Genomic DNA, 339,853 nt, shown 5'->3' with positions numbered 1-339,853 from the left:
GGATATCCCCTGAGTTGAAAGCCGGTGAGGCAAAAACAAGCGCCCATTGTACCCAGCGCCAGCGCAGTTATCCACATGCAGGTGCGTCGAGGATGGCGATAAATCAGCACTTTAGTGACCAAAATGCCGTTTCGGACATGTGAATAAGCCCTGTGGATAACCGCACCTGAGGTCTTTGCACAACTGGGGGTCGAAATCGGTGGATAACCTGACTGTGGATAACTGCCCATTTGATCCACAGCTTTTCCGAGGCTACAACACAGTCAGAACACCTCTTCTCGACAAGGTTTCTTTCCTCTGTACATAAGGTATTTAAAGGCCTGTAGCTTGTTATCCACAGAAATCTTCCACATAAGCTTTATAAGATTCACTAAAAAGCTTTAAATAAGTCCTCTCTTTTTTTCTATGTTTAAGTGATCCGTTGCTCGGGGTCTGTCAGGGCAAACCAGGTGAGCCACCGAATGAGGCCGATTTTCCGTCTATAAGGAAAAGCTGGTTGGAAATTGACCTACGGCCCTGCTTTCTCTAGAATCGCCGGTCTCTTAAAACGGGGGCCATTCCGGCCCGTTGTCGACGAACCAGGTAACACGCCATGAAACGTACTTTCCAACCAAGCACCATCAAGCGCGCTCGCACTCACGGTTTCCGTGCCCGTATGGCCACCAAGAACGGTCGTGCCGTTCTGTCGCGTCGCCGTGCCAAAGGCCGTAAGCGCCTGGCAGTTTGATTTTTCGGCACTGGTGGTGAGTCAGGACTTCAGTCGGGAAAAGCGTCTGCTTATTCCCCGACACTTCAAAGCGGTCTTCGACTCCCCAACCGGCAAGGTTCCAGGGAAATGCCTGCTGATCCTTGCTCGCGAGAACGGTCTTGATCATCCCCGCCTGGGGCTAGTGATCGGGAAAAAGAGCGTCAAGCTCTCCGTTCAACGCAATCGCCTGAAACGCCTGATGCGCGATTCGTTTCGCCTGAACCAGCATTCACTTGCCGGTTGGGATATCGTGATCGTCGCGCGCAAAGGGTTGGGCGAGATTGAAAACCCAGAATTGCACCAACATTTTGGCAAGCTCTGGAAGCGCCTTGCACGCAGTCGGCCCGCTCCAGTGGTTAACACCGACTCTGTGGGGGTAGACAGTCAAGATGCGTAAACTGGCGCTCGTTCCGATCCAGTTTTACCGTTATGCCATTAGTCCTCTGATGGCCAGTCACTGTCGTTTCTACCCCAGTTGCTCCTGCTACGCGATCGAAGCCATCGAAACACATGGCCTATTGCGCGGTGGGTGGCTTACCGTTCGTCGCCTGGGGCGTTGTCATCCGTGGAATGCCGGTGGTTTTGACCCGGTTCCACCTGCCTCCTCTTCCCGTACTTCTTCGATAGCCGAGTAATCATGGATATTAAACGCACGATCCTGATCGTCGCCCTGGCAATCGTGTCCTACGTCATGGTCCTTAACTGGAACCAGGACTATGGCCAGGCTGCCCTGCCGACTCAGAATACTGCTGCCAGCAACGTTGCCCCGGCCCTGCCGGACACCGCGCAGGCCGGTAACACTGGCGCCAGCGCCGATGTACCGAGCGCCAACGCTGAATCCAGCCCCGCAGAACTTGCCCCGGTAGTGGTTAGCAAGGATCTGATTCGGGTCAAGACTGATGTCCTCGATCTGGCTATCGATCCAAACGGTGGTGACGTCGCCCAGCTGATGCTGCCGAAGTACCCACGCCGTCAGGACCATCCGGACATTCCGTTCCAGTTGTTCGACAACGGTGGTGAGCGTACTTACCTGGCACAGAGCGGTCTGACTGGCGTCAACGGTCCGGATGCCCGTTCGTCTGGTCGTCCGCTGTATGCCGCTGATCAGAAAAGTTATCAACTGGCCGATGGTCAGGACCAACTGGTCGTCGACCTGAAGTTCAGCGATGCCGGCGTCAACTACATCAAGCGCTTCAGCTTCAAGCGCGGTGAGTACGACCTGACCGTCACTTACCTGATCGACAACCAGAGCGCACAGCCCTGGACCGGTAACCTGTTCGCGCAGCTCAAGCGCGATGCCAGCTCGGATCCTTCCTCGAGCACCGCAACCGGTACCGCGACCTACCTCGGTGCAGCCCTGTGGACAAGTTCGGAACCCTACAAAAAGGTGTCGATGAAAGACATCGACAAGGGAAATCTGAAAGAAAATGTTTCCGGCGGCTGGGTAGCCTGGCTGCAGCACTACTTTGTAACTGCCTGGATTCCAAACAAGTCTGAAAACAACATCGTTCAGACCCGTAAGGACAGCCAAGGCAACTACATCATCGGTTTCACCGGTCCGGCGCTGAACGTTGCCGCTGGCGGTAAAGGCGAAACCAGCACCACGCTGTACGCAGGTCCGAAGATCCAGGAGAAGCTCAAAGAGTTGTCCCCAGGTCTGGAACTGACCGTCGACTACGGCATCCTGTGGTTCATTGCCCAGCCAATCTTCTGGCTGCTGCAACATATCCACAGCCTGCTCGGCAACTGGGGCTGGTCGATCATCGTCCTGACCATGCTGATCAAGGCGCTGTTCTTCCCGCTGTCGGCTGCCAGCTACCGTTCCATGGCGCGCATGCGTGCCGTCGCACCGAAACTGGCTGCACTGAAAGAACAACATGGCGACGACCGGCAGAAAATGTCGCAAGCCATGATGGAGCTGTACAAGAAAGAGAAGATCAACCCGCTGGGCGGCTGCCTGCCGATCCTGGTGCAGATGCCGGTCTTCCTCTCGCTGTACTGGGTTCTGCTGGAAAGCGTCGAGATGCGTCAGGCGCCATGGATGTTCTGGATCACTGACTTGTCGATCAAGGATCCGTTCTTCATCCTGCCGATCATCATGGGCGCGACCATGTTCATCCAGCAGCAGCTGAACCCGACTCCGCCGGATCCGATGCAGGCCAAGGTGATGAAGCTGATGCCAATCATCTTCACCTTCTTCTTCCTGTGGTTCCCGGCAGGTCTGGTGCTGTACTGGGTTGTGAACAACTGCCTGTCGATCGCACAGCAGTGGTACATCACTCGCAGCATCGAAAAGGCTACCAAGAAAGCCGCTGCTTGACGGGTTAGCCAGCTAACCTGTGGATAAACGCCCCCTCGTGGGGCGTTTTGCTATCTGTCGTTTTTGTCGTGAGGCCCTCGAGCATGAACACTGTGCGTGAAACCATTGCCGCCATCGCTACCGCCCAGGGACGTGGGGGCGTGGGGATCGTGCGGCTATCCGGCCCCCTGGCCCAACAAGCCGGGCTGGCCATCTGTGGAAAAGCACTGACACCGCGGCACGCCCATTACGGAGCGTTCCGCGCTGAAGATGGCCTGGTGCTGGATGAAGGCATTGCGCTGTTTTTCCCTGGGCCCAACTCCTTTACCGGCGAAGACGTGCTTGAGCTGCAGGGCCACGGCGGCCCGGTAGTCCTCGATATGTTGCTGCAGCGCTGTGTACAACTGGGTTGCCGCCTGGCGCGCCCGGGTGAATTCAGTGAGCGGGCATTCCTCAACGACAAGCTCGACCTGGCCCAGGCCGAGGCGATCGCCGACCTGATCGAAGCCAGTTCTGCACAAGCTGCGCGCAATGCCTTGCGCTCGCTGCAGGGCGAATTTTCCCGCCGTGTGGATAACCTCACCGAGAAGTTGATCAGCCTGCGCATCTACGTGGAAGCTGCAATCGATTTCCCCGAAGAAGAAATCGACTTTCTTGCTGACGGTCACGTGCTGAGCATGCTCGATGAGGTGCGCAACAATTTATCCACAGTGCAGCGCGAAGCCGGGCAGGGCGCCTTGCTGCGCGACGGCATGACGGTGGTGATCGCTGGTCGGCCGAATGCCGGCAAGTCGAGCCTGCTTAACGTTCTGGCCGGCCGCGAGGCGGCGATTGTCACCGATATCGCCGGCACCACCCGGGACATCCTGCGCGAACATATCCACATCGACGGCATGCCGCTGCACGTTGTCGACACGGCTGGATTGCGCGATACCGATGACCATGTGGAAAAGATCGGCGTGGAACGCGCACTCAAGGCCATCAACGAAGCCGATCGGGTGCTGTTGGTGGTCGACTCGACTGCACCGGAAGCCAGTGATCCGTTTGCCCTGTGGCCGGAATTTCTCGACCTGCGTCCGGATCCGGCCAAGGTTACGCTGATTCGCAACAAGGCAGATTTGAGTGGCGAAGCCATCGCCATGGAACAGAGTGAAGATGGCCACGTCACCATTACCCTCAGTGCCAAGGACACCGACATGGGGCTTGAGCTGCTGCGCGAGCACCTGAAGGCCTGCATGGGTTATGAACAGACTGCTGAAAGCAGCTTCAGCGCCCGCAGGCGCCACCTGGAGGCATTGCGTCAGGCCGGTGCGCACCTGGAGCATGGACATGCGCAACTGACCCTCGCCGGTGCCGGTGAGCTGCTGGCAGAAGATTTGCGCCAGGCGCAACACGCCCTGGGCGAGATTACCGGTGCATTCAGTTCCGACGATCTGCTCGGACGCATCTTCTCCAGCTTCTGCATCGGCAAGTAAGCGTCCTTATCCACAGTCGGGTCTGCAACGGACCCGACTGCAGCAGCCTTTTTCTCCAATCCCTTCTCCCGGTCAGGACAGCCACAGTGCTCGTGCTGCGCTGACTCCTGCGCGTCTATCCACATTCTGGTGAAATAAGCCCTGTGGAAAACCCACCTTCAGCTCCGTTGATAACTGGCCCTCAAGGCTGAAGATAACTCCCCTTGTGGGTAACTGGCCATTTCATCCACAGGCTTAAAGCGCTTATCCAGAACGCTCATCCCCGGTAGGCCACAGGGTTTTGAATCTCTGTACATAAGGTAAATAAAGGCCTGTAGAACCTTATCCACAGAAAGGTTCCTGACTAAGAATAAACATAAAAACAAAGCTTTAATAAATTTCTCTCTTTTAATTTCTATTACCTGCCATTCATCCACAGCCTGGTTAAATTTTGTGCAAAAGGTTCCTTTAGAGGGGGGTAAGTCCCTATACTTGTGCGTTATCCCTATCTATTCCCGAAACAGGCACGAGGTGCGTGGTGGATTTCCCTTCCCGTTTTGAAGTGATCGTCATCGGCGGCGGCCATGCCGGTACCGAGGCTGCGCTTGCGTCTGCACGCATGGGGGTGAAAACCCTGCTGCTGACCCACAACGTGGAAACCCTCGGTCATATGAGTTGCAACCCGGCCATCGGTGGCATCGGCAAGAGCCACCTGGTCAAGGAAATCGATGCGCTCGGCGGTGCAATGGCACTGGCCACTGACAAGAGCGGTATCCAATTCCGTGTATTGAACAACCGCAAAGGCCCGGCGGTGCGCGCTACTCGCGCCCAGGCCGACCGCGCCATCTACAAATCGGTGGTGCGCGAGATTCTCGAGAACCAGCCCAACCTGTGGATATTCCAGCAGTCGTGCGACGACCTGATCGTCGAGCAGGACCAGGTACGCGGCGTGGTAACGCAAATGGGTCTGCGTTTTCTCGCCGACTCCGTGGTACTGACCACCGGGACCTTCCTCGGCGGACTTATCCACATCGGTTTGCAGAATTACTCCGGTGGCCGTGCCGGCGATCCGCCGTCGATTGCCCTGGCGCGCCGCCTGCGTGAACTGCCGCTGCGCGTTGGCCGCCTGAAAACCGGTACACCGCCACGTATCGACGGGCGCTCGGTGGATTTCTCAGTGATGACCGAGCAACCGGGCGACACGCCGATCCCGGTGATGTCGTTCATGGGGTCCAAGGAACAACACCCGCGTCAGGTCAGTTGCTGGATTACCCACACCAACGCCCGTACCCACGAGATCATTGCCTCGAACCTCGATCGTTCGCCGATGTACTCCGGGGTGATCGAAGGCATCGGCCCGCGCTACTGCCCGTCGATCGAAGACAAGATCCACCGCTTTGCCGACAAGGAAAGCCACCAGGTATTCATCGAGCCAGAAGGCCTGAACACCCACGAGCTGTACCCGAACGGCATTTCCACGTCGTTACCGTTCGATGTGCAGTTGCAGATCGTGCGATCGATCCGCGGCATGGAAAACGCCCACATCGTGCGCCCGGGCTACGCCATCGAGTACGACTACTTCGATCCGCGCGACCTCAAGTACAGCCTGGAAACCAAGGTGATTGGCGGCCTGTTCTTTGCCGGCCAGATCAACGGCACCACGGGCTACGAAGAAGCCGGTGCTCAGGGCCTGCTCGCCGGTACCAACGCCGCACTGCGCGCGCAGGGCCGTGAAAGCTGGTGCCCGCGTCGCGACGAAGCGTACATCGGCGTGCTGGTCGACGACCTGATTACCCTGGGGACCCAGGAGCCGTACCGCATGTTCACCTCGCGGGCCGAGTACCGCCTGATCCTGCGCGAAGACAACGCCGACCTGCGCCTGACCGAAAAAGGTCGCGAACTGGGCCTGGTCGATGACCAGCGTTGGGCCGCGTTCAGCGCCAAGCGCGAAGGCATCGCCCTGGAAGAACAGCGTCTGAAATCCACCTGGGTACGCCCGGATACCGCGCAAGGTCAGGCCATTGCTGAAAAATTCGGTACGCCGTTGAGCCATGAATACAACCTGCTCAACCTGCTGACACGCCCGGAAATCGATTACGCCGGGCTGATGGCAGTGACCGGCGGCGCCGAGATCGACCCGCAAGTGGCCGAGCAGGTCGAGATCAAAACCAAATACGCCGGTTACATCGACCGGCAACAGGAAGAAATCGCCCGGCTGCGCGCCAGCGAAGACACCCGCCTGCCCGACGATATCGATTACAGCGGTATTTCCGGGCTGTCCAAGGAAATCCAGAGCAAACTCGGCCAGACCCGGCCCGAGACCCTGGGCCAGGCTTCGCGTATCCCCGGTGTGACCCCGGCGGCGATTTCCCTGTTGCTGATTCATCTGAAAAAACGCGGCGCAGGCCGCGAGTTGGAGCAAAGCGCTTGAGTTCTCAGGTCACCCCTCAACATGCCGAAGAGTTGTCCACAGGCGCCCGCCAGCTCGGTGTCGAGCTGAGCGAGGTCCAGCATGCACAACTGCTGGCCTACCTGGCCTTGCTGATCAAGTGGAACAAGGCCTACAACCTGACCGCCGTGCGCAATCCGGACGAGATGGTGTCCCGCCACTTGCTCGACAGCCTCAGCGTCATGCCGTTTATCCACAGCGAGCGCTGGCTGGATGTCGGCAGCGGCGGTGGCATGCCGGGTATTCCTTTGGCTATCCTGCATCCGGACAAGCACGTCACGGTGCTCGACAGCAACGGCAAGAAAACTCGCTTCCTAACCCAGGTAAAGCTTGAGCTCAAACTGGATAACCTCACAGTTATCCACAAGCGGGTCGAGGAGTTCCAGCCGGAGCTGCCTTTCACCGGAATTGTTTCCCGTGCTTTCAGCAGCATGGAGAACTTCACCAACTGGACGCGCCACCTCGGTGACGCCCAGACGCAGTGGCTGGCAATGAAAGGGCTGCATCCTGCCGATGAGCTGGTAGCATTGCCGGCAGATTTCAGAGTGGATAGCGAGCAGGCCTTGACCGTTCCGGGTTGCCAAGGCCAACGCCATCTGCTGATACTGCGCCGCACGGCATGACTGGGAACACAAGCAAGAATGGCTAAGGTATTCGCAATCGCGAACCAGAAAGGTGGTGTGGGCAAAACCACCACCTGTATCAATCTCGCAGCATCGCTGGTGGCAACCAAGCGCCGCGTGCTGCTGATCGATCTCGATCCACAGGGCAACGCCACCATGGGTAGCGGTGTGGATAAACACGTCCTGGAACATTCGGTCTATGACCTGTTGATCGGCGAATGCGACCTGGCCCAGGCCATGCACTTCTCCGAGCATGGCGGCTATCAGCTGCTGCCGGCCAACCGCGACCTGACCGCCGCCGAAGTGGTCCTGCTGGAAATGCAGATGAAGGAGAGCCGCCTGCGCACCGCGCTGGCGCCGATCCGCGAGAATTACGACTACATCCTGATCGACTGCCCGCCGTCGCTGTCGATGCTGACGCTCAACGCCCTGGTCGCCGCCGATGGCGTGATCATTCCGATGCAATGTGAATACTTTGCCCTGGAAGGGTTGAGCGACCTTGTGGATAACATCAAGCGGATCGGCGAGCGGTTGAACCCGCAGCTCAAGGTCGAAGGCTTGCTGCGGACCATGTACGACCCGCGCCTGAGCCTGATCAACGATGTTTCCGCACAGCTCAAGGAACACTTCGGCGACCAGCTGTACGACACCGTGATTCCACGCAACATCCGCCTGGCCGAGGCCCCGAGCTTCGGCATGCCGGCCCTGGCCTACGACAAGCAATCGCGTGGCGCCCTGGCGTACCTGGCCCTGGCCGGGGAACTGGTTCGTCGCCAACGTCGTCAAACCCGCACTGCACAGACAACTTAAGGAATCCGCATGGCCGTTAAGAAACGGGGTCTCGGACGTGGGTTGGATGCACTGCTCAGTGGTCCGACCGTCAGCGCACTCGAAGAGCAGGCTGTCCAGGTCGACCAAAAGGAACTGCAACACCTGCCGCTCGACCTGATCCAGCGCGGCAAGTACCAGCCGCGCCGGGACATGGACCCGCAGGCACTGGAAGAACTCGCCCACTCGATCAAGAGCCAGGGCGTGATGCAGCCGATCGTGGTGCGCCCGATCGCGGACAACAAATTCGAGATCATCGCCGGTGAGCGCCGCTGGCGCGCCAGCCAGCAGGCCGGCATGGACACCATCCCGGCCATGGTCCGCGATGTGCCCGATGAAGCGGCCATCGCCATGGCCCTGATCGAGAACATCCAGCGCGAAGACCTCAACCCGGTGGAAGAGGCCATTGCCCTGCAGCGTCTGCAGCAGGAGTTCCAGCTGACCCAGCAACAGGTCGCCGACGCTGTGGGCAAGTCGCGGGTTACCGTGGCCAACCTGCTGCGCCTGATCTCGTTGCCGGAAGTGATCAAGACCATGTTGTCCCACGGCGACCTGGAAATGGGTCACGCCCGGGCATTGCTCGGATTGCCGGATGAACAGCAGGTCGACGGGGCGCGTCACGTTGTCGCACGTGGCCTGACCGTGCGCCAGACCGAGGCACTGGTACGCCAGTGGCTCAACGGCAAACCCGAGCCTGCGGAACCTGCCAAGCCGGACCCGGACATCACCCGCCTTGAACAGCGTTTGGCAGAGCGTCTGGGCTCTGCCGTACAGATCCGCCACGGCAACAAGGGCAAAGGCCAGTTAGTTATCCGTTACAACTCACTAGATGAGTTGCAAGGTGTCCTTGCTCACATCCGCTGAAACAATTCCTTTTGTAGCGCGTAGTCGGAAATCACTACCCGGCAGTTGAATAGGGGTTAAACCGCCCCTATACTCTGCGCGCATTTTGTCGGCACAAATTATGCCAAGTCATAGCTGACTGGTTGGTCGACTTTCGAGGAGCAGTTGTGATGGAAACCCGCACGCCAAACCGCTTGCCTTTCCATCGCTGGGCGGTTTTTCCGGTACTGTTGGCTCAATGTGTCGTGTTTCTGCTGGCAACTTTGGCGTTGTGGCAGTGGCATGGGGCGGTCAGTGGATATTCGGCACTCTGCGGGGGGCTGATTGCCTGGCTGCCGAATGTGTATTTCGCCTGGAAGGCTTTTCGTTACACGGGAGCCAGGGCAGCGCAGGCCATCGTCAAGTCGTTTTACGCGGGCGAGGCAGGCAAATTGATTTTGACGGCAGTGCTTTTTGCACTGACGTTCGCAGGAGTGAAGCCATTGGCGCCGTTAGCAGTCTTCGGTGTCTTTCTGCTGACCCAGTTGGTCAGCTGGTTCGCGCCCCTGCTGATGAATATAAGACTTTCGAGACCTTAGGGCGTTTGAGGCAACCATGGCAGCAGAAACCGCTTCGGGCTATATCCAGCACCACTTGCAGAACCTGACCTTCGGTCAACTACCAGACGGCGGTTGGGGTTTTGCCCATTCCGCAGCAGAAGCCAAGGCAATGGGCTTCTGGGCTTTCCACCTGGACACCCTGGGTTGGTCGGTCGCACTGGGTCTGCTTTTCGTATTCCTGTTCCGCATGGCAGCCAAGAAGGCGACTTCCGGTCAGCCTGGCGGCCTGCAGAACTTCGTAGAAGTGCTGGTTGAGTTCGTCGACGGCAGCGTCAAGGACAGCTTCCACGGCCGCAGCCCGGTGATCGCCCCACTGGCGCTGACCATTTTCGTCTGGGTCTTCCTGATGAACGCCATCGACCTGATCCCGGTCGACTGGATTCCTCAGCTGGCCATCCTGATCTCCGGTGATCCGCACATTCCGTTCCGTGCCGTTTCGACCACCGACCCGAACGCGACCCTGGCCATGGCCTTCAGCGTGTTCGCCCTGATCATTTTCTACAGCATCAAGGTCAAGGGTATCGGCGGTTTCCTCGGCGAACTGACCCTGCACCCGTTCGGCAGCAAGAACATCTTCGTTCAGATCCTGCTGATTCCGGTCAACTTCCTGCTCGAATTCGTCACCCTGATTGCCAAGCCAATCTCGCTGGCCCTGCGTCTGTTCGGCAACATGTACGCCGGCGAGCTGGTGTTCATCCTGATTGCCGTGATGTTCGGCAGCGGCCTGCTCTGGCTCAGCGGCCTGGGCGTGGTGCTGCAATGGGCGTGGGCTGTGTTCCACATCCTGATCATCACCCTGCAAGCGTTCATCTTCATGATGCTTACCATCGTCTACCTGTCGATGGCTCACGAAGATAACCATTAAGACCGCCTGGCGTGTCTGATGACCCTTTTGCCGGTACGGGGAAGGGTCGAAAAAGTCCGCAAGGGCAGCTGTACCAAACGATTTTGTTTTACCGCTTCAAACTAAAAAACCTAACCAATACGACGTAAAAGTCGGGAGGAAAGATGGAAACTGTAGTTGGTCTTACCGCTATCGCTGTTGCTCTGCTGATCGGCCTGGGTGCTCTGGGTACCGCCATTGGTTTCGGCCTGCTGGGCGGCAAGTTCCTGGAAGGCGCTGCTCGTCAGCCAGAGATGGTTCCAATGCTGCAAGTTAAAATGTTCATCGTTGCCGGTCTGCTCGACGCCGTAACCATGATCGGTGTTGGTATCGCTCTGTTCTTCACCTTCGCTAATCCCTTCGTTGGTCAAATCGCCGGCTAATCACTCGAATACTCGAGTGGTTTGGTGTGATGGACAAAGAACGAGCGAGGTGTTGGCGTGAACATTAATGCAACCCTGATTGGTCAGTCCGTTGCGTTCTTCATTTTTGTGCTGTTCTGCATGAAGTTCGTGTGGCCTCCGGTCATCGCGGCATTGCAAGAACGTCAGAAGAAGATCGCGGATGGACTGGACGCTGCCAACCGAGCAGCTCGCGACCTGGAGTTGGCCCAAGACAAAGCGGGTCAGCAACTGCGCGAAGCAAAAGCTCAGGCAGCCGAAATCATTGAGCAAGCCAAGAAGCGCGGTGCTCAGATCGTCGAGGAAGCCCGTGATCAGGCCCGCGTCGAAGCTGACCGTGTGAAGGCTCAGGCTCAGGCCGAGATCGAACAGGAAATTAACGGTGTCAAAGACGCCCTGCGTGCCCAAGTGGGTCTGCTGGCTGTCGGCGGTGCTGAAAAGATCCTTGGCGCCACAATCGATCAAAACGCGCATGCGGAGCTGGTTAATAAACTGGCCGCTGAAATTTAAGCGAGGGCGATCATGGCAGAACTGACCACGTTGGCCCGACCTTACGCTAAGGCGGCCTTTGAGCACGCCCAGGCCCATCAGCAACTGGCCAATTGGTCAGCCATGCTCGGCCTGGCTGCTGCAGTGTCGGAAGACGACACGATGCAGCGCCTGCTCAAGGCCCCGCGACTGACGAGCGCAGAAAAGGCCGCCGCGTTTATTGACGTGTGCGGTGACAAGTTCGATGCACAGGCACAGAATTTCATTCATGTTGCCGCGGAAAACGACCGTCTCCAGCTGTTGCCGGAGATTTCGGTTTTGTTCGACCAGTACAAGGCTGAACAAGAGAAATCCGTGGACGTGGAAGTCACCAGTGCTTTTGCGTTGAACCAAGAACAGCAAGACAAACTCGCCAAGGTTCTCAGTGCACGGCTCAGCCGGGAAGTGCGCCTGCATGCGACGGAGGACGCCTCCCTTATCGGTGGTGTCGTGATCCGCGCCGGCGACCTGGTAATCGATGGCTCGGTTCGCGGCAAAATCGCGAAACTGGCCGAAGCATTGAAATCTTGAGTTTGAAGGGGCAGCAGAGCAATGCAGCAACTCAATCCTTCCGAAATTAGTGAAATCATCAAGGGTCGCATCGAGAAACTCGACGTGACCTCCCAAGCCCGCAACGAGGGTACCGTCGTCAGCGTTTCTGACGGTATCGTGCGGATTCACGGTCTGGCCGACGTCATGTACGGCGAAATGATCGAGTTTCCAGGTGGCGTGTTCGGTATGGCCCTCAACCTGGAGCAAGACTCCGTTGGTGCGGTAATCCTGGGCGCCTACGACACCCTCGCTGAAGGCATGAGCGCCAAGTGCACCGGCCGCATCCTCGAAGTTCCAGTTGGTAAGGAACTGCTGGGTCGCGTAGTCGACGCACTGGGTAACCCAATCGACGGCAAAGGCCCACTGGGCAACACCGAGACCGACGCGGTCGAGAAAGTTGCTCCGGGCGTGATCTGGCGTAAGTCGGTAGACCAGCCTGTACAGACTGGCTACAAATCTGTCGACGCCATGATCCCGGTCGGCCGTGGCCAGCGTGAGCTGATCATCGGTGACCGTCAGATCGGTAAGACCGCCATGGCGATCGACGCCATCATCAACCAGAAAGACTCCGGTATTTTCTGTGTTTATGTTGCTGTCGGCCAGAAGCGTTCCACCGTTGCCAACATCGTTCGCAAGCTGGAAGAAAACGGCGCCCTGGCCAACACCATCGTGGTCGTTGCCAGCGCTTCGGAATCCGCCGCACTGCAATTCCTGGCGCCATACGCCGGTTGCACCATGGGCGAGTTCTTCCGTGACCGCGGTGAAGACGCGCTGATCGTATACGATGACCTGTCCAAGCAGGCCGTTGCCTACCGTCAGATCTCCCTGCTGCTGCGCCGTCCACCAGGACGTGAAGCGTACCCAGGTGACGTGTTCTATCTCCACTCCCGTCTGCTGGAGCGTGCATCGCGCGTTTCCGAAGAGTACGTCGAGAAGTTCACCAACGGTGCTGTAACTGGCAAGACCGGTTCCCTGACCGCACTGCCGATCATCGAAACCCAGGCTGGCGACGTTTCCGCGTTCGTTCCGACCAACGTGATTTCCATCACCGACGGTCAGATCTTCCTGGAATCGGCCATGTTCAACTCGGGCATCCGCCCTGCAGTGAACGCCGGTGTTTCGGTATCCCGTGTGGGTGGTGCCGCTCAGACCAAGATCATCAAGAAGCTCTCCGGTGGTATCCGTACCGCTCTGGCTCAGTACCGTGAACTGGCGGCATTCGCCCAGTTCGCTTCTGACCTGGACGAAGCCACCCGTAAGCAACTCGAGCACGGTCAACGTGTTACCGAGCTGATGAAGCAGAAGCAATACGCTCCAATGTCCATCGCGGACATGGCGCTGTCGCTGTATGCCGCTGAGCGTGGGTTCCTGACCGACGTTGAAATCGCCAAGATCGGTAGCTTCGAACAAGCGCTGATCGCTTACTTCAACCGTGATCACGCCGAACTGATGGCGAAGATCAACGTGAAGGGTGACTTCAACGACGAAATCGACGCTGGCATCAAAGCCGGTATCGAGAAGTTCAAGGCCACCCAAACCTGGTAAGCCGCAGCGGGGGCTTTGCGGCCCCCGCTTGCTAACCTGATAGGTGTTACATGGCAGGCGCAAAAGAGATTCGCAGTAAGATTGCGAGCATCAAAAGCACGCAAAAAATTACCAGCGCCATGGAAAAAGTGGCGGTCAGTAAAATGCGCAAGGCACAAATGCGCATGGCTGCTAGCCGTCCTTACGCGGAGCGTATCCGCCAGGTTATCGGTCATCTGGCCAACGCCAACCCGGAATACCGCCACCCCTTCATGATCGAACGCGAAGTAAAGCGCGTCGGTTATGTCGTCGTGAGCAGTGACCGTGGTCTGTGCGGTGGCTTGAACACCAACCTGTTCAAGGCCCTGGTCAAGGACATGGCGGTCAACCGCGAGCAAGGTATCGAGATCGATCTTTGCGTGGTTGGTAGCAAGGGTGCGGCGTTTTTCCGCAGCTTCGGCGGTAACGTCGTCGCCGCGATCAGCCACCTGGGCGAAGAGCCGTCGATCAACGATCTGATCGGCAGCGTCAAGGTCATGCTGGACGCTTACCTGGATGGTCGTATCGATCGTCTGTCCGTGGTATCGAACAAGTTCATCAATACCATGACGCAAACGCCAACGGTCGAGCAGTTGATTCCGTTGGTTGCAACCCCGGATCAAGAACTCAAGCACCACTGGGACTACCTCTACGAACCTGACGCCAAAGAGCTGCTGGACGGCCTGATGGTGCGTTACGTGGAGTCGCAGGTCTACCAGGCGGTGGTCGAGAACAACGCAGCTGAACAAGCTGCCCGGATGATCGCGATGAAGAACGCCACCGACAACGCCGGTGACCTGATCAGCGAATTGCAGCTGATCTACAACAAGGCGCGTCAGGCTGCGATCACCCAAGAGATCTCGGAAATCGTCGGCGGCGCTGCCGCGGTTTAACGGTTCAAATATTCAGAGGATCCAGCTATGAGTAGCGGACGTATCGTTCAAATCATCGGCGCCGTCATCGACGTGGAATTCCCACGTGACGCCGTGCCGAGTGTTTACAACGCGCTGAAAGTACAAGGCGCGGAAACCACCCTGGAAGTTCAGCAGCAGCTGGGCGACGGCGTGGTTCGTACCATTGCGATGGGCTCGACCGAAGGCTTGAAGCGCGGTCTGGACGTTGCAGACACCGGCGCAGCCATCTCCGTACCAGTCGGTAAAGCGACCCTGGGCCGGATCATGGACGTACTGGGTAACCCGATCGACGAAGCTGGCCCGATCGGTGAAGAAGAGCGCTGGGGTATCCACCGTGACGCTCCTTCGTTCGCTGACCAGGCAGGCGGCAACGACCTGCTGGAAACCGGCATCAAGGTTATCGACCTGGTTTGCCCGTTTGCCAAGGGTGGTAAAGTTGGTCTGTTCGGTGGTGCCGGTGTAGGCAAAACCGTAAACATGATGGAACTGATCCGTAACATCGCCATCGAGCACAGCGGTTATTCCGTGTTCGCCGGTGTGGGTGAGCGTACTCGTGAGGGTAACGACTTCTACCACGAGATGAAGGATTCCAACGTACTGGACAAGGTTGCTCTGGTATACGGCCAAATGAACGAGCCACCAGGAAACCGTCTGCGCGTAGCGCTGACCGGCCTGACCATGGCTGAGAAGTTCCGTGACGAAGGTAACGACGTTCTGCTGTTCGTCGACAACATCTATCGTTACACCCTGGCCGGTACCGAAGTATCCGCACTGCTGGGCCGTATGCCTTCGGCAGTAGGTTACCAGCCGACCCTGGCTGAAGAGATGGGCGTTCTGCAAGAGCGTATCACTTCGACCAAGGAAGGTTCGATCACCTCGATCCAGGCCGTATACGTACCTGCGGACGACCTGACCGACCCGTCGCCAGCAACCACCTTCGCCCACTTGGACGCCACCGTCGTACTGTCCCGTGACATCGCCTCCCTGGGTATCTACCCAGCGGTCGATCCACTGGACTCGACTTCGCGCCAGCTGGACCCGAACGTGATCGGCACCGAGCACTACGAGACCGCTCGTGGCGTTCAGTACGTACTGCAGCGTTACAAAGAGCTGAAGGACATCATTGCGATCCTGGGTATGGACGAACTGTCCGAAACCGACAAGCAACTGGTTGCCCGTGCTCGTAAGATCCAGCGCTTCCTGTCCCAGCCGTTCTTCGTGGCAGAAGTCTTCACTGGTTCTCCAGGCAAATACGTTTCCCTGAAAGACACCATTGCTGGCTTCAGCGGTATCCTCAAAGGTGACTACGACCACCTGCCAGAACAAGCGTTCTACATGGTCGGCAGCATCGACGAAGCGATCGAGAAAGCCAAGAAACTGTAATCCCGGCGCCCCGCAAGGGGCGCTAATCAGGTTGAGGCAAGCAGATGGCTATGACAGTCCATTGCGATATCGTCAGCGCGGAAGGGGAAATTTTCTCCGGTCTGGTCGAGATGGTGGTTGCGCACGGTAACCTGGGTGATCTTGGTATCGCTCCAGGCCACGCGCCGCTGATCACTAATCTGAAGCCAGGTCCGATCACGCTGACCAAGCAGGGTGGCGCCCAAGAGGTGTTCTACATCTCTGGTGGTTTCCTCGAGGTCCAGCCGAACATGGTCAAGGTGCTTGCCGATACCGTGCAACGTGCCAGCGACCTGGACGAAGCTCAGGCTCAGGAAGCCCTCAAGGCTGCCGAAAACGCCCTGAACGAAAAAGGCGCGGAGTTCGATTACGGCGCCGCTGCCGCACGTCTGGCCGAGGCCGCAGCCCAGCTGCGTACCGTCCAGCAAATCCGCAGAATGAAGTAATACGGCACTCGCCGGTCACTTCTGTTGCGATTGAGTTAAAGGGTAGCCTCGGCTACCCTTTTTCTTTTTCCGAATGTCTTCTACTGGTCACAGCGCTGACCTTCCAGGATTGGTAGCCAGTCAATGTCTCTCGATATCGTTATTCTTGCCGCCGGCCAAGGCACCCGCATGCGCTCGGCGCTGCCCAAGGTGCTGCATCCGGTCGCCGGCGACTCCATGCTCGGCCATGTTATCCACAGCGCCCGCCAGCTTCAGCCGCAGGGCATTCATGTGGTGATCGGGCACGGTGCGGAGCTGGTACGTGAACGACTGGCCGCCGACGACCTGAACTTCGTCCTGCAGGACAAGCAGCTGGGTACCGGTCATGCCGTGGCCCAGGCTCTGCCGGCACTGAGTGCCGATACCGTATTGATCCTCTACGGCGATGTCCCGCTGATCGAAGTCGACACCCTCAAGCGTCTGCTGGCCAAGGTCACCCCGCAACAGCTCGGCCTGCTGACCGTGACCCTCGACGATCCAACCGGTTACGGCCGCATCGTTCGCGATGCCCAGGGCCAGGTGGCAGCGATCGTCGAGCACAAGGATGCCAGCGACGCGCAGAAAGCCATCCAGGAAGGCAACACTGGCATCCTCGCGGTCCCGGGTGCGCGCCTGGCTGACTGGCTGGGCCGTTTGTCCAACAACAATGCCCAGGGCGAGTACTACCTCACTGACGTGATCGCCATGGCCGTGGCCGATGGCCTGGTGGTCGCCACCGAGCAGCCACAGGACCCGATGGAAGTGCAGGGCGCCAATGACCGTCGCCAGCTGGCCGAGCTTGAGCGTCACTACCAGCTGCGCGAAGGCCGCCGCCTGATGGCCCAGGGTGTGACCCTGCGTGATCCGGCGCGCTTCGATGTGCGTGGCGAGGTGACCGTTGGTCGCGACGTACTCATTGATATCAACGTGATCCTCGAAGGCCGCGTGGTCATTGAAGACGAGGTGGTCATCGGCCCGAACTGCGTGATCAAGAACAGTACCTTGCGCAAAGGCGTGGTGGTCAAGGCTAACAGCCATCTGGAAGGCGCCATCATGGGCGAAGGCAGCGATGCCGGCCCGTTTGCCCGCCTGCGCCCTGGCAGTGTGCTCGAGGCTCGCGCCCATGTGGGTAACTTTGTCGAGCTGAAGAACGCCCACCTCGGTGAAGGTGCCAAAGCTGGCCACCTGACCTACCTGGGCGATGCCGAAGTCGGTGCGCGTACCAACATCGGTGCCGGCACCATCACCTGCAACTACGATGGCGCCAATAAGTTCAAGACGGTACTCGGCGAGGACGTGTTCATCGGCTCGAACAACTCCCTGGTCGCGCCTGTGGATATCCTCGACGGCGCCACCACCGCAGCCGGTTCGACCATCACCCAGAACGTCGAAGCGGCGCAGTTGGCCGTTGGTCGGGCGCGCCAACGCAACATCGATGGTTGGAAGCGGCCGGAGAAGATCAACAAGAGCTGAGTTACCCACAGCTGAGCAAAAGGCCGACTGGATTGTGCATAAGTCGGCCTTTTTGCATTCTGTGGATAAATACCCTATGTGGTTCGAGTTATTCACAGCACGTTTTTTACGCCACTGTCCTTGACGTACAAGCCACTATAGGTTTTGATTGGCACCACTAACTTTCGAAACGAAACTTAAAGACGCCATGTCGAAACGTAACACCCCCCAACGACGCCATAACATCCTGGCTTTGCTTAATGAGCAGGGCGAGGTGAGCGTCGACGCCCTGGCCAAGCGTTTCGAAACCTCGGAAGTGACCATTCGCAAGGACCTGGCGGCGCTCGAAGCCAACGGCCTGTTGTTGCGCCGCTATGGTGGTGCCGTCACCCTGCCGCAGGAACTGTTCACCGATCAGGGCCAGCCAGTCTCCCTCTATAAGCAGGCCATCGCCAAGGCTGCTGTGGGACGTATCCGCGAACACGCACGAATCATCATCGACAGCGGCAGCACCACCGCCGCGATGATCCCGGAGCTGGGTCATCAACCCGGCCTGGTGGTCATGACCAACTCGTTGAATGTGGCACGTGCCCTCAGCGAGCTGGAACACGAGCCGGTACTGTTGATGACCGGAGGCACCTGGGACCCGCATTCGGAATCGTTCCAGGGCCAGGTAGCCGAGCAGGTACTACGCTCGTACGACTTCGACCAACTGTTCATTGGCGCCGACGGCATCGACCTGGCGCGCGGCACCACCACGTTCAACGAACTGCTGGGCCTGAGCCGGGTGATGGCTGACGTCGCCCGGGAAGTGATCGTCATGGTCGAGTCCGACAAGGTCGGGCGCAAGATCCCCAACCTTGAGCTGCCTTGGGGCAGCGTCAACACCCTTATTACTGATGATCGCCTGCCCACCGAGGCACGCGAACAGATTGAAGCCCGCGGCATCAACGTGATTTGCGCCGCTATCACCCAGGAGCATGACTAATGTGTGGAATCGTTGGTGCCGTCGCCGAACGTAACATCACAACCATTCTGATCGAAGGCCTCAAGCGCCTCGAGTACCGCGGCTATGACAGCGCCGGTCTGGCGGTCTTCACCCAGCAGGGCAACCTCGAGCGCCGCCGCCGTATCGGCAAGGTCAGCGAGCTGGAAGCTGCCGTCGCCGCTGAACCACTGGCCGGCAACCTGGGCATCGCCCACACCCGTTGGGCCACCCACGGTGCGCCAACCGAGCACAATGCCCACCCGCATTTTTCCGGTCATGAACTGGCAGTGGTGCACAACGGCATCATCGAGAACCACGAAGAACTGCGAGAGAAGCTCAAGGGCCTGGGTTATAGCTTCAGCTCCGAGACCGACACCGAAGTGATCGTCCACTTGCTGGATCACACCCTGAAAACCTTGCCGGACCTGGCCGATGCTCTCAAGGCAGCGGTCAAGCAACTGCACGGCGCCTATGGCCTGGCCGTGATCAGCGCCAAACAGCCTGATCGTCTGCTGGCCGCTCGCAGCGGTAGCCCGCTGGTTATCGGCCTGGGCCATGGCGAGAACTTCCTGGCCTCGGACCAATTGGCCCTGCGTCAGGTCACTGACCGCTTCATGTACCTGGAAGAGGGCGACATCGCCGAAATCCGCCGCGACCAGGTCACTATCTGGGACGTAGCCGGTACTCAGGTCCAGCGCGAAACCGTGCAGTACCATGAAGGTGCCGAAGCCGCTGACAAGGGCGCCTATCGCCACTTCATGCTCAAGGAAATCCACGAGCAGCCTACCGTGGTGCAACGCACCCTGGAAGGCCGCCTGGGCAAGGACCACGTCATGGTTCAGGCCTTCGGCCCGCAAGCTGCCGAGTTGTTCGCCAAGGTGCGCAATGTGCAGATCGTTGCCTGCGGCACCAGCTATCACGCCGGTATGGTTGCCCGTTACTGGCTGGAGAGCCTGGCCGGTATTCCTTGCCAGGTCGAAGTCGCCAGCGAGTTCCGCTACCGCAAGGTGGTGGTGCAGCCCGATACCCTGTTCGTCTCGATCTCCCAGTCGGGTGAAACCGCCGACACCCTGGCAGCCCTGCGTAATGCCAAGGAACTGGGCTTCCTCGGCAGCCTGGCGATCTGCAACGTCGGCATCAGCTCGCTGGTACGCGAGTCGGACCTGACCCTGCTGACCCAGGCCGGCCCGGAAATCGGCGTGGCCTCGACCAAGGCCTTCACCACCCAGCTGGTATCGCTGATGCTGCTGACCCTGTCCCTGGGCCAGGTGCGCGGCACCCTGGCTGCAGGCGTCGAAGCGGAGCTGGTGGAAGAGCTGCGTCGCCTGCCAACTCGCCTGGGCGAAGCCCTGGCCATGGATGCGATCGTCGAGAAGACCGCTGAGCTGTTCGCCGACAAGCACCACACCCTGTTCCTCGGTCGTGGCGCGCAGTTCCCGGTAGCGATGGAAGGGGCGCTGAAACTCAAGGAGATCTCCTACATCCACGCCGAAGCCTACCCGGCGGGCGAGCTCAAGCATGGCCCGCTGGCGTTGGTTGACAGCGACATGCCAGTGGTCACTGTGGCGCCGAACAACGAGCTGCTGGAAAAGCTCAAGTCCAACCTGCAGGAAGTCCGCGCCCGTGGCGGTGAACTGATTGTCTTCGCCGACGAAGCTGCCGGCATGAGCAACGGCGAAGGCACTCACGTGATCGCCGTGCCGCACATCATCGATGCCCTGGCGCCAATCCTCTACACCATCCCGCTGCAACTGCTGTCGTACTACGTCGCGGTGCTCAAGGGCACCGACGTCGACCAGCCGCGCAACCTGGCGAAATCGGTGACTGTTGAGTAACGATCGCGGTTGTTAAGCCCAGAACCCCCGATTTTCGGGGGTTTTGTGTTTTTGTCGGTTTGTCCGGCAAGCAGGCCCATTAGCTGGCCTGGATCAATAGTCCAGGCGCGTGCTTGGCATAGTGTGATCAGTCCATGTTTCTTTTTCACGGACGAAAAGCTATGCAGACTCTGGAGCGAAAGCTAGATATCCAGCCCCTGTCGCGGGCGGACATGACCATCGAACTCAACGGCCAGGCAGTCGCTGTCGCCGCCGGTGAAACCGTGCTCAGCGTGCTCAACGCCGTAGGCCTGCGCCAGGTGGCGCGCAACGACCATGACCAGCTGACCGGGGCCTTCTGCGGCATGGGCGTCTGCCATTGCTGCCTGGTGTCGATCAACGGCCGGCCCAAGCGCCGCGCCTGCCAGACTGTGGTGCAGCCGGGTATGCAGGTCGAAACCGGGACCAACCGCTTTGCCGGGCAGGAGGCACCATGAGCCTGCGTCCAGTGATTGTCGGGGGTGGTTCGGCGGGTATGGCGGCGGCGATCGAGCTGGCCAACCACGGTGTTTCCAGCCTGTTGTTCGATGAAGCCTCGCGTCCGGGTGGCGTGGTGTTTCGCGGGCCGCTGCGCAGCGGCGTCGACCTGGGTTACCTGGGCGCCCGCTACAGCAAGGCGCTGAAGAAACTGCACAAGGATTTTGCCGCGTGCGCCGATCGCATCGACCTGCGCCTGAACAGCCGTGTGGTCGGTGGTGACGAGCAGCGTCTGATGGTGCTCGACGCCGAAGAAACCCTGCACGAAATCGATTATTCCCACCTGTTGCTGTCGGCCGGTTGCCACGAGCGCAACGTACCCTTTGCTGGCTGGACCTTGCCTGGCGTCATGCTGCTCGGCGGGCTGCAGCTGCAGATCAAGAGCGGCGTGGTCAAACCCCTGGGCAGTACGCTGATCGCCGGTACCGGGCCGTTGTTGCCGCTGGTGGCCTGCCAGCTGCACGCGGCCGGGGCGAAAGTCGCCGGCGTCTATGAAGCTTGCCCGTTCAGCAAGATCGCCCGCGAAAGCCTGGCACTGATGAACAAGCCGCAGCTGTTCCTCGATGGCCTGAGCATGCTCGGCTACATGAAGCTCAATGGCATCCCCATGTACTACGGCTGGGGCGTGGTTGAAGCCAAGGGCGAGGGCGAGCTGGCTGAAGTGACCGTGGCACCCTACGGCGACGACTGGCAACCGGACCTCTCCCGCGCCCAGCGCGAACCGGCGCAAACCCTGGCGGTGGGCTACGGGTTTATCCCGCGCACGCAGCTTAGCCAGCAACTGGGCCTGGACCACGGCTTCAACGAAGACGGCTACCTGCGCCCGGAAAGCAACGTCTGGCAGCAAAGCAGCCAGCCGCACATCCACCTGGCCGGCGACATGGGCGGTATCCGTGGCGGCGAAGCGGCGATGCTCACCGGGCGCATTGCCGCCGTTTCGATCCTGCTCCAGCAGGAAGTACTCAATGCTGAAGAGGCCATCGAGCTGCGCGAGAAATACCTTGGCCAGTTGGCGGCGATCAAGCGCTTTCGTGCTGGCGTAGAGCGCTACACCCACCGCGGTACCAAGCAGATCGACCTGCCGCAGCCGGACACGGTGATCTGCCGCTGCGAACACGTGACCCGCAGCGACATCGACCGGGCCCTGGAGCAGGGCGTCGAAGACATGGCCGGGCTGAAGATGCGCACCCGGGTGAGCATGGGCGACTGCCAGGGGCGCATGTGCGTCGGCTACTGCAGCGATCGCCTGCGCGAAGCCACCGGGCGCGCCGACGTCGGCTGGCTGCGGCCGCGTTTCCCGATCGATCCGATTCCCTTCTCTGCATTCCAGCAACTCGGCACGGAAGCCTGAAGCATGAACAGAACCTATGATGTGGTCATCGCCGGTGGCGGTGTGATCGGTGCGTCCTGCGCCTACCAGCTGTCCAAACGCAAGAACCTGAAAATCGCCCTGATCGATGCCAAGCGCCCGGGCAACGCCACCCGTGCCTCGGCGGGCGGCCTGTGGGCCATCGGTGAGTCGGTGGGCCTGGGCTGCGGGGTGATCTTCTTTCGCATGATGTCGGCCAAGCACAAGCGCGAGGCCCATGGTGCGGCGGTGGCAGTGGATTCGAGCACGCCGCATATCCTGCCGCAGTCGTTCTTCGACTTTGCCTTGCAGTCCAACGCACTTTATCCACAGCTGCACCGCGAGCTGATCGACCGTCACGGCATGGACTTCAAGTTCGAGCGCACCGGCCTCAAGTATGTGATCTACGACGATGAAGACCGCCTGTACGCTGAGCACATCGTCGCGCAGATTCCGCACCTGGCCGACCAGGTGCGCTGGCTCGACCGCGAGGCCCTGCGCCAGGCGGAACCTGCGGTCAGCCATCAGGCCCATGGCGCCCTGGAGTTTCTCTGCGATCATCAGGTCAGCCCGTTCCGCCTGGCCGATGCCTATATGGAAGCGGCGCGCCAGAACGGTGTCGACCTGTTCCACAACACCAACATCACCGGTGTGCTGCATCAGGGCTCGCGGGTCAGCGGTGTGCAAACCGTAGAAGAGGGCACTTTTCACTGCGACACCCTGATCAACGCCGCTGGTGCCTGGGCCGCAGACTTGAGCGAATGGGCCACCGGCCTGCGGATTCCGGTCAAGCCGGTCAAAGGTCAGATCATCCTCACCGAGCGCATGCCCAAGCTGCTGCAAGGCTGCCTGACCACCAGCGACTGCTACATGGCGCAGAAGGACAACGGCGAGATTCTGATCGGCAGCACCACCGAGGACAAAGGCTTCGACGTCAGCAACACTTTCCCGGAGATCAACGGCCTGGTTCAGGGCGCGGTTCGCTGTGTGCCGGAGCTGGCGCAGATCAACCTCAAGCGCACCTGGGCCGGCTTACGCCCAGGCTCGCCGGACGAGTTGCCGATTCTGGGGCCGGTCACGGAAGTCAGCGGTTACCTGAATGCCTGTGGACACTTTCGCACCGGCATCCTCACCTCGGCCATCACCGGGGTGCTGATCGACAAGGTCCTGCATCAGGAAACCCTGCCACTGGACATCACCCCGTTCCTGGCCGAGCGTTTTGACTTGCTGGCTGTGGAAAACCAGCAGGCTGCCCTTGCCTGATTGTGGATAAACCGGCCTTCAGCCCTGGGGGCCGGTTTTCATCAGTTCCAGCAAACTCAGGCACTGCCTGACCTGCGGCGAGTTATCCCCAGCCCGGTAGCTGAGAATGATCGGCGACACTGCGGTTTTTTCAGGCAGCGGTGCATAAACAATGTCGGCGCGATGCTGGCTTTGCACGGACGCCGGCACCAATGTTATCCCCAGGCCAGCAGCAACCAGGCCCAGCGCAGTCTGCAGTTCGTTGGTCCATTGGATAACCTTGATATTCACTCCCTGGGCAGTGAACAGCGCCATGATGTGGTCGGCGTAGCTTGGCCGCGGGGTGGCCGGGTAAAGCACGAAGGGCTCATCCGCCAGGCGTTTGAGGTCCAGGGCCTGATCGAGCAAAGGGTGCCCGCAGGGCAGGGCAACCACCAACGCTTCCTCGCGTAGCAGCACCTGTTCGATGGTCGGATCCTTGATGTGGATGCGCCCGAAGCCGACATCGATGCGCCCGGCCTTGAGCGCCTCGACTTGCTGCAGGGTGATCATTTCCTGCAGGCCCAACTCCAGTTTCTCATTGCGCCGCAGTTGGCGGATCAACTCGGGCAGCAAGTCATAGAGCGTCGACGGCGCAAAGCCGATGCGCAGCCACTGGCGTTCACTGTTGGCGATGCGCCGGGTGCCTTCGGCAATCTGTTCGAGCTGGTCGAGCAGGGCGGCGCTTTGTTCGTGGAAAAACCGCCCGGCCTCGGTCAGGCGCAGCGGCCTGCCGCGCTCCAGCAGCTCTACTCCGAGGGTGTCTTCCAGCTGGCGGATCTGCCGGCTCAGGGGCGGCTGGGCGATGTGCAGCTGCTCGGCGGCACGGGTGAAGTTGAGGGTTTGCGCGAGTACCCGGAAGTAGCGCAGATGACGCAGTTCCATGATACCTCCAGGGTATGGTTGCCTACCCAACGGATATTGGACTGCCTGCTGGCGCTGGCGCAAGCTGCTGCCTTGTGGATAACCAGACCCTGTGGATATCGTCGAACCAGAATAACAATGAGGCCAGCCCATGAGCAGCCAACTGTTGAGCGAGCGCAGCCGTGTGTTCCAGCATGCCGACCCTTATGCGGTGTCCGACTACGTCAACCAGCACGTTGGCGGTCACAGCCTGCGCTTGCCGCGCACGGGTGACCTGCAGGCGAGCATCAACCATCGCAAGTTTGCCAGCATCGACCTGTGCCGCCTGAGCTATGGGGGCAGGGCGCGGATTACTTCACCGGCGCTGGGCAGCCTGTATCACCTGCAGATCTTGCTCAAAGGGCACTGCCGTTCAAGTTGTCGCGGCGACGAGCATCACTACGTGCCGGGCGAGTTGCTGTTGATCAATCCGGATGATCCGGTTGACCTCACCTACTCGGCCGACTGCGAGAAGTTCATCCTCAAGCTGCCGGCCAGCCTGCTCGAACAGGCTTGCCTGGAACAGCGCTGGCAATTGCCCGAAGGCGGTATCCGCTTCACCAGCGCGCGGCATGCCACGGGCGCGCTGGAGGGGTTTATCGGCCTGCTCGGGCTGGTGTGTGACGAAGCCGAGTCCACCCAGTCGCTGCCGCAAGTGCAGGAGCATTACGGGCGCATTGTCGCCAGCAAGCTGCTGAGCCTGTTGGGCAACAACATCGATCGTTGCGAACCCGGGTTGCAGACTCACTCGTTCGAACAGTTGGCGGCCTATATCGATGCCAACCTGCACCAGGACATCGGTGTCAGTCAGCTGATGACGGTGGCGCGGGTCAGTGAACGCTCGTTGTACACGCTGTTTGAGCGTCATGCCGGTCTGTCACCCAAGGGTTATGTGCGCCAGCGCAAGCTCGAGCGTATTCACGCGGCCCTGCAGGACCCTTCCAGCCCGGTGCGCAATGTCACCGAAATCGCCTTGGACTATGGCTTCCTGCACCTGGGGCGCTTCGCCGAAAGCTATCGCCAGCGCTTCGGCGAGCTGCCTTCGGTCACCTTCAAACGCCACCGCTGAACGCTCGTCAGCCCCTGCGCAATCTGGATAGCGATTCGCAGGAAACGGCTATTGGCGCCTCGCTGCTGCTCCTAACCTGACCCTGCGAACACTGCCCGGCCCTGTGCCTTGCAGCTATCGCCATTCGGGTTTCGATAACAACAACAAAAGAGACACGCCTCATGCGAGCGATCGATATCAATAGCCTGATCGATCAGGCGAAGTTCAATTCCTTTCACTGGCGTGTGCTGTTCTGGTGTGCGCTGATCATCATCTTCGACGGTTACGACCTGGTCATCTACGGCGTGGTGCTGCCGGCCTTGATGCAGGAGTGGGGCATGACCCCGTTGCAGGCCGGTGCCCTGGGCAGCTATGCGCTGTTCGGCATGATGTTCGGCGCCCTGGTGTTCGGCCCGCTGTCGGACCGAATCGGGCGCAAGAAAGCCATTACCCTCTGTGTGATCCTGTTCAGCGGCTTTACCGTGCTCAACGGCTTTGCCCGCAACCCCGCCGAGTTCGGTCTCTGTCGCTTTCTGGCTGGCCTTGGGATCGGCGGGGTGATGCCCAACGTGGTGGCGCTGATGAATGAATACGCGCCCAAGCGCATGCGCAGCACCCTGGTGGCGATCATGTTCAGTGGCTACTCGGTGGGCGGCATGCTCTCGGCCGGGTTGGGCATCGTCCTGTTGCCGGCCTTCGGTTGGCAGTCGGTGTTCTATGTGGCGATCATCCCCTTGCTGGTGCTGCCGCTGATCCTGCGCTACCTGCCCGAGTCCCTGGGTTTCCTGGTGCGCCAGGGCCGCACCGAGCAGGCCAGCCAGTTGCTGCAGCGGGTTGAGCCGAGCTATCAGGCGCAAGCGGGCGATCGCCTGGAAGTGTTGACCGGCACTAACGCCGGTGGCTCGGTACCGCAGCTGTTTCGCGAAGGTCGGGCGCTGAGTACGTTGATGCTCTGGGTCGCGTTTTTCTGCTGCCTGTTGATGGTCTACGCACTCAATTCCTGGTTGCCCAAGCTGATGAACAACGCCGGCTACGGCCTGGGCTCGAGCCTGGCGTTTTTGCTGGTGCTGAACTTCGGCGCGATCTTTGGTGCGGTGGGCGGCGGCTGGATTGGTGACCGCTTCAAGCTCGACCGGGTGCTGGTGGTGTTCTTCGCCGTGGCGGCGTTGTCGATCAGCCTGCTCGGCTTCAAGAGCCCTGCACCCGTCTTGTACCTGCTGATTGCCATAGCGGGTGCGACCACCATCGGCACGCAGATTCTCGCCTATGCCTGTGTGGCTCAGTACTACCCCATGGGGATTCGTTCGACGGGTCTGGGTTGGGCCTCGGGTATTGGTCGCAGCGGGGCGATTGTCGGGCCGATCCTGGGTGGGATGCTGCTGGGGATCCAACTGCCGCTGGCGTTGAATTTCATGGCCTTTGCCCTGCCGGGTGCGGTCGCGGCGGTGGCGATGATGGTGTTTGCCGGGCGTGGTGCTGGCAGGGGCAGGGCGCCGTTGCCGTCAGCGGCATAGCCAAATAACCGCGTTGGCCCTATCGCTGGCAAAGCCAGCTCCCACAGTGGTCGGAGTGCATAGCGTTCTTGTGGGTGCTGGCCTTGCCAGCGATGCAGGCGCCGCAAATTTACAAGCCAAAACAACAATAACAAGAGCACCGCTACCATGAACAACTTCCCACACTGCGGGTTGCTGTCCTGCTGCGCCCTGAGTTTCTGTGCCAATGCCGCCGAGCCGGGTTTTATCAAGGACGCCAGCGCTACCCTGCAAGCGCGCAACTACTACTTCAGCCGCGACTTTTCCGGCATTGTCGGTGCCAACCAGCAATCAAAGGCTGAGGAATGGGGCCAGGGGTTCATCTTCACCTTCAAGTCCGGTTATACCCCGGGCCCCCTGGGCTTGGGCGTCGATGCCATTGGCCTGCTCGGCCTCAAGCTCGACAGCAGCCCGGATCGCACCGGCACCGGTTTGCTGCCGGTGCAGGACGATGGCCGCGCTGCCGATGAGTACAGCCGGGTCGGCGCCACGCTGAAAATGCGCTATTCGAAGACCGAGCTGAAAGTCGGCGAGCTGCAGACCAACCTGCCGATCCTGCAATACAACGACTCGCGCCTGCTGCCGCCAACCTACCAGGGCGTCAGCCTGAGCTCTGCCGAGATAGCCGGCTTGACCCTGCAGGCCGGTCACCTGAGTTCAACCAGCCTGCGCAACGAAGCCGGTGATGAAAAGATGATCGCCATGCTCGGCCACCTGCCCCAGCGCCAGGCCGACAGCGATGCCTTCAACTATGCCGGTGGCGACTACAGCTTCAACGCCAATCGCACCACTGCCAGCCTCTGGTATGGGCGCCTGGAAGATATCTACCAGCAAGGTTTTATCGGTTTGAAGCACAGCCAACCGATGGGCGAGTGGACCCTCGGCGCCAACCTCGGTTACTTCGCTGCCAGGGAGCAGGGGGATGCGCGCATTGGTGAGGTCGACAACCAGGCGTTTTATTCGCTGCTGTCGGCCAAGCGTGGCGGGCACACGTTCAGCGTCGGCTATCAGGCAATCTATGGTGACGATGCTTTCCCGCGGGTGTTCCCGAATATCTCGCCGCTGGGCAACGAAGTGCCAACCTATGAGTTCGCCTACACCGACGAGCGTTCCTGGCAGGTGCGTTATGACTATGACTTCGTCGCCATGGGCGTACCGGGTTTGACTGCCACCGTGCGTTACCTGAAGGGCAATAACGTCGATACTGGGCTGGGCTTCGAGGGCAAGGAACATGAGCGCGATCTTGACCTTGGCTATGCGGTGCAGAGCGGGTTGCTCAAAGGGCTGGGGATACGACTGCGCAATGCCATGGCGCGGTCCAATTACCGTTCGGACATTGATGAGAACCGGGTGATCCTGAGTTACACCTGGACGTTGTTGTAAGCCATCAGGGCCTCATCGCTGGCAAGCCAGCTCCCACAGGGGCTGCGGTGATCTCTGTGGGAGCTGGCTTGCCAGCGATGCTTTTGGAAACACACCGTCCATCCCCAGGTTGCTCGCCGGCCAGTGCTATCGCTTAGACTGGCCGCATAACTACAACGAGTGACCTGGTATGGCTGGTATGGCCGATATGGGTATGGAGAGTCCCCTGCTCAGCGAACGCAGCCGGGTGTTCGAGCGTGCAGACCCTCATGCGGTGTCGACCTACGTCAACCAGCATGTCGGCCCCCATTGCATTCGCCTGCCGCGCTACGGGCATCCCGAGGCGTACCTCAACCATCGCAAGTTCGCCAGCCTCGACCTGTGCCGAATCAGCTATGGCGGCGATGTGCGGGTGATGTCGCCAGCGCTGGAGAACGTTTTCCACCTGCAAATCCTGCTGCGCGGCCACTGCCTCTGGCGCCGTGGCCGTGAAGAGCGCCTGCTGACCCCCGGCGGGTTGCTGCTGATCAACCCTGACGAGCCGGTCGACCTGGCCTATTCCGCCGACTGCGAGAAATTCATCCTCAAACTGCCCACCCGCCTGCTCGAGTCGGTGTGTGACGAACAGCGCTGGCAGCGCCCCAGCGAAGGCGTGCGCTTTCTCGATCATCACTACCAGTTGCTGGCGCTGGAAGGCTTTGCCGGGCTGCTGGCGATGGTCTGCCAGGAGGCCGAAAGCAGCGAGCCGATGCTGCGGGTGCAGGAGCACTACAGCCAGATCGTCGCCAGCAAGCTGCTGACCCTGATGCACACCAACGTCAGCCGTGAAGCGCTGAGCAGCCAGGCGGCATCTTTCGAGCGGATCGCCGAGTACATCAACGCCAACCTCAAGCAGGACATCTGCAGCGAACAGCTGGCGCAGCAGGCGAGCATGAGCCTGCGCTCGCTGTATGCCTTGTTCGAGCGCAACGCTCGCACCACGCCCAAACTGTACATCCGCCAGCAGAAACTCGAGCGCATCCGCGCCAGCCTCGGCGACCCCGACTGCAAGGTGCGCAATATCACCGAACTGGCCATGGACTATGGCTTCGTCCACCTCGGGCGTTTCTCTGAGCACTACAAGTCGCTGTTCGGCGAACTGCCCTCAGACACCCTCAAGCGTCGCCTCTGACACTTTGCAGAAAACGGATAAAGGTCTGCACAAAGCGGATATTTGCCGTGCCCCTCGCTCCCTAACCTGACATGGCCTGAACACAATAACAACGGAGGCCCCGGCCATGTCCCTGGGATTCGATTACCTTAATTCCCTGCTTGAAGAAGATCAGGAGAAGGGCGTCTTTCGCTGCAAGCGCGAGATGTTCACCGACCCCCGTCTGTTCGATCTGGAAATGAAACACATCTTCGAGGGCAACTGGCTGTACCTTGCCCACGAAAGCCAGATTCCCGAAAAGAACGACTTCCTCACCACCACCATGGGGCGCCAGCCGATCTTCATCGCGCGCAACAAGGATGGGGTACTCAATGCCTTCCTCAATGCCTGCAGCCACCGCGGTGCGATGCTGTGTCGGCACAAGAGCGGTAACCGCTCGTCCTACACCTGCCCCTTCCACGGCTGGACCTTCAACAATTCCGGCAAGCTGCTCAAGGTCAAGGATCCGGTCGACGCCGGCTACCCGGCCAGCTTCAACTGCGAAGGCTCCCACGACTTGACCAAGGTCGCCTGTTTCGAGTCCTACCGTGGCTTCCTGTTCGGCAGCCTCAACCCGGACGTGGTGCCGTTGGTGGAGCACCTGGGTGAGTCGGCGAAGATCATCGACATGATCGTCGATCAGTCGCCCGACGGCCTGGAAGTGCTGCGCGGCTCCTCGTCCTACATCTATGAAGGTAACTGGAAGCTGACCGCCGAGAACGGCGCCGATGGTTATCACGTCAGCGCCGTGCACTGGAACTACGCCGCCACCCAGAACCAGCGCAAGCAGCGCGAGGCCGGTGCTGAGGTGAAAACCATGAGCGCTGGCGGCTGGGCCAAGAGCGGCGGCGGCTTCTACTCCTTCGACAAGGGCCATCTGCTGCTCTGGACCCGCTGGACCAACCCCGAGGACCGGCCGCTGTTCGAGCGCCGTGACGAACTGGCTGCCGACTTCGGCCAGGCCCGCGCCAACTGGATGATCGAGAACTCGCGCAACCTGTGCCTGTACCCGAACGTGTACCTGATGGACCAGTTCAGCTCGCAGATCCGCATCGCCCGGCCGATCGCCGTCGACAAGACCGAGATCACCATCTATTGCATCGCCCCCAAGGGAGAGAGCGACGAGGCGCGAGCCCAGCGTATTCGCCAGTACGAAGACTTCTTCAACGTCAGTGGCATGGCCACCCCGGATGACCTGGAAGAATTCCGCTCCTGCCAGATGGGCTATCAGGGCGGGCGCGGCTGGAACGACATGTCCCGTGGTGCCACCCATTGGGTCGAAGGCGCCGATGCCGCCGCCCAGGAAATCGACCTGCATCCGCAACTGAGCGGCGTGCGCACCGAAGACGAAGGCCTGTTCGTGCTGCAACACAAGTACTGGCAGGAAACCATGCTCAAGGCCCTCGCCGCCGACCAGCAGTTGATCCCCGTGGAGGCCGTGCAATGAGCATTTCCTTCGAGCAAGTGCGCGACTTTCTCTTTGAAGAAGCACGCTACCTGGACGACAGCCAGTGGGACCAGTGGCTGGAGTGCTACGCCACCGACGCCACCTTCTGGATGCCGGCCTGGGACGATAACGACCAGCTCACCGAAGACCCGCAACGGGAAATCTCGCTGATCTGGTACGGCAACCGTGGCGGCCTGGAAGACCGGGTATTCCGGATCAAGACCGAACGCTCCAGCGCGACCATGCCCGACACCCGGACCTCGCACAACATCAGCAACATCGAGCTGCTGGAGCAGGGCGAAGGCCTGTGCAAGGTGCGCTTCAACTGGCACACCCTGAGTTTTCGCTACAAGACCGTCGACAGCCACTTCGGCACCAGCTTCTACACCCTCGATGTCCGCGGTGAACGGCCGCTGATCAAGGCCAAGAAGGTAGTGCTCAAGAACGACTACGTGCGTCAGGTCATCGACGTTTATCACATCTGAATCCTGCTTTGCTGCGAGGTGCGCCATGCACAAGATCGCCTTGAATTTCGAGGACGGGGTCACCCGTTTCATCGACGCTACCGCTGAAGAAACCGTGGCCGATGCCGCCTACCGCCAGGGCATCAACATTCCGCTGGACTGCCGCGACGGCGCCTGCGGTACCTGTAAGTGTTTCGCCGAAGCTGGCCGTTACGACCTTGGCCAGGAATACATCGAAGACGCCTTGAGCGAGGAAGAAGCCGCCCAGGGTTATGTGCTGACCTGCCAGATGCGCGCCGAGAGCGACTGCGTGGTGCGTGTGCCGGCTTCGTCGCAACTGTGCAAGACCGAGCAGGCCAGCTATCAGGCCAGCATCAGCGCCGTGCGCCAGCTGTCGGACAGCACCATTGCCCTGTCGATCAAGGGCGAGGCCCTGAGCCGCCTGGCCTTTTTGCCGGGGCAGTACGTCAACCTCGGCGTGCCCGGCAGCGAGCAGACCCGCGCCTATTCCTTCAGTTCGTTGCAGAAGGACGGCGAGGTCAGTTTCCTGATCCGCAACGTGCCGGGCGGCTTGATGAGCAGCTTCCTGACCGGCCTGGCCAAGGCCGGCGACAGTATGACCCTGGCTGGCCCCCTGGGCAGCTTCTACCTGCGCGAGATCCGTCGACCATTGCTGCTGCTGGCCGGTGGCACCGGGCTGGCGCCGTTCACCGCGATGCTCGAGAAGATCGCCGAAGAGGGCAGCGAGCATCCGCTGCACCTGATCTACGGCGTCACCAACGACTTCGACCTGGTCGAGCTGGACCGCCTGCAGGCCTTTGCCGCGCGCATTGCTAACTTCAGCTTCAGCGCCTGCGTGGCCAACCCCGAGAGCCAGCATCCGCTCAAGGGCTACGTCACCCAGCACATCGAGCCGCGCCACCTCAACGAAGGCGATGTCGACGTGTACCTGTGCGGCCCGCCGCCGATGGTCGAGGCGGTCAGCCAGTACATCCGCGAACAGGGCATTACTCCGGCGAACTTCTACTACGAGAAATTCGCTGCCGCCGCTGCCTGAAGCCGTTTTATGGGGCCGGGCGCATCGTGCGGGTACGGTCGGTCCCTTTTTTATTCGAGGTTGTCATGAACAGATTCACCAACAAGGTTGCGCTGGTTACCGGCGCGGCGCAGGGGATCGGCCGCCGTCTGTGCGAGCGTCTGCTCGAAGAAGGCGCGACGCTGGTGGCCGTGGATCGCTCGGAACTGGTGCATGAACTGCAAGGCGAGGGCGTGCTGAGCCTGACCGCCGATCTTGAACAGCACAGCGAATGCAGCCGGGTAATGGCTGCGGCGGTGGAGCATTTCGGCCGCCTTGATGTGCTGGTCAACAACGTGGGCGGCACCCTCTGGGCCAAGCCGTTCGAGCACTACGAAGCGGCGCAGATCGAAGCGGAAGTGCGCCGCTCGCTGTTCCCCACCCTGTGGTGTTGCCATGCCGCGCTGCCATACATGCTCGAACAGGGCAGCGGGTCGATCGTCAACGTCTCCTCGATCGCGACTCGCAGCATCAATCGCGTGCCCTATGGCGCGGCCAAGGGGGGCGTCAATGCCCTGACCGCCTGCCTGGCCTTCGAAACCGCCGGGCGCGGTGTGCGGGTCAATGCCACGGCGCCGGGTGGCACCGAAGCGCCGCCACGGCGGGTGCCGCGCAACAGCGCGGAGCAGAGTGGCGAAGAGAAAATCTGGTACCAGCAGATCGTCGACCAGACCCTCGACAGCAGCCTGATGAAACGCTACGGCAACCTCGATGAACAGGTTGGCGCGATCCTCTTTCTCGCTAGCGACGAAGCCTCTTACATCACCGGCACGGTGCTGCCGGTCGGCGGCGGCGACCTCGGTTGAGCGCCCCTGGAGAACCTTGATGAGTCATCCCCTGATTGAACGCATCTCGACCCTGATCGTCGACCTGCCAACCATTCGCCCGCACAAGCTGGCGATGCACACCATGCAGCAGCAAACCCTGGTGATCATCCGCCTGCAGTGCAGCGACGGCATCGAAGGCCTCGGCGAAGCCACCACCATCGGCGGCCTGGCCTATGGCAACGAAAGCCCGGAAAGCATCAAGCAGAACATCGACAGCTACTTTGCGCCGCTGTTGGTCGGGCTGGATGCCAGCAACATCAACGCCGCCATGCAGCGCCTGGACAAGGTGATCAAGGGCAACACCTTCGCCCGCTCGGGGATCGAAAGCGCCTTGCTCGATGCCCAGGGCAAACGCCAAGGCCTGGCGGTCAGCGAGTTGCTCGGCGGGCGCGTGCGCGACAGCCTGGAAGTGGCCTGGACCCTGGCCAGCGGCGACACCGGGCGCGACATTGCCGAGGCCCAGCAGATGCTCGACCTGCGCCGCCACCGGATCTTCAAGCTGAAGATCGGTGCCAGTGAAGTGGCCCATGACCTGCGCCATGTCATCGCGATCAAGCGGGCCCTGGGTGAGCGCGCCAGTGTGCGCGTCGACGTCAACCAGTATTGGGACGAGTCCCAGGCGATCCGCGCCTGCCAGGTGCTGGGCGACAACGGCGTCGACCTGATCGAGCAACCGATCTCGCGCATCAACCGTGCCGGCCAGGTGCGCCTGAACCAACGCAGCCCGGCGCCGATCATGGCCGATGAGTCGATTGAAAGCGTCGAGGATGCCTTCAGTCTCGCGGCCGACGGCGCGGCCAGCATCTTCGCCCTGAAGATCGCCAAGAACGGTGGCCCGCGGGCCGTGCTGCGAACCGCGCAAATCGCCGAAGCCGCCGGTATCGCCCTGTACGGCGGGACCATGCTCGAAGGCTCGATCGGCACCCTGGCTGCCGCGCACGCCTTCGTCACCCTCAACCAGCTGACCTGGCACACCGAGCTGTTCGGCCCGCTGCTGCTGACGGAAGAGATCGTGGTCGAAGCGCCGCTGTACCGCGACTTCGCCCTGCACGTGCCACGCACCCCCGGCCTTGGCCTGACCCTGGACGAAGAGCGCCTGGCGTTCTTCAGCCGCAAGTAAGCAAGGAGAGACGCCATGTTGTTCCACGTGAAAATGACCGTGAAATTGCCCCTGGACATGGACCCGGCCAACGCCGCGCAGCTCAAGGCCGACGAGAAGGAACTGGCCCAGCGCCTGCAGCGCGAAGGCAGCTGGCGCCACCTGTGGCGCATCGCCGGGCACTACGCCAACTACAGCGTGTTCGACCTGCCCAGCGTCGAAGCGCTGCACGACACCCTGATGCAACTGCCGTTGTTCCCCTACATGGACATTGAGGTCGACGGCCTGTGCCGCCACCCGTCATCGATCCACAGCGACGACCGCTGAACACCGAGCGCCGATAACAACAATTCGAGGTAACCCGTCATGACCGTGAAGATTGCTCACACTGCCGATATCCAGACATTCTTCGAAGAAGTCAGTGGCCTGCACAACGACCAGGGCAACCCACGCCTGAAGCTGCTGACCCAGCGCATCGTCAACGATGTAGCGCGCCTCATCGAAGACCTGCAAGTGACCCCTGACGAGTTCTGGAAGGCGGTCGACTACCTCAACCGCCTCGGTTCGCGCCAGGAAGCCGGCCTGCTGGTGGCCGGGCTGGGCGTCGAGCACTATCTGGACCTGCAACTGGATGCTCAGGATGCCGAAGCCGGCATCAGTGGCGGCACCCCGCGGACCATCGAAGGCCCGTTGTATGTGGCGGGCGCACCACTGGCCGAAGGCGAAGTGCGTATGGACGATGGCCGTGACCCGGGCACGGTGATGTTCCTCCAAGGCCGCGTGCTGGATGAACAAGGTCAGCCGGTGGCGGGCGCCGTGGTCGACCTGTGGCATGCCAACACTCAGGGCACCTACTCGTATTTCGACAGCACGCAGTCCGAGTTCAACCTGCGCCGGCGCATCGTTACCGACGCCGAAGGCCGCTACCGCGCCCGCAGTATCGTGCCGTCGGGCTACGGTTGCCCTGCGGACGGGCCGACCCAGGAGTTGCTCACTCAGCTCGGTCGTCACGGCAATCGCCCAGCGCATATCCACTTCTTCATCTCGGCGCCTGGCTACCGGCACCTGACCACCCAGATCAACCTGGCGGGCGATGAGTACCTGTGGGATGACTTCGCTTATGCCACCCGTGACGGGTTGATTGGCGAGTTGCGCTTTGTCGAGGATGCGGCGGCGGCCGATGCCCGTGGGGTAGAAGGGCGCTTTGCCGAGATGGACTTTGACTTCCAGCTGTTGAGTGCGCCCAAGCCTGCCAGTGAACAGCGCAGCAAGCGGCCGCGGGCGTTGCAGGACGTTTGAGGCCGGGTTGAATCCATCGCTGGCAAGCCAGCTCCCACAAGGTTCAGTGCAAACCCTGTGGGAGCTGGCCCCCTGGTGATCATCTTCCAGGCCGCCCGCAGCGCCCAGCTGTCGGCGGCCGAACTGTCTTCGTGGGTCTGGGCGATTTCCATCGGCAGTGGTCTGCTTGGGGTGATCCTCAGCCTGTGGCGACGGGCGCCACAGGTTGGCAGGGCAGGGGCGGCCGACTGATCAGATCTGCATGGCTTTGCCATCGACGTTCATCGCCGCCTGGCGCAGGGCCTCGGAGCGGGTCGGGTGCGGGTGGCAGGTGAGGGCGATGTCTTCGGCCGAGGCGCTGAACTCCATGGCCACGCAGTATTCGCCGATCATCTCGCTGACGCTCGGGCCGACCAGGTGCACACCCAGCACTTCATCGGTACGGGCGTCGGCCAGGACCTTGGCAAAGCCTTCGGTCTCGTGGTTGATCTTGGCCCGGCTGTTGGCGCTGAAAGGGAACTTGCCGACCTTGTATTCACGGCCCTCGGCCTTGAGCTGCTCTTCGGTCTTGCCGACGCTGGCCAGCTCCGGGCGGGTGTAGATGACCGCCGGGATCAGGTTGTAATTGACCTCGTGAGCCTTGCCGGCAATTTGCTCAATGCAGGAGATCGCTTCGTCCTCGGCCTTGTGCGCGAGCATCGCCCCGGAAGTGACATCGCCGATCACCCAGACCCCTGGCACGCCGGTGCGATGGTGCTGGTTGGCGAGCATGCCGCGCTTGTCGGTCTCAAGGCCGACGCTTTCCAGGCCCAAGCCCTGGGTGTAGGGGCGACGGCCAATGGCGACCAGCACGTAATCGGCTTCGAGGGTTTCGGCGCTGCCGCCAGCGGCAGGCTCCAGGCTCAGGTTCACCCCTTGCGCCGAAACCGTGGCCTGGGTGACTTTGCTGCCGAGCTTGAACTTCATGCCTTGCTTGGCCAGGGAGCGTTGCAGGGTTTTTGCCGCTTCTTCATCGGTGCCGGGGCAGATGCGATCAAGGTACTCGACCACGGTTACCTGGCTGCCCAACCGGCGCCACACCGAACCCAGCTCCAGGCCGATGACCCCGGCGCCGATGACCACCAGGTGCTTGGGCACTTCACCCAGGGCCAGGGCGCCAGTGGAGTCGATAATGCGCTGGTTGTCGATGGTCACGCCTGGCAGCGGCGTCGGCTCCGAGCCGGTAGCGATGACAATGTCCTTGGCCTGCAGCTCAGTGATGACACCCTGCTCATCGCTGACCGTGACCCGGCCGACGCCATCGAGCTTGCCCCAGCCCTTGATCCAGTCGACCTTGTTCTTGCGAAACAGGAACTCGATGCCTTTGGTCAGGCCGCTGACGCTTTCGTCCTTCTGTTTCATCATCTGCGCGAGGTTGAGGGTTGGTTTGACCTCGATGCCAAGGCTGGCGAACTCGCCGCCTACTGCCGCTTCATACAACTCAGAGGCATGCAGTAGCGCTTTGGACGGCATGCAGCCGACGTTCAGGCACGTGCCCCCCAGGGTTGAACGACCTTCGACGCACGCCACGCTCAAGCCAAGCTGGCCAGCACGAATAGCCGCGTTGTAGCCGCCAGGCCCGCCGCCAATGATCACTACATCATAGGTTTTCATTGTTGTACTCCAGGATGAAGAATCGACAATGGCGCCAAGACTAATCTGCACAACGGCTGATTGTATACAATTGATCGTGGGTACCCGCCGCGCCCGCAAGGTCTGGAACGGGCCCGGCAGGCTCAGACTATGGTCTGTATTAGCTGAAACTTGCTGTGAATGAACTACCCTTTTGGACAGACGTCCGATGAAAAAAGGAGGCTAATTTCATGCTTGCGCAACTTCCACCTGTTCTGCAAAGCCTGCGACTACCACTGCGACTGAAGCTCTGGGATGGTCATGCGTTCGATCTGGGGCCCAAGCCGCAAGTCACCATCCTGGTCAAGGATCCGCAGCTGATTACCCAACTGGCCCATCCGAGCCTGGATGAACTGGGCGCTGCATTTGTCGAAGGCAAGCTGGACCTGGAGGGCTCCATCGGTGAGGTGATTCGTGTCTGCGATGAACTGAGCGTAGCCTTGCTCAAGGATGAAGAAGACCCACAGCCGGTGCGCGCCGAGCATGACAAGGCTACCGATGCGGCGGCGATTTCCTACCACTATGACCTGTCCAACGCCTTCTACCAGTTGTGGCTGGATAGCGACATGGCGTACTCCTGCGCCTATTTCAAATCACCCACCAACACCCTGGAGCAAGCCCAGCAGAACAAGTTCGAGCACCTGTGCCGCAAGCTGCGCCTGCACAAGGGCGATTACCTGCTCGATGTCGGCTGTGGTTGGGGCGGGTTGGCACGTTATGCGGCCAGGGAGTTCGGTGCCAAGGTGTTCGGCATCACCCTGAGCAAGGAACAGCTCAAGCTGGGCCGTGAACGGGTCAAGGCCGATGGCCTGGAGGGGCAGGTGGAGCTGCAGATTCTCGATTACCGCGACCTGCCCCAGGACGGGCGCTTTGACAAGGTGGTCAGCGTTGGCATGTTCGAACACGTCGGCCATGCCAACCTGGCGTTGTACTGCCAGCGCCTGTTTGGCGCGGTGCGCGAAGGGGGCCTGGTGATGAACCACGGCATTACCGCCAAGCACACTGACGGGCGACCGGTCGGGCGGGGCGCGGGCAACTTCATCGAGCGCTACGTGTTCCCCCATGGCGAGCTACCGCACTTGTCGATGATCAGCGCACGGATCAGCGAGGCAGGCCTGGAAATCGTCGACGTCGAAAGCCTGCGCCTGCATTACGCGCGGACTTTGGAGCACTGGAGCAACCGCCTCGAAGCACAACTGGACAAGGCTAGCGCGCTGGTACCGGAGCGGGCCTTGCGCATCTGGCGCCTGTACCTGGCCGGCTGCTCCTATGCCTTTGCCAAGGGCTGGATCAACCTGCACCAGATACTGGCAGTGAAGCCTTTCGCCGATGGCAGCCACGATTTGCCGCTGACCCGCGAAGATTTCTACCGCTAAGACAGCTTACAGAATCGGCGAAATCAGCCGTGCGATACGCATCCCCAGTTGTTGCAGGCGGTGCGTGTCGCGAGTGTCTTCGGCGGTGATCTCCCGGGCGCGATCAAAGTCATCGGTGAGCATGGTTTCGACCTGATCGGCAAATTCGCGGTCGACGGTCAGCAGCATGATCTCAAAGTTGAGCCGAAACGAACGGTTGTCGAGGTTGGCGCTGCCGATGGCACTGATCTCGTTATCGATCAGCACCACCTTCTGATGCAGGAACCCTGGTTCAAAACGAAACATCCGCACCCCGGCGCGCACCGCCTCGAAGGCGAACAGGCTGGAGGCGGCGTAGACGATGCGGTGGTCCGGGCGTGAAGGAATCAGGATGCGCACGTCGACGCCGCGCAGCACCGCCAGGCGCAGGGCGGCGAACACCGCTTCGTCGGGGATGAAGTAGGGGCTGGTGATCCACAGCCGCTCACGCGCCGAATGGATCGCCTCGACGAAGAACAGCGAACAGGTTTCCTGTGGGTCGGCCGGGCCGCTGGCGAGCACTTGGCAGAGCACGCCGTCTTCCGGGTAGGTCTCCGGCAGGATCAGCGGCGGTAATGTCCGTGACGCCCAGAACCAGTCTTCAGCGAACGACTCCTGCAGGCAGGCCAACACCGGCCCACTGACCTGCACGTGGGTATCGCGCCAGGGCGACAGCTTGGGGTTAGCGCCCAGGTACTCATCGCCAACGTTATGTCCGCCAACAAACCCCAGCAGGCCATCGACCACGACGATCTTGCGGTGGTTACGGAAGTTGACCTGGAAGCGGTTGAACCAGCCGCGACGGGTCGCGAAGGCGCGGATGTTCACGCCACCCTCGCGCAGTGTGTGGTTGTAGGCCGAGGGTAGGGCATGGCTGCCGACGCTGTCGTAGAGCACGTAGACCTTCACGCCTTCGGCGGCTTTTTTCAATAGCAGGGCCTGCAACTGCCGCCCCAGATCGTCGTCGTGAATGATGAAAAACTGCACCAGCACTGTGTCGCGAGCACCGGCGATGGCGCGAAAGATCGCATCGAAAGTGGCCTTGCCGTCGACCAGCAAGCGCACCTGATTATTGGCCAGGCAGGGCATGCGCCCGAGCCTGGGCATCGCCCGCAGCGCGCCATAGGACTCCGAGTTGCGTGCGGCCAGCGCTTCCTCGACCCACGGTCGCCAGTTCAGGTCCGCCATGGCCACGTGCATTTCCCGGTTGGCCTGGCGCCGGGCCTCGATGTAGGCATCGAAGGTACGGCTGCCGAACACCAGGTAGGGGATGAGGGTGAAGTAGGGAATGAACAGCAGCGACATTGCCCAGGCAATCGCCCCCTGAGCGGTGCGCACTGTGAACACCGCATGCAACGCGGCGATACCGCCGAGCAGGTGAATCACACCAATGAGATAACCGAAGAAGTAGGGGCTGTGGTAATCCATACGCATCCTGCTGTCCGAAGGCTCTGCCCCTAACAGAGCATGTTCCAGGCCGCCGTTGCAACCGAAAGCACAAAATGACGTCTAAGCTGTGTTCCAGCTTGGGGCTGGAGTTTTGAGGAGTCATTACATGAAGAGTCGTCTGCCAATGCTGGCACTGGTGCTGGGCCTGGCGAGCCCGTTGGTGCATGCGCAGATGTTGCAACCTGGCCTGTGGGAGCTGACCACCAGCAACATGCAGGTCGATGGCAAGCCACTGCCGGACATGGGCTTCATGCTCGGCCAGCTGAAGAATCTGCCGCCAGAGCAACGGGCGATGATCGAGGGCGGCCTGGCCAAGCAAGGGATCAGTGTGGCGGGTCAGGGGGTGCGCTCCTGCCTGACCCCCGAGCAAGTGAAAAGCAACGACATCCCGCTGCAAGATCCCAAGTCTGGTTGCACTCAAAAAATCACCGAGCGCAACGGCAATGTCTGGAAATTCACCTTCAGTTGCCCGAAAGCTCAGGGCAATGGCGAAGCCACGTTTCTCAACAATCGCGAGTTCCTGACCAAGGTCAACGGTACCTTCAACGCTTCCGGTGTGCAGCAGCAAGGCAGCATGAATACCCGTGCGGTGTGGCTGGGCAATGATTGCGGTACGGTCAAGCCGCGAACCTGAAGCGCCTCACCAGTGCCATTGGCTGTGGGCGACTGCGTCGTGGGCATGCAGGCTTTCGGCATGTTCCACGCGCAGGTTGAAGCCGCCGAGCCAGGGTAGCGTTTTCAACGCCACATGAAGCCGTCGGGCGGCATCTTCGCAGAACATCAGATTCTGACCGTTGGCCAACGCAAAAGCCTGTTCATCAGCACGCTTTACCGCAGTTTGTACCGCGGTACCCAAGGCTTTTTCAGCGTGGTCGATCAGCGCTTCTATCGGCAGCTCATTAATGCCTTGGCGCAATCGAGCCTGCAGCTTCGCTACGCTGCGTTGGCTGTGAGGTGTGGCGACGATGCCCTGGGCACTTCCGAGCCAACTCAAGACAGCCTCATGGCTCAAGGTGCGATTGCCAAAGTCGGTGAGAAATTGCTGCTGAATCAACTGCCGGGCCAAGGCAGCGGAACAGGGGCAGGTGGAGGAATACTCCACATCGACAAATAGTTCCACGTGGAACACTCCGTCTTTTAGCTGCGCATTCAGGGTAACCGGATAGGCTTTCCAGCCCGCCAACGGGCTGATCAAGGCAGGGCGTTTGAGCATCAGTTCGAAACGAAGGGTCAAGAAGGCGCTGGCGGAAAGGCCGATGTGGCTGTCGAGAAAGCACTCCAGCACCGCGTTCAGCAACACAGGACTCAAGGCTTGGTGTTCCAGTGCCTCCAGCGCCAGGTACAAGCGCGACATGTGAATGCCCCGGGACGCGCCATCATCAAGGCTGACACCTGCGTCGGCACTTGCTCGCAGAATCTGCCCGTTGATCTGCAGCGGCAGGGCAATGCCACACATGCCTACCCAATCCAAGGGCAACTGGCTGTTGGTGGCTTGGGCAGCGATGTCAGGAAGGGTGAAAGCGCTCATCAGTGGTTCACTTTTCAAGGAAGACTATTGGCAGCCGTTCAGGCGATTGCAGCGCAGATTGAAACGCTGCCCGGTAGAACTCGACACGCTGTTCAAGGTGGTCCAGCCCACACGCCGGCTGTAACCGACCCAGGTTTCACCGTTGCTCGCCACGCCTGTGTAAAAGGTCAATTGGCCATAGCGGCTGTTGGTTTGCGCCCATAGCCTGCGACCTTGCATTTCAAAGCCCCGCAGGTAGGTCGTGTTGCCTTGGGTTTGCACGCTGTAGTAATTGCCTTGGGCATCGCTGCAGGCAAGCAGGGTTGCGCTGCGGGTACAGAGCGCCAGGCCGTTGCTCAAGGGCGTGGTGTTGGCGCTGGCGAACTCGCACTGCAGCAACACGGCGAAGGCAAACAAGCAACGCGATTTCATCTTTCAGGTCGGCCTTTGGTCATGTTCTGGGCGAAGTAGGTTGGCGAGATTGTATTGTTATAATATAACATTGCGCAATGCATCGTTCGAATGCTCTCTCCTGATGAGGATCGCCCCCATGCCCGACCGTCTTCCCGTAACCGTGCTCTCCGGCTTTTTGGGTGCCGGCAAAAGCACGCTGCTCAATCACGTGTTGAAAAACCGCGACAACCTACGGGTCGCGGTGATCGTCAACGACATGAGTGAAATCAACATCGATGCCAGTGAGGTCCAGCGCAACGTCAGCCTTAACCGTGCCGAAGAGAAGCTGGTGGAGATGAGCAACGGTTGCATCTGCTGCACCCTGCGTGAAGACCTGCTCGAAGAGGTCGCCCGCCTGGCCCGGGAGGAGCGTTTCGATTACCTGTTGATCGAGTCCACCGGCATCTCCGAGCCGCTGCCAGTCGCCGAGACCTTTACCTTTCGCGACGAGCAAGGCCGCAGCCTGGCCGACCAGGCGCGCCTTGATACCATGGTCACCGTGGTCGATGGCTTGAACTTCCTGCGTGACTATCAGGCCGCCGAAAGCCTGGCCAGCCGCGGCGAAACCCTCGGTGATGAAGACGAGCGCTCGATCAGTGACCTGCTGATCGAGCAGGTGGAGTTCGCCGATGTAATCCTGCTGAGCAAGATCGACCTGATCAGCAGTGCCGAGCGCGAAGAGCTCAGCGCCATCCTGCGCAGCCTCAACGCCCAGGCGCAGATTGTGCCGATGGTCATGGGCCAGGTGGCGTTGCCACAGATCCTCAATACTGGCCTGTTCGACTTCGAGCGCGCAGCCCAGGCGCCCGGCTGGCTGCAGGAACTGCGCGGGGAGCATGTGCCGGAAACCGAGGAATACGGAATTGCCGCCACCACCTGGCAAGCCCGCCGGCCGCTGCATCCGCAGCGCTTTTTCGACTTTATCCACACGCCGTGGAACAACGGTCGGCTGCTGCGCTCCAAAGGCTTTTTTTGGCTGGCCAGCAAGCACCAGGACGCCGGTAGCTGGTCGCAGGCCGGCGGCATGATGCGCCATGGCTTTGCCGGACGCTGGTGGCGCTTCGTTCCACGCGAGCACTGGCCGCAAGATGAGCAGAGCACTGCGGCGATCCTCAAGAACTGGAGCGCCGAATGCGGTGATTGCCGTCAGGAGCTGGTGTTTATTGGCCAGAACATCGACTTCGCGCGGCTGGATGCCGAGCTCTCGGCCTGCCTGCTCGACGATGCAGAAATGGCGGCGGGTGTGCACAGCTGGCAGCAATTGCCCGACCCGTTTGGCCCCTGGTTCGACGAGGAAGCGGCGTAATGCGCCAGGCGTTCGGCGAAACGCCCCAGGTGCTCACCGAGGCGTTGCAGGACGGGGTAAACCTTGCGGTTTGGCAGCGGCGCCTGCCGGTGCAGATCGAGGACTTTGCCCGGTTGCTGTTGTCGTTGAACCAGCCACTGGGTGAAAGCCGGGTAATCGAGCTGGATGACCAGCATCAGTTGCCGGACCTCAACGGCTTGCTGGGTGGCTATGCCGACCTGGAGGGCCAGAGGGCGTTTCTCACTGACGTTGCCTGGCTGGTGAGTGCCTACGCTTGCCTGCTCGACGCCCGGCGTGTCGGTCTGCGGTTACAGGCGCTGAGCAGCGCCATGTGCCCGCGGTTTCATGTCGACCATGTACCCCTGCGTTTGCTGAGCACCTATGCCGGCCCAGGCAGTGAATGGCTGGAAGAAGGTGCAATCGACCGATCGCAGCTTGCCCGGGAGCAGCCCGCTGCCAGTGCGGTCCGCCAGTTGGGCAGCGGTGAGGTGGCCTTGCTCAAGGGCGAGAAGTGGCTCGGCAACCAGGGTGGCGGGCTGGTCCATCGCTCGCCGGCGCTGTTGAATGGCGAACGTCGCCTGATTCTCAGCCTTGACTGGATGGCCTGAAATAGCGGCATAGTGGCGAAAATTTCAGGCACTCTCCGTCCCATGTTGCAGAACATTCCTACCCACGTGATTGCCGGCCCGCTCGGTGCCGGCAAGACCAGCCTGATTCGTCAACTGCTGGCGCAGCGGCCCGCCGATGAGCGCTGGGCGGTACTGATCAACGAGTTTGGCCAGATCGGCCTGGATATGGCGCTGCTGGCCAGCGACGATGACGGTATTGCCTTGGGTGAAGTGGCCGGTGGTTGCCTGTGCTGCGTCAACGGCATGCCGTTTCAGGTTGGCCTGGGTCGCTTGCTGCGCAAGGCCAGGCCACAGCGGGTATTCATCGAACCGTCCGGGTTGGGTCATCCGCTGCAGTTGCTTGAGCAACTGCGTTTGCCGCCTTGGCAAGGCGTGTTGGCGGTACAACCGGCGGTGCTGGTGCTGGATGCCGAGCAATTGGCTGCAGGTATTGCCCTGCCTGAAGCCCAGCAATCGACCCTGGCCAGCGCTGGATTGCTGGTGCTGAACAAGTCCGCCGGGTTGGATGCACAACAGCGCTTGTGGATAACTTCTCAGCTACCTGCTGCTCGCCTGTACTGGACCGATCATGGGCAATTGCCCTGGTCCGAAGTGCCTGTGGAAAGCTCTGCAGCGCCACTTCCCGCCGCTGTGGATAAGCTCGCGGCAGTCAATATTCCCGGGGTCGTCAGCAGCCTGTGGACAAATCCACAGGAGCCTATTTGCAGTATTCGGCAGGCCGCAGAAGGTTGGAGCATAGGTTGGCGCTGGCACCCGGGTCAGGTGTTCGATCGCCCCCGTCTGGAGCGCTTTCTGCAGGGGCTGGACTGGCGTCGGGCCAAGGCAGTTATCCACAGTCTGGATGGCTGGCAGTCGATCAACGCCTTGGCAGGGCAGCCTACATTGCAGTGGAGCAACAGTGAATGGCGCCGCGACTCGCGGCTGGAGCTGATCTTCGCCGAGCCGCAGGCCCCTGAACCATTGCAGCAAGCCATGCTGGCCTGCCGCGTCTAGTTGCGCCAGCGGTTGTGGTCCTGGCGCCACTGGTTCATCTCGACGACGTTGTCGTGATGTTGTGGTGTCTTGATCTCGAACGGGTAGGGGGCCAGTTCGATTTGCATGGTGTGCGCGCCAAACTGGGTGACGGTACCGGGATGGCGCTGTTCGCCGGTCACGGTGAATTCGAAGTTGTACACCCGGGCCAGGCGCTTGCGGCCGTTGGCGTCGCGCACAAAACCGATGCGCTTGAGCGCGACATTGCCATCGAGCAGCTCCAGATCGAGTTTGGCGCAGTGCTGCTTGACTCGCTCCAGAGCCTTTTCACGCAAGCCGTGGTTATGCCACAACCAGGCGCCCGCCGTGGCCAGCAGCATCAGCACGAAGAGATTTCCCAGGGTCAACATTTACATATGCTCCAACGAGGTATGCCCAGCTTAACTGCCTCCCCGGTCTGTCGTACAGGTGGCATTTAGCGCCATACTGCGTGCCTTGTTTTTCATTCCTACGCTTTCGGAAGACCTGCATGAAACGTACACCGCATCTGCTCGCCATCCAGTCCCACGTGGTTTTCGGCCATGCCGGCAACAGCGCTGCGGTGTTTCCCATGCAGCGGGTCGGGGTGAAGGTCTGGCCGCTCAATACCGTGCAGTTCTCCAACCATACTCAGTATGGTCAGTGGACCGGAGAAGTGCTTGCTCCAGCGCAAATTCCTGCGCTGGTTGAGGGGATTGCGACGATCGGTGAGTTGGGCAACTGCGACGCGGTGCTGTCCGGCTACCTGGGCAGTGCCGAGCAGGGGCGGGCGATCCTCAGCGGTGTGGCCCGGATCAAGGCCGCCAACCCGCGCGCCTTGTACCTGTGCGACCCGGTGATGGGCCATCCGGAGAAGGGCTGTATCGTCCCGGCCGAGGTCAGCGAGTTCCTGGTGGAAGAAGCACTGACCACCGCCGACGTGCTGTGCCCGAATCAGCTGGAGCTGGATAGCTTCTGCGGGCGCCGGGCCGAGTCGCTGCAAGACTGTGTCAGCATGGCCCGCAGCCTGTTGGTGCGAGGCCCGAAAGCTATCCTGGTAAAGCACCTGGCCTATCCCGGGCGCAGTGTCGAAGACTTTGAAATGCTGCTGGTTACCGCCGACGGTAGCTGGCTTATCCGCCGCCCGTTGCTGGCATTTGCGCGCCAGCCAGTGGGCGTGGGTGACCTGACGTCGGGCTTGTTCCTGGCGCGTTTGCTGCTGGGCGATGACTGGGTCACGGCGTTTGAATTCACCGCCGCCGCAGTGCACGAAGTGCTGCTGGAAACCCAGGCCTGCGCCAGCTACGAGCTGGAACTGGTGCGTGCCCAGGACCGCATCGTGCACCCACGGCTGCGCTTTGCAGCGCAGCCCCTGGCCATTTAAAGGGCGTCGCCCTTGAGTTCCTGGTAGCGCTTTTCCAGCTCCTGACGGATCAGCCGGCGCTGTTTGCCCTGCAGGAAACGGCGCTTTTCTTCGCTGGTTTCAGGCTGGCGGGGCGGCACCGCCACCGGCTTGCGGTCATCGTCGACGGCGACCATGGTGAAGAAACAGCTGTTGCTGTGGCGCACCGAGCGTTCGCGAATGTTTTCGGTGACGACTTTGATGCCGACTTCCATCGAGGTGTTGCCGGTGTAGTTGACCGAGGCGAGGAAAGTCACCAGCTCGCCGACATGCACCGGTTCGCGAAAGACCACCTGGTCGACCGACAGGGTCACCACATAACGGCCGGCGTAACGGCTGGCGCAGGCATAGGCTACTTCATCGAGGTATTTGAGCAGGGTGCCGCCGTGGACGTTGCCAGAAAAGTTGGCCATGTCCGGGGTCATCAGGACGGTCATCGACAGCTGGGCGTTTCCAGGTTCCATAGTGTGCTCACGGTAAGGTTGCGCTGAGGCGGGGTGGCGATTGCTATTCACGCTTCTTTCCCCCAATACGATTCCCATCTAGTAAGACGGGACGCTGACAGCGGCCTTGCCGTCACGCTGTTTGTGCCATTTACGGCGATGCTTTGGTCGATCTGTTTCTTCATATTGCACCGGCTTCTAGCGACAAGCGGCGGTGTTAACCTGAGGAAGCCCATGCAAGGTGGGCTTCCTACATTTAAAACGCTATGTATCCGTAACTCAATCAGACAATGCTTCGGGTGGGTTGCGGCTTGTCTCTGGATACCAGGTAAGGAGTCCCACGCCGTGCATGCCATCAGCTTTATTCAGGATTTGGCAGTGATCATGCTGGTTGCCGGGGTGGTCACTATCCTGTTTCACCGTTTCAAGCAGCCCGTGGTGCTTGGCTACATCGTTGCCGGCTTTATCATCGGCCCGCACACCCCGCCGTTCGGCCTGATTCATGACGAAGACACGATCAAGACCCTGGCAGAGCTCGGGGTGATCTTCCTGATGTTTTGCCTGGGGCTGGAGTTCAGCCTGCGCAAACTGTTCAAGGTCGGGGCCACAGCGTTCATCGCAGCGTTCCTGGAAATCGTGCTGATGATCTGGATCGGCTTCGAGATCGGCCGCTGGTTCGGCTGGAGCACCATGGACTCCCTGTTCCTCGGTGCGATCCTGGCGATCTCCTCGACCACCATCATCGTCAAGGCGCTCAACGACCTGAAGATGAAGAACGAGCGCTTTGCCCAGCTGATCTTCGGTGTGCTGATCGTCGAAGACATCCTTGGCATCGGCATCATCGCGTTGCTCTCGGGCATCGCCGTCAGTGGCACTGTGAGCTCCGGCGAGGTGTTTTCCACCGTTGGCAAGCTGTCGCTGTTCATGATCGTTGCGCTGGTCATCGGCATCCTCCTGGTGCCGCGCCTGTTGGCGTACGTGGCCCGTTTCGAAAGCAATGAGATGTTGCTGATCACCGTCCTGGGCCTGTGTTTCGGGTTCTGCCTGCTGGTGGTCAAGCTTGAGTACAGCATGGTCCTGGGTGCCTTCCTGATCGGTGCGATCATGGCGGAATCACGGCAATTGCTGAAGATCGAGCGCCTGATCGAGCCGGTTCGCGACCTGTTCAGTGCCATCTTCTTCGTTGCCATCGGCATGATGATCGACCCGTCGATCCTGCTCGAGTACGCCTGGCCAATCGTGGTCATCACCATTGCCGTGGTGCTGGGCAAGATGCTTTCCTGCGGCATGGGCGCCTTTATCGCCGGTAACGACGGACGCACCTCGCTGCGGGTAGGGATGGGGCTGTCACAGATTGGCGAGTTCTCTTTCATCATCGCCGCGCTGGGCATCACCCTGCAGGTCACCAGCGACTTCCTCTATCCGGTGGCGGTAGCGGTATCGGCCATCACCACGCTGCTCACGCCCTACCTGATTCGCGCTGCCGACCCGTTGTCTCTGAAGCTGGCCAAGGTCGTGCCGGGGCGTCTGGCGCGGGTGTTGTCGCTGTATGGCGAGTGGCTGCGCAGCATTCAACCCCATGGCGAAGGGGCGATGCTGGCCTCGATGATCCGGCGGATTCTGCTGCAAGTGGGGGTGAACCTGGCGCTGGTGGTGGCGATCTTCTTCAGCGGTGGTTATTTCGCCGCCCGCATTGGTGACTACCTGAGCGAGTGGGTCAGCGATATTGGCCAGCAGAAGGCCTTGATCTGGGGCGCGGCGCTGATGCTGTCGCTGCCGTTCCTGATCGCGGCGTACCGCAAGCTCAAGGCACTGTCGATGTTGCTGGCGGAGATGGGGGTCAAGCCGGAGATGGCCGGGCGGCATACCCAGCGGGTGCGACGGGTGATCGCCGAGGTGATTCCGCTGCTGTCGCTGCTGGTGATTTTCCTGCTGCTAGCGGCGTTGTCGGCCAGTATCCTGCCGACCAGCGAGCTGCTGTTGCTGATCGTGGTGGTCGCGGCGGTGGTGGTGGCAGTGCTGTGGCGCTGGTTCATCCGTGTGCACACACGCATGCAGATCGCCTTGCTGGAAACCCTGGAAAACAACCAGGAGAACCACCACTAAGAGGCGCTTCCTGCGCGGGGCGGTTCGAATGTCCGAGGGGATGGAGCGGTAGCGAAGCGCCACGCGCAGGAAGGCGTGGCGATTCTACGAACATTAATAGCCAAGAGCCATTACTTTGTGTGGTTATTTCTCATTCAGCTTTCCAGCCAGACGTCTCGGGCCCAGTGCCAGACCGACTCCCAGCTGTCTTCGGTAACGATCTCTTCTTCACCGGACCACAGCACCACGGTGCCATCTTCTTCGACGCAGTAGTAGTCGTCGCCGTCCTGGCAGATCGGGATCAGGTCGCGCGGCACGCCGGCATCCCAGGCATTGGCCGCCACGTCCGGCAAGTAGGTATGCGACTGCGGGTCGGTGACAGTGACCGGCTCGAGGCTACCGTAGACCACGTCGCTGACTGTCAGCAGGAACTCCTTGAACACGAACGGAATGTTGATAAACAACTCTTCTTCGATTTCGACCAGCTGGTCTTCGTCCGGCAACTCCAGCGGCACCGGTACCGGTTCATTGGCTTCTCGGAGCTGTTCGATGACTTCTTCCACGGTTCTATCCTCTAACCTTTACGACACGCTGCGCGTTATACCCTAGTAGCCCGCTGCGCTAAAAGCAAAACCCCGGGACAAGCCCGGGGTTTTTTGTGCAATGCCTCAATATCAGCCGTTCTGGCGGATCCCGGCAACCAGCCAAGGCTGGTTTTCGCCTTGGGCGCGTTCCATGTTCCAGCTTTCGCTGAACGGTTCGCCCTGGTCAAAGCGCGAGGTTTTCGACACGCCGCTGAAGGTCAGGGTGGCGATGGTCTTGTCTGCGCGGTCGTCGACACCTTCGAGCTGCACGTTCAGGTCGTCAATGTAGGTGGACTGGAAGCCATCACCCAGATCAGCGCGCTCCTGCTTGAGGAACTGCAGCATCTGAGGGGTGACGAATTCGGCGATCTTGTCCATTTCATTGGCATCCCAGTGCTGCTGCAGCGACTGGAAGTGGTTGCGGGCAGCGGCCAGGAAGCTCTGTTCGTTGAACCAGGCCGGTGCATTGATCACCGGGCGGGCAGCGGCGGCAGGCGCAGCGGAACCACCGAAGATCGACGGCTGGGCTGGCTGCTGGTGAACTTCGCGCTGGAATGGCGCGTGGCCGGCGGCGGCCATTTGCGGCTGCTGCTTGCGGCGACGGGCGGCGATGAAGCGGAACACCAGGAAGGCGATCAGCGCCATGATCAGGATGTCGAAGATCTGCATGCCCTGGAAGCCGTCGCCCATGAACATGGAGGCCAGCAGGCCACCGGCGGCGAGGCCGGCCAGAGGGCCAAGCCAGCGCGAAGCACCACTGGCGGCGGCAGGTGCGCGACCTGGCGCGGTTGGCGAGGCAGCCGGAGTCGTCGGGGCCGCCTGACGGGTCTGGTGGGTCGGCGCGGCGCCCGAGCTCTTGCCGCCGCCGAATCGTTTGGCGTTGGCGTCGAGACTCATCGTCAGGCCGATGCACAGCGCCAAAGCGATGCTAAGAAAACGTTGCATAGAAGGGTATTCCCGTTTTGTGGATTGCACGCGCGTCATGGTGCACAGGTTGTAGGACACATGACCAGCGCCATAATGTTTCCAGCTTTTGCCTGAATTGTCTGTATACGCTGTAGGAGCGGGCTTGCCCCGCGATTTGCGGCTTGCAAGTCACATTGCATCGCGGGGCAAGCCCGCTCCTGCAGGATTTTCTGCGTTACAGGGCCTCGAGCTTGGCGTAGCCAAGCATCAGCCACTTGCTGCCTTCGGCGAAGTTGACCTGGACCCGGGCCTGGGCGCCGGAACCCTCGAAGTTGAGGATCACCCCTTCGCCGAACACCGCATGTTGCACACGCTGACCCAGGTTGAAGGCGGTCTGCGGAATGTTGGCGTTGGCAAACAGGCTGCTCGAGTTCTGCTGCTGGCCGGAGCTGAACGGGCGGCTGACGCTGTTGGACAGGCGCACTTCCTGAACCAGGCCTGCCGGAATTTCGCGTACGAAGCGCGAGACCTTGTTGTAGGTCTCGCTGCCATACAGCCGGCGAGTCTCGGCATAGGTCATCACCAGTTGCTGCATGGCGCGGGTGATGCCGACGTAGGCCAGGCGGCGCTCCTCTTCAAGGCGGCCGGGTTCTTCCAGGCTCATCTTGTGCGGGAACAGGCCTTCTTCCATGCCGACCAGGAATACGTGAGGGAATTCCAGGCCCTTGGCACTGTGCAGGGTCATCAGCTGGATGCTGTCTTCGTGCTCGTCGGCCTGGGCGTCGCCGGCTTCCAGCGAGGCGTGGCCGAGGAAGGCCGCCAATGGCGACAGTTCGGCGTCTTCTTCGCTGTTTTCGAAGTTGCGCGCGGCGCTGACCAGTTCCTCAAGGTTCTCTACCCGGGCCTGGCCTTTTTCGCCTTTTTCTTCCTGGTGATAGACGATCAGCCCGGACTGCTCGATGACCGTCTGGGTCATCAGGTGCAGGGGCATTTCCATGACCTTGGCGGCGAGGTTCTCGATCATTTCCATGAACGCGCCCAGGGCGCTGGCAGCGCGGCCCTTGAGCGCCTTGTTGGCGATCAGCAGGCTCATCGACTCCCACATCGAGACCTGGGCGTGGCGGGCGTGTTCGCGAATCGCTTCGACGGTCTTCTCACCGATGCCGCGCGGCGGCACGTTGATCACCCGCTCAAGGGCGGCGTCGTTGCCGCGGCCTTCAAGCAGGCGCAGGTAGGCCATGGCGTTCTTGATCTCGGCACGCTCGAAGAAGCGCTGGCCGCCATAGATGCGGTAAGGAATGCGTTCGCGCAGCAGTGCTTCTTCAAGCACCCGCGACTGGGCGTTGGAGCGATACAGGATGGCAATATCGCTGCGGGCCAGGCCGGTCTTGAGCGCGCTTTCGATGCTCTCGACCACGTAGCGGGCTTCGTCGTGCTCGTTGAAGGCGGCGTACAGGCTCAGCGGTTCGCCATCGCCACCGTCGGTCCACAGCTCTTTGCCCAGGCGCCCGCTGTTGTTGGCGATCAGGGCGTTGGCCGCCTTGAGGATACCGGCGGTGGAGCGGTAGTTCTGCTCCAGGCGGATCAGCTCGGCGTCAGGGAAGTCGGCAGTGTACTGATGGATGTTCTCGATCTTGGCGCCACGCCAGCCATAAATCGACTGGTCGTCGTCGCCGACCACCATCAGGCTGTCACCGCCCTTGGCCAGCAGCCGCAGCCAGGCGTACTGCACGGCGTTGGTATCCTGGAATTCGTCGACCAGCACATGACGGAAGCGCCGCTGGTAGTGCTCGAGCAGGCCAGGGTGGTCACGCCACAGGTCCAGGGCGCGCAGCAGCAGCTCGGAGAAGTCGATGACGCCGGCGCGCTGGCAGGCGGTCTCGTAGGCTTCATAGATGCTGCGCATGGTGCCCAGGAACAGGTCGCCACTGGCCTGGATGTGTTGCGGGCGCAGGCCTTCGTCTTTCTGCCCGTTGATGAACCATTGTGCCTGGCGCGCTGGCCAGCGTTGTTCATCCAGGCCCAGCTCGCGGATCACCCGCTTGACCAGGCGCTGCTGGTCGTCGCTGTCGAGGATCTGGAAGTTCTGGTTCAGCCCTGCCTCTTGCCAGTGCGCGCGCAACAGGCGGTGCGCCAGGCCGTGGAAGGTGCCTACCCACATGCCGGCCGGGTTGATGCCCATCAGCTGTTCGATACGCTGGCGCATCTCGGCAGCGGCCTTGTTGGTGAAGGTCACCGACAGGATCGAGTGCGGCGAGGCCTGCACGACCTGGATCAACCAGGCGATGCGGTGCACCAGCACACGGGTCTTGCCGGAGCCGGCACCGGCCAGGACCAACTGACGACCGACCGGCGCAGCTACAGCCTGGCGTTGGGCGTCGTTGAGAGAGTTCAACAGGAGAGAGAGATCATCGCGCATCCGGCCATTTTAGGGGCGCAGACGACCCTTGGGCAAATATACAGTAGAAAAACTTGCCGCTGACGACTGGCTGGTCATCGGCTGCAGCCCAAGGCCTGCGTGCTTGAGCGCCTGCCGTCGGGAAACGCAATGAAATAATTATGATCCAGAGCAGTTTGGCCCGAGAGCTTGCTTGTGTATGCTCCGTGCACGTTTAAGGCTAACCATTACAAGAACACTGCCTATGACTCTTGGTTCCGACTCCATGAGCGCCCCTTCCGAAGCGCGCCGGAGTATTCGCAAGCACTTCGCAACCCAACTGGCCGTCGAGCGCACCCGCCTGCTGTATCAGGGCTCATTGCTGCCGACCCTGTTCATGCTGCTCAATGGTCTGGTCTGTGCCTGGTTGCTGTGGAGCCCGGCGCGCTACCTATTGGTCAGTATATGGATTGTCTGGCTGACGGCGTTGGTGGCCTTGCGGGTGATCCAGGTCGCCGCCTTCGATGCCGCCATGCCCGCTCGACAGGCCCAGCCAAGCTGGTGGCGAATGTTCCTGTTCGGTTCGGCCTTCAGTGGCCTGACCCTGGCCAGCGCGGCGATCGCCCTGGTGCCGGTGGATAACTTCGTCCAGCAGGCCTGGGTATTCGGCCTGCTGGGGGCGGCAACGCTATCGGCCAGCGTCGCCTATGCCGTCAGCCTGCCGGCCTTCCTTAGTTTTACCTTGCCGTGCTTGCTGCCGCCGATTGCCTTCCTGTTCTGCAATGGCGATGAGCAGCAGCGTGGCTGGGGCTGGCTTGGCCTGATTTTATTGCTCGCCTTGTCAGTGGTGGCCTGGCAGGTCAACCGGCTGATCGAGCGTGGGCTGTTGCGGCGCTTTCAGAATCAGGAGCTGATCGAGCACCTGCAAACGGCACAAAGCCGCAGCGAACGACTTAACCAGGCATTGGCCGAGGAGGTCGAGCAGCGTCGGCTGATCGAGGAGCAACTGCGCGAGGCGCAAGTAGGCCTGGAGTCGCGCGTCGCCCAGCGCAGCCAGGAGCTGGATGCTGCCAACCAGGCCCTGAGCAAGAGCGAACAGCGTCTGGCCCTGGCCCTGGAGGCCAGCGAACTGGGGCTGTGGGACTGGAACCTGGAAACCGACGAGATCCACCATACCCAGTTGCGCGAGTTGTTTGGCCTGGAGCCTGACCAGGTTCAGGAAATGCTCGCGCACCTCAAGCCACGCCTGCATCCCGATGACGTGCCGCTGCTCAAGCGCACCCTGGTCGAACACCTCAAGGGCCGCAGCGAGGATTACCGCATCGACTACCGGGTGCGTCACCGCCAGGGCCACTGGTGCTGGATCGAGGACCGAGGCCGGGCAGTGGAGCGCAGTGCCAGCGGGCGGGTGCTGCGCATGCTTGGCACCCGCCGGGATATCAGTGCGCAAAAAGCCCAGGAAGAACAGCAGCGCATGGCCGCCACCGTATTTGAGGCGGCCAGCGAAGGCATCGTGATTCTCGACCCTGATTATGTGTTGCTGGCGGTCAATCAGGCCTTCTGCCGGGTTACCGGCTACAACCGCGAAGAATTGCTTCAGGGCCGGTTACTGGAACTGCCCTGCAGTCGCGACGCCCGTCGCCACTCTCAGGCCATTGAGCTGGCACTGGAGCAGCAGGGCAACTGGCAGGGGGAACTGGTCGAGGCGCGCAAGAACGGCGAGCTTTATCCACAGTGGCTGCAGCTCAATGGCGTGCGCGATGCACGGGGCAATCTGACCAGCATCGTCGGCTTCTTTACCGACCTGTCGGCGCGCCGCGAGTCCGAGGAGCGCCTGCGGTACCTGGCTCACTACGACGAGCTGACGGGCCTGGCCAACCGCGCCCTGTTCCGCCTGCGCCTGCATGAGGCCGGCGAGCGCCTGCGCCAGAGCGGGCGCGGCCTGGCCTTGCTGCACATCGACCTGGACCGCTTCAAGCTGCTCAATGACAGCCTTGGCCACGAAGTTGCCGACCAGTTGCTCAAGCAAATGGCCCAGCGCATCAGCAATGCCATGCCCGAGGCCGATACGGTGGCGCGCCTGTCCGGCGACGAGTTTGCCGTGCTGTTCGATGCCTACAGCAACCTGTCGAGCCTGGTGCGTGTGGCCAGCCGCTTGCTGGACAAGCTGCGCGTACCGCTGCGGGTCGATGGCCACGAGCTGGTGATCAGCGCCTCGGTAGGCATCAGCCTGCTGGCCGATACCTCGCGGGATGTCACGGTACTGGTCAGCCAGGCCAACACCGCCATGCAGCACGCCAAGCACCTGGGCGGCGACAATTTCCAGTTCTACACCGAGAGCCTGCAGGCCAGTACCCTGCAGCGCCTGCAGCTGGAAAACCACCTGCGCAAGGCCATCGAGGAGCGTCAGCTACAGGTCTACTACCAGCCCAAGCTGTGCCTGGCCACTGGCCGTCTGCATGCTGCCGAGGCGCTGGTGCGCTGGCAGCATCCGCAGTGGGGCATGGTACCGCCGTCGGACTTTATCGGCCTGGCCGAAGAAACCGGCCTGATTGCGCCGATGGGCGAATTCGTTCTGCGCCAGGCCTGTTGGCAGGCCTGCGAGTGGCAGCGCATGGGGCTTGCGCCGATCCGTGTATCGGTGAACCTGTCGGTCTATCAGTTGCGCCACGGCAAGCTGGTCAGCCTGGTGCGCCAGGTGCTCGATGAAAGTGGCCTGGCGCCGCATCTGCTGGAGCTGGAACTGACCGAGAGCCAGTTGCTCGATAGCGTTGAGCACATCATCGCCACCTTCCGCCAGTTGCACGAACTGGGAGTGAAGCTGGCCATCGATGACTTTGGCACGGGCTACTCATCGCTCAGCTACCTCAAGCGCTTCCCGGTGGATTACGTGAAGATCGATCAGGCCTTTATCCGCGGCCTGAGCGAAGGCAGTGAAGATGCCGCGATCACCCGGGCAATCATCGCCATGGCCCAGAGCCTCGACCTTCAGGTGGTCGCGGAGGGCGTCGAGACCCATGAACAGCTGGAGTTTTTGCGCAAGCAAGGCTGCAATGAAGTGCAGGGTTACCTGATCAGCCGGCCGGTACCGGCGCAGGAGCTGGCCGAGCTACTGGCCAGTCACTACAGCTTCTAGAGGTGCCAGGCGCGGCCCTGGTGCGCCAGCAGGCTGTGGGCCTGATCCGGGCCGTTGGAGCCGGCGTGGTAGGGGCGCGGCGCCTGGAAGTGCTCCTGCCAGCCGGTGAGGATCGGGTCGACCCAGGCCCAGGCAGCCTCGACTTCGTCACGGCGCATGAACAGCGTCGAATCGCCTTCGAGCACATCCAGCAACAGGCGCTCATAGGCGTCCCAGCGACGGGTCAGGCCGAAGACCTGGGCCAGGTTGAGGTTCAGTTCCACCGGCTCCAGGCGCATGCCCTTGCCGGGGGTCTTGGTCATCATCTGCAGGCTGATACGCTCATCGGGTTGTAGCTGGATCAGCAACTGGTTGGCCTGGTCGCCCTCAAACAGGCGGTGCGGCACGGGTTTGAACTGGATGACGATCTGCGACGAGCGCTTGGCCAGGCGCTTGCCGGTGCGCAAATAGAACGGTACGCCGGCCCAGCGCCAGTTATTGATATGCGCTTCTACGGCGACGAACGTCTCGGTATCGCTGTCGTTGTCGACGTCTTTCTCGAAATAGTAGGCCGGTACTTCCTGGCCGCCGATCTTGCCGGCGCTGTATTGGCCGCGCACGGTCTTGTCTTGTACATCCTGGCCGGTGATCGGTTGCAGGGCCTTGAGAATCTTTACTTTTTCGTCACGCACCGCCTCGGCCTCGAACTGCGCTGGCGGTTCCATGGCCACCAGGCAGAGCAGTTGCAACAGGTGGTTTTGCAGCATGTCGCGGGTGGCGCCGGCACGGTCGTAGTAGGCGCCGCGATTTTCTACGCCGAGGGTTTCGCAGACGCTGATCTGCACATGATCGACCTGGTTGTTGCGCCATACCGGTTCGAGCAGGGCATTGGCAAAGCGCAGGGCCATGAGGTTCTGCACCGTCTCCTTGCCCAGGTAGTGGTCGATGCGAAACACCTGCGATTCAGCGAAAACGGCGCCAAAGGCCTGGTTGATTGCCGTGGCCGATTCCAGCGAGTGGCCAATGGGCTTTTCCAGCACGATACGCGCGTCGTGATCGGCCAGGCCTGCGACTTTCAGGTGGTTGGCTATCGGCACGAACAGATTGGGTGCGGTGGCCAGGTAGTAGATCCGGGTCAGGCCGCCCGCTTCACCGAGAAAGCGCGCCAGGCGGACGAAATCGGCGCTTTGCGAGGCGTCCATGGGGAAGTAGTCCAGCCGTGCAGAGAAGCGCGCCCAGACATCTTCATCGAAGTCGGCGCGGGCAATCTGCGCCCGGCAGCGGCGTTCGGCGAGCTTGAGGAATTCATTGCGCGGCAGATTGCTGCGGGCCAGGGCAATGATGCGTACGGCCGGGTGCAGGCGAGCCTCGCGATACAGGTGGTAGAGCGCCGGAAGCAGTTTGTGCAGGGCCAGGTCACCGGTGCCGCCGAACACCATGATGTCGCAAGGGATAGTCAATACCACCACTCTCCTAGTTCGTTTAGCTGGGCGGGTCGCCGGTCATGTAGTATAACTACAAGAAAGCTACAACCCGGTCAGTCGATCATAACCGAGTCCTGCCCTTGAATCTGTTGCAACACATCGCCCAGTCGCGCCATCTGCTACGCAAATCGGAACTAAAGGTTGCCGATCACGTGCTGCTTGATCCAGCGGCCGTCATGCATAGCTCCATGGCCGACCTTGCCCACAGCGTTGGTATCAGCGAGCCGACTATCGTGCGCTTTTGCCGTGCGATCGGTTGTTCCGGCTTTCAGGACCTCAAGCTCAAGCTGGCCCAGAGCTTGGCGGCGGGGGCGAGTTTCGGCCAGTTCGCGATTCATGAGGACGACTCGGTTGCCGACTACAGCCTGAAGATCTTCGACACCACCTTGCATACGCTGATGGAGGTGCGCGAGCACCTCGACCCGCAGGCCTTGCAACGCGCGGTCACGGCCATGGCCCAGGCCCAGCGCGTCGAGTTCTATGGTTTTGGTGCCTCGGGTGCGGTGGCGGCCGATGCCCAGCACAAGTTCTTCCGCCTGTTGCTGACGGCGGCGGCTTACTCCGACCCGCACATGCAGGCGATGTCGGCGGTTACCCTCAAGCCTGGCGATGTGGCGATCTGCATCTCCCAGTCGGGGCGCTCCAAGGACCTGCTGATCACCGCCAACCTGGTGCGCGAAAGCGGCGCCACGCTGATCACCCTGTGCCCGAGCCAGACGCCGCTTGCCGAGCTGTCGACCGTCAACCTGGCCATCGACGTGCACGAAGACACCGAGATCTACACCCCCCTGACCTCGCGTATCGCCCACCTGGTGGTGATCGACGTGCTGGCCATGGGTGTTGCCATGGCCCGCGGGCCGAGCCTGGTCAACCACCTCAAGAGTGTCAAGCGCAGCTTGCGCAGCCTGCGTTTGTCGCCCAAGTCGATCAAGGCGATGGACGACTGAGGCCTGTAGGAGCGGGCAAGCCCGCTCCTACAGGTTCATTGATTTGTCATTGGCTCGCCGCCAAATCGTAATGCCGCGTCGTCAGGCTGAAGCTCCCGCACTCGAAAAGGGAGATATGCAATGGCTCGTGAATTCGATGGCTCGTACCAACCCAACGCCAAATCCCGCAAGCAGCAGGAAAAAGATCAGCGTCGCATGGAGTTTCGCCGCGCGATCGAAAGCTACTCCGAGCAGCGCCGCCTGCTGCAGGAAATCACCGACTACGCCGACCTGCAGACCCTCAGCGTGTGGCAGGTATCGGCGGCAGAATCCCCGAGAAACGCTCAACAAGCCCGCTGATCTGCGCACGTTCGCTACGAATGAACGCTAAAAAGGCCAGGGCCACCGGCGACTGCCGCTTGGCCTTGGACTGCACCACACACCAACTGCGGTACAGTGGCAGCTCTTCGACCGGCAGCTCGCGCAGCACGCCAGTGGCCAGTTCCAGGTTCAGCGCGTGGCGGGTCAGCAGGGCAATGCCCAGGCCTGCGATCACGCATTCGCGCTGGGCATCGGCCGAGGCCACCTCCAGCGTCTGGGTGAAGTGCACACGCTTTTCCTTGAAGTACTCTTCGCAAGCCTTGCGCGTCCCCGAGCCCTGTTCGCGCACCAGCAGGGTGTGCGGCTCAAGGTCCTGCAGGCGCAGGCTGTCGAGCTTGCACAGTGGGTGATCGGGCGGCGCCACGGCTACAATTGGATTGTTCAGGAATGGCAGGAACTCCAGGCCCATGTCCTGAGGCACCATGGACATGATGATCAGGTCATCGCGGTTGTCCGAGAGGCGACGGATGGCCTGGGCCCGGTTCACTACCGTGAGGGTAAGATTGACCTCAGGGTGCAAGCGCTTGAAGGCGGCGAACAGGTGCGGGACGAAGTATTTGGCACTGGACTCGACCGCCAGCTTCAGTTGCCCTTGCAGCGAGCCCTGCATGTCCGAGAGCTGCATGTCGAGGCTCTCCAGGCGCCCGAAGATGTCGCGGCTGGCGCGCTGCAATGCCTCGGCGGCGTCGGTCAGGTAGAGCTTTTTGCCGACGTACTCGAACAGCGGCTGGCCGACCAGTTCTTCGAGTTGGCGGATCTGTAGACTAACGGCGGGTTGCGTCAGGTTCATCTCCTCGGCGGCCCGGCTATAGGAACGCAAATCACAGACCTCATTGAAGATCTGAAGTTGACGCAATGTCATACGCATCAATGACTTACGCATTTCTCTCAAGCCCCGGCAAAACCTTGTAACAGCACTATAAGCTTTTGCTTATGCACACCCTAATAAATATTGATTTTTGTTTATCAAGAGACAGCGCTAGGGTAAAGATGCGACTGGCCAGCGACGATTGGTCACGCGCCGACCGGCGACGCCGGCTCGATTGTTCTAGCGGCCTTGGGAATACTCCAGTGATAAAAAAGATCCTGATCGCCAACCGCGGTGAAATTGCTGTTCGAATCGTGCGTGCCTGCGCCGAGATGGGCATCCGTTCCGTGGCGATCTACTCAGACGCCGACCGCCATGCCTTGCACGTCAAACGTGCCGATGAGGCCCACAGCATTGGTGCCGAGCCCCTGGCCGGCTACCTGAACCCGCGCAAGCTGGTGAACCTGGCCGTGGAAACCGGTTGTGATGCGCTGCATCCCGGTTATGGTTTTCTGTCTGAGAACGCTGAACTTGCGGACATCTGCGCCGAACGTGGGATCAAATTCATCGGCCCTTCGGCTGAAGTCATTCGCCGCATGGGTGACAAGACCGAAGCCCGCCGCAGCATGATCAAGGCCGGTGTACCGGTCACCCCGGGCACCGAGGGCAACGTCGCCGACATCCATGAAGCGCTGCTCGAAGGCGACCGCATCGGTTATCCGGTGATGCTCAAGGCCACTTCCGGTGGTGGCGGCCGCGGTATTCGTCGCTGCAACAGCCGTGAAGAGCTGGAGCAAGCGTTCCCGCGGGTGATCTCCGAGGCAACCAAGGCTTTCGGTTCGGCGGAAGTGTTCCTGGAAAAATGCATCGTCAATCCCAAGCACATCGAGGCGCAGATCCTTGGTGACAGCTTCGGCAACGTCGTGCACCTGTTCGAGCGCGACTGCTCGATCCAGCGGCGCAACCAGAAGCTCATCGAAATCGCCCCAAGCCCGCAACTGACCCCCGAGCAGCGCGCCTACATCGGTGACCTGTCGGTGCGCGCGGCCAAGGCCGTGGGTTACGAGAACGCCGGTACCGTGGAGTTCCTGCTCGCCGATGGCGAGGTGTACTTCATGGAGATGAATACCCGGGTGCAGGTGGAGCACACTATCACCGAAGAAATCACCGGCATCGACATCGTCCGCGAGCAGATCCGCATCGCTTCCGGCCTGCCGCTGTCGGTCAAGCAGGAAGACATCCAGCACCGCGGCTTTGCTTTGCAGTTCCGGATCAATGCCGAAGACCCGAAAAACAACTTCCTGCCCAGCTTCGGCAAGATCACCCGTTACTACGCACCCGGCGGCCCGGGCGTGCGTACCGACACGGCGATCTACACCGGCTACACCATTCCACCGTTCTATGACTCCATGTGTCTGAAACTGGTGGTCTGGGCGCTGACCTGGGAAGAAGCCATGGACCGCGGCCTGCGGGCCCTGGACGACATGCGCGTGCAAGGGGTGAAGACCACCGCCGCCTATTACCAGGAAATCCTGCGCAACCCGGAATTTCGCAGCGGTCAGTTCAATACCAGCTTCGTTGAAAGCCATCCGGAACTGACCAACTACTCGATCAAGCGCAAACCCGAAGAGCTGGCCCTGGCCATCGCTGCCGCCATCGCCGCCCACGCAGGCCTATGAATGCAGCCGCAAGCTGCAAGCGGCAAGCTGCAAGTAGAAGCGGATCGGCTTTTTCTTGCGGCTTGTAGCTTAAAGCTTGCCGCTATGAGGAGATAAGAATGTCCAAGAAGATCTTTGTTACCGACACAATCCTGCGCGACGCCCACCAGTCCCTGCTGGCCACCCGCATGCGTACCGAAGACATGCTGCCGATCTGCGACAAGCTCGACAAAGTCGGCTACTGGTCGCTGGAAGTCTGGGGTGGGGCGACTTTCGATGCCTGCGTGCGCTTCCTCAAGGAAGACCCGTGGGAGCGCCTGCGCAAACTGCGCGCAGCATTGCCCAACACCCGCCTGCAGATGCTTCTGCGTGGGCAGAACCTGCTGGGCTACCGCCACTACAGCGACGACGTGGTCAAAGCCTTCGTCGCCAAGGCGGCGGTTAACGGCATCGACGTGTTCCGCATCTTCGACGCCATGAACGACGTGCGTAACCTGCGTGTCGCCATCGAAGCGGTCAAGGCCGCCGGCAAACATGCCCAGGGCACCATCGCCTACACCACCAGCCCCGTGCACACCATCGAAGCCTTCGTCGCCCAGGCCAAGCAGATGGAAGCCATGGGTTGCGACTCGGTGGCAATCAAGGACATGGCCGGCCTGCTGACCCCGTACGCCACCGGCGAGCTGGTCAAGGCACTGAAGGCCGAGCAGTCGCTGCCGGTGTTCGTCCACTCCCACGACACCGCCGGCCTGGCTGCCATGTGCCAGCTCAAAGCTATCGAGAACGGCGCCGATCATATCGACACCGCCATCTCCAGCTTTGCCTGGGGCACCAGCCACCCGGGCACCGAGTCGATGGTCGCGGCCCTCAAGGGCAGCGAGTTCGACACTGGCCTGAGCCTGGAACTGCTGCAGGAAATCGGCCTGTACTTCTATGCCGTGCGCAAGAAATACCACCAGTTCGAAAGCGAGTTCACCGCTGTCGATACCCGCGTGCAAGTCAATCAGGTACCGGGCGGGATGATTTCCAACCTGGCCAACCAGCTCAAGGAGCAGGGCGCGCTCAACCGCATGAATGAAGTGCTGGCGGAGATCCCGCGGGTGCGTGAAGACCTCGGCTTCCCGCCGCTGGTGACCCCGACCTCGCAGATCGTCGGCACCCAGGCGTTCTTCAACGTACTTGCTGGCGAGCGCTACAAGACCATCACCAACGAGGTGAAGCTGTACCTGCAAGGCGGCTACGGCAAGGCCCCGGGTGTGGTCGACGAACAACTGCGGCGCCAGGCCATCGGTAGCGAAGAAGTCATCGATGTGCGTCCGGCTGACCTGCTCAAGCCAGAAATGACCAAGCTGCGCAATGACATTGGCGCCCTGGCCAAGTCGGAAGAAGACGTACTGACCTACGCCATGTTCCCGGACATCGGGCGCAAGTTCCTCGAAGAGCGTGAGGCCGGCACCCTGACCCCTGAAGTGTTGCTGCCGATTCCGGAAGCCGGTGCCGTGGCTTCGGCCGGCGGCGAAGGCGTACCGACCGAGTTCGTCATTGACGTGCACGGTGAAACCTACCGGGTGGATATCACCGGTGTTGGCGTCAAGGCCGAAGGCAAGCGCCACTTCTACCTGTCCATCGACGGCATGCCGGAAGAAGTGGTGTTCGAGCCGCTCAACGAGTTCGTCGGCGGTGGCAGCAGCAAGCGCAAACAGGCCAGTGCGCCGGGCCATGTCAGTACCACCATGCCGGGCAACATCGTTGATGTGCTGGTCAAGGAAGGCGACATGGTCAAGGCCGGCCAGCCAGTGCTGATTACCGAGGCAATGAAGATGGAGACCGAAGTGCAGGCGGCAATTGCCGGCAAGGTCACCGCCATTCACGTGGCCAAGGGCGACCGGGTCAACCCGGGCGAGATCCTGATCGAGATCGAGGGCTGATGTTCAGGCCCTCATCTACAAGCGGTTAACCTCTGGGGGGCGTATGCTCCCCTTTTTTTTGCACGCACCTACCGACACGCTTGCAGTGTTCGCACCTGCCCTTCAGGGCGTTGGTTATCTTCCGCCAACCAGCGCTCAAACCCCGCCGCAATCGCCGGCCATTCATCATCGGTAATCGAGAACCACGCTGTGTCGCGGTTACGGTCCTTGATCACCATATGCTTGCGAAACACCCCTTCGAAGGTGAAGCCAAAGCGCAGTGCAGCGCGCTTGGAGCGGGCGTTGTCGTTGTTGCACTTCCATTCCAGGCGGCGGTTGCCCAGCGCGAACGCCAGCTTGCCGAGCAGGTAGATGGCTTCGGTACCCTTGGGCGTGCGTTGCATGGCAGCGCCGAAGGCGATGTGGCCAATTTCGATGCGGCCCTGTTCGGGCACGATCGACATCAAGCTGAGGATGCCCTGGGTCTGGCCGCTGGCCAGGTCAATGACGCTGTAGAACAGCGGGTCGCTGCTGGCGGCGTTGATGTCGAGCCAGTGATCGAAATCCTCGCGTTCGCTGAACGGACCGTAAGCCAGGTAATCCCACAGTTTGTTATCGGCCTGGGGGCCCTGGAACACTTCCCAGAGGTCTTCGGTGTCGCGCTTGGGGTCGAGTTTTTCCAGGCGTACGAAGCGCCCGGTCAATGTCGAAGGTTGCGGGCGCTTGGCCGGATGCCAGTGCAATGGGCTGTTCATGGGTGGCTCCTCTGGCTTACAGCGGTTTGCGGAACTGAATGAAGCCGGGCCGCTCGGCGACTTGCTCGTACAGGCTGATAGCCGTGGCATTGGTTTCGTGGGTCAGCCAGTGCACCTTGGCGCAACCTGCCGACTTTGCCGTAGCGTAGACATATTCGATCAATTGGCGGCCGATACCCAGGCCACGCTGCTCACTTTGCACGTACAGGTCTTGCAGGTAGCAGGAATTCTCGATGCTCCAGTTGGAGCGGTGATAGATCCAGTGGACCATGCCCAGCGCCTTGCCGTCGACCCAGGCCAGCGCGGCATTGGTTGGCTCGCTGGGGTTGAGCATGCGCTCCCAGGCCACGGCGCTGACTTCGTCGGCGATGCGTGTTTGGTAAAAGCGCTGATAAGCCTGCCACAGTGGCAGCCAGGCACTGTGATCGGCGGCAGTGACGGGGCGGATGGTTACGCTAGCCATAGGCATGCTCCTTCAAGGTTGGCCCATCAGGGCGGCCAGTTGGTTGTCCAGGGGATCGGTACTGTTGGCCAGGCCTTTGCGCACGCCTTCGATATCGATGGCCGAACGGTTCTGGCTAAGTTTGCGTGTGCCTTGCAGGCGCTCGATGGGCAGGGCGAAGCCGACGATCGCCTTGAGCATGCCGGCCATGTAGTCGGCCGGTGCTTCTTCCACCGACCAGGGCTTGGCCTGGCTTTGTTCATGCTGATCACTCAGGCGCCTGACGATAGCCAGCAGGCGCTCGGCGTCGTGATACACCTCGGCCTTGCCCCAGGCGTGCACCGTCACGTAGTTCCAGGTCGGTACCGTGCGCGGGTCGTCGATCTTGCTGGGGTAGTAACCCGCGCTGACATACGCATCCGGCCCGGCAAACACCACCAGCACCTCGGCGCCGTTGGCCAGCTCCTGCCATTGCTTGTTGGCCCGGGCGAAGTGGCCGTACAGGGTGCCGTTGCTGCCCTGGCTGCGATCCAGTAACAGGGGGAGGTGGCTGGCCTGCAGACCCTGCTCGCCGTGGGTGACCAGCACGGCGAGGCGCGTTTGTTCGATCTGCTGATGCAGGCGGTCGAGATCGGTTTCCTTGTGGCTCGAAGGTGTGAACATATGAATTGTCCTTGGCGAATGGCTCAATCCTAGGCAGGCTATTGGACTAAGGTAAGAGCCATTTCAAGCTAATTTCATAGGTCCAATGTCATGAGCGAGCGTCCTTTCACTTTGCCGTTCGACCCGACGGGCATCGTCCTGGATCGCCGTCAGGGCCTTAGCCGCCAGCTCTACCATGCCCTGCGCCTGCGGGTGCTGGACGGTCGCTTGAGCAGCGGCACGCGCTTGCCGGCGACCCGCGACATGGCGCAGGTGCTAGCGCTGTCGCGCAACAGCGTAGTGCGCGCCTATGACCAGCTGTATGCCGAGGGCTATATCGAAAGCCGGGTGGGCGATGGCACCTATGTCAGCCACCTGCCAAAACTATCCACAAAAGTATCCACAGGGTTATCCCTGGGTTTTTCCACAGGGTTATCCACAAAAACAGCGGAAAATACTGAGGATTCATCCAGTAAAGTTATCCACAGTGGTCCAATGCACCGTCTGGAAAACAACCATCTACCGGCGCCTAAAAGCGGTCCGCCGCGGGCTTTTCGTGTCGGTTTGCCGGCGTTCGACCTGTTCCCGTTCGACGTCTGGGCCAAGCTTCAGGCGGGTTTCTGGCGTAATCCCGATCCTGCTGCGCTGGGTTATGGCGACCCGGCTGGCGAGCCGCAACTTCGCGAGCTGATCGCGACCTATTTACGTCGATCTCGTGGGCTTTCGTGTGCGGCTGAACAAATTGTGATCACCAGTGGCGCGCAGCAGGCCATTAGTCTTTGTGCACAGCTGTTGCTGGAGCCTGGCGAAGTAGTGGCTGTGGAAAACCCCGGCTACCGCGCCGCTGGCAACGCCTTCGCATTGACCGGGGCAACGGTACAAGGAGTGGCGGTGGACCACGAAGGGCTCGACTGCGCGGCGCTCAATGCCGTGGAGCATTGCCGCCTCAGCTACGTGACGCCGTCTCACCAGTACCCGACCGGCGTCACCATGAGCTTGGCCCGGCGCCTGGAATTGCTGGCCTGGGCCGAGCGCAAGGACGGCTGGATCATTGAAGACGACTACGATGGCGAGTACCGCTACAGCGGCGACCCGCTGGCGCCTTTGGCGGCACTGGATCGTAGCGGGCGGGTGTTGTATGTCGGCACCTTCGGCAAAATCGCCTTTCCGGCGCTACGCCTGGGCTACCTGGTGCTGCCAAAGCAGCTGGTACAAGCCTTTTCCCGCTGTCGGGCGCTGGCCGTGCGGCACTCGGAGGTGGGTACTCAGGCGGTGATGGCGCAGTTCATGGCCCAGGGGCATTTTCAGCGGCATATTCGGCGCATGCGCAGGGCCGCACTGAGTCGACGCAATGCGTTAAAGGCTGGGTGGCCCATGGACGTTCCCGGCGTTGGCGCCATGCCGGACGTCGCAGCAGGATTGCACGTGAAAGTCGATATCGACAGCTATGCCCGCGAGCAGGAGTTGATCGCCCGTGCTGAAGCGGTAGGCGTTGAGCTCAATGCCCTGAGCGATTACTGGCTGCCAGATTCGACGGTCCCTATGGATGAGCGCGCGGGGCTGGTACTGGGCTTCGCCGCCGTGGGCGAAGCCGCTATTGCCGATGCCCTGGCCCGCTTGCGGCGGGCCTGGCGTCAGTGACGATCAGGTCCCGGCCTTGATCTTGGTCCAGGCGCGGGTGCGCGCCCGCTCGGCATCGCGTGGCAGTGGCTGCAGGGTGTAGAGCTTGGCCATGGCTTGCTCGGTGGGGTAAAGGTTGGGGTTGTTGCGGATGGCCGGTGCAACCAGTTCGGTGGCGTCCTTGTTGGGGTTGGGGTAACCGACAAAGTCGCTGATGGGCGCGATCACCTTGGGCTGCAGCAGGTAGTTGATGAAGGTGTAGGCATCTTCCGGGTTGGCCGCGCCTTTGGGGATTGCCAGCATGTCGAACCAGATCGGAGCACCTTCCTTGGGCAGGCGCATGTCGACGACCACGCCGTTCTTCGCCTCGGTGGCGCGGTTGGCCGCCTGGGAGAAGCTGCCCGAGTAGCCGACCGCCACACAGATGTCGCCATTGGCGATATCCGCCATGTACTTGGAGGAGTGGAAGTAGGTGACGTGCGGGCGGATCTTCAGTAGCAGCTCTTCGGCCTTTTTGTAGTCCGCCGGTTTCGTGCTGTTCGGTGGCAGGCCCAGGTACTGCAGGGCCAGCGGCAGGATTTCCGACGGCGAGTCAAGCAAGGCCACGCCGCATTGCTTGAGCTTGGCGATGTTCTCTTCCTTGAAGATCAGGTCCCAGCTGTCGACCGGGGCATTGTCGCCCAGCGCCGCCTTGACCTTGGCCGGGTTGAAGCCGATCAGTACGGTGCCGTACATGTACGGCACGGCGAACTGGTTGCCGGGGTCGTTGGCCTCGATCAGCTTCATCAGTTTCGGGTCCAGGTGCTGCCAGTTCGGCAGCTTGCTGCGGTCCAGCGGCTGGAACACCCCGGCCTCGATCTGCTTGGCCAGGAACACGTTGGACGGCACCACCACGTCGTAGCCGGAGTTGCCGGTCAGCAGCTTGGCCTCCAGGGCTTCGTTGGTGTCGAAGATGTCGTAGATGAGTTTGACCTGGCTGTCTTTCTGGAAGTCCACCAGGGTTTGCGGGGTGATGTAGTCGAACCAGTTGTAGACCCGCAGGGTGCGTTGCTCGGCAGCTTCCAGGCTACCGGCGAGCAGGGTGCTGCAGAGCAGAGGGGCGAGCAGGCGCTTGAGTCGGGTCATGCTTGAGCTTCCTGTTGGGCGCGTTCGAAACCTTCGAGTACGTTCACTGCGTTGATGCCGATTTCCTCGACCGCATAACCACCTTCCATGACGAACAGCGTCGGCGTGCCGAGGCGGGCGATGCGTTCGCCCATCTTCAGGTAGTCGGGGCTGTCGAGCTTGAACTGGGAGATCGGGTCGTCCTTGAACGTGTCCACGCCCAGCGAAATCACCAGCACGTCCGGGCCATAGGCGGCGATGCGCTCACAGGCGTCATCCAGGGCCTTGCTCCAGGTCAGCCAGTCGCTACCGGCGGGCAGCGGGTAATTGACGTTGTAGCCCAGGCCTTCACCTTCGCCTTGCTCATCGGCATAGCCAAGGAAGAACGGAAACTCGGCCTGCGGATCTCCATGGATCGAGGCGAAGAACACATCACTGCGCTGGTAGAAGATTTCCTGGGTGCCGTTGCCGTGATGGTAGTCGACATCGAGGATTGCCACCTTGCCCCGGCCTTGGTCGAGGAACGCCTGGGCGGCGATGGCGGCGTTGTTGAGGTAGCAGTAGCCGCCCATGACATCGCTGGCGGCGTGGTGTCCCGGTGGCCGGCAGAGGGCGAAGGCGCTGTGGGCGCCGGTCTGGATCGCAGCCTGGGCGGTGAGGGCAACCTGCGCGGCGCTGTAGGCCGCTTGCCAGGTGCCAGCGGTGATTGGCGCGCCGGCGTCGAAGCTGTAGTAACCGAGTTCGCCGTGCAGGCCGCTAGGTTTGACGCTGCGCAGGGTGCGCGCCGGCCAGGTGAAGGGCAGCAGGTCGCCTTCGTGGCCCAGCTGGGTCCAGCGCTGCCAGGCGCCTTCGAAGAAGTTCAGGTAATCGGCACTGTGCACCCGCAGCAAGGGCGCGCGGCCAAAGTCGGCAGGCCCCTTGATTGCACCCAGCTCGCGGGTTTTTACCCGCTCCAGAACATGGTCGGCGCGCGAAGGCATCTCGAAGCAGGGCATCAGTCGCCCGTCGATCAGCTCGCAGCGGCCATGGTGCAGGCGGTGGTCATCGGAATAGATCGTCAGCATCTTGTTGTTCTCCGGGTCACTGGCGTCGCTCCATTGTTGGTGGCCCGGGCCCGGTGCAGAACGACGGAAACGGCCAAAAGGGGACCGATATGGCCAGCCTGACTGTCCGGATTTCGCCCCCTGGCAGTGCAACCGTCGTATTCAGGCGCGGAAGTGGCTTGGCGCAACGCCGCTCCAGCGCATGAAGGCGTGGCGAAAGCTGGCGGTTTCGCTGAAGCCCAGCAGTTCGGCGATGCGGTAGATGGGCAGCTGATCTTCGGCCAATAGCTGCTTGGCACGCTCGAAGCGCAGTTCATCGAGCAGTTGTTGATAACTGCTGCCCAGCTCTTGCAGGTGCCGACGCAAGGTGCGCGACGAGCAGTTCATCTGCCGCGCCAGGCCTTCCAGCCCGGGAGCCGCATCGAGTTGTTCAAGTAGCAGTTGGCGAATCCGCCCGAGCCAGGCCTGGCGACCGGTGAACTCCAGGTTTAGCCGTCGGCAGCGCTCGCTCATGGCCCGGTGGGTGATCTGGTCGGCCAGCGGCAGGGGTTGCTCCAGCCATGCGCGCGCGAAGGCGAAGGCATTGTCGGCTGCCTCGAAGCGCAACGGGCAGGCGAAGCTGTCGCCATACAGCGCATGGTAATCGGGCGTGGGGTGGGCGAAGCGTGCCGCCAGCAGCGGTAGCGGTTGGCCAAGCAGGTCGTCGCAGATGACTTTCAGCGAGGTCAGGCAGAACTCGGCATTGAACGCCGCCAGCTGCGGTTCTTCGCGATAATCGCTGGCGCTGAACCAGACCCGCTCGCCGTCGTCGATCAGGCGCAGCTGAAAAAGTGTTCCCAGTAGCGCCGGGTACTGCATCGCCAGGCGCAAAGCGTCACCTAAGGTGGCACTGGAGAGCAGGGCGTAACCGAGCATGCCGTAGCAGGAAACATGCATGCGCCGGCCCAGTTCCAGGCCCACTTCGCGGCGCTGGGCCACGGCATTGGCACACACCAGCATCTCCTGGCGGGTGGTGATGCGCGAGTCGGCGCGGCCCAGGTCTGCCGGGCTGATGCCGCTGCCGGCAAGCAGCGCTTCATCGCCGGGGCCCTGGCCTTGAAAGGCCTGCAGAACCAGGGACACGGCGTTGAGGGTGGTGAGGTGTGAATGGAGCATGCTCGGCTTCTTTCGGCAGGTTGGCCAAACAAGTCGAGCAATTTGTATGCCTTCAGTCGCTTATAGCAATTCCCCGCAAAGATCCTGCTCCACCAGGCGCCGAACCTCGGCAACCGGCAAACCGCTGCCCAGCAACAGCTGCAACTTGCCGAACAGTGCTTCACGGGTCATGCCGCCTCCCGACAGCACACCGACCTGGCGCAAGCGGCTGCCGGCCTGGTAGACATCCAGTTCAACCCCGCCTTCATGGCACTGGGTGATGGCGACCACGACGATGCCACGTGCCTGAGCCTCGGCCAGGGCGGCGAGAAAGTCGGGGTTGTCGGACGGGCCGGTGCCACTGCCAAAGCACTCCAGGATCAAGCCTTGTGCGCCGCTGGCCAGCGCGGCCTGCAACAGGGGGGCGCCAAACCCTGGCACCAGGGGCAGCACCGCGACATTGGCGACCTGTTTCGGTTGGCGATAGTCGAGCGCGGCGGGCAGGGGTTGCGGCGCGCCAGCGCCGGCAAAACGCTTGAGGGTAACGAACGGATGACGGCCAAAGCTGCGCACCTTGGCGGTATGGTGCGGGGCCAGCAGTTCACCGTGAAAGTACAGTTGCACACCGGGCGGGACGCCTGCAGCCAGGGCCTGTAGCGCCCCGGTGAGATTTTCCCAGGCATCGCTGTCGGCGACACCGGCTGGCAGCATGGAGCCGGTGAACAGCACCGGGACCTGCAGGCCCAGCAACTGGAAGCCCATGGCCGCAGCGCTGTAAGCCAGGGTATCGGTACCGTGCAGCACCAGCACGGCATCGCAGCTTTGCCCGTCGACCGCATCGATGATCGCCGCACGCAGGCGCTGCCAGTAGTGCGGGGTCATGTTGGCGCTGTCGATCAGCGGTAGCAGCTCACGGAACTGCCAGACGGGAATAGCGGCCTGCCCAGCCAGTTGCTCGCGCATCCGTTGCTCGAAGCCCGAGGCGGGGGCCAGGCCGTTGGCGCTGGCTTGCATGCCGATGGTGCCGCCGGTGTACAGCACCAAGATGTTGCGGGCTGGTTGCGCAGTTGCCATTCGCCTGTCTCCATGGTCGGCTTGAGATAAGCCGACCACAGTACGCCATCACTGTGCAGGCTGTCAGCGCTTGGCGTCTTCGACCTTGGCTGGCCAGGCTTTGGTGTCGAGGTCCAGGTCGGCGAACTTGGCCGAATCGAACACCGGCGTTTTTACCCCGGCAGCGCGCTGGTCGTCGTAGTCGCGCAGCACGCGCATGGCCACCTTGAACAGCAGGGCCAGGGCGATCAGGTTGACGAAGGCCAGGCAGGTCATGGTGATGTCGGCGAACGCGAACACCGTGCCCAGGTTCTGCACCGCGCCCCAGAAGATCAGCAGCAACACCAGTGCGCGGTAGCCGATCAGGGCCTTGCGGTTGTCACCGACCAGAAAGCGCAGGTTGCTCTCGCCCAGGTAGTAGTTGTAGAGGATCGAGGTGAACACGAACAGCGCCAGGGCGACGCTGATGAACATCCGTCCCCAGTCACCGACCACGGCAGCCAGCGAGTTCTGGGTCAACGCGATGCCGTCCCCTTCGAAGCCCGGGGTGTAGAAGCCCGAGAGTAGGATCAGCAAGGCCGTGCAGGTGCAGATGATGAAGGTGTCGAGGAACACTGAGAAGGCCTGGACCACGCCCTGGGCAATCGGGTGTTCGACCTGGGCCACGGCGGCGACGTTGGGTGCGCTGCCAAGGCCGGCTTCGTTGGCGAAAACGCCGCGCTTGACGCCCATGATGACGGCGCTGCCGACCAGGCCACCGAAGGCCTGATCCAGGCCGAAGGCGCTTTTGACGATGGTCATCAGCATGCCCGGCACCTGATCGAACTGCAGCACGATCACGTAAATGGTTACGGCGATGTAAACCAGGGTCTTGACCGGTACCAGCAGGTCGGCGACGGCGGCGATACGCTTGATGCCGCCGATGAACACCAGGCCCAGCAGCAGCGCCAGGGCGATACCGGTGTAGGTGGTATCGAACTGGAAGGCGTTGTTCAGCGAGTGGGTCACGGCGTGGGCCTGCAGGCCGTTGAAGGCGAAGCCGAAGGTGACCAGCAGCAGGAAGGCCATGACCATGCCCAGCCAGCGCTTGCCCAGGCCATGTTCGATGTAATACGACGGGCCGCCGCGGTACTGGCCTTCACTGTCGCAGCGTTTGTACAGCTGGCCGAGGGTGCATTCGATGAAGCTGCTGGACATGCCGACCAGCGCGGTTACCCACATCCAGAACACCGCACCGGGGCCGCCGAGGGTCACGGCGATGCCGACACCTGCGATATTGCCCGCACCGACGCGGCCGGCGAGGCTGAGCATCAGCGCCTGGAACGAGCTCAGTTGTTCGCTGCTGCTGCGCAGGCTGTCGCGAAATACCGAGAACATATGGGTGAAATAACGCAGCTGAACGAAACGCGAGCGGATCGTGAAGTAACTGCCCAGACCGACAATGAGCACGATCAGTACCTTGCCCGATAGGAAGTCGTTGATGACTTCAAGCATGGAGTGTTCCTCGCTTTTAATGACTTTTACTGCATGTCGCGCCAAGGAGCTGGCACGCAAGAGGGCGGGCACTATACCGATGCGAGCGCCGCGCGTCTGCCTTGGCGTGGCGGATATGCCCTGTGGTCGCCACCGTGGGAGCTGGCGTTGCCAGCGATGCGGCCGACGCGTAGCAGCTGAAACCGTGCTGATTTCATCGCCGGCAAGGCCGGCTCCCACAGGGATTGAAGGTGCGGCAGGAGGGCATAAAAAAAGGGCCCGGGGAATGATCCCTGGGCCCTCAAAAGGTGAGAGGTGTCTAGTCCCTCGACCTGGTGAGCGTGTTACAGCATCGGTTACGCCTTGAGCGGCACCAGACGCGGAGCAATCATGTTTTCCGGACGCAGGATGTCGTTGAGCATCTCTTCGTCCAGCAGGCCTTCTTCACGTACCAGTTCCAGCACGCCACGGCCGCTTTCCAGGGCGATGGCAGCGATACGGGTAGCGTTTTCATAGCCGATGTACGGGTTCAGGGCGGTGACCAGGCCGATCGAGTGCTCGACCAGTTCACGGCAGCGTTGTTCGTTGGCGGTGATGCCGACGATGCAGTGCTCGCGCAGCATGTCCATGGCGCGTTGCAGCAGGCGGATCGAGTCGAAGATCTTGTAGGCGATCAGCGGCTCCATGACGTTCAGCTGCAGTTGGCCACCTTCGGCCGCGACGGTCAGGGCCAGGTCGTTGCCCATGATGGCGAAGGCCACCTGGTTGACCGCTTCCGGGATAACCGGGTTGACCTTGCCTGGCATGATCGAGCTGCCTGGCTGACGCGCTGGCAGGTTGATTTCGTTGATGCCGGTGCGTGGGCCGCTGGACAGCAGGCGCAGGTCGTTGCAGATCTTCGACAGCTTGACCGCAGTACGCTTGAGCATGCCCGAGAACAGGACGAAGGCGCCCATGTCCGAGGTGGCTTCGATCAGGTCGGCAGCCGGTACCAGCGGCTGGCCGCTGATGGTGGCCAGGCGCTGAACGGCCAGGGCCTGGTAGCCAGGGTCGGCGTTGATGCCGGTACCGATGGCGGTACCCCCCAGGTTGATTTCGGTCAGCAGCTCTGGCGCCAGGGAACGCAGACGGTTGAGGTCTTCGGTCATGGTGGTGGCGAAGGCGCGGAATTCCTGGCCCAGGGTCATCGGCACAGCGTCCTGCAGCTGGGTACGGCCCATCTTCAGTACGTGATCGAATTCCTGACCTTTGGCAGCGAAGGCCTGGATCAGGCTGTCGAGGCTGGCCAGCAGGGCGTCGTGACCCAGCAGCAGACCCAGACGGATCGCGGTCGGGTAGGCGTCGTTGGTCGACTGCGCCATGTTCACGTCGTTGTTCGGGTGCAGGTACTTGTACTCGCCCTTCTGGTGGCCCATGGCCTCCAGCGCGATGTTGGCGATCACTTCGTTGGCGTTCATGTTGGTAGACGTACCAGCACCGCCTTGAATCATGTCGACCACGAACTGTTCGTGGTAGTCGCCGCGGATCAGACGGGCGCAAGCCTCGCTGATGGCAGCGTGCTTGGCATCGCTCAGGTGACCCAGCTCGCGGTTGGCGTCGGCAGCAGCCTGTTTGACCATGGCCAGGGCCACAACCAGTTTAGGGTAGTGCGACAGCGGAACGCCGGAGAGGTGGAAGTTGTTGGCAGCACGCAGAGTCTGGATACCGTAGTAGGCATCAGCAGGGACTTCGAGGGTGCCAAGCAGATCTTTTTCGACACGGAACGATGCAGCAGCGGACATGATAGATATCATCTCGAGTTTGACCCGGCACATGCCGGAATGGCGCCAATCCTAGGCTTGCGCCGATTTTGCGGCCAATGCTGTTACACGCTAACCTATGCATAAACGGCATACGGGTTGATGTGACGTCAACTGCCGATCGAGCGTGTTCAATTTTGGTGCATGCCTGGAGAGCTCATGAACCTTGAGAGCAAATGGCTGGAAGATTTCAGTGCCCTGGCCGCGACCCGCAGCTTTTCCCAGGCCGCCGAGCGCCGCTTCGTCACCCAGCCGGCCTTCAGCCGGCGTATTCGCAGCCTTGAGGCGGCGCTGGGGCTGACCCTGGTCAACCGCTCGCGTACGCCTATTGAGTTGACGGCGGCGGGGCAATTGTTCCTGGTGACGGCGCGTACGGTGGTGGATCAGTTGGGCGAAGTGTTGCGCCACCTGCATCACCTGGAAGGCGGGCAGGGCGAGGTGATCCAGGTGTCGGCGGCGCACTCGCTGGCGCTGGGGTTCTTTCCGCGCTGGATCGCGCAACTGCGCAACGACGGCCTGAACATCGCCACGCGCCTGGTGGCAACCAACGTCGGCGATGCGGTGCATGCCCTGCGTGAAGGCGGCTGCGACCTGATGCTGGCCTTCTACGACCCCGATGCAGCCTTGCAAATGGATGCGGAGATCTTCCCGTCGCTGCATCTGGGCCATACCGAGATGCTGCCGGTGTGCGCCGCCGATGCCGAGGGTAAGCCGCTGTTCGATCTGGAAGGCGAGGGCAGTGTGCCGTTGCTGGCCTACAGCGCCGGGGCGTTTCTCGGTCGTTCGGTCAATCTGTTGTTGCGTCAGCGCAACCTGCGTTTTACCACCGTCTATGAAACGGCGATGGCCGACAGCCTCAAGAGCATGGCCCTTGAAGGCCTGGGTATCGCCTGGGTGCCACGGCTGTCGGCGCGGGCCGAGCTTGAGCGCGGTGAGCTGGTGATTTGCGGCGGCAGCCAGTGGCATGTGCCGCTGGAAATCCGCCTGTATCGCTGCGCCCTGGTGCGCAAGGCCAACGTGCGCCTGCTGTGGCGCAAGCTTGAGGGCGGTTCGCCAGCAGCCGGAGCTTGACCCAAAAGTCAGCCAAAGCCCCGAAAAATAAGGCCGACAGTTGGTCGTCAGGGTGCATCCAAGGCGTTGCTTTGCGGTATACTGCGCGGCCTTCGGTCGGCATGCCCGGCCCTAATTCGTATAACAAGCCACGCCGGTCGTCCCGCGTGGCTTGTTGTTTTTTGACGCGCCTGCGGGCGCCCAAGAGAAGAGGCTCGACGATGAGTGCACTGGTTGGCGTGATCATGGGCTCCAAGTCCGATTGGTCCACCCTTAGCCACACCGCCGATATGCTGGAAAAACTCGGCATTCCCTACGAGGTCAAGGTGGTGTCTGCCCACCGGACCCCGGACCTGCTGTTCCAGTATGCCGAAGAGGCCGAAGGCCGTGGCATCGAGGTGATCATCGCCGGCGCCGGTGGCGCTGCCCACCTGCCAGGCATGTGTGCGGCCAAGACCCACCTGCCGGTGCTGGGCGTGCCGGTACAGTCGTCGATGCTCTCCGGGGTCGACTCGCTGCTGTCGATCGTGCAGATGCCAGCCGGTATTCCGGTTGCCACCCTGGCCATTGGCAAGGCCGGCGCGATCAACGCCGCGCTGCTCTCGGCAAGCATCCTTGGCGCCAAGCACCCGCAGTTCCACACGGTGCTCAAACAGTTCCGCGCTGAGCAGACAGACAACGTTCTGGACCATCCAGATCCGCGCCAGGCTTGAGGTCAAAAGCATGAAAATCGGTGTAATCGGTGGCGGCCAGCTGGGCCGCATGTTGGCTCTGGCGGGTACTCCGCTGGGCATGAACTTCGCTTTCCTCGACCCGGCTCCAGATGCCTGCGCGGCGCCTCTGGGCGAGCACCTGCGTGCCGATTACGGTGACCAGGACCACCTGCGACAGTTGGCCGACGAAGTTGACCTGGTGACCTTCGAATTCGAAAGCGTCCCGGCTGAAACCGTGGCCTTCCTGTCGCAGTTCGTGCCGGTCTACCCGAGTGCCGAATCCCTGCGTATCGCCCGCGATCGCTGGTTCGAAAAGAGCATGTTCAAGGACCTGGGCATTCCCACCCCGGCCTTCGCCGATATCCAGTCGCAAGCCGACCTGGATGCCGCCGTTGCCAGCATCGGCCTGCCTGCCGTACTCAAGACCCGCACCCTGGGTTATGACGGCAAGGGGCAGAAAGTGCTGCGAACTGCCGAGGATGTTGTGGGTACCTTCGCCGAACTGGGCAGCGTCCCGTGCCTGCTCGAAGGCTTCGTACCGTTCACCGGCGAAGTGTCGCTGATCGCCGTGCGCGCCCGTGATGGCGAAACCCGTTTCTACCCGTTGGTGCACAACACCCACGAGAGCGGCATCCTGCGCCTGTCGGTGGCCAGCGAAGACCACTTGCTCCAGAACCTGGCCGAAGACTACGCCGGTCGCGTGCTCAAGCAGCTCGACTATGTCGGCGTGCTGGCTTTCGAGTTCTTTGAAGTCGATGGTGGCCTCAAGGCCAACGAGATTGCTCCACGGGTGCATAACTCCGGGCACTGGACCATCGAAGGCGCCGAGTGCAGCCAGTTCGAAAACCATCTGCGTGCCGTTGCCGGTTTGCCGCTGGGTTCGACCGCCAAGGTCGGCGAAAGCGCGATGCTCAACTTCATCGGTGAAGTGCCGGCGGTCGACAAGGTGATTGCCATCGACGAATGCCACCTGCACCACTACGGCAAGGCCTTCAAGGTCGGGCGCAAGGTTGGCCACGCCACCCTGCGTTGCGACGACCTGGCGACCCTGGAACAAAAAATCCAGCAAGTCGAAGCCCTGATCAAGGGCTGAAGGGAACCTTCCCGCTCCGCTATCCCTCTGATGGCAGGATGCCAAAGCGCTGGCTAGGCTTTGGCATGCGCCATTTAACTCAGAGGGATTGCCATGGGTATCATCGGAACCATCTTCATCGGCCTGATCGTCGGTCTGCTGGCACGCTTTCTAAAGCCTGGCGACGACAGCATGGGCTGGATCATGACCATTCTGCTGGGTATTGCCGGTTCGCTTGCCGCGACCTACGGCGGCCAGGCGCTGGGCATCTATCAGGCCGGAGAGGGTGCGGGTTTCCTCGGCGCGCTGGTGGGCGCGATTGTCCTGTTGGTGATCTACGGCCTGGTCGTCAAAAAGAGCTGACGGCAGGCTAGAATGCTCGGCACCGAACTCCTTCGTTGCCGAGCTTTTTCATGCGCCGTGTATTACTCCTCTCCCTATTGCTGCTGAGCGGCCTGGCCCGGGCTGAAATGCCGGAAACCGACTGGCTGGAACTGATGCCCAAGTCGGACCAGAAAGCCCTCGAGCAGATGCCCGAAATCGACCATAACTCTCCGGAAGCCATGGGCACCTTCACCGAAAAGGGTGGCCTGAAGCAGAGCCAGGGCCTGCCGGCGGTCATGTATTCGACCAAGACCGTGGCAGCCATGAACGGCAAGCAAATTCGCTTGGGCGGCTATCCGGTACCGCTGGAAACCGACGCCAAGGGCAACAGCACGCTGTTCTTCCTGGTGCCTTACCCGGGCGCCTGTATCCATGTGCCGCCACCGCCACCGAACCAACTGGTGCTGGTGCGCTATCCCAAGGGCTTGAAGCTCGACGATATCTACACGCCGCTGTGGGTCAACGGTACCTTGAAGGTGGAGAAGGTCAGCAATGACCTGGCCGATGCGGCCTATGCAATGGATGCGGCCAAGGTGCGGGTGGTGGAGGACGCTGATCTGTGAATGATCGCGGGGCAAGCCCGCTCCTGCAGGAGCGGGCTTGCCCCGCGATAGCGATCTAGAGCGCTTCGCTAGCGATTGTCAGGCTCAGCGAATGGGTCGCGCCCGGCGCCAGTGTGACCAGGTCATCCACCACGTTGGCGGTTTCGATGCAGAGCATGCGCTGCCAGCCATCGTCGGCCATGTCTGGCAGTTCGGCGGCGCGCGCGGTCCAGGGGTTCCAGACCACGGCCGTACGCGAACCCTGCGCGGTTAGCACAATGCGCCGCTGCCAGGCCGGGTCGACAATACTCAGTTGGTCCGGCGCCTGCAGGTAGATGCGGTCGGTCTCGCCGGCAAAACCAAGATGGCCTTGCTGCTTGCGTTGCTCCCAGTTGGCCAGGGTCTCGATGTAGTCAAGGCCATCGACACCTTCAACCTGCACCTGACGCACATCGCTGACGGCGAAGTAGCTGTGCAACGCCTGGCTGAGGGTGACCGCAACGTTGTCGAGGTTGTAGCTGGAGAGGGTAATGCTCAGTTGCTCGCCCATGACAATGCTCAGCGTGAGCTCGACATTATGGGGCCAGCCGGGGAGGTCGCCCTGGGTCTCGGGCAGGGTGAATTCGACGCGGATATCGTCGTCGCCGCTGGTGATCCCCAGCAATTGCCAGTCACGACCGCGGACCAGGCCATGGGCAGGGCCGTCTTCCGCGTGATACATGGCCTGCACCGCTTCGGGGTTGCGCTTGAAAATGCCAAACCAGGGCCAGCACACCGGAACACCGGCGCGCACGGATTTGCCTTGCTTGAAGATGGCCTGGTCACTGAGCCACAACAAAGGCGGCTCGCCGAGGCGCTGATAGCTCAGCACCTGCGCGCCCTGCTGGGCTACCAGCAGTTCGGCAGTGTCGCTGGTGATGCGCCAGCAATTGAGCTCGCCGTGCTGTTCGGATTCGACCTTGGGTGTGGACATGCGCTTTATCTCGTTGGTTTGCCGTACGGCTTTGGACCGCTTGCATGCCTTCGAGTTTACCGCGCAGCGGTCTCAGCGACGAGGAGGAACCGAGCGGGTGCGACCGCTGCCGTCGATGGCGACGAACACGAATACCGCTTCGGTAACCTTGCGCCATTCACTGGACAGCGGATCGTCGCTCCATACTTCGACCATCATCTGGATCGAGCTACGGCCGATTTCCAGGGTCTGGGTATAGAAGGACAATTGCGCGCCGACCGCCACTGGCACCAGGAATGCCATGCGATCGATGGCCACGGTGGCGACACGGCCGCCAGCGACACGGCTGGCCATTGCGGTGCCGGCCAGGTCCATCTGGGCGACCAGCCAACCGCCGAAAATATCGCCGAAACCGTTGGTTTCACGGGGCAATGCAGTGATCTGCAAGGCCAGGTCGCCTTGCGGGATAGGATCTTCTTGTTCGAGTTCAATCATGCCGGGGGTGCCTCTGACCCATGACGCTTCGTTGGTTGGCGCTATGAAAGACGCCTCGAAAAACGATTCAGCACAACTATTCTACGCTGCTTTCGCTTTGCCAGGCGGCGAAGGGAAACTCTGCGAAACCGACTAAGCATACCTAGCGGCGTTTTCGCACAACATCCTTCAGAAGACGCAACCCTTTCCTACAAGCGGCCAGTATATAGAGCCGAAAGCGCAGCGACGACCATGCAGTCATGAATACTTGTATTGAATTTGTACTGCTATGTGCTTTTTCCAGCAATTTGCTATCGTTCCAGGCTTCCCAGGCCCAAACCCGCGCGCCAGGCGGCCTGCACCCCAATAAGAAATGCCAACAAGAGAGACCTATGACCTCCGTGCCCGGCAGTATCGCGCAGCCTTCGAGGCCGCTGACCCGCAGTGACTACAAGACCCTGTCGCTTTCCGCCCTGGGCGGTGCGCTGGAATTCTACGATTTCATCATCTTCGTGTTCTTCGCCACGGTCGTCGGCAAGCTGTTCTTTCCCGCCGAAATGCCCGAATGGCTGCGTTTGATGCAAACGTTTGGCATCTTCGCCGCCGGCTACCTGGCGCGGCCACTGGGTGGCATCGTCATGGCCCATTTCGGCGACCTGTTGGGGCGCAAGAAGATGTTCACCCTGAGCATCTTCATGATGGCCGTACCGACGCTGATCATGGGCCTGCTGCCGACCTACGCGCAGATCGGCCTGTGGGCGCCGATCCTGCTGCTGGTGATGCGGGTGATCCAGGGCGCGGCGATTGGTGGTGAAGTGCCGGGCGCCTGGGTGTTCGTCTCCGAGCACGTGCCGGCACGCAACACCGGTTATGCCTGCGGCACGCTGACGGCAGGCCTGACCGCCGGGATCCTGCTCGGCTCGCTGGTGGCGACCCTGATCAACACGGTTTATAGCCAGCAGGAGGTCGCCGACTACGCCTGGCGTATCCCGTTCCTGCTCGGTGGGGTATTTGGCCTGTTCGCCGTGTACCTGCGCCGCTGGCTGCATGAAACACCGGTATTCGCCGAGATGCAGGCGCGCAAGGCGCTGGCTGAGGAGGTACCGCTGCGCGCCGTGCTGCGTGATCACCGTGGCGCCATTGTCCTGTCGATGTTGCTGACCTGGCTGCTGTCGGCCGGCATCGTCGTGGTGATCCTGATGACTCCGGCGCTGTTGCAGAGCCTCTATCAGGTCAGCCCCACCGATTCGCTGAAGGCCAATAGCCTGGCCATCGTCCTGCTCAGCCTGGGGTGCATCGGCACCGGGACACTGGCCGACCGTTTTGGCGCTGGCCGGGTGTTTATCGTCGGTAGCCTGGCGTTGCTGGTGACCTCCTGGACCTTCTATCACACCTTGCCCACCCATCCCGAATGGCTGTTCCCCCTGTATGCCCTGACCGGCCTGTGTGTCGGCATTGTCGGCGCCGTGCCTTACGTGATGGTCAAAGCCTTTCCGCCTGTAGTCCGTTTCAGCGGCCTGTCGTTTTCCTACAACCTGGCCTACGCGATCTTTGGCGGTCTGACGCCGATGGTGGTCACCGCGCTGCTCAAGCTCAGCCCGATGGCGCCTGCCTATTATGTCGCTGGCATCTGCGCCATTGGTCTGTTGGTGGGAATTTATCTGACGGCGAAAAAGCGCTGAAAGCGCTCTAAAACAAGCCTCGCAACATTTTGCAAAGGCCATCACCGCTCGCCGGTGATGGCCTTTCATCTAATTGTCACATTCGATTCATAGAGTAGTCATACGGCCTGCAGATACTTGGGCCCGATCCATCTCACCCCAATTCCTGCTAGGAGCAAGGCATGAAACTGAAGCGTTTGATGGCGGCCCTGACTTTCGTCGCCGCTGGCGTTGCCACCGCCAATGCGGTTGCCGCTGTTGACCCTGCTATTCCGACCTACACCAAGACCACCGGTGTGTCGGGCAACCTCTCCAGCGTCGGTTCCGATACCCTGGCCAACCTGATGACCCTGTGGGCTGAGGCCTACAAAAAGGAATATCCGAACGTAAACATCCAGATTCAGGCTGCCGGCTCCTCTACTGCGCCACCCGCGCTGACTGAAGGTACCGCCAACCTCGGCCCGATGAGCCGTAAGATGAAGGACGTCGAGCTGCAGGCCTTCGAACAGAAGTATGGCTACAAGCCAACCGCCATCCCGGTTGCCGTCGACGCCCTGGCCGTGTTCGTGCACAAGGACAACCCGATCAAAGGCCTGACCATGGCCCAGGTCGATGCCATCTTCTCCTCGACCCGCCTGTGCGGTGCCAAGGCCGACGTGAAAACCTGGGGCGACCTGGGCGTGACCGGCGACCTGGCCAACAAGCCAGTGCAGCTGTTCGGCCGTAACTCGGTGTCCGGCACCTATGGCTACTTCAAGGAAGAAGCCCTGTGCAAAGGCGACTTCAAGCCGAACGTCAACGAACAACCGGGCTCGGCTTCGGTCGTACAGTCGATCAGCAGCTCGCTGAACGGCATCGGTTACTCGGGCATCGGTTACAAGACCGCCAGCGTCAAGACCGTGCCTCTGGCCAAGAAAGAAGGCGGTGCCTTCGTTGAAGACAACGAAGCCAACGCCCTGAACGGTACTTACCCGCTGTCGCGTTTCCTCTACGTCTACGTCAACAAGGCGCCGAACAAGCCTCTGGCCCCGCTGGAAGCCGAGTTCGTCAAGCTGGTCCTGTCGCAAGCCGGCCAGCAAGTCGTGGTTAAGGACGGTTACATCCCGCTGCCTGCCAAAGTGGTTGATAAAGCCCTGGCGGACCTGGGTCTGAACCACAACGGCAACGTTGCGAAGAAGTAAGTGAAAGACCGGCGGGGTCGGGTTTTGTCCCGGTCTCGCCACTCATTGCGAGTCCGCTGCCAGGGGTATCTGCGCGGCGGGCTTTTTTGCGTCACTGCATTGTCATGTTTTTGTCATACGGGACCGCTAGGGTGTGCGCATGAATGATCTGGCCAACTCCACAATGACCCAAAATTCTCCCCCCGTGCGGATTGACTTCAATACGCCCGAACTGCAACGCAAGCGGCGCATGCGTGCGCTCAAGGACCGCCTGACCCGCTGGTATGTACTGGTGGGCGGGCTTGCCGTGCTGGCGGCAATCACCCTGATCTTCTTCTACCTGGCCTACGTGGTCGTGCCGCTGTTCCAGGGCGCGACCCTGACCAGCAAGAAGGCCCTGGAGCCGACCTGGCTGCAGCAGGACGCCGGCAAGCCACTGATGATTGCCCTTGAAGAGCAGAACCTGGTCGGCATGCGGGTTTCCGACAAGGGCCAGGCGCTGTTCTTCGACACCAAGACCGGTGCCGAGCTCAAGCGTGTGGATCTGCCGGTGCCTGCCGGTACCCAGGTGACTTCGATCGGTGCCGATCAGCCGGGCAACCCGTTGGTGGTGCTGGGCCTGTCCAACGGCCAGGCGCTGGCGTTCAGCCACAGCTACAAGATCACCTACCCGGACAACAAGAAAACCATCAGTCCGGCCATCGACTTCCCGTATGGCCAGGAGCCGTTCACCCTGGACGACCAGGGCCGCGCGCTGGAACATGTCAGCCTCAACGTCAATGGCGAGACCCTGGTAGTGGCCGGCTCTACCGGTGCGCACCTGCAGGTGGTGTCGCTGAGCCGTGAAGAAAACATGATGACCGGCGAAGTCACCAGCGAGCAGAGCCGCATCGACCTGCCGCAGATGACCGAACCGGTGAAAGCCATCTTCATCGACCCACGTCAGCAATGGCTGTATGTAATCAACGGTCGCGCCCAGGCCGACGTTTTCAGCCTGCGCGACAAGAGCCTCAACGGTCGCTACAAGCTGCTCGACGACGGCAATGCCGAAGTCACTGCCAGCACCCAGCTGGTGGGCGGTATCTCGCTGATCATCGGTGATTCCAAAGGCGGCCTGGCCCAGTGGTTCATGGCCCGCGACCCGGATGGCGAGCAGCGCTTCAAGCGCATTCGCGAATTCCAGATGGGCAAGGCGCCGATCGTGCAGATCGATGCCGAAGAACGCCGCAAGGGTTTCGTCGCCCTCGATGCCGACGGCAAGCTCGGGGTGTTCCACAGCACCGCGCACCGTACCCTGCTGGTCGAACCGGCCGCGGAAGGCGCGGGCATCCTGGCGCTGTCGCCGCGGGCCAACCGCATCATCATCGAAGAAGGCGGCAAGCTGCTGCCGCTGAGCCTGAAGAACCCGCACCCGGAAGTGTCCTGGAGCGCGCTGTGGAGCAAGGTTTGGTACGAGAACTACGACGAGCCCAAGTACGTTTGGCAGTCGACCGCCTCGAACACGGACTTCGAACCCAAGCTGAGCCTGTCGCCGCTGACCTTCGGTACTCTCAAGGCTGCGTTCTACGCGATGATCCTGGCCGCGCCGCTGGCCATTGCTGCCGCCATCTACACCGCCTATTTCATGGCTCCGGGCATGCGCCGCAAGGTCAAGCCGGTGATCGAGCTGATGGAAGCGATGCCGACGGTGATTCTCGGCTTTTTCGCCGGCCTGTTCCTGGCGCCATTCCTTGAAGGTCACCTGCCAGGTGTGTTCAGCCTGTTCCTGTTGATGCCGCTGGGCATCCTGGTCGCCGGCTTCACCTGGAGCCGTCTGCCCGAGTCGCTGCGCCTGCGGGTGCCGGATGGCTGGGAAGCGGCGATCCTGATCCCGGTGATCCTGTTCACCGGCTGGTTTGCCCTGTACATGAGCCCGTTCATCGAGAACTGGTTCTTCGACGGTGACATGCGCCTGTGGATCACCAACGATCTGAAGATCACCTATGACCAGCGCAACGCCCTGGTCGTGGGCATTGCCATGGGCTTCGCGGTGATCCCGAACATCTACTCGATCGCCGAAGACGCCGTGTTCAGCGTGCCGCGCAGCCTGACCCTGGGGTCGCTGGCGCTCGGTGCCACGCCGTGGCAGACACTGACCCGCGTGGTCATCCTGACCGCAAGCCCGGGGATCTTCTCCGCGCTGATGATCGGCATGGGCCGCGCCGTGGGTGAAACCATGATCGTGCTGATGGCCACCGGCAACACCCCGGTCATGGAAATGAACCTGTTCGAAGGTATGCGCACCCTGGCGGCCAACGTTGCGGTGGAGATGCCCGAATCGGAAGTCGGTGGCAGTCATTACCGCGTGCTGTTCCTCGCCGCGCTGGTGCTGCTGATGTTCACCTTCGTGATGAACACCTTGGCCGAGCTGATTCGCCAGCGTCTGCGCAAGAAATACTCGTCGCTTTGATAGAAAGGTAGCGATCCGTGAAAAAGGATTCCCTCAAAAGCTGGTTCAAGAGCGGCGCCCCTGGCGTCTGGATGAGCGGTGGCGCGGTCGCCATCGCGGTGATCATGACCATTGGTCTGCTCGCCGTGATCGCCGTGCGCGGCCTTGGCCACTTCTGGCCGGCCGACCTGCTGCAAGCCAGCTACAACGTGCCTGGCCAGGCCAACCACATCGTCGTCGGCGAAGTGGTGCAGAAGGAAGAAGTACCTCGCGCGCGTCTGAAGGGTGCCGGCTTGCCGGTGCCTGACGAAGGCCCTGAGTTCATGACCCGCGAGCTGATCAAGATCGGTAACCGCGACCTCAACGGCAGCGACTTCACCTGGGTGGTTGGCGAATGGCTGACCGACCAGCAGAAGCCGGTCGACCTGATCGCCCTGGAGCGCCGCGAGTGGGGCAACTTCTACGGCTACCTGGTCAGCGTCAAGGAGAACGGCAAGGTGGTCGCCGAAGGCCAGGCCGCCTGGAGCGAACTGCAGAACCGCCTCAAGCGTGCCGACAAGCTGGCCGGCGAGCTGCAGAGGCTTGAGAAGAAAGACATCGGTGCGATCAACTACGGCCTTGAGCGCCTGCGCCTGCAGACCCGCAAGCTGGAACTGGATGGCAAGCTGGATGCCGCTGCCCAGGCTGATATCGAAGCCGAGCGCGCCGAGCTGAACAACCGCTACAAGGCCATCGAAGAGCGCCTGGGCGGCCTGCACCAGGACTTCGGCCGCGACAGCCTGGTAGCCAAGGACGGTAATGGTCGTGAGGTGGAAATCAACCTGAGCAAGGTGGTGCACGCCTACCAGCCAAACGGCATGGGCGTATTCACCAAGCTGGGTGTGTACTTTGCCAAGGTCTGGGAATTCCTCAGCGACGACCCGCGTGAAGCCAACACCGAAGGCGGGATCTTCCCGGCGATCTTCGGTACCGTGATGATGACCCTGATCATGGCCGTGATCGTCACCCCGTTCGGCGTGCTGGCGGCGGTGTACCTGCGTGAGTATGCGCGTCAGGGCCCGGTGACCCGCTTGATCCGTATCGCGGTGAACAACCTGGCGGGTGTTCCGGCAATCGTTTACGGCGTGTTCGGCCTGGGCTTCTTCGTCTATGTGCTGGGTGGCTCGCTCGACCGGTTGTTCTTCCCCGAAGCCTTGCCCGCGCCGACCCTGGGTACCCCGGGCCTGCTCTGGGCTTCGCTGACCCTGGCGCTGCTGGCGGTGCCGGTGGTGATCGTGGCCACCGAAGAAGGCCTGGCGCGAATTCCGCGCACGGTCCGTGAAGGCTCGTTGGCGCTCGGTGCGACCAAGGCCGAGACCTTGTGGAAGATCGTCCTGCCGATGGCCAGCCCGGCGATGATGACCGGCATGATCCTCGCCGTGGCCCGCGCCGCCGGTGAAGTGGCGCCGCTGATGCTGGTGGGGGTGGTGAAGCTTGCGCCTTCGCTGCCGGTGGACGGCAACTACCCGTACCTGCACCTGGACCAGAAGATCATGCACCTGGGCTTCCACATCTATGACGTCGGCTTCCAGAGCCCCAACGTCGAGGCCGCGCGGCCGCTGGTGTACGCCACCGCGTTGCTGCTGGTGCTGGTAATCGCCACGTTGAACCTCTCGGCGGTCTGGATTCGTAACCACCTGCGCGAGAAGTACAAGGCGCTGGATAGTTGACTGAAAGCTATTAGCCATAAGCGGCAAGCTACACGCCGCTTTTGCTCAAACTTGCAGCGTGCAGCTAGAAGCTTGCAGCTACAAACGGAGTGAAATCATGCAACATGAAACCCATTCTCACGGTATCGACATGTCGGCCCTGGGTCGCGACAAACAGAGCCTGCGCCTGGCTGAAGAAACCGTAGCCATCGAAGTGCCTGGCCTGAGCCTGTACTACGGCGACAAGCAAGCCCTGTTCGATGTCAGCATGAACATCCCCAAGCAGCGCGTGACCGCCTTCATCGGCCCGTCCGGCTGCGGTAAATCGACCTTGCTGCGTACGTTCAACCGTATGAACGACCTGGTTGACGGCTGCCGCGTCGAAGGTGCGATCAACCTCTACGGCAACGACATCTACCGCAAGGGAGAAGACGTGGCCGAGCTGCGCCGCCGGGTCGGCATGGTGTTCCAGAAGCCCAACCCGTTCCCCAAGACCATCTACGAGAACGTGGTCTACGGCCTGCGCATCCAGGGCATCAACAAGAAGCGCGTGCTCGACGAAGCGGTTGAGTGGGCGTTGAAGGGCGCGGCACTGTGGGATGAGGTCAAGGACCGCCTGCATGAGTCGGCGCTGGGTCTGTCCGGTGGCCAGCAGCAACGTCTGGTGATTGCCCGCACCATCGCCGTGGAGCCAGAAGTGCTGCTGCTCGACGAGCCCTGCTCGGCACTCGACCCGATCTCGACGCTGAAGGTTGAAGAGCTGATCTACGAGCTCAAGTCCAAGTACACCATCGTCATCGTTACCCATAACATGCAACAGGCGGCGCGGGTCTCCGACTACACCGCGTTCATGTACATGGGCAAGCTCGTCGAGTTCGGTGATACCGACACATTGTTCACCAATCCGGCGAAGAAGCAGACCGAAGACTACATCACTGGCCGTTACGGTTAACGGCAGTTGCAAGCTTCAAGCCGCAAGCTGCAAGAAAGTGGCGAGCGTGAAGCCCGGGAACGACACGAACAAACTTGAAGCTTGAAGCTTGCTACTTGAAGCTTTTTCGCGGAGCGAAAGCATGATCGATAAAGACAGCCTTACCCACCATATCTCCCAGCAGTTCAACGCCGAACTCGAAGAGGTTCGCAGCCACCTCCTGGCGATGGGCGGCCTGGTCGAGAAGCAGGTCAACGACGCGGTTACCGCGCTGATCGAGGCCGATTCTGGCCTGGCCCAGCAGGTGCGCGAAGTCGACGAGCAGATCAACCAGATGGAGCGCAATATCGACGAAGAGTGCGTGCGCATTCTTGCCCGGCGCCAGCCGGCGGCGTCCGACTTGCGTCTGATCATCAGCATTTCCAAGTCGGTGATCGACCTGGAGCGCATCGGCGACGAGTCGACCAAGATTGCCCGCCGCGCCATCCAGCTGTGCGAGGAAGGCGAGTCGCCGCGTGGTTATGTCGAAGTGCGTCACATCGGTGACCAGGTGCGCAACATGGTCCGTGATGCCCTCGATGCCTTTGCCCGTTTCGATGCCGACCTGGCACTCTCGGTCGCTCAGTACGACAAGACCATCGACCGCGAGTACAAGACCGCGCTGCGCGAGCTGGTCACTTACATGATGGAAGATCCACGCTCGATCTCGCGTGTTCTCAGCGTGATCTGGGCCTTGCGTTCGCTGGAGCGTATCGGCGACCACGCCCGTAATATCTCCGAACTGGTGATCTACCTGGTACGCGGCACCGATGTGCGTCACCTGGGCCTCAAGCGTATGCAAGAAGAGGTTCAGCGCAGTGGTGAAAGCGCTAATGTTCCGGGCAAATCTGACGATAACTAAGACTGCCCGAGAATGAACGCCCGGCCTTGGCCGGGCGTTTTCGTTTGCGGGTGAGGCAGCCGCGAACGAAACAACGAGTCCCGGCGTGACCCAATGTTTGGCAAATGGCCATCAGTCAGCGTTATGCTAGTCGGGATTCAATAGGAGTGGCGATGAGTAAAGTCAGTGTGTTGGTTGTGGATGATGCGCCGTTCATTCGCGACCTGGTCAAGAAGTGCCTGCGTAACTACTTCCCCGGTATCGTCATCGAAGACGCGGTCAACGGTCGCAAGGCCCAGACCTTGCTGAGCCGTGAGACTTTTGACCTGGTCCTGTGCGACTGGGAAATGCCGGAAATGTCCGGTCTTGAACTGCTGACCTGGTGCCGCCAGCAGGAGTCGATGAAGACCTTGCCGTTCATCATGGTCACCAGCCGCGGCGACAAGGAGAACGTCGTCCAGGCGATTCAGGCCGGGGTTTCGGACTTTGTCGGCAAGCCATTCACCAACGAGCAACTGCTGACCAAGGTGAAGAAAGCCCTGACCAAGGTTGGCAAGCTCGACACCTTGCTGGCCAGTGCGCCGACCCGCGCCAGTTCGGCCTTTGCCAACGACTCGCTGAGCGCCCTGACCGGCGGCCGTGCCGAAACGGTCAAGCCGACAGCGCCAGCGGCCCCCGTGGCAGCGGCCAAACCGTTGGTGAGCGCTCCCAAGCCTGGCGCTGCGGCACCGGCAGGTCGTGGCCAGGGCCAACTGCGTTTGCCAAGCGGCGTTCAGCCGTGCGTGATCAAGGCGCTGAGCCTCAAGGAGGCGCTGCTGGTGGTGCGTCGTGGCGAAACCCTGCCACAGGTACTGGAAGGTGCGGTACTCGACCTGGAGCAGGGCGAGAACGCCGAGATCGCGCGTCTTAACGGCTACCTGCATGCGATTGCCGCGCTGGAGCCCAAGCCGGACAGCGACTGGCTGCAACTGACCTTCAAGTTTGTTGACCAGGATGCGCAGAAGCTCGACTACCTGTCGCGCTTGATCGCCCGCGGATCGGCGCAGAAGCACTTCGTACCGGGGGCCTGACGGCCCTGTGGGAGCGGGCCTTGCCCCGCGATCGAGCGCGCAGCGGTCGCAATCCAGACAACACCTGATGTATTGACTGGGCTGGCCTCCTCGCGGGGCAAGCCCGCTCCTACAGGAGCCGGCCTTGCCGGCGATCAATGCACCGCTCGTCTCCTGGCACACCCCTGAAACACTCTCGCCGCATCCCCGCCAAAATCTGCTGCTAGGCTTCGACAGACCATCAACTGTCAAAAAGCCACTACTCATGCCTGCACGCACGCTGCTGTTCTGCGCCTTGCTCACGGCTTGCAGCCCTGTGCTGGGCATCACCCTGTACAAAAGTACCGACGCTTATGGCGTGGTGTCTTATTCCGATCGCCCGATTCCCGGCAGCCGGGCATTTGTCTTTGGCGACAGGATGGTCGAACAGCTGGACACCCAGGTGCAGTTGCAGGTCAGCCGGTTTGCCGGTGGTGTGCGCTTCAGTGCGCGCAACGACACTTACGCGCCAGTCGAGGTGGAGCTGCGTTTGCAGCGCATGGGCAATGTGCAGGGTGGGGCGTCACGGCTGGTACGGGGGGTAATACCGGCGCGCACGACGATGCCGTTGACCCTGCTAAGTGCGCGGCAGCCCGGCAGGCCGGTGAGCTACAAGGAGAAATTCTCTTACGCCCTGGGCAACCCGGGCCAGCGCCAACTGGCCTTCCGCTACCCCTTGCCCTGGCGTGGCGGGCCCTTTCGCCTGTCCCAGGGGCCCAATGGCCGCTACAGCCACTTCGGGCCCAAGGGTCGCTATGCCATGGACATCGCCATGCCCGAGGGCACGCCGATCATCGCCGCCAGGGCAGGGGTGGTAATCAAGACTGAAAACAGCCAGAGCGGCCGTGGCAGCCATCCTTCGGGCAATTTCGTACGGATCCTCCACGAAGACGGCACCATGGGCGTGTATCTGCACCTGATGCGCGGCTCGGTGGTGGTCAGGGAAGGGCAGCGGGTGGTGTATGGCACGCCGCTGGCCAAGTCCGGCAATACCGGCAACAGCAGCGGGCCGCATCTGCATTTTGTGGTGCAGCGCAACGTCGGGCTGGCGCTGGAGTCGATTCCCTACCAGTTCAACCAGCCCGTCGGTGGGTTGCCGAATTTTACCGCCGGCAACCCCTGAGGCGGCTCAATCGAGCTTGAGCACCTTGGCCAGGACGATCTTCGGGCCTTTCATCTTCTTGATGATGATGCGCAGGCCTTCGACTTCCAGCAGCTCTTCCTCTTCCGGCACCCGCTTGAGGGTCTCGTAGACCAGGCCGGCGAGGGTTTCCGCTTCGATATGGTCAAGGTCCACGCCGAGCAGGCGCTCGACCTTGAACAACGGGGTGTCGCCGCGCACCAGCAGCTTGCCCGGCTGGTAGGCAAGGATGCCGCGTTCGGCCTTGCGGTGTTCGTCCTGGATATCGCCGACCAGCACTTCCAACACGTCTTCCATGGTCAGGTAGCCGATGACTTTGCCGTCGGCTTCCTCGACCAGGGCGAAATGCGCGCCGCCCTTGCGGAACTGTTCGAGCAGATGGGCCAGCGGCATGTGCCGCGACACGCGCTCCAGCGGGCGGGTCAGCTCGGCCAGGTTGAACGACTCGGGGATATGGTCGAGGTCGGCCAGCTCCAGCAGCAGGTCCTTGATGTGCAGCAGGCCGATGAACTCCCCGCGCTCGGCATCGAGCACCGGATAGCGGCTGAACTTGTGCCGGCGGAACATCGCGAGGATTTCCTTGAGCGGCGCATTGGCATCGAGGCAGACCATGTCTTCACGGGAGTTGGCCCAGTCGACGACTTCCAGCTCGCCCATTTCCACCGCGGACGCCAGCACCCGCATACCCTGGTCGCTGGGGTCCTGGCCACGGCTGGAGTGCAGGATCAACTTGAGCTCTTCACGGCTGTAATGGTGTTCGTGGTGCGGCCCGGGCTCACCTTGGCCTGCGATACGCAGGATGGCGTTGGCGCTGGCGTTGAGCAGGTAGATCGCCGGGTACATCAGCCAGTAGAACAGGTACAGCGGCACCGCCGTCCACAACGACAGCAGTTCGGGCTTGCGGATCGCCCAGGACTTGGGCGCCAGCTCGCCGACGACGATGTGCAGGTAGGAGATGACGAAGAAGGCACTGAAGAACGAGATGGCCTTGATGACTTCCGGCGATTCGACGCCGACCGCACCCAGCAGCGGCTCGAGCAGGTGGGCGAAGGCTGGTTCACCCACCCAGCCCAGGCCCAGCGAGGCGAGGGTGATACCCAGTTGGCAAGCGGACAGGTAGGCGTCCAGCTGGCTGTGCACGGTGCGCAGGATTTGCCCGCGCCAGCCATGCTGCTCGGCAATCGACTCGACCCGGGTCGAGCGCAATTTGACCATGGCGAACTCGGCGGCAACGAAAAAGCCGTTGAGCAGAACCAGCAGCAGAGCAAAAAGAATCATGCCGAAATCGGCGAAAAGTGCAGCGAGGTTGAAACCAGGGGAAGGGTCCATGATGGAGTTTTACGGGGTCCGTCTTCTAAGAAAGGGAGTACAGCAATGCCAGCACGTGCTGGCGCGAGTCAGCCAATGTAGCGGCTGACTGCGCAAATTTAAAGGGCGGCGGCTCAGGAGGCCTGGCGCACCGCCATCTGGGCAGGGGCGAAATGGCAGGTAAAGGTGCTGCCATGGCCCGGCACGCTGCTGATTTCCAGGCGCGCCCGATGGCGCAACAGCACATGCTTGACGATTGCCAGGCCCAGGCCGGTGCCGCCGGTATTGGAGGCGCGGCTGGAGTCGACCCGGTAGAAGCGTTCGGTCAGGCGTGGCAAATGCTTGGGGTCGATGCCGATGCCCGAGTCCTGCACGCTCAGGTGCGCGCCTTGCTCGTCGGCCCACCAGCGGATGCGGATCTGGCCTTCATCCTGGGTGTACTTGACCGCATTGAACACCAGGTTGGAGAAGGCGCTGCGCAGCTCCGCCTCGCTGCCCTTGAGGCGGATACCCGGCTCGGCTTCCAGGCTGATGCGCTGGTTGCGTTGCCCGGACAGCGCCTGGGCGTCGCCCTTGATCGATTGCAACAGGGTATCGACGGCCACCGGCTGGTTGTCCGAGGGGTAATCGGTGGCTTCCAGCTTGGCCAGCAACAGCAGGTCATTGAGCAGGGTCTGCATGCGTCCGCCTTGCTGCTGCATCTGCTGCAGCGCGCGAACCCAGCGTGGGTTCACCTCTTCGACGTTGTCGAGCAGGGTTTCCAGGTAGCCGGCAATCACCGTCAGCGGCGTGCGCAGTTCGTGGGAGACGTTGGCGACGAAGTCTTTGCGCATTTGTTCCAGCTGATGGATGCGGGTGACATCGCGCACCAGCATCAGGTGCTCGTTGTTGCCATAGCGGGTGATATGCAGCTGCACACGCATGCGGTCATTGATCGGCGAGGGGATTTCCAGTGGTTCGAGGTAGTTCTCCTGTTCGAAGTACTCCTTGAAACGCGGGTGGCGCACCAGGTTGGTCACTGGCTGGCCGCTGTCCTGTGGGGTCTTGAGGCCCAGCAGGGTTTCCGCCGCGCGGTTCCACCACTCCAGGTTGCCATCGCTGTCGAGCATGATCACCGCATCCTTGAGTGCGGCGGTGGACTCCTGCACCCGGTCGATCACCGCCTGCAGGCGCCCGCGCACGCGCTGGTCGCGGCGTTGCAGGTGATAGATGCTGTCGAACACCTCGCCCCACAGGCCATAGCCGTCGGGCGGTGCTTCATCGGGTTTGTGCAGACGCAGCCATTCGTGCAGGCGCAGCAGTTGCTTGAGGGTCCAGCCCAGGTAGATCGCCAGGCCCAGGGCCAGGCTCCAGCCATAGTAGCCGCTGATCAGGCCGGCCAGCAGGCAGACAGTGATCAGCAACAGCATGTGGCGAATCAGGGTGCCATGCCAGTTCTGGTTCAATTGGGATCCTTAGCGGATCAGCCGCACGTTGCAAGCTACAAGCTGCAAGGTTGAAGCGGATCTGCGTTTGCTTTTGCTCTTTCTTGCAGCTTGCAGCGTTCTCAACTCTTGGTAGAGAAGCGGTATCCAGTGCCGCGGACGGTTTGTACCAGATTTTCGTAGGCATCACCCAGCGCCTTGCGCAGGCGGCGGATATGCACATCGACGGTGCGCTCTTCGACATAGACGTTACCGCCCCAGACCTGATCCAGCAGCTGCCCACGAGTGTAGGCGCGTTCCTGGTGGGTCATGAAGAACTGCAGCAGGCGGTATTCGGTCGGGCCCATTTCGGCCGGCTTGCCGTCGATGGTCACCCGGTGGCTGATCGGGTCGAGCAGCAGGCCGCCGACTTCGATCGGCGCCTCGCCATCGCTTGGGCCTGCGCGGCGCAGCACGGCCTTGAGCCGGGCCACCAGCTCGCGCGGCGAGAATGGCTTGGTGATGTAGTCGTCGGCACCGACTTCCAGGCCCTGGATCTTGTTGTCTTCCTCACCCTTGGCGGTGAGCATGATGATCGGGATGTCGCCAGTCAGCTCATCGCGCTTGAGACGCCGGGCCAGTTCTATGCCGGAAGTGCCCGGGAGCATCCAGTCGAGCAGGATCAGATCGGGTTTGCGGTCGACGATGATGGCATGGGCCTGCTGGGAATTCTCGGCTTCCAGGCAGTCATAGCCGGCCATTTCCAATGCAACGGCGATCATCTCGCGAATTGGCGCTTCGTCGTCAACGATCAGAATGTTTCTGCCAACCATGCTTAAACCTCTTCCATTAAAGGTGTCTTGGCCCGCATTAGATAACGGAATTATTGCAGTCGTGTGACAGCTCGGGGGCCGTTGCAGCAACATTCTGTTACTGGGCTAGGCTTAAATTCCCTTTCCCGAGCTTTACGGTGAATCCAATGACACGACATACGCTGAACTGGATGGCTCTATTCACTGCAGTTGTCTTGGCGCTACCGGGAGTGGCTCTGGCTGATCATGCCATGGAGAAGAACGGCATGTTGGTCGATCATTCCGACATGACGCTTTACACCTTTGACAAGGATACCGGAGGCACATCCATGTGCAGTGGCGAGTGTGCCAAAAACTGGCCGCCATTGATGGTCAAGGCAGGAGAAAAAGCCGAGGGCAAGTGGACGCAGATCAAGCGTGATGACGGCTCGATGCAATGGGCCTACGACGGCAAGCCGTTGTATACCTTCGTTAAAGACAAGAAGGCGGGGGACACCATGGGCGATGGCATGAAAGATGTCTGGCACGTTGCCAAACCCTAGTGGCTTCATCGCGGGGTAAACCGGCTCCTGTAGGAGCAGGCTTGCCCCGCGAAACAATCAGAAGCTGTAATCCAGCACGATGCCAATAAAGATCAGCAGCCCCGCCCAGTGGTTGTGCAGGAAGGCCTTGAAGCACGACTCGCGGTCCAGCTTGCGCGTTGACCAGAACTCCCAGGCAAAGCACAGCAACGCCGCCACCAGCCCCAGGTGGAACCAGCCGCCCAGTTCGAAGCGGTTGCCGGCCAGCAGCAGGCAGCCCAGCGACAGCACCTGCAAGGTCAGAATGATCACCCGATCGGCTTCGCCGAACAGGATGGCAGTGGATTTGACCCCGATCTTGAGGTCGTCATCGCGGTCGACCATGGCGTAGTAGGTGTCGTAACCCACGGTCCACAGCAGGTTGGCGATGTACAGCAGCCAGGCAATGGCCGGCAGCTCGCCGGTGGCGGCGGTGAAGGCCATGGGGATGCCCCAGGAATAGGCCGCCCCCAGTACTACCTGCGGGTAGTAGGTGTAGCGCTTCATGAACGGGTAACAGGCCGCCAGCGCCACGGCACCGAACGACAGCCACACCGTGGTGGCGTTGGTGCACAGCACCAGCAAGAAGCTCACCCCGACCAGCGTGGCAAACAGAATCAGCGCCTCGCGGGCATTGACCCGCCCAGCAGCCAGCGGACGGTCGGCGGTGCGTTTGACGTGGCCATCGACCTTGCGGTCGGCAAAGTCGTTGATTGCGCAACCTGCGGCACGCATCAGTACCACGCCGAGGGTGAAAATCAGCACGTTGGCGACGGTCGGCGTGCCCTTGGCGGCAATCCAGACTGCCGAGAGGGTCGGCCACAGCAGCAGGTAGATGCCGATCGGGCGGTCCATCCGGCTCAGCTGGATGAAGTCCCAGGCCCGGGGATGCAGACGATTGAACGACTTGAGCAGCTGCAGGTACATCAGCGGTTCTCCGAGGGTTTATCGGCAGCAATCCACAGCGTAGGCAAGAACACTTCAGCCACCAGCACGCTCAAGGTGCCACGGTCGAAGCGTGAGCGACGTCCCCACAAGCCTTCATGGCGTTGCTCCGCCGGCAGCCAGGCGTGTGGGTAGTGACAGACCTCGATGGGCCGCCGGGCAAATCCCTTTTCGCAGAACAGCAGTTCACCCAGTGAGCGGCTGCCCAGTGCTGCCAGGTCCAGGCCGCCGCTTTCCAGCGAGCTGCGCGCGGCCACGCTGCGGGCAAACACCCAGGGGTGGCCATGGCCGCGCAGGTACACCTCGCGCACCCAGCCTTCGCTGCCCAGGGGCAGATCAAGGGCCAGGCATTCATCGTCGCGCAAGCGCTGCCAACCCTCGCAAAGAGGTGTAACAGAAAAGTGATCGGCGGATAATTGAATTAGGCGGCGGGTCAGGGAGCCCTGGTCGAACAACCAGTCGAGGGTCGCGGGCGGGGTGTTGTCTGCCACGTCAGGGTGCTGCAGCCAGAATGCAGCGGGTGCTTGCAATGTTTCGTACGGCACGGCGGTATCGAATAACAGGCCAGAGAGACGCCGAGCTTAGCATGATTGCCCGATCCGGCTTGCATGCTGGCACCTCGCTCCAGTACAAAGCCCCTCTTTGATGGTCGCCATTGTAATGTTCACCAGAGCGGCCACTCCAAAGCCTGAGTTCTTTGAGGAAGTGCGTAATGAAAAAGTGGCAATGTATCGTCTGTGGCCTGATCTACGATGAGGCCGAGGGCTGGCCGGATGACGGTATCGCTCCAGGGACCAAGTGGGAAGACGTACCCGCAGACTGGCTGTGCCCGGACTGCGGCGTCGGCAAAATGGACTTCGAAATGATCGCCATCGGCTGATCCCCTCCAAACAGATTCAAGGAAAGCAGCGCATGACGGCTCCAGTGGTGATTGTCGGTACAGGTCTGGCGGGTTACAACCTGGCCCGCGAATTTCGCAAGCTCGACGGCGAAACGCCGCTGCTGCTGATCACTGCCGACGACGGCCGCTCCTATTCCAAGCCGATGCTCTCCACCGGTTTTGCCAAGAACAAGGATGCCGACGGCCTGAGCATGGCCGAGCCCGGCGCCATGGCCGAGCAACTCAAGGCCGAAGTGCGCACCCACACCCGCATCAGCGGCATCGACCCCGGCCACAAGCGCCTGTGGATCGGCGAGGAGCAGGTGCCCTATCGGGACCTGATCCTGGCCTGGGGCGCCGAAACCGTGCGGGTGCCGGTCGAAGGCGACGCTGCCGACCTGATTTTCCCGATCAACGACCTCGAAGACTACGCCCGTTTCCGTGTCGCGGCAGCCGGCAAGCAACGGGTGCTGATCCTCGGTGCCGGCTTGATTGGTTGTGAATTTGCCAATGACATGAGCCTGGGCGGCTATCAGGTCGCGCTGGTGGCGCCGTGCGAGCAGGTCATGCCGACCTTGCTGCACCCGGCGGCCGCTGCCGCCGTACAGCTTGGCCTGGAGGGGCTGGGCGTGCGTTTCCACCTGGGGCCGGTGCTGACCCGCCTGCAGCGGCTGGAGCAGGGCCTGGAGGCGCACTTGTCAGACGGCAGCGTGATCGCTTGCGACCTGGTGGTTTCGGCGGTCGGCCTGCGACCACGCATCGACCTGGCCTCGGCAGCGGGGCTGCAGGTCAACCGCGGCGTGGTGGTCGACCGTCAGCTGCGCACTTCTCACGACAATATCTTCGCCCTGGGCGACTGCGCCGAAGTCGATGGCCTCAACCTGCTGTACGTAATGCCCTTGATGAGCTGCGCCCGGGCATTGGCGCAAACCCTGGCCGGTAACCCGACAGCGGTTGCCTATGGGCCGATGCCGGTCACGGTGAAAACCCCGGCCTGCCCGCTGGTGGTTTCGCCCCCGCCCCATGGCCGCGAAGGCCAGTGGAGCGTTGAAGGGCTGGGTGCGGACCTCAAGGTGCTCTGTCACGATGCGGACGGCCAGTTGCTGGGCTATGCCCTGACCGGCACTGCGGTCATGGAGAAGCTGGCTCTAAATCGGCAACTTCCGGCGCTGATGGCGTAAATAACCGGCGTTCTGTCGGATTTCCCCTGCCTTTGCCCCAACAATGGCCGCCCAGAGACTGGCGCGGCCCCTGAGGGCATGCCATTCTCACTCCCGTCTGCCGCAGTTTAGAGCCTGCGGTGCCTTGGGCGCTGTTCTTGAAGAGCAGCACGGCATAACAACAAAAAAACCGTCAAAGAGGCTTCACTATGCGTAAACCAGAACTCGCCGCCGCCATTGCGGAAAAGGCCGATCTCACCAAAGAGCAAGCTAACCGCGTGCTCAACGCCGTGCTCGAAGAAATCACTGGCGCCCTGCATCGCAAGGACAGCGTGACGCTGGTCGGCTTCGGTACCTTCCTGCAGCGCCACCGCGGTGCCCGCACTGGTAAAAACCCGCAAACCGGCGAACCGGTCAAGATCAAGGCCAGCAACACCGTTGCTTTCAAACCAGGCAAATCCCTGAAGGACAGCGTCAATCCGTGATGCCTCGCACAGATCGATTGCAGTAAAAAACGGGCACCGCACAAGGTGCCCGTTTTTTATTGCCGCCGCCCTGGCATCTGGCTAGCATACGCGGCCCCCGTCGCAACGATGGGAGTGTCCAGGGAGGGCCGTGATGAAGATCGAAGGATTCGCAGTAACCGCTAGCGCAGGGCAACGCCATGTATGACGGTCTGACCTTGCCCAACTACCTGGCGAGTGTCGCCGACAGCAACCTGTTCGGCAGCCTGGCCTTTGTCTGCCTGATATTGATACTCACCGGCCTGCACCGGCGCTGGCGTGACCAGCTCTGGCATCGCCTGCTGACGTTCATTTGCCTGACCACCGTGGTGGTCATGGAACTGGTGGGCTCCTACTACGCGAACCTGCCACCGGCATGAGCAAAGGCAGATGGTTCGCTCTGGCGTTGCTGGTACTCCTGCTGCTGCCAGGCGTTACCACGCAGTTGTACTGGAACGCGCTGCTGCTATGGATGGAACCTGACAACTTCATCCCCGCCGAGTCCTCAATGCTGACCTTCGAGCCCTACCAGATTTCCCAGGGCTCCTCGTCGTACTGGCTGTACGGTCAGGATAAGCACAACTACTACCACTTCACCTACGAAACCGCGCACCCCTATCGCTATATCGCCCGCGACAACAACTGCCCCGGCTTCGACAGGAACGATGTGCGCAGTTGGTGCCAGGCCTTACAAGGAAATGCCCGATGACCCGCCGCTGGCTGATTGCCCTGGTCGCGCACGCGCTGGCCTGTTTGCTGTTCCTGCTGCTCAACGACATCGGGGTCGATTACTACAAGCAGGTCTACGGCGGCTTCACCGCCCGCGGCGTGGCGTCTGGCGCCATTGTCTGGTTGGTGTTCGACGTGATGGTGATCTTCAGCCTGGTGATTGCCCATGTGCCGCAGCTCAAGCACAAACTCATGCTCAATGCCGCGCTGGTGGCGCTGATCATCTACTGGCTGATGCCGGACCACCCGGTGCGCACGATGTTCTTCAGCCCCCTGGCCGGTGGCCTGACCTTGCTGGCGATACTGATCACCCATTGGCTGGGCCCGCTGCCAGCGGCCAAAGAGGTGCAGTCTTGAATCGTCGGCGCTATTTCGTCCTGGCGGCGGTCGGGGCATTGGTCCTGTGGGTGGGGTACAACATTCAGGTGCTGATCGACCGGCCCAGTGCATACGGAGTGGTCAGTGAGTCTGGCCGCTATCGCATGGAGAACATACCGGTGGGTGGCTGGCTGGTGCCTTTCGATGACCTGGCCTACCTGCGCATCACTGACCGCAGCAACGGCCATCAGGTCTATCGCACCCCCCTGTACTCACAGACCCCCCTGGACATGCGCGACTATGAAGACAGCGGCACCGTCGGCATTGTCTGGATCAGATTCTTCAAGGCCGATCAGCACTTCGAGATCGAAATGCCCAACTGGGAGCCCCATTGGCTCAACTATTTCATCAGCAATACGCCCTACGAGGTGGCCGACGAACAGGCCGATTGCCGCAAGCCGGAACATGCCTTGCGCTTTATCTGGGATGTGCTGAGTTACTGGCTGGGGTTCAGTGATTACTGGTGCACTCAAACCCAACAGCTGATCGACAGAGGAAAATCATGAAAGGCTTGGCGATGGCCTGGTGTCAGCGGCTCTGTTCGCTTCTGCTGCTGGCCGGTGCAACAACCTGCGTGGCCGCGCCGGCGGACATGCCGGATTGTTCCGACAATGACTTCGGCGCCTTCTTCGCCGCATTTGCCAAGAGCGAAGCGCTGCAGCAGTCGCTGGTAGCCGACCCGCTGATCGAGCAACGGATCTACCCCGGGCGCAAGCAACCGCGTGTGTCGATTCGCAAGCTGACCCCGGAGCAGCGCCCGTCCCTGGCGTTGCTGCAGCCGGCCAAGCGTGCCGAGATGGGGCTGGTGGTCGAGCAGGAGGGCATACGCCAAGTGGTGTTGCGCGACACCAAGGGTGAACTTCTCAAGGTCTACACCTTTACCCGTGGCCAGTGCTGGGTGTTGAACCGGATTGAAGACTGGTCGCTGGCAGACTTCTTCACGGGTCGCAAGGAGAAGGTCGCGGGCGAGCTGGATATCGAGCGTGCCGGGATCTATGAGGACCTGGGCAGGTCAGGGCTCTACGACATGCCCGGGCAACTGATGAATGCTGCCCTCAACAGCCTGCTCAGTGCCGCTGGCAAGGGCAACAATGAAGCGGCGGTGCAGGCGGTCATCCTGGTTTTTTCGGGTGAAGCCGAACGGCTGCCGGATGCGACCATCGTGCAGTTGCTGGAATCGGCCATGAGCACTGAACGCGACGCCGGCGCCATGCTGGCGCACTTTGTTTGCTACGGCGAAGAGTATGCCGAGAACTTGACCTGCCAAAACCCGGGCAAAGCGCTACAAGCCTTGCAGCAATCGGCGAAACTGGAGTCGCCGAGGGGGCTGGTGGACCTTGGTTACGCCTATGAGAATGGCAAGCTTGGCCAGCAGGACAATGCCCGCGCCATGGCTTGCTACCAGCAAGCTGCGCTTGAGGCGAGCGGTTACCGCGATAGCGCCGTGGACGGCATCAAGCGCCTGAGCGACAAAGGCGTGGTCGAGGATGTGGTGCAGAAATGCCTGTAACTCGCCCCTATCGCCTGGCAATCGCCCTGACTGTGCACGTGTTGGCCATTGTCACTTACCTGTTGCTGCACAATACCGGCATGACGATGTACAGGCAGATGGCCGGTGGGTTGATGTCACGCGGGGTCGCGATTGGCATGGGCATGTACCTGATCTTCTACTTCGTGGTGCTGATGAACCTGGTGATCGCGCTGGTGCCGCGGCTCAAGTGGCGGTTGCTGCTGGCGGCCGCCATTCCTGCTGCGATCCTCTTGTACCTGCTGCCGCAGCATCCGCTGCGCGCTCTGTTTTGCAGCGTGCTGGGGTTTTCCACGGCATTGGCGGCAATCGGCGCGAACCAGCTGGTGTTGCACCTGCTGAGCAAGGTCAGGCGCCAGTGAACAACCCGGTTGCAAGGCAATCAGCGGCTATCATCGGGTAAAGCGCAGAGAACTATGGCGTTTTTGTAGCGAGACTATAAACTGCTTCGCCAGTCACTTTTTAGCCGAGGCGTGCACATGAAGTTTCGCTTTCTCCTTTGGGCCATGGGCTTGCTGATGGCCAAGGCCAGCCGCAACAACCCTGCCTTCCAGCAGCAACTGGCCGACAAGGACCTGGTGTTCCAGCTGCAGACCCTCGATGGCAAGGCGGCGCGCCATTTCATCGTCAAGGACCTGCGCATCAGCAGCAAGTCCGGCAGCCACCCTGCGCCGGCCTTTGCCATCGCCTTCAAGGATGCTGCGTTCGGCTTTGCCACCCTGCAGGCCAAGAACAAGCAGTTGGCTTTCATGCAGGGGATTCAGGACAAGAGCATCCAGATCAAGGGCAACCCGGCGCTGGTGATCTGGTTTCAGGGCCTGATGAAGTACCTGAAACCGAAAAAGAAGGCCTGACCGCCAGGGTCAGGCTCATGCCTCAGTGCTGGCTGAACTGCGAGGCCAGCTCACGCAGCATGGCTTCGGCTTCCAGTACCTTGTTGACGACATCCTCGGCCTTCTCACGGGTCAGGTTCAGGCGCTCGAGCAGTTCATCGGGGATGCTTTCCTGCGGCCCCGAGCCGATCCCGCGCGAACGCAGCAGGCGCACCGCCAGGCATACCAGGTTGGGGAAGGCGGCGTAGTCGCCGGCGTAGGTCGGGTCGTGCTGGAAGCGCAGGGCGGTGGACAGCTCCTCCGGCATGTCCCAGTAGCGCATCAGCCAGGCGCCGATCTGCTCGCGGCTGATGCCCAGCAGGTGCTGCTCGACGTAGCTGTGGCACAGGTGCGGATTGACCTCCAGGTGCCGGCAGATCAGCGAGAAATGCGGCGGGAACACATGTGCCAGCAACAGGTAACCGAAGTTGTGCAGCAGCCCGGCCAGGTAGGTCAGGCCTGATTCCGGGCGCTCGGCCCGGGGCATGGCGCGGGTCAGGCCTTCGATCACCGCAGCGGTGTAGATCGATTGCTGCCAGTAAGGCGTGGTCTGTTGCGGGTGGTCCTTGGGCAGGCTCAGGGTCTTGCCCAGCGCCAGGCCCAGGGCCAGGTTGATCACCAGGTCAAAGCCCAGCACGCGAACGATAGCGTCTTCCACCGAGCGGATCTTGCCCGGTGACGCGTAATAGGGCGATGCCGCCCAGCTGACCACTTGCGCGGCCAGTGCCGGGTCGGTTTCGACCACGCCAGTGATGTCGTCGATGGTGGCGTTGGGGTCGACCCGCAGTTTGATGATTTTCTGTGCGGTTTCCGCCAGCGGCGGGATCTCGATGGTGCTTTCCAGGCGCTGCTGGATACGCCTGGCGGTGAACGCCTGGACGGCCTGGGAGATCTCCTCGCGGTCGTCATGGGGGCGGTCAAGGTTGGGGCGGATGCTGCTCAGCAATTCGCCGAAGTTGCCGGCGCTGGCTTTGCTGAGCATCTTCTTGAAGTCGTCGCGCTCGATTTCCAGTAACAGGCCGGCTTCGCCAGAATGAATCAGCAGGCGCTCGGGCCGTAGCAGGTTCTCTTCGTACAGGCACGGTGAGCTGGTCAGCGCCGGAATCCCCGGGAGCAGCTTCAGGCCGTGCTTTTCCAGCATGTGCCGCAGGCGTTCCAGCGGCACGGCGGCCAGCTTGCGCCCGGTCAGCTCGGTCAGGCGGCTGAGGTCCAGCAACTGGTTCTGCGGGAACAGCACCATCAGCGCGCCGATTTCGTCATCCAGCAGTACGGCCTGCACTTTGGCGGCGGCCGGCAGCTGCGGGTGTTCGCTCACTTCGCGGTAGGCGATGCCGAGCTTGTCGAGCAGCAACCGGATAACAGACGGAGCGTGGGGGGTTGCGGTGTCCAGAGCAACTTCAGTCATGGTCTGTATCCAAAATTTTTTCAATCGCATGAGTATAACCAGCTTGAACCTTGGGCTGGCTGCAATCTGGGACGGCCGTCACACTTGGCCATATTGCTGGCCGTGACGCAGCCAGCGCTCCAGCAACGGGCTCACGTGCGACGGCCAACGCGCCAGCAGGGCCTGGGCGGCATCGCGCACGGCGGGCAGCAGATCGGCATCGCGCATCAGGTCGGCGACCTTGAATTGCAGCAGGCCGGTCTGGCGGGTGCCGAGCATTTCGCCGGGGCCGCGCAGCTCCAGGTCCTTTTCGGCGATGATGAAGCCGTCGTTGGTTTCGCGCATGATCCCCAGGCGTTCGCGGCCGATCTGCGACAGCGGCGGGTGATACAGCAGCACGCAGTGGCTCACCGCGCTGCCGCGGCCAACCCGGCCGCGCAGCTGGTGCAACTGTGCCAGGCCCAGGCGCTCGGGGTTCTCGATGATCATCAGGCTGGCGTTGGGCACGTCGACCCCCACCTCGATCACCGTGGTCGCCACCAGCAGTTGCAGGTTGCCCTGCTTGAACTCGGCCATCACCGCGGCTTTTTCCGCAGGCTTCATGCGCCCGTGAATCAGGCCGACGCGCAATTCGCCCAAGGCGCTGCTGAGCTCCTCGAAGGTGGTCTCGGCGGCCTGGCAGGTGAGCTCTTCGGACTCTTCGATCAGGGTGCATACCCAGTAGGTCTGACGCCCTTCGGCACAGGCCGCACGGACCCGCTCGACCACCTCGAAACGCCGGCTGTCAGCCACCAGCACGGTATTGACCGGGGTGCGGCCTGGCGGCAGCTCGTCGAGGATTGACGTATCCAGGTCGGCATAGGCGCTCATTGCCAGGGTGCGCGGGATCGGCGTGGCGGTCATGATCAACTGGTGTGGGCAAAGTTGGCCGCCCACGCCTTTCTGGCGCAGGGCCAGGCGCTGTTGCACGCCGAAGCGGTGCTGTTCGTCGATGATCGCCAGGGCCAGGTTGTTGAACTTCACCTCTTCCTGGAACAAGGCATGGGTGCCGACCACCATCGGTGCGCCGGCGGCGATCTGCTCCAGGGCGCTGGCGCGCGCCTTGCCCTTGAGCTTGCCGGCCAGCCAGGCGACTTCGATGCCCAGCGGCTCCAGCCAGCGCTTGAAGGTGATGAAGTGTTGTTCGGCGAGGATCTCGGTGGGCGCCATCAGCGCCACCTGGTAACCGGCCTCCAGCGCCTGCAGCGCGGCCAGGGCGGCGACCACGGTCTTGCCCGCGCCAACGTCTCCCTGGACCAGGCGCAGCATTGGCTCCGGCTGGCTGAGGTCGTAGGCAATCTCGTTGCCGACCCGCTGCTGTGCGCCTGTCGGCGCAAAACCGAGGTTGGCCAGGTACTGCTGTGGCAAGCGGCTGGCCTTGGGCAGTACCGGCGCACGCTGGGCACGCAGGCTTTCGCGCAGGCGCTGCTGGGACAGCTGGTGGGTCAGCAGTTCTTCGAATGCCAGGCGGTGCTGGGCCCAGTGCTGGCCTTCGGCAAGCTCGTCGACATCGGCATCGGCGGGTGGGTGATGCAGGTAGCGGATCGCGTCGTCCAGCGGTGCCAGTCGATAGTCCCGGGCCAGTTCTTCCGGCAGCCAGTCCGGCAGGCTGCGCGGGCCCAGCAGCGCCAGGCTCTGTTGGCACAGCTGGCGCAGGCGCTGCTGGGTCAGGCCTTCGGTGGTCGGGTAGATCGGTGTCAGGGTCTGTTCCACCGGGGCCGGCTCGTCGCCGGTCAGCGCGCGGTACTCCGGGTGGTAGATTTCCAGGCCCGAGGCACCTGGGCGGGCTTCACCGTAGCAGCGCAAGTGGGTGCCACGCTTGAGGCCTTCCTTCTGGGCGTTGCTGAAATGGTAAAAGCGCAGGCTGAGCACGCCGCTGCCGTCGCCCAGGCGCACCAGCAGGCTGCGGCGCTTGCCCATGACCACGTCGGTGCCACTGACCACGCCTTCGATCACTGCATCCTGGCCCGGACGCAGGGCGCCGATGGGCACCACGCGAGTACGGTCCTGATAGCGCAGCGGCAGGTGGAACAGCACGTCCTGAAGGTTTTCCAGGCCGACCTTGGCGAGCTTCTCGGCCATGGCCTCGCCGACACCCTTGAGCGCGGTCACCGAGACCTGGGACAACTCCGGCATGGCGCTTTCCTACTGGCTCGCGGCGGGTTTGGCGACCGAGCACAAGCGGATCGAGTCAGCGAGGATCTCGATCGCCTTGGGTCGCGGGAAGCTGGCGCGCCAGGCGATGGCGACGGTACGAAACGGTGCCGGTGGGCTCAGGGGGCGCACTTCGATCACGCCCGGGGCGTAATGATGGCTGTGCACTGCCGACAGCGGCAGGATCGACACACCGAGGCCTGAAGCGACCATGTGACGAATGGTCTCCAGCGAGCTGGATTCGACCGTGGTGTGCTTGGCGCCGTCGCTGCCCTTGGCCAGGGTCGGGCAGGCCTCGAGCACCTGGTCACGGAAGCAGTGGCCTTCACCGAGCAGCAGCAGGCTCTTGTCGTTGAGCAGGCCGGCGTCGATGGTTTCTTTCTGGGTCCACGGATGCTCGCTGGGCATCAGCACGTAGAAAGGTTCGTCGTACAGCGGCAGGGTCAGCACATCGGCTTCGTTGAACGGCAGGGCGATGATCACTGCATCCAGCTCGCCATTGCGCAGCTTGTCGCGCAGTACGTGGGTGAAGTTCTCTTCGATGTACAACGGCATCTGCGGGGCGACCCGGTGCAGTTGCGGGATCAGGTGCGGGAACAGGTAGGGGCCGACGGTGTAGATCGCGCCGACTTTCAGCGGGGCGGTCAGCTGGTTCTTGCCGGCCTGGGCCAGCTCGCGAATGCCCTGGGCCTGCTCAAGCACCTTTTGCGCCTGGGCAACGATGCCTTCGCCGACCGGGGTCAGGCGCACCGCGCTTTTGCTGCGCTCGAAGATCAGTACACCCAGCTCGTCCTCAAGCTTCTTCACGCCGACCGACAGCGTCGGCTGACTGACGTGGCAGCGCTCGGCGGCATGGCCGAAGTGCTGCTCCTGGGCGAGGGTGACGATGTAGCGCAATTCTGTGAGGGTCATAACGTGCGTCCATGAAGTTGCGGCCCCAGCATAGCGGCTGCAATCGATAGACGCACGTTATCAGACTTGCTCGTTTGTGACAGAAACAAAGCGTTAGCGTTTGTCCAGCGAGTAGACGAAAGGCGCGATCACTTCAATGCTGCCGTTGTTGAGCAATTCCTTTGGTGGCGGTGGTACCGGTTGCGCGCGGCGGATCATCTCCAGGGTCGCCCGATCCAGTGCCGCGCTGCCCGAACCACCGGCCAGGGCGTAGGAAAGGATCTTGCCCTCGCCATCGACCACAAAGCGCAGACGGTTGATGCCTTCCATACGCAGGCGCCGGGCGTTTTCCGGGTAGCGCTTGTACTTCGCCAGGTGACGCAGCAGGTCGCTTTGCCAGGTCGGCAAGGCATTGCTGTTGGTGGCGATGCTCGGTGCCGGGGCCGCCGATTTCTGTGCCGGTGCGGTAGTTGGCGGTGTATCGACCACTTCCTCGTCGGCGGGCTTCTCCTGCGGCGGCTCAGGCTTTTTCTCAGGCTTGGGCGGCTGCGGTTTGGCCTTCGGTTTGACCGGCTTGGCGATGGCGATTTTCGGTTTTGGCGCCTCGGCCAGTTTCGGCAGCGGCGGTTCTTCGACCGGCGCTGGCGGCTGTGGCGGTGTGACCACCTTCGGTGGAGGTGGCGGTGCCGGTTCGGGCATCGGTGCCATTTCGATCATCATTGCCGCAGGCGGCAACTCGATCGCTTGGGGTACCGACCAATTGAGCGTCAGCAACACGGCAACGGCATGGATACCCAGCACAATCGCCAGACTACTGCTGTAACGCGCCAGCTTATGCCGCGTCTTGATCATTTCTTGGCTGCCGTCTCAAGGCCGACCAGACCGACTTTCAGGTAACCGGCCGCGCGCAGCGTGTTCATGACTTCCATCAGATCGCCGTAATCCACGCCTTTGTCAGCCTGGAAGAAGATCGTGGTGTCCTTGTCGCCCTTGGTCTTGGCGTCGAGAATCGCCCCGAGCTGGTCAGGCTGGACCTGATCGTCGCCGACGTAGAGTTTCTGGTCAGCCTTGACGCTGAGGAACACCGGTTTCTCGGGCCTCGGCGCAGGTTTGGCGGTCGAGGCTGGCAGGTCGACCTTGATGTCGACGGTTGCCAGTGGCGCTGCCACCATGAAGATGATCAGCAGGACCAACATCACGTCGATGAACGGCGTAACGTTGATTTCGTGGTTTTCGGCGAGGTCGTCGCCACCTTCGTTCAAATGCAGGCCCATGGCTTAGCCCACTTTGACCATGTGAGGTGCAACTGCGCGTTCGCCTGGCTGGTGATCCAGGTCGCGGCTGACCAGCAGCAGGACCTCGGCCGAGGCATCGGACACCTGGGCCTTGTAGCCGGCGATGGAGCGGGCGAAGACGTTGTAGATGACCACGGCAGGAATTGCTGCAACCAGGCCCAGGGCGGTCGCCAGCAATGCTTCGGCGATACCTGGGGCAACCACGGCAAGGTTGGTGGTCTGGGTTTTGGCGATGCCGATGAAGCTGTTCATGATGCCCCAGACGGTACCGAACAGACCGACGAACGGTGCGGTGGAACCGATGGTGGCCAGCACGCCGGTGCCGCTGCTCATGTTGCGGCCGCTGGCGGCGACCAGGCGCTCGAGGCGGAAACTGACGCGCTCCTTGATGCCTTCTTTCTCGCGGGAATTGGCCGAGAGGCGCATTTCATCCAGGGCATCGTGGACCAGGACATGGGCCAGGGTGCCTTCTTTGCTGGCACTGTCGCTGGCTTCCTTGAGGGTGGTCGCGCGTTTGAGTGCAGCGATCTCGCCCCGCAGGCGGCGCTTGGCGCCCAGCAGCTCGAAGCCTTTGGCGATCCAGATGGTCCAGGTGATGATCGAGGCGATAGCCAGGCCGATCATGACGATCTTGACCACGATGTCGGCGTTTTTGTACATGCCCCACGGCGACAGGTCGTGGGCCATGCCCAGGCTGGTGTCTTCAACCAGTGCTTCAACGCTTTCGTCGGCAGGGTTGGCTACCTGGCCATCGATCGGTGCAGCGGCAGGCGCGGCAGCCGGGTCGGTCGCTGCAGCTTGTTCGGCGCCTGGCGCGGCCGGTGCTACAGCAGCGGCTGGAGTGGCGGGAGCGGTAGTTGGCTCATCGGCCAGAGCGACGGGTGCCATCACCAGGCTGAACATCAGCGCGGCAATGGCGCGCCATGCGCGCGACATGGTTGGCGAAGCGGAAGGTTGGATACGTGTCATGCTGGCCTGACCTGATGAAGAAGAAAGAGGTGGTTGTCCTTCCAGGCCTCGAGACAGGCCGAGAACAAAATTGGGTAGCCATTATTGCAAGTAATTCTTGTTAGCAGAAGTAATAAAGTTACTTTTTTTCCACCATAGCTAGCCGCCTATCGATTTATTTGGATAGGCTGGGCCTTTGATTTACGGAGTTTCGGGATGTCTGCGCCCTCAGTTCTGATCGTCGGTTGTGGCGATGTCGGTGGCCGTCTGGCCAAGCAATTGCTGGCTTCTGGCTGGCCGGTGAGCGGCCTGCGCCGCAGTGTTGGCCAATTGCCAGAAGGGGTGGCGGCCATCGCGGCCGACTTGAACGATCCGCGCTGTCCGGCCGCCTGGCCGGTTGACGCGCCGGATTACCTGGTCTACAGCGTCGCGGCGAGCCAGCATGACGAAGCCGGCTATCAAGCTGCTTATGTTGACGGCCTGCGCAACGTGCTGGGCTGGCTTGCCGAGCGCAAGCAAGCGCCGCGGCGTCTGCTGTTTGTCTCGAGCAGCAGCGTGTATGCGCAGAAGGACGGTGAGTGGATTGATGAAAGCGCTGCCGTGGAGCCTGAAGGCTATTCGGGCAAGGTCATGCTCGAAGCCGAGCGCCTGGCCTTGGCCAGCGGTATTCCCGCTACCATCGTGCGCCTCACCGGCATCTACGGGCCGGGCCGCGAATGGTTGCTGAGCCAGGTCCGCCAGGGCTATCGGGTGACGGAAGAGCCACCGCTGTACGGCAACCGCATTCATGCTGAAGATGCGGCCGGGCTGCTGGCCTTTCTGCTCAAGGCCGATCACCGGGGCGAGGCCCTGGACGATTGTTACATCGGCGTCGACGACGCGCCGGCGCCATTGTTTGACGTGGTCGCCTGGCTGCGTGAGTACATGGGCGTTACCCAGTGGTCGGAACAGGAGCGGGTGCGGCGCACCGGCAGCAAGCGTTGCAGCAACGCCCGGGCCCGGGCACTGGGCTGGGCGCCACAGTACCCAAGCTACAAGGAAGGCTATGCCGCCATCCTTGCCGGCAGCCTTTAGCCCTTACTGACGCTCAAGCAGCCAGCGACGGGTGCCAGGATGCAGATCCGGCATCTCGTCGGCCTTGGCCTGGTTGATGGCCTGGAAGATTTCCAGTTGTTTGCCGTCACGCTTGAAGATCCACGGATTGCCCTGCTGGTTGCGTTCCAGCCACAGGCTGTCGTACTCGCCGCTCATGGCCGCGCAATCGCCGGCCAGGCACAGGGCGTAGCGATCCAGGCCGGGCAGGCCATCGAGGCTGCCGTTGGCGCGAAAATGTGCCACCGCTCCCTGTCCCGGGCCCTCGACAATCTTCCAGTCGCCACCCAGGTAGGCGCTATAAAGCGCAGTTTCAAAGGTGGTGCCGACGGGGGCGTCGATGGGGGCCGGTGTTTCAGCGCGCTGGAAACTCTGCTGGCCATTGGCGTCGCTGGCGGCTTGCACCAGTTCATCGCCATCCAGGTTCAGGGTTTCGGCGTAGTTGCCGTAGAAATCAACTTCCCACTGGCCGTCCTTGAGCGCCTTGAGCTTGCCATCGCCGGCTTCGAAGCCATTGCTGTAGGCGGCCTGGCCAGCAGCGATATTGACCTTCCACTCAAGGTTCGGGCCATTGGCGAGCAGGGCCTGGCGCAGGTTGGAGCCTTTGGCGGCGGCGTCGATGGCGTTTTGATTGATCCAGGTACCGTTGAGGTCTTCCGGGCTGTGGCTGGCGCAGCCGCTCAACAGGGTGGCGAGCAGCGACAGGGCGAGCGCGTAGCGCATGGCGGGGGTCCTTGCAGGGGCGGGGGATGAAGGCGCGCCGGGCGACGCGCCTTCGCAGGTGTTACTCGATGACCAGGATGGCATCCATTTCAACCTGCGAACCCTTCGGCAGGGCAGCAACGCCGATGGCGGCGCGGGCCGGGTACGGCTGGTCGAAGTACTTGCCCATGATCTCGTTGACCTTGGCGAAGTGGCTCAGGTCGGTGAGGAAGATATTCAGCTTGACGATGTCCTTGAACGAACCGCCAGCAGCTTCAGCAACGGCCTTGAGGTTTTCGAAGACCTGAACGGTCTGGGCTTCGAAGCCTTCGACCAGCTCCATGGTTTTCGGGTCCAGCGGGATCTGCCCGGACATGTACACCGTGTTGCCGGCCTTGATCGCCTGGGAGTAGGTGCCGATGGCGGCCGGGGCCTTGTCACTGGTGATGACGGTCTTGGTCATGATGACTCCTTGCTGTTATTGGGCTACGCACGCATGCGGGTGATTCGGATCACACCGGCCAGGGCGCGCAGTTTCTTGATCACGCGTGCCAGGTGCACGCGGTCGTGCACGCTGACCACCAGTTGGACCACGCTGATGCGACCATCGCGTTCATCCATGCTGATTTTCTCGATATTGCCGTCGGCGGCGTTGACGCTGCTGGCCAGCAGGGCGATCAGGCCGCGCTGGTGCTCAAGCTCCACGCGCAGCTCGACGTTGAATTCGCCAGTGACATCCTTGGCCCAGGACAGCTGGATGCACTTTTCCGGGTTGTGGCGGATTTCGCTGATGTTGCGGCAGTTTTCCAGGTGCACCACCATGCCTTTGCCGGCCGACAGGTGGCCGACAATCGGGTCGCCCGGGATCGGGGTACAGCATTTGGCGTAGCTCAGCACCAGGCCTTCGGTGCCGCGGATCGCCAGCGGGCCTTCCGGGCTTGGCAATTGCTCGCCCTCGGTGGACAGCAGGCGGCGGGCCACCACGTAGGCCATGCGGTTGCCCAGGCCGATGTCTTCGAGCAGGTCTTCGATCAGCTCCAGGCGGTATTCGCCGAGCATGGCCTGGATGCGTTCCTGGGGGATCTTGTCCAGGGCGCTGTCGAAACCGTTGAGGACCTTGTTCAGCAGGCGTTCGCCCAGGCTGATGGATTCCGAGCGGCGCTGCAGCTTGAGCGCATGGCGGATGTGCGTGCGGGCCTTGCCGGTCACCACGAAATTGAGCCAGGCCGGGTTCGGTCGCGCGCCCGGGGCGCTGACGATCTCGACCGTCGAGCCGCTTTGCAGTGGCTCGGACAGCGGTGCCAGGCGGCGGTTGATGCGGCAGGCGATGCAGCTGTTGCCGACGTCGGTGTGCACCGCGTAGGCGAAGTCGACCGCCGTGGAGCCTTTGGGCAGCTCCATGATCCGGCCCTTGGGCGTGAACACGTAGACCTCATCCGGGAACAGGTCGATCTTCACGCTCTCGATGAATTCCAGGGAGTTGCCTGCGCGTTGCTGCATTTCCAGCACGCCTTTGACCCACTGGCGCGCCCGGGCGTGGGTGCCCTTGGGCTGTTCGTCGTCACTGGACTTGTACAGCCAGTGAGCGGCGATGCCGTTGTTGGCCATCTCTTCCATTTCGCGGGTGCGGATCTGGATCTCGATGGGCACGCCGTGCATGCCGAACAGCGTGGTATGCAGCGACTGGTAACCGTTGGCCTTGGGGATCGCGATGTAATCCTTGAAGCGCCCCGGTAGCGGCTTGTACAGGTTGTGCACGGCGCCGAGCACGCGGTAGCAGGTGTCGACCTTGTCGACGATGATGCGAAACGCGTAGACGTCCATGATCTCGTTGAAGGCCCGGCGTTTGCCGCGCATCTTCTTGTAGATGCCATAGAGGTGCTTCTGCCGGCCGCTGACTTCGCCCTCGATGCCGTCGACCGCCAGGCAGTGAGCCAGCGATTCTTCGATCTTGTTGACGATTTCCTTGCGGTTGCCGCGGGCGCGCTTGACCGCCTGGTAGATGCGCGCCGAGCGCATCGGGTGCATGGCCTTGAAACCGAGGTCTTCGAACTCTACGCGCACACTGTGCATGCCCAGGCGGTTGGCGATGGGCGCGTAGATTTCCAGGGTCTCTTTGGCGATGCGCCGGCGTTTTTCGCCGGACAGTACCTCGAGGGTACGCATGTTGTGCAGGCGGTCGGCCAGCTTGACCAGGATCACGCGGATATCCCGGGCCATGGCCATGGCCATTTTCTGGAAGTTCTCCGCCTGGGCTTCGGCCTTGGTTTCGAAGTTCATCTGGGTCAGCTTGCTGACGCCGTCGACCAGTTCGGCCACGGTTTCGCCAAATTGCGAGCTGAGCGCTTCCTTGGCGATGCCGGTGTCTTCGATCACGTCATGCAGCATGGCCGCCATCAGGCTCTGATGGTCCATGTGCATGTCGGCAAGGATGCTTGCCACCGCCAGCGGATGCGTGACGTAGGCTTCGCCGCTGCGACGGCGCTGGCCGTCGTGGGCTTGTTCGGCGTAGAAATACGCCCGGCGCACCAGGTTGACCTGGTCGGCGCCGAGGTAGGTCGACAAGCGATCGGCGAGGGCGTCTATGCTCGGCATGGGGTTACCTCCTGCCGAGGGACGGGGACCGGCGCCGTACTACGTCGACCAGGCATGGGCTTAGACCGCCTCGTTGGCCTCTTCCTCACCGAATGCGGCGAAGACCGGCTCTTCGTGACGGATCTCTTCTGCGGCCATGAACTCTGGAGTGCAGATGCCTTCAGCGATTTCGCGCAGGGCGACGACGGTAGGCTTGTCGTTTTCCCATGCCACTTTCGGCTCTTTGCCGCCGGTGGCCAGTTGACGAGCACGACGAGTCGAGAGCATGACCAGCTCAAAACGGTTATCCACGTGTTCTAGGCAGTCTTCAACGGTTACGCGGGCCATGGTCTTCCTCAAGTAGCAAATGCGGTGTTCAGCCCGAATGGGCGAGCGGACTCGATAGTTTAAAAAATCACCAGCCTTTAGGGAAGCGTTGATTTCATTTCCAGTCCTTGATACCTCGACGATACCTAGTTAAAGGCCTCTAACACAACTGTCTTGAATTTTACTGTCGGCCCAGGGCATCCCGCAGGCGTGGGGTCAATTCGTCGAACAGCGTCTGCACCGAACGCAAAGCCCGACAATCCGGACGGGTCAGCAGCCACAGTTCGGTGTCGCAGCCAGGCAGCGGATCGCTCAGTCGCTCCACCCCCGGCAGGGTATGGGCCATGTAGTCGGGCAGGGCGGCAACGCCCAGGCCGGCGCTGACCAGTTGGGCTATCGCCGAGATGCCACTGCAGCGGTACTTGGGCATCACGCCGGGCATGTGCTCGCTGCGCCAGACCACCGTTGGGTGATCCTGCATGGCATCGTCCGGGGCGATCCACGCAACGCTGGTGGGGTTTTCGGCCAGGCGTTGACGAAACTCCTCGCGACCGCAGATCACATAAGACGCCGCGCCCAGGCAACGTCCTACCAGGTGTTCCGGCGGCGTATTGGTCAGGCGCAGGGCCAGGTCGGCATCACGCCGGCTGAGGTTGGCAAAGGTGTTGGAGGTCGCCAGCTCCAGCGATAGCGCCGGGTAGGCCGGCATGAACTCGGCCAGCGCCGGCAGCAGCAGGCTGTGCAGCACGGCGTCGGTGCAGGTCAGGCGCACCGTGCCGCTGACCACTTGCTCACCGTGCTCCAGCGCCACCCGCGCGGCATCCAGCGCCTGCTCGGCGCGCTCGGCCTGTTCGGCCAGGGCCTGGGCGGTGCCGGTGGGGATGTAACCCTTGCGGCTTTTGACGAACAACGCGGTACCCAGGGCGGCTTCCATGCGCCGAATCGAACGAAAAACAGTCGATACATCGACCTTCAGCAGCTCGGCTGCCTTGGCCAGGGAGCGGCCGCGAACCAGTGCGAGCACCAGAGAAAGGTCGGCGTGGCTGATCTGATATTGCATGGATGCACTCTTTACTTGCCTAAATGCCAATGTCTGTTGCGTGGGGGCCATTCTATAGTGAGGCGGCAGTCGCGAATCAAGTCACGATGTTTACAGAAGAATCTGGAACGTCCGTGCGAAGCCGCGGCGCCCAGCTGTTCCCCACGATGGGACCACTTAAAAGAACAAATGAAACCATCGCCGCTCCCGATAGCGCAGTAGTACCTCCTCCATGTCGTTCGATAAAAAATCAAAGGATGCCTAGCCATGACGTCGGTCTCCCCGTGCGCCATCCCTCTCGATGAGATGGGTGAATTTCTCCAGGCCCACCCTGAGGTGCAATTTGTCGATCTGCTGATTGCAGACATGAACGGCGTGGTGCGTGGCAAGCGCATCGAGCGTGCAAGCCTGGTCAAGGTCTACGAAAAAGGCATCAATCTGCCGGCTTCACTGTTTGCCCTGGACATCAACGGCTCGACTGTCGAAAGCACCGGCCTGGGCCTGGACATCGGCGATGCCGACCGCATCTGCTATCCGATCCCCGGCACCCTTGCTTATGAGCCTTGGCAGAAACGCCCGACCGCGCAATTGCTGATGACCATGCACGAGCTGGACGGCACGCCATTCTTTGCCGACCCACGGGAAGTGCTGCGTAGCGTGGTGGAGAAGTTCGACGCGCTGGGCCTGGACATCTGCGCGGCGTTCGAGCTTGAGTTCTATCTGATCGACCAGGACAACCTCAATGGCCGTCCGCAACCACCGCGCTCGCCGATCTCCGGCAAGCGCCCGCAGTCGACCCAGGTGTACCTGATCGACGATCTTGATGAATACGTCGATTGCCTGCAGGACATGCTCGAAGCCGCCAAGGAGCAGGGCATTCCGGCGGATGCGATCGTCAAGGAAAGCGCCCCGGCACAGTTCGAGGTCAACCTGCACCACGTCGCCGACCCGATGAAGGCCTGCGACTACGCGGTGTTGCTCAAGCGCCTGATCAAGAACATCGCCTACGACCATGAAATGGACTCCACCTTCATGGCCAAGCCCTACCCGGGCCAAGCCGGCAACGGCCTGCATGTGCACATTTCGTTGCTGGACAAGAAAACCGGCAAGAACATTTTCACCAGCGAAGACCCCGAGCAAAGCGAAACCCTGCGCCACGCCATCGGTGGCGTGCTGGAGACCATGCCGGCGTCGATGGCCTTTCTGTGCCCGAATATCAACTCCTACCGGCGTTTCGGTGCCCAGTTCTACGTGCCCAATGCGCCAAGCTGGGGCCTGGACAACCGTACCGTAGCGGTCCGCGTGCCGACCGGCAGCAGCGATGCCGTGCGCATCGAGCACCGTGTCGCCGGCGCTGACGCCAACCCCTACCTGATGATGGCGGCGATTCTCGCCGGTATCCATCACGGCCTGACCAACCAGATCGAGCCGGGAGCGCCTATCGAAGGCAACTCCTACGAGCAGTTGGAGCAGAGCCTGCCGAACAACCTGCGCGATGCGCTGCGTGAGCTCGATGACAGTGAAGTGCTGAACAAATACATCAGCCCGGACTACATCGATATTTTTGTCGCCTGCAAGGAAAGCGAGATGGCTGAGTTCGAAGTGTCGATTTCCGACCTCGAATACAACTGGTACCTGCACACGGTGTGACGCCGGAGAGAACAACAATGACAACAGCACCACGCCAACACTGGGAACAGCTTTTCCAGAGCCTGACCATCGAAGGCCGCGCCTTTATCGACGGCCAGTACTGCGCCAGTGTGTCCGGCGAGACCTTCGAGTGCGCAAGCCCGGTCGACGGCCGCCAACTGGCACAGATCGCCAGCTGTGACAGCGCCGACGCCGAACGTGCGGTGGCCGCTGCCCGGCGCAGTTTCGACAGCGGCATCTGGGCTGAGCAGGCCCCGGCCCAGCGCAAGCGGGTGCTGATCGCCTTTGCTGATTTACTTCTGGCAAATGCCGAAGAACTGGCATTGCTGGAAACCCTGGACATGGGCAAGCCGATTGCCGATTCCCTGAGCATCGACATTCCGGCCGCGGCCAACGCCATCCGCTGGAATGCCGAAGCCATCGACAAGATTTACGACGAAGTTGCTGCGACCCCGTCCGACCAGCTGGGTTTGGTCACCCGCTCGCCGGTCGGCGTGGTCGCGGCCATTGTTCCGTGGAACTTTCCACTGATGATGGCCTGCTGGAAACTCGGCCCGGCCCTGGCCACCGGTAACTCGGTGATCCTCAAGCCGTCCGAAAAGTCGCCGCTGACCGCCATTCGCATCGCCCAATTGGCGATCGAAGCGGGTCTGCCGGCCGGTGTACTCAACGTGCTGCCAGGCTACGGCCATACCGTCGGCAAGGCCCTGGCCCTGCATATGGATGTCGACACCCTGGTGTTCACCGGCTCCACCCGTATCGCCAAGCAACTGATGGTCTACGCCGGTGAGTCGAACATGAAGCGGGTCTGGCTCGAAGCCGGTGGCAAGAGCCCGAACATCGTCTTCGCCGACGCGCCGGACCTGCAGGCGGCCGCCGAAGCCGCGGCCAGCGCTATCGCCTTCAACCAGGGCGAGGTGTGCATTGCCGGTTCGCGCCTGCTGGTCGAGCGCAGCATCAAGGCGCGCTTCCTGCCAATGGTGGTCGAGGCTCTCAAGGCCTGGAAGCCTGGCCATGCGCTGGACCCGGACATCCGTGTCGGTGCCCTGGTGGACACCACTCAGCTGGATACCGTGCTCGGTTACATCGAAGCCGGCAAGGCTGACGGTGCCACCCTGGTCACCGGCGGTGAGCGAGTACTGGAAGACACCTGCGGCGTGTATGTGCAGCCGGCGATCTTCGACGGCGTCACCAATGCCATGCGTATCGCCCGCGAAGAAATCTTCGGCCCGGTGCTGTCGGTGATCACCTTCGACAGCCCTGAAGAAGCCATCGCCATCGCCAACGACTCGCCTTTCGGCCTGGCTGCGGCGGTATGGACCAGCAACATTTCCCGTGCCCACAACACGGCTCGCGCCCTGCGTGCTGGCAGCGTCTGGGTCAACCAGTACGATGGCGGCGACATGACCGCCCCGTTCGGCGGCTTCAAGCAGTCGGGCAATGGCCGGGACAAATCGCTGCACGCTCTCGACAAATACACCGAACTCAAGGCGACCTGGATCAAGCTGTAAGGGAGGGTGAACCCATGCAAACTACCGCCGCAATGTCGCCTTTGATTGGCGTTTCCGCTTGCCGCCAGCAACTGGGCAAGAACTCGTCGCACACCGTTGGCGACAAATATGTCGAGGCCGCAGGCTTTGCCGGGATCCCCCTGATCCTCCCGGCAAGGGCAGAGCCCAGCGACCCGCGCCGTGTGCTAGAGCGGCTCGATGGCATTCTTTTTACCGGTTCGCCTTCAAATGTCGAGCCGCATCATTACAATGGCGCCCCCAGCGTGGAAGGGACCAAGCACGACGTGTTTCGCGATCGGCTGACCCTGCCGCTGCTGCAGGCCGCGATTGCCGACGGCGTGCCGGTGTTCTGCATCTGCCGTGGTTTCCAGGAACTCAACGTGGCCCTCGGCGGTACCTTGCACCAGCGCGTGCAGGAGCTGCCGGGCTACCTGGATCATCGCGAGCCGCAGGATGCCCCGCTGGAAGAACAGTACAGCCCCCGTCACCTGGTCATTGTCCAGCCCGGCGGGCTGTTCGAGCGCCTGGGGATGGAGCACAGCTTCATGGTCAATTCGCTGCACGGCCAGGGTATCGATCGCCTGGCCGACGGCTTGCGAGCCGAAGCATTGGCCCCCGATGGACTGGTCGAAGCGGTGTCCATGGATGACGCCCCAGGCTTTGTGGTCGGTGTGCAATGGCACCCCGAGTACCGCTTTGCCGACAACCCGGTCTCGCTGCGCCTGTTCCAGGCGTTCCGTGAGGCATGCCTGGCCCGTGCCACGGGTGAGCAGATCCGGGAGAAGACCCTATGAGGTCAGCCGGTTGATCCGGGCTTGAAGTACCACGCAACAAGTTTCAGTGAGTGAAAGCGGACATCCCGCGGGGTGTCCTGAAAAACAATACCAATATTGGCGGCAACTACTCATGAGTGAACACAAAGCAGGCCTGTCTCCAGGTGAGGGCGGGCGATCCAAGGGGCTGGCCAAGGGCCGGCTCGGACTGCTGGCCAGCATCGTGCTGGGCATTTCCACCATTGCCCCGGTTTATACCCTGACTGGCGCGCTGGGCCCGACCGTGCGTGAAGTCGGGGCTCATCTGCCGGCGGTATTCATCGTTGGCTTCCTGCCGATGCTGCTGGTGGCCCTGGGTTATCGTGAGCTGAATGCGGCCGAGCCGGACAGCGGTACTTCCTTTACCTGGTCGGCGCGGGCATTCGGCCCGATGATCGGTTGGATCGGCGGCTGGGGGCTGGTCACCGCGACCACCATCGTGCTGTCAAACCTGGCCGGGGTGGCCGTCGACTTCTTCTATTTATTCCTTGGGCAGATCTCCGGCAGCCACGAGGTGGCTGCGCTGAGCGACAACCTGCTGGTCAATGTGGTCACCTGCTGCGTGTTCATCGCCATGGCGGTGTGGATCTGCTGTCGCGGCATCGCCACGACCATGACCGTGCAGTACGGTCTGGTGGCGTTGCAACTGGTGGTGTTGGTGGGCTTTGCCATGGCCGCGTTTGGCGAGTCTTCGGCGACGCCGCCGCTGGCGTTCGATCTGGACTGGTTCAACCCCTTCGGTGTTGAGTCGTTCTCGGCTTTTACCGCCGGCCTGTCGCTGTCGATTTTCATCTTCTGGGGCTGGGACGTGTGCCTGAGCATCAGTGAAGAATCGGTGGGCAGCGGTGATACCCCCGGCCGCGCGGCGACCCTGACGGTGCTGCTGATCCTGGGGTTGTACCTGGTCACGGCGATTGCCACGCTGCAGTTTGCCGGTATCGGTGATATCGGCCTGGGCCTGAACAACCCGCGCATCCAGGAAAACGTCTTCGCCCACCTGGCCGGTCCGGTGATGGGGCCGTTGGCGATCCTGATGTCGATCGCCGTGCTGGCCAGTACTGCCGCTTCACTGCAGTCCACCTTCGTGTCGCCGGCGCGTACATTGCTGGCCATGGGGTATTACGGCGCTGTGCCGGAGCGCTTCGCCAGCGTCTGCCCGCGCTCGAAAACCCCGCGGTACGCCACCATCTGCGCTGGCATGGCAGCAGGGGTGTTCTATGTGACCATGCGGACCCTGAGCGAAAACGTTCTGGCCGACACCATCACCGCCCTGGGCATGATGATCTGCTTCTACTATTCGCTGACCGCCTACGCCTGCGTCTGGTACTTCCGCCACAGCCTGTTCGACAGCCTGCGGCACTTCCTGATGCGTGGCCTGTGCCCATTGCTCGGTGGCGGCATTCTCTCGGTGATCTTTCTGCAGACAGCCATCGACAGCGCCTCGCCGTCGTTCGGCAGCGGTTCACATGTGGGTGGGTTGGGCCTGGTGTTCGTGATCGCGATGATCATCACCGTGCTCGGCCTGGTGCTGATGCTGCTGTCACGCCTGCGTGCGCCGGCGTTTTTCCTGGGCATGACCCTGCATCGTCACGCCACGGTCTCCAGCCGCCGCTAAGCGGCTGGAGTGGCCGGTTGCTCAGGCAAGCAGTTGCTTGAGCAGCTGGCCATGACGCTGCTGCTGGTTGGCCTGCAGCAAGCGATTGGCGCGGAACACCGCCTTGAGGTCTTCCAGTGCCGTGGCGAAGTCATCATTGATGATGACGAAGTCATACTCGTCGTAGTGACTCATCTCGCTCACCGCTTCACGCATCCGTCCTTCGATGATCTCGTCGCTGTCCTGGCCGCGGTTGGTCAGGCGTTGGCGCAGGGCCTCCTGGGTCGGTGGCAGGATGAAGATCGAGCGCGCCCCGGGCATCAGCTTGCGCACCTGCTGGGCGCCTTGCCAGTCGATCTCGAGGATCAGGTCCTGGCCCTGGTCGAGCGCCTGTTGCAGCGCGCTGCGCGAGGTGCCGTAGAAGTTACCGAAGACCTCGGCCTGTTCGAGGAAGTCGCCTTGCTCGATCATCAGCTTGAACGCGGTGTGCTCGACGAAGTGATAGTTCACGCCGTGCACTTCGCCTGGGCGCATGGCCCGGGTGGTGTGCGAGACCGAGACCTGGATGCTGCTGTCAGCGTCGATCAGGGCTTTGACCAGGCTGGTCTTGCCGGCGCCGGAGGGGGCCGAAACGATGTAGAGGGTGCCGCTGCTGTGATTCATGGTCGGGGTGGCCTTACTCAATGTTCTGTACTTGTTCACGCATCTGCTCGATCAGTACCTTGAGGTTGACCGCGGACTGGGTGCTGCGTGGGTCGAAGGCTTTGGAGCCCAGGGTGTTGGCTTCTCGGTTGAGCTCCTGCATCAGGAAGTCCAGGCGCCGGCCGGCGGCGCCGCCGGACTTGAGCACCCGGCGCACTTCGGTGACGTGGGTGCTCAAACGGTCGAGCTCTTCGGCAACGTCGCTCTTTTGCGCGAGCAGGACCATTTCCTGTTCCAGTCGCTGCGGGTCGAGCTCGGCCTGCATGTCGGTGAAGCGGTCGAGGATCTTCTGCCGTTGCGCGGCGAGCATCTGCGGTACCAGCGCGCGCAAGGTGGTGACCTCGCTGGCCATGCTGTCCAGGCGCTCGTTGATCAACCGGGCGAGCTCGCTGCCTTCGCGGTTGCGGCCGTTCTTCAGCTCGTTCAGGGCTTCTTCGAACAGGGTCATGGCCTCGTTGTTGAGCGCCTGCGGGTCGCTGGCATCGGCCACCAGTACACCAGGCCAGGCCAGTACTTCGAGTGGGTTGAGCGGCGCCGGCTGCTTGATCAGGCTGGCCACCGTCTCGGCGGCGGCAACCAGTTGCGCGGCCCGCTCGCGGTCGACCTGCAAGGCCTTGCCGTTGTTCTCTTCGTTGAAGCGCAGGGTACACTCGACCTTGCCGCGCGACAGGCCCTGGCGCAGGCTTTCGCGTACGGCGCCTTCGAGGTCGCGGAAGGCTTCCGGGAGGCGCAGGTGCGGCTCCAGGTAGCGATGATTGACCGAGCGCAGTTCCCAGATCAGGGTGCCCTGGCTACCGGCGCGCTCGACACGAGCAAAAGCGGTCATGCTGTGCACCATGGGAAGTACCTCGCGCAATAGATGAAAGAAAGCCAACGGCTGAAGGCGCAGGATTGTAGCGCAGTGCGGCGCTGGCTCCCAATCCACTGATGTTACAAACAGTCAGGGCGCCTCTGGAAAAACCTGACCTGCGGCCTTGGGCCCCCTGTTTCGGGCCCTGCGACAATAGGCGTGTCCTCAGCGCCCGGCGCGCTCTATAATGCTGGGCAGATTCAAGTCCAGTACAGGTATCCCAAATGAAACGTCCAAGTGGTCGCGCTGCCGATCAGCTCCGCTCGATCCGCATCACCCGCAACTACACCAAACACGCCGAGGGGTCAGTACTGGTCGAGTTCGGTGACACCAAAGTCATCTGCACCGTCAGTGTCGAGAACGGTGTCCCGCGCTTCCTCAAGGGCCAGGGCCAGGGCTGGCTGACTGCCGAGTACGGCATGCTGCCGCGCTCTACCGGTGAGCGTAACCAGCGCGAAGCCAGCCGCGGCAAGCAAGGCGGCCGCACCCTCGAAATCCAGCGCCTGATCGGCCGCTCCCTGCGCGCTGCGCTGGACATGAGCAAGCTGGGCGACATCACCCTGTACGTCGACTGCGACGTGATTCAGGCCGATGGCGGCACCCGTACCGCTTCGATCACCGGCGCCATGGTCGCCCTGGTCGACGCCCTGCGCGTGGTCAAAAAGCGTGGTGGCCTGAAGGGCGGTGACCCGCTAAAGCACATGATCGCTGCCGTTTCGGTGGGCATGTACCAGGGTGAGCCGGTGCTCGACCTGGACTACCTCGAAGACTCGGCCGCCGAGACCGACCTGAACGTGGTGATGACCAGCCAGGGTGGCTTCATCGAAGTACAGGGCACCGCCGAAGGCGCGCCATTCCAGCCTGAAGAGCTCAATGCCATGCTGGCGCTGGCGCAAAAGGGCATGATCGACCTGTTCGAACTGCAGAAGGCCTCGCTGGCCGACTGATCCGCACATGGCAAGGAGCAGAGCATGACCGAGCAACCGTTGCAGTTGCCCACCCCCAACACCGAGATCCGGCAATGGGCAATGTTCTGCCACCTCGCTGCCTTGCTCGGCCTGGTCTTTCCGCTGGGCAACCTGCTGGGACCGTTGGTGATGTGGATCTGGAAGAAAGACCTGGATCCGTTCATCGATGCCCAGGGCAAGGAAGCGCTGAACTTTCAGATCACCGTGTTCCTGGCCTCGATCATCTGCTTTGCGCTGATGTTCGTGCTGGTGGGTATCGTACTGTTCGGCATGCTGATGGTTGCCGTGCTGATCCTCACTATTGTTGCCGGGGTCAAGGCCAACGAAGGTCAGCCGTATCGCTACCCGCTGACCTGGCGGCCGATCAAATAATGATCAGCTAAAAGCTCCAGCCACAAAAAAGCCGACGCGAAGTCGGCTTTTTTGTGGCTGGAACTATCAGATGGTCAGCGTCCAGTCGTAGTCCACGATCAGCGGCGCATGCTGGGAGAAGCGCGGCTGGCGTGGCAGGCGTGCGCTGCGCACGAAGCGGCGCAGGCCTGGCGTCAGCAACTGGTAGTCGAAACGCCAGCCCAGGTTGAGCATCTCGGCCTGTTCGTTGTCTGGCCACCAGCTGTACTGGTCGCCTTCACGGCTGACTTCGCGCAGGGCATCGACATAACCCATGTTGCCGACAATCTCGTCCATCCAGGCGCGTTCCGGCGCCAGGAAGCCTGGAGACTGCTGGCCATCGCGCCAGTTCTTGACGTCGAGCTTCTGCTGCGCCACGTACAACGAGCCGCAATAGATGTATTCACGACGTTTGCGCCGTTGCTTGTCCAGGTACTTGGCGAAGTCGTCCATCAACTTGAACTTCTGGTTCAAGTCTTCATCGCCGTTCATTCCCGAAGGTAGCAACAGGGTTGCGATACTTACCTTGTCGAAATCGGCCTGCAGGTAACGTCCGTAGCGGTCGGCTGTCTCGAAGCCCAGGCCGCTGATGACTGCCTTGGGCTGCAACCGCGAATAAAGTGCCACGCCGCCTTGGGCGGGAACTTCTGCGTCGCAGGCATAAAGGAAGTAGCCATCGAGCTGGAAAGCTGGGTCGTCGAGTTCAAAGGCCGAGGCGCGGGTATCCTGAAGGCAGATGACGTCAGCATTCTGGGCTTGTAGCCAGCTGAGCAAACCACGCTCAACGGCAGCCTGAATGCCATTAACGTTCACACTGATGATCCGCATAAATGGCCCCAAAAATCTCGTGCGTGTATGATACCCGAGCTGTACTCAATTAGCTAAATCCGTGGTATCCGGGACTCTTCATGCAGCCGTATCAGCGCGACTTCATTCGTTTTGCCATCGACCGCGGGGTTCTGCGCTTCGGTGAGTTCACCCTCAAGTCCGGGCGCACCAGCCCGTACTTCTTCAATGCCGGCCTGTTCAACAGTGGTTCGGCCCTGGCTCAGCTCGGGCGTTTCTATGCTGCGGCGATCGTCGACAGCAAGATTCCCTTCGACGTGCTGTTCGGCCCGGCCTACAAGGGTATCCCCCTGGCGGCGGCTACTGCCGTGGCCCTGGCCGAGCACCATGACCTCGACCTGCCATGGTGCTTCAATCGCAAAGAGGCCAAGGCCCATGGTGAAGGCGGCAGCCTGGTGGGCGCACCGCTGACCGGTGATGTGCTGATCATCGACGATGTGATCACTGCCGGCACTGCCATCCGCGAAGTCATGCAGATCATCCAGGGCCAGCAAGCCAAGGCTGCTGGCGTACTGATCGCATTGAACCGCCAGGAGCGCGGCAATGGCGAGCTGTCAGCCATCCAGGAAGTGGAGCGTGACTTCGGCATTCCGGTGGTGAGCATCGTCTCGCTGACCCAGGTGCTGGAGTTCCTCGCCGACGACCCGGCGCTCAAGCAGCACTTGCCGGCCGTCGAGGCCTACCGGGCGCAGTACGGTATCTGAAGCCAATAAAAAAAGGCGACCATAGAGTCGCCTTTTTTTGTGCCTCATCGCGGGTCAAGCCCGCTCCCACAGGCTCTGTAGGAGCGGGTTTGAGCCGCGAAAGGGTTTAACGCGGCTTGTGATTGGTAATCAAAGTACCCACACCGCTGTCGGTGAAGATCTCCAGCAGTACCGCGTTCGGCACCCGGCCATCGATGATGTGCGAGCTGTTGACGCCGCCTTGCACCGCTTCCAGGGCACAGCGGATCTTCGGCAGCATGCCGCCGTAGATAGTGCCATCAGCGATCAGTTCGTTGACCTGTTCGGTGGTCAGGCCGGTGAGCACGGTGCCTTGCTTGTCCATCAGGCCGGCGATGTTGGTCAGCAGCATCAGCTTTTCAGCCTTCAGTGCTTCAGCCACCTTGCCTGCCACCAGGTCAGCGTTGATGTTGTACGACTCGCCGTTGGCGCCCACGCCGATTGGCGCGATTACCGGGATGAAGTCACCTTTGACCAGCATGTTGAGCAGGTCGGTGTTAACCCCGACCACTTCGCCGACATGGCCGATGTCGATGATTTCCGGGGTGGTCATTTCTGGTGTCTGGCGGGTGACGGTGAGCTTTTTCGCGCGAATCAGCTCGGCGTCCTTGCCGGTCAGGCCGATGGCGCTGCCGCCGTGACGGTTGATCAGGTTGACGATGTCTTTGTTGACCTGGCCGCCGAGGACCATTTCTACCACGTCCATGGTTTGCGCGTCGGTAACGCGCATACCATCGACGAAGCGGCTTTCGATCGACAGACGCTTGAGCAGGTCACCGATCTGCGGGCCGCCACCGTGCACCACCACCGGGTTGATACCCACGGCTTTCATCAGCACCACATCGCGGGCAAAACCGGTTTTGAGCTCTTCGCTCTCCATCGCGTTGCCGCCGTATTTGATCACCAGGGTCTTGCCGACAAAGCGGCGAATGTAAGGCAGCGCTTCGGACAAAACCTGGGCGACATGGGTGGCGGCATCGCGATCGAGGGTCATGCAGGGCTCCAATTGGAACAGATAGTCGGTCAGAACTTGGGTTGCAGGTCAGGGGCAACGCGCTTCAGCTGGGCGCGGAATACCTCTTGGATACGCTGCAGTTCGGCGTCATTGTCGGCCTCGAAGCGCAATACCAGCACCGGCGTGGTGTTGGAGGCGCGAACCAGGCCCCAGCCGTGGGGGTAGTCGACCCGTACACCATCGATGGTGGTCAGGTTGGCGTTGTCGCCCCAGTCGGCGTCGCGTTGCAGTGCATCAATGATGCTGAATTTACCCTCGTCGGTCACATCAATATTGATTTCCGGCGTGGAAATATCGTTTGGGAACGCAGCAAACAGCTGTTCAGCATCGTTTTTGGCCTTGCTGAGGATCTCCAGCAGGCGCGCAGCGCTGTAGATGCCGTCGTCAAAACCATACCAGCGTTCCTTGATGAAGATGTGGCCGCTCATCTCTCCGGCGAGCAGGGCGCCGGTCTGCTTCATCTTCTTCTTGATCAACGAGTGACCGGTCTTCCACATTAGCGCGCGGCCGCCGTATTGCTCGATCAGCGGGGTCAGGCGGCGGGTGCATTTGACGTCGAAGATGATCTCGGCACCCGGATTGCGCTCCAGCACGTCCTGGGCGAACAGCATCAGCAGGCGGTCGGGGTAAACGATGTTGCCGGTGTTGGTGACCACGCCGACGCGGTCACCATCGCCATCGAAGGCCAGGCCCAGGTCGGCGCCGGTTGCCTTGACCTTGGCGATCAGGTCGACCAGGTTCTCAGGCTTGCCCGGGTCCGGGTGGTGGTTGGGGAAGTTGCCATCGACCTCGCAGAACAGCGGGATCATTTCGCAGCCCAGGGCTTCGATCAGCTGCGGGGCAATCACACCAGCCGCGCCGTTGCCGCAGTCCACCACCACCTTGAGCTTCTTCGCCAGCTTGATATCGCCGGTGATCTGCTTGAAATAGCGCTCGAGGATTTCGACTTTCTCGACGCTGCCTTCGCCGCGGCTCAGGTCGTTGGTTTGCAGGCGGGTCAACAGTGCCTGGATCTGCTCGTTGGCCAGGGTGTCGCCGGCGATGACGATCTTGAAGCCGTTGTAGTTCGGCGGGTTGTGGCTGCCGGTGAGCATCACCCCGGACTTGCCGGCCAGTACGTTGGCGGCGTAGTACAGGGCGGGGGTCGGTACCAGGCCAACGTCACTGACCTTGCAGCCGGCTTCGACCAGGCCCTTGATCAGTTGCTCGACCAGCATTGGCCCTGACAGGCGCCCGTCGCGGCCGACCGAGATGTTCGGCTCACCCTGGGCCAGAGTCTGGGCGCCGATGGCGCGGCCGATCCAGTAGGCGGTCTCGGCGGTCAGGGTGTCACCGACCACGCCACGGATATCGTAGGCGCGAAAGATGCTGGCGGGAAGGTTCGGGGTCACTCGTTCCATGCTGGTCACCTGGGAAACTCCAATCTGAAAGGGTTGCTGAATGCGTCAGCGGCAGCCACTGCGCGAGTCAATATGTCCGCCTTTGACGGCATTTTCGCGACAGAGTTCGCGGATACAGTTTGTTCTGTCTGCATTCAGCTGTTGTTTACCGCTCCATTCTTGGACCGTCTGGCGGTTAACCATAAGCCGCCGACCAGGCCGGTTAACGCCAGAAAGGCGGCGAGCAGCAACCAGGGGTTGAGCCTGAATGCCGAGGCGTTCTCGATCAAGGGGCCGGGCTGAAACCCCAAGGCCCAGGTGGCGTTGGCAGTACCCAGCTGGTGCAGTGCCGGCGCCTGGCTGTGGCCGTGGCTGAAAAGCTCGACGGGTGGGTCGTTGAACACCAATTGTGTCAGTCGCATCTGACCAAGCGTACCCGCATCGCGCTGCAGTGGGTCAGTGAAGCGTGAGAGCGCGAATGTGAGCACTAGAATGGCTTGTACGGGGGCGTCAGCGGACTCACGCAGTGCGGTGACGCTGTAAACCCGTTGCTGTCCAGCCTCAGGATAGGCTTCAAGGGCAGGCGCTACGCCGCGCTCGGCGCGCCGGACCATGTCGAGCACGGGCTCGCTCATGGGTGGGCTCGAGGCGGCCTGTCCAGGTTTGAGCAACTGTGCCGCCACCAGGCCGTCGAGGTGGGCGAATGCGCCGAGCAGCTTTTGTGGGTCAGGTGACTGTACCAATGCCAGTACCATCGGGCTTCTGATCAGGGCGTCCACCTCGCGGGTGACGCCAATGATCGAGGCGTCCAGGTGCGATACGAGTGCACCGGCCTGGGCGTAAGCCAGGTTGTTACGGTGGTCACGCTGGCCAGGCAGCACTGCGGTGAACCAAGTCAGTAGTACGCCCGCAAGCAGGCCAGCCAGGGCAATCAGTAGCCCCGGCAGCACCTGCTGGAAGTGCCTCAATGGCTACCGGAATGACCGAAGCCGCCAGCGCCACGCTGGCTTTCGTCGAAGGTTTCGACGATATCGAAGTGCGCCTGTACCACTGGTACCAGCACCAGCTGCGCGATGCGCTCGCCGATGGCGATGGTGAATGGGGTCTGGCCGCGGTTCCAGCACGAGACCATCAGCTCGCCTTGGTAGTCGGAGTCGATCAGGCCGACCAGGTTGCCGAGGACGATGCCATGTTTATGGCCAAGGCCCGAGCGCGGCAGGATCAGTGCCGCCAGGCCCGGATCGCCGATGTACACCGACAGGCCGGTAGGGATCAGCAGGGTCTGGCCTGGCTCGAGGACGGTGTCTTGCTTGAGCATGGCGCGCAGGTCGAGACCGGCCGAGCCTGGGGTGGCGTACTGCGGCAGCGGGAACTCGCTGCCGATGCGTGGATCGAGAATCTTGGCTTGTAGAGCGTGCATGCGAAGTTAAACCTGGTTAAGACGTTCGGCAATGAAGGCTACCAGCTGGCGGGCAATCTTGCCCTTGCTGGTCTGCGCGAAAACTGTTGCGTGAAGTTGACGGTCGATGACGCTGCAGGCGTTCTCCTCGCTGTTGAAGCCGATGCTGGGGTTGGCCACATCGTTGGCGACAATCAGGTCGAGGTTCTTGTCCTTGAGCTTGCGCGCGGCGTAATCGAGCAAGTGTTCGGTCTCGGCGGCAAAGCCGACGCTGAACGGGCGGTCAGGACGGGTGGAGATGCTGGCGAGAATGTCCGGGTTGCGGACCATCTGCAGCAGCAGGCCGTCACCTGTCGTAGGGTCTTTCTTGAGTTTTTGCGGGGCCACCACTTCTGGGCGGTAGTCTGCGACTGCTGCCGAGGCGATGAACACATCGCAGGGGATGGCGGCTTCACAGGCGGCGAGCATGTCGCGGGCGCTGACCACGTCGATGCGGGTGACGCGATCGGGTGTCGGCAGGTTCACCGGGCCGGTCACCAGCGTCACCTTGGCGCCAGCTTCCACGGCGGCTTCAGCCAGGGCAAAGCCCATTTTCCCCGAGCTGTGGTTGGTGATGTAGCGCACCGGGTCGATGTTTTCCTGGGTCGGGCCGGCAGTGATCAGCACGTGTTTGCCGGTCAGCGACTCGCGCTTGAAGGTCTCGGCGGCGCACCAGGCCAGGTCAGTGGCTTCGAGCATGCGGCCCAGGCCCACATCGCCACAGGCCTGGCTGCCGGAGGCCGGGCCGAACACCTGGATATCACGACTTTGCAGCAGCTCAAGGTTGGCCTGGGTGGCCGGGTCGCGCCACATCGCCTGGTTCATCGCCGGGGCCACGGCCACGGTGGCATCGGTAGCCAGCACCAGGGTGGTCAGCAGATCGTCGGCGACACCCTGGGCCAGGCGCGCGAGCAGGTCGGCGGTGGCTGGGGCAATCAGCACCAGGTCGGCCCACTTGGCCAGCTCGATATGGCCCATCGCCGCTTCGGCAGCAGGGTCCAATAGGTCCATGTGCACCGGGTGGCCGGACAGGGCCTGCATGGTCAGCGGGGTGATGAATTCGGCCCCGCCACGGGTCATGACGACGCGCACTTGGGCGCCGTGTTCCAGGAGTCGGCGAACCAGCTCGGCACTCTTGTAGGCGGCGATGCCGCCGCCGACGCCGAGAACGATGCGCTTCCGATACAGCCGCTGCATAGGCTTGCCTTTTGCTCAGTGATTACACGCGGCGACGACGCCTCCCCAGGCCGGTTCGTCGCGTAAAAATGAGCGGCTAATGTAGCACAGGGCTCAAACCGGGAGCAGTAACCGAAAGACAGAGGGAATTGTCATGAGTATCAGGGATTGGCCTGCGGCGGAGCGGCCGCGGGAAAAACTGCTGGAGTCGGGGGCGGGCAACCTGTCGGATGCCGAGCTGCTGGCGATTTTTTTGCGCACCGGAGTGCGTGGGCGTAGCGCGGTCGACCTTGCCAGGCATCTGCTCGGGCGCTTCGGCAGCCTGCGCGGGCTGCTGGAGGCAGACAGCCGCAGCTTCAATGGCGAGCTCGGCCTGGGCCCGGCAAAGTTCGCCCAATTGCAGGCCGTGCTGGAAATGTCCCGGCGCCACCTGGCCGAGGGCCTGCGGCGCGATTCAGCCCTGCAGAGCCCCCAGGCGGTCAAGGACTACCTCAAGGCGCGCCTGCGCCACGAGCCGCATGAGGTTTTCGGTTGCCTGTTTCTCGACAGCAAGCACCGGGTGCTGGCCTTCGAGGCGTTGTTTCAGGGCTCGATCAACAGCGCCAGCGTCTATCCCCGGCAGGTGATCAAGCGCGCCCTGGCACATAACGCCGCGGCGTTGATCCTCTGCCACAACCATCCTTCAGGCGTGAGCGAGCCTAGCGATGCCGACCTGGTCCTGACCCGGCGCCTAACCAAGGCGCTGGACATGATCGAAGTGCGCGTGCTCGACCACTTCGTCATCGGCGACGGCGAGCCGCTGTCGATGGCCGAGCACGGCTGGCTCTAGCGCGAGGTGCTGACCCCGGCGAAGTCCTGGCGACCGAACGGGCTGACCTGGTAACCCTGGACATCCTTGCGCGCCAGCACGGCGGCGGTCGGGTGGGCCAGGGGCAGCCACAAGGCCTGTTGCTGAATCAGCGTCTGCGCCTGTTGGTACAGGCGGCTGCGCACGCTCTGGTCGTTGGTGGTCTTGCCGGCGCTGATCAACTGATCGAGGCGCTGGTCGCAAAAGCGTGCGAAGTTGGTGCCGGACTTGACCGCCGCGCAGGAAAACTGCGGGCTGAGGAAGTTGTCCGGGTCGCCGTTATCCCCGGCCCAGCCCATGAACAGCAAGTCATGCTCACCCGCCTTGGCCCGGCGAATAAGCTCACCCCATTCAATCACGCGGATCTCGGCCTTGATGCCGATCTTGCCCAGGTCCGCCTGCAGCAATTGTGCGCCCAGGCTCGGGTTGGGATTGAGCAGGCTGCCTTGCGGGCGGGTCCAGATGGTGGTGCTGAAGCCGTCCTTGAGGCCGGCCTTGGCCAACAGTGCCCGGGCTTTGTCGAGGTTGGCCGGATAGCCGGGCAGGTCCTTGGCGTAGCTCCAGGTATTGGGCGGGTAGGGGCCATTGGCAGCCACCGCGGTGTCTTCGAACACCGCCTTGAGGTAGCTGGTCTTGTCGAACGCGAGGTTGATGGCCTGGCGTACCTCCGGCTTGTCCAGTGGTGCATGCTGGCTATTGATGGCGACGAACGCGGTCATGAAGGCTTCGGTCTTTTCTACCTTCAGGGTCGGATCCTCGCTGGCCGCGGCGATATCCAGCGGTTTTGGCGACAGGGCGATCTGGCACTCGTTGCGCTTGAGTTTTTGCAGGCGCACGTTGGCGTCGGGGGTGATGGCGAAGATCAACGGGTCGACACCCGGTTTGCCGGCAAAGTAATCAGCGTTTGCCCGGTAGCGGATCACGGCATCCTTCTGAAAGCGATTGAAGACGAACGGCCCGGTGCCGATTGGCTGGCTGTTGAGCTTCTCCGGAGTGCCGGCCTTGAGCAGTTGGTCGGCGTACTCGGCGGAGTAGATCGAAGCAAAGCCCATGCTCAGCGTGGCCAGGAAAGTGGCGTCGGGGTGGTCGAGGGTAAAGCGCACGGTCAGCGGGTCTGGGGCCTCGATCTGCTTGATCAGGCTTGGCAGTTGCAACGATTGGGCGTGCGGGTAACCGCTCTGGGCGATCTTGTGCCAGGAATGGGCGGGGTAGAGCATGCGCTGGAAGCTGAACAGCACGTCGTCGGCGTCCAGCGTGCGATTGGGCTTGAAGTAGCCGGTGCTGTGGAATTTCACCCCCGGACGCAGCTTGAACTCGTAGATAAGGCCGTCCGGCGATACCGTCCAGCTTTCGGCCAGGCTCGGCACTACCTGGCCCTGGCGCGCGTCGAACTCGACCAGGCGGTTCATCAGCACGTCGGCCGAGGCATTGGTGGTACTCAGCGAGTTGTACTGGACCACGTCAAAGCCTTCGGGGCTGGCTTCGGTGCACACGCTCAGCGCAGCCGCCTGGGCGAAAGCCGGGCCGAGCAGGGTGGCGAACAACAGGGGTAGAACGGCAGCGCGCATGGGGATTCCTTGGCTGATCGGTGGCCCATCTGCCAGTGCAGTCTGGAAAAGTCCTACCCTAGTGCGCTGGGGCGCAAATGACCATATCCTTTTTTGCCGATCGAGCGACGAGCGGTCGACAGCTTGCCGGGCCAGTGGTTATGCTGCTCCGGCGTGTCGAACAGCAAGTCAAAGCACATCTTCTGTTGTTGTGCTCTGGTCTTTCTGGTATAAAGCAGCGCTCTTTTCTAGGGGCTCGGCTTGTCGCATCTGCTGACCGAGTCGATAAGACCCTGAAGAAACACGGCGCCTGGCGCCAAAGACTGAGAGATTAAGCGGCCAACCCATGCCGGGTTGGGCATGTGGTTTTAGAGGGCTGAGGCATGTCGAGAGTCTGTCAAGTTACCGGTAAGGGTCCGGTAACCGGGAATAACATTTCCCACGCAAACAACAAAACCCGTCGTCGTTTCCTGCCGAACCTGCAGCATCATCGCTTCTGGGTCGAGTCCGAGAAGCGTTTCGTGCGTCTGCGCGTATCTGCCAAAGGCATGCGCATCATCGACAAGCGCGGCATTGATGCCGTTCTGGTCGACATTCGCCGTAACGGCGCTAAGGTCTAAGGGAGAGAATCATGCGTGAATTGATCCGTCTGGTGTCGACCGCTAATACCGGCCACTTCTACACCACCGACAAGAACAAGCGCACCACTCCGGACAAAATCGAAATCAAAAAATTCGATCCGGTTGTTCGCAAGCACGTGATCTACAAGGAAGCCAAGATCAAGTAATTGATCCGGCTGACGAAAAAAGGGCCCGTATCTCTGGATACGGGCCCTTTTTTTATGCTGCTTTTTCTGCACCCGGGCCTAAACCCGGCCGTCGATCAGTTGAAGGCGAACGCTTTAATCCTGCCGTCCGCATCCCCCTCGATCTGAATCCGCTCTGGATCATACTCGCGAGTCGAGCGTTCATCGATGCCGACGACGCGGTCACGACCGGTCAGCTCGCTGACGTAGGCCTTGACGCTGGTCACATAGCGGCTACCGATAAGGTGATCGATCTGTTGCAGGGCTTCTTCATTGGTCATGACGTTGCTTCCTTCGTGATTGAATGCCCGGTTGGGCAACGCCATGCTCTGTTGGGCAAGCCCTGCTCGAGCGGTAGTTATCTATTTTTGCTCGAACATCACATAGATCTTGCGGCACGGCTCCAGCACTTCCCAGGTGCCCTTGAAGCCCGCCGGAATCACGAAGCGGTCGCCAGCGCGCAGGGTTTTCGCCTCGCCCGCCTCATCACGCAGCACCGATACCCCTTGTACGATTTCGCAATACTCGTGTTCGGTGTAATTGACGGTCCACTGCCCGACCGCCCCTTCCCAGACGCCTGCATGAAACTGTGCGCAGGGGCTGGAGTAATGGTTGAAGACCGCCTGCTCGGGGTCGCCCTTGAGTACCTTTTCCGCCGCGGGGCGGTAACGTTCCGCCTCGGTCAGCACCTGGGCAAAGTCGATGATTTGGTTAATGCTCATGGTCGGGCCCCTTTTGTTGTTTAATAAAATGAACATCAGTAGGTGTTTGATGTGATTATGTCAAATATATTGAAAATTAGGGTGCCGGTGGTTTAGGGTGACAGGTGCCTGTGCGCCTGTGTCGCCCAGCCAGAATTTTCGCCAGTGCCCCCAAGCCCTCGTGCGGCACTGCACCTTAACAAGAGGAGGAGTTTCGTATGACCACCCTGACTCGTGCGGACTGGGAACAGCGTGCCCAGCAATTGAAGATCGAAGGCCGTGCCTTCATCAATGGTGAATACACCGCGGCCGTTTCCGGCGCCACGTTCGAGTGCCTCAGCCCGGTCGACGGACGCCTCCTGGCGCAGATCGCCAGCTGCGACGAGGCCGATGCCAAGCGCGCGGTAGAAAATGCCCGCGCCACGTTTGCCTCTGGCGTCTGGTCGCGCCTGGCTCCGGCCAAACGCAAGGCCACCATGATTCGTTTCGCCGGCCTGCTCAAGAAGAACGTCGAAGAGCTGGCCCTGCTGGAAACCCTGGACATGGGTAAGCCGATCAGCGACTCGCTGAACATCGACGTACCGGGTGCCGCCCAGGCCTTGAGCTGGAACGGTGAAGCGATCGACAAGATCTACGACGAAGTCGCCGCCACCCCGCACAATCAACTGGGTCTGGTGACGCGCGAGCCGGTGGGTGTAGTTGCCGCCATCGTGCCGTGGAACTTCCCGCTGCTGATGGCCTGCTGGAAACTCGGCCCGGCCCTGGCCACCGGTAACTCGGTGGTGCTCAAGCCTTCGGAAAAATCGCCACTGACCGCCATCCGCATCGCCCAGCTGGCGATCGAGGCCGGTATCCCGGCCGGTGTGCTCAACGTGCTGCCAGGTTATGGCCACACCGTCGGCAAGGCCCTGGCCCTGCACATGGATGTCGATACTCTGGTGTTCACCGGTTCGACCAAGATCGCCAAGCAACTGATGATCTATGCCGGTGAGTCGAACATGAAGCGGGTCTGGCTTGAAGCCGGTGGCAAGAGCCCGAACATCGTCTTCGCCGACGCTCCGGACCTCAACGCCGCCGCCGAAGCTGCTGCCAGCGCCATCGCCTTCAACCAGGGCGAAGTCTGCACCGCAGGTTCGCGCCTGCTGGTCGAGCGCTCGATCAAGGACAAGTTCCTGCCGTTGGTGCTTGAAGCGCTCAAGGCCTGGAAGCCGGGCAACCCACTGGACCCAGCCACCACCGTGGGTGCCCTGGTCGATACCCAGCAGATGAACACTGTGCTGTCCTACATCGAAGCCGGCCACAGCGATGGCGCCAAGCTGCTGGTGGGCGGCAAGCGGATCCTCGAGGAAACCGGTGGCACCTACGTCGAGCCGACGATTTTCGACGGCGTCAGCAACGCCATGAAAATCGCCCAGGAAGAGATCTTCGGCCCGGTACTGTCGGTCATTACCTTCGACAGCGTCGAGGAGGCGATCAACATCGCCAACGACACCCCGTACGGCCTGGCTGCCGGTGTGTGGACCGCTGACATCTCCAAGGCGCACCTGACCGCCAAGGCCCTGCGCGCCGGCAGCGTGTGGGTCAACCAGTACGATGGCGGCGACATGACCGCACCGTTCGGCGGTTTCAAGCAGTCGGGCAACGGCCGCGACAAGTCGCTGCATGCGCTGGACAAGTACACCGAGCTGAAAGCCACCTGGATCAAACTGTAAGTCCTGGGTGCCCTTATCGCGGGACAAGCCCGCTCCCACAGTGTGGGAGCGGGCTTGTCCCGCGATTGTTTCTGGAGGAAGACAGCGTGCGCTGGGGAACCTATTTCGCCGTGCTGGCGGCCGTGCTCAGTGTCGGCCTGGCCTTGGGCGTCAGCATGCCGCTGGTGTCGTTGCGCCTGGAAGGCTGGGGCTACGGCAGTTTTGCCATTGGCGTGATGGCGGCGATGCCGGCCATCGGCGTGCTGGTCGGTGCCAGTCTGTCCAGCCGTCTGGCCGCACGCTTCGGTACGCCGGGGTTGATGCGCTTGTGCCTGTGGGCCGGGGCGTTTTCCATTGGTTTGCTGGCACTGCTGCCCAGCTATCCGTTGTGGCTGGCCCTGCGTTTGCTGATCGGGGTGATCCTCACCATCGTCTTCATCCTTGGTGAAAGCTGGATCAACCAACTGGTGGTCGAGCAGTGGCGCGGACGTCTGGTGGCGCTATACGGCAGCAGCTATGCCTTGAGTCAGCTGGCCGGGCCGTTGTTGCTCGGCGTGGTGGGCTCGGAAGATGACCTGGGTTTCTGGATCGGAGCCGGCCTGCTGATTGCCGCGCCGCTGGTGCTGCTCGGCCGCGATGGTGCACCCAGTGCCGAGTCCTGCAGCGTGACCTTTACTGATCTGTTCGGCTTCTGCCGGCGCCTGCCGGTGATTGCCTGGGCCATCGCGCTGTTTGCTGCCTTCGAGGCCATGATTCTGACCTTGCTGCCGGTCTACTGCCTGCAGCAAGGCTTCACCACGGAAATCGCCCTGTTCATGGTCAGCACCGTCGTGGTCGGTGATGCGCTGCTGCAGCTACCGATTGGCGCGCTGGCCGACCGTATGTCCAGGCGTACGCTGTTCAGCGGCTGTGCGGTGATGCTACTGGGCTCCAGCCTGGCGATACCGTTGCTGCTGCAAACGCCGTTGATCTGGCCGCTGTGGGTGCTGTTCGGCGCCAGTGCCGGTGGCCTGTTCACCTTGTCGCTGGTGCTGATCGGCGAGCGTTACCGCGATGATGCACTGGTACGCGCCAATGCCCACGTTGCGCAGCTGTGGGGCATCGGCTGCCTGATCGGGCCGCTGGCGGCAGGGGCGGGCAGCCAGTGGATCAGTGGCCATGCGCTGCCGCTGTTCATGGCGGCAGGGGCATTCGGTCTGGTGCTGCTGGCAAGGCGCCCCGACGCCTTCGAGCCGGCGCCGGTCTAGAGCATCTTCTCCAGGCCCACGGCCTTGCTGATCCAGGCGTTGAAGCGCCGCCACAGCCCGCCGGGCTCGGTGGTCAGGGTGTGCAGGCGATGATTGTCTTCGGTAACCCAGACCAATTGGCCGTCGATCAGTTGCAGCTGATAGCTGAGGGCCGGGGCCATGCCCTGGGCCGCCAGCTCGCGGGTGTACTCGGCCAGCTCCGGGCTGTCGACCAGCACCCCGACTTCGGTGTTCCACAGCAGCGAGCGGGGATCGAAGTTGAATGAACCGATGAAGGTCTTTTTGCGATCGAAGACGATAGCCTTGCTGTGCAGGCTGGAGTCGGAGCTGCTATGAAAGCGCATGGCCCGACGTGAGCTCGGCTCGCCAGGCTGGCGGCGCAATTCGTACAGATGGACACCGTGCTCGAGCAGCGCCTTGCGATACGGTGCGTAGCCACCATGCACGGCGGGCACATCGGTCGCTTCCAGGGAGTTGGTCAGCAGCTTGACCGAGACGCCGTTGTCGGCGCGGCTGGTCAGGTACAGCAGGCCTGACTCGCGGGGCACGAAGTAGGCCGAGACCAGGATCAACTCATGCTGCACATTGTTCAGGTCAGGCGCCAACTGTTGAGTCATCAGCAGCTGCGGGTCGGGCTCATCGCGGGCCAGGACCTTGCTTGGCGCGTCCCAGAGCGCCTGGTTGTGGGCCCAGATCAGCTCGTTGCGCCAGACATCCAGGCGCGGTCGAGTCTGATAGGCCATCAGCCGCTCGTACTGGGCCTTGCGTTTGATCCGCGCCTCGGCCAGTGAAGCCTCCAGGCGTTGGCGGCTGTCACGTAGGTCGCCAGCGTCGGGATGGCTGAGCAGGAAGTCGCCGATCGGCTTGCTCAGGGCACTGTTCCAGTACTGATCGAAGCTATGCCCCAGCTGTTCGGCCACTGGGCCGACGCCGAGCAGGTCGATGTCGGTGAAGTTCAGGTTGGGTTCGGCATCGAAATACTCATCGCCCAGGTTGCGCCCGCCGACGATGGCCATGCTGTTGTCCACCAGCCACAGCTTGTTGTGCATGCGCCGATGCTGCAACGACAGGTTGAACAGGCGGCCCATGGCCCGGGTCGCGCCAGTGCTGCGGCCCAGGTGCAAGGGGTTGAATACACGTATCTGGATGTTCGGATGTGCAGCCAGGGTGCCCATCAATTCGTCGAGGCCGTCACTGGTGGTGTCATCGAGCAGGATGCGCACCCGTACACCGCGGTCGGCCGCTTGTAGCAACTCATGCACCAGGGCACGCGTGCTGAGGCCGTCATGGACGATGTAGTACTGCAGGTCGATGCTCGATTGGGCGTTGCGGATCAGTTCGGCGCGGGCGCGGAAGGCTTCATTGCTGTTGGGCAGCAGGCGAAACCCGGAGCGCCCGTCGTAGGCCGAGGCCTGGCGCTGTACTGAGCGGCCGAATGCCGAGTCGCTGGCCGGTAGGGCCTGGCTGACTTCCCGTGGCTGGCTGACACTGGCGCAGCCATTCAGGCCGAGCAATAGCGACAGCAGTAGTGGCAGCACTCGCTGGCTTCTCAAGAAAATTCGTCCTGTTACAACTGGGCGTATGGATATGGACCGCGAGCGGCGGTGAAAAGTTACCCGTCACTGTGTTCCTGGGCCAGTAGACGAATGGCGGTCTCGCCAACCTTGCGCACTGCCGCTTCGATCTCGGTGCAGGGGCGTGCGGCAAAGTTCATGCGCAGGCAATTACGGTACTTGCCCGAGGCCGAGAAGATACTGCCGACGGCAATCTGCACTCCCTGCCCAAGTAAAGCCCGGTTCAGGCGCAGCGTGTCGAAACTTTCCGGCAATTCCACCCAGAGCATGAAGCCGCCCTGGGGCCGGCTGGCGCGGGTGCCTGGTGGAAAGTAACGGGCCACCCAGTCGCTCATCTGGTCGCGGCCACGCTGATACTGGCTGCGCATGCGCCGCAGGTGCGGCTGGTAGTGGCCGCCTTCGATGAAGTCGGCGATCGCCAGTTGTGGCTGGGTCGCCGTGCAGCCGGTGCTGATGTACTTCATGTGCAGCACCCGTTCCAGGTAGCGGCCGGGGGCTGCCCAGCCAATGCGCAGGCCCGGAGCGAGTGTCTTGGAGAAGGAGCTGCACAGCAGCACCCGGCCGTCCTCGTCGAAGGACTTGATGGTTCGCGGTCTGGGGTAGGTGTAGGCAAGGTCGCCATACACATCGTCTTCGAGGATCGCTACATCGAAGCGTTGCGCCAGGGTCAGCAACGCCTTCTTGCGCGCCTCGGGCATGATGTAGCCGAGCGGGTTGTTGCAGTTCGGGGTGATCTGGATGAGCTTGATCGGCCATTGTTCCAGGGCCAGTTCCAGGGCTTCGAGGCTGATCCCGGTGAGGGGGTCGGTGGGGATTTCCAGGGCTTTCATGCCCAGGCCCTTGAGGGTTTGCATGGCGCCATGAAAGCTGGGCGAATCCACCGCCACGATATCGCCGGGTTGGCACACTGCGCGGATGCTGGTGGATAGCGCCTCATGGCAGCCGGTGGTGACCACGAGGTCGGCCGGGCTGACCGTGCAGCCGGAATCGAGCATCAGCCGGGCGATCTGCTCGCGCAGGGCCAGGGTGCCGCAGATGGTGTCGTAATACAGGCCGGGCATGTCCTGACGACGGCTAAGCTGGGCCAGGCTGCGTAGCAGCGGTTTGAGGGTCGGGCTGGTAATGTCGGGCATGCCACGGCCCAGTTGAACCACGTCCTTGCTCGGTACGCTGCGGATCAGCTCGATGACCTGCTCCCACTGGGAAATGTCCACCGGGCGCTGGGCTGGGCGGCTGACAGCGGGCAGGGCAGGCAGGCTGCGGTTATTGGGGACGAAGTAGCCAGACTTGGGCCGCGGCGCAGCGAGGCCGTTGTCTTCCAGGAGGCGGTAGGCCTGCTGCACGGTGCTCAGGCTGACCCCATGCTCGATGCTCAGGGCGCGCACCGACGGCAAGCGATCGCCGGGACGGTACAGGCCTTGTTCGATGCGAGCGCCGAGCAGCTCGGCGAGGTTGATGTACAGCGTCATGGCATACTCCGGAAGACGGCTACAGCAAATGACCAATACAGATGAGGAAAAAATACAGCATTCAGTAGGAAATGTGCCAATTCTGTATGGAAGTAATAGTCAGTCTTTGGATCTGTAATGGTCTTGCACTGACGCGCATGCTTGTTCCACGGTTCACACACCCTGGAGGTAACAAGCAATGAGCGGCATGAGCGATGTGCGCCTGAAACTGTATGCCGAAGAACTGAGCCGTGAGCAGCGCGCCCAGCTGTTCAGTGCGCCCACCGGCCTCAGTCGCTGGGGCCTGATGATCCATCGCTGGCATACCCGCAGGGCGCTGCTGGAACTGGACGCAGCGCAACTGCGCGACGTCGGCCTGACCCCGGAGCAGGCGCGCGAAGAAGGTTTGAAACCTTTCTGGCGTGCCTAGACCAGCTCTTTCATGCGGTGCCAGAGCATGCCCAGGGCCAGCAGCGGCGAGCGCAGGTGCTTGCCGCCCGGGAAGGTGATGTGCGGTACCCGGGCGAACAGGTCGAAGCGCCCGCCATGCTGGCCGCTGATGGCTTCACCGAGCAGCCTGCCGGCCAGGTGAGTGGCATTCAAGCCATGGCCGGAATAGGCCTGGGCGAAGTACACGTTGGGCTGGTCGGGTAGGCGGCCGATCTGTGGCAAGCGGTTGGCGCCGATGCCGATCATTCCGCCCCATTGATAGTCGATACGCACATCAGCGAGCTGCGGGAATACCTTGAGCATTTTCGGCCGCATGTAGGCGGCGATATCTTTCGGGTCGCGCCCGGAATAATGGCAGGCGCCACCGAACAACAGCCGCCGATCGGCGGACAAGCGGTAGTAGTCCAGGGCCACGCGCTGGTCGCACACGGCCATGTTTTGCGGCAGCAACTGGCTGGCCCGGGCCTCGCTCAGGGGTTCGGTGGCGATGATGTAGCTACCGGCGGGCAGCACCTTGCCGCCAAGCTCGGCATTCAGGTCGTTCAGGTAGGCATTGCAGCCGAGCACCAGGGTGCTGGCGAGCACCGAGCCTTGTGCAGTATGTACGCGTACCTGCGGGCCATAATCGATGCGGGTCACTGCGGATTGCTCGAACAGGCGCACGCCCAGCTTGCTGGCGACGACCGCTTCGCCCAGTGCCAGGTTGAGCGGGTGCAGATGCCCGGAGCCCATATCGATCAGGCCGCCGACGTAGCGGTCCGAGCCGACCACGCTGTGCATCTGCTCAGGCTGCACCAGGCGCAACTCGTGGCGATAGCCGAGACTGCGCAGCGCTTCGGCATCCTCGGCGAACCCCTCCAGGTCGCGGGGTTTGTTGGCCAAGTCGCAGTAACCCCAGGTCAGGTCGCAGTCGATGCTGTGGCGTTCGATTCGCTCGCGGACGATGTCCACGGCTTCCAGGCCCATCAGCTTGAGCTCGCGCACGCCATCACAACCGATGATCGGGGTGAACTGCTCAAGGCCGTGGCCGACGCCACGAATCAGTTGCCCGCCATTGCGCCCGCTGGCGCCCCAGCCGATCTTGCGAGCTTCCAGCAGGATCACGTTGAGGCCGCGCTCGGCCAGTTCGATCGCCGTGTTCAGCCCGGAAAAACCACCGCCCACCACGCAGATGTCACAGCTCAGTTCGCCCTGCAGCTGTGGATAATTCGCCTGTGGGGCGCTGCTGGCAGCGTAGTAGGAAGCGGTGTGCGAGGCGGGCTGCTGAACGCCGGCGTTCATGGCGATGTCCTGGTTCTGAGTGTTTGGAAAATTTTACGCAGGATAAGCTGCACTTTCAGGGGTGGGCAACCGTAGGGCAAAATAGTGCGCCACCCTTCTTTGCCGCAGGCCGCCATGAGTTGCAACAGCCACAAGATCCGCTTCCTGCGCGAGCAGATCCCATCCTTTGAATGCGTGCCGGGCTGTCACGACTGCTGCGGGCCGGTAACCACTTCGTCGGAAGAAATGGCCCGCCTGCCGCGCAAGAGCGCCGCCGAGCAGGAAGCCGCACTGGCGGAACTGAACTGCGTGCACCTGGGTCCCAACGGCTGCACCGTGTACGAAGAGCGGCCGCTGATCTGCCGCTTGTTCGGTACCACTCCCAAGCTGCCATGCCCCAATGGCCGGGCCCCGGCCGAGATGATCGACCCACACGCCGAAAAGCTGGTGCACCAGTACATCGCCAGCACCCGGCAGGTGCTGGTCTGAGCCTCAGTCCGGAATCGGCAGGTTGAGGCTTTCCTTCACCTCTTCCATGACGATGTAGCTCTTCGACTCGCGCACGTGCGGCAGCTTGAGCAGGATGTCGCCAAGCAGCTTGCGGTAGGAAGCCATCTCGGAAATCCGCGCCTTGACCAGGTAATCGAAGTCGCCGGAGACCAGGTGGCACTCGAGCACGTGCGGCAACTTCAGCACGGCACGTCGGAATTCCTCGAAGGTGTCGCCTGACTTGTAGTCGAGGCTGATTTCGACGAACACCAGCAGGCTGCCCTTCAGGTGCTGCGGGTTGAGCCGGGCGTTGTAGCCCATGATGATCCCTTCGCGCTCCAGGCGCCGGACCCGCTCGGTGCAGGGGGTGGTCGACAGGCCGACCTTTTCGCCCAGTTCAGTAAACGAGATGCGCCCATCTGCCTGCAGGATGCGCAGGATATTGCGGTCGATCTTGTCCAGTTCACGTTTGCTTTGGTGCTGGGTTCTCATAGTGGATGCCCCTCCGTAAAAGCCAACCTTGCCGAGAATTCTCGCCAAATATAGGCTTTTATATAGTGAAAAGCACTGGTCATACCTTCCTATACTGCGCGCATCTATGCCATTAACAACAAATGTCAGCGGTACGCTGCGTCGAGGGTATTAAACATGCGAGTTCTGGTGCTTGGTAGCGGTGTGATCGGAACCGCCAGTGCCTACTATCTGGCACGGCAAGGGTTTGAAGTCGTCGTGGTCGACCGCCAACCGGCAGTCGCCATGGAAACCAGCTTTGCCAATGCCGGCCAGGTCTCGCCTGGTTACGCTTCGCCCTGGGCGGCCCCGGGTGTGCCGCTCAAAGCCATCAAGTGGCTGCTGGAGCGTCACGCGCCCCTGGCCATCAAGGCCACCGCCGACATCGACCAGTACCTGTGGATGGCGCAAATGCTGCGCAACTGCACCGCCAGCCGTTATGCGGTGAACAAGGAGCGCATGGTGCGCCTGTCCGAGTACAGCCGTGACTGCCTCGACGAGTTGCGTGCCGAAACCGGCATTGCCTACGAAGGCCGTACCCTCGGTACCACGCAACTGTTCCGCACCCAGGCGCAACTGGACAACGCCGCCAAGGACATTGCCGTCCTCGAGCAGTCCGGCGTGCCGTACGAAGTGCTCGACCGCGAAGGCATCGCCCGCGTCGAACCGGCCCTGGCCAACGTCACCGACATTCTTGCCGGTGCCCTGCGCCTGCCCAACGACCAGACCGGCGACTGCCAGCTGTTCACCACCCGCCTGGCGGAAATGGCGATCAAGCTCGGTGTCGAATTCCGCTTTGGCCAGGACATTCAGCGCCTGGACTACGCCGGAGACCGCATCAACGGCGTGTGGATCGATGGCAAGCTGGAAACCGCCGACCGCTACGTGCTGGCCCTGGGCAGCTACTCGCCGCAGCTGCTCAAACCGCTGGGCATCAAGGCCCCGGTCTACCCGCTCAAGGGCTATTCGCTGACGGTACCGATCACCGACCCGGCGATGGCGCCGACTTCGACCATTCTCGACGAAACCTACAAGGTCGCGATCACCCGTTTCGACAACCGCATCCGCGTTGGCGGCATGGCCGAAATCGCCGGTTTTGACCTGTCGCTGAACCCGCGTCGACGCGAAACCCTGGAGATGATCGTCAACGACCTTTATCCTCATGGCGGCGACCTGAGCCAAGCCAGTTTCTGGACCGGCCTGCGCCCGACCACCCCGGACGGTACGCCGATTGTCGGAGCCACGCCGTTCCGCAACCTGTTCCTCAACACCGGTCACGGTACGTTGGGCTGGACCATGGCCTGCGGTTCCGGTCGGCTGTTGGCCGACCTGATTGCGCGCAAGAAGCCGCAAATCAGTGCCGAAGGCCTCGATATCTCTCGCTACGGAAAACACCAGGAGCCTGCCAAGCATGTCAGTCCAGCGCCAGCTCACCAATGAGCGCATGAGCCAGATCGTTACCCACAACGGCACCGTGTACCTCGCGGGCCAGGTGGGTGACGACATGAACGCCGGGATCGAGCAGCAAACCCGCGAGACCCTGGCCAACATCGAGCGCCTGCTGGACCTGGCCGGCACCGACAAGAGCCGCCTGCTCTCGGTGACCATCTACCTCAAGGACATCGACGCGCACTTTCAGGGCATGAACGCGGTGTGGGACAAGTGGCTGCCAAAAGGCGTCGCCCCGGCCCGTGCCACCGTCGAAGCCAAGCTGTGCGAACCGGAAATCCTTATCGAGCTGTCGGTGGTCGCCGCCCTGCCGTAACACCCGATCCCTCGCCCGGTGCCGCAGGCGGCCGACCAGTTGCCTTTTGAGCACCGGGTTTTTTACTTCTAACCAGACTGCCCAGAAGGCTGCCGTCATGCGTCCTGCCCGTGCCCTGATCGATCTTCAAGCCCTGCGTCACAACTATCAACTTGCCCGCGAACTGACCGGAGCCAAAGCCCTGGCCGTGATCAAGGCCGATGCCTATGGTCACGGTGCCGTGCGTTGCGCCCTGGCCCTTGAGCAGCAGGCCGATGGTTTTGCCGTGGCCTGTATCGAAGAGGCGCTGGAGTTGCGTGCAGCCGGGATCAAACCGCCGATCTTGCTGCTTGAAGGCTTTTTCGAAGCCAGCGAACTGCAACTGATCGTCCAGCACGACCTGTGGTGCGTGGTGCATTCGCTGTGGCAGCTGGAAGCCATCGAGCAGGCGCACCTGAGTAAGCCGATCACTGTCTGGCTCAAGCTCGACTCGGGCATGCACCGCGTTGGCCTGCATGCCAAGGACTATCAGGCCGCGTACCAGCGCCTGCTGGCCAGCGGCAAGGTTGCGCGCATCGTGCTGATGAGCCACTTCGCCCGTGCCGACGAACTGGACAGCGATGCCAGCAACGAACAGCTGGCGGTGTTCCAGGCTGCGCGCCAGGGCCTGAGCGCCGAGATCAGCCTGCGCAACTCGCCGGCCGTGCTCGGTTGGCCGAATGTGCCCAGCGATTGGGTGCGCCCGGGCCTGATGCTGTACGGTGCCACGCCGTTCGACGTACCCCAGGCAGAAGCTGCGCGCCTGCAGCCGGTGATGACCGTGCAATCGCGAGTGATCAGCGTCCGTGAGCTACCGGCCGGTGAGCCTGTAGGTTATGGCGCCAAGTTTGTCAGCCCGCGGCCGACCCGGGTTGGTGTGGTAGCCATGGGTTACGCCGACGGCTATCCGCGCCAGGCGCCAAACGGCACACCAGTGCTGGTGGCCGGCAAGCGCACCCAACTGATCGGTCGGGTGTCGATGGACATGCTCTGCATTGACCTGACCGACGTGCCGGAAGCGGGCCTCGGCAGTCCGGTGGAGCTGTGGGGCAAAAACGTGCTGGCCAGCGAAGTGGCCATGCATGCCGGCAACATTCCCTACCAGATTTTCTGCAACCTCAAGCGCGTACCGCTGGACTACAGCGGCGATTAAAGCGCCAAAGCGGACAGGCTGCGGGTCGAAGTGTTGTAAATACTGAACGCTGTTGCGATGATAACGTTCAATTTCGACCCCACTCGTTCGTTTAGGAGGGCTCCAGCATTGGACGTCGGTGAACGACTGCAAGCCATTCGCAAGCTCAAGGGCCTGTCACAGCGTGAACTCGCCAAACGTGCGGGCGTCACCAACAGCACCATCTCGATGATCGAGAAGAACAGCGTCAGCCCCTCCATCAGCTCGCTGCGCAAGGTGCTGAGCGGTATTCCGATGTCGATGGTCGAGTTCTTTTCCGAAGAGCTGCAACCGGAAAACCCTACCCAGATCGTCTATAAAGCCCACGAGCTGATCGACATTTCGGACGGTGCGGTGACCATGAAACTGGTCGGCAAGGCGCACCCGAGTCGGGCCATTGCCTTTCTCAACGAGGTCTATCCGCCGGGTGCCGATACCGGCGAAGAAATGCTCACCCATGATGGTGAAGAGACCGGCATCCTCCTCGAAGGCCGCCTTGAACTGGTGGTGGGCCTGGAAACTTTCATCCTCGAAGCGGGCGACAGCTACTATTTTGAAAGTACCAAGCCGCACCGTTTCCGCAATCCTTACGATGAGCCGGCTCGGCTGATCAGCGCGGCGACTCCGGCCAACTTCTAGCGGGTACTGCGCGGCGGATTGTCGCGGCTAAGACCCTTTGGACACTAGGGTTGTTTCGGTGAGGCAGGGTTCCCGTTATACTTGCGCCGCCTGCGAAACCGTGGCCGCAGGCGTGACTAGCCACCATGAGGGTGTACGCGTGAATCTAATCAAGAAAATGCTGGCCGTACCAGCTGCCGTATTGGCCCTTTGGGCAGTCAGCGCACAAGCTGCGACCAACGACGACATCGCCAAGCGACTGGAACCGGTCGGCCAGGTGTGTGTACAGGGTCAGGAATGCAAGGGTATGGAAGTCGCAGCGGCTGCTGGCGGCGGCGGTGCCAAGACCCCGGATGAAATCATCGCCAAGCACTGCAACGCTTGCCACGGCAGTGGCCTGCTTGGCGCGCCGAAAATCGGCGACACCGCTGCCTGGAAAGCGCGCTCCGACCACCAGGGCGGTCTGGACGGCATCCTTGCCAAGGCCATTACCGGTATCAACGCCATGCCGCCGAAAGGCACCTGCGCCGACTGCTCGGATGACGACCTCAAGGGCGCCATCAAGAAGATGTCCGGCCTGTAAGCCCAGCGCTTGCCCAACAAAGCCCGCCACGTGCGGGCTTTGTGCTTTTTAGCGCTGGTCAGCGCAGCAATCTGGCGGCATGCTCGCTCCAACGTGGTCAAGGAATGCCGCAGGAGGCCGAGATGGCGCACCGCTGTTCGATCGACGATGCCGTAGACCAGGTGCTGGCGCGCCTGCCCGCGCACATTCACATGGGCCTGCCGCTGGGGCTGGGCAAGCCCAACCGCTTCGTCAATGCCCTGTATGCGCGCGTTCGCCAGTTGCCCGAGCGGCAACTGACTATCTACACCGCCTTGAGCCTGGGCCGCCCGGACCTGGGCGACGGCTTGCAGCGGCGCTTCCTTGAGCCCTTCATCGAGCGGGTGTTCGCCGACTACCTCGAACTGGACTACCTGCACGACCTGCGCCGCGACCAGTTGCCGGCAAACATCCGTGTCGAGCAGTTCTTCCTGCAGCCGGGCAGCCTGCTGCACAGCGCCATGGCCCAGCAGGACTACGTCAGCAGCAACTACAGCCATGCCGCCCGCGATATCAACGCCAAGGGCTTGAACCTGGTGGCGCAACTGGTTGCCGAAGACCCGGCGCATCCCGGGCAATTGAGCTTGAGCTGCAACCCGGACATCACCCTTGACCTGCTGCCGATGATCGCCCGCCGCCGGGCAGCCGGTGAAACCATCCTGTTGCTCGGCCAGGTGCATGCGCAACTGCCGTACATGCCGGGCGCTTCGGAGCTGCCCAGGGACGATTTCGACCTGCTGATCGACAGCCCGGAATGCACCCGGTTGTTTTCCACACCGAACATGCCGGTCACCACTCAAGACCATTTCATCGGCCTGCATGCCAGCACGTTGGTGCGCGATGGCGGCACCCTGCAGATCGGCATCGGTGCCATGGGCGATGCGCTGACCGCCGGGCTGCTGGCGCGTCAGGCGGACAGTGAGGCTTACCAGGCGTTGCTGGCTGAGCTTGACCTGACGCCTTGGCAAACCCTGGTCGAGCGTGAAGGTGGCATCCAGCCCTTCGCCCGCGGCCTGTATGGCTGTAGCGAAATGTTCGTCAACGGCTTGCTGGCACTGGTCGAAGCCGGGATCATCCGCCGTCCGGTCTACCCTGACGAGGCGCGCCAGCAGGCGGCCAACAACGGCGAGCTGGATGACCAGGGGGTACTGGTGCATGGCGGCTTCTTTCTTGGCCCTCAGGCGTTTTACCAGCGCTTGCGGGAAATGCCGCTAAGCCTGCGCAAACGCTTTGCCATGAGCGCCATCAGCTACATCAACGAGCTGTATGGCCAGGAGTCGCTCAAGCGTCTGCAGCGCCGGGATGCACGCTTTATCAACACGGTGTTCACCATGACCTTGATGGGCGCCGGGGTGGCTGATCAGCTGGAAGATGGCCGGGTACTCAGCGGGGTGGGCGGGCAGTACAACTTTGTCGCCCAGGGCCATGCACTCGAAGGCGCGCGCTCGATCCTGCTGCTGCGCAGCTGGCGCGAGGCGGGCGGCGAGGTTAGCTCCAACCTGGTCTGGGAGTACGGTCACTGCACCATCCCCCGGCACCTGCGCGATATCGTCGTTACCGAGTACGGTATTGCCGATCTGCGTGGGCAGACTGATGCCGAGGTGATTGCCCGGTTGCTGGCGATCACGGACTCACGCTTCCAGCCCGAGCTGATCGAGCGAGCCCAGCAGGCCGGCAAGTTGCCGAAGGATTTCCATCTTGATCAGCGCTTCACCGAGAACACCCCGCAGCGTTTGCAGGCACTGCGCGAAAGGCACCCACGGTTGTTCCCCGAGTATCCGCTGGGCAGTGACTTCACCGCTGAAGAGCGTGATTTATTGCGTGCGCTGAACTGGCTCAAGAGCAAGTTCAAGCTGAGCGAGGTGCTGGAGCTGGGCAAGGCGGCGCTGGATGCACCGGCACCCGAGGCGTTTCCTGCGCAGTTGGCACGGATGGGGTTGGCGCAGCCGCAGGGGCTGAAGGAGGACTTGTATCAGCGCTTGTTGCTGGCGGGGTTGCAGGCAACAGCGTTCCGTTGAGGACGCTATCGCTGGCAAGCCAGCTCCCACAAGGTCCGCGGTATGCAGTATCTGTGAGAGCTGGTTTGCCAGCGATGAGGCCAGCGCAAATTACTCGATGAAAGTAACCACGCCACCTTCCAGCGACTTCACCCGAGCCAGCGATTCAACGCGGTAGCCCTGGCTGTCCAGTTCGGCGCGGCCGCCCTGGAACGACTTCTCGATGACGATACCCAAGCCGGCAACGGTGGCACCGGCTTGCTTGATGATCGAGATCAGCGCCTGGGAGGCTTTGCCGTTGGCCAGGAAGTCGTCGATCACCAGCACGCGGTCGCTGCTGTTGAGGTGGCGCGGGGAGATCGCCACGGTGTTTTCAGTCTGCTTGGTGAAGGAATACACCGAAGCCACCAGCAGGTTTTCGGTCAGGGTCAGCGACTGGTGCTTGCGCGCGAAAATCACCGGAACGCCCAGCTTCAGGCCGGTCATCACCGCCGGGGCAATGCCCGAGGCTTCGATGGTGACGATCTTGGTGATACCCGAATCGGCGAACAGACGGGCGAACTCGTCGCCAATCAGTTGCATCAGCGCAGGGTCGATCTGATGGTTGAGAAACGCATCGACTTTGAGAACCTGATCGGAAAGCACGATGCCTTCTTCGCGAATCTTCTGGTGCAGTGCTTCCACTGTGGTATTTCCTCGATGTAGCAAGAGTGGCCACGGCAATACGCCGCAGCAAAGGTTGATTATCTAACGTTTGAGCATGGCACGGATATCGGCCAGTGCATTGTTGCCGCGAGCGGCCTTCACTTCGGTCGGCGCGTCGTCCAGGCCCTCCCAGGCCAGGTCGTCGTCGGGCAGCTCGTCCAGGAAGCGGCTCGGCGAACAATCGATGATCTCACCGTATTGCTTGCGCTTGGCGGCAAAGGTGAAGGCCAGGGTCTGACGGGCGCGGGTAATCCCGACGTAGGCCAGGCGCCGTTCTTCTTCAATGGTGTCGGCTTCGATACTGGAACGGTGGGGGAGGATTTCCTCCTCCATGCCCATGATGAACACGTAGGGGAATTCCAGGCCCTTGGAGGCGTGCAGGGTCATCATCTGCACACCTTCGGCGCCGTCTTCCTCTTCCTGCTGGCGCTCGAGCATGTCGCGCAGTACCAGCTTGCCGATGGCTTCTTCGATGGTCATGCCACCGTCTTCGTCTTTCTCGAGGGTGTTTTTCAACGCCTCGATCAGGAACCAGACGTTGCTCATGCGAAAATCCGCAGCCTTGTCGCTGGAGCTGTTGGTGCGAATCCAGTTCTCGTAGTCGATGTCCATGATCATGCTGCGCAGGGCAGCGATCGGGTCTTCCAGCGCGACCTGTTCGCGGACCTTGTCCATCCAGCGCTTGAAGCGCTGCAAGCGGTCGGTGTAGCGGCTGTCCAGGTGCTCACCGAGGCCCAGCTCCTCGCTGGCGGCGTACATCGAGACCTTGCGTTCGGTGGCGTAGTTACCGAGCTTTTCCAGGGTGGTCGAGCCGATTTCCCGGCGCGGTACGTTGATCACCCGCAGGTAGGCGTTGTCGTCGTCCGGGTTTACCAGCAAGCGGAAGTAGGCCATCAGGTCTTTGACTTCCTGGCGTCCGAAGAAGCTATTGCCGCCTGACAGACGATACGGCACCTGGTGGTGCTGCAGCTTCAGCTCGATCAGCTTGGCCTGGTAGTTGCCCCGGTAAAGAATGGCGAAGTCGCTGTAGGGCCGGTCGGTGCGCAGGTGCAGGCTGAGGATCTCCATGGCCACCCGTTCGGCCTCGGCTTCCTCGTTTTTGCAGCGAATCACGCGGATCTCGTCGCCATGGCCCATCTCGCTCCACAGCTGCTTTTCGAAGGCGTGCGGATTGTTCGAGATCAATACGTTGGCGCAGCGCAGGATACGGCTGGTGGAGCGGTAGTTCTGCTCGAGCATCACCACCTTCAGCGAAGGGTAGTCGTCCTTGAGCAACATCAGGTTCTCGGGCCGCGCGCCGCGCCAGGCGTAGATCGACTGGTCGTCGTCGCCGACCACGGTGAACTGGTTGCGCGTACCGATCAGCATTTTCACCAGCAGGTACTGGCTGGCGTTGGTGTCCTGGTATTCGTCGACCAGCAGGTAACGCACCTTGTTCTGCCACTTCTCCAGGACGTCGGGGTTGTCCTGGAACAGCTTGACCGGCAGCAGGATCAGGTCGTCGAAGTCCACCGCGTTGAACGCCCGCAAGGTGCGCTGGTAATGCGCATAGACCACTGCGGCGGTCTGCTCCTTGGGGTTGCGGGCCTTTTCCAGGGCCTCGGGTGGCAGGATCAGGTCGTTTTTCCAGGCGCCGATCATGTTCTTGATCTCGTCGACGCCGTCGTCGCCCGAGTATTCCTTCTGCATGATGTCGGTCATCAGGGCTTTGACGTCGGTCTCGTCGAAGATCGAGAAGCCCGGTTTGAAGCCCAGCCGTTCATGCTCCTTGCGGATGATGTTCAGGCCCAGGTTGTGGAAAGTCGACACGGTCAGGCCGCGGCCTTCGCCCTTGCGCAGCAGGGTGCCGACCCGTTCTTTCATCTCCCGCGCGGCCTTGTTGGTGAAGGTCATGGCCACGATGTACTGGGCGCGGATGCCGCAGTTCTGGATCAGGTGCGCGATCTTGCGGGTGATCACGCTGGTTTTGCCGGAGCCAGCACCGGCGAGCACCAAAAGAGGGCCGCCGACGTAGTTCACGGCTTCTTGTTGCCGAGGGTTGAGTCGGGACATGACGAAAACCGGGGACGCTAGAAAAATAGCCGGGCATTTTAGCAGGGGTAGAAAGTTTCTGCCGCGACCGTCTGACAGTGTGACGTACCACGCGATCTAAATTTGCCGCATTTGATACTTTCCCGCAGGATGCGTGGCGAAACCTGCGGGATGTCGGCAATGGAATGGCATGACTTTAAGTGAAAATCATTTTCATTAATGGTTTAGGATACGCATTCTCGCTGCCCATCGTCATTTGACTGTGTCTACGTCCTAAGGAGCCAGCTTGTCTACGCCCGTCGAACCCTTGCGTTTGCTCCTGCTGGCCGATGAGCCGGAATGGGCCACTGTCTTGCGCGAGTGTCTGCTGCCGATGGCGGGCCAGGCGGTACTGCTGACCGCTCCGAACTGGGAGGCGGTCGACAGCCTGTTTGCCAATGACCGCAATGCGCTGGTCCTGGCGACTCCGCCACTGCAACCGGCGCCCGGGCGCTGCATATTGCCAATGGTTCTGCTGCTCGAGCACGAGCCGCAGGTGCCGCCGCCGGGGGGCAGTGACTGGCTGATCCGTGACCAACTGACCAGCAATATCCTGCGCCGCAGCCTGCGCCACGTCCGCGAACGCGGCGTGCTGGAAGCGACCCTGCAGCGCCTGGCCGAACAGGACCCGCTGACCGGCATCGCCAACCGCCAGGGCTTCCAGACCCTGCTGGCGGCGCGCCTGGCCGACAATGACGGGCGCGGCGTTGCCCTCGGTCACCTGGACCTCGACAACTTTCGCCATGCCAACGATGCCCTCGGCCACCAGGCCGGCGACCGGCTGATCCTGCAAGTGGTGGGTCGGCTGAAAAGCCAGCTGGAAGCCGGTGACCAGGTCGCACGCCTGGGCAGCGACGAGTTCGCCCTGTTGATCGATACCCGCCGCGAGCCACAACGCGCCGAGTGGATGGCCGAGCGCATTACCGAAGCCCTGGCCGAACCCTACTGGATCGATGGCGAAAGCCTGCTGCTCGGCTGCAGCCTGGGTGTCGCCCACGCCCGCGCCCAGGGCGGCGCCGACCCGCTGATGTGGCATGCGCACATTGCCATGCAGCAGGCCAAGAGTACCCAGGGCTGTACCTTTCACGTCTTTAACGAACGCATCAACCGCAACGCCCGCAGCCTTGCCGACCTGGAAAGCGAACTGCGCCGGGCGCTGCGTCGCGACGAGCTGGAGCTGCACTACCAGCCGCGGCTGAACCTGGCCGACGGGCGCATCGTCGGCCTCGAAGCCCTGGTGCGCTGGCGCCATGCCGAGCGCGGGCTGCTGCCGCCCAGCGAGTTCGTGCCGCTGGCCGAGCAGAGCGGGTTGATCGTGCCCCTGGGCTACTGGGTGATTTCCCGCGCCCTGCGCGACATGCAGGCGCTGCGCGAGCGAGGCCTGGCGCCGCTGCACATGGCGGTGAACCTGTCGTTTCGCCAGTTCCAGGACAGCCAGTTGTTGGCGACCCTGAGCCGGCTGATCATCGAGCATGGTGTCGATGCCCGCTGGCTGGAGTTCGAGCTGACCGAAACCGCGGTGATGCGCCGCAATGACCTGGTCAAGCAGACCATGGATGCCCTCGGGCGCCTGGGTGTGCGCTTTTCCCTGGATGACTTCGGTACCGGCTTTTCGTCGTTCGTGCACCTCAACAGCCTGCCGATCACCTTGCTCAAGGTCGATCGCAGCTTTGTCGGCGGCATGGAGCAGCGCGAAGAGAACCGCAAGCTGGTGCACGCGATGATCAACCTGGCGCACAACCTCAATCTGGAGGTGGTCGCTGAAGGTGTGGAAACCCCTGAGCAAATGGGCCTGTTGCGCAGTTTTGATTGCGACCAGGTGCAGGGGTTTCTGATCAGCCGGCCGTTACCGATCGATGAGTTGATGGCGTATTTGCTGCACGGGCCGGCGCAGCAGTCGGTAGCTCTCTAGAGGCTGGGGCTGCTGTGCAGCCCATCGCTGGCAAGGCCAGCTCCCACAGGGGCCTCAAACCACCGAAGCAGTCGCCTTGTTCACCCCACCCGAACTGCCCAGCAAGCGCTTCACCCGCCATTCGAAGGCCAGGGTCAGGCTCACCGCTGCACACGCCAGGCCCAGCGCCAGCCCCCACCACACGCCCACCGCACCCAGGCCAAGGGTGAACGCCAGCAGCCAGGCGGCCGGCGCACCAATCACCCAGTAGCAGAACAGCCCGACCAGGAAGGTGGTCTTGGCGTCCTTGAGCCCGCGGATCGAACCCATGGCAATGGTTTGCACGCCATCGAACAGCTCGAACCAGGCGGCGACCATCAGCAGGCTTACGGCCAACTGGATGATCGCGGCAAAGGCCGGGTCATCGTGGTCGAGGAACAGCCCCACCAGCGGATCCGGCAGCAGCCAGAAGAGGATGGCGAACATCAGCATCATCGCCGCGCCAAAACCGATCCCGACGCGGCCGGCATGGCGAGCACCGAGAAGGTTATCGGCACCGTAATAGAGCCCTACACGCATGGTCACGGCGTACGACAAGCCTGCCGGGATCATGAATGCGGTAGAGACGATCTGCAGGGCGATCTGGTGTGCGGCCAGTTCGGTGCTGCCGAGCACGCCCATGCACAGCGCGGCGAAGGCGAACAGGCCCACTTCTACGGTGTAGGTGCCGCCAATCGGCAAGCCCAGGCGCCACAACTCGCGCAAGGCCGGCCACGAAGGGCGGCTCAGGCCCTGGCTAATCGGGTAGGGCGCATAGGCCGGGTGCCAGCGGATGTACAGGGCCATGGCCACGGCCATGCAGTTGGCAACGATGGCGGTCACCAGGCCGATGCCCACCAGGCCCAGTTTCGGCAGGCCGAACATGCCCTCGATCAACGCGTAGTTGAGCAGGAAGTTGGCCACTGTGCCGATCAGGCTGATCACCATTACCGGCGTCGAGCGGCCAATGGCGCTGGTAAAACCGCGCAAGGCCATGAAGCTCAGGTAGCCGGGCAGGGCGAAAGGCAGCAACAGCAGGAACTGCGCGGCAGCCTCGACATTGTTCGGGCTCTGGCCCAGCAGTAGCAGCACTGGCTCCAGGTTCCATAGCGCCAGCGCTGTCACCAGGGCCATGACCCAGGCCAGCCACAACCCGGCCTGGGTCAGGCGGGTGGCGCCGACGATATCACCGGCACCCTTGCGAATCGCCACCAGGGTACCGACCGCGGCGATCACGCCCAGGCAAAAGATCGACACGAACGAATAGCTCGCCGCACCCAGGCCGCCGCCGGCCAGTGCCTGCGGGCTGATGCGGGCCATCATCAGGGTGTCGGTGAGTACCATCAGCATGTGCGCCAACTGCGAGGCGATCAGCGGCCCGGCCAGGCGCAGCAAAGCCTTGAGTTCATGGGTAGGCGCAGCCTGCATGGAGTCGTCCTTTTCTTACGCGATAGATTCAAAGCGTGAAAGTCTGAGCCTTTGTACGGTTATCCACAAAAGGATAATAGCGATGGTTGGCATGATTAAAACTCATGGGAGTATGATCCTGACGATTGCTTGTGGATAACCCGGAGCCCGCCGTCATGTCTCGTCGTTTACCGCCTCTATACGCACTGCGGGCTTTCGAAGCGGCGGCCCGGCACAGTTCGTTTACCCGCGCCGCAGATGAGTTATCGATAACCCAGAGTGCGGTCAGCCGCCATATCCGCACGCTTGAGGAGCACTTTGCCTGTCGTTTGTTCGTGCGCAATGGCCGCAGCCTGCAGCTCAGCGAAGCGGCGCGCTTGCTGTTGCCAGGGGTGCGCGAAGGCTTTGCGGCGCTGGAGCGTGCCTGTAGCACCCTGCGCAGCGAAGACGATATTTTGCGCATGAAAGCGCCCTCGACCCTGACCATGCGCTGGCTGCTGGCGCGCCTCAGCCGCTTTCGTCACTTGCAGCCGGGCAACGAAGTGCAACTGACCAGTGCCTGGATGGATGTCGATCATGTCGATTTCAATCACGAGCCTTTCGACTGCGCGGTGTTGCTCAGTGATGGGCACTTTGCGCCGGACTGGGAGGTCAAGCGGCTGTTTTCCGAGCTGCTGATCCCGGTCGGGGCACCGGAACTGCTCAAGGAAGGGCCCTGGGACGAGCGGCGCCTGGCGGGCATCGAGTTGCTTCACCCGACCCCCGACAAACGCGACTGGCGCAGCTGGCTGGCGCGCATGGACCTCACCGACAAGGTCTCGCTCAAGGGCGGCCAGGTGTTCGACACCCTGGAACTGGGCATGATCGCTGCTGCCCGGGGCTATGGCGTGTCCATGGGCGACTTGCTGATGGTCGCCGAGGACGTCGCTCAGGGCCGGCTCAGCCTGCCATGGCCGACGGCGGTTGCCAGCGGGCTGGACTACTACCTGGTCTGGCCGAAAACCCGCCCGGGTGGCGAGCGCTTGCGGCGCTTGAGCGACTTTCTGCAAGGCGAGGCCGATGCCATGGATTTGCCAAAAGTGGAAATTCTGCCGGCAACGGCTGCGATCACCTCGGTATAAAGGGGCTTAAAGCGCAGGAAGCCCCAACGCCTGCGCACACGCCTGCAACGACCGCCGCTGGCTCTCGGCATACAACGCCAACTCATCCTGCACCGGCTTGCCCAGCGCCAGCTCGAAGGCATCGCGGTTGGCATTGCTGCCGTACTCGCTCTGCGCATCATCGCCCAGGTTGGACTGGAAGATCCCTGCCGCACTGACCGGCAGAAAATCCTCGTACACCAGGGCTTCAAAGTGGATATGCCCGGCGTCGATCAATTCTTGCAATGAACTTGGCCGCTGAGTATCCCCGCGCGCCGCCAGGCCACGCTCGGTGGGGAAGTAGCGGAAGTACGCGAGGTCCTGTTCACGCATCTGCGCCAGGTCATCCGGGAAGGCCTTGAAGCTGTCGCTGAGCAAACCCATGTAGTGCGCGGCATTGGCCTCGGCGGGCACGCCACCCAGCGCCGCGCGGGCGCTATCGAGCAGTTGGTCGTACAGCTGGCGACCCTTCGGCGTCAGCGCGGCGCCCCGTTGCTCGATCTCGCCAAAGCGCGCGGTATGGCTGCCGCTGCCTTCACCGTGCTGATCGGTGAAGGCGACCTTTTCCTGCAGCGCCTTGAAACTGGTCTGACGCAGAAGGATCGGGCAGCGACGCGGTGGCGGGCCTTCGATCACGGCTTTGGGCGGAATACCTTTGGCCGGCATGCCCAGCTGAATGGCATCGATGTCCAGGGTGCGCGGGGTCAGGTGGTTGATGTGTGGGCCTTTGAAGGCCACCACATCGGCAATCAGGCGGTGCTGGTCATGCAGTTGCTGGTACTGCTCGGCGGTCACGGTGGCGTCCCGGTGCCAACGGAAGGTGTGCAGGGCTTCGTTGACAAAAACCTGGGCATCGTCGGCATTCAAGCCGCCATCACGCTCGAACTGCTCGATCAGCTGTAGGGCGCGCGGGGTGAAGATCTGCCGCCGGGCGAGAATCTCGCCAGACAGTTCACGCAGCGCCGGGTTGTCGATCAGCTCCAGACGCAGCAGCGAGGTGAAGACTCGGAACGGGCTGATGTGCAGCGATTGCTCGTGCACCGCGCGAAAGGCAGTGGAATGCACCGGCACGCCGGCAGAGCTGAGGTCGTAGTAACCCACTGGCTGCATGCCCATCACCGCGAACAGGCGGCCGATGGTTGCCAGCTCTTCAGCCGTGCCGACGCGAATGGCGCCGTGGCGTTCCTGGTCGAGGCGTTCAATCTCGCCGGTCCAGCGCAGGGCCTGGGCAACCTCGGGCTGCTCGGCCATCACTTGTTGATTGATTTCGCTCACCAGCGACAGCAGCGTGCCGTACAGCGGCACCTCTTGCTTGTACATGAGCGACATGGCGGCCGAGAACTGCGCGCGAATGCTGTCCGGGCTGACGAAATCTTGAGCGGGCATCGAAAGCTTCCTGGTAAGTGGGCACCCTTACATGAAAGCGAGGAATGCAGTGCCTGCACAAGCGAAAAAAAGTCGATCTGTCATTCCAAAAATTATCAATCTTGCCCGGCCAGCTCTCCGCGAATCCAGTCAACCAAGGCGCGCACCTTTGGCACCTCTGCCGCATGCTCGGAAAACGCCAGGAAATGCGCACCATTGCTGCGCATGCTGTACTGCCAGGGTACTACCAGTTTGCCTTCGGCCAGTTCCTGGGCCACCAGGTAACGCGGTACCAGGGCCACGCCGCAGCCGGACTGGGCAGCGCTGAGGCTCATATAGAAGGTGTCGAAGCGCGGCCCGTGATAGCTATGGGCCGAGTGCAGGCCTTGCTCCAGGAACCACTCATGCCAGGCCTCCGGGCGCGAGGTACTTTGCAGCAGCACCAGTTCGGCCAGTTCGCTGGCGTCCTTGAGGGTGCGCCCCTGCAACAGCTCTGGCGCACACACCGGCAGCACTTCCTCACCAAACAGCTCGATGCAGGTTGCGCCTGGCCAGGTGCCCTGGCCAAAGAAGAACACTACGTCGGCGGTCGCCTGCAACAGGGCGAAGGGTTCCATTTCGTTGCGGATGTCGAGGTGGATGTTCGGGTGCTGCTTGCCGAAGCCCTTGAGGTGCGGAATCAGCCAGCGCACGCCAAAGCTCGGCTGAGTGGCTACCTTGAGTACTTCGGTCTGTTCGCCATAGGACATGATGTAGCGGCTGGACATATCGACCTGGGTGAGAATCTTGTTGACCTCGGCCAGGTACAGCGCGCCTGCTGGTGTCAGCTGCAGGCGTCGGCGGATACGCAGGAACAGGTGATGGCGCAGCATCTCTTCAAGCTGGGCCACCTGCTTGCTCACCGCGCTCTGGGTCAGGTGCAGTTCCTCGGCGGCGCGGGTGAAGCTCAGGTGCCGAGCGGCAGCCTCGAAACACTGCAGGGCGGCCATCGATGGCACCAGACGTTTGGACATAGCGGTCTCTAAGCCAGTAGATCATTACCTGGCGGAATGATATGCAGAATAAAGGTCGTTTGTTGCGCCAGAGTGATCGGATTAATACTGATCCCTATCACTTTTTCAACCACTCACCGCATGCAGGAGAAGAAAATGGTTGATGGACTGCTTGACCGCCTCGGTGTCCCGGCTGCTGCCTACACCCACGGTAACCATCCCGTTCACACCCCTATCGATGGCAGCGCGATTGCCTCGGTGCACCTGGAAAGCAAAGCCCAGGTGACCGCCAAGATCGATCAGGCCGAAAAAGCCTTCCAGGCCTGGCGCAACGTCCCGGCCCCCCGCCGCGGTGAGTTGATCCGCCTGTTTGGCGAAGTGCTGCGTGAGTACAAGGCCGAGCTCGGTGAACTGGTGTCGATCGAAGCCGGCAAGATCACCCAGGAAGGCCTGGGCGAAGTGCAGGAAATGATCGATATCTGCGACTTCGCCGTCGGCCTGTCGCGACAGCTCTACGGCCTGACCATCGCCTCCGAGCGCCCCGGTCACCACATGCGTGAAACCTGGCACCCGTTGGGTGTGGTCGGGGTCATCAGCGCCTTCAACTTCCCCGTCGCGGTCTGGGCCTGGAACACCACCCTGGCGCTGGTGTGCGGCAACGCCGTGGTGTGGAAACCGTCGGAGAAGACCCCGCTGACCGCACTGGCCTGCCAGGCCCTGTTCGAAAAAGCCCTGAAGGCCTTTGGTGAAGCGCCAGAAGGCCTGAGCCAACTGGTCATCGGCGATCGCGACGCCGGCGAAGCGCTGGTCGACGACCCGCGCGTGCCGTTGGTCAGCGCCACCGGCAGCACCCGCATGGGCCGAGAAGTCGGCCCGCGTGTCGCCGCGCGTTTCGGCCGCAGCATCCTCGAACTGGGCGGCAACAACGCGATGATCCTGGCGCCCAGTGCCGACCTCGATCTGGCCGTGCGCGGCATCCTCTTTAGCGCCGTCGGTACTGCGGGCCAGCGCTGCACCACCTTGCGCCGCTTGATCGTCCATCGTTCGATCAAGGACGAAGTGGTGGCCCGGGTCAAAGCCGCTTACGCCAAGGTGCGCATCGGCGACCCGCGTAAAGACAACCTGGTCGGCCCGCTGATCGACCAGGCCTCGTTCGCAGGCATGCAGGATGCCCTGGCCCGTGCCCGTGATGAAGGTGGCCAGGTGTTCGGCGGTGAGCGTCAGCTTGAGGAGCAGTACCCGAATGCCTATTACGTGGCGCCGGCGATCGTCGAGATGCCAGGTCAGAGCGCGGTGGTGCGTCATGAAACCTTCGCACCGATCCTCTACGTGCTGGCCTACGACGAATTCGACGAAGCCCTGCGCCTGAACAACGAAGTGCCGCAAGGTCTGTCGTCATGCATCTTCACCACCGACCTGCGCGAAGCCGAGCGCTTCCAGAGCGCGGCGGGCAGTGACTGCGGGATTGCCAACGTCAACATCGGCACCAGCGGTGCGGAGATTGGCGGGGCGTTTGGTGGCGAGAAGGAAACCGGCGGTGGCCGAGAGTCGGGTTCGGATTCGTGGAAGGCCTACATGCGTCGGCAGACCAATACCGTGAACTATTCCCGCGAGCTGCCGTTGGCGCAGGGGATTGTGTTCGACTGACGACTGCGTCGGCCCCATCGCCGGCAAGGCCGGCTCCCACAAGGACTGCTGCTCCCTGTGGGAGCTGGCTTGCCAGCGATAAGGGCACCACCGCACAAGAATAAAAGAGGAAGCCGGCCATGCCAGAACTGCGTCAACAATGCCTCTGGGAACACGTCACCCAGCCCGCCGCGCCATCCCGGGTGCTGAACGTCGAGCTCAAGGCCGATGTGTGCATCATCGGCGGCGGTATCACTGGCCTGTCGGCAGCCATCCACCTGCTCGAACAGGGCAAGACGGTGATCCTGCTCGAAGCCTGGAAAATCGGCCACGGTGGTTCCGGGCGCAACGTCGGCCTGGTCAACGCCGGCACCTGGATTCGCCCGGACGACGTTGAAGCGACCCTTGGCCAGAAGCAAGGCAGCCGCCTGAACAAGATATTGGGCGAGGCGCCGAGCGAAGTGTTCGCTACCATCGAACGTCTGGGTATCGACTGCCAGGCCCACAACACCGGCACCCTGCACATGGCCCACAACGCCACCGGCGTTGCCGACCTCGAAGCCCGTCACCAGCAATGGAGCCGGCGTGGCGCCGATGTCGAGCTGCTCACCGGGGCCAAGTGCGAAGAATATTGCGGTACCGACAAGATTTCCGCCGCGCTGCTTGATCGCCGCGCCGGCACCATCAACCCCATGGGTTATACACAGGGCCTGGCCGCTGCGGTCGAGCGTCTGGGTGGGCAGATCTTCCAGCAGTCCGCTGTGCAAGGTCTTGAGCGTGAAGGCAGCAGCTGGCGGGTGAAGACCGCCAAAGGTTCGGTCAGCGCCGACAAGGTGGTGATCTCCACCGGCGCCTACACCGAAGGCGACTGGACCAACCTGCAACGCCAGTTCTTCCGCGGCTACTACTACCAGGTCGCGTCGGTGCCGCTGCAAGGCGCCGCTGCCGACAACGTGCTCAAGCACGGCCAGGGTTCGTGGGATACGCGCACGGTGCTCAGCAGCATCCGTCGTGATGACCAAGGGCGCCTGTTGCTCGGCAGCCTCGGGCGGGTCGACAACAAGCCGGCCTGGTTCATCCGCAGCTGGGCCGACCGCATCCAGAACCACTACTTCCCGCAACTGGGCAAGGTCGAGTGGGAAATGCACTGGACCGGCTGCATCGACTTCACCCCGGACCATCTGATGCGCCTGTTCGAGCCTGCGCCGGGTATCGTCGCCGTCACCGGCTACAACGGCCGTGGCAACACCACCGGCACGGTGATCGGCAAAGCCTTTGCCCAGTACCTGCTCTGCGACAACCCGGATGCCTTGCCGATTCCGTTCTCGGCAATGAAACCGGTGTCGGCGCCGGCGCTGCGTACCGGCTTCTACGAAACCGGCTTCTCGCTGTATCACGCCGGGCAATGCTTGCGCGTGGTGCTCTGACGGCTACTTGTGCAGCCAGCTGAGAAAACCGCCTTTCTTGATGGCGGCAGGCTTTTGCTCCAGCAGTGACTGGCGGGTTTGCTGGCGGATGCGTTGCAACTTGATCAGTGCGGTCTTGACCTCGGTGCGTTGCTCCAGGCAGCTGCGCACTTCGTCCTTGTCGATGCGGTAGAGAATGCAGCTGGTCAGGGTGCGGAACTCGGCAGTGGAATCTTCCGCTTCCAGCAGGCCTTCCACTCCCAAAACCTCGCCCGGGCCCATGCGCCCGGCTTCGAGCTGCTTGTCGCCATCACGAATGCCGACAGACACCACCCCGGTGCCAATCACCAGCAGGTAATCCGAGCTGTCGCCGACGCCGAGGATCACCTGGTCGGCCAGGTATTCCACGGCGGTCATGCGCTGGCTGAGGTTGTCTTTTTCCTCGTTACTGAGCGAACGGAAGATTCGCACGTCTTCGAGCAGGGCGCGCTGGCGGTTCCACACCTGGCCTTGCTGGGTGTCGCTGTTCCACACCACGCCGGCGGCTTCCAGGTGGCGGTGGGCGAGGTCGAACATATGGTTGCGCACCTCGGTCTTCTGGCTCATGGAGCCGACAAAACCGCTGGCCTCGTACTCCACCGACTCCAGGCTTGAACTCTTGATCGTGGCTTTCGGTGCCGGGCTGGTCAGTAAAGTACGTGTGCCCTGCAGGGTTTTCTCCAGCGCATCGAGCACCCGTCGCGGGCGCACCTTGGCCGGCACCACGACGCTGATGGAGACGCCGTGTACATCGCTGGGCTGGCTGAAATTGAGCAGCTTGGCCTTGGCCGCCACCGAGTTGGGAATCACCGCCATGCTGCCGTTGCCGGTCAACAGGCGGGTGGCGCGCCAGTCGATCTCGATGACCTTGCCTTCGGTGCCGTCAATGCTAATCGAGTCGCCGATCTGGTAGGGGCGGGTGGTGTTCAGCACAATGCCGGAGAACACATCGCTCAGCGTGCTTTGTAGCGCCAGGCCGATGACGATCGCCATCACCCCCGAGGTTGCCAGCAGGCCCTTGACCGGCAGCTGCAGCACGTAGGCCGCTGCGGCGACAATGGCCACCAGGAAAATCACCGCCCCCAGCACATCCTGCAGCAACCGCCCGGTGTGACCGCTACGGGCCACCAGCACCAGGCCGATCACTACCGTGGCGGTACGCGCCGCAAACAGCCACCAGGCGATCCCCAACACCGTTGCCAACAGATTGCGCGGCACATCCTCGACCCAGGGCGCAGGTTGCAGCGGGCTGACCCCGGCGCTGATCAACACCCAGGTAAACAGCGAAAACGCCAGCAAGCGCGCACCGATGCGCCAAGGGCGGCGATTGGCGGGTATCAGTTGCCAGAGCGTGAGGTCGAACACGATCAGGGTAATGCCGAGCAACAGCGGGTAACTCTGGACGAATGCGAACATACCGGTCTCGGTGCGGTGGGCTGTTGCCAAGTTAAGAGCAGAATGCGGGCAATTACTACTGGTTGCTGGGGCGATAGTGCAGCGCTTCAGCCAGATGCTCGCGGCCAATGCTTTCCACCTGTTCCAGGTCAGCCAAAGTGCGCGCCACCTTGAGCAGACGGTGGGCGGCGCGCAGCGACAGGGTCAGGCGTTCGCAGGCGCTTTCCAGCCAGGTCTGGTCGGCTGTGGATAACCCGCAGTACTGGCGCAGGCCGGGCAGGTCGAGGAAGGCGTTGGCGCAGCCCTGGCGTTGTTGCTGGATGTCGCGGGCGGCGGCGACTTGCGCGGCAATGGTGGCGCTGCTTTCGCCGTGGCGGCTGTTGGGGGAGAGTGCCGTGGCTTCGCGGGCGACGGTCAGGTGCAGGTCGATACGGTCGAGCAAGGGGCCGGAGAGTTTGTTGCGGTAGCGCTGGATCTGTTCGCTGCTGCAGCGGCAACGGCCAGTGGGGTCGCCAAGATATCCACAGGGGCAGGGGTTCATGGCGGCGACCAGCTGGAAGCGCGCCGGAAAGCGGATCTTGTCCTTGGCCCGGGCGATGACGATTTCGCCGGATTCCAGCGGTTCGCGCAGCACTTCCAGTACCCGCCGCTCGAACTCTGGCAGCTCATCGAGAAACAGCACGCCGTGGTGGGCCAGGGTGATTTCCCCGGGCTGCGGTCGGCTGCCACCGCCGACCAGCGCAGCACCGGAGGCCGAGTGATGCGGATGACGAAACGGACGCTGCGGCCAGCTGCTCAGTGGTACATGGCTGGCCACCGACTGGATCGCTGCCACCTCCAGTGCCTCGCGTTCATCCAGCGGTGGCAACAGGCCGGGCAGGCGGCTGGCGAGCAGGGTCTTGCCGGTGCCGGGAGGGCCGCTGAACAGCAGGTTGTGTGCGCCTGCGGCGGCAACCAGTAGCGCGCGCTTGGCGGCTTGCTGGCCTTGCACTTCGTTGAGGTCGGGGTAGGGGCGAATCTGCAGCAGCAAACCGTTGGCAGCGTAAGGGTTGAGCGGGGTCTGGCCGTTGAAGTGGGCGACCAGTTCCAACAGATGGCTGACTGCGAACACCACCAGCCCCGATGCCAGGCAGGCTTCCTCGGCATTTTCCTGCGGTACCACCAGGGCTCGGCCGGCTTCCCGTGCGGCCAATGCGGCGGGTAATACGCCTTGAACCGAGCGGATCGCTCCGGACAGCGCCAGTTCACCCAGGCACTCCACTTCGCCAAGCGCTGCAATCGGGAATTGGCCGTTGGCGGCGAGAATCCCCAGGGCAATTGCAAGGTCGAAGCGTCCGCCATCCTTGGGCAAGTCGGCTGGCGCGAGGTTGAGAGTAATGCGCCGGGCGGGGAATTCCAGGCCGGAATTGAGGATCGCGCTGCGCACCCGATCCTTGCTTTCCTTCACGGTCGCTTCCGGCAGGCCAACCAGGGTCAGCGCCGGCAAACCATTGGCCAGATGCGCTTCAACACTGACTGCCGGGGCCGAAACACCGACCTGGGCACGGCTGTGGACAAGGGCGAGGGACATGAACGCTCCATGATCTAGACGAGGCCGCGTCCTGCGGCTCTGCAAGCGTAGTGGGGTGGAGCGGATCGGGGCGGGGAAGAGTGAGTCAGGTTTTTACCGGCGTGTTTTTGCGAGCGCTTTGCGCTCGATCGCTGGCAAGGCCAGCTCCCACAGGTCCGGCGTACACAGCCCCCTTGTGGGAGCGGCGGTGCGACGACTCGACTTGACCCGCGATGAGGCCTGCTCAGCCAGCCACGCTATGAGTTCAGGCGCGCACGTAAACCCAGGCCGTCAGGCCAGAGGCCAGGGTCACGGCGACCCGCTTGTAGTCGGCCACTTCATAGGCGTCCGCCGCCGCAAGTTCCGCTTCGCTGATCTGCAAGACCATGCCGGCCACGCAGTCGTTTGCATTGCTGCTGGGGGTGACGATCGGGTGGTGGGTCTTGCCGCTGGTGGCCAGGACTTGCGGGTCGGTGATTTCCACCCAGGCCTGGCTGTAACCGAGCATCTGATCAGCCTGGCCGACCAGTTCGCGGCCGAAGTTGGCCAGTTGCACAGCTTTGTCCTGCAGGGTGCCGTAGGAGAACAACAGCACCGGGTACTCGGCAGATGGTGTCATCGCAGGCTCACTCCGCAGCAGGCGGGTTCAGGCGTGCTTCCATTTCCGCGACCTTGGCTTCGAGCGCTTCAAGGCGGGCACGGGTGCGGGCCAGGACGACCATCTGGCTGTCGAATTCTTCCCGGCTGACCAGTTCCAGTTTGCTGAAGCCGCTTTGCAGCAGGGCTTTGAACTGGCTTTCGATTTCGCTGCGAGGCTGCGAGGTGTCGCCGCTGAACAGGCGCGAGGCCTGGTCGCTCAGGGCATCAAGAAAGGCTTTGGGCGCGAGCATGTTCGGCTGTCCACAGTATGCAATGGGGCGCCAGTGTAACACGCAGTATTCGCGCCCCAATGCTGCACGCTTTTCGCGCATGGCGGCGAAACGCCGCGCACCGTTGTTGTGCATCAAAACGGTGCTGGCGACTGGCCAAGTCGGGCCGGGTAACGTAAGCCCCTGTAATTCTGGGCTTTAACCAATCTGGCAAGCTTTCTGCTAAGACCTTCATGACCCATGCACTGATGCAGTCACCATGACGACGCGTTACAAAGCCAGGCACTGCGCTTAGACTTGAGTCGGGTTTGTTTTCCTGGGGCAAGTCCACCAATTCGGGAGAGAGTTTCATGAAGCTAGTCACTGCCATCATCAAGCCGTTCAAGTTGGACGACGTGCGCGAGTCGTTGTCCGAAATCGGCGTGCAGGGCATCACTGTCACTGAAGTCAAAGGTTTCGGCCGGCAGAAAGGTCACACCGAGCTGTATCGCGGCGCTGAATATGTGGTCGATTTCCTGCCCAAGGTGAAGATCGACGTTGCTATCGACGACAAGGATCTGGACCGGGTCATCGAGGCGATCACCAAGGCGGCCAACACCGGCAAGATCGGTGACGGCAAGATTTTCGTGGTCAATCTGGAGCAGGCGATTCGCATCCGTACCGGCGAAACCGATACCGACGCGATCTAACAAAAAAGCCTCACCAAACCCCAACGCCCCAGGAGATAACAATATGACTCTGCGTCAGTTCGCAGGGCTAGGAGCCCTTTTGTCCCTCGTAATGCCCGGCCTGGCCATGGCAGAGGAGGCAGCCCCCGTGCTCAACTCCGGCGACACCGCCTGGATGTTGACCGCCACAGCCCTGGTGCTGTTCATGACCATCCCTGGTCTGGCCCTGTTCTACGGCGGTATGGTGCGTTCCAAGAACGTGCTGTCGGTGATGATGCAGTGCTTTGCGATCACCGGCCTGATCAGCGTTCTGTGGGTGGTTTACGGCTATAGCCTGGCGTTCGATACCACGGGTATGGAGCAAGGCGTAGTCAACTTCAATTCCTTCGTTGGTGGTCTGTCCAAGGCGTTCCTTGCCGGCGTGACTCCGGCGAGCCTGACCTCTTCGGCGGCGCTGTTCCCTGAAGCGGTATTCATCACCTTCCAGATGACCTTCGCGATCATCACCCCGGCGCTGATCGTCGGAGCCTTTGCCGAGCGCATGAAGTTCTCGGCGATGCTGATCTTCATGGCCATCTGGTTCACCCTGGTCTATGCGCCGATCGCCCACATGGTCTGGAGCGGTAACGGCGGCCTGATGTGGGACTGGGGCGTGCTCGACTTTGCCGGCGGCACCGTGGTGCACATCAACGCCGGTATCGCCGGCCTGGTGGCCTGCCTGGTGCTGGGCAAGCGCAAGGGCTTCCCGACCACGCCGATGGCCCCGCACAACCTCGGTTACACGCTGATGGGCGCAGCCATGCTGTGGATCGGCTGGTTCGGCTTCAACGCAGGCTCCGCCGCCGCCGCCAACGGCACCGCCGGCATGGCCATGCTGGTCACCCAGATCGCTACCGCGGCAGCGGCACTGGGCTGGATGTTCGCCGAGTGGCTGACCCACGGTAAGCCCAGCGCACTGGGTATCGCCTCGGGCGTGGTAGCCGGTCTCGTGGCCATCACCCCGGCTGCCGGCACCGTCGGGCCGATGGGCGCCCTGGTGATCGGCCTGGTGGCGGGCGTGATCTGCTACTTCTGCGCCACCAGCCTCAAGCGCAAGCTCGGCTATGACGACTCGCTGGACGCCTTCGGCGTGCACGGCATCGGCGGTATCGTCGGTGCAATCCTCACCGGCGTGTTCGCAGCCCCGGCACTGGGCGGCTTCGGCACCGTCGAAGACATCGGCGCGCAAGTCTGGATTCAGGCCAAGGGCGTCGGCTTTACCGTGATCTACACCGCGATCGTCACGTACGTGATTCTCAAGGTGCTGGATCTGGTCATGGGCCTGCGGGTCAACGAAGAAGAAGAGTCGGTCGGTCTCGACCTGGCGCAACACAACGAGCGCGGCTACAACCTGTAACGTCCTCGAAAAAATCTTGCCCGGCTTGCCGGGCATTTTTTTGCCCGGATTTTGCCCGTTCGTTCAAGCGCAAACGGTTTCTTGCCGAGCTTTGATGGCTGCATGTGGCGTGGGTAGAAAACTTACAGCGTTCAGTGAAATTTAGGCACTTTGCTTTTTCTCTGAGCACGCTAGAATGCGCGCCGAAGGGTGCTGACGAGCTGTCCGCAAACTTCCATACCCTTTGCTAGGCTTGCCAATAAGCGAGTCGATCACGCCAGGGTATGCCGGCGCGTTAACGCGCCCGCTCTTTATTTGTACAGACCTCGCCCGTGACGTGGGGTTTGCCCGGTTCTCGCCATTCGTTGTGGCGCAACCACGGCCTGCGGCCAGTCCGCGGACCTTGAATTTTTTCTGGCAGCTGTCGATTTTCGACGTTGCTGGTCTATAACTAATCTGCTTTTCGCAAGTCATGAGGTAGAACATGAGCGACGACGATCTGGAAAATGACGACCTCGAAGTAGGCGACGAAGACGAAACTGATGACGGTCTGGAAGCGGCAGCCGATGATGTGGCTGACGACAGCGGCGACGACAGCCCGGCTCCCGTAGCCAAAGGCAAGAAGTCGGCGGCGGTCTCGGTCGACGAGATGCCGAGCATGGAAGCCAAGCAGAAGGAGCGTGATGCCCTGGCCAAGGCCATGGAAGAGTTCCTTTCCCGTGGTGGCAAGGTGCAGGAAGTGGAGGCCAACGTGGTCGCCGATCCGCCCAAGAAGCCGGACAACAAGTACGGTAGCCGCCCTATCTGAGTGGTTCCGTCAGCAAGAAAGCCCGCCGTCGCTGCGGGCTTTTTTGTGTCTGCTGTTCAGCGCCAGCTGTTGAGCAGTTCCGGCAACTGCGACAGCCGCTGGATTTCCGCATCAGGGCGGTTCTCGGCTGCCCAGGCCTTGCCCTGGGGGTTGAACCAGATCGCCCGCAGGCCGGCGCGCTGGGCCCCGGCAATGTCATCGCCGGGGTGATCGCCGATGTGTACCGCCGCATCAGCGTCGACTTCGCCCTGGCGCAGGGCCTCGAGGAAGGGTTGCGGGTCGGGCTTGCCTATCCCTAGGTCTTCGGCGCACAGGGCAAACTTGAAGTAATCGGCCAGGCCCAGGCGGCGCACATCGGCGTTGCCGTTGGTGACCACGCCCAGCGTGTAGCTGTGACGCAGGATCTCCAGCACCGGCTGCACCTCGGGGAAGATGTCGATCTGGTGGCGGGCGTGGAGGAACACTTCGAAGCCTTCGTTGGCCAGCTCACGGGCCTTGTTCTCGCTGTAGCCGACCTCTTCCAGGGCGCGGAACAGCACGCGCCGGCGCAAGGCGCTGATGCGGTGCTTGAGCCCAGGCTCAGCCTGCACCAGGCGCTCACGGATGGCGTACAGGTGCTCCACGGGTACTGCGCCAAGGTCCGGCGCATTGGCGGCCAGCCAGTCGCGCAGGATGGCCTCGGCGCTGACGATCACCGGCGCGGTGTCCCACAGGGTGTCGTCGAGGTCGAAGGTGATCAGCTTGATGCTCATGAGTCACTGCCCTTACTGCGTTTGGCCCGGGGGTGGGCGCTGTCATACACGGCGGCCAGGTGCTGGAAGTCCAGGTGAGTGTAGATCTGCGTGGTGGCGATGTCGGCATGGCCGAGCATCTCTTGTACGGCGCGCAGGTCCTGGGACGATTCCAGCAGATGGCTGGCGAAGGAGTGTCGCAACATGTGCGGGTGCAGGTTCTGGCCCAGCTCGCGGGCGCCAGCGGCCTGTACTCGCAGCTGAATGGCCCGTGGGCCGAGGCGCCGGCCCTGCTGGCTGACGAACACCGCGCCGTCCTGCGGGCCGCTGCCGGCGCGCAGGGGCAGCCATTGCTCCAGTGCCTCGCGGGCCTTGCGGCCGACCGGCAGCACGCGGGTTTTGCTGCCCTTGCCATGCACCTGTACCAGGCCGTCTGGCAGGTCAAGCTGATCGAGATTGAGGCTGGTCAGCTCCGACAGGCGCAGGCCGGAGGAGTAGAACAGCTCGAGCATGGCCTGGTCGCGGCGGGCGAGAAATTCATCTTCGACCGCGCCTTCCAGCAGTTGCAGGGCTCGGTCGGTGTCGAGGGTCTTGGGCAGGCGTCGCTCGCCCTTGGGCGCCGACAGGCCGTTGGCCGGATCGTGGCTGCAATGGCCTTCGCGGTTGAGGTAGCGGTAGAAACCACGCACTGCCGAAAGCAGGCGGGCAAGGCTGCGTGAAGACTGGCCCTGGTGATGCTGGCGGGCGATCAGTTGGCGCAGATGCTGGATCTGTAGCGCGTTCCAGCTGTCGATGCCGCTCTTGGCGCAGAACGCCAGGACACTCTCCAGGTCGCGTCGGTAGGCCAGCTGGGTGTGTTCGGACACTTGGCGCTCGTTGCGCAAGTGCGCGCAGAAGGCCTCCAGCTGGCGCTCCACTAGCGCACCGGACGCAGGGTCTGGGTATGGCGCGGTACTACTCGGCCGAGCACTTCGGCGATGTAGCTGAGGAACAGGGTGCCGACTGTGCTCTTGTAATGCTGCGGGTCGCGGCTACCGATCGCCAGTACGCCGTGCAGGCCCTGATGATTGAGGGTGGCGACGGCGCTGGAGCCGACTTCCTTGCGCTGCTCTTCGCCGAACAGGAAGTCCAGCTCATGATCGCGCAGGTTACCGCTGACCGTCTTGCCGGCACACAACAGGCCGCCAATGGCTTGCTGGGCGTCGGCGCTGTTGACCCAGCGACCGACCGGCGCGGCGGTTTCACCGAACAGGATCAGGCTGACGAAGGGCACCTTGAACTCCTGGCGCAGGCTGTCTTCGACGGCCATGACCACGTTTTCCAGGCTGTCGGCATCGAGCAGGTCGAGGATCAGCCGGCGGGTCTTGTCGAACAGCCGGTCGTTGTCGCGGGCCACGTCCATCAGTTGCGAAAGGCGGTGACGCATCTCGATATTGCGGTCGCGCAGCAGCTTGAGCTGGCGCTCGACCAGCGACACGCTATCGCCACGCTGATGGGGGATGTGCAGCTCGCTGAGCAGCTCGTCGTGCTCGGCAAAGAACGTCGGGTTGTCGCGCAGGTAGGCAACCACGGCCTCAGCCCCGAGGGTGGGCGTCGAGCCCTCGGCACTAAGGTCGCAGGGCTGTTCGGCGGGAGCCTGGGGCTGATCGGTCATGGCTGGTACTCACTCATAGACGAACCTGTCCTTCAAACACGCGTACGGCGGGGCCGGTCATCAGCACCGGTGTGCCCGGGCCTGCCCATTCGATGGACAGGCGCCCACCCGGTAGGTCGATCAACAGCGGTGAGTCCATCCAGCCCTGGCTGATCGCCGCCACGGCTGCGGCGCAGGCGCCGGTTCCGCAGGCCTGGGTTTCGCCAGCGCCACGTTCCCACACCCGCAGTTGCGCGCGGTGGCGGTCGATGACCTGGATGAAGCCGACATTGACCCGCTGCGGGAAGCGCGGGTGATGTTCGATCTGCGGGCCCAGTTCGTGCACCGGTGCGGCGTTGATGTCGTCGACCCGCAGTACCGCATGGGGGTTGCCCATCGATGCGGCGAAGAGTTCCACGTTGCGCCCGGCGACCTCGAGCGGGTAGCTCAGGGCCTGGGCCGGCGCCTCGAACGGGATCTCGGCCGGCACCAGCCGCGGCGGGCCCATGTCGACGCTGATCTGCCCGTCGTTGCGCACGTCCAGCTCGATGATGCCGCCCTTGGTTTCGACGCGGATGCGTTTTTTCGCGGTCAGGCGCTTGTCCAGCACGAAGCGCGCAAAGCAGCGCGCACCGTTGCCGCACTGTTCGACCTCGGAGCCGTCGGCGTTGAAGATCCGGTAGCGGAAATCCACTTCCGGATTGCTTGGCGCCTCGACGATCAGCAGTTGGTCGAAGCCGATGCCGGTGTGGCGGTCGCCCCATTGCTTGGCGTGCTTGGGCAAAATGTGCGCATGCTGGCTGACCAGGTCGAGGACCATGAAGTCGTTGCCCAGCCCATGCATCTTGGTAAAACGCAGCAGCATGGGGTTACTCCGGCAGCAGGCTTTCGCCGGCGAACAACTCGGCCACGGTTTCGCGACGACGCACTTCGAAGGCCTGGTCACCATCGACCAGCACTTCGGCACAACGACCACGGGTGTTGTAGTTCGAGCTCATGACAAAACCATAGGCGCCCGCCGAGTGCACCGCCAGCAAATCGCCTTCGGCCAGGTTCAGTTCGCGCTCTTTGGCGAGGAAGTCGCCGGTTTCGCAGATCGGCCCGACGATGTCGTAGGTACGGCCTTCACCGGCACGCGGCTGCACGGCGGTGACGTTCATCCAGGCCTGGTACAGGGCTGGGCGGATCAGGTCGTTCATCGCCGCATCGACGATGGCGAAATCCTTGTGCTCGGTGTGCTTGAGGTACTCGACCTGGGTCAGCAGCACGCCGGCGTTGGCAACGATGTAGCGGCCCGGCTCGAACACCAGGGCCAGGTCTCGATCACCGACCCGCTCGCGGATGGCCTTGATGTAGTCGCCGGCCAGTGGCGGCTCTTCGTCGCGATAGCGCACGCCGACGCCGCCACCCAGGTCCAGGTGGCGCAGGAGGATGCCGCAGTCGCCGAGGCGGTCGATCAGCGCCAGCAGGCGGTCGAGGGCATCGAGGAAGGGTTCCAGGGTGGTCAGCTGCGAGCCGATATGGCAGTCGACGCCGACCACTTCCAGGTTTGGCAGCTGCGCGGCGCGGATGTACACCTCTTCGGCATCGGCGATGGCGATACCGAACTTGTTTTCTTTCAGGCCCGTGGAGATGTACGGGTGGGTGCCGGCATCGACGTCCGGGTTGACCCGCAACGAAACCGGCGCGCGTACGCCCATTTCGGCAGCCACGACCTGCAGGCGCTCGAGCTCGTCGGTGGATTCGACGTTGAAGCAGTGCACGCCGACTTCCAGGGCGCGGCGCATGTCTTCACGGGTCTTGCCGACGCCGGAGAACACCACGCGATCGGCCCGACCGCCAGCGGCCAGGACACGCTCCAGCTCACCGCCGGAAACGATGTCGAAACCTGCACCCAGGCGGGCCAGCAGGTTCAGCACGCCGAGGTTGGAGTTGGCCTTGACGGCGAAGCACACCAGGTGCGAAACACCCTCCAGGGCATCGGCGTAGCTACGGTACTGGGCCTCGATGTGGGCGCGCGAGTAGACGTAGGTCGGCGTGCCGAAACGTTCGGCGATGGCCGACAGGGCCACGCCTTCCGCGAACAGTTCACCGTCGCGGTAGTTGAAAGCGTCCATGGGTTACCCTTACTGGTGCTTGTGCGATTGCGACTTTTGACCGTCTTTGCTGTCGTCTGGCAGGTACAGTGGGCCCTTCTGGCCGCAGGCGGAGACGAGGCAGGCAACCGCGACGAGCGCCGCGAGGGTGGAGATCAGGCGCTTCATGGCGTAATCCTTTGTAATAAGCAGTATTGCGCCCGAGTATACCGAGCGCCCGGCCCCTTGCCTATGCAGGCAGCCCGCCGTCGGGCGGGGTGGTGGCTGCGCTGCCTGGCGCAGGTCGGTATCCTTTGCATTCGGCGCGCCGCGCTCGTATCTTGCCCGGCTTGCGTGTGTGCAGACATTTTTGAGGTTCTTGCAATGAGTTTGACCGAAGCGCGTTTTCACGACCTGGTCGACGCGACCCAACAGGCGCTGGAAGACCTGTTCGACGAGACGGACCTGGATCTGGACATGGAGAACTCGGCAGGGGTCCTGACCATCAAGTTCGACAACGGCAGCCAACTGATCTTCAGCCGCCAGGAGCCGCTGCGCCAGCTGTGGCTGGCGGACAAATCCGGTGGTTTCCACTTCGACTACGATGAGTCGAGCGGCAAGTGGACCTGCGAAAAGACCGAAGAGCTGCTCGGTGAGATGCTTGAGCGCATCGTCTGGGAGCGGATCGGTGAAAAGCTCGACTTCGACGAAATCTGATGAGCAGCGCGCCCAAGCCGGCCAAGCCGCTCTACAGCAATGTCAGCCCGGCGGTGCCGTCGCCGTGCATCAGCACCTGCCGGCTGGATGAGCACAAGGTCTGCATCGGCTGCTTTCGCCATGTCGAGGACATTCGCCAGTGGCGTGCGGCCGACGATGAGCAGCGCCGGCAGATCTGCCGCGAGGCGCTGGCGCGTCGACAGCTGGCCGGGTCGGCATAGACCCTGCGGGTATTGTGTATTTACTTGGCTGTGGTAGTGTCGAACCTGTTTCGGCTGTGCCGAATTCCTGCAAACCCCGCCCTTGGGCGGGGTTTTGCTTTATATCGCCCAGAAAAAGGAGTCTGACCGGATCATGAGCACCAAGCCTTCCATTATCGTCACCCGATTGGACGTACAGCGTCTCGAGCGTCTTATCGAAAGCCTCGATGAGAAGACGCAGGAGTCGCCGGGTGTGCTCGCCTTGCAGGACGAGCTGGACCGCGCCGAACAGGTCGGTCACGAGGAAGTTCCGGCCGGTGTCGTGACCATGAACTCCCGGGTTCATTGCCGCGAAGAAGCCAGCGGCAAGGACTACCACCTGACCCTGGTCTATCCCAAGGACGCCAACGCTGACGAAGGCAAGATCTCCATCCTCGCACCGATCGGCAGTGCACTGCTGGGCCTGTCGGTGGGCGAGAAGATCGACTGGCCGGCGCCGGGTGGCAAGACCCTCAAGCTCGAGCTGCTGGCAGTCGAGTACCAGCCAGAAGCGGCGGGCGACTTCGACCTCTGAGCCTTAAGCCTGCGCCAGGGCCTCGTTGAGCGCCCGCTCCAGTTCACCCTTGTAGCGCAGGTAGAGGATGCTTGAGCCAAGGCCGTCGGCCAGCAGGCCCGACAGGTCAAGGTCGGTGATATAGCAGCGGTAGCGCTCGGCCTCGCGGCGCTGATCGATGATCTCGCGGGCGACCACCGCATACAGTTGGTCGCCATGCTCGAGCTGGGAAAACTCCCGCTGATTGCAGTACAGCGTTACTTGTACGTCGTCGCTGGCGCCAGCTTGTAAAATTGCCTGCACTTCGTAGTACGGCCGGTCGATGGCCTTGACCTCGACCTGGCGCGCTTCCACCTGGCGGACCTTGCCAGGGCCTGACGGCAACAATTGGTAATAAAGAATATCCAGTGAGCCTTGGGCCTGCAGGCTGTCCAGGGGCAGCCGTGCTTCGCGGCGAAACACGATCGATTGCAAAAAGCGCTGCAGGGGCAGCAACAGGCTGTTTTCATCGTGGAACGGCAGGCGTTGCTGCCACAGGGCATTGTGCTCATCGAGCACGTAGACATCGGCGAAGGCCTCTTGCACCCGATAGAACAGCTGGATGCATTGTGGTTGGCCCAAGGGTAGTACCTGCGCCAGGTCCAGCTCCTGCAGGGCGTTGGCGTCCAGGTGCAGGGGGCTGTAATCGCTGCGTTCTTCGCCGAGGTAGCGCAGTACTGCGTCCTGATCGTCGAGGGTCACCAGGTTCACGGCGCCAGGGTGCAGCTCCAGCACATGGGTGTGCTGCTCAACCTGCAACAGGTAGCGATGGTTGAGGTTCTGCGCCAGCAGCCCCTGGGTGGTGGCGAATACGTCTTCGACCCGCAGGGCAATGGCCTGGGCACGGTTGTGGCAGAAGCAGCGCACCCGCAGCCGAGGGATGTGCTCGCTGCCCAGACCATTGAGGTAATCACGCAGGCAGCGCAACAGCGCATGTCCGCCGTCGTAGCGGTGCACCTGCACTTCGTTCCAGCTGTTGAGCGTGACCTGGTCGAGGGTCAGCACCAGGTTTTCGCGCACCCCGGCATAGCTCAGCGAGTCGGTGCGTTCGGTGGTCATCAGGATGTTCAGGTCGCGGTGGTGTTGCAGCGGGTCGACGCCGACGTTGACCAACAGCAGGATCTCGTCGGCCACACTGGGCTGCAGCAGGCGCTGTTCGCTGACCAGCGACAACGGCAGGGCGACGCTCTGTTGCAGGCTGCCGAGCAGGTTGAACAGCTCGTACTCGCTGAGGTCGCTGCTGCCCGGGTGCAGGGCCAGGCGCGTGCTGCTGTCGATCACGCCGTTGCGGTGGGCCCAGGTCAGCAGCTCAAGCAGCTCGCGGCAACGCTTGATCGGAGCAAAATGCTCCCACTCGTGTACGCCCAGGTTGCCGTTGTACAGGCCCCAGTGGTGTTGCCCGGGCTCCTTGCGGTTGGGTGACTGGACCAGGGTCAGGGTATCTTCGGCCAAGTCCGGGGCGATTCCCGGGTTGATGAACTCGACCTTGCCGGCGCGCCGTTCGAAAGCGGCATACAGGCGCCGGCCGAGCACGCTGAGGTCGCGCTGGTCGATGCGGCTGATGGCGTTCTGGCTGCGGGCAAACTGGCAGAGGAAGCGGTAGCTGTAGTTCAGCTCGGCCACCAGCTCGCGGCGCTCGAGCGCCACCTGGCGGACTTTCCACTGGCTGCGGCTGTCGAGCAGCGTCAGTTGACGCTCGTCCCAGCCCCATTCCCGGCTCAGCCGTTGCAGTAGCTCGCGCTGCCAACTGGTGCTGCGCGAGCGGGCCAGGCCGCTGAGCTTCTTGTTGACCTTCAGGTACAGGCTGCGCCGCACCAGCTCCAGCCGCTCACGTTCGCCCCGGCCTTGCAGGTACTGCTCGATGCGCCGGTAGACCATCATGTAGGGGTCGAGCTCGTCGAGGTCGAGGTGATTGCTGAACACCGCCTGCTTGAACTGCAGGCTCAGGCACTGCACCTGTGGGTGTTCACTGGCATAGACCTCGGTCAGCAGCAGCTTGAGCACCGACTTGTAGGGCGATTCGATGCCCTTGAACAGCTGCCAGAGCCCGGCGCCGACGAACTCGCCTGGCGGGATGTGCGCCAGGTGGCCGAGGTCGAGGTTGTCTTCGGCACGCACGAAGCGTTTGCACAGCAGGGTCTCGATGTATTGCCGGTAGCGTGTTTCTTCGTAGACCGGTACCAGCCACCACAAGGGCGTGCGCCCGGCGAGCCAGATGGCGGTGCGGTAGAACTCGTCGAGCAGCAGGTAATGCTGGGTGGTGCCGCAGTCGTCGGAACTGAGCTGGCCGTCACGTTCGCCCTGGACGAAGCTCTGCGGCTCGATCAAGAACAGGTGGGCCTCGGCGCCCTGGCTGGCCGCCCAGATTTCCAGCAACAGGCACTTCTTGCGCAGCTCCGCCAGCTCGCTTTCGCTGAGGTCGGCGGCGTGGCAGACCCAGACGTCCATGTCGCTTTGCTCGGCCTGGGCCAGGGTGCCCAGGCTGCCCATCAGGTACAGCCCGTGAATCGGCTGGGGCGGGTTGCCGCGCCGGGCCTTGTACGAGAACGAGCGGGTCAGGCGCTGGGCTTCGGCCAGCAGTGGGGCATCAGGCTCGAAATTGGCGACGCCCGCCGGTGTGTTGCCGGATACATAACCGGGCAGCAGCGGGTGATTGACGTGCAAGAACAGCGGCAGCAGGGTCAGCACCTGCTGTTGCCGGCTAGACAGCCCGTCCATGGCCCGCCCCAGGCGCCCCTGGTTGAGCGTCAGAAAACGTTGGCGCAGCTGGCTGAGCACCTTGCGGTCAATGCCCTGATCGAGGTCGGGGCGAATTTCGTGGGGGTGGTTCATGGCGAGCTGAAACCGGCCGTCTAGGGAGCAATGGCGAGTTTAAGCTATTTTAATTTTGACGCCATTTTATTAGCGATGGTGTGGAGGCGACCGATAGCAAGGCCAGCCCCCACTGTGGGAGCCGGCGTTGCCGGCGATGGACTGCAAGGCAGTCCCGATCAGGCAGGTTCGCCGACATTCAGAATGTTCAGCAACACCTGCACGTTCTCGGCAGCATCGTGACCAAGGCTGGTCAGGTAACCGCCATCGGGCTGGTCAGTGAGCTTTTTCTCGTACAGACGACGCGCTGCAGCGATTACCTCCTTGGAGGCAGTGTTATGAACCTTGATACCTTCCTGGCTGCTATCCAGGTTGAACAAGGCAAGGACTTCCAGCTCGGCAATCAGTTCGGGGGTAAACGACATAGAGACTCCGACTTCCAGACAAGGAGGGCAGCACCGTCGCCGGTGCCTGGTTTTGCAGTGTAGTCAGGGAAATCCTGCTTTGCTTCAGACCTTTTCCGGCGGCAGCTCGGGCAGGGCGCGCAAGGCGGTTTCGTACCATTCGGTGTTGAACGCGCGGTCGTCTTCGAGCATCGCGTCAATCTCGTAGGCCAGCACATGGGCCATGAGGTTGAGGATATCTTCACGCTCGTAACCCACCAGGGTCAACTTGTTGAACGTGGCTTTGGCCGCCGGCGGGTTGTCGCTTTCGATCTGGTTCTCGATCGCTTCGATCAGGGTCGACTCGGCGAACTCTTCTTCGTCGTTGTCGATATCGGTTGGTTCGCTCATGGGCGCTTTCCTCTTTTGGGGTGCCCAGTTTGCCACGAGCCGGGCACCGATGCCTTGCTATCGACAAACTCCATGATGCTGGTCAGTACCCGGCACTTGGGTCTATAACAACCCGGCCAACCCCTTTACGGCCTGGAGGCTGTTTCATGCTCAAGCTTCATGGATTTTCGGTCAGCAACTACTACAACATGGCCAAACTGGCGCTGCTGGAAAAGGGCGTGCCGTTTGAAGAAGTGCTGTTTTTCGGCGGCCAGAGCCCCGAAGCGCTGAAGCTCAGCCCGCGCGGCAAGGTGCCGGTGCTGGAGACCGAAGAGGGCTTTATCAGCGAAACCAACCTGATCCTCGACTACATCGAGCGGACCCAGCCGGGCAAGGCGCTATTGCCTGAAGGGGTTTTTGCCCAGGCCAAGGTGCACGAGCTGGCCAAGGAGATCGAGCTGTACATCGAGCTGCCTGCCCGCGCCTGCTATCCCGAAGCATTTTTCGGCGCACGGGTCGATGACGCCATCAAGGCCAAGGCCAAGGCCGAATTGCTGGCCGGTATCGCCACCCTCAAGCGCAATGGCAAGTTCAGCCCATTTGTGGCCGGCGACAGCCTGACCCTCGCCGACATGCTGTTCTGCTTTAGCGTCGACCTGGCCTATGCCGTGGGCAAGAAGGTCTTCGCCATCGACGTGCTGGAAGACTTCCCGCAAGCGCGTGAGCTGTTGGAGCGTTTCAAGCACAACCCGAACGTGCAGAAAATTGCCGCCGACAAGGAAGCGCAGATGCCTGCTTTCCTGGAGATGGTGCGCTCAAGCAAGCCTTGAAGGCCAAGTGCTGCCACCCAGTCAGAACTGGCCGGGCAGCAGCACGCGACAGGGCTTAGCGCGCGGCGAGCAGCGCCTTGCCGCGGGCTACGGCAGCGCGTACTTGCGCAGGCGCAGTACCGCCGATGTGGTCACGGGCGTTGACTGACCCTTCGAGGGTCAGGACGGCGAACACGTCCTGTTCGATCTGGTCGCTGAACTGGCGCAGCTCGTCCAGGCTCATTTCCGCCAGGTCCTTGCCGGTATCGACACCGTACTTCACCGCATGGCCGACGATTTCATGGCAATCACGGAACGGCAGGCCACGGCGTACCAGGTAGTCGGCCAGGTCGGTGGCGGTGCTGAAGCCGCGCAGGGCCGCTTCGCGCATGATGGCGTGGCGTGGCTTGATCGCCGGGATCATGTCGGCAAAGGCGCGCAGCGAGTCGCGCAGGGTGTCGGCGGCGTCGAACAGCGGCTCCTTGTCTTCCTGGTTGTCCTTGTTGTAAGCCAGGGGTTGGCCTTTCATCAGGGTCAGCAGGCCGGTGAGGGCGCCGAACACACGGCCGGTCTTGCCGCGTACCAGCTCCGGCACGTCCGGGTTCTTTTTCTGCGGCATGATCGAACTGCCGGTGCAGAAGCGATCAGGCAGGTCGATGAACTGGAACTGGGCGCTGGTCCACAGCACCAACTCTTCGGAGAAGCGCGACAGGTGCATCATCGCCACGCTGGCGGCCGCGCAGAATTCAATGGCGAAGTCGCGATCAGAGACACCGTCGAGCGAGTTGCCGGCTACTGCTTCGAAGCCCAGCAGCTGGCAGGTCAGTTCGCGGTCGATCGGGTAGGTGGTGCCGGCCAGTGCGGCGCTGCCCAGGGGCATGCGGTTGGTGCGCTTGCGGCAGTCGACCAGGCGCTCGTAGTCGCGGCTGAGCATTTCGAACCAGGCCAGCAGGTGGTGGCCGAAGGTCACCGGCTGGGCGGTCTGCAGGTGGGTGAAGCCGGGCATGAGGGTTTCGGCTTCGCGCTCGGCCTGCTCCAGCAGGCCCTGCTGCAGGCGGGTGATCTCGGCCAGGATCAGGTCGATTTCGTCACGCAGCCACAGGCGGATATCGGTTGCGACCTGATCGTTGCGGCTGCGGCCGGTGTGCAGCTTTTTACCGGTGATGCCGATGCGGTCGGTCAGGCGTGCCTCGATGTTCATGTGCACGTCTTCAAGGTCGACGCGCCAGTCGAAGTTGCCGGCCTCGATGTCGCCCTGGATGGTCTTCAGGCCGTCGATGATGGTGTCGCGCTCGGCGTCGGTGAGGACGCCGACCTTCGCCAGCATGGTGGCGTGGGCGATCGAACCCATGATGTCGTGGCGGTACAGGCGCTGGTCGAAATTGACGGAGGCGGTGAAGCGGGCGACGAAGGCGTCGACGGGCTCACTGAAGCGGCCGCCCCAGGACTGATTGGTCTTGTCGGTGCTCATGGATTCACTCGTTGAAGGCGTGAACGGAAAAAGTGCTGCCGATCATAGCAGGATTGGCGGCCCTGCCGGAGTGCGGCGGTCGGCGTAAATGCGGGTTTATGTCGCAGCACAGGCCCGCGACAGCGCGCTTGCAACAGGATATTTATCGATTGAACGGCAGTGTTGCGGCAACCGTCTACAGTTGGACAGAGGCTCGGCATGTTTCCTGCCGGGCCAGTGAATCTTTAGCCATCGTGCGAGTCTGAGCGTGGATCGCCGTGACGGTCGTCACCTCACCTGTCTACGCTATCCTTGTGCGAGACTCACGCAGGAATCCAGCGCAATATGAATGTCCTGATCGTTGATGACGAACCCCAAGCCCGGGAACGCCTGAGCCGACTGCTCGGCGAACTGGAGGGCTATACTGTGCTGGAGCCCAGCGCCACCAATGGCGAAGAGGCTCTGGCCCTGATTGACAGCCTCAAGCCCGAGGTCGTCCTGCTCGACATCCGCATGCCGGGGCTCGATGGCCTGCAGGTCGCTGCGCGGCTGTGCGAGCGCGAAGCACCGCCTGCAGTGGTGTTTTGTACCGGTGACCATGAGTTCACCGTCGAATCGTTCAAGGACAGCACCTTGGGCTATGTGCTCAAGCCGGTGCAGCCCGATAGCCTGCGTGACGCCTTGAAAAGGGCCGAACGCCCCAACCGCGTGCAGTTGGCGGCGCTGACCCGGCCGGCGGCCGAGAGTGGCAGCGGGCCGCGCAGCCATATCAGTGCCCGCACGCGCAAAGGCATTGAATTGATCCCCCTCGACCAGGTGATCTATTTCATCGCCGATCATAAATACGTGACCCTGCGGCACGAATCTGGCGAAGTGCTGCTCGACGAGCCACTCAAGGCTCTGGAAGACGAGTTCGGCGAGCGTTTTGTCCGTATTCACCGTAACGCGCTGGTCGCCCGTAACCGCATCGAGCGCTTGCAACGCACGCCGCTTGGGCATTTCCAACTGTTTCTCAAGGGCCTCAATGGCGATGCCCTGATCGTCAGCCGCCGGCATGTGGCCGGTGTACGCAAGATGATGCAGCAACTGTAAGGGCGAGGACTATCGAGCAGTCGAGGGCCAGGGATGGTCGGCACCTAGCATGATTTAGATCTGCTAGCGGTCTGGACTGAGCTGTTATCATCGGGCGAATCTATCTCGTACGGATCGTTCCATGTCCACTCGCGAAATCCGCATTGCCACCCGCAAAAGTGCCCTGGCCCTGTGGCAGGCCGAATATGTCAAAGCCCGTCTGGAGCAGGCCCATCCTGGCCTGGTCGTGACCCTGGTGCCGATGGTCAGCCGTGGCGACAAGTTGCTCGACTCGCCGCTGTCGAAAATCGGCGGCAAGGGCCTGTTCGTCAAGGAACTGGAAACCGCGCTTCTGGAGAACCAGGCCGACATCGCCGTGCATTCGATGAAAGACGTGCCGATGGACTTCCCGGCAGGCCTGGGCCTGTTCTGCATCTGTGAACGCGAAGATCCGCGCGATGCCTTTGTTTCCAACACCTTTGACAGCCTCGAGGCGCTGCCGGCCGGCAGTATCGTCGGTACCTCCAGCCTGCGCCGCCAGGCCCAGTTGCTGAGCCGTCGCCCCGACCTCGAAATCCGCTTCTTGCGTGGCAACGTCAACACCCGCCTGGCCAAGCTCGATGCCGGTGAGTACGACGCCATCATCCTCGCCGCCGCCGGCCTGATCCGTCTGGGGTTTGAAGATCGCATCACCTCCAGTATCAGCGTTGACGACAGCCTGCCCGCAGGCGGCCAGGGCGCAGTGGGCATCGAGTGCCGCAGCGCCGACAGCGAAATCCACGCGCTGCTGGCTCCGTTGCATCACGTCGACACCGCTGACCGGGTTACTGCCGAGCGCGCCCTGAACAAGCACCTCAACGGTGGCTGCCAAGTACCGATTGCCTGTTATGCGGTGCTGGAAGGCGATCAGCTCTGGTTGCGCGGGCTGGTGGGCGAGCCCGCCGGTGGCAAGTTGCTCACCGCCCAGGCCCGCGCGCCGCGCAAGGATGCCGAAGCGCTTGGCATCAAGGTCGCCGAAGACCTGCTCGGGCAAGGTGCCGAAGAAATTCTCAAGGCGGTCTACGGCGAGGCCGGGCATCCGTGAGCCGCTGGCGCCTGCTGCTGACCCGGCCGGCAGAAGAATGCACGGCGCTGGCCCAGACGCTTGCCGAACAGGGGGTGTTCAGCAGCAGCCTGCCGTTGCTGGAAATCGAGCCGCTGGCGCTGACGCCAGCGCAGCTTGGCCAGGTGCAAACGCTCGATCAGTACTGCGCGGTGATTGTCGTCAGCAAGCCAGCTGCGCGCTTGGCTATAGAACAGCTGAATGTGCACTGGCCGCAGCCCCCCGCGCAGGCCTGGTTTACCGTCGGCGCAGCCACTGCGCAGATTCTTGACGACCATGGCCTCAATGTCAGTTATCCAGCCCAAGGCGACGACAGCGAAGCATTGCTGCAGCTGCCGGCGTTGAGCGAAGCGATCAGGCGCTCACAGCCACGGGTGTTGATCATCCGCGGCGAGGGGGGGCGTGAATTGCTCGCTGAGCGCTTGGCCGCATTGGGTGCCCGTGTCGATTACCTTGAGTTGTATCGCCGCTACTTGCCGCATTACCCTGAGGCCACCCTGGCCCGGCGTATTGCCGGGGAACGCCTGAATGGCCTGGTGGTCAGCAGTGGGCAGGGTTTTGAACACTTGCGCGAGCTGGCAGGTGCAGACTGGCCGCAGTTGGTGCAACTACCGTTGTTCGTGCCCAGCCCGCGGGTAGCGGAACTCGCCCGCGCCAGTGGCGCACAGAATGTAGTGGATTGCCGTGGTGCAAGCGCCGCGGCTTTGCTGGCAACATTGCAGGAAACTCCTGCACCAGCCCCCTAAGGCGCTAAGCTGATTGGCGACGTGCCGTAATGCAAAGGATGGATACGTGAGCGAAACTGTCTTGCCCAACGATGAACTGAAGGCCCCAGAGGCTCCTGCACAAACCCCCGTCGAACCGGCCAAGCGGTCCGGCAATGGTCTGGCAATCCTGGCCTTGCTGCTGGGCGCGGCAGGTGTCGCAGTTGGCGGGTGGGGCGTATGGCAGGTTCGCCAGCTCCAGAGCGCCGAGCAGGGCCAGGCACAGAACCTGCAGTCCCTGAGCGAGCAAACCCAGGCCCTGCAGCAGCGTGAACAGCAACTTTCTGCGCAGTTGGCCGTTCTGCCGCCCGCATCCGAACTGGAAGACCGTCGGCGTCTGGTCGCTCAACTGCAGGGTGACCAGCAACGCTTGAGCCAGCGCCTGGAGACCATCCTTGGCGCCAGCCGCAAGGACTGGCGCCTGGCCGAAGCCGAGCATCTGCTGCGCCTGGCCAGCCTGCGCTTGTCCGCCTTGCAGGACATCGTCAGCGCGCGTGAACTGGTCAAGGGCGCTGATGACATCCTCCGTGAACAGAGCGACCCGGGCTCCTTTGCCGCCCGTGAGCAACTGGCCAAGAGCCTGGCTACGCTCAACAGCGTCCAGCAGCCCGATCGCACCGGCTTGTTCCTGAAGCTCGCGGCCCAGCGTGAGCAAGTGCTGCAGCTCAGTGCCCAGACACCGGAATTCAACAGCGATGCCAATGCGCTGGGTGCCCTGACCGCCGATGGCGATGGCGCCAGTCGCTGGTCACAATGGTGGGCGGAGCTGTCCAAGTACTTCCAGATCGAATTTGACGCCGACGAAAACATCCGGCCATTGCTGGCGGGGCAGTCGCTCAACCAGTTGCGCCTAGCCCTGAGCCTGACCATCGAGCAAGCCCAGTGGGCCGCACTCAATGGCGAAGCCAAGGTGTACACCCAGGCCCTGGATGACGCCCGCAGTGTGCTGCTGGCCAACTTCAACGCCGACAACCCACAGAGCAAGGCCATGCTCGATAGCCTCAACGCGCTGGCTGAACAGCCGGTCGCGGTGGTGGTGCCGGACCTGGCGGACAGTATCAGTGCCGTTCAGGCCTACCTGGAGCGCCGGCACTTGCCGGTCGAGGAGGCCAAGCCATGAGGCGCGTTTACCTGCTGGCGGTGGTGGCGATTATCGTTGCTGCCGGGCTCGGGATCGCGATTGCCAAGCACAGCGGCTATGTGCAGATCGCCTACGGCAGCTTTCGCTATCAATCGGGCCTGTGGGCAGCGCTGGCGGCCCTGACCGCGATCATCCTGGCCGTGCTGCTGGTGCGCTACCTGGTCGGCCTGGTGCTGACATCCGGCGGGGTGGTCAACCCTTGGTCGCGGCGTAATCGCAGCCGTCGCACCCAACTGGCCATCGAGCAGGGCCAACTGGACCTCGCCGAGGGCCGCTGGGCCAGTGCCCAGCGTCACCTGCACCGGGCTGCCGAAGCCGAGCGTCAACCCTTGCTGTATTACCTCGGTGCCGCGCGTGCAGCCAACGAACTGGGCCGAACCGAAGACAGCGACAACTTGCTCGAGCGCGCCCTGGAGCGTCAGCCCGAGGCGGAGCTGGCCATCGCCCTGAGTCACGCCCAGTTGCAGATGGACCGTGGTGACAGCGATGCGGCCCTGATTACCCTGCAGGCCATGCAAGAGCGCCATCCGCATAACGTTCAGGTACTGCGCCTGTTGCAGCGCCTGTATCGCGAGCGTGGCGACTGGTCGGCGCTGATTCGCCTGCTGCCGGAGCTACGCAAGGACAAGGTGCTGCCGGTGAGTGAACTGGCCGAGTTGGAGCGCCGAGCCTGGGGTGAGAACCTGAGCCTGGCCGCCAGCCGTGAAGGCGATGAACAGACAGCTCGTCAATCCCTTGAGCGCGCCTGGCAGCAGCTTACCGCTGCGCAGCGCCAGGAGCCGCAGTTGGTGCTGGCCTATGCCGAGCAACTGCGCCAGCTGGGTGCAGAGAGCGAAGCCGAACAGGCCCTGCGCACGGCGCTCAAGCGCCAGTACGAAAGCCATCTGGCTCGGCTTTATGGGCTGGTGCGCGGTGGCGACCTGGCACGGCAGCTGCAAACCGCAGAAGGCTGGCTCAAGGAACATCCCGACGATCCCAGTCTGCTCCTGACCCTGGGCCGGCTAAGCCTGCAGAATCGCCTTTGGGGCAAAGCGCGGGATTATCTGGAAAGCAGCCTGCGGGTGCAGCGCAATCCCGAAGCCTGTGCCGAACTTGCCCGGTTGTTGGCCAGCTTGGGTGATGCCGAACGCAGCAATCAGCTATTCCAGGAAGGCCTGGGTATGCTTGATCAGCGGTTGCTGGCGTTGCCACTGCCTGAGGCTGTTCGAGCTTGATGTACCCATGGGCGCACCGCAAATCGCGCGCTCATGGGCTTGAGTCATCTTTCTGCGCCTTGCTGGTAAATTTTCCTGCAAATTGCTAAGCATTTTTCTTGCGGCACTCGGGATGCTTCCCTTGTCGATCAGCGACTTGTCCCGACTGTCTTGCCTTGATACAAGCCGCGCCTTTCCTCTACCGTTATCGCCTGTCTATCCCGCTTCTGGACTCGCCATGCTGTTGGCCCGCTTGCGTACATTGTTCTTTCCGGCGTTGCTGGCATCGGTGCTGGTCCAGGCGGCCGCTTTCTATCTGGAGTTCGGCTTGGGCCTGGTACCATGCCCGTTGTGCTACAGCCAGCGCTTGTTTTTGGGGGCTTTTGCCTTGGTCTGCCTGTGTGCTTTGGTGCATTCGCCGGGGCGTCTCGGCACCCGCGTCTATGCCGCCCTGGCGCTGTTCTGTGCGACAGGCGGGGCATTGCTGGCGGCCCGGCATGTCTGGCTGCAGGGCAATCCGGCGTTGTCGAGCATCGAGTGCCAGCCGGCTTTCGATTACGTGATCGAGAGCATGCCCATGGTCCAGGTGATCAAGGTGATGGTGATCGGCAGTGCTGACTGCGTGCCAATCAACTGGAGCTTCCTGGACCTTACCCTGCCCGAGTGGAGCCTGTTGTCCTTCGTGTTGCTGGCGACTTTGCCGATCGTTCGCCTGCTCGGTCGCGGCTGCCCGCTGTTCAGTCGGGCAGGTAAAAGCTGAGGCGGTTTTTTAACGGTGCAAGCGACCGACGGCAAAGAATGGTCGGATTAAACGCTTGTATGAACATTGTCGTCTGCGTACCTTGAAGGCAAGGGCGCACGGGAATAATCTCCCTGCACGCATACCGAAAACACAGCTGCTCGATGCCGCTCTGCTGACTTCACCTTTGCTCTGCACATTTGCGGCGCGGGGGCAGGGGCATTACCCAGAAGGGAAGAGATCGCCATGCTAGATAGTTGTCAGAATGCTCAGGAACGCTGGGGTGGGGTTCATAAGCTCATTGACCGCTGGTTGGACGAGCGTGCAGAGCTGGTGAAGGCTTTCCGCGAGCTGCGTGATGCCAAGCCGGCCTTTGCCGACAAGGACAAGAGCCGGGACTTCTGTGCGGTGCTGATCGACTACGTGTCAGCCTGGCATTTTGAAGTGAGCGAGCAACTGGTCAGCGAAGCCAAGGCGTTTGGCGACACTCGCGGGCTGGAGCTGGCCAAGCAGATCAGCCCTCGCATCGACGCCATCACCGAAATCGCTTCGGCGTTCAACGATCATTGCGACAAGGGCAACTGTAACGACCCTGAACGTTTCGCGGAAAAGCTAGGCAAGCTCGGCAGCTTGTTGCACGAGCGTTTCGAGCTCGAAGACTGCCTGATCGAAGTGCTGCACACCGCGCACAGCGAAGAAGGCGCGGTCCAGGCCTGACGGTGCTGCCGACCCTCAGTCGGCAACCCCGAGCAACTCGATTTCGAACACCAGTGGCGTATAGGGCGCAATCAGGTCGCCCGCGCCTTCGGCGCCGTAAGCCTGCGCCGAAGGGATCACCAGTCGCCACTTAGATCCTGTCGCCATCTGCGGCAATGCGACTTGCCATCCCTCGATCACACTGTCCAGATTGAACCATTGCGCTTGCTGGTTCTGATCGAACACTGTGCCATCCGGCAACTTGCCAACATAGCGAACCTGGACTTTGCCACCCGCTTTTGGCTTGCTTCCAGTCCCGGCCTGCAACTCGCTGACGAGTATGCCTTCGGCCAGTTCGCGCACTCCGGCTTTAGCCCGTTCAGTGGCCAAGAACCGTTTTTCCGCTGTCAGCAATTGCTCGGTCTGTGCTTGAACCGCAGCGTCGTTGGCCTGGGCATCATGTTCGCCGAGTATTGTCGTCATGCGCTCTTTGCTCAGTGCCAATGGCTTGTTCTGATAAGCCTGGCGCAACCCTTCAATCAAGGCGTCGAGTTGCAGGCCGGGCACTTCCGTACGCAGACGCTCACCCAGGCTGGCGCCCAGGCTGTACGCCAGGTCATGGTCGCTGGCAGGTTTAGTTTCAGGCGCTGCAATTAACGAGGTCGGCAATAGCAACAGGGTAAGGATTAGATAGCGCGGCACAGGCTCGCTCCTGCTTCAGAGGAAATAAAGTATGCCAGCCTTCGCTCGTCACTTCGTGTAAATATCAGCAACACTTTGTGCAGCATCTACACTTGTTTCCAGCTGCAGCGATAACAACTTTGCCCAGGCATGCAACGCGGCGCATTTAATACTGTCAACATGCCCTAGCGGCGGTAGCAGCAGAAGCATAGTATGAGCCGCAATCTCGTCAGCCAGGAGGTAAACCATGTCGGCCAATAAGAAGCCAGTAAGTACGCCGTTGCACCTGCTCCAGCAACTCTCGGGCAGCCTGCTCGATCATTTGGAAAATGCCTGCTCGCAAGCGCTGGCTGATGCTGAAAAACTGCTCGCCAAGTTGGAAAAACAACGGGGCAAGGCGCAGGAAAAACTGCACAAGTCCCGGCTGAAACTGCAGGACGCGGCCAAGGCTGGCAAAGCCAAGGCACAGAACAAGGCCAAGTCGGCTGTGGGCGAACTGGAAAAGTTGCTCGACGAGTTGAAAGACCGTCAATCGCAAACGCGCACCTACATCCTGCAACTCAAGCGTGATGCCCAGGAAAGCCTGAAGCTGGCTCAGGGCGTTGGCAAGGTCAAGGAAGCTGCCGCCAAGGCGCTGACCCTGCGTTCGGCCAAACCTGCCGCCGCCGCTGCGGCCAAGCCCGCCGCCAAACCAGCGGCCAAGGCGCCGGCCAAAGCAGCGAGCAAACCTGCTGCCAAACCAGCGGCCAAGCCCGCTGCTAAAGCTGCCGCTAAACCTGTGGCCAAGCCTGCGGTTAAAGCTGCCGCCAAACCAGCTGCCAAAGCACCCGCCCGTACCGCTGCCGCCAAACCTGCTGCCGCCAAGCCTGTGGCCAAGCCTGCTGCCAAAGCACCTGCCAAGCCTGCTGCCAAAGCGCCTGCCAAACCAGCCGCTAAAACTGCAGCGGCAAAACCTGCAGCCAAGCCTGCGGCCAAACCGGCAGCAGCAAAAGCGCCAGCCAAACCAGCGGCCAAACCTGCCGCGGCAAAACCCGCTGCCAAGCCAGCGGCCAAGCCTGCTGCTGCGAAAGCGCCGGCCAAACCTGCTGCAAAACCTGCTGCAAAACCTGCAGCCAAGCCAGCCGCTGCCAAACCAGCGCAGCCAGCCGCCGCCAAGCCTGCGACTCCAGCAGCACCGGCAGCACCAGCCGCTGCCCCGTCGCCTGCACCAGCAGCTTCGGCAGCACCGGCTACTCAGACCCCGTCTTCGGCGTCCTGAGTCGTCAGCATCACGACGCGCAGCGTGTGCAGCGCGTCGTGATGCGCACCGGCGCCTTTGGGTGCCAGCCAGCTTATCCAGTCCAATCCCGTTTCGGGCGTTGCTGCCCAGTCCTTGCAAATACCCTCGAGACGCTCCAGCAGGACGCGTTCAGCCGCTAACTCCAAGCCTTTGACCTGCTCACGCAGACCCGCCAATTGCGCGTCTTGGGAAGCCTTGTCGCGCCAGGCCTGGCGCAGCGTGCGTAACGGTTTCACCACATCGGTTTGCCAGGCATCGGCCAATTCAGCGAGCTGTCGTGCCCGCTGTTCGTTCGGGGCTATGCCGCGCGCACTGAGCCACATGCCGCACAGCAGCAGGCAGACGTCGCCACCCAGGTCCTGCCATTGCAGGCAGGCAGCCTCCACGCCTGGTCGGGCGTAAAGTTGCAGGGCAAAATTCCACAGGTCGGTGTGCATGGTCCCACTCGCGCCAGTTGCCGACGAAGCTGGTAGACTCCGCGGCCATTATGATCAGACTATCGAACCTCACTTTACAGCGTGGTCCGCAGCGCCTGCTAGAAGGCGCCGAGATGACCCTGCACGCCGGTCAGAAAGCCGGCCTCATCGGTGCCAACGGTGCCGGTAAATCCAGCCTGTTTGCCTTGCTGCGTGGCGAGTTGACGCCCGACTCCGGCGACTGTCAGCTGCCGGCGGACTGGCGCATTGCGCACATGCGCCAGGAGGTCGACACCCTCGAGCGCCTGGCGGTTGATTATGTGCTCGACGGTGATGCCCGCTTGCGCAAGGTCCAGGCCGACCTGGCCGCTGCCGAAGCCGCCCACGACGGCACCGCACTGGCACGCCTGCACATCGAACTCGACAGCGCCGACGGTTATACCGCCGACGCTCGGGCGCGCAAGTTGCTGGCGGGCCTGGGCTTTACCAACGAGCAGATGGACCGCCGGGTAGGCGACTTCTCCGGTGGCTGGCGGATGCGCCTTAACCTGGCCCAGGCACTGATGTGCCCGTCCGACCTGCTGTTGCTCGACGAGCCGACCAACCACCTGGATCTGGACGCCATTCTCTGGCTGGAAGACTGGCTCAAGGGCTACCCGGGCACGCTGCTGCTGATTTCCCACGACCGTGACTTTCTCGACGCGGTGGTCGATCATGTCGCCCACGTCGAGCAGTGCAAGCTGACCCTCTACCGCGGCGGCTACACCGCCTTCGAGCGCACTCGCGCCGAGCGCCTGGCGCAGCAGCAACAGGCCTACGAGAAGCAGCAGGCCCAGCGCGCGCACATGGAAAAATACATCGCCCGGTTCAAGGCCCAGGCCACCAAGGCCCGTCAGGCGCAGAGCCGGATCAAGGCCCTGGAGCGCATGGAAGAGCTGTCGGCGGCCCATGTCGATTCACCGTTCGACTTCGTCTTCCGCGAGTCGGAGAAAATCTCCAGCCCGCTGCTCGATCTGTCCGACGGCCGTTTGGGCTATGGCGACAAGACCATCCTCGAGAAGGTCAAGCTGCAGCTCACCCCCGGTGCGCGGATCGGCCTGCTTGGCCCCAACGGTGCCGGCAAGTCGACCCTGATCAAGAACCTCGCCGGTGAACTGGAGCCGCTGAGCGGGCGCCTGGTGCGCGGCGAGAACCTGTCGGTGGGCTACTTCGCCCAGCACCAGCTCGACTCGCTGGACAACAAGGCCAGCCCGTTGCTGCACCTGCAACGCCTGGCACCGACCGAGCGCGAGCAGACCCTGCGTGACTTCCTCGGTGGTTTCGACTTCCGTGGCGGGCGCATCGACGAGCCGGTGGTGAATTTCTCCGGTGGCGAAAAAGCCCGTCTGGCCCTGGCCCTGATTGCCTGGGAGCGGCCGAACCTGTTGCTGCTCGACGAACCGACCAACCACCTGGACCTGGAAATGCGCCTGGCGCTGACCATGGCCCTGCAGGAGTTCAGCGGTGCGGTGCTGGTGGTCTCCCACGACCGGCACCTGCTCAAGAGCACCACCGATGATTTCCTCCTGGTAGCCGACGGCAAAGTCGAAACCTTCGACGGCGATCTGGACGATTACACCCGCTGGCTGGTCGAGTACCGTCAGCGCAACGCACCGGTCAGCAGCGCCCCGGTCAATGCCGACAAGACCGACAAGAAGGCCCAGCGCCAGGCGGCGGCAGCCCTGCGCCAGCAGTTGGCACCGCACAAGCGCGAAGCCGACAAGCTTGAACGCGAGTTGGGCAGCGTGCATGAGCAACTGGCCAAGGTCGATGCCAGCCTGGGTGACAGTGCCCTTTATGAGGCGGCGCGCAAGGACGAATTGCGTGACTTGCTGGCCCAGCAGGCCAAGCTCAAGGTCCGTGAAGGGGAGCTGGAAGAAGCCTGGATGGTCGCCCTGGAGACGCTCGAGAGCATGCAGGCGGAGCTGGAGGCGATGTCCTGATGGAATCCTTGCAATGGCCATTGCCGGTGGAATGGATCGCACCGTTCTGGCTGGGTTTGCAGATCCTGCTGATCCTCTCGGCGGCCTTCATCCTGCAGCGCGTGGTTGCGCGCTGCCTCAAGCGCCTGGGCGAGCGCTACCCGTTGCCGCCCGAGTTGCTGATGCCGCTGCGTGGTGGCTTGCGCTGGCTGATCATGGGCAGCGCGCTGATCTTCGTGCTCGAGCGCCTGGGTGTTTCTGCCACGGTGCTGTGGACCGCCTTGTCCGGTTTCGTCGCCGTGGCGGCGGTGGCCTTCTTTGCCATGTGGAGCGTGCTGTCGAACCTGCTCTGCGCGGTACTGATCTTTACCGTCGGACCGTTTCGCATCGGTGATGTGGTCGAGTTGGTCGAAACTATCGACAAGCCGGGCGTGAAGGGCCGTGTGGTGGCGATCAACCTGTTGTTCACCACCCTGATCGAGCTGCCGGAAACGGGTGGCGCGCTGGTGCAGGTGCCCAACAGCCAGTTCTTCCAGAAGTCGGTACGACGCTGGCGTGGCGCCGAAGTGCTGCCGCTGGTGAGTGAGAGCAAAACCCCGGGCAATTGATCGGTCGCAGAAAAAAATCGTGGTGATTTTTTCGCCAGGGCACTAGCTTAGAGGTTTGTAACAAGTCAGTGCCGAGGTGCGCGATGTCATTGGAAACGTGGTTGGCATTTTTTGCCGCTTGCTGGGTGATCAGTCTGTCGCCGGGTGCCGGGGCCATTGCCTCGATGTCCTGTGGCCTGCAATACGGTTTCTGGCGCGGCTACTGGAACGCGCTAGGCCTGCAGCTGGGCCTGATGCTGCAGATTGCGATCATTGCCGCCGGCGTGGGTGCCATCCTCGCGGCTTCGGCCACTGCCTTCCAGGTCATCAAGTGGTTTGGTGTGGCTTACCTGGTCTACCTGGCGGTTAAGCAGTGGCGTGCGCTGCCGGCTGACATCACCGACGATTCCGCCGTACGACCGATCGGCAAGCCGTTGAGCCTGGTGTTCCGTGGCTTTCTGGTCAACGTCAGCAACCCCAAGGCGCTGATCTTCATGCTCGCGGTGCTGCCGCAGTTCATCAACCCGCATGCCGCGCTGCTGCCGCAGTACCTGATCATTACGCTGACCATGGTCACGGTCGACCTGATGGTCATGGCCGGGTATACCGGGCTCGCTGCAAAGGTGTTGCGCTTGTTGCGTACGCCCAAGCAACAGCGGCGGATGAACCGGACCTTTGCTGGGTTGTTCCTGGGCGCGGCTACGTTGCTGGCGAGTATTCGCCGGGCACCGGTGTAGGAACCTATCGCAGACAAAAAAGGCGACCCGAAGGTCGCCTTTTTTGTGTCTCAACGCAGGATCTGCGCCGGCTCATCAGGCGGCAGGTTGTTGCGCGCTGGCGCACGTTCGTGCCCCGGTACGCTACCACCCAGTTGCTCGGCCATCTGCCGGGCAACGTCCATCCCCAGTTCCTTCGACACCTCACGCACCACCCGTGGGCGGTTCAGGGTCACGCGCACATCCTGGCTGTTGACCAGCTTGGTGTCCTGGCCTTCGCCCATGGCGGTGAACGCCGAGGTGATCTCGTAGGTCTTGGTGTTGATCAGGCTGAAATCGGCCACCAGGCTCAGGCCAAGGATGGCCGAATAGCTATTGGTGTTGTCCAGCGAGGTAATGTCGCGCTGGAAGTCGATATCCGACAAAGTGCCGAACAGCACATAGTCGGCGCCCTTGAAGTTGCCGTTCTTGATGCGCCGGATCACGTCATACACGTCGCCTTTGGCATCGGCGGTGTAGGGCGTGCCCTGAACCAGCTGGAACATCCCGGACTTGAGAATCTCGCCCTTGATGTCGCCAGTGAACTTGCGCAGTTCAGTCTGCTCGATGTAGCTGTCGCGGCTCTCGTACTCGCTGTAGCTCGACGAGCCACTGGCGTGGTACATGCTCGCCTGGCCACTGCTTTGCGCCGAGACCGTGTGGATGTACTGCTCCACACGCTCCTGGTAGGCGAGGTCGGTCACCGCGACCTTGGGGGCCGCTTGCACGCTGAACGCGCAAGCCAGGCCCAGGATGCTCATCCATGCACGCATTGCTTAGCGCTCCGTGGTCTTGCGGATTTCTTTCTCGTCCATCCACTCGGCCAGGCCGCTTTCAACATCGATCAGCTGCAGGCTGAACTTGTAGAACACGTCCTTGTAGTCGCTGCTGCGCTTGACGATCGAGCTGATCGAGCCTTCCAGGCGGTACTTGGCGGCGATCATGTTGCCGGTCTTGGCCACGGTGTTCTTCTTGTACAGGCCGCTCTGGTTCTGCAGCTTGAGCTGGTCGACCTGGCTCTGCATCTGGGTGTTGTCGCTAGCGAAGCGGGCGGTGCCGGACTTCATCAGCTGGGTCTTGATCGAGGTGGTGATCTCGCGGGTATCGATGTACTCGCTGGTCTTGTTCTTCACGTCATAGACCTGCACCACCGGGCGGCCCTGAAGGATGCCGGACTGGGCCAGCGAGCGGGTCATGGATTCGGCGATCATCTGCAGGTCGGTCGAACCGAACTCGTTGGTGACCAGCTCCACGGCCTTGCTGTCGCCATAGCCGATGTTCTTGCCGCCCAGGACTGGCGACGGGGTGCTGCAGCCGCTGACCAGTGCAATGGCGAGGGCGGCGAGGGAGATGCGTGCAATCATGGAAAGGTGCTCCTGCAAAAATGATTACTGAGACTGAACTTCAAGGCGGAAATCGGTGGCCTGCGGCACGGGCGCGATCGCCGGCAACACGCTGGACTGTTTGCCGTACAGGGTCACGGTCTTCCAGCTCTCTTCATCGGCAACCGGGAAACCGTCGTTACCCAGCCAGGCGAAACGGTAGAACAGGGTCTTGTTGCTGGCGCTGGTGTTGTTCAACGACACCTTGACGGTCAGGAAACCGTTCTCGCGCGCAACGCGCATCGGGCCGGTTTCGATGTTCTTCAGGTTGCCCATCTTCACCACCTTGCTGGCGGCGCTGCCAGGCGCTGGTGGTGGCGGGGTTGCGCAACCGGCCAGCAGGGCAGTGACGAGAACGGCGAGCAGTTTGATTCGCATGACGCTTCCTTAAGGTTGTTTGAGGCTGGCGACGGCCTGGGCAGTGGCTTTGGGCTCCACATGCAGGGCAGGGCCGCCGGCGAAGACCTGGTTGCCGACCACGCGCAGGGTGACGACCTGGAACGGCCGGTCGATCTTCACGCTGACCTGACTGCCGCCCAGGCTCGATGGCAGGCTCAGCTGATGCTCGCCCTGGCGCAGGCGCACACGGGCAACCTGGGTTTCATCGGGCAGGGTGCGCCAGGTGCGGGTGTCGGCGCCTTCGGTGACAGTCGAAGCAATACCCACGGCGAGGCCCGCCAGCGGGTTGACGTCGTTCAGCTGCTTCTGCGCCACGCCACGGGAGATGGCCCGTACGCTGGTACGCAGGATGATCCCCGGCATGTCGTCACGCAGGGCGCGGCGGGACATGGCGGTGGTGCTGTTGAGGGCGGTCAGCTTCAGCTCGCGGTCGTTCAGGTAGATCTCGCTGAAGTGCGCGGTGGAGGTGTCTTCCTTGATTACCGGGAACGACAGCGGAGTGATCACCAGGTTGCCGCTGATAGGCAACGGCAGCGGGATGCGCACGGAGTCGCGGGCCGGGGCCAGGCCACTCTGGATCACGATCAGCACGTCGCTGTCGGTGGTTTTCGCCGCTGGCTTGTCCAGCTCGAGCAGGGCCTGCTCCAGCAGCGGGGTGTTCGGGCGCAGCTCGGCGGCCTTGCGGTAACCCGGTGCAGCCAGACCTTTTTCGCCCAGGGCTTCATACACATAACCGGACAGGTAGTGGCTGAACGCACTCTGGTAGCTGTTCTTCAAACCGACCACTTCCGGGGCGTCGAGGGCGGCCACGGGGTAGCCCTGAAGGTCCTTGTACTCGGTCTTGACCCCTTCTTTCTCGGCTTCTTCCTCGCGCTTGAGGTATTCCTTGTCGCGCAGCTCGGCGATGACCGCTTCGCGCTCGTGGGTCTTCTTGATCTCGGTACGGGCGCCGTCGAAGTCGTTCTGGGCCAGCAGGTTGAGGGCCATCTGCGTGGTCAGCATGACTTTTTCGTAGTCATAGCCTTCGTAGCGACGCACCTTGTCGTTGACCAGGTAGCTGCCGAACTGGCTCAGGTACTTGTCGGTGTCGAGTTTGACCGACTCTTCCCATTTGAACACCACGTCATCGGCACTGCGCCAGGCCAGCTGGCTGCCGGCCAGGTCGCCCTTGGAGCGCAGCAGTTCGCCTTTCTCGAAGTAGTAGAGAAGGTCTTTGTCCTCACCCTTGTTGTTTTTTTCCAGCAGTTGCAGGGCAGCATCGACGTTGCCGCTGCTCAGGTGCTGGTTGGTTTCCTGAAGCTCGCTGTCGTAACTGCGAAAGGCCGAGCAACCAGCCAGTTGGACGGCCGCGACCAGGGTCGCGACGGTGAGGACACGGGATGCCATCTGAATTCTTCTTCCCTGAATTGATGAGAGGCCTGGGGGCGAGACGGCGAGTATCCCTTTGGCATATATCGCCAAATCCTATTAAAACAGGAGCCTAAATTCTTAACCGCTATATAACGGCGCGGCATTATAAACGCATTTGCTGGCTAATTAATGGCGTTTTGCTTTTGGATTTTGTCGTTGTGCCAGCATTCACGTATCGGCCGACGAACGGTTTAGCTTTAATCGGCGGGATGCCCAGGATATTTGTCACAAAATTTTTCAACGATTACGCCGGCAAACCTTGAGCGAACCTCAGTGGAAGTGAACAATGCTTTACCTCGTATTTTCATTTGAGAGTCGCTCATGATTCCCCGTTCCCGCTTACTTGCCTGGCTGCTCTGGCCGGTGCTGGCGCTGAGCAGTGCCACACTGCTGGCCGGCAGCGTCGATGGCGCCGCCAAGGCCCTGCACTTGCTCGATTACATCGGTGCCGACTACCCGGCTACCGTCGAGGCGGGCAAGGTCATCGACGAGGGGGAATACCGCGAGCAGCTCGAGTTCATCGATGTGCTGCAGGGCCTGATCATCGCCTTGCCAGCCCGCCAGGAGCGCCAGGCCCTGGAGCAGGGCGTGGTCAACTTGCGCCAGGCGATCAGCCAGCGTCAGGACGGCCCTGGCGTCGCCCGTCAGGCCCGTCTGCTCGGCGCACAACTGGCGGTGGCCTATGAAGTCAGCCAGGCGCCGATCATTACCCCGGACCCGAGCCGCGGCGCGCCGCTGTACGCCCAGCATTGTTCGGTGTGCCATGGCGATAGCGGTGCCGGTGATGGCCCGGCAGGCCTGGGCCTGAGCCCGCCGCCGGCGAATCTGCGCAGCGCCGAACGGCTCGACCGCTTGAGCTTGTTCGACCTGTACAACACCCTTGGCCTGGGCATCGAAGGCACTGACATGCCGTCGTTCGCCGACCAGCTCGATGAGCGCCAGCGCTGGGACCTGGCGACCTATGTCGCCAGCTTCACCGCCGATCCGGCCAAGGCCAAGGGCGACAAGACCTACAACCTGGCCGACCTGGCCCGCCGGACGCCCGCCGAAGTCGAAGCCGGTGAAGGGCCTGAAGCGCTTGCCCAATTCCGCGCCCAGCGAGCGCAGCCGCCGCAGGTCCAGCGTGGCCCGGGGCAACTGCTGGACTACACCGCCAGCACTCTGGACAAGAGCCTGGCGGCTTACCAGGCAGGCGATCATGAGCAAGCCTATGACCTGTCGGTAGCGGCCTACCTGGAAGGCTTCGAGCTGGTCGAAAGCTCGCTGGACAACGTCGATGCCAATGTCCGCAAAGACACCGAAAAGTCGTTGATGGCGTACCGTCAGTCATTGCAGGACGGCTTGCCGCTTGAGCACGTGCAGCAGCGCCTGAGTGCGGCCAAGGCCAAGCTCAAGGATGCCGCCGAACTGCTCGGCGGCGATGGCCTGAGCTGGTCGCTGAGCTACATCTCCGGTTTGTTGATCCTGCTGCGCGAGGGCCTGGAGGCAATCCTGGTATTGGCGGCGATTCTGGCCTTCCTGCGCAATACCGGCCAGCAGTCGGCGGTGCGCAGTGTCAACGTCGGCTGGGGCCTGGCGCTGCTCGCCGGGCTCGCCACCTGGGCGATGGCGGCGTATGTCATCGACGTCAGCGGCGCCCAGCGCGAATTGCTTGAAGGTTGCACGGCGCTGTTTGCCAGCGTCATGGTGCTCTGGCTCGGCGTGTGGATGCACGATCGCCGTCATGCGGCGGCCTGGCAGGACTACATCAAGAGCAGCCTGGTCGGTGGCGGCGGGCGCTTCGGTTTTGCCGTGCTGGCGTTTTTCTCGGTATACCGCGAGCTGTTCGAAGTGATCCTGTTCTATGAAACCCTTTGGCTGCAGGCCGGCCCTGCTGGCCACAACGCGGTGCTGGCTGGTGGCGCCACGGCGCTGGTGCTGCTGGTGGGGCTGGCCTGGGTGATCCTGCGCGGCTCGGCCAAGCTGCCGCTGGCCCTGTTCTTCAGCATCAACGCGGCGCTGCTGTGCGCCTTGTCGGTGGTGTTTGCCGGGCACGGGGTCAAGGCGCTGCAGGAGGCCGGGGTGTTCGGTACGCGGCCGGTGGCGTTCTTCGACTTCGACTGGCTGGGTATTCACGCCGACGCCTATTCACTGGCCGCGCAAGTAGTGGCCTTGCTGGCCATTGCCATCCTTTACGGGCGCAGCCGCCTGGCCGAGCAGCGTCGCCAACCGGCGGGCTGATTTGAAGCAAAACGGGCGAGCAGGGATACTGTTTGCCCGTTTTTGTTGGAAATCTGTGCCATGCGTGTGTGGATCGATGCCGACGCCTGCCCCAAGGCGGCCAAGGATCAACTGGTCAAGTTTGCCCTCAGGCGTCAGCTGGAAGTGGTGCTGGTGGCTGGCCAGAGCCAGATCAAACCGGCCTTTGCCTGCGTCAGGCTGATCGTCGTGCCCAGTGGGCCGGATGCCGCCGACGACTACCTGGTCGAGCACGCGGTACCGGGCGAGCTGGTGATCTGCAGCGACGTGCCACTGGCCGATCGCCTGGTCAAGAAGGGCGTTGCCTGCCTCGACCCGCGCGGCAAGGAATTTGACGAGCGCAACATGGGTGAACGCCTGGCGGTGCGCAACCTGTTCACCGACCTGCGCGAGCAGGGGCAGGTCGGTGGTGGCCAGGCGCCTTATGGCGACCGCGAGAAGCAGGCGTTTGCCAACGCCCTGGACCGGATCCTGACCCGCCTGGCGCGCCAGGTGCCATAGTCACTGGCTTGGCCGGCTCCCACAGTGGATCTGTGCCTCACTCCAGTGCTCAATCATTCTCGTGGGTCAGTTCCAGCACCCGGTCGATCAGCTTGTAGATGCCGCCAGCGGCTTCGCTGATGCTTTTTGCCAGCATGTAGGCCGGGGTGCTGACCAGCTTGCGCTGGGTGTCTTCGACGATGTCATGAACATCGCATTCCTCGTGGGTGCCGCCCATCTTGACGATGGCTGCGCTGGTACCGGCATCGGAGCCGATGGTGCAGACCACGCCGGGCCCGTAGATCTTTGCCGCCAGGGCGGGTGAGATGCAGATCAGGCCGACCGGCTTGCCGGCTTCGGCGAAGGCTTCGGCCAGGGCCAGTACGTCCGGGTGCAGGCTGCAGCCCGCGCCTTCAACGGCAAAGTTCGAGAGATTTTTCGCCGCGCCGAAGCCGCCCGGCACGATCAGCGCGTCGAAGTCCTTGGCGTCGGCCTCGCGCAGGTCCTTGACCTCGCCGCGGGCGATCCGCGCCGATTCCACCAGCACGTTGCGAGTCTCGGGCATTACTTCGCCGGTCAAGTGATTGATCACATGCATCTGGGCAATGTTGGGCGCAAAACACTGCACTTTTGCGCCGCGCTGATCCAGGCGCAGCAGGGTGATCACGCTTTCGTGGATTTCGGCGCCGTCGTACACGCCACAGCCGGAAAGAATCACAGCAATTTTTTTCTGGGTCATGCTCACTACTCCCGATTCGAGGCGCTAAATGTCCTCTAGTTTGGCAGATGTCGCCATAGGGTTTGCGCCATTCCCGGCCTAATCTTGCTGGATAGCCTGGAGATGGATGACCCATGGACCTGATCCTGTTGGCGGTACCGTTTTTCTTCGTTCTGATTGTGGTCGAACTGCTCGCGGATTACTTGCGGGGCATGCGTACCTATCGTCTGGCCGATGCGATCAACAGTCTCAGCGCCGGCGTGTTGTCGACCACCACCGGCCTGCTGACCAAGGGGGTGGGCCTGGTTACCTATGCCCTGGCCTGGGAGCACCTGGCGTTGTTCAAGTTGCCGGGCGAGGCGCTGTGGGTATGGGTGCTGGCGTTTGTTTTCTATGACTTCTGCTATTACTGGCTGCACCGTATGGGCCACGAGCGCAACATCCTCTGGGCCGCCCACTCAGTGCATCACCAGAGCGAGGATTACAACCTGTCCACAGCCCTGCGCCAGACCAGCAGCGGCTTCCTGCTGTCGTGGATCTTCTACTTGCCGATGGCTGTGCTGGGCGTGCCACCGCTGGTGTTCATCACTGTCGCGGCGTTGAACCTTTTGTACCAGTTCTGGGTGCACACCCGGCACATTCCGAAGCTGGGCCGGTTCGAATGGCTGTTCATTACTCCGTCCAATCATCGCGTCCACCATGCGCAGAACCCGCTGTACTTGGATCGCAACTACGGCGGGGTGTTCATTGTCTGGGATCGTCTATTCGGCACCTTCCAGGAAGAGGACGATAACGAGCCGGTGATTTTTGGCGTGACCACGCCGCTGGCCAGCTGGAACCCGCTGTGGGCCAATCTGCAGTTCTATGCCCAGTTGTGGAGTGATGCGCGACGGGCCGAACGCTGGTGGGACAAGCTGCGCATCTGGTTCATGCCCACCGGCTGGCGCCCTGATGACGTGGCCCGGCGGTACCCGCAGGCCAAGCAGGACCTGAGCCGTTTCGAGAAGTTCGAGGTCCCCCTGGCCTGGCCGCAGCAGCTCTACGTCGCGTTGCAGTTCGCGGTGTATGTGGGGTTGGGCAGTTACTTGATGGAGCGCGCCGAACAGCTGCCGGTCGCGGCCTTGCTGTTGGGCTGGGGCTTGATGGCTTGGGGCTTGTTCGTGCTGGGTGCGGCGCTGGAGAACCGGCCCTGGGCCTTGAGGCTGGAGTTGCTGCGCCTGGCGGTGAATATCCCGGCCATGGTGCTGGCCGGGTTTACTGGCTTATGGCCGGTCACTGCCCTGGGTTGGATCTTGCTGCTTGGCTATGGTTTGCTCAGCCTGTTCGGCCTCTATGGCAGCCGCTTCCTTGCGCGCAACGCGCGCGGCCTTGAAGCGCCGACGCAGCCACAGGCAGCCGCCGAGCATCAGCAGGCCGCCGAGCACCCATAGCTCGTACTTCTTCACGTTGCCCAGCAGGCCTTCAAGAATGGCGCCGAAGTGATAGGCGGCGGCGCCCAGGGCCAGGGCCCAGATGGCCGCGCCAATGCCGTTGAGCAGCAGGTAACGGCGTGGCGGATAGCCGGACAGGCCAATGGCCACCGGCATGACCGTGCGCAGGCCGTAAACGAAGCGGAAACTCAGGACCCAGATGTCCGGGTGGCGACGAATGTGCTCCAGCGCACGGTCGCCCATCATCTGCCAGCGCGGTTTGCGCGCCAGCAGCTTGCGCCCGTGGCGGCGCCCCATGAAGTACCACAGTTGGTCGCCGGCGTAGCTGCCGAAGAAGGCCACCACGACCACCAGGTTGATATCCATATATCCGCGGAACGCAAGGAAGCCTGCGAGAACCAGGATGGTCTCACCTTCGAAAAACGTACCGAGAAAAAGGGCAAAGTAGCCGAAATCCTGCAGGAATTGTTGGAGCATTTTCTGGGTGCTGGCGAAATGAACGCGCAGCCTAACCCTTCGTGGCCTTTGGGGAAAGTGTCCAAATGTGTCTCGACGTGAACATTTCCTACAAGGACAATGGCTGCGTCCTCAAGTCGCAGGGTTGCCCTTGGCTGTCATACAGGCGTCATAATGGCCGCTTATAACTGTCGCGCTCGCCCGCCTGCGCGGGCTCAGGAGTCTGCCGTGAGCTTTACCCCCGCTAACCGTTTGTTTCCTGCCACCCGTCTGCGTCGCAACCGTCGTGACGACTTTACCCGTCGTCTGGTTCGCGAAAATGTTCTGACTGTCGATGACCTGATCCTCCCGGTATTTGTCCTCGATGGCGTAAACCGCCGCGAAGAGGTCGCCTCGATGCCGGGCGTCGAGCGTTTGTCCATCGACCTGTTGCTGGAAGCTGCGCAAGAGTGGGTAAACCTCGGGATTCCGGCCCTGGCCCTGTTCCCGGTGACCCCGGTGGAGAAGAAGTCTCTGGATGGCGCCGAAGCCTGGAACCCCGACGGTATCGCCCAGCGTGCCACCCGTGCCCTGCGTGAGCGGTTCCCGGAACTGGGGGTGATCACCGACGTTGCCCTGGACCCGTTCACCACCCATGGCCAGGACGGCATTCTCGACGAAGAAGGCTACGTACAGAACGACATCACCGTCGATGCCCTGGTGCGCCAAGCGCTGTCCCATGCCGACGCCGGTGCCCAGGTGGTTGCACCGTCGGACATGATGGACGGTCGCATCCAGGCCATCCGTGAAGCCCTGGAGCTGGCCGGTCACGTCAACGTGCGGATCATGGCCTACTCGGCCAAATACGCCAGTGCCTACTACGGCCCGTTCCGCGATGCCGTCGGCTCGGCGCTGAACCTGGGCAAGGCCAACAAGGCCTCGTACCAGATGGACCCGGCCAACAGTAACGAAGCCCTGCACGAAGTGGCCGCCGATCTGTCGGAAGGTGCCGATATGGTCATGGTCAAACCGGGTATGCCGTACCTGGATATCCTGCACCGGGTCAAAGACCAGTTCAAAGTGCCGACCTTTGTTTACCAGGTCAGTGGCGAGTACGCCATGCACATGGCGGCGATTCAGAACGGCTGGCTCAGTGAAGGGGTTATCCTTGAGTCCCTCACCGCTTTCAAACGGGCGGGCGCCGATGGCATCCTCACCTATTTCGCTGTTCGCGCTGCTCAATTGATGAGAGGGCAGTAACGCCCTTCAGGAACGCTAGATGAATAACGAAGCACTTACCGACGTTGCAGTGAAAGACGCCCAGCCTGTGCCCGAGCAGATGATCGAGACCCCGCCGCAGCCGGCTGCGGTTGCGGAGCCGGTGGTCGAGGCCCCGGCACCGGCGCCGGTTGTTGCGCCTGCGATCGTCATTCCCGGTCTGGACGACAGCAGCCTGTACATTCACCGCGAATTGTCCCAGCTGCAGTTCAACATCCGCGTGCTGGAACAGGCACTGGATGAGTCCTATCCGCTGCTGGAGCGGCTGAAGTTCCTGCTGATCTTCTCCAGCAACCTGGATGAGTTCTTCGAAATTCGTGTGGCGGGCCTGAAGAAGCAGATCACCTTCGCCCGTGAACAGGCCGGCGCCGACGGCTTGCAGCCGCACCAGGCGCTGGCGCGGATCAGCGAGCTGGTGCACGGCGAAGTCGATCGCCAGTACGCGATCCTCAACGACGTGCTGCTGCCGGAGCTGGAAAAACACCAGATCCGTTTCATCCGCCGGCGTCACTGGAACACCAAGCTCAAGACCTGGGTGCGGCGGTTCTTCCGTGACGAGATTGCCCCGATCATCACCCCGATCGGCCTTGACCCGACCCACCCGTTCCCGTTGCTGGTGAACAAGAGCCTGAACTTCATCGTCGAGCTTGAGGGTGTCGATGCCTTCGGCCGCGATTCGGGCCTGGCGATCATCCCGGCGCCGCGCTTGCTGCCGCGGGTGATCAAGGTGCCGGAAGAGGTCGGTGGGCCTGGCGACAACTATGTGTTCCTGTCGTCGATGATCCACGCCCATGCCGATGACCTGTTCCAGGGCATGAAGGTCAAGGGCTGCTACCAGTTCCGCCTGACCCGTAACGCCGACCTGGCGCTGGACTCCGAAGATGTCGAAGACCTGGCCCGGGCCTTGCGCGGCGAGCTGTTCTCGCGCCGGTATGGTGATGCAGTGCGCCTGGAAGTGGCCGACACCTGCCCCAAGCACCTCTCCGACTACCTGCTCAAGCAGTTCAGCCTGAGCGAGAGCGAGCTGTACCAGGTCAACGGCCCGGTCAACCTGACCCGGCTGTTCAGCATCACCAGCCTGGACAGCCATCCGGAGCTGCAATACACGCCGTTCACCCCGGCGATCCCCAAGCTGTTGCAGAACAGCGAGAACATTTTCAGCGTGGTCAGCAAGCAGGACATCCTGCTGATGCACCCCTTCGAGTCGTTCACCCCGGTGGTCGACCTGCTGCGCCAGGCCGCCAAGGACCCGCACGTCCTGGCTGTGCGCCAGACCCTGTACCGCAGCGGGGCCAACTCGGAGATCGTCGACGCGCTGGTCGACGCCGCGCGTAACGGCAAGGAGGTCACTGCGGTGATCGAGTTGCGTGCGCGTTTCGACGAAGAGTCCAACCTGCAGATGGCCAGCCGCCTGCAGGCCGCCGGTGCGGTGGTGATCTACGGCGTGGTCGGCTTCAAGACCCACGCCAAGATGATGCTGATCCTGCGCCGCGAAGCCGGCGAGATCGTCCGCTATGCGCACCTGGGGACCGGTAACTACCACGCCGGTAATGCCCGCCTGTACACCGACTACAGCCTGCTGACCTCTGACGACGCCCTGTGTGAGGACGTCGGCAAGCTGTTCAGCCAGCTGATCGGCATGGGCAAGACCTTGCGCATGAAGAAGCTGCTGCACGCGCCGTTCACCCTGAAAAAGGGCATGCTCGACATGATCGCGCGCGAAACCCAGTTCGCCCTCGACGGCAAACCTGCGCACATCATCGCCAAGTTCAACTCGCTGACCGATCCGAAGATCATCCGCGCGCTGTACAAGGCCAGCCAGTCAGGGGTGCGTATCGACCTGGTGGTGCGCGGCATGTGCTGCCTGCGCCCGGGTATTGCCGGGGTGTCGCACAACATTCAGGTGCGTTCGATCATCGGCCGCTTCCTCGAGCACACGCGGGTGTTCTACTTCCTCAATGGCGGCGAAGAGCAGATGTTCCTCTCCAGCGCCGACTGGATGGAGCGCAACCTCGACAAGCGCGTCGAGACCTGCTTCCCGGTCGAGGGCAAGAAACTGATCCTGCGGGTGAAAAAGGAACTGGAAGGGTATCTGACCGACAACACCCACGCCTGGATCCTGCAGCCGGATGGCCGCTACGTACGCAGCACGCCAACCGGCAACCAGAACCCGCGCAGTGCCCAGGCCACTCTGCTCGAGCGCCTGAGCAACCCGGTGCTTATCGTACGCTGAGGACGAAGCCGACCCGGGCCAGCCATTCTGCCTCCAGGCCGAAGTCGGCCTGGGTCAGCTGGTTTTCGTCCAGCCAGCCGGCAGGGAACTCGACGTCCAGACTGTCGCCCTTGGCGTGCAGGGTCACCGTGGGCATCTGCTGGGTGCCGCGGATGTGGTGGAACAGGATCGCAAAGCGCAGCAAGACGCACAGGCGGATCAGCTTGACGGCATCGTCGCCAAACTCGGCGAACTTGTCCTTGGGAATGTTGCGTCGATGGCCGCGCACCAGCAGCGCCAGCATCAGTTGGTCTTCACGGGAGAAGCCGGCAAGGTCGGAGTGCTCGATCAGGTAGGCGCCGTGCTTGTGGTAATGATAGTGAGCGATGTCCAGGCCCACTTCATGCACCTTGGCCGCCCAGCCCAGCAGTTCGCGCCAGATGCCATCTTCCAGGTCCCAGGCCTTGGCCACCTGGTCGAAGGCATGCAGGGCCTTGCGCTCGACCCGTGCCGCTTGCCCCTGGTCAACGTGGTAGCGCTCCATCAGCGAGGTCAGGGTGCGTTCACGCACGTCTTCGTGGTGGTGGCGGCCGAGCAGGTCGTAGAGCACGCCTTCGCGCAGGGCGCCGTCGCAGTGGTCCATGCGCTGCAGCTCAAGGGCGTCGAAAATCGCTTCGAGAATCGCCAGGCCCGCCGGGAAGATCGCCCGGCGGTCGGGTTTGACCCCGTCGAAGTCGATCTTGTCGGTTTCCCCCAGCTTGAACAGCTTACGCTTGAGCCAGGCCAGGCCTTCGGCATTGACCTCGCCGCTGCCCATGCCACCGGACTTGAGCGCCAGGCCGATGGCACGAATGGTCCCCGAGGAGCCGATGGCTTCGTCCCAGGTCAGGCGGTGCAGGGCGTTCTCGATGCTCATCAGTTCAAGGCGCGCGGCGGTGTAGGCCTGGGCGTAGCGCGCCGGGGTGATCTTGCCATCGCGGAAATAGCGCTGGGTGTAGCTGACGCAACCCATTTGCAGGCTTTCGCGCAGCAGCGGCTCGAAACGTTGGCCAATGATGAATTCGGTACTGCCGCCGCCAATGTCGGCGACCAGGCGCTTGCCCGGGGTGTCAGCCAGGGTGTGCGAGACACCGAGGTAGATCAGGCGGGCTTCTTCACGGCCAGAGATGACCTCCACCGGATGGCCGAGAATGGCCTCGGCGCGGCGGATGAATTCGCCGCGGTTGCGCGCCTCGCGCAGGGCGTTGGTGCCGACGATGCGCACGGCGCCATCGGGCAGGCCGTTGATCAGCTGGGCAAAGCGCTTGAGGCAGTCCAGGCCGCGTTGCATGGACTCTTCACTGAGCAGGCGCTCTTCGTTGATGCCGGCGGCCAGCTGAACCTTTTCGCCGAGCCGCTCTAGGATGCGGATCTCGCTATGGTGGGCCTTGGCGACCACCATGTGAAAACTGTTGGAGCCCAGGTCTATGGCAGCGATCAAGGACAGATTCTTGGCTGTGGTTTGCGGCATGGTCATGGGTTCTCGGTCGATAACCCGGCAATCCTGCCACGATCCGGCGCTGGCGCCAACGCGCAGCGTATCAAGGCTTGATATGGGGCAGGTTGTGCGGGAAATATGACTTTCCCGTGACAGCAGCGATATGCGCGGTCATGCACAACTATAGTTACACTCAATCGTTCCCGGCTTCCTGTAGTGAGCCGGTGCGGCTATGATGGGCCACGTTTTTTTGCTTACGACCTTGGAGACTTCCATGAGCAGCGATCTTATCAAACACGTCACCGACGCCACCTTCGAAGCCGAAGTCCTGAAGGCTGAAGGCCCGGTGCTGGTCGACTACTGGGCTGAATGGTGCGGCCCTTGCAAAATGATCGCGCCGGTTCTGGACGACATCGCCGCTACCTACCAGGGCAAACTGATCGTCGCCAAGCTGAACATCGACGACAACCAGGAAACCCCGGCCAAGCATGGCGTACGTGGCATCCCGACGCTGATGCTGTTCAAGAACGGCAACGTCGAGGCCACCAAGGTCGGTGCACTGTCGAAATCTCAGCTGGCAGCCTTCCTGGACGCCAATATCTGAGTCAAAAAAGCCCCGCATTCGTCGGGGCTTTTCTTTATCTGGTGACTAGACGCCAGAAAAAGCAGGTGTTACATTCGGCCTCGCACTGTTTCTTCGGTGCCCTCTGCACGCCGTCGCCGACGCATCCCTAATTCGAATCAGTACGCGATCCTGTCGCCTTCTTTGCGGCGCGGCTTCATTAAGCCAGAAGCTTAATTCCCCCTTCTTACATGATTACGTCACTCCCCTTATGAACCTGACTGAACTCAAGCAAAAGCCGATTACCGATCTGCTCGAAATGGCCGAACAGATGGGCATAGAAAATATGGCCCGTTCGCGCAAGCAAGATGTGATTTTCTCCCTGTTGAAAAAGCATGCGAAAAGCGGCGAGGAAATCTCCGGTGACGGCGTGCTGGAGATTCTCCAGGACGGCTTCGGCTTCCTGCGCTCGGCCGATGCCTCGTACCTGGCCGGCCCGGACGACATCTACGTGTCGCCAAGCCAGATCCGTCGCTTCAACTTGCGTACCGGCGACACCATCGTCGGCAAGATCCGCCCGCCAAAAGAAGGCGAGCGTTACTTCGCCCTGCTGAAAGTCGACACCATCAACTTCGACCGGCCGGAAAACGCGAAGAACAAGATCCTGTTCGAAAACCTGACGCCGCTGTTCCCCAACGAGCGCCTGAAAATGGAAGCCGGCAACGGCTCCACCGAAGACCTCACCGGCCGGGTTATCGATCTCTGCGCCCCGATCGGCAAAGGCCAGCGCGGCCTGATCGTCGCTCCGCCAAAAGCGGGCAAGACCATCATGCTGCAGAACATCGCGGCGAACATCACTCGCAACAACCCCGAGTGCCACCTGATCGTCCTGCTGATCGACGAGCGCCCGGAAGAAGTGACCGAAATGCAGCGCACCGTGCGCGGCGAAGTGGTTGCCTCGACCTTCGACGAGCCGCCAACCCGCCACGTGCAGGTTGCCGAAATGGTCATCGAGAAGGCCAAGCGCCTGGTTGAACACAAGAAAGACGTGGTCATCCTGCTCGACTCCATCACCCGTCTGGCCCGTGCCTACAACACCGTGATCCCGAGCTCCGGCAAGGTCCTCACCGGTGGTGTCGATGCCCACGCCCTGGAGAAGCCGAAGCGTTTCTTCGGTGCCGCGCGTAACATCGAAGAAGGCGGCTCGCTGACCATCATCGCCACCGCGCTGGTTGAAACCGGCTCGAAGATGGACGAAGTGATCTACGAAGAGTTCAAGGGCACCGGCAACATGGAGCTGCCCCTGGACCGCAAGATCGCCGAGAAGCGCGTCTTCCCGGCCATCAACATCAACCGTTCGGGTACCCGTCGCGAAGAGCTGCTGACCGCCGACGACGAGCTGCAGCGCATGTGGATCCTGCGCAAGCTGCTGCACCCGATGGATGAAGTGGCTGCCATCGAGTTCCTGGTCGACAAGCTCAAGCAGACCAAGACCAACGACGAGTTCTTCCTGTCGATGAAGCGCAAGTAAACTGTTGCGCTGGGCAAGAGCCGGGGCGACCCGGCTTTTTGCTATCTGTACTTTGGCTATTCTGAGCAGCCGAGTTCGGCGCTACACTCTGCAGCCCGACCGCTACGGCAGCCAATACGAGGCTTTTGCATGCAGTATCGCGATTTGCGCGACTTTATCCGTGGCCTGGAACAGCGCGGCGAACTCAAGCGCATCCAGGTGCCGATCTCTCCAGTCTTGGAAATGACCGAAGTCTGTGACCGCACCCTGCGCGCCAAAGGCCCGGCCCTGCTGTTCGAAAAGCCAACCGGCTTCGACATTCCAGTGCTTGGCAACTTGTTCGGCACCCCGGAACGGGTGGCCATGGGCATGGGCGCCGAGTCGGTCAGCGAACTGCGTGAAATCGGCAAGCTGCTGGCCTTCCTCAAGGAGCCCGAGCCGCCGAAAGGCCTCAAGGACGCCTGGTCGAAGCTGCCGATCTTCAAGAAGGTGGTGTCCATGGCGCCCAAGGTGGTCAAGGATGCGCCATGCCATGAAGTGGTCATCGAAGGCGACGATGTCGACCTCGGCCTGCTGCCGGTGCAGCACTGCTGGCCGGGCGATGTTGCGCCGCTGATCACCTGGGGCCTGACGGTTACCCGCGGGCCTAACAAGGACCGCCAGAACCTGGGCATCTATCGTCAGCAGGTGATCGGCCGTAACAAGGTCATCATGCGCTGGTTGAGCCACCGCGGCGGTGCCCTGGACTATCGCGAATGGTGTGAAAAGCACCCTGGCCAACCCTTCCCGGTGGCCGTGGCCCTGGGCGCGGACCCGGCGACCATCCTCGGCGCCGTGACGCCGGTGCCCGACACCCTCTCCGAGTACGCCTTTGCCGGCCTGCTGCGCGGTAACCGTACCGAGCTGGTCAAGTGCCGTGGCAGCGACCTGCAGGTGCCGGCCACTGCCGAAATCATCCTCGAAGGCGTAATCCATCCGGGCGAAATGGCCCCGGAAGGTCCATACGGCGACCATACGGGTTACTACAACGAAGTCGACAGCTTCCCGGTGTTCACTGTCGAGCGCATCACTCACCGCAGCAAGCCGATCTACCACAGCACCTACACCGGCCGTCCGCCGGATGAGCCAGCGATTCTCGGCGTTGCCTTGAACGAAGTGTTCGTGCCGATCCTGCAGAAGCAGTTCCCGGAGATCACCGACTTCTACCTGCCGCCTGAGGGGTGTTCGTACCGCATGGCGGTGGTGACCATGAAAAAGCAGTATCCAGGCCACGCCAAGCGCGTGATGCTGGGTGTCTGGTCGTTTTTACGACAGTTCATGTACACCAAGTTCGTTATCGTTACCGACGACGATATCAATGCACGGGACTGGAACGATGTGATCTGGGCGATCACCACGCGCATGGACCCCAAGCGCGATACGGTGATGATCGACAACACACCGATCGATTACCTGGATTTCGCCTCGCCCGTGTCCGGGCTGGGTTCGAAAATGGGCCTGGACGCCACCCACAAGTGGCCGGGTGAAACCACGCGCGAGTGGGGACGGGTCATCGTCAAGGATGAAGCCGTCACCCGGCGGATCGATGAGCTGTGGCATCAGTTGGGAATAGACTAAATGCAGGTAACCTTGCAGCCGTCCGGGGCCGTACTGGCGCTACAACCCGGGGAAAGGATTCTCGATGCGGCGCGGCGCCTGGGCTACGACTGCCCGCAGAGCTGCCGCAACGGTAACTGCCATGTCTGTGCCGCGCTGCTGGTTGAAGGCCGGGTGCGCCAGGATGGCGTCGAACGTGATCATGGCGAACTGTTCACCTGTATCGCCGAGCCCCTGGAGGACTGTGTCTTGTTGTGGGATGGCGTGCTGGCCCTGGGCGAGCTGCCGGTACGGACACTGGCCTGCCAGCTCAGCGAATGTGTTGAAGTCGGCGGCGATGTCTGGCGCGTACGGCTGCGTGCGCCAGCCGGCAAGCCTCCGCGCTACCACGCTGGCCAGTACCTGATGATCGAGCGTGACAGCGGCGACAAGGCCGCTTTCTCGCTGGCCTCGGCGCCGCACAGTGGCCGCGACCTCGAGCTGCATGTGCTGGCCCGTGAGAACAGCGCCCTGGAGCTGATTGCCCAGTTGCAGCGCACACGCATGGCGCGAATCGAAATGCCCTTTGGTGACACCCACCTGGCGCAATTGCCTGACGGCCCGCTGGTGCTGATCGCTGCCGGTACCGGCATGGCGCAGATGCACAGCCTGATCGAGCACTGCCGCGCCAGTGGTTTCAAGCACCCGGTGCACTTGTACTGGGGCGTACGTCTGCCGGATGACTTCTACCAGATCGAACACTGGGCCGAATGGCAGCACCTGCCCAACTTGTTCCTGCACAAGGTGGTCAGTGACCTGTGTGGCTGGGAGGGGCGTTGCGGTCTGCTGCACGAGGCCGTCTGTGAGGACATCAGCGACCTGGCGAGTGTGCATGTCTATGCCAGCGGCTCGCCGAACATGATCTATGCCACCCTCGATGCCCTGGTCGATGCCGGCATGGATGCGCATCAAATGCGCGCCGATGTATTTGCTTATGCGCCGCGCAATTGAATGAAGGAATAAGGCACGCTGCAACAGCGTGCCGGTTTAAATAACTGTCGGCACGGCCGTCGGTTATAAGCCACTTATTATTGCCAACACCGAAAATAACTTTCGCTACACTTGAAACAGTGCACCTGTTATCGCACCTGTCCGGCCATTATTGCCGCCGCAGGGCACCGGGGGCTTGTATTCCGGCGCTTATCTGCCGTACGGTAACTCTGTGCACAGTGCTTTGCCTTTATAGTGCGGAGCGTTGTTAATTCATGGGGAAGTGTGGCGACAGCTATGTCGGCGATCGAAACGGTATCTTTGAATGTGACCTATCCGCCGTTGCTTGATTTCGGCGAGCAATTAACCCGCGAGCAACTTGTACATTCGGTCCAGCACACCATGTCCCGGCATCAGGGTGGCCCGGTGTGGTTGTTTGCCTACGGTTCGTTGATCTGGCGTCCGGAGTGCAATGCCGTTGAGCGGCGGCGGGCACGGGTGCACGGTTATCATCGCGGGTTGTATTTGTGGTCCCATGAACATCGCGGCACGCCGGAGTGCCCGGGCCTGGTGTTCGGCCTGGATCGCGGCGGTTCGTGCAGCGGTTTCGCCTACCGCTTGCCGGACGACTGCCTGGAAGAATCGCTGCTGGCCTTGTGGCAACGGGAGATGCCTTACCCGGCCTATCGTCCGCACTGGCTCAATTGTCGTCTTGAGGATGGCAGCAAGGTCCAGGCCCTGGGCTTCGTACTCGAACGCCACTTGCCGTGCTACGCCGGCAACTTGCCGGACACCTTGCTCAGTCAGATCTTTGCCAGTGCCAAGGGCCGTTATGGCACTACCCGCGACTATGTCGAGCAGACCCTCGATGCCCTGCGCAGCCACGCCATGCCCGATCGCAATCTTGAGGCGCGCTTTCGGCGTTGTCATTCCAGGTAGGAGCGGGCTTGCCCCGCGATGAGGTCGGTAATGTGGGAGGCATCGCGGGGCAAGCCCGCTCCCACAGGTTCAGCTGTTTAGGCCATGGTTACCACCAGCTTGCCCACCGCCTTGCGCTGCCCCAGCATCTCGATAGCCGCACCGGCTTTAGCCAGCGGGAAGGTCTGCGATACCAGCGGCTTGAGTTTGCCCTCGGCGTACCAGGCAAACAGCTGCTGGAAGTTCGCCGCATTGTCAGCCGGCTGGCGCTGGGCAAAGGCGCCCCAGAACACCCCGAGCACCGCTGCGCCCTTGAGCAGCGCCAGGTTTACCGGCAGCTCTGGAATACGCCCGCTGGCAAACCCGACTACCAGCAAGCGACCATTCCAGGCGATCCCGCGCACCGCTTGATCAAACAAGTCACCACCCACCGGGTCGTAGATCACATCAACGCCGTTACCGCCCGTCAGGCGCTTGATCTCGTCCTTGAGGCTGGCTTGGCCGTAGTTGATCAGCTCGTCGGCGCCGGCGGCCTTGGCTACGGCCAGCTTCTCGGCGCTGCTGGCAGCGGCGATCACCCGCGCGCCCATGGCCTTGCCGATTTCTACCGCCGCCAGGCCCACGCCGCCGGAGGCACCCAGTACCAGCAGGGTTTCCCCGGCCTTGAGCTGGCCGCGCTGGCTCAGGGCATGCATCGACGTGCCGTAGGTCATGCCGAAGGCCGCGGCGGTGGTGAAGTCCATCTGCGCCGGGATCGGCAGCACGTTATAGGCCGGCACCGCTACCTGTTCGGCAAAACTGCCCCAACCGGTCAGGGCCATGACCCGATCGCCAACCTTCAGGTTGCCGGCCTTTTCACCCACGGCACTGACCACGCCGGCTGCTTCGCCTCCGGGCGAGAACGGCAGCGGCGGCTGGAACTGGTACTTGCCTTCGATGATCAGGGTGTCGGGAAAGTTGACCCCGGCGGCCTGCACGTCGAGCAGGATCTCATTCTTCTTCGGCACGGGGCTGGCGACTTCTTCCAGAACCAGGTTTTGCGCCGGACCAAGGGCTTTGCACAACACTGCTTTCATCGGGACTATTCCTTTGCGCGTAGTGGCCGATAAGTGTAGGTGGGCGAGGTGCCGGGTCAACGAGCATGGCCCGCCCTGATAGGCCGGCATAAGCCCGGGCTTGGGTTTGACCGGTGCGCTGGGTATGCTGGCGCCAACTGTATGAGGAGCGAATTCGTGAAAGCGTGGATCTTGATGGTACTGGCGCTGATGCTGCCGATGGCGGCCCAGGCCGAGGAAGCCAAGGAAGGGGAGCCGAAGGTCTCCTACATTTCCCTTACCCCGCCTTTTGTCGGCAACTACGCCCTGGATGGCGGGCCGAAACTGCGCGTGTACAAGGCCGACGTGGCCCTGCGGGTCAACAGCGATGCCGCCGCCGCAGCGGTGCGTCATCACGAGCCGCTGATCCGCAATCAGCTGGTGGCCCTGTTCACCCAGCAGAACCTCGAGAGCATGAGCAATGTCGAGGCCAAGGAAAAACTGCGTCAGGAAGCCCTGAAGCAAGTCCAGCAGGTGCTCGAAAACGAAGAAGGCAAGCCGACCGTCGACGACTTGCTGTTCAACAACCTGATCGTTCAGTAATCAGGACGTCAGGCTGCGGCGAAAGCGCGCCAGGGCAATCGCGAAGAAGGCCAGGCCGATCGCGGCAAGTGCCGCAAGGTCCGGCCAGACCACGGGCAACCCGGCGTCGCGGAACAGGATGGCCGCACTGAGGCTGACGAAGTGGGTCGAGGGCGAGCCCTGCATCACCCACTGCAGCCATTGCGGCATGCTATCCAGCGGCGTGCTGCCACCCGAGAGCAACAGCATCGGGATGATCACCGGGATCGCCAGCAGGCCGAACTGCGGGGTCGAGCGCGCCAGCGTGGCGAGGAAGATCCCCAGTGCCGTGCTGGCGAACAGGTAGAGTGCGGTCACCGCCAAAAACAGCCCCAGTGATCCTGCCAGCGGCACCCCCAGCGCCCCTTTGACGATCACTTCCAGCGACACCCAGGTGCACAGCACCACCACCAGGGCGTTGCTGCCGATCTTCGCCAGCATGATTTCCAGGGCGGTCAGCGGCAGCACCAAGAGGTGATCGAGGGTGCCGTGTTCGCGCTCGCGCAGCAGTGCCGTGCCGGTCAGGACGATGGCCAGGATAGTGATGTTGTTGACGATCTGGATCACCGCCAGGAACCAGCCACCCTCAAGGTTGGGGTTGAACAGCGCCCGGGCGCTGAGCAGGGCCGGGCTGCCGGCAGTCGCCGAGCCCTGGTTGGCGTAGTCGAGCAGTTCGCGCTCGACGATCCTGCCGATGTAGCCGGCACCCATGAACGCCTGGCTCATGGCCGTGGCGTCGACGTTGACCTGCAGCTCTGGTGAGCGCCCGGCCAGCAGGTCGGTCTGGAAGTTCACCGGCACGTTGATCACGAAGGTGTACTGGCCGCTGTCCATGGCTTGGTCGAGCTGGTTGTAGGCCAGTGGCACGGCGCGCTGGAACTCCGGCGGTTGCAGGGCTTCGGTGAGCTTGCGCGATACCAGGCTATGGTCTTCGTCGATCACCGCGACGCTGGCGTTGTGCACGCCGATCACCGAACCCGCTGCCGGCATGTAGATCGCCACGCTGAAGGCGTACAGCAAAAACAGCAGCAATACGCTGTCATGGCGCAAGCTGGTCAGCTCCTTCAAACCCAGGCGCAGGGTGTGTGCCAGACGATGCATCAGACCTCCTGCTTCTTCAGCATGGCCAGGCTCAGGCCGGTGAAACCAATAAAGAACCCCAGCAGCGCCAGGCACTGAGGCCAGAGTTCGCGCAGGTCCAGGGCCTTGGTGAAGGTGCCGACGGCGATATCGAGAAAATACCCGGCCGGGAACAACTGGCCCATCAAGGCCGCAGCACCCTCGAGCGAAGAGCGCGGCACGATCAGCCCGGAGAACTGGATGGTCGGCAGGCTGGTGATGATCATGGTGCCGAGGATCGCGGCGATCTGGGTGCGGGTGAACGCCGAGATCAGCAGGCCCAGGCTGGTGGTCGCCAGCAGGTACAGCAAGCCGCCGCAGGCCAGGGCCAGGGCGCTGCCTTTGAATGGCACGCCGAACAGCCAGCGGTTCATCGCCACCAGCAGCGCCAGGTTGATCAGGCTCACCGCCAGGTATGGCGCCTGCTTGCCGAGCAGGAACTCCAGGCGCGTCAGCGGCGTGGCGTAGAAGTTGGTGATCGAGCCCAGTTCCTTCTCGCGCACGATACCCAGCGCGGTGAGCATCGCCGGAATGAAGGCAAGTATCAGCGCCATTACCCCGGGGCCGATGGCATTCACGCTGACCACATCCTGGTTGTAGCGAAAGCGGGTTTCCAGGCGCACCGGGCTTTGCCCTGGCTGAGCCTTGCTGCTCAGCGCCGCCAATTGCTCAAGGTTGGCCTGGTGCACGGCCTCGACATAGTTGCGGCTGGTTTCGGCGCGAAACGGCATGCCGCCATCCAGCCAGGCCGCCACCACCGGCTGGCGCCCGGCGTGCAGGTCGCGGCCGAAGCCTGGCGGAATCTCCAGGGCCAGTTTGATTTCCGAGCGCTGCAGGCGTTTGTGCAACTGCGCGGCATCGTCGATCGGCGTCTGCTCGGCGAAGTAGCGCGAGCCGCGAAAGGCCTCCAGATAGGCACGGCTTTGCGGGCTCTGGTCCTGGTCATACACGGCGAAGGCGAGGTTCTCCACGTCCAGGGAAATGCCATAGCCGAAGATCACCATCATGAACAGGGCGCCGAGCAGGGCAAACGCCAGGCGCACTTTGTCTCGCAGCAGTTCCTTGCCCTCACGGGTGGCGACGGCGAACAGGCGCTTGAGGCTGAAACCTCGGCGCATGTGCAACGGCGTCGCCTGGGCTGGCGTGTCGAGCTGAGCGCTGGCAGTTGGCGCTTCGCCCGCGCCCTGCGCCTGTTCCAGGCAGGTGACGAAGGCGTCTTCCAGGGTCTGGCCGGCAAATTGCTGTTGCAGCGCCGCCGGGGTGTCGCAGGCCAGGACCTTGCCGGCATGCATCAGGGAGATCCGGTCGCAGCGCAGGGCTTCGTTCATGAAGTGGGTGGAGAGGAAAATCGTCACCCCCTGATCCCGCGACAGCTCGATCAGCAGGCGCCAGAAGTCGTCGCGGGCGGCTGGGTCGACGCCTGAGGTGGGTTCGTCGAGGATCAGCACTTCCGGGCGGTGCAACACCGCCACTGCCAATGACAGGCGCTGGCGCAGGCCCAGGGGCAGGGCGCCGGACTGCTGGTCGGCGATGGCGCCAAGATCGAAGCGCTCGATCAACTCGGCGATACGCGGACTGCTCTCGGCCTTGGGCAGGTCGAACAACCGTGCGTGCAGTTCCAGGTTCTGCCGCACGCTGAGTTCGCCATACAAGGAGAAACTCTGCGACATGAAGCCGACCCGCTTGCGCGTCGCCAGGTCCTTGGCGTTCACTGGGCGGCCGAGTAGCGTGGCGCTGCCTTCGCTGGCCGGCATCAGGCCGGTGAGCACCTTCATGGTGGTGGTCTTGCCGCAGCCGTTGGAGCCGAGAAAACCGAAGATTTCGCCTCGGCCGATGGCGAAGCTGACCTTGTTCACGGCGGTGAAATCACCGAAGCGCAGGGTCAGTTCGTGGGCTTCGATGGCGGTCTCGGCATCGCCGTTATCATGGGGTGGTATCACCAAGGGTTGTTGGCTGCGCTGGCGGTTGCCCTGGAAGTGGGTGAAGGCGTCATCGAGCTTGTGACTGGCGGTGGCGGCGGCCAGCTCTTCGCTCAAGCCCGCAGCGATCAGTTGGCCGCGATCGAGCATCAGGCAGTGCTCGAACTGTTCGGCCTCTTCCATGTAGGCGGTCGCCACCAGCAAGGTCAGTTGCGGGCGCTCCTGGCGCACCTGTTCGACCAGCTCCCAGAAGCGTCGACGCGACAGCGGGTCGACGCCGGTAGTGGGTTCGTCGAGGATCAGCAAGTCCGGTTCGTGGATCAGCGCGCAACACAGCCCGAGCTTCTGCTTCATGCCGCCAGACAACTTGCCCGCCGGGCGTTCGGCAAAACGCAGCAGGTCGGTGGCCAGCAGCAGGTTGTGCATGCGCTGCTCGCACTCCCTGGCGCCAAGGCCGAACAGGGTGGCGAAGAAGCGGATGTTCTCGCTGATCGACAGCTCGGGGTACAAGTTATTGCCCAGCCCTTGAGGCATGAAGGCGATGCGCGGGTACAGGCTGTTACGGTGGCGGCGCTGGCGGATCGAGCCGCCGAGCACCTGCAGCTCGCCGCTCTGCAGCTTCTTCACCCCGGCGATCAGCCCGAGCAGGCTCGACTTGCCGGCGCCATCCGGGCCGATCAGGCCGCAACGGGTGCCCGCCGGCAGGCTGAAAGCGATGTCTTGCAGGGCACTCAGCCCAGCGTAGCGGTGGCTGATGCCCTCGGCCTGCAGCGCCAGCGCGCTCATTGCAGGTTGGCCGGCCAGTCCACTTTAGCGGTGCGCACATAGCCGGCGCCCGGCATGCCGGGTTTGGCCTGGGGCACAGCGCTCGGTTCGGTCAGGCGCAGCTTGACCCGGAACACCAGCTTCTGGCGCTCGTCACGGGTTTCCACCTGTTTGGGGGTGAACTGCGCCTTGGCTGCGACGAAGGCAATCTTCGCAGGCATTGCCTGGTCGGGCAGGGCGTCGAGCACGATGCGCGCCTGGTCGCCAACGGTCAGGCGGCCGGTGGTGGAGGCGGGCAGGTAGAGGTTCATGTACTGATCGCTGGGGTCGATCAGCATCAGTACACGACCGCCGGCGCCGAGCACTTCACCCGGTTCGGCCAGGCGTAGCTGGATCACGCCGTTGATCGGCGCGCGCAGGCTGCTGTCGTCGATCTCGCTGGTCAGTTGCGCGACCTGGGCTTCGGCGGCGCCGATGGCGGCCTTGATCGCGGCCAGTTGTGCACGGGCGGCGACGACTGCGGAGTTGCTGGTGTCGTAACGGGCCTGTTGCTGGTCGAGCAGTTGCTGGCTGGCGTATTTGCGCTGGAAGATTTCGCGCACGCGCTTGAGCTCCTGGCTGGCCAGCAGTTGCTCGCTCTGGCGCAGTTGCACGGTGGCCTGGGCGGCGGAGTAGTTTTCCCGGGCGCGTAGCACTTCGGCTTCGGCCTGGCTGCGTTGGGCTTCGAGGGTGCGGGTGTCGATGCGGGCAAGCAACTGGCCCTGTTCGACCGTGTCGCCTTCGTCGACCAGCACTTCGGCCAGGCGCCCGGGGATCTTGCTGGCGATTTGCACTTCGGTGGCTTCGAGCCGGCCATTGCCCATGCTCAAGCCTTCGGGCAGGCGGTCATGCAGGGATTTCCAGTAGCCCAGGCCGCCAGCGGCCAGGAGCAGGGCGATCAAGGCGCCGGCGAAGAGTTTGGGCGTGTGTTGGCTCATCGACATGGTTGGGCATCCTGCTGCATTAACGTCAAATTGTGACGTCGCACCGGTCCTGGTGCGTTGATGTTCGTCAAATGAGCGGCAATCCTACCCTCTTTAACGCAGTGCGAGTACCGCTGCCCATTGTTCGGCGGTTACCGGCATCACCGACAAGCGGCTGCCTTTCTGTACCAGCGGCAGTTCGGCCAGGGCGGTTTGTTGCTTGAGGTAACCCAGTTGCAGGACCTTGCCGAAGGTTTCGACGTGGGCGACGTCCACGGCGCTCCAGGGATTTTTCTCGTCGTTGGCCTTGGCGTCGAAGTAATGGCTTTGCGGGTCAAGCGCGGTAGGGTCCGGGTAGGCCGCGGCGCTGATCCGGGCGATGCCGGCAATGCCCGGTTCCGGGCAGCTGGAATGGTAGAAAAAGAACTGGTCACCGACCGCCATGGTGCGCAAGAAGTTACGCGCCTGGTAATTGCGCACGCCATCCCAGCGGGCTTCGCCCAGCCGCGCGAGGTCCTTGATCGAGAGTTCGTCGGGCTCGGATTTCATCAGCCAGTAGGCCATGGGTGGTGCTCCAGACAATGTTTGAAATAACCTGTTTCAGGAAACCGACGGTCGGTTGGCGTCAACGTTTGCGTGTCGCCTCAGGTTGTCGGAGAATGCGCGCATTTTAAGCTTGACGCTGCTGCAACAACAAAATCGTTGCTGACAACGTGATCAGTTTGCCTGAGGGGGGCAATCGATGAATCGCAAACCGGATTTGCTCTGGATTCTGGTGTTTCTGTTCGGTTTGGGTGTTGTCACTACCGGCTATGCGCAAAGCCTTTGGGAACGCAAACTCGACGCCCCCTACGAAGTACCGGTCAATCCGCAACAGCGTTGATTGCTTTGCTGGCGCCCATCACGCGGGTGCCAGGTACCAGCCACGGTCCGAGACCGTCCCCTGCAGCGGCACATCCCAACTGGCTTGCGCCAGTCGCTCAACCTTCTGGCATTCATGCGCCAGGCCCAGCAGCAAGGGCTTCTTCCAGGCTTTGCGGCGAGCCTGATAGGCCAGGCTGCGGTCATAGAAGCCGCCGCCCATGCCCAGCCGGCCACCCACTTCGTCAAACCCCACCAGCGGCAGCAGGATCAGGTCCAGCGCCCAGATCGGCCGTTGCCGGGCCAGGCTGATGTGCGGCTCGGGGATGCGGAAACGGTTGGGCCGCAGCTTCTCGCCGGCGTCGATGCGCTGAAAGACCATCTTGGTTTTTGGCCAGGCGTGCAGCACCGGTAGATAGGTGTGCTTGCCGCGGCGCTGAGCTTCGCGCATCAACAGGCCTGGGTCGATCTCGCAATCGTTGGGCAGGTACAGGGCAATATGTCTGGCCCGGCGAAACAGCGGGTGCTGCGCGAGCTGGCGGTACAGGCCACGGGCTGCCTGACGTTGCTCGGCCGGCGTCAAGGCGCGGCGGGCGTCACGTAGCAGGCGGCGAAGTTGGGGGCGGGTAAGCGGCGCGGTGTCGGTCATGGCACGGGCGGTCCCAGAGAGGGCTGCCACCTGTGGGTGACAGCTCGATTGCCCGCGCAGAAGGGCGGGCAAAGAATTCAGGCTCCCCGACGAACCGCTGTCGGTGTAGCCCTTGAACCCGAAAGTTCAAGGTGGAGATTGCAGGAGGCGTTAAGGCTTTCCGTCAAGCGGACATGCACACCGGCCCCACGTGCAACCCCCGTGGTTGTGCGTATCGGCTCAGGGACATGACCGACTGGCAAGCACTCCAGGGAGTGGCGCAAGTATACCGACACTCAACCCTTTTTTGAATCTTGATCGTCGGCCAATGCCTGATCGACCCGCTCGAGCAGGTCGCGCACCTGTTCACGGGTGGCGCCGCCCGCCGGCACATCCGGACGTTCCTGGTTGTGCAGCAGGTCGTGGGTGATGTTCAGCGCGGCCATCACGGCAATCCGGTCGGCGCCGATGACTTTGCCGCTGCTGCGGATCTCGCGCATCTTGCCGTCCAGGTAGCGCGCGGCGCTGACCAGGTTGCTGCGTTCTTCCGGCGGACAGATGATCGAATACTCTTTGTCGAGGATCTGAACGGTGACGCTATTGCTTGAGCTCATGAGTCTTGCTCCAGGGCCTTGAGTCGCAAAATCATCGATTCGACCTTACGCCGGGCGATTTCATTTTTTTCGATGAGGTGGGCGCGCTCTTCGCGCCAGGATTTTTCCTGAGCTAATAAGAGTGCGTTTTGCCGTTTTAGTTGCTCGACCCGCTCAATCAGCAGTTCGAATCGGCCCATCAGCGCTTGCAGATCGTTCTCTTGCATTGGTTGCCACTCGATTCGGTCGTGCGGGTGGTTGCCCGGTTTATGCCCTGGCCGGCTCGGAGTTGGCCGCGTCGATGGTCTTGGCGCGCCTGCCGGTGCTAGGATACAAGGTCTTCATTCTAGTCATTGCGCCGTCTGGCGCCTAGTTGCCCATGCCCAATACCAATTCGCCGTACACCGCTTTCGCCACCTTGCTCAGCAGCAACGGGCATCCTGTTTCCCCTGCCGAACTGCACGGGCTGTTGCTCGGGCGCAGTTGCGCCGGTGCCGGCTTCGATGCCGAGGCATGGTTGGCCGATGCTGCGCACCTGCTGGAAAACGATCCGGCAGACAACGTTCGTAACGCTTTGATCGGCCTGCAGGAGATGGTCAAGGGCGAACTCGCCGGTGACGATATCACTGTCGTGTTGCTGCTGCCCGGTGATGAAGCGCCATTGGCCGAGCGGGCTGCTGCTCTGGGCGAGTGGTGCAAGGGCTTCCTGTATGGCTTCGGCTTGAACTCGGCTGGCCTGACCCTGAGCGGTGAAGCCAAGGAAGTCCTGCAGGACCTGGATGCGATCTCCCAGGTTCAGGACGCCCTGGAAGAATCCGAAGACGGCGAAAACGACTATATGGAAGTCATGGAATACCTGCGCGTCGCCCCGCTGCTGCTTTACACAGAACTGGCAAAACAGCCGGTCGAGCCTGCGGCCAAACCTTCGCTGCACTGATCAACCAGGACTGCCACTGCCCATGAGCCACATCCCCAAGTCGGAATACGCCCGTCGACGCAAGGCGCTGATGGCGCAGATGGAACCCAACAGCATCGCCATCCTGCCCGCCGCCGCGGTTGCCATCCGCAACCGCGACGTCGAGCATGTGTACCGCCAGGACAGCGACTTCCAGTACCTGAGCGGTTTCCCCGAGCCCGAGGCGGTGATCGCCCTGATCCCCGGGCGCGAGCACGGTGAATACGTGTTGTTCTGCCGCGAGCGCAATCCCGAGCGCGAGCTCTGGGATGGCCTGCGCGCCGGCCAGGAAGGGGCGATCCGCGACTTCGGCGCTGATGATGCCTTCCCTATCACCGATATCGACGACATCCTCCCCGGCCTGATCGAAGGCCGTGACCGGGTGTATTCGGCCATGGGCAGCAACCCCGAGTTCGACCGTCACCTGATGGAGTGGATCAACGTGATCCGTTCCAAGGCGCGCCTCGGCGCCCAGCCGCCGAACGAATTCGTTGCCCTGGATCATCTGCTGCACGACATGCGCCTGTATAAATCGGCGGCGGAAGTGAAGGTGATGCGCGAGGCTGCGGCGATTTCCGCGCGTGCCCATGTCCGGGCGATGCAGGCTTGCCGCGCCGGTTTGCGCGAGTACAGCCTGGAAGCCGAGCTGGACTACGAGTTCCGCAAGGGCGGAGCGAAGATGCCCGCCTACGGCTCGATCGTCGCCGCCGGGCGCAACAGCTGCATTCTGCATTACCAGGAGAACGACGCGCCGCTCAAGGACGGTGACCTGGTGTTGATCGACGCCGGTTGCGAGATCGACTGCTACGCCAGTGACATCACCCGTACCTTCCCGGTCAGCGGGCGTTTTTCGCCGGAGCAGAAGGCGATCTACGAGCTGGTGTTGAAAGCCCAGGAAGCGGCCTTTACGGTCATCGCCCCGGGCAAGCACTGGAACCACGCCCACGAAGCCACGGTACAAGTGATCACCGAAGGCCTGGTGGAGTTGGGCCTGCTCAAGGGGCAGGTGCAGGAACTGATTGAAAGCGAAGCCTACCGGGCCTTCTACATGCACCGTGCCGGGCACTGGCTGGGTATGGATGTGCACGATGTCGGCGAGTACAAGGTCGGCGGCCAGTGGCGGGTGCTCGAGCCGGGCATGGCCTTGACCGTGGAACCGGGCATCTATATCGGTGCCGATAACCAGAGTGTCGCGAAAAAATGGCGCGGCATCGGTGTGCGAATCGAGGATGACGTAGTGGTAACCAAGCAGGGCTGTGAAATCCTGACCTCAGGCGTACCCAAGACGGTCGCCGAAATCGAAGCCTTGATGGCTGCCGCGCGCAGTGCAGCGGCATGAGCCGGGTCAATCTGGCAATCATTGGCGGCGGCCTGGTCGGCGCCAGCCTGGCCCTGGCCCTGCAGGCCGGGGCCAAGGCGCGTGGCTGGAAGATCCTGCTGATCGAACCCTTTGCTCCCGGTGATAGTTTTCAGCCGAGCTATGACGCACGTTCTTCGGCGTTGTCCTTCGGTACCCGACAAATCTATGAACGTTTAGGGTTGTGGCAACCGATCAGCCGTCGCGCCGAGCCGATCCGCCAGATCCAGGTCTCCGACCGTGGCCGTTTTGGCGCAACGCGCCTGGATGCGTTGGAAGAAGGCGTGCCAGCGCTCGGCTATGTGGTCGAGAACGCCTGGCTCGGTCAGTGCCTGTGGCAGGGCCTGGACGCCGAAGTGGTGAGCTGGCGCTGCCCGGCGGAAGTCACCGCCATGCAGGCGCTGGAGGATGGCTATCGACTGGCGCTCAACGACGACACCACGCTCGAATGCGACCTCGCGGTACTGGCCGATGGTGGCCGTTCCGGCCTGCGCGAGCAACTGGGCATTCATGTCAGCCAGCGGCCGTACAACCAGAGCGCACTGATCGCCAACATCACCCCGAGCGAAGCCCATTGCGGCCAGGCCTTCGAGCGCTTCACCGACGAAGGGCCGATGGCCTTGCTGCCGCTGCCGGAAAACCGCTGCGCGCTGGTCTGGACCCGCGCCGGGATGGACGCCAAGCGCCTGGCCGAGCTGGACGAGCGTAGCTTTCTCAGCGAACTGCAGGACGTGTTTGGCTACCGCCTGGGCACCTTGCGCCAAGTCGGTGCCCGGCACCTCTATCCGTTGTCGCTGATCGAGGCCCAGGAGCAGGTGCGCCCGCACCTGGTGGTACTCGGTAACGCCGCTCACAGCCTGCACCCGATTGCCGGGCAGGGTTTCAACCTGTCACTGCGCGATGTGCAGTCGCTGGCCGAAGGCTTGCTGGCCAATCCCAGCTTGCCAGGTGACTTTGCCACCCTGCAGGCCTACCGCGAGCGCCAGCGCCTGGATCAGGACCTGACCGTGGGCTTCTCCGATCGCGTAACCCGCCTGTTCGGCAGTGCCCAACCGCTGGTGGCGACCGGCCGCAACCTGGGCCTGCTTGGCCTCGACTTGCTGCCCCCGGCCAAACGCTGGTTCGCCCGCCAGGCCATGGGCCTGGGCACCCGTCCGGACCCGCGGAACTGAACATGAGCGACCCGCGCAAACTGGCCCGGCGAGCGCGCAGGCTGCGCTGGCTGCTGAACCTCTACCCGCCGTACCTGGGCGCGGGCATCCGCGTGCTCAGCGTCAGCCCCGACCTGCGCCACATTCGCGTGCGCATGGGCCTGCGCTGGTTCAACCGCAACTACGTCGGCACCCAGTTCGGCGGCAGCCTGTATTCGATGGTCGACCCGTTCTACATGCTCATGCTGATGGAACTGCTCGGACGTGAGTACATCGTCTGGGACAAGGCCGCCAGCATCGATTTCGTGTCCCCGGGCAAGGGCCCGGTGTTCGCCGAACTGCGCATCGACGATGCCCTGCTTGATGACATCCGCCAGCACACCGCCGGCGGCAAAAAGTACCTGCCACGACTTCAGGTCGATATCCGCGACGCTGCCGGTGAGCTGGTGGCGCGGGTCGACAAAACCCTTTACGTGCGGCTCAAGCCGCAAGCGAGACAGGCTTAAGGCATGGAAATGCGCGCAGATCTGTTGATTGTCGGTGCCGGTATGGTCGGCAGCGCTCTGGCCCTGGCGTTGCAGCACAGCGGCCTGGAAATCCTCTTGCTCGATGGCAGCCCGTTGTCGATCAAGCCCTTTGACCAGCAGTCGGCATTCGAGCCGCGGGTCAGCGCCTTGTCGGCGGCCAGCCAGCGCATCCTCGAGCGCCTGGGCGCCTGGCAGGGGATCGGCGAACGGCGCTTGAGCCCCTACTCGGACATGCGTGTGTGGGACGGCAGCGGCACTGGCCAGATCCATTTCTCGGCCGCCAGCGTGCATGCCGAGGTGCTCGGTCATATTGTCGAGAACCGGGTGGTGCAGGATGGCCTGCTGGAGCGCCTGCACGACAGCGAAATCGGCCTGCTGGCCAATGCCCGCCTGGAGCAGATGCGCCGCTCCGGCGACGACTGGCTGCTGACCCTGGCCGACGGTCGCACCTTGCGTGCGCCGTTGGTGATCGCCGCTGACGGTGCCAACTCGGCGGTGCGCCGCCTGACCGGCTGTGAGACGCGCGAGTGGGATTACCTGCACCACGCCATCGTCACCAGCGTGCGTTGCGCCCAGCCCCATCAAGCGACTGCCTGGCAGCGCTTTACCGACGAGGGGCCGCTGGCGTTCCTGCCATTGCTGCGCGATGGTCAACAGGATTGGTGCTCGATCGTCTGGTCGACCACGCCGGAGCAGGCCGAACACCTGATGGCCTTGAGCGACGAAGCGTTCTGCGCCGAGCTTGAGCGCGCCTTCGAAGGGCGCCTGGGCGGCGTGCTGCAGGCCGACCCACGGGTTTGTGTGCCGCTGCGCCAGCGTCACGCCAAACGCTACGTGGCCGAAGGCCTGGCGTTGATCGGCGATGCTGCACACACCATTCACCCGTTGGCCGGGCAAGGCGTCAACCTTGGCTTTCTCGATGCTGCGGTACTGGCCGAGGAGCTGCAGCACGCCTACGAGCGGGGCGAGCGCCTGGCCGATGTTCGTGTGCTAAGCCGCTTCGAGCGTCGGCGCATGCCGCACAACCTGGCGCTGATGGCGGCGATGGAAGGGTTCGAGCGCCTGTTCCAGGCTGATCCGCTGCCGCTGCGCTGGCTACGCAACAGCGGCCTGAAATGGGTCGAGCAACTGCCTGAAGCCAAAGCCTTGTTCGTGCGCCAAGCCCTGGGCTTGAGCGGTGATCTGCCGGAACTGGCGCGGGCCTGAGGTTTCGCAACATCTGGTAACTCCTCCCTTGTGAGTTCAGTTGAGAAGGCAAATGGGATTAACTACCATTTGCGCCTCTCTTGAACTCCGAGGACCGCACCATGTTGCCACGCAAGCACGTACTGGCCGCTCTGGCTCTGACCCTGTTCGGCACAGCCGCCCAGGCGGCGGACGAGGTGGTGGTGTATTCCTCGCGCATCGACGAGTTGATCAAGCCGGTGTTCGACGCCTACACCAAAGAGACCGGGGTGAAGATCAAGTTCATCACCGACAAGGAAGCGCCGCTGATGCAGCGCATCAAGGCCGAGGGCAAGAACGCCACCGCCGACCTGCTGCTCACCGTCGATGCCGGCAATCTCTGGCAAGCCGAGCAGATGGGCATTCTGCAGCCGATCAAGTCAGACATCATCGACAAGAACATCCCGGCCCAATACCGCGCCTCGTCCCATGACTGGACCGGCCTGAGCCTGCGCGCGCGGACCATCGCCTACTCCACCGACCGGGTCAAGCCCGAAGAGCTGAGCACCTACGAGGCGTTGGCCGACAAGAACTGGGAAGGGCGCCTGTGCCTGCGCACGGCGAAGAAAGTCTATAACCAGTCGCTGACCGCCACCCTGATCGAAACCCACGGCGAGCAGAAGACCGAAGAGATCATCAAGGGCTGGGTCAACAACCTGTCCACTGATGTATTCTCCGATGACACCGCCTTGCTGCAGGCAATCAACGCCGGCCAGTGCGACGTCGGTATCGTCAACACCTACTACTACGGCCGCCTGCACAAGGAAAACCCCAAGCTGGCAGTCAAGCTGTTCTGGCCTAACCAGGCCGACCGTGGCGTGCACGTCAACCTTTCGGGTATCGGCCTGACCAAATACGCGCCGCATCCTGAGGCGGCGAAGAAGCTGGTCGAATGGATGACCGGTGAACACGCACAGAAGATCTTTGCCGGCGTGAACCAGGAGTTCCCGGCCAACCCGGCAGTGGCACCTTCCGAAGAAGTGGCCGCCTGGGGCACGTTCAAAGCTGACACCATCCCTGTGGAAGTGGCCGGCAAACGCCAGGCCGAAGCCATCCGCCTGATGGATCGGGCTGGCTGGAACTAAGCACAAGGCTATATCCTTTTGGGGCCCTATCGGGCCCCAATCGCTGGCAAGCCAGCTCCCACAGGGATAGCGGTGCTCTCTTTTCACTGTGGGAGCTGGCTTGCCAGCGATCGACCGCAACGCGGTCGCAATCATTCCCATAGAGATTTCACTTTTGGCCCACCCCGCCCAACGCCGTTGGTACCCACTGGTCTTCGCCATCGCCGCCCTGGTGCTGCTGCCGCTGAGCGTGCTGCTGTTGTCCTGGCAGGCGGTCGACATGCAGATCTGGTCGCATCTGCTCGACACCCAGATGAGCCGGCTGCTGGGTAACACCCTGACGTTGATCCTCGGTGTGGGCGTTGGCGTGTCGGTGCTGGGGGTGAGCCTGGCCTGGCTTACCAGCCTGTGCGAGTTCCCCGGGCGGCGCTGGCTCGACTGGGCCCTGATGCTGCCCTTCGCGATTCCGGCCTATGTGCTGGCGTTCGTGTTCGTTGGCCTGCTGGATTTCGCCGGTCCGGTGCAAACCCTGCTGCGCGAGTGGTTCGGGCCCATGCGCTTGCCACGGGTGCGCTCCACCGGCGGGGTGATCACCGTGCTGGTGCTGGTGTTTTACCCGTATGTCTATCTGCTGGCGCGTAACGCCTTCCTGGCTCAGGGCAAAGGCCTGATGGAAGCGGCAAGGGTGCTGGGGCTTTCACCCTTGCAGGCATTCTGGCGGGTCGCCATGCCCATGGCACGGCCGGCCATCGGCGCCGGGGTGGCGTTGGCGTTGATGGAGACCCTGGCGGATTTTGGCGCAGTGTCGGTGTTCAACTTCGACACCTTCACCACCGCCATCTACAAGACCTGGTACGGCTTCTTCAGCCTCTCCAGTGCTGCCCAGCTGGCCAGCCTGCTGTTGTTGGCGGTGATGCTGGTGCTGTACGGCGAGCGTCGTGCCCGTGGCGCCGTGCGCAGTAGCAACGAACGGCCGCGGGGCAAAGCGCTGTATCACTTGCATGGCATCAAGGCGCTGGCCGCCAGCAGCTGGTGCCTGCTGGTATTCGCCTGTGCCTTCGTGGTGCCGATGCTGCAGTTGTTGGTGTGGTTCTGGCAGCGCGGGCGTTTCGATCTCGACGAGCGCTATGCTGGCCTGATCCTGCATACCCTCTATCTGGGCGGCATGGCGGCGCTGATTACCGTCTGTGTTGCCCTGGTGCTGGCGTTTGCCCGGCGACAGGCGCCGACCTCGGGAATTCGTGCAGGCGTTGGCCTGGCCAACCTGGGCTATGCCTTGCCTGGCTCGGTGTTGGCGGTGTCGATCATGCTGGCTTTCAGTTACCTCGATAATCAGGTGGTGGTGCCGTTGTCCAGCTGGCTGGGTGGCGCGGGCAAGCCGCTGCTGCTCGGTAGCCTGTCGGCTTTGCTGCTGGCCTATCTGGTGCGTTTTATCGCTGTGGCCTACGGCCCACTGGAAAACAGCCTGGGGCGGATTCGTCCATCTTTGCCGGAAGCGTCCCGTAGTCTCGGCGTGAGTGGCCCAAGATTGTTTTTCAAGGTGTATCTGCCCTTGCTGGTACCCGGTGCATTGAGCGCGGCGCTGCTGGTGTTCGTCGACGTGCTCAAGGAAATGCCGGCCACTCTGCTGATGCGCCCGTTTGGCTGGGACACGCTGGCGGTACGGGTGTTCGAGATGACCAGTGAGGGCGAGTGGTCGCGGGCTTCGCTGCCGGCGCTGACCCTAGTGCTGGTCGGCCTGTTGCCGGTCATCGGCCTGATTCGACGCTCGGCGCAGCACCCGGGTCAAACGCGCTGAGGGTGTAAGCCTGCGAGCTTGCGGCTACAATGCGCGGCATTCGCTGCGGCCGGTCCTACAGACCGGGTAGCTGCAACGCTGCCAGCCGCCGTAGCCTCGCCACGCCCGGAAGGAGAAACCCATGGGACAGCGTACGCCTCTTTATGACCTGCACTTGGCCCTTGGCGCCAAGATGGTCGATTTTGGCGGTTGGGATATGCCCCTGCATTATGGTTCGCAAGTCGAGGAGCACCATCAGGTGCGCCAGGCCTGCGGCGTATTCGATGTATCCCATATGACCGTGATCGATGTTCGCGGTGCCCAGGCCGGCGTCTGGCTGCAGCATGTGTTGGCCAACGATGTCGATCGTCTGAATGCCACCGGCAAGGCCCTGTACAGCACCATGCTCAACGAGCAGGGCGGGGTTATCGATGACATGATCGTCTACCGCTGCGACGACGGTTACCGCCTGGTGGTCAACGCCTCGACCCGCGACAAGGACCTGGCCTGGCTGCAGGCACGGATGATCGGTTTCGAGGTCGAGCTGAGCGAGCGCCCGGAGCTGGCCATCCTGGCCATCCAGGGCCCGCAAGCACGGGAAAAGGTCGCTGAACTGGTGACCGCCGCTCGCGCCGCGCTGATCCGTGAACTCAAGCCCTTCGAAGGCCTGGCCGACGGTGACTGGTTCATCGCCCGCACCGGTTACACCGGTGAGGATGGCCTGGAAATCATCTTCCCGGCGCTACAGGCCCCGGCGTTCTTCAACGACCTGGTCGGCGCCGGCATCGCCCCGAGCGGTCTCGGCGCGCGCGACACCCTGCGCCTGGAAGCGGGGATGAACCTGTATGGCCAGGACATCGACGAAGCCCACACGCCGCTGACCTCGAACCTGGGCTGGAGCATCGCCTGGGAGCCGGCTGAGCGTGATTTCATTGGTCGCAAAGGTTTGCTAAAAGAAATCGAGCATGGCGTCGAGCAGAAACTGGTCGGCCTGGTGCTCGAAGAACGCGGGGTTTTACGCGCGCACCAGGTGGTCCGCGTCGCCGGGATTGGCGAAGGGGAGATCACCAGTGGTAGTTTCTCTCCTACGCTGAGCAAATCCATTGCCCTGGCGCGGGTGCCGATGGCGACTGCCGATCGTGCCGAGGTAGAAATTCGTGGCAAGTGGTACCCGGTGCGGGTGGTCAAGCCGACCTTCGTGCGCCATGGCAAGATCCTGATCTGAACCTATTCTGGCGGGCCAACCGCTGACCCAATCGAGGACAACAATGATGAGCAATATCCCCGCCGACCTGCGTTTTGCCGAAAGCCACGAGTGGGCCCGGCTGGAAGCCGATGGCACCGTGACTGTCGGGATCAGCGACCATGCCCAGGAAGCCCTGGGTGACGTGGTGTTCGTCGAGCTGGCGGAAATTGGCAAGGTCTTCGCTGCCGGCGATGCGGCGGGCGTGGTCGAGTCGGTCAAGGCCGCTTCGGACATCTACGCACCGGTCAGCGGTGAAGTGATCGCAGTCAACGAGGCGCTGGCCGACAGCCCCGAGTCGCTCAACTCCGCGCCCTATGACAGCTGGATCTTCAAGCTCAAGCCAAGCGACAAGGCCGAGCTGGACAAACTGCTCGACGCCGCCGGTTACAAAGCCGCCATCGGCGAATAGTTTCACGCAAGCGGCAATCTCTTCCTAGACTCAATATGCCTCCAGCGCCCGAGGCTTGGTCGAGGAAGAGAGAGCCGCTATGTCCCAGTCGCCGTCCCTGAGCCAACTGCAAGACCGCAATCCTTTCCTGCGTCGCCACCTGGGGCCCGATGCCTCGGAGCAGCAGGCCATGCTCGCCACCCTCGGGGTTGGCAGCCGCCGCGAGCTGATCGAACAGACCGTGCCGCCGGGCATCCGTCTGAACCGGCCGCTGGAGCTTCCTGATGCCCTCGATGAGCAGGCCGCCCTGGCCAGGCTCAAGGGGTATGCCGAGCAGAACCAGGTGTGGACCAGCCTGATCGGCATGGGCTACCACGGTACCGTCACCCCCACTGTCATTTTGCGTAACGTCCTGGAAAACCCGGGCTGGTACACCGCCTATACCCCGTATCAACCGGAAATTGCCCAGGGCCGCCTGGAAGCCTTGCTCAATTTCCAGCAGATGATCATCGACCTCACCGGCCTTGACCTGGCCAACGCCTCGTTACTCGACGAAGCCACCGCTGCGGCGGAAGCCATGGCCCTGGCCAAGCGCGTGGCCAAGTCGAGAAGCAATGTGTTCTTCGCTGATGAACACTGCCACCCGCAAACCCTCTCGGTGCTGCAGACCCGTGCCGAGGGCTTCGGTTTTGAGCTGGTCATCGACGCTGTGGATAACCTCGCCAAGTACCAGGTATTCGGGGCTCTGCTGCAGTACCCCGACACCCATGGCGAAGTGCGCGACCTGCGCCCGCTGGTGACGCAGTTGCATGCCCAGCAGGCGCTGGCTTGCGTAGCGGCCGACCTGCTCAGCCTGGTGATGCTGATGCCGCCGGGCGAGCAGGGCGCCGACGTGGTGCTCGGCTCGTCCCAGCGTTTTGGCGTGCCCATGGGCTTTGGTGGCCCGCATGCGGCGTATTTTGCCTGTCGGGACGAGTTCAAGCGGGCCATGCCCGGGCGCATCATTGGCGTGTCCAAGGATGCCCGCGGCAACACTGCGCTGCGCATGGCCTTGCAGACCCGTGAGCAACACATTCGCCGCGAGAAGGCCAACTCCAACATCTGTACCGCCCAGGTACTGCTGGCCAACATCGCCGCGTTCTATGCGGTGTACCACGGCCCGGAAGGCTTGCAACGCATTGCCCAGCGCGTGCATGCGCTGACCTTCGTCCTCGCTGCGGGCCTGGAGAGCAAGGGCATCAAGCGGCTCAACGAACACTTCTTCGACACCCTGACCCTGGACGTCGGCGGTAGCCAGACGGCAATCATCGAAAGCGCCGAGGCGGCGCAGATCAACCTGCGGATTCTCGGCCGTGGGCAACTGGGCGTGAGCCTCGACGAGACCTGCGATGAAAGCACAGTCATGCGCCTGTTCGATATCTTCCTCGGTGCCGACCATGGCCTGGATATCGCCGCACTGGATGCCCTGGCGCAGCCTGAAGGCATTCCGCCGGCGCTGGTGCGGCGCTCGGCCTTTCTCAGCCACCCGGTATTCAACCTGCACCACAGCGAAACCGAGATGCTGCGTTACCTCAAGCAGCTGGAGAACAAGGACCTGGCGCTGAACCAGTCGATGATCCCGCTGGGTTCGTGCACCATGAAACTTAATGCCAGCAGCGAGATGATTCCGATCACCTGGCCCGGTTTTGCCCTGCTGCACCCCTTTGCGCCGGCTGCACAGGTGCAGGGTTACAAGGCGATGATCGACGAACTGGAAAGCTGGTTGTGTGCGATCACCGGCTTCGATGCCATCTGCATGCAGCCCAACTCTGGCGCCCAGGGCGAGTACGCCGGGCTGATGGCAATCGCCAAGTATCACCGCAGCCGTCACCAGCCCCAGCGCGATATCTGCCTGATCCCGGCCTCGGCCCACGGCACCAACCCGGCCTCTGCACAGATGGCCGGCATGCAGGTGGTGATCGTCGAGTGCGACCAGGCCGGCAACGTCGACCTGGCCGACCTCAAGGCCAAGGCGCAAGCAGCCGGCGAGAAGCTGTCGTGCCTGATGGCCACCTATCCATCGACACACGGCGTGTACGAAGAGGGCATCAGCGAGATCTGCGAAGTTATCCACAAGCACGGCGGCCAGGTGTACATGGACGGTGCCAACCTCAATGCCCAGGTCGGCTTGGCGCGGCCAGCGGATATTGGTGCCGACGTGTCGCACATGAACCTGCACAAGACGTTCTGTATTCCCCATGGCGGCGGTGGCCCGGGCATGGGCCCGATTGGTCTGCGGGCGCACCTGGCGCCTTTTGTGGCCAGCCATCCGGTGGTCCCGCTGCCCGGCCCGGACCCGCAAAACACGGCGGTCAGCGCTGCGCCCTGGGGCAGCGCGAGCATCTTGCCGATCAGCTGGATGTACATCGCCATGATGGGCCCGCAACTGGCCGATGCCAGTGAGGTGGCGATACTGTCGGCCAACTACCTGGCCGAGCAGTTGGGCGGTGCCTTCCCGGTGCTTTATCGCGGCCGAAACGAGCGGGTGGCACATGAGTGCATTCTTGACCTGCGTCCGCTGAAAGCCCTGACCGGCATTTCCGAAGAGGATGTGGCCAAGCGTTTGATGGACTACGGCTTCCATGCACCGACCATGTCATTCCCGGTGCCGGGCACTTTGATGGTCGAACCGACCGAGAGCGAATCCAAGGCCGAACTGGATCGCTTTGTCGAGGCAATGCTGAGCATTCGTGCCGAGATCCGCGAAGTTCAGGAAGGTAACTGGCCGGCAGAAGATAATCCGCTCAAGCATGCGCCGCATACGCTTGAGGATGTGCTGGGCGTGTGGGAGCGGCCCTACAGCATTGCCCAGGGCGTGGCGCCCAGTGCCCATGCGCGGATGCACAAGTACTGGCCGGCGGTGAACCGGGTCGACAACGTGTATGGCGACCGGAATCTGTTCTGTGCCTGTGTGCCGGTGGATGATTACCGCTGAGGCTTTGGTAGGAGGTGGGAGCGGATTCATCCGCTCCCACAGTTTACTCGCTGGCTACCGCGTTCTTGGCCAGGATCGCATTGGCCAGTTCCATGTCACTGACTTTCAGGCCCGGGTTGTCGGCGCGGACTTTCTGCATCGCCGCTTCCAGGTACGGGCCGCGAATCGCGCCTTCGCTGGCGACAAAGCTGCCGGCATCATCCTGGGCAGCCACGACCAGCTTGTGGTCCTTGGAGGTCAGGTAAGAGGACGCGGTGGTGGCGCCGGAAGAGATGACGTTGCGCCAGAAGGTATCGGCCATGGCAGATCCAACCGGCAGGGAGAGCAGGGCAAGGGTTGCGACTGCAAACTTGAAACGCATTAAGGTGACTCCAACTGAGGTGAACTGGGGCCTTTGATTGGGTTTATGTGGATCTAGTTCCCTGGCCAGATAAAGGTTTGGCACCTGCTTCAAGCGATGACGCGAAGCACTTCGGCCTCGGTTGTCTGCCCTGCGGCAACCTTCTCGGCGCCGCTGTGCTTGAGGCTGAGCATGCCCTCATCAAGCGCCAGTCGGCGCAAGGCGAGCAGATCGAGGTCGGGCTCGATTCGAGCTTTGAGTGCATCACTGATGCCCAGCAGTTCGAAGATCGCACTGCGACCGTGATACCCGGTCTGCCGGCATTCACCACAGCCCACCGCTTGATGGCTGTGCATCGGCGCTGTTGGCGCGGCCTTGCAATGGTCACACAGGGTGCGTACCAGGCGTTGGGCCATGACCCCGATCAGGCTGGCTTTAAGCAGATAGGGCGCAATGCCCAGTTCCAGCAAGCGGGTGATAGCGCTGCAGGCATCGTTGGTGTGCAGGGTCGAGAGCACCAGGTGCCCGGTCAGGGCGGCCTGGATCGCCACTTCAGCGGTTTCCAGGTCGCGTATCTCGCCGATCATGATGACATCCGGGTCCTGGCGCAGCAGCGCCCGGGTACCGGCGGCAAAGTCCAGGTTGATGGCCGGTTGTACTTGTAGTTGGTTGAACGCGGGTTCAACCATTTCGATCGGGTCTTCGACGGTACACAGGTTGATCTGCGGGGTGGCCAGGTGCTTGAGGCTGGCGTAAAGGGTGCTGGTCTTGCCCGAGCCGGTGGGCCCGGTGACCAGGATGATGCCGTGGCGCTGGCCGAGCATGGCCAGCCAGCGCTTGAGGTCGGCTGCGCCGAGGCCCAGTTGGGCAAAGTCCTGGTGCAGCAGCTGCGGGTCGAAGACTCTCAACACCAGCTTTTCGCCAAACGTGGTGGGCAGGGTCGACAGCCGTAGCTCGACCTCCTCGCCATCGGGCAGGCGGGTTTTGATCCGGCCGTCCTGGGGGCGGCGTTTTTCCGCGACATTCATGCGCCCCAGGCTTTTCAGGCGGCTGACCACCGCCAGGGTCACCGGCGCCGGGAACTGGTAGACCGGGTGCAGCACGCCGTCGATGCGAAAACGCAACTGGCCCTGTTCACGTCGCGGTTCGAGGTGGATATCGCTGGCGCGCTGTTCGAAGGCGTACTGCAACAGCCAGTCAACGATGCTGACGATATGCGCATCGTTGGCTTGAACCTCGTTGGCGCGGCTGCCGACTTCAAGCAATTGTTCAAGATTGCCCGCCGCGATCGGTACCGACTGTTGCTGACTGGCGCCGCTGACCGATTGGGCGACCTGGAAGAACGTCTGGCTGAGCTGGCGGATCTGCACGGGGCTGGCCAGCACCCGCTTGATCGGCCGTTGCAGCGCCTGGGCCAGGTCCGCCTCCCAGGCGCGGACATAGGGCTGCGCGCTGGCCACGGTGACACCGCTGGCATCGGCGGCCACCGCGAGGATGCCGTGACGCCTGGCGAAGGCCGCGGACATCAGGCCGGTGAGCCGGGCAAGGTCGGTCTCCAGGGGATCGATACGCAGGTAAGGCTGGCCAGCCTGCTTTGCCTGCCACTGGCACAAGGCGTCCAGGTCCAGGCATTGGCCGGGATTGCGCAGGTCGGCAAGCTGCTGGCTGGCGATCCATTCGAGCGGGTGCTGGTCGTGCTGCAGCGGTGTGCAGTTGCTGCGATCGACCGCGCTGATGCGTTGTTCGGCGAGCAACTCGGCAAGCAAGGTGTCGAGGTCAAGCCAGCGATCTTCATTGGGGTTGGTCATGCGGGCTTCCTTGCCGCGCCGCCGACAGTGGTGGCCTGAGCAAGGTTAGCCGCTGAGCTGAGCCTTTCGCGAGAACAAGGGTTACCAGGCTTTACCGGGCTGGCTCAACTGCACCTCGGTTACGCAGATCAGGTTGCGCATTTTTTGTGCAATCAGCTCGGCGCGGTGCCAGCTCAGGCCGCTGATGCCGATCTCGACACTGAGCAGGTCATCCTGTTGCTCGACATTCAGCCGATGCGGCACCAGGAACTGCAGGGCAAACAGGTTGAGCACCCGGCACAGGCTGTCGGGCTCGGCCTCTACCTGCAGTTGGTAGCAGACATCACTGTGCGCGTTGCTGGCGGCCCAGACATCGGTGCGCAAGGGTGTGAGGGGGCTGTCCAGCCGTTCGAGAGCGCTCATGGGATTCTCCGAAGAAAGTGGAGAAATTTTTACATGCAGGTCAGGGTATTTCTTCTCTATGATCGTGCAATATTGCCACTTATTGAATAATTCAATTCGTAGCTATCCATTGTGGAGAAATAATCATGCATAGCGAGTTGGACGCCTATGACCGGCGCATCCTGGCCTTGTTGCAGGACGACGCCTCGCTCTCCAGTGCGCAGATCGCCGAGCGCGTGGGCTTGTCGCAATCGCCTTGCTGGCGGCGCATCCAGCGCTTGAAAGAGGAGGGGGTGATTCGCGCCCAAGTGACCCTGCTGGATCGCAAGAAGATCGGCTTGAACACGCAGATTTTCGCCGAGGTCAAACTCAACGCCCACGGGCGCTCCAACTTCACCGAGTTCACCGAGGCGATCCGCGGCTTTCCGGAAGTGCTGGAGTGTTATGTACTGATGGGCGCAGTGGACTTTCTGCTGCGTATTGTCACCCCGGACATCGAAGCCTACGAACGGTTCTTCTTCGAAAAGCTGTCGATGGTGCCGGGGATCCAGGAGGTCAACTCGACCGTGGCCTTGTCCGAAATCAAGTCCACGACGAGTCTGCCGGTACTGCCTTGAGCCTTACTTGCGCAGCAGGTGCTTCCAGCCACGGCTCTGGAACACGGCCATGGCCTGGTGGACGCGGGCTTCGAGCACTTCGTCGCTGATTGGCAGGTTGGCCAGTTCGTGCAGCTTGTTCAGCTCGCCGAACAGGCGGTCCAGATCCGGGCTCTCCAGCACCTGGCGGGCGTGGTGCAGCCATGCCAGCAGGCGTTCGATGCGCGGCAGCTGCTCGGCCAGGTCTTCCGGCTGGCGATGGTACAGCGGCAGGTTCAGGGCCTTGGCTTCTTCGGCCAGCAGCACGTTCAGCCAGTTGGCCAGTTGTGCGGCGCCCTGGCGGTCGCCGCGCTTGTTGCGCTCGACGGTCCAGGCGCGGGCCAGCAGCCAGCGCGAGGTCTCCAGGGAGAACTGGCCCCAGCGGGTATCCAGCAACTCTTCGGCGAATTGCTCGGGTGCGGCACGGCGTACGTCTTCATCGTCAATACCGGCCAATACCAGCGGGCGCCAGTCTTCGAGCAGGGCGTCGAGGCTGTTGCGCAGCTCGCGGGTGCTGGCGCGTGGGCCGGCCTGGCCGAGGCTGCTGGCCAGGGCGCGCAGTTCCCAGAGGTTGTCGACCCAGTCCTGCAGCAGGCGCCAGTGGCCGTTGAAACGGTACTGTTCGGCCAGGCGCTGGCTGCTGCCGAGCAACTGCCAGGCCAGTGCGGCGAAGGCGTCGTCGAGGGACATCTGGGCGTTCAGTTCGGCGGCCGGCAGGCTCAGGGCGTAGCTGCCGGCGTCGAGCAGGCGATAACCGCGCTCGGCCTTGCTGATGTCACACGGCATCAGCGGCAACTTGGCCGACAGCTCGGCGGCCAGCTCCAGCAGGGCTTCGGGGGCGCCTTCGCGCAACTCGAGCTCCAGCTCGCAGATTTCTTCCTTGTGCTTGCCGGCAACCACGGTGCCGAGGTCCAGTGCGGCCTCGATCACCACCTTGGCCTTGCCGCGGCCCCAGGCGATTTCTGCGTATTCACGGGTGAAGTCAGTGGTGAACAGCGCCTTGATGGTTTTTTTGTCGACATCGGCCAGTTGCTCCGGCCAGCACTCGGCGTCGAGTTTTTTCAGGTCGAGCTTGGCCTTGGGCAACTGCCATTCGAACTCGTTGCGCTGGGACAGGCCGGCGACGCTCTGGCCGCGGGTCTTGAGGGTCTGGATGACCACATCGCCGTCGCGGCGCAGGCGCAGGGCAACCTTGGCGGCGGCCAGGTCGCGCTCCGGGGTATCGAAGTACTGGTTGAGCAGTTCGCGGCTTTGCCACCCGGACTTGTTGCGCTTGTTCAGCAATGGGTGTTCACGCAGGGCGGCGAGGGTCTCGCGGCTGACCCGCAGTTTGATTTCGGTTTCTTTATGCATTGCTGGGTAATCCAGGCTCGAATGACAGGGAGCGTCTTGGGGGTGCAGTGTACAGGAGTCGGCTCACGGCGGTTTATTCCCGGTGCCGGATGGCCCTATGATGAGCTTCGCCCAAGGAGAAAGCGCATGCCATTGCCATCGCTCAAAGAGCAGTTCGCCGCCCTGATCGCCGCGCCGTCGGTCAGTTGTACCCAGCCTGCTCTGGATCAGTCCAACCGCGCGGTGATCGACCTGCTGGCCGGCTGGCTGGGGGACCTGGGTTTTGCCTGCGACATTCAGCAGGTGAACCCGGGCAAGTTCAACCTGCTGGCAAGCTATGGCAGCGGCCCGGGCGGCCTGGTGCTGGCCGGGCACAGCGACACGGTGCCGTACGACCCCGAGCTGTGGCAGACCGACCCGCTCAAGCTGACCGAGGTCGACGGCCGCTGGGTAGGCTTGGGCAGTTGCGACATGAAGGGCTTTTTTGCCCTGGTCATCGAAGCCGTGCAGCCATTGCTTGCCCATGACTTCAAGCAACCGCTGCTGATTCTCGCCACCTGCGACGAAGAAAGCTCGATGGCCGGCGCCCGTGCCCTGGCCGAGGCCGGGCGGCCCCTGGGCCGTGCGGCCGTGATCGGTGAGCCGACCGGGCTCAAGCCGATCCGCCTGCACAAAGGGGTGATGATGGAGCGCATCGACATTCTCGGGCGCAGCGGCCACTCGTCCGACCCGAGCCTGGGCCATAGCGCCCTGGAGGCCATGCACCAGGTCATGAGCGAGCTGATGAACCTGCGCCGGCAATGGCAGAAGGCATTCAACAACGCCCAGTTCAGCGTGCCGCAACCGACGATGAACTTCGGCTGTATTCATGGCGGCGACAACCCCAACCGCATCTGTGGCCAGTGCGCCCTGGAATTCGACCTGCGCCCGCTGCCGGGTATGGACCCGGAGGTGCTGCGCAGTGCCATTCGGCAAAAACTGGCGCCACTGGCCGAGCAGCATCAGGTGCGCATCGACTATGCGCCGCTGTTCCCCGAAGTGCCGCCGTTCGAGCAGGCCGCCGATGCGGAACTGGTACGGGTAGCCGAACGTCTTACCGGTCATCGCGCCGAAGCGGTAGCCTTTGGCACCGAAGCGCCTTATCTTCAGCGCCTGGGTTGCGAGACCCTGGTGCTCGGCCCCGGTGACATCGCCTGTGCCCACCAGCCGGGTGAATACCTTGAAATGTCACGCTTGCAGCCTACTGTGCGTCTATTGCGTGAGTTGATCGAACATTATTGCCTCAGCCCGGTAATTGCCCGCTGAGTTGAACCGTTTTGCAGAGGAGATTGCGCGTGACGCCAAGCCTGTTCCGACGATAACCCTTCGAGCGCTGTGTGCTTTCCCGTTCTTGTCCCTATTTTCTACAGGCTCTCCGGTTATGCCCGAATACGTCAATTGGCTGCGTCACGCTTCGCCTTACATCAACGCCCACCGCGACTGCACGTTCGTGGTCATGCTCCCCGGTGACGGGGTCGAGCACCCCAACTTCGGCAATATCGTCCACGACCTGGTGCTGTTGCACAGCCTTGGCGTACGCCTGGTGCTGGTCCATGGTTCGCGTCCGCAGATCGAAAGCCGCCTGGCCTCCCGTGGCCTGACCCCGCACTACCACCGCGGCATGCGCATCACCGATGCCGCCACCCTGGAATGCGTGATCGATGCCGTCGGCCACCTGCGCATCGCCATCGAGGCGCGCCTGTCGATGGACATGGCCGCCTCGCCGATGCAGGGTTCGCGCCTGCGCGTGGCCGCTGGCAACCTGGTCACCGCACGGCCGATCGGCGTGGTCGAAGGTGTTGATTACCATCACACCGGCGAAGTGCGCCGGGTCGACCGCAAGGGCATCAACCGCCTGCTCGACGAGCGCTCCATCGTCCTGCTCTCGCCGTTGGGTTACTCGCCTACCGGCGAAATCTTCAACCTGGCCTGTGAAGACGTCGCCACCCGCGCCGCCATCGAACTGGGCGCCGACAAACTGCTGCTGTTCGGCGCCGAGCGCGGCCTGCTTGATGAACAGGGCCGGCTGGTGCGTGAGCTGCGTCCACAACAGGTGCCGGCGCACCTGCAGCGGTTGGGCAGCGATTACCAGGGCGAGTTGCTCGATGCCGCCGCCGAAGCCTGCCGTGGTGGTGTGGCGCGCAGCCATATCGTCAGCTATGGCGAAGACGGTGCCTTGCTCACCGAGTTGTTCACCCGTGATGGCGGCGGCACCCTGGTGGCTCAGGAGCAGTTTGAAAAGGTGCGTGAGGCGGCGATCGAGGATGTCGGTGGCTTGCTCGAGCTGATCAGCCCGCTCGAAGAGCAAGGCATCCTCGTGCGTCGCTCGCGCGAGGTGCTTGAGCGCGAGATCGAGCAGTTCAGCGTGGTCGAGCGCGAAGGCATGATCATCGCCTGTGCGGCACTGTACCCGATTGCCGATTCTGAGGCGGGCGAACTGGCGTGCCTGGCGGTGAACCCTGAGTATCGCCATGGTGGGCGTGGTGATGAGTTGCTGGAACGGATCGAGACGCGGGCACGGGAGATGGGGCTCAACACCCTGTTCGTGCTGACGACCCGGACGGCACACTGGTTCCGCGAGCGCGGCTTTGTGCCCAGCGGGGTCGAGCGGCTGCCGGCGGCGCGGGCCTCGCTGTACAACTATCAGCGTAACTCGAAGATCTTCGAAAAAGCGCTGTAGCCTTTGGGGCTGCCTTGCGGCCCATCGCTGGCAAGCCAGCTCCCACAGGTCCGGTGTACACAGCACTTGTGGGAGCTGGCTTGCCAGCGATGAGGCCATAAAAAACGCCGTCGACTCAGGGGCCGACGGCGTTTTTCATTCCAGCATCCAACCGCTGTTACACGGTATGCAGATACCAGTTGTACTCAAGGTCGGAGATGGAGTGTTCGAACTCCTCCAGCTCGCTCTCTTTACAGGCCACGAAGATATCGATGTATTTCGGGTCGATGTACTTGGCCAGGATCTCGCTGTCGTCCAGCTCGCGCAGTGCATCACGCAGGTTGTTCGGCAGGCTTTGCTCGTTCTGCTCGTAGGAGTTGCCTTCGGTCGGCTCGCCCGGGTCGACCTTGTTGGTCAGGCCATGGTGAACACCGGCCAGCACGGCGGCCATCAGCAGGTACGGGTTGGCGTCGGCACCGGCTACGCGGTGTTCGATGCGCACGGCGTCCGGCGTGCCGGTTGGCACGCGCAGGGCCACGGTACGGTTGTCCAGGCCCCAGCTTGGCGAATTCGGCACGTAGAACTGGGCACCGAAACGGCGGTACGAGTTGACGTTCGGGCAGAGGAACGCCATCGACGCCGGTAGGGTCTCGAGCACACCGCCGATCGCGTGACGCAGTGCGGCGTTCTGCTCGGGATCCTCGCTGGTGAAGATGTTCTTGCCATCTTTGTCCAGCACCGAGATATGGACATGCAGACCATTACCCGCCTGGCCCGGATAGGGCTTGGCCATGAAGGTGGTATCCATCTCATGGTCGTAGGCGATGTTTTTGATCAGGCGCTTGAGCAGTACCGCGTAGTCGCAGGCCTTCATCGGGTCGGCAACGTGGTGCAGGTTGACTTCGAACTGCGCCGGGGCGCTTTCCTTGACGATGGCGTCGGCAGGAATGCCTTGTTCCTTGGCGCCTTCGAGGATGTCCTGCAGGCAATCGACGTACTCGTCGAGGTCGTCGATCAGGTACACCTGGGTCGAGATCGGGCGTTTGCCGGAAATCGGCGAGCGCGGCGGTTGCGGACGGCCGTTCACGTTCTCCTGGTCGATCAGGTAGAACTCAAGCTCGAACGCGGCGCAGATGGTCAGGCCCAGCTCGTCGAACTTGCTCACGACCTGGCGCAGGACTTCCCGCGGGTCAGCGAAGAACGGTTGGCCTTCGAGCTCGTGCATGGTCATCAGCAGTTGCGCGGTCGGGCGCTTCTGCCAGGGCTCGTTGGACAGGGTATCGGGGATTGGATAGCAGATGCGGTCGGCATCGCCGATGTCCAGGCCAAGGCCGGTGCTTTCGACGGTCGAACCGTTGATATCCAGGGCGAAAAGGGAGGCCGGCAGATTGATGCCTTTCTCGTAAACCTTGTGGAGGCTGGTGCGCTCGATGCGCTTGCCGCGCACCACACCATTCATATCTGCAATCAGAAGGTCAACGTAGAGAACCTCAGGATGTTCCTTAAGGAACGCGTTCGCTTCGTTAAGCTGAACGGCACGCGGGGGTACCGACATGATGCAACACCTTTGTTGTTAAAAATATCAATCAATGGGGGCTTGCAGGTTCAGTCAATCGGAAAGCCTTGCTGAAGTCAAGCCAACCCCATGATGCCCTAAAATGGCCCTCAAGCGGCATTTTTGCTGCAATTGGGGGCGCCGACAAGGGCTGCTTTCGTACGGTAACGGCGATCTTGAGCGGGCCGTGTTCTATTTTTTACGGGGGTGTTGTGTAAAAAAATGAACAAGGCTAAGCTCGGTGGCAACCCATAACACCAATAATACCGGGGGTTACATGTCACGCCTGCCGACAACCGGCATCATCGCCCGCCGTTCACAGAACGGTTTGCACGCGTTCCTCGCGGGTGGCTTGCGCCATGCGCCAGCACCTTGCGCCCCGGCTGAAATAATTGACGGCCCGGGCGTCCTGCCTGCTGTCGACGCTGCTTCGAATTACCTCTGCCATCACTATAGCGGGCTCGTCAGCCTTGCGGGAACTGCCCGTCGCGGCCACCCTGCGTCTGACTTTTGCTTTAGCCCCGTAGGGCATCCAGAATGTCTGGGACGGCCCACTCCGGGTATCGTCCTGACGTCTGTCCAGACATTTACCTCCTGAGGTATTTATGAGTAGCAACCTCGACCAGCTCACCGATTGGTTGAAAGAACACAAGATCACCGAAGTCGAGTGTCTGATCAGCGACCTCACCGGTATCACCCGTGGCAAGATCTCGCCGACCAACAAGTTCATTGCCGAAAAAGGCATGCGCCTGCCCGAGAGCGTGCTGCTGCAGACCGTGACCGGCGACTATGTCGATGACGACATCTATTACGAACTGCTCGACCCGGCTGACATCGACATGATCTGCCGCCCCGACGAGAACGCGGTGTTTCTCGTACCTTGGGCCATCGAGCCGACCGCCCAGGTGATCCACGACACCTACGACAAGCAGGGCAACCCGGTCGAGCTGTCGCCACGCAACGTGCTCAAGAAGGTATTGAAGCTCTATGCCGACAAGGGCTGGCAGCCGATCGTGGCGCCAGAGATGGAGTTCTACCTGACCAAGCGCTGCGAAGACCCGGACTTCCCCCTGCAGCCGCCAATCGGCCGCTCCGGGCGCCCGGAAACCGGCCGGCAGTCGTTCTCTATTGAAGCCGCCAACGAATTCGATCCGCTGTTCGAGGACGTCTACGACTGGTGCGAGCTGCAGAACCTTGATCTCGACACGCTGATCCACGAAGACGGCACGGCGCAGATGGAGATCAACTTCCGTCACGGCAACGCCCTGTCGCTGGCCGACCAGATCCTGGTGTTCAAGCGCACCATGCGCGAGGCTGCGCTCAAGCACAACGTCGCTGCCACCTTCATGGCCAAGCCGATGACCGGCGAACCGGGCAGCGCCATGCACCTGCACCAGAGCATCATCGACGTGCGTACCGGCAAGAACATCTTCTCGGACGAAGACGGGAGCATGAGCGAGCTGTTCCTCAACCACGTCGGCGGCCTGCAGAAGTTCATTCCGGTGGTGTTGCCGCTGTTCGCACCGAACGTCAACTCGTTCCGCCGCTTCCTGCCCGACACCTCGGCACCCGTGAACGTCGAGTGGGGCGAAGAGAACCGTACCGTGGGCCTGCGCGTACCGGATGCCGGGCCGCAGAATCGCCGGGTCGAAAACCGCCTGCCAGGCGCCGACGCCAACCCGTACCTGGCGATCGCCGCCAGCCTGCTGTGCGGCTTCATCGGCATGGTCGAAGGCATCAAGCCAAGTGCGCCGGTGCAGGGGCGTGGCTATGAGCGGCGCAACCTGCGCCTGCCGCTGACCATCGAGGACGCCCTGGAGCGCATGGAGAACTGCCAGGCGCTGGAACCTTACCTGGGCAAGAAATTCATTGCCGGCTACGTCGCCACCAAGCGCGCCGAGCATGAAAACTTCAAACGCGTAATCAGCTCCTGGGAACGTGAGTTCCTGCTGTTTGCGGTCTGATCAACCCGGAGCCGCAGGACCGCGGCCGTCAACAAACGGAGAAGCACATGAGCGTCAACAACCCGCAAACCCGTGAGTGGCAAACCCTTAGCAGTGAGCATCACCTGGCGCCTTTCAGTGACTATAAACAGCTGAAAGAGAAGGGGCCGCGGATCATCACCAAAGCCGAGGGCGTGCACCTGTGGGACAGCGAGGGCAACAAGATCCTCGATGGCATGGCGGGCCTGTGGTGTGTGGCGGTCGGTTACGGCCGTGAAGAGCTGGTTGAAGTGGCCGCCAAGCAAATGCGCGAGCTGCCGTACTACAACCTGTTCTTCCAGACTGCCCACCCACCGGCACTGGAGCTGGCCAAAGCCGTCTGCGACGTCGCGCCCAAGGGCATGACCCATGTGTTCTTCACCGGTTCCGGTTCTGAAGGCAACGACACCAACTTGCGCATGGTCCGTCACTACTGGGCGCTCAAGGGCAAGCCGCAGAAACAGGTGATCATTGGCCGCATCAACGGTTATCACGGTTCCACCGTGGCCGGTGCCGCCCTGGGTGGCATGAGCGGCATGCATGCGCAGGCCGGGACGCTGCCGGGCATCGTGCATATCCCGCAGCCGTACTGGTTCGGCGAAGGCGGTGACATGACCCCGGACGAATTCGGCGTATGGGCCGCCGAGCAGCTGGAAAAGAAAATCCTCGAAGTCGGCGAAGACAACGTCGCCGCCTTTATCGCCGAGCCGATTCAGGGTGCCGGCGGGGTGATCATTCCGCCAGACACCTACTGGCCGAAGATCAAGGAAATCCTCGCCAAGTACGAGATCCTGTTCATTGCCGACGAAGTGATCTGTGGCTTTGGTCGCACCGGCGAGTGGTTCGGTTCCGATTACTACGACCTCAAGCCCGACCTGATGACCATCGCCAAGGGTCTTACCTCCGGTTACATCCCCATGGGCGGTGTGATCGTGCGTGACGAAGTGGCCAAGGTGCTCAGCGAAGGCGGCGACTTCAATCACGGCTTCACCTACTCCGGCCACCCGGTGGCGGCGGCGGTGGGCCTGGAAAACCTGCGGATCCTGCGCGACGAGAAGATCATCGAGCGGGTTCAGGAAGAAACGGCACCGTATTTGCAAAAGCGTCTGCGTGAGCTCAGCGATCACCCGCTGGTGGGCGAAGTGCGTGGCCTGGGCATGCTCGGTGCCATCGAGCTGGTCAAGGACAAGGCCACCCGTGCGCGTTACGAAGGCCGGGGTGTGGGCATGATCTGCCGACAGTTCTGCTTCGACAACGGGCTGATCATGCGCGCTGTGGGCGACACCATGATCATCGCGCCACCGCTGGTGATCAGTCATGCAGAGATCGACGAGCTGGTGGAAAAGGCGCGCAAATGCCTGGACCTGACGCTCGAAGCGCTGAACTAGCCAAGTGCTAGGCTAGCGTAATGGCATCAATGAGTTTCAAGGCGCCTCTTTCCTTGAAAGAGCGCCTTGTAACTTGCCAGACTAACGACTGTTTCAGTCGCTCGGAGCTTGCGCCGAATAAGCCGGCCGCTGAACAGATGGCTAAATAAAAATTCTGGAGCATTACGCATGAAGAAATTGGGCAAGACGTTGCTGGCTATGTCCCTGATGGGCGCCATGGCCAGTGCTGTTCACGCGGATGACAAAGTACTGCACGTCTATAACTGGTCCGACTACATCGCACCGGACACTGTCGCCAAGTTCGAAAAACAGACCGGTATCAAGGTCGTTTACGATGTCTTCGACAGCAACGAGACCCTCGAGGCCAAGTTGCTGGCAGGCAAGTCCGGCTACGACGTGGTAGTGCCGTCGAACAACTTCCTGGCCAAGCAGATCAAGGCCGGTGTCTATCAGGAGCTGGACAAGTCCAAGCTGCCGAACTGGAAGAACCTCGACGAAGACCTGCTCAAGGCCGTTGGTGATGCCAGCGACCCGGGCAACAAACATGCGTTCCCGTACATGTGGGGCTCCATCGGCATCGGCTACAACCCGGAGAAGGTCAAGGCCGCGCTGGGTATCGACAAGATCGATTCCTGGGACGTGGTGTTCAAGCCGGAGAATATCGCCAAGCTCAAGAGCTGCGGTGTGAGCTTCCTCGACGCTCCGACCGAAATGATCCCGGCGGCGCTGCACTACCTGGGCAAGCCGACCAACAGCACCAGCAAGGAAGACCTCAAAGCCGCCGAAGACTTGTTCCTGAAGATCCGTCCGTCGGTCGGCTACTTCCACTCCTCCAAGTACATCTCCGACCTTGCCAACGGCAACATCTGCGTGGCCGTGGGTTACTCGGGTGACCTGGAGCAGTCCAAGGCCCGTGCCCACGAGGCCGGTGACAAGGTCAAGCTGGACTACATCATTCCGAAAGAAGGCGCCGGTACCTTCTACGACATGGTCGCCATCCCCAAAGATGCGGTCAACGTTGACGCTGCCTACAAGTTCATGGACTTCCTGATGCAACCGGAAGTCATGGCCGAGATCACCAACGCCGTGCGCTTCCCGAACGGCAACAAGGCGGCGACTCCCCTGGTGGACAAGGACATCACCAGCGATCCAAGCATCTACCCGCCGGCTGATGTGAAGAAGCAGCTGTACGCCATTGCTGACCCGGGTGCCAAGGCCCAGCGCGAAATCACTCGCAGCTGGACCAAGATCAAATCGGGCAAGTAAACCTGGTTGCCTCCCTGGGCGCGGTGTAAATCCCGCCCAGGGAGCATGAAAGCACAAATTTTTTTTGCGGCATGAGTGCATCGAAGGTAAGTTGCGCGCCGGTTTGGTTATCCGGCAGGTATTCCTGTCGTTTGCCACGGGCACATTTGTGAGGACCTCCCACTTGTCTATTTCTGTATTTCGCAAGGCCATGCTGGCTGGAGCGGGTCTGACGCTGGCGATCAGCGTCCAAGCGGCGCCCACGGTGCACATTTATAACTGGTCGGACTACATTGGTCAGACCACCCTCGCGGACTTCGAAAAAGCCACTGGCATCAAGCCGGTGCAGGATGTCTTCGATTCCAACGAAACCCTGGAAGGCAAGCTGCTGGCCGGTCATACCGGCTATGACGTGGTCGTGCCGTCCAACCATTTTCTCGGCAAGCAGATCAAGGCGGGCGCGTTCCAGAAGCTCGACAAGGCGCTGCTGCCCAATTACGCGAACCTTGACCCGGCGCTGATGAAGCGCCTGGAAAAAAACGATCCAGGCAACCAGTACGCCGTCCCCTACCTGTGGGGCACCAATGGCATCGGCTACAACGTCGAGAAGGTCAAGGCGGCGCTGGGTACCGACAAGATCGATTCCTGGGCCATGCTGTTCGAGCCACAAAACATCAAAAAACTCTCCACGTGCGGGGTCGCCTTCCTCGACTCGGCCGACGAGATGCTCCCGGCAGTACTCAACTACATGGGGCGTGACCCCAACAGCACCAACCCCAAGGATTATGCCGACGCCGAGAAGAAACTCTTGGCCGTGCGCCCGTACGTGACCTACTTCCATTCATCCAAATACATCTCGGACCTGGCCAACGGCGACATCTGCGTGGCTGCCGGTTTCTCCGGCGATGTGTTCCAGGCCAAGTCCCGCGCCGAAGAAGCCGGCAAGGGCGTCAAGCTGGCCTATGCGATTCCCAAGGAAGGCGGCAACCTCTGGTTCGACATGCTGGCGATCCCCAAGGATTCCAAGAATGTCAAAGAGGCCCACGCCTTCATCAACTATTTGCTGCAGCCTGAGGTTATTGCCCAGGTCAGTGATTACGTCGGTTATGCCAACCCGAACCCCAAGGCTGGCGATCTGATGGACCAGAACGTGCGAACCGACGCAGCGGTTTACCCACCGCAAGAAGTGCTGGACAAGTTGTACGTCAATTCCGAGCTACCTCCCAAGGTGCAACGGTTGATGACCCGTAGCTGGACCAAGGTCAAGTCGGGCAAGTAAAAATCCAGGGTCCGTCACGGCAGGGGCGGGCGCAAAAAATCTTGTTGGGAGTTTCACAAATGGCAGTTGCCTCCGGTGCCTATAAGAAAGCCCTCGAGGGCGACCAGCAACCTAAACAGGTGCTGGTCAAAATCGACCGGGTCACGAAAAAGTTCGACGAAACGGTCGCCGTGGACGATGTGTCCCTGGAAATCAAGAAGGGCGAAATCTTCGCCCTGCTCGGTGGCTCGGGTTCGGGTAAGTCGACCTTGCTGCGCATGCTCGCCGGCTTCGAACGACCAACCGAGGGGCGTATTTTCCTCGATGGCGTAGACATTACCGATATGCCGCCCTACGAGCGGCCGATCAACATGATGTTCCAGTCGTACGCGCTGTTTCCGCACATGACCGTGGCCCAGAACATCGCCTTCGGCCTGCAGCAGGACCGTATGCCCAAGTCCGAGATCGACGCCCGCGTGGCCGAGATGCTCAAGCTGGTGCACATGACCCAGTACGCCAAGCGCAAGCCGCACCAGCTCTCCGGTGGCCAGCGTCAGCGTGTGGCCCTGGCCCGTTCGCTGGCCAAGCGGCCCAAGTTGCTGCTGCTCGATGAGCCGATGGGGGCACTGGACAAGAAGCTGCGTTCGCAGATGCAACTGGAGCTGGTGGAGATCATCGAACGGGTCGGTGTGACCTGCGTGATGGTGACCCACGACCAGGAAGAGGCCATGACCATGGCCCAGCGCATCGCCATCATGCACCTGGGCTGGATCGCCCAGATCGGCAGCCCGATCGACATCTATGAAACCCCGACCAGCCGCCTGGTCTGCGAGTTCATCGGTAACGTCAACCTGTTCGAAGGCGAAGTGGTCGACGACGCCGAAGGCCACGCGGTGATCGCCAGCCCCGAGCTTGAGCGCCACATCTACGTTGGCCACGGGGTTACCACCTCGGTGGAAGACAAGCGCATCACCTACGCCCTGCGTCCGGAAAAACTGCTGGTGACCACCGCGCAGCCGACCTGCGAGCACAACTGGTCGCGCGGCAAGGTGCACGACATTGCCTACCTGGGCGGCCATTCGGTGTTCTACGTCGAGCTGCCTGGCGGCAAGATCGTCCAGTCGTTCGTCGCCAACGCCGAGCGCCAGGGCACCCGACCGACCTGGGACGACCAGGTCTACGTCTGGTGGGAGGATGACAGCGGCGTGGTACTGCGGTCATGAATGCGCGCAAGCTCAAGCGAGCCGTCAACCGAATAAAGCCCGAGGGACGCCATCTGGTGATCGGCGTGCCGTTCATCTGGCTGTTCCTGTTCTTCATGCTGCCGTTCTTCATCGTCCTGAAGATCAGTTTCGCTGAAGCCGACGTGGCGATCCCGCCGTATACCGAGATCTACAGCTACGTCGAAGACAAGGTGCAAGTGGTGCTCAACCTGGCCAACTATGGCCTGTTGACCGAAGACGAACTCTACATCTCGGCGTACCTGGGGTCGTTGAAGATGGCCTTCTTCAGCACGCTGTTGTGCCTGCTGATCGGCTATCCGATGGCCTATGCCATCGCCAACGCGCGCAAGGAAGCCCAGACGGTCCTGTTGCTGCTGATCATGATGCCGACCTGGACGGCGATCCTGATCCGCGTCTATGCCTGGATGGGCATCCTCAGCAACAACGGCCTGCTCAACGCCTTCTTGCTGTGGCTGGGGTGGATCGATCAGCCGTTGCAGATCCTCAACACCAACCTCGCGGTGTATATCGGCGTGGTCTATTCGTACCTGCCGTTCATGATCCTGCCGCTCTACGCCAACCTGGCGAAGCATGACCAGAGCCTGCTTGAGGCCGCGTCGGACCTGGGTTCGAGCACCTTCAACAGCTTCTGGAAGATCACCGTGCCGCTGTCGAAGAACGGCATCATCGCCGGCTGTATGCTGGTGTTCATTCCGGTGGTGGGTGAGTTCGTCATTCCTGAGCTGCTCGGCGGCCCGGAAACCTTGATGATCGGTAAAGTGCTCTGGCAAGAGTTCTTCAACAACCGTGACTGGCCGGTGGCCTCTGCCCTGGCGGTAGTGATGCTGGCGATCCTGATCGTACCGATCCTGCTCTTCAACCGTAGTCAGGCCAAAGAGATGGAGGGCAGGGCATGAAGCGTTTCAGTTTCTCCAAATTGATGTTGGTCCTGGGCCTGCTGTTCATCTACCTGCCGATGCTGATCCTGGTGATCTACTCGTTCAACGCCTCCAAGCTGGTGACGGTATGGGGCGGCTGGTCGGTGAAGTGGTACGTCGGCCTGCTCGACAACACCCAGCTGATGGGTTCGGTGATGCGCTCGCTGGAGATCGCCTGCTACACCGCGATCGCCGCCGTGGCGCTGGGCACCCTGGCGGCCTTCGTGCTGACCCGGGTGACCCGCTTCAAGGGCCGTACCCTGTTCGGTGGCCTGGTTACCGCACCGTTGGTAATGCCCGAGGTGATCACCGGTCTGTCGCTGTTGCTGCTGTTCGTGGCCATGGCGCAGATGATCGGCTGGCCGCAGGAGCGTGGCATCGTCACCATCTGGATCGCCCACACCACCTTCTGCGCAGCCTATGTGGCGGTGGTGGTGTCGGCGCGCCTGCGTGAGCTGGACCTGTCGATCGAAGAAGCGGCGATGGACCTCGGTGCGCGGCCGTGGAAGGTATTCTTCCTGATCACCATCCCGATGATTGCACCGTCGCTGGCAGCCGGCGGGATGATGTCCTTTGCCCTGTCGCTGGATGACCTGGTACTGGCCAGCTTCGTCTCGGGCCCGGGTTCGACCACTTTGCCGATGGAAGTCTTCTCTGCCGTGCGTCTGGGCGTGAAGCCGGAAATCAACGCGGTGGCCAGCCTGATCCTGCTCAGCGTGTCGTTGGTGACTTTCATGGTCTGGTACTTCAGCCGCCAGGCCGAAGAGCGTCGCCGTCGGGCGATCCAGCAGGCGATCGAAGAAAGCGCTGCCGACTCGTGGAAACAACCGGACGTGCGTCGCGCGCCGGCGCCGGTTTCAGCGTGATCTGACGGGCCTCATCGCCGGCAAGCCGGCTCCCACAGGTTCTGTGTACAGCAGCCCCTGTGGGAGCTGGCTTGCCAGCGATGGGGCCTTCGGGTTTTTACTCCGGCCAATGCCAGGCCGGCTCATCCAGCATCCCCTGACCGGCAACGCGGGTCTGCCCCAGCACCTTCTCCAGCACGATCGAATTGCAGGTCGCATCCTGTTCCAGCGCCGCCACCAGGCGCCGTGCATGTGACACCCCCCACACCTGACACTGCTCCGACGCGCGGATGATCAAGCGCGCCAGCGCAGGCAGCAAGTCCGGGTGCAAGCTGGTTTCCGGCTCGTTCAGTACCATCATGGTCGGCGGCCTTGGCGTCAGCAGCGCGGCGACCAGCAGCAGGTAGCGCAAGGTACCGTCCGATAGTTCGGCAGCGGTCAGCGGCCGCAACAAGCCCTCTTGATGGAACAACACACCGAACGCCCCTCCCGGCACGGCATCGATCTCCAGGCGTGCGCCTGGGAAGGCATCGGCGATGGTCGCCTGCAAGGCGTGCGGGTCGCCGATCTCGATAATGGTCTGCAGCGCAGCGGCCAGATCGCGGCCATCGTGCTGCAGCACCGGCGTGCGCGTACCCAGTTGCTGGCGACGGGCCGGGGCATCACGGTCGGTGCGAAAGTGATCGTAGAAGCGCCAGCCGCGGATGCGCTCGCGCAGTAGCAACACCTCCGGCGAGGAGCGCAGGTTGCCGACCTGGTCGAACAGGCTGTCGAAGCTCGGCGTGTGCTGCACCTGCACCTCCCATTGGCGACCTTCACGGGCCTTGACCATCGGCCCTTGGCGATCCACCAGCAGGCTGGCCGGACGGCACAGCGCTCCTGCCCAGATGCTTTCGCGTTTGATCTGCGGGTCGAGGGCGAAAGATGATTTGCTCGGCTCCGGCAGGCCCAGGCCGATGGCGTAACCGAACGCTTCGTCGCTAAAGCCCAGGCGCAAGCGCCGTGCGTGCTGGCGCGGGCCGCCCTGGATGGCGACTTCGCCATTGCTCATGCGCCGGCTGATCTGCTCGGGGCCGGCCCAGAACGTCGACTCCAGCCCTCCCTCCACCGCCAGGGCGTTGACCACGCCGCCTTGTGCCGTTTCGGCGAGCAGGCGCAGGGCCTTGTACAGGTTGGACTTGCCGCTGCCGTTGGGCCCGGTGATGACATTCAGGCGTGCCAGCGGCAGCACCAAGTGATTGATCGAGCGGTAGTTGGCGACAGCCAGGGTGGTCAGCATGGCAGCGTCCATTCAGGCAAAGAGGGCAGTATCGCCGATTCCGCGTGTTGAACGAATTGTGTACGCCGACAAGCGATCAAGGGATCCCTGATCTACGCTAACACTCGCATTCCTAAATAGATCTGGCACGTGCAAGGAGCCTGCATGACGATGTCGCGTCCTTTATCGATCGTCTGCCTGGGGGGGTGGTTGGTGCTGACGGGGTGCGGTGAGCAAAAAGCCGCTGAAGCCGAGCTGCCCAGAGTCGGTGTACAACGTGTTGAACCCAGTGATTTCGCGGCTTCCGTAACCCTGACCGGTGATGTCCAGGCGCGGGTGCAGACTGACCTTTCGTTTCGCGTGGGCGGCAAGATCATTTCCCGCAGCGTCGATGTCGGTGATCACATCAAGGCCAACCAGGTCCTGGCCCGCCTTGACCCCAAGGACCTGCAGACCAGCGTCGACTCGGCCAAGGCCGAAGTCTTTGCCGAACAGGCACGCGTGACCCAGACTGCCGCCGCCTTTGTCCGCCAGCAGAAGCTGTTGCCCAAAGGCTATACCAGCCAAAGCGAGTACGACTCTGCCGAAGCTGCCTTGCGCAGCAGCCAGAGCGCCCTCAAGGCCGCTCAGGCGCAACTGGCCAACGCCCGTGAACAGCTGAGCTATACCGCGCTGGTGGCTGAGGCGGACGGGGTGATCACCGAGCGCCAGGCCGAAGTCGGCCAGGTGGTCCAGGCCACGGTGCCGATTTTCAGCCTGGCCCGCGATGGCGATCGTGACGCGGTGTTCAATGTCTATGAGTCGTTGCTGGTGGCGCCGCCGAGCGAGCATGCGATTACCGTGCGCCTGGTCGACAACCCGAAGATCCAGACCCTGGGTTATGTGCGCGAAATCACCCCGACGGTGTCGGCGCAAAGCGGTACGGTGCAGGTCAAGGTGGCCTTGAAAAACGTACCTGCGGGCATGGAACTGGGCTCGCCAGTCAGCGCCACTGCCGATGCCCAGGGCAGGCCGAGTATCGAACTGCCCTGGTCGGCGCTGACCAAGGACCTGCATGACCCGGCCGTGTGGGTGATCGGCGAGGGTCACAAAGTCAGCCTGCAGAAGGTCAAGGTCATCCGTTACCTCACCGGCAAGGTGGTGGTCGGCGAGGGTCTTAAAGGCGGCGAGACCGTGGTGGTGGCCGGTGGTCAATTGCTTAACCCGGGAATGCAGGTACAAGTGGCGCCGACGACCGACAGCGGGGTGGCGCAATGAACAGGCTGACGCTGACGTTGTGCAGTGCCCTGCTGCTGGCCGGCTGCGGGAAACCCGCCGAGGCGCCTGAACCTGTGCGACCGGTGTTGTCGCTGGTGGTCGAGCCGCAGAGCCAGGCAAACCTTGGCCGCTTCGCCGGGAGCATTCAGGCCCGCTACGAAAGCACCCTGGGTTTTCGCGTGGGCGGGCGCATTGCCCGACGCTGGGTGGATGTCGGCAGTTCGGTAAAACCGGGCGACGTGCTCGCCAGCCTTGACCCCACCGACCAGCGCAACCAGTTGCGCGCCGCCGAAGGCGACCTGGCCAAAGTGCAGGCACAGTGGATCAATGCCCAGGCCAACGCCCGCCGCCAGCAGCAGCTGTTCGACCGCGGCGTGGGCGCCCAGGCCCAGCTGGATATCGCCCAGACCGACCTGAAAACCACCGGTGCGTCCCTGGAACAGGCGCGTGCGGCAGTCGAGCAGGCCCGCGACCAGCTCGGCTACAGCGAGCTGAAAGCCGATCACGCCGCGGTGGTCACCAACTGGCAGGCCGAAGCCGGGCAAACCGTGAGCGCCGGGCAAGCAGTGGTGACCCTGGCCCGCCCGGACATCAAGGAAGCGGTCATCGACCTGCCCACCAGCCTGGCCGAGCAGGTCTCCGGCGAGCTGAAGTTCCTGGCCGCCTCGCAACTGGACTCAAGCATCAGCACCACTGCCACCTTGCGAGAGCTGGAGCCCCAGGCCGATGCCGCCACCCGTACCCGGCGCGCGCGCCTGACCCTGGCCGATACGCCACTGGCATTCCACCTGGGCACGGCAATCAGCGTCACCCTGACTTCGGCGGTGTCGCCGCGCGTCGAACTACCGGCATCGGCATTACTGGAAAGCGAGGCCAAAACCCGGGTATGGATCGTCGATCCACAACAGAAAACTGTTTCTACTCGCGAGGTAAAGCTGCTTGAGCGGACCGCCAACAGCGTAGTACTGGCCTCTGGCGTGCAGGCCGGCGAGCGGGTGGTGACGGCAGGCGTGAACAGTCTCAAACCGGGCCAGAAGGTCATAGTCGACGAGGAAGACCCGCAATGAAAGGAAGCTTCAACCTGTCGGAGTGGGCGCTGAAGCACCAATCCTTTGTCTGGTACCTGATGTTCGTCGGCTTGCTGATGGGCGTGTTTTCCTACATGAACCTGGGGCGTGAGGAAGACCCTTCGTTCACCATCAAGACCATGGTCATCCAGACCCGCTGGCCCGGTGCGACCCAGGATGAAACCCTGTACCAGGTCACCGACCGTATCGAAAAGAAGCTCGAAGAGCTGGACTCCCTCGACTACGTGAAAAGCTATACCCGCCCGGGCGAGTCGACGGTGTACGTCAACCTGCGTGACACCACCAAGGCGGCGGACATCCCGCAGATCTGGTACCAGGTGCGCAAGAAGATCCAGGACATCCGCGGCGAGTTTCCCCAGGGTATCCAGGGGCCGGGCTTCAACGACGAGTTCGGTGACGTGTTCGGCTCGATCTATGCCTTTACCGCCGACGGCCTGACCATGCGCCAGTTGCGTGACTACGTCGAGCAGGTGCGCGCCGAAGTCCGCGAAGTGCCCAACCTGGGCAAGGTCGAGATGATCGGTACCCAGGACGAAGTGCTGTACCTGAATTTCTCCACGCGCAAGCTGGCCTCCTTCGGCATCGACCAGCGCCAGGTCCTGCAGGCGCTGCAGAGCCAGAACGCGGTGACCCCGGCCGGGGTGATTGAAGCCGGGCCCGAGCGCATCTCGGTGCGCACCACCGGCCAGTTCGCCTCCGAGAAAGACCTGGAGACGGTCAACCTGCGCATCAACGATCGTTTCTTCCGCCTGGCCGACATCGCCGATATCCAGCGCGGTTATGTCGACCCGCCGACCTCGATGTTTCGCTACAACGGCCAGACCGCCATCGGCCTGGCCATCGGCATGAAGGCCGGCGGCAATATCCAGGCGTTCGGTGCCGACCTGCACAAGAAGATGGACAGTGTGATCGCCGAGCTGCCGGTGGGCGTGGGCGTGCACACCGTGTCGGACCAGGCGGTGGTGGTCGAGGAAGCGGTTGGCGGCTTTACCAGCGCGCTGTTCGAGGCGGTGGTCATCGTCCTGGTGGTGAGCTTCGTCAGCCTTGGGGTGCGTGCCGGGCTGGTGGTGGCCTGCTCGATTCCGCTGGTGCTGGCCATGGTGTTCATCTTCATGGAGTACAGCGGCATCACCATGCAGCGGATCTCCCTGGGCGCCCTGATCATTGCCCTGGGCTTGCTGGTGGACGATGCGATGATCACCGTCGAGGTGATGGTCACGCGCCTGGAAAAGGGCGAGAGCAAGGAGCAGGCGGCGACTTTCGCCTACACCTCGACGGCCTTCCCGATGCTCACCGGGACCCTGGTGACGGTGGCCGGTTTCGTGCCCATCGGGCTCAACGCCAGCTCGGCGGGGGAATACACCTACACGCTGTTTGCGGTGATCGCCGCGGCGCTGCTGGTGTCGTGGGTGGTGGCGGTACTGTTTGCCCCGGTGCTCGGCGTGCATATCCTCAGCACCAAGGTCAAACCGCACGACGAAGAGCCGGGGCGCATCGGCAAGGCTTTCGGCAACAGCCTGCTCTGGTGCATGCGTCATCGCTGGCTGACCATCATCGGCACCGTGTTGCTGTTCGTGCTGGCGGTGTTCTGCATGCGTTTCGTGCAGAACCAGTTCTTCCCGTCCTCGGACCGTCCGGAAATCCTCGTCGACCTCAACCTGCCGCAGAACGCCTCGATCGAGGAAACCCGCAAGGCGGTGGACCGCCTCGAAGCGACGCTCAAGGGCGACCCGGACATCGTGCGCTGGAGCACCTACATCGGCCAGGGTGCGATCCGCTTCTACCTGCCCCTGGACCAGCAACTGCAGAACCCGTACTACGCCCAACTGGTGATCGTCAGCAAGGGCCTGGCGTCGCGCGAGGTATTGATGGCGCGTCTGCAGAAGCGCCTGCGCGAAGACTTCGTCGGCATCGGCAGCAACGTTCAGTCCCTGGAAATGGGCCCGCCGGTAGGGCGGCCGATCCAGTACCGGGTCAGCGGCAAGGACATCGACCAGGTGCGCAAACATGCCATTGCCCTGGCCTCGCTGCTCGACAGCAACGAACACATTGGCGAGATGATTTACGACTGGAATGAGCCGGGCAAGGTGCTGCGGGTCGAGATCGCCCAGGACAAGGCGCGCCAGCTCGGGTTGTCGTCCGAAGACGTGGCCAATGTGATGAACAGCATCGTCAGCGGCGCGCCGGTGACTGAGGTCAACGACAACATCTACCTGATCGACGTCATCGCCCGCGCCGAAGACAGCGAGCGTGGCACGCCGCAGACCCTGCAGAACCTGCAGATCGTCACCCCCAACGGCACCTCGATCCCGCTGCTGGCCTTCGCCACCGTGCGCTACGAGCTGGAGCAGCCGCTGGTATGGCGCCGTGACCGCAAGCCGACCATCACCATCAAGGCTTCGGTACGCGGCGACATCCAGCCCACCGACCTGGTGGCCGAGCTCAAGCCGCAGATCGACGACTTCGCCAGCAAGCTGCCAGTGGGTTACGGCGTGGCCACCGGCGGCACCGTGGAAGAAAGCGGCAAGGCCCAGGGGCCGATCGCCAAGGTGGTGCCGCTGATGCTGTTCATGATGGGCACCTTCCTGATGATCCAGTTGCACAGTGTGCAGAAGCTGTTCCTGGTCGCCAGCGTGGCGCCGCTGGGGCTGATCGGCGTGGTCCTGGCGCTGGTGCCGACCGGCACGCCGATGGGCTTTGTGGCGATTCTGGGGATCCTCGCGCTGATCGGCATCATCATCCGCAACTCGGTGATCCTGGTGACTCAGATCGATGAATACGAAGCCCAGGGCTATTCACCCTGGGACGCGGTGCTGGAGGCGACCAACCACAGGCGCCGGCCGATCCTGCTGACGGCGGCAGCGGCGAGCCTGGGCATGATCCCGATCGCCCGCGAAGTGTTCTGGGGGCCGATGGCCTACGCAATGATTGGCGGGATCATCGTCGCCACCTTGCTGACCCTGCTGTTTCTGCCGGCACTGTATGTGGCCTGGTACAAGATCCGCGAGCCGCAGCACCATTGACTACGCCATCGCTGGCAAGCCAGCTCCCACAGGGTCCGGTGCATGCAGCCCCTGTGGGAGCTGGCTTGCCAGCGATGAATTCAGCGTTTGTTCAAGCCCTTCGCCAACCGATCCCCGCCCAGCTGAATCAGCGCCACCAACACTACCAGCATGACGATCACCGTCAGCATGATCTGGCTGTCGAAGCGCTGGTAGCCATAGCGGTAGGCAATGTCGCCCAGGCCCCCGGCACCAATGGCGCCAGCCATGGCCGAGGAGTTGATCATGGTCACCAAAGTGATGGTAAAGCCGCCGACAATACCCGGCAGGGCTTCTGGCAGCAGCACATGCCAGACGATGTGCCAGCGCCGGCAACCCATGGCCTGGGCCGCTTCGATCAGGCCATGGTCGACCTCGCGCAGGCTGACTTCGGCGATGCGCGCAAAGAACGGCGTGGCGGCAATGGTCAGCGGCACTACCGCTGCCCAGACACCATAGGTGGTGCCGACGATCAAACGGGTGAAGGGGATCAGCGCCACCATCAGAATCAGGAACGGAATCGAACGGAACAGGTTGACGAAGGCGCCGAGCAACCGGTTCAGGGTGGGCGCTTCGAAGATCCCGCCCTTGCCGCTGGTGACCAGGATCACCGCCAGCGGTACACCGGCGAGCAGGGCAATCAGCGACGAGACGCCAACCATCAGCAGGGTGTCGAGCACACCCTGGAGCAAGCGATCAAACCACATAACCCAGTACCTCCACCTGTGCAGCCCATTGCCGGGCGCGCTCAATCACGTGCGCGTGGCTGTGCGGCGAGTCGGCCACCGACACCACAAGTTGCCCCAGAGCACGGCCCTGGATCGGTTCGATGCCACCTTGCAACAGGCTGACCCGGCCGCCCAACAAGTTGAACAACGCAGAAAGCTCCGGCGCCTGCCGGTCCTTGCCGCTGACCCGCACACTCAACACCAGTGCAGCCTCCGGGCCAGGCGGTTGTGCCTGCAAGCGTGCTTGCAGGGCCGCCGGCAGGGCAGGTTGCAACGGTGCCAGCAAGGTCTTGCTGACTTCATGCTGCGGGTCGCCAAACACTTGCCAGACCGCGCCCTGCTCAACGATGCGCCCGCGCTCGAGCACTACCACCCGGTGGCAGATATCGCGGATCACTGCCATCTCGTGGGTGATCAGCACGATGGTCAGGCCCAGGCGCCGGTTGATGTCGCGCAACAGGCCGAGGATCGATTCGGTGGTTTCCGGATCGAGCGCCGAGGTGGCTTCGTCGCACAGCAGAATCTGCGGGTCATGCACCAGTGCCCGGGCAATGCCGACGCGCTGCTTCTGCCCGCCCGACAACTGCGCCGGGTAAACCTGGTGTTTGTCCTGCAGCCCGACCAGCTCCAGCAACTCGGCGACCTTGCGCTGGCGCTGGGCCTTGGGCACACCAGCAACCTTGAGCGGCAACTCGACGTTTTGCCAGACGGTCTTGGCCGACATCAGGTTGAAGTGCTGGAAGATCATGCCGATGCGTCGACGCAGGCGCACCAGGCGGTCTTCGTCGTACTCGCCGATGTCCACCTGGTCGATCAGCACCCGGCCATGGCTCGGGTGCTCCAGGCGGTTGATGGTACGGATCAGCGACGACTTGCCGGCACCGCTACGGCCGATGATGCCGAAGATCTCACCGTGCTGGATATTCAGGTCGATACCGTCCAGCGCCGGGGTTTGCTGGCCGGGGTAGGTCTTGCCCAGGCCGATGAAACGCACATGGGCGTTACCCAGCTCCGGGTGCAAAGCCCGTTGCTGAGCCTGCTGCAGGGGCGCGAACGGCTGTTGCTCCTGCGCCACGCGGGCGCTGACGGCGCTCATCTCAGCTCTCCCAGCCAGCTTGGTAGAGCTTGCCGTGGGCCTGATCGAGGGCGGCACGCACCACCGGCGAGTGCTGGTAGATGTCGATGAACTTGGCCAGGCGCGGGTCGTCCTTGCTCTGCGGGCGGATGACGAACTGGATCACGTATTCCTTATGGTCAAGGCCGTCGAACAGCAGCGCCGAGGTGGCGTCGAAAGTCTTCGCCAGGCGGATGTAGGCCGGGTAGCCCTGGACCAGGTCGGCGTCATCGTAGGCGCGCACCAGTTGCACCGCTTCGACCTGGAGAATCTTCAGTTTTTTCGGGTTGGCGACGATGTCTTCCTCGGTGGCCTTGTAACCGACGCCAGGCTTGAGGGTGATCAAACCGGCCTTGGCCAGCAGCTGCAAACCGCGGCCGCTGTTGATCGGGTCGTTGGCGATGGCAACGCTGGCGCCCACGGGCAGCTCAGCGAAGCTTTTGTACTTTTTCGAGTACAGGCCGACATTGTTGATGATCCCGGGGGCGAAGGGCACCAGGTCGAAACCGGCGGCGGCCTTGGCGTTTTCCAGGAACGGGATGTGCTGGAAGTAGTTCACGTCGATGTCACCGGCCGCCAGGCTGACGTTTGGCGCGATCCAGTCGCTGAACTCGATCAGCTCGACGTCCAGGCCCTGTTTCTTCGCTTCGCTGACGGCCGCTTCGAGGGGGATGGAGAAAGCCGCGGTGGTGCCGACTTTCAAGGCATCGGCGGCCTGAGCGGCGCCGAACAGACCCAAGGTCAGGGCCAGGGCTGCGACCGGGCGGGCAATAAAGGTCTTAAGCATGCTGTAGCGCTCCCGTCGGGGTCGTAGGGGTGTGGCGGTAGCTGGCGCCAGGATGGTCTGCCGGCAGGTGAGGCTGGTCGCTGGCGAAGAGTTTCTCGCGCAGGCTGCCCTGTTCGTAGGCGGTCTTGTACGAGCCGCGGCGTTGCAGCTCGGGGATCACCAGGTCGATGAAATCGACATAGCTTTCCGGGGTAACCGTGCGGGCCAGGTTGAAGCCGTCCAGGCCGGTTTCGGCGATCCAGCTTTCCAGCGCGTCGGCGACCTGGGTCGGCGAGCCGATCAGGGTGATGTAGCGTCCGCCAAGGGCGTGTTGCTCGAGCAGCTTGCGCCGGGTCCAGTCGTTGTTCTGCAGGTGCTTGGTGGCGGACTGGATGGCGTTGCTTTTCACGTACTGGATCGGCTCGTCCAGTTCGTACTCGGAGAAATCGATGCCGGTGGAACTGGCAAAGTGCGCAACACCGGCCTCGGCGCTGGCATAGCGCAGGTACTCGGCGTGCTTGGCCTTGGCCTGCTCCTCAGTGCGGGCGACGATCACCGTCAGGCCCATGAACACCTTGATCGCCTGCGGGTCACGCCCCGCCGCCACGGCGGCAGCGCGCACCTTGTCGACCTGGGCGCGGGTGGCGGCCTTGTTCTGGCCGCTGATAAACACGCACTCGGCGTGGCTGCCGGCAAAGCTCAAGCCGCGCTCGGAGCTGCCGGCCTGGAACAGCACCGGAGTGCGCTGTGGCGAGGGTTCGCAGAGGTGGTAACCCTCGACCCGGTAGAACTCGCCCTGGTGGTTGATTTTGTGCACTTTGTCCGGCTGGGCATAGACCCGCTGCTGGCGGTCGTTGAGCACCGCACCGTCTTCCCAGCTGCCTTCCCAGAGCTTGTACAGCACCTGCAGGTACTCGTCGGCCTGGTCATAGCGACGGTCGTGCTCGGGCTGCTGGTCCAGGCCCATGGCCTTGGCTGCGCTGTCGAGGTAGCCGGTGACGATGTTCCAGCCCACCCGGCCACGGCTCAGGTGATCGAGGGTGGAAAGGCGCCGGGCGAACAGGTAAGGCGGCTCGTAGGTCAGGTTGGCGGTCAGGCCGAAGCCGAGGTTGCGGGTGACGGCGGCCATGGCTGAAACCAGCAGCAGCGGGTCGTTGACCGGCAACTGAATCGACTCTTTCAGCGCTACATCGACAGACTGCTGGTAGACGTCATAGACACCGACGATATCGGCGATGAACAAGCCGTCGAACAGCCCGCGCTCCAGTAGCCGGGCCAGCTCGGTCCAGTATTCGAGGGTCTTGTACTGGCTCGAGTTGTCCCGTGGATGGGTCCACAGGCCGTGGTTGATATGCCCGACACAGTTCATGTTGAAGGCGTTGAGCAGGATCTTCTTCTTGGCCATCAGATGGTGCCCCGCAACGGTGGATTTTCATCGTTGAGGTAGTAATTGCCGATGGCGTGGTACTTCCAGCGCACCGGGTCATGCAGGGTGTGCACCCGGGCGTTGCGCCAGTGCCGGTCCAGGCCATGCTCGGCCAGGGTCGCCTGGCTGCCAGACAGCTCGAACAGGGTGGTGCCGGCGGCCAGGGATATCTCGGTGCTGATCGCCCGCGCTTCGGCCACGGCGATCGAGGCGGCGGCGACGGTTTCGGCATTCGGCTCGGCCTGGGCGCGGTCGAGGTATTCACCGGCGCGTTCGAGCAGGGCTTCGCTGGCGTGCAAGCGAATCGCCAGGTGGCCGAAGGACTTCAGGGTCAGCGGGTCTGCGCTGGCCTGATCGACCCCGGCGTCGACCCAGGGCCGGCTGCGGGTGCGCACGAAGTGCAGGGCATCTTCATAGGCGGCGCGGGCGATGCCGGTGTCGATGGCCGCGTGGAGGATCTGCGCCAACGGGCCGACCGTGGTCGGGCGCTCGAAGGCGCTCTGGAACGGCAGCACGTCGTCAGCGGCAACCGGCACGTTGTCGAACACCACCGAACCGCTGCCGGTGGTGCGTTGGCCGAAGCCGCTCCAGTCGTCGATGACTTTCAGCCCGCTGCTGTCAGCCGGTACGAAGGCCAGGCGCTGGACGCCGTCTTCATCGACCACCGAGGTAGGAATGCGCTGGGCATAGATCGCGCCCGTGGCGTAGAACTTGCGGCCATTGATGCGGTAGGCGTCGCCCTCGCGGGTGAGGGCGGTGGTGCGGTCGTGGGCGGTCTTGGTGCCCAGTTCCGCCAGGGCATTGCCGAAGCGCTTGCCGGCCAGTACTTCGGCGTACAGGCGTTGCTGTTGCGCCGGGCTGCCGTTGACCCGCAGCACTTCCAGCGCATAGAAATGGTTTTGCGGGATCTGCCCCAGCGAAGCGTCGGCCTGGGCAATGCGGGCGATGACCTTGGCCAGGGTGACGTTGGACACGCCGGCGCCACCAAAGGCCTTGGGCACGCTGATGCCCCACAGGCCGGAGTGGGAGAACAGCTCGAGTTCAGGCTGCGGCAGGCGCCGCTCACGGTCGCGCAAGGCGCTGTCGCGACGCAGTTGGACGGCGATTTCCTCGGCGATTTGCAAGGCTTGGGCGTCAGAGTGGATGACCGCGACGTTAGCGTGCGGTTGCGGCAAAAGGCTCATAAACAGGGCTCCAGTGGTCTGGTCAAATCCAGGAGTGCCGGGCAGGCAAGGTACCGTTGAGGTGATAGGCGCCGACGGCGTGGTATTTCCAGCGCACCGGGTCGTGCAGGGTGTGCACGCGGGCATTGCGCCAATGCCGGTCGAGGTTGAACTCGGCCAGGGTGGCGCGGCTGCCGGAAAGTTCGAAGAGCTTCTCGCTGGCCTGCAGGGCGATCTCGGTGGTCAGCACCTTGGCTTCGGCCACGGCGATCGAGGCGCGGGCGGCAGCGGCGGCGTCGACCGGCGCGGCGTTGACTTCGTCGAGCACTCGCGCGGCTTTGCTCAGCAGCGCCTGGGCAGCATGCAGCTCAAGCTGCAGGCGACCGACATCGGCGATCACGTAGAGATCGTCACTGGCGCGCTCGACCTTGGCGTCGATCCACGGCCGAGCTTTTTCGCGGACAAAAACGATGGTGTCGGCAATTGCCGCTTCAGCGATACCGGCATCGATGGCCGCCTGGATCAGTTGCGAAGCGGCGCCCTGAATGTTCGCGACTTCGCCTTGCTTCCAGGTGTCGATCACCAGCTCTGCATCGACCTGCACCTTGTCCAGCAGCACGGTGCCGCTGGCGGTGGTGCGCTGGCCGAAACCGGACCAGTCATCGACGATGCGCAAGCCCGGGGTGCCACGGCGGACGAAGGCCATGACCTGGCGACCGTCGTCGTTCAGTGCCTTGACCGCCACCCAGTGGGCAAACAGGGCGCCGGTGGAATAGAACTTCTGGCCGCTGAGCACATAGTGATCGCCCTCGCGGGTGATCCGCGCCTTGAGGTCCAGTGTGTGCTTGGTACCGCGCTCCGGCCCGGCATTGCCGATGCGCCAGCCGTCGAGCACCGATTTGAACAGCAATTCTTTTTGCCGCTCAGAGGCGGTGCCTTTGAGCAGTTGCAGGATGCCGAACTGGTTCTGCGGGATCTGCCCCAGCGCCGGGTCGGCGGCGCTGATGATGCGAAATACTTCGGCGATGGTGACAAACGACACCTGCGCGCCACCAAAGGCCCGCGGGATGCTGATGCTGCCCAGGCCGCTGCGGGTGAACTGTTCGATTTCTGCCCAGGGCAGCTTGCGTTGCTGGTCGCGTTTGGCCGCCTGGGTGCGGGCTACCTCGGCCAGCGCATGGGCTGCCTGCAGGGCTTGCTCGTCGTTGCTCAGCACCTTGGCCGGCAACAGCAGCGGGGCGCTGTCCAGGTCGCTGTGGACTGTGGTTTCTGCCAGATTGGACATCAGTACCGCTCCTTGGCTGCACTCAATGCCCTGGCGTTACGCACTGGGGTGATTGTGTTCCTGACCATACCTACCTCACGAATTGAAAACGTCGGCGCGGGGTGCGGCGACAAAATTGCGCTGGTCCGGTGGTCCGGTTCATATACCCTAATAGCGTATAAAAATTAAATAAACTAACTTTTAGGAATAAATATAGAAGTACTTGGCGGTCGCTGGATGAACGCCTGCCGGGGCAGGGCAGGCGCTGTCAGCGAGGCGGGGAGGGCAGGGAAAAACTCAGTAGCCGGTGTTCTGGGTACCGAGAAATTTACTCAGGAACTGACGGGTGCGTTGCTCCTTGGGATGGGCAAACAGTGCCTTGGCTTCGCCCTGTTCGACGATCACGCCCTTGTCGAAGAAGATCACCCGGTTGGCTACATCGCGGGCAAAACTCATCTCGTGGGTGACGATGATCATGGTGCGTTTTTCTTCGGCCAGGCTGCGGATGGTCGCCAGCACTTCGCCGACCAGTTCCGGGTCGAGTGCCGAAGTCGGTTCGTCGAAGAGGATCACCTCCGGCTCCATCGCCAGAGCCCGGGCTATCGCTACCCGCTGTTGCTGACCACCGGACAGCTTGCGTGGGTAGGAGGCCTCCTTGCCGGCCAGGCCAACCTTGGCCAGCAGCGTCATGCCCAGGGCCACGGCCTGTTCGCGCGGTGTCTTCTTGACCACCAGCGGGCCTTCGATGACGTTTTCCAGCGCCGTGCGATGGGGGAACAGGTTGAAGTTCTGAAAGACGAACCCGACCTCCTGGCGCAAGCGGCGGATCAGCCCGCTCTGCTGACCGAGCGGGCGGTTGGCGTCGATCTCCACGTTGCCGACCTTGATGCGCCCGCTGCTGGGGGTTTCCAGCAGGTTCAGGCAACGCAGGAAAGTGGTCTTGCCGGAACCGCTGGGGCCGATGATGGCGATCACTTCGCCGGCCTCGACCGTCAGGCTGATGTCATCGAGCACGGTCTGGCCGTTGAACTGCTTGCTCAGGCGTTGTACCTCGATCATGCCTCAGGACTCCTGGTCGTGTCGGTTGACCCGCGCTTCCAGGCGGTTCTGCAGGTGTGCGAGAACGCTGGCCAGCACCCAGTAGATCAGTGCGGCGGCAAGGTACATGGTGAAGATTTCGAAGGTGCGCGCGGTAATCAGCTGCGCCTGGCGGAACAGCTCCGGCACCTGGATGGTGGCAGCCAGGGCGGTGTCCTTGACCAGCGAGATGAAGCTGTTGCCCAGTGGCGGCAAGGCCGTGCGTGCCGCCTGCGGCAGGATCGCCCGGCGCATGGCCTGGCCACGGGTCATGCCGATGCTGGCGGCGGCCTCCCACTGGCCGCGGTCGATGGAACTGATCGCGGCACGCAGGATTTCACAGGCATAGGCGGCCATGTTCAGCGAGAAGCCGATCAGCGCCGCCGGCAGCGGGTCCAGTTCGATGCCCAGCTGCGGCAGGCCGTAGTAGATCACGAACAGTTGCACCAGCAACGGCGTGCCGCGAAAGAACGAGACATAGACCCGCGCTGTCCAGCTCAGCGGCCTGAGCGCCGACAGGCGCATCAGCGCCAGGCAGAAACCCAGCAGCAGGCCAAAGAACATCCCGCCCAGGCTGAGGATTACCGTGTAGTACGCGCCCCTGAGCAGGAAGGGCGCGGACTCTATGGCGAGTTGGAAAGCTTCTTCCATTATTGAGTGACGTCAGCGTTGAAGTACTTTTCCGAAAGCTTTTTCAGCGTGCCGTCGGCGCGCAGCTTGTCGATCGCCTTGTTCACGGCCTCCAGCAGTTCAGGTTCGCCCTTGCGCAGGGCAATACCGGCTTCCTGACGCGAGAACGCGTCACCGGCGGCGGCAGTGTCCTTGGCTTTCTTGGCGTATTCCAGAGCGGCCAGGCGGTCGATCAGGATGGCGTCGATACGGCCGACACGCAGGTCCTGGAACTTGGTCGGATCGTCTTCGTATGTGCGCACGTCAGCGGTCGGTACATTGGCTTTGACCCACTCTTCGTAGTTGGTGCCCAGGCCTACCCCGACCTTCTTGCCGCCCAGGTCGGCAGCGGACTTGATATTGAGCTCATCCTTCTTCTTGGTCAGCACCAGCGCCTGAATCCCGGAAACGGTATAGGGCTTGGAGAAGTCGTATTTCTTCTTGCGCTCTTCAGAGATGGTCACCTGGTTGACCACCGCGTCCAGGCGCTTGGACTCCAGGGCGGCGAGGATGCCGTCCCACTTGGTCGGTTGCAGCTTGACCTTGACCCCCAGCTCCTTGGCCAGGGCCTCGGAGAGTTCCACTTCGAAGCCGGTCAGCTTGCCGTCGGCATCGACGAAGCTGAACGGTGGATAGGTGCCTTCAAGGCCGACGTTGATCACGCCCTTGTCCTTGATCTGCTGCAGTTGTTCACCAGCCACAGCTTGGCTGAGCATACTGGCCCCGAGCAGCAGGCCCAGGCCGGCGGCGACTGCCTGTTTACCGAAAGCGGAAATCTTCATGGTTAGCCCCAGTGTTGTTGTGAGTGTGGCGCTGACTATAGGGTGACGCTTTTAGTCTTAAAAATAATATAAATTCATGTTCTTATATTATTTTCAAATAAAAAGTTATCCGTTCCAGACCTCAGGGTAGGCGAATAATGCCGGTGCCCCACCGGTATGCAGAAAAATCAGCGGGCCGTCATCGAATCGCTGGCGGGCGATGCCATCGATCAGCCCGGCCATGGCCTTGCCGGTATACACCGGGTCGAGCAGCAAGCCTTCCTGGCTGGCCAGCAGGCGGATGGCGGCGAGGGTGCCGGCGTTAGGCTCGCCATAGCGCGGGGCGAAGTACTCATCCCACAGTTCGATCTTGAAGGTCGCCGGCAAGCGCACGCCCAGCAGCTCGGCGGTACGTTCGGCCAGGCCCTGGACTTTCGGCCGCTGGTCCTCGTCGCTGCGCGACACGGTCACGCCGATCACCGGCAGGTTCGGCAGTTTTTCCGCCAGGGCGATGGCCAGGCCGCTGTGGGTACCGGCGCTGCCGGAGGCCAGCACCACCCCGGCGAACTGTTCACCGCAATGTTCGATCTGCTTCGCCAGTTCAAGGCCGGCACGCACATAACCCAAGGCACCGAGTGCGTTGGAGCCGCCAATCGGCACGATGTAGGGTTTGCGGCCGCTGGCGTGCAGGCGCACGGCCAGGGCTTGCAGCTGCTCATCGGCATTGTCGAGGTTGTCGACCAACTCGACCTTGGCATCGAACAGCTCCAGCAACAGGCGGTTGCCGTTGTGCTGGTAGTTGGGTGAGTCAGTGCCGATGGGGTTTTCCAGCAGGGCCACGCAGGCAAGGCCCAGTTGCGCGGCCAGCGCCGCAGTCTGGCGCACATGGTTGGACTGGATCGCACCGGCGGTCACCAGGGTGTCGGCGCCCTTGGCCAAGGCATCGGCGGCCAGGTATTCGAGCTTGCGTACTTTGTTGCCGCCTAGCGCCAACGGCGTGCAGTCGTCACGTTTGACGTAGATATCACGGCCGGCCCAGGCCGAGAGCCGATGCAGTTTTTCCAGCGCGGTGGGGGCGCCAAGCAGGTCCAGACGATTGAAGCGGGCGAGCTGTCGGTCGATCATGGGGTCACGTCGGCTAGGGAAAATTCGACTATAGGCAGCCCGGGGCACGCGGGCAACTCCCCGGCTTATGCCGCCTTTATTGCTTTCTGGAATAAAGCGTTATTTTTTCCGCCGTGGGAATTTGCCGTAGAGTAATCAGCAATTGCGGCGGCACTACCATCCACCGACCGCCGCTGCAGCAGGAGAGGTAACCGTGAGCGACAACGCGCAAACAGGGCATTGGCAGCTGCAAACCATCGTCGGCCAGCTGCGTGCCGCCCGCGACCAGTGGCGTAGCAGTAACGGTCGCAGCAGCGGCGAACAGGGCGGCCGCGAGCTGCCGTCACGCGAAGCCATGCGGCATATTCTCGAACAGCTGTGTGGCGCGTTGTTCCCCATGCGCCTGGGCCCGGTCGACCTGCGTGAAGAAAGCGAAGACTTCTATGTTGGCCATACCCTCGATGCCGCGCTGACCGCCTTGCTCGCCCAGGCGCGCCTGGAACTGCGCTACGTGGCGCGCCAGGGCAAACAGGCCACGGCTGAAATCGATGCCAAGGCGCTGCGCCTGATCCAGGATTTTGCCGCCGCCTTGCCGGGCCTGCGCAGCATCCTCGATACCGATGTGCTGGCGGCCTTCCATGGTGACCCGGCGGCGCGCAGCGTTGATGAAGTGCTGCTGTGCTACCCGGGCATCCTTGCGGTGATTCACCACCGCCTGGCCCATCACCTGTACCGCGCCGGCCTGCCGTTGCTGGCACGGATCAGTTCGGAGCTGGCCCATTCGGCCACCGGCATTGACATTCACCCCGGCGCGCAGATCGGTCCGAGCTTCTTCATCGACCACGGTACCGGTGTGGTGATCGGCGAAACGGCGATCATCGGCGAGCGGGTACGCATCTATCAGGCCGTCACCCTGGGCGCCAAGCGCTTCCCGGCGGATGAAGACGGGCAGTTGCAGAAAGGCCATCCGCGCCACCCGATTGTCGAGGACGACGTGGTGATTTATGCCGGTGCGACTATTCTGGGACGCATCACCATCGGCAAGGGTTCGACCATCGGCGGCAACGTCTGGCTGACCCGCAGCGTGGCCCCGGGCAGCAACCTGACCCAGGCCAATCTGCAGCATGATGACGGGACCCAGAAGTAGGCGACCCGAAGCTTGGCTTGCGGCAACGGGTCGCATCGCGACCCCCATCCATGTTTAACTTGAACGCTTGTTCAAGTTAAAACGGTGGTCCGCTGCCGGTGTTCAACAGGAGGAAACCCTTTGCTGAACCCGTTCAATCCAAGCTTCTCCCCCCTCGGCGGGGTGCACAATCGATGAGTGCACCCAGCCCCGTCTCCAGCGGCAAGATCCGCATGAACCCGCCGGTTTTCTACTTCGCGGCAAGCTTTATCCTGATATTCGGCCTGGTGGTCATCAGCAATCCGCAAGCGGCCGGCGAGTGGTTGCTGGCAGCGCAGAACTGGGCGGCCAACACCGTTGGCTGGTACTACATGCTGGCGATGACGCTGTATCTGGTCTTCGTGGTGGTCACCGCCTTGTCTGGCTACGGCAAGATCAAGCTCGGTGCCGACCACGACGAGCCCGAGTTCAGCTACCTGTCCTGGGCCGGCATGCTGTTCGCAGCGGGTATCAGCATTACCCTGTTCTTCTTCTGCGTCTCCGAACCCCTGACGCACATGCTCCAGCCGCCGCAAGGCGAGGCCGGCACGGTCGAGGCCGGGCGCCAGGCGATGCAGTTGCTGTTCCTGCACTGGGGCCTGCATGGCTGGGGGGTGTTCGCGTTTGTCGGCATGGCCCTGGCCTATTTCGCCTACCGGCATAACTTGCCGCTGGCCCTGCGCTCGGCGTTGTATCCGTTGATCGGCAAGCGCATCAACGGCCCGATCGGCTATGCCGTGGACGGCTTCGGCATCATCGCCACGGTGTTCGGCCTGGGCGCCGACATGGGCTTTGGCGTGTTGCACCTCAATTCGGGCCTCGACTACCTGTTCGGCGTGCCCCATACCCAGTGGGTGCAGGTGATCCTCATCACCCTGATGATGGGCGCGGCGGTCGCCGTGGCAGTTGCCGGGGTCGAGAAAGGCGTGCGGGTGATGTCCGATATCAACATGTTCCTGGCCTGCGCGCTGCTGCTGTTCGTGTTGTTCGCCGGGCCCACCCAGCACCTGTTCAACACCTTGATCCAGAACCTCGGCGACTACCTCGGCGCCTTGCCGCGCAAGAGCTTCGATGTCTATGCCTACAACCAGGCCAATGAGTGGCTGGGTGGCTGGACCGTGTTCTACTGGGCCTGGTGGATTGCCTGGGCGCCGTTTGTCGGCCTGTTCATCGCGCGGATTTCCCGCGGCCGGACCATTCGCGAGTTCGTCTTCGGCGTGCTGCTGATCCCGCTGGGCTTCACCCTGGCGTGGATGTCGATCTTCGGCAACAGCGCCATCTCCCAGGTGCTCGACCACGGCATGACCGCGCTGGGGCAATCGGCCCTCGACAACCCGTCGATGACCCTTTACCTGCTGCTGGAAACCTACCCGTGGAGCAAGGCGGTGATTGCCGTCACGGTGTTTATCAGCTTCGTGTTCTTCGTTACCTCCGCCGACTCCGGCACCGTAGTGCTCTCGACCCTCTCGGCCAAGGGCGGCAACGCCGACGAAGATGGGCCGAACTGGCTGCGGGTGTTCTGGGGCGCGATGACCGCGCTGGTTACCAGCGCCCTGCTGTTTGCCGGCAGTATCGATTCGCTGAAGTCGGCGGTGGTGCTCACCTCGCTGCCGTTCTCGGTGATCCTGCTGTTGATGATGTGGGGGCTGCACAAGGCGTTCTACCTGGAGTCGCAACGCCAGATTGCCCAGCTGCATTCGCTGGCGCCGTTCGCCAACTCACGGCGTGGCCGCGGCGGCTGGCGTCAGCGCTTGAGCCAGGCCGTGCATTTCCCGTCACGCGATGAGGTGTACCGCTTCATGGATGACGTGGTGCGTCCGGCGATTGCCGAGGTGACTGAAGTGTTTGGCGAGAAGGGCCTGCATGTCATCACCCAGGAGGATCCGAGCCACGACAACGTCAGTTTGAAGATCGGCCATGGTGAAGAGCAGCCGTTCATTTACCAGGTGCAGATGCGCGGTTACTTCACACCGTCCTTTGCCTTGGGCGGCCTGGGTACCCAGGAGCTGAAGAATCGCCGCTACTACCGTGCCGAAGTGCACCTGAGCGAAGGCAGCCAGGATTACGACCTGGTTGGCTACAGCAAGGAGCAGATCATCAACGACATCCTCGATCAGTACGAGCGGCATATGCAGTTCTTGCATCTGGTGCGTTGATTTCTCTGGCCTCATCGCTGGCAAGCCAGCTCCCACAGGTCTTGTGGGAGCTGGCTTGCCAGCGATGGTAGCGCCGCGATGGATCTTTAAAACGGCGCATCCCCCAGAATCGTCGCCCGGTGCATCACCCGCCGCGTCGGCCGGTAGTCGTCCACTGCGTAATGCTGGGTCACGCGGTTATCCCAGAACGCCACGTCGTTTTCCTGCCAGCGCCAGCGAATGGTGAACTCCGGGCGGGTCGCGTGAGCGAACAGCAGCTTGAGAATCGCCTCGCTTTCAGCCTCGCTCAGTTCATTGATGCGGGTGGTGAAGCCGTCGTTGACGAACAGCGCCTTGCGTCCGCTCACCGGGTGGGTACGGATCACCGGGTGCGACAGCGGTGGGTTGTTGCGCCGCGCCGCTTCCCAGCGCGCCAGATCTTCCGGGGTGGTGCCGAAGCGCTCCAGCGGGAACGACTTGGTGAAGTCGTGGGTCGCGGTGAGGCCGGCGAGCAGCTGCTGCAGCGGTGCCGACAGCGCCTCATAGGCAGCTATGCCACTGGCCCACAAAGTGTCGCCGCCGTAGGCCGGCAGTTGCTTGGCGCTGAGCACCGCACCCAGTGCCGGGGTCGGCAGGAAGGTCACATCGGTGTGCCAGATGGCGTTGTCGCGCACGTCGGTGACGGCGGTGTCGAGCACCAGCACCTGTGGCGTTTCCGGCACATTCGGGTAGATCGGGTGGATATGCAGGTCGCCAAAACGGGCGGCAAATTCGGCCTGTTGCTGTGGGTTGATCGGCTGGTCGCGGAAGAACAGCACCTGGTGCTTGAGCAGCGCCTGTTCGATGGCGTCGCGTTGTTCTTGGCTGATTTCGCGGCTGAGGTCGATGCCGCTGATGTGTGCGCCGAGGGCAGGGCTCAGCGGGGTAATGGTCAGGCTCATGGTTGTTCTCTATCCGTTGTCAATGGCTCTGGCCGTGCCAGGGCACCAGCTTGCGCTGCAGGGCACGCAAGCTCATCTCCAGGGCGAAGGCAATCAAGGCGATCACCAGGATGCCCAGCACCACCACGTCGGTTACCAGGAACTGCGCGGCCGACTGGACCATGAAACCCAGGCCGCTGGTGGCGGCGATCAGCTCGGCCGCCACCAGGGTCGACCAGCCAACACCCAGGCCGATGCGCACACCGGTAAGAATGTCGGGCAGGGCGCTGGGCAGGATCACATGGCGAATCAACTGCCAGCGCGTGGCCCCCAGCGACTGCGCGGCGCGCAGTTTGGTCGGGTCGACGGTACGCACGCCGGTAGCGGTGGCAATGGCGATCGGGGCGAAGATCGCCAGGTAGATCAGCAGCACCTTCGACAGCTCGCCAATGCCGCACCAGATCACGATCAGCGGCAGGTAAGCCAAGGGCGGAATCGGCCGGTAGAACTCGATCAGCGGGTCGAGAATGCCGCGGGCAATGCGGTTGTGGCCGATGGCGATACCAATCGGAATCGCCGTGACGATCGCCGCACCGAGAGCCAGGCCGATACGTTGCAGGCTGGCACCCAGGTGCTGCCACAAGGTTGACTCCATGTAGCCCTGGGTCAGCAGCAACCAGGCCTTGCTCAGCACCGCTGCGGGTGAGGGCAGGAACAGCGGCTCGATCCATTCGGCGGCGGTGACCGCCCACCACAGCAACAGCAGCGTGGCCAGGGTCAGGCCGCTGATCCAGCGGGTGCTCAGGCTGCGCCGGAGTTTGCTCGGCGCGATTTGGCTGGCGGCGCGTTTGGCCGCGACCGGGACATCCAGGCTGCTCATGCGAACTCCTGCCGCGTAACGGCACTGCGTTGGGAGAACACCCGGGCCAGCACGTGCTCGCGGGTTTCGATAAAGCGCGGGTCGGACTTGATCGCGCGGGCTGACTCACCAGCGCTGTAGCGCTGGCCGAAATCCAATTGCAGGCGTTCGACGATCTGCCCAGGGTTCGGGGCCAGCAACACCAGTTCGGTGGCGAGGAACACCGCCTCTTCAATGTCGTGGGTAATCAGGAACACCGGCTTGGCGGTACGCTGCCAGACCTGCAACAGCAACTCCTGCATCTGTTCGCGGGTAAAGGCATCCAGCGCGCCGAACGGCTCGTCCATCAGCAGTACCCGCGGGTCGGCAGCGAGGGCCCGGGCCAGGCCCACGCGCTGCTTCTGGCCACCGGACAGCTGCCAGATCCGCCGGCTGGCAAACTCCGCCAGGTCGACCAGGGCGAGCATCTCGCGGGCCTTGCTTTCCCTCACGGCACGCGGCACCCCGGCCAGCTCCAGGCCGAAGGCGACGTTGGCCAGCACGTCTTGCCAGGGCAACAGCGCATCGTCCTGGAACACCACGCCGCGCTCGGCGCCGGGGCCTTGCACCGGTACGCCATCGAGGGTGATGCGGCCGCTGCTGGGCGCCACGAAACCGGCAATCAGGTTGAGCAACGAGGTCTTGCCGCTGCCCGAAGGGCCGAGGGCCACCAGCAATTGCTGCGGGCCCAGGCTCAGGTTGATATCGGCCAGCACCGGCTCGGCCGCGCCGGAGTACTGTGCACTGATGCGCTCCAGTTGTAACAGGGCCATGGTCTGCTCCGAGTCTCAGTTGGCGATGAATTTGGCGCTGACGTAGGGCGCGTAGTCCGGCAGCACCGCTTCGACCTTGCCTTGCTCCTTGAGGAAGGTGGCGGTGTCGGTGATCGCCTGGGTGGTCGGTGCGCCCAGCGCTGCAACCTGGTCGGCGGCCAGCGGGAACACGTTGCCTTGCAGCAGGCCGGGGATGTCAGCCGCCTTGGCGCCAGAGAGCTTCACCAGCTTGTCGACGTTGCTCTTGTTCGCTAGCCACGCTTGCGGGTCTTTGCGGTAGTCGGCGTAGGCATCCAGGGTGACCTTGGCGAAGGCCTTGACGATCTCCGGGTGCTTGGCGGCGAAGTCCTTGCGCACGATCCAGGCGTCAAAGGTCGGTGCGCCTTTCGCGGCCAGCTCACCGGAGGTGATCAGCACCTTGCCGTTTTCCTTGGCCACGCCCAGGGCCGGGTCCCAGACGTAGGTGGCGTCGATGTCGCCGCGCTTCCAGGCGGCGATGATTGCCGGTGGTGCGAGGTTGAGGATCTGCACCTTGGCCGGGTCGATGTTCCATTGCTTGAGCGCGGCCAGCAGGCTGTAGTGACCGGTGGATACGAACGGCACGGCGATCTTCTTGCCGATCAGGTCCTGCGGCGAATTGATGCCGGCACCATCGCGGGCGACCAGGGCTTCGGCGGCGCCGATCTGGGTCGCAATCAGGAAGGTTTCCACCGGCAGCTTGCGGGTCGCGGCAGCGGCCAGCGGGCTGGAACCGAGGTAGCCGATCTGCACATCGCCAGAGGCCACGGCGGTGATCACGTCGGCGCCGCTGTCGAACTTGCGCCAGTCGATGTCAGCCTTGCTGGTTTTCTCGTAGGTACCGTCGACCTGGGCGACTTTCGCCGGGTCCACGGTGGTCTGGTAGGCCACCGTCAGGTCGGCCGCCTGGGCAAACCAGCTGGCGCCGGCCAGGGTCAGGGCGGCGAACAGGCGCAGGGGAGCATGCAGGGTCATGGTGAACTCCTTGTCAGGCGGGCGGTTGTGTTGGGGTGAAATAAGACTAGATGATCTAAGAAAGTTAAAATAAATAACTTTTTTGCATTAGCTTAGGAGCCAATTGATTTAAGGCTCTGGGAAGGTGCTGGCTTCATCGGCCTGGGCGCCAAACGTGATGCTGGTCAAGGCCGGGGCACAGGGGAAAGGCAATGATGGTCGGGCCATGGGGCTGCCCTGCCGAAAGGGGACGGTTCGACAAAGCTATGCGGTCTAAAAAGCCGCTTCCCAATACCCTTTAGGAATTAGCTTAGGTGCCGATAACGGCAGCGGAGAAAAATTTGGATCATATTCCGCAATAATCTGAAAAATTACGAAATAAGTCTTTTTGGATTTATAGGATTGTCATTATCCTTCACCCCCACCGTTGGCGCATTAGACCAAAGTAGTGAAATGAATGGTTACGATTGACTAGACGGTCACCCTTTGGTGCTAATCGCCAATCGACGTCGAGCGGGACACAAAGATCCTGCCGTAAGCGACACACAAGAATTAGAACGTAGAGGAGCAAAACATGTACAAGTCCACCTTGGCACTTGCCGTGGCCGTTGGGGTTCTGGCCCAGCAAGCGGGTGCTGCCGGTTTCGTTGAAGACAGCAAGCTGTCGCTCAGTTCCCGCACCATGTATTTCGATAATGATGACCGTGAGACCGGTGGTTCCAGCAGCCGCGAGTCTGGTCAAGGTTTCAAGCTCGACTACATCTCGGGCTTCACCGAAGGTACCGTAGGCTTTGGTGTCGATGCACAAGCGCTGTGGGGTATTCATCTGGATGGTGGCCGTGGTCATCACCCGAATAACAGCACCTTCTTCCCTAGCGACACCGATGGCTCGGCTGTTGATCAGTGGGCGCGGATCGGTGCTAACGCCAAAGCGCGTTTCTCGAAAACCGAAGCTCATTTCGGTAGCGCCCTGGCACCTAACCTGCCAATCCTCGTCGCGAACGATGGCCGTCTGCTGCCGCAAACGTTTGAAGGTGGCACCATCCAGTCGAAGGAAATCGACAACCTGACCCTGAACGCCGGTCAGTTGACCCACGCCATGGGGCGTGCGTCGAGCAACCGTACTGGTCTGGCCGTTGCCGGTGGTACCCAGGATAGCAACAAGTTCCAGTTCGCCGGTGGCGACTGGAAGGTCACCAAAGAACTGACCCTGCAGTACTACTACGCGAACCTGGAAGACTACTACAAGCAGCACTTCCTGGGTCTGACTCATGTGTTCCCGATTGCTGACGACCAATCCTTCAAAACCGACCTGCGCTACTTCGACAGCCGCAGCGACGGCGCGAACGGAGACGCCACTCACTTCTTCAGCAACAACGGCGGTTATGCCAAGAACGCTGGCGAGGTCGATAACAAGACTTGGAGCGCCATCTTCACCTACACCCTGGGCGGTCACTCGTTCCTGCTCGGCCATCAACAGGTCGGCGATGACGGTGGTTTCGTCTACCTGGGCCAAGGTGATGTCGTAGATGGCCGCAATCGCAACGAAGGCAACGGCGGTTCGAGCTTCTACCTGTTCACTGACAGCATGATCAACTCCTTTGTCCGTGCTGGAGAGAACACCACTTTCGGTCAGTACGCGTATGATTTCGCACGACTGGGCGTGCCAGGCCTGAAGGCGTCGGTCAACTACCTGCGCGGTGATGACGTTCGCTATAAGTCCGGCAACGGTACTTATGACGAGTGGGAGCGCGACGCGCGTGTCGACTACGTCATTCAGGAAGGCACCTTTAAAGGCCTGGGCGCCAGTCTGCGTCATGGTGTCTACCGTGGTGAGGGTTCCGAGTCCGCTCGCGACCAGGATCAGACCCGCCTGATCTTCAACTACACTTACAACTTCATGTAAGTCGGGTTGAAACGAGAGCCTCGCCCAGTGCGAGGCTTTTTTTTTGCCTGCACCAGATTAGATTTATTGGTTATAAATAAATCGATATTTATTCTTTTTAATTTTACAGCGAAGCAGGCACAGTGAAGCCATAACGAACTCAGCCAAGGAGCCGCACCATGAGCCTCAGACTCGGCGATATCGCCCCCGACTTCGAACAGGATTCCAGCGCCGGCAAGATCCGCTTCCACGAATGGCTGGGCGACAGCTGGGGCGTGCTGTTCTCTCACCCGGCCGACTTTACTCCGGTGTGCACCACCGAACTGGGCTTCACTGCCAAGCTCAAGGAGCAGTTCGCCGAGCGTGGGGTCAAGGCCATCGCCCTGTCGGTGGACCCGGTGGATTCGCACCACCGCTGGATCGAAGACATCAACGAAACCCAGAACACTATCGTCAACTTCCCGATCCTGGCCGATGCCGATCGCAAAGTCTCCGACCTCTACGACCTGATTCATCCCAATGCCAGCGACACCCTGACGGTGCGTTCCTTGTTCGTCATCGACCCGAACAAGAAGATCCGCCTGACCATCACCTATCCGGCCAGCACCGGGCGCAACTTCCACGAGATCTTGCGGGTGATCGACTCGCTGCAGCTGACCGACAACCACAAGGTCGCCACCCCCGCCAACTGGCAGGACGGTGACGAGGTGGTGATCGTGCCGTCGCTCAAGGATGAAGAGGAAATCAAACGCCGCTTTCCAAAGGGTTACCGGGCGGTCAAGCCGTACCTGCGCCTGACCCCACAACCCAATCGTTGATCTTTAGCCATAGCAGGGATTTTGGGCCGTTTACGGCCCTTTTTTTATTGCCCCCAAGGCCTGTAGGAGCGGGCTTGCCCCGCGATATTCATATAGGTCTATAAGGAATAAACAAATGAAAAAATATGATTTATCGATATATGTATCGAACTGTTAAGGTCACTCCACTCCAGCGAGAACTTCAACTCGCGGCCCTCTAGAACACGATCAAGGATGCGTTCCAATGCTGGTTGTTTCTCTCGGTGGTAGTCCCAGCCTGCGTTCGCGCTCCGGCGTCCTGCTTGAGCGCAGCCACCAGTGGCTGCAAGGCCAGGGCGTGGAAGTGGTGACTTTCCAGGTGCGGGATTTTCCGGCCGAAGACCTGCTCCATGCGCGCTTCGACAGCCCCAAGGTGCAGCACTTTCTGCAATTGGTAGAACAGGCCGATGGCCTGGTGGTTGCTACCCCGGTGTACAAGGCCTCGTTCGCCGGTGCGCTGAAAACCCTGCTCGACCTGCTGCCCGAGCGTGCCCTGAGCCACAAGGTGGTGCTGCCGATCGCAACCGGCGGCAGCATCGCCCATATGCTCGCGGTGGATTACGCGCTCAAGCCGGTGCTGTCGGCACTCAAGGCCGAGGAAACCCTGCAAGGGATCTTCGCCGACGATAGCCAGATCGCCTACGGCGAAGGCAGCGCCGCCGCGCAACTGGCGCCGGCCCTGGAGCAGCGTCTGCTCGAATCGCTGGAACTGTTTCACCGCGCCCTGGCGCGTCGCCCCAAGCCGGTTGCGCCGGGCGTGTTGAATGAACGTCTGCTCAGTGCTCGCTGGAGCATCTGAGGCGTACCACCCGCTACCTGTAATTCCCACCTTACTCGCCCGCCAACGGGCAAGCAGGTGCAGCCTGAACCCCAACAGCAAAGGAGAGCGCTATGCGCACTGTCATTTTGCGTCGTGGTCTGGTCGCTCTGTTTGCTGCGGCTGTGTCCTTCGGCGCCATTACTCAAGCCCAGGCTGAAAGCCTGCGTATCGGTTACCAGAAGTACGGCACCCTGGTGCTGCTCAAGGCCAAGGGCACGCTGGAAAAGCGCCTTGCCGCCCAGGGCGTGCAGGTGCAATGGACTGAATTCCCAGGTGGCCCGCAGCTGCTCGAAGGCTTGAACGTCGGCTCGATCGACTTCGGGGTAACCGGTGAAACACCGCCGGTGTTCGCCCAGGCCGCTGGCGCTGACCTGCTTTATGTCGCCTACGAGCCGCCAGCGCCGCACAGCGAAGCCATCCTGGTGCCCAAAGGGTCGCCGATTCAGTCGGTGAAGGAACTCAAGGGCAAGAAGGTCGCGCTGAACAAAGGCTCCAACGTGCACTATCTGCTGGTCCGCGCCCTGGAAGACGCCGGCCTCAAGTACAGCGACATCCAGCCAGTGTTCCTGCCGCCCGCCGATGCCCGCGCCGCCTTCGAGCGTGGCAGCGTCGATGCCTGGGTGATCTGGGACCCGTACCAGGCCGCTGCCGAGCAGCAGTTGCAGGCACGCACCCTGCGTGATGGCCAGGGCATCGTCGACAACCATCAGTTCTACCTGGCGACCAAGCCCTACGCGCAGAAGCACCCTGAAGTGATCAGCGCCTTGGTCGATGAAGTGCGCGCAGTGGGCGAGTGGTCCAAGGCCAACCCACAGGAAGTCACCGACCAGGTCGCGCCGCTGCTCGGCCTGCCTGCCGACATCACCCTGACCTCGGTCAAGCGCCAGGGCTACGGCGCCGCTTTCCTTACCCCGGAAGTGATCGCCGCCCAGCAGAAGATCGCCGACACCTTCAAGACGCTCAAGCTGATTCCCAAGCCGTTGAGCATCAAGGACGTGATCTGGACTCCGCCGGCCAAAGTCGCCAGCGCCCCTTGACGATTTGCCCGCGCCGGGGCGCCGCCCCGGTCTGCGCCACCCCTAGGAGACAACTCCAATGAGCCTCAACGTATTCTGGTTTCTTCCGACCCATGGCGATGGCCATTACCTTGGCACCGCCGAAGGCGCGCGCGCCGTCGATCACGGCTACCTGCAGCAGATCGCCCAGGCGGCAGACCGCCTCGGCTTTGGCGGCGTGCTGATCCCGACCGGGCGTTCCTGCGAGGACTCCTGGCTGGTCGCCGCTTCGCTGATTCCGGTGACCCAGCGCCTGAAGTTCCTGGTGGCCCTGCGTCCGGGGATCATTTCGCCGACCGTGGCGGCGCGTCAGGCAGCAACCCTGGATCGCCTTTCCGGTGGCCGGGCCTTGTTCAACCTGGTGACCGGTGGCGATCCGGAAGAGCTCTCCGGTGATGGCTTGTTCCTCAGCCACGAAGAGCGCTACCAGGCCTCGGTGGAATTCACCCGCATCTGGCGCCGGGTGCTGGAAGGCGAAACCGTCGACTACGACGGCCAGCACATCCAGGTCAAAGGCGCCAAGCTGCTCTATCCGCCGATCCAGCAGCCGCGTCCGCCGCTGTACTTTGGCGGCTCTTCGGAGGCCGCGCAGGACCTGGCAGCCGAACAGGTCGAGTTGTACCTGACCTGGGGCGAGCCGCCGGCAGCGGTGGCGGAGAAGATCGAACAGGTGCGCGCCAAGGCCGCCAAGCAAGGCCGTACTGTGCGTTTCGGCATTCGTCTGCACGTGATCGTGCGTGAAACCAACGCCGAAGCCTGGCAGGCCGCCGAGCGGCTGATTTCGCACCTGGACGACGACACCATTGCCCGGGCCCAGGCCTCGCTGGCGCGCTTCGATTCGGTCGGCCAGCAACGCATGGCCGCGCTGCATGGCGGCAACCGCGACAATCTGGAAGTCAGCCCCAACCTGTGGGCCGGTGTCGGTCTGGTGCGTGGCGGTGCCGGTACAGCGCTGGTCGGCGACGGCCCGACCGTGGCCGAACGGGTCAAGGAATACGCGGCGCTGGGCATCGACACCTTCATTTTCTCCGGTTATCCCCACCTGGAAGAGTCGTACCGGGTCGCCGAGCTGCTGTTCCCGCACCTGGATGTGGAGCGCCCGGAGCTGCCGAAAAGCGGTGGCTACGTGAGCCCGTTCGGCGAGATGGTCGCCAACGACATCCTGCCCAAATCCTCGGCGCAGCGCTGAGGGCCGGGCCATGAGTCGTTCATCCACTCCCTGGCAGCAACGCCTGGCGCCCTGGGCGCTGCCGTTGCTGTTGTTGGCGGTCTGGCAACTGGCAGTCAGCCTCGGCTGGCTGTCGACGCGGATCCTGCCGGCGCCGAGCGCGGTATTGAGCGCCGGCGTCGAGCTGGTGCGCAGTGGCGAGATCTGGACCCACCTGGCAATCAGCGGCTGGCGGGCAGCCGTCGGCTTTCTGATCGGTGGCGCCATCGGCCTGGCGCTGGGCTTTATCACCGGCCTGTCGAAATGGGGCGAGCGCCTGCTCGACAGCTCGGTGCAGATGATTCGCAACGTGCCGCACCTGGCGCTGATCCCGCTGGTGATCCTGTGGTTCGGCATCGATGAGTCGGCGAAGATTTTCCTGGTGGCCCTGGGCACCTTGTTCCCGATTTACCTGAACACCTACCACGGCATCCGCAACGTCGATCCGGCCTTGGTGGAAATGGCCCGCAGCTATGGTTTGTCCGGCTTTGAGCTGTTTCGCCAGGTGATTCTGCCGGGCGCCTTGCCATCGATCCTGGTCGGTGTGCGCTTTGCCCTGGGCTTCATGTGGCTGACGTTGATCGTGGCCGAAACCATTTCGGCCAACGCCGGCATCGGCTACCTGGCGATGAACGCCCGCGAGTTCCTGCAGACCGATGTGGTGGTGCTGGCCATCGTCCTCTATGCCGTGCTCGGCAAGCTTGCCGACCTGGCCGCACGCGGCCTTGAGCGAGTCTGGCTGCGCTGGCATCCGGCCTATCAACCGAGCAGGGGAGAGGGCGCATGACCATCCTCAAGGAACCACCACTGCGGCTGCTGCGCGGGATTCCGCTGGCGGCGCAGAACCTGCAGAAAACCTTCGGCCAGCGTCAGGTGCTGCGCGACATCGACCTGCACATTCCGGCCGGCCAGTTCGTCGCCATTGTCGGGCGCAGCGGCTGCGGCAAGAGCACCTTGCTGCGCTTGCTGGCCGGGCTTGAGCAACCCAGTGGCGGCGAGCTACTGGCAGGTTCTGCGCCGCTGAGCGAAGCCCAGGAAGACACCCGGCTGATGTTCCAGGAAGCGCGTTTGCTGCCGTGGAAGAAGGTCATCGACAACGTCGGCCTGGGCCTGTCGGGCAACTGGCGGCCGCGAGCCCTTGAAGCGCTGGAGGCGGTCGGCCTGGCCGAGCGTGCCAATGAATGGCCGGCGGCGTTGTCGGGCGGCCAGAAGCAGCGTGTGGCCCTGGCCCGCGCCCTTATTCACCAGCCGCGCCTGTTGCTGCTCGACGAGCCATTGGGCGCGCTGGATGCGCTGACCCGTATCGAGATGCAGCAGTTGATCGAGCGGCTGTGGCGCCAGCATGGCTTTACCGTGTTGCTGGTTACCCACGACGTCAGCGAAGCGGTGGCGGTTGCCGACCGGGTGATCCTCATCGAAGACGGCGAAGTGGGCCTGGACCTCAACGTCGACCTGCCACGCCCGCGGGTACGCGGTTCACACCGCCTGGCCGCACTGGAAACCGAAGTACTCAACCGGGTTCTGTCGATCCCGGGCACACCGCCCGAGCCGGAACCTGTCGCACCTTTGCCGACGCAATTGCGTTGGGCTCTCTGACCTGTAAGGAACCAAGCAGATGACTATCAAAGCGATCAACGTACGTAACCAGTTCAAAGGCACCGTCAAGGAAATCCTCGAAGGCCCGGTGTTGTCGGAAATCGATGTGCAAACGGCCTCGGGGATCGTCACTTCGGTGATCACCACCCGCTCGGTGCGCGAGCTGGAACTGACCATTGGCAGTGAGGTGATTGCCTTTGTGAAGTCGACAGAAGTGTCGATTGCCAAGCTCTGACTACCAGGGCAAGGCTTAGCCTTGCATCGCTGGCAAGCCAGCTCCCACAAGGTTCGGTGTATACAGTCCCTGTGGGCGCTGGCTTGCCAGCGATGAGGCCGTCAGCGTTTAGGCAGGAAAGGCGGCAGATACAAGCCCAGGTATGCATCAAACACCCGCATCCCTTCCTCGGCCATGCGCGGCGTGATCTGCCCGTGCAACTGCACCGAACGGGCATACACCCGATCGCCCAGCTCCATGGCCAAAGCAAACACATCCACATCATCCGGCAACACCGGCAACTGGAAATGCTCGGCGAACAAGGTGTGCATCAGGTCGCCCAACTCGATGTCGTGCTGGCGGTCAGCCTGGGTCACTTCGCTCAAGCCATGCTGGGCCAGAATCAGCTGCCGCGCCGCAGCGTCTTCGTTGTAGATCACCAGCATGCGCTGTTCGACCAGGCGCGAGAGGTCGTGCCAGGTGTTCAACGCCGCCGCATCAATCGGCGCTTCAAGGCAGGCGCGAAAGGCGCTGTGCACGTCGGCGGTGAGTGCTTCAAGCAGGGCCGGAACACTGGCGAAGAAGTGATACACCGATGACGGCGGAATCTGCGCACGCTCGGCCACGCTGTAGATCGACAGGCTGGCCACCCCTTCGCTGGCCAGCAGCGTGCGCGCCGCCTCGAGGATCGAATCGATCCTCGCCTGGCTGCGGGCGCGGGGTTTGCGCGGGGTAGCGGTGCGGGTCATGTCAGTTGCTGATCGCCAGGATGCTCGCCTGGTAAGCGCTGACGAACAGGTCGAAGTCGGCCTTGTCTTCTTCGCGTTCAAGCCTGGCCTGGGCCTCAAGGGATTCGCGAGCCGCCGTTTCAAACCCTTGTTGCTGTTCAGCCGCCAGGGCCTGGGCGCGGAAGAACTCGGCATGGGCCTGGCTTTGCCGCAAGGCGAAGCGGCTGAAGCTTTCCTTGTGCTCGGTCATGCTCGCCAGCACCTGCGCCGATGGCGTCAGGGAAGGGTCGCTGACCTTGGCTTTCTGCGCGTGCAGGGCCTTGGCGTGTTCGTCGCTGCCGTGGCTGCGGTCGAGCAGTTCGGCCAGGGGCGCAATGCGTTCGAGCAGTTCAGCGGCCCACTGCTTGAGCTCGACCGGCTGACCATCACGCTGCAACTCCAGGCCCGGACGGCGACCTTCCTTGACCACGCTAAGGAAGTTGCTGGTGCAGTTGCCGCATTCCAGGTTGCCCAGCAGCGGGCTTTCTTCCAGGGCGCAGAACAGCAGGAAGGCGTCGAGGAAACGCGCTTCGGGCAAGTCGATACCGGTTGGCAGGAACGGGTTGATGTCCAGGCAGCGCACTTCGACGTACTGGATGCCGCGAGCCATCAGCGCCTGGATCGGCCGCTCGCCGCTGTAGGTGACGCGCTTGGGGCGGATGTTGGAGTAGTACTCGTTTTCGATCTGCAGGATGTTGGTGTTCAACTGAACCCATTCGCCATCCTTGTGCGTACCGATCTCGACATAGGGCGCGTACGGCGTGGCCACCGCCTTGCGCAGGCTGTCGGTGTAGCTGGCGAGGTTGTTGTAGCACGGCGTCAGGCCGGCCTGGGCGTTGCTCTGGTAACCCAGGTCGCTCATGCGCAGGCTGGTGGCGTAGGGCAGGTACAGGGTGTCGGCGTCGAACTGTTCGAGCTGGTGTGGGCGACCGCGCAAAAAGCCGGCGTCCAGGGCCGGCGAGGCGCCGAACAGGTACATCAGCAGCCAGCTGTAGCGGCGGAAGTTACGGATCAGGGCGATGTAGGCCGCCGACTGATAGTCGCGATCAGCTTCCGTGCTGTGTTCGGCTGCGCGCAGCAGCGGCCAGAGTTTTTCTGGCAGCGAGAAATTGTAGTGAATCCCGGCGATGCACTGCATGGTGCGGCCGTAGCGCAGGGCCAGGCCCTTGCGGTAGACGTACTTGAGCTGACCGATGTTGGAGGTGCCATACCAGGCGATCGGAATGTCTTCCTCGGCTGGCAGCGGGCAGGGCATCGACGGGCTCCAGAGGAACTCGTTGCCAAGCTTGGTGTAGGCGAAGCGGTGGATGTTTTCCAGGCTTTCGAGGGTCTGCGCCGGGTCGGCCAGGGCTGGGGTGATGAACTCCAGCAGCGACTCCGAATAGTCCGTGGTGATCTGCTCGTGGGTCAGCGCCGCGCCGAGGGCTTCGGGGTGCGGAGTCTGGGCCAGACGACCTTCCTCGGTCACACGCAGGCATTCACGCTCGATGCCGTGCAGGCACTGCTTGAGCAGGGAGAGGTTGTCGCCTTGGCCGAGCAGGCTCAGGCGGCGGTTGAGAAGTTCGCTCAAGATGGATTCCTTCACGCGTCAGTCGCCCCAATATGGGGGTGGAGATGACGGTCTACAAGGGTGGACAGAGGAACTGGCGTTGTCGCCTGGTTGTGGCCGGCTTTCGGCAGCGCCTGCGCTCTGCCGAAAGTACCGCAGTTTGGCCATTTGCGGCTAGAGGACGACGAATGTCCCCTGCGCTTTTGCCACCAGTTTGTCGCCCTGAAGTACATCGGCGTCGACCACCAGCGTGCGCCGCCCGGCATGCAGCACCCGGGCAACGCACAGCACTTCACCTTCGCTGACCGCGCGCAGGTAGTTGATCTTGCATTCCAGGGTCACGCTCTGCTGGTCGAAACCATGGGAACTGGAGCAGGCCAGGCCCATGGTGGTGTCCACCAGGCTGAAGATCGCCCCGCCATGCAGCTTGCCGCCCCGGTTGCGCAGGTGCGGCTCCAGGGCCATGGCCACCTCGGCAACCCCTGCTTCCAGGTGTTGCAGGCGGCAGCCGAGCAGTTGGCTGAAGGCGCTGAAGACGACTTCGTCGGGAACCGTCATCACTTCTTCTTCAACTGCTTGGCGTTGGCGAACAGCGCGGCCATGGCGTTGTTGGCCGGGGCCGGGGTTTCCTTGGCGCGGGCTGGAGCGCTTGGCTGGCGTGGGGCCGAGCCCGGGCGGCTGCCACGGGCGCCATCGATCTTCTCGCCCGGGGTGTCGCTCATGCGCATCGACAGGCCGACGCGTTTGCGCGGAATGTCGATTTCCATGACCTTGACCTTGACCACGTCGCCGGCCTTGACCGCTTCACGCGGGTCCTTGATGAACTTCTCCGACAGCGCCGAGATGTGCACCAGGCCGTCCTGGTGCACGCCGATATCGACGAACGCACCGAAGTTGGTGACGTTGGTCACCACGCCTTCGAGGATCATCCCCAGTTGCAGGTCCTTGAGGTCTTCGACGCCTTCCTGGAACTCGGCGGTCTTGAACTCCGGACGCGGGTCGCGACCGGGCTTGTCCAGTTCCTGGAGAATGTCGGTGACGGTCGGCAAGCCAAAGGTTTCGTCGGTGAATTTCTTCGGGTCCAGGCGCTTGAGGAAACCGCTGTCGCCGATCAGCGAGCGGATGTCGCGGTCGGTTTCAGCGGCAATGCGCTGCACCAGCGGGTAGGCTTCCGGGTGCACTGCGGAGGCGTCCAGCGGGTTGTCGCCGTTCATCACGCGCAGGAAACCGGCGGCCTGCTCGAAGGTTTTCTCGCCCAGGCGGCTGACTTTCTTCAGCGCGGCGCGGGTCTTGAAGGCGCCGTTGGCATCGCGGTGGGCAACGATGTTCTGCGCCAGGGTGCTGTTGAGACCGGAGATGCGCGCGAGCAGGGCCACCGAGGCGGTGTTGACGTCGACGCCGACGGCGTTCACGCAGTCCTCGACCACCGCATCCAGGCCACGGGCCAGTTTCAACTGGGAAACGTCATGCTGGTACTGGCCGACACCGATGGATTTCGGGTCGATCTTCACCAGTTCCGCCAGCGGGTCCTGCAGGCGCCGGGCGATGGATACGGCGCCGCGGATCGATACGTCGAGGTCCGGGAACTCCTTGGCCGCCAGCTCCGAGGCCGAGTACACCGAAGCGCCGGCTTCGGAGACCATGATCTTGGTCATCTTCAATGCCGGGTATTTTTTGATCAGCTCGGCGGCGAGCTTGTCGGTTTCGCGGCTGGCGGTGCCGTTACCGATGGCGATCAGCTCCACCGAGTGCTTGGCGCACAGCGCGGCGAGCACGGCGATGGTCTGGTCCCACTGGTTCTTCGGCACGTGCGGGTAGACGGTGGCGGTGTCCAGCAGCTTGCCGGTGGCATCGACCACGGCGACCTTGCAACCGGTACGCAGACCCGGGTCCAGGCCCAGGGTGGCACGCGGGCCGGCCGGGGCGGCCAGCAGCAGGTCGTGCAGGTTGTGGGCGAAGACGTTGATCGCCTCGCCTTCGGCGTTGTCGCGCAGCTCGCCGAACAGGTCGGTTTCCAGGTGGCTATAGAGCTTGACCTTCCAGGTCCAGCGCACCACTTCAGCCAGCCATTTGTCGGCAGGACGGTTCTGGTTCTGCAGGCCGAAACGTTCGGCGATCATCATTTCGCACGGGTGCAGGGTGCCCGGCAGCTCTTCGCCGACTTTCAGCGAAGCGGCCAGAACGCCTTCGTTGCGGCCACGGAAAATCGCCAGGGCGCGGTGCGACGGCACACTCTTGAGCAGCTCGTCGTGTTCAAAGTAATCGCGAAACTTCGCCCCTTCCTCTTCCTTGCCTGCCACCAGGCGGGCACTGAGCACCGCCTCTTGCTTGAGGAAGCTGCGCAGCTTGTCGAGCAGGCTGGCGTCTTCGGCGAAGCGCTCCATGAGGATGTACTTGGCGCCTTCGAGGGCCGCCTTCACGTCCGCCACGCCTTTTTCGGCATCAACGAAACGTGCGGCTTCGGCTTCAGGGCTCAGTTGCGGGTCGTTCAGCAAACCGTCGGCCAGCTCGCCGAGGCCGGCTTCCAGGGCAATCTGGCCCTTGGTGCGGCGTTTTTGCTTGTACGGCAGGTACAGGTCTTCGAGGCGGGTCTTGGTGTCGGCCAGTTTGATTTCACGGGCCAGTTCCGGGGTCAGCTTGCCTTGCTCTTCGATGCTGGCAAGGATGCTGACACGCCGTTCGTCCAGCTCGCGCAGGTAGCGCAGGCGCTCTTCCAGGTGGCGCAGCTGGGTGTCATCCAGGCTACCGGTGACTTCTTTCCGGTAACGGGCGATAAAAGGTACGGTCGAACCTTCATCAAGTAGAGCCACGGCCGCTTCGACCTGTTGTGGGCGGACACCGAGTTCCTCGGCGATGCGGCTGTTGATGCTGTCCATAAAACCACCTGACAAATTGTGAATACAAAGGCCGCGGGCGGGCGCTGTAGAGCGCTTGTGGTCAATGCGGCGCTGGCTGAAAGCGGCGCATTATACCCAGCGCGTCCGGCTTGCGGTGATAGCAGCGGGCCAGTTGTCGGCCGGGCAACACTGGCACCCGGGGAAAAATCTGCTAACAATGCACACGGCACGGCCACTGATGGCTAAGCCATAATGCGTGCCGAGATTAGAGGAGCTATCCATGAGCAGCACTGCACAAAACGCCGAAGGCGAAAAAATTCTCATCGTCGACGACGACCCGGGCCTGAGCAGCCTGCTGGAACGATTCTTCACCAGCAAGGGTTATCGTGCTCGTGCAGTACCCAATACCGAACAGATGGATCGCTTGCTGGCCCGCGAAGTCTTCAACCTGGTGGTGCTCGACCTGATGCTGCCTGGCGAGGACGGCCTGACCGCCTGCCGGCGCCTGCGCGCCGCGAACAACCAGATCCCGATCATCATGCTCACCGCCAAGGGCGATGAGCTGAGCCGCATCAAGGGCCTGGAGCTGGGCGCTGACGACTACCTGTCCAAGCCTTTCAACCCCGACGAACTGATGGCCCGGGTCAAGGCCGTGCTGCGCCGCCAGGCGCCGGCAGTACCGGGCGCGCCGGGCAGCGAGGACGAAACCGTCACTTTCGGCGACTACGAGCTGTCGCTGGCCACCCGTGAACTCAAGCGCGGCGAAGAAGTGCACATGCTCACCACCGGGGAGTTCGCCGTGCTCAAGGCGCTGGTCATGCATGCGCGCGAGCCGCTGACCCGCGACAAACTGATGAACCTGGCCCGTGGCCGCGAGTGGGACGCGCTTGAGCGTTCCATCGACGTGCAGATCTCGCGCTTGCGCCGGATGATCGAACCCGACCCGTCCAAGCCACGCTATATCCAGACTGTCTGGGGTGTAGGCTATGTGTTCGTTCCGGATGGCAATGCCAGCAAGTGATGTTCCGTTTGTAGAAGTAGCTCACTGCAAGCAGGGCGAACCTTCGGGTTGCCCTGTTTTTGCCTGTGCACTACTTCGCAAAGCCTGCGAGCCCCGCTCGCGCTCGCAAAGTGTGTAGCCGTTGTCGATGAAAACGCCCCTGTGGTTCCCGCAAAGCTTCTTCGCCCGCACGCTCTGGCTGGTGCTGATCGTCGTGCTGTTCTCCAAGGCTCTGACCCTGGTGTACCTGCTGATGAACGAGGACGTACTGGTCGACCGGCAATACAGTCACGGTGTTGCCCTGACCCTGCGTGCCTACTGGGCCGCCGATGAGTCCGACCGTGACAAGATCGCCGAGGCAGCAGGGCTGATTCGCGTGGTGGGCTCCGGCGTTCCCGAGGGTGAACAGCACTGGCCGTACAGCGAGATCTACCAGCGCCAGATGCAGGCCGAGCTGGGCGCCGATACCGAAGTTCGCCTGCGCGTGCATGCACCACCGGCCTTGTGGGTGCGGGCGCCGAGCCTGGGTGATGGGTGGCTGAAGGTGCCGCTGTATCCGCATCCGCTGCGCGGGCAGAAGATCTGGAGCGTGCTCGGCTGGTTCCTGGCCATCGGCCTGTTATCCACCGCTTCGGCGTGGATCTTCGTGCGCCAACTCAATCAGCCGCTCAAGCGCCTGGTGTTCGCCGCCCGGCAACTGGGCCAGGGGCGCAGTGTGCGCCTGCCGATCAGTGACACGCCCAGCGAGATGACCGAGGTCTACCGCGCCTTCAACCAGATGGCCGAGGATGTCGAGCAGGCCGGGCGCGAGCGCGAGCTGATGCTGGCCGGGGTGTCCCATGACCTGCGCACGCCACTGACGCGCTTGCGCCTGTCGCTGTCGCTGCTGGCCAACGAAAGCGACCTGACCGACGACATGGTCCGCGATATCGAAGACATGGACGCGATCCTCGACCAGTTTCTGGCGTTCATCCGCGATGGTCGCGATGAGCCCGTCGAAGAGGTCGACTTCAGTGAGCTGGTGCGCGAGGTGGTGGCGCCGTTCAACCAGCCGCAGGAGCAGGTACGCCTGTGCCTGGAGCCGATACCGCCATTCCCGCTGCGCCGGGTGTCGCTCAAGCGCCTGCTCAACAACCTGATTGGCAACGCCCTCTATCACGCCGGCAAGGGTGTCGAAGTGGCGGCCTATGTCTCGGGCGAGGGTGGTGCGCCCTATGTGGTGCTGAGCGTGCTGGATCGTGGTGCCGGGATCGACCCGGGCGAACTGGAGGGCATTTTCAACCCGTTCATTCGCGGCGACCGTGCCCGTAGCGGCAAGGGCACCGGGCTGGGCCTGGCGATCGTCAAGCGGATCGCCGCCCAGCACGGTGGCAATGTGCAGTTGCGCAACCGTTCAGGCGGCGGCCTGGAGGCGCGGGTGAGGCTGCCGCTAGGCCTGATGCTGCCGCGCGACGCGGTCTAGGCGCTAGCCTTTGCCCTTGGTGCGGGTCAGGTTCGGCCCGCCGTTCTTCTCCAGATGCTCGATGATCATCCCGGCGACGTTCTTGCCGGTGGTGACTTCGATGCCTTCCAGGCCCGGCGAGGAGTTCACCTCCATCACCAGCGGGCCGTGATTGGAGCGCAGGATATCCACCCCGGCCACGCTCAAGCCCATGACCTTGGCCGCGCGGATGGCGGTCATGCGCTCTTCCGGAGTGATCTTGATCAGGCTGGCGCTGCCGCCGCGGTGCAGGTTGGAGCGAAACTCACCGGGCTTGGCCTGGCGCTTCATCGAGGCGATGACCTTGTCGCCGACCACGAAACAGCGAATGTCCGCGCCGCCGGCTTCCTTGATGTATTCCTGGACCATGATGTTCTGCTTCAGGCCCATGAACGCTTCGATCACCGACTCGGCTGCCTTGGTGGTTTCGCACAACACCACGCCGATGCCCTGGGTGCCTTCGAGTACCTTGATCACCAGCGGCGCGCCATTGACCATCTGGATCAGGTCGGGGATATCGTCCGGCGAGTGGGCAAAGCCGGTGACCGGCAGGCCGATCCCCCGACGCGACAGCAGTTGCAACGAGCGCAGCTTGTCCCGCGAGCGGGCAATGGCCACCGATTCGTTGAGCGGGAACACCCCCATCATTTCGAACTGGCGCAGTACCGCGCAGCCGTAGAAGGTTACAGAAGCGCCGATCCGTGGGATCACCGCGTCGAAGTTTTCCAGCGGCTTGCCACGGTAGTGGATCTGCGGCTTGTGGCTGGCAATGTTCATGTAGGCGCGCAGGGTGTCGATCACAACCACCTCATGGCCTCGTTCGGTACCGGCTTCGACCAGGCGACGAGTGGAATACAGACGCGGGTTTCGCGACAGCACGGCGATCTTCATGCAACACCTGTGGAGGGAGTGATAGTGGCCGGGAATGCCGGCTTGTCCTGAACGTACTTGAGCCCTGGGTTGACCACCAACTGGCCATGGATCAGGGCTTTGGAACCGAGCAACAGGCGATAGCGCATGGCCTTGCGGCAGGCCAGGGTGAACTCCACCTCCCACACCCGGTCACCCAGCGCCAACGGCGTGCGGATGACGTAGCGGGTCTGGGCCTGGCCGTTGGAGCTCTTGATGGTCTTCATCGTCACCAGTGGCGCCTCGCAGCGCCGGTGCCGCAGTTGTACCACCGAACCCAGGTGGGCATTGAAACGCACCCACTGCTCGCCATTGCGCTCGAAGGGCTCGACTTCGGTGGCATGCAGGCTCGAGGTGCTGGCGCCGGTGTCGATCTTGGCCCGCAAGCCAGCCAGGCCGAGGTCCGGCAGGGCCACCCACTCGCGCAGGCCGATCACGGTCAAATGGTCAAATGTCTTCAAAATGCTCAACCAGCGTAGAAAGTCGTCAGGCTCCAGAATGGGCGTGAGCGACAGGTCGGTGAACTGTAAGCACGCCGCGTGTTTTTTGCATCCGCCAGATACGGTAGTACAGTTCTCTTTACGAAAATAAGTGGGGAAATGTGATGGCACAAAAGCCGGAAGAGGACGACAAGGTCCGCTTGGACAAATGGCTATGGGCGGCGCGCTTCTACAAGACCCGGGCGCTGGCCAAGGCGGCCATTGAAAGCGGCAAGGTGCATTGCCGGGGCGAGCGCTGCAAGCCGGGCAAAGACCCGCGGGTGGGCGATGAGTTCGTGCTGCGCACTGGCTTCGACGAGCGCACGGTAGTGGTCAAGGCGTTGTCGGTGGTGCGCCGCGGCGCGCCTGAGGCCCAGGCGCTGTACGAGGAAACCGCGCAGAGCATTGCCCGCCGTGAACAGGCTGCGGCTATGCGCAAGGCCGGCGCCCTGGGTGTCAGTACCGATGGCCGGCCCACCAAGAAACAGCGGCGCCAGTTGCATCAGTTACATGACAGCGCCGGTTAAGCGCGCGAGTCGATCACGTTCAGGCGCCCGAGCAGCGGCAACCGCGCCAGCAGGTCGAACAACGGTGCGGTCAGGCGCATCAAGGCTGCGCTGGCCTTGGCGGCAAACGGGGTGTAGCAGCTCCAGCCCAGGGCCAGCACCGCCATCAACACGCCACCGATGTAATCGTCCTGGCCCCAGTGCGCACCGGCCACCAGGCGTGGCAGCATGAACAACAGCGCCAGGGCCCAGATCAGCAGCTGCTGCAGCAGCTTGCGGCTGAACAGGCTCATGAACATCGCCCAGATCAGCAGCACCGAGGCATGGTCCCCGGGGAAGCTCTGGCTGGAGCGGTCCTTGAGCTCCCAGCGGGCTTCCAGGTGCGGGTAGAAATCGCTGAGGTGGATGGCATCGCTGAACACCATCGACGGGCTGTTGTGCTGCCAGCCCATGGCGTTCATCCATTTCGAGAACACGGCGCGAATCACCAGCAGCAGCACCAGGGTGGCGAAGAAGCCGAAGAAGGCCTGGCGCACCTGGCTGGCCTTGAACACCCAGTCGCCGCGGATCAGCAGGCTGAGCAGGATCAGGCCGACGACGATATCGAACGGACGCAGGCTGCCGACGGTCCAGATGTAACGCCAGGTGTTATTGTCGGCCAGTGGTCGATTGAGCAGGTGAAACAGCCATTCGTCGAAAGTCAGGCAGATGATCTGGCCAAACGGCCACAACCAGAAACACAGTAGCGCAACGGGCAAAACCGTGCAGAGAATCAAGGGACCCCAAGCCCACCTTGCTTGGAACAGTGAAGAATTGTCCATAAACTACCTCTTTGCTGCGAACCACGAGTGCACCATTCTGGTGCTCTAGACCGGGCTTTATAGGCCCTTGAAATTATTTTGTCATCATTCAGAAAGCCAGAGCCCATGTCCGATTTGCCAGATACCGACTACACACAACGCTTCATCTTCGACGACCGCGATGTACGCGGTGAGATGGTCGGGCTGGAGCGCAGCTACGCCGAAGTGCTGGCCAAGCATCCTTACCCGCAGCCTGTCGCGCAGCTGCTCGGCGAGCTGATGGCGGCAGCCGCGCTGCTGGTCGGTACGCTGAAGTTCGACGGTCTGCTGATTCTTCAGGCACAGTCGAGCGGGCCGGTGCCCCTGCTGGCCATTGAATGCACCAGCGACCACGAAATTCGCGGCCTGGCACGCTATGCGGCCGAGCAGATCAAGGATGATGCAAGCCTTGCCGACCTGATGCCTGGCGGGCATCTGGTCCTGACCATCATTCCGGTCAACGGTCAGCGCTACCAGGGCACGGTGGAGCTGGACGGCAAGGACCTGTCGGAGTGTTTCACCAACTATTTCGTCATGTCCCAGCAGATCAATACCTGCATCTCGCTGGCCGCCGACGGCATTCGAGCCCGTGGCCTGCTGGTGCAGCAGCTGCCTGCCGACCGCCAGAAGGACATCGAGGAGCGCGAGGACAGCTGGAACCATGTGAAAGCGCTGGCCAATACGGTGAAAGCCGAGGAGCTGCTGGGTCTGGACAACGAAACCGTGCTGCATCGCCTGTATCACGAGGATGCCGTGCGCCTGTTCGATATCCAGCCGCTGCATTTCCGCTGCAGCTGCTCGCGTGAGCGCTCCGGTAATGCGTTGGTCAGCCTTGGCAAACATGACGCGCTGGAGCTGATTAACGAGCATGGCGGCAAGATCGAAGTCGATTGCCAGTTCTGTAATCAGTGCTATCAATTCGATGCGGCCGATATCGAGCAATTGTTCGCCGGTGGCGGTGTAGACACACCGTCAGATACTCGGCACTAAAACGTTTCAGTACAGGTAATTCTCCTGTCTAACGCCGGAAACACGCCGTTCTGACAGGAGGGCCCTACTTTTTTTGGGCGTTTCTGGCATAATCCGGCCACTTTTTTCGCTGTAGTAGTTTGGAAAGATCTACTACAAAACGTTTGGAGCACTCGGCCGCAGGCCGGATGGGGAATCTCATGACGCAAGCCAACAACACCGTGTACACCGACCTGAGCGTCGATGAGCTGGTAAAAGAAGCGCTGAACCGCGGTGAAGGCGAGCTGGCCGATACCGGCGCGCTGGTCGTGAAAACCGGTCACCGTACCGGTCGTTCGCCGGTTGACCGTTTCATCGTCGAAGAGCCGTCCACTCAGGATGCCATCGCCTGGGGCCCGATCAACCGCAAGTTCCCGGCCGACAAGTTCGATGCCCTGTGGGACCGCGTCGAGGCGTTCAACAACGCCCAGGATCACTTCGTATCCTACGTTCACGTAGGTGCGGCCGCCGAGCACTACCTGCCGGTCAAGATGACCACCCAGACCGCCTGGCAGAACCTGTTCGGCCGTTGCCTGTTCATCAACCCGCAGCAGTACAACCCGGCTGGCCGTGATCAGTGGCAAGTGCTCAACGTTGCCAACTTCGAGTGCGTGCCTGAGCGTGACGGCACCAACTCCGATGGCTGCGTGATCCTCAACTTCGCCCAGAAGAAAGTGCTGATCGCCGGTATGCGTTACGCCGGTGAAATGAAAAAAGCCATGTTCTCGGTGCAGAACTTCCTGCTGCCGGCTGCCGACGTGCTGCCAATGCACTGCGCCGCCAACATCGGCGAAGCAGGCGATGTGACCCTGTTCTTCGGCCTGTCGGGCACCGGCAAGACCACCCTGTCGGCTGACGAAAGCCGCTACCTGATCGGCGACGACGAGCACGGTTGGGGCGAAGGCGTGGTCTTCAACATCGAAGGCGGCTGCTACGCCAAGTGCATCGACTTGTCCGAGAAGAACGAACCGGTCATCTGGAAAGCCATCAAGCACGGCGCGGTACTGGAAAACGTCGTCATCGACGATGCCAAGCACGCCGACTACACCGATGTCAGCCTGACCCAGAACAGCCGCGCCGCCTACCCACTGGAGCACGTTGCCAAGCGTTCGGAAAAGAACCTCGGCGGCGAGCCTAATGCGGTCATCTTCCTGACCTGCGACCTGACCGGCGTGCTGCCGCCAGTGTCGATCCTCAACGAAGAACAAGCGGCCTACCACTTCCTGTCCGGCTACACCGCACTGGTGGGTTCGACCGAAATGGGTTCGGGCAGCGGCATCAAGTCGACCTTCTCCACCTGCTTCGGCGCGCCGTTCTTCCCGCGTCCGGCTGGCGAGTACGCAGAACTGCTGATCAAGCGCATCCGCGGCTTCGGCTCCAAGGTCTACCTGGTCAACACCGGCTGGACCGGCGGTGGCTACGGCGTTGGCAAGCGCTTCAACATTCCGACCACCCGCGCGGTGATCGCAGCGATCCAGAGCGGCGCCCTGGTCGGCACTGCAACCGAACACCTGGACATCATCAACCTCGACGTGCCACTGGCCGTACCGGGCGTTGAAACCAACCTGCTCAACCCACGCAATACCTGGGCTGACAAGGCTGCTTACGATGAAGCTGCAAAAGCGTTGGCTGGCCTGTTCATCGAAAACTTCAAGAAGTTCGAAGTTTCCGACGCCATCAAGGCCGCTGGCCCACAGCTGTAAGCTGAAGCCTGCGTAAACAAAAAGCCGCCCTCAGGGGCGGTTTTTTGTTTTCCGGCTTGTGGGAGCGGGCTTGCCCTGCGATAGGCCGCGTTGTCTTACCCGAACGACGATCAATTGGTGCTTGATCGCGGGGCAAGCCCGCTCCTACAGTTACGGGCCATCCAATACTCAGGCCCACCATGTCCGAACTCCCTCAGCGCCAAGCCTATCCCCACCTGCACCCGATCCTCAGCCGCTGGCAGGACAGCGACCTCAATGGCCATATAGCCGGTGCCACGGTTTACGCCTACTTCGACACAGCGATCCAGGCGTACCTGCTGCAACAGGCCGGGCTGGACCTGCAGGACGGCGAGGTCGCCGGTTTCGTGGTCAGTTCGGCGGCGGACTTCTTTGCCTTGCCGGCCTTTCCCGACACCCTTGAGGTCGGCTTGCGTGTGGCGCGTCTGGCGGGCAGTTCGGTGGAGTATCAGTTGGCACTGTTTCGGGTCGAGGACGGGCAGCCCTGCGCGGTCGGCAAGGTGGTGCAGGTGTTCGTCGAGCGCAGCTCGGGCCGGCCGGCACAGTTGCCGGCCACGCTGCAGGCCGCGCTGGAGCGTTTGCAAGGCTGAGGCCGCTCAGTCATTGAGGCGGATAATTCCTTCGCGCACGGCGAACAGCACCAGACCCGGCACGTCGTGAATCTGCAGGCGGTGCATGATCTGCGAGCGATGCGCCTCGATGGTCTTCACGCTCAGGCCCAGGCCGTCGGCGATCGAGCGGGTCGATTCACCGCGGGCAATCAGCCGCAGGATCTCCAGCTGGCGCGCGGTGAGCTGCATCGTGGTGCTGCCGCTGGGGCGCTTGCGGCTGTGTTTCACCGCCTGGCCAATGACCATCGGCAACACTGCTGATGACAGGTACTGGCCACCATTTTTCAGCGCCTGCAGGGCCTGCTCCAGCTCCAGCACCGTGGCGCTCTTGAGCAGAAAGCCATGGGCACCCAATTGCAGGCAACGCATGACGAAGTCCAGCTCCGAGCGCGACGAGAGCATCAACACATGGCTGGAGGGCACGCGCAGGAACAGCTCGCGCAGAATCTGTTCGCTGTCCAGGGTATCGGCGGTCATGTCCAGCAGGATGATGTCGGGCTTGAGTTTCTCGGCCAGTGCGACAGCAGTCATGCCATCGCCTGCATCACCGACTACGGCGTATTGTTTTTTTTGTTCGAGCAGCGCTCGCAGGCCCGCTCGAAAGAGCGGCGAGTCATCGGCAAGTAGTATTCGGCAAAGCATGGGTTCGAGCCTGTTTCGCAAAAGAAGAGGGGCGGCAGGTTTGCTCGGTCCGGATGAGCGCTGCCGCGCTGTGGCGCGATCAGTGTCGGGGGCCTGCCGCAGGTCCCGGCAGCGCAGGCCATCATAGGCGTTCGAACACCGATGGCAGGATCGGCCGCAGTGGCAGGTCGAGGCCATGGATGTTCTCGCTATGTCCGATCAGCAGCAGGCCGCCCGGGCGCAGGCAAGCCAGCAAACGTTGAACCACGCGCTGTTTCTCATCCTGACTGAAATAGGTCAGCAGATTGCGCAGAAAAATCCCGTCGAACAGGCCCAGGTCAGCGGGCAGTGGCTGGATCAGGTTGATCTGGCGAAACGTCAACCGCTCCTGCAAGGTGGCCGCCATGCGCATGCGCCCGGCCATCTCGCCGACGCCGCACAGGCAGTAACGTTGCAACCAGCCTTCAGGGAAGTAACGGGCCTGGGAGACGTCGTAGATGCCTTCGGCTGCCTGCTGTAGCAGATGGGGGCTGATGTCGCTGGCCAGCACGCTCCAGTCGTCGTTGACGGCGTGTTCGCTGGCAACCATGGCCAGGCTGTAGGCTTCTTCGCCCGAGGCGCAGGCAGCGCTCCAGAGCCTCAGCGGCCGTGGCATGTCGCGCAGCCATTGGGCAAGGCATTCGAAATGGCGGTGTTCGCGAAAGAAGTAGGTGTCCCGGGCAATCAGCAAGTCGAGTACCTGCTGCTGTTCCTGATGTTGATCGGGCTGCTCGATCAGTTGCAGATACTGTTCGAAGGAGGTCAGTTGCAAATGCCGCAGGCGCTTTCCCAGGCGGGCAGCCACAGCCGCACGGCGGTCGGCGGCGAGGAACACGCCAGAGCGCTGGCTGACCAGGGTGCGAAAGCGCAGGAACTGGGCTTCACTCAGCATCGGAGGGCGGTTGTCGGCTGGCATCTCACACCCCTCGTGCACTGGGCAATCGGGCCGTCTTTGCGTGATAGATGCGCATTCCCTGCGTCCATTGGCTGATTGGGAACGGCCGATGATAGCTACTGGCTATATCCGCCTGAATCGGGGTTGCCCCTAGGTCGCGGGAAGCTGACAAGGAGAAGGGGAAGCAGGGCCTGCCTGGACTGGCCGCAGGATCGGCCTGCAAGGCTTGATCGGTAACGTGCGGGGTGTTGCAGCGATCCCTGCCCGTGAGGGCAGGGACTAGGAGTTTGGCTTAAGCCCGAAATGGCTTAGTCGTGACGCCAGTGCCTTTTGTGCTTGCGGTGCCCGTAGTGATGGCCACGGTCGTAGTAACGACGGTCGTCGTAGCCGCGACGGTAGCGACGGTCATCGCGGTCGTCTTCATCGGCTCTGTTGCCCATGTAGTTACCCAGCGCGCCACCGGCACCACCGCCTGCGGCTGCGCCAATGTAGCTGCCCGTGGTGCCGCCCATGCTGCGGCCTACAACGTTACCGCCGGCTGCGCCCAGGGCACCGCCGATTGCGGCTTCACCACGCTGGCGCTTGTCGGCACCCACGGCACTGCCGGCTGCGCCGCCCAGGCCCGCGCCGATCGCCGAGCCGGTACTGCCGCCGATCGACTGACCGACCACCGAGCCCAGTACCCCACCCAATGCGCCGCCAATACCGGCTTCGGTGGTGCCACCTGCCGAGGCAACGCCGCTGAGCAGGCCAAGAGACAACAACAGAATCGAGGAGTACTTCATCAAGAGAGCCTCATAGGGATGACGCCGCGATCCTGAGGCCGCAGAGGGGGGCTGGCAAACGAAATCCGACGAGTAACACGAGTTGTACACAATTTTCTAAGTTACTGTTTTAACTGTGAAACTTTATTGATTTTCGCTTGTCTGAGCTTACTTGGAACGAGGCCCCGACAGTGATGTCAGGGCCTTTTTTGTGCCTGTTTGCCGCCGATTCTGTCAGAGGATCCGGGCGTTGTCGCTGGCAGGTTGCAGCTTTATCGCAACGAACTTCGAGGTCGGCGTATGGCTGCCATCGCCAACGCTTTCCAGCGGCACCAGCGGGTTCACTTCCGGATAGTAGGCCGCCGCCTGACCGGCCGGGATATCAAAGGCCAGCAACGTGAAGCCCTTGACCCGACGCTCGCGGCCATCACTCCACAGCGAGACGATATCGGCCTTGTCGCCGGGGTGGAAGCCCAGGCGGATGATGTCGGCTTCGTTGACGAACAGTACGTTGCGTTGGCCCTTCACTCCACGGTAACGGTCATCCAGGCCATAGATAGTGGTGTTGTACTGATCGTGGGAACGCATCGACTGCATGATCAGGTCCGGTACCTGGCCGCTGGCGCGCACGCGCTCGTGCAGCAGGTCAGCGGGCAGGGCATTGGCCTTGAAGTTGGCCCGACCGCTGCTGGTCTTCCATTGCCGTTGGCCGGCGCTGTTGCCCAGGTAGAAACCGCCCGGATGCTCCAGGCGCTGGTTGAAGCTCTCAAAGCCTGGGATGGTCTGGTCGATCAGGTCGCGGATCCGTGCGTAATCGGCGATCAGCCAGTTCCAGTCCACCGGTCTGGCGCCGAGGGTGGCATTGGCAATCCCGGCAATCACTGCAGGCTCCGAGCGCATTTGCCGCGACAGCGGCTGCAACTGGCCGTTGGAGGCGTGGACCATGCTGAACGAGTCTTCCACGGTCACGGCCTGCGGGCCTTCGCCCTGCAGGTCGATATCGGTGCGCCCCAGGCACGGCAGAATCAGCGCCTGCTTGCCATGCAGCAGATGGCTACGGTTGAGCTTGGTGCTGATCTGCACGGTCAGCTCGCAGTTGCGCAGGGCCTGGGCGGTGCGCTCGGTGTCCGGGGTGGCCTGGGCAAAGTTGCCGCCCAGAGCGATGAACACCTTGGCCTGGCCGTCGGCCATGGCGCGGATCGCTTCGACCGTGTTGTGGCCATTATGGCGCGGCACCTTGAAGCCGAAGCGGCGTTCCAGGGCATCGAGCAGGGCCACTGGTGGCCGCTCGTTGATGCCCATGGTGCGGTCGCCCTGCACGTTGCTATGGCCGCGCACCGGGCACAGGCCGGCGCCGGGTACGCCGAGGTTGCCGCGCAGCAGCATGAGGTTGGCGATTTCCTGGATGGTCGCCACCGAATGGCGATGCTGGGTGATGCCCATGGCCCAGCACATGATGACTTTTTTGGCCTTGCAGTACATGCGCGCGGCGTACTCGATCTCGGCCAGGGTCAGGCCTGATTGTGCGCTGATCTGCTCCCAGGAGGTGGCGTCGACCGCTGCCAGGTAAGCCAGGACGTCCTGGGTGTGCTGGTTGAGAAAATCGTGGTCGAAAATCGCCGGGGCATTGCTGGCCTGGGCTTCGCGCTCCCACTGCAAGAGGAACTTGGCCATGCCGCGCAGTACCGCCATGTCGCCGCCCAGGGCCGGGCGCAAGTAGGCAGTGTTGGTCGGGCGGTCGCCGTTGGTGAGCATCTCCAGCGGGTGCTGCGGGTGCTGGAAGCGCTCCAGGCCGCGTTCCTTGAGCGGGTTGATGCACACCACCTGGGCACCGCGCTTGACCGCTTCACGCAGCGGTTCGAGCATGCGCGGGTGGTTGGTGCCGGGGTTCTGGCCCCAGACGAAGATCGCATCGGCATGCTCGAAATCGTCGAACGTCACCGTGCCCTTGCCAACCCCGACACTCTGCCCCAGGGCCACGCCACTGGCTTCGTGGCACATGTTCGAGCAGTCCGGGAAGTTGTTGGTGCCATAGGCACGGACGAACAGCTGATACAGGTAGGCCGCTTCGTTGCTGGCCCGGCCAGAGGTATAGAACTCAGCCTGGTCGGGGCTTTCAAGCTGTTGCAGGTGCTTGGCGATCAGGGCAAAGGCGCTGTCCCAGTCGATGGGTGTGTAGCGGTCGGTACTGGCGTCGTAGACCATCGGTTCGGTCAGCCGGCCCTGGTATTCGAGCCAGTAGTCGCTCTGGGCCAGTAACGAGGTGACGCTGTGGCGGGCGAAGAATGGCGCATCGACCCGGCGTTTGGTCGCTTCCCAGTTCACTGCTTTGGCGCCGTTCTCGCAGAACTTGACCATGCCGCTTTCCGGCGAGTCGCCCCAGGCGCAGCCGGGACAGTCGAAACCGCCGTTCTGGTTGGTCTTGAGCAGCGCGCGAATGTTCTTCAGGGCGTTGTCGCTGCCGATCCAGGCCTGGGCCACGCTGCGCAGTGCGCCCCAGCCGCCAGCAGCACCGTTGTAGGGTTTATAGCGAGGGGCAGGCTTCTGATCGGCTTGGTGATGCAGGCTCACGTTCTGTTCTCCCGCACGGGGCTGAACACCCGTGGCGCGCTGTGTTTGGGCAGGTGAATAAGGTTGAGGTTATGCCGCCGCGCCCACTGCAGGGCGAGGCCGGTGGGCGAGGACAGGCTGACCAGGGTCTGGATGCCGGCGCGCAGTACTTTCTGGATCAGCTCCAGGCTGCAGCGGCTGGTAACGATTGCCAGGCCGCCGTCGAGGCTCAGGTGCTGGCGGACCAAGGCGCCGATCAGCTTGTCGAGGGCGTTGTGCCGGCCGATGTCTTCGCGACCCAGGAGGATTTCCCCCTGATTGTTCATGAACAATGCCGCATGTACCGCACCGCAGTGCTGGCCCAGGGGCTGGAAGGCATCCATGCGCTGGCGCAGGCCCGCGAGCCATTGCGCAGATGGCAGCGGCGCGCCCGGCAACACGGCAAGGTCGGGCAGGGCCTGCTCCACCGCTTCCACGCCGCACAGGCCGCAGCCGCTGGTGCCGGCCAGTTGCCGGCGCTGGGTCTTGAGGTTCCAGAAGGCGCGGTTGGCGATCTCGACGTCGGCGTGTATGGCCGAACCAGTGCTGGTGAACTTGACGTCGTAGATCTCATTGGCCGAAGCAATGATGCCGCTGCCGATGCTGAAACCGACGATAAAGTCTTCGAGGTCGGTGGGGCTGACCAGCATCACTGCCTGGCTGATACCGTTGTAGGCAATCGCCAGGGCGACTTCTTCGGCCAGTGCAGTGTGCGCCTGGCTGTCGTCGGTAAGGTGGCAGTAGTCGTAGGTATTGCTGGCCGCGGGCGCAGTCACAAGCGGGGTGGACGCCGCACAGGCCGGGGGTTTTGTGCTCATCAGCAGAGGTACCGGCGGCTGTTCAGCTTTAAGCCTAGGCTTGCGCTCGGGTATCGTCTAATCGCTAATGCTGATGCCTTGATAGACGGCGTCGATCAAACCTCGCCTTGCAGCGCTTGATATTGTGCCAGGCACACCTCGGCCAGGGCCGAGCGTGGCGCCGTGCGGCGCATGATCAGGCCCAGTGGCGCCAGGGTGCAGGCCTGTTCGATCGGTTGCAGGCGCAGCCGTTCGGTGAGCACTTCCAGGCCGGCCGCCAACGGCATGATGGCACAACACAGGCCTCCGCTGACGGCCTGGGCCAACTGATGGACGGCATCGGTCTGCAGCAACAGCTGCGGTGTCAGGCCACGGCTGTGGAAGTTGTGGTCGATCGACTGGCGAAAATGCATGCCGGCGGTAAGCAACCCCAGCGGCAGTTCGGTCAGCTGTTGCCAGCTTAGGGGGTGGTCGTCGAAGCAGAAATGATCTGGATCATATAAAAGCCCCATGCGCGTCTCGCCCAGCGGCAGCGACTGGAAGCGTTCATGATCGAGGCGATCCAGGTACGACACGCCCAGGTCCAGCTGGTTGCTGGTCAGCTGTTCGAGGATCTGCTCGGAGCTCAGGGCGCTGAGTTCAAAGCGCAGTTCCGGATGCTGCTGGTGCATGCGCCGCAGCAGCGGCAGGGGATCGAAGCTCGACAGCGGTACCACGCCCAGGCGCAAGGTGCCGACCAAGTGGCCGCGACAAGCGGCAGCTTCGGCATTCAGGCCGTCGTAGGCGGCGATTACCGAGCGGGCCCAGGCCAGTACCCGTTCGCCCTGGGCGGTAAAGCCCTCGAAGCGCTGGCCGCGATTGACCAGGGCGAGGTCCAGTTCCTGTTCGAGATTGCGCAGGCGCATCGACAGGGTTGGCTGGGTCACGTGGCAGCGCGCGGCGGCTTGGCCGAAGTGGCGGGTTTCATCCAGGGCGATGAGGAATTTGAGTTGTTTGATGTCCATCGTCGCTCCACGGCGCAAAGCAGGCGAAGCATTCTAACCTGTCCTAGACTCCAGGCTCCGAGATTCATCACCAAGGAGAGCGGCATGAGCATTTTCAGTTTCGTCAAAGAAGCAGGCGAGAAACTCATCGACCTGTTGACCCCGGGTAATGCCAATGCCAGCGAGCAGTTGAAGGCGCATGTGGCGAAGGTCGGGCTGGGTAACCCGAACGTTCAGGCCACCGTCGACGGTGACAAGGTTACCCTGACTGGCGAAGTCAGCAGCCAGGAAGAGAAAGAGAAGATCCTGCTGGCGGTGGGCAACATTGCCGGTGTGGCTTCGGTGGATGATCAGATCACCGTCACCGGCCCGGTTGTGGCTGCAGCCCGTTTTGTCGTGGTGAAGAAAGGCGACACCCTCAGTGCCATCTCGTTGGCGGTGTACGGCAATGCCAACCTGTACAACAAGATTTTCGAAGCCAACAAGCCGCTGCTCAGTCACCCGGACAAAATCTACCCGGGCCAGACCCTGCGCATTCCCGAGTAATCACAACCCTTCGAGCAACGCCCGGTAGTCTTCCACCGCAGCGAACTCTTCGGTATCCCGAGGCCCTTTGCGGCTGTCCGGCTGGCGCACCGCAAGCAGGTGCGCCACGCCGAAGTCGCGGGCACTGCGCAGGATCGACAAGGTGTCGTCGATAAACAGGCTGCGTTGCGGGCTGAAGCCGATATCGGCCTCAAGGGCGCTCCAGAACTGTGGGTTCTCCTTGGGGTAGCCATAGTCATGGGAGCTGATCAGGCGCTCGAAGTAGGGTGCCAGCTCCACCCGTTCCAGTTTCAACGACAGCGAATCGCGATGGGCGTTGGTGATCAGGATTACCCGCTTGCCGGCCTGCTTGATCGCCTGCAGGAACGTATCGGCATCTGGACGCAAGGCGATCAGGTGGGCGGTCTCAAGCTTGAGCTCGCGCACCGAGAAGTTCAGCTCGCGGCTCCAGAAGTCCAGGCAGTACCAGTTCAGCGAGCCGGCGTGTTGCTCGAACAATGGCTGCAATTCAAGCTCGGCCATGGCCCGGCTGATACCGTGCAGCTCGGCGTAGCGCTGCGGCAGTTGCTCGAGCCAGAAGTGGTTGTCGAAGTGCAGGTCGAGCAGGGTACCGTCCATGTCCAGCAGGACGGTATCGATGGTGGACCAGGCTAAAACGGGCATATGAAATTCTCGAACAGTCAGGAGGCAGCGGCCGGGCAAGCCACGGTATAGTAACCCGTTCACGCCAAGGAGCCGCCCCATGCGCCAGAAACCCACCGTCCTCTCTCGCGAGATCGTCGCCAGCAGCCGCCTGTTCCGCGTCGAAGCCGTGCAGCTGCGCTTCGCCAACGGTGCTGAGCGCACTTACGAACGCCTGGTCGGGCGCGGTAACGGTTATGGCGCGGTGATGGTCGTGGCGATGCTCGATGCCGAGCATGCGCTGCTGGTGGAAGAGTACTGCGGCGGTACTGACGAGTATGAACTGTCATTGCCCAAGGGCTTGATCGAGCCGGGTGAAGACGTGCTGGCGGCGGCTGACCGGGAGCTCAAGGAAGAAGCCGGGTATGGCGCCCGTCAGCTTGAGCACCTGACCGAGCTGTCGCTTTCGCCTGGCTACATGAGCCAGAAGATTCAGGTAGTGCTGGCCACCGACCTCTACGAGGAGCGCCTGGAAGGCGACGAGCCGGAGCCGATGCGCGTCGACAAGATCAACCTGCGCGAGCTGTCGGCCCTGGCCCAGCATCCGCAGTTTTCCGAAGGCCGGGCCTTGGCGGCGTTGTACCTGGTGCGTGATTTGCTGAGCCAGCGTGGGGTATTCCCGGTATGAGCGACATTGCCCTGATGCAGCAGGTGGTGGAACTGGCCCGCCAGGCGGGCAAGGCGATCCTGCCGTACTGGCGCGCCGACGTGGCGGTGACGGCCAAGGCCGATGAGTCGCCGGTCACTGCGGCCGACCTGGCGGCCCATGAGGTCATTGCCCAAGGCCTGCGCGTGCTGGCCCCGGAAATCCCGGTGCTGTCTGAAGAAGACTGCAACATCCCCCTGAGTGAACGGCAAGGCTGGCAGCGCTGGTGGCTGGTCGATCCGCTGGATGGCACCAAGGAATTCATCGCCGGCACTGAAGAGTTCACTGTCAACATCGCCCTGATCGAACAGGGTCGGGTGGTGTTTGGCGTAGTGGCAATTCCCACCAATGGCCGCTGTTATTACGGTGGCAAAGGCCTTGGCGCCTGGCTCGAAGCAGCCGCCGGTGTACCTGAAGTCATCAACGTGCGCACGGCACCGCCTGCGGGTGAGCGCTTTACCGTGGTCGCCAGCCGGCGTCATTCGAGCCCGCAACAGGAAGCCTTGCTGGCGGGCTTGAGCCTGGCCGTGGGGGAGCTGGAGCTGGCCAATATCGGCAGCTCGCTGAAATTCTGCCTGTTGGCCGAAGGTGCGGCCGATTGCTACCCGCGTCTGGCCCCCACTTCGCAGTGGGATACCGCTGCGGCGCAAGGGGTGTTGGAAGGCGCCGGCGGTGAAGTGCTCGGCCTCGATGGCCAGGCCTTCGTCTACCCGCCGCGCGATTCCTTGCTCAACCCGTTCTTCCTGGCCTTGCCAGCTGCCGCGCCGTGGCGCGACAAGCTGTTGCAGCAAGCCCTAGCGGTGTAGCACGTACTGACCGCTGAACTGCACGGCAGCCTCGCTGCTGCCGGCATTGCTGACCTGGGTGTGCAGGTTCAGGCGCGCCCGGCCACGGCGCTGATAGGTGGCGATGAAGCGCGCCCAGACTTTCTCGTCCGGCGCTGCGCAGGTGGCGATGGCCGCGCCAGTGACCGGCAGCGGATAGCTGATCTGGCCTTCGTGGATGACGATATGGCCGTCATCGATCCCCGCTTCACGCAACCTCAGGTGCAACCAGCCCCAGCCGACCAGCACCGCGGCGCAGTACAGGCTGCCGCCGAACATGGTGCTCTTGTGATTGACGTTGGCCTCCAGCGGCAGCTGCAGGCGCAGGCAATGCTGCTGCCAGTCGAGGACCTGCAGGCCCATCTGGCGGGTCAGCGGGATGTCACTGTGCAGCACCGATTCAAGGTAATGGCTGTCCGCGCTCATGGACGGTTGTCCTCCAGGTCATCGCTGTTTTGGTGACTGTCGGCGAAGCTCAGGCCGTGTTTGCGCAGCTTGTCGTGCAGCGTCTTGCGCGGGATACCGAGGGCTTCGGCCAGGCTGCGCAGGGAGCTGTGCGAGCGTGCCAGTTCGGCGGCGATCAGCGAGCGTTCGAACTGCTCGACTTGTTCGCTGAGGTTAGCGCTGCCAGTGCTTGGCGCGGGATCGTCGGCGGCTGGCGGCACGTCACCGTCCAGCGCCAGTTCAAGGCCCAGGGCGAAGCGCTCGGCGGCGTTTTGCAGCTCGCGCACATTACCCGGCCATTCATGGCGCAGCAGCAGCGCCCGGTGCGTCGGTTGCAGCGGGGGCACCGGCAGGCCATGGCGCTCGCCGGCGGCTTCGGCAAAGTGCTGGAACAGCACCAGAATGTCTTCGCCACGCTCGCGCAGTGGCGGAATGCGCAGCGGTGCAACGTTCAGGCGGTAGTACAGGTCGGCACGAAAGCGCCCCTGGTCGGCGGCCTGGCGCAGGTCTTCCTTGGTCGCCGCGATGATGCGGATATCCAGCGGGATCAGCTGGTTGCCGCCCAGGCGTTCGACGACCCGCTCCTGCAACAGGCGCAGCAGTTTGACCTGTACATCCAGGCTCATGCTTTCGATTTCATCGAGGAACAGCGTACCGCCATTGGCGAATTCGAACTTGCCGATACGGCGCTTCTGCGCTCCGGTGAACGCCCCCGGCTCGTGGCCGAACAGCTCGCTTTCGACTACCGATTCGGCCAGGGCGCCGGCATTGATTGCCACGAACGGGCCATCACGTCGGCTCGACAAATCGTGCAGGGCGCGAGCGACAACTTCTTTGCCGGCGCCCGTCTCGCCAAGGATCAGTACGTCGGCGCGGGTGCCGGCCAAGGCACCGATTTGCTCGCGCAGGCGCAGCATCGGTGCCGAGTGGCCGACCAGGCGCGTGCTCAGCTCCTGGCGATCGCTCAGGGCCAGGCGCAGGCTGCGGTTGTCCAACACCAGGCGGCGCAGGGCCAGGGCACGACGCACACTGTCGAGCAGCGCATCGCTGGCGAAGGGTTTTTCCAGAAAATCATAGGCCCCGGCGCGCATGGCCTGCACGGCCAGCGGCACGTCGCCATGGCCGGTGATCAGCAGCACCGGCAGTTCCGGGTCCTGGGTGTGAAGCTGCTGCAGCAGCTCCAGGCCGTCGATACCGGGCATGCGGATATCGCTGACCACCACGCCCGGCCAGTCGCGCTCGATTCGCCCGGCCAGGCCCTGGGCGTCGGTCAGCGGCAGGATCTTCAGCCCGGCAAGGTCGAGGGTCTGGCTCAGGGCCTGGCGCAGGTGCGGGTCGTCGTCGACCAGAATCACCTGCGTGCGGCTGTCGATGAGCGGCTCGGTCGTCATGCCGATGGGTCCTCCGAAGTAGGTAGTGTAGCGCCGGGCTTGGCGATGCGTAGCTGCAGGGTGAGCAGGGCACCGCCTTCAGGGTGGTTGCCCAGCAGCAGCTCGCCGCCCAGTGCACGCATCAAGGTATCGCAGATCGCCAGGCCAAGGCCAAGGCCCTGGGTGCGCGTCTTGGTGGTGAAAAACGGCTCGCGGGCGCGGGCCAGGGCCTGGCTGGTAAAGCCCGGCCCGTTGTCGCGAATGTACAGGTAGACGTTGCCATCGCGCTGTTCGGCACTGAGCCACAGCTTGCGCGGGTTGGCCTTTTCGGTCAGGGCGTCGAGGGCATTGGCCAGCAGGTTGCCGAGCACCTGGCGCAGGCGGGTTTCGCCGGCCTGCACCCACAGGGTGGCCTCGGGCAGGTCGCGCACCAGCTCCACGGCCATGGCTCGGCGGCGCTTGGCCAGCAGCGCCAGGGCATCGTCCAAGGCAGGCTGCAGGGCTACGCTCTCTGGGGCATGGCGGTCGCGGCGGGCGAAGGCGCGCAGGTGGGCGATGATCGAGGCCATACGCCCGGTCAGCTCGCTGATCAGCTTGAGGTTGCTGCGGGCATCGTCGGTGCGCTGGTGGTCGAGCAGGATCTCGGCGTTTTCGGCATAGCTGCGGATCGCCGCCAGCGGCTGGTTGAGTTCGTGGCTGATGCTCGCCGACATGGTGCCCAGCACCGATAGCTTGCCGGCCTGCACCAGTTCGTCCTGAGCGCGTACCAGCTCCTGCTGGGCCTGTTCGCGTTCCAGTACTTCCTCCTTCAGGCGGCTGTTGAGGCCTTCGAGGTCGGCGGTACGTTCGATCACCCGTTTTTCCAGTTCCTGGCGGCCATGGGCCTCGAAGTCGATGCGGTCCATGTAATGCCGGCGGCGCTGCATGATCAGCCCGAGCAGCAGCATCAGCACCAGCAAGGTGGCACCGCCAATGGCAACCACGGTGCGTACCGAGCGGTCGATCAGGGTGCGCGGAGCGAGGATGCTGACCTGCCAGCCGGTTTCCTCGATGGCCTGGGTCTGGGTCAGCCAGGCCTTGGGGTCGAGGGTCAGCGGCTTGGGCGACTGGGTCGGGTAGGGCTGGATGGCGACAATGGCTGCGCGTTCGGCATCGGTCAGGGGCCGGGTGGCACGGAAACGCCAGTCGGGACGCGACGTGAGGATCACCACGCCGTTGTGGTCGGTCAGCAGCAGCTGTTCCGGGGTCTTGCCCCAGAGGGTTTCGGTATGGTCAAGGTCAACCTTGACCACCAGCGCGCCGATCACCCGGTCGCGGTCGCGCACGGCGGCGGCGAAAAAGTAGCCGCGCTTGGCCGAGGTGGTGCCCTGGCCGAAGAAGCGTCCCAGACGCCCGGCGATGGCTTCGCTGAAATATGGGCGAAAGGCGAAATTGCGACCGACGAAACTGTCGTGTTTGTCCCAGTTGGAGGCGGCCAGGGTATTGCCGTTGGCGTCCATCAGGTACATGACTTCGGCGCCGGTCTGGGTGGCGATGTCCTTGAGCAGACGGTTGGCGTTGGTCAGGGTTTCCAGGCGCAGCGGGTCGGCCAGCACTGCGCGCAATGCCGGCAGGTCACCGAGGATCTGCGGCAGGGTCTCGTAGCGGTGCAGGGTACCGAGCAGGTTGGCCACGTAGAGATCGAGGGTCTGGCGGTTCTGCCCGGCCAGTTCGTCTTGGTAATAGCGCTCGGCAAGATGCTGCAACGGCCATAGCAATGGGGCCAGGCACACTGCGAGTATGGCCAGGCTGCGCCAGCGAGGGCGGCGGGGAACGGGTGGGGTCATGGTCATCGCAACTGCGCCAGAATGATCTGGCGCATTATGCGCTACTTCAGGCAGTCGATCAGTGCCTGCTGCCAGTGCGGTTGGCTGACCTGCCACTCGCGTTGCAGGCGACTGCAATCGAGGCGCGAGTTCAGCGGGCGGCGAGCCGGGGTCGGGTAATCGCTGGAAGGAATCGGTAGCAGCGCGGCACAAGGCAGGCCCTGGGCCTTGAGTTGCTCGCCGATGGCCTGGGCGAAACCGAACCAGGATGTCTCGCCTTGGGCGGTCAGGTGATAGGTGCCCCAGGCACCGGCCTGGCCAGCCTGCCAGCGCTCGATCAGGGCACGGGTGCTGATGGCGATGGTGCCGGCCCAGGTCGGCGCGCCGATCTGGTCGGCGACGATGCGCAACTCTGGCTTTTCCTGCAGCAGGCGCTGCATGGTCAGCAGAAAGTTGCTCCCGTGCCGTGAATACACCCAGCTGGTGCGCAGGATCAGGTGCTGGCCGCCGACTGCGGCAATCGCCTGCTCGCCGGCGAGTTTGCTGCGCCCGTAGACGCCGAGCGGGTTGGGCTCGTCATCTTCGGTGTAGGGGCTGTCCTTGCTACCATCGAACACATAGTCGGTGGAGTAGTGGATCAGCGGGATACCGAGCTTCGCGGCTTCTTCGGCAAAGATACCCGGTGCCCGGGCATTGATTGCGAAGGCCAGTTCCGGTTCGCTCTCGGCCTTGTCGACTGCGGTATGGGCCGCGGCGTTGATGATCAGGTCGGGTTTGAGCGTCTGTACGCGTTCACGAATGCCTTCGGGGTTGGCCAGGTCGAGCTGGTCACGACCCAGCACATGCAACTGCGCCAGGTCGCCCAGGCGCTGTTGCAGTTCCCGGGATACCTGGCCGTGTTGGCCGCTGATGAGGATACTCAAGCGTGCGCTCATGGGAACAGGTCCGCCTCCGTCAACCATTTTCCGGCCTGGTCCTTGGCAGACAATTGCGGTGCTTCGTCCAGTTGCCAGTCGATGGCCAGATCCGGATCGTCCCAGCGAATGCAGCGTTCGGCCGCCGGGTTGTAATAGTCGGTGGTCTTGTACAGGAACTCGGCGTTATCACTAAGCACGACAAAACCATGGGCGAAGCCTTCGGGCACCCAGAGTTGGCGGTGGTTGTCGGCGGACAACCTGACCGCGACCCAATTGCCGAAATGAGGGGAACTGCGGCGGATATCCACAGCTACATCCAGTACTTCCCCCTGGGTCACACGAACCAGCTTGCCTTGGGTGTTTTCCAGTTGGTAGTGAAGCCCGCGCAAGACACCTTTTTGTGAGCGTGAGTGGTTGTCCTGGACAAATGTGCTGGTGATGCCAGTTTTTTCCTTGAATACGTCGGCGTTGAAGCTTTCATAGAAAAATCCGCGACTGTCGCCGAACACCCTGGGTTCGATGATCAGTACGCCGGGCAGATCAGTAGTGATTACGTTCATTGGTGTTCTTCAGCCAAGCCGTAGAGGTACTGTCCGTAGCCGGTTTTGCCAAATGCCTTGGCACGCTCCAGCAATTGTGTGCGGTCGATCCAGCCCTGCTGAAACGCGATTTCCTCAAGGCAGGCAACCTTCAGGCCCTGACGGTGTTCGATGGTCTGCACGTACTGCGAGGCTTCCAGGAGGCTGTCATGAGTCCCGGTATCGAGCCAGGCGAAGCCACGTCCGAAACGTTCGACACGCAGGTCACCGCGTTGCAGATAGGCATTGTTGACGTCGGTGATCTCAAGTTCGCCACGTGGCGAAGGCTTGACGTCCTTGGCGATTTTCACCACATCGCGATCGTAGAAGTACAGGCCGGTAACCGCGTAGTGAGACTTTGGCTTGGCCGGCTTCTCTTCGATGGACAACGCACGGCCATCCTGGTCGAAGTCGACAACACCGAAGCGCTCAGGATCCTTGACCCAATAACCGAATACGGTAGCGCCGGAGGGCTGTTTGATGGCACGCAGCAGTTGTTCGCTGAAACCCTGGCCATGGAAAATATTGTCGCCAAGGATCAGGCAGACCGAATCGTCGCCGATGAACTCTTCGCCAATCAGGAACGCCTGGGCCAGGCCGTCCGGAGAAGGCTGCTCGGCATAGCTGAGCTCGATACCGAACTGGCTGCCGTCACCCAGCAGCTGCTTGTACTGCGGCAGGTCCTGCGGGGTGGAGATCAGCAGGATTTCGCGTATACCGGCAAGCATCAATACCGAGATCGGGTAATAGATCATCGGTTTGTCGTAGATCGGCAATAGCTGTTTGGAAACACCCAGGGTAATAGGATGCAGACGGGTGCCGGAGCCGCCCGCCAGGACAATACCTTTGGTCATGCAATCAGATCCTTGAATTCGCTGGCGCCCAGGCGCTGGCCTTGATAACTGCCGTCCTGGACCCGCTGGCACCACTCCAGGTTGTCCAGGTACCACTGTACGGTCTTGCGCAGGCCGGTCTCGAAGGTCTCTTCAGGGACCCAGCCCAGTTCACGTTCGATTTTGCTGGCGTCGATTGCATAACGCTGATCATGGCCAGGGCGATCCTGAACGTAGGTGATCAGGTCGGCATAGTTGGCAATGCCCGCCGGACGTTGCGGTGCCAGCTCTTCGAGCAGTGCGCAAATGCCGCGGACCACGTCGATGTTCTTCTGTTCGTTATGCCCGCCAATGTTGTAGGTCTCGCCCACCTTGCCTTCGGTCACTACCTTGAGCAGGGCGCGGGCGTGGTCCTCGACGAACAGCCAGTCACGCACCTGCAGACCGTTGCCATACACAGGCAGCGGTTTGCCAGCCAGAGCATTGAGAATCACCAGCGGAATGAGTTTTTCCGGGAAGTGGAACGGCCCGTAGTTGTTCGAGCAGTTGGTCACCAGTACCGGCAGACCGTAGGTGCGTTGCCAGGCCCGGACCAGATGATCGGACGCGGCCTTGCTTGCCGAGTACGGCGAACTTGGCGCGTAAGGCGTGGTTTCGGTGAACAGGTCATCGACGCCATGCAGGTCGCCATACACTTCGTCGGTGGAAATGTGATGGAAGCGGAATGCCGCGCGCTCATCGCTCGGCAGGGTCAGCCAGTAGGCGCGGGTGGCCTCCAGCAGGCTGTAGGTGCCGACGATATTGGTGTGGATAAAGTCCGAAGGACCGTCGATCGAACGATCTACATGCGACTCTGCGGCCAGGTGCATGATCGCGTGGGGTTTGAAGCGTTCAAGCACGCCACTGACGGTTGCCTGATCTGCAATATCGGCCTGGACGAATTCGTAGCGGGTATTGGTCGCGATGCTGGTCAGCGACTCCAGGTTACCGGCATAGGTCAGCTTGTCCAGGTTGAGTACTTCGTGCTCGGTATTGTTGATCAGGTGACGCACCAGCGCCGAACCGATGAAGCCGGCCCCGCCGGTGATGAGAATTCGCATGTCGGACTGCCTTTCTTCCGTAACTGACATTGAAAATTAAAGGACATAGCTTGTGGCCAGGGGGAGACAGGCGCAAGCAAAAAGCGCCGAGCTGTGCCTTTCCCTTGAGATGCTCGAGGCAGCAGAGCAATTCTGCTGCGATTTTAGCCGTTATTCTTGCCAACTGGCACAAGCAGTGGCGATATAGGCAACAAAAAAATGAGGTCCCCAGCCCATGTCGCTCAGTACCCTGATCCATCGCTCCAGTCAGCCATGCCCTGAAGTCAGTGAACAGCAGGCCGCTTGCCTGTTGCAGGAGCATTTCGGCCTCAGCGGCGCATTACAAGCGCTGGGCAGTCAGCAGGACCTGAATTTTCGCCTGGACGCCCCCCAGGGGCGCTATGTGCTGAAAATCTGCCATGGTGATTACGCCATGGCCGAACTGCAGGCCCAGCACAGCGCCCTGGGTTACCTGCGCGATCAAGGGCTACCGGTGCCCGCCGTGCTGGCATCGCGAACGGGCGAGCAACTGCTGGCGGTAGAGGTGGGTGGTCAAGCTTTGCGCGTGCGCGTGCTCGACTATATAGACGGTAATTCGCTGACCCGAATCAAGCACATGGAGCCACGCTTGGTGGCGGAGCTTGGCCGTCTTTGCGCGCGAGTCGACCGAGCCCTGGCCGATTTCACCCACCCAGGGCTCGAACGTACCCTGCAATGGGACCCACGCCACGCCCAGGCATTGATCGAGCATCTGTTGCCGGTGCTGGCTGAAAGCCCGTATCAAGCGCGGATAAGCGCTGCCGCACAGCAGGCCAGGGTGCGTCTGCAACCGTTGGTCGACCAATTGCCGCTGCAGGCGGTGCACCTGGACATTACCGATGACAACGCCGTCTGGGCGCGGGATGAGCAGCGGCAGTGGCAGCTGCAAGGGGTGATTGATTTTGGCGACCTGATGCACACCTGGCGCATCGCTGATCTCTCGGTGACTTGCGCGGCATTGCTGCACCATGCCGAGGGTGACCCCTTGCGGATACTGCCGGCGATCGAGGCCTACCATGCGCTCAACCCGCTGACCACAGCCGAACTCCAGGCCTTGTGGCCGCTAGTGGTAGCCCGGGCCGCGGTGTTGGTGCTGAGCGGTGAACAACAGCTGAGTGTCGACCCTGGTAACAGTTACAGCCGCGACAACCTGGCCCATGAGTGGGAGATCTTCGATGTCGCCACCAGCGTGCCCTTCGAGCTGATGGAGGCGGCGATCCTGCAAGTGACCGGGCATGAATTGCCCGCGCGGGTGCTGGAAGATTTCACGCCGCTGTTGCCATCCTCGGTCGCAGCACAGGTGGTAGGGGTGGATCTTGGCGTGCTCAGTGAGCATTACCAGGCAGGGAACTGGGAGCAGCCGGGCATCGATCAGCGCTTGTTGGCCCAGCAGGCTGGCGATTCAGGCGCGGCCTGCACCTTGTACGGGCAGTACCGGTTGTCGCAGACCCACATCGATAACCCCGCGGAGCCGGCAACCTTCGCCCTGAATGTCGAGGTGCACCTGCCTGTAGCCACGGCGCTCAAGGCGCCCTGGGCCGGTACCTGGCACCAGTACGGCGAAGACAGCGGTTGCCTTGCGGGCAATGAATGCAACTTGTGGCTGCATGGGCTGAGCCAGGCGCCAGCCGCGGGGCAGGTGATAGCCCAGGGGCAGTCACTGGGCGCCAGTGCCGCACTGTTGAAGGTTCAGCTGTGCCGGGTTGCCGGGCTGTACCCGCCGGCCTTTGTCGTGCCTTCGCGGGCTCGGGCCTGGCAAGCAGTGTGCCCCTCGCCACAGGCCATCCTCGGTGTTGCCTGCAACGCCGAACCGCTGGTCGATGCCCAGGCTTTGCTGGCCCGGCGCGATGCCAGTTTCGCCCGCTCGCAGAAGCACTACTACCAGCAGCCGCCGCATATCGAGCGCGGCTGGCGCAACTACCTGTTCGACATGCAGGGGCGGGCTTACCTGGACATGCTCAACAACGTTGCAGTTCTTGGTCACGGGCATCCGCGCATGGTTGCCGAGTCGGCGCGGCAATGGTCGCTGCTCAATACCAACTCGCGCTTTCACTATGCGGCCATCGCCGAATTTTCCGAACGCTTGCTGGCCCTGGCGCCGAGCGGCATGGACCGGGTGTTTCTGGTCAACAGCGGTACCGAGGCCAACGACCTGGCGATTCGCCTGGCCTGGGCCTACAGCGGTGGGCGCGACTTGTTGAGTGTGCTTGAGGCCTATCACGGCTGGTCGGTGGCTACCGATGCGATTTCCACTTCCATCGCTGACAATCCCCAGGCCTTGAGCACCCGGCCGGAATGGGTTCATCCGGTGATTGCCCCCAACACCTATCGAGGTGCCTTCCGTGGCGCCGCAAGCACCGCCGATTATTTGCATGATGTCGATGCCAAGCTCGACGCACTGGCTGCCGAGCAACGGCAGCTGGCCGGCTTCATCTGTGAGCCGGTGTACGGCAATGCCGGCGGCATCTCGCTGCCGCCGGGTTACCTGCAACAAGTCTATGCCAAGGTACGGGCAGCGGGCGGCGTGTGCATTGCCGATGAAGTGCAGGTCGGCTATGGCCGGCTGGGTACCTGGTTCTGGGGTTTCGAAGAACAGGGGGTTGTGCCGGACATCATCACCATGGCCAAGGGTATGGGTAACGGTCAGCCATTGGGTGCGGTGATCACCCGCCGGGAGATTGCTGAAGCGCTGGAGGCCGAAGGCTATTTCTTCTCCTCCGCCGGTGGCAGCCCGGTCAGTTGCCGCATTGGCATGGCCGTGCTCGATGTCATGGAAGAAGAGGGGTTGTGGGACAACGCCCGGGAAGTCGGCGGCTACTTCAAGTCACGGCTGCAGCAGTTAGTCGATAAACATCCGCTGGCGGGTGCCGTGCACGGCTCCGGCTTTTACCTGGGGCTGGAGCTGGTGCGTGATCGCCAGACCCTGGAGCCTGCCAGTGCCGAGACCACCCTCCTGTGCAACCGCCTGCGCGACCTGGGCATCTTCATGCAGCCCACAGGCGATTACCTGAACATCCTCAAGATCAAGCCGCCGATGTGCACCACCCGGGCAAGCGTGGACTACTTCGTCGACAGCATCGACCGGGTGTTGTCAGAAGACCTGTAACGCCTAAGCTAAAGCCGGTTAGTTCGATTGTTATCGGATTAACCGGCTTTTTATTGGCTTTGTTTTTTAAGATTCCTCTTTTAAAGTCGATATTTATCGGATATAAAAGCCTCCATCATCACCGTGATGGCCTGGCCTAGTCGGTCCAGCCACCTGTCGAGGAGGAGTAAATGAGCCGCACCGTCACTGTTGCCGCCACCCAGATGGCCTGCTCCTGGGACCGCCAGGGCAACCTGGAAAGCGCCGAGCGGCTGGTCCGTGAAGCGGCCGCCAAGGGCGCGCAGATCATCCTGATCCAGGAGCTGTTCGAAACCCCGTACTTCTGCCAGAAGCCCAACCCGGACTACCTGCAGTTGGCCACGCCGGTTGAGGCCAATGCCGCCATCGGCCATTTCCAGAAGCTCGCCAAAGAGCTGCAGGTGGTGCTGCCGATCAGCTTCTACGAGCTGGCCGGGCGTGCGCGATTCAACAGCATCGCGATCATCGATGCCGATGGCAGCAACCTGGGCGTGTACCGTAAAACCCACATTCCGGACGGCCCCGGCTACCACGAAAAGTACTACTTCAACCCGGGCGACACCGGCTTCAAGGTCTGGCAGACCCGTTACGCGAAAATCGGCGTAGGCATCTGCTGGGACCAGTGGTTCCCCGAGTGCGCACGCAGCATGGCCCTGCTCGGTGCCGAGCTGCTGTTCTACCCGACGGCTATCGGTAGCGAACCGCACGACAACACCATCTCCTCGCGCGACCACTGGCAGCGTGTACAGCAAGGTCATGCCGGCGCCAACCTGATGCCGCTGATCGCCAGCAACCGCATCGGCCGCGAAGAGCAGGACGGCTACGACATCACCTTCTACGGCTCCTCTTTCATTGCCGACCAGTTCGGCGAGAAGGTCCAGGCGCTGAACGAGACCGAGGAGGGTGTGCTGGTGCATACTTTCGACCTCGACAAACTTGAGCACACCCGCAGTGCCTGGGGCACTTTCCGAGACCGTCGTCCAACGCTGTACGGCCCGGTGAAGACCCTCGACGGCGCGCTGCAATCCTGATAGTTCAGCAAGGATCATCTATGAAAACTCTCACCAGTACCCCGCGCGCCGACGGCTTCCACATGCCCGCCGAGTGGGCGCCACAAACCCAGGTCTGGATGGTCTGGCCCGAGCGCCCGGACAACTGGCGCCTGGGCGGCAAGCCGGTGCAGGCTGCCCATGTGACGCTGGCCAAGGCCATCGCCCGTTTCGAGCCGGTGACCGTCGCCGTCTCCGCCGCCCAGTACGACAACGCTCGCGCCCGGCTCGACCTGGCGAACATCCGCGTGGTGGAAATCAGCAACGACGATGCCTGGGTGCGTGATACCGGGCCGACTTTCGTCATCAATGACAGCGGCGAAGTGCGTGGCGTCGACTGGGGCTTCAATGCCTGGGGCGGCTTCGAGGGCGGCCTGTACTCGCCATGGAACCGTGACGAGCAACTGGCCAGCAAGGTGCTGGAGATGGAGCGCTGCCAGCGCTACCACACCGAAGGTTTCGTACTCGAAGGTGGCTCGATTCACGTTGACGGTGAAGGCACGCTGATCACCACCGAGGAATGCCTGCTCAACCACAACCGTAACCCGCACCTGAACCGCGAGCAGATCGAAGCGATCCTGCGTGATCACCTGGCAGTGGACACCATCATCTGGCTGCCCGATGGCTTGTACAACGACGAGACCGACGGCCACGTCGACAACTTCTGTTGTTACGTTCGCCCAGGTGAAGTGTTACTGGCCTGGACCGATGATCCGCAAGACCCCAACTACGCACGCTGCCATGGCGCGCTCGAGGTGTTGGAGAACAGCCGTGACGCCAAAGGTCGCGCCTTTACCGTGCACAAGATGCCGATTCCGGGGCCGCTGTTCGCCAGCGAAGAAGAGTGCGCCGGGGTCGATCCGGTGGCCGGCAGCCAGGAGCGCAACCCGTCGGTGCGCCTGGCCGGCTCGTACGTCAACTTCCTGATCGTCAACGGTGGCATCATCGCCCCAAGCTTCGACGACCCGGCAGATGCTGAGGCTAGAGCGATTCTGGCGCGGGTATTCCCCGATCACGAAGTGGTCATGATCCCTGGACGCGAGATGCTTCTGGGGGGCGGCAACATTCATTGCCTGACCCAGCAGCAACCGGCTCCCGCCAAAGGCTGAAGTGCAGCAAGCAAAGAGCCCGTCGATTGACGGGTTTTTTTTTTATCCGCGGACGACGATCGGCATAGCTTTTTGGCACACCTCTTGTATTTGTTTTGCATTGTATTTCAAACAGATAGGGCTCCTCAGTTCTGTCACAAAGTTTGAGTAGGTTAGCCGCTCACGGCCCCAGGGAGTACGTGTCGAAATGAATGCAGCAAGTGAGCCGGCTTCGCCCCCATCAGCGGTGAATCACGAGTCCCTCCAGCGCGTGGCGCAGTGGTTGAAACACAATGGAGCAAACCGGGTCAGGAAGGCCGATCAGCGTCGCTCGTTGCTGGCGCGTTATCCGGCAGGCCTGCTTACTGAAGCAGAGCTGGAAGCGCTGCTGGGTGATGGCAGCCGCTAGGTGGTTCGGCAGCAGCAATGAAAAGGGCGGCATTGTCTGAACAATGCCGCCCTTTTTTGTTGCTGTGCTGTTAGAAACTATAGGTACCGGTAACGATCAGGCTGCGCGGGTCACCAAACTGGATCTGCGCGGCGCTGGTGGCCGAGCTGTAATAGGTCTTGTCGGTAATGTTGTTGAGCGCCGCACGCAGGTCCCAGTCCTTGGTACGCACACCCACCAGGGCATCCCAGCGGCCATAGCCCGGTAGCACGGCGGTGTTCTGGTTGTCGGCATAACGCTCGCCGACCAGGGTCAGGCCGGTCTCGCCGTACCAGCCCATCTCCGGCTTCCAGGTCACGAACAGGCTGCCATTGCGCCTGGCGACGTTGCTCACGCGGTTGCCTTCCTGGCCGTTGTTGTCCTTGACGATGGTTGCATCCTGAATACCGATACCGCCGCGCACGTACCAGTTGCCAACGATGTTACCGGTGGCGGTCAGCTCGACGCCGCGGGAACGCTGCAGGCCCGAGAGCAGGGTGATGCCAGGGTTGTTCGGGTCGCTGGTACGGCGGTTGTAGAGTTCAAGCTCATAGACCGCCAGGGTGGTGCTCAAGCGCTCGTCGAGCCAGTCGCTCTTGACCCCGATTTCCTTCTGCCGGGTTTGTTCCGGGCTGGTTTCGTTGGTGTTGCCGGCCGCGCCCGGGGTGATCCCGATCAGGCCTCCACCCACTGGCGAGAAGGTCTTGCTCCAGGAGGCATAGAAGGAATGTTCCTGCCAGGGCGAATAGACCACGCCCAGGCGCGGGCTGGTGCTGTTGCTGTCCTGCTTCTCGGAGATGCCGCGGACCTTGTTGGTGGTTTCCACCTCGAACTGGTCGAAACGTACCCCCGCCAGCACTTGCCATTGATCGTTCAGGCGCAGTTGGTCCTGGAGGTACAAACCGCGGCTGTCGACTACGGTGTGGTTGTTGCTGGAGACCACCATGCGACCGTTGTGTTGCAGGTCACGGTTGGGGTTGTTCAGGTCCAGGCCCGGAACCAGGCGAAAGCCCGCGCCCGAGGTCGCTGCGGTGTAGAGGATCGGGTCGCGACGCTGGTTACCGAACTCAAGGCCGGTGAGCAGGGTGTGCTGCAGGCCGAAGGTGTCGAAGTTGCCTTCAAGTTCAAGGTTGTTGAACAGGTTGCGGGTGTTCAGGTCCTGCTGCCAGCGCTGGCGGGTGACCTGGTTGGTGGCGGCGTTGTAGCCGGTCAGGTAGGTGTTGTCGAAATCGCTGTTGAGCTTGAACAGGCCCAGGGTGTGGCGCACCTGCCAGTTGTCGCTGAGCTGGTAGTTCAGGCGCGAGCGCAGGGACTGGGCCTTGTCGTCGATGAAGTCACGCTGGGTATCGCCGTAGGTGGTGTCGCGGCCGACGTCGGCCGGGCGGCCGTTGACGCTGGGGATGCCGCGATCCGGGGTACGGTTGTAGCGGCTGTACTCATATTGCACCAGCCAGTTCAGCTCCGGGGTCAGCTGCCAGCTCATCGATGGCGCGAACAGTTGACGGCTGCCATCGATGCCGTCGCGGAAACTGTTGTTGTCCTGGTTGCCCATGTTCAGGCGCAGGCTGATGTTATCGGTCGGATCGGCGCTGAGGTCGGCATACAGGCTGCGCAGGTCTTCGCTACCGCCCTGGGCCTCGATGCTGGAACGCCGGCCGGCTTCCGGCATCTTGCTCACGCGGTTGACGATCCCGCCCTGGCTGCCGCGGCCATAGAGTACGGCGGCCGGGCCCTTGAGCACTTCAATCCGCTCGATGTTGTGCAGGTCGCGCACGTACTGGCTGTCGTCGCGGATCCCGTCGAGGTAAAAGTCGTTGCTGGCGTCGAAGCCGCGGATGCGCACGCTGTCAAAGCGGGTATCGGCGCCGCTGCTGACGTTGGGGATGCCACTGAGTGCCTTGCCCAGGTCATTGTTGCCGTAGTCCAACACGTTGCTGGTCTTCACCGCGTCGATGGCCTGAGGCACATAGCGGGCAGGCGTCGAGGTTCGGGTGGCAGTGCTGACTTCGCGTACCCGCGGGTCATCGCGTTCGCGGTCGGACTCGGCGGTGACCGAGACCTCGGGCAGCGTGGTGGTGGCAGCGGCGACCAGGCCTGAGCTGAAAAACAGCGATAGGCCCAGGGTCAGGGGAGAAAGGCGGCAGGGGGCAAACATGGCGGACATCCGGGCATTTACGGGAAGTGAAAAATCACGCGAATGATAATGCTTGCCATTTACTAACGTTAACTGTTTCTAAACATACCGACGAGGCGTTTGTTTCAAAATATTTCTATTGATTGGCCTTGGGGCTGGTCAGCTATTTGTGCTGTTTTTCGCAACAAATCTGTAACCAGTGCAGCGTTTTTCGCAACCTCCATCCGGCCTAACCTGACGGCATCACTTTTTCTCGGAGGCGCTCATGCCCGTGCAAACCACCCTTCACTATGTTTTCGATCCGTTGTGTGGCTGGTGCTATGGTGCCGAACCGCTGATCAATGCTGCCAGTGGCCTGATGCCGGTCGTGCTGCATGGCGGCGGGATGATGGCCGGTGCCAATCGGCAAAAGGTTTCGGCGCAGTTGCGCGCCTTCGTCATGCCCCATGACCGGCGCATCGCCGAGTACACCGGGCAGCCTTTTGGCCGGGATTACTTCGAAGGACTGCTGCGCGACAACGACGCCGTATTCGATTCGCAGCCGCCAATTGCCGCCATCCTTGCCGCGGAGCAATTGGCGGGCCGTGGCCTTGAACTGCTGGCGCGGTTGCAGCGTGCGCACTACATAGAAGGCCGACGGATTGCCGATGATGCGGTGCTCAAGGCCATCGCCGCCGAGATGGGGCTGCCTGCACACGCCTTTGCCAGCGCTTTGCTGGAAGTGGATTCAGAAAGCCACATGGGTACCAGCCGCGCGTTCATGGCCAGCTTCGGCGGGCAGGGTTTTCCAACCCTGGTGCTGGAACGGGAAGGGCGGCTGCAGGTGATCGATATCGGTCCCTTCCTCGGCAAGCCCGATGCCTTCGTGCAATGGCTGGACCGGGAGTTCTACCTGAGCGCGGACGCAAATGCCTCTAACCCAGCGTTTTGCGCTCCGAATGGCTGCGACTTGTAAGCAGAAACACTTACTTTTCACGAAATTTTGACACGCCGATCCGCACACGGATAGGATTCGGTCAACGCCTGTAGGCCCATCGGCCAAGAGTCCAGAATAAAAGGCCCGCTGCGATCACTCGCAGGCGGGCTTTTCATTTTTAGACCCGTGAGCGTCAACCCACGCAGGGGGCGTGGTTTTTGGCGTTTGGTCGCAGAGCGTCTTTGACTAAGTAATAAGGAAAATAAAATGTTGAAAACCAGGATCAGTCTGATCGCGCTGGGGCTTATGGCAGCGACTCAGGCTATGGCCAATGACCAGGCCGAAGCCAAGGGCTTCGTAGAAGACAGCAAAGCCAGCGTTCTGCTGCGCAACGCCTTCATCAACCGTGACAAGAAGCACCATACCAAAGACCAAAGCGAGTGGGGCCAGGCCTTCATCGGCAAGTTCTCCTCCGGCTACACCCAGGGCACCGTTGGTGTCGGTGTCGACGCTTTCGGTCTGTACGCTGTGCGTCTGGACGGTGGTAAAGGCCGCAACGGCGGTGGCGGTATCGACTTCTTCAAGCCGGCGGACGGCGACTCGCCAACCAACCAGCAGAACTCCCCGCACAATCTGGCCCGTGGTGGCGCAGCAGTTAAATTCCGCATCTCCAACACTGTACTGAAGTACGGTGACCAGATGCCGGAACTGCCAGTGCTGCAGTACGACGACGGTCGCCTGCTGCCAGAAAGCTACACCGGTACCCTGATCACCTCCAAGGAGATCAAGGGCCTGGAGCTGAACGCCGGTCGTTTCACCCAGGAAGCCCGCAAGAGTGCTGAAGGCCGTGACAGCGGTGGCCTGAAGTCGATCAACGTATTCGGCGGCAGCTACAAGTTCACCGAAAACCTGTCGGCCTCCCTGTACACCTCCGATGTTGAAGATGTACTGAAGAAGCACTACCTGGGCGTGAACTACGTTCACCCTATCGCCGACGACCAGTCGCTGACCCTGGACTTCAACGGCTACAAGTCGGACATCGACAAGAAGTACGTCGCTGCCGCCGACCTGACCGGTGACTCCAACACCATCTGGAGCCTGGCGGCCACCTACGCCTTCGGCCCGCACTCGATCACCATTGCGCACCAGCGCAGCACTGGCGACACCGGTTATCAGTACGGCTTCTACCAGAACGCCGGTGGCGTGGGTGACGGTGGTTCGACCATCTACCTGGCCAACTCCTACTGGTCCGACTTCAACGCTGAAGACGAGCGTTCCTGGCAGCTGGGCTACGGCCTGGACTTCGGCGCCTTCGGCGTACCGGGCCTGACCTACAAAGTGGCCTACGTGCGTGGTGACAACATCAACACCCACGGCTTCGGCGAAGGTAAAGAGCGCGAAATCTTCAACCAGTTCAAGTACGTGGTTCAGGAAGGCCCTGCCAAGGACCTGTCCGTCAAACTGCGTAGCTCGTTCCTGCGTACTTCTGACAGCGTTCGTCAGAACGGCTACAACGACGACGGTAACGAAGTCCGCGTATTCGTCGAGTACCCGATCAGCATTCTCTGATAGCTGTCTGGTGTCTCCAGCAACCCCGGCCTAGGCCGGGGTTGTTTGTTTTCGGCGCGGGATGGGCTTGATCGCCACTGCTTCGCCGCTCTCCGGCTCGAAGCTGTCGCTGCGGGCCATGCGCCACATCCGTGCATAGAACTCGCTGTCGATCGCGCCGCTGAGCAATTCGCCAGGCTTGAGGAACACGTGCAACTGGGAAAACAGACGGATCTCGCTGGCACTGATGCGCCGCACCAGGTGCTTGGGCTTGAGTTCGGACGGGTGCTCCAGGCCCGCAGCGGCGAGCATTTCGCCCAGGGCATGCAGGGTGTTGCGGTGAAAGCTGTAAACCCTGTCGGCTTTTTCCGGTACTACCAGAGCACGCTGGCGTAGCGGATCCTGGGTGGCCACGCCGGTCGGGCATTTGTTGGTGTGGCAGCTTTGCGACTGGATGCAGCCGATGGCGAACATGAAGCCACGGGCCGAGTTGACCCAGTCGGCGCCAATGGCCAGCACGCTGGCAATGTCGAAAGCGCTGATAATCTTGCCGCCAGCGCCGATGCGAATCTTGTCGCGCAGGTTCAGGCCCACCAGGGTGTTATGCACGAACATCAGGCCTTCGCGCATCGGCACACCGATGTTGTCGCTGAACTCCCGCGGCGCGGCGCCGGTACCGCCTTCCTTGCCATCGACGACGATGAAGTCCGGAACGATGCCGGTGACCAGCATGGCCTTGGCGATGCCCATGAACTCCCATGGGTGGCCCAGGCAGAACTTGAAACCCACCGGCTTGCCGCCGGACAGTTGGCGCAGTTGCGCCATGAACTCCAGCAACTGTACCGGGCTGCGAAAGGCGCTGTGCGCCGCAGGCGAAATACAGTCTTCCCCCATCAGTACGCCACGGGTGGCGGCGATTTCGGCACTGACCTTGTGCCCGGGCAGTATCCCGCCGTGCCCGGGCTTGGCGCCCTGGCTGAGCTTGACCTCGATCATCTTCACCTGCGGGTCGCGGGCCTGTTCGGCGAAGCGCTGAGGATCAAAACGACCTTCTGCTGTGCGGCAGCCAAAATAACCGCTGCCGATTTCCCAGATCAGGTCGCCACCATGCTCGCGATGGTAGGGGCTGATGCTGCCCTCACCGGTGTCATGGGCAAAGCGGCCGAGCTTGGCCCCCTTGTTCAGGGCGCCAATGGCGTTGGCGCTGAGCGCCCCGAAGCTCATCGCCGAGATGTTGAAGATCGACGCAGAGTAGGGCTGGCGGCACTGCGGGCCGCCGATGCTGATGCGAAACGAGGCGGGGTCGGGCGTTTCGACCGGCAACATGGAATGGCTGATGAACTCGAAGCCCGGCCGGTAGACATCGTTGAGGGTACCGAAGGCTTTCTCGGCGCTTTCGTTCTTGGCCCGCGCGTACACCAGCGAGCGCTGGGCCCGGGAGAACGGCAGCTTGTCATCGTCGCCTTCGAGCAGGTACTGGCGAATCTCCGGGCGGATGGTTTCGATCAGGTAGCGGATGTTACCCAGGATCGGATAGTTGCGCCGCACGGCGTGCTGGCTCTGGCGCAGGTCATTGAGACCGACCAGGCTGAGCAGTGCGCTGATCAGGGTGAACGGCCAGAGCCAGGAATGGGCAGCGAGAAAGGGCAGGTTGGCAAAGGTGAAAACCAGGCAGCCGATCAGGCAGGCGTAGCGGCTGGGAAGCGAAACTTTCATGGATCTTCCGCTGATATGAGAGATCCTTCCTAGGATAGGCAAAGCATTGGCTTAGAAAACCAGTGGTTTCGGTAAAACACTTTTATCTCCGCCGTGCTTGTCAGGCGGCCGCGCTCATGCGCTGGTTTCGGTTGCCTGAGCGAGTATTTGCAGAAAAGCGTCGGCGGCCCGTGAGCGTCGATGGCGATGGCTGACGGCGAGTAAACCGATGGTGGCCGCAGCTTCCTTCAGGGGCCGGTAGCACACGCCGCGCTGGTTCAAGGCGCGGGCGCAGGCGGGAACCAACGCAATGCCTTGGCCGGCGGCCACCAAGGCAATGATCGACGTGATCTGGCGTCCCCTCGGCCCGCGCAGCAAGGGCAGCTCGCAATGCTGGAACAAGCGCTCGATGGCATCGTTGAGGCCGGTGCCCTGTTCGTCGCTGTACAGCACCACAGGATGGGCTTGCAGCTCAACGAGGCTGATGGTTTCCAGGGCTGCCAGCGGATCGTCCTCAGCCAGCGCCACCAGCAGTGGCTCCTGATCCAGCGGCTGGACCTGCAGTTCGTTGAGCTGCGGCGGTGGTAACAGACGGCTCAGACCAATCTCCAGGGAGCCTTCGACGATGTGTTGCCATTGCGCCGTAGAGGCTTCCTCGACAAGCGTCAGGCGGACTTCGGGGTAAGCGCGGGAAAACTGCTGAATGGCCTGGGTGAAACGATCGCTCAAGGCCACCGAACTGGCGTAGCCCAGGCTCAGTTGCCCGGCAGTGCCGGCGGCCAGCTTGGCGGCAAAACGCTCGCTGCGTGTCAGTTGCTCCAGTACGCCGCGGGCATAAGGTACGAATTGCTGACCCTCGACGGTCAAACTGACGGCGCGGCTGCTGCGTTCGAACAAGCGAAACCCCAGCTGGCTTTCCAGCGCCGAGATCTGTCGGGTCAGTGCTGGCTGGGCCAGGTGCAGGCGCTGCGCGGCGCGGCCGAAATGCAGGTCGTCGGCGACGGCAATGAAATAGCGCAGTTTTCGCACATCGAGCATGTTGCACCTTGAGGTATCAATCGGTCCGAATTCGGTATTGGTCACGGCCAATGATCGCACCTTATAAACATTGCTCGTCACTGTAACGAGTTTTCCCATGCCATCGCGCCTGTCCGCCATCCGCTTCGCCATGTTCCTCTGCGGATGCGCCGCGTTTCTGCCGCTCTACGCCACCCAGGGCATTCTCGCCGAACTGGCGCAGAGCTTCGCCGTGGATGCCCGGCACGTCAGCTGGAGCATCACCGCCACCACCCTGGCCGTGGCCTTGGTCGCGCCCTTTGTCGGCGTGCTGACCCAGCGTTGGAGCCAGAAGGCCGTGCTGGTGGCAGCAGCCCTGTTGCTCAGCGTACCGGGCTTGATGCTGGCAGGGGCCAGTGACTTGAACAGCCTGCTGCTCTGGCGTTTCGTTCAGGGCATGCTGATCCCGGTGATCTTTGCCACCAGCGTGGCCTACATCGGCGAGCGCTGGCAGGGCGCGATGGTTACTGAAGTCACCAGCCTGTATGTCGCCGGGACCATCCTTGGCGGTTTTGCCGGGCGCTTCCTCACGGGGCTGGTGACCGAATACCTGGGTTGGCGCGAAGCCTTCGTGTTACTGGCAATGCTGACCTTGCTGATTGGCTTGAGTATCCACTGGCTGCTGCCCGGTGGCGGGCGCCTGATCGAAAGCAACCTCACCCACAACCGTATCAGCATGCTGCGCAACAGGCCGTTGCTGGCGGCCTACCTGGTCGGTTTTTGCGTGCTGTTTTCGCAGATTGCCACCTTCACCTATGTCGGCCTCCATCTGCTGGCCGCGCCCTTCAATCTCGGCGTCGCGGCGCTAGGTTCGGTCTATGCGGTATTTCTCCTGGCCCTGGTGGTCACGCCGATTGCCGGCAAGCTGGCCGGTGCCAGGCCGCCTGCGCATCTGGTGCTGGCAGCCGGCATGCTGGGCCTGCTTGGGTCGCTGCTGACACTGCTCGGCAGCCTGTGGTGGATCGTGTTGGGCCTGGCGTTGAGTTCCACCGGGGTGTTCCTGGCCCAGGCGGCTGCCAATGCTTTTGTCACCAGCACCGCCAATCACAACAAGGCCGGCGCCGTGGGTTGCTACCTGACCTTCTACTACCTGGGCGGCAGCGCCGGCGCGCTGTTGCCGGCGCTGTTCTGGGAACGCTGGGGCTGGCCAGGCTGTGTGCCGCTGATCATGAGCGCGCAACTGCTGGTGATGCTGATTGCCTGGTTCGGCTGGCAGCGCAGCGATGCCGATCATCGTGCACACCGCTGGTGCCGAGAGTAGAACCTTTACTGATCCGGGGCGATGGCAAACATCAGCTGGTCGGCTTCCAGGTAGACGATCGCCTCGCGGCCAATGACGTCCACCGGGCGGGCAGCAACCGCTTCATGCTCGGGGACGATCTTCTCCAGGCGCTTGGTTACCAGGTCGACCCGCCAGATACAGGCGAACCCACCGTTGTTGTCGAAGTACAGCACTGGCCGGGTCGGGCTCCAGGTCGGGTTGACCAGGCTCCAGCCGCCGGCATCCTTGTCCATCACCCGGTCGTAGGGGTTGTCACTGCCGTTAAGATGCGGGTAATAGAGCAGCAGGCCGGAGTTGTCCTGGTTCAGGTCGCCGCTGATCTGCGCCTTGGCGAAACGCTTGCTGTTGGACTCGGCCGCGTACAGTTGCGTTGAAGGTTGCGGCGCAGCCTTGGAGCCCAGTTTGTAGGCCATGCTTTGCTGCGCTTCGCCGCTCAGCTTCTGCCGGTAGTAGAACACCCCGTCAATGATCCCGGCATAGCGCCGGCCCTGATCGTTGGCGGTGATACTGTTCCAGCCATCAAAGCGCACATTGCGCGCGAACGGGTGCAGGCCAGGGCGAGCATCGGAGTATTCGTAGAGGGTGCCGATCGGGCGGCTGTCATAGATATTGCCGGGGTTGCTGCCTTCGTCATCCTGCTTTTCGGAAACGAACAACACCACGTTCAGCACGCCATCGAGGGTGGCGACGTCCACCAAGTAGGCAAAACTGTCTTCGCTCATGTCGGCGACGGTGGCCAGGGGAAAGCGCTGCCACGGCTCATCCTCGACCTGCGTGTAGCGCTGATCGCGAGGCAGGGGCTGGAGGCTCTTGGGATCGATCTGTGTGAGTGCCGGTACCGGTGTCAGTAGCTTGATCTGCTGGTCGTAGGCGACTTCCAGGCAGGCGGCGGTCTCGCAGCGGTTGCGCACCTCGCGCAGCCAGAAGTTCTCCAGCTCACGGAAGATCTTGCGGTCCTTGAGCGGTTTGTAGCGCTCGTTGAGCTGGTCGTCCTTGGCCGACAGCGACGGCGTGGTGCAGATGGCGGTTTCCAGCAGGGTACTGGCCTTGCTGCAGTCAAAGCCCGCGGCAACGGTTGCAGGGCTGTGCAGGCAGGCAGCGAAAAGGGCAGCAAGGAGCAGGCGCGCGGGGGCTTTCATCGGACGTCCATGTGAATACAAGCGGGGCGCGGATGATACGTCAGCGGCGGCCATAGCGGAATTGGCCGCCGCAGCTTTCATTCATCCTGCCAGAACCGAATCCACCTCGGACTGCTTCTCCGGGTTGTTGGCCAGAAAGTCCTGGAGGTAGCTTTTGATCGCTGCCTTGTTGGCACTTTGCGCCAGGGCGGCGCGGTAGAGTTTGGTGTATTCGGGGGAATTGAAAATCCGATAGTGGATGCTTTCCAGCCAGTCACTGGCCTTTTCTTTAAGGGAGTCGGTGACTTCAATCACTGCTTCGACATAGTTGGCGGGGTCGAAGGATTCAGCCATACCGATTATTTCCTTCATGACGTCGCCATATTCGCAGTCATCGTCCAGGTGCGACAGCATGACCGGAAGGTATTGCGTGTCGCGGGTCTGCGCCATGTCGCGCAGTATTTTGGAAAAACGCGCCACCTCAGCGTCGCTGTTGAAGGTTGCACAGTCGTTGAGGGCTTCTGTCAGGCTCATCCTATTTTCCTCCGCATTTCGATGGTTTCTTGAATATATTCGGAAAGGTACTTTTGTTCTGCCGTATCGTTTCCCGTAGACCCGCCTGGATTTCCTTGGTGTAAAGCCCCTGCTGCTTGTAGATCTTGCGGGCGTCCCAGATATCTCGAGCGAGCGCATCCCTGGGTTTCTCATTGAGGAAAGGTCGCCTTGAATAGGAGCGGGTCATCGGGTGACGGCCTTTGTTCTCAGGATAAATATGCTCCATCTGCATGGCGATGGATTTGTTGCGGCTGATACCGAATTTTTGCTTCATGTATTCGGCTGACGGCATGTGGTGACCGGTCAGGTTATCCCCTGGCGTGCCGGGCAGCTTGCCATAGGCGCCGACACCGCCCTCACCGGGCAGCAATGCGTTGAGCCCGAGCGGGTCGATCCAGCCCACAGGGTTAGCGGCATATTGGTACAGGTTCAAGCCGCCGGCCAGGCCGATCGGATCCGGCTGGGTAAAGCGTCCGACATCCGGGTCATAGAAGCGGAACAGGTTGTAGTGCAACCCGGTCTCGCGATCCAGGTACTGACCCTGGAACCTGAGGTTCTGCTCCTCGATGAAATGCGCCTCGCGCACTTCCTGCAGGGTATTGCCCCAGACCTGATACCGCGCCTGCCACAAGGCTTCGCCAGTGTCTTCGGTCAGTTGCTCGGGTAGGCCATTGAGGTCGTTGTGGTAATAGCGTATCTGTTGCTGCAGGCCAGTGCCGTCGACCCTGGCCAGCGGTTCATAGCTGTTCTGCACGTACAGATAGAGGCTGGTCTGGCTGTGCCGGTGTTCCTGCAGCAGGCGCAGGCCGTCCCAGGTAAACCTGGTCTGATCAAGCAAGTTGCCGTGCTCGTCATACTCGCTTTTTTCAGTGCGCCGACCCAACGGGTCGTAGCGCATGTTCAGCACCCGCTCGCGACCGCCGTGCTGACTGCGCACCTGCACCAGGCGGTGCTCGGCGTCATAGCTGAAGTGCTGGATGCCGCGCCGGCTGCTGCGTTTTTCAATCAGGCGGCCGAAGGCATCGTAGCGGTAACGTTTGTCCTGATAGGTCAGCAGCCGGTTGTGGCGTACCAGCCCCACGCCGGCCTGTGGCCCATCGAGCAGGTTGGCGGCGGCGTCGTAGGTAAAGGCTTCGCTCTGGCCCTGGCCGGCGTCCTGGCTGGCCATGATCCGCCCGCTGGCGTCGTAGTGCAGCAGTTGCTGGTGCTGGCTGCCGGGTTGCTGGTTGAAGCGGCTGGTCAGGTTGTCTGCCGGGTCGAAATCGAAGCGTTGCTGCACCGCAGCCGGCAGTTGCGGCGGCTGATGGCTGGGGCGGCGCAGGCGCGAGCGCAAGCGACCACTGCGGTCGTACTCGCTGCGGGTACTGACACGGCCCTGGGTGCGCAGCACTTCACGGTGCAAACGGTCGCGCTCGAAGTCGCTGATTACCTTGCCATCGAGGTTGAGCTGATGCAGGTGACCGCTGCCGTAGTACAGGCGGTTGAGCCAGCGGCCATCGGGCAGTTGGCTCTGGACCAGGTTGCCGAGCTCATCATAGTGATGCTGCAGCGCACCATTGGCACTGTGTTCTTGTACGAGCTGGCCGGCAGCATCGTAAGCAAAGGCTAGCTGCTCGGTGTTGCCGTCATTGTCGGTGAAGCAGACCGTGGTCAGTTGGTCCAGCGGGTCATAGCTGAAGTCGGTGCGGCCATCGTCGGTCTGTTTGGCAAGCAACCGGCCGGCAGCATCGCGGGTGTATTGGTGAACGATCGACTTCGGCGTTGTGTCCGGCACCAGGGCCAGACCGCTGCCGTATGGCGCAGGGACAAACTCCAGGCGGCTGACATTATCCAGGGGTCCATACTCATAGCGTCTGGCGCTGCCGTCGAGGTCTTGTTGCCGGGTCAGGCGGTCTACCAGGTCCCAGCTAAAGCGATAGCTCTCACCGTTCTCGTTGGTCAGGGCCAGCAGACGGCCGTAGTTGTCGTAGCTGTACTGCACCTGACGTCCGTGCGGGTCTATGCGTTGCAGGAGCTGGCCACGGCGGTTGTAGCGAAACTGCAGGACATGCCCGGCCGGATCGATGTAGCGGCTGAGCTGGCCGCTGCTGTTCAGTTCATAACGCTCGCTACGACCATCCGGCAACTGCGTGGCAACGACTCGCCCCTGGGCGTCATTCTGGTATTCGGTGCGCTCGCCGAGGGCATCGATGACTGCTTGCAAATAGCCGCGCCGGTCATAGCTGAAGCGGGTCGGATACCCTGAACAATCGACCTGCTCAATCAGCAGGCCCAGATCGTTCCAGTGCAACTGCTTGTGCTTGCCCGCCGCATCGATGATCTCCACCACCTGGCCACGATCGTCGTAGCGGTAGCGGGTGGTGCGGCCCAGTGGATCGGTTTCGCTGCTGCAGTTGCCGCGTTGATCGTAACGGTAGCTCCAGCGCTTGCCGGCCTTGTCGGTCTGTACCCGGGGCAGCGACCAGTGTTCCAGCCACAGGGTCGACTCGCTGCGGCCCAGTGGGTCGATGCTTTCGCAGAGGTTGCCGGACTCGTCGTACAGATACTGCCATTGTCCGCCTTGCGGGTCGGTGGCGCCCAGCAGCTGGCGCTCGTCGTTCCACTCGAAGCGCCAGGTCAGACCCACGGCGTCGGTGTATTCGGTGATCTGGTACTGCGGGTTCCAATAGCGTGTGCTGACCCGCTGCAAACCATCGGTGATGCGGGTGATGCCCGCCTCGATGTCGTAGTCGAAACGGTACTCGTCGCCGTCGTCGGTCCAGTGTCGGGCCACGCGCCAGTCGTCTGCAGCACGAGTCCATTCGTAGAAGCAGCGCAGGCCGCTGGGCAACTGGTGCTCGACCATGCGCCGGCCCTGGTCGTAGGCGAAGCGCCGTTGCAACTGGCCAGCGGCATCGCGGACTTCGGCCAGGTCGCCGTTGCTGTCGTAGGCATAGCTGACCAGCAGCTCACTTGAATCATCGCTGTACAGGCGCTCGATATGGCTGACCCGTGCCGGCCATTGCGCGCTGTAAACCAACTGCACCTGAACCGCGTCGAAAGTGTCGCGCAGCCTGAGCAAGCGGCCACTGGCGTCATAGTCGAGGTAAAGGCGGTTGTCGTTGCGGTCGCCCAGTTGCGCCAGGCGCAGGTGCTGCGGGTTGCCCGGGGTCGGCTGAAACAAACGATAGAGTCCGCTGCTGCTTTCAATCAGCAACTCGTCGTCAAGCGCGCGACGCACGCTCAGGCCTTCGCCAGCGCTGAACACCGCATCACCCCGGGGAATGTTGCCCATGTCGACGACCCGCGCCTGCTCGTCGGTGAACAGCAGGCGCTCGCTGCCTTCAGGATGCGTTTCAATGGCGACGAAGACTTCGTAATCGACGCTCCAGCCAGCACCGAACAGGCCGTCGCGGCGTTCATCCCGGCTGTTGTAATAGCGCTGCCAGTCCAGTGGGATCAGCGCCGGCAGGCTGAAATCGAGTTCTTCCTCGCCGCTGAGAATCTTCGCCCCGGTCGGTGCATGTACCGGATTGAGCGAGCCGGCAATAGCATTGGTGATCGCCCCGCTCACCTGGCTGGTGACGGCGCTGGCAATGCCACCGATCACCATGCAGCCGAACTTGCTGTAGAACTTGCCGCCGCGCCCGCGCAGCAGCATCAACGCGGTAATCGCCAGGCCGATGCCCGGGGTCTTGCCGCTGCGAATCTCGCGGACCACGATCGAGCCGCCGCCGATGCGCACGTTATCGGAGATCAGCCCGGCGTCGACGATCACCGCCTCGCAGGTGCTGCGATCGCCGCTGCGGCAGGCCGGATGGCCGTTGATGGTGACCTTGCTCGAACCTTCGGCCAGGTACTGCGGCGGCATCGGCGGGTGCTTGCTGCAGAGAATCTTGTCGTCGTCGGCAGGCTCGGTGTTCGGCGCCGGGCTGGCGACCGTGGGCCGCCACATCTGCGAGAAAAGGCCCTTGGCCATGTCGAGGAAGCTTTCCTCTTCCTCTTCGCCAGGCGGCTGAGCAGCATCACTGCCAGCGGGCGCCGCGGCGGCAACGATGACGCCGGCGGCGCGGGCGGCCGGCTTGCCATTGGTGTGGGTGTTCTTCGAACCGGTGAGGATGTTGGCCTGCACCGAGGGCGGGAACAAAAAGTTGCCGATGCCCTCGCATAAACTGCTCAAGCCTTTGTCGGCGCCGGTCTTGCTCATGGCCACGCCGACCACGATGCCCACCACCGCGCCGAGCACGAAGCAACCCAAGCCACCGGTGGCCACGGTCAGGCCCAGCGCCGCGGTCACCGCGGCGGTGGCCAGGACGCCGATGGCGACGTTGGCGGCCACCTCCAGCACGCCGCTGACGATGTCGGCCATCATCGAGGTGTGCATCAGGGCGTCGCCCTGGCGGGCGGCCCACAAGGCGTCAGACATGCAGGGTGCTCATCAGCTCAGGGCGTCGAAGTTCAGTGATTGCTTGATCGCCGTCCAGTGCGATGCCTCGGCATCACCCAGCGGCTGGGCCTTGACGTAGCTCAGGGCGAACATCTTGCGGGTGCCCGGCAACACCAGGGCCAGTTGGTACTGGAACACCTTCTCGCTGCCCTTGCTGAACTGGCTGCGCAGTTCGATGCCGTCCACCGATTGGTCGGCGCCCAGGCGTACAGCCTGGCCCGGTTGGAAACGTAGATCCTTGACCTGCTGCTGCAGGCGTTCGAGCTGGCCGTCGAAGTTGCTTTGCAGGGTTTCACCGTCGGCCAACAGGCTGCGGCTGACAATCAGCGAGGTCCCCAGGTTGGCAAAGCGCAGGATGTTGATGCTGGTGTCCTGCACCTCTTCATCGGGCAGGGCGAACTGGAATTCATTCAGGCGATAGGTCATGACGCGCAAATCTCGTTATTGGCTGGCTTTGGGCTTGGGGAAGATCGCTTCCACGGCGCCATCGATGGTGCCTTTTACACCTTGCCCATCCGGGGTGGCGCCGGGGCCGCCGCCGATGTTCAGGTCCAGGGTGCCGCCAGTGTTGAACTGGGCATTACCTTCGGCATTGAAGTTGAACTGCACGCCGGTGAGGTTGATCTGGCCGCTGGCATTGAGCTCGAGGATGCTCTTGCCGCACACCAGGCGCAGGTTCTCGCCGACCTCGATCAGGTAGCTGCGGCTGATGCTGTCGGTCTTGGTCGAGCCCACCAGCAGGATGTCGTCGCGCTTGACCGCGCGAATTCGGTCTTCGCCGATGGTCGCCACTTCACTGAAGTCCACTACCTTGTTGCGGTTGTGGCCCACCCAGTGGCTCTCATCGTTCTCGACTTCGATGTCCTGGTTGCGCTCGGCATGGATGTACAGCTGCTCGGCGCCCTTCTTGTCCTCCATGCGGATTTCGTTGAAGTTGGCTGGCGTGCCGCCTTTGCTCGAACGGCTTTTCATCCCGCTCTGGGTAGCGTTGGCCGGCAGGTCGTAGGGCACGGTCTGCTCGGCGTTGTACACCCGGCCGGTGATGATCGGCCGGTCCGGATCACCTTCAAGAAAGCTGACGATCACTTCCTGGCCGATCCGCGGGATCTGCATCGAGCCCCAGTTCTTGCCGGCCCAGGCCTGGGATACGCGGATCCAGCACGAACTGTTTTCGTTGGACTGGTCATGGCGATCCCAGTAGAAATGCACCTTGACCCGGCCATACTGGTCGGTCCAGATCTCTTCACCGGCCGGGCCGACCACGATGGCGGTCTGCGGGCCCCTGACCTGCGGGCGCAGGGTGCTGGCCAGGGGGCGGAAGCTCTGCTGCGCATCAATGCAACTGAGGTTGCTTTCGAACTGCGCGTTGCCACCACCGCCACCGGTTTCCAGGCGTTCCTGGACGACGTAGTAGCGGGCACCGACGATCAGGTACTCGCGGTTCTGGTCCTGACGGCTGAAGCCGCTCATGCTGAACAGGTTGCCCGCTGCCAGGCCCCGGGCGTTGCCACGCAGCTCGATGCGTTCATGCAGGCTTTGCAGCGCCTCGATACGGGTGCGGGCGTAATGCTCGCCGTCTTCGCTCTGTACATAGGTGCCGGGGTAGTCGTATAGCGGGTAATCGCCAGCGGTGTGCGGGCGCGGCATTTCCGAGCGCACGTCGATGCGCGCACTGGGGCGCTGGAAGTCGTAGTCGTTGAGCTCCAGCGAGCCAGACTGCACCTCCTGGGCCAGGTGCCAGTCATTGAGGTGGTCGCGCTCGCGATGCTGGCCATCGGGCGGAAAATACGGCACCGACTCGTAGCCCGGTACCACCTGATGGGCGCCATAGGCATCGGCCAGGACCAGCACGTGACGGTCTTTCTCGTGGCGGAAGTAGTAGTAGATGCCTTCCTGCTCCATCAGGCGGCTGACGAAGTCGAAGCTGGTCTCGCGGTACTGCACGCAGTATTCCCACTCGCGATAGGGCCGGCTGAGGCTGTCTTCGAAATCGGAAAAACCCAGGTCGCGAAACACCTGCTTGATAATCTGCGGGATGCTCTGGTTCTGGAAGATGCGGCAATCGGAGGTCTTGCTCAACAACCACAGCCACGGCCGCAGGGTCACCCGGTAACTGGCGAATTGGCCGCGGTCGATGCTCTGGCTGCAGCGCGCGACGATGCCGTGAAAATACCGCGAGCGGCCCAGCTCCAGCTGCAGGCTCAAGCTCATCGGCTTGCCCAGCAGTTGGTTGAGGTCGATGGCCGAATTGTCCGAGGTCAGCTGCAACTCGTAGTCGAACAGCCGCCCCAGCTCTTCGCCGCCGCCCATTTCCGCCAGGATCAGCGCATCAGGGCCCAGGGGGCTGTTGATTTGCGCCAGTCGGGTGAATTGCTTGAATAGCATCGTTTATCTCGTGAAACGCGCCATCACGGCGCGTCGCTGAAGTGGTAGTGCAGGTCGTTGTCGCGGCGGCTGATGCTCACCCCGGCCAGGGCCTTGCCTTCGAGCATGCGGGTGAGGAACTCGCGGCTCATGTCCGGCAACAGGCTGTTGGTCAGGATCGCGTCGATCATCCGTCCGCCGCTTTCGGTCTCGCTGCAGCGCGAGACGATCAGCTCGACCACCTCGTCGTCGTAGTCGAAGGCGACCTTGTGGGTGCCTTGCACACGCTTGCGGATGCGTTCGAGCTGCAGGCGGGTGATGGCCTTGAGCATCTCGTCGCTGAGCGGGTAGTAGGGGATGGTCACCAGGCGTCCGAGCAACGCTGGCGGGAAGATCTCCAGCAGCGGTTGGCGCAGGGCAGTCGCGATGGCGTCGGGTTCCGGGATGTTTTGCGGGTCCTTGCACACCTGGGAAATCAGCTCGGTCCCGGCGTTGGTGGTGAGCAGGATCAGGGTGTTCTTGAAGTCGATCAGCCGGCCTTCGCCATCCTCCATCACGCCCTTGTCGAAGACCTGGAAGAAGATCTCGTGCACATCCGGGTGGGCTTTTTCCACCTCGTCCAGCAGCACCACGCTGTAGGGCTTGCGCCGGACCGCCTCGGTCAGCACGCCGCCTTCGCCATAGCCGACATAGCCAGGCGGGGCGCCCTTGAGGGTCGAGACGGTATGGGCTTCCTGGAACTCGCTCATGTTGATGGTGATGACGTTCTGCTCGCCGCCGTACATGGCTTCGGCCAGGGCCAGGGCGGTTTCGGTCTTGCCCACCCCGGAAGTGCCGGCGAGCATGAACACGCCGATCGGCTTGTTGGGGTTGTCGAGGCCGGCGCGCGAGGTCTGGATGCGTTTGGCGATCATCTGCAGGGCATGGTCCTGGCCGATGATGCGCTTGGCCAGGTGCTGGTCGAGCTTGAGCACGGTTTCCAGCTCGTTGCGAGCCATGCGCCCGACCGGGATGCCGGTCCAGTCGGCAACCACCGAGGCCACCGCCTGGTAGTCGACGGTCGGCAGGATCAGCGGGGTTTCACCTTGCAGGTCGCTCAGGCGCTGTTGCAGGTCGATGAGCTTCTCGCGCAGCTCATGGCTCTGTTCGCTGCCCGTGTCGCGGTCGACCACGCCGACGTTTTCGCGCAGTTGCGCACGGGTGGCCAGCAGTTCGTCGACCAGGGCTTTTTCTTCGGCCCAGCGGCTTTCCAGCTCGGCCAGGCGCTCGCGCTCGGCCGCCAGCAAGGTTTCAGACTGTTGCTGGCGGTTGCCGATGGCGATACCGATGGCCAGTTCGCGGGCGATGATCTGCAGCTCGGTTTCCAGCGCTTCGATGCGTCGGCGGCTGTCATCCACTTCGGCCGGCACAGCGTGCAGGCTGATGGCGACGCGGGCGCAGGCGGTGTCGAGCAGGCTGACGGATTTGTCCGGCAGCTGGCGCGCCGGGATGTAGCGGTGGGAGAGTTTGACCGAGGCTTCCAGGGCTTCATCGAGGATCTGCACCTGGTGGTGCTGCTCCATGGTTGAGGCCACGCCGCGCATCATCAGCAGCGCCTTGTCTTCGCTCGGCTCGGCGACCTGCACCACCTGGAAGCGGCGGGTCAGGGCCGGGTCTTTCTCGATGTGCTTCTTGTATTCGGCCCAGGTGGTGGCGGCCACGGTACGCAGGCTGCCGCGGGCCAGGGCTGGCTTGAGCAGGTTGGCGGCATCGCCGGTACCGGCAGCGCCACCGGCACCGACCAGGGTGTGGGCTTCGTCAATGAACAGAATGATCGGTTTCGGCGAGGCCTGAACGTCCTCGATGACCTGGCGCAGGCGCTGCTCGAACTCGCCTTTCATGCTCGCCCCGGCTTGCAACAGGCCGACATCCAGGCTGCGCAGTTCGACGTCCTTGAGCGATGGCGGGACATCGCCGGCGACGATACGCAGGGCAAAACCCTCGACCACTGCGGTTTTGCCCACACCGGCTTCACCGGTGAGGATCGGGTTGTTTTGCCGGCGACGCATGAGAATATCCACCAACTGGCGGATCTCTTCATCACGGCCGACGATCGGGTCGAGCTTGCCGCTGCGTGCCTGCTCGGTGAGGTCGACGGTAAAGCGCTTGAGCGCTTCCTGTTTGCCCAGGGCGCTGGGCGCCATGGCACCGCTGGCTTCGCCCGGCACGGCGCCGGCATTGAAACCGTCGCTGGCGCTCAGGGCGTTTTCCGGCGAATCGCCGACATACTCGTCAAAGCGCTCGCTGAGGGCTTCGACCTTGATCTTGGCAAACTCCGACGACAGGCCGAGCAAGGCATTGCGCAGGCTCGGCGTCTTGAGGATGCCGAGCACCAGGTAGCCGGTGCGCACCTGGCTTTCGCCGAACATCAGGCTGCCATACACCCAGCCACGCTCGACGGCTTCTTCGACGTGGGAGGACAGATCGGTGATCGAAGTCGAGCCGCGGGGCAGGCGGTCCAGGGCATCGGTCAGCTCGCGGGCCAGGCGCGCAGGCTCAAGGTTGAACTGGCGGATGATGCGGTGCAGGTCCGAGTCCTGCAGTTGCAGCAGTTGGTGAAACCAGTGGGCCAGTTCCACATAGGGATTGCCCCGCAACTTGCAGAACACCGTGGCGGCCTCGATGGCCTTGTAAGCGACGCTGTTGAGTTTGCCGAACAGCGCGGCGCGGCTGATTTCACCCATGTTCCGGACTCCTTGTGGATTGCGATGCGGTCGCCTGCTCGGCGTAGTACCGAGCCAGTGTCAGGTCGCTGGCATCGTGTTGCGGGCGGCCGAGCCAGGTATCGAAACCCAGGCGTCGGCCGGTGTTGAGTTGCAGGGCGGGTATCTCGTCCTGCTGCAGGATCAGCTTCAGGTCCCAGTCAAGCTCGTGCCCCTGGTGCTCGGCGACCCAGGCCACCAGTTCAGCAAAGGCACTGCCGTCGGGCAGCAGCGCCAGGTAGTGCTCGAGGCTCAGCGGCCCCAGGCAGATGCGAAATTTATGCTGGCGATCCCAGACATGACTGCCCAGGCATACATCCATGCCCAACTGGTTGGCGCTTGCGCCCAGGCGGCTACGCTCGGGCAGTTGCAGCCATTGGCCGACATACTCCTCGATGCTCACCGGCACGCCGAAATACGCCCCGAGAATGCCGCGCAAACCATCCGGATAGCGGGTCTGGGCGGCGAGGTGTCCGCTGTAATGCAGCTTGGCGGTGTCCGGCAACGGGCCCTGGTCGCGCAGTGCCGGGGTGCCGCGGCCGCTGAGGGCGGCCAGGCGCGCGGCCCAGTAGTCGTCAGCGGGGCGGTCATGGCTGACGGTTGGCCGTGCTTCGGCCCAGGCCCGGTAGAACAGGCTCAGCAGGCGGTGATGGAACACGTCGAGAAAACGCTTGCTGGTGCTGTCGGCGTTGTTGCGCTGACGTTCGCGCATGTATTCGGTCAGGTGCAGCGGCAGCGGTCCGTTAGGGCCGCCCAGACCAAAGAAGAACTGCTCCAGGCGCGCCGGGCCCTGTTCTGTGGCAGGGGTCAGCGATGCCAGGGTTGCCGGTGCGAAAGCGCAGTCGAGCTGTTGGCCGAGGCGAATCGGCTCATCGGCCAGACGCAGGGAATGGCCGAAGCGCGGCAATTGCGGCGACTCGCACTCCAGTCGGCGCAGGGCCTGGAAGAAATCGTAGTTCCAGGGTTCGGCCTGCATCTCGCTGAGGATGTTCACAGGGTCGGACGGCGTCCGGGCTTGGCTTTCCATCGCATGATCTCGCCGCGTTCGGTGGTACGAAGCACCGTCTCGGTAAAGCTGTTGATCGACACGTAACGTGCCAGGAAGCGCTCGAACACTGCACCGAGGAGGAACACTCCAGTGCCGCGGAAAGCGTTTTCATCGAATTCCAGGGTGATCTCCAGGCCACGGCCAAACACGATCGGCCCGGGCATCGGCAGCCGCCGCGTGCAGGCTTTGCTGCTGACTTCGCGCAGGCCGTCGATCTGCAATTGCAGGGCGGCGTCATGGCTGTCGCCGTAGAGGCGCAGCAGCTCGCGCAGGGCGGCGGCGCCCTGGCCCTGTTCGGTCAGCGACAGGTAGTTCAGCGACAGCTGGCTGATCAATCGCCAGGCCTTGTTGTCATGGGCGTGGCTGGCGCGTGGTCGGCTTGGCCCGGCCAGGCAGCGAATGGCGGCTACCGGGGCGCTGTCGGCCAGGGTGAAATCACTGCGGCCATCACCGACATTCATGAACAGCGGCAGATCGCGGTTGGTGCACAGGGCGCTGACGCCCAGTTGGCGCAGGTCGTGGCGGTAAGGCGCCTGCTGGCCATCGACCAGGCTGATGAAGGTTTCGCTGCCCATATAGGTCGAACGGGTGCCGTTGCGGCGCTGCTCGCTGGAGAGCATGCGCGGCTCGCGGCGCACGATGTAATACGCCTGGTCACGGCCATAGCGGGACGGGTCGCGCACGGCATAGAAGGGCAGGAAACCCTGGTCGGGGCCGGTGCCATGACCGGTCACGCTGCTCAGCGAATGGATCTCGAAATCCGTCGGCCGGGTGCGGTCGGCGATGACATGGTGTTCGTTGACCCGGTTGCTCAGGTGGATGCGGTCGACCCGGCGCGGGAACAGGTTGATCGCCGGGGTGCAGAAGGGCACGAACTGCTCGACGCCGACGCTGCCTTCCAGGGTCTGGTCGAAGCGCTCGAACAGCACGATCAGCTCCAGCTCCTGACCGTCGCAACGTTTGACTGCGCGCTCCAGTTCGGCGAATTCGACGAACAGGAAACGCTGCGGCAGGGCGAAGTATTCCTGTAGCAGGCGGTAACCCTGGAATGCCTGCGGGACCACGGGCAGGGCTGCTTCGCGGTCATCGAAGCCGCAAGGGCGCAGGGCCGAGGGCGCAATTCGCTCGACCCAGTCGCTGCCAGGCTGGCGCGCAAACACGGCACAGGCGTTGCCCAGCAGTTGCTCGTACAGGCGAAACGGCAGTTCATCGGCTCCGTTCAGGTACAGCGGCAGGCTGCTGAGATCGAGCGCGTTGAACGGCAGCTCGGCGCCGGTACGCAAGGTAATGCGCAACCCGGCGCGGGCTTTCGGTTCACTGGCGGCAAGGCGCCCGAGGCTGGCCGCCGGATTGCCGAAGTATTCGGCCTGGGTTACCTGCAGTGGCCACAGGGTGACCGGGTGGGCACTGCGAAACTCACACGGTGTCTGCGAATCGCGGCCAAGGGTGGCACGCAACACACTGCCACGGGGCAGGGTGAAGCCAGCACTGAGCGAGCCTTCGTCGGGATCGGCCTGCATCTGCACCACGGTCATCGACGGTGTCGGTGCCAGGTAGTGCGGGTAGGCAATCTCCAGCAGGTTGTGGGTGAAGGTCGGGTACTCGGCGTCGAGCTTGAGTTGCACCCGTGCGGTCAGGTAGGCAAAGCCTTCGAGCAGGCGTTCGACATAGGGGTCGGCGCAGTCGATACCGGACAGGGTCAGGCGCCCGGCGATTTTCGGGTATTCCCTGGCGAACTCGGCGGCGCTTTCGCGGATGTGTTGCAGCTCCTGGTTGTACAGCTCGAGCAGGCGCGGGTTCATGGACGTCTCCGGCGCTCGGCAGGGGCGACCCGGACATGCCCGGACTCCAGGTCCAGATCGGTGCGCAGCAGTAACGGCAGTGCCGCTGGCTGGGCCCACAGATCGCCTTCAATCTCGAAACTCAGGGCGTTGTGGTTCATTTCCCCTGGTGCGACCTGGGCGCGAACCCGCAGGCTGCTGCGCAGGATGCGCGGTTCGAAAGTGGCAATGGCCTGGTAAATGATGCTCTCCAGTGCGCTGATATCAATGTTCGAGGCGCTGTTACCGGCCAGTGCCGGCAGGCCATAGTTGACTACCGAGTTGCCGGCCTGGGTGTTGAGCGTGGCGGCAGCATCGAGCAGTGAGGTGGTATTGAGCAGCCAGGTGAGATCGCGCAGAACCGAGGCCTTGAGCTGGTTCAGCGACAGCACGCGTTTGTCGTTGGCTTCTTGCAGGTTGCCGGGCTCGTCGTCGGTCAGACGATCGAGCAGCGAAGGCTGCAGGCGGTCACGTGCAGCGATTTCGGCTACCAAGGGGCGGCTCCGGTGGTGGGATTCAAGATTGCGTTGGCCTTATCGCGGGGCAAGCCCGCCCCTACACGGTGGGTTTGTCCAG

317 protein-coding genes, 1 other RNA gene and 4 pseudogenes are annotated in these 339,853 nt (G+C 62.3%); 178 read left to right on the top strand and 144 right to left on the bottom strand.

Annotation, left to right across the window (positions count from 1 at the left end; translation table 11 throughout):
- Positions 1-592 precede the first annotated feature (592 nt).
- The 24 genes from rpmH (at position 593) to hcnC (ending at position 23,951) form a co-directional block, all read left to right on the top strand.
- Entirely contained in the window at positions 593-727 is a 135-nt protein-coding gene (gene rpmH, locus PspR32_RS26140; protein WP_002551315.1) for a 50S ribosomal protein L34, read from the top strand.
- A 13-nt stretch (positions 728-740) separates the two neighbouring features.
- Positions 741-1,145 carry a ribonuclease P protein component gene (gene rnpA / locus PspR32_RS26135; protein WP_010222710.1) on the top strand — a complete coding sequence of 135 codons (405 nt, stop codon included), beginning with the start codon at positions 741-743 and terminating at the stop codon, positions 1,143-1,145.
- Positions 1,138-1,383: a membrane protein insertion efficiency factor YidD gene (yidD, locus tag PspR32_RS26130; protein WP_010222711.1), complete on the top strand. Its 246-nt coding sequence runs from the start codon at positions 1,138-1,140 to the stop codon at positions 1,381-1,383. The genes rnpA and yidD overlap by 8 nt, the downstream gene beginning before the upstream one ends.
- A gap of 2 nt (positions 1,384-1,385) precedes the next feature.
- Positions 1,386-3,068: a membrane protein insertase YidC gene (yidC, locus tag PspR32_RS26125; protein WP_010222712.1), complete on the top strand. Its 1,683-nt coding sequence runs from the start codon at positions 1,386-1,388 to the stop codon at positions 3,066-3,068.
- An 83-nt stretch (positions 3,069-3,151) separates the two neighbouring features.
- Entirely contained in the window at positions 3,152-4,522 is a 1,371-nt protein-coding gene (gene mnmE / locus PspR32_RS26120) for a tRNA uridine-5-carboxymethylaminomethyl(34) synthesis GTPase MnmE (protein ID WP_010222713.1), read from the top strand.
- Positions 4,523-5,039: 517 nt separating this feature from the next.
- Positions 5,040-6,932 carry a tRNA uridine-5-carboxymethylaminomethyl(34) synthesis enzyme MnmG gene (gene mnmG, locus PspR32_RS26115; protein WP_010222714.1) on the top strand — a complete coding sequence of 631 codons (1,893 nt, stop codon included), beginning with the start codon at positions 5,040-5,042 and terminating at the stop codon, positions 6,930-6,932.
- Positions 6,929-7,573: a 16S rRNA (guanine(527)-N(7))-methyltransferase RsmG gene (gene rsmG, locus PspR32_RS26110; protein WP_010222716.1), complete on the top strand. Its 645-nt coding sequence runs from the start codon at positions 6,929-6,931 to the stop codon at positions 7,571-7,573. The genes mnmG and rsmG overlap by 4 nt, the downstream gene beginning before the upstream one ends.
- Positions 7,574-7,591: 18 nt before the next feature.
- On the top strand, positions 7,592-8,383 hold the full coding sequence (locus PspR32_RS26105) for a ParA family protein (protein WP_010222720.1): 792 nt from the start codon (positions 7,592-7,594) through the stop codon (positions 8,381-8,383).
- 9 nt (positions 8,384-8,392) lie between these two features.
- A complete protein-coding gene (locus PspR32_RS26100) occupies positions 8,393-9,265 on the top strand; it encodes a ParB/RepB/Spo0J family partition protein (RefSeq protein WP_010222721.1) in 873 nt (290 codons plus the stop codon).
- Positions 9,266-9,414: 149 nt separating this feature from the next.
- A complete protein-coding gene (locus PspR32_RS26095) occupies positions 9,415-9,822 on the top strand; it encodes a F0F1 ATP synthase subunit I (protein WP_010222722.1) in 408 nt (135 codons plus the stop codon).
- 16 nt (positions 9,823-9,838) lie between these two features.
- A complete protein-coding gene (atpB, locus tag PspR32_RS26090) occupies positions 9,839-10,708 on the top strand; it encodes a F0F1 ATP synthase subunit A (RefSeq protein ID WP_010222723.1) in 870 nt (289 codons plus the stop codon).
- Positions 10,709-10,851: 143 nt separating this feature from the next.
- Positions 10,852-11,109, top strand: a complete 258-nt coding sequence (gene atpE, locus PspR32_RS26085) for a F0F1 ATP synthase subunit C (protein WP_003097235.1) — start codon at positions 10,852-10,854, stop codon at positions 11,107-11,109.
- A gap of 57 nt (positions 11,110-11,166) precedes the next feature.
- On the top strand, positions 11,167-11,637 hold the full coding sequence (locus tag PspR32_RS26080) for a F0F1 ATP synthase subunit B (RefSeq protein ID WP_010222733.1): 471 nt from the start codon (positions 11,167-11,169) through the stop codon (positions 11,635-11,637).
- A gap of 12 nt (positions 11,638-11,649) precedes the next feature.
- Entirely contained in the window at positions 11,650-12,186 is a 537-nt protein-coding gene (locus PspR32_RS26075; protein WP_010222734.1) for a F0F1 ATP synthase subunit delta, read from the top strand.
- A gap of 21 nt (positions 12,187-12,207) precedes the next feature.
- The gene (gene atpA / locus PspR32_RS26070) at positions 12,208-13,752 is read left to right on the top strand and encodes a F0F1 ATP synthase subunit alpha (protein ID WP_010222735.1); all 1,545 of its coding nucleotides are present in this window, start codon (positions 12,208-12,210) and stop codon (positions 13,750-13,752) included.
- 50 nt (positions 13,753-13,802) lie between these two features.
- Positions 13,803-14,663: a F0F1 ATP synthase subunit gamma gene (atpG, locus tag PspR32_RS26065; RefSeq protein ID WP_010222736.1), complete on the top strand. Its 861-nt coding sequence runs from the start codon at positions 13,803-13,805 to the stop codon at positions 14,661-14,663.
- Positions 14,664-14,690: 27 nt separating this feature from the next.
- Positions 14,691-16,067 carry a F0F1 ATP synthase subunit beta gene (gene atpD / locus PspR32_RS26060; RefSeq protein ID WP_010222737.1) on the top strand — a complete coding sequence of 459 codons (1,377 nt, stop codon included), beginning with the start codon at positions 14,691-14,693 and terminating at the stop codon, positions 16,065-16,067.
- A gap of 44 nt (positions 16,068-16,111) precedes the next feature.
- Positions 16,112-16,531 carry a F0F1 ATP synthase subunit epsilon gene (locus PspR32_RS26055; protein ID WP_036995281.1) on the top strand — a complete coding sequence of 140 codons (420 nt, stop codon included), beginning with the start codon at positions 16,112-16,114 and terminating at the stop codon, positions 16,529-16,531.
- 123 nt (positions 16,532-16,654) lie between these two features.
- Positions 16,655-18,022: a bifunctional UDP-N-acetylglucosamine diphosphorylase/glucosamine-1-phosphate N-acetyltransferase GlmU gene (glmU, locus tag PspR32_RS26050; RefSeq protein ID WP_159389345.1), complete on the top strand. Its 1,368-nt coding sequence runs from the start codon at positions 16,655-16,657 to the stop codon at positions 18,020-18,022.
- Positions 18,023-18,209: 187 nt separating this feature from the next.
- Positions 18,210-18,989, top strand: coding sequence for a DeoR/GlpR family DNA-binding transcription regulator (locus tag PspR32_RS26045; RefSeq protein ID WP_010222740.1), 780 nt, complete (start codon positions 18,210-18,212; stop codon positions 18,987-18,989).
- Positions 18,989-20,824, top strand: a complete 1,836-nt coding sequence (glmS, locus tag PspR32_RS26040) for a glutamine--fructose-6-phosphate transaminase (isomerizing) (protein ID WP_100781885.1) — start codon at positions 18,989-18,991, stop codon at positions 20,822-20,824. Before PspR32_RS26045 ends, glmS begins: the two co-directional genes overlap by 1 nt.
- A gap of 161 nt (positions 20,825-20,985) precedes the next feature.
- On the top strand, positions 20,986-21,300 hold the full coding sequence (hcnA, locus tag PspR32_RS26035; RefSeq protein WP_038997941.1) for a cyanide-forming glycine dehydrogenase subunit HcnA: 315 nt from the start codon (positions 20,986-20,988) through the stop codon (positions 21,298-21,300).
- Positions 21,297-22,691 carry a cyanide-forming glycine dehydrogenase subunit HcnB gene (gene hcnB, locus PspR32_RS26030; protein ID WP_100781884.1) on the top strand — a complete coding sequence of 465 codons (1,395 nt, stop codon included), beginning with the start codon at positions 21,297-21,299 and terminating at the stop codon, positions 22,689-22,691. The genes hcnA and hcnB overlap by 4 nt, the downstream gene beginning before the upstream one ends.
- 3 nt (positions 22,692-22,694) lie before the next feature.
- A complete protein-coding gene (gene hcnC / locus PspR32_RS26025) occupies positions 22,695-23,951 on the top strand; it encodes a cyanide-forming glycine dehydrogenase subunit HcnC (protein WP_159389344.1) in 1,257 nt (418 codons plus the stop codon).
- An 18-nt stretch (positions 23,952-23,969) separates the two neighbouring features.
- On the opposite strand, the gene PspR32_RS26020 is transcribed toward hcnC, so the two are convergent.
- Complete coding sequence (locus PspR32_RS26020; RefSeq protein WP_100781882.1) at positions 23,970-24,854, bottom strand: LysR family transcriptional regulator; 885 nt, start codon at positions 24,852-24,854, stop codon at positions 23,970-23,972.
- A gap of 130 nt (positions 24,855-24,984) precedes the next feature.
- Between PspR32_RS26020 and PspR32_RS26015 the strand changes: the two genes are divergently transcribed.
- The 12 genes and pseudogenes from PspR32_RS26015 to PspR32_RS26450 all read left to right on the top strand — a co-directional run.
- On the top strand, positions 24,985-25,941 hold the full coding sequence (locus PspR32_RS26015) for an AraC family transcriptional regulator (RefSeq protein WP_159389343.1): 957 nt from the start codon (positions 24,985-24,987) through the stop codon (positions 25,939-25,941).
- Positions 25,942-26,102: 161 nt separating this feature from the next.
- Positions 26,103-27,434, top strand: a complete 1,332-nt coding sequence (locus PspR32_RS26010) for an MFS transporter (RefSeq protein WP_010222761.1) — start codon at positions 26,103-26,105, stop codon at positions 27,432-27,434.
- A gap of 147 nt (positions 27,435-27,581) precedes the next feature.
- Positions 27,582-28,835: an OprD family porin gene (locus PspR32_RS26005; protein ID WP_036995275.1), complete on the top strand. Its 1,254-nt coding sequence runs from the start codon at positions 27,582-27,584 to the stop codon at positions 28,833-28,835.
- A gap of 193 nt (positions 28,836-29,028) precedes the next feature.
- Complete coding sequence (locus tag PspR32_RS26000) at positions 29,029-29,985, top strand: AraC family transcriptional regulator (RefSeq protein WP_010222763.1); 957 nt, start codon at positions 29,029-29,031, stop codon at positions 29,983-29,985.
- Positions 29,986-30,091: 106 nt separating this feature from the next.
- Entirely contained in the window at positions 30,092-31,450 is a 1,359-nt protein-coding gene (benA, locus tag PspR32_RS25995) for a benzoate 1,2-dioxygenase large subunit (protein WP_159389342.1), read from the top strand.
- Positions 31,447-31,935, top strand: a complete 489-nt coding sequence (gene benB / locus PspR32_RS25990; protein WP_100781879.1) for a benzoate 1,2-dioxygenase small subunit — start codon at positions 31,447-31,449, stop codon at positions 31,933-31,935. Before benA ends, benB begins: the two co-directional genes overlap by 4 nt.
- 25 nt (positions 31,936-31,960) lie before the next feature.
- Positions 31,961-32,971, top strand: coding sequence for a benzoate 1,2-dioxygenase electron transfer component BenC (gene benC, locus PspR32_RS25985; protein ID WP_010222766.1), 1,011 nt, complete (start codon positions 31,961-31,963; stop codon positions 32,969-32,971).
- A 65-nt stretch (positions 32,972-33,036) separates the two neighbouring features.
- Positions 33,037-33,795, top strand: coding sequence for a 1,6-dihydroxycyclohexa-2,4-diene-1-carboxylate dehydrogenase (locus PspR32_RS25980; protein WP_010222767.1), 759 nt, complete (start codon positions 33,037-33,039; stop codon positions 33,793-33,795).
- A 19-nt stretch (positions 33,796-33,814) separates the two neighbouring features.
- Complete coding sequence (locus tag PspR32_RS25975; RefSeq protein WP_036995270.1) at positions 33,815-34,936, top strand: muconate cycloisomerase family protein; 1,122 nt, start codon at positions 33,815-33,817, stop codon at positions 34,934-34,936.
- Between the two features lie 15 nt (positions 34,937-34,951).
- Entirely contained in the window at positions 34,952-35,242 is a 291-nt protein-coding gene (gene catC, locus PspR32_RS25970) for a muconolactone Delta-isomerase (protein ID WP_010222769.1), read from the top strand.
- A gap of 39 nt (positions 35,243-35,281) precedes the next feature.
- The gene (gene catA, locus PspR32_RS25965; protein WP_010222770.1) at positions 35,282-36,214 is read left to right on the top strand and encodes a catechol 1,2-dioxygenase; all 933 of its coding nucleotides are present in this window, start codon (positions 35,282-35,284) and stop codon (positions 36,212-36,214) included.
- Between the two features lie 63 nt (positions 36,215-36,277).
- A pseudogene (locus PspR32_RS26450) lies at positions 36,278-36,421 on the top strand (benzoate/H(+) symporter BenE family transporter); the annotation flags it as partial.
- Between the two features lie 24 nt (positions 36,422-36,445).
- On the opposite strand, the gene lpdA reads toward PspR32_RS26450, so the two are convergent.
- A complete protein-coding gene (gene lpdA / locus PspR32_RS25955) occupies positions 36,446-37,846 on the bottom strand; it encodes a dihydrolipoyl dehydrogenase (protein ID WP_159389341.1) in 1,401 nt (466 codons plus the stop codon).
- A gap of 209 nt (positions 37,847-38,055) precedes the next feature.
- Between lpdA and cfaB the strand changes: the two genes are divergently transcribed.
- Positions 38,056-39,240, top strand: a complete 1,185-nt coding sequence (gene cfaB / locus PspR32_RS25950; protein ID WP_010222772.1) for a C17 cyclopropane fatty acid synthase CfaB — start codon at positions 38,056-38,058, stop codon at positions 39,238-39,240.
- A 6-nt stretch (positions 39,241-39,246) separates the two neighbouring features.
- Here cfaB and cls read toward each other — a convergent pair whose 3' ends face one another.
- A complete protein-coding gene (gene cls / locus PspR32_RS25945) occupies positions 39,247-40,686 on the bottom strand; it encodes a cardiolipin synthase (protein ID WP_010222773.1) in 1,440 nt (479 codons plus the stop codon).
- A 127-nt stretch (positions 40,687-40,813) separates the two neighbouring features.
- On the opposite strand from cls, the gene PspR32_RS25940 reads away from it, so the two are divergent.
- Positions 40,814-41,341, top strand: a complete 528-nt coding sequence (locus tag PspR32_RS25940; RefSeq protein ID WP_010222774.1) for a DUF3617 domain-containing protein — start codon at positions 40,814-40,816, stop codon at positions 41,339-41,341.
- 6 nt (positions 41,342-41,347) lie between these two features.
- Here the strand turns inward: PspR32_RS25940 and folE2 are convergent, their stop codons facing one another.
- Together folE2 and PspR32_RS25930 are read right to left on the bottom strand one after the other, a co-directional pair.
- Positions 41,348-42,235 carry a GTP cyclohydrolase FolE2 gene (gene folE2, locus PspR32_RS25935; RefSeq protein ID WP_010222775.1) on the bottom strand — a complete coding sequence of 296 codons (888 nt, stop codon included), beginning with the start codon at positions 42,233-42,235 and terminating at the stop codon, positions 41,348-41,350.
- A gap of 24 nt (positions 42,236-42,259) precedes the next feature.
- Complete coding sequence (locus tag PspR32_RS25930; protein WP_103143285.1) at positions 42,260-42,646, bottom strand: glutamine synthetase; 387 nt, start codon at positions 42,644-42,646, stop codon at positions 42,260-42,262.
- Positions 42,647-42,764: 118 nt separating this feature from the next.
- Between PspR32_RS25930 and zigA the strand changes: the two genes are divergently transcribed.
- The 3 genes from zigA to PspR32_RS25915 are packed head-to-tail and all read left to right on the top strand — an operon-like array spanning position 42,765 to position 45,595.
- Complete coding sequence (gene zigA / locus PspR32_RS25925) at positions 42,765-43,973, top strand: zinc metallochaperone GTPase ZigA (RefSeq protein ID WP_159389340.1); 1,209 nt, start codon at positions 42,765-42,767, stop codon at positions 43,971-43,973.
- Positions 43,973-44,581, top strand: a complete 609-nt coding sequence (locus PspR32_RS25920; RefSeq protein WP_036995264.1) for a DUF1826 domain-containing protein — start codon at positions 43,973-43,975, stop codon at positions 44,579-44,581. Before zigA ends, PspR32_RS25920 begins: the two co-directional genes overlap by 1 nt.
- Positions 44,582-44,623: 42 nt before the next feature.
- A complete protein-coding gene (locus PspR32_RS25915; protein WP_010222779.1) occupies positions 44,624-45,595 on the top strand; it encodes a CobW family GTP-binding protein in 972 nt (323 codons plus the stop codon).
- Here the strand turns inward: PspR32_RS25915 and PspR32_RS25910 are convergent.
- Positions 45,592-45,984, bottom strand: a complete 393-nt coding sequence (locus PspR32_RS25910; RefSeq protein WP_010222780.1) for a DUF3301 domain-containing protein — start codon at positions 45,982-45,984, stop codon at positions 45,592-45,594. The genes PspR32_RS25915 and PspR32_RS25910 overlap by 4 nt on opposite strands.
- A gap of 119 nt (positions 45,985-46,103) precedes the next feature.
- Between PspR32_RS25910 and pdxY the strand changes: the two genes are divergently transcribed.
- Complete coding sequence (gene pdxY / locus PspR32_RS25905) at positions 46,104-46,976, top strand: pyridoxal kinase PdxY (protein WP_010222781.1); 873 nt, start codon at positions 46,104-46,106, stop codon at positions 46,974-46,976.
- Here the strand turns inward: pdxY and PspR32_RS25900 are convergent.
- The gene (locus PspR32_RS25900) at positions 46,973-47,458 is read right to left on the bottom strand and encodes an acyl-CoA thioesterase (protein ID WP_010222782.1); all 486 of its coding nucleotides are present in this window, start codon (positions 47,456-47,458) and stop codon (positions 46,973-46,975) included. The genes pdxY and PspR32_RS25900 overlap by 4 nt on opposite strands.
- 324 nt (positions 47,459-47,782) lie before the next feature.
- On the opposite strand from PspR32_RS25900, the gene PspR32_RS25895 reads away from it, so the two are divergent.
- Complete coding sequence (locus PspR32_RS25895; RefSeq protein WP_010222783.1) at positions 47,783-49,543, top strand: cation:proton antiporter; 1,761 nt, start codon at positions 47,783-47,785, stop codon at positions 49,541-49,543.
- A gap of 134 nt (positions 49,544-49,677) precedes the next feature.
- Here the strand turns inward: PspR32_RS25895 and PspR32_RS25890 are convergent, their stop codons facing one another.
- The 3 genes from PspR32_RS25890 to uvrD form a co-directional block, all read right to left on the bottom strand.
- Positions 49,678-50,085 carry an SMI1/KNR4 family protein gene (locus PspR32_RS25890; RefSeq protein WP_010222784.1) on the bottom strand — a complete coding sequence of 136 codons (408 nt, stop codon included), beginning with the start codon at positions 50,083-50,085 and terminating at the stop codon, positions 49,678-49,680.
- Positions 50,086-50,196: 111 nt separating this feature from the next.
- Positions 50,197-51,051 carry a TIM44-like domain-containing protein gene (locus PspR32_RS25885; RefSeq protein ID WP_010222785.1) on the bottom strand — a complete coding sequence of 285 codons (855 nt, stop codon included), beginning with the start codon at positions 51,049-51,051 and terminating at the stop codon, positions 50,197-50,199.
- Positions 51,052-51,247: 196 nt separating this feature from the next.
- Complete coding sequence (gene uvrD, locus PspR32_RS25880) at positions 51,248-53,431, bottom strand: DNA helicase II (protein ID WP_010222786.1); 2,184 nt, start codon at positions 53,429-53,431, stop codon at positions 51,248-51,250.
- 223 nt (positions 53,432-53,654) lie between these two features.
- Here uvrD and PspR32_RS25875 point away from each other — a divergent pair, with 223 nt between their 5' ends.
- Entirely contained in the window at positions 53,655-56,525 is a 2,871-nt protein-coding gene (locus tag PspR32_RS25875) for an EAL domain-containing protein (protein ID WP_010222787.1), read from the top strand.
- Here PspR32_RS25875 and zwf read toward each other — a convergent pair.
- Positions 56,522-57,964 (bottom strand): glucose-6-phosphate dehydrogenase, encoded by a 1,443-nt coding sequence (gene zwf, locus PspR32_RS25870; protein ID WP_159389339.1) that lies wholly within the window; start codon positions 57,962-57,964, stop codon positions 56,522-56,524. The genes PspR32_RS25875 and zwf overlap by 4 nt on opposite strands.
- Before the next feature lie 104 nt (positions 57,965-58,068).
- Between zwf and hexR the strand changes: the two genes are divergently transcribed.
- Positions 58,069-58,935 (top strand): transcriptional regulator HexR, encoded by an 867-nt coding sequence (gene hexR, locus PspR32_RS25865; protein ID WP_010222789.1) that lies wholly within the window; start codon positions 58,069-58,071, stop codon positions 58,933-58,935.
- Between the two features lie 120 nt (positions 58,936-59,055).
- A complete protein-coding gene (locus PspR32_RS25860) occupies positions 59,056-59,274 on the top strand; it encodes a PA3496 family putative envelope integrity protein (RefSeq protein ID WP_026001293.1) in 219 nt (72 codons plus the stop codon).
- On the opposite strand, the gene PspR32_RS25855 is transcribed toward PspR32_RS25860, so the two are convergent.
- Positions 59,216-60,163 carry a LysR family transcriptional regulator gene (locus PspR32_RS25855; protein ID WP_162471128.1) on the bottom strand — a complete coding sequence of 316 codons (948 nt, stop codon included), beginning with the start codon at positions 60,161-60,163 and terminating at the stop codon, positions 59,216-59,218. The genes PspR32_RS25860 and PspR32_RS25855 overlap by 59 nt on opposite strands.
- 203 nt (positions 60,164-60,366) lie before the next feature.
- Here PspR32_RS25855 and PspR32_RS25850 point away from each other — a divergent pair, with 203 nt between their 5' ends.
- Together PspR32_RS25850 and oadA are read left to right on the top strand one after the other, a co-directional pair.
- Complete coding sequence (locus tag PspR32_RS25850; protein ID WP_010222792.1) at positions 60,367-61,782, top strand: acetyl-CoA carboxylase biotin carboxylase subunit; 1,416 nt, start codon at positions 60,367-60,369, stop codon at positions 61,780-61,782.
- Positions 61,783-61,880: 98 nt separating this feature from the next.
- Complete coding sequence (oadA, locus tag PspR32_RS25845; protein WP_010222793.1) at positions 61,881-63,689, top strand: sodium-extruding oxaloacetate decarboxylase subunit alpha; 1,809 nt, start codon at positions 61,881-61,883, stop codon at positions 63,687-63,689.
- A 68-nt stretch (positions 63,690-63,757) separates the two neighbouring features.
- Here the strand turns inward: oadA and PspR32_RS25840 are convergent, their stop codons facing one another.
- From PspR32_RS25840 to PspR32_RS25830, 3 genes are read right to left on the bottom strand one after another with little or no spacing between them, the layout of a single operon-like run.
- Complete coding sequence (locus PspR32_RS25840; RefSeq protein ID WP_010222794.1) at positions 63,758-64,423, bottom strand: GNAT family N-acetyltransferase; 666 nt, start codon at positions 64,421-64,423, stop codon at positions 63,758-63,760.
- A gap of 16 nt (positions 64,424-64,439) precedes the next feature.
- Entirely contained in the window at positions 64,440-64,886 is a 447-nt protein-coding gene (locus PspR32_RS25835) for a GNAT family N-acetyltransferase (RefSeq protein WP_159389338.1), read from the bottom strand.
- 12 nt (positions 64,887-64,898) lie between these two features.
- On the bottom strand, positions 64,899-65,528 hold the full coding sequence (locus tag PspR32_RS25830) for an FMN-binding negative transcriptional regulator (RefSeq protein WP_010222796.1): 630 nt from the start codon (positions 65,526-65,528) through the stop codon (positions 64,899-64,901).
- 90 nt (positions 65,529-65,618) lie between these two features.
- Here PspR32_RS25830 and pdxR point away from each other — a divergent pair, with 90 nt between their 5' ends.
- A complete protein-coding gene (gene pdxR / locus PspR32_RS25825; RefSeq protein ID WP_010222797.1) occupies positions 65,619-67,148 on the top strand; it encodes a MocR-like pyridoxine biosynthesis transcription factor PdxR in 1,530 nt (509 codons plus the stop codon).
- 3 nt (positions 67,149-67,151) lie between these two features.
- On the opposite strand, the gene PspR32_RS25820 is transcribed toward pdxR, so the two are convergent.
- The 6 genes from PspR32_RS25820 to aspA all read right to left on the bottom strand — a co-directional run bounded on the left by PspR32_RS25820 (position 67,152) and on the right by aspA (position 74,715).
- Positions 67,152-68,252: a polyamine ABC transporter substrate-binding protein gene (locus tag PspR32_RS25820; RefSeq protein ID WP_010222798.1), complete on the bottom strand. Its 1,101-nt coding sequence runs from the start codon at positions 68,250-68,252 to the stop codon at positions 67,152-67,154.
- Complete coding sequence (locus tag PspR32_RS25815) at positions 68,249-69,295, bottom strand: histone deacetylase family protein (protein WP_100781873.1); 1,047 nt, start codon at positions 69,293-69,295, stop codon at positions 68,249-68,251. Before PspR32_RS25815 ends, PspR32_RS25820 begins: the two co-directional genes overlap by 4 nt.
- A 141-nt stretch (positions 69,296-69,436) precedes the next feature.
- Positions 69,437-70,429, bottom strand: coding sequence for an AraC family transcriptional regulator (locus PspR32_RS25810; RefSeq protein WP_010222800.1), 993 nt, complete (start codon positions 70,427-70,429; stop codon positions 69,437-69,439).
- Between the two features lie 60 nt (positions 70,430-70,489).
- The gene (locus tag PspR32_RS25805; RefSeq protein ID WP_036995260.1) at positions 70,490-71,482 is read right to left on the bottom strand and encodes an asparaginase; all 993 of its coding nucleotides are present in this window, start codon (positions 71,480-71,482) and stop codon (positions 70,490-70,492) included.
- A 63-nt stretch (positions 71,483-71,545) separates the two neighbouring features.
- Positions 71,546-72,955 (bottom strand): alanine/glycine:cation symporter family protein, encoded by a 1,410-nt coding sequence (locus PspR32_RS25800; protein WP_159389337.1) that lies wholly within the window; start codon positions 72,953-72,955, stop codon positions 71,546-71,548.
- A gap of 335 nt (positions 72,956-73,290) precedes the next feature.
- Positions 73,291-74,715, bottom strand: coding sequence for an aspartate ammonia-lyase (gene aspA, locus PspR32_RS25795; RefSeq protein ID WP_010222803.1), 1,425 nt, complete (start codon positions 74,713-74,715; stop codon positions 73,291-73,293).
- Positions 74,716-74,892: 177 nt separating this feature from the next.
- Here aspA and PspR32_RS25790 point away from each other — a divergent pair, with 177 nt between their 5' ends.
- From PspR32_RS25790 to PspR32_RS25770, 5 genes are all read left to right on the top strand, one after another.
- Positions 74,893-75,804: a LysR substrate-binding domain-containing protein gene (locus PspR32_RS25790; RefSeq protein WP_010222804.1), complete on the top strand. Its 912-nt coding sequence runs from the start codon at positions 74,893-74,895 to the stop codon at positions 75,802-75,804.
- 200 nt (positions 75,805-76,004) lie between these two features.
- Entirely contained in the window at positions 76,005-76,496 is a 492-nt protein-coding gene (gene purE, locus PspR32_RS25785) for a 5-(carboxyamino)imidazole ribonucleotide mutase (protein WP_010222805.1), read from the top strand.
- 10 nt (positions 76,497-76,506) lie between these two features.
- A complete protein-coding gene (locus PspR32_RS25780) occupies positions 76,507-77,589 on the top strand; it encodes a 5-(carboxyamino)imidazole ribonucleotide synthase (protein ID WP_010222806.1) in 1,083 nt (360 codons plus the stop codon).
- 93 nt (positions 77,590-77,682) lie between these two features.
- A complete protein-coding gene (locus PspR32_RS25775) occupies positions 77,683-77,931 on the top strand; it encodes a GlsB/YeaQ/YmgE family stress response membrane protein (RefSeq protein WP_010222807.1) in 249 nt (82 codons plus the stop codon).
- Between the two features lie 50 nt (positions 77,932-77,981).
- On the top strand, positions 77,982-78,515 hold the full coding sequence (locus tag PspR32_RS25770; protein WP_026001294.1) for a DUF3299 domain-containing protein: 534 nt from the start codon (positions 77,982-77,984) through the stop codon (positions 78,513-78,515).
- Between the two features lie 55 nt (positions 78,516-78,570).
- Here the strand turns inward: PspR32_RS25770 and PspR32_RS25765 are convergent, their stop codons facing one another.
- Positions 78,571-79,467: a D-hexose-6-phosphate mutarotase gene (locus PspR32_RS25765; protein ID WP_159389336.1), complete on the bottom strand. Its 897-nt coding sequence runs from the start codon at positions 79,465-79,467 to the stop codon at positions 78,571-78,573.
- Positions 79,468-79,539: 72 nt separating this feature from the next.
- Positions 79,540-79,941 (bottom strand): acyl-CoA thioesterase, encoded by a 402-nt coding sequence (locus PspR32_RS25760; RefSeq protein WP_009402429.1) that lies wholly within the window; start codon positions 79,939-79,941, stop codon positions 79,540-79,542.
- 371 nt (positions 79,942-80,312) lie between these two features.
- On the opposite strand from PspR32_RS25760, the gene PspR32_RS25755 reads away from it, so the two are divergent.
- From PspR32_RS25755 to PspR32_RS25720, 8 genes are all read left to right on the top strand, one after another.
- Positions 80,313-81,602, top strand: coding sequence for an MFS transporter (locus tag PspR32_RS25755; protein WP_010225948.1), 1,290 nt, complete (start codon positions 80,313-80,315; stop codon positions 81,600-81,602).
- A 161-nt stretch (positions 81,603-81,763) separates the two neighbouring features.
- Entirely contained in the window at positions 81,764-82,762 is a 999-nt protein-coding gene (locus PspR32_RS25750; RefSeq protein WP_010225946.1) for a phosphate ABC transporter substrate-binding protein PstS, read from the top strand.
- 139 nt (positions 82,763-82,901) lie between these two features.
- Positions 82,902-85,190: an ABC transporter permease subunit gene (locus PspR32_RS25745; protein WP_159389335.1), complete on the top strand. Its 2,289-nt coding sequence runs from the start codon at positions 82,902-82,904 to the stop codon at positions 85,188-85,190.
- 71 nt (positions 85,191-85,261) lie between these two features.
- Positions 85,262-86,878: a phosphate ABC transporter permease PstA gene (pstA, locus tag PspR32_RS25740; RefSeq protein ID WP_174242345.1), complete on the top strand. Its 1,617-nt coding sequence runs from the start codon at positions 85,262-85,264 to the stop codon at positions 86,876-86,878.
- 97 nt (positions 86,879-86,975) lie between these two features.
- Positions 86,976-87,809, top strand: coding sequence for a phosphate ABC transporter ATP-binding protein PstB (gene pstB / locus PspR32_RS25735; RefSeq protein ID WP_010225943.1), 834 nt, complete (start codon positions 86,976-86,978; stop codon positions 87,807-87,809).
- A 121-nt stretch (positions 87,810-87,930) separates the two neighbouring features.
- On the top strand, positions 87,931-88,689 hold the full coding sequence (gene phoU / locus PspR32_RS25730; protein ID WP_010225942.1) for a phosphate signaling complex protein PhoU: 759 nt from the start codon (positions 87,931-87,933) through the stop codon (positions 88,687-88,689).
- Between the two features lie 152 nt (positions 88,690-88,841).
- Positions 88,842-89,738, top strand: coding sequence for a response regulator (locus tag PspR32_RS25725; RefSeq protein WP_010225941.1), 897 nt, complete (start codon positions 88,842-88,844; stop codon positions 89,736-89,738).
- Positions 89,739-89,982: 244 nt separating this feature from the next.
- Entirely contained in the window at positions 89,983-90,879 is an 897-nt protein-coding gene (locus PspR32_RS25720; protein WP_010225940.1) for a peptidoglycan DD-metalloendopeptidase family protein, read from the top strand.
- Between the two features lie 6 nt (positions 90,880-90,885).
- Here PspR32_RS25720 and PspR32_RS25715 read toward each other — a convergent pair whose 3' ends face one another.
- The 3 genes from PspR32_RS25715 to phoB form a co-directional block, all read right to left on the bottom strand.
- Positions 90,886-92,226: a hemolysin family protein gene (locus tag PspR32_RS25715; protein ID WP_036995255.1), complete on the bottom strand. Its 1,341-nt coding sequence runs from the start codon at positions 92,224-92,226 to the stop codon at positions 90,886-90,888.
- 113 nt (positions 92,227-92,339) lie between these two features.
- The gene (gene phoR / locus PspR32_RS25710; RefSeq protein WP_232531903.1) at positions 92,340-93,614 is read right to left on the bottom strand and encodes a phosphate regulon sensor histidine kinase PhoR; all 1,275 of its coding nucleotides are present in this window, start codon (positions 93,612-93,614) and stop codon (positions 92,340-92,342) included.
- Positions 93,615-93,751: 137 nt separating this feature from the next.
- Positions 93,752-94,441 carry a phosphate regulon transcriptional regulator PhoB gene (gene phoB, locus PspR32_RS25705; RefSeq protein WP_010225936.1) on the bottom strand — a complete coding sequence of 230 codons (690 nt, stop codon included), beginning with the start codon at positions 94,439-94,441 and terminating at the stop codon, positions 93,752-93,754.
- A gap of 146 nt (positions 94,442-94,587) precedes the next feature.
- Here phoB and PspR32_RS25700 point away from each other — a divergent pair, with 146 nt between their 5' ends.
- A complete protein-coding gene (locus PspR32_RS25700) occupies positions 94,588-94,962 on the top strand; it encodes a COG4315 family predicted lipoprotein (protein WP_010225933.1) in 375 nt (124 codons plus the stop codon).
- Positions 94,963-95,019: 57 nt separating this feature from the next.
- Here the strand turns inward: PspR32_RS25700 and ubiA are convergent, their stop codons facing one another.
- Both ubiA and PspR32_RS25690 read right to left on the bottom strand, forming a co-directional pair.
- Positions 95,020-95,907, bottom strand: a complete 888-nt coding sequence (gene ubiA / locus PspR32_RS25695; RefSeq protein WP_010225931.1) for a 4-hydroxybenzoate octaprenyltransferase — start codon at positions 95,905-95,907, stop codon at positions 95,020-95,022.
- On the bottom strand, positions 95,907-96,470 hold the full coding sequence (locus PspR32_RS25690; protein WP_159389334.1) for a chorismate lyase: 564 nt from the start codon (positions 96,468-96,470) through the stop codon (positions 95,907-95,909). Before PspR32_RS25690 ends, ubiA begins: the two co-directional genes overlap by 1 nt.
- Before the next feature lie 167 nt (positions 96,471-96,637).
- On the opposite strand from PspR32_RS25690, the gene rubA reads away from it, so the two are divergent.
- From rubA to PspR32_RS25640, 10 genes are all read left to right on the top strand, one after another.
- A complete protein-coding gene (gene rubA, locus PspR32_RS25685; RefSeq protein ID WP_010225928.1) occupies positions 96,638-96,805 on the top strand; it encodes a rubredoxin RubA in 168 nt (55 codons plus the stop codon).
- 32 nt (positions 96,806-96,837) lie between these two features.
- Positions 96,838-97,986: an NAD(P)/FAD-dependent oxidoreductase gene (locus tag PspR32_RS25680; protein ID WP_036995248.1), complete on the top strand. Its 1,149-nt coding sequence runs from the start codon at positions 96,838-96,840 to the stop codon at positions 97,984-97,986.
- Positions 97,987-98,174: 188 nt separating this feature from the next.
- Positions 98,175-98,450: an HU family DNA-binding protein gene (locus tag PspR32_RS25675; RefSeq protein ID WP_003213368.1), complete on the top strand. Its 276-nt coding sequence runs from the start codon at positions 98,175-98,177 to the stop codon at positions 98,448-98,450.
- 179 nt (positions 98,451-98,629) lie between these two features.
- A complete protein-coding gene (locus PspR32_RS25670) occupies positions 98,630-98,848 on the top strand; it encodes a hypothetical protein (protein WP_010225925.1) in 219 nt (72 codons plus the stop codon).
- Positions 98,845-99,177: a hypothetical protein gene (locus PspR32_RS25665; protein WP_010225924.1), complete on the top strand. Its 333-nt coding sequence runs from the start codon at positions 98,845-98,847 to the stop codon at positions 99,175-99,177. The genes PspR32_RS25670 and PspR32_RS25665 overlap by 4 nt, the downstream gene beginning before the upstream one ends.
- Positions 99,174-99,554, top strand: coding sequence for a hypothetical protein (locus tag PspR32_RS25660; RefSeq protein ID WP_010225923.1), 381 nt, complete (start codon positions 99,174-99,176; stop codon positions 99,552-99,554). The genes PspR32_RS25665 and PspR32_RS25660 overlap by 4 nt, the downstream gene beginning before the upstream one ends.
- On the top strand, positions 99,551-100,081 hold the full coding sequence (locus tag PspR32_RS25655) for a hypothetical protein (RefSeq protein ID WP_010225922.1): 531 nt from the start codon (positions 99,551-99,553) through the stop codon (positions 100,079-100,081). Before PspR32_RS25660 ends, PspR32_RS25655 begins: the two co-directional genes overlap by 4 nt.
- On the top strand, positions 100,078-101,085 hold the full coding sequence (locus tag PspR32_RS25650; RefSeq protein WP_159389333.1) for a hypothetical protein: 1,008 nt from the start codon (positions 100,078-100,080) through the stop codon (positions 101,083-101,085). The genes PspR32_RS25655 and PspR32_RS25650 overlap by 4 nt, the downstream gene beginning before the upstream one ends.
- Positions 101,076-101,465 carry a hypothetical protein gene (locus PspR32_RS25645; protein ID WP_159389332.1) on the top strand — a complete coding sequence of 130 codons (390 nt, stop codon included), beginning with the start codon at positions 101,076-101,078 and terminating at the stop codon, positions 101,463-101,465. The genes PspR32_RS25650 and PspR32_RS25645 overlap by 10 nt, the downstream gene beginning before the upstream one ends.
- Positions 101,466-101,582: 117 nt before the next feature.
- Positions 101,583-101,957, top strand: coding sequence for a helicase (locus tag PspR32_RS25640; protein ID WP_010225918.1), 375 nt, complete (start codon positions 101,583-101,585; stop codon positions 101,955-101,957).
- Between the two features lie 22 nt (positions 101,958-101,979).
- Here the strand turns inward: PspR32_RS25640 and PspR32_RS25635 are convergent, their stop codons facing one another.
- From PspR32_RS25635 to exbB, 6 genes are all read right to left on the bottom strand, one after another.
- Complete coding sequence (locus PspR32_RS25635; protein WP_010225916.1) at positions 101,980-103,380, bottom strand: aminoacyl-tRNA deacylase and HDOD domain-containing protein; 1,401 nt, start codon at positions 103,378-103,380, stop codon at positions 101,980-101,982.
- A gap of 78 nt (positions 103,381-103,458) precedes the next feature.
- Positions 103,459-105,534 (bottom strand): ATP-dependent DNA helicase RecG, encoded by a 2,076-nt coding sequence (gene recG / locus PspR32_RS25630; protein ID WP_010225915.1) that lies wholly within the window; start codon positions 105,532-105,534, stop codon positions 103,459-103,461.
- A gap of 9 nt (positions 105,535-105,543) precedes the next feature.
- On the bottom strand, positions 105,544-106,464 hold the full coding sequence (locus PspR32_RS25625) for a hydrogen peroxide-inducible genes activator (RefSeq protein ID WP_010225913.1): 921 nt from the start codon (positions 106,462-106,464) through the stop codon (positions 105,544-105,546).
- A gap of 93 nt (positions 106,465-106,557) precedes the next feature.
- Positions 106,558-107,295: an energy transducer TonB gene (locus PspR32_RS25620; RefSeq protein ID WP_036995244.1), complete on the bottom strand. Its 738-nt coding sequence runs from the start codon at positions 107,293-107,295 to the stop codon at positions 106,558-106,560.
- The gene (exbD, locus tag PspR32_RS25615) at positions 107,292-107,717 is read right to left on the bottom strand and encodes a TonB system transport protein ExbD (RefSeq protein WP_010225911.1); all 426 of its coding nucleotides are present in this window, start codon (positions 107,715-107,717) and stop codon (positions 107,292-107,294) included. The genes PspR32_RS25620 and exbD overlap by 4 nt, the downstream gene beginning before the upstream one ends.
- Before the next feature lie 3 nt (positions 107,718-107,720).
- The gene (exbB, locus tag PspR32_RS25610) at positions 107,721-108,707 is read right to left on the bottom strand and encodes a tonB-system energizer ExbB (RefSeq protein ID WP_036995243.1); all 987 of its coding nucleotides are present in this window, start codon (positions 108,705-108,707) and stop codon (positions 107,721-107,723) included.
- A gap of 195 nt (positions 108,708-108,902) precedes the next feature.
- On the opposite strand from exbB, the gene PspR32_RS25605 reads away from it, so the two are divergent.
- Positions 108,903-109,760 carry an SDR family oxidoreductase gene (locus tag PspR32_RS25605; protein ID WP_036995240.1) on the top strand — a complete coding sequence of 286 codons (858 nt, stop codon included), beginning with the start codon at positions 108,903-108,905 and terminating at the stop codon, positions 109,758-109,760.
- A gap of 3 nt (positions 109,761-109,763) precedes the next feature.
- Here PspR32_RS25605 and PspR32_RS25600 read toward each other — a convergent pair whose 3' ends face one another.
- The 5 genes from PspR32_RS25600 to PspR32_RS25580 all read right to left on the bottom strand — a co-directional run bounded on the left by PspR32_RS25600 (position 109,764) and on the right by PspR32_RS25580 (position 114,441).
- On the bottom strand, positions 109,764-110,501 hold the full coding sequence (locus tag PspR32_RS25600; RefSeq protein ID WP_159389331.1) for a hypothetical protein: 738 nt from the start codon (positions 110,499-110,501) through the stop codon (positions 109,764-109,766).
- 61 nt (positions 110,502-110,562) lie between these two features.
- Positions 110,563-110,943 (bottom strand): RidA family protein, encoded by a 381-nt coding sequence (locus PspR32_RS25595; protein ID WP_003229509.1) that lies wholly within the window; start codon positions 110,941-110,943, stop codon positions 110,563-110,565.
- 23 nt (positions 110,944-110,966) lie between these two features.
- On the bottom strand, positions 110,967-113,075 hold the full coding sequence (gene spoT, locus PspR32_RS25590) for a bifunctional GTP diphosphokinase/guanosine-3',5'-bis pyrophosphate 3'-pyrophosphohydrolase (RefSeq protein WP_010225903.1): 2,109 nt from the start codon (positions 113,073-113,075) through the stop codon (positions 110,967-110,969).
- A 60-nt stretch (positions 113,076-113,135) separates the two neighbouring features.
- Positions 113,136-113,402, bottom strand: coding sequence for a DNA-directed RNA polymerase subunit omega (gene rpoZ / locus PspR32_RS25585; protein WP_010225901.1), 267 nt, complete (start codon positions 113,400-113,402; stop codon positions 113,136-113,138).
- 160 nt (positions 113,403-113,562) lie between these two features.
- Entirely contained in the window at positions 113,563-114,441 is an 879-nt protein-coding gene (locus PspR32_RS25580) for a LysR family transcriptional regulator (RefSeq protein WP_010225899.1), read from the bottom strand.
- A gap of 246 nt (positions 114,442-114,687) precedes the next feature.
- Here PspR32_RS25580 and PspR32_RS25575 point away from each other — a divergent pair, with 246 nt between their 5' ends.
- The 4 genes from PspR32_RS25575 (at position 114,688) to PspR32_RS25560 (ending at position 120,008) form a co-directional block, all read left to right on the top strand.
- Positions 114,688-116,070, top strand: coding sequence for a glutamine synthetase family protein (locus PspR32_RS25575; protein WP_010225896.1), 1,383 nt, complete (start codon positions 114,688-114,690; stop codon positions 116,068-116,070).
- A 17-nt stretch (positions 116,071-116,087) separates the two neighbouring features.
- Positions 116,088-117,581 (top strand): aldehyde dehydrogenase, encoded by a 1,494-nt coding sequence (locus PspR32_RS25570; RefSeq protein WP_159389330.1) that lies wholly within the window; start codon positions 116,088-116,090, stop codon positions 117,579-117,581.
- 14 nt (positions 117,582-117,595) lie between these two features.
- Positions 117,596-118,375, top strand: coding sequence for a gamma-glutamyl-gamma-aminobutyrate hydrolase family protein (locus PspR32_RS25565; protein WP_100781864.1), 780 nt, complete (start codon positions 117,596-117,598; stop codon positions 118,373-118,375).
- A 112-nt stretch (positions 118,376-118,487) separates the two neighbouring features.
- Complete coding sequence (locus PspR32_RS25560; protein WP_010225890.1) at positions 118,488-120,008, top strand: APC family permease; 1,521 nt, start codon at positions 118,488-118,490, stop codon at positions 120,006-120,008.
- 21 nt (positions 120,009-120,029) lie between these two features.
- Here the strand turns inward: PspR32_RS25560 and gmk are convergent, their stop codons facing one another.
- Both gmk and PspR32_RS25550 read right to left on the bottom strand, forming a co-directional pair.
- On the bottom strand, positions 120,030-120,650 hold the full coding sequence (gene gmk / locus PspR32_RS25555; protein WP_036995236.1) for a guanylate kinase: 621 nt from the start codon (positions 120,648-120,650) through the stop codon (positions 120,030-120,032).
- Positions 120,651-120,663: 13 nt separating this feature from the next.
- Entirely contained in the window at positions 120,664-121,527 is an 864-nt protein-coding gene (locus tag PspR32_RS25550; protein ID WP_010225886.1) for a YicC/YloC family endoribonuclease, read from the bottom strand.
- Positions 121,528-121,763: 236 nt separating this feature from the next.
- Between PspR32_RS25550 and rph the strand changes: the two genes are divergently transcribed.
- Complete coding sequence (gene rph, locus PspR32_RS25545; RefSeq protein WP_010225884.1) at positions 121,764-122,486, top strand: ribonuclease PH; 723 nt, start codon at positions 121,764-121,766, stop codon at positions 122,484-122,486.
- 24 nt (positions 122,487-122,510) lie between these two features.
- The gene (locus tag PspR32_RS25540) at positions 122,511-122,879 is read left to right on the top strand and encodes a DUF4870 domain-containing protein (protein WP_010225882.1); all 369 of its coding nucleotides are present in this window, start codon (positions 122,511-122,513) and stop codon (positions 122,877-122,879) included.
- Positions 122,880-122,945: 66 nt separating this feature from the next.
- Here the strand turns inward: PspR32_RS25540 and PspR32_RS25535 are convergent, their stop codons facing one another.
- Positions 122,946-123,725, bottom strand: coding sequence for an exodeoxyribonuclease III (locus PspR32_RS25535; protein ID WP_010225880.1), 780 nt, complete (start codon positions 123,723-123,725; stop codon positions 122,946-122,948).
- 80 nt (positions 123,726-123,805) lie between these two features.
- Between PspR32_RS25535 and pyrE the strand changes: the two genes are divergently transcribed.
- Complete coding sequence (gene pyrE, locus PspR32_RS25530) at positions 123,806-124,447, top strand: orotate phosphoribosyltransferase (protein WP_010225878.1); 642 nt, start codon at positions 123,806-123,808, stop codon at positions 124,445-124,447.
- Positions 124,448-124,553: 106 nt separating this feature from the next.
- On the opposite strand, the gene argB is transcribed toward pyrE, so the two are convergent.
- From argB to coaBC, 5 genes and pseudogenes are all read right to left on the bottom strand, one after another.
- Positions 124,554-125,459 (bottom strand): acetylglutamate kinase, encoded by a 906-nt coding sequence (gene argB / locus PspR32_RS25525; protein WP_010225876.1) that lies wholly within the window; start codon positions 125,457-125,459, stop codon positions 124,554-124,556.
- 29 nt (positions 125,460-125,488) lie between these two features.
- Positions 125,489-126,865, bottom strand: a pseudogene (locus tag PspR32_RS25520) (phosphomannomutase/phosphoglucomutase); the annotation flags it as partial.
- Between the two features lie 149 nt (positions 126,866-127,014).
- Positions 127,015-127,827 carry a hypothetical protein gene (locus PspR32_RS25515; protein WP_159389328.1) on the bottom strand — a complete coding sequence of 271 codons (813 nt, stop codon included), beginning with the start codon at positions 127,825-127,827 and terminating at the stop codon, positions 127,015-127,017.
- Complete coding sequence (gene dut, locus PspR32_RS25510) at positions 127,824-128,279, bottom strand: dUTP diphosphatase (protein WP_010225872.1); 456 nt, start codon at positions 128,277-128,279, stop codon at positions 127,824-127,826. Before dut ends, PspR32_RS25515 begins: the two co-directional genes overlap by 4 nt.
- A 6-nt stretch (positions 128,280-128,285) precedes the next feature.
- Positions 128,286-129,494 (bottom strand): bifunctional phosphopantothenoylcysteine decarboxylase/phosphopantothenate--cysteine ligase CoaBC, encoded by a 1,209-nt coding sequence (gene coaBC / locus PspR32_RS25505; protein ID WP_010225871.1) that lies wholly within the window; start codon positions 129,492-129,494, stop codon positions 128,286-128,288.
- A gap of 133 nt (positions 129,495-129,627) precedes the next feature.
- Here coaBC and radC point away from each other — a divergent pair, with 133 nt between their 5' ends.
- The gene (gene radC / locus PspR32_RS25500; protein WP_010225870.1) at positions 129,628-130,302 is read left to right on the top strand and encodes a RadC family protein; all 675 of its coding nucleotides are present in this window, start codon (positions 129,628-129,630) and stop codon (positions 130,300-130,302) included.
- On the opposite strand, the gene PspR32_RS25495 is transcribed toward radC, so the two are convergent.
- Complete coding sequence (locus PspR32_RS25495) at positions 130,299-131,888, bottom strand: ABC transporter substrate-binding protein (protein ID WP_100781862.1); 1,590 nt, start codon at positions 131,886-131,888, stop codon at positions 130,299-130,301. The two genes, radC and PspR32_RS25495, sit on opposite strands and share 4 nt — an antisense overlap.
- A 362-nt stretch (positions 131,889-132,250) precedes the next feature.
- On the opposite strand from PspR32_RS25495, the gene rpmB reads away from it, so the two are divergent.
- Together rpmB and rpmG are read left to right on the top strand one after the other, a co-directional pair.
- On the top strand, positions 132,251-132,487 hold the full coding sequence (gene rpmB / locus PspR32_RS25490; protein WP_010225868.1) for a 50S ribosomal protein L28: 237 nt from the start codon (positions 132,251-132,253) through the stop codon (positions 132,485-132,487).
- Positions 132,488-132,498: 11 nt separating this feature from the next.
- Positions 132,499-132,654: a 50S ribosomal protein L33 gene (gene rpmG / locus PspR32_RS25485; protein ID WP_010225867.1), complete on the top strand. Its 156-nt coding sequence runs from the start codon at positions 132,499-132,501 to the stop codon at positions 132,652-132,654.
- Between the two features lie 95 nt (positions 132,655-132,749).
- On the opposite strand, the gene PspR32_RS25480 is transcribed toward rpmG, so the two are convergent.
- Positions 132,750-132,953, bottom strand: a complete 204-nt coding sequence (locus tag PspR32_RS25480) for a hypothetical protein (RefSeq protein WP_036995231.1) — start codon at positions 132,951-132,953, stop codon at positions 132,750-132,752.
- Positions 132,954-133,034: 81 nt separating this feature from the next.
- Positions 133,035-133,394, bottom strand: coding sequence for a cupin domain-containing protein (locus tag PspR32_RS25475; protein WP_010225865.1), 360 nt, complete (start codon positions 133,392-133,394; stop codon positions 133,035-133,037).
- 197 nt (positions 133,395-133,591) lie between these two features.
- Here PspR32_RS25475 and PspR32_RS25470 point away from each other — a divergent pair, with 197 nt between their 5' ends.
- Positions 133,592-135,085, top strand: coding sequence for an aldehyde dehydrogenase (locus PspR32_RS25470; protein ID WP_010225864.1), 1,494 nt, complete (start codon positions 133,592-133,594; stop codon positions 135,083-135,085).
- An 86-nt stretch (positions 135,086-135,171) separates the two neighbouring features.
- Entirely contained in the window at positions 135,172-136,311 is a 1,140-nt protein-coding gene (locus PspR32_RS25465) for an MFS transporter (protein ID WP_036995228.1), read from the top strand.
- Here the strand turns inward: PspR32_RS25465 and PspR32_RS25460 are convergent.
- Complete coding sequence (locus tag PspR32_RS25460; RefSeq protein WP_026001470.1) at positions 136,308-137,864, bottom strand: phospholipase D family protein; 1,557 nt, start codon at positions 137,862-137,864, stop codon at positions 136,308-136,310. The genes PspR32_RS25465 and PspR32_RS25460 overlap by 4 nt on opposite strands.
- 59 nt (positions 137,865-137,923) lie before the next feature.
- Positions 137,924-139,354, bottom strand: coding sequence for an aminotransferase-like domain-containing protein (locus PspR32_RS25455; protein WP_036995226.1), 1,431 nt, complete (start codon positions 139,352-139,354; stop codon positions 137,924-137,926).
- A gap of 178 nt (positions 139,355-139,532) precedes the next feature.
- Here PspR32_RS25455 and PspR32_RS25450 point away from each other — a divergent pair, with 178 nt between their 5' ends.
- Positions 139,533-139,763 carry a DUF1127 domain-containing protein gene (locus tag PspR32_RS25450; protein WP_010225855.1) on the top strand — a complete coding sequence of 77 codons (231 nt, stop codon included), beginning with the start codon at positions 139,533-139,535 and terminating at the stop codon, positions 139,761-139,763.
- Here the strand turns inward: PspR32_RS25450 and PspR32_RS25445 are convergent.
- The gene (locus PspR32_RS25445) at positions 139,760-141,064 is read right to left on the bottom strand and encodes an NAD(P)/FAD-dependent oxidoreductase (protein ID WP_159389327.1); all 1,305 of its coding nucleotides are present in this window, start codon (positions 141,062-141,064) and stop codon (positions 139,760-139,762) included. The two genes, PspR32_RS25450 and PspR32_RS25445, sit on opposite strands and share 4 nt — an antisense overlap.
- A gap of 114 nt (positions 141,065-141,178) precedes the next feature.
- On the opposite strand from PspR32_RS25445, the gene PspR32_RS25440 reads away from it, so the two are divergent.
- Positions 141,179-141,532 carry a YkgJ family cysteine cluster protein gene (locus PspR32_RS25440; RefSeq protein WP_010225850.1) on the top strand — a complete coding sequence of 118 codons (354 nt, stop codon included), beginning with the start codon at positions 141,179-141,181 and terminating at the stop codon, positions 141,530-141,532.
- Between the two features lie 3 nt (positions 141,533-141,535).
- Here PspR32_RS25440 and dadR read toward each other — a convergent pair whose 3' ends face one another.
- A complete protein-coding gene (gene dadR, locus PspR32_RS25435; RefSeq protein ID WP_008366790.1) occupies positions 141,536-142,024 on the bottom strand; it encodes a transcriptional regulator DadR in 489 nt (162 codons plus the stop codon).
- A gap of 156 nt (positions 142,025-142,180) precedes the next feature.
- Between dadR and dadA the strand changes: the two genes are divergently transcribed.
- The 6 genes from dadA to PspR32_RS25405 all read left to right on the top strand — a co-directional run bounded on the left by dadA (position 142,181) and on the right by PspR32_RS25405 (position 148,233).
- On the top strand, positions 142,181-143,482 hold the full coding sequence (gene dadA / locus PspR32_RS25430) for a D-amino acid dehydrogenase (RefSeq protein WP_010225845.1): 1,302 nt from the start codon (positions 142,181-142,183) through the stop codon (positions 143,480-143,482).
- On the top strand, positions 143,454-143,807 hold the full coding sequence (locus PspR32_RS25425) for a RidA family protein (protein ID WP_010225843.1): 354 nt from the start codon (positions 143,454-143,456) through the stop codon (positions 143,805-143,807). The genes dadA and PspR32_RS25425 overlap by 29 nt, the downstream gene beginning before the upstream one ends.
- A gap of 97 nt (positions 143,808-143,904) precedes the next feature.
- Positions 143,905-144,978, top strand: coding sequence for an alanine racemase (alr, locus tag PspR32_RS25420; protein ID WP_010225841.1), 1,074 nt, complete (start codon positions 143,905-143,907; stop codon positions 144,976-144,978).
- Between the two features lie 108 nt (positions 144,979-145,086).
- Positions 145,087-145,635: a cupin domain-containing protein gene (locus tag PspR32_RS25415; RefSeq protein ID WP_010225839.1), complete on the top strand. Its 549-nt coding sequence runs from the start codon at positions 145,087-145,089 to the stop codon at positions 145,633-145,635.
- A 139-nt stretch (positions 145,636-145,774) separates the two neighbouring features.
- Complete coding sequence (locus PspR32_RS25410) at positions 145,775-146,197, top strand: c-type cytochrome (protein WP_010225838.1); 423 nt, start codon at positions 145,775-145,777, stop codon at positions 146,195-146,197.
- 122 nt (positions 146,198-146,319) lie between these two features.
- Positions 146,320-148,233, top strand: coding sequence for an acetyl-CoA hydrolase/transferase C-terminal domain-containing protein (locus PspR32_RS25405; RefSeq protein ID WP_010225836.1), 1,914 nt, complete (start codon positions 146,320-146,322; stop codon positions 148,231-148,233).
- A 90-nt stretch (positions 148,234-148,323) separates the two neighbouring features.
- Here PspR32_RS25405 and PspR32_RS25400 read toward each other — a convergent pair whose 3' ends face one another.
- Both PspR32_RS25400 and rep read right to left on the bottom strand, forming a co-directional pair.
- Positions 148,324-148,896 carry a xanthine phosphoribosyltransferase gene (locus PspR32_RS25400; RefSeq protein ID WP_010225834.1) on the bottom strand — a complete coding sequence of 191 codons (573 nt, stop codon included), beginning with the start codon at positions 148,894-148,896 and terminating at the stop codon, positions 148,324-148,326.
- Positions 148,897-148,959: 63 nt separating this feature from the next.
- A complete protein-coding gene (gene rep, locus PspR32_RS25395; protein WP_010225832.1) occupies positions 148,960-150,969 on the bottom strand; it encodes a DNA helicase Rep in 2,010 nt (669 codons plus the stop codon).
- A 265-nt stretch (positions 150,970-151,234) separates the two neighbouring features.
- On the opposite strand from rep, the gene PspR32_RS25390 reads away from it, so the two are divergent.
- Entirely contained in the window at positions 151,235-152,899 is a 1,665-nt protein-coding gene (locus tag PspR32_RS25390) for a putative bifunctional diguanylate cyclase/phosphodiesterase (protein ID WP_159389326.1), read from the top strand.
- A 54-nt stretch (positions 152,900-152,953) separates the two neighbouring features.
- Here PspR32_RS25390 and PspR32_RS25385 read toward each other — a convergent pair whose 3' ends face one another.
- Positions 152,954-154,345 (bottom strand): NorM family multidrug efflux MATE transporter, encoded by a 1,392-nt coding sequence (locus PspR32_RS25385; RefSeq protein ID WP_100781858.1) that lies wholly within the window; start codon positions 154,343-154,345, stop codon positions 152,954-152,956.
- Between the two features lie 155 nt (positions 154,346-154,500).
- Between PspR32_RS25385 and PspR32_RS25380 the strand changes: the two genes are divergently transcribed.
- Positions 154,501-155,445: a LysR substrate-binding domain-containing protein gene (locus PspR32_RS25380; protein WP_026001469.1), complete on the top strand. Its 945-nt coding sequence runs from the start codon at positions 154,501-154,503 to the stop codon at positions 155,443-155,445.
- A 6-nt stretch (positions 155,446-155,451) separates the two neighbouring features.
- Here PspR32_RS25380 and hglS read toward each other — a convergent pair whose 3' ends face one another.
- Complete coding sequence (gene hglS / locus PspR32_RS25375) at positions 155,452-156,849, bottom strand: 2-oxoadipate dioxygenase/decarboxylase HglS (protein WP_159389325.1); 1,398 nt, start codon at positions 156,847-156,849, stop codon at positions 155,452-155,454.
- Between the two features lie 95 nt (positions 156,850-156,944).
- Positions 156,945-157,841, bottom strand: coding sequence for a LysR family transcriptional regulator (locus PspR32_RS25370; RefSeq protein WP_159389324.1), 897 nt, complete (start codon positions 157,839-157,841; stop codon positions 156,945-156,947).
- Between the two features lie 135 nt (positions 157,842-157,976).
- Here PspR32_RS25370 and amaB point away from each other — a divergent pair, with 135 nt between their 5' ends.
- A complete protein-coding gene (gene amaB / locus PspR32_RS25365; protein ID WP_159389323.1) occupies positions 157,977-159,467 on the top strand; it encodes an L-piperidine-6-carboxylate dehydrogenase in 1,491 nt (496 codons plus the stop codon).
- A 119-nt stretch (positions 159,468-159,586) separates the two neighbouring features.
- On the top strand, positions 159,587-160,873 hold the full coding sequence (gene amaA / locus PspR32_RS25360) for an L-pipecolate oxidase (protein WP_036994855.1): 1,287 nt from the start codon (positions 159,587-159,589) through the stop codon (positions 160,871-160,873).
- 3 nt (positions 160,874-160,876) lie between these two features.
- Here amaA and PspR32_RS25355 read toward each other — a convergent pair whose 3' ends face one another.
- From PspR32_RS25355 to PspR32_RS25340, 4 genes are all read right to left on the bottom strand, one after another.
- Entirely contained in the window at positions 160,877-162,307 is a 1,431-nt protein-coding gene (locus PspR32_RS25355) for a mechanosensitive ion channel family protein (protein WP_036994857.1), read from the bottom strand.
- A 55-nt stretch (positions 162,308-162,362) separates the two neighbouring features.
- Positions 162,363-163,856: a YifB family Mg chelatase-like AAA ATPase gene (locus PspR32_RS25350; RefSeq protein WP_036994859.1), complete on the bottom strand. Its 1,494-nt coding sequence runs from the start codon at positions 163,854-163,856 to the stop codon at positions 162,363-162,365.
- 244 nt (positions 163,857-164,100) lie between these two features.
- On the bottom strand, positions 164,101-164,454 hold the full coding sequence (locus PspR32_RS25345; RefSeq protein WP_036994870.1) for a gamma-glutamylcyclotransferase family protein: 354 nt from the start codon (positions 164,452-164,454) through the stop codon (positions 164,101-164,103).
- A 7-nt stretch (positions 164,455-164,461) separates the two neighbouring features.
- Positions 164,462-164,725 carry an accessory factor UbiK family protein gene (locus tag PspR32_RS25340; RefSeq protein WP_010221117.1) on the bottom strand — a complete coding sequence of 88 codons (264 nt, stop codon included), beginning with the start codon at positions 164,723-164,725 and terminating at the stop codon, positions 164,462-164,464.
- A 329-nt stretch (positions 164,726-165,054) separates the two neighbouring features.
- Here PspR32_RS25340 and glnK point away from each other — a divergent pair, with 329 nt between their 5' ends.
- The 3 genes from glnK to sutA all read left to right on the top strand — a co-directional run bounded on the left by glnK (position 165,055) and on the right by sutA (position 167,555).
- Positions 165,055-165,393: a P-II family nitrogen regulator gene (glnK, locus tag PspR32_RS25335; RefSeq protein WP_002555808.1), complete on the top strand. Its 339-nt coding sequence runs from the start codon at positions 165,055-165,057 to the stop codon at positions 165,391-165,393.
- A 43-nt stretch (positions 165,394-165,436) separates the two neighbouring features.
- Positions 165,437-166,768 (top strand): ammonium transporter, encoded by a 1,332-nt coding sequence (locus PspR32_RS25330; protein WP_036994872.1) that lies wholly within the window; start codon positions 165,437-165,439, stop codon positions 166,766-166,768.
- A 463-nt stretch (positions 166,769-167,231) separates the two neighbouring features.
- On the top strand, positions 167,232-167,555 hold the full coding sequence (gene sutA, locus PspR32_RS25325) for a transcriptional regulator SutA (RefSeq protein WP_010221119.1): 324 nt from the start codon (positions 167,232-167,234) through the stop codon (positions 167,553-167,555).
- Positions 167,556-167,611: 56 nt separating this feature from the next.
- Here sutA and PspR32_RS25320 read toward each other — a convergent pair whose 3' ends face one another.
- Genes PspR32_RS25320 through lptM form a run of 6 tightly spaced genes read right to left on the bottom strand, consistent with a single transcriptional unit; the run spans position 167,612 to position 172,183 of the window.
- Entirely contained in the window at positions 167,612-168,307 is a 696-nt protein-coding gene (locus tag PspR32_RS25320) for an HAD family hydrolase (RefSeq protein ID WP_036994874.1), read from the bottom strand.
- Positions 168,304-169,203: a tyrosine recombinase XerC gene (xerC, locus tag PspR32_RS25315; protein ID WP_036994876.1), complete on the bottom strand. Its 900-nt coding sequence runs from the start codon at positions 169,201-169,203 to the stop codon at positions 168,304-168,306. The genes PspR32_RS25320 and xerC overlap by 4 nt, the downstream gene beginning before the upstream one ends.
- Entirely contained in the window at positions 169,203-169,940 is a 738-nt protein-coding gene (locus tag PspR32_RS25310; RefSeq protein WP_010221122.1) for a DUF484 family protein, read from the bottom strand. Before PspR32_RS25310 ends, xerC begins: the two co-directional genes overlap by 1 nt.
- A gap of 13 nt (positions 169,941-169,953) precedes the next feature.
- Positions 169,954-170,784: a diaminopimelate epimerase gene (dapF, locus tag PspR32_RS25305; protein ID WP_036994877.1), complete on the bottom strand. Its 831-nt coding sequence runs from the start codon at positions 170,782-170,784 to the stop codon at positions 169,954-169,956.
- Positions 170,785-170,788: 4 nt separating this feature from the next.
- A complete protein-coding gene (gene lysA / locus PspR32_RS25300) occupies positions 170,789-172,036 on the bottom strand; it encodes a diaminopimelate decarboxylase (protein WP_010221124.1) in 1,248 nt (415 codons plus the stop codon).
- A gap of 9 nt (positions 172,037-172,045) precedes the next feature.
- Entirely contained in the window at positions 172,046-172,183 is a 138-nt protein-coding gene (gene lptM / locus PspR32_RS25295; RefSeq protein ID WP_010221125.1) for an LPS translocon maturation chaperone LptM, read from the bottom strand.
- Between the two features lie 195 nt (positions 172,184-172,378).
- Between lptM and cyaY the strand changes: the two genes are divergently transcribed.
- The 3 genes from cyaY to rnk all read left to right on the top strand — a co-directional run bounded on the left by cyaY (position 172,379) and on the right by rnk (position 173,485).
- Positions 172,379-172,711, top strand: coding sequence for an iron donor protein CyaY (gene cyaY / locus PspR32_RS25290; protein WP_159389322.1), 333 nt, complete (start codon positions 172,379-172,381; stop codon positions 172,709-172,711).
- Positions 172,711-172,932: a DUF1289 domain-containing protein gene (locus PspR32_RS25285; protein WP_036994880.1), complete on the top strand. Its 222-nt coding sequence runs from the start codon at positions 172,711-172,713 to the stop codon at positions 172,930-172,932. Before cyaY ends, PspR32_RS25285 begins: the two co-directional genes overlap by 1 nt.
- Positions 172,933-173,065: 133 nt before the next feature.
- Positions 173,066-173,485 (top strand): nucleoside diphosphate kinase regulator, encoded by a 420-nt coding sequence (rnk, locus tag PspR32_RS25280; RefSeq protein ID WP_010221128.1) that lies wholly within the window; start codon positions 173,066-173,068, stop codon positions 173,483-173,485.
- Between the two features lie 3 nt (positions 173,486-173,488).
- Here the strand turns inward: rnk and PspR32_RS25275 are convergent, their stop codons facing one another.
- The 3 genes from PspR32_RS25275 to PspR32_RS25265 all read right to left on the bottom strand — a co-directional run bounded on the left by PspR32_RS25275 (position 173,489) and on the right by PspR32_RS25265 (position 177,108).
- Positions 173,489-176,335 carry a class I adenylate cyclase gene (locus PspR32_RS25275; RefSeq protein ID WP_010221129.1) on the bottom strand — a complete coding sequence of 949 codons (2,847 nt, stop codon included), beginning with the start codon at positions 176,333-176,335 and terminating at the stop codon, positions 173,489-173,491.
- A gap of 158 nt (positions 176,336-176,493) precedes the next feature.
- Positions 176,494-176,739: a TIGR02647 family protein gene (locus tag PspR32_RS25270; RefSeq protein ID WP_010221130.1), complete on the bottom strand. Its 246-nt coding sequence runs from the start codon at positions 176,737-176,739 to the stop codon at positions 176,494-176,496.
- An 84-nt stretch (positions 176,740-176,823) separates the two neighbouring features.
- A complete protein-coding gene (locus PspR32_RS25265; protein ID WP_010221131.1) occupies positions 176,824-177,108 on the bottom strand; it encodes a hypothetical protein in 285 nt (94 codons plus the stop codon).
- A gap of 146 nt (positions 177,109-177,254) precedes the next feature.
- Here PspR32_RS25265 and PspR32_RS25260 point away from each other — a divergent pair, with 146 nt between their 5' ends.
- Positions 177,255-177,917, top strand: a complete 663-nt coding sequence (locus PspR32_RS25260) for a glutathione S-transferase family protein (RefSeq protein WP_036994881.1) — start codon at positions 177,255-177,257, stop codon at positions 177,915-177,917.
- A gap of 55 nt (positions 177,918-177,972) precedes the next feature.
- Here the strand turns inward: PspR32_RS25260 and argH are convergent, their stop codons facing one another.
- Positions 177,973-179,367, bottom strand: a complete 1,395-nt coding sequence (gene argH, locus PspR32_RS25255) for an argininosuccinate lyase (protein ID WP_159389321.1) — start codon at positions 179,365-179,367, stop codon at positions 177,973-177,975.
- Between the two features lie 220 nt (positions 179,368-179,587).
- Between argH and PspR32_RS25250 the strand changes: the two are divergent.
- From PspR32_RS25250 to PspR32_RS25215, 8 genes and pseudogenes are all read left to right on the top strand, one after another.
- Positions 179,588-179,695 (top strand): annotated as a pseudogene (locus PspR32_RS25250) (sensor histidine kinase); the annotation flags it as partial.
- A complete protein-coding gene (locus PspR32_RS25245; RefSeq protein WP_010221134.1) occupies positions 179,692-180,438 on the top strand; it encodes a LytR/AlgR family response regulator transcription factor in 747 nt (248 codons plus the stop codon). The pseudogene PspR32_RS25250 and the gene PspR32_RS25245, both read left to right, overlap by 4 nt.
- A gap of 121 nt (positions 180,439-180,559) precedes the next feature.
- The gene (gene hemC, locus PspR32_RS25240) at positions 180,560-181,501 is read left to right on the top strand and encodes a hydroxymethylbilane synthase (RefSeq protein ID WP_010221135.1); all 942 of its coding nucleotides are present in this window, start codon (positions 180,560-180,562) and stop codon (positions 181,499-181,501) included.
- Complete coding sequence (locus PspR32_RS25235; protein WP_010221136.1) at positions 181,498-182,265, top strand: uroporphyrinogen-III synthase; 768 nt, start codon at positions 181,498-181,500, stop codon at positions 182,263-182,265. The genes hemC and PspR32_RS25235 overlap by 4 nt, the downstream gene beginning before the upstream one ends.
- 46 nt (positions 182,266-182,311) lie before the next feature.
- Positions 182,312-183,403, top strand: coding sequence for a uroporphyrinogen-III C-methyltransferase (locus PspR32_RS25230; protein WP_010221137.1), 1,092 nt, complete (start codon positions 182,312-182,314; stop codon positions 183,401-183,403).
- A complete protein-coding gene (locus PspR32_RS25225; RefSeq protein ID WP_010221138.1) occupies positions 183,400-184,638 on the top strand; it encodes a heme biosynthesis protein HemY in 1,239 nt (412 codons plus the stop codon). The genes PspR32_RS25230 and PspR32_RS25225 overlap by 4 nt, the downstream gene beginning before the upstream one ends.
- A 217-nt stretch (positions 184,639-184,855) precedes the next feature.
- Positions 184,856-185,377 carry a disulfide bond formation protein B gene (locus tag PspR32_RS25220; protein WP_010221139.1) on the top strand — a complete coding sequence of 174 codons (522 nt, stop codon included), beginning with the start codon at positions 184,856-184,858 and terminating at the stop codon, positions 185,375-185,377.
- A 225-nt stretch (positions 185,378-185,602) separates the two neighbouring features.
- Positions 185,603-186,073 carry an Rsd/AlgQ family anti-sigma factor gene (locus PspR32_RS25215; protein ID WP_010221140.1) on the top strand — a complete coding sequence of 157 codons (471 nt, stop codon included), beginning with the start codon at positions 185,603-185,605 and terminating at the stop codon, positions 186,071-186,073.
- Positions 186,074-186,088: 15 nt separating this feature from the next.
- On the opposite strand, the gene PspR32_RS25210 is transcribed toward PspR32_RS25215, so the two are convergent.
- On the bottom strand, positions 186,089-186,754 hold the full coding sequence (locus PspR32_RS25210; protein ID WP_100781847.1) for an FKBP-type peptidyl-prolyl cis-trans isomerase: 666 nt from the start codon (positions 186,752-186,754) through the stop codon (positions 186,089-186,091).
- Between the two features lie 226 nt (positions 186,755-186,980).
- On the opposite strand from PspR32_RS25210, the gene PspR32_RS25205 reads away from it, so the two are divergent.
- On the top strand, positions 186,981-187,991 hold the full coding sequence (locus PspR32_RS25205; protein ID WP_159389320.1) for an AlgP family protein: 1,011 nt from the start codon (positions 186,981-186,983) through the stop codon (positions 187,989-187,991).
- Here PspR32_RS25205 and PspR32_RS25200 read toward each other — a convergent pair.
- Positions 187,967-188,449: a TIGR02444 family protein gene (locus PspR32_RS25200; protein ID WP_159389319.1), complete on the bottom strand. Its 483-nt coding sequence runs from the start codon at positions 188,447-188,449 to the stop codon at positions 187,967-187,969. The two genes, PspR32_RS25205 and PspR32_RS25200, sit on opposite strands and share 25 nt — an antisense overlap.
- Positions 188,450-188,499: 50 nt before the next feature.
- Between PspR32_RS25200 and PspR32_RS25195 the strand changes: the two genes are divergently transcribed.
- From PspR32_RS25195 to PspR32_RS25185, 3 genes are all read left to right on the top strand, one after another.
- The gene (locus PspR32_RS25195) at positions 188,500-190,410 is read left to right on the top strand and encodes an ATP-binding cassette domain-containing protein (protein WP_010221143.1); all 1,911 of its coding nucleotides are present in this window, start codon (positions 188,500-188,502) and stop codon (positions 190,408-190,410) included.
- The gene (locus PspR32_RS25190; protein WP_010221144.1) at positions 190,410-190,997 is read left to right on the top strand and encodes a mechanosensitive ion channel family protein; all 588 of its coding nucleotides are present in this window, start codon (positions 190,410-190,412) and stop codon (positions 190,995-190,997) included. Before PspR32_RS25195 ends, PspR32_RS25190 begins: the two co-directional genes overlap by 1 nt.
- 83 nt (positions 190,998-191,080) lie before the next feature.
- Entirely contained in the window at positions 191,081-191,713 is a 633-nt protein-coding gene (locus PspR32_RS25185) for a LysE family transporter (protein ID WP_159389318.1), read from the top strand.
- Positions 191,714-191,763: 50 nt separating this feature from the next.
- Here the strand turns inward: PspR32_RS25185 and PspR32_RS25180 are convergent, their stop codons facing one another.
- The 4 genes from PspR32_RS25180 to PspR32_RS25165 are packed head-to-tail and all read right to left on the bottom strand — an operon-like array spanning position 191,764 to position 194,898.
- Positions 191,764-192,504, bottom strand: a complete 741-nt coding sequence (locus PspR32_RS25180; protein ID WP_010221146.1) for a hypothetical protein — start codon at positions 192,502-192,504, stop codon at positions 191,764-191,766.
- A 3-nt stretch (positions 192,505-192,507) separates the two neighbouring features.
- A complete protein-coding gene (lpoB, locus tag PspR32_RS25175; RefSeq protein ID WP_010221147.1) occupies positions 192,508-193,095 on the bottom strand; it encodes a penicillin-binding protein activator LpoB in 588 nt (195 codons plus the stop codon).
- 24 nt (positions 193,096-193,119) lie between these two features.
- Entirely contained in the window at positions 193,120-193,491 is a 372-nt protein-coding gene (locus PspR32_RS25170) for a YcfL family protein (RefSeq protein WP_010221148.1), read from the bottom strand.
- 9 nt (positions 193,492-193,500) lie between these two features.
- Positions 193,501-194,898, bottom strand: a complete 1,398-nt coding sequence (locus PspR32_RS25165) for a COG3014 family protein (RefSeq protein WP_010221149.1) — start codon at positions 194,896-194,898, stop codon at positions 193,501-193,503.
- Between the two features lie 345 nt (positions 194,899-195,243).
- On the opposite strand from PspR32_RS25165, the gene PspR32_RS25160 reads away from it, so the two are divergent.
- Positions 195,244-197,142: a cytochrome c/FTR1 family iron permease gene (locus PspR32_RS25160; protein ID WP_036994885.1), complete on the top strand. Its 1,899-nt coding sequence runs from the start codon at positions 195,244-195,246 to the stop codon at positions 197,140-197,142.
- A 60-nt stretch (positions 197,143-197,202) separates the two neighbouring features.
- Positions 197,203-197,661, top strand: coding sequence for a YaiI/YqxD family protein (locus tag PspR32_RS25155; protein ID WP_159389317.1), 459 nt, complete (start codon positions 197,203-197,205; stop codon positions 197,659-197,661).
- 49 nt (positions 197,662-197,710) lie between these two features.
- Here the strand turns inward: PspR32_RS25155 and elbB are convergent, their stop codons facing one another.
- Positions 197,711-198,379, bottom strand: a complete 669-nt coding sequence (gene elbB, locus PspR32_RS25150; RefSeq protein ID WP_010221152.1) for an isoprenoid biosynthesis glyoxalase ElbB — start codon at positions 198,377-198,379, stop codon at positions 197,711-197,713.
- Positions 198,380-198,492: 113 nt separating this feature from the next.
- On the opposite strand from elbB, the pseudogene PspR32_RS26495 reads away from it, so the two are divergent.
- Positions 198,493-199,119 (top strand): annotated as a pseudogene (locus PspR32_RS26495) (sterol desaturase family protein); the annotation flags it as partial.
- Positions 199,120-199,620: 501 nt separating this feature from the next.
- Here PspR32_RS26495 and PspR32_RS25140 read toward each other — a convergent pair.
- The gene (locus tag PspR32_RS25140; RefSeq protein ID WP_010221154.1) at positions 199,621-200,265 is read right to left on the bottom strand and encodes a DedA family protein; all 645 of its coding nucleotides are present in this window, start codon (positions 200,263-200,265) and stop codon (positions 199,621-199,623) included.
- A 207-nt stretch (positions 200,266-200,472) separates the two neighbouring features.
- Between PspR32_RS25140 and hemB the strand changes: the two genes are divergently transcribed.
- Entirely contained in the window at positions 200,473-201,483 is a 1,011-nt protein-coding gene (hemB, locus tag PspR32_RS25135) for a porphobilinogen synthase (RefSeq protein ID WP_010221155.1), read from the top strand.
- Positions 201,484-201,502: 19 nt separating this feature from the next.
- Positions 201,503-203,734 carry a polyphosphate kinase 1 gene (gene ppk1, locus PspR32_RS25130; RefSeq protein WP_010221156.1) on the top strand — a complete coding sequence of 744 codons (2,232 nt, stop codon included), beginning with the start codon at positions 201,503-201,505 and terminating at the stop codon, positions 203,732-203,734.
- On the opposite strand, the gene ppx is transcribed toward ppk1, so the two are convergent.
- Positions 203,721-205,223 (bottom strand): exopolyphosphatase, encoded by a 1,503-nt coding sequence (ppx, locus tag PspR32_RS25125; RefSeq protein ID WP_010221157.1) that lies wholly within the window; start codon positions 205,221-205,223, stop codon positions 203,721-203,723. The two genes, ppk1 and ppx, sit on opposite strands and share 14 nt — an antisense overlap.
- 241 nt (positions 205,224-205,464) lie before the next feature.
- Here ppx and trxA point away from each other — a divergent pair, with 241 nt between their 5' ends.
- From trxA to PspR32_RS25100, 5 genes are all read left to right on the top strand, one after another.
- The gene (trxA, locus tag PspR32_RS25120; RefSeq protein ID WP_010221158.1) at positions 205,465-205,794 is read left to right on the top strand and encodes a thioredoxin TrxA; all 330 of its coding nucleotides are present in this window, start codon (positions 205,465-205,467) and stop codon (positions 205,792-205,794) included.
- A 229-nt stretch (positions 205,795-206,023) separates the two neighbouring features.
- A complete protein-coding gene (gene rho / locus PspR32_RS25115) occupies positions 206,024-207,283 on the top strand; it encodes a transcription termination factor Rho (protein ID WP_010221159.1) in 1,260 nt (419 codons plus the stop codon).
- Positions 207,284-207,412: 129 nt separating this feature from the next.
- A complete protein-coding gene (gene ubiD, locus PspR32_RS25110) occupies positions 207,413-208,879 on the top strand; it encodes a 4-hydroxy-3-polyprenylbenzoate decarboxylase (protein WP_010221160.1) in 1,467 nt (488 codons plus the stop codon).
- Positions 208,880-209,848, top strand: a complete 969-nt coding sequence (locus tag PspR32_RS25105) for a CDP-6-deoxy-delta-3,4-glucoseen reductase (RefSeq protein WP_010221161.1) — start codon at positions 208,880-208,882, stop codon at positions 209,846-209,848.
- Between the two features lie 276 nt (positions 209,849-210,124).
- On the top strand, positions 210,125-210,766 hold the full coding sequence (locus PspR32_RS25100) for a gamma-glutamylcyclotransferase (protein WP_100781842.1): 642 nt from the start codon (positions 210,125-210,127) through the stop codon (positions 210,764-210,766).
- Between the two features lie 77 nt (positions 210,767-210,843).
- Here the strand turns inward: PspR32_RS25100 and PspR32_RS25095 are convergent, their stop codons facing one another.
- Entirely contained in the window at positions 210,844-211,821 is a 978-nt protein-coding gene (locus PspR32_RS25095; RefSeq protein WP_010221163.1) for an NADPH:quinone oxidoreductase family protein, read from the bottom strand.
- A gap of 156 nt (positions 211,822-211,977) precedes the next feature.
- Between PspR32_RS25095 and PspR32_RS25090 the strand changes: the two genes are divergently transcribed.
- Positions 211,978-212,382 carry a flagellar basal body-associated protein FliL gene (locus tag PspR32_RS25090; protein ID WP_010221164.1) on the top strand — a complete coding sequence of 135 codons (405 nt, stop codon included), beginning with the start codon at positions 211,978-211,980 and terminating at the stop codon, positions 212,380-212,382.
- On the opposite strand, the gene PspR32_RS25085 is transcribed toward PspR32_RS25090, so the two are convergent.
- The 4 genes from PspR32_RS25085 to PspR32_RS25070 form a co-directional block, all read right to left on the bottom strand.
- Positions 212,383-213,501 (bottom strand): ABC transporter permease, encoded by a 1,119-nt coding sequence (locus tag PspR32_RS25085; RefSeq protein WP_010221165.1) that lies wholly within the window; start codon positions 213,499-213,501, stop codon positions 212,383-212,385.
- On the bottom strand, positions 213,501-216,224 hold the full coding sequence (gene rbbA, locus PspR32_RS25080; protein WP_159389315.1) for a ribosome-associated ATPase/putative transporter RbbA: 2,724 nt from the start codon (positions 216,222-216,224) through the stop codon (positions 213,501-213,503). Before rbbA ends, PspR32_RS25085 begins: the two co-directional genes overlap by 1 nt.
- Complete coding sequence (locus PspR32_RS25075; RefSeq protein ID WP_036994894.1) at positions 216,221-217,186, bottom strand: HlyD family secretion protein; 966 nt, start codon at positions 217,184-217,186, stop codon at positions 216,221-216,223. Before PspR32_RS25075 ends, rbbA begins: the two co-directional genes overlap by 4 nt.
- A 93-nt stretch (positions 217,187-217,279) precedes the next feature.
- Positions 217,280-217,729, bottom strand: coding sequence for an EVE domain-containing protein (locus PspR32_RS25070; RefSeq protein WP_010221168.1), 450 nt, complete (start codon positions 217,727-217,729; stop codon positions 217,280-217,282).
- A gap of 178 nt (positions 217,730-217,907) precedes the next feature.
- On the opposite strand from PspR32_RS25070, the gene PspR32_RS26250 reads away from it, so the two are divergent.
- A complete protein-coding gene (locus tag PspR32_RS26250) occupies positions 217,908-218,048 on the top strand; it encodes a hypothetical protein (RefSeq protein ID WP_010221169.1) in 141 nt (46 codons plus the stop codon).
- An 18-nt stretch (positions 218,049-218,066) separates the two neighbouring features.
- Here PspR32_RS26250 and PspR32_RS25065 read toward each other — a convergent pair whose 3' ends face one another.
- The 4 genes from PspR32_RS25065 to PspR32_RS25050 form a co-directional block, all read right to left on the bottom strand.
- Complete coding sequence (locus PspR32_RS25065; protein ID WP_010221170.1) at positions 218,067-218,675, bottom strand: 5-formyltetrahydrofolate cyclo-ligase; 609 nt, start codon at positions 218,673-218,675, stop codon at positions 218,067-218,069.
- Between the two features lie 79 nt (positions 218,676-218,754).
- Positions 218,755-218,932, bottom strand: a non-coding RNA gene (gene ssrS, locus PspR32_RS25060) — 6S RNA.
- Between the two features lie 18 nt (positions 218,933-218,950).
- On the bottom strand, positions 218,951-219,268 hold the full coding sequence (locus tag PspR32_RS25055) for a cell division protein ZapA (protein WP_010221171.1): 318 nt from the start codon (positions 219,266-219,268) through the stop codon (positions 218,951-218,953).
- Positions 219,265-219,474, bottom strand: coding sequence for a TIGR02449 family protein (locus tag PspR32_RS25050; protein ID WP_010221172.1), 210 nt, complete (start codon positions 219,472-219,474; stop codon positions 219,265-219,267). The genes PspR32_RS25055 and PspR32_RS25050 overlap by 4 nt, the downstream gene beginning before the upstream one ends.
- A gap of 152 nt (positions 219,475-219,626) precedes the next feature.
- Here PspR32_RS25050 and PspR32_RS25045 point away from each other — a divergent pair, with 152 nt between their 5' ends.
- The 10 genes from PspR32_RS25045 to gcvP all read left to right on the top strand — a co-directional run bounded on the left by PspR32_RS25045 (position 219,627) and on the right by gcvP (position 231,910).
- On the top strand, positions 219,627-220,184 hold the full coding sequence (locus PspR32_RS25045; RefSeq protein WP_010221173.1) for a YecA/YgfB family protein: 558 nt from the start codon (positions 219,627-219,629) through the stop codon (positions 220,182-220,184).
- Between the two features lie 22 nt (positions 220,185-220,206).
- On the top strand, positions 220,207-221,541 hold the full coding sequence (gene pepP, locus PspR32_RS25040; protein WP_036994897.1) for a Xaa-Pro aminopeptidase: 1,335 nt from the start codon (positions 220,207-220,209) through the stop codon (positions 221,539-221,541).
- Positions 221,538-222,731 (top strand): 2-octaprenyl-6-methoxyphenyl hydroxylase, encoded by a 1,194-nt coding sequence (ubiH, locus tag PspR32_RS25035; RefSeq protein WP_159389314.1) that lies wholly within the window; start codon positions 221,538-221,540, stop codon positions 222,729-222,731. Before pepP ends, ubiH begins: the two co-directional genes overlap by 4 nt.
- 2 nt (positions 222,732-222,733) lie before the next feature.
- Entirely contained in the window at positions 222,734-223,216 is a 483-nt protein-coding gene (locus PspR32_RS25030) for a DUF4442 domain-containing protein (protein ID WP_010221176.1), read from the top strand.
- Between the two features lie 9 nt (positions 223,217-223,225).
- Positions 223,226-224,443, top strand: a complete 1,218-nt coding sequence (locus PspR32_RS25025; RefSeq protein ID WP_162471124.1) for a 2-octaprenyl-3-methyl-6-methoxy-1,4-benzoquinol hydroxylase — start codon at positions 223,226-223,228, stop codon at positions 224,441-224,443.
- Positions 224,444-224,544: 101 nt separating this feature from the next.
- A complete protein-coding gene (locus PspR32_RS25020; protein WP_010221178.1) occupies positions 224,545-225,546 on the top strand; it encodes an extracellular solute-binding protein in 1,002 nt (333 codons plus the stop codon).
- A gap of 154 nt (positions 225,547-225,700) precedes the next feature.
- Positions 225,701-227,323, top strand: coding sequence for an ABC transporter permease (locus PspR32_RS25015; protein WP_010221179.1), 1,623 nt, complete (start codon positions 225,701-225,703; stop codon positions 227,321-227,323).
- A gap of 121 nt (positions 227,324-227,444) precedes the next feature.
- Positions 227,445-228,527 (top strand): glycine cleavage system aminomethyltransferase GcvT, encoded by a 1,083-nt coding sequence (gcvT, locus tag PspR32_RS25010; protein WP_010221180.1) that lies wholly within the window; start codon positions 227,445-227,447, stop codon positions 228,525-228,527.
- Positions 228,528-228,573: 46 nt separating this feature from the next.
- Complete coding sequence (gene gcvH / locus PspR32_RS25005; protein WP_010221181.1) at positions 228,574-228,957, top strand: glycine cleavage system protein GcvH; 384 nt, start codon at positions 228,574-228,576, stop codon at positions 228,955-228,957.
- Positions 228,958-229,036: 79 nt separating this feature from the next.
- A complete protein-coding gene (gene gcvP / locus PspR32_RS25000; protein WP_010221182.1) occupies positions 229,037-231,910 on the top strand; it encodes an aminomethyl-transferring glycine dehydrogenase in 2,874 nt (957 codons plus the stop codon).
- Positions 231,911-231,953: 43 nt separating this feature from the next.
- Here the strand turns inward: gcvP and PspR32_RS24995 are convergent, their stop codons facing one another.
- From PspR32_RS24995 to PspR32_RS24985, 3 genes are all read right to left on the bottom strand, one after another.
- Positions 231,954-232,271: a DUF2388 domain-containing protein gene (locus tag PspR32_RS24995; RefSeq protein ID WP_036994901.1), complete on the bottom strand. Its 318-nt coding sequence runs from the start codon at positions 232,269-232,271 to the stop codon at positions 231,954-231,956.
- A gap of 89 nt (positions 232,272-232,360) precedes the next feature.
- Positions 232,361-234,058, bottom strand: a complete 1,698-nt coding sequence (locus PspR32_RS24990) for a GspE/PulE family protein (RefSeq protein WP_100781837.1) — start codon at positions 234,056-234,058, stop codon at positions 232,361-232,363.
- Positions 234,059-234,139: 81 nt separating this feature from the next.
- On the bottom strand, positions 234,140-234,460 hold the full coding sequence (locus PspR32_RS24985; protein ID WP_051636746.1) for a hypothetical protein: 321 nt from the start codon (positions 234,458-234,460) through the stop codon (positions 234,140-234,142).
- A 125-nt stretch (positions 234,461-234,585) separates the two neighbouring features.
- Here PspR32_RS24985 and PspR32_RS24980 point away from each other — a divergent pair, with 125 nt between their 5' ends.
- Positions 234,586-235,056, top strand: a complete 471-nt coding sequence (locus PspR32_RS24980; RefSeq protein ID WP_010221186.1) for an Lrp/AsnC family transcriptional regulator — start codon at positions 234,586-234,588, stop codon at positions 235,054-235,056.
- 3 nt (positions 235,057-235,059) lie between these two features.
- Here the strand turns inward: PspR32_RS24980 and PspR32_RS24975 are convergent, their stop codons facing one another.
- Positions 235,060-236,427, bottom strand: a complete 1,368-nt coding sequence (locus tag PspR32_RS24975; RefSeq protein ID WP_010221187.1) for a CYTH domain-containing protein — start codon at positions 236,425-236,427, stop codon at positions 235,060-235,062.
- A gap of 126 nt (positions 236,428-236,553) precedes the next feature.
- On the opposite strand from PspR32_RS24975, the gene argE reads away from it, so the two are divergent.
- Both argE and argA read left to right on the top strand, forming a co-directional pair.
- Complete coding sequence (gene argE / locus PspR32_RS24970; RefSeq protein ID WP_010221188.1) at positions 236,554-237,711, top strand: acetylornithine deacetylase; 1,158 nt, start codon at positions 236,554-236,556, stop codon at positions 237,709-237,711.
- Positions 237,712-237,826: 115 nt separating this feature from the next.
- Complete coding sequence (argA, locus tag PspR32_RS24965; RefSeq protein ID WP_036994906.1) at positions 237,827-239,125, top strand: amino-acid N-acetyltransferase; 1,299 nt, start codon at positions 237,827-237,829, stop codon at positions 239,123-239,125.
- A 157-nt stretch (positions 239,126-239,282) separates the two neighbouring features.
- On the opposite strand, the gene PspR32_RS24960 is transcribed toward argA, so the two are convergent.
- Positions 239,283-240,659, bottom strand: coding sequence for a glutamine synthetase family protein (locus PspR32_RS24960; protein ID WP_010221191.1), 1,377 nt, complete (start codon positions 240,657-240,659; stop codon positions 239,283-239,285).
- 605 nt (positions 240,660-241,264) lie between these two features.
- On the opposite strand from PspR32_RS24960, the gene PspR32_RS24955 reads away from it, so the two are divergent.
- The 7 genes from PspR32_RS24955 (at position 241,265) to PspR32_RS24925 (ending at position 249,559) form a co-directional block, all read left to right on the top strand.
- A complete protein-coding gene (locus PspR32_RS24955; RefSeq protein WP_010221192.1) occupies positions 241,265-242,623 on the top strand; it encodes a glutamine synthetase family protein in 1,359 nt (452 codons plus the stop codon).
- Between the two features lie 47 nt (positions 242,624-242,670).
- A complete protein-coding gene (locus PspR32_RS24950) occupies positions 242,671-244,029 on the top strand; it encodes an aspartate aminotransferase family protein (RefSeq protein WP_010221193.1) in 1,359 nt (452 codons plus the stop codon).
- 168 nt (positions 244,030-244,197) lie between these two features.
- Positions 244,198-245,295, top strand: coding sequence for a polyamine ABC transporter substrate-binding protein (locus PspR32_RS24945; RefSeq protein WP_036994907.1), 1,098 nt, complete (start codon positions 244,198-244,200; stop codon positions 245,293-245,295).
- Between the two features lie 163 nt (positions 245,296-245,458).
- Entirely contained in the window at positions 245,459-246,553 is a 1,095-nt protein-coding gene (locus PspR32_RS24940; RefSeq protein WP_159389313.1) for a polyamine ABC transporter substrate-binding protein, read from the top strand.
- A gap of 59 nt (positions 246,554-246,612) precedes the next feature.
- Positions 246,613-247,755, top strand: a complete 1,143-nt coding sequence (locus PspR32_RS24935) for an ABC transporter ATP-binding protein (RefSeq protein WP_010221196.1) — start codon at positions 246,613-246,615, stop codon at positions 247,753-247,755.
- Entirely contained in the window at positions 247,752-248,672 is a 921-nt protein-coding gene (locus PspR32_RS24930) for an ABC transporter permease subunit (RefSeq protein WP_159389312.1), read from the top strand. The genes PspR32_RS24935 and PspR32_RS24930 overlap by 4 nt, the downstream gene beginning before the upstream one ends.
- The gene (locus PspR32_RS24925; protein WP_010221198.1) at positions 248,669-249,559 is read left to right on the top strand and encodes an ABC transporter permease subunit; all 891 of its coding nucleotides are present in this window, start codon (positions 248,669-248,671) and stop codon (positions 249,557-249,559) included. Before PspR32_RS24930 ends, PspR32_RS24925 begins: the two co-directional genes overlap by 4 nt.
- A 97-nt stretch (positions 249,560-249,656) precedes the next feature.
- On the opposite strand, the gene PspR32_RS24920 is transcribed toward PspR32_RS24925, so the two are convergent.
- The gene (locus tag PspR32_RS24920; RefSeq protein ID WP_159389311.1) at positions 249,657-250,817 is read right to left on the bottom strand and encodes an AAA family ATPase; all 1,161 of its coding nucleotides are present in this window, start codon (positions 250,815-250,817) and stop codon (positions 249,657-249,659) included.
- Positions 250,818-250,961: 144 nt separating this feature from the next.
- Between PspR32_RS24920 and PspR32_RS24915 the strand changes: the two genes are divergently transcribed.
- From PspR32_RS24915 to PspR32_RS24905, 3 genes are read left to right on the top strand one after another with little or no spacing between them, the layout of a single operon-like run.
- On the top strand, positions 250,962-252,053 hold the full coding sequence (locus PspR32_RS24915) for an efflux RND transporter periplasmic adaptor subunit (protein ID WP_159389310.1): 1,092 nt from the start codon (positions 250,962-250,964) through the stop codon (positions 252,051-252,053).
- On the top strand, positions 252,050-253,120 hold the full coding sequence (locus tag PspR32_RS24910) for an efflux RND transporter periplasmic adaptor subunit (protein ID WP_036994909.1): 1,071 nt from the start codon (positions 252,050-252,052) through the stop codon (positions 253,118-253,120). Before PspR32_RS24915 ends, PspR32_RS24910 begins: the two co-directional genes overlap by 4 nt.
- Positions 253,117-256,164, top strand: coding sequence for an efflux RND transporter permease subunit (locus PspR32_RS24905; protein WP_010221202.1), 3,048 nt, complete (start codon positions 253,117-253,119; stop codon positions 256,162-256,164). Before PspR32_RS24910 ends, PspR32_RS24905 begins: the two co-directional genes overlap by 4 nt.
- A gap of 80 nt (positions 256,165-256,244) precedes the next feature.
- On the opposite strand, the gene PspR32_RS24900 is transcribed toward PspR32_RS24905, so the two are convergent.
- The 10 genes from PspR32_RS24900 to PspR32_RS24855 all read right to left on the bottom strand — a co-directional run bounded on the left by PspR32_RS24900 (position 256,245) and on the right by PspR32_RS24855 (position 266,275).
- Positions 256,245-256,889, bottom strand: coding sequence for a methionine ABC transporter permease (locus PspR32_RS24900; protein ID WP_159389309.1), 645 nt, complete (start codon positions 256,887-256,889; stop codon positions 256,245-256,247).
- Positions 256,879-258,006, bottom strand: coding sequence for a methionine ABC transporter ATP-binding protein (locus PspR32_RS24895; RefSeq protein WP_010221205.1), 1,128 nt, complete (start codon positions 258,004-258,006; stop codon positions 256,879-256,881). The genes PspR32_RS24900 and PspR32_RS24895 overlap by 11 nt, the downstream gene beginning before the upstream one ends.
- Before the next feature lies 1 nt (position 258,007).
- Positions 258,008-258,811, bottom strand: a complete 804-nt coding sequence (locus PspR32_RS24890) for a MetQ/NlpA family ABC transporter substrate-binding protein (protein ID WP_100781829.1) — start codon at positions 258,809-258,811, stop codon at positions 258,008-258,010.
- On the bottom strand, positions 258,804-260,195 hold the full coding sequence (locus PspR32_RS24885) for an LLM class flavin-dependent oxidoreductase (RefSeq protein ID WP_159389308.1): 1,392 nt from the start codon (positions 260,193-260,195) through the stop codon (positions 258,804-258,806). Before PspR32_RS24885 ends, PspR32_RS24890 begins: the two co-directional genes overlap by 8 nt.
- Positions 260,195-261,400 carry an SfnB family sulfur acquisition oxidoreductase gene (locus tag PspR32_RS24880; RefSeq protein ID WP_100781827.1) on the bottom strand — a complete coding sequence of 402 codons (1,206 nt, stop codon included), beginning with the start codon at positions 261,398-261,400 and terminating at the stop codon, positions 260,195-260,197. Before PspR32_RS24880 ends, PspR32_RS24885 begins: the two co-directional genes overlap by 1 nt.
- Positions 261,401-261,422: 22 nt before the next feature.
- On the bottom strand, positions 261,423-262,664 hold the full coding sequence (locus PspR32_RS24875; protein ID WP_010221209.1) for an SfnB family sulfur acquisition oxidoreductase: 1,242 nt from the start codon (positions 262,662-262,664) through the stop codon (positions 261,423-261,425).
- Between the two features lie 276 nt (positions 262,665-262,940).
- Positions 262,941-263,702 (bottom strand): L-cystine ABC transporter ATP-binding protein TcyN, encoded by a 762-nt coding sequence (gene tcyN, locus PspR32_RS24870; protein ID WP_010221210.1) that lies wholly within the window; start codon positions 263,700-263,702, stop codon positions 262,941-262,943.
- A gap of 3 nt (positions 263,703-263,705) precedes the next feature.
- On the bottom strand, positions 263,706-264,371 hold the full coding sequence (tcyL, locus tag PspR32_RS24865) for a cystine ABC transporter permease (RefSeq protein ID WP_010221211.1): 666 nt from the start codon (positions 264,369-264,371) through the stop codon (positions 263,706-263,708).
- On the bottom strand, positions 264,371-265,171 hold the full coding sequence (gene tcyJ, locus PspR32_RS24860; RefSeq protein WP_036994921.1) for a cystine ABC transporter substrate-binding protein: 801 nt from the start codon (positions 265,169-265,171) through the stop codon (positions 264,371-264,373). Before tcyJ ends, tcyL begins: the two co-directional genes overlap by 1 nt.
- Before the next feature lie 105 nt (positions 265,172-265,276).
- Positions 265,277-266,275 carry a D-cysteine desulfhydrase gene (locus PspR32_RS24855; protein WP_010221213.1) on the bottom strand — a complete coding sequence of 333 codons (999 nt, stop codon included), beginning with the start codon at positions 266,273-266,275 and terminating at the stop codon, positions 265,277-265,279.
- 193 nt (positions 266,276-266,468) lie between these two features.
- On the opposite strand from PspR32_RS24855, the gene epsC reads away from it, so the two are divergent.
- Positions 266,469-267,401, top strand: coding sequence for a serine O-acetyltransferase EpsC (epsC, locus tag PspR32_RS24850; RefSeq protein WP_010221214.1), 933 nt, complete (start codon positions 266,469-266,471; stop codon positions 267,399-267,401).
- 212 nt (positions 267,402-267,613) lie between these two features.
- On the top strand, positions 267,614-269,575 hold the full coding sequence (gene betT / locus PspR32_RS24840) for a choline transporter BetT (RefSeq protein ID WP_174242344.1): 1,962 nt from the start codon (positions 267,614-267,616) through the stop codon (positions 269,573-269,575).
- A gap of 86 nt (positions 269,576-269,661) precedes the next feature.
- On the opposite strand, the gene tauD is transcribed toward betT, so the two are convergent.
- The 4 genes from tauD to tauA are packed head-to-tail and all read right to left on the bottom strand — an operon-like array spanning position 269,662 to position 273,138.
- A complete protein-coding gene (gene tauD / locus PspR32_RS24835) occupies positions 269,662-270,495 on the bottom strand; it encodes a taurine dioxygenase (RefSeq protein ID WP_159389307.1) in 834 nt (277 codons plus the stop codon).
- A gap of 19 nt (positions 270,496-270,514) precedes the next feature.
- Positions 270,515-271,354 (bottom strand): taurine ABC transporter permease TauC, encoded by an 840-nt coding sequence (gene tauC, locus PspR32_RS24830; protein WP_159389306.1) that lies wholly within the window; start codon positions 271,352-271,354, stop codon positions 270,515-270,517.
- Positions 271,351-272,145, bottom strand: coding sequence for a taurine ABC transporter ATP-binding subunit (gene tauB / locus PspR32_RS24825; protein WP_159389305.1), 795 nt, complete (start codon positions 272,143-272,145; stop codon positions 271,351-271,353). The genes tauC and tauB overlap by 4 nt, the downstream gene beginning before the upstream one ends.
- Before the next feature lie 15 nt (positions 272,146-272,160).
- Positions 272,161-273,138 (bottom strand): taurine ABC transporter substrate-binding protein, encoded by a 978-nt coding sequence (tauA, locus tag PspR32_RS24820; protein WP_159389304.1) that lies wholly within the window; start codon positions 273,136-273,138, stop codon positions 272,161-272,163.
- 553 nt (positions 273,139-273,691) lie between these two features.
- On the opposite strand from tauA, the gene PspR32_RS24815 reads away from it, so the two are divergent.
- The 8 genes from PspR32_RS24815 to PspR32_RS24780 all read left to right on the top strand — a co-directional run bounded on the left by PspR32_RS24815 (position 273,692) and on the right by PspR32_RS24780 (position 280,751).
- On the top strand, positions 273,692-275,023 hold the full coding sequence (locus PspR32_RS24815) for an OprD family porin (RefSeq protein WP_010221220.1): 1,332 nt from the start codon (positions 273,692-273,694) through the stop codon (positions 275,021-275,023).
- Between the two features lie 158 nt (positions 275,024-275,181).
- Positions 275,182-275,820: a peroxiredoxin gene (locus tag PspR32_RS24810; protein WP_036994929.1), complete on the top strand. Its 639-nt coding sequence runs from the start codon at positions 275,182-275,184 to the stop codon at positions 275,818-275,820.
- Between the two features lie 223 nt (positions 275,821-276,043).
- On the top strand, positions 276,044-276,637 hold the full coding sequence (gene ssuE, locus PspR32_RS24805) for an NADPH-dependent FMN reductase (protein ID WP_159389303.1): 594 nt from the start codon (positions 276,044-276,046) through the stop codon (positions 276,635-276,637).
- Between the two features lie 92 nt (positions 276,638-276,729).
- Positions 276,730-277,695, top strand: coding sequence for a sulfonate ABC transporter substrate-binding protein (locus PspR32_RS24800; protein ID WP_010221223.1), 966 nt, complete (start codon positions 276,730-276,732; stop codon positions 277,693-277,695).
- A gap of 58 nt (positions 277,696-277,753) precedes the next feature.
- Positions 277,754-278,902, top strand: coding sequence for an FMNH2-dependent alkanesulfonate monooxygenase (gene ssuD / locus PspR32_RS24795; protein ID WP_010221224.1), 1,149 nt, complete (start codon positions 277,754-277,756; stop codon positions 278,900-278,902).
- Positions 278,903-278,912: 10 nt separating this feature from the next.
- On the top strand, positions 278,913-279,707 hold the full coding sequence (ssuC, locus tag PspR32_RS24790; RefSeq protein ID WP_010221225.1) for an aliphatic sulfonate ABC transporter permease SsuC: 795 nt from the start codon (positions 278,913-278,915) through the stop codon (positions 279,705-279,707).
- Positions 279,704-280,516 carry an aliphatic sulfonates ABC transporter ATP-binding protein gene (gene ssuB / locus PspR32_RS24785; protein ID WP_010221226.1) on the top strand — a complete coding sequence of 271 codons (813 nt, stop codon included), beginning with the start codon at positions 279,704-279,706 and terminating at the stop codon, positions 280,514-280,516. The genes ssuC and ssuB overlap by 4 nt, the downstream gene beginning before the upstream one ends.
- A gap of 19 nt (positions 280,517-280,535) precedes the next feature.
- Entirely contained in the window at positions 280,536-280,751 is a 216-nt protein-coding gene (locus PspR32_RS24780) for a TOBE domain-containing protein (RefSeq protein WP_010221227.1), read from the top strand.
- Between the two features lie 101 nt (positions 280,752-280,852).
- Here PspR32_RS24780 and PspR32_RS24775 read toward each other — a convergent pair whose 3' ends face one another.
- From PspR32_RS24775 to PspR32_RS24760, 4 genes are all read right to left on the bottom strand, one after another.
- Complete coding sequence (locus tag PspR32_RS24775) at positions 280,853-281,479, bottom strand: TetR/AcrR family transcriptional regulator (protein ID WP_010221228.1); 627 nt, start codon at positions 281,477-281,479, stop codon at positions 280,853-280,855.
- A 1-nt stretch (position 281,480) separates the two neighbouring features.
- Entirely contained in the window at positions 281,481-283,067 is a 1,587-nt protein-coding gene (gene gshA / locus PspR32_RS24770; RefSeq protein WP_159389302.1) for a glutamate--cysteine ligase, read from the bottom strand.
- A 153-nt stretch (positions 283,068-283,220) separates the two neighbouring features.
- The gene (locus PspR32_RS24765; RefSeq protein ID WP_010221230.1) at positions 283,221-283,604 is read right to left on the bottom strand and encodes a PaaI family thioesterase; all 384 of its coding nucleotides are present in this window, start codon (positions 283,602-283,604) and stop codon (positions 283,221-283,223) included.
- Positions 283,604-285,922, bottom strand: a complete 2,319-nt coding sequence (locus tag PspR32_RS24760; RefSeq protein ID WP_010221231.1) for a Tex family protein — start codon at positions 285,920-285,922, stop codon at positions 283,604-283,606. Before PspR32_RS24760 ends, PspR32_RS24765 begins: the two co-directional genes overlap by 1 nt.
- Before the next feature lie 241 nt (positions 285,923-286,163).
- On the opposite strand from PspR32_RS24760, the gene ompR reads away from it, so the two are divergent.
- Positions 286,164-286,904 (top strand): osmolarity response regulator transcription factor OmpR, encoded by a 741-nt coding sequence (gene ompR / locus PspR32_RS24755; protein ID WP_010221232.1) that lies wholly within the window; start codon positions 286,164-286,166, stop codon positions 286,902-286,904.
- A 127-nt stretch (positions 286,905-287,031) separates the two neighbouring features.
- Positions 287,032-288,345 (top strand): ATP-binding protein, encoded by a 1,314-nt coding sequence (locus PspR32_RS24750; protein WP_010221233.1) that lies wholly within the window; start codon positions 287,032-287,034, stop codon positions 288,343-288,345.
- A 3-nt stretch (positions 288,346-288,348) separates the two neighbouring features.
- Here the strand turns inward: PspR32_RS24750 and rimK are convergent, their stop codons facing one another.
- Both rimK and rimB read right to left on the bottom strand, forming a co-directional pair.
- Positions 288,349-289,254 (bottom strand): 30S ribosomal protein S6--L-glutamate ligase, encoded by a 906-nt coding sequence (rimK, locus tag PspR32_RS24745; RefSeq protein WP_010221234.1) that lies wholly within the window; start codon positions 289,252-289,254, stop codon positions 288,349-288,351.
- The gene (rimB, locus tag PspR32_RS24740; protein WP_010221235.1) at positions 289,251-289,733 is read right to left on the bottom strand and encodes a retropepsin-like aspartic endopeptidase RimB; all 483 of its coding nucleotides are present in this window, start codon (positions 289,731-289,733) and stop codon (positions 289,251-289,253) included. Before rimB ends, rimK begins: the two co-directional genes overlap by 4 nt.
- A gap of 143 nt (positions 289,734-289,876) precedes the next feature.
- Here rimB and PspR32_RS24735 point away from each other — a divergent pair, with 143 nt between their 5' ends.
- A complete protein-coding gene (locus PspR32_RS24735; RefSeq protein ID WP_159389301.1) occupies positions 289,877-290,278 on the top strand; it encodes an RNA-binding S4 domain-containing protein in 402 nt (133 codons plus the stop codon).
- On the opposite strand, the gene PspR32_RS24730 is transcribed toward PspR32_RS24735, so the two are convergent.
- Positions 290,275-291,078 carry a phosphatase PAP2 family protein gene (locus tag PspR32_RS24730; protein ID WP_010221237.1) on the bottom strand — a complete coding sequence of 268 codons (804 nt, stop codon included), beginning with the start codon at positions 291,076-291,078 and terminating at the stop codon, positions 290,275-290,277. The genes PspR32_RS24735 and PspR32_RS24730 overlap by 4 nt on opposite strands.
- Before the next feature lie 105 nt (positions 291,079-291,183).
- Between PspR32_RS24730 and hslO the strand changes: the two genes are divergently transcribed.
- From hslO to PspR32_RS24715, 3 genes are all read left to right on the top strand, one after another.
- Complete coding sequence (gene hslO / locus PspR32_RS24725) at positions 291,184-292,086, top strand: Hsp33 family molecular chaperone HslO (RefSeq protein ID WP_010221238.1); 903 nt, start codon at positions 291,184-291,186, stop codon at positions 292,084-292,086.
- 179 nt (positions 292,087-292,265) lie between these two features.
- Complete coding sequence (locus tag PspR32_RS24720; RefSeq protein WP_010221239.1) at positions 292,266-293,807, top strand: phosphoenolpyruvate carboxykinase; 1,542 nt, start codon at positions 292,266-292,268, stop codon at positions 293,805-293,807.
- A 179-nt stretch (positions 293,808-293,986) separates the two neighbouring features.
- The gene (locus tag PspR32_RS24715) at positions 293,987-294,415 is read left to right on the top strand and encodes an acyl-CoA thioesterase (protein ID WP_100781824.1); all 429 of its coding nucleotides are present in this window, start codon (positions 293,987-293,989) and stop codon (positions 294,413-294,415) included.
- Between the two features lie 6 nt (positions 294,416-294,421).
- Here PspR32_RS24715 and PspR32_RS24710 read toward each other — a convergent pair whose 3' ends face one another.
- From PspR32_RS24710 to PspR32_RS24685, 6 genes are all read right to left on the bottom strand, one after another.
- Positions 294,422-295,078 carry a response regulator gene (locus PspR32_RS24710; protein WP_026001197.1) on the bottom strand — a complete coding sequence of 219 codons (657 nt, stop codon included), beginning with the start codon at positions 295,076-295,078 and terminating at the stop codon, positions 294,422-294,424.
- A gap of 121 nt (positions 295,079-295,199) precedes the next feature.
- Entirely contained in the window at positions 295,200-296,012 is an 813-nt protein-coding gene (locus PspR32_RS24705; protein WP_159389300.1) for a CheR family methyltransferase, read from the bottom strand.
- A 287-nt stretch (positions 296,013-296,299) separates the two neighbouring features.
- The gene (locus tag PspR32_RS24700; RefSeq protein ID WP_026001198.1) at positions 296,300-296,779 is read right to left on the bottom strand and encodes a glycine zipper domain-containing protein; all 480 of its coding nucleotides are present in this window, start codon (positions 296,777-296,779) and stop codon (positions 296,300-296,302) included.
- A gap of 210 nt (positions 296,780-296,989) precedes the next feature.
- Complete coding sequence (locus PspR32_RS24695) at positions 296,990-299,326, bottom strand: FdhF/YdeP family oxidoreductase (protein ID WP_159389299.1); 2,337 nt, start codon at positions 299,324-299,326, stop codon at positions 296,990-296,992.
- On the bottom strand, positions 299,323-300,162 hold the full coding sequence (gene fdhD, locus PspR32_RS24690; RefSeq protein ID WP_159389298.1) for a formate dehydrogenase accessory sulfurtransferase FdhD: 840 nt from the start codon (positions 300,160-300,162) through the stop codon (positions 299,323-299,325). The genes PspR32_RS24695 and fdhD overlap by 4 nt, the downstream gene beginning before the upstream one ends.
- 95 nt (positions 300,163-300,257) lie before the next feature.
- Positions 300,258-301,145 (bottom strand): LysR family transcriptional regulator, encoded by an 888-nt coding sequence (locus PspR32_RS24685; protein WP_159389297.1) that lies wholly within the window; start codon positions 301,143-301,145, stop codon positions 300,258-300,260.
- Positions 301,146-301,229: 84 nt separating this feature from the next.
- Between PspR32_RS24685 and lysM the strand changes: the two genes are divergently transcribed.
- Positions 301,230-301,670, top strand: a complete 441-nt coding sequence (gene lysM / locus PspR32_RS24680; protein WP_036994937.1) for a peptidoglycan-binding protein LysM — start codon at positions 301,230-301,232, stop codon at positions 301,668-301,670.
- Here the strand turns inward: lysM and yrfG are convergent, their stop codons facing one another.
- Positions 301,671-302,333 (bottom strand): GMP/IMP nucleotidase, encoded by a 663-nt coding sequence (yrfG, locus tag PspR32_RS24675; RefSeq protein ID WP_010221248.1) that lies wholly within the window; start codon positions 302,331-302,333, stop codon positions 301,671-301,673.
- A gap of 79 nt (positions 302,334-302,412) precedes the next feature.
- On the opposite strand from yrfG, the gene nudE reads away from it, so the two are divergent.
- Together nudE and cysQ are read left to right on the top strand one after the other, a co-directional pair.
- Positions 302,413-302,979 carry an ADP compounds hydrolase NudE gene (nudE, locus tag PspR32_RS24670; RefSeq protein ID WP_010221249.1) on the top strand — a complete coding sequence of 189 codons (567 nt, stop codon included), beginning with the start codon at positions 302,413-302,415 and terminating at the stop codon, positions 302,977-302,979.
- On the top strand, positions 302,976-303,803 hold the full coding sequence (cysQ, locus tag PspR32_RS24665; RefSeq protein ID WP_010221250.1) for a 3'(2'),5'-bisphosphate nucleotidase CysQ: 828 nt from the start codon (positions 302,976-302,978) through the stop codon (positions 303,801-303,803). Before nudE ends, cysQ begins: the two co-directional genes overlap by 4 nt.
- On the opposite strand, the gene PspR32_RS24660 is transcribed toward cysQ, so the two are convergent.
- The 7 genes from PspR32_RS24660 to rfbB are packed head-to-tail and all read right to left on the bottom strand — an operon-like array spanning position 303,792 to position 310,868.
- Positions 303,792-304,247 carry a YiiD C-terminal domain-containing protein gene (locus PspR32_RS24660; RefSeq protein ID WP_010221251.1) on the bottom strand — a complete coding sequence of 152 codons (456 nt, stop codon included), beginning with the start codon at positions 304,245-304,247 and terminating at the stop codon, positions 303,792-303,794. The genes cysQ and PspR32_RS24660 overlap by 12 nt on opposite strands.
- On the bottom strand, positions 304,244-305,656 hold the full coding sequence (locus tag PspR32_RS24655; protein WP_036994939.1) for a sigma-54-dependent transcriptional regulator: 1,413 nt from the start codon (positions 305,654-305,656) through the stop codon (positions 304,244-304,246). The genes PspR32_RS24660 and PspR32_RS24655 overlap by 4 nt, the downstream gene beginning before the upstream one ends.
- On the bottom strand, positions 305,653-307,467 hold the full coding sequence (locus tag PspR32_RS24650; protein WP_010221253.1) for a sensor histidine kinase: 1,815 nt from the start codon (positions 307,465-307,467) through the stop codon (positions 305,653-305,655). The genes PspR32_RS24655 and PspR32_RS24650 overlap by 4 nt, the downstream gene beginning before the upstream one ends.
- A gap of 35 nt (positions 307,468-307,502) precedes the next feature.
- A complete protein-coding gene (gene rfbD, locus PspR32_RS24645) occupies positions 307,503-308,375 on the bottom strand; it encodes a dTDP-4-dehydrorhamnose reductase (RefSeq protein ID WP_159389296.1) in 873 nt (290 codons plus the stop codon).
- The gene (gene rfbC / locus PspR32_RS24640; RefSeq protein WP_036994943.1) at positions 308,372-308,917 is read right to left on the bottom strand and encodes a dTDP-4-dehydrorhamnose 3,5-epimerase; all 546 of its coding nucleotides are present in this window, start codon (positions 308,915-308,917) and stop codon (positions 308,372-308,374) included. Before rfbC ends, rfbD begins: the two co-directional genes overlap by 4 nt.
- Positions 308,914-309,789 carry a glucose-1-phosphate thymidylyltransferase RfbA gene (rfbA, locus tag PspR32_RS24635; protein ID WP_036994945.1) on the bottom strand — a complete coding sequence of 292 codons (876 nt, stop codon included), beginning with the start codon at positions 309,787-309,789 and terminating at the stop codon, positions 308,914-308,916. The genes rfbC and rfbA overlap by 4 nt, the downstream gene beginning before the upstream one ends.
- Positions 309,786-310,868 (bottom strand): dTDP-glucose 4,6-dehydratase, encoded by a 1,083-nt coding sequence (rfbB, locus tag PspR32_RS24630; protein ID WP_100781821.1) that lies wholly within the window; start codon positions 310,866-310,868, stop codon positions 309,786-309,788. Before rfbB ends, rfbA begins: the two co-directional genes overlap by 4 nt.
- 214 nt (positions 310,869-311,082) lie before the next feature.
- Between rfbB and PspR32_RS24625 the strand changes: the two genes are divergently transcribed.
- The 4 genes from PspR32_RS24625 (at position 311,083) to PspR32_RS26440 (ending at position 316,556) form a co-directional block, all read left to right on the top strand.
- Positions 311,083-313,992: an aminotransferase gene (locus PspR32_RS24625; protein WP_159389295.1), complete on the top strand. Its 2,910-nt coding sequence runs from the start codon at positions 311,083-311,085 to the stop codon at positions 313,990-313,992.
- 170 nt (positions 313,993-314,162) lie between these two features.
- On the top strand, positions 314,163-315,041 hold the full coding sequence (gene aguB, locus PspR32_RS24620; RefSeq protein WP_010221258.1) for an N-carbamoylputrescine amidase: 879 nt from the start codon (positions 314,163-314,165) through the stop codon (positions 315,039-315,041).
- A 20-nt stretch (positions 315,042-315,061) separates the two neighbouring features.
- Entirely contained in the window at positions 315,062-316,168 is a 1,107-nt protein-coding gene (gene aguA / locus PspR32_RS24615) for an agmatine deiminase (RefSeq protein WP_159389294.1), read from the top strand.
- Between the two features lie 187 nt (positions 316,169-316,355).
- Positions 316,356-316,556, top strand: a complete 201-nt coding sequence (locus PspR32_RS26440; RefSeq protein WP_036995321.1) for a hypothetical protein — start codon at positions 316,356-316,358, stop codon at positions 316,554-316,556.
- A gap of 70 nt (positions 316,557-316,626) precedes the next feature.
- Here PspR32_RS26440 and PspR32_RS24610 read toward each other — a convergent pair whose 3' ends face one another.
- On the bottom strand, positions 316,627-318,729 hold the full coding sequence (locus PspR32_RS24610; RefSeq protein ID WP_159389293.1) for a TonB-dependent receptor: 2,103 nt from the start codon (positions 318,727-318,729) through the stop codon (positions 316,627-316,629).
- A gap of 244 nt (positions 318,730-318,973) precedes the next feature.
- Between PspR32_RS24610 and PspR32_RS24605 the strand changes: the two genes are divergently transcribed.
- A complete protein-coding gene (locus PspR32_RS24605; protein ID WP_159389292.1) occupies positions 318,974-319,663 on the top strand; it encodes a DsbA family protein in 690 nt (229 codons plus the stop codon).
- A 228-nt stretch (positions 319,664-319,891) separates the two neighbouring features.
- Positions 319,892-321,193 carry an OprD family porin gene (locus tag PspR32_RS24600; protein WP_010221262.1) on the top strand — a complete coding sequence of 434 codons (1,302 nt, stop codon included), beginning with the start codon at positions 319,892-319,894 and terminating at the stop codon, positions 321,191-321,193.
- A 30-nt stretch (positions 321,194-321,223) separates the two neighbouring features.
- Here the strand turns inward: PspR32_RS24600 and PspR32_RS24595 are convergent, their stop codons facing one another.
- Complete coding sequence (locus PspR32_RS24595) at positions 321,224-322,888, bottom strand: FMN-binding glutamate synthase family protein (RefSeq protein ID WP_159389291.1); 1,665 nt, start codon at positions 322,886-322,888, stop codon at positions 321,224-321,226.
- Between the two features lie 114 nt (positions 322,889-323,002).
- On the bottom strand, positions 323,003-323,905 hold the full coding sequence (locus PspR32_RS24590; RefSeq protein ID WP_036994955.1) for a LysR family transcriptional regulator: 903 nt from the start codon (positions 323,903-323,905) through the stop codon (positions 323,003-323,005).
- 97 nt (positions 323,906-324,002) lie between these two features.
- On the opposite strand from PspR32_RS24590, the gene PspR32_RS24585 reads away from it, so the two are divergent.
- Positions 324,003-325,184, top strand: a complete 1,182-nt coding sequence (locus tag PspR32_RS24585) for an MFS transporter (protein WP_159389290.1) — start codon at positions 324,003-324,005, stop codon at positions 325,182-325,184.
- A gap of 5 nt (positions 325,185-325,189) precedes the next feature.
- Here the strand turns inward: PspR32_RS24585 and PspR32_RS24580 are convergent, their stop codons facing one another.
- The 9 genes from PspR32_RS24580 to tssE all read right to left on the bottom strand — a co-directional run bounded on the left by PspR32_RS24580 (position 325,190) and on the right by tssE (position 339,771).
- A complete protein-coding gene (locus PspR32_RS24580) occupies positions 325,190-326,344 on the bottom strand; it encodes a lysozyme inhibitor LprI family protein (RefSeq protein ID WP_159389289.1) in 1,155 nt (384 codons plus the stop codon).
- An 81-nt stretch (positions 326,345-326,425) separates the two neighbouring features.
- Positions 326,426-326,857, bottom strand: a complete 432-nt coding sequence (locus PspR32_RS24575) for an Imm30 family immunity protein (RefSeq protein ID WP_010221267.1) — start codon at positions 326,855-326,857, stop codon at positions 326,426-326,428.
- 1 nt (position 326,858) lies between these two features.
- Positions 326,859-331,283 (bottom strand): RHS repeat-associated core domain-containing protein, encoded by a 4,425-nt coding sequence (locus PspR32_RS24570; protein ID WP_159389288.1) that lies wholly within the window; start codon positions 331,281-331,283, stop codon positions 326,859-326,861.
- A gap of 12 nt (positions 331,284-331,295) precedes the next feature.
- Positions 331,296-331,730 (bottom strand): DcrB-related protein, encoded by a 435-nt coding sequence (locus PspR32_RS24565; RefSeq protein ID WP_010221269.1) that lies wholly within the window; start codon positions 331,728-331,730, stop codon positions 331,296-331,298.
- Between the two features lie 15 nt (positions 331,731-331,745).
- The gene (locus PspR32_RS24560; RefSeq protein ID WP_010221270.1) at positions 331,746-333,689 is read right to left on the bottom strand and encodes a type VI secretion system Vgr family protein; all 1,944 of its coding nucleotides are present in this window, start codon (positions 333,687-333,689) and stop codon (positions 331,746-331,748) included.
- 23 nt (positions 333,690-333,712) lie between these two features.
- Positions 333,713-336,391: a type VI secretion system ATPase TssH gene (gene tssH, locus PspR32_RS24555; RefSeq protein ID WP_036994978.1), complete on the bottom strand. Its 2,679-nt coding sequence runs from the start codon at positions 336,389-336,391 to the stop codon at positions 333,713-333,715.
- Positions 336,384-337,436: a type VI secretion system baseplate subunit TssG gene (tssG, locus tag PspR32_RS24550; RefSeq protein WP_010221272.1), complete on the bottom strand. Its 1,053-nt coding sequence runs from the start codon at positions 337,434-337,436 to the stop codon at positions 336,384-336,386. The genes tssH and tssG overlap by 8 nt, the downstream gene beginning before the upstream one ends.
- The gene (tssF, locus tag PspR32_RS24545) at positions 337,400-339,259 is read right to left on the bottom strand and encodes a type VI secretion system baseplate subunit TssF (RefSeq protein ID WP_159389287.1); all 1,860 of its coding nucleotides are present in this window, start codon (positions 339,257-339,259) and stop codon (positions 337,400-337,402) included. Before tssF ends, tssG begins: the two co-directional genes overlap by 37 nt.
- Positions 339,256-339,771 carry a type VI secretion system baseplate subunit TssE gene (tssE, locus tag PspR32_RS24540; protein WP_010221274.1) on the bottom strand — a complete coding sequence of 172 codons (516 nt, stop codon included), beginning with the start codon at positions 339,769-339,771 and terminating at the stop codon, positions 339,256-339,258. The genes tssF and tssE overlap by 4 nt, the downstream gene beginning before the upstream one ends.
- Positions 339,772-339,853: the final 82 nt, after the last annotated feature.

It is taken from the genome of Pseudomonas sp. R32 (assembly GCF_009866705.1).
GTDB lineage: Bacteria > Pseudomonadota > Gammaproteobacteria > Pseudomonadales > Pseudomonadaceae > Aquipseudomonas > Aquipseudomonas donghuensis.
This window is presented reverse-complemented; position numbering and strand designations above follow the sequence as displayed.

Excerpts from the sequence above, each read along its gene's own strand:
- rpmH (WP_002551315.1), top strand. The coding sequence starts at position 593 with ATGAAACGTACTTTCCAACCAAGCACCATCAAGCGCGCTCGCACTCAC.
- yidD (WP_010222711.1), top strand. The coding sequence starts at position 1,138 with ATGCGTAAACTGGCGCTCGTTCCGATCCAGTTTTACCGTTATGCCATT.
- yidC (WP_010222712.1), top strand. The coding sequence starts at position 1,386 with ATGGATATTAAACGCACGATCCTGATCGTCGCCCTGGCAATCGTGTCC.
- mnmE (WP_010222713.1), top strand. The coding sequence starts at position 3,152 with ATGAACACTGTGCGTGAAACCATTGCCGCCATCGCTACCGCCCAGGGA.
- PspR32_RS26105 (WP_010222720.1), top strand. The coding sequence starts at position 7,592 with ATGGCTAAGGTATTCGCAATCGCGAACCAGAAAGGTGGTGTGGGCAAA.
- PspR32_RS26100 (WP_010222721.1), top strand. The coding sequence starts at position 8,393 with ATGGCCGTTAAGAAACGGGGTCTCGGACGTGGGTTGGATGCACTGCTC.
- PspR32_RS26095 (WP_010222722.1), top strand. The coding sequence starts at position 9,415 with ATGGAAACCCGCACGCCAAACCGCTTGCCTTTCCATCGCTGGGCGGTT.
- atpB (WP_010222723.1), top strand. The coding sequence starts at position 9,839 with ATGGCAGCAGAAACCGCTTCGGGCTATATCCAGCACCACTTGCAGAAC.
- atpE (WP_003097235.1), top strand. The coding sequence starts at position 10,852 with ATGGAAACTGTAGTTGGTCTTACCGCTATCGCTGTTGCTCTGCTGATC.
- PspR32_RS26075 (WP_010222734.1), top strand. The coding sequence starts at position 11,650 with ATGGCAGAACTGACCACGTTGGCCCGACCTTACGCTAAGGCGGCCTTT.
- atpA (WP_010222735.1), top strand. The coding sequence starts at position 12,208 with ATGCAGCAACTCAATCCTTCCGAAATTAGTGAAATCATCAAGGGTCGC.
- atpG (WP_010222736.1), top strand. The coding sequence starts at position 13,803 with ATGGCAGGCGCAAAAGAGATTCGCAGTAAGATTGCGAGCATCAAAAGC.
- atpD (WP_010222737.1), top strand. The coding sequence starts at position 14,691 with ATGAGTAGCGGACGTATCGTTCAAATCATCGGCGCCGTCATCGACGTG.
- PspR32_RS26055 (WP_036995281.1), top strand. The coding sequence starts at position 16,112 with ATGGCTATGACAGTCCATTGCGATATCGTCAGCGCGGAAGGGGAAATT.
- glmU (WP_159389345.1), top strand. The coding sequence starts at position 16,655 with ATGTCTCTCGATATCGTTATTCTTGCCGCCGGCCAAGGCACCCGCATG.
- PspR32_RS26045 (WP_010222740.1), top strand. The coding sequence starts at position 18,210 with ATGTCGAAACGTAACACCCCCCAACGACGCCATAACATCCTGGCTTTG.
- glmS (WP_100781885.1), top strand. The coding sequence starts at position 18,989 with ATGTGTGGAATCGTTGGTGCCGTCGCCGAACGTAACATCACAACCATT.
- hcnA (WP_038997941.1), top strand. The coding sequence starts at position 20,986 with ATGCAGACTCTGGAGCGAAAGCTAGATATCCAGCCCCTGTCGCGGGCG.
- hcnB (WP_100781884.1), top strand. The coding sequence starts at position 21,297 with ATGAGCCTGCGTCCAGTGATTGTCGGGGGTGGTTCGGCGGGTATGGCG.
- hcnC (WP_159389344.1), top strand. The coding sequence starts at position 22,695 with ATGAACAGAACCTATGATGTGGTCATCGCCGGTGGCGGTGTGATCGGT.
- PspR32_RS26020 (WP_100781882.1), bottom strand. The coding sequence starts at position 24,854 with ATGGAACTGCGTCATCTGCGCTACTTCCGGGTACTCGCGCAAACCCTC.
- PspR32_RS26015 (WP_159389343.1), top strand. The coding sequence starts at position 24,985 with ATGAGCAGCCAACTGTTGAGCGAGCGCAGCCGTGTGTTCCAGCATGCC.
- PspR32_RS26010 (WP_010222761.1), top strand. The coding sequence starts at position 26,103 with ATGCGAGCGATCGATATCAATAGCCTGATCGATCAGGCGAAGTTCAAT.
- PspR32_RS26005 (WP_036995275.1), top strand. The coding sequence starts at position 27,582 with ATGAACAACTTCCCACACTGCGGGTTGCTGTCCTGCTGCGCCCTGAGT.
- PspR32_RS26000 (WP_010222763.1), top strand. The coding sequence starts at position 29,029 with ATGGAGAGTCCCCTGCTCAGCGAACGCAGCCGGGTGTTCGAGCGTGCA.
- benA (WP_159389342.1), top strand. The coding sequence starts at position 30,092 with ATGTCCCTGGGATTCGATTACCTTAATTCCCTGCTTGAAGAAGATCAG.
- benB (WP_100781879.1), top strand. The coding sequence starts at position 31,447 with ATGAGCATTTCCTTCGAGCAAGTGCGCGACTTTCTCTTTGAAGAAGCA.
- benC (WP_010222766.1), top strand. The coding sequence starts at position 31,961 with ATGCACAAGATCGCCTTGAATTTCGAGGACGGGGTCACCCGTTTCATC.
- PspR32_RS25980 (WP_010222767.1), top strand. The coding sequence starts at position 33,037 with ATGAACAGATTCACCAACAAGGTTGCGCTGGTTACCGGCGCGGCGCAG.
- PspR32_RS25975 (WP_036995270.1), top strand. The coding sequence starts at position 33,815 with ATGAGTCATCCCCTGATTGAACGCATCTCGACCCTGATCGTCGACCTG.
- catC (WP_010222769.1), top strand. The coding sequence starts at position 34,952 with ATGTTGTTCCACGTGAAAATGACCGTGAAATTGCCCCTGGACATGGAC.
- catA (WP_010222770.1), top strand. The coding sequence starts at position 35,282 with ATGACCGTGAAGATTGCTCACACTGCCGATATCCAGACATTCTTCGAA.
- lpdA (WP_159389341.1), bottom strand. The coding sequence starts at position 37,846 with ATGAAAACCTATGATGTAGTGATCATTGGCGGCGGGCCTGGCGGCTAC.
- cfaB (WP_010222772.1), top strand. The coding sequence starts at position 38,056 with ATGCTTGCGCAACTTCCACCTGTTCTGCAAAGCCTGCGACTACCACTG.
- cls (WP_010222773.1), bottom strand. The coding sequence starts at position 40,686 with ATGGATTACCACAGCCCCTACTTCTTCGGTTATCTCATTGGTGTGATT.
- PspR32_RS25940 (WP_010222774.1), top strand. The coding sequence starts at position 40,814 with ATGAAGAGTCGTCTGCCAATGCTGGCACTGGTGCTGGGCCTGGCGAGC.
- folE2 (WP_010222775.1), bottom strand. The coding sequence starts at position 42,235 with ATGAGCGCTTTCACCCTTCCTGACATCGCTGCCCAAGCCACCAACAGC.
- PspR32_RS25930 (WP_103143285.1), bottom strand. The coding sequence starts at position 42,646 with ATGAAATCGCGTTGCTTGTTTGCCTTCGCCGTGTTGCTGCAGTGCGAG.
- zigA (WP_159389340.1), top strand. The coding sequence starts at position 42,765 with ATGCCCGACCGTCTTCCCGTAACCGTGCTCTCCGGCTTTTTGGGTGCC.
- PspR32_RS25920 (WP_036995264.1), top strand. The coding sequence starts at position 43,973 with ATGCGCCAGGCGTTCGGCGAAACGCCCCAGGTGCTCACCGAGGCGTTG.
- PspR32_RS25915 (WP_010222779.1), top strand. The coding sequence starts at position 44,624 with ATGTTGCAGAACATTCCTACCCACGTGATTGCCGGCCCGCTCGGTGCC.
- PspR32_RS25910 (WP_010222780.1), bottom strand. The coding sequence starts at position 45,984 with ATGTTGACCCTGGGAAATCTCTTCGTGCTGATGCTGCTGGCCACGGCG.
- pdxY (WP_010222781.1), top strand. The coding sequence starts at position 46,104 with ATGAAACGTACACCGCATCTGCTCGCCATCCAGTCCCACGTGGTTTTC.
- PspR32_RS25900 (WP_010222782.1), bottom strand. The coding sequence starts at position 47,458 with ATGGAACCTGGAAACGCCCAGCTGTCGATGACCGTCCTGATGACCCCG.
- PspR32_RS25885 (WP_010222785.1), bottom strand. The coding sequence starts at position 51,051 with ATGCAACGTTTTCTTAGCATCGCTTTGGCGCTGTGCATCGGCCTGACG.
- uvrD (WP_010222786.1), bottom strand. The coding sequence starts at position 53,431 with ATGCGCGATGATCTCTCTCTCCTGTTGAACTCTCTCAACGACGCCCAA.
- PspR32_RS25875 (WP_010222787.1), top strand. The coding sequence starts at position 53,655 with ATGACTCTTGGTTCCGACTCCATGAGCGCCCCTTCCGAAGCGCGCCGG.
- PspR32_RS25860 (WP_026001293.1), top strand. The coding sequence starts at position 59,056 with ATGGCTCGTGAATTCGATGGCTCGTACCAACCCAACGCCAAATCCCGC.
- PspR32_RS25855 (WP_162471128.1), bottom strand. The coding sequence starts at position 60,163 with ATGCGTATGACATTGCGTCAACTTCAGATCTTCAATGAGGTCTGTGAT.
- oadA (WP_010222793.1), top strand. The coding sequence starts at position 61,881 with ATGTCCAAGAAGATCTTTGTTACCGACACAATCCTGCGCGACGCCCAC.
- PspR32_RS25840 (WP_010222794.1), bottom strand. The coding sequence starts at position 64,423 with ATGAACAGCCCATTGCACTGGCATCCGGCCAAGCGCCCGCAACCTTCG.
- PspR32_RS25835 (WP_159389338.1), bottom strand. The coding sequence starts at position 64,886 with ATGGCTAGCGTAACCATCCGCCCCGTCACTGCCGCCGATCACAGTGCC.
- PspR32_RS25830 (WP_010222796.1), bottom strand. The coding sequence starts at position 65,528 with ATGTTCACACCTTCGAGCCACAAGGAAACCGATCTCGACCGCCTGCAT.
- pdxR (WP_010222797.1), top strand. The coding sequence starts at position 65,619 with ATGAGCGAGCGTCCTTTCACTTTGCCGTTCGACCCGACGGGCATCGTC.
- PspR32_RS25820 (WP_010222798.1), bottom strand. The coding sequence starts at position 68,252 with ATGACCCGACTCAAGCGCCTGCTCGCCCCTCTGCTCTGCAGCACCCTG.
- PspR32_RS25815 (WP_100781873.1), bottom strand. The coding sequence starts at position 69,295 with ATGCTGACGATCTATTCCGATGACCACCGCCTGCACCATGGCCGCTGC.
- PspR32_RS25810 (WP_010222800.1), bottom strand. The coding sequence starts at position 70,429 with ATGCTCCATTCACACCTCACCACCCTCAACGCCGTGTCCCTGGTTCTG.
- PspR32_RS25805 (WP_036995260.1), bottom strand. The coding sequence starts at position 71,482 with ATGGCAACTGCGCAACCAGCCCGCAACATCTTGGTGCTGTACACCGGC.
- PspR32_RS25800 (WP_159389337.1), bottom strand. The coding sequence starts at position 72,955 with ATGCTTGAAGTCATCAACGACTTCCTATCGGGCAAGGTACTGATCGTG.
- aspA (WP_010222803.1), bottom strand. The coding sequence starts at position 74,715 with ATGTCCGCTGCTGCATCGTTCCGTGTCGAAAAAGATCTGCTTGGCACC.
- PspR32_RS25790 (WP_010222804.1), top strand. The coding sequence starts at position 74,893 with ATGAACCTTGAGAGCAAATGGCTGGAAGATTTCAGTGCCCTGGCCGCG.
- purE (WP_010222805.1), top strand. The coding sequence starts at position 76,005 with ATGAGTGCACTGGTTGGCGTGATCATGGGCTCCAAGTCCGATTGGTCC.
- PspR32_RS25780 (WP_010222806.1), top strand. The coding sequence starts at position 76,507 with ATGAAAATCGGTGTAATCGGTGGCGGCCAGCTGGGCCGCATGTTGGCT.
- PspR32_RS25775 (WP_010222807.1), top strand. The coding sequence starts at position 77,683 with ATGGGTATCATCGGAACCATCTTCATCGGCCTGATCGTCGGTCTGCTG.
- PspR32_RS25770 (WP_026001294.1), top strand. The coding sequence starts at position 77,982 with ATGCGCCGTGTATTACTCCTCTCCCTATTGCTGCTGAGCGGCCTGGCC.
- PspR32_RS25765 (WP_159389336.1), bottom strand. The coding sequence starts at position 79,467 with ATGTCCACACCCAAGGTCGAATCCGAACAGCACGGCGAGCTCAATTGC.
- PspR32_RS25760 (WP_009402429.1), bottom strand. The coding sequence starts at position 79,941 with ATGATTGAACTCGAACAAGAAGATCCTATCCCGCAAGGCGACCTGGCC.
- PspR32_RS25755 (WP_010225948.1), top strand. The coding sequence starts at position 80,313 with ATGACCTCCGTGCCCGGCAGTATCGCGCAGCCTTCGAGGCCGCTGACC.
- PspR32_RS25750 (WP_010225946.1), top strand. The coding sequence starts at position 81,764 with ATGAAACTGAAGCGTTTGATGGCGGCCCTGACTTTCGTCGCCGCTGGC.
- PspR32_RS25745 (WP_159389335.1), top strand. The coding sequence starts at position 82,902 with ATGAATGATCTGGCCAACTCCACAATGACCCAAAATTCTCCCCCCGTG.
- pstA (WP_174242345.1), top strand. The coding sequence starts at position 85,262 with ATGAGCGGTGGCGCGGTCGCCATCGCGGTGATCATGACCATTGGTCTG.
- pstB (WP_010225943.1), top strand. The coding sequence starts at position 86,976 with ATGCAACATGAAACCCATTCTCACGGTATCGACATGTCGGCCCTGGGT.
- phoU (WP_010225942.1), top strand. The coding sequence starts at position 87,931 with ATGATCGATAAAGACAGCCTTACCCACCATATCTCCCAGCAGTTCAAC.
- PspR32_RS25725 (WP_010225941.1), top strand. The coding sequence starts at position 88,842 with ATGAGTAAAGTCAGTGTGTTGGTTGTGGATGATGCGCCGTTCATTCGC.
- PspR32_RS25720 (WP_010225940.1), top strand. The coding sequence starts at position 89,983 with ATGCCTGCACGCACGCTGCTGTTCTGCGCCTTGCTCACGGCTTGCAGC.
- PspR32_RS25715 (WP_036995255.1), bottom strand. The coding sequence starts at position 92,226 with ATGGACCCTTCCCCTGGTTTCAACCTCGCTGCACTTTTCGCCGATTTC.
- phoR (WP_232531903.1), bottom strand. The coding sequence starts at position 93,614 with ATGCTGTTGCTGATCACTGTCTGCCTGCTGGCCGGCCTGATCAGCGGC.
- phoB (WP_010225936.1), bottom strand. The coding sequence starts at position 94,441 with ATGGTTGGCAGAAACATTCTGATCGTTGACGACGAAGCGCCAATTCGC.
- PspR32_RS25700 (WP_010225933.1), top strand. The coding sequence starts at position 94,588 with ATGACACGACATACGCTGAACTGGATGGCTCTATTCACTGCAGTTGTC.
- ubiA (WP_010225931.1), bottom strand. The coding sequence starts at position 95,907 with ATGTACCTGCAGCTGCTCAAGTCGTTCAATCGTCTGCATCCCCGGGCC.
- rubA (WP_010225928.1), top strand. The coding sequence starts at position 96,638 with ATGAAAAAGTGGCAATGTATCGTCTGTGGCCTGATCTACGATGAGGCC.
- PspR32_RS25680 (WP_036995248.1), top strand. The coding sequence starts at position 96,838 with ATGACGGCTCCAGTGGTGATTGTCGGTACAGGTCTGGCGGGTTACAAC.
- PspR32_RS25675 (WP_003213368.1), top strand. The coding sequence starts at position 98,175 with ATGCGTAAACCAGAACTCGCCGCCGCCATTGCGGAAAAGGCCGATCTC.
- PspR32_RS25670 (WP_010225925.1), top strand. The coding sequence starts at position 98,630 with ATGTATGACGGTCTGACCTTGCCCAACTACCTGGCGAGTGTCGCCGAC.
- PspR32_RS25665 (WP_010225924.1), top strand. The coding sequence starts at position 98,845 with ATGAGCAAAGGCAGATGGTTCGCTCTGGCGTTGCTGGTACTCCTGCTG.
- PspR32_RS25660 (WP_010225923.1), top strand. The coding sequence starts at position 99,174 with ATGACCCGCCGCTGGCTGATTGCCCTGGTCGCGCACGCGCTGGCCTGT.
- PspR32_RS25650 (WP_159389333.1), top strand. The coding sequence starts at position 100,078 with ATGAAAGGCTTGGCGATGGCCTGGTGTCAGCGGCTCTGTTCGCTTCTG.
- PspR32_RS25645 (WP_159389332.1), top strand. The coding sequence starts at position 101,076 with ATGCCTGTAACTCGCCCCTATCGCCTGGCAATCGCCCTGACTGTGCAC.
- PspR32_RS25640 (WP_010225918.1), top strand. The coding sequence starts at position 101,583 with ATGAAGTTTCGCTTTCTCCTTTGGGCCATGGGCTTGCTGATGGCCAAG.
- PspR32_RS25635 (WP_010225916.1), bottom strand. The coding sequence starts at position 103,380 with ATGACTGAAGTTGCTCTGGACACCGCAACCCCCCACGCTCCGTCTGTT.
- recG (WP_010225915.1), bottom strand. The coding sequence starts at position 105,534 with ATGCCGGAGTTGTCCCAGGTCTCGGTGACCGCGCTCAAGGGTGTCGGC.
- PspR32_RS25625 (WP_010225913.1), bottom strand. The coding sequence starts at position 106,464 with ATGACCCTCACAGAATTGCGCTACATCGTCACCCTCGCCCAGGAGCAG.
- PspR32_RS25620 (WP_036995244.1), bottom strand. The coding sequence starts at position 107,295 with ATGATCAAGACGCGGCATAAGCTGGCGCGTTACAGCAGTAGTCTGGCG.
- exbD (WP_010225911.1), bottom strand. The coding sequence starts at position 107,717 with ATGGGCCTGCATTTGAACGAAGGTGGCGACGACCTCGCCGAAAACCAC.
- exbB (WP_036995243.1), bottom strand. The coding sequence starts at position 108,707 with ATGACACGTATCCAACCTTCCGCTTCGCCAACCATGTCGCGCGCATGG.
- PspR32_RS25605 (WP_036995240.1), top strand. The coding sequence starts at position 108,903 with ATGTCTGCGCCCTCAGTTCTGATCGTCGGTTGTGGCGATGTCGGTGGC.
- PspR32_RS25600 (WP_159389331.1), bottom strand. The coding sequence starts at position 110,501 with ATGCGCTACGCGCTCGCCCTGTCGCTGCTCGCCACCCTGTTGAGCGGC.
- PspR32_RS25595 (WP_003229509.1), bottom strand. The coding sequence starts at position 110,943 with ATGACCAAGACCGTCATCACCAGTGACAAGGCCCCGGCCGCCATCGGC.
- spoT (WP_010225903.1), bottom strand. The coding sequence starts at position 113,075 with ATGCCGAGCATAGACGCCCTCGCCGATCGCTTGTCGACCTACCTCGGC.
- rpoZ (WP_010225901.1), bottom strand. The coding sequence starts at position 113,402 with ATGGCCCGCGTAACCGTTGAAGACTGCCTAGAACACGTGGATAACCGT.
- PspR32_RS25580 (WP_010225899.1), bottom strand. The coding sequence starts at position 114,441 with ATGCAATATCAGATCAGCCACGCCGACCTTTCTCTGGTGCTCGCACTG.
- PspR32_RS25575 (WP_010225896.1), top strand. The coding sequence starts at position 114,688 with ATGACGTCGGTCTCCCCGTGCGCCATCCCTCTCGATGAGATGGGTGAA.
- PspR32_RS25570 (WP_159389330.1), top strand. The coding sequence starts at position 116,088 with ATGACAACAGCACCACGCCAACACTGGGAACAGCTTTTCCAGAGCCTG.
- PspR32_RS25565 (WP_100781864.1), top strand. The coding sequence starts at position 117,596 with ATGCAAACTACCGCCGCAATGTCGCCTTTGATTGGCGTTTCCGCTTGC.
- PspR32_RS25560 (WP_010225890.1), top strand. The coding sequence starts at position 118,488 with ATGAGTGAACACAAAGCAGGCCTGTCTCCAGGTGAGGGCGGGCGATCC.
- gmk (WP_036995236.1), bottom strand. The coding sequence starts at position 120,650 with ATGAATCACAGCAGCGGCACCCTCTACATCGTTTCGGCCCCCTCCGGC.
- PspR32_RS25550 (WP_010225886.1), bottom strand. The coding sequence starts at position 121,527 with ATGGTGCACAGCATGACCGCTTTTGCTCGTGTCGAGCGCGCCGGTAGC.
- rph (WP_010225884.1), top strand. The coding sequence starts at position 121,764 with ATGAAACGTCCAAGTGGTCGCGCTGCCGATCAGCTCCGCTCGATCCGC.
- PspR32_RS25540 (WP_010225882.1), top strand. The coding sequence starts at position 122,511 with ATGACCGAGCAACCGTTGCAGTTGCCCACCCCCAACACCGAGATCCGG.
- PspR32_RS25535 (WP_010225880.1), bottom strand. The coding sequence starts at position 123,725 with ATGCGGATCATCAGTGTGAACGTTAATGGCATTCAGGCTGCCGTTGAG.
- pyrE (WP_010225878.1), top strand. The coding sequence starts at position 123,806 with ATGCAGCCGTATCAGCGCGACTTCATTCGTTTTGCCATCGACCGCGGG.
- argB (WP_010225876.1), bottom strand. The coding sequence starts at position 125,459 with ATGACCCTCGATCGCGATGCCGCCACCCATGTCGCCCAGGTTTTGTCC.
- dut (WP_010225872.1), bottom strand. The coding sequence starts at position 128,279 with ATGCACGCTCTACAAGCCAAGATTCTCGATCCACGCATCGGCAGCGAG.
- coaBC (WP_010225871.1), bottom strand. The coding sequence starts at position 129,494 with ATGCAGCGGCTGTATCGGAAGCGCATCGTTCTCGGCGTCGGCGGCGGC.
- radC (WP_010225870.1), top strand. The coding sequence starts at position 129,628 with ATGAGTATCAGGGATTGGCCTGCGGCGGAGCGGCCGCGGGAAAAACTG.
- PspR32_RS25495 (WP_100781862.1), bottom strand. The coding sequence starts at position 131,888 with ATGCGCGCTGCCGTTCTACCCCTGTTGTTCGCCACCCTGCTCGGCCCG.
- rpmB (WP_010225868.1), top strand. The coding sequence starts at position 132,251 with ATGTCGAGAGTCTGTCAAGTTACCGGTAAGGGTCCGGTAACCGGGAAT.
- rpmG (WP_010225867.1), top strand. The coding sequence starts at position 132,499 with ATGCGTGAATTGATCCGTCTGGTGTCGACCGCTAATACCGGCCACTTC.
- PspR32_RS25480 (WP_036995231.1), bottom strand. The coding sequence starts at position 132,953 with ATGACCAATGAAGAAGCCCTGCAACAGATCGATCACCTTATCGGTAGC.
- PspR32_RS25475 (WP_010225865.1), bottom strand. The coding sequence starts at position 133,394 with ATGAGCATTAACCAAATCATCGACTTTGCCCAGGTGCTGACCGAGGCG.
- PspR32_RS25470 (WP_010225864.1), top strand. The coding sequence starts at position 133,592 with ATGACCACCCTGACTCGTGCGGACTGGGAACAGCGTGCCCAGCAATTG.
- PspR32_RS25455 (WP_036995226.1), bottom strand. The coding sequence starts at position 139,354 with ATGACGCTGTACATCAACCTCGCCGAGCTGCTCGGCGCTCGCATCGAA.
- PspR32_RS25450 (WP_010225855.1), top strand. The coding sequence starts at position 139,533 with ATGAGCGGCATGAGCGATGTGCGCCTGAAACTGTATGCCGAAGAACTG.
- PspR32_RS25445 (WP_159389327.1), bottom strand. The coding sequence starts at position 141,064 with ATGAACGCCGGCGTTCAGCAGCCCGCCTCGCACACCGCTTCCTACTAC.
- PspR32_RS25440 (WP_010225850.1), top strand. The coding sequence starts at position 141,179 with ATGAGTTGCAACAGCCACAAGATCCGCTTCCTGCGCGAGCAGATCCCA.
- dadR (WP_008366790.1), bottom strand. The coding sequence starts at position 142,024 with ATGAGAACCCAGCACCAAAGCAAACGTGAACTGGACAAGATCGACCGC.
- dadA (WP_010225845.1), top strand. The coding sequence starts at position 142,181 with ATGCGAGTTCTGGTGCTTGGTAGCGGTGTGATCGGAACCGCCAGTGCC.
- PspR32_RS25425 (WP_010225843.1), top strand. The coding sequence starts at position 143,454 with ATGTCAGTCCAGCGCCAGCTCACCAATGAGCGCATGAGCCAGATCGTT.
- alr (WP_010225841.1), top strand. The coding sequence starts at position 143,905 with ATGCGTCCTGCCCGTGCCCTGATCGATCTTCAAGCCCTGCGTCACAAC.
- PspR32_RS25405 (WP_010225836.1), top strand. The coding sequence starts at position 146,320 with ATGGCGCACCGCTGTTCGATCGACGATGCCGTAGACCAGGTGCTGGCG.
- rep (WP_010225832.1), bottom strand. The coding sequence starts at position 150,969 with ATGTCCCGACTCAACCCTCGGCAACAAGAAGCCGTGAACTACGTCGGC.
- PspR32_RS25385 (WP_100781858.1), bottom strand. The coding sequence starts at position 154,345 with ATGCAGGCTGCGCCTACCCATGAACTCAAGGCTTTGCTGCGCCTGGCC.
- PspR32_RS25380 (WP_026001469.1), top strand. The coding sequence starts at position 154,501 with ATGTCTCGTCGTTTACCGCCTCTATACGCACTGCGGGCTTTCGAAGCG.
- hglS (WP_159389325.1), bottom strand. The coding sequence starts at position 156,849 with ATGCCCGCTCAAGATTTCGTCAGCCCGGACAGCATTCGCGCGCAGTTC.
- PspR32_RS25370 (WP_159389324.1), bottom strand. The coding sequence starts at position 157,841 with ATGTCCAAACGTCTGGTGCCATCGATGGCCGCCCTGCAGTGTTTCGAG.
- amaB (WP_159389323.1), top strand. The coding sequence starts at position 157,977 with ATGGTTGATGGACTGCTTGACCGCCTCGGTGTCCCGGCTGCTGCCTAC.
- amaA (WP_036994855.1), top strand. The coding sequence starts at position 159,587 with ATGCCAGAACTGCGTCAACAATGCCTCTGGGAACACGTCACCCAGCCC.
- PspR32_RS25355 (WP_036994857.1), bottom strand. The coding sequence starts at position 162,307 with ATGTTCGCATTCGTCCAGAGTTACCCGCTGTTGCTCGGCATTACCCTG.
- PspR32_RS25350 (WP_036994859.1), bottom strand. The coding sequence starts at position 163,856 with ATGTCCCTCGCCCTTGTCCACAGCCGTGCCCAGGTCGGTGTTTCGGCC.
- PspR32_RS25345 (WP_036994870.1), bottom strand. The coding sequence starts at position 164,454 with ATGACACCATCTGCCGAGTACCCGGTGCTGTTGTTCTCCTACGGCACC.
- PspR32_RS25340 (WP_010221117.1), bottom strand. The coding sequence starts at position 164,725 with ATGCTCGCGCCCAAAGCCTTTCTTGATGCCCTGAGCGACCAGGCCTCG.
- glnK (WP_002555808.1), top strand. The coding sequence starts at position 165,055 with ATGAAGCTAGTCACTGCCATCATCAAGCCGTTCAAGTTGGACGACGTG.
- PspR32_RS25330 (WP_036994872.1), top strand. The coding sequence starts at position 165,437 with ATGACTCTGCGTCAGTTCGCAGGGCTAGGAGCCCTTTTGTCCCTCGTA.
- sutA (WP_010221119.1), top strand. The coding sequence starts at position 167,232 with ATGAGCGACGACGATCTGGAAAATGACGACCTCGAAGTAGGCGACGAA.
- PspR32_RS25320 (WP_036994874.1), bottom strand. The coding sequence starts at position 168,307 with ATGAGCATCAAGCTGATCACCTTCGACCTCGACGACACCCTGTGGGAC.
- PspR32_RS25310 (WP_010221122.1), bottom strand. The coding sequence starts at position 169,940 with ATGACCGATCAGCCCCAGGCTCCCGCCGAACAGCCCTGCGACCTTAGT.
- dapF (WP_036994877.1), bottom strand. The coding sequence starts at position 170,784 with ATGCTGCTGCGTTTTACCAAGATGCATGGGCTGGGCAACGACTTCATG.
- lysA (WP_010221124.1), bottom strand. The coding sequence starts at position 172,036 with ATGGACGCTTTCAACTACCGCGACGGTGAACTGTTCGCGGAAGGCGTG.
- lptM (WP_010221125.1), bottom strand. The coding sequence starts at position 172,183 with ATGAAGCGCCTGATCTCCACCCTCGCGGCGCTCGTCGCGGTTGCCTGC.
- cyaY (WP_159389322.1), top strand. The coding sequence starts at position 172,379 with ATGAGTTTGACCGAAGCGCGTTTTCACGACCTGGTCGACGCGACCCAA.
- PspR32_RS25285 (WP_036994880.1), top strand. The coding sequence starts at position 172,711 with ATGAGCAGCGCGCCCAAGCCGGCCAAGCCGCTCTACAGCAATGTCAGC.
- rnk (WP_010221128.1), top strand. The coding sequence starts at position 173,066 with ATGAGCACCAAGCCTTCCATTATCGTCACCCGATTGGACGTACAGCGT.
- PspR32_RS25275 (WP_010221129.1), bottom strand. The coding sequence starts at position 176,335 with ATGAACCACCCCCACGAAATTCGCCCCGACCTCGATCAGGGCATTGAC.
- PspR32_RS25270 (WP_010221130.1), bottom strand. The coding sequence starts at position 176,739 with ATGTCGTTTACCCCCGAACTGATTGCCGAGCTGGAAGTCCTTGCCTTG.
- PspR32_RS25265 (WP_010221131.1), bottom strand. The coding sequence starts at position 177,108 with ATGAGCGAACCAACCGATATCGACAACGACGAAGAAGAGTTCGCCGAG.
- PspR32_RS25260 (WP_036994881.1), top strand. The coding sequence starts at position 177,255 with ATGCTCAAGCTTCATGGATTTTCGGTCAGCAACTACTACAACATGGCC.
- argH (WP_159389321.1), bottom strand. The coding sequence starts at position 179,367 with ATGAGCACCGACAAGACCAATCAGTCCTGGGGCGGCCGCTTCAGTGAG.
- PspR32_RS25245 (WP_010221134.1), top strand. The coding sequence starts at position 179,692 with ATGAATGTCCTGATCGTTGATGACGAACCCCAAGCCCGGGAACGCCTG.
- hemC (WP_010221135.1), top strand. The coding sequence starts at position 180,560 with ATGTCCACTCGCGAAATCCGCATTGCCACCCGCAAAAGTGCCCTGGCC.
- PspR32_RS25225 (WP_010221138.1), top strand. The coding sequence starts at position 183,400 with ATGAGGCGCGTTTACCTGCTGGCGGTGGTGGCGATTATCGTTGCTGCC.
- PspR32_RS25220 (WP_010221139.1), top strand. The coding sequence starts at position 184,856 with ATGCTGTTGGCCCGCTTGCGTACATTGTTCTTTCCGGCGTTGCTGGCA.
- PspR32_RS25215 (WP_010221140.1), top strand. The coding sequence starts at position 185,603 with ATGCTAGATAGTTGTCAGAATGCTCAGGAACGCTGGGGTGGGGTTCAT.
- PspR32_RS25205 (WP_159389320.1), top strand. The coding sequence starts at position 186,981 with ATGTCGGCCAATAAGAAGCCAGTAAGTACGCCGTTGCACCTGCTCCAG.
- PspR32_RS25200 (WP_159389319.1), bottom strand. The coding sequence starts at position 188,449 with ATGCACACCGACCTGTGGAATTTTGCCCTGCAACTTTACGCCCGACCA.
- PspR32_RS25195 (WP_010221143.1), top strand. The coding sequence starts at position 188,500 with ATGATCAGACTATCGAACCTCACTTTACAGCGTGGTCCGCAGCGCCTG.
- PspR32_RS25190 (WP_010221144.1), top strand. The coding sequence starts at position 190,410 with ATGGAATCCTTGCAATGGCCATTGCCGGTGGAATGGATCGCACCGTTC.
- PspR32_RS25185 (WP_159389318.1), top strand. The coding sequence starts at position 191,081 with ATGTCATTGGAAACGTGGTTGGCATTTTTTGCCGCTTGCTGGGTGATC.
- PspR32_RS25180 (WP_010221146.1), bottom strand. The coding sequence starts at position 192,504 with ATGCGTGCATGGATGAGCATCCTGGGCCTGGCTTGCGCGTTCAGCGTG.
- lpoB (WP_010221147.1), bottom strand. The coding sequence starts at position 193,095 with ATGATTGCACGCATCTCCCTCGCCGCCCTCGCCATTGCACTGGTCAGC.
- PspR32_RS25170 (WP_010221148.1), bottom strand. The coding sequence starts at position 193,491 with ATGCGAATCAAACTGCTCGCCGTTCTCGTCACTGCCCTGCTGGCCGGT.
- PspR32_RS25165 (WP_010221149.1), bottom strand. The coding sequence starts at position 194,898 with ATGGCATCCCGTGTCCTCACCGTCGCGACCCTGGTCGCGGCCGTCCAA.
- PspR32_RS25160 (WP_036994885.1), top strand. The coding sequence starts at position 195,244 with ATGATTCCCCGTTCCCGCTTACTTGCCTGGCTGCTCTGGCCGGTGCTG.
- PspR32_RS25155 (WP_159389317.1), top strand. The coding sequence starts at position 197,203 with ATGCGTGTGTGGATCGATGCCGACGCCTGCCCCAAGGCGGCCAAGGAT.
- elbB (WP_010221152.1), bottom strand. The coding sequence starts at position 198,379 with ATGACCCAGAAAAAAATTGCTGTGATTCTTTCCGGCTGTGGCGTGTAC.
- PspR32_RS25140 (WP_010221154.1), bottom strand. The coding sequence starts at position 200,265 with ATGCTCCAACAATTCCTGCAGGATTTCGGCTACTTTGCCCTTTTTCTC.
- ppk1 (WP_010221156.1), top strand. The coding sequence starts at position 201,503 with ATGAATAACGAAGCACTTACCGACGTTGCAGTGAAAGACGCCCAGCCT.
- ppx (WP_010221157.1), bottom strand. The coding sequence starts at position 205,223 with ATGCCGCAAACCACAGCCAAGAATCTGTCCTTGATCGCTGCCATAGAC.
- trxA (WP_010221158.1), top strand. The coding sequence starts at position 205,465 with ATGAGCAGCGATCTTATCAAACACGTCACCGACGCCACCTTCGAAGCC.
- rho (WP_010221159.1), top strand. The coding sequence starts at position 206,024 with ATGAACCTGACTGAACTCAAGCAAAAGCCGATTACCGATCTGCTCGAA.
- ubiD (WP_010221160.1), top strand. The coding sequence starts at position 207,413 with ATGCAGTATCGCGATTTGCGCGACTTTATCCGTGGCCTGGAACAGCGC.
- PspR32_RS25105 (WP_010221161.1), top strand. The coding sequence starts at position 208,880 with ATGCAGGTAACCTTGCAGCCGTCCGGGGCCGTACTGGCGCTACAACCC.
- PspR32_RS25100 (WP_100781842.1), top strand. The coding sequence starts at position 210,125 with ATGTCGGCGATCGAAACGGTATCTTTGAATGTGACCTATCCGCCGTTG.
- PspR32_RS25095 (WP_010221163.1), bottom strand. The coding sequence starts at position 211,821 with ATGAAAGCAGTGTTGTGCAAAGCCCTTGGTCCGGCGCAAAACCTGGTT.
- PspR32_RS25085 (WP_010221165.1), bottom strand. The coding sequence starts at position 213,501 with ATGCATCGTCTGGCACACACCCTGCGCCTGGGTTTGAAGGAGCTGACC.
- rbbA (WP_159389315.1), bottom strand. The coding sequence starts at position 216,224 with ATGAGCGCGCTGGCGCTGCAGGCCGAGGGCATCAGCCACCGCTACGCT.
- PspR32_RS25075 (WP_036994894.1), bottom strand. The coding sequence starts at position 217,186 with ATGTCGATGAGCCAACACACGCCCAAACTCTTCGCCGGCGCCTTGATC.
- PspR32_RS25070 (WP_010221168.1), bottom strand. The coding sequence starts at position 217,729 with ATGGCCTACTGGCTGATGAAATCCGAGCCCGACGAACTCTCGATCAAG.
- PspR32_RS26250 (WP_010221169.1), top strand. The coding sequence starts at position 217,908 with ATGAATCGCAAACCGGATTTGCTCTGGATTCTGGTGTTTCTGTTCGGT.
- PspR32_RS25065 (WP_010221170.1), bottom strand. The coding sequence starts at position 218,675 with ATGACCGACACCGCGCCGCTTACCCGCCCCCAACTTCGCCGCCTGCTA.
- PspR32_RS25055 (WP_010221171.1), bottom strand. The coding sequence starts at position 219,268 with ATGAGCTCAAGCAATAGCGTCACCGTTCAGATCCTCGACAAAGAGTAT.
- PspR32_RS25050 (WP_010221172.1), bottom strand. The coding sequence starts at position 219,474 with ATGCAAGAGAACGATCTGCAAGCGCTGATGGGCCGATTCGAACTGCTG.
- PspR32_RS25045 (WP_010221173.1), top strand. The coding sequence starts at position 219,627 with ATGCCCAATACCAATTCGCCGTACACCGCTTTCGCCACCTTGCTCAGC.
- pepP (WP_036994897.1), top strand. The coding sequence starts at position 220,207 with ATGAGCCACATCCCCAAGTCGGAATACGCCCGTCGACGCAAGGCGCTG.
- ubiH (WP_159389314.1), top strand. The coding sequence starts at position 221,538 with ATGAGCCGGGTCAATCTGGCAATCATTGGCGGCGGCCTGGTCGGCGCC.
- PspR32_RS25030 (WP_010221176.1), top strand. The coding sequence starts at position 222,734 with ATGAGCGACCCGCGCAAACTGGCCCGGCGAGCGCGCAGGCTGCGCTGG.
- PspR32_RS25025 (WP_162471124.1), top strand. The coding sequence starts at position 223,226 with ATGCGCGCAGATCTGTTGATTGTCGGTGCCGGTATGGTCGGCAGCGCT.
- PspR32_RS25020 (WP_010221178.1), top strand. The coding sequence starts at position 224,545 with ATGTTGCCACGCAAGCACGTACTGGCCGCTCTGGCTCTGACCCTGTTC.
- gcvT (WP_010221180.1), top strand. The coding sequence starts at position 227,445 with ATGGGACAGCGTACGCCTCTTTATGACCTGCACTTGGCCCTTGGCGCC.
- gcvH (WP_010221181.1), top strand. The coding sequence starts at position 228,574 with ATGAGCAATATCCCCGCCGACCTGCGTTTTGCCGAAAGCCACGAGTGG.
- gcvP (WP_010221182.1), top strand. The coding sequence starts at position 229,037 with ATGTCCCAGTCGCCGTCCCTGAGCCAACTGCAAGACCGCAATCCTTTC.
- PspR32_RS24995 (WP_036994901.1), bottom strand. The coding sequence starts at position 232,271 with ATGCGTTTCAAGTTTGCAGTCGCAACCCTTGCCCTGCTCTCCCTGCCG.
- PspR32_RS24990 (WP_100781837.1), bottom strand. The coding sequence starts at position 234,058 with ATGACCAACCCCAATGAAGATCGCTGGCTTGACCTCGACACCTTGCTT.
- PspR32_RS24985 (WP_051636746.1), bottom strand. The coding sequence starts at position 234,460 with ATGAGCGCTCTCGAACGGCTGGACAGCCCCCTCACACCCTTGCGCACC.
- PspR32_RS24980 (WP_010221186.1), top strand. The coding sequence starts at position 234,586 with ATGCATAGCGAGTTGGACGCCTATGACCGGCGCATCCTGGCCTTGTTG.
- PspR32_RS24975 (WP_010221187.1), bottom strand. The coding sequence starts at position 236,427 with ATGCATAAAGAAACCGAAATCAAACTGCGGGTCAGCCGCGAGACCCTC.
- argE (WP_010221188.1), top strand. The coding sequence starts at position 236,554 with ATGCCATTGCCATCGCTCAAAGAGCAGTTCGCCGCCCTGATCGCCGCG.
- argA (WP_036994906.1), top strand. The coding sequence starts at position 237,827 with ATGCCCGAATACGTCAATTGGCTGCGTCACGCTTCGCCTTACATCAAC.
- PspR32_RS24960 (WP_010221191.1), bottom strand. The coding sequence starts at position 240,659 with ATGTCGGTACCCCCGCGTGCCGTTCAGCTTAACGAAGCGAACGCGTTC.
- PspR32_RS24955 (WP_010221192.1), top strand. The coding sequence starts at position 241,265 with ATGAGTAGCAACCTCGACCAGCTCACCGATTGGTTGAAAGAACACAAG.
- PspR32_RS24950 (WP_010221193.1), top strand. The coding sequence starts at position 242,671 with ATGAGCGTCAACAACCCGCAAACCCGTGAGTGGCAAACCCTTAGCAGT.
- PspR32_RS24945 (WP_036994907.1), top strand. The coding sequence starts at position 244,198 with ATGAAGAAATTGGGCAAGACGTTGCTGGCTATGTCCCTGATGGGCGCC.
- PspR32_RS24935 (WP_010221196.1), top strand. The coding sequence starts at position 246,613 with ATGGCAGTTGCCTCCGGTGCCTATAAGAAAGCCCTCGAGGGCGACCAG.
- PspR32_RS24930 (WP_159389312.1), top strand. The coding sequence starts at position 247,752 with ATGAATGCGCGCAAGCTCAAGCGAGCCGTCAACCGAATAAAGCCCGAG.
- PspR32_RS24925 (WP_010221198.1), top strand. The coding sequence starts at position 248,669 with ATGAAGCGTTTCAGTTTCTCCAAATTGATGTTGGTCCTGGGCCTGCTG.
- PspR32_RS24920 (WP_159389311.1), bottom strand. The coding sequence starts at position 250,817 with ATGCTGACCACCCTGGCTGTCGCCAACTACCGCTCGATCAATCACTTG.
- PspR32_RS24915 (WP_159389310.1), top strand. The coding sequence starts at position 250,962 with ATGACGATGTCGCGTCCTTTATCGATCGTCTGCCTGGGGGGGTGGTTG.
- PspR32_RS24910 (WP_036994909.1), top strand. The coding sequence starts at position 252,050 with ATGAACAGGCTGACGCTGACGTTGTGCAGTGCCCTGCTGCTGGCCGGC.
- PspR32_RS24905 (WP_010221202.1), top strand. The coding sequence starts at position 253,117 with ATGAAAGGAAGCTTCAACCTGTCGGAGTGGGCGCTGAAGCACCAATCC.
- PspR32_RS24900 (WP_159389309.1), bottom strand. The coding sequence starts at position 256,889 with ATGTGGTTTGATCGCTTGCTCCAGGGTGTGCTCGACACCCTGCTGATG.
- PspR32_RS24895 (WP_010221205.1), bottom strand. The coding sequence starts at position 258,006 with ATGAGCGCCGTCAGCGCCCGCGTGGCGCAGGAGCAACAGCCGTTCGCG.
- PspR32_RS24890 (WP_100781829.1), bottom strand. The coding sequence starts at position 258,811 with ATGCTTAAGACCTTTATTGCCCGCCCGGTCGCAGCCCTGGCCCTGACC.
- PspR32_RS24885 (WP_159389308.1), bottom strand. The coding sequence starts at position 260,195 with ATGGCCAAGAAGAAGATCCTGCTCAACGCCTTCAACATGAACTGTGTC.
- PspR32_RS24880 (WP_100781827.1), bottom strand. The coding sequence starts at position 261,400 with ATGAGCCTTTTGCCGCAACCGCACGCTAACGTCGCGGTCATCCACTCT.
- PspR32_RS24875 (WP_010221209.1), bottom strand. The coding sequence starts at position 262,664 with ATGTCCAATCTGGCAGAAACCACAGTCCACAGCGACCTGGACAGCGCC.
- tcyN (WP_010221210.1), bottom strand. The coding sequence starts at position 263,702 with ATGATCGAGGTACAACGCCTGAGCAAGCAGTTCAACGGCCAGACCGTG.
- tcyL (WP_010221211.1), bottom strand. The coding sequence starts at position 264,371 with ATGGAAGAAGCTTTCCAACTCGCCATAGAGTCCGCGCCCTTCCTGCTC.
- tcyJ (WP_036994921.1), bottom strand. The coding sequence starts at position 265,171 with ATGAAGATTTCCGCTTTCGGTAAACAGGCAGTCGCCGCCGGCCTGGGC.
- PspR32_RS24855 (WP_010221213.1), bottom strand. The coding sequence starts at position 266,275 with ATGATCGACCGACAGCTCGCCCGCTTCAATCGTCTGGACCTGCTTGGC.
- betT (WP_174242344.1), top strand. The coding sequence starts at position 267,614 with ATGAACCCGCCGGTTTTCTACTTCGCGGCAAGCTTTATCCTGATATTC.
- tauD (WP_159389307.1), bottom strand. The coding sequence starts at position 270,495 with ATGAGCCTGACCATTACCCCGCTGAGCCCTGCCCTCGGCGCACACATC.
- tauC (WP_159389306.1), bottom strand. The coding sequence starts at position 271,354 with ATGAGCAGCCTGGATGTCCCGGTCGCGGCCAAACGCGCCGCCAGCCAA.
- tauB (WP_159389305.1), bottom strand. The coding sequence starts at position 272,145 with ATGGCCCTGTTACAACTGGAGCGCATCAGTGCACAGTACTCCGGCGCG.
- tauA (WP_159389304.1), bottom strand. The coding sequence starts at position 273,138 with ATGACCCTGCATGCTCCCCTGCGCCTGTTCGCCGCCCTGACCCTGGCC.
- PspR32_RS24815 (WP_010221220.1), top strand. The coding sequence starts at position 273,692 with ATGTACAAGTCCACCTTGGCACTTGCCGTGGCCGTTGGGGTTCTGGCC.
- PspR32_RS24810 (WP_036994929.1), top strand. The coding sequence starts at position 275,182 with ATGAGCCTCAGACTCGGCGATATCGCCCCCGACTTCGAACAGGATTCC.
- ssuE (WP_159389303.1), top strand. The coding sequence starts at position 276,044 with ATGCTGGTTGTTTCTCTCGGTGGTAGTCCCAGCCTGCGTTCGCGCTCC.
- PspR32_RS24800 (WP_010221223.1), top strand. The coding sequence starts at position 276,730 with ATGCGCACTGTCATTTTGCGTCGTGGTCTGGTCGCTCTGTTTGCTGCG.
- ssuD (WP_010221224.1), top strand. The coding sequence starts at position 277,754 with ATGAGCCTCAACGTATTCTGGTTTCTTCCGACCCATGGCGATGGCCAT.
- ssuC (WP_010221225.1), top strand. The coding sequence starts at position 278,913 with ATGAGTCGTTCATCCACTCCCTGGCAGCAACGCCTGGCGCCCTGGGCG.
- ssuB (WP_010221226.1), top strand. The coding sequence starts at position 279,704 with ATGACCATCCTCAAGGAACCACCACTGCGGCTGCTGCGCGGGATTCCG.
- PspR32_RS24780 (WP_010221227.1), top strand. The coding sequence starts at position 280,536 with ATGACTATCAAAGCGATCAACGTACGTAACCAGTTCAAAGGCACCGTC.
- PspR32_RS24775 (WP_010221228.1), bottom strand. The coding sequence starts at position 281,479 with ATGACCCGCACCGCTACCCCGCGCAAACCCCGCGCCCGCAGCCAGGCG.
- PspR32_RS24765 (WP_010221230.1), bottom strand. The coding sequence starts at position 283,604 with ATGACGGTTCCCGACGAAGTCGTCTTCAGCGCCTTCAGCCAACTGCTC.
- PspR32_RS24760 (WP_010221231.1), bottom strand. The coding sequence starts at position 285,922 with ATGGACAGCATCAACAGCCGCATCGCCGAGGAACTCGGTGTCCGCCCA.
- ompR (WP_010221232.1), top strand. The coding sequence starts at position 286,164 with ATGAGCAGCACTGCACAAAACGCCGAAGGCGAAAAAATTCTCATCGTC.
- PspR32_RS24750 (WP_010221233.1), top strand. The coding sequence starts at position 287,032 with ATGAAAACGCCCCTGTGGTTCCCGCAAAGCTTCTTCGCCCGCACGCTC.
- rimK (WP_010221234.1), bottom strand. The coding sequence starts at position 289,254 with ATGAAGATCGCCGTGCTGTCGCGAAACCCGCGTCTGTATTCCACTCGT.
- PspR32_RS24735 (WP_159389301.1), top strand. The coding sequence starts at position 289,877 with ATGGCACAAAAGCCGGAAGAGGACGACAAGGTCCGCTTGGACAAATGG.
- PspR32_RS24730 (WP_010221237.1), bottom strand. The coding sequence starts at position 291,078 with ATGGACAATTCTTCACTGTTCCAAGCAAGGTGGGCTTGGGGTCCCTTG.
- hslO (WP_010221238.1), top strand. The coding sequence starts at position 291,184 with ATGTCCGATTTGCCAGATACCGACTACACACAACGCTTCATCTTCGAC.
- PspR32_RS24720 (WP_010221239.1), top strand. The coding sequence starts at position 292,266 with ATGACGCAAGCCAACAACACCGTGTACACCGACCTGAGCGTCGATGAG.
- PspR32_RS24715 (WP_100781824.1), top strand. The coding sequence starts at position 293,987 with ATGTCCGAACTCCCTCAGCGCCAAGCCTATCCCCACCTGCACCCGATC.
- PspR32_RS24710 (WP_026001197.1), bottom strand. The coding sequence starts at position 295,078 with ATGCTTTGCCGAATACTACTTGCCGATGACTCGCCGCTCTTTCGAGCG.
- PspR32_RS24705 (WP_159389300.1), bottom strand. The coding sequence starts at position 296,012 with ATGCCAGCCGACAACCGCCCTCCGATGCTGAGTGAAGCCCAGTTCCTG.
- fdhD (WP_159389298.1), bottom strand. The coding sequence starts at position 300,162 with ATGAGCACAAAACCCCCGGCCTGTGCGGCGTCCACCCCGCTTGTGACT.
- PspR32_RS24685 (WP_159389297.1), bottom strand. The coding sequence starts at position 301,145 with ATGGACATCAAACAACTCAAATTCCTCATCGCCCTGGATGAAACCCGC.
- lysM (WP_036994937.1), top strand. The coding sequence starts at position 301,230 with ATGAGCATTTTCAGTTTCGTCAAAGAAGCAGGCGAGAAACTCATCGAC.
- yrfG (WP_010221248.1), bottom strand. The coding sequence starts at position 302,333 with ATGCCCGTTTTAGCCTGGTCCACCATCGATACCGTCCTGCTGGACATG.
- nudE (WP_010221249.1), top strand. The coding sequence starts at position 302,413 with ATGCGCCAGAAACCCACCGTCCTCTCTCGCGAGATCGTCGCCAGCAGC.
- cysQ (WP_010221250.1), top strand. The coding sequence starts at position 302,976 with ATGAGCGACATTGCCCTGATGCAGCAGGTGGTGGAACTGGCCCGCCAG.
- PspR32_RS24660 (WP_010221251.1), bottom strand. The coding sequence starts at position 304,247 with ATGAGCGCGGACAGCCATTACCTTGAATCGGTGCTGCACAGTGACATC.
- PspR32_RS24655 (WP_036994939.1), bottom strand. The coding sequence starts at position 305,656 with ATGACGACCGAGCCGCTCATCGACAGCCGCACGCAGGTGATTCTGGTC.
- PspR32_RS24650 (WP_010221253.1), bottom strand. The coding sequence starts at position 307,467 with ATGACCATGACCCCACCCGTTCCCCGCCGCCCTCGCTGGCGCAGCCTG.
- rfbD (WP_159389296.1), bottom strand. The coding sequence starts at position 308,375 with ATGAGCGCACGCTTGAGTATCCTCATCAGCGGCCAACACGGCCAGGTA.
- rfbC (WP_036994943.1), bottom strand. The coding sequence starts at position 308,917 with ATGAACGTAATCACTACTGATCTGCCCGGCGTACTGATCATCGAACCC.
- rfbA (WP_036994945.1), bottom strand. The coding sequence starts at position 309,789 with ATGACCAAAGGTATTGTCCTGGCGGGCGGCTCCGGCACCCGTCTGCAT.
- rfbB (WP_100781821.1), bottom strand. The coding sequence starts at position 310,868 with ATGCGAATTCTCATCACCGGCGGGGCCGGCTTCATCGGTTCGGCGCTG.
- PspR32_RS24625 (WP_159389295.1), top strand. The coding sequence starts at position 311,083 with ATGTCGCTCAGTACCCTGATCCATCGCTCCAGTCAGCCATGCCCTGAA.
- aguB (WP_010221258.1), top strand. The coding sequence starts at position 314,163 with ATGAGCCGCACCGTCACTGTTGCCGCCACCCAGATGGCCTGCTCCTGG.
- aguA (WP_159389294.1), top strand. The coding sequence starts at position 315,062 with ATGAAAACTCTCACCAGTACCCCGCGCGCCGACGGCTTCCACATGCCC.
- PspR32_RS26440 (WP_036995321.1), top strand. The coding sequence starts at position 316,356 with ATGAATGCAGCAAGTGAGCCGGCTTCGCCCCCATCAGCGGTGAATCAC.
- PspR32_RS24610 (WP_159389293.1), bottom strand. The coding sequence starts at position 318,729 with ATGTTTGCCCCCTGCCGCCTTTCTCCCCTGACCCTGGGCCTATCGCTG.
- PspR32_RS24605 (WP_159389292.1), top strand. The coding sequence starts at position 318,974 with ATGCCCGTGCAAACCACCCTTCACTATGTTTTCGATCCGTTGTGTGGC.
- PspR32_RS24600 (WP_010221262.1), top strand. The coding sequence starts at position 319,892 with ATGTTGAAAACCAGGATCAGTCTGATCGCGCTGGGGCTTATGGCAGCG.
- PspR32_RS24595 (WP_159389291.1), bottom strand. The coding sequence starts at position 322,888 with ATGAAAGTTTCGCTTCCCAGCCGCTACGCCTGCCTGATCGGCTGCCTG.
- PspR32_RS24590 (WP_036994955.1), bottom strand. The coding sequence starts at position 323,905 with ATGCTCGATGTGCGAAAACTGCGCTATTTCATTGCCGTCGCCGACGAC.
- PspR32_RS24585 (WP_159389290.1), top strand. The coding sequence starts at position 324,003 with ATGCCATCGCGCCTGTCCGCCATCCGCTTCGCCATGTTCCTCTGCGGA.
- PspR32_RS24580 (WP_159389289.1), bottom strand. The coding sequence starts at position 326,344 with ATGAAAGCCCCCGCGCGCCTGCTCCTTGCTGCCCTTTTCGCTGCCTGC.
- PspR32_RS24575 (WP_010221267.1), bottom strand. The coding sequence starts at position 326,857 with ATGAGCCTGACAGAAGCCCTCAACGACTGTGCAACCTTCAACAGCGAC.
- PspR32_RS24570 (WP_159389288.1), bottom strand. The coding sequence starts at position 331,283 with ATGTCTGACGCCTTGTGGGCCGCCCGCCAGGGCGACGCCCTGATGCAC.
- PspR32_RS24565 (WP_010221269.1), bottom strand. The coding sequence starts at position 331,730 with ATGACCTATCGCCTGAATGAATTCCAGTTCGCCCTGCCCGATGAAGAG.
- PspR32_RS24560 (WP_010221270.1), bottom strand. The coding sequence starts at position 333,689 with ATGCTATTCAAGCAATTCACCCGACTGGCGCAAATCAACAGCCCCCTG.
- tssH (WP_036994978.1), bottom strand. The coding sequence starts at position 336,391 with ATGGGTGAAATCAGCCGCGCCGCGCTGTTCGGCAAACTCAACAGCGTC.
- tssG (WP_010221272.1), bottom strand. The coding sequence starts at position 337,436 with ATGGAAAGCCAAGCCCGGACGCCGTCCGACCCTGTGAACATCCTCAGC.
- tssF (WP_159389287.1), bottom strand. The coding sequence starts at position 339,259 with ATGAACCCGCGCCTGCTCGAGCTGTACAACCAGGAGCTGCAACACATC.